Annotated in this window: 406 protein-coding genes, 4 tRNA genes, 3 rRNA genes and 13 pseudogenes (2 of these 426 only partly in view); 177 read left to right on the plus strand and 249 right to left on the minus strand. The window is 70.6% G+C overall.

Features of this window, described 5'->3' with window-relative positions:
• The 5 genes from rsmA to rsmI form a co-directional block, all read right to left on the minus strand.
• Nucleotides 1–260: the beginning of a 16S rRNA (adenine(1518)-N(6)/adenine(1519)-N(6))-dimethyltransferase RsmA gene (gene rsmA / locus OG408_RS16205; RefSeq protein WP_326670489.1), read on the minus strand. It extends 646 nt beyond the left edge of the window; 260 of the gene's 906 nt are visible here — the first part of the coding sequence; its start codon is at nucleotides 258–260; the stop codon falls past the left edge of the window.
• Nucleotides 261–269: 9 nt separating this feature from the next.
• Nucleotides 270–1,445: a ubiquitin-like domain-containing protein gene (locus OG408_RS16210; protein ID WP_285564973.1), complete on the minus strand. Its 1,176-nt coding sequence runs from the start codon at nucleotides 1,443–1,445 to the stop codon at nucleotides 270–272.
• Between the two features lie 137 nt (nucleotides 1,446–1,582).
• Nucleotides 1,583–2,449 (minus strand): TatD family hydrolase, encoded by an 867-nt coding sequence (locus OG408_RS16215; protein WP_266779800.1) that lies wholly within the window; start codon nucleotides 2,447–2,449, stop codon nucleotides 1,583–1,585.
• Nucleotides 2,450–2,489: 40 nt separating this feature from the next.
• Complete coding sequence (locus tag OG408_RS16220) at nucleotides 2,490–2,870, minus strand: hypothetical protein (protein ID WP_266779801.1); 381 nt, start codon at nucleotides 2,868–2,870, stop codon at nucleotides 2,490–2,492.
• A 159-nt stretch (nucleotides 2,871–3,029) separates the two neighbouring features.
• Entirely contained in the window at nucleotides 3,030–3,926 is an 897-nt protein-coding gene (gene rsmI / locus OG408_RS16225; protein ID WP_285564974.1) for a 16S rRNA (cytidine(1402)-2'-O)-methyltransferase, read from the minus strand.
• Between the two features lie 53 nt (nucleotides 3,927–3,979).
• On the opposite strand from rsmI, the gene OG408_RS16230 reads away from it, so the two are divergent.
• The 4 genes from OG408_RS16230 to OG408_RS16245 all read left to right on the plus strand — a co-directional run bounded on the left by OG408_RS16230 (nucleotide 3,980) and on the right by OG408_RS16245 (nucleotide 8,962).
• A complete protein-coding gene (locus tag OG408_RS16230; RefSeq protein ID WP_266779803.1) occupies nucleotides 3,980–5,758 on the plus strand; it encodes a dolichyl-phosphate-mannose--protein mannosyltransferase in 1,779 nt (592 codons plus the stop codon).
• Between the two features lie 133 nt (nucleotides 5,759–5,891).
• Nucleotides 5,892–7,547, plus strand: a complete 1,656-nt coding sequence (locus OG408_RS16235) for a penicillin-binding transpeptidase domain-containing protein (RefSeq protein WP_326670494.1) — start codon at nucleotides 5,892–5,894, stop codon at nucleotides 7,545–7,547.
• 51 nt (nucleotides 7,548–7,598) lie between these two features.
• Nucleotides 7,599–8,114: a YbaK/EbsC family protein gene (locus tag OG408_RS16240; RefSeq protein ID WP_285564977.1), complete on the plus strand. Its 516-nt coding sequence runs from the start codon at nucleotides 7,599–7,601 to the stop codon at nucleotides 8,112–8,114.
• Nucleotides 8,111–8,962: an EamA family transporter gene (locus tag OG408_RS16245; protein WP_266779806.1), complete on the plus strand. Its 852-nt coding sequence runs from the start codon at nucleotides 8,111–8,113 to the stop codon at nucleotides 8,960–8,962. The genes OG408_RS16240 and OG408_RS16245 overlap by 4 nt, the downstream gene beginning before the upstream one ends.
• Nucleotides 8,963–9,017: 55 nt before the next feature.
• On the opposite strand, the gene OG408_RS16250 is transcribed toward OG408_RS16245, so the two are convergent.
• The gene (locus OG408_RS16250; RefSeq protein ID WP_326670496.1) at nucleotides 9,018–9,635 is read right to left on the minus strand and encodes a GNAT family N-acetyltransferase; all 618 of its coding nucleotides are present in this window, start codon (nucleotides 9,633–9,635) and stop codon (nucleotides 9,018–9,020) included.
• 500 nt (nucleotides 9,636–10,135) lie between these two features.
• Here OG408_RS16250 and OG408_RS16255 point away from each other — a divergent pair, with 500 nt between their 5' ends.
• The 3 genes from OG408_RS16255 to OG408_RS16265 all read left to right on the plus strand — a co-directional run bounded on the left by OG408_RS16255 (nucleotide 10,136) and on the right by OG408_RS16265 (nucleotide 13,578).
• Complete coding sequence (locus OG408_RS16255) at nucleotides 10,136–11,245, plus strand: DUF1996 domain-containing protein (protein ID WP_266779809.1); 1,110 nt, start codon at nucleotides 10,136–10,138, stop codon at nucleotides 11,243–11,245.
• Between the two features lie 109 nt (nucleotides 11,246–11,354).
• The gene (locus OG408_RS16260) at nucleotides 11,355–13,112 is read left to right on the plus strand and encodes a discoidin domain-containing protein (RefSeq protein WP_266779810.1); all 1,758 of its coding nucleotides are present in this window, start codon (nucleotides 11,355–11,357) and stop codon (nucleotides 13,110–13,112) included.
• Between the two features lie 19 nt (nucleotides 13,113–13,131).
• On the plus strand, nucleotides 13,132–13,578 hold the full coding sequence (locus OG408_RS16265) for a DoxX family protein (protein ID WP_285565029.1): 447 nt from the start codon (nucleotides 13,132–13,134) through the stop codon (nucleotides 13,576–13,578).
• An 83-nt stretch (nucleotides 13,579–13,661) separates the two neighbouring features.
• Here the strand turns inward: OG408_RS16265 and OG408_RS16270 are convergent, their stop codons facing one another.
• The 5 genes from OG408_RS16270 to OG408_RS16290 form a co-directional block, all read right to left on the minus strand.
• Nucleotides 13,662–14,498 (minus strand): SDR family NAD(P)-dependent oxidoreductase, encoded by an 837-nt coding sequence (locus OG408_RS16270; RefSeq protein WP_326670500.1) that lies wholly within the window; start codon nucleotides 14,496–14,498, stop codon nucleotides 13,662–13,664.
• On the minus strand, nucleotides 14,495–15,655 hold the full coding sequence (locus OG408_RS16275; protein WP_266786221.1) for a serine hydrolase domain-containing protein: 1,161 nt from the start codon (nucleotides 15,653–15,655) through the stop codon (nucleotides 14,495–14,497). The genes OG408_RS16270 and OG408_RS16275 overlap by 4 nt, the downstream gene beginning before the upstream one ends.
• Nucleotides 15,656–15,721: 66 nt before the next feature.
• Nucleotides 15,722–16,498 carry an energy-coupling factor ABC transporter ATP-binding protein gene (locus OG408_RS16280; protein WP_266779812.1) on the minus strand — a complete coding sequence of 259 codons (777 nt, stop codon included), beginning with the start codon at nucleotides 16,496–16,498 and terminating at the stop codon, nucleotides 15,722–15,724.
• Nucleotides 16,495–17,256 (minus strand): cobalt ECF transporter T component CbiQ, encoded by a 762-nt coding sequence (cbiQ, locus tag OG408_RS16285; RefSeq protein WP_285564980.1) that lies wholly within the window; start codon nucleotides 17,254–17,256, stop codon nucleotides 16,495–16,497. The genes OG408_RS16280 and cbiQ overlap by 4 nt, the downstream gene beginning before the upstream one ends.
• Nucleotides 17,256–18,320, minus strand: a complete 1,065-nt coding sequence (locus tag OG408_RS16290) for an energy-coupling factor ABC transporter permease (protein WP_266779814.1) — start codon at nucleotides 18,318–18,320, stop codon at nucleotides 17,256–17,258. Before OG408_RS16290 ends, cbiQ begins: the two co-directional genes overlap by 1 nt.
• A 200-nt stretch (nucleotides 18,321–18,520) precedes the next feature.
• On the opposite strand from OG408_RS16290, the gene OG408_RS16295 reads away from it, so the two are divergent.
• On the plus strand, nucleotides 18,521–18,871 hold the full coding sequence (locus OG408_RS16295) for an SsgA family sporulation/cell division regulator (RefSeq protein ID WP_326670503.1): 351 nt from the start codon (nucleotides 18,521–18,523) through the stop codon (nucleotides 18,869–18,871).
• Nucleotides 18,872–19,013: 142 nt separating this feature from the next.
• Here the strand turns inward: OG408_RS16295 and OG408_RS16300 are convergent, their stop codons facing one another.
• A complete protein-coding gene (locus OG408_RS16300; protein WP_266779816.1) occupies nucleotides 19,014–21,242 on the minus strand; it encodes an MMPL family transporter in 2,229 nt (742 codons plus the stop codon).
• A gap of 129 nt (nucleotides 21,243–21,371) precedes the next feature.
• Nucleotides 21,372–21,944 carry a TetR/AcrR family transcriptional regulator gene (locus OG408_RS16305; RefSeq protein WP_266779817.1) on the minus strand — a complete coding sequence of 191 codons (573 nt, stop codon included), beginning with the start codon at nucleotides 21,942–21,944 and terminating at the stop codon, nucleotides 21,372–21,374.
• A 181-nt stretch (nucleotides 21,945–22,125) separates the two neighbouring features.
• On the opposite strand from OG408_RS16305, the gene OG408_RS16310 reads away from it, so the two are divergent.
• From OG408_RS16310 to asnB, 3 genes are all read left to right on the plus strand, one after another.
• The gene (locus OG408_RS16310; protein WP_326670505.1) at nucleotides 22,126–25,410 is read left to right on the plus strand and encodes a S41 family peptidase; all 3,285 of its coding nucleotides are present in this window, start codon (nucleotides 22,126–22,128) and stop codon (nucleotides 25,408–25,410) included.
• A 365-nt stretch (nucleotides 25,411–25,775) separates the two neighbouring features.
• Entirely contained in the window at nucleotides 25,776–26,786 is a 1,011-nt protein-coding gene (locus tag OG408_RS16315) for a MarR family transcriptional regulator (RefSeq protein ID WP_326670507.1), read from the plus strand.
• Nucleotides 26,787–27,001: 215 nt separating this feature from the next.
• A complete protein-coding gene (gene asnB / locus OG408_RS16320; protein ID WP_266779820.1) occupies nucleotides 27,002–28,831 on the plus strand; it encodes an asparagine synthase (glutamine-hydrolyzing) in 1,830 nt (609 codons plus the stop codon).
• Nucleotides 28,832–28,915: 84 nt separating this feature from the next.
• Here asnB and OG408_RS16325 read toward each other — a convergent pair whose 3' ends face one another.
• Both OG408_RS16325 and OG408_RS16330 read right to left on the minus strand, forming a co-directional pair.
• Complete coding sequence (locus OG408_RS16325) at nucleotides 28,916–29,344, minus strand: nucleoside deaminase (protein WP_266779821.1); 429 nt, start codon at nucleotides 29,342–29,344, stop codon at nucleotides 28,916–28,918.
• Nucleotides 29,341–30,192, minus strand: a complete 852-nt coding sequence (locus tag OG408_RS16330; protein WP_326670510.1) for an LLM class flavin-dependent oxidoreductase — start codon at nucleotides 30,190–30,192, stop codon at nucleotides 29,341–29,343. Before OG408_RS16330 ends, OG408_RS16325 begins: the two co-directional genes overlap by 4 nt.
• Nucleotides 30,193–30,286: 94 nt before the next feature.
• Here OG408_RS16330 and OG408_RS16335 point away from each other — a divergent pair, with 94 nt between their 5' ends.
• Complete coding sequence (locus tag OG408_RS16335) at nucleotides 30,287–30,748, plus strand: Lrp/AsnC family transcriptional regulator (RefSeq protein WP_266779823.1); 462 nt, start codon at nucleotides 30,287–30,289, stop codon at nucleotides 30,746–30,748.
• 143 nt (nucleotides 30,749–30,891) lie between these two features.
• On the opposite strand, the gene OG408_RS16340 is transcribed toward OG408_RS16335, so the two are convergent.
• The 4 genes from OG408_RS16340 to OG408_RS16355 form a co-directional block, all read right to left on the minus strand.
• Complete coding sequence (locus tag OG408_RS16340) at nucleotides 30,892–31,122, minus strand: hypothetical protein (RefSeq protein ID WP_266779824.1); 231 nt, start codon at nucleotides 31,120–31,122, stop codon at nucleotides 30,892–30,894.
• 88 nt (nucleotides 31,123–31,210) lie between these two features.
• Nucleotides 31,211–32,104: an SDR family oxidoreductase gene (locus OG408_RS16345; protein WP_266779825.1), complete on the minus strand. Its 894-nt coding sequence runs from the start codon at nucleotides 32,102–32,104 to the stop codon at nucleotides 31,211–31,213.
• Nucleotides 32,101–33,018: an alpha/beta fold hydrolase gene (locus tag OG408_RS16350; RefSeq protein ID WP_326670513.1), complete on the minus strand. Its 918-nt coding sequence runs from the start codon at nucleotides 33,016–33,018 to the stop codon at nucleotides 32,101–32,103. The genes OG408_RS16345 and OG408_RS16350 overlap by 4 nt, the downstream gene beginning before the upstream one ends.
• A complete protein-coding gene (locus OG408_RS16355; protein WP_266779827.1) occupies nucleotides 33,015–34,541 on the minus strand; it encodes a flavin-containing monooxygenase in 1,527 nt (508 codons plus the stop codon). The genes OG408_RS16350 and OG408_RS16355 overlap by 4 nt, the downstream gene beginning before the upstream one ends.
• Before the next feature lie 195 nt (nucleotides 34,542–34,736).
• On the opposite strand from OG408_RS16355, the gene OG408_RS16360 reads away from it, so the two are divergent.
• On the plus strand, nucleotides 34,737–35,387 hold the full coding sequence (locus OG408_RS16360) for a MerR family transcriptional regulator (RefSeq protein WP_266786223.1): 651 nt from the start codon (nucleotides 34,737–34,739) through the stop codon (nucleotides 35,385–35,387).
• 6 nt (nucleotides 35,388–35,393) lie between these two features.
• On the opposite strand, the gene OG408_RS16365 is transcribed toward OG408_RS16360, so the two are convergent.
• The gene (locus OG408_RS16365; protein WP_285564990.1) at nucleotides 35,394–36,218 is read right to left on the minus strand and encodes an exodeoxyribonuclease III; all 825 of its coding nucleotides are present in this window, start codon (nucleotides 36,216–36,218) and stop codon (nucleotides 35,394–35,396) included.
• Between the two features lie 50 nt (nucleotides 36,219–36,268).
• Here OG408_RS16365 and OG408_RS16370 point away from each other — a divergent pair, with 50 nt between their 5' ends.
• Nucleotides 36,269–36,751, plus strand: a complete 483-nt coding sequence (locus tag OG408_RS16370) for a GNAT family N-acetyltransferase (RefSeq protein ID WP_266779829.1) — start codon at nucleotides 36,269–36,271, stop codon at nucleotides 36,749–36,751.
• Between the two features lie 31 nt (nucleotides 36,752–36,782).
• Here the strand turns inward: OG408_RS16370 and OG408_RS16375 are convergent, their stop codons facing one another.
• From OG408_RS16375 to OG408_RS16385, 3 genes are read right to left on the minus strand one after another with little or no spacing between them, the layout of a single operon-like run.
• Nucleotides 36,783–37,622: an alpha/beta fold hydrolase gene (locus OG408_RS16375; protein ID WP_326670517.1), complete on the minus strand. Its 840-nt coding sequence runs from the start codon at nucleotides 37,620–37,622 to the stop codon at nucleotides 36,783–36,785.
• A complete protein-coding gene (locus OG408_RS16380) occupies nucleotides 37,619–38,410 on the minus strand; it encodes an SAM-dependent methyltransferase (protein WP_266779831.1) in 792 nt (263 codons plus the stop codon). Before OG408_RS16380 ends, OG408_RS16375 begins: the two co-directional genes overlap by 4 nt.
• A 50-nt stretch (nucleotides 38,411–38,460) precedes the next feature.
• A complete protein-coding gene (locus tag OG408_RS16385; protein WP_326670519.1) occupies nucleotides 38,461–39,393 on the minus strand; it encodes an alpha/beta fold hydrolase in 933 nt (310 codons plus the stop codon).
• A 639-nt stretch (nucleotides 39,394–40,032) separates the two neighbouring features.
• Here OG408_RS16385 and OG408_RS16390 point away from each other — a divergent pair.
• Both OG408_RS16390 and OG408_RS16395 read left to right on the plus strand, forming a co-directional pair.
• Nucleotides 40,033–40,575, plus strand: a complete 543-nt coding sequence (locus tag OG408_RS16390; protein ID WP_285564994.1) for an RNA polymerase sigma factor — start codon at nucleotides 40,033–40,035, stop codon at nucleotides 40,573–40,575.
• A complete protein-coding gene (locus OG408_RS16395) occupies nucleotides 40,572–41,060 on the plus strand; it encodes a hypothetical protein (protein ID WP_285564995.1) in 489 nt (162 codons plus the stop codon). The genes OG408_RS16390 and OG408_RS16395 overlap by 4 nt, the downstream gene beginning before the upstream one ends.
• Before the next feature lie 38 nt (nucleotides 41,061–41,098).
• On the opposite strand, the gene OG408_RS16400 is transcribed toward OG408_RS16395, so the two are convergent.
• A complete protein-coding gene (locus tag OG408_RS16400) occupies nucleotides 41,099–41,998 on the minus strand; it encodes an alpha/beta fold hydrolase (protein ID WP_266779832.1) in 900 nt (299 codons plus the stop codon).
• 85 nt (nucleotides 41,999–42,083) lie between these two features.
• Here OG408_RS16400 and OG408_RS16405 point away from each other — a divergent pair, with 85 nt between their 5' ends.
• Nucleotides 42,084–42,560 (plus strand): MarR family winged helix-turn-helix transcriptional regulator, encoded by a 477-nt coding sequence (locus OG408_RS16405; RefSeq protein ID WP_266779833.1) that lies wholly within the window; start codon nucleotides 42,084–42,086, stop codon nucleotides 42,558–42,560.
• Between the two features lie 158 nt (nucleotides 42,561–42,718).
• Here the strand turns inward: OG408_RS16405 and OG408_RS16410 are convergent.
• The 7 genes from OG408_RS16410 to galU form a co-directional block, all read right to left on the minus strand.
• Nucleotides 42,719–42,792, minus strand: a tRNA-Ala gene (locus OG408_RS16410).
• 98 nt (nucleotides 42,793–42,890) lie between these two features.
• Nucleotides 42,891–44,075 carry a divisome protein SepX/GlpR gene (sepX, locus tag OG408_RS16415; protein WP_266779848.1) on the minus strand — a complete coding sequence of 395 codons (1,185 nt, stop codon included), beginning with the start codon at nucleotides 44,073–44,075 and terminating at the stop codon, nucleotides 42,891–42,893.
• 163 nt (nucleotides 44,076–44,238) lie between these two features.
• A complete protein-coding gene (locus tag OG408_RS16420) occupies nucleotides 44,239–44,853 on the minus strand; it encodes a GNAT family N-acetyltransferase (protein WP_266779849.1) in 615 nt (204 codons plus the stop codon).
• Nucleotides 44,854–44,870: 17 nt separating this feature from the next.
• On the minus strand, nucleotides 44,871–45,386 hold the full coding sequence (locus OG408_RS16425; RefSeq protein WP_266779850.1) for a MogA/MoaB family molybdenum cofactor biosynthesis protein: 516 nt from the start codon (nucleotides 45,384–45,386) through the stop codon (nucleotides 44,871–44,873).
• Nucleotides 45,383–45,883, minus strand: a complete 501-nt coding sequence (gene moaC, locus OG408_RS16430) for a cyclic pyranopterin monophosphate synthase MoaC (protein ID WP_266779851.1) — start codon at nucleotides 45,881–45,883, stop codon at nucleotides 45,383–45,385. Before moaC ends, OG408_RS16425 begins: the two co-directional genes overlap by 4 nt.
• Nucleotides 45,884–46,005: 122 nt before the next feature.
• Nucleotides 46,006–47,316 carry a molybdotransferase-like divisome protein Glp gene (gene glp, locus OG408_RS16435; RefSeq protein WP_326670525.1) on the minus strand — a complete coding sequence of 437 codons (1,311 nt, stop codon included), beginning with the start codon at nucleotides 47,314–47,316 and terminating at the stop codon, nucleotides 46,006–46,008.
• A 4-nt stretch (nucleotides 47,317–47,320) separates the two neighbouring features.
• Nucleotides 47,321–48,223, minus strand: coding sequence for a UTP--glucose-1-phosphate uridylyltransferase GalU (gene galU, locus OG408_RS16440; RefSeq protein ID WP_266779853.1), 903 nt, complete (start codon nucleotides 48,221–48,223; stop codon nucleotides 47,321–47,323).
• A 106-nt stretch (nucleotides 48,224–48,329) separates the two neighbouring features.
• Between galU and OG408_RS16445 the strand changes: the two genes are divergently transcribed.
• Nucleotides 48,330–48,914, plus strand: coding sequence for a 5-formyltetrahydrofolate cyclo-ligase (locus OG408_RS16445; protein ID WP_326670527.1), 585 nt, complete (start codon nucleotides 48,330–48,332; stop codon nucleotides 48,912–48,914).
• 52 nt (nucleotides 48,915–48,966) lie between these two features.
• Here the strand turns inward: OG408_RS16445 and OG408_RS16450 are convergent, their stop codons facing one another.
• Nucleotides 48,967–51,717 carry a penicillin acylase family protein gene (locus OG408_RS16450; RefSeq protein WP_285565004.1) on the minus strand — a complete coding sequence of 917 codons (2,751 nt, stop codon included), beginning with the start codon at nucleotides 51,715–51,717 and terminating at the stop codon, nucleotides 48,967–48,969.
• Nucleotides 51,718–51,993: 276 nt separating this feature from the next.
• On the opposite strand from OG408_RS16450, the gene OG408_RS16455 reads away from it, so the two are divergent.
• The 8 genes and pseudogenes from OG408_RS16455 (at nucleotide 51,994) to OG408_RS16490 (ending at nucleotide 59,639) form a co-directional block, all read left to right on the plus strand.
• Nucleotides 51,994–53,646: a potassium/proton antiporter gene (locus OG408_RS16455; RefSeq protein ID WP_326670529.1), complete on the plus strand. Its 1,653-nt coding sequence runs from the start codon at nucleotides 51,994–51,996 to the stop codon at nucleotides 53,644–53,646.
• A 303-nt stretch (nucleotides 53,647–53,949) separates the two neighbouring features.
• Nucleotides 53,950–55,233: an MFS transporter gene (locus OG408_RS16460; protein ID WP_285565005.1), complete on the plus strand. Its 1,284-nt coding sequence runs from the start codon at nucleotides 53,950–53,952 to the stop codon at nucleotides 55,231–55,233.
• A 66-nt stretch (nucleotides 55,234–55,299) separates the two neighbouring features.
• Nucleotides 55,300–55,671 carry an FmdB family zinc ribbon protein gene (locus OG408_RS16465; RefSeq protein WP_285565006.1) on the plus strand — a complete coding sequence of 124 codons (372 nt, stop codon included), beginning with the start codon at nucleotides 55,300–55,302 and terminating at the stop codon, nucleotides 55,669–55,671.
• Nucleotides 55,672–55,800: 129 nt separating this feature from the next.
• Nucleotides 55,801–56,649 carry an S-methyl-5'-thioadenosine phosphorylase gene (locus OG408_RS16470; RefSeq protein WP_266779859.1) on the plus strand — a complete coding sequence of 283 codons (849 nt, stop codon included), beginning with the start codon at nucleotides 55,801–55,803 and terminating at the stop codon, nucleotides 56,647–56,649.
• 362 nt (nucleotides 56,650–57,011) lie between these two features.
• Entirely contained in the window at nucleotides 57,012–57,485 is a 474-nt protein-coding gene (locus OG408_RS16475) for a hypothetical protein (RefSeq protein ID WP_326670533.1), read from the plus strand.
• 123 nt (nucleotides 57,486–57,608) lie between these two features.
• On the plus strand, nucleotides 57,609–58,166 hold the full coding sequence (locus tag OG408_RS16480; protein ID WP_285565008.1) for a large conductance mechanosensitive channel protein MscL: 558 nt from the start codon (nucleotides 57,609–57,611) through the stop codon (nucleotides 58,164–58,166).
• 117 nt (nucleotides 58,167–58,283) lie between these two features.
• Nucleotides 58,284–58,964, plus strand: a pseudogene (locus OG408_RS16485) (IS481 family transposase); the annotation flags it as partial.
• A 222-nt stretch (nucleotides 58,965–59,186) separates the two neighbouring features.
• The gene (locus tag OG408_RS16490; RefSeq protein ID WP_285565009.1) at nucleotides 59,187–59,639 is read left to right on the plus strand and encodes a peptidase M23; all 453 of its coding nucleotides are present in this window, start codon (nucleotides 59,187–59,189) and stop codon (nucleotides 59,637–59,639) included.
• Nucleotides 59,640–61,393: 1,754 nt separating this feature from the next.
• Here OG408_RS16490 and OG408_RS16495 read toward each other — a convergent pair.
• The 7 genes and pseudogenes from OG408_RS16495 to OG408_RS16525 all read right to left on the minus strand — a co-directional run.
• Nucleotides 61,394–61,606 carry a hypothetical protein gene (locus OG408_RS16495; RefSeq protein ID WP_266779862.1) on the minus strand — a complete coding sequence of 71 codons (213 nt, stop codon included), beginning with the start codon at nucleotides 61,604–61,606 and terminating at the stop codon, nucleotides 61,394–61,396.
• Nucleotides 61,607–61,663: 57 nt separating this feature from the next.
• Nucleotides 61,664–62,041 carry a hypothetical protein gene (locus OG408_RS16500; RefSeq protein ID WP_326670536.1) on the minus strand — a complete coding sequence of 126 codons (378 nt, stop codon included), beginning with the start codon at nucleotides 62,039–62,041 and terminating at the stop codon, nucleotides 61,664–61,666.
• Complete coding sequence (locus tag OG408_RS16505) at nucleotides 62,038–62,751, minus strand: Rieske (2Fe-2S) protein (protein WP_266779864.1); 714 nt, start codon at nucleotides 62,749–62,751, stop codon at nucleotides 62,038–62,040. Before OG408_RS16505 ends, OG408_RS16500 begins: the two co-directional genes overlap by 4 nt.
• The gene (locus OG408_RS16510; RefSeq protein ID WP_136327991.1) at nucleotides 62,748–63,350 is read right to left on the minus strand and encodes a 4Fe-4S dicluster domain-containing protein; all 603 of its coding nucleotides are present in this window, start codon (nucleotides 63,348–63,350) and stop codon (nucleotides 62,748–62,750) included. Before OG408_RS16510 ends, OG408_RS16505 begins: the two co-directional genes overlap by 4 nt.
• Before the next feature lie 7 nt (nucleotides 63,351–63,357).
• Nucleotides 63,358–65,682 (minus strand): molybdopterin oxidoreductase family protein, encoded by a 2,325-nt coding sequence (locus tag OG408_RS16515; RefSeq protein WP_326670538.1) that lies wholly within the window; start codon nucleotides 65,680–65,682, stop codon nucleotides 63,358–63,360.
• Complete coding sequence (locus OG408_RS16520; protein ID WP_326670540.1) at nucleotides 65,679–66,830, minus strand: MFS transporter; 1,152 nt, start codon at nucleotides 66,828–66,830, stop codon at nucleotides 65,679–65,681. Before OG408_RS16520 ends, OG408_RS16515 begins: the two co-directional genes overlap by 4 nt.
• A 129-nt stretch (nucleotides 66,831–66,959) precedes the next feature.
• A pseudogene (locus OG408_RS16525) lies at nucleotides 66,960–67,345 on the minus strand (radical SAM protein); the annotation flags it as partial.
• 232 nt (nucleotides 67,346–67,577) lie between these two features.
• On the opposite strand from OG408_RS16525, the gene OG408_RS16530 reads away from it, so the two are divergent.
• Both OG408_RS16530 and OG408_RS16535 read left to right on the plus strand, forming a co-directional pair.
• Nucleotides 67,578–68,714 (plus strand): P1 family peptidase, encoded by a 1,137-nt coding sequence (locus tag OG408_RS16530; RefSeq protein WP_326670541.1) that lies wholly within the window; start codon nucleotides 67,578–67,580, stop codon nucleotides 68,712–68,714.
• A gap of 133 nt (nucleotides 68,715–68,847) precedes the next feature.
• The gene (locus OG408_RS16535) at nucleotides 68,848–69,618 is read left to right on the plus strand and encodes a DUF6227 family protein (protein ID WP_326670543.1); all 771 of its coding nucleotides are present in this window, start codon (nucleotides 68,848–68,850) and stop codon (nucleotides 69,616–69,618) included.
• A 142-nt stretch (nucleotides 69,619–69,760) separates the two neighbouring features.
• On the opposite strand, the gene OG408_RS16540 is transcribed toward OG408_RS16535, so the two are convergent.
• Entirely contained in the window at nucleotides 69,761–71,332 is a 1,572-nt protein-coding gene (locus OG408_RS16540) for an MFS transporter (protein WP_266779869.1), read from the minus strand.
• 62 nt (nucleotides 71,333–71,394) lie between these two features.
• Here OG408_RS16540 and OG408_RS16545 point away from each other — a divergent pair, with 62 nt between their 5' ends.
• Entirely contained in the window at nucleotides 71,395–72,381 is a 987-nt protein-coding gene (locus OG408_RS16545) for a helix-turn-helix transcriptional regulator (RefSeq protein WP_266779870.1), read from the plus strand.
• 152 nt (nucleotides 72,382–72,533) lie between these two features.
• On the opposite strand, the gene OG408_RS16550 is transcribed toward OG408_RS16545, so the two are convergent.
• Nucleotides 72,534–73,532, minus strand: a complete 999-nt coding sequence (locus tag OG408_RS16550) for a sigma-70 family RNA polymerase sigma factor (RefSeq protein ID WP_266779871.1) — start codon at nucleotides 73,530–73,532, stop codon at nucleotides 72,534–72,536.
• A gap of 148 nt (nucleotides 73,533–73,680) precedes the next feature.
• Between OG408_RS16550 and OG408_RS16555 the strand changes: the two genes are divergently transcribed.
• Together OG408_RS16555 and OG408_RS16560 are read left to right on the plus strand one after the other, a co-directional pair.
• Nucleotides 73,681–74,232, plus strand: a complete 552-nt coding sequence (locus tag OG408_RS16555; RefSeq protein ID WP_266779872.1) for a GNAT family N-acetyltransferase — start codon at nucleotides 73,681–73,683, stop codon at nucleotides 74,230–74,232.
• 106 nt (nucleotides 74,233–74,338) lie between these two features.
• A complete protein-coding gene (locus OG408_RS16560; protein WP_326670547.1) occupies nucleotides 74,339–75,379 on the plus strand; it encodes a questin oxidase family protein in 1,041 nt (346 codons plus the stop codon).
• A 21-nt stretch (nucleotides 75,380–75,400) separates the two neighbouring features.
• Here the strand turns inward: OG408_RS16560 and OG408_RS16565 are convergent, their stop codons facing one another.
• Nucleotides 75,401–76,183 (minus strand): dioxygenase family protein, encoded by a 783-nt coding sequence (locus OG408_RS16565; RefSeq protein WP_326670549.1) that lies wholly within the window; start codon nucleotides 76,181–76,183, stop codon nucleotides 75,401–75,403.
• A 135-nt stretch (nucleotides 76,184–76,318) separates the two neighbouring features.
• Between OG408_RS16565 and OG408_RS16570 the strand changes: the two genes are divergently transcribed.
• Nucleotides 76,319–76,834, plus strand: a complete 516-nt coding sequence (locus OG408_RS16570; protein WP_266779875.1) for a MarR family winged helix-turn-helix transcriptional regulator — start codon at nucleotides 76,319–76,321, stop codon at nucleotides 76,832–76,834.
• A 120-nt stretch (nucleotides 76,835–76,954) separates the two neighbouring features.
• Here the strand turns inward: OG408_RS16570 and OG408_RS16575 are convergent, their stop codons facing one another.
• Together OG408_RS16575 and OG408_RS16580 are read right to left on the minus strand one after the other, a co-directional pair.
• Nucleotides 76,955–78,484, minus strand: coding sequence for an MFS transporter (locus OG408_RS16575; RefSeq protein WP_285565016.1), 1,530 nt, complete (start codon nucleotides 78,482–78,484; stop codon nucleotides 76,955–76,957).
• 206 nt (nucleotides 78,485–78,690) lie between these two features.
• Nucleotides 78,691–79,353 (minus strand): TetR/AcrR family transcriptional regulator, encoded by a 663-nt coding sequence (locus OG408_RS16580; RefSeq protein WP_266779877.1) that lies wholly within the window; start codon nucleotides 79,351–79,353, stop codon nucleotides 78,691–78,693.
• A 271-nt stretch (nucleotides 79,354–79,624) separates the two neighbouring features.
• Between OG408_RS16580 and OG408_RS16585 the strand changes: the two genes are divergently transcribed.
• A complete protein-coding gene (locus OG408_RS16585) occupies nucleotides 79,625–80,902 on the plus strand; it encodes a M6 family metalloprotease domain-containing protein (RefSeq protein WP_266779878.1) in 1,278 nt (425 codons plus the stop codon).
• Here the strand turns inward: OG408_RS16585 and OG408_RS16590 are convergent, their stop codons facing one another.
• Entirely contained in the window at nucleotides 80,903–82,708 is a 1,806-nt protein-coding gene (locus OG408_RS16590) for a class I adenylate-forming enzyme family protein (RefSeq protein WP_442806033.1), read from the minus strand. It abuts the gene before it with no gap.
• 238 nt (nucleotides 82,709–82,946) lie between these two features.
• Between OG408_RS16590 and OG408_RS16595 the strand changes: the two genes are divergently transcribed.
• The 3 genes from OG408_RS16595 (at nucleotide 82,947) to OG408_RS16605 (ending at nucleotide 84,729) form a co-directional block, all read left to right on the plus strand.
• Nucleotides 82,947–83,792, plus strand: a complete 846-nt coding sequence (locus OG408_RS16595; protein WP_326670555.1) for an IclR family transcriptional regulator — start codon at nucleotides 82,947–82,949, stop codon at nucleotides 83,790–83,792.
• 128 nt (nucleotides 83,793–83,920) lie between these two features.
• Nucleotides 83,921–84,544: a glyoxalase gene (locus OG408_RS16600; protein WP_266779881.1), complete on the plus strand. Its 624-nt coding sequence runs from the start codon at nucleotides 83,921–83,923 to the stop codon at nucleotides 84,542–84,544.
• 112 nt (nucleotides 84,545–84,656) lie between these two features.
• Nucleotides 84,657–84,729, plus strand: a tRNA-Arg gene (locus tag OG408_RS16605).
• 71 nt (nucleotides 84,730–84,800) lie between these two features.
• Here the strand turns inward: OG408_RS16605 and OG408_RS16610 are convergent.
• Nucleotides 84,801–85,061, minus strand: a pseudogene (locus OG408_RS16610) (tyrosine-type recombinase/integrase); the annotation flags it as partial.
• Between the two features lie 173 nt (nucleotides 85,062–85,234).
• Between OG408_RS16610 and OG408_RS16615 the strand changes: the two are divergent.
• The 8 genes and pseudogenes from OG408_RS16615 to OG408_RS16645 all read left to right on the plus strand — a co-directional run bounded on the left by OG408_RS16615 (nucleotide 85,235) and on the right by OG408_RS16645 (nucleotide 91,233).
• Nucleotides 85,235–85,456: a hypothetical protein gene (locus OG408_RS16615; RefSeq protein ID WP_266779882.1), complete on the plus strand. Its 222-nt coding sequence runs from the start codon at nucleotides 85,235–85,237 to the stop codon at nucleotides 85,454–85,456.
• A gap of 81 nt (nucleotides 85,457–85,537) precedes the next feature.
• Nucleotides 85,538–85,825, plus strand: a pseudogene (locus tag OG408_RS16620) (hypothetical protein); the annotation flags it as partial.
• A gap of 479 nt (nucleotides 85,826–86,304) precedes the next feature.
• On the plus strand, nucleotides 86,305–86,586 hold the full coding sequence (locus tag OG408_RS16625; protein ID WP_266779883.1) for a cupin domain-containing protein: 282 nt from the start codon (nucleotides 86,305–86,307) through the stop codon (nucleotides 86,584–86,586).
• Between the two features lie 214 nt (nucleotides 86,587–86,800).
• Nucleotides 86,801–87,736 carry a GNAT family N-acetyltransferase gene (locus OG408_RS16630; protein WP_326670557.1) on the plus strand — a complete coding sequence of 312 codons (936 nt, stop codon included), beginning with the start codon at nucleotides 86,801–86,803 and terminating at the stop codon, nucleotides 87,734–87,736.
• Nucleotides 87,733–88,173, plus strand: a complete 441-nt coding sequence (locus tag OG408_RS40170) for an aromatic-ring hydroxylase C-terminal domain-containing protein (RefSeq protein ID WP_353051420.1) — start codon at nucleotides 87,733–87,735, stop codon at nucleotides 88,171–88,173. The genes OG408_RS16630 and OG408_RS40170 overlap by 4 nt, the downstream gene beginning before the upstream one ends.
• A gap of 11 nt (nucleotides 88,174–88,184) precedes the next feature.
• Nucleotides 88,185–88,835 (plus strand): CatB-related O-acetyltransferase, encoded by a 651-nt coding sequence (locus tag OG408_RS16635; protein ID WP_266779885.1) that lies wholly within the window; start codon nucleotides 88,185–88,187, stop codon nucleotides 88,833–88,835.
• Between the two features lie 47 nt (nucleotides 88,836–88,882).
• A complete protein-coding gene (locus OG408_RS16640) occupies nucleotides 88,883–90,160 on the plus strand; it encodes an erythromycin esterase family protein (protein ID WP_285565021.1) in 1,278 nt (425 codons plus the stop codon).
• Between the two features lie 491 nt (nucleotides 90,161–90,651).
• A complete protein-coding gene (locus OG408_RS16645; RefSeq protein ID WP_326670558.1) occupies nucleotides 90,652–91,233 on the plus strand; it encodes a hypothetical protein in 582 nt (193 codons plus the stop codon).
• Nucleotides 91,234–91,348: 115 nt separating this feature from the next.
• Here OG408_RS16645 and OG408_RS16650 read toward each other — a convergent pair whose 3' ends face one another.
• Genes OG408_RS16650 through OG408_RS16660 form a run of 3 tightly spaced genes read right to left on the minus strand, consistent with a single transcriptional unit; the run spans nucleotide 91,349 to nucleotide 94,008 of the window.
• Nucleotides 91,349–92,041: a response regulator transcription factor gene (locus OG408_RS16650; RefSeq protein WP_326670560.1), complete on the minus strand. Its 693-nt coding sequence runs from the start codon at nucleotides 92,039–92,041 to the stop codon at nucleotides 91,349–91,351.
• Nucleotides 92,038–93,192: a sensor histidine kinase gene (locus tag OG408_RS16655; RefSeq protein ID WP_326670562.1), complete on the minus strand. Its 1,155-nt coding sequence runs from the start codon at nucleotides 93,190–93,192 to the stop codon at nucleotides 92,038–92,040. The genes OG408_RS16650 and OG408_RS16655 overlap by 4 nt, the downstream gene beginning before the upstream one ends.
• A gap of 27 nt (nucleotides 93,193–93,219) precedes the next feature.
• A complete protein-coding gene (locus OG408_RS16660; protein WP_326670564.1) occupies nucleotides 93,220–94,008 on the minus strand; it encodes a hypothetical protein in 789 nt (262 codons plus the stop codon).
• A 386-nt stretch (nucleotides 94,009–94,394) separates the two neighbouring features.
• Here OG408_RS16660 and OG408_RS16665 point away from each other — a divergent pair, with 386 nt between their 5' ends.
• Nucleotides 94,395–95,069 carry a response regulator gene (locus OG408_RS16665; protein ID WP_285568259.1) on the plus strand — a complete coding sequence of 225 codons (675 nt, stop codon included), beginning with the start codon at nucleotides 94,395–94,397 and terminating at the stop codon, nucleotides 95,067–95,069.
• Between the two features lie 13 nt (nucleotides 95,070–95,082).
• Here OG408_RS16665 and OG408_RS16670 read toward each other — a convergent pair whose 3' ends face one another.
• Nucleotides 95,083–96,324, minus strand: a complete 1,242-nt coding sequence (locus tag OG408_RS16670) for a sensor histidine kinase (RefSeq protein ID WP_266779892.1) — start codon at nucleotides 96,322–96,324, stop codon at nucleotides 95,083–95,085.
• A 460-nt stretch (nucleotides 96,325–96,784) separates the two neighbouring features.
• Between OG408_RS16670 and OG408_RS16675 the strand changes: the two genes are divergently transcribed.
• Nucleotides 96,785–99,010: an MMPL family transporter gene (locus tag OG408_RS16675; protein ID WP_266779893.1), complete on the plus strand. Its 2,226-nt coding sequence runs from the start codon at nucleotides 96,785–96,787 to the stop codon at nucleotides 99,008–99,010.
• Between the two features lie 135 nt (nucleotides 99,011–99,145).
• Here OG408_RS16675 and OG408_RS16680 read toward each other — a convergent pair whose 3' ends face one another.
• The 3 genes from OG408_RS16680 to OG408_RS16690 all read right to left on the minus strand — a co-directional run bounded on the left by OG408_RS16680 (nucleotide 99,146) and on the right by OG408_RS16690 (nucleotide 100,955).
• Nucleotides 99,146–99,610 carry a GNAT family N-acetyltransferase gene (locus tag OG408_RS16680; protein ID WP_326670568.1) on the minus strand — a complete coding sequence of 155 codons (465 nt, stop codon included), beginning with the start codon at nucleotides 99,608–99,610 and terminating at the stop codon, nucleotides 99,146–99,148.
• Between the two features lie 33 nt (nucleotides 99,611–99,643).
• On the minus strand, nucleotides 99,644–100,045 hold the full coding sequence (locus OG408_RS16685; RefSeq protein ID WP_266779895.1) for a hypothetical protein: 402 nt from the start codon (nucleotides 100,043–100,045) through the stop codon (nucleotides 99,644–99,646).
• 97 nt (nucleotides 100,046–100,142) lie between these two features.
• Nucleotides 100,143–100,955 carry a CPBP family intramembrane glutamic endopeptidase gene (locus OG408_RS16690; RefSeq protein WP_326670570.1) on the minus strand — a complete coding sequence of 271 codons (813 nt, stop codon included), beginning with the start codon at nucleotides 100,953–100,955 and terminating at the stop codon, nucleotides 100,143–100,145.
• Between the two features lie 372 nt (nucleotides 100,956–101,327).
• On the opposite strand from OG408_RS16690, the gene OG408_RS16695 reads away from it, so the two are divergent.
• Complete coding sequence (locus OG408_RS16695) at nucleotides 101,328–102,878, plus strand: glycosyltransferase family 39 protein (RefSeq protein WP_326670572.1); 1,551 nt, start codon at nucleotides 101,328–101,330, stop codon at nucleotides 102,876–102,878.
• Here OG408_RS16695 and OG408_RS16700 read toward each other — a convergent pair.
• The 5 genes from OG408_RS16700 to OG408_RS16720 form a co-directional block, all read right to left on the minus strand.
• The gene (locus OG408_RS16700) at nucleotides 102,866–103,090 is read right to left on the minus strand and encodes a hypothetical protein (protein WP_266779898.1); all 225 of its coding nucleotides are present in this window, start codon (nucleotides 103,088–103,090) and stop codon (nucleotides 102,866–102,868) included. The genes OG408_RS16695 and OG408_RS16700 overlap by 13 nt on opposite strands.
• Before the next feature lie 81 nt (nucleotides 103,091–103,171).
• Nucleotides 103,172–103,807 (minus strand): ATP-binding protein, encoded by a 636-nt coding sequence (locus tag OG408_RS16705; RefSeq protein ID WP_326670573.1) that lies wholly within the window; start codon nucleotides 103,805–103,807, stop codon nucleotides 103,172–103,174.
• An 84-nt stretch (nucleotides 103,808–103,891) separates the two neighbouring features.
• On the minus strand, nucleotides 103,892–104,740 hold the full coding sequence (locus OG408_RS16710; RefSeq protein WP_326670574.1) for an adhesin: 849 nt from the start codon (nucleotides 104,738–104,740) through the stop codon (nucleotides 103,892–103,894).
• A gap of 147 nt (nucleotides 104,741–104,887) precedes the next feature.
• Nucleotides 104,888–106,774 carry an MFS transporter gene (locus OG408_RS16715; protein ID WP_326670576.1) on the minus strand — a complete coding sequence of 629 codons (1,887 nt, stop codon included), beginning with the start codon at nucleotides 106,772–106,774 and terminating at the stop codon, nucleotides 104,888–104,890.
• A gap of 259 nt (nucleotides 106,775–107,033) precedes the next feature.
• A complete protein-coding gene (locus OG408_RS16720; RefSeq protein WP_442806034.1) occupies nucleotides 107,034–109,604 on the minus strand; it encodes a D-alanyl-D-alanine carboxypeptidase family protein in 2,571 nt (856 codons plus the stop codon).
• 179 nt (nucleotides 109,605–109,783) lie between these two features.
• On the opposite strand from OG408_RS16720, the gene OG408_RS16725 reads away from it, so the two are divergent.
• From OG408_RS16725 to OG408_RS16735, 3 genes are all read left to right on the plus strand, one after another.
• Nucleotides 109,784–110,506: a GOLPH3/VPS74 family protein gene (locus OG408_RS16725; RefSeq protein ID WP_266779902.1), complete on the plus strand. Its 723-nt coding sequence runs from the start codon at nucleotides 109,784–109,786 to the stop codon at nucleotides 110,504–110,506.
• Between the two features lie 242 nt (nucleotides 110,507–110,748).
• The gene (locus tag OG408_RS16730; RefSeq protein ID WP_266779903.1) at nucleotides 110,749–111,618 is read left to right on the plus strand and encodes a helix-turn-helix domain-containing protein; all 870 of its coding nucleotides are present in this window, start codon (nucleotides 110,749–110,751) and stop codon (nucleotides 111,616–111,618) included.
• Nucleotides 111,619–111,860: 242 nt separating this feature from the next.
• Complete coding sequence (locus OG408_RS16735) at nucleotides 111,861–112,067, plus strand: DUF397 domain-containing protein (RefSeq protein ID WP_266779904.1); 207 nt, start codon at nucleotides 111,861–111,863, stop codon at nucleotides 112,065–112,067.
• Nucleotides 112,068–112,251: 184 nt separating this feature from the next.
• On the opposite strand, the gene OG408_RS16740 is transcribed toward OG408_RS16735, so the two are convergent.
• Nucleotides 112,252–113,154, minus strand: coding sequence for a hypothetical protein (locus OG408_RS16740; protein ID WP_326670580.1), 903 nt, complete (start codon nucleotides 113,152–113,154; stop codon nucleotides 112,252–112,254).
• 79 nt (nucleotides 113,155–113,233) lie between these two features.
• Here OG408_RS16740 and OG408_RS16745 point away from each other — a divergent pair, with 79 nt between their 5' ends.
• Together OG408_RS16745 and OG408_RS16750 are read left to right on the plus strand one after the other, a co-directional pair.
• Complete coding sequence (locus tag OG408_RS16745) at nucleotides 113,234–114,016, plus strand: SDR family oxidoreductase (protein ID WP_326670582.1); 783 nt, start codon at nucleotides 113,234–113,236, stop codon at nucleotides 114,014–114,016.
• Between the two features lie 396 nt (nucleotides 114,017–114,412).
• The gene (locus OG408_RS16750) at nucleotides 114,413–115,984 is read left to right on the plus strand and encodes a sodium:solute symporter family protein (RefSeq protein ID WP_266779908.1); all 1,572 of its coding nucleotides are present in this window, start codon (nucleotides 114,413–114,415) and stop codon (nucleotides 115,982–115,984) included.
• A 102-nt stretch (nucleotides 115,985–116,086) separates the two neighbouring features.
• Here OG408_RS16750 and OG408_RS16755 read toward each other — a convergent pair whose 3' ends face one another.
• On the minus strand, nucleotides 116,087–117,202 hold the full coding sequence (locus OG408_RS16755) for an ADP-ribosylglycohydrolase family protein (RefSeq protein ID WP_266779909.1): 1,116 nt from the start codon (nucleotides 117,200–117,202) through the stop codon (nucleotides 116,087–116,089).
• Between the two features lie 297 nt (nucleotides 117,203–117,499).
• On the opposite strand from OG408_RS16755, the gene OG408_RS16760 reads away from it, so the two are divergent.
• Nucleotides 117,500–118,408: an aminoglycoside phosphotransferase family protein gene (locus tag OG408_RS16760; protein WP_326670584.1), complete on the plus strand. Its 909-nt coding sequence runs from the start codon at nucleotides 117,500–117,502 to the stop codon at nucleotides 118,406–118,408.
• Between the two features lie 27 nt (nucleotides 118,409–118,435).
• Here OG408_RS16760 and OG408_RS16765 read toward each other — a convergent pair whose 3' ends face one another.
• Nucleotides 118,436–118,921, minus strand: a complete 486-nt coding sequence (locus OG408_RS16765) for a GNAT family N-acetyltransferase (RefSeq protein ID WP_326670586.1) — start codon at nucleotides 118,919–118,921, stop codon at nucleotides 118,436–118,438.
• A 140-nt stretch (nucleotides 118,922–119,061) separates the two neighbouring features.
• On the minus strand, nucleotides 119,062–121,644 hold the full coding sequence (locus OG408_RS16770; RefSeq protein ID WP_326670588.1) for a bifunctional FO biosynthesis protein CofGH: 2,583 nt from the start codon (nucleotides 121,642–121,644) through the stop codon (nucleotides 119,062–119,064).
• A 129-nt stretch (nucleotides 121,645–121,773) separates the two neighbouring features.
• Here OG408_RS16770 and OG408_RS16775 point away from each other — a divergent pair, with 129 nt between their 5' ends.
• Nucleotides 121,774–122,451, plus strand: a complete 678-nt coding sequence (locus OG408_RS16775; RefSeq protein WP_326674553.1) for an HAD family hydrolase — start codon at nucleotides 121,774–121,776, stop codon at nucleotides 122,449–122,451.
• Between the two features lie 28 nt (nucleotides 122,452–122,479).
• Here the strand turns inward: OG408_RS16775 and OG408_RS16780 are convergent, their stop codons facing one another.
• The 3 genes from OG408_RS16780 to OG408_RS16790 all read right to left on the minus strand — a co-directional run bounded on the left by OG408_RS16780 (nucleotide 122,480) and on the right by OG408_RS16790 (nucleotide 125,077).
• On the minus strand, nucleotides 122,480–123,136 hold the full coding sequence (locus tag OG408_RS16780) for a maleylpyruvate isomerase N-terminal domain-containing protein (protein WP_285568227.1): 657 nt from the start codon (nucleotides 123,134–123,136) through the stop codon (nucleotides 122,480–122,482).
• A gap of 95 nt (nucleotides 123,137–123,231) precedes the next feature.
• The gene (locus OG408_RS16785) at nucleotides 123,232–124,440 is read right to left on the minus strand and encodes a serine/threonine-protein kinase (RefSeq protein WP_326670591.1); all 1,209 of its coding nucleotides are present in this window, start codon (nucleotides 124,438–124,440) and stop codon (nucleotides 123,232–123,234) included.
• Between the two features lie 61 nt (nucleotides 124,441–124,501).
• Nucleotides 124,502–125,077 carry a DUF4333 domain-containing protein gene (locus OG408_RS16790; RefSeq protein ID WP_326670593.1) on the minus strand — a complete coding sequence of 192 codons (576 nt, stop codon included), beginning with the start codon at nucleotides 125,075–125,077 and terminating at the stop codon, nucleotides 124,502–124,504.
• Between the two features lie 1,091 nt (nucleotides 125,078–126,168).
• Between OG408_RS16790 and OG408_RS16795 the strand changes: the two genes are divergently transcribed.
• The gene (locus OG408_RS16795; RefSeq protein ID WP_326670595.1) at nucleotides 126,169–127,314 is read left to right on the plus strand and encodes an SMI1/KNR4 family protein; all 1,146 of its coding nucleotides are present in this window, start codon (nucleotides 126,169–126,171) and stop codon (nucleotides 127,312–127,314) included.
• Between the two features lie 229 nt (nucleotides 127,315–127,543).
• Nucleotides 127,544–127,921 (plus strand): hypothetical protein, encoded by a 378-nt coding sequence (locus OG408_RS16800; protein ID WP_266779917.1) that lies wholly within the window; start codon nucleotides 127,544–127,546, stop codon nucleotides 127,919–127,921.
• Here the strand turns inward: OG408_RS16800 and OG408_RS16805 are convergent.
• Nucleotides 127,918–128,106 (minus strand): annotated as a pseudogene (locus OG408_RS16805) (transposase); the annotation flags it as partial. The gene OG408_RS16800 and the pseudogene OG408_RS16805 sit on opposite strands and share 4 nt — an antisense overlap.
• A gap of 1,362 nt (nucleotides 128,107–129,468) precedes the next feature.
• A pseudogene (locus OG408_RS16810) lies at nucleotides 129,469–129,615 on the minus strand (SDR family NAD(P)-dependent oxidoreductase); the annotation flags it as partial.
• Here OG408_RS16810 and OG408_RS16815 point away from each other — a divergent pair.
• Nucleotides 129,610–130,017, plus strand: a complete 408-nt coding sequence (locus OG408_RS16815) for a TetR/AcrR family transcriptional regulator (protein ID WP_326670597.1) — start codon at nucleotides 129,610–129,612, stop codon at nucleotides 130,015–130,017. The pseudogene OG408_RS16810 and the gene OG408_RS16815 sit on opposite strands and share 6 nt — an antisense overlap.
• Nucleotides 130,018–130,102: 85 nt before the next feature.
• Here the strand turns inward: OG408_RS16815 and OG408_RS16820 are convergent.
• Nucleotides 130,103–130,278: pseudogene (locus tag OG408_RS16820) on the minus strand (transposase family protein); the annotation flags it as partial.
• Between the two features lie 46 nt (nucleotides 130,279–130,324).
• Here OG408_RS16820 and OG408_RS16825 point away from each other — a divergent pair.
• Nucleotides 130,325–130,891 carry a GNAT family N-acetyltransferase gene (locus OG408_RS16825; RefSeq protein WP_326670599.1) on the plus strand — a complete coding sequence of 189 codons (567 nt, stop codon included), beginning with the start codon at nucleotides 130,325–130,327 and terminating at the stop codon, nucleotides 130,889–130,891.
• 48 nt (nucleotides 130,892–130,939) lie between these two features.
• Here OG408_RS16825 and OG408_RS16830 read toward each other — a convergent pair whose 3' ends face one another.
• Nucleotides 130,940–131,392, minus strand: a complete 453-nt coding sequence (locus tag OG408_RS16830; RefSeq protein ID WP_326670601.1) for an ATP-binding protein — start codon at nucleotides 131,390–131,392, stop codon at nucleotides 130,940–130,942.
• Nucleotides 131,393–131,525: 133 nt separating this feature from the next.
• Here OG408_RS16830 and OG408_RS16835 point away from each other — a divergent pair, with 133 nt between their 5' ends.
• From OG408_RS16835 to OG408_RS16845, 3 genes are all read left to right on the plus strand, one after another.
• Complete coding sequence (locus tag OG408_RS16835) at nucleotides 131,526–132,392, plus strand: helix-turn-helix domain-containing protein (protein ID WP_326670603.1); 867 nt, start codon at nucleotides 131,526–131,528, stop codon at nucleotides 132,390–132,392.
• Nucleotides 132,389–132,634, plus strand: a complete 246-nt coding sequence (locus OG408_RS16840; protein ID WP_285568215.1) for a DUF397 domain-containing protein — start codon at nucleotides 132,389–132,391, stop codon at nucleotides 132,632–132,634. The genes OG408_RS16835 and OG408_RS16840 overlap by 4 nt, the downstream gene beginning before the upstream one ends.
• Nucleotides 132,635–132,935: 301 nt before the next feature.
• Nucleotides 132,936–133,811 (plus strand): helix-turn-helix domain-containing protein, encoded by an 876-nt coding sequence (locus tag OG408_RS16845; RefSeq protein WP_266779923.1) that lies wholly within the window; start codon nucleotides 132,936–132,938, stop codon nucleotides 133,809–133,811.
• A 2-nt stretch (nucleotides 133,812–133,813) separates the two neighbouring features.
• Here the strand turns inward: OG408_RS16845 and OG408_RS16850 are convergent, their stop codons facing one another.
• The gene (locus OG408_RS16850) at nucleotides 133,814–134,434 is read right to left on the minus strand and encodes a TetR/AcrR family transcriptional regulator (protein ID WP_326670605.1); all 621 of its coding nucleotides are present in this window, start codon (nucleotides 134,432–134,434) and stop codon (nucleotides 133,814–133,816) included.
• Nucleotides 134,435–134,558: 124 nt separating this feature from the next.
• Here OG408_RS16850 and OG408_RS16855 point away from each other — a divergent pair, with 124 nt between their 5' ends.
• The 3 genes from OG408_RS16855 to OG408_RS16865 all read left to right on the plus strand — a co-directional run bounded on the left by OG408_RS16855 (nucleotide 134,559) and on the right by OG408_RS16865 (nucleotide 137,086).
• On the plus strand, nucleotides 134,559–135,263 hold the full coding sequence (locus OG408_RS16855) for a DUF998 domain-containing protein (RefSeq protein ID WP_326670607.1): 705 nt from the start codon (nucleotides 134,559–134,561) through the stop codon (nucleotides 135,261–135,263).
• A gap of 55 nt (nucleotides 135,264–135,318) precedes the next feature.
• A complete protein-coding gene (locus tag OG408_RS16860; RefSeq protein ID WP_266779926.1) occupies nucleotides 135,319–135,531 on the plus strand; it encodes a DUF4287 domain-containing protein in 213 nt (70 codons plus the stop codon).
• A 61-nt stretch (nucleotides 135,532–135,592) separates the two neighbouring features.
• Nucleotides 135,593–137,086, plus strand: a complete 1,494-nt coding sequence (locus tag OG408_RS16865) for a hypothetical protein (protein ID WP_326670609.1) — start codon at nucleotides 135,593–135,595, stop codon at nucleotides 137,084–137,086.
• A gap of 16 nt (nucleotides 137,087–137,102) precedes the next feature.
• Here the strand turns inward: OG408_RS16865 and OG408_RS16870 are convergent, their stop codons facing one another.
• Entirely contained in the window at nucleotides 137,103–137,948 is an 846-nt protein-coding gene (locus tag OG408_RS16870; protein WP_326670611.1) for an LLM class F420-dependent oxidoreductase, read from the minus strand.
• A 96-nt stretch (nucleotides 137,949–138,044) separates the two neighbouring features.
• Between OG408_RS16870 and OG408_RS16875 the strand changes: the two genes are divergently transcribed.
• The gene (locus OG408_RS16875; RefSeq protein WP_326670612.1) at nucleotides 138,045–138,389 is read left to right on the plus strand and encodes a hypothetical protein; all 345 of its coding nucleotides are present in this window, start codon (nucleotides 138,045–138,047) and stop codon (nucleotides 138,387–138,389) included.
• Nucleotides 138,390–138,549: 160 nt separating this feature from the next.
• Nucleotides 138,550–140,076: a CehA/McbA family metallohydrolase gene (locus tag OG408_RS16880; RefSeq protein WP_326670614.1), complete on the plus strand. Its 1,527-nt coding sequence runs from the start codon at nucleotides 138,550–138,552 to the stop codon at nucleotides 140,074–140,076.
• Nucleotides 140,077–140,104: 28 nt separating this feature from the next.
• On the opposite strand, the gene OG408_RS16885 is transcribed toward OG408_RS16880, so the two are convergent.
• The 9 genes from OG408_RS16885 to OG408_RS16925 form a co-directional block, all read right to left on the minus strand.
• Nucleotides 140,105–141,568: an aldehyde dehydrogenase family protein gene (locus OG408_RS16885; protein WP_326670616.1), complete on the minus strand. Its 1,464-nt coding sequence runs from the start codon at nucleotides 141,566–141,568 to the stop codon at nucleotides 140,105–140,107.
• Nucleotides 141,565–143,304 carry an N-acyl-D-amino-acid deacylase family protein gene (locus tag OG408_RS16890; protein WP_266779932.1) on the minus strand — a complete coding sequence of 580 codons (1,740 nt, stop codon included), beginning with the start codon at nucleotides 143,302–143,304 and terminating at the stop codon, nucleotides 141,565–141,567. The genes OG408_RS16885 and OG408_RS16890 overlap by 4 nt, the downstream gene beginning before the upstream one ends.
• Nucleotides 143,305–143,505: 201 nt before the next feature.
• The gene (locus OG408_RS16895; protein ID WP_266779933.1) at nucleotides 143,506–144,627 is read right to left on the minus strand and encodes an LLM class flavin-dependent oxidoreductase; all 1,122 of its coding nucleotides are present in this window, start codon (nucleotides 144,625–144,627) and stop codon (nucleotides 143,506–143,508) included.
• A 124-nt stretch (nucleotides 144,628–144,751) separates the two neighbouring features.
• On the minus strand, nucleotides 144,752–145,537 hold the full coding sequence (locus OG408_RS16900; RefSeq protein ID WP_266779934.1) for an SDR family NAD(P)-dependent oxidoreductase: 786 nt from the start codon (nucleotides 145,535–145,537) through the stop codon (nucleotides 144,752–144,754).
• A gap of 10 nt (nucleotides 145,538–145,547) precedes the next feature.
• Nucleotides 145,548–146,501, minus strand: coding sequence for an LLM class F420-dependent oxidoreductase (locus OG408_RS16905; RefSeq protein ID WP_266779935.1), 954 nt, complete (start codon nucleotides 146,499–146,501; stop codon nucleotides 145,548–145,550).
• Between the two features lie 151 nt (nucleotides 146,502–146,652).
• A complete protein-coding gene (locus OG408_RS16910) occupies nucleotides 146,653–146,952 on the minus strand; it encodes a hypothetical protein (RefSeq protein WP_326670620.1) in 300 nt (99 codons plus the stop codon).
• Between the two features lie 133 nt (nucleotides 146,953–147,085).
• Nucleotides 147,086–147,658, minus strand: a complete 573-nt coding sequence (locus OG408_RS16915; RefSeq protein WP_326670622.1) for a hypothetical protein — start codon at nucleotides 147,656–147,658, stop codon at nucleotides 147,086–147,088.
• A gap of 97 nt (nucleotides 147,659–147,755) precedes the next feature.
• Nucleotides 147,756–149,669 carry an AMP-dependent synthetase/ligase gene (locus OG408_RS16920; protein WP_285568196.1) on the minus strand — a complete coding sequence of 638 codons (1,914 nt, stop codon included), beginning with the start codon at nucleotides 149,667–149,669 and terminating at the stop codon, nucleotides 147,756–147,758.
• 96 nt (nucleotides 149,670–149,765) lie between these two features.
• Nucleotides 149,766–151,034: an acetyl-CoA C-acetyltransferase gene (locus OG408_RS16925; protein WP_326670625.1), complete on the minus strand. Its 1,269-nt coding sequence runs from the start codon at nucleotides 151,032–151,034 to the stop codon at nucleotides 149,766–149,768.
• Between the two features lie 85 nt (nucleotides 151,035–151,119).
• Here OG408_RS16925 and OG408_RS16930 point away from each other — a divergent pair, with 85 nt between their 5' ends.
• Both OG408_RS16930 and OG408_RS16935 read left to right on the plus strand, forming a co-directional pair.
• A complete protein-coding gene (locus OG408_RS16930; RefSeq protein WP_266779940.1) occupies nucleotides 151,120–152,439 on the plus strand; it encodes a 3-oxoacyl-ACP reductase in 1,320 nt (439 codons plus the stop codon).
• 4 nt (nucleotides 152,440–152,443) lie between these two features.
• Complete coding sequence (locus OG408_RS16935) at nucleotides 152,444–153,271, plus strand: MaoC/PaaZ C-terminal domain-containing protein (protein WP_326670628.1); 828 nt, start codon at nucleotides 152,444–152,446, stop codon at nucleotides 153,269–153,271.
• Between the two features lie 132 nt (nucleotides 153,272–153,403).
• Here OG408_RS16935 and OG408_RS16940 read toward each other — a convergent pair whose 3' ends face one another.
• The 6 genes from OG408_RS16940 to OG408_RS16965 all read right to left on the minus strand — a co-directional run bounded on the left by OG408_RS16940 (nucleotide 153,404) and on the right by OG408_RS16965 (nucleotide 158,762).
• Nucleotides 153,404–154,018, minus strand: coding sequence for a TetR/AcrR family transcriptional regulator (locus OG408_RS16940; protein ID WP_266786233.1), 615 nt, complete (start codon nucleotides 154,016–154,018; stop codon nucleotides 153,404–153,406).
• Between the two features lie 226 nt (nucleotides 154,019–154,244).
• Entirely contained in the window at nucleotides 154,245–155,591 is a 1,347-nt protein-coding gene (locus OG408_RS16945) for a dicarboxylate/amino acid:cation symporter (RefSeq protein ID WP_266779942.1), read from the minus strand.
• Between the two features lie 420 nt (nucleotides 155,592–156,011).
• Nucleotides 156,012–156,266 (minus strand): DUF4229 domain-containing protein, encoded by a 255-nt coding sequence (locus OG408_RS16950; RefSeq protein WP_266779943.1) that lies wholly within the window; start codon nucleotides 156,264–156,266, stop codon nucleotides 156,012–156,014.
• Nucleotides 156,267–156,422: 156 nt separating this feature from the next.
• Nucleotides 156,423–156,947 carry a GNAT family N-acetyltransferase gene (locus OG408_RS16955; RefSeq protein WP_326670630.1) on the minus strand — a complete coding sequence of 175 codons (525 nt, stop codon included), beginning with the start codon at nucleotides 156,945–156,947 and terminating at the stop codon, nucleotides 156,423–156,425.
• 146 nt (nucleotides 156,948–157,093) lie between these two features.
• Entirely contained in the window at nucleotides 157,094–158,257 is a 1,164-nt protein-coding gene (mqnE, locus tag OG408_RS16960) for an aminofutalosine synthase MqnE (RefSeq protein WP_266786235.1), read from the minus strand.
• Nucleotides 158,258–158,306: 49 nt separating this feature from the next.
• Complete coding sequence (locus tag OG408_RS16965; protein ID WP_136330825.1) at nucleotides 158,307–158,762, minus strand: Lrp/AsnC family transcriptional regulator; 456 nt, start codon at nucleotides 158,760–158,762, stop codon at nucleotides 158,307–158,309.
• A 132-nt stretch (nucleotides 158,763–158,894) separates the two neighbouring features.
• Here OG408_RS16965 and OG408_RS16970 point away from each other — a divergent pair, with 132 nt between their 5' ends.
• Nucleotides 158,895–159,023 (plus strand): hypothetical protein, encoded by a 129-nt coding sequence (locus tag OG408_RS16970; protein ID WP_266779945.1) that lies wholly within the window; start codon nucleotides 158,895–158,897, stop codon nucleotides 159,021–159,023.
• Between the two features lie 17 nt (nucleotides 159,024–159,040).
• Here the strand turns inward: OG408_RS16970 and OG408_RS16975 are convergent, their stop codons facing one another.
• From OG408_RS16975 to OG408_RS16985, 3 genes are all read right to left on the minus strand, one after another.
• Nucleotides 159,041–159,706, minus strand: a complete 666-nt coding sequence (locus OG408_RS16975; protein ID WP_266786237.1) for a UbiX family flavin prenyltransferase — start codon at nucleotides 159,704–159,706, stop codon at nucleotides 159,041–159,043.
• Between the two features lie 82 nt (nucleotides 159,707–159,788).
• Complete coding sequence (mqnP, locus tag OG408_RS16980) at nucleotides 159,789–160,706, minus strand: menaquinone biosynthesis prenyltransferase MqnP (RefSeq protein WP_266779946.1); 918 nt, start codon at nucleotides 160,704–160,706, stop codon at nucleotides 159,789–159,791.
• Nucleotides 160,703–162,160 carry a menaquinone biosynthesis decarboxylase gene (locus OG408_RS16985; protein ID WP_266779947.1) on the minus strand — a complete coding sequence of 486 codons (1,458 nt, stop codon included), beginning with the start codon at nucleotides 162,158–162,160 and terminating at the stop codon, nucleotides 160,703–160,705. The genes mqnP and OG408_RS16985 overlap by 4 nt, the downstream gene beginning before the upstream one ends.
• A gap of 89 nt (nucleotides 162,161–162,249) precedes the next feature.
• Between OG408_RS16985 and OG408_RS16990 the strand changes: the two genes are divergently transcribed.
• Complete coding sequence (locus tag OG408_RS16990) at nucleotides 162,250–162,648, plus strand: PLD nuclease N-terminal domain-containing protein (protein WP_266779948.1); 399 nt, start codon at nucleotides 162,250–162,252, stop codon at nucleotides 162,646–162,648.
• A 43-nt stretch (nucleotides 162,649–162,691) separates the two neighbouring features.
• On the opposite strand, the gene OG408_RS16995 is transcribed toward OG408_RS16990, so the two are convergent.
• Nucleotides 162,692–163,156, minus strand: coding sequence for a MarR family winged helix-turn-helix transcriptional regulator (locus tag OG408_RS16995; RefSeq protein WP_266779949.1), 465 nt, complete (start codon nucleotides 163,154–163,156; stop codon nucleotides 162,692–162,694).
• Between the two features lie 207 nt (nucleotides 163,157–163,363).
• Between OG408_RS16995 and OG408_RS17000 the strand changes: the two are divergent.
• The 5 genes and pseudogenes from OG408_RS17000 to OG408_RS17020 all read left to right on the plus strand — a co-directional run.
• Nucleotides 163,364–164,056: pseudogene (locus tag OG408_RS17000) on the plus strand (type 1 glutamine amidotransferase domain-containing protein); the annotation flags it as partial.
• Nucleotides 164,054–165,370, plus strand: a complete 1,317-nt coding sequence (locus OG408_RS17005) for an aldehyde dehydrogenase family protein (protein ID WP_442806132.1) — start codon at nucleotides 164,054–164,056, stop codon at nucleotides 165,368–165,370. The pseudogene OG408_RS17000 and the gene OG408_RS17005, both read left to right, overlap by 3 nt.
• Nucleotides 165,367–165,834 carry a nucleoside deaminase gene (locus OG408_RS17010; RefSeq protein WP_266779950.1) on the plus strand — a complete coding sequence of 156 codons (468 nt, stop codon included), beginning with the start codon at nucleotides 165,367–165,369 and terminating at the stop codon, nucleotides 165,832–165,834. Before OG408_RS17005 ends, OG408_RS17010 begins: the two co-directional genes overlap by 4 nt.
• Before the next feature lie 136 nt (nucleotides 165,835–165,970).
• Complete coding sequence (locus OG408_RS17015; RefSeq protein ID WP_285568182.1) at nucleotides 165,971–168,088, plus strand: hypothetical protein; 2,118 nt, start codon at nucleotides 165,971–165,973, stop codon at nucleotides 168,086–168,088.
• Entirely contained in the window at nucleotides 168,081–169,646 is a 1,566-nt protein-coding gene (locus OG408_RS17020; protein WP_326670636.1) for an ABC transporter substrate-binding protein, read from the plus strand. The genes OG408_RS17015 and OG408_RS17020 overlap by 8 nt, the downstream gene beginning before the upstream one ends.
• A 73-nt stretch (nucleotides 169,647–169,719) precedes the next feature.
• Here OG408_RS17020 and ccsB read toward each other — a convergent pair whose 3' ends face one another.
• The 7 genes from ccsB to hemL all read right to left on the minus strand — a co-directional run bounded on the left by ccsB (nucleotide 169,720) and on the right by hemL (nucleotide 177,673).
• Nucleotides 169,720–170,796: a c-type cytochrome biogenesis protein CcsB gene (gene ccsB / locus OG408_RS17025; RefSeq protein WP_326670637.1), complete on the minus strand. Its 1,077-nt coding sequence runs from the start codon at nucleotides 170,794–170,796 to the stop codon at nucleotides 169,720–169,722.
• Entirely contained in the window at nucleotides 170,793–172,580 is a 1,788-nt protein-coding gene (gene resB, locus OG408_RS17030) for a cytochrome c biogenesis protein ResB (protein WP_266779954.1), read from the minus strand. The genes ccsB and resB overlap by 4 nt, the downstream gene beginning before the upstream one ends.
• Before the next feature lie 6 nt (nucleotides 172,581–172,586).
• Entirely contained in the window at nucleotides 172,587–173,348 is a 762-nt protein-coding gene (locus tag OG408_RS17035) for a cytochrome c biogenesis CcdA family protein (protein ID WP_266779955.1), read from the minus strand.
• Nucleotides 173,349–173,352: 4 nt separating this feature from the next.
• A complete protein-coding gene (locus OG408_RS17040) occupies nucleotides 173,353–173,961 on the minus strand; it encodes a TlpA family protein disulfide reductase (RefSeq protein ID WP_326670638.1) in 609 nt (202 codons plus the stop codon).
• Between the two features lie 67 nt (nucleotides 173,962–174,028).
• On the minus strand, nucleotides 174,029–175,279 hold the full coding sequence (locus tag OG408_RS17045; protein WP_266779957.1) for a hypothetical protein: 1,251 nt from the start codon (nucleotides 175,277–175,279) through the stop codon (nucleotides 174,029–174,031).
• A gap of 379 nt (nucleotides 175,280–175,658) precedes the next feature.
• Nucleotides 175,659–176,360 (minus strand): histidine phosphatase family protein, encoded by a 702-nt coding sequence (locus tag OG408_RS17050; protein ID WP_326670641.1) that lies wholly within the window; start codon nucleotides 176,358–176,360, stop codon nucleotides 175,659–175,661.
• The gene (gene hemL / locus OG408_RS17055; RefSeq protein WP_405403816.1) at nucleotides 176,357–177,673 is read right to left on the minus strand and encodes a glutamate-1-semialdehyde 2,1-aminomutase; all 1,317 of its coding nucleotides are present in this window, start codon (nucleotides 177,671–177,673) and stop codon (nucleotides 176,357–176,359) included. The genes OG408_RS17050 and hemL overlap by 4 nt, the downstream gene beginning before the upstream one ends.
• A gap of 129 nt (nucleotides 177,674–177,802) precedes the next feature.
• Between hemL and OG408_RS17060 the strand changes: the two genes are divergently transcribed.
• Both OG408_RS17060 and OG408_RS17065 read left to right on the plus strand, forming a co-directional pair.
• A complete protein-coding gene (locus OG408_RS17060; RefSeq protein WP_266779960.1) occupies nucleotides 177,803–178,390 on the plus strand; it encodes a hypothetical protein in 588 nt (195 codons plus the stop codon).
• 677 nt (nucleotides 178,391–179,067) lie between these two features.
• On the plus strand, nucleotides 179,068–179,385 hold the full coding sequence (locus tag OG408_RS17065; protein WP_266779962.1) for a hypothetical protein: 318 nt from the start codon (nucleotides 179,068–179,070) through the stop codon (nucleotides 179,383–179,385).
• On the opposite strand, the gene OG408_RS17070 is transcribed toward OG408_RS17065, so the two are convergent.
• Entirely contained in the window at nucleotides 179,318–179,890 is a 573-nt protein-coding gene (locus tag OG408_RS17070; RefSeq protein WP_326670642.1) for a TIGR03086 family metal-binding protein, read from the minus strand. The two genes, OG408_RS17065 and OG408_RS17070, sit on opposite strands and share 68 nt — an antisense overlap.
• Before the next feature lie 89 nt (nucleotides 179,891–179,979).
• Between OG408_RS17070 and OG408_RS17075 the strand changes: the two genes are divergently transcribed.
• From OG408_RS17075 to OG408_RS17090, 4 genes are all read left to right on the plus strand, one after another.
• Nucleotides 179,980–180,801 carry a helix-turn-helix domain-containing protein gene (locus tag OG408_RS17075; protein WP_326670643.1) on the plus strand — a complete coding sequence of 274 codons (822 nt, stop codon included), beginning with the start codon at nucleotides 179,980–179,982 and terminating at the stop codon, nucleotides 180,799–180,801.
• A gap of 58 nt (nucleotides 180,802–180,859) precedes the next feature.
• Nucleotides 180,860–181,390 carry a GNAT family N-acetyltransferase gene (locus OG408_RS17080; RefSeq protein ID WP_266779965.1) on the plus strand — a complete coding sequence of 177 codons (531 nt, stop codon included), beginning with the start codon at nucleotides 180,860–180,862 and terminating at the stop codon, nucleotides 181,388–181,390.
• A gap of 184 nt (nucleotides 181,391–181,574) precedes the next feature.
• Nucleotides 181,575–182,435 (plus strand): NmrA family NAD(P)-binding protein, encoded by an 861-nt coding sequence (locus OG408_RS17085; RefSeq protein ID WP_326670646.1) that lies wholly within the window; start codon nucleotides 181,575–181,577, stop codon nucleotides 182,433–182,435.
• Between the two features lie 63 nt (nucleotides 182,436–182,498).
• Nucleotides 182,499–183,239 carry a Mut7-C RNAse domain-containing protein gene (locus OG408_RS17090; RefSeq protein WP_326670647.1) on the plus strand — a complete coding sequence of 247 codons (741 nt, stop codon included), beginning with the start codon at nucleotides 182,499–182,501 and terminating at the stop codon, nucleotides 183,237–183,239.
• 18 nt (nucleotides 183,240–183,257) lie between these two features.
• Here the strand turns inward: OG408_RS17090 and OG408_RS17095 are convergent, their stop codons facing one another.
• Together OG408_RS17095 and OG408_RS17100 are read right to left on the minus strand one after the other, a co-directional pair.
• Nucleotides 183,258–183,746, minus strand: coding sequence for a MarR family winged helix-turn-helix transcriptional regulator (locus OG408_RS17095; protein ID WP_326670649.1), 489 nt, complete (start codon nucleotides 183,744–183,746; stop codon nucleotides 183,258–183,260).
• A 74-nt stretch (nucleotides 183,747–183,820) separates the two neighbouring features.
• Complete coding sequence (locus OG408_RS17100) at nucleotides 183,821–184,396, minus strand: TetR/AcrR family transcriptional regulator (RefSeq protein WP_326670651.1); 576 nt, start codon at nucleotides 184,394–184,396, stop codon at nucleotides 183,821–183,823.
• Nucleotides 184,397–184,503: 107 nt separating this feature from the next.
• Here OG408_RS17100 and OG408_RS17105 point away from each other — a divergent pair, with 107 nt between their 5' ends.
• Nucleotides 184,504–185,979, plus strand: a complete 1,476-nt coding sequence (locus OG408_RS17105; protein WP_326670653.1) for an FAD-dependent oxidoreductase — start codon at nucleotides 184,504–184,506, stop codon at nucleotides 185,977–185,979.
• An 8-nt stretch (nucleotides 185,980–185,987) separates the two neighbouring features.
• Here the strand turns inward: OG408_RS17105 and OG408_RS17110 are convergent, their stop codons facing one another.
• Nucleotides 185,988–186,497, minus strand: a complete 510-nt coding sequence (locus tag OG408_RS17110; RefSeq protein ID WP_285568159.1) for a hypothetical protein — start codon at nucleotides 186,495–186,497, stop codon at nucleotides 185,988–185,990.
• 139 nt (nucleotides 186,498–186,636) lie between these two features.
• Here OG408_RS17110 and OG408_RS17115 point away from each other — a divergent pair, with 139 nt between their 5' ends.
• The gene (locus OG408_RS17115; RefSeq protein WP_266779972.1) at nucleotides 186,637–187,395 is read left to right on the plus strand and encodes an SDR family NAD(P)-dependent oxidoreductase; all 759 of its coding nucleotides are present in this window, start codon (nucleotides 186,637–186,639) and stop codon (nucleotides 187,393–187,395) included.
• A 54-nt stretch (nucleotides 187,396–187,449) separates the two neighbouring features.
• Here OG408_RS17115 and OG408_RS17120 read toward each other — a convergent pair whose 3' ends face one another.
• Entirely contained in the window at nucleotides 187,450–188,643 is a 1,194-nt protein-coding gene (locus tag OG408_RS17120) for an RtcB family protein (RefSeq protein WP_266779973.1), read from the minus strand.
• A gap of 170 nt (nucleotides 188,644–188,813) precedes the next feature.
• Between OG408_RS17120 and OG408_RS17125 the strand changes: the two genes are divergently transcribed.
• The 3 genes from OG408_RS17125 to OG408_RS17135 all read left to right on the plus strand — a co-directional run bounded on the left by OG408_RS17125 (nucleotide 188,814) and on the right by OG408_RS17135 (nucleotide 192,359).
• Nucleotides 188,814–189,701: a DUF3558 domain-containing protein gene (locus tag OG408_RS17125; RefSeq protein ID WP_326670656.1), complete on the plus strand. Its 888-nt coding sequence runs from the start codon at nucleotides 188,814–188,816 to the stop codon at nucleotides 189,699–189,701.
• A gap of 179 nt (nucleotides 189,702–189,880) precedes the next feature.
• Nucleotides 189,881–190,744: a DUF3558 family protein gene (locus OG408_RS17130; protein ID WP_326670657.1), complete on the plus strand. Its 864-nt coding sequence runs from the start codon at nucleotides 189,881–189,883 to the stop codon at nucleotides 190,742–190,744.
• A 196-nt stretch (nucleotides 190,745–190,940) separates the two neighbouring features.
• Nucleotides 190,941–192,359, plus strand: coding sequence for a DUF2637 domain-containing protein (locus OG408_RS17135; RefSeq protein ID WP_326670659.1), 1,419 nt, complete (start codon nucleotides 190,941–190,943; stop codon nucleotides 192,357–192,359).
• Nucleotides 192,360–192,449: 90 nt separating this feature from the next.
• Here OG408_RS17135 and lysS read toward each other — a convergent pair whose 3' ends face one another.
• Nucleotides 192,450–194,204: a lysine--tRNA ligase gene (gene lysS / locus OG408_RS17140; RefSeq protein WP_285568267.1), complete on the minus strand. Its 1,755-nt coding sequence runs from the start codon at nucleotides 194,202–194,204 to the stop codon at nucleotides 192,450–192,452.
• A gap of 134 nt (nucleotides 194,205–194,338) precedes the next feature.
• Between lysS and argS the strand changes: the two genes are divergently transcribed.
• The gene (gene argS, locus OG408_RS17145; protein WP_285568152.1) at nucleotides 194,339–196,120 is read left to right on the plus strand and encodes an arginine--tRNA ligase; all 1,782 of its coding nucleotides are present in this window, start codon (nucleotides 194,339–194,341) and stop codon (nucleotides 196,118–196,120) included.
• A gap of 79 nt (nucleotides 196,121–196,199) precedes the next feature.
• On the opposite strand, the gene OG408_RS17150 is transcribed toward argS, so the two are convergent.
• Nucleotides 196,200–196,628 carry a hypothetical protein gene (locus OG408_RS17150; RefSeq protein WP_266779978.1) on the minus strand — a complete coding sequence of 143 codons (429 nt, stop codon included), beginning with the start codon at nucleotides 196,626–196,628 and terminating at the stop codon, nucleotides 196,200–196,202.
• Nucleotides 196,629–196,827: 199 nt separating this feature from the next.
• On the opposite strand from OG408_RS17150, the gene OG408_RS17155 reads away from it, so the two are divergent.
• The 6 genes from OG408_RS17155 to OG408_RS17180 all read left to right on the plus strand — a co-directional run bounded on the left by OG408_RS17155 (nucleotide 196,828) and on the right by OG408_RS17180 (nucleotide 201,255).
• Nucleotides 196,828–197,247 carry an ATP-binding protein gene (locus tag OG408_RS17155; RefSeq protein ID WP_266779979.1) on the plus strand — a complete coding sequence of 140 codons (420 nt, stop codon included), beginning with the start codon at nucleotides 196,828–196,830 and terminating at the stop codon, nucleotides 197,245–197,247.
• Between the two features lie 104 nt (nucleotides 197,248–197,351).
• Entirely contained in the window at nucleotides 197,352–197,639 is a 288-nt protein-coding gene (locus OG408_RS17160) for a DUF4190 domain-containing protein (RefSeq protein ID WP_326670662.1), read from the plus strand.
• A 128-nt stretch (nucleotides 197,640–197,767) separates the two neighbouring features.
• Complete coding sequence (locus OG408_RS17165) at nucleotides 197,768–199,243, plus strand: hypothetical protein (protein ID WP_326670663.1); 1,476 nt, start codon at nucleotides 197,768–197,770, stop codon at nucleotides 199,241–199,243.
• A 135-nt stretch (nucleotides 199,244–199,378) separates the two neighbouring features.
• Entirely contained in the window at nucleotides 199,379–200,164 is a 786-nt protein-coding gene (locus OG408_RS17170; protein WP_266779982.1) for a helix-turn-helix domain-containing protein, read from the plus strand.
• Nucleotides 200,161–200,418, plus strand: coding sequence for a DUF397 domain-containing protein (locus OG408_RS17175; RefSeq protein WP_326670665.1), 258 nt, complete (start codon nucleotides 200,161–200,163; stop codon nucleotides 200,416–200,418). Before OG408_RS17170 ends, OG408_RS17175 begins: the two co-directional genes overlap by 4 nt.
• 39 nt (nucleotides 200,419–200,457) lie before the next feature.
• Nucleotides 200,458–201,255, plus strand: coding sequence for a DUF4253 domain-containing protein (locus OG408_RS17180; RefSeq protein WP_326670667.1), 798 nt, complete (start codon nucleotides 200,458–200,460; stop codon nucleotides 201,253–201,255).
• A 76-nt stretch (nucleotides 201,256–201,331) separates the two neighbouring features.
• On the opposite strand, the gene OG408_RS17185 is transcribed toward OG408_RS17180, so the two are convergent.
• Complete coding sequence (locus OG408_RS17185; RefSeq protein WP_326670669.1) at nucleotides 201,332–202,780, minus strand: helix-turn-helix domain-containing protein; 1,449 nt, start codon at nucleotides 202,778–202,780, stop codon at nucleotides 201,332–201,334.
• 440 nt (nucleotides 202,781–203,220) lie between these two features.
• Here OG408_RS17185 and OG408_RS17190 point away from each other — a divergent pair, with 440 nt between their 5' ends.
• Entirely contained in the window at nucleotides 203,221–203,991 is a 771-nt protein-coding gene (locus OG408_RS17190) for a DUF4232 domain-containing protein (RefSeq protein WP_326670671.1), read from the plus strand.
• 150 nt (nucleotides 203,992–204,141) lie between these two features.
• On the plus strand, nucleotides 204,142–204,486 hold the full coding sequence (locus tag OG408_RS17195; RefSeq protein ID WP_266779987.1) for a hypothetical protein: 345 nt from the start codon (nucleotides 204,142–204,144) through the stop codon (nucleotides 204,484–204,486).
• 43 nt (nucleotides 204,487–204,529) lie between these two features.
• Here the strand turns inward: OG408_RS17195 and hemB are convergent, their stop codons facing one another.
• The 6 genes from hemB to OG408_RS17225 all read right to left on the minus strand — a co-directional run bounded on the left by hemB (nucleotide 204,530) and on the right by OG408_RS17225 (nucleotide 211,135).
• The gene (hemB, locus tag OG408_RS17200) at nucleotides 204,530–205,528 is read right to left on the minus strand and encodes a porphobilinogen synthase (RefSeq protein ID WP_326670673.1); all 999 of its coding nucleotides are present in this window, start codon (nucleotides 205,526–205,528) and stop codon (nucleotides 204,530–204,532) included.
• A gap of 136 nt (nucleotides 205,529–205,664) precedes the next feature.
• Nucleotides 205,665–207,332 (minus strand): bifunctional uroporphyrinogen-III C-methyltransferase/uroporphyrinogen-III synthase, encoded by a 1,668-nt coding sequence (locus OG408_RS17205; protein WP_266779989.1) that lies wholly within the window; start codon nucleotides 207,330–207,332, stop codon nucleotides 205,665–205,667.
• On the minus strand, nucleotides 207,329–208,315 hold the full coding sequence (gene hemC / locus OG408_RS17210; protein ID WP_266779990.1) for a hydroxymethylbilane synthase: 987 nt from the start codon (nucleotides 208,313–208,315) through the stop codon (nucleotides 207,329–207,331). Before hemC ends, OG408_RS17205 begins: the two co-directional genes overlap by 4 nt.
• On the minus strand, nucleotides 208,312–209,823 hold the full coding sequence (locus OG408_RS17215) for a glutamyl-tRNA reductase (protein WP_326670675.1): 1,512 nt from the start codon (nucleotides 209,821–209,823) through the stop codon (nucleotides 208,312–208,314). The genes hemC and OG408_RS17215 overlap by 4 nt, the downstream gene beginning before the upstream one ends.
• Nucleotides 209,820–210,587, minus strand: coding sequence for a redox-sensing transcriptional repressor Rex (locus tag OG408_RS17220; protein ID WP_266779992.1), 768 nt, complete (start codon nucleotides 210,585–210,587; stop codon nucleotides 209,820–209,822). Before OG408_RS17220 ends, OG408_RS17215 begins: the two co-directional genes overlap by 4 nt.
• A gap of 272 nt (nucleotides 210,588–210,859) precedes the next feature.
• Entirely contained in the window at nucleotides 210,860–211,135 is a 276-nt protein-coding gene (locus OG408_RS17225; protein WP_219573192.1) for a glutaredoxin family protein, read from the minus strand.
• Between the two features lie 148 nt (nucleotides 211,136–211,283).
• On the opposite strand from OG408_RS17225, the gene OG408_RS17230 reads away from it, so the two are divergent.
• The 3 genes from OG408_RS17230 (at nucleotide 211,284) to OG408_RS17240 (ending at nucleotide 214,801) form a co-directional block, all read left to right on the plus strand.
• Nucleotides 211,284–212,234 carry an HAD family hydrolase gene (locus OG408_RS17230; protein WP_266779993.1) on the plus strand — a complete coding sequence of 317 codons (951 nt, stop codon included), beginning with the start codon at nucleotides 211,284–211,286 and terminating at the stop codon, nucleotides 212,232–212,234.
• A gap of 365 nt (nucleotides 212,235–212,599) precedes the next feature.
• Nucleotides 212,600–213,376, plus strand: coding sequence for an ECF subfamily RNA polymerase sigma factor, BldN family (locus OG408_RS17235; RefSeq protein ID WP_123460007.1), 777 nt, complete (start codon nucleotides 212,600–212,602; stop codon nucleotides 213,374–213,376).
• A gap of 225 nt (nucleotides 213,377–213,601) precedes the next feature.
• The gene (locus tag OG408_RS17240; RefSeq protein WP_285568130.1) at nucleotides 213,602–214,801 is read left to right on the plus strand and encodes a DUF5667 domain-containing protein; all 1,200 of its coding nucleotides are present in this window, start codon (nucleotides 213,602–213,604) and stop codon (nucleotides 214,799–214,801) included.
• Nucleotides 214,802–214,875: 74 nt separating this feature from the next.
• On the opposite strand, the gene OG408_RS17245 is transcribed toward OG408_RS17240, so the two are convergent.
• From OG408_RS17245 to OG408_RS17300, 12 genes are all read right to left on the minus strand, one after another.
• On the minus strand, nucleotides 214,876–215,904 hold the full coding sequence (locus tag OG408_RS17245) for a lysophospholipid acyltransferase family protein (RefSeq protein ID WP_266779995.1): 1,029 nt from the start codon (nucleotides 215,902–215,904) through the stop codon (nucleotides 214,876–214,878).
• Nucleotides 215,905–215,919: 15 nt separating this feature from the next.
• Nucleotides 215,920–217,017 (minus strand): NAD-dependent epimerase/dehydratase family protein, encoded by a 1,098-nt coding sequence (locus OG408_RS17250; RefSeq protein WP_285568128.1) that lies wholly within the window; start codon nucleotides 217,015–217,017, stop codon nucleotides 215,920–215,922.
• 219 nt (nucleotides 217,018–217,236) lie between these two features.
• On the minus strand, nucleotides 217,237–217,335 hold the full coding sequence (locus tag OG408_RS17255; RefSeq protein WP_003948845.1) for a 30S ribosomal protein bS22: 99 nt from the start codon (nucleotides 217,333–217,335) through the stop codon (nucleotides 217,237–217,239).
• A 110-nt stretch (nucleotides 217,336–217,445) separates the two neighbouring features.
• Nucleotides 217,446–217,658, minus strand: a complete 213-nt coding sequence (locus tag OG408_RS17260) for a helix-turn-helix domain-containing protein (RefSeq protein WP_123460011.1) — start codon at nucleotides 217,656–217,658, stop codon at nucleotides 217,446–217,448.
• A 128-nt stretch (nucleotides 217,659–217,786) separates the two neighbouring features.
• Complete coding sequence (locus OG408_RS17265) at nucleotides 217,787–218,602, minus strand: phosphatase (protein ID WP_266779997.1); 816 nt, start codon at nucleotides 218,600–218,602, stop codon at nucleotides 217,787–217,789.
• Nucleotides 218,603–218,696: 94 nt separating this feature from the next.
• A complete protein-coding gene (locus OG408_RS17270) occupies nucleotides 218,697–219,869 on the minus strand; it encodes an acetoin utilization protein AcuC (RefSeq protein WP_326670681.1) in 1,173 nt (390 codons plus the stop codon).
• Nucleotides 219,838–221,043 carry an MFS transporter gene (locus tag OG408_RS17275; RefSeq protein WP_266779999.1) on the minus strand — a complete coding sequence of 402 codons (1,206 nt, stop codon included), beginning with the start codon at nucleotides 221,041–221,043 and terminating at the stop codon, nucleotides 219,838–219,840. The genes OG408_RS17270 and OG408_RS17275 overlap by 32 nt, the downstream gene beginning before the upstream one ends.
• Before the next feature lie 42 nt (nucleotides 221,044–221,085).
• The gene (locus OG408_RS17280; protein ID WP_285568122.1) at nucleotides 221,086–221,730 is read right to left on the minus strand and encodes an HAD family hydrolase; all 645 of its coding nucleotides are present in this window, start codon (nucleotides 221,728–221,730) and stop codon (nucleotides 221,086–221,088) included.
• A 75-nt stretch (nucleotides 221,731–221,805) separates the two neighbouring features.
• Nucleotides 221,806–221,922, minus strand: a 5S ribosomal RNA gene (gene rrf, locus OG408_RS17285).
• Nucleotides 221,923–222,001: 79 nt separating this feature from the next.
• Nucleotides 222,002–225,126: ribosomal RNA gene (locus OG408_RS17290) — 23S ribosomal RNA — on the minus strand.
• Nucleotides 225,127–225,424: 298 nt separating this feature from the next.
• Nucleotides 225,425–226,950 (minus strand): 16S ribosomal RNA (locus OG408_RS17295).
• Together the 16S, 23S and 5S rRNA genes form the textbook arrangement of a ribosomal RNA operon.
• Before the next feature lie 645 nt (nucleotides 226,951–227,595).
• Nucleotides 227,596–228,630, minus strand: a complete 1,035-nt coding sequence (locus OG408_RS17300; RefSeq protein WP_326670684.1) for a GlxA family transcriptional regulator — start codon at nucleotides 228,628–228,630, stop codon at nucleotides 227,596–227,598.
• 74 nt (nucleotides 228,631–228,704) lie between these two features.
• On the opposite strand from OG408_RS17300, the gene OG408_RS17305 reads away from it, so the two are divergent.
• The gene (locus OG408_RS17305; protein ID WP_326670686.1) at nucleotides 228,705–229,292 is read left to right on the plus strand and encodes a cysteine hydrolase family protein; all 588 of its coding nucleotides are present in this window, start codon (nucleotides 228,705–228,707) and stop codon (nucleotides 229,290–229,292) included.
• Between the two features lies 1 nt (nucleotide 229,293).
• Here the strand turns inward: OG408_RS17305 and proC are convergent, their stop codons facing one another.
• The 8 genes from proC to OG408_RS17345 all read right to left on the minus strand — a co-directional run bounded on the left by proC (nucleotide 229,294) and on the right by OG408_RS17345 (nucleotide 237,523).
• Entirely contained in the window at nucleotides 229,294–230,103 is an 810-nt protein-coding gene (proC, locus tag OG408_RS17310; protein ID WP_266780003.1) for a pyrroline-5-carboxylate reductase, read from the minus strand.
• A gap of 58 nt (nucleotides 230,104–230,161) precedes the next feature.
• Complete coding sequence (locus tag OG408_RS17315; RefSeq protein WP_285574728.1) at nucleotides 230,162–230,938, minus strand: ABC transporter permease; 777 nt, start codon at nucleotides 230,936–230,938, stop codon at nucleotides 230,162–230,164.
• Complete coding sequence (locus tag OG408_RS17320) at nucleotides 230,935–231,702, minus strand: ABC transporter ATP-binding protein (protein WP_326670689.1); 768 nt, start codon at nucleotides 231,700–231,702, stop codon at nucleotides 230,935–230,937. The genes OG408_RS17315 and OG408_RS17320 overlap by 4 nt, the downstream gene beginning before the upstream one ends.
• A 606-nt stretch (nucleotides 231,703–232,308) precedes the next feature.
• A complete protein-coding gene (locus OG408_RS17325) occupies nucleotides 232,309–232,881 on the minus strand; it encodes a hypothetical protein (protein WP_266780006.1) in 573 nt (190 codons plus the stop codon).
• A 95-nt stretch (nucleotides 232,882–232,976) separates the two neighbouring features.
• The gene (gene ilvD / locus OG408_RS17330) at nucleotides 232,977–234,827 is read right to left on the minus strand and encodes a dihydroxy-acid dehydratase (RefSeq protein ID WP_266780007.1); all 1,851 of its coding nucleotides are present in this window, start codon (nucleotides 234,825–234,827) and stop codon (nucleotides 232,977–232,979) included.
• A gap of 173 nt (nucleotides 234,828–235,000) precedes the next feature.
• On the minus strand, nucleotides 235,001–235,669 hold the full coding sequence (locus OG408_RS17335) for a TetR/AcrR family transcriptional regulator (RefSeq protein ID WP_285574129.1): 669 nt from the start codon (nucleotides 235,667–235,669) through the stop codon (nucleotides 235,001–235,003).
• Nucleotides 235,666–236,475: a sugar phosphate isomerase/epimerase family protein gene (locus OG408_RS17340; protein ID WP_266786243.1), complete on the minus strand. Its 810-nt coding sequence runs from the start codon at nucleotides 236,473–236,475 to the stop codon at nucleotides 235,666–235,668. The genes OG408_RS17335 and OG408_RS17340 overlap by 4 nt, the downstream gene beginning before the upstream one ends.
• A gap of 97 nt (nucleotides 236,476–236,572) precedes the next feature.
• Complete coding sequence (locus OG408_RS17345; RefSeq protein ID WP_266780009.1) at nucleotides 236,573–237,523, minus strand: Ppx/GppA phosphatase family protein; 951 nt, start codon at nucleotides 237,521–237,523, stop codon at nucleotides 236,573–236,575.
• A 198-nt stretch (nucleotides 237,524–237,721) separates the two neighbouring features.
• On the opposite strand from OG408_RS17345, the gene OG408_RS17350 reads away from it, so the two are divergent.
• Entirely contained in the window at nucleotides 237,722–238,561 is an 840-nt protein-coding gene (locus OG408_RS17350) for a hypothetical protein (protein WP_266780010.1), read from the plus strand.
• Nucleotides 238,562–238,598: 37 nt separating this feature from the next.
• On the opposite strand, the gene OG408_RS17355 is transcribed toward OG408_RS17350, so the two are convergent.
• Entirely contained in the window at nucleotides 238,599–240,470 is a 1,872-nt protein-coding gene (locus tag OG408_RS17355) for a hypothetical protein (RefSeq protein WP_266780011.1), read from the minus strand.
• A gap of 252 nt (nucleotides 240,471–240,722) precedes the next feature.
• Here OG408_RS17355 and radA point away from each other — a divergent pair, with 252 nt between their 5' ends.
• Together radA and disA are read left to right on the plus strand one after the other, a co-directional pair.
• On the plus strand, nucleotides 240,723–242,135 hold the full coding sequence (gene radA, locus OG408_RS17360) for a DNA repair protein RadA (protein ID WP_326670695.1): 1,413 nt from the start codon (nucleotides 240,723–240,725) through the stop codon (nucleotides 242,133–242,135).
• A gap of 169 nt (nucleotides 242,136–242,304) precedes the next feature.
• The gene (gene disA / locus OG408_RS17365; protein WP_266780013.1) at nucleotides 242,305–243,429 is read left to right on the plus strand and encodes a DNA integrity scanning diadenylate cyclase DisA; all 1,125 of its coding nucleotides are present in this window, start codon (nucleotides 242,305–242,307) and stop codon (nucleotides 243,427–243,429) included.
• Between the two features lie 55 nt (nucleotides 243,430–243,484).
• Here the strand turns inward: disA and OG408_RS17370 are convergent, their stop codons facing one another.
• Complete coding sequence (locus OG408_RS17370; RefSeq protein WP_326674554.1) at nucleotides 243,485–244,282, minus strand: hypothetical protein; 798 nt, start codon at nucleotides 244,280–244,282, stop codon at nucleotides 243,485–243,487.
• 404 nt (nucleotides 244,283–244,686) lie between these two features.
• On the opposite strand from OG408_RS17370, the gene OG408_RS17375 reads away from it, so the two are divergent.
• The 5 genes from OG408_RS17375 (at nucleotide 244,687) to cseC (ending at nucleotide 249,274) form a co-directional block, all read left to right on the plus strand.
• On the plus strand, nucleotides 244,687–245,589 hold the full coding sequence (locus OG408_RS17375) for an A/G-specific adenine glycosylase (protein WP_266780014.1): 903 nt from the start codon (nucleotides 244,687–244,689) through the stop codon (nucleotides 245,587–245,589).
• A 224-nt stretch (nucleotides 245,590–245,813) separates the two neighbouring features.
• Nucleotides 245,814–246,458 carry a SigE family RNA polymerase sigma factor gene (locus OG408_RS17380; protein ID WP_266780015.1) on the plus strand — a complete coding sequence of 215 codons (645 nt, stop codon included), beginning with the start codon at nucleotides 245,814–245,816 and terminating at the stop codon, nucleotides 246,456–246,458.
• Nucleotides 246,446–247,189: a hypothetical protein gene (locus tag OG408_RS17385; protein ID WP_266780016.1), complete on the plus strand. Its 744-nt coding sequence runs from the start codon at nucleotides 246,446–246,448 to the stop codon at nucleotides 247,187–247,189. The genes OG408_RS17380 and OG408_RS17385 overlap by 13 nt, the downstream gene beginning before the upstream one ends.
• Nucleotides 247,190–247,199: 10 nt before the next feature.
• Entirely contained in the window at nucleotides 247,200–247,901 is a 702-nt protein-coding gene (gene cseB, locus OG408_RS17390) for a two-component system response regulator CseB (RefSeq protein ID WP_266780017.1), read from the plus strand.
• Nucleotides 247,898–249,274, plus strand: coding sequence for a two-component system sensor histidine kinase CseC (gene cseC, locus OG408_RS17395; protein ID WP_266780018.1), 1,377 nt, complete (start codon nucleotides 247,898–247,900; stop codon nucleotides 249,272–249,274). The genes cseB and cseC overlap by 4 nt, the downstream gene beginning before the upstream one ends.
• A gap of 65 nt (nucleotides 249,275–249,339) precedes the next feature.
• Here cseC and OG408_RS17400 read toward each other — a convergent pair whose 3' ends face one another.
• Complete coding sequence (locus OG408_RS17400) at nucleotides 249,340–250,920, minus strand: MDR family MFS transporter (RefSeq protein ID WP_326670699.1); 1,581 nt, start codon at nucleotides 250,918–250,920, stop codon at nucleotides 249,340–249,342.
• Between the two features lie 125 nt (nucleotides 250,921–251,045).
• On the opposite strand from OG408_RS17400, the gene OG408_RS17405 reads away from it, so the two are divergent.
• Nucleotides 251,046–251,630, plus strand: a complete 585-nt coding sequence (locus OG408_RS17405) for a TetR/AcrR family transcriptional regulator (protein ID WP_326670701.1) — start codon at nucleotides 251,046–251,048, stop codon at nucleotides 251,628–251,630.
• A gap of 33 nt (nucleotides 251,631–251,663) precedes the next feature.
• Here the strand turns inward: OG408_RS17405 and OG408_RS17410 are convergent, their stop codons facing one another.
• A complete protein-coding gene (locus OG408_RS17410; protein WP_266780021.1) occupies nucleotides 251,664–252,380 on the minus strand; it encodes a M23 family metallopeptidase in 717 nt (238 codons plus the stop codon).
• 823 nt (nucleotides 252,381–253,203) lie between these two features.
• The gene (locus OG408_RS17415) at nucleotides 253,204–255,732 is read right to left on the minus strand and encodes an ATP-dependent Clp protease ATP-binding subunit (RefSeq protein ID WP_266780022.1); all 2,529 of its coding nucleotides are present in this window, start codon (nucleotides 255,730–255,732) and stop codon (nucleotides 253,204–253,206) included.
• Between the two features lie 442 nt (nucleotides 255,733–256,174).
• Between OG408_RS17415 and OG408_RS17420 the strand changes: the two genes are divergently transcribed.
• Nucleotides 256,175–256,795 carry an SCO3374 family protein gene (locus OG408_RS17420; RefSeq protein WP_266780023.1) on the plus strand — a complete coding sequence of 207 codons (621 nt, stop codon included), beginning with the start codon at nucleotides 256,175–256,177 and terminating at the stop codon, nucleotides 256,793–256,795.
• Here the strand turns inward: OG408_RS17420 and OG408_RS17425 are convergent.
• The 10 genes from OG408_RS17425 to OG408_RS17470 all read right to left on the minus strand — a co-directional run bounded on the left by OG408_RS17425 (nucleotide 256,774) and on the right by OG408_RS17470 (nucleotide 264,909).
• Complete coding sequence (locus OG408_RS17425) at nucleotides 256,774–257,109, minus strand: histone-like nucleoid-structuring protein Lsr2 (protein ID WP_266780024.1); 336 nt, start codon at nucleotides 257,107–257,109, stop codon at nucleotides 256,774–256,776. The two genes, OG408_RS17420 and OG408_RS17425, sit on opposite strands and share 22 nt — an antisense overlap.
• A gap of 144 nt (nucleotides 257,110–257,253) precedes the next feature.
• Entirely contained in the window at nucleotides 257,254–257,811 is a 558-nt protein-coding gene (locus tag OG408_RS17430) for an amino-acid N-acetyltransferase (RefSeq protein WP_266780025.1), read from the minus strand.
• Between the two features lie 9 nt (nucleotides 257,812–257,820).
• The gene (locus tag OG408_RS17435; protein ID WP_266780026.1) at nucleotides 257,821–258,273 is read right to left on the minus strand and encodes a BlaI/MecI/CopY family transcriptional regulator; all 453 of its coding nucleotides are present in this window, start codon (nucleotides 258,271–258,273) and stop codon (nucleotides 257,821–257,823) included.
• 123 nt (nucleotides 258,274–258,396) lie between these two features.
• Nucleotides 258,397–258,576, minus strand: a complete 180-nt coding sequence (locus OG408_RS17440) for a hypothetical protein (protein WP_266780027.1) — start codon at nucleotides 258,574–258,576, stop codon at nucleotides 258,397–258,399.
• A gap of 42 nt (nucleotides 258,577–258,618) precedes the next feature.
• Entirely contained in the window at nucleotides 258,619–259,194 is a 576-nt protein-coding gene (locus OG408_RS17445; protein ID WP_326674555.1) for a hypothetical protein, read from the minus strand.
• Between the two features lie 139 nt (nucleotides 259,195–259,333).
• Nucleotides 259,334–260,131, minus strand: coding sequence for a type III pantothenate kinase (locus OG408_RS17450; protein ID WP_266780028.1), 798 nt, complete (start codon nucleotides 260,129–260,131; stop codon nucleotides 259,334–259,336).
• Nucleotides 260,131–261,174 (minus strand): carboxylating nicotinate-nucleotide diphosphorylase, encoded by a 1,044-nt coding sequence (gene nadC / locus OG408_RS17455; protein WP_266780029.1) that lies wholly within the window; start codon nucleotides 261,172–261,174, stop codon nucleotides 260,131–260,133. The genes OG408_RS17450 and nadC overlap by 1 nt, the downstream gene beginning before the upstream one ends.
• A gap of 2 nt (nucleotides 261,175–261,176) precedes the next feature.
• Nucleotides 261,177–262,910 carry an L-aspartate oxidase gene (locus OG408_RS17460; protein ID WP_326670707.1) on the minus strand — a complete coding sequence of 578 codons (1,734 nt, stop codon included), beginning with the start codon at nucleotides 262,908–262,910 and terminating at the stop codon, nucleotides 261,177–261,179.
• A complete protein-coding gene (gene panC, locus OG408_RS17465) occupies nucleotides 262,907–263,947 on the minus strand; it encodes a pantoate--beta-alanine ligase (RefSeq protein ID WP_285567452.1) in 1,041 nt (346 codons plus the stop codon). The genes OG408_RS17460 and panC overlap by 4 nt, the downstream gene beginning before the upstream one ends.
• Complete coding sequence (locus OG408_RS17470) at nucleotides 263,944–264,909, minus strand: Rossmann-like and DUF2520 domain-containing protein (RefSeq protein WP_285567454.1); 966 nt, start codon at nucleotides 264,907–264,909, stop codon at nucleotides 263,944–263,946. The genes panC and OG408_RS17470 overlap by 4 nt, the downstream gene beginning before the upstream one ends.
• Nucleotides 264,910–265,075: 166 nt before the next feature.
• On the opposite strand from OG408_RS17470, the gene OG408_RS17475 reads away from it, so the two are divergent.
• Complete coding sequence (locus OG408_RS17475) at nucleotides 265,076–266,293, plus strand: threonine aldolase family protein (protein WP_326670711.1); 1,218 nt, start codon at nucleotides 265,076–265,078, stop codon at nucleotides 266,291–266,293.
• Between the two features lie 85 nt (nucleotides 266,294–266,378).
• The gene (locus tag OG408_RS17480) at nucleotides 266,379–267,491 is read left to right on the plus strand and encodes a DUF5937 family protein (RefSeq protein WP_266780034.1); all 1,113 of its coding nucleotides are present in this window, start codon (nucleotides 266,379–266,381) and stop codon (nucleotides 267,489–267,491) included.
• Nucleotides 267,492–267,516: 25 nt separating this feature from the next.
• Here OG408_RS17480 and OG408_RS17485 read toward each other — a convergent pair whose 3' ends face one another.
• From OG408_RS17485 to OG408_RS17495, 3 genes are all read right to left on the minus strand, one after another.
• Nucleotides 267,517–268,125 carry an AAA family ATPase gene (locus tag OG408_RS17485; RefSeq protein ID WP_326670713.1) on the minus strand — a complete coding sequence of 203 codons (609 nt, stop codon included), beginning with the start codon at nucleotides 268,123–268,125 and terminating at the stop codon, nucleotides 267,517–267,519.
• 3 nt (nucleotides 268,126–268,128) lie between these two features.
• A complete protein-coding gene (locus OG408_RS17490) occupies nucleotides 268,129–268,803 on the minus strand; it encodes a response regulator (protein WP_266780035.1) in 675 nt (224 codons plus the stop codon).
• 68 nt (nucleotides 268,804–268,871) lie between these two features.
• Entirely contained in the window at nucleotides 268,872–270,080 is a 1,209-nt protein-coding gene (locus tag OG408_RS17495; RefSeq protein ID WP_326670715.1) for a sensor histidine kinase, read from the minus strand.
• A gap of 96 nt (nucleotides 270,081–270,176) precedes the next feature.
• Here OG408_RS17495 and OG408_RS17500 point away from each other — a divergent pair, with 96 nt between their 5' ends.
• Nucleotides 270,177–271,184: an SAM-dependent methyltransferase gene (locus OG408_RS17500; RefSeq protein WP_326670716.1), complete on the plus strand. Its 1,008-nt coding sequence runs from the start codon at nucleotides 270,177–270,179 to the stop codon at nucleotides 271,182–271,184.
• Nucleotides 271,185–271,239: 55 nt separating this feature from the next.
• Nucleotides 271,240–272,382 carry an NADH-quinone oxidoreductase subunit D gene (locus OG408_RS17505; protein WP_266780038.1) on the plus strand — a complete coding sequence of 381 codons (1,143 nt, stop codon included), beginning with the start codon at nucleotides 271,240–271,242 and terminating at the stop codon, nucleotides 272,380–272,382.
• Nucleotides 272,383–272,419: 37 nt separating this feature from the next.
• On the opposite strand, the gene OG408_RS17510 is transcribed toward OG408_RS17505, so the two are convergent.
• The 4 genes from OG408_RS17510 to OG408_RS17525 all read right to left on the minus strand — a co-directional run bounded on the left by OG408_RS17510 (nucleotide 272,420) and on the right by OG408_RS17525 (nucleotide 276,043).
• Complete coding sequence (locus OG408_RS17510) at nucleotides 272,420–273,454, minus strand: hypothetical protein (protein WP_266780039.1); 1,035 nt, start codon at nucleotides 273,452–273,454, stop codon at nucleotides 272,420–272,422.
• Nucleotides 273,455–273,596: 142 nt separating this feature from the next.
• Nucleotides 273,597–274,580, minus strand: a complete 984-nt coding sequence (locus tag OG408_RS17515; RefSeq protein ID WP_266780040.1) for an ABC transporter substrate-binding protein — start codon at nucleotides 274,578–274,580, stop codon at nucleotides 273,597–273,599.
• Between the two features lie 72 nt (nucleotides 274,581–274,652).
• The gene (locus OG408_RS17520; protein ID WP_266780041.1) at nucleotides 274,653–275,327 is read right to left on the minus strand and encodes an ABC transporter permease; all 675 of its coding nucleotides are present in this window, start codon (nucleotides 275,325–275,327) and stop codon (nucleotides 274,653–274,655) included.
• A gap of 2 nt (nucleotides 275,328–275,329) precedes the next feature.
• Nucleotides 275,330–276,043, minus strand: a complete 714-nt coding sequence (locus OG408_RS17525) for an ABC transporter permease (protein WP_285567459.1) — start codon at nucleotides 276,041–276,043, stop codon at nucleotides 275,330–275,332.
• 129 nt (nucleotides 276,044–276,172) lie between these two features.
• Here OG408_RS17525 and OG408_RS17530 point away from each other — a divergent pair, with 129 nt between their 5' ends.
• Nucleotides 276,173–277,363, plus strand: coding sequence for a betaine/proline/choline family ABC transporter ATP-binding protein (locus OG408_RS17530; protein ID WP_266780043.1), 1,191 nt, complete (start codon nucleotides 276,173–276,175; stop codon nucleotides 277,361–277,363).
• Between the two features lie 45 nt (nucleotides 277,364–277,408).
• Here the strand turns inward: OG408_RS17530 and OG408_RS17535 are convergent, their stop codons facing one another.
• The gene (locus OG408_RS17535) at nucleotides 277,409–278,530 is read right to left on the minus strand and encodes an alpha/beta hydrolase (RefSeq protein ID WP_326670722.1); all 1,122 of its coding nucleotides are present in this window, start codon (nucleotides 278,528–278,530) and stop codon (nucleotides 277,409–277,411) included.
• Between the two features lie 140 nt (nucleotides 278,531–278,670).
• Between OG408_RS17535 and OG408_RS17540 the strand changes: the two genes are divergently transcribed.
• The 6 genes from OG408_RS17540 to OG408_RS17565 all read left to right on the plus strand — a co-directional run bounded on the left by OG408_RS17540 (nucleotide 278,671) and on the right by OG408_RS17565 (nucleotide 283,613).
• A complete protein-coding gene (locus tag OG408_RS17540) occupies nucleotides 278,671–280,512 on the plus strand; it encodes a phosphatidylglycerol lysyltransferase domain-containing protein (RefSeq protein WP_266780045.1) in 1,842 nt (613 codons plus the stop codon).
• Between the two features lie 30 nt (nucleotides 280,513–280,542).
• On the plus strand, nucleotides 280,543–281,403 hold the full coding sequence (folP, locus tag OG408_RS17545) for a dihydropteroate synthase (RefSeq protein WP_442806035.1): 861 nt from the start codon (nucleotides 280,543–280,545) through the stop codon (nucleotides 281,401–281,403).
• Nucleotides 281,400–281,882, plus strand: coding sequence for a nuclear transport factor 2 family protein (locus OG408_RS17550; protein WP_266780046.1), 483 nt, complete (start codon nucleotides 281,400–281,402; stop codon nucleotides 281,880–281,882). Before folP ends, OG408_RS17550 begins: the two co-directional genes overlap by 4 nt.
• A gap of 212 nt (nucleotides 281,883–282,094) precedes the next feature.
• Nucleotides 282,095–282,454: a dihydroneopterin aldolase gene (gene folB / locus OG408_RS17555; RefSeq protein ID WP_266780047.1), complete on the plus strand. Its 360-nt coding sequence runs from the start codon at nucleotides 282,095–282,097 to the stop codon at nucleotides 282,452–282,454.
• Complete coding sequence (gene folK, locus OG408_RS17560) at nucleotides 282,451–283,062, plus strand: 2-amino-4-hydroxy-6-hydroxymethyldihydropteridine diphosphokinase (protein ID WP_266780048.1); 612 nt, start codon at nucleotides 282,451–282,453, stop codon at nucleotides 283,060–283,062. Before folB ends, folK begins: the two co-directional genes overlap by 4 nt.
• Nucleotides 283,063–283,130: 68 nt before the next feature.
• Nucleotides 283,131–283,613: a DUF3180 domain-containing protein gene (locus tag OG408_RS17565; protein WP_266780049.1), complete on the plus strand. Its 483-nt coding sequence runs from the start codon at nucleotides 283,131–283,133 to the stop codon at nucleotides 283,611–283,613.
• Nucleotides 283,614–283,655: 42 nt separating this feature from the next.
• Here the strand turns inward: OG408_RS17565 and folE are convergent, their stop codons facing one another.
• The 6 genes from folE to dacB form a co-directional block, all read right to left on the minus strand.
• The gene (gene folE, locus OG408_RS17570) at nucleotides 283,656–284,261 is read right to left on the minus strand and encodes a GTP cyclohydrolase I FolE (RefSeq protein WP_266780050.1); all 606 of its coding nucleotides are present in this window, start codon (nucleotides 284,259–284,261) and stop codon (nucleotides 283,656–283,658) included.
• A gap of 151 nt (nucleotides 284,262–284,412) precedes the next feature.
• Nucleotides 284,413–286,437 (minus strand): ATP-dependent zinc metalloprotease FtsH, encoded by a 2,025-nt coding sequence (ftsH, locus tag OG408_RS17575; RefSeq protein WP_266780051.1) that lies wholly within the window; start codon nucleotides 286,435–286,437, stop codon nucleotides 284,413–284,415.
• A gap of 196 nt (nucleotides 286,438–286,633) precedes the next feature.
• Complete coding sequence (gene hpt / locus OG408_RS17580) at nucleotides 286,634–287,173, minus strand: hypoxanthine phosphoribosyltransferase (protein ID WP_037777945.1); 540 nt, start codon at nucleotides 287,171–287,173, stop codon at nucleotides 286,634–286,636.
• A gap of 99 nt (nucleotides 287,174–287,272) precedes the next feature.
• Nucleotides 287,273–288,364 (minus strand): tRNA lysidine(34) synthetase TilS, encoded by a 1,092-nt coding sequence (tilS, locus tag OG408_RS17585; RefSeq protein WP_266780052.1) that lies wholly within the window; start codon nucleotides 288,362–288,364, stop codon nucleotides 287,273–287,275.
• A gap of 201 nt (nucleotides 288,365–288,565) precedes the next feature.
• Entirely contained in the window at nucleotides 288,566–289,699 is a 1,134-nt protein-coding gene (locus OG408_RS17590; protein ID WP_266780053.1) for a zinc-dependent metalloprotease, read from the minus strand.
• Between the two features lie 48 nt (nucleotides 289,700–289,747).
• The gene (gene dacB / locus OG408_RS17595; RefSeq protein WP_266780054.1) at nucleotides 289,748–291,253 is read right to left on the minus strand and encodes a D-alanyl-D-alanine carboxypeptidase/D-alanyl-D-alanine endopeptidase; all 1,506 of its coding nucleotides are present in this window, start codon (nucleotides 291,251–291,253) and stop codon (nucleotides 289,748–289,750) included.
• Between the two features lie 86 nt (nucleotides 291,254–291,339).
• On the opposite strand from dacB, the gene OG408_RS17600 reads away from it, so the two are divergent.
• On the plus strand, nucleotides 291,340–291,834 hold the full coding sequence (locus tag OG408_RS17600) for an inorganic diphosphatase (RefSeq protein ID WP_123525235.1): 495 nt from the start codon (nucleotides 291,340–291,342) through the stop codon (nucleotides 291,832–291,834).
• Nucleotides 291,835–291,974: 140 nt separating this feature from the next.
• Complete coding sequence (locus tag OG408_RS17605; RefSeq protein WP_326670728.1) at nucleotides 291,975–293,684, plus strand: threonine/serine ThrE exporter family protein; 1,710 nt, start codon at nucleotides 291,975–291,977, stop codon at nucleotides 293,682–293,684.
• A gap of 33 nt (nucleotides 293,685–293,717) precedes the next feature.
• On the opposite strand, the gene OG408_RS17610 is transcribed toward OG408_RS17605, so the two are convergent.
• Nucleotides 293,718–294,434 carry a DedA family protein gene (locus OG408_RS17610; protein WP_266780056.1) on the minus strand — a complete coding sequence of 239 codons (717 nt, stop codon included), beginning with the start codon at nucleotides 294,432–294,434 and terminating at the stop codon, nucleotides 293,718–293,720.
• Between the two features lie 150 nt (nucleotides 294,435–294,584).
• Between OG408_RS17610 and OG408_RS17615 the strand changes: the two genes are divergently transcribed.
• Nucleotides 294,585–294,950, plus strand: a complete 366-nt coding sequence (locus OG408_RS17615; RefSeq protein ID WP_266780057.1) for a YbjQ family protein — start codon at nucleotides 294,585–294,587, stop codon at nucleotides 294,948–294,950.
• A 103-nt stretch (nucleotides 294,951–295,053) separates the two neighbouring features.
• Here the strand turns inward: OG408_RS17615 and OG408_RS17620 are convergent, their stop codons facing one another.
• Entirely contained in the window at nucleotides 295,054–295,821 is a 768-nt protein-coding gene (locus OG408_RS17620; protein WP_326670731.1) for a MerR family transcriptional regulator, read from the minus strand.
• A gap of 135 nt (nucleotides 295,822–295,956) precedes the next feature.
• On the opposite strand from OG408_RS17620, the gene OG408_RS17625 reads away from it, so the two are divergent.
• Nucleotides 295,957–297,231: an ion channel protein gene (locus tag OG408_RS17625; RefSeq protein ID WP_326670733.1), complete on the plus strand. Its 1,275-nt coding sequence runs from the start codon at nucleotides 295,957–295,959 to the stop codon at nucleotides 297,229–297,231.
• Between the two features lie 119 nt (nucleotides 297,232–297,350).
• Entirely contained in the window at nucleotides 297,351–298,775 is a 1,425-nt protein-coding gene (locus tag OG408_RS17630) for a glutamate decarboxylase (RefSeq protein ID WP_326670735.1), read from the plus strand.
• Nucleotides 298,776–298,781: 6 nt separating this feature from the next.
• Here OG408_RS17630 and OG408_RS17635 read toward each other — a convergent pair whose 3' ends face one another.
• The 3 genes from OG408_RS17635 to OG408_RS17645 all read right to left on the minus strand — a co-directional run bounded on the left by OG408_RS17635 (nucleotide 298,782) and on the right by OG408_RS17645 (nucleotide 301,883).
• Nucleotides 298,782–299,417 carry a PadR family transcriptional regulator gene (locus tag OG408_RS17635; RefSeq protein WP_266780061.1) on the minus strand — a complete coding sequence of 212 codons (636 nt, stop codon included), beginning with the start codon at nucleotides 299,415–299,417 and terminating at the stop codon, nucleotides 298,782–298,784.
• A gap of 72 nt (nucleotides 299,418–299,489) precedes the next feature.
• Nucleotides 299,490–300,947 carry an aldehyde dehydrogenase family protein gene (locus tag OG408_RS17640; RefSeq protein WP_326670738.1) on the minus strand — a complete coding sequence of 486 codons (1,458 nt, stop codon included), beginning with the start codon at nucleotides 300,945–300,947 and terminating at the stop codon, nucleotides 299,490–299,492.
• A 54-nt stretch (nucleotides 300,948–301,001) separates the two neighbouring features.
• Nucleotides 301,002–301,883, minus strand: a complete 882-nt coding sequence (locus OG408_RS17645; protein ID WP_266780063.1) for a helix-turn-helix domain-containing protein — start codon at nucleotides 301,881–301,883, stop codon at nucleotides 301,002–301,004.
• A gap of 335 nt (nucleotides 301,884–302,218) precedes the next feature.
• On the opposite strand from OG408_RS17645, the gene OG408_RS17650 reads away from it, so the two are divergent.
• Nucleotides 302,219–302,719 (plus strand): ATP-binding protein, encoded by a 501-nt coding sequence (locus OG408_RS17650; protein WP_266780064.1) that lies wholly within the window; start codon nucleotides 302,219–302,221, stop codon nucleotides 302,717–302,719.
• Between the two features lie 95 nt (nucleotides 302,720–302,814).
• On the opposite strand, the gene OG408_RS17655 is transcribed toward OG408_RS17650, so the two are convergent.
• Nucleotides 302,815–303,057 carry a DUF397 domain-containing protein gene (locus tag OG408_RS17655; protein ID WP_148019981.1) on the minus strand — a complete coding sequence of 81 codons (243 nt, stop codon included), beginning with the start codon at nucleotides 303,055–303,057 and terminating at the stop codon, nucleotides 302,815–302,817.
• A gap of 252 nt (nucleotides 303,058–303,309) precedes the next feature.
• On the opposite strand from OG408_RS17655, the gene OG408_RS17660 reads away from it, so the two are divergent.
• A complete protein-coding gene (locus tag OG408_RS17660; RefSeq protein ID WP_266780065.1) occupies nucleotides 303,310–303,810 on the plus strand; it encodes a hypothetical protein in 501 nt (166 codons plus the stop codon).
• Between the two features lie 33 nt (nucleotides 303,811–303,843).
• Here OG408_RS17660 and OG408_RS17665 read toward each other — a convergent pair whose 3' ends face one another.
• The 3 genes from OG408_RS17665 to OG408_RS17675 all read right to left on the minus strand — a co-directional run bounded on the left by OG408_RS17665 (nucleotide 303,844) and on the right by OG408_RS17675 (nucleotide 308,470).
• Nucleotides 303,844–306,000 carry an FUSC family protein gene (locus OG408_RS17665; RefSeq protein ID WP_285567465.1) on the minus strand — a complete coding sequence of 719 codons (2,157 nt, stop codon included), beginning with the start codon at nucleotides 305,998–306,000 and terminating at the stop codon, nucleotides 303,844–303,846.
• A 216-nt stretch (nucleotides 306,001–306,216) separates the two neighbouring features.
• Nucleotides 306,217–307,410: a DUF2786 domain-containing protein gene (locus OG408_RS17670; protein WP_285567466.1), complete on the minus strand. Its 1,194-nt coding sequence runs from the start codon at nucleotides 307,408–307,410 to the stop codon at nucleotides 306,217–306,219.
• Nucleotides 307,411–307,558: 148 nt separating this feature from the next.
• Nucleotides 307,559–308,470 (minus strand): NADP-dependent oxidoreductase, encoded by a 912-nt coding sequence (locus OG408_RS17675; RefSeq protein WP_266780068.1) that lies wholly within the window; start codon nucleotides 308,468–308,470, stop codon nucleotides 307,559–307,561.
• Nucleotides 308,471–308,576: 106 nt separating this feature from the next.
• Between OG408_RS17675 and OG408_RS17680 the strand changes: the two genes are divergently transcribed.
• A complete protein-coding gene (locus OG408_RS17680; protein WP_326670743.1) occupies nucleotides 308,577–310,292 on the plus strand; it encodes a bifunctional 3'-5' exonuclease/DNA polymerase in 1,716 nt (571 codons plus the stop codon).
• 183 nt (nucleotides 310,293–310,475) lie between these two features.
• Here OG408_RS17680 and OG408_RS17685 read toward each other — a convergent pair whose 3' ends face one another.
• Together OG408_RS17685 and OG408_RS17690 are read right to left on the minus strand one after the other, a co-directional pair.
• Nucleotides 310,476–311,363: a carbohydrate-binding protein gene (locus tag OG408_RS17685; protein ID WP_266780070.1), complete on the minus strand. Its 888-nt coding sequence runs from the start codon at nucleotides 311,361–311,363 to the stop codon at nucleotides 310,476–310,478.
• Nucleotides 311,364–311,486: 123 nt separating this feature from the next.
• Nucleotides 311,487–312,836, minus strand: a complete 1,350-nt coding sequence (locus OG408_RS17690; RefSeq protein WP_326670745.1) for an alpha-lytic protease prodomain-containing protein — start codon at nucleotides 312,834–312,836, stop codon at nucleotides 311,487–311,489.
• 188 nt (nucleotides 312,837–313,024) lie between these two features.
• On the opposite strand from OG408_RS17690, the gene OG408_RS17695 reads away from it, so the two are divergent.
• Entirely contained in the window at nucleotides 313,025–313,705 is a 681-nt protein-coding gene (locus tag OG408_RS17695; protein ID WP_266780072.1) for a phosphotransferase, read from the plus strand.
• Nucleotides 313,706–313,731: 26 nt separating this feature from the next.
• Here the strand turns inward: OG408_RS17695 and OG408_RS17700 are convergent, their stop codons facing one another.
• Together OG408_RS17700 and OG408_RS17705 are read right to left on the minus strand one after the other, a co-directional pair.
• Complete coding sequence (locus tag OG408_RS17700) at nucleotides 313,732–316,233, minus strand: ABC transporter permease (RefSeq protein ID WP_326670748.1); 2,502 nt, start codon at nucleotides 316,231–316,233, stop codon at nucleotides 313,732–313,734.
• Complete coding sequence (locus OG408_RS17705; RefSeq protein WP_266780074.1) at nucleotides 316,227–316,961, minus strand: ABC transporter ATP-binding protein; 735 nt, start codon at nucleotides 316,959–316,961, stop codon at nucleotides 316,227–316,229. The genes OG408_RS17700 and OG408_RS17705 overlap by 7 nt, the downstream gene beginning before the upstream one ends.
• A 134-nt stretch (nucleotides 316,962–317,095) precedes the next feature.
• On the opposite strand from OG408_RS17705, the gene OG408_RS17710 reads away from it, so the two are divergent.
• Entirely contained in the window at nucleotides 317,096–318,406 is a 1,311-nt protein-coding gene (locus OG408_RS17710; RefSeq protein WP_326670750.1) for a sensor histidine kinase, read from the plus strand.
• Nucleotides 318,407–318,408: 2 nt separating this feature from the next.
• Complete coding sequence (locus OG408_RS17715; protein ID WP_285567476.1) at nucleotides 318,409–319,050, plus strand: response regulator transcription factor; 642 nt, start codon at nucleotides 318,409–318,411, stop codon at nucleotides 319,048–319,050.
• A 119-nt stretch (nucleotides 319,051–319,169) separates the two neighbouring features.
• Here OG408_RS17715 and OG408_RS17720 read toward each other — a convergent pair whose 3' ends face one another.
• Entirely contained in the window at nucleotides 319,170–320,120 is a 951-nt protein-coding gene (locus OG408_RS17720) for a helix-turn-helix transcriptional regulator (RefSeq protein ID WP_326670752.1), read from the minus strand.
• Nucleotides 320,121–320,253: 133 nt separating this feature from the next.
• Between OG408_RS17720 and OG408_RS17725 the strand changes: the two genes are divergently transcribed.
• Nucleotides 320,254–321,105: an SDR family oxidoreductase gene (locus OG408_RS17725; RefSeq protein WP_266780078.1), complete on the plus strand. Its 852-nt coding sequence runs from the start codon at nucleotides 320,254–320,256 to the stop codon at nucleotides 321,103–321,105.
• A gap of 618 nt (nucleotides 321,106–321,723) precedes the next feature.
• On the opposite strand, the gene OG408_RS17730 is transcribed toward OG408_RS17725, so the two are convergent.
• Together OG408_RS17730 and OG408_RS17735 are read right to left on the minus strand one after the other, a co-directional pair.
• Nucleotides 321,724–321,987: a hypothetical protein gene (locus tag OG408_RS17730; RefSeq protein WP_326670755.1), complete on the minus strand. Its 264-nt coding sequence runs from the start codon at nucleotides 321,985–321,987 to the stop codon at nucleotides 321,724–321,726.
• A 674-nt stretch (nucleotides 321,988–322,661) separates the two neighbouring features.
• The gene (locus OG408_RS17735; RefSeq protein WP_326670756.1) at nucleotides 322,662–323,234 is read right to left on the minus strand and encodes a class I SAM-dependent methyltransferase; all 573 of its coding nucleotides are present in this window, start codon (nucleotides 323,232–323,234) and stop codon (nucleotides 322,662–322,664) included.
• Between the two features lie 939 nt (nucleotides 323,235–324,173).
• On the opposite strand from OG408_RS17735, the gene OG408_RS17740 reads away from it, so the two are divergent.
• Genes OG408_RS17740 through OG408_RS17750 form a run of 3 tightly spaced genes read left to right on the plus strand, consistent with a single transcriptional unit; the run spans nucleotide 324,174 to nucleotide 327,830 of the window.
• Nucleotides 324,174–325,397, plus strand: a complete 1,224-nt coding sequence (locus OG408_RS17740; protein WP_285567487.1) for a molybdopterin-dependent oxidoreductase — start codon at nucleotides 324,174–324,176, stop codon at nucleotides 325,395–325,397.
• Nucleotides 325,394–325,954, plus strand: a complete 561-nt coding sequence (locus OG408_RS17745) for a hypothetical protein (protein WP_326670757.1) — start codon at nucleotides 325,394–325,396, stop codon at nucleotides 325,952–325,954. Before OG408_RS17740 ends, OG408_RS17745 begins: the two co-directional genes overlap by 4 nt.
• Nucleotides 325,955–326,003: 49 nt before the next feature.
• Nucleotides 326,004–327,830 (plus strand): glycoside hydrolase family 15 protein, encoded by a 1,827-nt coding sequence (locus tag OG408_RS17750; protein ID WP_326670759.1) that lies wholly within the window; start codon nucleotides 326,004–326,006, stop codon nucleotides 327,828–327,830.
• 290 nt (nucleotides 327,831–328,120) lie between these two features.
• Here the strand turns inward: OG408_RS17750 and OG408_RS17755 are convergent, their stop codons facing one another.
• Entirely contained in the window at nucleotides 328,121–328,384 is a 264-nt protein-coding gene (locus tag OG408_RS17755) for a hypothetical protein (protein WP_326670760.1), read from the minus strand.
• Nucleotides 328,385–328,735: 351 nt separating this feature from the next.
• Nucleotides 328,736–329,617 carry a DUF4394 domain-containing protein gene (locus OG408_RS17760; protein WP_326670762.1) on the minus strand — a complete coding sequence of 294 codons (882 nt, stop codon included), beginning with the start codon at nucleotides 329,615–329,617 and terminating at the stop codon, nucleotides 328,736–328,738.
• Nucleotides 329,618–329,955: 338 nt separating this feature from the next.
• On the opposite strand from OG408_RS17760, the gene OG408_RS17765 reads away from it, so the two are divergent.
• Nucleotides 329,956–330,279, plus strand: a complete 324-nt coding sequence (locus OG408_RS17765; RefSeq protein ID WP_326670763.1) for a chaplin — start codon at nucleotides 329,956–329,958, stop codon at nucleotides 330,277–330,279.
• A gap of 380 nt (nucleotides 330,280–330,659) precedes the next feature.
• Here the strand turns inward: OG408_RS17765 and OG408_RS17770 are convergent, their stop codons facing one another.
• Entirely contained in the window at nucleotides 330,660–332,312 is a 1,653-nt protein-coding gene (locus OG408_RS17770; protein ID WP_326670764.1) for a nickel/cobalt transporter, read from the minus strand.
• A gap of 433 nt (nucleotides 332,313–332,745) precedes the next feature.
• Here OG408_RS17770 and OG408_RS17775 point away from each other — a divergent pair, with 433 nt between their 5' ends.
• From OG408_RS17775 to OG408_RS17785, 3 genes are read left to right on the plus strand one after another with little or no spacing between them, the layout of a single operon-like run.
• Entirely contained in the window at nucleotides 332,746–334,416 is a 1,671-nt protein-coding gene (locus tag OG408_RS17775; RefSeq protein ID WP_326670765.1) for a DUF4331 domain-containing protein, read from the plus strand.
• The gene (locus OG408_RS17780) at nucleotides 334,413–335,108 is read left to right on the plus strand and encodes a class F sortase (protein WP_326670766.1); all 696 of its coding nucleotides are present in this window, start codon (nucleotides 334,413–334,415) and stop codon (nucleotides 335,106–335,108) included. The genes OG408_RS17775 and OG408_RS17780 overlap by 4 nt, the downstream gene beginning before the upstream one ends.
• Before the next feature lie 40 nt (nucleotides 335,109–335,148).
• On the plus strand, nucleotides 335,149–336,489 hold the full coding sequence (locus tag OG408_RS17785) for a tetratricopeptide repeat protein (protein ID WP_326670767.1): 1,341 nt from the start codon (nucleotides 335,149–335,151) through the stop codon (nucleotides 336,487–336,489).
• An 86-nt stretch (nucleotides 336,490–336,575) separates the two neighbouring features.
• Here OG408_RS17785 and OG408_RS17790 read toward each other — a convergent pair whose 3' ends face one another.
• Entirely contained in the window at nucleotides 336,576–336,962 is a 387-nt protein-coding gene (locus OG408_RS17790) for a hypothetical protein (RefSeq protein WP_024489980.1), read from the minus strand.
• A 344-nt stretch (nucleotides 336,963–337,306) separates the two neighbouring features.
• On the opposite strand from OG408_RS17790, the gene OG408_RS17795 reads away from it, so the two are divergent.
• Entirely contained in the window at nucleotides 337,307–337,600 is a 294-nt protein-coding gene (locus tag OG408_RS17795; protein WP_326670768.1) for a hypothetical protein, read from the plus strand.
• A 12-nt stretch (nucleotides 337,601–337,612) separates the two neighbouring features.
• Nucleotides 337,613–337,918, plus strand: a pseudogene (locus tag OG408_RS40175) (DUF1214 domain-containing protein); the annotation flags it as partial.
• A gap of 16 nt (nucleotides 337,919–337,934) precedes the next feature.
• On the opposite strand, the gene OG408_RS17800 reads toward OG408_RS40175, so the two are convergent.
• Both OG408_RS17800 and OG408_RS17805 read right to left on the minus strand, forming a co-directional pair.
• Nucleotides 337,935–338,300, minus strand: a complete 366-nt coding sequence (locus OG408_RS17800; protein WP_326670769.1) for a hypothetical protein — start codon at nucleotides 338,298–338,300, stop codon at nucleotides 337,935–337,937.
• A gap of 14 nt (nucleotides 338,301–338,314) precedes the next feature.
• Entirely contained in the window at nucleotides 338,315–339,568 is a 1,254-nt protein-coding gene (locus OG408_RS17805; RefSeq protein WP_326670770.1) for a helix-turn-helix transcriptional regulator, read from the minus strand.
• 768 nt (nucleotides 339,569–340,336) lie between these two features.
• Between OG408_RS17805 and OG408_RS17810 the strand changes: the two genes are divergently transcribed.
• The 3 genes from OG408_RS17810 to OG408_RS17820 are packed head-to-tail and all read left to right on the plus strand — an operon-like array spanning nucleotide 340,337 to nucleotide 343,264.
• Nucleotides 340,337–341,524 carry a cupin domain-containing protein gene (locus OG408_RS17810; protein WP_326670771.1) on the plus strand — a complete coding sequence of 396 codons (1,188 nt, stop codon included), beginning with the start codon at nucleotides 340,337–340,339 and terminating at the stop codon, nucleotides 341,522–341,524.
• 38 nt (nucleotides 341,525–341,562) lie between these two features.
• Nucleotides 341,563–342,429: an aldo/keto reductase gene (locus OG408_RS17815; RefSeq protein WP_326670772.1), complete on the plus strand. Its 867-nt coding sequence runs from the start codon at nucleotides 341,563–341,565 to the stop codon at nucleotides 342,427–342,429.
• Nucleotides 342,410–343,264: a hypothetical protein gene (locus OG408_RS17820; protein ID WP_326670773.1), complete on the plus strand. Its 855-nt coding sequence runs from the start codon at nucleotides 342,410–342,412 to the stop codon at nucleotides 343,262–343,264. Before OG408_RS17815 ends, OG408_RS17820 begins: the two co-directional genes overlap by 20 nt.
• A gap of 70 nt (nucleotides 343,265–343,334) precedes the next feature.
• Here the strand turns inward: OG408_RS17820 and OG408_RS17825 are convergent, their stop codons facing one another.
• From OG408_RS17825 to OG408_RS17845, 5 genes and pseudogenes are all read right to left on the minus strand, one after another.
• A complete protein-coding gene (locus tag OG408_RS17825) occupies nucleotides 343,335–345,068 on the minus strand; it encodes a relaxase/mobilization nuclease domain-containing protein (protein ID WP_326670774.1) in 1,734 nt (577 codons plus the stop codon).
• Between the two features lie 5 nt (nucleotides 345,069–345,073).
• Nucleotides 345,074–345,585 (minus strand): annotated as a pseudogene (mobC, locus tag OG408_RS17830) (plasmid mobilization relaxosome protein MobC).
• 374 nt (nucleotides 345,586–345,959) lie between these two features.
• Nucleotides 345,960–346,814, minus strand: a complete 855-nt coding sequence (locus OG408_RS17835) for a DUF2637 domain-containing protein (protein WP_326670776.1) — start codon at nucleotides 346,812–346,814, stop codon at nucleotides 345,960–345,962.
• Nucleotides 346,815–347,230: 416 nt separating this feature from the next.
• On the minus strand, nucleotides 347,231–348,526 hold the full coding sequence (locus OG408_RS17840; protein ID WP_326670777.1) for a DUF3631 domain-containing protein: 1,296 nt from the start codon (nucleotides 348,524–348,526) through the stop codon (nucleotides 347,231–347,233).
• A 232-nt stretch (nucleotides 348,527–348,758) separates the two neighbouring features.
• Nucleotides 348,759–348,989, minus strand: a complete 231-nt coding sequence (locus OG408_RS17845; protein ID WP_285567537.1) for a hypothetical protein — start codon at nucleotides 348,987–348,989, stop codon at nucleotides 348,759–348,761.
• A 94-nt stretch (nucleotides 348,990–349,083) separates the two neighbouring features.
• Between OG408_RS17845 and OG408_RS17850 the strand changes: the two genes are divergently transcribed.
• Both OG408_RS17850 and OG408_RS17855 read left to right on the plus strand, forming a co-directional pair.
• Entirely contained in the window at nucleotides 349,084–349,785 is a 702-nt protein-coding gene (locus OG408_RS17850) for a helix-turn-helix domain-containing protein (protein ID WP_285567539.1), read from the plus strand.
• Complete coding sequence (locus OG408_RS17855; RefSeq protein WP_326670779.1) at nucleotides 349,782–351,395, plus strand: tyrosine-type recombinase/integrase; 1,614 nt, start codon at nucleotides 349,782–349,784, stop codon at nucleotides 351,393–351,395. The genes OG408_RS17850 and OG408_RS17855 overlap by 4 nt, the downstream gene beginning before the upstream one ends.
• 128 nt (nucleotides 351,396–351,523) lie before the next feature.
• Here OG408_RS17855 and OG408_RS17860 read toward each other — a convergent pair.
• From OG408_RS17860 to OG408_RS17930, 15 genes are all read right to left on the minus strand, one after another.
• Nucleotides 351,524–351,597, minus strand: a tRNA-Thr gene (locus OG408_RS17860).
• A 143-nt stretch (nucleotides 351,598–351,740) separates the two neighbouring features.
• On the minus strand, nucleotides 351,741–353,291 hold the full coding sequence (locus OG408_RS17865) for an alpha/beta hydrolase (RefSeq protein WP_326670781.1): 1,551 nt from the start codon (nucleotides 353,289–353,291) through the stop codon (nucleotides 351,741–351,743).
• 81 nt (nucleotides 353,292–353,372) lie between these two features.
• Entirely contained in the window at nucleotides 353,373–354,578 is a 1,206-nt protein-coding gene (locus OG408_RS17870; protein WP_266780080.1) for a DNA polymerase III subunit delta', read from the minus strand.
• Between the two features lie 276 nt (nucleotides 354,579–354,854).
• On the minus strand, nucleotides 354,855–358,148 hold the full coding sequence (gene tmk, locus OG408_RS17875) for a dTMP kinase (protein ID WP_326670782.1): 3,294 nt from the start codon (nucleotides 358,146–358,148) through the stop codon (nucleotides 354,855–354,857).
• A gap of 384 nt (nucleotides 358,149–358,532) precedes the next feature.
• Entirely contained in the window at nucleotides 358,533–361,412 is a 2,880-nt protein-coding gene (topA, locus tag OG408_RS17880) for a type I DNA topoisomerase (RefSeq protein ID WP_266780082.1), read from the minus strand.
• 325 nt (nucleotides 361,413–361,737) lie between these two features.
• Complete coding sequence (locus OG408_RS17885; RefSeq protein WP_266780083.1) at nucleotides 361,738–361,935, minus strand: hypothetical protein; 198 nt, start codon at nucleotides 361,933–361,935, stop codon at nucleotides 361,738–361,740.
• A 203-nt stretch (nucleotides 361,936–362,138) separates the two neighbouring features.
• Entirely contained in the window at nucleotides 362,139–363,002 is an 864-nt protein-coding gene (locus OG408_RS17890; RefSeq protein WP_326670787.1) for an ABC transporter permease, read from the minus strand.
• A 79-nt stretch (nucleotides 363,003–363,081) separates the two neighbouring features.
• Nucleotides 363,082–363,873 carry an ABC transporter permease gene (locus OG408_RS17895; RefSeq protein ID WP_266780085.1) on the minus strand — a complete coding sequence of 264 codons (792 nt, stop codon included), beginning with the start codon at nucleotides 363,871–363,873 and terminating at the stop codon, nucleotides 363,082–363,084.
• On the minus strand, nucleotides 363,870–365,024 hold the full coding sequence (locus tag OG408_RS17900) for an ABC transporter ATP-binding protein (protein WP_326670789.1): 1,155 nt from the start codon (nucleotides 365,022–365,024) through the stop codon (nucleotides 363,870–363,872). The genes OG408_RS17895 and OG408_RS17900 overlap by 4 nt, the downstream gene beginning before the upstream one ends.
• 105 nt (nucleotides 365,025–365,129) lie before the next feature.
• Nucleotides 365,130–366,137 carry a helix-turn-helix domain-containing protein gene (locus tag OG408_RS17905; RefSeq protein ID WP_285567558.1) on the minus strand — a complete coding sequence of 336 codons (1,008 nt, stop codon included), beginning with the start codon at nucleotides 366,135–366,137 and terminating at the stop codon, nucleotides 365,130–365,132.
• Nucleotides 366,134–367,669 (minus strand): DUF7059 domain-containing protein, encoded by a 1,536-nt coding sequence (locus tag OG408_RS17910; RefSeq protein ID WP_442806036.1) that lies wholly within the window; start codon nucleotides 367,667–367,669, stop codon nucleotides 366,134–366,136. The genes OG408_RS17905 and OG408_RS17910 overlap by 4 nt, the downstream gene beginning before the upstream one ends.
• Nucleotides 367,670–367,802: 133 nt before the next feature.
• On the minus strand, nucleotides 367,803–368,429 hold the full coding sequence (locus OG408_RS17915) for a small secreted protein (RefSeq protein ID WP_326670793.1): 627 nt from the start codon (nucleotides 368,427–368,429) through the stop codon (nucleotides 367,803–367,805).
• A gap of 314 nt (nucleotides 368,430–368,743) precedes the next feature.
• The gene (locus OG408_RS17920; protein WP_326670795.1) at nucleotides 368,744–371,179 is read right to left on the minus strand and encodes a sodium-translocating pyrophosphatase; all 2,436 of its coding nucleotides are present in this window, start codon (nucleotides 371,177–371,179) and stop codon (nucleotides 368,744–368,746) included.
• 460 nt (nucleotides 371,180–371,639) lie between these two features.
• Nucleotides 371,640–372,104 carry an ATP-binding protein gene (locus tag OG408_RS17925; protein WP_266780091.1) on the minus strand — a complete coding sequence of 155 codons (465 nt, stop codon included), beginning with the start codon at nucleotides 372,102–372,104 and terminating at the stop codon, nucleotides 371,640–371,642.
• 412 nt (nucleotides 372,105–372,516) lie between these two features.
• Nucleotides 372,517–372,870 carry an STAS domain-containing protein gene (locus OG408_RS17930; protein ID WP_003967428.1) on the minus strand — a complete coding sequence of 118 codons (354 nt, stop codon included), beginning with the start codon at nucleotides 372,868–372,870 and terminating at the stop codon, nucleotides 372,517–372,519.
• Nucleotides 372,871–372,948: 78 nt separating this feature from the next.
• Here OG408_RS17930 and OG408_RS17935 point away from each other — a divergent pair, with 78 nt between their 5' ends.
• Nucleotides 372,949–375,546 carry a DEAD/DEAH box helicase gene (locus OG408_RS17935; RefSeq protein WP_326670797.1) on the plus strand — a complete coding sequence of 866 codons (2,598 nt, stop codon included), beginning with the start codon at nucleotides 372,949–372,951 and terminating at the stop codon, nucleotides 375,544–375,546.
• A gap of 37 nt (nucleotides 375,547–375,583) precedes the next feature.
• On the opposite strand, the pseudogene OG408_RS17940 reads toward OG408_RS17935, so the two are convergent.
• The 7 genes and pseudogenes from OG408_RS17940 to ssd all read right to left on the minus strand — a co-directional run.
• A pseudogene (locus tag OG408_RS17940) lies at nucleotides 375,584–376,141 on the minus strand (Rv3654c family TadE-like protein); the annotation flags it as partial.
• Entirely contained in the window at nucleotides 376,033–376,344 is a 312-nt protein-coding gene (locus OG408_RS17945) for a TadE family type IV pilus minor pilin (RefSeq protein WP_442806133.1), read from the minus strand. The gene OG408_RS17945 and the pseudogene OG408_RS17940, both read right to left, overlap by 109 nt.
• Nucleotides 376,345–376,552: 208 nt before the next feature.
• On the minus strand, nucleotides 376,553–376,789 hold the full coding sequence (locus tag OG408_RS17950) for a DUF4244 domain-containing protein (RefSeq protein WP_326670800.1): 237 nt from the start codon (nucleotides 376,787–376,789) through the stop codon (nucleotides 376,553–376,555).
• 66 nt (nucleotides 376,790–376,855) lie between these two features.
• The gene (locus tag OG408_RS17955; protein WP_326670802.1) at nucleotides 376,856–377,797 is read right to left on the minus strand and encodes a type II secretion system F family protein; all 942 of its coding nucleotides are present in this window, start codon (nucleotides 377,795–377,797) and stop codon (nucleotides 376,856–376,858) included.
• Complete coding sequence (locus OG408_RS17960; RefSeq protein ID WP_326670804.1) at nucleotides 377,794–378,675, minus strand: type II secretion system F family protein; 882 nt, start codon at nucleotides 378,673–378,675, stop codon at nucleotides 377,794–377,796. Before OG408_RS17960 ends, OG408_RS17955 begins: the two co-directional genes overlap by 4 nt.
• Nucleotides 378,672–379,820, minus strand: coding sequence for a TadA family conjugal transfer-associated ATPase (locus OG408_RS17965; protein ID WP_326670805.1), 1,149 nt, complete (start codon nucleotides 379,818–379,820; stop codon nucleotides 378,672–378,674). The genes OG408_RS17960 and OG408_RS17965 overlap by 4 nt, the downstream gene beginning before the upstream one ends.
• The gene (ssd, locus tag OG408_RS17970) at nucleotides 379,817–380,878 is read right to left on the minus strand and encodes a septum site-determining protein Ssd (RefSeq protein ID WP_285567591.1); all 1,062 of its coding nucleotides are present in this window, start codon (nucleotides 380,876–380,878) and stop codon (nucleotides 379,817–379,819) included. Before ssd ends, OG408_RS17965 begins: the two co-directional genes overlap by 4 nt.
• A 567-nt stretch (nucleotides 380,879–381,445) precedes the next feature.
• Between ssd and OG408_RS17975 the strand changes: the two genes are divergently transcribed.
• Complete coding sequence (locus OG408_RS17975) at nucleotides 381,446–382,285, plus strand: HAD family hydrolase (RefSeq protein ID WP_266780099.1); 840 nt, start codon at nucleotides 381,446–381,448, stop codon at nucleotides 382,283–382,285.
• A gap of 585 nt (nucleotides 382,286–382,870) precedes the next feature.
• On the opposite strand, the gene OG408_RS17980 is transcribed toward OG408_RS17975, so the two are convergent.
• On the minus strand, nucleotides 382,871–383,695 hold the full coding sequence (locus tag OG408_RS17980) for an oxidoreductase (RefSeq protein WP_266780100.1): 825 nt from the start codon (nucleotides 383,693–383,695) through the stop codon (nucleotides 382,871–382,873).
• A gap of 102 nt (nucleotides 383,696–383,797) precedes the next feature.
• Between OG408_RS17980 and OG408_RS17985 the strand changes: the two genes are divergently transcribed.
• On the plus strand, nucleotides 383,798–384,793 hold the full coding sequence (locus OG408_RS17985; protein WP_326670807.1) for an ATP-binding protein: 996 nt from the start codon (nucleotides 383,798–383,800) through the stop codon (nucleotides 384,791–384,793).
• A 162-nt stretch (nucleotides 384,794–384,955) separates the two neighbouring features.
• Here the strand turns inward: OG408_RS17985 and OG408_RS17990 are convergent, their stop codons facing one another.
• Complete coding sequence (locus OG408_RS17990; protein WP_326670808.1) at nucleotides 384,956–386,317, minus strand: hypothetical protein; 1,362 nt, start codon at nucleotides 386,315–386,317, stop codon at nucleotides 384,956–384,958.
• Nucleotides 386,318–386,600: 283 nt separating this feature from the next.
• On the opposite strand from OG408_RS17990, the gene OG408_RS17995 reads away from it, so the two are divergent.
• The 6 genes from OG408_RS17995 (at nucleotide 386,601) to OG408_RS18020 (ending at nucleotide 395,362) form a co-directional block, all read left to right on the plus strand.
• A complete protein-coding gene (locus OG408_RS17995; RefSeq protein ID WP_326670809.1) occupies nucleotides 386,601–389,621 on the plus strand; it encodes a SulP family inorganic anion transporter in 3,021 nt (1,006 codons plus the stop codon).
• 189 nt (nucleotides 389,622–389,810) lie between these two features.
• Nucleotides 389,811–391,808 carry an acetate--CoA ligase gene (acs, locus tag OG408_RS18000; RefSeq protein WP_266780104.1) on the plus strand — a complete coding sequence of 666 codons (1,998 nt, stop codon included), beginning with the start codon at nucleotides 389,811–389,813 and terminating at the stop codon, nucleotides 391,806–391,808.
• A 222-nt stretch (nucleotides 391,809–392,030) separates the two neighbouring features.
• Nucleotides 392,031–393,437 carry a Na+/H+ antiporter NhaA gene (gene nhaA / locus OG408_RS18005; protein ID WP_285567599.1) on the plus strand — a complete coding sequence of 469 codons (1,407 nt, stop codon included), beginning with the start codon at nucleotides 392,031–392,033 and terminating at the stop codon, nucleotides 393,435–393,437.
• Nucleotides 393,438–393,476: 39 nt separating this feature from the next.
• A complete protein-coding gene (locus OG408_RS18010; protein WP_266780106.1) occupies nucleotides 393,477–394,007 on the plus strand; it encodes a phage holin family protein in 531 nt (176 codons plus the stop codon).
• Complete coding sequence (locus OG408_RS18015; RefSeq protein WP_326670810.1) at nucleotides 394,004–395,053, plus strand: alpha/beta fold hydrolase; 1,050 nt, start codon at nucleotides 394,004–394,006, stop codon at nucleotides 395,051–395,053. Before OG408_RS18010 ends, OG408_RS18015 begins: the two co-directional genes overlap by 4 nt.
• A 105-nt stretch (nucleotides 395,054–395,158) precedes the next feature.
• Entirely contained in the window at nucleotides 395,159–395,362 is a 204-nt protein-coding gene (locus OG408_RS18020) for a hypothetical protein (RefSeq protein ID WP_266780108.1), read from the plus strand.
• 60 nt (nucleotides 395,363–395,422) lie between these two features.
• On the opposite strand, the gene OG408_RS18025 is transcribed toward OG408_RS18020, so the two are convergent.
• The 3 genes from OG408_RS18025 to nth form a co-directional block, all read right to left on the minus strand.
• A complete protein-coding gene (locus OG408_RS18025) occupies nucleotides 395,423–396,628 on the minus strand; it encodes a MarP family serine protease (RefSeq protein WP_285567604.1) in 1,206 nt (401 codons plus the stop codon).
• Between the two features lie 89 nt (nucleotides 396,629–396,717).
• Nucleotides 396,718–397,464, minus strand: coding sequence for an NUDIX hydrolase (locus tag OG408_RS18030; RefSeq protein WP_326670812.1), 747 nt, complete (start codon nucleotides 397,462–397,464; stop codon nucleotides 396,718–396,720).
• A gap of 65 nt (nucleotides 397,465–397,529) precedes the next feature.
• Nucleotides 397,530–398,576, minus strand: coding sequence for an endonuclease III (gene nth / locus OG408_RS18035; RefSeq protein ID WP_326674556.1), 1,047 nt, complete (start codon nucleotides 398,574–398,576; stop codon nucleotides 397,530–397,532).
• A 277-nt stretch (nucleotides 398,577–398,853) separates the two neighbouring features.
• Here nth and OG408_RS18040 point away from each other — a divergent pair, with 277 nt between their 5' ends.
• Nucleotides 398,854–399,528 carry a Crp/Fnr family transcriptional regulator gene (locus OG408_RS18040; RefSeq protein ID WP_123460131.1) on the plus strand — a complete coding sequence of 225 codons (675 nt, stop codon included), beginning with the start codon at nucleotides 398,854–398,856 and terminating at the stop codon, nucleotides 399,526–399,528.
• Between the two features lie 81 nt (nucleotides 399,529–399,609).
• Here the strand turns inward: OG408_RS18040 and OG408_RS18045 are convergent, their stop codons facing one another.
• The gene (locus OG408_RS18045) at nucleotides 399,610–400,440 is read right to left on the minus strand and encodes an MBL fold metallo-hydrolase (protein WP_285567612.1); all 831 of its coding nucleotides are present in this window, start codon (nucleotides 400,438–400,440) and stop codon (nucleotides 399,610–399,612) included.
• Nucleotides 400,437–401,330 carry an NUDIX hydrolase gene (locus OG408_RS18050; protein ID WP_285567615.1) on the minus strand — a complete coding sequence of 298 codons (894 nt, stop codon included), beginning with the start codon at nucleotides 401,328–401,330 and terminating at the stop codon, nucleotides 400,437–400,439. The genes OG408_RS18045 and OG408_RS18050 overlap by 4 nt, the downstream gene beginning before the upstream one ends.
• A gap of 54 nt (nucleotides 401,331–401,384) precedes the next feature.
• On the opposite strand from OG408_RS18050, the gene OG408_RS18055 reads away from it, so the two are divergent.
• On the plus strand, nucleotides 401,385–401,507 hold the full coding sequence (locus OG408_RS18055; RefSeq protein ID WP_326670813.1) for a hypothetical protein: 123 nt from the start codon (nucleotides 401,385–401,387) through the stop codon (nucleotides 401,505–401,507).
• A 90-nt stretch (nucleotides 401,508–401,597) separates the two neighbouring features.
• Here OG408_RS18055 and OG408_RS18060 read toward each other — a convergent pair whose 3' ends face one another.
• On the minus strand, nucleotides 401,598–402,068 hold the full coding sequence (locus OG408_RS18060; protein ID WP_219573178.1) for a RidA family protein: 471 nt from the start codon (nucleotides 402,066–402,068) through the stop codon (nucleotides 401,598–401,600).
• A complete protein-coding gene (locus OG408_RS18065) occupies nucleotides 402,068–402,226 on the minus strand; it encodes a DUF4177 domain-containing protein (protein WP_093708112.1) in 159 nt (52 codons plus the stop codon). Before OG408_RS18065 ends, OG408_RS18060 begins: the two co-directional genes overlap by 1 nt.
• A gap of 82 nt (nucleotides 402,227–402,308) precedes the next feature.
• On the opposite strand from OG408_RS18065, the gene OG408_RS18070 reads away from it, so the two are divergent.
• Complete coding sequence (locus OG408_RS18070; RefSeq protein WP_266780115.1) at nucleotides 402,309–403,304, plus strand: ArsA family ATPase; 996 nt, start codon at nucleotides 402,309–402,311, stop codon at nucleotides 403,302–403,304.
• On the plus strand, nucleotides 403,301–404,722 hold the full coding sequence (locus OG408_RS18075; protein WP_266780116.1) for an ArsA family ATPase: 1,422 nt from the start codon (nucleotides 403,301–403,303) through the stop codon (nucleotides 404,720–404,722). Before OG408_RS18070 ends, OG408_RS18075 begins: the two co-directional genes overlap by 4 nt.
• A gap of 27 nt (nucleotides 404,723–404,749) precedes the next feature.
• Here the strand turns inward: OG408_RS18075 and OG408_RS18080 are convergent, their stop codons facing one another.
• Nucleotides 404,750–405,100: a WhiB family transcriptional regulator gene (locus OG408_RS18080; protein ID WP_018551136.1), complete on the minus strand. Its 351-nt coding sequence runs from the start codon at nucleotides 405,098–405,100 to the stop codon at nucleotides 404,750–404,752.
• A gap of 398 nt (nucleotides 405,101–405,498) precedes the next feature.
• Between OG408_RS18080 and OG408_RS18085 the strand changes: the two genes are divergently transcribed.
• Entirely contained in the window at nucleotides 405,499–407,748 is a 2,250-nt protein-coding gene (locus OG408_RS18085; protein WP_326670814.1) for a transglycosylase domain-containing protein, read from the plus strand.
• Between the two features lie 109 nt (nucleotides 407,749–407,857).
• On the opposite strand, the gene OG408_RS18090 is transcribed toward OG408_RS18085, so the two are convergent.
• Nucleotides 407,858–408,322 carry a GatB/YqeY domain-containing protein gene (locus OG408_RS18090; RefSeq protein WP_326670816.1) on the minus strand — a complete coding sequence of 155 codons (465 nt, stop codon included), beginning with the start codon at nucleotides 408,320–408,322 and terminating at the stop codon, nucleotides 407,858–407,860.
• A gap of 79 nt (nucleotides 408,323–408,401) precedes the next feature.
• Here OG408_RS18090 and OG408_RS18095 point away from each other — a divergent pair, with 79 nt between their 5' ends.
• On the plus strand, nucleotides 408,402–409,343 hold the full coding sequence (locus OG408_RS18095) for a metallophosphoesterase (RefSeq protein ID WP_266780119.1): 942 nt from the start codon (nucleotides 408,402–408,404) through the stop codon (nucleotides 409,341–409,343).
• Between the two features lie 94 nt (nucleotides 409,344–409,437).
• Nucleotides 409,438–409,511, plus strand: a tRNA-Pro gene (locus OG408_RS18100).
• 41 nt (nucleotides 409,512–409,552) lie between these two features.
• Here OG408_RS18100 and OG408_RS40180 read toward each other — a convergent pair.
• Together OG408_RS40180 and OG408_RS18105 are read right to left on the minus strand one after the other, a co-directional pair.
• Nucleotides 409,553–410,290, minus strand: coding sequence for a type ISP restriction/modification enzyme (locus tag OG408_RS40180; protein WP_442806134.1), 738 nt, complete (start codon nucleotides 410,288–410,290; stop codon nucleotides 409,553–409,555).
• Nucleotides 410,291–410,566: 276 nt separating this feature from the next.
• Nucleotides 410,567–412,684 carry a UvrD-helicase domain-containing protein gene (locus tag OG408_RS18105; RefSeq protein ID WP_326670818.1) on the minus strand — a complete coding sequence of 706 codons (2,118 nt, stop codon included), beginning with the start codon at nucleotides 412,682–412,684 and terminating at the stop codon, nucleotides 410,567–410,569.
• 394 nt (nucleotides 412,685–413,078) lie between these two features.
• On the opposite strand from OG408_RS18105, the gene OG408_RS18110 reads away from it, so the two are divergent.
• Nucleotides 413,079–414,908 carry a DUF262 domain-containing protein gene (locus OG408_RS18110; protein ID WP_326670819.1) on the plus strand — a complete coding sequence of 610 codons (1,830 nt, stop codon included), beginning with the start codon at nucleotides 413,079–413,081 and terminating at the stop codon, nucleotides 414,906–414,908.
• Between the two features lie 143 nt (nucleotides 414,909–415,051).
• On the opposite strand, the gene OG408_RS18115 is transcribed toward OG408_RS18110, so the two are convergent.
• The 21 genes from OG408_RS18115 to OG408_RS18215 form a co-directional block, all read right to left on the minus strand.
• Entirely contained in the window at nucleotides 415,052–416,041 is a 990-nt protein-coding gene (locus tag OG408_RS18115) for a hypothetical protein (RefSeq protein ID WP_326670820.1), read from the minus strand.
• A gap of 124 nt (nucleotides 416,042–416,165) precedes the next feature.
• Nucleotides 416,166–416,843: a 4'-phosphopantetheinyl transferase family protein gene (locus tag OG408_RS18120; RefSeq protein WP_326670821.1), complete on the minus strand. Its 678-nt coding sequence runs from the start codon at nucleotides 416,841–416,843 to the stop codon at nucleotides 416,166–416,168.
• Between the two features lie 28 nt (nucleotides 416,844–416,871).
• On the minus strand, nucleotides 416,872–417,597 hold the full coding sequence (locus OG408_RS18125; protein ID WP_266780122.1) for an alpha/beta fold hydrolase: 726 nt from the start codon (nucleotides 417,595–417,597) through the stop codon (nucleotides 416,872–416,874).
• The gene (locus tag OG408_RS18130) at nucleotides 417,594–418,850 is read right to left on the minus strand and encodes an aspartate aminotransferase family protein (RefSeq protein WP_285567225.1); all 1,257 of its coding nucleotides are present in this window, start codon (nucleotides 418,848–418,850) and stop codon (nucleotides 417,594–417,596) included. Before OG408_RS18130 ends, OG408_RS18125 begins: the two co-directional genes overlap by 4 nt.
• A complete protein-coding gene (locus tag OG408_RS18135) occupies nucleotides 418,847–420,061 on the minus strand; it encodes an ATP-grasp domain-containing protein (protein ID WP_285567228.1) in 1,215 nt (404 codons plus the stop codon). The genes OG408_RS18130 and OG408_RS18135 overlap by 4 nt, the downstream gene beginning before the upstream one ends.
• A gap of 44 nt (nucleotides 420,062–420,105) precedes the next feature.
• Entirely contained in the window at nucleotides 420,106–421,509 is a 1,404-nt protein-coding gene (locus OG408_RS18140) for an MATE family efflux transporter (RefSeq protein WP_266780125.1), read from the minus strand.
• Between the two features lie 34 nt (nucleotides 421,510–421,543).
• Nucleotides 421,544–421,795 carry a hypothetical protein gene (locus OG408_RS18145; protein ID WP_266780126.1) on the minus strand — a complete coding sequence of 84 codons (252 nt, stop codon included), beginning with the start codon at nucleotides 421,793–421,795 and terminating at the stop codon, nucleotides 421,544–421,546.
• A gap of 5 nt (nucleotides 421,796–421,800) precedes the next feature.
• Entirely contained in the window at nucleotides 421,801–422,943 is a 1,143-nt protein-coding gene (locus OG408_RS18150; RefSeq protein WP_326670824.1) for a hypothetical protein, read from the minus strand.
• Between the two features lie 42 nt (nucleotides 422,944–422,985).
• Nucleotides 422,986–423,756: a 2OG-Fe dioxygenase family protein gene (locus OG408_RS18155; RefSeq protein ID WP_266780128.1), complete on the minus strand. Its 771-nt coding sequence runs from the start codon at nucleotides 423,754–423,756 to the stop codon at nucleotides 422,986–422,988.
• Between the two features lie 67 nt (nucleotides 423,757–423,823).
• The gene (locus OG408_RS18160; RefSeq protein WP_326670826.1) at nucleotides 423,824–424,402 is read right to left on the minus strand and encodes a hypothetical protein; all 579 of its coding nucleotides are present in this window, start codon (nucleotides 424,400–424,402) and stop codon (nucleotides 423,824–423,826) included.
• Nucleotides 424,399–425,367, minus strand: a complete 969-nt coding sequence (locus tag OG408_RS18165; protein ID WP_326670827.1) for a hypothetical protein — start codon at nucleotides 425,365–425,367, stop codon at nucleotides 424,399–424,401. Before OG408_RS18165 ends, OG408_RS18160 begins: the two co-directional genes overlap by 4 nt.
• A 335-nt stretch (nucleotides 425,368–425,702) precedes the next feature.
• Nucleotides 425,703–426,557: an enoyl-CoA hydratase/isomerase family protein gene (locus OG408_RS18170; protein WP_326670829.1), complete on the minus strand. Its 855-nt coding sequence runs from the start codon at nucleotides 426,555–426,557 to the stop codon at nucleotides 425,703–425,705.
• Nucleotides 426,554–427,741: a beta-ketoacyl synthase N-terminal-like domain-containing protein gene (locus OG408_RS18175; protein ID WP_285567242.1), complete on the minus strand. Its 1,188-nt coding sequence runs from the start codon at nucleotides 427,739–427,741 to the stop codon at nucleotides 426,554–426,556. Before OG408_RS18175 ends, OG408_RS18170 begins: the two co-directional genes overlap by 4 nt.
• A complete protein-coding gene (locus OG408_RS18180; protein WP_285567243.1) occupies nucleotides 427,738–428,553 on the minus strand; it encodes a hypothetical protein in 816 nt (271 codons plus the stop codon). Before OG408_RS18180 ends, OG408_RS18175 begins: the two co-directional genes overlap by 4 nt.
• A gap of 39 nt (nucleotides 428,554–428,592) precedes the next feature.
• The gene (locus OG408_RS18185; RefSeq protein WP_266780134.1) at nucleotides 428,593–428,838 is read right to left on the minus strand and encodes an acyl carrier protein; all 246 of its coding nucleotides are present in this window, start codon (nucleotides 428,836–428,838) and stop codon (nucleotides 428,593–428,595) included.
• Between the two features lie 50 nt (nucleotides 428,839–428,888).
• Nucleotides 428,889–429,587 carry a formyltransferase family protein gene (locus tag OG408_RS18190; protein ID WP_266780135.1) on the minus strand — a complete coding sequence of 233 codons (699 nt, stop codon included), beginning with the start codon at nucleotides 429,585–429,587 and terminating at the stop codon, nucleotides 428,889–428,891.
• The gene (locus tag OG408_RS18195) at nucleotides 429,584–430,627 is read right to left on the minus strand and encodes a ketoacyl-ACP synthase III family protein (protein WP_326670830.1); all 1,044 of its coding nucleotides are present in this window, start codon (nucleotides 430,625–430,627) and stop codon (nucleotides 429,584–429,586) included. Before OG408_RS18195 ends, OG408_RS18190 begins: the two co-directional genes overlap by 4 nt.
• Nucleotides 430,617–431,390, minus strand: coding sequence for a 4'-phosphopantetheinyl transferase family protein (locus tag OG408_RS18200; RefSeq protein ID WP_266780137.1), 774 nt, complete (start codon nucleotides 431,388–431,390; stop codon nucleotides 430,617–430,619). The genes OG408_RS18195 and OG408_RS18200 overlap by 11 nt, the downstream gene beginning before the upstream one ends.
• On the minus strand, nucleotides 431,387–432,583 hold the full coding sequence (locus OG408_RS18205) for an acyl-CoA dehydrogenase family protein (protein ID WP_285567250.1): 1,197 nt from the start codon (nucleotides 432,581–432,583) through the stop codon (nucleotides 431,387–431,389). The genes OG408_RS18200 and OG408_RS18205 overlap by 4 nt, the downstream gene beginning before the upstream one ends.
• Entirely contained in the window at nucleotides 432,580–433,293 is a 714-nt protein-coding gene (locus OG408_RS18210) for a hypothetical protein (protein ID WP_326670831.1), read from the minus strand. The genes OG408_RS18205 and OG408_RS18210 overlap by 4 nt, the downstream gene beginning before the upstream one ends.
• Nucleotides 433,290–433,583: a phosphopantetheine-binding protein gene (locus OG408_RS18215; protein ID WP_266780140.1), complete on the minus strand. Its 294-nt coding sequence runs from the start codon at nucleotides 433,581–433,583 to the stop codon at nucleotides 433,290–433,292. Before OG408_RS18215 ends, OG408_RS18210 begins: the two co-directional genes overlap by 4 nt.
• 264 nt (nucleotides 433,584–433,847) lie before the next feature.
• Here OG408_RS18215 and OG408_RS18220 point away from each other — a divergent pair, with 264 nt between their 5' ends.
• Genes OG408_RS18220 through OG408_RS18245 form a run of 6 tightly spaced genes read left to right on the plus strand, consistent with a single transcriptional unit; the run spans nucleotide 433,848 to nucleotide 441,548 of the window.
• Entirely contained in the window at nucleotides 433,848–435,164 is a 1,317-nt protein-coding gene (locus OG408_RS18220) for a lysine N(6)-hydroxylase/L-ornithine N(5)-oxygenase family protein (protein ID WP_326670833.1), read from the plus strand.
• Nucleotides 435,165–435,169: 5 nt separating this feature from the next.
• Nucleotides 435,170–436,255 (plus strand): NAD(P)/FAD-dependent oxidoreductase, encoded by a 1,086-nt coding sequence (locus OG408_RS18225; protein WP_326670834.1) that lies wholly within the window; start codon nucleotides 435,170–435,172, stop codon nucleotides 436,253–436,255.
• On the plus strand, nucleotides 436,252–438,276 hold the full coding sequence (locus tag OG408_RS18230) for a class I tRNA ligase family protein (RefSeq protein ID WP_326670835.1): 2,025 nt from the start codon (nucleotides 436,252–436,254) through the stop codon (nucleotides 438,274–438,276). Before OG408_RS18225 ends, OG408_RS18230 begins: the two co-directional genes overlap by 4 nt.
• Nucleotides 438,273–439,808 (plus strand): AMP-binding protein, encoded by a 1,536-nt coding sequence (locus tag OG408_RS18235; RefSeq protein ID WP_285567258.1) that lies wholly within the window; start codon nucleotides 438,273–438,275, stop codon nucleotides 439,806–439,808. The genes OG408_RS18230 and OG408_RS18235 overlap by 4 nt, the downstream gene beginning before the upstream one ends.
• Complete coding sequence (locus OG408_RS18240; RefSeq protein WP_266780145.1) at nucleotides 439,798–440,430, plus strand: GNAT family N-acetyltransferase; 633 nt, start codon at nucleotides 439,798–439,800, stop codon at nucleotides 440,428–440,430. The genes OG408_RS18235 and OG408_RS18240 overlap by 11 nt, the downstream gene beginning before the upstream one ends.
• Nucleotides 440,427–441,548 (plus strand): C45 family autoproteolytic acyltransferase/hydolase, encoded by a 1,122-nt coding sequence (locus OG408_RS18245; RefSeq protein ID WP_266780146.1) that lies wholly within the window; start codon nucleotides 440,427–440,429, stop codon nucleotides 441,546–441,548. The genes OG408_RS18240 and OG408_RS18245 overlap by 4 nt, the downstream gene beginning before the upstream one ends.
• Here the strand turns inward: OG408_RS18245 and OG408_RS18250 are convergent.
• The gene (locus OG408_RS18250; RefSeq protein ID WP_266780147.1) at nucleotides 441,529–441,996 is read right to left on the minus strand and encodes a response regulator transcription factor; all 468 of its coding nucleotides are present in this window, start codon (nucleotides 441,994–441,996) and stop codon (nucleotides 441,529–441,531) included. The two genes, OG408_RS18245 and OG408_RS18250, sit on opposite strands and share 20 nt — an antisense overlap.
• 1,087 nt (nucleotides 441,997–443,083) lie before the next feature.
• Here OG408_RS18250 and OG408_RS18255 point away from each other — a divergent pair.
• A pseudogene (locus OG408_RS18255) lies at nucleotides 443,084–443,448 on the plus strand (helix-turn-helix domain-containing protein); the annotation flags it as partial.
• 362 nt (nucleotides 443,449–443,810) lie between these two features.
• Nucleotides 443,811–444,033 (plus strand): annotated as a pseudogene (locus OG408_RS18260) (AraC family transcriptional regulator); the annotation flags it as partial.
• A 66-nt stretch (nucleotides 444,034–444,099) separates the two neighbouring features.
• Here the strand turns inward: OG408_RS18260 and OG408_RS18265 are convergent.
• Both OG408_RS18265 and OG408_RS18270 read right to left on the minus strand, forming a co-directional pair.
• Nucleotides 444,100–444,912: a phytanoyl-CoA dioxygenase family protein gene (locus OG408_RS18265; protein ID WP_326670837.1), complete on the minus strand. Its 813-nt coding sequence runs from the start codon at nucleotides 444,910–444,912 to the stop codon at nucleotides 444,100–444,102.
• Nucleotides 444,913–445,018: 106 nt separating this feature from the next.
• Nucleotides 445,019–445,945: a serine protein kinase RIO gene (locus tag OG408_RS18270; protein WP_266780149.1), complete on the minus strand. Its 927-nt coding sequence runs from the start codon at nucleotides 445,943–445,945 to the stop codon at nucleotides 445,019–445,021.
• Between the two features lie 329 nt (nucleotides 445,946–446,274).
• Between OG408_RS18270 and OG408_RS18275 the strand changes: the two genes are divergently transcribed.
• Nucleotides 446,275–447,108 carry a PIG-L family deacetylase gene (locus OG408_RS18275; RefSeq protein WP_266780150.1) on the plus strand — a complete coding sequence of 278 codons (834 nt, stop codon included), beginning with the start codon at nucleotides 446,275–446,277 and terminating at the stop codon, nucleotides 447,106–447,108.
• 72 nt (nucleotides 447,109–447,180) lie between these two features.
• On the opposite strand, the gene OG408_RS18280 is transcribed toward OG408_RS18275, so the two are convergent.
• A complete protein-coding gene (locus OG408_RS18280; RefSeq protein WP_326674557.1) occupies nucleotides 447,181–448,422 on the minus strand; it encodes an MFS transporter in 1,242 nt (413 codons plus the stop codon).
• Between the two features lie 273 nt (nucleotides 448,423–448,695).
• Here OG408_RS18280 and OG408_RS18285 point away from each other — a divergent pair, with 273 nt between their 5' ends.
• The gene (locus OG408_RS18285) at nucleotides 448,696–449,238 is read left to right on the plus strand and encodes a CGNR zinc finger domain-containing protein (protein WP_266780151.1); all 543 of its coding nucleotides are present in this window, start codon (nucleotides 448,696–448,698) and stop codon (nucleotides 449,236–449,238) included.
• A 154-nt stretch (nucleotides 449,239–449,392) separates the two neighbouring features.
• On the plus strand, nucleotides 449,393–450,019 hold the full coding sequence (locus OG408_RS18290) for a precorrin-8X methylmutase (protein WP_266780152.1): 627 nt from the start codon (nucleotides 449,393–449,395) through the stop codon (nucleotides 450,017–450,019).
• A 12-nt stretch (nucleotides 450,020–450,031) separates the two neighbouring features.
• Here OG408_RS18290 and OG408_RS18295 read toward each other — a convergent pair whose 3' ends face one another.
• The gene (locus tag OG408_RS18295; RefSeq protein WP_266780153.1) at nucleotides 450,032–450,787 is read right to left on the minus strand and encodes a cobalt-precorrin-6A reductase; all 756 of its coding nucleotides are present in this window, start codon (nucleotides 450,785–450,787) and stop codon (nucleotides 450,032–450,034) included.
• Between the two features lie 11 nt (nucleotides 450,788–450,798).
• Between OG408_RS18295 and OG408_RS18300 the strand changes: the two genes are divergently transcribed.
• Nucleotides 450,799–451,914 (plus strand): cobalt-precorrin-5B (C(1))-methyltransferase, encoded by a 1,116-nt coding sequence (locus OG408_RS18300; RefSeq protein ID WP_285567274.1) that lies wholly within the window; start codon nucleotides 450,799–450,801, stop codon nucleotides 451,912–451,914.
• A gap of 261 nt (nucleotides 451,915–452,175) precedes the next feature.
• Complete coding sequence (locus tag OG408_RS18305) at nucleotides 452,176–452,982, plus strand: SGNH/GDSL hydrolase family protein (protein ID WP_266780155.1); 807 nt, start codon at nucleotides 452,176–452,178, stop codon at nucleotides 452,980–452,982.
• 72 nt (nucleotides 452,983–453,054) lie between these two features.
• Here OG408_RS18305 and OG408_RS18310 read toward each other — a convergent pair whose 3' ends face one another.
• Complete coding sequence (locus OG408_RS18310) at nucleotides 453,055–454,491, minus strand: MFS transporter (protein ID WP_326670839.1); 1,437 nt, start codon at nucleotides 454,489–454,491, stop codon at nucleotides 453,055–453,057.
• Between the two features lie 46 nt (nucleotides 454,492–454,537).
• Here OG408_RS18310 and OG408_RS18315 point away from each other — a divergent pair, with 46 nt between their 5' ends.
• A protein-coding gene (locus OG408_RS18315) for a winged helix-turn-helix transcriptional regulator (protein WP_326670840.1) crosses the window boundary here: on the plus strand, nucleotides 454,538–455,009 show its 5' portion. The gene runs 158 nt beyond the window's last position; 472 of the gene's 630 nt are visible here — the first part of the coding sequence; it begins with the start codon at nucleotides 454,538–454,540; the stop codon falls past the right edge of the window.

Here is a 455,009-nt window from a genome sequence, read left to right on the forward strand (position 1 = left end):
GCCAGCACGTCGTCGATCTCGACGGCGACGACGCGGTCGGCCGCCTCCAGCAGCGCCAGGGTCAGCGAGCCCAGACCGGGGCCGACCTCGACCACCACGTCATCGGGGCGGACCTCCGCGGTGCGCACGATCCGGCGGACCGTGTTGGCGTCGATGACGAAGTTCTGGCCGCGCTGCTTGGTGGGGCGTACGCCCAGCGTCGCGGCCAGTTCGCGGATGTCTGCGGGGCCCAGGAGGGCGTCGGGCTCTGTGGTGCTCACCCGTCAAGCCTACGGCCGCGCTCCCGGCCGGACGTACAGCTTCCCGGTGGTGCGTGGCCCGGTGCCGGCCTTCACGATCCGGCTGACCGGCTCCCGTACGACCTCGGTGGCCAGCTCCCGGGGTTTCTGCCGGACGCCGTTGACGGTCCGCAGCGCGTACATCACCCGGCGCGAGCCGTCCCGCCCCTCGCGCTCGACCACCTCGGTGCCGGTGGGCAGGCCGTCGTCCCCGGTGCGTTCTACGGCGTACGGCAGCAGTTCCTCGCGCACCACCCGGGCGGTGGTGATCCGCAGCACCGAGACGGTCTGGCCGTCGCGCGGGAAGCTCTCCGGGGCCACCGACGTGGTGTCCTCGCCGTGCAGGGCGACACCGGCCCGGGCGACCGCCTCGCGGACGGTGGCGGCGTTGGTGCGGACGGTGTGCTCGCGGCCGTCGGCCATCACGGTGACGGTGCGCTCGGTGCGTACGTCCAGGGTCAGCCCGGTGCGGCCGATCGGCGCGGCCCGGGAGACGGAGAGGTAGGCGCCGTCGGCCCGCACGCCGAGCCGGCGCAGGGCGGCCCCGACGGTGTGCTCGGAGGTCCAGACCCGGCGCCGCACCCCGTCGAGGGTGAGGGTCACCGGGCGCGGGCCGCCGACGGTGACCACGTCGCCGTCGCCGATCGGGGTGCCGGGGGCCGGGGAGACCTCGGCGGCCGCGGCCGCGTCGACGCCCTGTTCGGCGAGGAGTTCGCCGACGTCGTCCGCGAAGGTGTGCAGGGTGCGGGGCTCCCCGTCGACGTCCAGCGTCACCGCCTTGTCCTCGGCGACGAACGCGGTCGTGCCGCCCGCCAGGAAGGCGACGACGAGGGCCTGCGGGACCAGGCGGCGCAGCTGCTCGGGTCCGACGGAGACCCGTCTGCGCCGTGCGGCCCGCCGGGTCCCGGCCCGCCCGCCGGGCGCCGGTGCCAGGGGTGCGGTGAGCGTGGGGGCCTGCGCGGCGCGGCCGGCGGCGGTGAGGCCGGGTGCCGCCTTCAGGTCGACGACGGTCGCGGAGCGGAGCGGCCACGCGGCGAGCGTCAGTTCCTCGTGCGGGGGTACGGGGGACGGCGCCGGTACCACGACGGTGGCGGGCCCGCGCGTCCCGGCGGCCGCCGTACGCCCCCTGCCGCGTGCTGCACGGTGACTGCCCTGCGAATTGCTCACGACGCTCGCTCCAGAAGATCCGTACCGGCCGGCTCACTCTTGCGCGCCCGGGACGATAGCGGAGGGATGCGTCACTCTCCAAAGTCTTGCGACTACACAGTGTGGCGACATCGGGCCGGCGCTCGTCCGGCAGCCGGTCAGTAGTCGAACGCGCGCGCGGTGTTCTCGGCGATGGCCGCCGCCAGGGTGTCCTCGTCGACTCCCCTGACGGCCGCCATGGCGCGCAGCGTGACCGGAATCAGATACGGCGCGTTAGGCCGTCCGCGGTACGGGGCGGGGGTGAGGAAGGGGGCGTCCGTCTCGACCAGGACCAGTTCGGCGGGGGCGACGGCCAGGGCGTCGCGCAGCGGCTGGGCGTTCTTGAACGTCATGTTGCCGGCGAACGACATGAAGTACCCGGCGTCCGCGCAGATCCGGGCCATGTCGGCGTCGCCGGAGTAGCAGTGGAAGACGGTCCGCTCCGGGGCGCCCGCGTCCGCGAGGATGCGCAGCACATCGGCGTGCGCCTCGCGATCGTGGATGACGAGCGCCTTGCCGTGCCGCTTGGCGATCTCGATGTGGGCCCGGAAGGACTCCTCCTGGGCGGCCATGCCCTCGGGCCCGGTCCGGAAGTAGTCGAGTCCGGTCTCACCGACGGCGCGTACGTGGTCCAGCGCGGCCAGGGCGTCGATCTCGGCGAGGGCGTCCTGGAGTGCGGCCGCCCCGCCCCCCTCGCGCGCGCCCTGCCGCGACCAGCCGTCCGGATCCCCGTGCACGATGCGCGGCGCCTCGTTGGGATGCAGGGCCACCGCCGCGTGCACGCTGGGGTGCGCGGCCGCCGTCTCGGCGGCCCAGCGCGAGCCCTTCACGTCGCAGCCCACCTGGACCACGGTCGTCACGTTCACCGCGGCGGCCCTGGCCAGGCCCTCCTCGACGGTGCCGTCCTGCATGTCCAGGTGGGTGTGCGAATCGGCGACCGGCACCCGTAGGGGCTCGGGCAGCGGCGGGGCTTCGGTACGGCTCATGGCCACGATCGTACGAGGCCCGCGGCCACGGGCCCTTCCGTCACTTGCGGTGGAAGGGATGCAGCAGGTCGGAGAGGTGCCAGTGGTGGTCCCCGGCCGGGGCGGCGGTGGCCGCCACGGGGTCGGCGTTCTCCCCGTCCCGTGCCTCGGCGTCGGCGGGGCGGCGGTTCTGGAGCAGTTGCTGCACCGTCGAGACCCGGCCGGCCCGCATGATCCGTACGACGTGCCCGCCGCAGTTCGTGCAGGTGGGCGTGGACAGCGGGGACGGCACACGCTCGCCGTCCGCCTTGTAGACCACGAATGCGTTGTTGGAGGCGTCGACGTGGTGCTCTATTTCGTAGGCCTGTTCCCAGCCGTGTCCGCACCTCATGCAGGCGAAGGCATACGCCTCGTGCACGGTGGTTGCTGCGATCTCGCTCATGCCTGCTCCTCTTGTCCGCCGGACAAGCACTCCGGAGAATGCGTCCTGGATCCAGTGGACGCCTTTACCGGCGGGAGCGCACCGGGCCCTGTCGAGTGTTGGAGCGGATTTGGCCTTCTCGTGGCAAATGGGGCCGGAACGCGGCTCGCGCTTTGCCTTTCACGATAGTCCTTTGCCGTCCGCTGGGCCGGTCCGAGCCGCATTCTTTGCTGCGACGACCGCGTCGAACACCTCGCGTTTGGGAAGCCCCGCGGCGGCGGCCACGGCGGCGATCGCCTCCTTGCGCCGCTCCCCCGCCTCCTCGCGCACCTGCACCCTGCGCACCAGCTCATCGGCGTCCAGATCCTCGGCCCCGGAGTCGGCCGCGCCCTCGACGACGACGGTGATCTCGCCGCGCACGCCGTCGGCAGCCCAGACCGCCAGTTCGCCCAGCGGGCCGCGCTTCACTTCCTCGTACGTCTTGGTCAGCTCCCGGCACACGGCGGCGCGCCGCTCGGCGCCGAAGACCTCGGCCATCGCGGCGAGGGTGTCGTCGAGCCGGTGCGGGGCCTCGAAGAAGACCATGGTGCGGCGCTCGTCGGCGACCTCGCGGAGCTTGCCGAGCCGCTCACCGGCCTTGCGCGGCAGGAAGCCCTCGAAGCAGAACCGGTCCACCGGCAGCGCGGACAGGGCGAGGGCGGTGAGCACCGCCGAGGGGCCCGGCACCGCGGTGACCTTGATGTCCTTCTCCACGGCCGCGGCGACCAGCCGGTAGCCGGGGTCGGAGACGGACGGCATCCCGGCGTCCGTCACCAGCAGCACGCGGGCGCCGCCGAGCAGCGCCTCGACGAGTTCGGGCGTACGGGCGGACTCGTTGCCCTCGAAGTAGGAGACGACGCGCCCCGAGGTGTGGATGCCCAGCGCCTGGGTCAGCCGGCGCAGCCGGCGGGTGTCCTCGGCGGCGACGACATCGGCCGTCTCCAGTTCGGCGGCGAGGCGTGGCGGGGCGTCCGCCACATCGCCGATGGGGGTCCCTGCGAGTACCAGCGTTCCAGTCGTTCCAGTCACAACGTCCATACTCCCAGCCCGGGCGACGGCGCTCGCACAGATGCGTTCCCTACGATGGCGCGGTGACGAGTACTGCGCCCGAAGCCCGGCAGGGCCAAGACGCCGGGGAAGAGCACGGCCCGGAGCCGACTTCCTGGCAGCAGCGGCTGCGCCGCTTCGGCCATGCCCCGCGCCCCGGAATCGGGCTGCGCGAGCGGCTGGTTCCGCCGTACACCCGCCCGGGGAGCCAGCTGTGGGCGGTGCTCGGGGTGCCCCCGCTGCTCGCGGACCGGCTGCTGCGCTGGTCGGCGTGGGGCGGTCCGCTGCTGGTGGCGGCGGTCGCCGGGGTGCTGCGGTTCTGGAACCTGGGCAGCCCGCACGCGGTGATATTCGACGAGACGTACTACGCGAAGGACTCCTGGGCGCTCATCAACCAGGGGTACGAGGGCTCGTGGCCCAAGGACGTCGACAAGCTGATCCTGAACGATCCGTCGCGGGTGAAGATCCCGGTGGATCCCGGCTATGTGGTGCACCCGCCGGTCGGCAAGTGGATCATCGGGATCGGTGAGCAGATCTTCGGGTTCACACCGTTCGGCTGGCGGTTCATGGTCGCGGTGCTCGGCACGCTGTCGGTACTGATGCTGTGCCGGATCGGCCGCCGGCTGTTCCGCTCGACGTTCCTGGGCTGTCTGGCGGGCGCGCTGCTCGCGGTGGACGGGCTGCACTTCGTGATGAGCCGCACCGCGCTGCTCGACCTGGTGCTGATGTTCTTCGTGCTGGCCTCGTTCGGCTGTCTGCTGATCGACCGGGACTGGGCGAGGCGGCGGCTCGCGGCCGCGCTGCCGGTCGACGAGGACGGCGTGCTGCGGCCGGACGCCGGGGTGGCGGAGGGGCTGCGGCTCGGCTGGCGCCCGTGGCGGATCGCCGCCGGGATCTCACTGGGACTGGCCTTCGCCACCAAGTGGAACGGGCTGTACATCATGGTCGCGTTCGGCCTGATGACGGTGTTCTGGGACGCGGGCGCGCGCCGGACGGCGGGCGCGGTGCAGCCGTACGTGGCGGTGCTGAAGCGGGATCTGGTGCCGGCGTTCGTCTCCACGGTGCCGGTCGCGGTCCTCACCTACCTCGCCTCGTGGACCGGCTGGATCATCCACGACGACCCGGACCGGCACGGCTACTACCGGGACTGGGCGACGACCGACGGCAAGGGCGGCAACTGGACCTGGCTGCCGGACTGGCTGCGCAGCCTGTGGCACTACGAGAACCAGGTCTACGACTTCCATGTGAACCTGACGTCCGGTCACACCTACCAGTCCAATCCATGGAGCTGGATCGTGCTGGGCAGGCCCGTCTCGTACTTCTACGAGGAGCAGAACGGCTGCACCGAGTCCTCGACCGGCAAGTGCGCGCGCGAGGTGCTGGCGATCGGCACCCCGCTGCTGTGGTGGGCCGCGTGCTTCGCGCTGCTCTACGTGCTGTGGCGCTGGATCTTCCGCCGCGACTGGCGGGCGGGCGCGATCGCCTGCGGGGTGGCGGCGGGCTGGGTGCCGTGGTTCCTCTACCAGGAACGCACCATTTTCCTTTTCTACGCGGTCGTGTTCGTCCCCTTCCTGTGTCTCGCGGTCTCGATGATGATCGGCGCGATGCTGGGCCCGGCGGCGGGCACCGGGACGAAACACGAACTGGGTCTGGCGAAGGGTGATCCCTCGGGTGAACGGCGCCGGACTTTGGGGGCTGTCGCGGCCGGCGTACTGGTCCTGTTGATTGTCTGGAATTTCATCTACTTCTGGCCGCTGTATACCGGAACCGCGATTCCCGAGGATTCCTGGCGGGACCGCATGTGGCTGGATACCTGGATTTGACCGGTCTGTTCACGCCATGACGGATCGCATTCCGATAACAACCGGCTCGGCTGTCACGGCAGTCCCGTAAAGTTCCCCGAACAGCCCCCTTGAACATGTTCAAGGGGGCCTCCTGGGGAGGGGGACTGCAGGGATGCGCAGTGGAGTGAAGGTCGCCGTCATCGGCGGGGTGTTCGCCGTCGTGGTCGGCGGGGTGGGCTACGGGGCGTACAACGTCCTGGACGGGCTCGGCGACAGCGGTGTCGGGGGCGGCACGGACACCAAGGCCACCTCGTCCGAGGTGAAGACGGGTCCGGTCACGAAGGACGAGATAGCCGACACGTCGAAGAAGTTCCTCGCGGCGTGGGCGAAGGGCGACTCGCTGGTCGCGTCCGAGCTCACCAACAACAAGGGCGACGCCGAACCCGCGCTGGCCGGCTACAGCGAATCGGCCCACGTCACCAAGGCCGTGATCACTCCCGGCCAGGCGACCGGCTCGAAGGTGCCGTACACGGTCAAGGCGACGGTCTCCTACAAGGGCGCGACGAAGTCCTGGTCGTACGCCTCCGAGCTGACCGTGGTGCGCGGACTGACCACGGGCAAGGCGCTCGTCGACTGGCTGCCCTCCGTCATCCACCCGGACCTCGGCAGGGGCGAGTCGCTGGAGACCGGCGAGTCGAAGACGGCGTCGATCGAGGCGGTCGACCGCAGCGGCAAGGTGCTCACCAAGGAGAAGTACCCCTCGCTCGGCGGCATCCTGGACGAGCTGCGCAAGAAGTACGGCCAGAAGGCCGGGGGCACGATCGGCGTCGAGACCTGGATCAACAGCGCGAACGCCGACGGCGCGGACAAGACGCTGCTGACCCTGGTGAAGGGGAAGCCGGGGCGGGTCCCGACCACGCTGGACGCGAACGTGCAGGCGGCGGCGGAGAGTGCGGTGAAGAAGTACGAGAAGTCGTCCGTGGTGGCGGTGGAACCGTCGAGCGGTGCGATCCGGGCCATCGCCAACAACCGGGCGGACGGCTTCGACGCGGCCCGGCTGGCCAAGGTCGCCCCCGGCTCGACGATGAAGATCGTGACGGCCGCGATGATCATCCAGAACGGTCTGGGCAGCGCGAACTCGCCGGTCGCATGTCCTTCAACCGTGCCCTGGGAGGGCGTGACCTTCCACAACCTGGACGACTTCTCGATGACGGACGGCCCCACCCTGAAGCGGGCCTTCGCCAGGTCCTGCAACACGGCCTTCATCAAGCCGATCCTGCCGCTGGGCGGCGCCAAGCGGGACACGGCGCTCGGCAACGAGGCCTCGCAGTACTTCGGGATAGGCCGCGACTGGCAGACCGGCATCCCGACCTGGGACGGCGAGGTGCCCCCGTCACAAGGCGCGGAGACCGCCGCGTCGTTCATCGGCCAGGGCAAGATCCAGATGAACCCGCTGAACATGGCGTCCATCACCGCCACCGCCGTCAACGGCCGTTTCCTTCAGCCCTACATCGTCCCGCAGAGCCTGGACAACCGGACCTTCGCCAAGGCGAGCCCGCTGCCTGGCGGGGTCTCGGCGCAGCTGAAGGAGATGCTGCACTACACCGCGACCAGCGGCGAGGGCACCGCGACCGCCGCCATGGCGAACGTGGGCGAGAACAAGGGCGGCAAGACCGGCTCCGCCGAGATCGACGGACACGCCACCTCCGACAGCTGGTTCACCGGATTCAGCAACGACCTCGCGGCGGCGGCCCTCGTCCAGTCCGGCGGCCACGGCGGGACCGCCGCGGGCCCGGTCGTCGCGGAGGTCCTGCGCGCGGGACCGTGACCGCCGGAACCCGTTCGCGCGACCCGGATCACGGCCGATAGCGTGCAGGCCATGAGCACTTCCGACACCAGCACTCCGGCGGGTTCCGACTCCGCCGCCGCTCACCCCCGGTTCGCCGAAGCGCTGCGCGAGCTCGGCCTCGACGTCGAGATCCGCCGCTTCCCGGACGCCACCCGCACCGCCGCCGAGGCGGCCGCCGCCCTCGGCTGCGCGCTCAGCGAGATCGTCAAGTCGCTGATCTTCGAGGCCGACGGGGTGCCGGTCCTGGTCCTGATGGACGGCTCCTCACGCGTCGACGTGGAGCGCGTACGGCAGGAACTGGGCGCGGCGAAGGTGCGGCGGCCGGGGGCGGACGTGGTCCGGGAGGCCACCGGTTACGCGATCGGGGGTGTGCCGCCCTTCGGCCACCGCACCAGGACCCGGGTGCTCGCGGACCGCGGGCTGCTCGCCCATGACGTGGTGTGGGCGGCGGCGGGCACCCCGTACACCGTCTTCCCGCTCGATCCGGCGACGCTGATCCGGCACGCCGGCGGCACCGTGGTCGACGTGCGTGAGCAGACCGCGTGACACCGCTCGTCGCCATAGCCGTCCTGACGGCCGCCTTCACGCATGCCGGCTGGAACGCCATCGCCCATGCGATCAAGGACCAGTTGCTCTCCTTCACGCTGATCTCCGGGGGCGGTCTGCTGATCGGTGCGGCGGCCGCGTGCTTCGTGCCGTTCCCGGCGGCGGAGGCCTGGCCGTACCTGTTCGTCTCCGCCGCGCTGCACGTGGCGTACATGCTGCTGCTGATGCGGTCGTTCACGCTGGGCGACTTCGGCCAGATGTATCCGATCGCGCGCGGCACCGCCCCGCTCGTGGTCACCGTCCTCGCCGCGGTCTTCGTCGGCGAGCGCCCGGACGGGTGGGCGACCACGGGCGTCGCGGTCGCATCGGCGGGCCTGGTCGGGCTGGCCCTCTGGGGCATCCGCGGCGCCGGGAAACGCCCGCAGTGGCCCGCGATCCTGGCCGCGCTCGCCACCGGTCTCGCCATCGCCGGGTACACGACGGTGGACGGCGTCGGGGTGCGCGCCTCGGGCAGTTCGCTCGGGTACATCGCATGGCTGATGATCCTGGAGGGCATCGCCATCCCCCTCTACGCCCTGTACCGCCGCCGCTCCGCGCTCCCCGCCCAGCTCCGCCCGTACGCGGTGCGCGGCCTGATCGGCGCCGCCCTGTCGGTGACGGCGTACGGCCTCGTCCTGTGGGCCCAGACCCGGGCGGCGCTCGCCCCGGTCGCGGCGCTGCGCGAGTCCTCGATCATCGTGGGCGCGGCGATCGGGACGGTGTTCTTCAAGGAGCGGTTCGGTGCACCGCGGATCGCGGCGGCGGGGCTGATGGTGGTCGGCATCGGGCTGATGCTGCACACGAGTTGAGCCCCCGGCCGCGGAGGGCGGGTGAGTCCGCTGACGCTGCCGCGCGGGGGTCGGGCTAGCGGGTCAGGTCGCGCACCATCACCGATCCCCATTCCTGCCGGTCGTGCTCCGTGAACCCGACCTTGAGGTAGAAGGCCCGCGCACCCGGGTTGCCGCCGCCGACCCCCAGGTGCACCCCGCGGACCCCGCGCTCGCGCAGCGCCTCCAGCAGGGTCGTCATCAGCCGGCGGCCCAGGCCGGTGCCCTGGCCGCGCGGGAGGATGTCGATGTGGAGATGCGCGGGGTAGCGGTCGAACAGCGCGTCCGGCTCCGGCGGGTCCGGGTGGTGGATGTGTGCCACGCGCCGCCAGTCCTGCGACCCGTCACCCGGGTCGGTGGCCAGCGGGCCGGGGTAGCGGTGCCGCAGCCCCGGCCACCAGTTCTCCTCCAGCCAGGCGTCGAAGGCGGGGGTGTCGGCTGTGGCGACGACATAGCCGAGGAGCCCGTGGGCGTCGTGCGCGACGAAGGTCAGCCCGGGATCGGCCGCCGGGTACGGGCCCGCGTAGACGTGCGGGAGCAGGTCCGGGTCGCGGTAGAGCGCCGTCGCGTCGCGGCCGGAGTCGCCGGTGCGCAGGCACACCCGGTACATGCCGGGCAGGTCGAAGGGGGCGTAGGGCCGGACGTCGATGCTCATCGCGCCGCGGAGCCGGAGGGGCTGAGGCCGGTCACCCGGTGCGGCTGGTCGTCGGCGAGCCGGAGCGGCCGCTCGCGCGGCTCGGGTTCCGGTGCGGGAAGTTCGGCGGTCATCTCGGCAGCGTAGGCGACCGGACAGTTGCCGGCGTTCTCCGGCTGATTCCGCTGACGCCGCCTCACGCCGGAGCCGGTGCCGACGCGCGAGGTGGCGCCGGGCTGCCCGGACACAGGCTCGGCCACCTGCCGAACCGGCCGCCCGGCTCCGCGGAATGCGTGGTCCGTCCCTCCAGAACCATCCGCACTATCCACAACTCGGCGCAGGCCGGACCCCGTTACCGGCGGCAACCCTGCGCGCGCCCACACCTCTGCCCCGTAGGCCCATCGTTCACCAACTATTGACACGCTCTTGTCAGGAGCGGAACACTCCGGAGTTGGGAGAGCGCTCTCCCAAGCAACTCTCCCCACTCCATGCATTCCCCCACGACGCAGCAGGAGGTCTCCATGCCACGGAGGTCGAGAACCCTCACCGGACTGCTCTTGTTCACCTCGCTGACGCTGACCACGGCGGGGATCGCCGGGATCGCGGCGACGGCGAACGCCTCACCCGAAGCGCCGGCCACGGCTGCGGGCACCCACGCCCAGCACGCCGCGTACTCCATGCCGGGCATGCCCGGCATGGCGGCTTCCACCAAGGCGTCGGGCGACGACCCGGACGGCGACGGCTACATCATGGCCGACCCGCCGGTCACCGGGGTCACCCCCTCGACGGAGGTCCCGCCGTCGGCGTACTTCCACGAGTTCCAGGCCAAGTGCGCCCCGACGCACACCGCTCCGGACGACCCGATCGTCTACCCGGGGCAGCCCGGCAAGTCCCACGACCACACGTTCATGGGCAACACCACGACGAACGCGAACACCACCACCGCCTCGCTGGAGACGGGTGACACCACCTGCCTGGCCCCGGGCGACAAGTCCGGCTACTGGATGCCGAGCCTGTACAACGGGGACACGAAGATCCTCCCCGAGGGCGTCCAGACCATCTACTACAAGTCGGGCGTCACCGACTACCGCAGCGTGCGGCCCTTCCCGAGGGGTCTGCGGTACGTGGTCGGCAGCCCGATGCAGACCCAGGACGAGTTCAAGAACCTCAAGGGCACCGTCGAGGGCTGGGAGTGCGGCGAGTCGTTCAAGAACTTCGACTTCCCGGCCAACTGCCCGACCAGCCGGGACACCTACCTCAACCTGCGCCTCCAGGCGCCCAGTTGCTGGGACGGCATCCACCTGGACACGCCCGACCACAAGAGCCACATGGCGTACCCGGTGGCAGGCGGGGCGAACTACAACTCCTGCCCGGCCTCCCACCCCGTCGCGCTGCCGATGATCGAGTTCAAGATGGCCTGGCCGGTCAACGGCGACATGTCGCAGGTGAAACTGGCCAGCGGCAAGGGCTTCTCGTTCCACTACGACTTCATGAACGGGTGGGACGCCGCCACCCTCGACGCGATGGTCACCCACTGCGTCAAGGGCGGACTGCAGTGCGACCCGCACGGCTACGACGAGAACCACCCCGACCAGGGTTCCGTGCTCGACGAGAACTACGAACTGCCGTAGCGCACACCTCCACACCCCCCACGGACGCGGGGCCTTTTTTCGGCCCCTTATGGAGAGCGCTCTCCAAGATCACGTACGTCACTCCCTCCCCACCTGCAAGGAGCATGAGATGCACCATCCCCCCACCCGCAGGGCAAGGCGCCTGGTGGCGCCGCTCGCGGCGGCGGCGCTGCTCGGCGGCGGTCTGCTCGCCGTCCAGGCACCCGCCGCCCAGGCGGCCGGCAGCGTCGTGAAGGTCACCGGTTCCCAGGGGAACTGGGCGCTGAGCGTGGACGGTTCGCCGTATACGGTCAAGGGACTCACCTGGGGACCGTCGGTCGCCGACGCGGAGAAGTACATGCCCGACGTGAAGTCGATGGGCGTCAACACCATCCGCACCTGGGGCACCGACGCGACCAGCAAGCCGCTCTTCGACACGGCGGCGGCCAACGGCATCAAGGTGATCGCCGGATTCTGGCTCCAGCCGGGCGGCGGCCCCGGCGCCGGCGGCTGCGTCAACTACCTGACGGACACCCAGTACAAGAACGACATGCTCGCCGAGTTCCCCAAGTGGGTCGACACCTACAAGGACAACCCCGGCGTGCTGATGTGGAACGTCGGCAACGAGTCGACGCTCGGCCTGCAGAACTGCTACAGCGGTGACGAGCTGGAGGCGCAGCGCAACGCGTACACCACCTTCGTCAACGACGTCGCGAAGAAGATCCACGCGGTGGACCCCAACCACCCGGTCACCTCGACCGACGCCTGGACCGGCGCCTGGCCGTACTACAAGAAGAACGCCCCGGACCTCGACCTGTACGCCGTCAACGCCTACAACGCGGTCTGCAACATCAAGTCCGACTGGGAGCAGGGCGGTTACGACAAGCCCTACATCGTCACCGAGACGGGCCCGGCCGGTGAGTGGGAGGTCGACGACGACGCGAACGGCGTCCCGACCGAGCCCACCGACGTCGCCAAGGGCGAGGGCTACGAGAAGGCGTGGGGCTGCATCACCGGGCACACCGGGGTGGCGCTCGGCGCCACGATGTTCCACTACGGCGTCGAGGACGACTTCGGCGGCGTCTGGTTCAACCTGCTGCCCGGCGGCCAGAAGCGGCTCGCGTACTACGCCGTGAAGAAGGCGTACGGCGCGGACACCTCGGGCGACAACACCCCGCCCGTGATCACGGACATGGCGGTGGAAGGTGCCACCTCCGGCGTCCCCACCGGCAGCGATGTGAAGATCAGCACCCACACCACGGACCCGGACGGTGACGCGATCACCTACCAGGTCCTGTTCAGCAGCAACTACATCGACCAGAACAAGGCCCTGGTCCCCGCCGAGACCAAGGACAACGGCGACGGCACGCTGACCGCGAAGGCGCCGAGCAAGACGGGTGTCTACAAGGCCTATGTGAAGGCCACGGACGGCAAGGGCAACGTGGGCATCGAGACCGTGTCCGTCAAGGTGATCCCGCCGAAGGTGGACGGGACGAACGTGTCCCAGGGCAAGACCGCCACGGCGTCCTCCTTCCAGACCGACCCGACGGGCGGCTGCCCGTGCTCCGCGGCCAACGCGGTGGACGGCAAGTTCGACACCCGCTGGGCCAGTGACTGGAGCGACCCGCAGTGGGTCCAGGTCGACCTCGGTGCCTCGACGAGCTTCAAGCACGTCCAGCTCGCCTGGGACCCGGCGTTCGGCAAGGCGTACGACATCCAGACGTCCGAGGACGGACAGAGCTGGACGACGGTGAAGTCGGTGACGGACGGCAACGGCGACATCGACGACATCGACGTCAACGGCACGGGCCGCTACGTGCGCATCAACGGCACGGCCCGCGGCTCCGGCTACGGCTACTCGCTGTACGAGTTCGGCGTCTACAGCTGACAGGAGGCGGGCTCTCATGATGGTCACGCGCCTCGGACGGGCTCAGCCCTACGCGCTCAGCCTGTTCCGGATCGTCGTCGGACTGCTCTTCACCTGCCACGGCATCGCGTCGCTGTTCGGCGTGCTCGGCAGGCCGATGCTCTCCGCGGGCACCTGGCCGGGGTGGTACGCGGCCGTCATCCAACTGGCCGGCGGCACCCTGGTGCTGCTCGGCCTCGGTACGAGAACGGCCGCACTCGTGGGCTCCGGCTCCATGGCGTTCGCGTACTTCGACGTCCACCAGCGGGTGGGGCTGCTGCCGATGCAGAACGGCGGCGAGGCCGCGGCCTTCTTCTGCTGGACGCTGCTGCTGCTCGTCTTCACCGGTCCGGGCGTGCTGGCCGTGGACCGGCTGCCCGTCTTCCGCGGAGCCACCCGGGAGACCGCGCGGGCGCGGCAGGAGCAGCACCTGGGGGTACCCGCCTGAGGGGACGGGTACGTCCGCGCACCGGCCTCCCGGGACTGCCCCCGGGGGGCCGGTGCGTTGTGCGTCCCTCTGGGCCTCTCGTTCTACGGCTGGGCGAGCGCCTGCCGGAAGCCCGTGTTCACCGCGGTCAGACCGCCGTCCACGCACAGCGTCGTGCCGGTGATCCAGGCCGCGTCGGGCGAGGCGAGGAAGGCGACGGCGGCCGCGATGTCCTCCGGCTCACCGACCCGTCCGAGCGGATAGAGGTCCCTCACCAGGGCCAGTTCGGCATCCCGGCCCGCCCAGGCGTCGGTGCGGACGGTGCCGGGCGTGACCAGGTTGACCCGGACTCCGCGCGGTCCGGCATGGCCGGCGAGGGTACGGGTGAGGCTGCCCAGGCCCGCCTTGGCGGCGCTGTAGGCGTGATTGCCGAAGTCCTGCACGCCGTTGACCGAGCCGATGCTGACGATCGCGCCCCGGCCGGACTCCGCGAGATGCGGCAGCGCGGCCCGCGCGCACCGGTAGGCGCCGCCGAGCGTGATGTCCAGGTCGCGCTGCCAGACCTCGTCGGACTCGTCCTCGAAGAGCGGGGCGTCGGGCGCGCACGCGTAGGCGTTGTTGACCAGGACGTCGAGCGTGCCGAACCGCGCGACAGCATGCTCCACCGCCGCCTCCACCGCCGCCCGGTCGGCCACGTCACAGGCCAGGGCATCGGCCGCGCCGCCGCTCTGCCGGATCTGCGCCGCCACGCGCTCCGCCCGGTCGCCGTCCAGGTCGGTGACCAGGACCCGGGCGCACTCGGCGGCCAGTCGGCGGGCCGTCGCGGCGCCGATGCCCTGGCCCGCCCCGGTGATGAGTACGCCGTATCCGTCGAAGCGCGCGAGCGCGGCGGGAGCAGAGCCAGGAGCAGGGGCGGGAACTGCGGAGGTCTCAGGAGTCATAGTGCCGAACGTAGTGCGCGCACCAGGGCCTGGGCGCGGGGGTCGGCGGTGACTCCCTTCTGCAGACCGTTCGTCACATAGCCGAAGGCGATGCCGGTCTCGGGGTCGGCGAAGCCGAGTGAGCCGCCCCGGCCGGGGTGTCCGAAGGAGCCCGGGGAGAGCAGCGGGGCTGCCGGTCCGTGCAGCATGTAGCCAAGACCGAAGCGGGTGCCGACGACCAGGACCCGGTCCGGGCCCGCCGACTCCTCGGTGCGGGCCAGGGTGAGGGTGGCCGGGGCGAACAGCCGGTGGCCGTCGACCGGGCCGATCATCGCGGCGTAGCAGCGGGCCAGTCCCCGGGCGGTGGCGGTGCCGTTGGACGCGGGGAGTTCGGCGGCCCGGTAGCCGGGGTCGTTCTCGTCGGGGAACGGGTCGATGGCGCCGAAGGCGCGGCGGGTCAGTGAGTCCGGGTCGCGGTAGGCGTCGACGACCGAACGCTTGGGCCGCATCCGCAGCACGCCCGTGCCGTCCCCCGCGGGCGCTTCGACCGGTCCGATGCGGCCGATCCGGTGCGCCTCGTCCGCCGGGATGCCGAACCAGAAGTCCAGGCCGAGCGGGCGGGCGATCTCCTCGGCGACCCAGCGCCCGACGGTCCGGCCGGTGACGCGGCGCACGAGTTCGCCGACGAGCCAGCTGTACGTCTGCGCGTGGTAGCCGTGGTCCGTGCCGGGTTCCCACTGGGGGCGCTGGGCGGCGACCGCCCGCGGCCCGCTCACCCCGTCGGCCGCCTCGGCGGGGGTCAGCGGCCGGTCCAGGGCCGGGACCCCGGCCCGGTGGGCGAGGAGGTGGCGGACGAGGACGCGTTCCTTGCCGTTCGCCTTGAACTCCGGCCAGTACGTGCCGACCGGGGCGTGCAGATCGATCTGGCCGCGCTGGTGCAGCATCAGCGGAACGGCCGCCGCGATGCCCTTGCCCGCCGAGCGGACGATCTGCACGGTGTCGACGGCCCACGGTTCGGCGCCGTCGACATCCCTGGTGCCGGCCCACAGGTCGACGACCTTGTAGCCGTGCCGGTAGACGGTGACCGCTGCCCCGCGGTCACCGCGCTGCTCGAAGTTACGGATGAAAGCATCCCGGACCGGTTCGAATCCGGGCGCCGCCGTGCCCCGTACGTCCACGCCTGTTCCTGCGCTCCCGCTCATCCTCCCATGGTGCATGGCGCCGCAGGTCGGACGAGGGGCGGGTCACCCGATGTTCACCGTCACGGAACGCGGGTCGAATCCGAAGGGGAGCTCCAGCCGGTGGGCGCGCATCAGTTCCTCGTCGCACAGGAGGTCCTGGGTGCGGTCGTCGGCGGCGATGACGCCGTCGCTGAGGATGACCGCGCGGCCGCAGAGCTCCAGCGCGTACGGCAGGTCGTGCGTCACCATCAGCACGGTGACGTCCAAGGACCGCAGGATGTCGGCGAGTTCGCGGCGGGAGGCCGGGTCCAGGTTGGAGGAGGGTTCGTCCAGGACGAGGATCTCCGGCCGCATGGCGAGGACCGTGGCGACGGCGACGCGGCGGCGCTGGCCGAAGGAGAGGTGGTGCGGCGGCCGGGCCGCGAACTCCTCCATGCCGACCTGCTTGAGGGCCTCGGTGACGCGCTCCTCCAGTTCGGCGCCGCGCAGCCCGCCGGAGGCGGGTCCGAAGGCGACGTCCTCGCGGACGGTGGGCATGAAGAGCTGGTCGTCGGGGTCCTGGAAGACGATGCCGACGCGGCGGCGGATCTCGGCGAGGTTGCGCTTCTCGACGGGGAGTCCGGCGACCCGGACGCTGCCGGCGCCCGCGTCGAGGATGCCGTTGAGGTGGAGGACGAGGGTGGTCTTGCCGGCGCCGTTCGGGCCGAGCAGGGCGACGCGCTCGCCGCGCGCGACGGTCAGGTCGACGCCGAAGAGCGCCTGGTGGCCGTCGGGGTAGGCGTAGGCGAGACCGCTGACCTCCAGGGACGGCGGTACGGGAGTGGCGGGGGGCTGGCTCATACGGTCCATCCCAGCAGACACACGACGAGGGCGAGCACGGGGAGTGCCGAGGCGTACGCCCACTGGGTGCGGGAGGCCGTCACCTCGTCGATGACGGGCATGGTGCCGGTGTAGCCGCGGCTGACCATCGCGAGGTGGACGCGTTCGCCGCGTTCGTACGAGCGGATGAAGAGGGCGCCCGCCGACTTGCCGAGGACACCCCACTGCCGTATGCCGCGCGCCTCGAATCCGCGCGAGCGGCGGGCGATGGACATCCGGCGCATCTCGTCGGTGATCACGTCGCCGTACCGGATCATGAAGGAGGCGATCTGGACGAGCAGCGGGGGCAGCTTCAGGCGCTGGAGGCCGAGCAGCAGCGAGCGCAGTTCGGTGGTGGAGGCCAGCAGTACGGATGCGGCGACGCCGAGGGTGCCCTTGGCGAGGACGTTCCAGGCGCCCCAGAGTCCGGGGACGCTGACGGAGAGCCCGAGCACGTGGGTCTGCTCGCCGGGCACGACGAACGGCATGAGCAGGGCGAACGCGACGAACGGCACCTCGATCAGCAGCCGCTTGAGGAGGAAGCCGGCCGGGACGCGGGCCACGGCGGCGGCGCCCGCGATCAGCAGCGCGTACAGCCCGAAGGCCCACACCGCCTCGCGCGGGGTGGTGACGACGACCACGACGAACGCGAAGACCGCGGCGAGTTTGCAGTGCGGCGGCAGGTCGTGGACCGGCGAGTGCCCGTGCCGGTAGAGCTTGTGGGCGTGCCCGGCGCCCATCAGACCTTCTCGTCGGTACGGGAGTCGCTGCCCGCGGGCTCGTCGCTCGTACGGCGACGGCGGCTGACCACGTAGAACGCACCGCTGCCGACGACGAGGGTGGCGCCGACGCCGATGATGCCGGCCAGACCGCCGGAGAGCCGGGCGTCGGAGACGTCCTTGACGCCGTAGTCGGCGAGCGGGGAGTCCTTGGCCGCGTGGTCCTTGGCCTCCTTGTCGATGCCCTGGTCGGTGGCGACCTTCTCCAGGCCGTCCGGGTTGGCGGAGGCGTAGAAGGAGACGAAGCCGGCCAGCACGAGGGCGGTGACCAGGCCGGTCACCCACAGGCCCTTGGTCGGGCGGTGGGCGGCGGCGGGCGCGGCAGCCGGGGCGGGGGCGTCGATGAGTTCGCCGCCGACACGGAGCTTGAGCGGGGCGGTGAGGCCGCGCGCGCCGTGGACGAGGTCGGGGCGGACGGCGATGACGGCGCCGACGGTCAGCGCGGTGATCGCGGCCTCGCCGATGCCGATCAGGACGTGGACCCCGACCATCGCGGTGAAGACCTTGCCGATCGGGATGTCGGTGGTGCCGCCGATCCAGTACATCAGGGTGAACGCGACGGCCGCGGCCGGTACGGAGACCAGCGCGGCGACGAAGGAGGCGGCGGTCGTGGAGCGGCGGGTGCGCGGCAGCACGCCGACCAGGCCGCGGAAGAGCGCGTACGCGACGACGGTGGTCACGACGCCCATGTCGAGGATGTTCACGCCGAGCGCGGTGAGCCCGCCGTCGGCGAAGAGGATGCCCTGCATCAGCAGCACGACCGATATGCACAGGACCCCGGTGTACGGACCGACCAGGATGGCGGCCAGTGCCCCGCCCAGCAGGTGCCCGCTGGTGCCCGCGGCGACGGGGAAGTTCAGCATCTGCACGGCGAAGATGAAGGCGGCGACGAGGCCGGCCAGCGGCGCGGTGCGCTCGTTCAGTTCGCGCCGGGCCCCCTTGAGGCTGACGGCCACGGCACCGGCGGCCACGACACCGGCCACGGCGGAGACGGGTGCATTGATGAATCCGTCGGGTACATGCATGGGGGAGGCTCCGCTTCCTGCGTTCCTGCATTGCTGCGCGGGGTCATGAACCTCTCAATGATAGGGCCTTATTGCGAAGCCTTCGCAAGAGCGCCTCTGTCACAACTGCCCAGGGTTCTCACAGTGCTCTTTACCGAAAATATGGGACATTAGAGGACGAACACCTATAAAAAATGCGTGAACGCAGGAGGAGCCGGCCCATGTCCCCCGTGATCAAAGAACATGCCCGAGCCCGGCTCGTCACCGACGCCCGCGACCTCCCCGTGGTCCCGGTCGAACTCCGCTACGACAGCGCCGACGCCCCCGAGACCATCCGCATCACCTTCCCCGGCGGCGCGGTCTGGGCCGTCGGGCGGGATCTGCTGGAGCGCGGGCTGCGCGCCCCCGTCGAACACGACAGCTTCCGGATCTGGCCGTGCGGCAGGGTCCAGCTGGTCGTGGAACGCCATACGGCGGACGGCGTCGAGGTGGTGCAGTTCGACAGCGCCCCGCTGATCCGTTTCCTGCGGCGGACGCACCGCGGGATCACGGCCGAGACCGCGCGCGCCTGACCCGCCTCATGGCGAGAGCCCCCGTGCACATGTGCACGGGGGCTCTCGTCGCTCCGGCCCCCCGTCCCCACAGGTAACCGGCGCTTCCGGGGCCGCGCTCCGCTCAGACGCGGCCCCGGAGTCCAGCGGCTCGAAGAGCGGCTCAGACGCGGCTCAGCTCACGCTCGCCGCCGGCGTCCGGGCCCGCGTCGTCCGCGGGGGCGTCGGAGAGCTCCTTGCGCAGCCCCTCACCCTCGACATCCACGTTGGGCAGCGCCCGGTCCAGCCAGCGCGGCAGCCACCAGGCACGCTTCCCGAGCAGGGCGAGGACCGCGGGCACGATGGCCATGCGGACGACGAACGCGTCGAAGAAGACGGCGATGGCGAGGGAGAAGCCGATCATCTTGATCATCTGCTCGCTGGAGCCGATGAATCCGGAGAAGACCGCCATCATGATCACGGCCGCGGCCGTGACGACCCTGGCGCCGTGCTTGAAGCCGGTGACGATGGCCTGGCCGGGCTTCTCGCCGTGGACGTACGCCTCGCGCATCCGGGTCACGAGGAAGACCTCGTAGTCCATCGCGAGACCGAAGACGACACCCACCATGAAGATCGGCATCATCGACATGATCGGACCGGTCTGCTCCACCCCGAAGAGCGAGCCGAGCCAGCCCCACTGGAAGACCGCGACGACCGCGCCCAGGGCCGCGACGACCGAGAGCAGGAAGCCGAGCGCCGCCTTCAGCGGCACCAGGATCGACCGGAAGACCACCATCAGCAGCAGGAAGGCGAGGCCGACGACGAGCGCCAGGTACGGCAGCAGCGCGTCGTTCATCTTCTGCGAGAAGTCGATGTTCATCGCGGTGGCACCGGTGACCAGGACCTCGGCGCCGGTGTCGGACTTGATGTCCTTGCCCGCGTCACGGATGGCGTGGACCACGTTCTCCGTGTCGACGGAGCTCGGCCGGTCCTTCGGGACGACGGTGATCATCGCCGCGTCGCCGGCCTTGTTGAAGGTGGCCGGGGTGACGGCGACGACACCCTTCATGCCGGAGATCTCGTCACCGACCTGCTTGGCCGCGGTCTTGCCGTCGGAGCTGTTCGCCGTGTCGACGACGACCAGCAGCGGGCCGTTGAAGCCGGGGCCGAAGCCCTCGGAGAGCAGGTCGTAGGCGCGGCGCTGGGTGGTGCTGGTGGGCTGGGAGCCGTCGTCCGGCAGACCCATCTCCAGCGACGCGGCCGGTACGGCGATCGTGCCGAGGCCGATGACGCCGACGAGCAGCACCCACACCGGCTTGCGCAGCACGAACCGCGCCCAGCGGGTGCCCATGTTCGGCTTGGCGTCGGGCCTGTTCTCGGCCTCCGCGGCCTTGCGCGCCTTGCGCCCCATGACCCGCTTGCCCACGAAGCCCAGCATGGCCGGGACGAGGGTGAGGGCGATGAGGACGGCGATCGCGACCGTGCCGGCCGCCGCGAAGCCCATCTTCGACAGCATCGGGATGTTGACGACCGCGAGGCCGACCAGGGCGATGACGACGGTGAGCCCGGCGAAGACGACCGCGGAACCCGCGGTGCCGACCGCACGGCCCGCCGCCTCCTCGCGTTCCCGGCCCTCGGCCAGTTCGGCGCGGTAGCGGGAGACGATGAAGAGCGCGTAGTCGATGCCGACCGCGAGGCCGATCATCATCGCGAGCGTCGAGGTGGTCGAGCCGAGGTCCAGCACGTTGGCCAGTGCCGTGATCGACGAGACGCCGATGCCGACCCCGATCAGCGCGGTGAGCAGTGGCAGCCCCGCCGCGATGAGCGAACCGAAGGTGATGACGAGCACCACCGCGGCCAGCGCGATACCGATGACCTCGGTGGCCCCGGTCTCCGGCATCACCTGGAGCGCGTCACCGCCGATCTCCACGGTCATCCCGCTCTTCTGCGCCGCCTCGCCCGAGTCCTCCAGGGAGTCCCGGGTGGCGTCGGTCAGCTCCATCGAGTTGACCTTGTACGTCACCGAGATGTACGCGGTCGAGCCGTCCTTGGAGACGGCCTTGCCTGCGTACGGGTCGACGACCGAGGCGATCTGGTCCGAGCCGGACTTCAGCTCGGCGGTGATCTTGTTGACCTCGGCCTTGTTGGCCGGGTCCGACATCTTCTGGCCCTCGGGGGCCTTGAAGACGATGCGCGCGGTCGCGCCGTCGGCGCTGGAGGCGGGGAATCGCTGTTCCAGCAGGTCGAAGGCCTTCTGCGCCTCCGTACCCGGGATCGAGAAGGAGCTGGAGGTGGCGGTGGACGCGGAGGCCGCGCCGAATCCGGCGAGTGCCAGCAGTGCCACCCAGATCAGGGCGACATAGCGGCGGCGCCGGAAGGCGAGCCGTCCGAGCTTGTAAAGGAATGTGGCCACGGAGGCGTACTCCCGGTCAGGTCGTTGAGTGGAAATGGGCGTGAGGAACCAGCCCGACGACGAGAGCGGCGTGTCAGGTGGGGCTTGGGGAGGGGGCCGTACGTGCCGTGGGGACGGCAGGGACGGCTGTCAGACTCCGAGAGCGGGGAGGATCACGGAGTCGAGATAGTCGAAGAGGAACGCCTGGTCCACCGGGCGGTCCTCCACCAGCTGCCGAGCGGCGAACGCGCCGATCAGCATGTGCGGCAGATACTTCAGCGCCGGATTGTCCGGACGCAGCTCTCCCCGGTCCACGGCTCGGCGCAGCAGCAGGTCGAGACCGGTCATCTCCGGTTCGATCAGCAGCTCGCGCAGGGCCTGCAGCAGGTCGGGGTTCTCGTGAACGGCATGGCTCAGACCCCGCATCAGCGCGGAGTCCTTCTCCATCTGGCAGTCGTCGCTCCGGCCCAGGACGGCATGGAAGTCACCGCGCAGCGAGCCGGTGTCGACCTCGCCGAGGGAAACGGGCTTGTTGTGCCGCAGAGCTGTGACGACGAGGGTCGGCTTGCTCCCCCACTGGCGGTAGAGGGTGGCCTTGCTGGAATGGGTACGTGCGGCGACGGCGTCCATCGTGAGGGCGTCGTAGCCGACCTCGCGGAGCAGGTCGAGCACGGCGGCGTACAGCTCGCTCTCACGCTCGGGCGTGAGCCGTGTGCGTGCCATGTGTCGACCTCCTGTCCCCTTGAGCCCGGTCCATCGGTACGTCAGTCCGTACATCTATCCATCGAACGAAACTGTTTCGTACACATCGACGGTACCCCGCCGACCCAGCGAAACGAAATCGTTTCGCTTGTGTTCCGCACCACAAGTTGCCGCGGCCCCCTCACGCGGAAAGCATTGGGGGGTGAGTGACGACGTCTCGTATCTCCGGTTCCCGCACCTCCACGAGGATCTGCTCTGCTTCGCCGCAGAGGACGATCTCTGGGTCGCCCCCCTCGCCCCCGAGGGCGAGGTGCCCGGACGCGCCTGGCGCCTGACCGTCGACCGCACCAGAGTCAGCCATCCGCGCTTCTCCCCCGACGGGACCCGGATCGCCTACACGACCTGGCGCAGCCTCGACCCCGAGATCCATCTGGCACCGGTGGCAGGCGGCCCGGCCCGCCGGCTCACCTACTGGGGCTCGACGGACGCCCGGGTCTGCGGCTGGACCCCCGACCCGGGCGACGCCGCGCAGATCCTCGCCGTGTCCTCGCACAACCAGCCGTTCTCGTACTTCTCCTGGGCCTACAGCGTGCCCACCGACGGCAGCCCCGGCGGGCGGCTGCCGTGGGGCCCGGTCTCCGACATCGCGGTCACCGACGTCGAAGGCGAGCGGCGGACCCTGCTGCTCACCGGCACACCGCCGCACGAACCCGCCGCCTGGAAGCGGTACCGGGGCGGGGCGACGGGCCGGCTGTGGCTGCACGGCGAGCGGCTGCTCCCGGACATCGACGGGCACCTCGCATCCCCGATGTTCGTCGGGGGCCGCATCGCCTTCCTCTCCGACCACGAGGGCGTCGGCAACCTCTACTCCTGCCGGCCCGACGGCACCGATCTGCGCCGCCACACGGACCACGACGCGTTCTACGCCCGGCACGCCTCCAGCGACGGGCGGCGGGTCGTCTACCAGTGCGCGGGCGAGGTGTGGCTGGTCGACGACCTGGAGTCGCCCGACGCCGTGCCCCGGAAGCTGGAGGTCCGCCTCGGCGGCCCGCGCGCGGGACGTCGTACGTACCAGGTACCGGCCGCCAGCAACGTCGACTCGCTCTCGGTCGACGAGACCGGCCGCGCCAGCGCCGTGTCCGTCCGCGGCAGCCTCTACTGGCTCACCCACCGCGACGGCCCCGCCCGCACCATCTCGGACACCCCCGGTGTGCGCGTACGGCTGCCGGAGATGCTCGGCAGCAGTGGCCAGGTCGCGTACGTCACCGACGCGGAGGGCGAGGACGCGATCGAGATCGCCTCCCTGCCGCGGGCCAGCGGCGACCGCGCACCGCGCCGGCTCGCCTCCGGCCTGGTCGGCCGGGTCCAGGAGCTGATCGCCGACCCGGACGGCGAACGCCTGGCGATCGCCTCGCACGACGGCCGGCTGCTCCTGCTGGACACCGACGAGGAGACGTCCACCGGCGAACCCACCGAGCTGATCCGCTCCGTCAACGGTCCGGTCCGCGATCTGGCGTTCTCGCCTGACGGCGCCTGGCTGACCTGGTCGCACCCAGGCATCGGGCGCTCGCTGCGCAAGATCAAGCTCGCCCGCATCCAGGGGACCGGCGCCCCCGTCATCGTCGACGTCACCAACGGCCGCTTCGAGGACGAGAACCCCGTCTTCACGGGCGACGGGCGCTATCTGGCCTTCCTCTCCTGGCGCGGCTTCGACCCGGTCTACGACGTGCACACCGGGGACCTCTCCTTCCCCCTGGGCTGCCGCCCGTACCTGGTCCCGCTCTCCTCCGCGACCCCGTCCCCCTTCGCCCTGTCCCCCGACGGACGGCCGGCCGCGGGCGGCCTCGACCCGGTGGACTCCGACGAGGCGGGCACGGCCGAGGGCTCCACGGTCACCGTCGAGTTCGAGGGCCTGGAGAACCGGGTCACCCCCTTCCCGGTCTCCGCCTCCAAGTACTCGGCGCTGTACCCGGTCAGCGGCGGAGGGCTGGTCTGGCTGCGCTGGCCGATCTCCGGCGCGCTCGGCGAGACGTTCGCCAACCCGGCGGACATGTCGGGCCGCCCGACACTGGAGCACTTCAGTATCGCCAAGGCGAAGAAGACCGAACTCGTCGACCACCTCGACTGGTTCGCCGTCAGCGGCGACGCCTCCCGGCTCGTCGTCATGGACGACGGCGAACTGCGCGCCGTCCCCGCGACCGAGCCCGGCGACAACGACTCCACCGTCTACCTGGACCTGCGCCGCATCCTGCACGAGGCGGACCCGCCGGCGGAGTGGCGGCAGGCGTACGGGGAGGCGGGGCGCCTCATCCGCTCCTACTTCTGGGAGCCGGACATGTGCGGCATCGACTGGCCGGCGATCCTCGACCAGTACCGCCCCCTGGTCGAACGGGTCGCCACACCCGACGAGTTCGCCGACCTCCTCCGCGAGGTCCTGGGCGAGCTGGGCACGTCCCACGCCTACGTCTCCCCCGCCCGCCGCAACGAGGGCCCGCCCCACTACCAGCGCGCGATCGGCCTGCTCGGCGCCAACATCGCCTGCCGGGACGGCGACTGGACCCTGACCCGGATCCTGCCGGGCGACTCATCGGACTCCAAGGCCCGCTCGCCACTGGCCGGTACGGGCATCCGCGAGGGCGCGGTCCTCACCCACGTGGACGGCCGCCCGGTCGACCCGGTCACCGGCCCCTACCCCCTGCTCTCCGCCGCGGGCGGCACCACGGTCGAACTGACCTTCCGCCCGGCCGAGGGCGAGGGCCGCTCCCGCCGCGTGGCGATCGTCCCGCTGGTCGACGAACGCCCGCTGCGCTACCAGGACTGGGTGGCCAAGCGCCGCGAGGTCGTCCGCGAACTGAGCGGCGGCCGCTGCGGCTACCTCCACATCCCCGACATGGGCGGCTCCGGCTGGGCCCAGTTCAACCGCGATCTGCGCCTGGAGGTCTCGCGCCCGGCGCTGATCGTCGACGTGCGCGGCAACGCGGGCGGCCACATCAGCGAGTTGGTCATCGAGAAACTCACCCGCACGATCCTCGGCTGGGACCTCACCCGGGACGCCCAGCCCGTCTCGTACGCCTCCAACGCCCCCCGGGGCCCGGTCGTCGCCCTGGCCGACGAGGCGACATCCTCCGACGGCGACATGATCACCGCCGCGTTCCGCCTGCTGAAGCTGGGCCCGGTGGTGGGCCAGCGCACGTGGGGCGGCGTGGTCGGCATGACGGGCCGCCACCGCCTGGGCGACGGCACGGTGATCACGGTCCCGATGAACGCGGCCTGGTTCGACACGTACGGCTGGTCCGTGGAGAACCACGGCGTGGAACCGGACCTGGAGGCGCTGCGCACCCCCCTGGACTGGGCGGAGGGCAGGCACGCGGTACTGGACGACGCGGTCCGGGTCGCCCTGGACCTGCTGGCAGCGCACCCCCCGGCGACACCGCCGACGTACGACACGGCCCCGAACAGGCGGCGGCCGCCGCTGCCGCCGAGGTAGGGGCGACGGGGCGCTTCGGGGCCCGGGGCCCGGGGCTCGGAACTCGGGCATCGAGCTCCGAGCCCCGGCCCCCGAGCCCCGGAGGCCCTGTTCACTCTTTCGTGGGTACGTGACGGGGGGCTCGCCCCGAGTCTCGAACGTCGGGATTCGAGCGATGCCTGACAACCGGCAGGTAAAGGAAAGGGGTTGGGGAAACCTCCCCCACCTCCCCGACCCGTAACGGCGAGCAAGTGTGACCGTTTGTGACCGACTTGCGGCGCAGAGTCGCGACTGCTTACGGTGCCTCAACGTAACGACCCCGACGCGGTGTTGAAGCACCGGCCGGGGTCTCACCCCAAGATCGAAAACCAAGGAACACCGATCTCGTGGCTATCCAGAACCTTAGCTCCGCCCTGCCGACACCCGCAGTCCCCGCCTCGCACCCGAAGGCCGGCCCCGGCTACGGCAAACGCTCCGTCCCGGACCAGCGCCCGCCCCGGGCCGACGACTTCACGCTCCTCCCGGAGCGGGAGCGGTACATCGCCGGATACGTCGACCAGCTCCCCGAGGGCGCGGCGATGAACATCAAGTCCCTCGCCAAGTGCCAGCCGCTGTACGGACAGATGGCGGTCGGCAGCGCGCTGCGGGCCCTGGGCGTGGCCGGACACCTGCGCCACGCGCGGTGCGCGGTCGGCGAGGGCGACCAGGTCCGCTGGGTCACCCGCACCTTCTGGTCGCGCACGGCCCGGGACAACGAGTGGTGGAACACATACCTCACCGCCGAGGCGGAACACCGCGCGCCACAACCAGTGGCCGCGCCGCCCACGCCCCCTCCCCCGTGGGTCCCGGCCGAACCCGAACCGCCCGTAGCGGCTGCGCCGGAACCGCCCGCCCCGGTCGTACCGAAGCAGCGCACCGCCCCGGCGGACGCGTCACCCGCCTACCTCGCCCTGACCCGCCTGGGCCCCGCCGACAAACGCCTGGGCCTCTCCGAGGACGACTGCCGGGAGCTGGAGGAGCTGGCCGCCGAATGGTTCGCACGCGGCGTGAACACCGACTACCTCGTCCACACCGTCACGGCGGGACTGCCCGAGACGGTCGACTCGCCGCTCGGCTTCGTCCGGAAGCGCCTCGTCACCAAGCTCCCGCCCCGCCTGCCCGCCGCCGCGACAACCGCACCGGCGGGCGGCACTCCAGCACCCCGCCTGATGGCCGAGTGCACCGACTGCGGCGCGCCCGGCAAGGCGGAGGCGTTCCGGGACGGCCTGTGCGGACCCTGCCGCCACCCCGCCCGGAACCCCGACGCCGCCGGCCCGGCTTCCGCCGGGGAGCCCGGCATCGAGCGCGACATCCAGGCCCACGTGAAGCGGCTCCGCGAACAGCTGAGACTGCGCTGAGACGTGCAGGACCTTCCGGGCGCGAACGCCTCGTCGCAGCCCCGTCGCGTGATTGGCTCAAAGTTTTTCGCGCCGTACGAAACCTGCCGTTAACAGGAATTTACCTGTCTGAAATGCCACACAGGCAATCGGCGACTCGACGTGGACTCGTTGCATGTATAGGGCAACAGTCGTCTGGGGCAACCCTCTTCGATCGAGTGAATCGAGGTTCTCGCATGTGCGGAATCACCGGCTGGGTCTCCTACCGCCGCGATCTGACGCAACACCAGGACAGCATCGACGCCATGACGCAGACCATGTCGTGCCGTGGTCCCGACGCCACCGGCGTATGGGTGTCGCCCCACGCCGCCCTCGGGCACCGGCGCCTCGCCGTGATCGATCTGCCGGGCGGCGCGCAGCCGATGACGGTGGCGACCCCCGAAGGCCCGGTCTGCATGGTCTACTCCGGCGAGGCGTACAACTTCACCGAACTGCGCTCGGAACTGCGCCGCGCCGGACAGCGGTTCGACACCGACTCCGACACCGAAGTGGTGCTGCGGGGCTACCTCGTGTGGGGCGAGCAGCTCGTGGACCACCTCAACGGCATGTACGCCTTCGCCATCTGGGACGCGCGGACCGAGCGCCTGGTGATGATCCGCGACCGGATGGGCATCAAGCCGTTCTACTACTACGAGACCGAGGACGGCGTCATCTTCGGCTCGGAGCCCAAGGCGATCCTGGCCAATCCCGCCGTCGCCCCCGTCGTCGGTCTCGACGGCCTGCGGGTGCTCTTCGCCGGGGCCAAGATCCCCGGCGCCGCTGTCTGGGAAGGCATGCACGAGGTGCGGCCCGGCGAGATCATCGTCCTCGACCGCGGCGGAATCCGCCGCCACACGTACTGGCAGCTGCATTCCGAGCCGCACACCGACAGCAAGGACCAGACGGTCGCCCACGTACGCGAGTTGCTCGACGACATCGTTCAGCGCCAGCTCGTCGCCGACGTGCCCCGCTGCACGCTGCTGTCCGGCGGCCTGGACTCCTCCGCGCTCACCGCTCTGTCCCAGATCCATCTCGCACCCCAGGGCGAGACCGTGCGCAGCTTCGCCGTCGACTTCCCGGACCAGGACAAGCACTTCCAGGCCATCGACATCGCGCCCACCCAGGACACCCCCTACGTCCACGCCCTCGCCGAACACGTGGGCTGCGCCCACCAGGACATCGTCCTGGACGGGGCGGCCCTGTCGGCCCCGGAGGTCCGCCGCGCGGCTGTCGGCGCCCGCGACCTGCCGACCGGCATCGGCGACCGCGACAACTCCCTCTACCTGCTCTTCGCCGCGGTCCGCCGCCACTCCACCGTGGCGCTGTCCGGCGAGTCGGCGGACGAGGTGTTCGGCGGCTACCCGTGGTTCCACGACGAGCGGCGGTACGCCGACACCTTCCCCTGGCTGGCGGGCTCGAACTCACTGGTCGATTCGGGCAGCCAGATCAGCGAGGACCTCAGGCCCGCCCTCGGCCTCGCCGACTACGTCGCCGAGAGCTACCGCACAGCCGTCGCGGAGACGCCCCTCCTGGACGGTGAGACCGGCCTCGACCAGCGGATGCGGGTGGTCAGCTACCTCCACCTGACCCGCATGGTGCAGGTCCTCCTGGACCGCAAGGACCGGATGAGCATGGCTGTCGGCCTGGAGGTCCGCGTCCCGTTCTGCGACCACCGTCTCGTGCAGTACGTCTTCAACGCCCCCTGGTCCCTCAAGACCTTCGACGGCCGCGAGAAGAGCCTGCTGCGCGCAGCCACCCGGGACGTCCTGCCCGAGTCGGTCGCCAACCGCAAGAAGAGCGGATACCCCGGCACGTTCGACCCCGCCTATGTCGAGGCCATCCAGTCCCAGGGGGCCGGCCTGCTGCGGTCCGGGCACACGGCGACGGACCTGGTCAACCGTGAGCGCCTCACCGAGGCCACCAGCCTCCCGGCCGCCGACCTGAACCAGCAGCAGCGGATGCTCCTGGAACGGACCCTCGACCTGGGGGCGTGGTTCGACCTTCACCACCCGACGGTCAAGGTCTGACCCCGGCGAGGAGTCCGGTACAGGCAGGGGCCCGCGGCTCGCACCACACCGCCTTGCCGTGCGGCCCCTGCACAGAGCAGCGGGTCAGCCGTAGTACGGCTCCATCACCGCCCGTACCTCCTCCAGCAGCTCCGGTCCCTCCTGCGGCACGGGCGGGCGGCCGTTGCCCGGCCTGATGTCCAGGAGCTGTTCGCCGGACAGGGCGAACACCACGCGGCGCAGCCCCGCCTGCTGGATGGCCGCCTCGCACATCGGGCACGGCTGGCAGCTGGTGTACATCGTGGTGGCCGCCGCCGTGGGCGCGTCCAGTTCTCTCGCCGCCCATCGCGCGAGCTTCAGTTCGGGGTGTGCGGTGATGTCCCGGTCGGTGAGCGTCGTGTTGCGGTCCTCCGCGAGGACCGTCCCGTCCGGTCCCGTCAGCAGCGAGCCGAACGGTGGATTGCCGCTGTCGCGCGCCTCGGCCGCGAGGGCGATGGCGCGCCGGAGGAGGGTGTGGTCGTCGGGCGTGGTCATGACTGCTCCTTCAGCTGGAGGTGCGCGGCCACCGTGGCGAGTGCCTGCTGGGCAGGCTCCGGGTTGCTGGTCTCGCGGGGGTCGCCGTTGTACGGGTCGAGGACGACCGTGTCGGCGCCCAGCAGCCGCAGCTGGTCGAGGTCGTCCATGATCTGGTCGAGCGTTCCCTCGCCGGCGAGGCGTTGCGGGCCGTCGACCGGGGCCCGGGTGGGACGGAGCACGATCCGGGGAGCGAAGGCGGGCACGGGGAGGCCCTGTTCGTACCCGGTCGACCTCAGCCGGTCCGCGGCTTCCCGCAGCCAGGGCATCGTGCAGCGCAGCGGGTGCCAGGCGTCACCGAGCCGCACGGCCCGGCGGATGCCCGCGTCGCTGTTGCCGCCGACCCACAGCGGGATCTTCCCGCTTCCGTACGCGGTCGTGTCGGACCAGGCGGCGCGCATGTCCCGCAGGGCCGTGTCGGTCAGCCGTCCCCGCTGTTCGAAGGGGATGCCGAGGGCGGCGAACTCCTGCCGCGCCCAGCCCACCCCCACGCCGAGAACCAGCCGGCCGCCGCTGAGCGCGTTCAGGTTGGCCGCCATCCGGGCGGTGAGCAGCGGGTGCCGGTAGGGGGCGATGAGGACCGTCGTGCCGAGCCGGATCCTGGTGGTGAGGCCGGCAAGCCAGGACAGGGTGGTGAAGGGCTCGTAGAAGGGGGCCGGATACTGCTCGGCGACGTCGGGCGTGATGGCGATGTGGTCGGAGACCATCAGCAGGTCGAAGCCCAGTCCCTCCACGGTCCGGGCCCAGTCGTGCAGGACTCCGGGGTCGGTGCCGGGTCCGAAGTTGAGGACGTTCACTCCGATCTTCACAGGGGCGAGCCTAGCCAGGCCGTACCGGCGGGCAGAAGGGATTCCTGCCTGTCCGGGCGGAGTTCACCCGGGGATCCCCCGGTAATCTGCGCGAATGGCCGAGAATCTTGATGCGACCGACTGGGCGATACTCGACGAGCTCCAGCGGGACGGCAGGATCGCCTTCACGGAGCTGGCCCGGCGGGTGAACCTGAGCGCGTCGGCGACGACGGAGCGGGTGCGGAGGCTGGAGGCGGCCGGGGTCGTCACGGGGTACCGGGCCGAGGTGGATCTGGAGCGGGCCGGATACGTGGCCCTGGCGGTCGTCCGGCTGAAGTACCCGGGGAGCCGGCACGAGCCGCTGCACCGGATGCTCCGGGAGCGGCCGGAGATCCTGGAGTGTCTGCGTACCACCGGGGACGACTGCTACGTCCTGAAGGTGGCGGCCACCTCGATGGCGCACCTGGAGGAAATCGTCGACGCGCTGGCCGAGTTCGGGAGCACGACCACCAATCTCGTCTTCAGCCGGACGCTGCCGCCGCGCGGCCCGCGGGAGCCACGCGCCCGGACTTCGTAGGGCCAACGTTCTTTTGTGCGAGCACAGTTCGCCGTCCGGCCCGTGCCGCACCGGGCAGCGGCCGGGCACCCGCGCCACGTGGAAGGGCGTACCCGGAACGAACCGGGTACGCCCCTCGACACGCAACGCTCAGCAGCGCGACGTCAACGGTCGAAGCGCTCCCGCACGTCGTCCGCCGCACCCTGGGCGCGGTCGCGACCCTGCTCGGACGCCTGGCGGGCACGGTCGGACACGTCCTGACGACGGTCCTGGCCCTGGCCCTGGTCCTGGCGCTGACCCTGACGCCGGTCTTCGCCCTTGCCGCCCTTCATCTTCTTCTGACCCTGGTCGGCAAGCTCCTGCGCCTTGTCCTTGAACTGGTCGGCGATGCCCATGCTGTTCACTCCTATGTGGGGGTGCGTGGGGATGGCCCCGTGGGGGCCTCGACCAGACTTACACGACCGGACATGCCTCGCATTTCGATCATTCACGCTGCGTGCGCGCCGCACGTTCGTCCTGGTCAGCGGCGCCTCCCGCGCCCACGAGACCGGTGCCGACGCCTTCAAGACGCGACCCGAACCGCTTCATCTCGCGCTGGCCGACCACCCCGATCAGCGACGGCAGGTAGCCGCGTACGGACTGCATGCCGCGCAGCCACCACTGGGCGTAGACGTGCGGCGAGCGGCGCTCGATGCCCGCCACGATGCGGTCGACGGCGGGGCCCAGCGGGTACGTGCGGTTGGACGGCCAGGGCAGCCGCTGGCGCAGCTCCCGCATCACGTCGTCCTCGTCCGCACCGCGCACCATGTCGGTGTCGGTCCAGGAGAGGTAGCCGACGCCGACCTTCACGCCCCGGTAGCCGACCTCGGCGCGCAGGCTGTGCGCGAACGCCTCGACGCCCGACTTGGACGCGCAGTACGCGGTCATCATCGGGGCCGGGGTGATCGCGGCGAGCGAGGCAATCTGGAGGAAGTAGCCCCGGCTCTCCATCAGGACCGGCAGGAACGCCCGGCCGGTCACCGCGCCGCCGATGAGGTTGACCTCGATGACCCGTCGCCAGGCCACCGGGTCGGAGTCGACGAACGGGCCGCCGGAGGCGACGCCCGCGTTGGCGACGACGATGTCGACCTTCCCGAAGCGCTCCTTGACCTCCTGCGCGACCTGCGCCATCGCCTCGTGGTCGGTGACGTCCGCGTGCCAGTGGCCGCTGTCCCCGTGCAGCCGCTCGGAGACCTTCTTCAGTTCGTCCGGCTCCAGGCCGACGAGCGCCAGCGTCGCCCCGCGCGCCGAGAGCTTGCGCGCCAGCAGTTCGCCGACGCCGCGTGCCGCGCCCGTGACGACGACGACCTGTCCTTCGAGACTCCGCCTGCCGCTCATGCGACCTCCTCCTTGCCCTCGGCCTCAGTCGTACCGCGTACCGGGAGGTACGCGGTCACCAGTTCGCGGATCTTCGCCGTGACCGCCTCCGGCGCCTCGACGGGCGTCATGTGGCCCATGCCCGCCAGTTCGGTCAGCCCGAGACAGTCGGGCAGCGCCGCGGCGACGGCCCGGGCGTGGACGGGCGGCGTCAGCCGGTCGTCCGTACCCGCGATCACCGCGGTGGGCACCCGCAGTTCCCGTACGCCCTCGTCGAGGTCGAGGTCCGCGAGGACGTGGCCCCAGGCGACCCGGGCGCGCCTCGGGCAGTCGTGCACGATCCGTGCGCAGGCGTCGACCCGGTCCGGGGCCGAACCCGCCCCCATCGTCCCGTACTTGAGGAGACGGCGGGAGAGCGGAGTGACCGGTCCGAGCGGCGCCCGCGCCCCGAGGATCGCACGCGTCATCCGGGTCCGCACGGCGCCGGGCCGCATCGGCACGACGAGGGATTCGGCGAGCAGTCGCGAGCTGCCGGTGCTGCAGAGCAGGACGGCGGCCGTGTGCTCGCGCAGCCCGGCCCGGCGCGACGCGGACATGATCGTCATGCCGCCCATGGAGTGCCCGGCGAGAACGGCCTTCTCCCCCGGGGCGAGGGTGGCGGCGAGCACCGCTTCGAGGTCGTCGGCCAGCGCCTCGGTGCTGTATCCGTCGCGTCCGGCGACCGGTGAGGTGCCGTGGCCGCGCTGGTCGTAGGCGATGACGCGGTGGTCGACGGCGAGGTCCCTGATCTGCGCGTCCCAGAAGCGGGTGTTGCAGGTCCAGCCGTGGGAGAGGACCACGGCCGGGGCGCCGTCCTGGCCGTGCACCTCGACGTGGATGCGGGAGCCGTCGGCGGAGACGGCCATGAGTTCCCGTGCGGGCAGCGGCCGGCTCATCCCGCCACCTCCTCGGCGACGGCGGCGGAATTCTTCGTGTCCTTCGCCGCCGTGACGCGTACGACCTCGTACTCCGCGAGGTCGACGTTCCGCGTCGCCTTGCGGAACTCGGCGGTGGTGCCGGGCCAGACCGTGGTGTTGCGTCCGCTCGCGTCCAGGTACCAGCTGGTGCAGCCGCCGGTGTTCCAGACGGTGCGCTTCATCCGCTCCTGGACGCGGTGGTTCCAGGCCCCGACGGCCGAGGGGCGTGCGTCGAGTGCGACCCGGCCGCCCAGCACGTCCAGCTGGCGCAGGTAGTCGGCCATGTAGTTCAGCTGGGACTCGATCATCAGGATCATGGACGAGTTCCCGAGGCCGGTGTTGGGGCCGATGATCGTCATCCAGTTGGGGAAGCCGGCCGCGCTCGCACCGCGCAGGGCCTGCATGCCGCCCTTCCAGGACTCGGCGAGCGTGATGCCGTCGGCGCCCACCACCCGTTCGGCGATCGGCATGTCGGTGACGTGGAAGCCGGTGCCGAAGATGATCGCGTCGGCCTCCGTCTCCGTACCGTCGGACGCCACGAGCGTCGAGCCGCGCACCTCGGCGAGCCCGGAGGCGACCACGTCGACGTTGGGCCGGGCGAGCGCCGGGTAGTAGGCGCTGGAGAGCAGGATGCGCTTGCAGCCGATGCGGTACGAGGGGGTCAGCTTGGCCCGCAGTGCCGGGTCCTTGATCGACCGGGCCATGTTGGACTTGGCTATCCGCTCGATCAGGCCCAGCTGGTCCGGGTGCTTGGTGAAGGCGCTGACCTGCAACTCCCGTATGCCCCACAGCAGTCCGCGGCGCGCGGTGCCGGTGACCGGGACCGCGCGGTGCAGCCAGCGCTCGGCGCCGCTGATGGCGCGGTCCATCCGCGGCATGACCCACGGCGGGGTGCGCTGGAAGAGCGTCAGCTTCCCGGCCTTGGGCTGGATCGCGGGCACGATCTGGATCGCGGAGGCCCCGGTGCCGATCATCGCGACGCGCTTGCCGGTCAGGTCGGCGTCGTGGTCCCAGCGGGCGGAGTGGAAGACCTTGCCGGGGAAGTCGGCGAGCCCCGGGATGTCGGGCGTCTTGGGGTCGGAGAGCGGGCCGGTCGCGGAGACGACGACATCGGCGACGACCGTCGTGCCGTTCGCACTCTCGATGACCCAGTTCAGCGCCTCGTTGTCCCAGCGCATCATCGTCACCTCGTGGTTCAGCCTGAGGTGCGGGCGCAGCCCGAAGGTGTCCGCGACGTGCTCCAGGTAGGCGCGGATGTGCTCCTGCCCGGAGAAGGTGCGCGGCCACTCGGGGTTGGGTGCGAACGAGAACGAGTAGAGGTGGGACGGTACGTCGCATGCGCAGCCCGGGTAGCTGTTGTCGCGCCAGGTGCCACCGACCGACGCGGCCCGTTCCAGGATCAGGAAATCGGTGATGCCTTCGCGGCGCAGCCGGACAGCGGCCCCGAGACCCCCGAATCCTGATCCGATCACCGCCACTCGTACGTGCTCGTGCTGGGCCATGCTGCCGCCTCCCGCGGGTACGTCACACGACTCTGCCAGCAATCACTGGCATTGTTGGGAGAGTAGAGCAGCCGCGTACCGATGGGTAGGGGTCCGGCGGGGGAAAGTTACCGGCGGTACAACTTCGGCCTCCCGCACGGCCCGGGCCGATAGGGTGCGGGGGTGGCAGAAGGACGCGAGCACCGCGAATACCGGATGGAGGAGCTGGCGAAGGAGGCCGGCATCCCGGTCCGTACCCTGCGCTTCTACCGGGAGCGCGGCCTGATCTCGCCGCCCCGCCGCGAGGGCCGCATCGCCTGGTACGACGACCACCACCTGGCCCGCCTGCGCACCATCTCCGGTCTGCTGGAGCGCGGCCACACCCTCACCGGCATCGCCGACCTGGCCCGCACCTTCGAGAGCGGCCGCGATGTCGCCGAGGTGCTGGGCCTGGGCGAACCGACCGAGGAGACCCCGGTCCGGCTCACGCCCGAGCAGCTCGCGGACTACTTCGAGGGCGAGTCCACCCCGGAGAACCTGGCGACCGCCATGGAGCTCGGCTACCTCGGCACGGACGGCGACGAGATCGTGCACATCAGCCGCCGCCTGCTGGAGGTGTCGGCCGAACTGGTGCGGGAGGGCGTCCCGCTCGCCGAGGTGCTCGCCTCCGGCCGCCGGGTCCGCGAGCACGCGGACGCCCTGGCCGACCTCTTCGTCGCCACCCTGCGCGCCCACAGCACGGAGGCCGAACCACCCCAACTGCGGCCGCTGGCCCGCGCGGTGGTGGACGCGGAACTCTCCATGGCGCTGGACCGGCGGCTGCGGCGCGACGCGGAGGCGGCGCAGCCGCCGAAGGCCTCGGAGTAGGCCCTCCTACTGCTCGTACACCACCGTCACCGGCGCGTGGTCGCTCCACCGCTCCCCGTGCGTGGCGGCCCGCTCCACCCACGCCTTCACCGCGCGCGCGGCCAGCCCGGGGGTCGCCACCTGGTAGTCGATACGCCAGCCCGTGTCGTTGTCGAAGGCGCGGCCCCGGTAGGACCACCACGAGTACGGCCCCTCCACATCCGGGTGCAGGGCGCGCACGACGTCGACGTACGCGGCCTCACCGAAGACCCGGGTCAGCCACTGCCGCTCCTCGGGGAGGAACCCGGAGTTCTTCTTGTTGCCCTTCCAGTTCTTGAGGTCGGCCTCCTGGTGGGCGATGTTCCAGTCCCCGCACACCACCACCTCGCGGCCCTCGGCGGCGGCCCGCACCTTCAGGCCGGTGAGGTAGGGCAGGAAGGCCGCCATGAAGCGCTCCTTCTCGTCCTGCTTCTCGGTACCGACCTCGCCGGAGGGCAGGTACAGGCTCGCGACGGTGACACCGGGCAGGTCGATCTCGACGTACCGCCCGCTCGCGTCGAACTCCTCGGCACCCCCGCCGCCCTCGCCCCCGAAGGCGCCGAAGCCGATCTGCACGCGCTCGGGTGCCCGGCGGGAGTAGAGCGAGACCCCGGCCCGGCCCTTGGCTGCGGCCGGCGCGTGGACGGTGTGCCAGCCCTCGGGCTCACGCACCCCCTCGGGCAGCTGCTCCGGCTCGGCCCGTACCTCCTGGAGGCAGATCACATCGGCGTCGGTCTGCGCGAGCCATTCGACGAAGCCCTTTTTCGCGGCGGCGCGGAGACCGTTTACATTCACGGAGGTCACAGTGAGCATCCCGGCACGATACCGACACCACCCGCTCGCATACATGTACCATCATTCGCATGATTATCCAGCCGCGTCCTTACGACCACCCCGACGCCGTCAAACTCAATGACCAGGTGCAGCTCGAATACGCCGAGCGGTACGGGGACGAGGGCGACATCACACCGCTGGACGCCACGATGTTCGACCCGCCGCACGGTCTGTACCTGCTCGCGTACGACACGTCGGACCGCCCGGTGGCCACCGGTGGCTGGCGCTCGCAGGAGCGCAACGACGAGGGCTACTCGGACGGTGACGCCGAGCTCAAGCGGATGTTCGTGATACCCGAGGGGCGCGGCCACGGCCTGGCCCGCCGCATCCTGGCCGCCCTGGAGGACGACGCCCGCGCGGCGGGCCGGGTCCGCATGGTGCTGGAGACCGGCGACCGGCAGCCCGAGGCGATCGCGCTGTACCTCTCCAGCGGCTACACGCCCTGCGAGAAGTTCGGCCACTACCGGACGTACGAGAGCAGCCGCTGCTTCGCCAAGCCGCTCCGGGGCTAGGGCGCTACATTCGCGCCAAGCCGCTCCGGGGCTAGGGCGCTACCTTCCGGCCATGCCCTGGTCCGCGCGCCAGGAACCGCACCAGCGCCTCGTCGAACGCTTCGGGCCGCTCCAGGCCGGGCAGGTGCCCGGCCCCCTCGATCACCACCAGTTCCGCCCCCGGGATCAGTTCGTGCAGGCCCCGGGCATCCGCGACCGGCGTGTAGAAGTCGTCCGCGCCGACGACGACGAGGACCGGCACCCGCGCCCCGGCGAGCGAGCCGCGGTAGTCGGGCCGCTCCGCCCGGCCCCGCAGCGCGGCCGCCGCGCCCTCGGGATCGGTCCCGCGCATCATCCCCAGCACCTGCGCGGCGACGTCCGGCAGCGCGGTGACGTTGTACGGGGCGAGCATCTTGCCGATCACCTCGTCCGCGTACCCGTCCATCCCCTCGGCGAGCAGCCGGTCGGCCAGCCGGTTGCGGAACGCCTTGCCGTCCTCGGTCTCGGCGGCCGGAGAGGTGTCGGACAGCACCAGCGCCGCGACCCGCCCCGGGTACGAGCGGTGGAACTCCATCGCGATCTGCCCGCCCATCGACACCCCGCCGACGACGGCCCGTGCGACGCCCAGGTGGTCCAGCAGCGCGGCGATGTCGCAGGCGAAGTCCGCGAGCAGGGTGCGGCCGGGGACGACGCCGCTCTCCCCGTACCCGCGCAGGTCGGGCACGATCACCCGGCGCCCGGCGGCCACCAGCACGGCGGCCTGCCGCTGCCACATGGTGCGGTTGAACGGATGCCCGTGGACGAGGACGACGGGCGGCAGCGGACCGTCGGCCGGCCCCAGGTCGTCATGGGCGAGCACGGTGCCGTCCGCCGCCGTGAACCGGCCGCTCACCGGACCCGCCCGACGCCCACGTAGAACCCGCTGCGCACGACGACGGGCGCGGGCTCCTCGCGGTACCACTCGGTCGCGGGGACGAGCCCCGGCTCGACGAGGTCGAGCCCCGCGAAGAACTGCGCCACCTCGGCGTGGGTACGCATCCGCAGCGCGATGGCACCCTTCCGGTACGCCGCCTCGGTCTCCTTCCGCAGCTCCGGATGCTGGTCTGCGGTGCCGTGCGAGAGGACCAGATAACTGCCCGGAGGCAAGGCGTCGACCAGGGTGCGGGTGATGCCGTACGGGTCCTGGTCGTCCGGCAGGAAGTGCATCAGCGCGATCAGGGACAGGGCGATGGGCCGGTCGAAGTCCAGCAGGTTCCTGGCCCGTTCGAGGATCGCCTCCGGCTGCCGCACATCGGCGTGGAGGTAGTGCGTGGCCCCCTCCGGCGTACTGACGAGGAGCGTCTCCGCGTGCCGCAGGACGATCGGGTCGTTGTCCGCGTAGACGACCCGGGCCGTCGGCGTGACCGCCTGGACGATCTGGTGGAGGTTGGGCTCGGTGGGGATGCCGGTCCCGATGTCGAGGAACTGGTCGACACCGTCCCGCGCCAGCCAGGCGGAGGCCCGGTGCATGAACGCCCGGTTGCGCGCGGCGTTCCCACGCGTCTCCTTCGGCAGCGTCCGCCCGAACTCCTGGTCGGCCGGGTAGTTCTCCTTGCCGCCCAGGAACCAGTCGTAGACGCGGGCGGGGTGGGGCCTGCTGGTGTCGATCGGGGGCTGGGACTCGGGTATTCCTGCCGTCACTGGTCGCTCCTCGATGCGGAGAACTGCACGGGCGGGTACGGGGTTTCAGCCTAGGCGACGCCGCGGCGCGGAGGTTCCCCAGCGGATCGGATCCCGCCGGCGAAGAGCCGGCGAGCCGTCGCGGCGACCAGTTCGGGACGCTCCTCGTGGAGGTAGTGGCCGCAGTCCGGGACGATCTCGATCCGCAGGTCGTCGGCGTACCGGGGCGCCGGCGTGAGCACTCCCGGCGGCAGCATGAAGTCGCGCTCGCCGCCCAGGATGACGGTCGGGGTGATCAGCCTCAGCCGTCCGTAGCGACCCGACACCAGGCGGGCGATGTCCCGCAGCGCGAAGGCGCGGTGCAGCGTCTCACCGGCCCTCGCCCGCTCCGGCTCCTGGCTGGAGCGGACGAACCCGGCCATCACGTCCGGCTCCCAGACCGCCCGGTCCACCACGCCCCTGCGCATCAGGAAGGACGTGAACCCGGGCCGTCGCCGCAGCAACCACCTTCCCAGCAGCGGCTGTTCGAGCAGGGCGGTGTACCAGAACCGCCAGGACTGCGGCATGAGCCGTCGGTGCGACGGCCAGGGGTGGAGCATGTTGAGCGCCAGGTAGTGCCGGATGCGATCCGGCGCCCGCAAGCAGACGTGGAATCCGGTCCACGCCCCCCAGTCGTGGCCGATCAGCCGGACCTGGGCGAGATCCATCGCATCGAGCAGCGCGAGCACATCGGCGACTCTGCTGTCGGTGTCGTAGCCCGTGCGCGGCGCGTCGGACCAGCCGAAGCCACGCTGGTCCACGCAGATGAGGCGGTAGCTGCCCGACAGCAGCGGAATGATCCGCCGCCAGCCGTACCAGTGCTGCGGAAAGCCGTGCAGCAGCACGACCGGTTCACCCTGCCCCGCCTCGGCGATGTGCAGACGCACCCCGCGCACCCGCACATAGCGGTGGGTCACACCTGCCAGTTCGGGCAGCGGGAGTGCGAGGGTTTCGACGGTGTCCATGGGCGCTCCTGGGGTGTCGGGCCGTGCTGTTCAGCCGGTCGGCCGGCCGATGGGGCGGCCGGTCGATCGGTCAGGAGGCAGCGGATGCGTCAAAGGTTCCCCGGTCGCCCTTCGCACACCGAGTCTTCGGGCCCGTCCGGTGGCGCGGGATCAGCCCCAGGCCGATCGTCTGCCGTCTGGCCCTGAGCAGAAGCGACCTGACGGCTCCTATGGGTATGTCTGCAGGGCTAAGACCTTTTGCTCGCCGAGGCCTTCGACATGCCGCCTGCCACGGCGACTGCCCCGGCCCGCCGTCGACAGGCGTACGCGAGCGCCTCGCGTACCGCGACCGCCGCACCCAGCCGCACAGGGCTCCGGGACAATTGAGTCTGGCGAGACGGCGAAGACCACGATCCGGCACCCTGTCCCCCGCGGCGAACCGGCGGGGCCGAGGCACCGGCCGCCGGGCACGGCCCCCTCCGCGCCCTTCCGGCGCTCTCGCGGAGGCCTGCCGCGACCCCGGTGCTCCGTACGTTTTCGGACAGATTCCGATGCGCGGGAGTGTCTGGCCCCGGTCGCGCCTCCTTACCCACGACGCCCCGGAACCGACGCCCTTTCCGGAGCCGCGCAGGCATCGAACACCGGGGAGGAGAAAGGCACATGACCACAGCTGGTACGGATCCTCCACCCGAGACGGAGGACCCATGGGCCGCGGCCGCCGTTCTCGTACGGGCGGCGCAGGCCGGTGACGCACTGGCCATGAGCGATCTGATGGGCCTGCTCACGCCGTACGTCGCCCGGCTGTGCCGGCCGATCGCGCCCGGCCACGGCGACGACGCCACCCAGGAAGCCCTCATCGCGGTCTTCCGGGGCCTGCCCCGCCTCCGGGATCCCAGGACCCTGTACGCGTGGGTGCGCACCATCACGGTCCGCGAGGCGGTGCGGGTGGCGCGCCGGGCGGAGCGCGAGACGCCGGTGTGCGAGTTCGAAGACATCGCCCGGCCCGGCAGCCCCGAACTGTCCGTGGACGTGCGTGACGTCCTGAGCCGGCTGTCCGGCGACCACCGCGCGGCCCTGGTCCTGCGCGAACTCGAAGGACTTGACGAGCGGTCGGCGAGCGAAGTCCTCAACATCTCCCGCGGCACGATGAGGTCCCGTCTCCATCGCGCCCGTCACAGCTTCCGAAAGGCGTGGCCACGATGAGCACCGACTGGCCGACGGCGAACCTCGATCCCGTCCGGCGTCTGCGTGTCATGGCGGAGGGGCTGCACGCCGCGATGTACGCCGAGGCCCACCTCGACCTGCCCCTGGCCGAGATCTGGGCGGTCGCCGGGGACCTGGAGGGGGAACTCCCCCACCTGGTCCCCACGATCCGCGCATTCCGCTGCCGCCCCACGGGCACGGACCGCTTCCACGCTGACGCCGACGGCCCCCTCGGCCACACGGCCCGCTTCGAGGTCCTGCTGGAACCCGGGTGGTGCCTCATGCAGAGCCGGCGGATCGTCGGCGGCATGGCCGCGGTCGAGGAAGGCGACGGCTGCCGCTTCGCGGTGCTCGGCGCGCTCCGCCGCCCCGGATCGGCGTCGCTCCAGAAGGCGCTGCGCCCGCTCGGCCGCTCCAGGGGCCGCCTGATGATCGAGCGCACCGCCCGGCGCGCCCTGATCCACAGGTGGCGCGCCACGCCATGACGGCCGCAGGCAGAAGGCCGGCGCTCCCCCGCCCCCGTTCAGGCCCCCTTCTCGTCGACCTTCCCCGTGAACCGGAGAAGGACGGCCGCGAGCTCCTCGGGCGCCTCCTGTGCGATGAGGTGGCCGACCCGCGCGAGATGCACCGCGGTGACCTCGCCGGCGGACACCTGGCGGAAGGTCGCCTCGGTGATCCCCCGGTGACCGGCGGCCTCGACGGTGAGGACGGGCACGGAGATCGGGTGCGACGCGGCGAGAGCCCTGGTCGCGCCGTCGTCGGAGAAGACGCCGCGGTAGAGCCCCTCCGTGCCGCGCCAGGCGTTCGGGCGCGCATAGGTCCGGACGAACTCGTCGACATCCGCTTCCTCGATGACCCCCTCCGTCCCGCTCATCAACGGGAAGGCCCAGTCGGTCAGGAGCTCGCGCTCATGGCCCGGAAGGAGCATGCCGGGTATCCCCGAGGCGCCGAGGAACCCGACGTGCCAGGAACCGTGGTTGTTCACATCGGCGAGGGCCTCGAAACCGAACCCGGCCAGGGCCGTCTCGACTCCGGTGAAGCTGATGACGTCCTCGGGGTGCGTCGCCGCGAAACGGAATCCCGTGCCGCCGCTGATGTCCTGGCACAGGAGATGAACGGGGCCCTCGCCGATGTGCCCGACGAGATGGTGCAGGTCCTCGGCGGACACGGCCTCGCCGTACTCGGTGTCGGCGTTGCTCGAATCGCCGAACCCGCGGAGGTCGAGGGCGAACACCCGGTGGGTCCGCGCCAGGAGCGGAATCAGCTTCCGGAACGCCCACCACGTCTCCGGCCAGCCGTGCACCAGCAGGATCGGGGAGCCGCCGGTGCCGGCGGAGACGTAGTGCAGTCGCGTGCCGTTGACGTCGGCGAGGTGATGGGTGACGCCGGGCAGGGTCGCACCGGAGGGCGTGGTGATGGTCACGAGCAGCTCCCACATAGGCAACCTGGTTGCTCACCACGATAGGCAACCAGGTTGCCCATGTCAAAGGTGACCGTATGCTGGCCGCATGTCCAGATCAGGCGCCGATCTCGCCCTGCTCCTGCTCGCCGGCTTCCGCACCCTGGCGGACCGAGCCACCACCGAGCTCGCCGAACGCGGGTACGAGGACGTACGGACGGTGCACGATTTCGCCCTCCACTCCATCCTGTCCGGCGCGGACAGCGTCTCCGAGCTCGCCCGCAGGATGTCGGTGACGCGGCAGGCGGCCGCGAAGACGATCGCCGTACTGGAGGAACGCGGCTACGTGGCACGCCGCCCCGACCCGGCCGACCGCCGCCGGACGCACCTCCACGTCACCGAGCACGGCCTCGCCCTGCTCGGCCAGGGCGAGGCCGTCTTCGACGAGCTGCGTGAGCGATGGGAGGAGCAGGTGGGCGCGGAGTCCCTCGCCGTACTGGAGGAGGCGCTCCGGTCCCTGGTCGGCGACCGGGCGATCCGCCTCGACTCCCCGGGCTGGATCGCGCGCGACCCCGACGTGCCGTAGACCCGGCGGTGCTCCGGAACGGCGGCTCTCAAGAACAAGGGTGAGCCATGGGGCGGATGTGACGACCCGTCCGGCCGGATCCGCCCGGTGACGCCCTTCCGCCGGGAGACGCCAAAGAGCCCCTACCGAGTTTCCCCGGCAGGGGCTCTGAGCTGCGGTGGACCTGTGGGGATTTGAACCCCAGACCCCCTCGATGCGAACGAGGTGCGCTACCAGACTGCGCCACAGGCCCTTGCAACGAGTGAAACTTTAGCACCCTCAACGGGGTGGTCGGAAATCCGTTCCGCGCTGGTCAGCCGAGTCGGTGTCGCAGCGTGCGGGGCGGGTGTCTCACTCGTTGGCGGCGCGCGGGCGGTCGCCGTCCTCGTACTGGTCGAAGAGCGGGGTCCGGCCCCGGTCGCGGGAGCGGCGGGACTGGGCCGAGCGCTGGCGTGGCGCCGGGTCCACCGGGGCGGCCGCCGTCTGCGGGGCGGCCGGCTGGGTGGGCTCGGCGGTGCTGGAGCGGGCCGCGCTCCAGGTCTCCGGGTTGCCGACCTCGATGCCGCCCGTGGCGCGCGGGGCGACCGGGGCGGTGACGTACGTCGGCAGCGGGACCGGGACGGGTTCCCAGCTGTCGCCCTGGACCCGGCCTCGCTCGCGCTGCTGGTCGACCCATTCCGCGTGGTCCGTCTGCTCGACCAGGGCGCGGCGGCCGGCCTCCTGCGGGGAGACGGTGGGCGTGGGCTCGGGGACCGGGTGGCGGGCCTCGGGGTCCTCGTCGGACTCGGCGGGGGCAGTCGTGGCGGGCTGGTGGCGGCGCGGGCGGTTCTCGCGGAGCCGCTGCGCCGCGACCTCCGCCCGGCGGCGGTCCATGGTGAAGGCGAACCTGCGCCGCTCCTGGGCGCGCAGATGCACGATGTACGTGCTCAGCAGCACCGCGGGGACCGCGGGTGCCCAGAGGAAGTGGAGGCCGCCGACCGCCGCGACGACCGCGCCGAGCGTGAAGGCGAAGAAGAGGACCACGGTGGTGCGCCGGCGGCGCGCGAGAACCTGGAGGCGCTGCGCACGCCGGGCGCGTTCCGCGTCGATTCCGCCGGGGCGCGGACGCCGGGCGGAAGCGGGGGCGGAGTCGGAAGGGGACGGGTCGGAGGGGGCCGGTACCGACTGCTCACGGGCCGGGCGCTGCTGCGCCGAGCGCTCCGGGGTGGCGCGCTCCGGCGCACGGGCCGGGTCGTGCACCCGGGCCTCGGTGTGCGCCGGGGGCGCGGAAAAGCCCCGGACGTCGACGGAATCCATTCGGTCCGTGACTGCGTCCGGGTCGGCGTCGGGCGCCGCCTCCTCTTCGGTGCGCTCCCGCAGCCCCTTGGCGTACCGGCGCTCCATCGCCGCCCGTCCGGAAAGCAGCCGGATGGCGGTGCTGAAGCGTTCCGTCGGACGGGCTTCGTTGAGCTCGTCCTGCCTGCGGAGCCACATCGGTACCAAGTAGGCGGCCCAGGCCCCGACGATGACTGCGTAGATGAGGCCGCTGCTGCTCACATCTCACACCGTAGAGGGGTTTGCGCGGAGGCATCCGCCAATTGGCGCGGTGTGTCGCACGATCCGGCTGATATCACGGACTTTTTTTGTGATTGTTCGGATCAACACTCGACGTTTGCAGGTTCCTTAGCAGTCACGAGCCGATCAATTTCGAACACACATTTCATTTCGCGCGGTGTTCCGGACGTTCCGGCCGCGTCCGTCGCCACCTCCGGAGCAGCCCGTCGGGCACCTCCTCCGCGGTGAGCGCGTAGATGAGGTGGTCCCGCCAGGCTCCGTCGATGTGCAGATAGCGGGGCCGGATCCCTTCCTCGCGGAATCCGAGTTTCTCGACGACGCGGCGGCTGGGCCCGTTCTCCGGCCGAATGCACACCTCGATACGGTGCAGTCCGACCGTGCGGAAACAATGGTCGACGGCAAGGGCGACCGCGGTCGGCATCACGCCGCGGCCCGCCACCTCCTGATCCACCCAGTAGCCGACATGGCCCGAACACATCGAGCCCCAGGTGATCCCGGCGACGGTCAGCTGACCCACCAGCCGGCCCTCGTACTCGATGGCGAACGGCAGCATCCGGCCCGCACCGGCCTCGGCGCGCAGATGACGGACCATCTGGCGGTAGGTGGGGCGCTGGGCCACCGGACCGCCCGGGGCGGGCGGTGGCACGGTCGCCTCCCAGGGGCGCAGCCAGTCGCGGTTGCGCCGGTTGACCTCGCGCCACATGCGCTGGTCGCGCACTTTTATCGGCCGGAGGGCGACATCGCCTTCCACCAGGATCACCGGCCAGGTCGGGACGTTCAGCTCGGGCTCCCGGGTCGGGGGTGATCGCCGCCGCGGAGCTGGTCGACGGCGTGCACCAGGAGACGGCTCAGGACGGCGAGCCCGTCGCGCACCCCGCCGGTGGAGCCCGGCAGGTTGACGATGAGCGTACGTTCGGCCACACCGGCCACACCGCGCGAGAGCGCGGCCGTGGGGACCTTGTCCCGGCCCTCGGCACGGATCGCCTCGGGGATGCCGGGGATCTCGTAGTCCAGGACGTTGACGGTGGCCTCGGGGGTCTCGTCGGTGGGCGAGATGCCGGTGCCGCCGGTGGTCACGATGACGTCGTACGCGGCGGCCACCCCGTCCCGCAGCGCCCGCTGGACCGGCTCGCCGTCGGGCACGACCCGCGGTCCTTCGACGGTGAAGCCGAGACCGGTCAGCGCCTCGGCGATCAGGGGGCCGCCCTTGTCGGCGTAGACCCCGGCGGCGGCCCGGTTCGAGGCCGTCACCACGAGCGCGCGGTAGCCGGCGGAAGGCTCCGGGGCGCTCACGCGTGCGCTCCGCCGGGCGCGTTGCGCCGGTAGTCGCCGGACTTGCCGCCCGACTTCGCCTCGACCCGGACGTCCGTGATGACCGCGGCCTTGTCGACCGCCTTGATCATGTCGATGACGGTGAGCGCGGCGACCGACACCGCGGTCAGGGCCTCCATCTCCACGCCCGTGCGGTCCGTGGTCTTCACGGTGGCCGTGATCTCCACCGCGTCGTCGGCCACCGCGAGGTCGACGGTGACACCGGAGACGGCGAGGGGGTGGCAGAGCGGGATCAGGTCCGGGGTGCGCTTGGCCCCCATGATCCCGGCGATGCGCGCGGTGGCGAGGGCGTCCCCCTTGGGGACCCCTTCGCCCCGGAGCAGCTCGATGACACGCGGCGAGACGAGGACCCGGCCACTGGCGCGGGCGACGCGCGCGGTGACGTCCTTCGCGGAGACGTCGACCATGCGGGCGGCGCCCGCCTCGTCGATGTGCGTCAGCCTGTTCTGCGTACTCAACTAACTCCGCCTAGCGGTAGGGCGCCGGTTGCCCCTGGGCTGCACCGGGGTGCAGGCCCGGGGTCCGGGGGGTGTCCCCCGGAAGGCACAGCGGCAGACACCGTACCGCCACCGGGCACCGGTCAGCGGAGCAGGATCACCTCGGTGTCCGCGCCGGGCTCCGCCGAAGTGACGTCCTCGGGCAGCACGATCAGCGCGTCCGCCTGGGCCAGAGCGGCGATCAGATGCGATCCCGAGCCTCCGACGGGGGTGACGGTGCCGGCCTCCGCGTCGTACGCCCCGCGCAGGAACTGCCGCCGTCCTTCGGGCGAGGACAGCGTCTTGTCGGTCACCAGAGTGGCCCGGGTGCTCGGGCGGTTCACGTCCGGCAGCCCCATCAGGGTGCGGATCGCGGGCCGTACGAACAGTTCGAAGGAGACGTAGCTGGAGACCGGGTTGCCGGGCAGTGCCAGCAGCGGGGTGTGGTCCGGGCCGATGGAGCCGAAGCCCTGCGGCTTGCCCGGCTGCATGGCGAGTTTGCGGAAGTCGATGCCGCTGCCCGGCTCGTCCTCGTCGCCCACGGAGGACAGCGCCTCCTTGACCACGTCGTACGCGCCCACGCTGACGCCCCCGGTGGTGACGACGATGTCGGCGCGGATCAGCTGGTCCTCGATCGCGGCGCGCAGCGTCTCGGCGTCGTCGGCTACGGCTCCCACCCGGTAGGCGATCGCTCCGGCGTCGCGGGCGGCGGCCGTCAGCGCGAAGCTGTTCGAGTCGTAGATCTGGCCGCCGGTCAGCTCCTCGCCGGGCTGGACCAGTTCGCTGCCGGTGGAGATGACGACGACGCGCGGCCGGGGCCGCACCTGCACCGTGGAACGGCCGATCGCGGCGAGCAGGCCGATCTGCGGCGGTCCGATCACCGAGCCCGCGCGCAGGGCCAGATCGCCGGGCCGGACGTCGCTGCCGCGGTCCCGGACATGAGCCCGGGCCTTTGCCGGGCGGTGGACGCGGACCTCGCCCGCCGCGCCCTCGGGCGCGTCGCTGTGGGCGCGCATCGTGGCGGCCGGGCCCTCGCCCGTACCGCCGTCGGTCCACTCGACGGGGACCACGGCCTCGGCGCCCGCCGGCAGCGGGGCGCCCGTCATGATGCGGGCGGCCTCGCCCGGTCCCACCCGCTGGTCGCCGAGCAGGCCTGCGGCGCCCGCCGCGACGTCCCCGATGACGGTGAGGACCGCGGGGAACTCCTCGGTGGCGCCCTCGACATCGGCGACGCGGACCGCGTAACCGTCCATCGAGCTGTTGTCGAAGGGCGGCAGGGCGATCTCCACCACGACGTCCTCGACCAGGACGCAGCCCTGGGCCTCGGGCAGTTGCAGCTCGATGGGTTCGAGCGGCCTCACCGCGGCGAGGATGTCTTCCAGGTGCTCGTCCACCGACCAGATCGTGCTGCTCAAGGTCTTACATCTCCTCGGTGACATAACTGCGGAGCCAGGTCCGGAACTCCGGGCCCAGATCTTCACGTTCGCACGCGAGTCTGACAATGGCACGGAGGTAATCGCTCCGGTCACCGGTGTCATAGCGGCGGCCCTTGAAGACGACGCCGTGCACCGGGCCGCCGATCTTCTCGTCCGCGGCGAGGAGCTGGAGGGCGTCGGTCAGCTGGATCTCGCCGCCGCGGCCGGGCTCGGTCATGCGCAGTATGCCGAAGACCGCGGGGTCCAGGACGTAGCGGCCGATGATGGCGAGATTGCTGGGCGCCTCGGCCGCTTCGGGCTTCTCGACCAGGCCCGTGATCCGCATCACGTCGCCCTCGGCGGTCGGCTCGACGGCCGCGCAGCCGTACTGGTGGATCAGCGAGGGCGGGACCTCCATGAGCGCGATGACGCTGCCGCCCTCGCGCTCCTGGATCTCCACCATGCGGGCCAGGAGCGGGTCGCGCGGGTCGATCAGGTCGTCCCCGAGGAGGACCGCGAACGGCTGGTCACCGACGTGCGGCGCCGCGCACAGCACCGCGTGGCCGAGCCCCCGCGGGTCGCCCTGGCGGACGTAGTGCATGGTGGCGAGGTCGCTCGACTCCTGCACCCTGCGCAGCCGTTCGGCGTCACCCTTGCGGGTCAGCGCCGACTCCAGCTCGTAATTGCGGTCGAAGTGGTCCTCCAGGGGACGCTTGTTGCGACCGGTGATCATCAGTACGTCGGAGAGCCCTGCGGCGACCGCCTCCTCGACGACGTACTGGATGGCAGGCTTGTCGACGACAGGCAGCATCTCTTTGGGAGTGGCTTTGGTGGCCGGCAGGAAGCGGGTACCGAGCCCCGCCGCCGGGATGACAGCCTTGCTGATCCTGGGGTTCGACTGAGTCATGCGCAGAACCTTAACGGTCGCACATGGGCGGAAGATGAGCCTCCGGTTAACTTTGTACTCAAATATGCCAGTACGAGAGATCCGTGGGTGCCCGTTGAACACCGACATGTCCGCAAAGGCCCTGCTGCGGCGTGAACTGCTCGCCGCACGACGCCTCCTGACCGGCAAGGACGTCGAACGGGCCGCCGCGGTTCTCGCCCGCCGCGCACTCGAACTGCCCGAACTCGCCGGCGCCCGTGCCGTCGCCGCGTACGTGTCCGTGGGGAGCGAACCGGGAACACGCGCCCTGCTGGACGCGCTGCGCGCGCGGGGCGTGCGCGTCCTGCTGCCGGTGCTCCTCGCGGACAACGACCTGGACTGGGCGCCGTACGAGGGCGCGGCGGGCCTGGAGAAGGCCGGCCGTGGGCTGCTGGAGCCCGCCGGTCAGCGGCTCGGCCCCGACGCCGTACTGGAGGCGGACGCGGTGCTGCTGCCGGGCCTCGCGGTGGACGGGCGCGGGATGCGGCTCGGCCGCGGCGGCGGCAGCTACGACCGGGTGCTGGCGCGCCTGGCGGCGGCCGGGGCGCACCCGGCGCTGATCGTCCTGCTGTACGACGACGAGGTGACCGCGCGGGTCCCGGAGGAACCGCACGACCACCCCGTGGACGCCGTGGTGACTCCGGCCGGATCGCGGCGCTTCAGTGACGGCTGAAGGCCCGGCCCCGCGGCGCTTCAGCGACGGCTGAAGGCCCGCGGGGCCGTTCCTACGGCTTCAGCGTCAGCGTGTCCGTCGTCGCCCCGGCGACCGCGTTCGTCCCGAAGGACCAGTCGAGCAGTTCGCCGTTGACCCACTTGTCGGTCTGGTCGGTGTAGTGCGCGCTGAACGCGTGCCCGGAGGCGCCGGTGAGGTTGATCCAGCGGGACTTGTCCCAGTCCCCCACGTTGACGACCATCCGCATCGACGGGACCCAGACGACCTCGTAGCCGCCCGCCGCGTTCCAGCCGGTGGCGTTCACCGCGGCCTCGCCGCCGCCGAGGTTCCAGGGGCCGCGGTTGAGCGCCCGCTGGAGCAGTCCGGGCCCTTCGGTACCGAGGGTCTGGTTCTTCAGGGTCAGCTGGTGCAGCCGGCCCCAGCTCCAGCTGGTGATGTCCTTGCCCAGCTTGGCCGTCAGCTCCCAGCGGGCGTCCTCCATGGCGCGGGCGAAGAGCTCCTCGCGGTTCTCGGTCGCCTTGTCCTTGCGGTTGGCCGGCGCCTTCCACCAGTCGCTGTCCGGCTTGTCCATGAGGTTCGCGACCACCTGGTACCAGCGGTCGCCGCCGTCCGGCTGCGCCGAGTCGGGGTCGCGCTGACCGCATTCGCGTACCAGCTTGTCCTGCTCGTCGACCGGACCCGAGCTCTTGGCCGGGGGCACGTTGAGGCACTCGCCCTTGACGCGCATCTCCTTGGGCAGCTTGTCGCCGAAGGCCAGCTTGAGGATGTTGCGCCAGACCGCGTTGAAGTACGCGGCGGCCGCCGAGTCGGCCTCCTGGGTGTAGTCCCAGCCCTCCAGCAGCTTCTGCGCCTGGCGGACGTCCTTGTCCGAGATGTTGATCTTCATCAGCTCGGGCACCAGCAGCGCGGCGATCTCGCTGGTGTTGTCCATCTGCATCTTCTGCATGTCTTCGGTCGAGATCTTCCCGCCGCCCTTGGTCTTCGACTCGATGAGGTCGTTGATCCGCTGGCTGCGGCTGCCGTAGCCCCAGTCCTTGGTGAGCAGGGGACGGTACGTGTCCTCGTCGATCACGGCCTGGTTGGCGGTGACGATGTAGCCGCGCTTCGGGTCGTACTCGTAGGGCAGCTCGTCGAACGGGATCGGGTCCTTCTTCCAGCCGTACGACGAGGACCAGCCGGGGCTGGGCATCGTGCCGTCACCGGACTTGCGGACCGGGATCTTGCCGGGCGCCTGGTAGCCGATGTGTCCCTGGGTGTCGGCGTAGATGAGGTTCTGCGAGGGAACCTCGAAGTGCTCGGCCGCCGCCCGGAAGGTGGTGAAGTCCTTGGCCCGGTTGAGCTCGAAGACGGCGTCCATGGAGTGACCCGGCTCCAGCGCGGTCCACTTCAGCGCCACCCCGTAGCCGTCCGCCCGGTCGGGGGCGGCATTGGTCACGGGTGCCTTCTGGCCGACCTTCTCCAGCTCGCTGCTGCGGTCGGAGACCAGCGGTCCGTTGTTGGTCTCGCGGACGGTGATGTGCCGGTCCCTGCCGCCCGCGACCTTGATGGTCTCCTCGCGGGTGGTGAAGGGCCTGGTCCTGCCGTCGTACAGGTAGCCGTCGCCCGAGACCTTCTCCAGGAAGAGGTCGGTGACGTCGGCGCCCAGGTTGGTGAAGCCCCAGGCGATGTTCTGGTTGTGGCCGATGATCACGCCCGGCATGCCGGAGAAGGTGTAGCCGGCGGTGTCGTACTTGCAGGTGGCGGAGACGCTGCGGCAGTGCAGCCCCATCTGGTACCAGAGCGAGGGCAGCTGCGGCGCCAGGTGCGGGTCGTTGGCGAGCAGCGGCTTGCCGGTGGTCGTGTACTTCCCGGAGACGACCCAGGAGTTCGACCCGATGCCGGTGCCGTTGGGGCCGAGCAGCGCGGGGATCTCGTCCAGGGTGTCGGAGAGCGCGCCGAGCTGGGAGGTGAGGCCCTCGGTGGCGCCCTGGGCGGTCGACGAGCCGACACTGTCGGACGGCGTCGCCTCGGGGTCGAACTTCCCGGTGGCCGGGGAGATCGCACCCTCGCCGACGATCGGCTTGTGCTTCTCGTACGGGTACGGCGGGTACAGGTCCTGGATCTGCTTGCCGTCGAGCCGGCTGGTCATCAGCGAGCGGTCGATCTCGTCCTGCATGTTGCCGCGCAGGTCCCAGGCCATGGCCTTCAGCCAGGCGACGGAGTCGACCGGGGTCCACTTCGTCGGCTTGTAGTCGTTGGTGAAGCCGAGGGCCGCGTACTCGACGGAGATGTCCTTTCCGTCGCGTCCCTTGAGGTAGGCGTTCACCCCGTCCGCGTAGGACTGCAGGTTCTTCTTGGTCTCGTCCGACAGGACGTTGTCGTACTCCTCCTGCGCGACCTTGCGCCAGCCCAGCGTGCGCAGGAAGGAGTCGGTCTCGACCTGGCCGGAGCCGAACATCTCGGAGAGCCGTCCCGCCGTCATGTGACGGCGGACGTCCATCTCCCAGAAGCGGTCCTGCGCCTGGACGAAGCCCTGGGCACGGAACAGGTCGGCGTCGGTGTCGGCGTAGATCTGCGGAATCCCGTAGCTGTCGCGCTTCACGTCGACATTGCTGTCGAGGCCGGCGAGCTGGGCGGTGCCGCTGGTCTGGGGGTACGAGGCGCGCACAGTGGATACGGACCAGTACGTTCCGTAACCGATACCCGCGACAAGCGCCAGCACCAGGACGATCACGATCAGGCGGGCGCGTCGCCCCTTCTTCTTGCGCGACCCGCCACCGGCGGTACCGGTGGAGCCGGAAGAGGCGGTTGTGTTGGCGGGCATCGCTGTCCTTCGAGGGGCAGGGTGGTCCTGGGAGTGCAGGAGCAACCATAGGCGCAGCGTCCGGGCCGGTCTGACGCGGTATCGGGATGGTTCGAATTGCGTAGCGATCGTACGAATACTCGAACGCATCAAGAAAACGTTAAAGATTAGGTAAGGTAACGAAGTACCGGCCACCGGAAGACGATCCGGCAGGCGTACGCAGGGAAGGACCGGCCACTGACTGTCCACGCGCTCAACGAACTCCTGCTCGTCTGCTCACTCGTCCTGCTCGTCGCGGTGGCGGCGGTGCGCATCTCGTCGCGCAGCGGGCTCCCCAGCCTGCTCCTGTACCTCGGCATCGGGATCGCCATGGGCCAGGACGGGTTCTTCGACGTCAAGTTCGACAATGCGGAACTGACGCAGGTGATCGGCTACGCGGCCCTGGTCGTGATCCTCGCCGAGGGCGGCCTCGGCACGAAGTGGAAAGAGATCAAACCCGCGCTGCCCGCGGCCGTCGTCCTCTCCCTCGTCGGCGTGGGCGTGAGCGTGGGCGTGACCGCGGCCGGAGCGCACTACCTGGTCGGCCTGGAATGGCGGCAGGCCCTGATCATCGGCGCGGTCGTCTCGTCCACGGACGCCGCCGCGGTCTTCTCCGTCCTGCGCAAGGTGCCGCTGCCCGCCCGGATCACCGGCGTCCTGGAGGCCGAGTCCGGCTTCAACGACGCCCCCGTGGTGATCCTCGTGGTGGCCTTCTCGACCGTCGGTCCGGTGGACCACTGGTACGTACTGGTCGGCGAGATAGCCCTGGAACTGGCCATCGGCGCGGCCATCGGCATCGCCGTCGGCTGGCTGGGCTCGTACGGGCTGCGTCATGTGGCGCTGCCCGCATCCGGCCTCTACCCGATCGCCGTGATGGCGATCGCGGTGTCCGCGTACGCGGCGGGCGCGATGCTGCACGGCAGCGGGTTCCTCGCCGTCTACCTGGCCGCGATGATCCTCGGCAACGCCAAGCTGCCGCACTGGCCCGCCACCCGCGGATTCGCCGACGGGCTCGGCTGGCTGGCCCAGATCGGCATGTTCGTCCTGCTCGGACTGCTGGTCACCCCGCACGACCTGATCGACGACTTCTGGCCCGCCATCGTCGTGGGCCTGGTCCTGACCGTGGTGGCCAGACCGCTGGAGGTCTTCATCTCGCTGGCGCCCTTCCGGCTGCCCTGGCAGGAGAAGGCCCTCATGTCCTGGGCCGGTCTGCGCGGCGCGGTGCCCATCATCCTGGCCACCATCCCCATGGTGTCCGGAATCGACGGCTCCACCCGGGTCTTCAACATCGTCTTCGTGCTCGTCGTCGTCTACACCCTCATCCAGGGACCGACGCTGCCCTGGCTCGCGAAGGCCCTCAAGATCGCCGAGGACCCGTCGGAGGCCGCCGACCTGGGCATCGAATCGGCACCGCTGGAACGACTCCGCGGACATCTGCTCTCCGTGGCCATCCCGGCGAAGTCGAAGATGCACGGCGTCGAGGTCGGCGAGCTGCGCCTGCCCGCCGGGGCGGCGGTGACGCTGGTCGTGCGGGACGACAACAGCTTCGTGCCCGCGCCCTCGACCGTGCTGCGCCGCGGCGACGAACTCCTCGTCGTGGCGACCGACCCGGTGCGCGACGCGGCGGAGGCCAGGCTGCGCGCGATCGGCGAGGGCGGCAAGCTGGCCGGCTGGCTCGGCACCAACGGGAGGGCCGCCGAAGCGGAGCCCCTCACCGGCCCCAACGTGACCGGCGCGCTCAAGGCCGTGAAGAACCTCGGCAGGACGGGCGAGGCCAAGAAGCACGGCAGCAGGGCGCGGGAGGCCAGGCACCACGAGGCCGGGCACCGCGAGGCCAAGGATCACGGGTCCAAGGACCAGGGCTCCAAGGACCACGGGACCAAAGACCACGAGGCCAAGGCGCACCACTGAGAACGCGGCGCGTTCACAGGTACCGGGGGTCAGGTCGCACACAATCGCAGGTGCGACCGGCCCCTTGCCTGTAGCATGAAGGAAACCCAGATCGACCTATTTGATCCACCAACTCTGCCTGACGCAGAGCTGGCGCGACCGTATGGCGGTCGTGGCGTCCTCCGCCTCTGCTGCGAGCGCCCGGCATCTACCGCAGTTCCGCGCGAAGAGGACAGCTCTCGGCAGCTCCTGACCGGGCCCGCACCCCTGTGCCGGCCCGCCCTCACGGGAGCACGGCCACCAGGCAGCAGAAAGGCATGGACCGTGGCGTCCACGGTCTCCGACCGCCCCGGATACGGGCAGTTGCTGCGCACCCCGGGTGCGTGGACCTTCCTCCTGCCGGGCTTCGCCGCACGGCAGCCCTTCGCCATGCTGACCATCGGCATCGTCCTGCTGGTTCAGCACACCACCGGCTCCTACGGCAGCGCCGGTGCCGTCGCCGCCGTCACCGGGGTCTCCATGGCCCTGTTCGCCCCGCAGACCGGCAAGCTCGCCGACCGCTTCGGCCAGCGTGCCGTGCTGCTGCCCGGCGTCCTCGTGCACACCGCCTCCGTCTCGGCCCTGGTGGCGCTCGCGCTGGCGGACGCCCCGATGTGGCTGCTGTTCGCCGCGGCCGTGCCGACGGGCGCGTCCGTCCCGCAGATCGGCCCGATGGTGCGCGCCCGCTGGGCGGCCGTGCTCGGGGCGGCGCCCGGCCGTGAGGCCTCGCCGCTGATGTCGACGGCGGCGGCCTTCGAGTCGGTGTCGGACGAGTTCACGTTCGTCATCGGCCCCGTCCTCGCCACCGCGCTGTGCACCGGAGTGCACCCGGCGGCCGGGCTGATCACCGAAGCCGCGCTGACCCTGGCCGGCGGTCTGCTCTTCGCCGCGCAGCGCGCCACCCAGCCGTCGGTGCGCACCCCCTCGGCCACCGGCTCCCCGCGCCACGCCTCCGCGCTGTCCGTTCCCGGCGTACGCGTCCTCGCGGTGGCCTTCGTCGGGATCGGCGCGGTCTTCGGCGGCATGCAGGTCTCCCTGGCCGCCTTCGCCGAGGAGATCGGCAGCCCCGGTGCGAACGGCCTGATGTACGGGATCTTCGCGGCCGGCAACATGCTGGCCGGCATCGCCTGCGGAGCCATCGCCTGGAAGACCGGGCCGCGGCGCCGGCTCATCGCCGGATACACGGCGCTGACGCTGACCGCCTCGGGCCTGTGGGCCGTGCACTCCGTTCCGTTGCTGGCCGGACTCGGACTGCTGGTCGGCCTCTCCATCGCCCCCGCCCTGATCAGCGGCTACACCCTGGTCGAGGCGCTGGTCCCCGACTCCGTGCGGACCGAGGCGTTCACCTGGCTGACGGGCGCGGTCGCGCTCGGCCAGGCGGCCGCCGTCACGGTGGCCGGACAACTCGCGGACGCCCACGGCGCGAGCACCGGATTCCTGGTGCCTCTGGTGGGTACGGTGCTGGCGCTGGTGACCCTGGTGGGCCTGCGTTCCCGGCTGACGCCGAGGGTGCAGGGACGCACCGTGGCACGTGGGATCGGTCACCGCGGACCCGTCACGGTGGACTGATCCAGCGGAATACGTCAGTATGGAGCGTCGTTAGCACTCATTGAGTCAGAGTGCCAGGAGGAACAAGTGCCGACCTATCAGTACCAGTGCACCGAGTGTGGCGAGGGCCTCGAAGCGGTGCAGAAGTTCACCGATGACGCCCTGACGGTGTGCCCGAGCTGCGACGGACGCCTGAAGAAGGTGTTCTCGGCGGTCGGCATTGTCTTCAAGGGATCCGGTTTCTACCGGAACGACAGCCGCGGTTCCTCGTCGAGCAGCACGCCGGCGCCGGCCGCTGCGAAGGCGTCCGGTTCCGGATCGTCGTCCTCGTCCGGGTCGGACGCGAAGTCGTCGGCCTCGTCGTCGACGTCCTCCTCCGGTTCGTCGAGCTCCTCCACGTCGTCGTCCTCGTCGTCGTCCTCTTCCTCTTCGTCGTCGAGCGGTTCGTCGGCGGCCTGAGCCGCACAGCCGTTCTCCGACCGGTGCGTCCGTTCTTCATCCGGCGCGCCCGCAAGGCCTCTTCACCGGGACCCCGCTGATCCACTCGGCGGGGTCCTCGGCGTTTCCCGCCCCCGCTACTGTGATCGCATGGTGAACGCGGAGAGCGGTACGGCAGAGATCGGCGTGATCGGTGGTTCGGGGCTCTACTCCTTCCTGGAGGACGTCACCGAGGTGCGCGTCGAGACCCCTTACGGAGCGCCGAGCGACTCCGTCTTCCTCGGCGAGATCGGCGGCCGCCGGGTCGCCTTCCTCCCCCGCCACGGACGCGGCCACCATGTGCCGCCGCACCGCATCAACTACCGGGCCAACCTCTGGGCGCTGCGCTCGGTCGGCGTACGCCAGGTGCTCGGCCCGTGCGCGGTGGGCGGACTGCGCCCGGAGTACGGGCCGGGGACGCTGCTCGTACCCGACCAGCTGGTCGACCGTACGAAGGCACGCGTCCAGACGTTCTACGACGGGGAGACCCGGGCGGACGGCGTGGTCCCGAACGTGGTGCACCTGGGCTTCGCCGACCCGTACTGCCCCGCGGGGCGCAGGGCCGCCCTCACGGCGGCGCGCGCGAAGGGCTGGGAGGCGGTGGACGGCGGCACGCTGGTGGTCGTCGAGGGCCCCCGCTTCTCCACCCGCGCCGAATCGCGCTGGCACGCGGCGATGGGCTGGTCGGTGGTCGGGATGACGGGACACCCCGAGGCCGTGCTCGCCCGTGAACTGGGGCTCTGCTACACCACGATGACGCTGGTGACGGACCTGGACGCGGGCGCGGAGGCGGGCGAGGGCGTCTCCCACGAAGAGGTGCTCAAGGTGTTCGCGGACAATGTCTCCCGGCTGCGTTCGGTGCTCTTCGAGGCGGTCGCCGAGCTGCCCGCGGAGGCGGACCGCGACTGCGCGTGTGCCCACGCGCTGGACGGGATCGACACGGGGATCGAGCTGCCGTAGGGCGGTCGTGGAGCGGCTCGGGTGGCGGTTGAACCGTCTCCGGGTGACCGTTGCGGTTCCGGACCGCCCCACAGGGTGAGGGAGTTTTCCCCATCGCCCGAGTCGTCCACAGGGCTCAGCGGGAAACGCGCGGGTGGTGGATCGTGAGTGGTGTCCGGCCGGTCCTCTCCGACCGGACACCACACTTCGGTTCCTCCGATTTCCCGGTTCGCTGAACTCCCTGACCGCAGGCGGTGTTTGCCATGTCCTCGTACGGCTCTCCCTCTCCCTCCCGCTCTTCCTCTCCCTCTCCGACGTCCGCGTCTCCACCCCCTCCCGCCCCACCGCCGCCCTGCGGGGTGCCGCTCTTTCCTCCGCTGCGGGTGCGCGGGGGCAGTGGGCACCGGCTGCGGAGGGCGGTGTGGCGGCAGCGGCGGGCGATGGCGGCGGGGCTGGCGCTGACGGCTGCCGCGCTGGCCGCCTCGGGGCTCGGCGGGGGCGGGAGCGGGGGCGACGACGGGGCCGGCGGCGGGCACGGGGGTGCGGAGGCGACCGGTGCGGCGGCGGAGCGGGCCTCGCCGCAGGACCGGCTGGTGTCCGCGCCCGTCCGGATCGCCGACGCGGAGACCGTCCGGCTGCTGCGGCCGGGAGACCGGGTCGATGTGGTCGCTGCTGGCACCGCGGGGGCCGACGGCCGGGTGCTCGCCGAGGGGGCACGGGTGGACCGGGTACCGTCGGCGCCGGCCGGGGCATCCGTGGAGAGCGGGGCGCTGATCGTGCTGTCGGTGCCGCGGTCGACGGCGGCGGCCCTGGCCGGAGCGGGAACATCTGCCGGACTTGCGGTGATCCTGTGTTGATTCGTACTGACGAACCATCACGTCACCTGACATCAGCCATGAATGGGGTGGATCCCCCTTGTGCTGCCGTAAGTTGCGGAACAGTTTGCTCCCCTTACGGCACACACGAAGGACGGCTCCCGCGTGAGCGAGAAGAAAAAGGTCAGTCTGCTGGACGGCTTCAAGGCCTTCCTGATGCGCGGCAACGTGATCGATCTGGCGATCGCCGTCGTCATCGGCGCCGCGTTCACGAACATCGTGAACGCGATCGTGAAGGGCGTCATCAATCCGCTCGTCGGCGCGTTCGGCAGCAAGGACCTGGAGAGCTACAGCTCCTGCCTCAAGGGCCCCTGTGTGACGGACCCCAAGACGGGCGAGGTGACCGAGGGCATCCGGATCCTGTGGGGTTCGGTGCTCAGCGCCACCCTCAGCTTCCTGATCACCGCCGCCGTCGTCTACTTCCTGATGGTGCTCCCGATGGCGAAGTACCTCGCCAGGCGGGCCGCCATGCAGGCGGCGAAGGAGGGCGTGCAGGAGACGATGGAGGTGAGCGAGCTGGAGGTCCTCAAGGAGATCCGCGACGCACTGGTCGCGCAGCGCTCCGGCGGCAGCGGAACGAGCGGAAGCGGCAGCAGCAGCAACGACGGCCCGTTCGGCGGGGGCCTTGGCGAGGACCCGGGGTCGGCCGGCAGGCAGGACTAGCTGTTCTGTCCACGGAGGTTGGTGACAGGTTTCACGGTGGGGTGATCTTGAACGAGTGAGGGCCTTCCGGGTTCGGTGTGGATTGCGACATCTACACGGAACGATCAGAAGGCCCTCATGCCCCACCGTAATGCACCCCTGACCGAGACCGGACGCCTGCGTCTGGCCCGCTGCGTCGTCGAGAACGGCTGGCCCCCGCGGCGGGCCGCCGGCCGCTTCCAGGTCTCACCCACCACGGCTCAACGGTGGGCCCGCCGCTACCGCGAACTGGGCGAGGCGGGCATGGCCGACCGGTCCTCGCGCCCGCACCGCAGTCCACGCCGGACACCGGCCCGCACCGAGCGCCGGATCATCAAGGTCCGTGTACTGCGCCGATGGGGACCGGCCCGCATCGCCTACCTCCTCGGGCTGAATCCCGCCACCGTCCACCGCGTCCTGATCCGTTACCGCCTCGCCCGCCTGGCCCATCTGGACCGTGGCACGGGCCGTGTCATACGCCGCTACGAACGCGAGAAGCCCGGCGAACTGGTGCACGTGGACATCAAGAAGCTCGGCAACATCCCCGACGGCGGCGGCCACAAGACCCTCGGACGCACGGCCGGCAGCAAGACCCGCTCCGGCGTCGGCTACAGCTACATCCACAACGCCATCGACGACCACTCCCGCCTCGCCTACAGCGAGATCCTCACCGATGAGAAGAAGGAAACCGCCGTCGGCTTCTGGCAACGCGCTCACGCCTTCTTCGCCCGGGCCGGGATCAGCGTCGAACGCGTACTGACCGACAACGGCGCCTGCTACGTCCCACCTCTGGCGCAACACCCTTGTCCAGCAGGCGAAACGAGCCAAACCCAACGACGCCGCAGGCTCGCCCCCTGGACTCTTCGGAAACTTCACCACACAACCCGAAATAGCCCGTAAAGAAGCGTCACACTTAACCGCAGAGAACAACGGGATTACTCCACAAAGCTAGTCGCGCTCCTGCTAAGATCACTTACAGGTAATCAACCGGGAGGTCACACTTTGCGCACCGCTCTGAAATTCAAAGCAATCGGGGTAAGTGCTCTGGCTGCTACGGCAGCGATTTCCTTCGCTACACCCTCGTTTGCAGGAACAGGGACGAACTGCAGCGCCACTTACAAGACGGGATGCATCAGCCTCTACTATAACAGCGAGTACGCGAATGGGAAATTCTCCGTTTGGGATCAAAACATTCCCGACCTTGCCGGTTATAAGTTTGGAGGCGGAAGCGCCGGTTCAGGCCAAGCCGTAAAGAATAATGCAGCGTCGGCAAAGTTTTTCGGAACTAAAGACACTACCATCGGCTGGAATTACGTCAAGATACACTTCAACAGTAACTACGGCGGTCCGTGTGACATGATGTATCGGAATCACGGCGCACCCAAGCTAATCGCCACGTACAACGAGAACGCTTCAATCGTTTTTGACTACGAAACTAAGTGCCACCTGTTCTAGTCCGCTGCAGAGGGGATGGGCGCTTCGGTGAAAGGAAGCGCCCATCCCCTCTATAGCTTTATGCAGAGATTTTACCAACACGCTTACCGGGTTTCCCCGTGGGACAATATGTGCTTCGCTCGAGAAATTTGCATGACATGCATGTCATGCAATTCGCCGAGCTCCTTCAAATGATTTTTTATCATTCTTTCCTGGATCTTAACCTCCACTGAAAACCAAGTGGCTAGAACATTACCCTTCTTTTTGCATTCCACATCCGCTACAGCCGTAGCGACCTCTAGCTCGTGAGGCTCGCTCCGCATGAACCTCTTATCCTCCAGCGCCTTCAGTGGAGACGTATACAAATAACCCCGGTTCTTCATGCACGTCGACCACGATTTAAAAGAGCCCAGTACCTCATGCGATTTTTCTGATTCTTGAAAACTAGACACATCGACAGCTCGTGCGATCTCGGCGCCACGACTAGCACTAGACGAAAATGGCAGTTCGCGTTCACTCTCCCCCAGGCATCCACCTTGCGGAATTTTCGCTCCGTTCATTTCCCCAACGGGGGAACTATGGACACCTTTCTGAACTTCCCCTGTGAGTGCCATCCCAATTTCTTGACTATAACTTTCCCTCTGCTTCAACCGTTGCGCTGGTAGGTGGTATCCGTACCGTGCGGCCTCAATGGAACTTGAAAGCCCGTATCGTCGATCGGAAATAGTCGACTCGCTAGTGGATTCTGCAGGAATTTCATAATGCAACCCGAGAGACTTCATGCATTCCTGAGTGATCTTCCCCCTGGCTGCCTCCATCAACCTCACTTCAGCAGAAGAGTAACTGTATCGCGAAATAGGGAGAGTAAACGCATATCCTCCGTCATCAGGTTCCGGCGGAGATGCACTCTCCCTAGCGCCGCGGGCACGCTCTCCAGATGAACAGGCAGAGGACGCCAGCACGACGAACAGAGCCAGGGAAGACCCTGCCCATTTAATTCGCCGCTTAATCGGTGGGAATTTACCTATTTCGGTGTTCACCTGAAATGCGGTCCTATCATGTTACCGGAACGATAAATCTGGTGGCAGTCTACGGATCATTCGACCTCTGCGATTCCTCGTTTCTCAGGAGGGGCCATTTTGCATTGAAGCTCTAACTTGCTCACGTACCTCCCTCATCATAGTGCACCTTCAGCGAAAGAGTGATTTATTACTGAAGTTTCCAAGGTGGATTCGGCGATTGACAGATAGGCTCGTAGCGGTGGGACAGTCGACGATGAGACGGGAACTGAATTGCCTCCTGCGTAGCTTGCCGTCGGAGGCGCGGAAGCTACGTTGGCCATTGCTCTGCTGCGCACCAGTGACCAGACGACTTGAACAGCAATGGCGCGTTGACCGCTTGAGTTCGCCCCTCACCACGCCTGCCAAGACTGTCCACAACGGCTGCCAATCCCAGAACCGCGGGGCGCGCAAACCTCGTTGACGCCACGCGCAATCGCTGAGCAGCCCCCGCCGACCAGCAGCCAGCACTTCGTGAGTGGCACCCTGTGACGAGGATGAACCCGAGGTTCCAGCGGCATGTTAGCGACTACCAGCATGCGCATCGCACCAGCACCCACGGTCCACTCTCGCAACTGAAACTCACGCTCAGCGTAATGGTGTGTCCTACCGACGACGCGCGGATTTTAGCAACAGGTTCAGTGACCATTCGCCCTTGAGTACTATGACCTGTTCGCACCCAATCCAGCGAGTGCTGCCTCGTCGCAGTGCCAGAACTCAGATGTGGTGCGGGGGCTTCTCGTCGAGGAACCGGGCCAGGTCCGCGGCGCTGCCGCCGGACGGGGCCCGCTCTCCCCATCCCCGGTCCGTGTCGTCCGCGGACTGCCGGTCCAGCGGATCGTCGAAGATCAGTGCCGGCTTGGGCTGCTCGGGCCGGTCCGGCGGGTTCGGCTTCGCGTCACGCGGGCCGGAGGCGGGGGCGGTACTCATAGCTCCAGGGTACGGCTGCTCCGGGGAGACCGGGGGCGCCCCGGAGCGCGGCCCCGCTCAGCGGTCCTTCGGGTCGAGCCACCAGAGTCCGAGGACGACGAGGAACGACAGGCAGAGGAAGCCGGCCCCCCACCAGGCGGTGCCGGAGTGGCCCTCCATCCATGCGTCGATGACGACCGTGAGCCCCCAGAGCTGCCCGATCACGACGGTCATGGCCAGGACCAGCCGTGCCGTGAGCTTCGAGGACCGCTCGGGTTCCTGGCCGGTCCCGGCTCCCGGTCCCGGTCCGGTGTGACGGACACGGGGGTCGCCGTAGCCGCTGGTGGACCTGATCTGCGGGTAGCGCTCGTGGACGGGCCGGTTGAGTTCGGGCCGTGCGCTGCCCGGGTGGTACTCCGGGTAGTGCGGGCCGGTGGGCTGCTGGGCGTCGCTCATGTCCGCCTGCCGGAGGTCTCGGGCTCGTTGGCCCGGGTACGGGAGGTGCCGGCGGCCTCGGGGGCCTCGGCTCCGCCGCGGACTCCGGGGCAGCCGATCCTGGCGGCGAGGTCCGGGCGGTCGTCGCCGAGCTGGCGGCACAGCCCGTGTTCGACGCTCTCGCCGGAACGGGTGGTGCCGACCGCCCAGACGCTGCCGTCCGTCTGCTCGGTGAGGACCACCTTCGGCAGGCCGCGGGGCGGCGGTCCGGCGGTGACCTCGCCGGTGCGGGCGTCGAAGACACCCTCGTGGCAGGGGCAGTACAGCTCGCCCTCGGAGCCCCGGTCCTTCCGCCAGAGGACGGCACAGGCCAGGTGGGTGCAGATCGCCGAGTAGCCGACGAGGGTGCCGTCGTCGAGCCGGACGGCGACCGCCTTGTCCTCCTCCTCCGGGTAGCTGAAGGCGATCGACTCGCCGGGCAGGAGCTGGGAGCTGACCCTCTTCGGTGCGGGCGCCTTGTCGTCCTCCGGGTCCCCGTGGCGCGGAAGCATGCCGGCCGCGACGCCGAGTCCGCCGACGGCGAGGCCGCCGGAGACGGTGGCGACGATCCGGAGGTAGTCGCGGCGGGTGGTGAGGGAGTCCGCGGCGATCCGGTCGTGGAGGGCCTCGCGCGGGTCCCCGGAGGGTGGCTGTCCCGGGTCCCCGGGGGACGGCTGTTCGGTGACGGTCATCGGCGGACGTCCTTCCCGTTGATCTCCACGACGGGCAGCCCGCCGGGCACCGGCCACTGGACGCGGTCGGCGGGGACGACCATGGCGACGCCGGTGCGGACCTCGGTTTCGCCGAAGACGAAGGTGTCGGCGACCTGGACTCCGGGGCGCTCCGCCTGGAGCTCCTCGACGGTTCCGTAGAACAGCGCCCCGGTCGGGCAGACGGTGGCGCACATGGGGGCGAGGCCGTAGGCGGTGCGGTCGTAGCAGAGGTTGCACTTCATCTGCAGCTTCGCCTGGAGGTCGATCTTCGGGACGCCGAAGGGGCAGGCGTTGACGCAGTTGGCGCAGCCGATGCAGCGGGTGGTGTCGGCCTGCTGCACCACGCCGTCCGCGGTCACCAGGATCGCGTCGGCGGGACAGACCTCGGCACAGGGGGCGACGGGGTCCTCGCAGTGCATGCAGACCGTGGGAAGGGAGGCGACGGACTGGCCCTCGTCGGTGTAGTCGAGGTGGATCATCGACTTGCCCCGGTGCGAGTCGCATTCGCGGCAGGCGGAGACACAGGCCTGGCAGCCGATGCAGCGCCCCGGGTCGATAAAGATCGTTCTGCCCATCATGCGGGCATCAGCTCCTCTCCGAGGTGCCACGGCCCTGCGGGGACGTGGGGGGCAGCGGGTCGGTGCGGGAGACCTGGGTCTCCGGGTAGGCGACATGGCCGGGCGCGACCGGGGGCGCGGGGACCTCGTCGATCCTCTCGGCGTGCTCGATGCGGCAGGCGCACACCTTGTACTCGGGGATCTTGGAGCGCGGGTCCAGGGCGTCGATGGTCAGCGCGTTGGCCGCGGTGGGGACCGGCCAGTGGTACGGGATGAAGACGGTGTCGGGGCGGATCGCCTCGGTGACCAGGGCGGGGAAGACCTCGCTGCCGCGTCGGGTGACGACGCGGACCGGCTCGCCGTTGCGGAAGCCGTGGGAAGGGTGGATCTCGGCCCAGGGGCGCGGGGTCTGTTCGACGAGGGCGCCCAGACGGCGGGTCTGGTTGCCGGAGAGGAAGTGGGCGACGGTGCGACCGGTGGTGAGGGACATGGGGTGGTCGTCGTCGTACGGGTCCATCGGCAGGTGCCAGTCGACGACCTGCATATGGATCTTGCCGTCGGGGTGGTAGGTCCGGCCGTCCTCGAAGAGGCGGGGGGTGCCGGGGTGGTCGGTGGAGGGGCAGGGCCAGGCGATGCCGCCGGTCTCCTCCAGCCGTTCGTAGGTGATGCCGTAGTAGTCGTTGACGGTGCCGGCGGAGGCGATCCGCAGCTCGTCGAAGACCTCGCGGGAGTCGGCGAAGGCGAATTTGTCGCCCGCGCCGAGCCGCTTGGCGAGTTCGCACATCACCCAGGTGTCGGTCCGGACGCCGGGGGGCGGGTCCTGGGCCTTGTTGTGCTTGACCACCCGGGCCTCGGCGTTGGCCATCACCCCTTCGTCCTCGGCCCAGGTGGTGACGGGGAAGACGACGTGGGCGTTGGCAGCGGTCTCGGAAAGGAAGAAGTCGAATTGCGCGTGGAACTCCGTGGCGTCGTATCCCTCCTTGACCACCTTGTAGTTGGGCAGGGAGACGAAGGGGTTGTTGCAGATGCCGATCAGTCCGCGGATCTCGCGGCGCTGCATCTGCCAGACCATTTCCATCATCGAGGTTCCGGCGGGCGGGAGTTCGGACTCCTCGATGCCCCAGATCTCGCAGATCTGCCGGCGGTGCTCCTCGTTCATGATCGAGCGGCCGCCGGGCAGCAGGTCGGACTTCTGGCCGTGCTCGCGGCCGCCCTGTCCGTTGCCCTGGCCGGTGATGGTGCCGTAGCCGGCACCGGGCTTGCCGATGTGTCCGGTGGCGGTGCAGAGGTTGATCACGGTGAGGCAGTTCTCGACGCCCTGCGAGTGGTGCTCGATGCCGCGGGCGTGCCAGGCCATGGCCTTGGGGGCGCGGGCGAAGGTGCGGGCGACCTCCACGACCTGTTCGGCGGGGATCCCGCAGATCTCGGCGGCCCGGGCCGGCGGGTACTCGGCTGCCTTGGCCTTCACCTCCGCCCAGCCGGTGGTGTGTTCGGCGAGGTAGGCCTCGTCGGTGAGGCCCTCCTCGATGACCACGTGGAGGACGGAGTTGAAGAACGCCGAGTCGGTGCCGGGCTTGAGGGCGACATGGATGTCGGCGGTCCGGGCGATGGCGGTCTCGCGCGGGTCGATGACGATCAGGCTGGCGCCGCGGTCCCGGGCGCCCCACACGTACTGGGTCATCACGGGGAAGCACTCGCCGACGTTGGAGCCGGCGATCAGCAGGCAGTCGGTGAGGAGGATGTCGGAGAAGGGGTTGCCGGCCCGGTCGATGCCGAAGGCGAGTTTGTTGGCGCCCGCCGCGCTGACCATGCAGAGCCGGCCGTTGTAGTCGACGTGCCGGGACTTGAGGGCGACCCGGGCGAATTTGCCGACCAGATAGGTCTTCTCGGAGAACAGGCTCGCCCCGCCGAGGAGCCCGAAGGCGTCGTTCCCGTAGGTCTGCTGGATGCGCTTGACCTCGGCGACGGTGAAGTCGAGCGCCTCGTCCCAGGAGACCTCCCGGAACTCCTCGTCACGGGAGCGGCGCATGAGCGGGGCGGTGAGCCGGTCGGGGTGGTTGACCTGCTGGTAGGCGTTGATGCCCTTGGGGCACAGGCGCATCCGGTTGATGTCGTGGTTGCGGGGTTCGACGCCGAAGACCTTGCCGCCGCGGTCGACGCGCAGATACATCCCGCACTGGACGCCGCAGAAGCAGCAGTGGGTGGGGACGAGCGTCTCGCCGTTCTGGTCGGCGTGCCACTGGTCGGCGGGGATGCCCCCGGCGTCGCGGAAGGCGCGGGTGCCAGGCGGGGCGAGGGAGGGGTCGAGGGGGACGACCGCACGGGTGTCGGCCGCTCGCGGATCCGCGGTCACTTGAAGCCCTTCTTCACCTGGGAGAGATAGGCGCTGCCGCGCAGCACCCGCTTGCAGCGCGGGCAGTACTCGGCCCATTCGTCGAAGCCGAGGCTGAGGTCGCGCATGGTTCCGCGGAGGTTCTCGACGTACGGGGCGGTGTCGATGGGTTCCTCGCAGCGGCGGCAGCTGAAGACCTCCTGGTCCTGCCGCCCGGTGTACTTGAACAGCTGCATGCCGACGGCGGCCGGGCGCTGGACGATGTGGAAGAACTTCCCGAACGGGATGTAGATGAGGGTGAAGACCACCGAGACCATGTGGAGGATCGCCAGGAACTCGTATCCGCCGCCGTGCAGGAAGATCGACGAGAAGGTCAGGAGGAGCCCGGTCACGGAGATGACGATCAGCGCGATCAGCGGCACCAGGTCGTAGCCGAAGCGCTGGCCGGTGATCGCGCCGCGGTCCTTCATCCGGCGCCACAGGAAGTAGGAGGCGCCCGGGATGACGAGGACGGCGGCGATGTCCAGGCCGTGGAACATCAGCCAGCCGAGGATGTCCAGCGAGTCGAAGCCGATGATCTTGAAGCCCCAGATGCGCATCTCGTAGCCGGGACCCGAGCCGCTGCCGGAGGTGAAGGTGAACCAGCCCCAGGTGAGCGGGAAGGTGATCAGGGACGCGAGGATGCAGCCCCAGAAGATCAGCTGGTGGGCGGCCCAGCGGGCGTGGGAGCGGGCGCCGAGGAACTTCTGGAAGCCGAGATAGGTGGCGATCATCTTCGGCAGGGCGGTGGGGGCCTTGCGGAAGTTGGCGGCCGAGAAGAGGCTCCCCCAGCCCTTCCTGAACAACCGGCGGGCGCCCGGTGCGGAGACCCAGACCGTGTAGCGGTACGCGACGCCGAACGCGAGGAAGACCGTGGCCACGGCGTACGGAAGGAGTGCGGAGTCGAAGTTCTCCAGGAATCTGCTGCCCAGCACGATGGCCACGATCAGCAGGAGGGAGACGATCACGCCGGCAGCGGTCGCGCGGGCGGTGACGGACCGGGGGACGGCGGCCCCGGCGCGCGCGGACCCGTCGGCGGGCGGCGGGGCGACGGCCGCGCCGGTGGAGCCGGTGCTGGCACCGGGGTCGGACTGCGCGGCTGAAGCGGAGGCTTCTGGTGGCTCGGTCACCCCGTCACCGTAGGGCCGTATGGGGATATTAGTCCTGTTTTATGGCCCTACGGGGTGAGCGCGTCGCGGCCCGGCGGCATCCGGGCGAACGGCTGGACGCACGGCCGGACGAAGGGCCGGAGGAACGGCTCACACCGCGTGCAGTCCGTGGGCGGTGAAGACCTCCCGGGCGGCGTCGACCTGCCCGTGGGTGGGCGACGGGGTCGTGCAGGGTGAACGGCTTGCCCAGTGCCTGCCACTTCGCCTCGCCCAGCTTGCGGAACGGCAGGACGTCGACGCGCGAGACATTGCCGAGGGAGGCGGCGAAGGCGGCGACCCCGTCGACGTTGGCCGGGTCGTCGGTCAGTCCGGGCACCAGCACGAAGCGGACGTGCACCTCCTTGCCGAGTCCGGGCGAGGCGGTGGGCGAAGTCCAGGGTGGGCTGCAACGGCCGGCCGGTGACCTCGCGGTACGTGGCACGGTCCCAGGACTTGATGTCGAGCAGGACCAGGTCGACGTCGCGCAGCGTCGCGTCGTCAGGACCTTTGGTCCCGCCGGTCCCCGGTGCCGGCCGGGCATACCCCGTCCGAGCTGGCCGTTCCGCCGGAACCTTGGACCATCGTTCGCTTGTGAACGCATGCACAATATTTCGGCCCGCCCGGCTCGCCCGCTGCCCGGCGGGTACGTTCACCGTGCACGGCCCCGCAGCGCCATGCCCCCCGGGCCTGCGGCCCCGCAGTCGGCCCCCGCACCACGAGGAGCACCGGATGACCGGCCAGGACACCACGGCACCCACGCAGCAGGCACCGGGCCGACGGGACGCGCTGACCGATGTCCCCGGCCTGCGCGTCGGGCACGCCCGGGTCGCGGGCGACGGCGCCCTCAGCGGCACCACCGTGGTCCTCGCCCCCGAGGGCGGCGCGGTCGCGGCCGTCGACGTGCGCGGCGGCGGGCCCGGCACCCGGGAGACGGACGCCCTCGATCCGCGCAATCTGGTGGAGCGCATCGACGCCGTGGTCCTCACCGGAGGCAGCGCGTTCGGCCTGGACGCGGCGTCCGGGGTGATGGCCTGGCTGGAGGAGCAGGGACGCGGTGTGCGGGTGGGCGCCGATCCGGCCCAGGTGGTTCCGGTGGTCCCGGCGGCGTGCCTGTTCGACCTGGGGCGGGGCGGCGACTGGCGGGCGCGGCCCGACGCCACGACCGGCCGGGCCGCGGTGGAGGACGCGGCGCGGACGGAGCCGGGTGCGGCGGTCGCCGAAGGGTGCGTCGGCGCGGGCACGGGCGCGGTGGCCGGGCAGCTGAAGGGCGGGGTGGGCACGGCGAGCGTCCTGCTGCCGTCCGGGATCACCGTCGCGGCGCTGGCCGTGGTAAACGCGGCGGGCTCGGTGCTCGATCCGCGCACCGGAGTGCTGTACGGGGAGTACGGCGGCACCGAACCGGCCGTCGCCCCCGCACCGGAGATCCACGAGACGGCGCAACGGCGCCTGGCACAGGCGCGCGACGCCGACACGCGCCCCCCGCTCAACACCACGCTCGCCGTCGTCGCGACGGACGCCGCACTCGGCCGCGCACAGGCGCAGAAGCTCGCGGGGACGGCGCACGACGGACTGGCGCGCGCCATCCGGCCCGTGCACCTGCTCACCGACGGGGACACCGTCTTCGCCCTCTCCACCGGCGGGCGGACCCTGGACCCGGCGAACCCGATCGCGCTCAACGACCTGCTGGCGGCGGGTGCGGAGGCCGTGACCCGTGCCATCGTGAAGGCCGTCCGGGCCGCCACGGGCGTCAACGGCCGCGGGGGCGGCGGCACATATCCCGCGTACGGCGACCTCTACGGCGCACCGCAGCCGCCGGACAGCGCGCCGGACGGCGGCGACCGGGATGCCGACTCGCCGTCCGCGTAAGGAAGTTCGGACAAACGGCGGGAACCTTCTGCGTGCGCCGTACGTTTTTCCCAACCCCGGTCACGATGTCAGACCCAGGGACTACGTTGAGCACGCATCAAGTAACACGCGGCGACGGCCTGGAGACAGCACCTTGAGCGATCCGTACGAGACAACCGAGCAGCACCTCGAGCGACTCCTGCGACGGGCTCTCAACTCGTTCGACCTGCCCGACAGCACGGTCGAGCGGCTCGGCACCGCGCTCGCCCACAGCAGTTCCCTGCACTCCTCGCACCACAGTTCCTCCCTGCACCGCGAGACCTACCGGCACACCTACCTGCTGGCCGACGGCAGCCCGCTCACCCTCTGGGAGCTGGTGCACTGCGGCCCGCGTGACACCGCGCCCCCCGGGCTCGGCGAGCAGCCGGACCACCGGCAGCACGAGTTGTACGACGAAGAGGCCGACGTCCACATCGCCGCGGCCCGGCTGGCCGGCGGCTTCTGCGAGGCCCCGGTCTTCGGGGACGACGGGCCGCAGGCCGACCTGGAGATCCTCACCGCCCTGATGGCGGCGCCCCCGGCCCCGCTGCCCCGGATGTACGCCCCGGACAACTCCGCGGACCACGCCCGCCGGGTGCTGCGCCGCGCGGAGAACCGGGACGTGCCGGGCGAGGAGACGGCGCACCTGCTGCGGGCGGCCTTCGCCCACCACATCACCCAGGTCTTCGGCCGCCAGTGCCAGGTGGACGGACGGGACGCGGGGTTCACGCTGTACGAGCACGCCTTCCTGCTCCTCGACGGCAGCGAGACGAGCCTGTGGGAGGTCGAGCACACGGCGACGCCCGACGGCCGCCACATGTGCGAGGTGTACGGCGACGAGGACGCGGCACGCGGGGCGATGGAGAGCCGCACTCGGATCTGCTGACGGCGCGGGCCCGGCCCCGTACGAGCCACGCGACCGCGCCCGTACGCCCCGCCGCCCGTACGCACGACGACCGTGCCCGCACCCCCGTCGGGGGTGCGGGCACCGTCGGGTCATCCGGCTTCCGCTGCCGTCTGCCGCCGGCTCAGGGCGTCAGCACCGGCTCCGCCGCGGGCGCCTCGAAGCCGTCGGGACCGGCGCTCCCGTCCGCGCTCTCGTCAGCGGCCTCGTCGCCGCCCTCCACGTGCTGCTTCGGCCGGGCCGGCAGCGCGAACATCAGCAGGAAGATCACCGCGAGCACGCCGGCCACCCACCACAGCGACTGCTCGAAGGCGTCGGCGAACGCCGGGCCGATCTGCGGCGGCGTCAGGTGGTCGCCCATCGCGCCGATGAAGATGACCGAGACGAGGGCGAGTCCCAGCGCGTTGCCCATCTGCTGCACGGTGTTGAACAGCCCGGACGCCGATCCGGAGTGCTCCTTGGGCACCTCGGACAGCACCGCGTCGGCCAGCGGGGCCACGATCAGGCCCATGCCGAGGCCCATCACGACCAGCGGCAGCGCCATCTGCCAGGACGAGATGCCCATGCCGTAGCGGTCGGACTCCCAGATGTAGAGCAGCAGACCGGCGATCATGAGGAGCGCCCCCGCCTGGAGCACCTTGCGGCCGAACCGCGGCACCAGCTTCTGCACGGAGATGCCGGCGGCGAAGGAGACGGCGACCGAGAACGGGATGCCCGTCGTACCGGCGCGCAGCGCGCTCCAGCCGAGGCCCTCCTGCATGTACAGCGTCCAGACCAGGAAGAAGATGCCGAGGCCGATGCCGAAGGTCAGCTGCACGGCGATGCCCGCGGCGAAGCTCTTCACCCGGAACAGCGAGAGCTCGACCAGGGGCGAACCGTCGCGGCGCGCCTTGGCCCGCTCGAACAGCACGAGGACGGCGAAGACGACGATGCTGCCGGCCATCGACAGGTAGCCCCAGAGCGGCCAGCCCAGCTCCTCGCCGCGGGTCAGCGGGTAGATGAGCATGAGCATCGCCAGCGTCACCAGCACCACGCCGACCATGTCGAGGCGGAGCGCCTTCGGCGCCTTGGACTCGGAGATGAACTTGCGGCCCAGGATCAGGCCCGCGATGCCGACCGGCAGGTTGATCAGGAAGATCGGACGCCATTCGAGACCGGCGATGTTCCACTCGGTGAGCAGCGCGCCCAGCAGCGGGCCGGACACGGCGCCGAGGCCGACGATCGCGCCGAAGAGGCCGAAGACCTTGCCGCGCTCGTGGGCCGGGAAGGTGGCGTGCACGATCGACAGCACCTGCGGGACCATCAGCGCGGCCGTGCCGCCCTGGAGGATGCGGGAGGCGACCAGCATCTCCGGGTTGGCGGCGAATCCGCAGAGCGCGGAGGCGACGGTGAAGCCGCCGATGCCGATGAGGAAGAGCCGCTTGCGGCCGTAGATGTCACCGAGCCGGCCGCCGGTGATCAGACCGGCGGCGAAGGCCAGGGCGTACCCGGCGGTGATCCACTGGATCGAGCTGAAGGAGGCTCCGGTGTCCTCCTTGATGCTCGGGATGGCGATGTTGACGATCGTGACGTCGACCAGGTCCATGAAGGCGGCGGTCATCACGATGGCCAGGGCGAACCACCGGCGGCGGTCCGACGGGGCCGGTGGCACCGCGGGGGCGGCCGCCGACGACGGCAGGGATGCGGAAGAAGTCATATGAGGAAGTTAAACGCCCATTAGGTCAGGTCATGACCCAATGGGCGGGCATCCTGAGTGACATGACCGACACCCCGGCACGACTGCTGAATCTGCTGTCACTGCTCCAGACACCGCGCGAGTGGCCGGGCAGTGAACTGGCCGACCGGCTCGACGTCAGCCCGCGCACCATCCGCCGCGACATCGACCGCCTCCGTGACCTGGGCTATCCCGTCGAGGCGTCGCGCGGCTCGGTCGGCGGCTACCGGCTCGTGGCCGGTACGGCGATGCCGCCGCTGCTGCTGGACGACGAGGAGGCGGTCGCCATCGCGGTGGGTCTGCGGGCCGGGGCGGGCCATGCCATCGAGGGCGTGGACGAGGCGTCCGTACGGGCGCTGGCCAAGCTGGAGCAGGTGCTGCCCTCGCGGCTGCGCCACCGGGTCTCCACCCTGCAGAACGCCACGATGCCGCTGGCCCGCGGGGACGGTTCGACGATCGATCCGCAGACGCTGACCGTGATGGCGTCGGCGGTCACCGGCCGGGAGCGGCTGCGCTTCGCGTACCGCGCGGGCGACGGTGCCGAGACACGGCGGCAGGTGGAGCCGTACCGCCTGGTGAGCACCGGGTGGCGCTGGTATCTCGTCGCGTACGACCTGGAGCGGGCGGACTGGCGGACCTTCCGGGTCGACCGGGTGAGTGACCCGTTCGCGACGGGCGCCCGTTTCGCGCCCCGGGAGCTGCCGACCGGGGACGCGGCGGAGTTCCTGACCAGTTCCATGGCGCGCCGGCAGCCGGAGCTGGCGGTCGATGTGAGCTTCGCGGCCCCCGCCGAGTTCGTCGCCTCCCGCCTGCCCGCGTCGATCGGCCCGCTGGAGCGGACCGGTGAGGGAAGCTGCCGGCTGCGCGCGGTGCTGACGGACTCGCTGGAGTGGGTGGCGCTGCGGCTGGCCCTGGTGGACTGCGAATTCACCGCGCACCGGCCGGAGCAGCTGGTGACGTATCTCAGCGACCTGGGCGCCCGCCTCAGCCGTGCGGCCGCCCCCTCGCAGGCGCCGGCCACCCACGGCTGAAAGGCCCGGCCCCGTGGAACCGCCCCGTGAAACCGAGGGAGCCCGGCCGGAAAAAGGATGAGCCCCGGCGCCAGGGGGGGGTGGGCGCCGGGACTCAGCTCAGGGGGCCACCGATGTGAAGCGGCCCAATTCGGAGGTTACTGGACGCGGGCTCATGCCGCAGCGTCAAAGCCCGTGTCGTGAGCCATTCGCTTCAGTTCGAGCAGTGCGTGCTTCTCGATCTGGCGGATCCGCTCGCGGGTGAGCCCGTGCTGCTTGCCCACCTCGGTCAGGGTCCGCTCACGGCCATCCTCGATGCCGTACCTCATCCGGATGATCGATGCGGTGCGGTGGTCGAGCTTGCCGATCAGCTCCTCCAGCTCCTCACTGCGCAGCAGCGTCATCACGGACTGCTCGGGCGACACCGCGGAGGTGTCCTCCAGCAGGTCGCCGAACTGCGTGTCGCCGTCGTCGTCGACCGACATGTTGAGACTGACCGGGTCACGGGCCCAGTCCAGGACGTCGCCCACCCGGGAGGTCGTCGAGTCCAGCTCGGCGGCGATCTCCGCGTGCTCCGGGTCGCGCCCGTGCTCACGGTTGAACTCGCGCTGCACCCGGCGGATCCGGCCGAGCTCCTCCACCAGGTGGACGGGGAGCCGGATCGTGCGCGACTGGTCGGCTATGGAACGGGTGATGGCCTGCCGGATCCACCACGTCGCATACGTGGAGAACTTGAAGCCCTTGGCGTAGTCGAACTTCTCGACCGCGCGCACCAGGCCCGCGTTGCCCTCCTGGATCAGGTCGAGCAGGGGCAGCCCCGCACGCGGATAGCGGCGGGCGACGGCGACGACGAGCCTGAGGTTGGAACGGATGAATATGTCCTTGGCGCGCTCGCCCTCGGCGACCAGCGCCTCCAGCTCCTCGCGCGAGGCCCCGCCGGCTTCGCTCTCCGCCGCCCCGTCGAGGATCTGCCGCGCGAAAACGCCCGCTTCGACGATCTGCGACAGCTCGACCTCCTTGGCGGCATCGAGCAGCGGTGTGCGCGCGATCTCGTCCAGGTACATGCCGACCAGGTCGCGATCGGCGATCTCCCCGCCCACGGCGCGAACACTGCTTGCCCGGTTGGTCCCGCCGGTGGCGGACGAACGACGGGCGACGGCACGGGTTGCCATGCGTGCTCCCTTACTCAGTAGGTCGCGACACCCTTTCGGGTGCCCTGCATCCGATGGAAACAACGACTGGAATCCGGACAGAATTCCCACGACCGGCATTCATTTTCGCGATCATGCAGTACCCTGTCGCGCCACCAGGGGAGGTCACATGACAGTGCCGGGCACGGACGTGCAGGTCAGGGCGGGGATCGAGAGCGATCTGGAGGCTCTTACGGACATCTACAACCATTACGTCCGTGAGACCGCCCTCACATTCGACACAGTCCCCTTCACTCCCGCCCAACGCCTCCCGTGGCTGCGTTCCCATCCCGAAGACGGCCCCCACCGGCTCCTGGTTGCTCAGGATGTCCGCAATGCGGGTGAAACGAGCGGGACGGGCCCCCGGTTCCTGGGGTACGCCACCAGTAGTCCTTTCCGCCCCAAGGCGGCGTACTCCACCTCCGTCGAGGTCAGCGTCTACTGCTCCCCCGACGCCACGGGCCGCGGCGTCGGCACGCTCCTGTACACGGCGCTCTTCGAGGCACTCGCCGGCCAGGACGTGCATCGCGCGTACGCGGGCATCGCCCAGCCCAACGCCTCCTCGGTCCGGCTGCACGAGCGCTTCGGCTTCCGGCACATCGGGACGTACGAGGAGGTCGGCCGGAAGTTCGACCGCTACTGGGACGTCTCCTGGTACGAGAAGCGGCTGGGAACGCCCTAGTCCCGCACCCGGCCGCATACGGGACCGCAGACCTAGTCCCGCGACGGCCGCGCACGGGACCGCAGCCCGTTACCGGACGCCGTCGCGGTGCCTAGCGTGGCTCCGTATGGACCTCACAGCAGCCACCGCGCCCGACACCTCAGGAACCCTCGACGAAGCACTGGAACGACTGCACGCCTTCGGCCCCGAGCGGGGCGGCTGGCTGAGCAATCACGCCCCGATGGCCGTGGAGGCGCTGGTGCGCCACGGCCAGGCACCCGGGGTGCACCGCTGGCTCGACCACTACCGGGCGAAGCTGGAGGACATGCCGGACCGGGTCGCCGAGGTGACCCCTTCGAGCTGGCCGGAGGCGCTGGGCGACCCGCGGCGCATGGCCGACTGGACGGCCTACTTCGTGCGCGAGACGGCCGGCCGGCCATGGCGCGAGGTGCTCGCCGAGTGGTGGCCGCGGCTGCTGCCCGGCATCGCGGCGGGCGCCACGCACCCGGTGATCCGTGTCGGCCACAGCGTGCGCACCCTGCTGGACGCCGAGGAGAACGCGCCCCGCGTCACCGAACTGGCCCATGCGCTCGGCTACTGGGCGGCCCGCCATCAGCCGCTGCCGTCGCTGTCCGCACTCGCCCCGGCGGCCGACGCCGCGGCCGCCCTGGACGCCGTGGTGCCCGTGCCCGAGCAGAGCGGCGGCATCCGGGACCGGCTGGGACAGCTGACCGCGTTCCCGGCGTGGCCGGAACAGCCCGTGGCCGGCCCCGAGGCCGCCCGCGCCCGGCTGACGGAGCTGGTTCGGGCCGCCACCCATCGCTACGCGACGTACGGATACGGCGAGCCGATCATGCTGGTGCACGCCGCCACCGCGCCCAACGCCGTGCTGCGCACGCTGCCCGCGCTCCCGCGCGAGCTGTGGGCGCCGAGCCTGGACGCGGCCTGGGCGGCGAGCGCGGCGGTCACCGCCGCCTACTCACCGGCACGGCCCGCCGATCCCGCGCCCGTGCCCGCCGGGCTGTCCCCCGAGGAGGTCTTCGCGCGGGCTGCCGCCCATGGCGACGACCACACCATCAAGTTCACCGACACCGCGCTGGACATCGGCGACGCGACCGCGCTGGCCGCCGCGCTCCGCTCGGTCGAGCTGAACCCGCCGGCTCTCTGACCGCCCCGCCCCTCTCCTGCCTCAGCCGAACTGCACCGAGCGCTTGGCCAGCCCCATCCAGAACCCGTCGATCACGCTGCGCCCCTGCCCCAGCTCCTGCTCCGCGGCGCCGAGCGTGACGAAGAGGGGGGCGAAGTGCTCGGTGCGGGGGTGGGCGAGCCGGCCGGCCGGGGACTTGTGCTCGAAGTCCAGCAGCGCGTCGATGTCCTGCGCCTGGAGTGCGCGGTGCCCCCAGTCGTCGAACTCCGCCGACCAGCCGGGCACGCCGCCGCCCGTATGCCGCAGCGCGGCCAGGTTGTGCGTGAAGAAACCGCTGCCGACGATCAGGACGCCCTCGTCGCGCAGCGGCGCGAGCTTGCGCCCGATGTCCATCAGCTTCTGCGGGTCGAGCGTCGGCATGGAGATCTGCAGCACCGGGATGTCGGCCTCGGGGAACATCTCCACCAGCGGGACGTACGCCCCGTGGTCGAGGCCCCGGTCGGGGATGTCCTGGACCGGCGTACCGGCGCCGCGCAGCAGCTTGCGGACGCTGTCGGCCAGCTGCGGGGCCCCGGGGGCGCCGTACCGCACCTGGTAGTAGTGCTCGGGGAAGCCCCAGAAGTCGTAGACCAGCGGGATCGTCTCGGTGGCGCCGAGCGCGAGCGGCGCCTCCTCCCAGTGGGCGGACACCATGAGGACGGCGGTGGGGCGCGGGAGACCGGCGGACCAGGCCGCGAGCTCACCCGGCCAGACCGGATCGTCGGCCAGCGGCGGTGCGCCGTGGGAGAGATAGAGGGCGGGCATGCGCTCCGCGGTGACTGTCATGACACTCCCCATCCACTGCTGATCGAGGTAAGTCTTCTACCGGGACCTTCAGAAGGAACAGTTCTTTAATCTTCAAGTTCCTACGTTCGGAGACCTTAGCTCTATCTTGTTCAACTTTCAAGAAAAGGTCGTACAGTGGAGTACATGACCACGGCATCCACAAGTGAGCAGACGCGTTGGCTCACCGACGAAGAACAGCGCGTCTGGCGTGCGTACCTCCACGCCACCACGCTCCTGGAGGATCATCTCGACCGCCAGTTGCAACGCGATGCCGGTATGCCGCACATCTACTACGGGCTGCTCGTCCAGCTCTCCCAGGCACCCCGCCGTCAGAAGCGGATGACCGAACTGGCCAAGGACGCCAAGATCACCCGCTCCCGGCTCTCGCACGCCGTCGCCCGGCTGGAGAAGAGCGGCTGGGTGCGGCGCGAGGACTGCCCGTCCGACAAGCGCGGCCAGAACGCTGTCCTCACGGACGAGGGGTACGCGATGCTCCGCCGCTCGGCCCCGGGCCACGTCAGTGCCGTACGCCAGGCGATGTTCGACCGGCTCACCGCCGAGCAGGTGCACTCGCTCGGCGAGATCATGCAGGTCATGGCGGCCGGACTGCAGCCGGAGGGCACGGACGCGGACCTCCCCTGGCTCCGCTGACACCACCGCACCACGGCCTCCGCCCCCTGCCCGAACGCGCCTCTGCCCCGGTTCCGTCGAACGGAACCGGGGCAGAGTTCGCTTCGCACCGCGTCACGGCACGCCGCGCGCGCGAGGGGGTCAGTGCGCGACGACAGGCACCTTGAACTCGTCCTCGACGGCGTCGGCGGAACCGGTGCCCCCGGACGCCGTGGTCGTCGACGACGGACGGCCGGCGTTGATGAAGGTCCCCGCGATCGCGGCGGCCACCACCAGGATGCCGACGGCCCACCAGATGGCGCCGGTGAAGCCGTGCACCATCGACTGGAGCTTCAGCAGCTCCGGGTCGGTGGCACCGAGCGCGGCGTGCGAGGTGGCGTACGCCGTGGCGGCGGAGGCGGCGATGGTGTTGAGCAGCGCCGTGCCGATCGCACCGCCGACCTGCTGCGAGGTGTTGACCATCGCGGAGGCGACACCGGCGTCACGCGGCTCGATGCCGTGCGTGGCCAGCGACATGGCGGGCATGAACGCCGTGCCCATACCCAGACCCAGCAGCAGCTGACCGGGCAGGATGACCGCCGCGTAGGACGAGTCGATCTCCAGCTGCGTGAGCAGCAGCATGCCGACACCCGCGGTCAGGAAGCCGGGCGCCATCAGCATGCGGGCCGGGACCCGCGTCATCAGCCGGGCGCCGATCTGCGTCGAGCCGGTGATCATGCCGACGATCATCGGCATGAAGGCGAAGCCCGTCTTGATCGGCGAGTAGCCCTTGACGACCTGGAGGTAGTACGTGAGGAAGAGGAACAGGCCGAACATCGCGATGATGGCCAGACCCAGGGAGAGGTAGACGCCACCGCGGTTGCGGTCCATCACGACGCGCAGCGGGAGCAGCGGCGACTTGACCTTGGCCTCGACCAGGACGAACGCCAGCAGCAGGACGGCGGAGGCGACGAACGTACCGATGGTCAGCGCGTCCGACCAGCCGCTGGACTCGGCGCGGGTGAATCCGTACACCAGCGAGACCAGACCCAGCGCGGACAGGACGACGCCCGGGATGTCGAGCGACGAACGGTTGCGGCTGCCGGCCGGCTCACGGATGACGAAGTACGCACCGGCGGCGGCGACGATCGCGAACGGGATGTTGACGAAGAACGTCCAGCGCCAGTTCAGCGTCTGGGTGAGCAGACCGCCGAGGATCAGACCGACGGCGCCACCGCCACCGGCGATCGCACCGTAGATGCCGAACGCCTTGGCGCGCTCCTTGGCATCGGTGAACATCACCGCGAGCAGCGACAGGGCCGCCGGGGCGAGCAGCGCGCCGAACACGCCCTGGAGAGCGCGGGAGCCGAACAGCATGCCCTGGTTCTGCGCCGCGCCGCCGAGTGCGGAGGCCAGCGCGAAGCCGATCAGGCCGACGACGAAGGTGCGCTTGCGGCCCCAGAGGTCGGCGATCCGGCCTCCGAAGAGCAGCAGTCCGCCGAAGGCGAGGGCGTAGGCGGTGATGACCCACTGCTTGTTGGCATCGGTGATGCCGAGGTCGGTCTGCGCGTGCGGGAGCGCGATGTTCACGATGGTGGCGTCGAGCACGACCATCAACTGGGCGAGGGCGATGAACGCCAGCGCCTTCCAGCGACTGGGGTCCGGGAGTCGGATATCAGCTGTTTTTGACATGGGAGTAGCCACCTAAGGACGCGCGAGGGCGCGCGGGGTCGTGAACCGTGAATTCGGTGAAGGCCGGACGGAAGCGGGGGGTCGGGCTCCGACGGGAGGTCAGAGGCCGGAGATGAGAGGTCGCAGGGGCATGGAGGAAGAAGGAGGGAGTGGCCGAGGCGTGACGGACACGCGGCCGGGCGCCGTTCGGGAACCCGGCGCGGCGGTCAGCTCCGGCGCCGCAGATCCTCCAAGGTCGCCGCCGTTCCGGGCAGGACGGACCGGGCCGGGGCCTCCAGTCCGTCCAGGAACAGCTGGATGTGGCGATGGGTGAACCGGTCGATGTTCGGGCAGGCGATGCCGGGCAGCGGCCGGGTGAGCTGGGAGAGGACGACCAGTACGTCACCGACGGCGATGTCGGTACGCAGGCGCCCCGCGGACATGGCGCGCCCGACGAGCCCTTCGACGGCCTCTTCGAGGCGCCGGCGCTCGGCGAGCAGTTCGGGATGGTCCTTGTCGAAGCCGCCGGACAGCATGGGGCACAGGGCCCCGATCCGTTCGTCGGCCGCCGCGTGCACGAAGCGGCTGAGCGCGACGAAGGGGTCGGACTCCTCCGTCGCGGCCTCCTCGGCGCGGTCGGTGGTGCGGGAGGTGACCGCGAGGACGACCTCATGGGTCAGGGCGGCCCGGTCCGGGAAGTTCCGGTAGAGGGTGGCGTTGCCGACACCTGCGCGGCGGGCGACCTCGTCGAGCGGCACATCGGGCCCGAACTCGACGAACATCTCGCGCGCGGCCGTCACGATCCGCTCCCGGTTGCGCAGCGCGTCGGCCCTCGGCCGGGGCGTACGCGGCTGCGCGGTGCCGGTTGCGGTACGGGTGACGGTGTCCACGGCGGCGCTCCTTCTTCTCCTGCGTCAGTAAGTGCGGCACCCCTTCGACGTAACCGGGGACCGCTTCCCCGTTTCGCGGGGACACCGGTGCAAACGGGGAAATGATCCCCGCTTATTTCCCGCCTCAATGTGACCTGAGTCACACCCCTGGAAATCCGCCGAAAACCCACCGATCGGCGCACCCAACGCGCGGGTCCGCACCGCCCGGCCGAGGCTGATCGACAGAGCGCAGTCAGGGTCGGCCGACTGCCGCGGACCCGAAGGCGCCTCTATGCAGCAGCCCCGCCACCGGATACGCAAGCACCGTCGTCCGGTAGCCCTCGGCGCGGCAACAGCCCTGGTCATCGCAGCTCTGGCCTCGGCCAGCAGCACCCTCCCCCTGCCGAGCCGGGCCTCCGCAGGACCGATGACCACCGCCCGGTCGGCCGGTCTCGCCCCGTGCCGGATATCGGCGACCATGGGGGTGCAGATGTCGGAGGGCATGCCCACCCAGCCCGGCTACGCCCGTTCCACCGGTCAGGTCCACGCGCTGAACCTGATGATCGACTTCCCGGACGCGCCGGGGAAGGAACCGGCGATGGACCGGCTCGCGGAGTTCTTCCCGCAGACCACGGACTGGTTCCGCACCAGTTCCTACGGCCGGCTCACCTATGTGCCGGAGGCCCCGGTGAAGACGTGGCTGCGGATGCCGTTGCCGTTCTCGGAGTACGGGATCGAGCGCGGATCACCGTACGAACCCGGCTACCGCCACCTCGTCCAGGACATCGTCGCCGCCGCCGACCCGAAGGTGGACTTCAGCGCGTACGACCTGGTGAACATCCTGGTCACCCCGAACGCCGGCCCCTCGGCCCTGGACACCGTGCTGTCCGTGACGTTCTCGGGCAACGACGACGCCCCCTACGCGGACGGGGTGCCGCTCTCCAACACCTCGTTCGTCTACAGCCGCCAGGACGACGGCTCGGGCTCGTACGCCCAGACCGGCTACCGCGTCCTGCCGCACGAGAACGGCCACGTCTTCGGCCTCCCCGACCTCTACACGATGGAGGGCGGCGGCTCCGTCGGGCACTGGGACATCATGTCGGAGGACTGGGGCGCCAACAACGACCTGCTGGGCTGGCACAAGTGGAAGCTCGGCTGGCTCGACAACAGCCAGATCAGCTGCGCCGCGCAGTCCGGCACCAGCGACCACGTACTGGAACCGCTGGCCACCCACGGCGGCACCAAGCTGGCGTTCGTCCCGCTGACGGCGGAGTCCGGCTACGCGGTCGAGGTGCGGACCCAGGCCGGCAACGACCAGGAGGTCTGCCGGCCCGGCGTGCTGATCTACAAGGTGAGCTCGGACGTCGACACCGGCCAGGGCCCCGTGTCGGTCACGGACAGCACCAAGGACAGCAGCGGCTGCACCCGGCTGCCCAACGTGCACGCCGAGCTCTCCGACGCCCCGTTCCAGCCCGGCCAGACCTATGACGACCGGGCCAACGGCATCAGCATCTCGGTGGTCGACAAGGACGCCAAGGGGAACTACCGGGTACGGATCACCCGCCCCTGATCACCCGCCCCCGGCCGCTCCCACCTCGCGCTCCACCGGCCCGCGCAGCTCGCGCTTGAGGATCTTCCCGGTGGCGTTGCGGGGCAGCGGCCGGTCGGACAGCAGCACATGGGCGGGCACCTTGAACGCGGCCAGGCTGCGCCCCACGTGCTGCCGCAGCTCCTCGGCCGTGGCACCGGCGCCGGGGCGGAGCCGGACGACCGCGGCGACCTCCTCGCCGAGCACCGGATGGGCCACCCCCAGCATGGCCGCGTCCTCCACGTCCGGATGGTCGTGCAGCACGGACTCGACCTCGACGCAGTACACGTTCTCGCCGCCGCGGATGACCATGTCCTTGATCCGGTCGACGACACTGACCCGCCCGTCCCGGACCACCGCCAGGTCTCCGGTACGGAACCAGCCGCCGCTGAACGCCTGCGCGGTGGCCTCCTCGTCCCGCCAGTAGCCGCGGACCAGCGCCTGGCCGCGCAGCCACAGCTCCCCGACCTCTCCCTCGGGCAGCGCCTCCCCCGCCGGACCGGAGATCCGCACCTCGGTGCTCGGCGTCGGGCGGCCGACACTGCCCGGATGGGTCCGGTACTCGGCGCCGAAGTTCGCCAGGACGCCGCCACTGGTCTCGGTCAGCCCGTAGCCGTTGCGCGGCTCGATCCGCTCCCCGAACCGGGCGGTCAGCCGGCCGACCAGGACGGCCGGTGCGGCCGCCCCGCCGGTGTTGAGCATCTGGAGGCTCTCCAGCCCGTCCCCCGCGCCGGCGGCCGCGGTGAGCAGCTGGAGCGCGGTCGCCGGCACCCCGGCGTAGTGGGTGACGCGGTGTTCCCGGATCAGCCGCAGCGCCTCGTCCGCGTCCCACTTCCGCATCAGGACCAGGGCGCCGCCCGCGGACATCGCGGCATAGAGGCCGGTGAACGCGGCGACGTGGAAGAACGGAAACGTCAGCAGGGTGACGGGAGCGGGCCCCTGCCCCGGAATGACCCCCCGGGCCAGCGCGGAGGCCGCCGCGTGGAACCGCGGATTGCGCGCGGCGCCCGCCTGGGCGAGCTGCGTGGCGACGGCCCCCTTGGGCCGGCCGGTGGTGCCGGAGGTGTAGATGATCGTCGCGTCGTCCTCGGGCCTGATCTCCACCTCGGGCGGCGCGGCGTACGGATCGGGCTCGGGCAGATCCTCGTACCACTCGACGCCCGCACCGGACTCCCGGCCGTCCGCCTCCGCGCCGGAGGGCTGCCGGAGGTCCCCGCCATGGAAGACGACCACCCGCGCCCCGGCGCTCCAGGCCCAGCCGACGACCCTGGGCAGCCGTTCCCCGTCGACGAGGAGCACCCGCGGCCCGGAGTCGTCGAGCGCGTACGTGAACTCGTCCTCGGTCCACCAGGCGTTGAGCGGGACGGCGACCAGCCCGGCCAGCTGGGCGGCCCAGAACGCGATCTGCCACTCGGGATGGTTGCGCATCGCGATCACGGCCCGGTCGCCCGGGCGGAGCCCGTGCACCTCGCTCAGCCGGCACGCGAGGGCGGAGGCGGCGGCGAAGAACTCCCCGTACGTGTAGCTGCGCTCCTCCGCGATCAGGAACGGCTGGTCCCCGAACGCCCAGGTGGTCTCCACGAACTCCCGGAGGGTCCGGGGCCCGTCCGCGTACACGAGCTGCCCCGCCTCCGGCCCGTCCTCGGCCCGCACGACAGCGAACGGACCGCCGGGCCCGGTCAGCACGGAGGGGACGGGTGCGGGCGGTGCGGACGTGGGTGGAGTGGACGTGGGCGGAGTGGGCGCGGGTGGAGTGGACGTGGACGGGGTCGGATCGGTGTGCGGCACGAGCGACCTCTCTAAGCGCTTGCTCAGGGCTTTCGCGACGCTATGCCCGCACCCGCCCCCCGTCAAGGGATCACCGAGCCGCCCGGCCCGTTTCCACGTACGACGGGATCCGGGAGAAACTGACCACGGGGTGCCGGTGGCCGCGTGACGCGCAACGGAGCGCGTGTCCAGGTGTCAGCAGACGTCCGAGGGGCGTGGAGTCACGTCCCCCGTTGCCGAGCGACACCCTGGAGCACGCATGCCCCAACCCCCCGAGCCCACCTCTCCGCCTCCCCCTTCCTCCTCCCCCGCCCCCACCCTGATCGGCTCCGTACAACGAGCCCTGCGCCTGATGGAAGCGGCGGCGGACCACCCGCAGGGCGCCACGGCGAAACAGTTGGCCCGCCGCGCCGATCTGCCGCTGAGCACGACGTACCACCTGCTGCGCACCCTGGTGCACGAGCACTATCTGCGCCGCGATCAGGGCCTGTACGTGCCGGGGGACGCCGCCTGCACACTCACCCGCACCAGCGCCCGGGCCGCCGCCGACCTCCCGCACTGGCTGACCGAGGTGGCGCGGGACCTGGACGCCGCGGCCTACTACGCGCTCTATCTGGACGGTGAGGTCCGGCTCACGCACGCCGTGGACGGCCCGTCGCACTCGGGCGTCGAGGAGTGGGCCCCCTTCGGCGCGTCCGCCCACGCGCACGCCATCGGCCTGTGCCTGCTGGCACAGCTCGACGACGCCCCCCGCCGGGACCACCTGGACCGCCATCCACCGCTGCCGCTGACCCGGAACACGGTGACGGACCGGGACCTCGTGCTCAGTCGGCTGGCCCGTATCCGGAGGGCGGATCCGGTGCTGGAGACGGAGGAGTACGCCCTGGGTACGGTCTGTGCCGCCGTGCCCATCACGATCGGCGCGGTGCCCTCGGCCATCGCGATCTCGCTCCCACTGAGCGAGGCGCACCGCCTGCACGCCACCGCGCAGCGGCTCAAGGCACGGAGCGAACGGACGCTGACGTCGTTCTCGTTCACGGTGAACGCAGACCCGGCCCCAGCCCCGGCCCCGGCCCCGGCCCCGGCCCCGGACTCACCGGCCTGACCCCCACGCCCCCGCTCACACTCCCCCGCCCTCTCCCTCTCACCCTCCCTCTCCCCCTGACCTGCGGCGACCGAACCGGTCAGGAATCGAGAAGCACTCGCACCCGCCCCGTCATTAGCGTGAAGCGCATGAACTCCATCGAATCCCTCACCCTCGAGGTGGCCGACACGACGGCCGCCAACCGCTTCTACACCGCCTTCGGCCTGAGCACCCAGGTACTCCTGCGCGCCTCGGACGCACCCACCACCGGATTCCGCGGCTTCTCGCTGTCCCTCACGGTGTCCCAGCCGGCCGACGTCCGCGGCTTCGTCGACGCCGCAGTGGCCGCCGGCGCCACAGCGCTGAAGCCCGTCTCGAAGTCCTTCTGGGGCTACGGCGGCGTCGTCCAGGCCCCGGACGGCACGATCTGGAAGATCGCGACGTCGACGAAGAAGGACACCGCCCCGGCCACCGGCCACATCGACCAGCTGGTGCTCCTGCTGGGAGTCTCGAACATGACCGCCACCAAGCGGTTCTACGTCGACCGCGGCTTCACGGTGGCGAAGAGCTTCGGCAGCAAGTACGTCGAGTTCGACACCGGGGACAGCCCCGTCAAGCTGGCCCTCTACGGCCGCCGCGCCCTCGCCAAGGACGTCGGCGTCCCCATCGACGGCACCGGCTCGCACCGCCTCGCGATCACCTGCGCCACCGACGCCTTCACGGACCCGGACGGCTTCGGCTGGGAGGCCGCGTCCCTGGCATCCACCTCCTGACCGGGAACCCGTCTCCGCAGGTCACCCGGCCTGCGGAGCCCGCCGACCCGGCCATGCGCCTTATGGGGGCGCACCCTCGAAGCGCGATCCGCTAGGCTGTCAGCGCCCAGTTGCCTTCGTAGCTCAGGGGATAGAGCACCGCTCTCCTAAAGCGGGTGTCGCAGGTTCGAATCCTGCCGGGGGCACAAGCGAAAAGACCCCGGACCGATCATGGTCCGGGGTCTTTGACATCTACAGCTGACCTCAACGGCGGCGGTCACTCACGACCGGGCCGCCTCTTGAGCAGTCTGTCCATGTGGCTGATTGCCTCGCGCCGGGTGTCCTGGACAACGTGCGTGTACACGTCCATCGTGATGCCGATCTGGCTGTGGCCGAGGATCTCCGTCACGACACGAGGAGCCACCCCGGCCGCAGTCAGGATCGTGGCACAGCCGTGCCGGGCATCGTGCAGGCGGATAACCCGGAGGCCGGCGGATTCGGCAACGCGAGTGAACGAGCGGTAGACGTTCCGCGGCTCCCCCATGGGCTGCCGGACTCGCAGGAAGCTCAATGGGCCATGATCACTCGCCCCACGGAAGATGCCCTCCAATGCCCTGGAGTCGACCTCGTGACCACGAGTATCAGCCTGTTCCAACGGCTCCCGGGCGCCTACCCTCAGAGGGTGATAGCAGGGATTCGAGGGGGAGGTAAGTGACGGGCTTTCTGTTCTGGGTCATAGGTAGCTTCTTCTTCTTGCTGGGGTTGTTCTGCCTCTTCGTCGCCGTCCTGATGTTCTCAAGTTGGCGGCAAGGCATAAAACGTGCGCCAGCCTGGAAGTTCCTGCTGTGGACGTTCGCAGGGATCGGCTCCGAAGGGCTCATGGTGGTCTTCTACACATGCAAGCCGTGCGGTGCTGTCCGCGCCGGGCAGTGACTCAGCCCGCGTGGTCGCCACCGACGTGCCAGAGGGCGTTGTGACGGGAGCCGAGGTGGAGGCGTCTCCACCTCTGGCGGTGAAGCGAGGTCACAGGTTCCGATGTGGCGCGAGGGGCTGGCCGGGACGGCACTGTCGGTGGACTACCAGCGCATCCTGGCCGCGATCGATGATCGGATCCGTCTCGGTCAAGGGCCGCTGACCTGTCAGGAGATGGCCACCGCGTTCGGCCTGGACGTGGTGCCTGCCAGGGTGGAGGGGCTGCGGTCGAAGGCGAAACGCCTGGTCTCGCGGGGCTGGCTGGCCGAGGGTGTCGACCACCAGTTCCGCATCCCGCCCGGCACCGGCAGCGGCCGGACCACAGGGGGCACTCCGCATCCGTCATGTCCGAGGGATACCGCCGAACACGCTCGGGGTGGCCGGCCGCATTCCCGAACCGGTGACCGACACAATCACACGACAGAGCAGCCGAGTTGAACCCCACCGGCGCGAGCACGCACAAATGCGGCACCAGGGTCTCCCGGATCTCGGCCGGCTTCGCAACCCCGAGCTACCAAGAGCCCTGCCTCCACGCCCACAGCCGACCGCGATCACCCGAACGAGACTCCCGTTCGACGCCCACCCCTCACGATCGGAACGACAACAGCTACTTGGCCGCCTGGTCGGTCAGTGGGACGGAGATGCCGTCGCGCCCGGCGGTCCGATCGGCATCGGTCTGTTCATCCTCATCGAAGGTGGCGGTTTCGGGTTCTCGGCGAGTAAGTCCGAGCCCGCGCCTGAGCCGCGATGCGTGTGCATCGCCACGATCGTTCCGTTTACAGAACGTTCTGTTTATGGAACGCTAGTCGGTGCACGCGGTGCTGAGGGACCGTGTGCAGAACGCGGCTGCGGAGTCGGAGGTGTATCGCATCCGCATCCAGAGCGGGGCGGTGCAGTGCTCGGCTCATGTGCCGTGCGCGGAGGAGCACTTGCTGGTCTTCAGCGGCACGGCGCGGGTCGGTCCCGCCTCCGCCCCGTTCGAGGTGAGCCCGGGCAGCCACGCACGGTGGGCGGCGGATGTACCGCATCAGTACGAGGCGGTGGGGAGTGATGTGGAGGGGGTGTTGGTGGTGCGCTACCCGGTGGAATGAGACCCCTACGCCACACCACCCGACGCCGGGCCACGACCACCGGCGATCGGTCGTGGGTTCCACCGCCGCGGCAGGAGATCGACAGTACCCAGTCGGGCAGGCCCCGATCCGGTGGTCGATTCGGCAAGGACAGGAGCAGCCGGGCGTGCCGGTGCCGGGTGGCGATTCCATGCAAAGCCAGCTACGTCATCGAGAGACAGGATGATCCCAGTACATGCATATACGTATAGCGCGCCCAGACGAACTACCTTCCCTCGTCGAGCACTCCGGCCAGCCCGAGCGCAACGCCGGGACGGCCGCCTACCTCACCGACCTCCTGGCCAAGAAGTGCACCCGGCCAGAGTGGTGTCTGGTCGCGGAGGACGAAGCCGGTCGGCTCACCGCGGCCACCGCACTATGGACCCTTCCCGGGAACGACATCCCGATGGCCCTGGTGCTCCTTGAGACACCGTGGGACGAGCCCGGCCTGGCCACCGGCCTGGCACTGCTGGCGGAGGCCGCCGCCTTGGCCGACTCGCTCGGCGCCACGGAGCTGGAGCACGTCACAGACTCGCCGACGCAGCCGCCGCAGTACCAGGCGGAGCCGGAACGGCGCACCGAGCTTCTCCGTCTGGCGGGCTTCGAGCACGCCCGTGACGGTCGCCGCTTCCGCCGTCGCACCGGGGCTGAACTCACCTCGCATGATGACCGATTGACCTGGCATTCGCTGCCCAGTCTGGGCCGTGAGCCGTTCATCGCTCTCCTCGCCGAGGCGATTCCGACCAGTGCCGACGCCCAACTCGCCGCCAGGGTCGCCCGGCATGGCGCCCGGCGTGCCGCGGAGAGCCTCTTCGCGGACATGGAGGAGTTCTCCCACGATCCCTCCTGGTGGGAACTCGGCTACGCTCCGGACGGCACGCCGGCCGCTCTCAGCCTCCCCGCCCGAAACCCCTCGATCGCGGTGATCGGCCTGGTGGCTGTATCTCCCGCCTGCCGCGGCAACGGCTACGCGACGGCGGTGGTGGCCCGCGGCACGCGGCTGTTGGTCGAAGCGGGCGCAGAGGAGATCCGCGGCGACTGCGACGCGGCCAACACGGCGATGATCATGGCTTTCGAACGGGCGGGCTACGAGAACTTCGCCGACCGCCAGGAGTTCACCCGCCGGTTGTGAGCGGGGGCTGCTCCCGCGCCGTAACGCATGCTGAGTGGCACCTCCCCACCCCAGTTGGTAGGGCTAGACGAGGGTGCTCTGGTGCCCGGCCCCGCCGACATGGTCAGGGCGCCAATAGTGTCGCGGAACTCATGCCCCCCGCGCGCCCCGTGTTCCTCGGTCTCGCGGGCCGTCCGGAGCTCCGGGAGATCGCCGGAGGATGGGCGCACCGCGAGGACATCCATACCGCCGGCACGGACAACCGGCCGGCCGACGTCATCCTGATCCGCGCGGATGCCCATATCGCCTGGGCCTGCACCCGTTGGTGCATCCTGCGACACGCTCTTGCCCGAGCTGCCGCAGACCCCGCTCGCCAGGTTCGGGTTCCCTGCGACCGACGAGGAACTGAGGCACCAGAGCCTGCCACCGACCGCGTACCCACAACGCCCACACGATGAGGAAGCCCGCCATGCCCGTACCTGCTGACCCCACCGTCGTGCATCCGATGCCCGGCCAGCCACGGGTCGTCCAGCTCAGACCGCTGGTGAAGTCCCCGCTGATCGAGGTGGGGGAGTACTCCTACTACGACGACCCCGATGACGCGACCGCGTTCGAGACCCGCAACGTGCTGTACCACTACGGTCCGGAGAAGCTGGTCATCGGCAGGTTCTGCGCGCTGGGCACCGGGGTGCGGTTCATCATGAACGGCGCCAACCACCGCATGGACGGCCCCTCCACCTTCCCCTTCCCCACCCTCGGCGGCTCCTGGTCGGACCACTTCGATCTGCTCACCGGACTGCCGAACCGGGGCGACACCGTCGTCGGCCACGACGTCTGGTTCGGGCACGGCGCCACCGTGATGCCCGGGGTACGGATCGGCAACGGCGCGATCATCGGTGCCGGCTCGGTGGTCACCAAGGACGTGCCCGACTACGGGATCGTCGGAGGCAACCCGGCCCGCCTCATCCGCACCCGGTACGACGACCGGGACATCGCCCGGCTGCTCGCCCTGGCCTGGTGGAACTGGCCCCCGGAGCACATCAGCGAGCACATACGGACGCTGATGTCCGGCAGCGTCGACGAGCTGCAGGACGCGGCACCCCGCCTCCCGCACCCGTAGGCCGGCGCCACGCGCTCATCACCTCCTCTCCGAAAAGAGCCGCCACCGTGCCCACCACCACTGATCGGCCGACCTTTGCCGGCTGGCTCAAAGGCCATGCCACCCCACTCATGCACCTCGACCCGACAGCACCCCTGGACGACCTGGAACCGCTGGGCGACCTCCTGGACAGTGCCCGCGTGGTCGGCCTCGGTGAACACTCACACTTCATCGACGAGTTCGCCGTGATGCGCCAACGCCTCCTGCGGTTCCTCGTTGAACGCTGCGGCTTCACCGTCCTGGCCTTCGAGTACGGCTTCTGCGAAGCCCTACCCCTCGATGCCTGGACCCGCGGCTCGGGAACGGACGACGGCCTCTCCGCGCTCCTGGCGAACGCGGTCCCCATCGGGCTCCAGGATCCGCTGCGCTTTCTCCGCCGCCACAACCGCACCGTCGCAGAGCCGGTGCGGTTCGCAGGAATCGATATCCCGGCGGCTGGCGGATCGCTGCTTCCCGCCCTCACACCGGTCACCGACTACCTTCGCCACATCGATCCGGAGACCCTGCCGGCGCTCCAGAGCGTGACCACGATCGCCGCCTCCTTCGCCGGTGACTCCGCGGCAGTGGCCGCACCCGCATGGGCGCGTCTGACCACCAACGAACAGGACACCCTCAGCGCACTTCTTGCGCGACTGCTCATCCGGTTTCGCGCCCTGAAGCCGCTGTATCTCTCCCGCGGAGACCGGCACAGCTACGACACCTCCCTGCGCTGCCTGGAGGCCGCCTGCCACGGCGACTACACCTTCCGTGCGATGGCGGGCCTCTTCGCCGGAGACGGGCTCACCGCCGACACCTCTGCCCGCGACTTGTACATGGCGGAATCACTTTTGTGGCACCTCGACCGGCTCAAGCCCACAGACCGCGTCGTACTGATGGCCCACAACGCCCACCTCCAGAGGACGCCTATCGCTTTCGACGGCCACCTCACGGGACTTCCCATGGGTCAGCACCTGCACCACGCCCTCGGTGACGCGTACTTCGCCCTTGGCCTGACCAGCATCACCGGCCACACCGCCGACATGCGTCGCGACGAGACAGCTCCCTTCGGATTCACCGTCCACGACACCCCGCTGGAGCCACCCGCGCCGGGAAGCGTCGAATCGGCCTTCGCCGAGGCCGGCCTTGGCCACGCCGTCGCCGGTCTTCGTCAGGCCCGGGCTGAGCAGCTCAACGGCCCCGACCGCATTCGGATGCAGAACATCTACCAGCACACCCCGGTCGTCGACGCGTTCGACGGCATCCTCAGCACACCCGCCTCCACTACCACCAACCTGGAGAAGCCATGACCAGCAGGTTCACCGAACTCATCGTCCCTTGACACGACCCGCACCGGCTCGCGGCCTTCTCGTGCCAAGCCCTGGAGTACACCGTGATCACCCTGGTGGGTGGCAGGGTTTCCCGCCGCGGCCACGGCCAGGAACCCGTTCCCCACCGGCGGCGAGGGCCTGCGGTGCCGCTGGAATGTCGTTCGGCTCAACCCCGCAGATCGCCGCCGCCCCGATGACGAGCAGCGCCAGGGCGACGGTGCCGAGGCCCCAGCCGCCCACAAGGGACAAGCTCGCACCCGCGGTCAATAGCTGGGGCATTTCAGCCCCCCATTTGCGATACCTGGGTTTCCGCTTGGACCGTTCCACCACCTCAAGGGACGGAATGCCCTGCTGCACTGCCTGATCCACCACCGCGACACCGCGACAGCGTACTGAGCAAACGTCAGATCCGCGGGTTGGGGTACCGGTTGTCGAACTGAACGCCGGGACGGATTTTCGATCATTGCCGGATGAGCTGTTCAACTGCGGCCGTCGACGTCCCGGAGCCGGCCGGTTACCGTAGCGAATCGCCGATCCGTCGGAAAAGCTGGTTTCCACTGGTGGACGGCACTTCTGAAGGTTCACTGTCGCGCGAGGGGGCACCAATGAGAATCCGCAATTCCATTTCCACAGCGGTCGTCGTGGCGACCGCTACCGTGGGCATGATCGCCGCAACCGGCAGTCCGGCCCAGGCCGACTGGGTACCACCGTTCAGGAAATGCACGTCATTCGATCAGAACGGATTCAAGGGCGACGTCTGCGTCGACCGGATCGGCCTCGGACCACAAGAATTCCTCGGCCTGGGCCACATCCAGGAATTCCCCAGCAACTGCGCCAGATTCCGGGTCGACGTCGTGGACCCCGATGGCACGGCGGTGCGTTCCGTGAACAACATCCCCTGCGCCACCGGCGCGGTTGGCACTGCCCGATATCTCGCCGAGCTGCACGTGAACGGCAGGGCGTATGCCCGCCTGGTCAGCTTCGACAGCGCGGGAAACACACTGCTGTCGGTCAACTCCGAGATCATCGTCTCCCCGTTCGACCACCATTGAGGGGCTGGGTACATCGGCCCACAGGGTTGTTCGCTCCGATTACCAGTCGGAGGCCCTGCCGTCCCAACGGGCGGCAGGGCTTTCGGTCTGATGAGGTCCGCCTGTCCCGTGCGTCTCAGACCCCACGCCGGTGGTCGCCCACCAGCCCGGTCTCGTAGGCGACGATCACGAGCTGGGCGCGGTCACGCGCACGCAGCTTGGCGAGCAGCCGCCCGATGTGGGTCTTGACTGTGGCCGGGCTCAGATGGAGGTGCTCCGCCAACTCTGTGTTGGACAACCCCCGTGCGATCAGACCGAGTACCTCCAACTCCCGGTCGGTGATCCCGTCCAGCGTGCGACTGGGTGGGCGCGCAGGCTCGGGACGGCGGGCGAACTCCGCGATCAGGCGACGGGTCACCGAGGGGGCGAGCAGGGCCTCTCCCGCGGCGACGACTCCGATGGCGGTGAGGACCTCGGTCGGCGGGGTGTCCTTGAGCAGAAAGCCCGCGGCTCCGGCGCGCAGAGCGGCGTAGACGTACTCGTCCAGGTCGAAGGTGGTGAGGATGAGGACGCGGACGCCCGGCAGGGCCGGGTCCGAGCAGATCTTCCGGGTCGCCCCGATGCCATCGAGGTCAGGCATGCGTACGTCCATCAGCACGACGTCCGGCCTTTCACGGCGGGCGAGTTCGACGGCCTCCGCCCCGTTCGCGGCCTCGCCCACGGCCGTCATGCCGGGCGTGTGGTCGACGAGGACCCGGAAGCTGCCGCGCACCATCGCCTGGTCGTCGGCGATCAGTACCCGGACCGGGGGCACGTCGGTCATGGTCATCTGTTCCCTTCGGCCGGCAGGCGGACGGACACCGCGAAGCCGCCTTCCGGCCGGGGCCCCGCCTCGCAGCTGCCGCCGTACATCATCGCCCGCTCCCGCATACCCAAGAGGCCATGCCCGCGCGACGGTTCGCGGGCGGCCTGCCCACGTGCAGACGGTGGCCCCTCGTCCGCGATGTCGATGCGGATCTCTCGCGCACCCGCCTCGACCGTGACCTGGCAGCGGGTCGGGGCGGCGTGCCGGACCGCGTTGGTGAGGGCCTCCTGGACGATCCGGTAGATGGTCAGCCGCGTCCCCTCGGCCAGGCCCTCCGTGGCGTGCACCGTCAGGTCGACGTCCACCCCGGCCCGGTGTGCCTGCGCGGCGAGCGAGCCGAGGCCGTCGAGATCCGGAACGGGTCCCAGAGGCGCGCCCTCGATACGCAGCACGCCGAGCGTGCGCCGCATCTCGGCCAGTGCGGAACGGCTTGTCTCCTCGATGACCTTGAGGGCGGCCCGCGCCTCCCGCGGGTCCGCCTCCGCCACATGCCCGGCGACGCCCGCCTTGACGGCGATCAGGCTCAGGTTGTGCGAGACGATGTCGTGCAGCTCACGGGCGATCCGCAGACGCTCCTCGTCCAGTGCACGCTCCGACCGACGCCGCTGTTCCCGGGCAGCCTCGGCCCGGCGGCCGCGCACGGTGAACCCCGCGCCCCAGGCCCCGCCGATCACCAGGAGCACGAGCCCTGCCACCCCGACGGCACCCCGCCAGTCCTCGGCGGGAGTCACCACCGCCTCGCCGAGGTACACGGCTCCGCACGCCACCGGCAGCGTGACCGCGAGTGCGGGCACGGACCTGCGGGCCGGCTCGGCCAGTCCGACCAGGTAGGCAGCGAGCCCGGCGGCGACGTACGGCTCACGGGGGATGTCGAGGAGCGATGCCGCGGCCAGAGCGGCCAGCACGGCCGCCAGGACCGCAAGCGGCCAACGGCGGCGTACGGCGATCGGCAGGCCGACCGTGGCGGCGATCAGCCAGCCGAGCCAGACCGGTCCCGTGTAGGCGGGTTGCCCGTCATCGGCGGTCAGCCCGGTGAAGCCGACGTACACGGCAGTCAGGGCCAGGGCCGCGCCGAGGTCAAGGGCATAGAGATGGCCCTGCCCCTTGAGCTTCATGACCCGACCGTATCTGTACGCGCCCACTCAACCGGCCTGTCCCAGCAGCATCATCAGCCCGAGCGTCACCAGGGTCAGCGGCACCCAGCGCAGCACCGCCGCCCGACTGGGACGGGGCGCTTCACGCAGCAGCGCCACACCCAGCGGCACCAGTGCTGCGCACAGTCCGGTCAGGGCCACCAGCGACACAGGGGTGGTTCCCTTCAGCACCCCGAGGGGCAGTGCTGAGGTGAGGGCGAGTGCGGCAGCGCGGACCGGGCCGAGCACCCGGGTGCGCCAGGCGCCCAGTGCGAGGACCAGCCACCCGGCGAGGATGGCGAGGTTCAGCGTGGCGAAGACATGAAAGGCGCCGTAGCCGACGGAGACCGATTCGGTGGCGGGCCCGACTCCCTGCGAACGCACGAGCTGAAAGGCCAGATGGTCCACCCCCGCGTGGAAGGCGCGGGCGAACAGCCCGAACACGACCAGCACTCCGCCCCACAGCCCCCATCCGGCACCGCGGGCCCCGATCCGTGCGGCCACCACGGCCACGGCGGGCCAGAGCAGCAGACTGCCCGCGGCAAAGAGGCCGTATGCGGTGGCCATCAGGGTGGGATGCCGCTCGTAAGCCGCGAGTTGATCGGGGTAGAAGAAGGGGAAGCGGGCCCGCAACAACGCGCCGGTCAGCATCAGGAGCGGGCCGAACACCATGGCGGTGCCGCCCACCCAACGCCCGGGAAAGCCGGTCCCCTCGAACCGCTCCACAGGCAGTGCGGCACGCAGTCGGACGCCGATCGTCGAGACCGCGGTGGCCTTGGATGTCGTCGGGTTCGTCATGCTGACGACGATGCCTGCGGCGTCCCCGCGGGGCGTCGGACCAGGAGCTGAACTGCGGGGTCAGACCTGGGTATGACCCGTCGGGCCGCCTGAACAGGCACCGCTTCCAACGTGCTGCACGAGCAGGAGGCGCCCTTCCTGCCTCATCGAGGCACCGCACCCGACGGTTCGGCGCTGCGCGCCGTCCGCGCACCCGGCTCCGGCCGCTCCCGCACCCTGCCTCCGGCCTGCGCGTCGCCGCCACCGCCGCCGACGCGCGCCCGCACCGGACAGGCCCGAGGGCATGAGCCGAGACCGATCCGCGGGCCAAGGACATGCCTCCGAGCGCCAGCACGGACAGGTCGCCGGCAGGGCCCTGGGCTGAGCGCTGTGATACGAACTGGCGCATGCCCGGAATGAGTATTGACGTGGTGGTTGCCGACGATCAGGAGCTGGTGCGTGCCGGTTTCCGCATGATCCTGGATGCACAGCCGGGCATCGAGGTGGTCGGGGAGGCGGCAGACGGCGTGGAGTGCGTGGAGTTGGCGCGCCGGCTGCGCCCGCAGGTGGTGCTCGCCGACATCCGGATGCCTCGGCTGGACGGATTGGAAGTGACCCGGCAGTTGGCCGGTCCGGGGGTCGCTGATCCGTTGAACGTCGTGGTGATCACGACGTTCGACCAGGACGACTACGTGCGTACCGCGCTGCGTAACGGCGCGTGCGGGTTCCTGCTGAAGGACGCGACGCCCGCCCTGCTGGTGGAGGCGGTGCGCGCCGCCGCCCGGGGGGATGCGCTGGTGTCCCCGGCGGTGACGGTGCGGCTGCTGAAGCGGCTGGAGCAGGCCGAGCTGGGTACAGCACCGGCCGGGGTGGAGGCGTTCGGGCTGAGCGTGCGGGAGCTGGACATCGTGCGGCTGATCGCGGTGGGCCGCACCAATCAGGAGATCTGCGACGAGCTGTTCCTGTCGTTGTCGACCGTCAAGACGTATCTGGGCCGGATCCAGGCCAAGGTCGAGGCCCGCAACCGGGTGGAGATCGCTGCGTGGGCGTGGGAGCACGGCGCGGTGCGGCCGGCCGGATGAGCTGCCCGGCCGGTCAGGCCGCGGGCGGAGGGCCGGCGGGTGCGGCCGTGTCCTGGGCCGGGGACGGGGCACGTAGCCGGAAGGTGGCTCTCACTTCCCAACCGCCGTTGGGCAGAGGGCCGGTGTGGAGCGCTCCGTCGAGCGCTTCGACCCGTTCGCGCAGGCCGATGAGGCCGAAGCCGCCCTGGCCGCCGGCCGGCGCAGCGGTGCGTTGGGGTCCTCCGGTGTCCGTGATGCTGAGCTGCAGCCAGGTGCTGTCGGCGTCGAGGCGGACGTCGACCCGGGCGCCGGGGGCGTGCCTGCGCACATTGGTGAGTGCTTCCTGGGCCACGCGGTAGGCGGAGATCTCCACTTCGGGGCTGATGTGGGCGGTACGCGCGGCGGCGGTGGCCTCGAGGCGCGCAGTGGCGGGTGCGGGGCCGGCGGCTGCGGGCGTCGAGTAGCTCGCGGTCAGCTCGGCGAGCTCGCTGAGCAGGTCGCCCGGGCGCACCGCGGTGTGGTTGTCCTCCCTCAGCACGCGGACCAGGCGGCGCATGGATTCCAGCGTCTCGGTGCCGGCCTGCGCGATGTTCCGCAGGATCGGCTCGACCTTGTCGGGTGCGGTGGGGTAGACGGCTGTTGCCGCGTGCGCCTGCACGATGATTCCGGTCATGTGATGGGCGATCAGGTCGTGCAGATCGCGGGCGAGCGCGAGGCGTTCCGCCTGGCGTACGTCGCTGATGGCCCGGCGGCGTCTCGCCTCCATGGCGCGGACGGCGCAGCCGAGTGTGATGACGATGGCGAGGATCACGGTCAGGACGTAGACGCCCGCCACGATGCTCGGCCACGAGCCGGTACGGAAGGGCACGACCAGGACGGTCAGGCTCAGGGCGGCGGCGGATGCGGCGGCCGCCTTCGGGCGCGCGGTGCGTGCGGCGGTGCGGAGAAGCAGACCCAGCAGTCCCGCGATTTCCAGTGCGCCCACGGAGGACCCGGTCTGGGGGACCGCGACGCAGATGCCGCTCAACGTCAGTGACATCGCCACCGCCATCCAGATGCGCGGCAGCAACGGGGGCGAGAAGCGTGTGTCGCCGACGGCGAGGATCAGGAGCGGGCCCGTCACCAGGACGGGCAGCCAGTTCGTCGCGGGGTGCCACGGATCGGGCGCCATGGACAGCAGAGCGACGTCCGCGAACCCCGTCAGGGCGAGCGCGAGCAGCGCGCACACGGTGATGAGGCGTTTGACCGCAGGAGTAAACGGAAGGTCCAGGTCCACGCTGGTCAGCGTAGGTGTACGGATCCCGGTAGCCGTGTCGGCCGAATGACCGACAGGCCCGCGCCGGAACAGTACCTACGGCCGACATCGCGGGGCGCCTTCGCAGGAAACCATGGAAATCACCGGCGGCCGGTCCTTCCCCCGAGGCCGGCCGCCGGTATCAGCGCCGTCAGTGCCGACGGCGTACATGGCCGGCGGCGCTGCGGCCGGTCAGGTCAGGTGGCCGCACCGCGCCGCTGGGGTCCGGGACCGTCTCACGCGGTGATGTGACCGGACGGCGTGCCGCGCCCTGTGGGGACGGCGGCCGGTACGCACCGCAGCGCCCGCGGACCATGCGGGCGCTGCGGCACCCCTCGACCCCGGCCCCAGGAACGGAAGTGCTGAGCGAGGAGCGACGCACCGTTCAAGCCGCGTATGTCCGCCCACCGAGCACCTTCCTTCCCTACGGAGTCACACCCTCATGGCAACTTTCCTGCACAGGATCGGCCGGTTCGCCTTCCGGCGGCGCTGGCTGGTCGTCCTCCTGTGGGCCGTCGTCCTGGGCGCCGTCGGCGCCGGCGCGGCCGGCACCTCGGGCTCGGCCGATTCAAGCTTCACCCTGCCCGGTACGGAGTCCCAGCGCGCCTTCGACCTCCTCGGGGAGAAGTTCCCGGCCGCCAACGCCGAAGGCGCGTCCGCTCGCGTCGTGCTGCGGGCCCCCGACGGCGAGAGGATCGGCAGTGCCGAGAACAAGGCGGCGGCCGAAGCGGCCCTGACGGACCTCAGGAACTCCTCGTCCCGCATCGGCCGGGTCAGTGATCCCTTCGCCACGAAGGCGGTGAGCGCGGACGGCACCACCGCCTACGCCCAGGTCAACTACACCGCTGCCGCGGCGGACCTGACCGACGCCGACCACACCGGCATCGACGACGCACTGGACGCGGGCCGCGACGAAGGGCTGACGGTCGAGGCGTCCGGTGACGCGCTCGCGGCCCCGGAGGGAGGCCACTCCGCGGAGGCCATCGGCTTCGCCCTGGCCGCCGTCATCATGGTCATGACCTTCGGGTCCCTCATCGCCGCCGGTCTCCCGCTGATCACCGCCCTCGTGGGCGTCGGTGTCAGCACCACGGCCATCACGGCGGTGAGCGCGATCTTCGATCTCAACAGCAACACCTCGGCGCTCGCGTCGATGCTCGGTATCGCCGTGGGAATCGACTACGCGCTGTTCATCGTCTCCCGCTACCGCTCGGAACGGGCGGACGGGTACGACGCGAAGGAGGCCGCGGCCCGGGCCAACGGCACCGCCGGTTCAGCCGTCGTCTTCGCCGGCGTGACCGTCGTCATCGCCCTCGCCGGCCTGGCCGTGGTCAACCTGCCCATGCTCACCGCCATGGGCCTGGCCGCCGCCGGAGCTGTCGTCGTCTCCGTGCTCGTGGCCGTCACCCTGGTGCCGGCGCTGCTGGGATTCGCCGGGGAGCGGGTCCTGGGCAAAGCCCGTAAGAAGTCCGCACGCACTCCGGCCCCGGCCGCGGCTCCCCGGGTGACGGCCGGCAACCGCTGGATCGCCTTCGTCCTGCGCAGGCCGGTCAAGGTCCTCGTGTTCGCGGTCGTCGCGCTCGGCGTCGTCGCCCTGCCCGCCACGCAGCTCAAGCTCGGGCTGCCGGACGACGGCTCCAAGCCCGCGTCCTCCACCCAGCGCAAGGCGTACGACATCCTGGCCGACTCCTTCGGCCCCGGCTTCAACGGCCCGCTGACCCTGACCGTCGACGACCGGAGCCCCGGCACCGCCCGCAGCACCGCCGCCGGCATGAGCAAGGCCGTCGCCGGTCTCCCGGACGTGGCGTCCGTGTCCCCCGCCGCCTTCAACGAGGCCGGCGACACCGCGATCATCACGGTGATCCCCAGGAGCGGGCCGAGCAGCGACGCCACCAAGGAGCTCGTCGGCGAGATCCGTTCGCTGGCCGCCGACACCGGGTCGTCCACCGGCGCCCGGTCGATGGTGACCGGTTCCACCGCGCTGAACATCGACGTCTCCGACAAGTTCAGCGCGGCGATCCTTCCCTACCTGGCGCTCGTCGTCGGCCTGGCGGTCCTCGTGCTGATCCTGGTCTTCCGCTCCGTCATGGTCCCCGTGAAGGCGGCGCTCGGCTTCCTCCTGTCGGTCCTGGCCGCGCTCGGCGCGCTCGTCGCCGTCTTCCAGTGGGGCTGGCTCAAGGACCTGGTCGGCCTCGAACAGACCGGCCCGATCATGAGCCTCATGCCGATCCTCATGGTGGGCATCGTGTTCGGCCTCGCGATGGACTACCAGGTGTTCCTGGTGACGCGCATGCGTGAGGCGTACGTCCACGGGGCCGACGCCCGCACCGCGATCGAGACCGGCTTCAAGCACAGCTCGAAGGTCGTCACGGCAGCGGCCCTCATCATGATCTCCGTGTTCGCCGGCTTCGTCGGAGGCGACGACGCCATGATCAAGTCGCTCGGCTTCGGCCTCGCGATCGCCGTGGCCTTCGACGCCTTCGTCGTCCGCATGACGATCGTGCCCGCCGCCCTGGCGCTCCTCGGCCGGCGCGCGTGGTCGCTGCCCGGCTGGATCGACCGCATCCTGCCCAACGTCGACATCGAGGGCGAGAAGCTCGCCCGGCGCGCACCGGACGAAGAACATCAGATCAGGGACACGACGCCGCAGTACACGACCAGCCAGTACTGACCCCCGCCTCGGGTTCGCAGAACCGAGTACGCAGCCGCGTGATCTGACCAGGCAGGTCAGCACCACGCGGCTTCGTGCTCGGGCATCGTGCGGCAAGGATTCGGTCCACTCCGGGCCGTTCGAACTGTGGTGGGCTCAGGCGGGGTTCTCGTCGAGCACCAGCATGATGTGCTCGTTCTCGCCGTACCGGACCGTCTCGGTCCGCCGGAAGCCGAGCTTCTCCAGCAGTCGCACCGAGCCGGTGTTCCCGACGTACGGATCGGCGTGCAGGGGACGGGCCTGCTCCCGCTCCAGGAACAGCGCCAGTGCCTGTGTGCCGATCCCCCGGCCCCAGTACTGTCTGCCGAGCCAGTACCCGATGAAGCGCCGCCCCTCGTCCCACCAGGCCACCGCGTTGCCCGCGAGTTCTCCGTCGACGGTGATGGCCTGCACGAAGTTGGTGGGATCCCCGAGAACCTTCGTCGCCCAGTGGGTCATGAAGGCCTCCCGCTCCCGGGGCGGGAACCTGGACCGCTGCACGGCCTCGGGATCGTGCTCCTGCGCGAAGAACTCCTCCAGATCGTCCGGTTCAACGTCTCTCAGACTCACCTGATCGCTCATGCCGACCGAGTCTGCCACCAGGCACTGACACCGCTATCGAACGGAGCCGGCCCTCGATGTCACGGAGGCGATCACGGCGGAGGCGATGCCGGTCACGACGAGGCTCCCCACCATGACCATCACCACGCCGACCATGAACAGACCGCTGGAGTCGTCCGACCAGTCGTAGTACGCGGCAACGGTCAGGCCGCCCGTGACGCCGAGCACGGCGCCTGCGATGTAGCGCCTGGACGCCGCCCAGTACACCGGCGCCAGCAGCGACAGCACCAGCCCGATCACCTGCCACGCCTCGTACGGGCCGGTCTCCGAACCATCAGGTTGCACGTCACGGTGCTGGTCCCAGCCCAGCCAGGCAGCCCACAGCGCCAGCGTCATGACGGCCAGCACGAGGATCGCCGTCAGCTGGGGAACGAGTTTCAGAGGTCGTTGCGACATGGCTCAATCGTTCCTGCTCACGCCGCAGCCGACCTGAGTCCACGTACTCACCTCCGCTTGAGTAACCCGGGGGCTCCGCCTCGCCCCTGTACCGGGCTCAGCCCGGGAGTTCCGGGGCCACGGTCTTGTTCCTGGCCTCGATCGGAGGGCGCTTGACGACCAGCACGGCGATGAGGACGACCTGGAGCAGGATGATGAGGACCAGTCCCGGGTACGTCTGGGGTTCGTCGCCCACCAGGCTGGAGAGCAGGCTGGTGTCCCAGAGGCCGTGGACGAGCATCGGCAGCAGGATGACGCCGCCGACGCGGAGGCACAGGTAGAAGAAGTAGCCCGAGGTGGAGACGATGACCGCCTGGATGAGGGCTTGTGCTCCCTGGCCGAAGGCGTTGCTGACGTGCACGAGGCCGAAGACGATCGAGGAGTAGAGCGCGACCTTGCCCTCGGTGAATCCGGCACGGCGGAACACGTGGACGCCGATGCCGCGGAACATGAGCTCCTCGCCGACGCCGACGAACAGCCCGAGCAGGATCAGGCAGGCCACGAGGGAGGGGCTCTGATCGGCGAGGTGGCCGTAGTTCAGGGCGATCAGGGCGACCGCGATCATCGAGACCGGCACCCAGCGCACCCACCGCCGCACCGGCGCGCGGTAGCGCAGGACCTCGCCCCACCAGCCGAGCCAGGTCACGACGGCCGCCCCGAACACGATCGACGCCCCGATCGGTATCAGCGCGTTGCGCACCAGGGACTCGGCGGTGGGGAACTCGCTGTCGGAGTAGTCGGTGTCCACGCCGATCAGCTGTCCCAGGCCCTGGATGATGCCCGCGTAGACGATCACCACCACCAGGAACCACGGCCATGCCAGCCTGCGCCCCGGCAGGCCCTGCTGTGTCGAGTCCGCCCTGTCCGGCAACGGGTCCGCCTTTCGTCCATCGGCGAGGGTCCCCGCCTGCCCGGCGCGGCCGCACCTCGCCGCAGCCTCCACAGAAGAATCTCACAGAGAATAGAACAAACGTTACGAACCCCCCGGACCGGCGGAACAAGCGGAGCCGGCGGCGCCATGGGCGTGGAGTGCGCCGGCAGCGAGTCCGGCGGGCGCAGCCGGGAGGACTACATCCCCCGGGCGAAGGACGGTCATTCGTAGTTCCCGCGACGGACCCCCCGGTTCGCCATCGCAGGTGACGACCCCAACAGGCGTGCCGCCTAGCGTGATTCAGGTGATCGGGACCGTCCGGCGACTGCCGGTGTTCCGGTGGTCCCCTTCGCCTCGGCCGGAGAGTTTGTCATGCCCAGAACATCTGAATGGTGCGGACGGACCGGGTTATCCGCCGTCGGTCCGGCGGCCCTCAGCCTCCTGCTCGGCCTGTGGGGCATCACCCGCGACAACAGCATGTGGCGCGACGAAGCGGCCACATGGCAGGCCTCGCACCGGACCGTCCCCGAGATCTGGCACCTGCTGGACCGGATCGACGTCGTCCACGGCCTCTACTACCTGTTCATGCACGAGGTCTTCGCCGTCGCCGGGGACAGCCTCGTCGTCCTGCGGCTGCCGTCCGTCCTGGCCATGGCCGGCGCCGCCGCCCTCATCACCCTGCTCGGTGCCCGGCTGGCGGGGCGGTGCGCGGGGCTGGGCGCCGGGCTCGCGTTCACTCTGATTCCCGCCGTCCAGCAGTACGCGCAGGAGGGTCGGCCCTATGCCCTGGTGACGGCCTGCGCGGCGCTGGCCTGCCTGTTGCTGGTCGCGGGCGTGGAGCGGCCGGGCGCGGGCCGCTGGGCGGCGTACGGCGCGACGGCACTGATCGCCGCCCTGCTCAACTGGTTCTCGCTGCTGATGCTGTGCGCCCACGCGGTCACGATCGTCCTCGCCCGGCCACCCCGCGCGACCGTGCTGCGCTGGGCAGCCGCCGCGGCCTGCGCGGTGGCCGGTGCGCTCCCCCTCGTCGTCGCGAGCAGCGCGCAGTCGCAACAGGTCGCCTGGATCCGCCCCGTCACCGCCGGAACACTGACCGGCCTCCTGCTGACGCTGGCCGCCGGAACCCTCTGCGCATGGGCGGTACGGTCGGCAGCAGCCCGACCCACGGCCCAGGCCCAGCTTCCTCCGCCGCCTCATTCACCGTCCCGCTCCACCCCCTCCCCCGCCCGGCTCACGCTCGCCGCAGTCGGGCTGCCCCTGCTGGCCGTTCCCCCGCTCGTGCTGCTCGCCGCCTCTCTGTTCCGGCCCGTCTACCTCACCCGCTACGTCCTGTTCAGCCACCTCGGGCTCGCCCTGCTCATCGGCGGGGCCTGCCACGCGCTCGCGCTCCGGCTGCGCACTCCGCCCCGTCGCACGGTCGCCGGGGTCATGACGCTCGCCTTCCTCGGGCTGCTTCCCGTCCAGCTGTCGCTGCGCGACGCCACCGGCCGGATCGACGACGTGCTGGCCACGGCCGCGAGCGTCGCCGCCGCCCGGGAGGACGGGGACGGGGTGCTGTACATACCGGCGGCCCGCCGCGACACCGCCCTCGTCTCGCCCGTCGAGTTCACCGGGATCAGAGACCTGGCCCTGGTCCGGGAACCGCCGGGATCCGGCACCATGAACGGCGTCGAGGGCAGCCCGGACCGGATAGCGCACGCCATGCTCGCCGCACGCCGCATCCTGGTCGTCAGTGACGTGGGAGCGCCGCCCGCCACCACGGATCGCGACCGGGCCAAACAGCGCGTCCTGAAAGCCCACTTCGTCCGCTGCTCCGAAACCGTCACCGGAGGCCGCCAGGTCACCGTGTACGAGCGCCGCAGCGGGGAGCCCGCCCCCGGCCGCCACCACGCCGGGGGCCGCCGCTCAGATCAACGCCCCTGATTCCTGGGGTGGTTGCGGGCCATGCGTTCGTTGCCGAACTTGTACGCGCCCGTCCAGCGGGCCATCACCGCCTGGGCGTCCCCGGCCTCCACCTCGGCCACGAACTTCGCCGCCCGGTCACCCCGCAGCGTCGTCGCCTTCCGCTCGCGATGGGTGATGACGACGGTGCCGTCGTTGCGCGACTCGTAACTGAAGCCGGAGGGTGCCGGCATGGTGCGACCTGCCTTGTCTCTCATGCCGGTCCGGGGTACGGACGCAAGCGGTGGTGGGAGGTGGTTCCGGGGCGCCGGGCTTCAGCCCTCGCGCAGGTCGTCGATCCTGACCGTCAGGTGCGGCCAGGCCGCCCCAGCCCGCCGCAGCAGTTCGTCCGGGTCCAGGCCCTGGCCCGCACGCAGGGACTCCCCCGGGCGGAAGCTGACCAGCGTCCCCGTCGTGCCGTCGTCGTCGACCGGGTCCAGGCCGGTCACCGGAACCCCTTGCTCGTAGCGCTGGGTCCAGGAGCCGTTGCGACGGCGGTTGGTGTGGACGAGGTGGTCGCTGAGCGCCGCGACGACGGACATGCCCCGCCGGGGATGGCCGTCCGGAAGCGTCTGCGCGCCGGGGAGGTCGAAGAACCGCAGGTCCTTCGTTGCCATGACGGGCTTCTTCACCGCCCGGCCCTGCTCGTCGCGGCGGGTGTCCGTGCCCCGCCCGTCGTCCGCGACCGATACCGATCCGTCGGGGTGCAGCGTGATGACGGCGTGCCCGCCGTCGGTGCACTCCGCCTCGTCGGCGGCGTACGCGACGACCTCCAGGACCAGGTGCCCGGCGCCCCCGGGGGCGAACGCGGCGGGGTCCCGCCGGATGCCCTCCAGATGACCGGGGTCCACGGCGGCGGCCCAGTCGTGTGTCGTGTTGCGCCAGGCTGCCCGCGAGGTGTCGGTGTCCATCGGGGAAGTATCCACCCCGGCCGGCCCGGCCACCCCACCGGCAGCCGATGGCTTATGGGCGATGGCTGAGGGCCGGTGGCCGGCTCAGCGGCAGGAGACCTTGAGCTGCGCCGCCGCGTGGTGTGCGCCCAGCAGTTCCGTGCTGCCCCAGTCCCGGCCCCGGTCGATCAGCTGCACCGCGAAGGTGTCGCCCTTGACCGGGTAGCTGTTCACATCGACCGCGCTGCCCCGGTGCACGGTCTGGCGTACGGCGAAGCCCGTGTACGCCGAGTCCGCGTCCCCCGGGTCGGAGAGCACCCGGTAGACGGTGGGGTTCCCCGCCACGTCCCGGTCGCGGTCCGAGCGCGGGACGAAGACCGTCAGCGCGCACTCCCGGTACCCCGAACCCAGGTGCCAGGACCAGGTGGCGGTGCTGCCCCGGTCCTCGTCCGGACTGCCCGACATCGGTACGGCACTGAAGCGGCCGTCGCACGAGCCGTCGCGGAAGCCGCCCGAACCGACCGTGTACCAGCCCGCGTCACCGTTCTCGAAGCGCCCGTACTCGCGGTACTCACCCGTCGAGCAGCCGGGGCCCGCCCACGCCGTGTAGCGGTAGGGGGCCGGGGTCGGGGGCGGTGAGGACGCCGGGCCGGTGGAGGCCGGGGCCGCGGCCGAGGGGCTGATCCGGGTGGGAGCGCCGCCCACCCGGTCACCGGCGCCCCCGCCGCCCGTGCCCGCACGCCCGACGGCCCCGGTCCGGGTCTCGCCGCCCGCCGACGCGATGAACGCCACGGCCGTCACCAGGGAACCGGTCAGCACCACGACCCCCGCCGCCAGCCAGGCCTTACGGCTTCCCGGCAGCGTGGAGATCCGGCCCGCGAGCGTCTCCCGGGCGATCCACGCACCGTCGCCGCTGCCCGCTCGCGTCACGGATGCGCAGTCGGGACAGCTCATACCGGGGAGCGCACCGCGTCGTTCGCCGCCGCACTGTTGGCACCTCATGGCAGCACACCATGCCAGTGCCTCGTCCCCGCAGGGAGCGATCGTACGGAATTGGTCCGGCCGCTCCCCGTACCGCAGCACGGGAACCGGCCAGGGGGCTCAGCGCAGTTCGTCCGGGCAGGGTGTGCCGGGCGACAGCTGGTAGGGCGCGCCCAGCCGGTACACGCCGGGGCGCGGGGCGAGCAGTTCCGTCCACTCGTCGCCGTGCTCGTCCTCGTCCAGCTTGATCAGGCAGCCGTTGGTGTTCACGAACGACTTCGGGGAGTCCTTGTCCGCGCGCTGCTTGGACGCCTCGGTCTCCTCGGGCCGGTCCAGGCTCTTGCCGTCCTCGTCGACCACCGCGAGCCAGCGCGAGTACGGGATGCGGATCAGCACCCGGCCCGCCTCCTTCACGTGGATGGTCAGCTCCCCGGCGCCCGCCTCGTCGACCGTCGCCGGCGGATCGGCCATCGGCACCGGGCTGTCGACCGCGAAGAGCCGCCAGTTGCTGTCGGACCAGATCGCCTTGAGGTAGGGCTGCCCCTTGCCGACCAGCTCCGCCTCCTGCACCGCGCCGCTGGAGTCCGGATCGCCCTTCGGCAGCACCACGTAGTGCACCGCCCAGCGGTCGAGCCACTGCCGGTAGTTGACCGGGTTCAGGGTGTCGTCGTAGAAGAGCGGGTTGCGCTCCATGTCGGCCTGCCGGTTCCAGCCGCGGGCCAGGTTGACGTACGGCAGCATCGCCGCGGCCTCCCGGTGGCTGCTCGGCGGAACCACCTCGACCCGGCCCCGGTCGGCCCCCACCTTCTGGAGCTGGTCGACCAGCGGCGCCAGCTCGCGCGCCCACGACGCGGTGGGCGCGGTCCGGACGATGTCGTCGACGCCCTTGAACCCGATCCAGAAGTTCAGCCCGGCGAACGCGACGATCAGCGCGTACCACTTCCGGGAGCGCGGCACCGAGAACGGCAGCGCGGCCAGCAGTGCCACCCCGGCGAACAGCATCGCCATGCGCGAGACGTTCGAGCCGATCTGCGAGTCCACCACATACGTCAGCAGCGTCCCGATGCCGTAGACGGCGGCGGCCGTGCGCACCGTCTTCCAGTCGCCCGGCACCAGGAAGAAGACGAGCGCGGCGAAGACGAACGGCAGCGACAGCGTCGCGATCGACATCGGCTGGGTGCCGGAGAACGGGAACAGCCACGCGGACAGCGCCACCACGGCCACCGGCGCCAGCCCCAGGGCGTACGCGCCGGGCCGCCGCTTGTTCAGGAACAGCGCGGCCGCGACCACCCCGAGGAAGAGCCCCGCCACCGGACTGCCCGCCGTCGCCAGCGCGGCGAGCGGTGCGGCGACCGCCGCCTTCGCCCAGCGCTTGTACCGCCAGCGGTACGGCCAGCAGAACACCGCCGCCACCGCGCCGACCGCGAACATCATGCCGAGCCCGAACGTCACCCGGCCCGACAGCGCGTTGCACAGATACGCGAAGACGCCCGCCATCGAGCAGGCCAGCGGGTTACGGACCGCCTTCACCCGGTACAGGATCAGCGAGGTCAGCCCCGCCGACACCGTCCCGGCGACCATCATCGTCGTACGGACGCCGAGCACGGACATGAGATACGGCGAGACGACGCTGTACGAGACGGGGTGCATGCCCCCGTACCAGGCCAGGTTGTACGCGGTTCCGGGGTGCCGGCCGACGAACTCGGCCCAGGCGTCCTGGGCCGCGATGTCGCCGCCGCTGTTGGCGAAGAAGAAGAACCAGAGGAGGTGGACGGCCGCCGCCACGGCGGTCGTCAGCAGCACCGGGTGCCGCAGGCAGCGCTCCTTGAGGTCGTCGAGACCGCCGGCGAGACGGCCGGCCGGACCACCCGCCGGGCGACGGTCGGAGAGGGGACGCGTGCCGTCCTGTGCACCGGCTGCGCCCGGTCCGCCCGTACCTTCCGGGCTCCCCGTGGCGCCTGTGGTAGCCGTGCTGCGCTTCGCCCGTGTCGGCTCGGCAGTGGTCACTGCGACTCTCCCCGTCCCTCCCCGGACGCGTTGGAACCGCCGGCTTTCCTGCTCGGGTCTCATAGGCGGGAAGACGCGTTCCAGGGTCCACGCGTTGCCCCCGGGACGCTAGCACGCAGACTCTCGCCACCGCCCCGGAAGGGCCCGTGAGGTGGCTCGCACCGCGGTGCGCCGCCGTCCCGTCGTACGACCGCGGTGGCTGGATACCGGCTCCGGTTCCGGCAACGGCTCCGGTTCCGGTATCCAGCCCGCCGTGGTGTCAGCTGATCCGCGTCAGCTTCTGCCCGAAGGCGGGATCCTTCAGATCCTCCTGGAGGGCGACGGGGGCGCTGACCCTGCCGGGCCCCGTCCCCACGGTCACCACACCCACCTTGGTGCCCGCCTTCATGCTGCGCGAGATCTCCGTGCCGTTGTCCTTCACGGACAGCTCCACCTTCAGGCCCTGCCAGCCCTTCGCCTTGAGGTCACCGGTCGCGACGAGCGGCGTCTTGCCGCCGAACCCGTCGTCGACGTAGCCGACGACATCGCCCTTCTTCACGACGGTGGCGGACGTCACGGCCTTCTGCGCGTCCTTGATCAGCGCGAGGCTGTTGTTCAGCGACATCACCAGGCTGTCGTACGGCTGCCCGGTGCCCGCCTGCTGCCCCATGACCGCGCCGTAGATCCAGAGCTTCTTGCCGTCCACGACCGTGTTGGCGGACCAGACGAGGTTGCCGCCGGCCGGGGTGGAGGACCCCGTCTTGATGCCGCTCACACCCGGCTGCAGCAGGATCGTGTTGTTGTTGTAGATCGTCTGGTCGATGCCCTCGATCTTGATCTCCGGGGTGTCGACGATCTCCCGGAGGACCTCGTTCTGCATCACGGCCCTGGCCAGCTTCAGCTGGTCGGTGGCGGTGGAGACCGTCGTCTTCTTCAGACCGCTCGGGTCCGTGTACGTGGTGCCGGTCATGCCGAGGTCCTTGGCCGCCGCGTTCATCTTCGCGACGAACTCGGTCTCGGACGAGTCCCAGCGGGCGAAGAGGCGTGCCGCGTTGTTCCCGGACGGGATCATCAGCAGCTGGAGCAGCTGCTTCTCCGTGAACACCTGCCCCTTGGAGATCGGCGCGGTGGACTCGTCGCCGAGCTTGGACTCGTCCTCCGCCTGCTGGTCGACGGTGATCTTGTCGCCCTGCTCCTTGCCGGTGAGCGGGTGCTCCTTGAGGACCACGTACGCCGTCATGATCTTGGCGACACTGGCGATGGGCGCGGGCTTCTGCGCCCCCGCCGAACCGAGCGAGCCGACACCGTCCACGGTGACCGCCGACTGCCCCTGCGCCGGCCAGGAGAGCTTCAGGTCGCCGCCCTTGAAGGTGTACGACGACTCCGCCGTCATCGTGAGCACCGGGTCCGGCAGCGGGCGCACCATCTGCACGATTGCAAACGCGATCAGCAGGAGCAGGACCAGCGGGGTCCAGATCTTGACCCGGCGCACGGCCGTGCGGACCGGGGTCTCCGGCGGCGGCGGGGTGTTCGTCAGCTCGGCCAGCAGGTCGAGCGGCGGCCTGGGCGGCATCGGCTGCTGCCGGGTCCGCTCGGCACCGCTGAGCGATGCGTCGGGCGGCTGCGGCGACTGCTGCTGCGGCTGCCTGCCGAAGCCGGCGCCGGGTGCGGGTGCGGGTGCCTCCGGCGCGCGGGGTGCGGGGGCCGGACGTACGTCGTCCGCACGCAGCGGTACGAACTTGCTGGTCCGCTCGGCGGGGGACTCCGGCGTCGCGGGGGGCTTCGTGATCTTCAGCGCGGTCGTCGGCTGGTCGACCCGGGGCAGCTTGGGCGCCTTGAAGACGGCCGTTGCCTGATCGATTCCGCGCTTGTCCCCGGCGGGCTCCGCCTCCTCGCGGGACTCCTCGCCGGACTCCTCCCGGACCTCGTCGCCGGACTCCTCGCGGGTCCGGGGTACGCGCGCCTGGGGGGCGTCTTCCGCGGTGGTCCCGCCGGCGTCAGCCTCATCGGCGTCGGCGCCGGAGTCGCTGTCTGCATCGGCTTCGGCTTCGGCTTCGGCTTCGGCACCAGCTGCGCTGTCTTCGTCAGCGTCGCCATCCGCTTCGGTTTCGGCATCGGGAGCAGCTTCGGCATCGGGAGCTTCGCTCTCCGCCGCGAGGGCTTCGCTCTCCGCCCCGGGCGCCGGCTCCTCCGCGTCGCCCTCGGTGCTCTCGTCCCCGCCCTTGGACACCCACGCGGCGACGGCCGCACGCAGCCGCGCATCGCCCTCCTCGGGCTCGGCGGCCTTCTCCGACTCGGCGGCCTCGGCAGCCCCGGCGCCCTCCACGGGCTCCACAGCGCCCTCGGGCTCCTCGATCGCCTCCGGAGCGCCCGAACCGGCCGCAGAGGCGTCCGCAGGGCCCTCAGGGCTCTCCGCGCCCCCTTCGGCGCTCTCGGCCTCGGCTACGGATTCCGCATCGGCCTCATCGGCATCGGCTGCCGCCTCGGGCCCGGCTTCGCCGTCGCCGTCGCCGTCAGCGTCGACATCCGCACCGGCATCCGCATCCGCACCGGACCCGGAATCGACCGCGGCCCCCACCGACGACTCCGAGGGCTCCGAGGGCTCCGAGGACTCCGAGGACTCGGCGGCCTCCGCCGGCTCCACGGTCTCCGCACCCGTCTCCGGATCCGCCTCGACCCGCGGCGTACGGAAAACCGCCGTCGCCGTGTCCGCCGAGCCTCCGGACTCCTCCGGAGAGGCCGGTTCACGGAAGACGGCAAGGCGCGGATCGGCCTCGCTCCGAGTCGTTCCCGACGACTTCTGCTGCTCCGACTTGTCGGGGGACTCGCCCGCCACCGATGCCTCCTCCATGCGGCGCGGGGACATCCCCGCGCTGTCCGAACCGTCTACCAGTGTCCCGTGTGAACCCCTGCCCGAACTGCTAGACGGGAACGACATACCTACTGGTTCCCATACAAAGCACCCAGGCACCCTCGACAGACAGATGTGAGAGGGGTCACCCTGTCATTCATCCACGCGGGGAGGCATGGATGGGCAGGAGCCGCAGAACAATTCCGGAGGAGCTTCTGCTGCTCGCTCTGGACCCGACCACGGGTACCACAGCGCAGCCGCAGTCGCTCGACCTCGGCCTCGCCGGAGCACAGCTAGTAGAGCTGGCTCTGGCAGGACGGATAGCCCCTGATGGGGATCGTATCGCCGTGGTGATGCCACGGCCGACAGGAGATCCGACTCTGGACTCCGCACTGGAACTGCTGCGCAGACGCGGCAGCCCGGTCCGGGCCGTCCACTGGATCGGCGGACCCCGGCTGGGGCTCCGCCAGATTTACCTCGCTCATCTGGAGCGGTGCGGCATGGTGCATGCCGTGGCGGGCCAGATGTGCGGAGTGCTGCCGACGACTCGCTACCAGGCGACGGACACGGCAATCAGCCGGGACATCAGAGCCAGGCTGGACAGTGCGATCCGCACCGGCGTACCGCCGGACCCGCGGACCGCGGCGCTCGCCGCACTGGCCCACGCGGTCGGACTCGGCAAGCACCTGTACCCCGGGAACGAGGGGCGCTCCTCGCGCTCCCGGCTCCGGGACCTGATCAGACACGACCCGATGGGCGGTCTCGTGGCGCACGCCGTCATGGACGTCCAGAACGGGGCGGTCGCACAGCCGCGCCGCAACCAGGCGGCCGGTGTTCCGTTGCAACCGCAAGCGCAGTCGCAGTCACGTCGCGACAGCATGGCGCACACCGCGGTCCACTAGGGCCGCACGGGCGTCGACGCAGCACCCGCACCACCCGCACACCGCACCACCGCAACAACCGAAAACCGCCGCACCGACGTCCCCAAGACCCGGTTCGGGAGCCGCACCAAGCGCGGGGCAGCCGGTATCACCGGCTGCCCCGCGCCGCTGCGTGTGGCCGTTTTCCAGCGCGGCCGGGGGCACGGGTGGCAATCTGCTGAGCAGTAGATACGCACAGCTACATAGCCGGAGGTGCCGTTTCCGTGCCGTCCAACGTCAATCCCACCGTCAGGCGACGCCGGTTGGGTCAGGAATTGCGCCGACTGCGCGAGATCAAGGGCATGACGGCCGAGGAGGTCGCGGAGCGGCTGCTGGTCTCGCAGTCCAAGATCAGCCGCCTGGAGAACGGCCGCCGCTCCATCAGCCAGCGCGACGTGCGCGATCTCTGCGGGGTGTACGAGGTCGACGACGTCCGCATCGTCGACTCGCTCATGCAGATGGCCAAGGACTCCCGCCAGCAGGGCTGGTGGCATGCCTTCGGCGACATCCCGTACAGCGTCTACATCGGTCTGGAGACCGATGCCGAGTCGCTGCGGGTCTACGAACCCCAGGTGGTGCCCGGCCTGTTGCAGACCCGGCAGTACGCCGAGGCGCTGATCAACGGCGCGCTGCCGGAAGCCCCGCAGGCCGACATCGACAAGCGCGTCAGCGTCCGCTCGCGCCGCCAGGACCGGATCACCGCCCCTGAGCACCCGTTGCGGCTGTGGGCGGTCATCGACGAGTCGGCGCTGCGCCGGCTGGTCGGCGGCAAGCAGGTGATGATCGAGCAGCTGGAGCGTCTCGTGGAGCTGTCGCACCTGCCGCACGTGACGGTCCAGGTGCTGCCGTTCGACATGGGTGCGCACCCGGGAATCAACGGGCAGTACGCCATTCTGGAATTCCCGGATGCCGCGGATTCCAGCGTGGTCTATATCGAGGGCGTCACCAGCGACCTCTATCTGGAGAAGGCGAATGACGTGCAGCGGTACAGCGTCATGTACGAGCATCTGCGGGCACAGGCACTGAATGTGGAGCAGACCCGGCATTTCATCGACGGGATCGCGAAGGACTACACCCGCCTGAACGCGGGGTGAACTCCAGCAGGGCGGGCGCGTAAACCAGCCAGCCCCTAAAGTCGCGTTTGCGAGAAATAGAGCGATGTTACGAGTGAGGCGACGGCACGGTACACCGTCGCCACCTCACACCGGAAGACCTGCATGGTACATACCACTCGGTCGAGTGAATGGCCCCTTCACTCAAGGAGCTTGGCGAGTAGCGTCGATCACGCCAACGGAAAGCCGCTGGCGCTCACACAACTCTCTGAACCGGAGTGAACATGGCCATTCGTCAGGGTGCTACGGAAAACTGGACGAAGTCGTCGTATTCCGGGGGCAACGGCGCCTGCGTCGAAGTCAAGTCCCCTCTTGTGCAGGCGATTGCCGTACGTGACTCGAAGGCCCCCGAAGGCCCTTCGCTCACCTTCGTCCCCGGCGCCTGGAACACGTTCGTGCGCGATGTCGCCAAGGGTGCCGTCGACGCCTGACCGATGTTTCCTTCACGCCGTATCGCCGCATCGATTCAGGTGCTGCCGGCAGCCCTCTCGTCCGGTTCGCCGTCCTGGCCGAGGGGGCTCCCCGCGCGACTGCGGGGAGCGGACCCACCGCAGTCGCACCGCCCGGCACCCGAATTCAGTGCGACCGACCGACGCGGCTGATCAGGGCAGCTGATCAACGCAGCTGATCGACATACCGATCCGTGCCCGGCACGGTCGGGACGAACGGCGCCACCAGTTCCACCCGCCCCAGGCCAGATTCCGCAACCGTCGCGTCGAGCCCGGCGAAATGCTCCGCCCAGCACGCCCTCGGGTCCTCCTGGAGGAACCAGAGCAGGGTCAGCCGGGTATCGACGCCCTCGACCTGCTTCACATAGGTCATCCGGTCGCCCGGCAACGGGGTGGGACGGAACACGGTCACCATCGCCGCGGGCGACCCGCTCAGCCGCTTCGGCAGGTGCCGGGAGCGCAGCCACTCCAGCAACTCCGCCCGCTGTTCGGGCCCTTCGGCGTCGATCACCTCCAGCACCAGCCCGTGGTACGGATGATCGAGCGCGTGAAAGTCCCGGGGCCCCGCGGCCCCGTCCCGGTAGACGGTCGCCTCGTGGTCCTGGAACGCCGTGAAGACATGGGTGCGGTCCTGGTAGACCCGGCCGTCCCGGTTGAGCCGCTTGTTGATCCCGACGGTCCACTTCATGTGGTCGTCGTAGCGCCCGTCCGTCACCCAGTACGTGGACAGATAGCACCCGGCGCCGACCGGCTGGGCGATCGCGGACTTGTCCGGGTAGCGCAGCTCCTGGAGCTCCCGGGTGGCCACCCAGCGGCGGCCCGCGAACATCCAGGGCATGGCCATCGCGCCGGCGTAGTAGTGATCATCCTCGTACCATCGGTTGTACGCGAACTCGTGGCCCGGGTGCGGTTCCACCATGGTGATCAGGGCGTGGCCGGGATGCACTCCGTACGGCCCCAGCGCGGCCAGCTCGGCGTACGTGTCGCTCCGCGTCCCGCCGCCCTCCCGCACTCCCCCGCCCGGCGCCTCATCGCCCCGCACTCCCTCGTCCTTCGCTCCCTCGCTCATGCCGTTCCCCTTCCGTACTCCGCCGGAGGGACCTACTCTGACGCCCCGTCAGAAGAACTGCCAGAGCCAGGAGGCGCCGATGTTGCTCACGGGGAAGACCGTCATCGTGTCCGGGGTGGGCGCCGGGCTCGGGCACCAGATCGCGGCCACGGTCGTACGGGACGGGGGCAACGCCGTCCTCGGGGCGCGTACCGCGGCCAATCTCGCGAAGTCGGCCGCCGAGATAGATCCCGAGGGCCGCCGCACCGCGCACCTCGCCACCGACATCACCGACGAGGCGCAGTGCGAGGCGCTCGCGGCGCTGGCCGTCGAGCGGTTCGGGGGGATCGACGCGGTGGTTCATGTCGCCGCCTGGGACAGCTACTTCGGCGGGGTCGAGGATGCCGATCTGGACACCTGGAAGGCGGTCATCGACGTCAATCTGCTCGGCACCCTGCGGATGACGCGTGCCTGCCTGCCCGCACTGAAGGAGCGGGGCGGATCGGTCGTCCTCATCGGTACGCAGTCCGCGGTGGCGGCACCGTCCCAGGTGCGGCAGGCGGCGTACGCGGCCTCCAAGGGTGCGCTGACCTCGGCGATGTACTCCATGGCGTGGGAGTTCGGGGCCCACCGGATCCGGGTGAACACGGTGCTCCCGGGCTGGATGTGGGGGCCGCCGGTGCAGGCCTACGTGCAGTTCACCGCGCACACCGAGAGCGTGCCCGAGGCCGAGGTGCTGGGGAGGCTCTCGGAGCGCATGGCGCTCCCGGAGCTGGCCACGGACGGCGATGTGGCGGAGGCCGCGGTCTTCCTGGCCTCCGACCGGGCGCGGTCGATCACCGGGCAGTCCCTGCTGGTCAACGCCGGCGAGCTGATGCGCTGACGCACTGGCACGCGGGCCGGCTCACGTGCGTGACGCACGTGCCGCAGGGAGTTCGGCAAGGTCGGTTCTCCTCCTTCTCGGCCGCACGGGACCCGCATCCCGTGCGGTCTTTCGGCGTTCCTGGGCGTTCGCTTGATTCTCTGCACAGCCTGACGAAGTGCCCGCTCATCGTGTGGCCGCCGTCACGTTCACTACAACGCCCCCGTGGGTCAAGAACGAGTAAAATCGTTCGGCTTACTGATCCGCGTTCACATCTCTGACCGATGGAGACCTTGACCGGGGTACCGAACAGGCGGTTCAATCCCCGAAGTCCCCGCTCCCGCACGGGGGCCCCGCTGAGCGGCCGTACTGACGAAGTGCGTACCCGTTCACAAGGCGGACCCCAGGAGGGGGCACATGAACAGTCTCGACTGGGTCGTGCTCATCGGCTACTTCGGCGTGATGATCGCGATCGGACTCTGGTCCCACAAGCGTGTCGACAACGTCAGCGACTTCTTCACGGCCGGCGGCAAGATGCCGTGGTGGCTTTCCGGCATCTCGCACCACATGTCCGGCTACAGCGCCGTGATGTTCACCGGCTACGCCGGCATCGCGTACCAGTACGGCGTCACGTCCTTCGTGACGTGGTCGCTCCCGATCGCCATCGGCATCGGGATCGGCGCCAAGCTCTTCGCACCCCGGCTCAACCGGCTGCGCTCGCGCCTGCACGTCGCCTCGCCGCTCGAATACCTGAAGAACCGCTACAACATCCAGACCCAGCAGGCGCTCGCCTGGTCCGGTCTGCTGCTGAAGATCGTGGACGTCGGCGCCAAGTGGGCGGCCATCGCCACCCTGCTGTCCGTCTTCACCGGCATCACCCTGACGCAGGGCATCTTCATCACCGGCATCATCACGGCCATCTACTGCACGGTCGGCGGCCTGTGGGCCGACGCGCTGACCGAACTCGGGCAGTTCGTCATCCAGCTGTTCGCCGGTATCGCGATGCTCGTCACCGCGATGAGCAAGCTCGACGGCTTCAGCACCCTGTGGACGGTCTGGGACAAGCTGCCCGAGGGCCACACGGACCCGACGGCCGGTCCGTACACGGTGACCTTCCTGCTGGCGTACCTGTTCATCAAGACCTTCGAGTACAACGGCGGCATGTGGAACCAGGCCCAGCGCTACATGGCCACGGACTCCGCCGCCTCCGCGACCCGCTCGGCGCGGCTCTCCGCGATCCTGTGGCTGGTCTGGCCGACGGTCCTGTTTTTCCCGATGTGGTGCGCCCCGCTGCTCGTCGACGCGCAGAAGCCGGACGCCTCGGACAGCTACGCGCTGATGACCGAGCAGCTGCTGCCGCACGGTCTGCTGGGCCTGGTCGTCGTCGGGTTCTTCTCGCACACGATGGCGATGTGCTCCTCGGACGCCAACGCCATCGCGGCGGTCTTCACCCGCGACATCGCCCCGGTCTTCTCCAAGGCGGCCCGCAACTGGAACGCCCGGGCCGGTCTGCTGGCCGCGCGGCTCTCCACGCTCGGCTTCCTGGGCCTGTCCATGGCGCTGGCGACCCAGATCAACTCGCCGACGTTCAAGGACATCATCTCGGTGGTCATCAAGTGGGTCGCCGGTCTGATGGGTCCGATCGCGATCCCGTTCATGCTGGGTCTGCTGCGCAGGTTCCGTAAGTCGGGACCGACGGCGGCGCTCACCAGCTGGGCGGCCGGTCTGCTGGCGTTCTACTTCACGAACTACAACTTCGACGGCTCCGTGAAGACGGACGTGGCGCTGCAGTACCAGGTGGCGCTGCCGCTGGCGATCTCGCTCGTGCTCTACATCGTCATCGGCTTCATCAAGCCGGAGGACACCCCGGAGCGCGACGCGATCATCGAGCGGATCAACACGGACGGCGACGGCCCGGCGGCCGCCGCGGCCGTACCGGCCCAGGCCGGTCCGGGGGATGTGACGGTCACGGAGGGCGTGAAGGACTGACGCCTGCGGGTGTACGGGGGTGAGGGGCGGGATTGCGTACGGTGGCGGCGGCCTCCGTGCGTGGACCCGCCCCTCACCTCTGCTCCCGGGGGCCGGCCGCTCTCAGCCCCGCGGGTAGCGGGCCAGCCAGCCGGGAGCGGCGGTGGAGGGGCTGTGCAGGGCGGGCCCCTGTGTCATCTCCATGGCGAAGTCGTCGGCGAGTTCCAGGAGCGTGGCGCGCCCCTCCAGTTCGGCGAGCCAGGCCGGCGGCAGCGCGGTCTCGCCGTGCAGCGCGCCGAGCAGCGCCCCGCACAGGGCTCCGGTGGCCGCGGAGGGCCCGCCGTGGTTCACGGCCAGCCGCAGCCCGTGCCGGATGTCCTCACCGACGAGGGCGCAGTACACGGCGACGGCGAGGACCTCCTCGGCGGAGTCCGTGGCCCCGAGCGACTCGATGAGTGCGGGGCCGGGGATGCCCTGCCGCACGGTGCCGAGGGCCTGTTGGAGTGCCTCGGTGACGGGTTCGTGGCCCTCCCGTTCGGCGAGCAGTCCCAGCGCGTGCTGCACCGAGCCGTCCAGCGTCTCGCCGCGCGCCAGGCCGTGCACCATCACGGCGAGGGCGCCCGCGGAGAGCAGGGCGGTGGGATGGCCGTGGGTCTGGGCGGCGCATTCGACGGCCAGTTGCAGCACGAGCTGGGGCTCCCAGCCGACGAGCAGTCCGAACGGGGCGGAGCGGCTGACCGCCGCCGAGTCGTGCGCGGTGGGGTTCTTGGGCCGGTCGAGGGTCCCCATGACGGTGTCGCCGAAGCCGCCCAGGCACTCCCGGGTGGGGGCGCGGCGGCTGTAGAGCCACTCCTGCCCGGCGAGCCAGCCGTTGTCCTTGCGCCGCTCGTCGGGGCCCCAGTCTCGCTGGGTGGCGGCCCAGCGCAGATGGGCCTGGTGCACGTCGGTGGGCGGGTGCCAGGCGCCGGTGTCGCGGCGGACCTGGGCGCGGATCAGCCCGTCGACGGTGAACAGGGTGAGCTGGGTGACCGCGGTGACGGAGCCGCGCCCGCCGTGGGCGGGGACGAAGTCGGTGACGGCGTCTGCCCCGTGGGCGGCGCGGATCTCCTCCAGCGTGAGGCCGCTGACGCCCGCGCCGAGTGCGTCGCCGATGGCGCCGCCGAGCAGTGCGCCGCGTACCCGGCTGCGGAAGTCCTGCTGTTCGGCACGGCCCCAGACGGCTGTGGTCGCTGAGCTCACCGTGCCCCTTCCAGTCTCCTTCTCGCCCTGTCCAGCGGGCGGCTTCGCAGCACTGTAATCGAACGACCACGGGGCCGAAGGGGCGGAACGGTATGTACGAAGTGGCTCGTTCGGTTCAGTTTTGCGCGGCATTCTCCGGGGATTCCCACCGCGTGCGGCGCCCCTGCCGTGCGCACCGCTGGACCGTGAACCGGCTGCGTCCGTACGGAGCGTCGAGGTGTCGGAGGCCTTCCCCGGGGCGGGTGGCCGGGCCAAATCCCGTTGCTTCGCGCGATCACCCGGCGCGATGATCGCGGGATGGCATCCCCCCACCACGACGGCAGGGCCGGCATCGACGCCGGGCTCGTCCAGCGACTGATCTCCGCCCAGTTCCCGCAGTGGAGCGGCCTGGCGGTGAGACCGGTGGAGGCCGACGGGTGGGACAACCGGACCTACCGTCTCGGCGAGGCGATGACCGTACGTCTCCCGACGGCCGCCGGTTACGTCCCCGCGGTGGAGAAGGAGCACCGGTGGCTGCCGGTCCTGGCTCCGTCCCTGCCGGTCGCCGTGCCTCCGGTCCTCGCCCTGGGCGCGCCGGGCGAAGGCTATCCGCACCCGTGGTCGGTCCGCCGCTGGCTGCCGGGCGAGACGGCTGCCCGGGGCCGTGTCGACGACCTGGCGGGCTTCGCGGTCTCCGTGGCGGAGTTCGTCCGCGCCCTCCAGCGCTGCGATGCGACGGGCGGCCCTCTCGCGGGTGCGCACAGCTTCTACCGGGGCGCCTCGCCCGCCCATTACGACGAGGAGACCCGGCGCTGCCTGGCCGCGCTGGAGGGCCGGGTGGACACGGACCGGGCGCGTGCGGTCTGGGACGCCGCCCTGGCCACCGAGTGGCGCGGGGCGCCCGTCTGGTTCCACGGCGACATCGCCTCCGGCAATCTCCTGGTCGAGGCCGGTGAGCTGTCGGCCGTCATCGACTTCGGCACATCGGGGGTCGGCGATCCGGCCTGCGACCTGGTCATCGCGTGGGGGATGTTCTCCGGCGAGAGCCGGGAGGCGTTCCGGCAGGCGGTCGGCCAGGACGGGGGCACCTGGGCCCGCGCCCGGGGCTGGGCCCTGTGGAAATCGTTGCTGAACCTGACGGGGGACGACGGCACGAATCCGCGGTGGACGGCCGACGAACAGCGCGTGGTCGACGCCGTGCTGGCCGACCACGAACGGTTCGCCTGACCCGGACGCCGGGCCGCGGCACCCCGCTCAGCGCAGGTCGTGCAGATAGATGTGGAACGGGTCGCGCACGAACCCCTCGGCCTCGTACAGCTGTTGCGCGGCGTGGTTGTCGTACGCGGTGTCCAGCTGCACGCCGCTCACCCCCGCCTCACGTGCCCGGCGCAGCACCTCGCGCAGCAGTGTCCGCCCCACTCCGGCGCGGCGGCCGGCGGGGTCCACGTACAGGTCGCTGAGCAGCCATCCGGGTCCCAGGTCCAGCGAGGACAGCACCGGGTACACCTGGGCGAACCCGACCGTTCCCACGTCGGGGACCGAGGCGAGCAGGATCAGCGAGTCGTCCGCCTCGATGCGCTCGGCGAGGAAGGCCCGGGGCCGGCCGGGGTCCTGCGGGGTCACCTCGTAGAAGTCCAGGTAGGCGGCGAACAGCCCCGCGGCCGTGTCGAGGTCCGCTTCGCCCGCGACCCGCACCGTGGCGGGGGCGCTCTGTGATCGCTCCGGCTGCTGACTGCTCACTCGTGTCTCCTCACCCCGGCCGGTCCGGCCGGTCCGGCACCTGTCCGGACGCCGCCGCCCGAGAGGGCCGCCGCACCGTCCGGGACGGAACGGCAGCCTACTCAGACGCCCGGACCTGCGCCTTTCCCCGGCCCCGTCTCTCAGCTCTCCAGCACCGGCAGCAGCTCCGGAAGGTGTCCGTCGGAGGCGGCGGCGGCCGTGACGCGCTCCTGCGGCACCTCTCCGTACAGCGTCGTGCGCGGCTTCGCCGGACGGCCGGCTGCCTCGGCCACGGCGACCAGGTCCTGCACGGACTTGTACGAGCCGTAACTCGACCCGGCCATGCGGGAGATGGTCTCCTCCATCAGCGTGCCGCCCAGGTCGTTCGCGCCCGAGCGCAGCATCTCGGCCGCGCCCTCCGTGCCGAGCTTCACCCAGCTGGTCTGGATGTTGGTGATGTGCGGGTGGAGGAGGAGGCGGGCCATCGCCGTCACTGCCCGGTTGTCGCGGTCGGTCGGGCCGGGGCGGGCGATGCCGGCCAGGTAGACGGGCGCGTTGGTGTGGATGAAGGGCAGGGTCACGAACTCGGTGAGGCCGCCCGTCTCCTGCTGGAGGTCGGCGAGGGTCCTCAGGTGGCCGAGCCAGTGGCGGGGCTGGTCGACATGGCCGTACATCATCGTGGACGAGGAGCGCAGGCCCACCTCGTGGGCGGTCTTGATGACCTCCAGCCAGGTCGCGGTGGGCAGCTTTCCCTTGGTGAGGACCCAGCGGACCTCGTCGTCGAGGATCTCGGCAGCCGTGCCGGGGATCGAGTCGAGACCGGCCTCCTTGGCGGCGGTCAGCCAGTCGCGGATGGACATGCCGGTGCGGGTCGCCCCGTTGACGACCTCCATCGGGGAGAACGCGTGGACGTGCATGCCGGGGACGCGTTCCTTCACCGCCCGGGCGATGTCGAAGTACGCCGTGCCGGGCAGGTCCGGGTGGATGCCGCCCTGCATGCAGACCTCGACCGCGCCGACGTCCCAGGCCTGCGCGGCCCGGTCGGCGACCTGGTCCAGGGAGAGGGTGTACGCGTCGGCGTCGGTGCGCCGCTGGGCGAAGGCGCAGAAGCGGCAGCCGGTGTAGCAGACGTTGGTGAAGTTGATGTTGCGCGTGACGATGTACGTGACGTCGTCGCCGACCACGTCCCGGCGCAGGGTGTCCGCGATCCGGCACAGCTCGTCCAGCGCGGGCCCGTCCGCGTGCAGGAGGGTGAGGGCCTGTGCGTCGGTGAGCTTCGTCGGGTCGGCGGCGGCCTGGCTCAGTGCCCCGCGCACGTCGCCGTCGATACGGGACGGGACCATGCCGGGCGCGGCGGCCTCGCGGAGCGCCTCCCAGTCCCCGTACACCTCGTCGAAGTCGTCGCGGCGGTCGCCGGTGCGGCCCTCGGTGTCGATGGTGCGGTGCAGATCGGTGCGGCCCGAGGCGTTGAATCCCTCGTCGGGTTCCTGCCAGGGCAGTCCGGCGGGGATCGTGCCCTCCTTCGCGAGCCCGGTCTCCGGGTCGGCGAGGGCGCGGACGTGCGGGAGCAGGCGCGGGTCCAGCCAGGGTTCGCCGCGCTGGATGAACTCCGGGTAGATGGTGAGCCGTTCACGCAGCGCGAAGCCGGCCTCGGCGGTCTTCGCGGCCAGCTCGTCGATGTGCGGCCAGGGGCGCTCGGGGTTCACGTGGTCGGGCGTGAGCGGCGAGACGCCGCCCCAGTCGTCGATCCCGGCGCCGATCAGCAGCGCGTACTCGGCGTCGACGAGGTTCGGCGGGGCCTGGATGCGGGCGGACGGGCCGAGGATGTGGCGGGCGACGGCGATGGCGGCGGCCAGCTCCTCCAGCTCCGCGTCCGGCATGCCGCGCATCGCGGTGTCGGGCTTGGCGCGGAAGTTCTGGACGATGACTTCCTGGATGCCGTGGTAGGCGCGGGCGGTCCGGCGCAGCTCGAAGAGGGAGTCGGCTCGCTCCTCGTACGACTCGCCGATGCCGATGAGGATGCCGGTGGTGAAGGGCACGTTGGACCGGCCGGCGTCCTCCAGGACGCGCAGCCGTACGGCCGGTTCCTTGTCCGGGGAGCCGTGGTGCGGGCCGCCGGGCTCGGACCACAGCCGGGTCGCGGTCGTCTCCAGCATCATGCCCATGGAGGGCGCGACGGGCTTGAGCCGCTGGAGATCGGTCCAGGTCATGACGCCCGGGTTGAGGTGGGGCAGCAGCCCGGTCTCCTCCAGGACGCGGATCGCCATGGCGCGTACGTACGCGAGGGTGTCGTCGTACCCCTCGGCCTCCAGCCACTCCCGGGCCTCGGACCAGCGGTCCTCGGGCCGGTCGCCGAGGGTGAACAGCGCTTCCTTGCAGCCCAGCTCCGCACCCTTGCGGGCGATGTCGAGGACCTCGTCCGGGGACAGGAACATGCCGTGGCCCTCGCGGCGCAGTTTGCCGGGGACGGTGACGAAGGTGCAGTAGTGGCACTTGTCGCGGCAGAGCCGGGTCAGCGGGATGAAGACCTTGCGGGAGTACGTGATCACGCCGGGGCGGCCCGCCGCCGCCAGGCCCGCGTCGCGCACCCGGGCGGCCGAGGCGGCGAGATCCGTCAGGTCGTCGCCGCGCGCCTGGAGCAGGACGGCGGCCTCGGCCGCGTCGAGGGCGACACCGTCTCGGGCACGCCTGAGGGCACGTCGCATGGAGTTGGTGGTGGGGCGTCCGCGCTGAGGATCGGTCATGAACCGAGCATACGAGCGAGTAGCCGGCTGGTGACCGGCCGGATCTCCCGCAGGTCACCCGCACCCCTGCGGCCCGGGCCGCGCGGCGGCCCGCTCCCCGCAGGCTCGGCCCGTAGGCTCGGCACGGTGATGGAAACGATCGTCTTCGACATCGGCGAGACACTCATCCGCGACGACCGCTACTGGGCGTCCTGGGCCAACTGGCTCGGCGTCCCGACGCACACGCTGAGTGCGCTGGTCGGGGCCGCGGTCGTCCAGGGGCGGGACAGCGCGGACGCGCTGAGCATGCTGCGCCCCGACATGGACGTCAACGAGGCCTCGCAGGCCAGAGCCGCCGCCGGGCGCGGCGAGCACCTGGACGAGTCGGACCTGTACCCGGACGTCCGCCCGGCACTGGCCGAACTGCGCGCGCTCGGCGTGCGCGTGGTGGTCGCGGGCAACGGGACGGTGCGGGCCGGTGAGCTGCTGCGGGCGCTGGACCTGCCCGCGGACGTGGTCGTCACCTCGGACGAGTGGGGCGTCACCAAGCCGGACCCGGAGTTCTTCACCCGCGTGCTGGAGGCGTCCGGGGCGGCCCCGCACGCCACGCTGTACGTGGGCGACCACCCGGCGGGCGACCTGTTCCCGGCCAAGTCCTCGGGCCTGCTGGCGGCGCACATCCGGCGGGGTGCGTGCGGGTACTGGTGGGCGGACCACCCGGACGTGGTGGACACGGCGGACTTCCGCATCAACGCGCTGACCGACCTGCCGGCTCTGCTGAACAAGGTCCCGGACCCGCCGCGGCCGAGGGCGCTGCGGGCCCTGTAGCCGCACTTCCCGGCCGGCCCGGCCCCCGTCAGCCGAGGATCAGGGGCAGCCGTCCGGCCAGTGGGCCCAGTGCGGCCGTCTCCGCGTCCGTCGGGGCGCGCCGCCCCGTGCCGGTCAGCAGTGCGTCCTTGTCGGAGAACGAAGAGGGGAACGCCGCCCCGGCGATCGCCTCCAGCAGCTCCCGCGACCGGGCCAGCCCCTCGGCCGGCGGGTCCGCCGCGTCCGGGAGAGGGGCGATCAGGTCGAGGTGGTGGAGCGTCCACTCCAGGACGTACGTGGTCAGGTACTCGTCCACGGTGTAGACCTCGTCGCGCGTACTGACCCGGGCCGCCGGATCCGCCAGCCCGGCCGCCCGCCCGGCGGCCGAACCCACGTCGTCCAGGTGGAACTTGAGCAGCCACGGCTCCTCGTACGCCGCCGCCAGCCGCACGGTCAGCGCGTCGAGCGGGTCGTCGCCGGTGGGCGGTGTTCCGGTGACCTCCCAGTACGTGACCGCGTCCCGCGTCGGCTCCGCGTCGGCGGGCGTGGCGAGGGTGATCAGGACGTCCTGGGCATCGATGACGAGGTGGCACACCAGGTCCCGGACGAGCCAGCCGGCACAGCCGGACGGCAACGCGAAGTCCGCGTCGGAGAGTTCGGCGACCGCGGTACGCAGGGCGGCCCATGAGCGCGAGAAGTTTTCCACGGGCGCAAGCTAGCAGCGCGGGGCGCCCGTGTGCATCGCCTGCGGCCCGGCGGGCAGCCGGAGCCGTACCGGTGGGCGGACGCGCTGCCGTACGGCTACCTGTAGCACTCCAGGATCAGTGGCAGGTCCTCGAGCCACTCCTGGAGGCGGGCCCGTTTGCGGGCGGCGAGCAGGCACGGATGGGTGGTGCCGTTGTGGAGGCGGACGACGACCCTGAGGTGTTTGGGGCCGTCGGGCGCGTACTCGACCGCGCTGATCTCGGCCCAGGTGAACTGCAGATCGCCCACCGGCGTGCCGAGCTCGACCCCGACGGCGTCGATCAGGAGAGAGCTGTCCGGAGCGACGGCGATGAAGACGGGATCGGAGCCGGATCCGTCCTGGGAGCTGCCGGGGCCGGCGTGGCCCGCGGGGGTGCTCTGTGTCGCGGCCCGGTGCAGCGGGGCGGCGTCGAAGGGGGCGTAGGAGGGCAGCGGTGGTACGGCCACGGTCGGGGTGTACGCCGGGCCGCCCGGCACGAAGAGGTCCAGCAGGCGCTCCGGGGTGGGCCGCCGGCCGGGTTCCTTCTCCAGGCAGGCCGCCACGACCGGCCGTACGCCCTCCGGCACCGCCGCCAGATCGGGTGCCTCGTGCACCGACCGGTACATCAGGCCCATGGGCGTGCCTGCCCCGAACGCGCTGCCGCCCGCGGCCGCGACCAGCACGGCACCGAGGGCGAACACATCCGCGGCCCCGCTGACTTCCTGCCCCTGTGCCTGCTCGGGCGCCAGGAACCCCGGTGTCCCGAACGCCGTACCGGTGGCCGTCAGACGCGTCGACTCCAGCGCCCGCGCGATCCCGAAGTCCAGGACCCGCGGCCCGTCCGAGGCCATGATGATGTTTCCGGGCTTCAGGTCACGGTGCACCAGGCCGCAGCGGTGGATCGCCGCAAGCGCCTCGGCGAGCGCCGCGCCCAGTTGCCGCAGCCGCGCCTCGCCCATCGGGCCCTCGGCCTCGACCAGCCCGGCGAGCGTGGGCCCGGGGATGTACGCCGTGGCCAGCCAGGGCGCCGCAGCTGCCGGGTCCGCGTCCACCACCGGTGCCGTGTGGAAGCCGCCCACACTCCGCGCGGCCTCGACCTCGGCACGGAACCGCTCCCGGAAGTGCGGGTCGGTCGCGAGCTCCGAGCGCGCCACCTTCACGGCGACCGCGCGCCCCCCGCGTGATCGCGCCAGGTAGACGACGCCCATCCCGCCGGCGCCCAGCTCCCGCTCCACGACGTACCCGCCGATGCGCTCCGGCAGGCCCGAACCGTCCCCGTACCCCATGTGCTGGCCGCCTCCCCCAGTGATCCGGCGGCTCAGTATGGCCCAGCCCTCGCCCCCGGGGTCAGCCGACGGGAGTCTCGTCCACCTTGAAGTCCATGCTGACCTTGCCGTTGACGACCGACTTCGCGGTGACCGTCACGCCGTACTGCTTGCCCTCCGCCGCCAACTGGCAGCGGATCACGGCGTTCACCCGCGCCGGGAGGTCAACGGGGCAGGAGAACGCGTCGGGTGCCTGGCCGACCTGAGCCGTCAGGGCCGCCTTCCCCTGCCGGGCGACCTCCGTCCTGCTCACCGACGGCCCGCCGGCACCCGCGCTCGCAGAGTCGCTGGGCTGCGGATCCGCCGAGTTGCCGGCTGCCGGAGCGTCGTCGACCTTGAAGTCCATGTCGACCTTGTCGCCGTCGACCGACTTCGCGGTGACCGTCATCCCCTGCTTCGTACCGTCCGCGGTCAGCTCGCAGCGCACGGTCGCACCGACCTCCGCCTTGAGATCGTCCTTGCAGGTGACGTCGTCCGGCTGCCGGCCCACCTTCTTGCCCAGGGCGGTCGAGGCCTGCTGTGCGACCTCGTCCTTCTTCACGACCTTCGAGCCCACACTTGCCGAACAGCCCACGGCGAACGCCACTGCGAGCAACACCCCTGCCGCTCGCACGGTGATCCGCTTACCCGTCGGCTGTCGCACTGGGCCCCCAAGTCAAAAGTTGTACATGTCAAGCACCTGGACGCGCAGAATCGCAGTTCCGGTTCCCGGCTCCGGCCCCGGCCTGCGTGATCGCGATACGGGATCCCTCCGCCGGAGGTGCGTCCGCAGGGCGGCCAGGCGCAGAACCCGCGAGCAGGGCGGGGTCGCTGTCCGTGTGAGCCACGGGCCGCGGATGGCGCTTCTGCCTGATGCTGAGCGCGACCCAGGCGACGAGGGACATCCCGGTCACGCCCCAGAGAGCGGGCCACACGTAGGGCCACCACGCGGGCGAGGCACCTCGGTCGCCGTCGTCGACACCGGATTCAACCGTGAGCCCGGGGGCACCCTGAACTCCATGACCCGTGGGAGGGGGAAGAACTTCTGCTACCTGACCGACGCACTCGGCAGCGTGGTCGCCATGACCGACGACACCGACACGGCGGCAGGAGCTTCTAGGGGGATATCTTCTGGAATTGCATCCGAAGCCCGCCTGTTCGCACTGCTCGGTATGGTCACACGAGGGCTGCTGGGGCTAGTCGTGCCGCGGGGTTGGTTCGCGTCTGACCGATAGTGATACCCGCTCGGAAAGTAGGGCGCCGGTACATCCTCCTGCCGCCGCAGGGCATCACCCTGAGATCATCGGAGGGCTTTTTCCATGTCTAAGAGTTTCAACTCATGAGACTTTCGGCCATAACGCCTCCCTCGGCCGCAGGGCTTCCATCCTGGGGTATAGCACTCGTGATTATTGTGTTCGTCCTGGCGGTTGCCTTTGTCCTGACGCGTCGTCGATGAAGTTAGGTCGGTCGGCGAGGTCGGCCAACCACGGGCGAGGGACCGTGCGATGCGTCCAGAACCGCGCCCCGGACGGTGCGCGGCCGCAGGAAAGACACCACGCTGCGCGGATCGTGGCAGTACTGCTACGGCCCTGCCGGTCGTGAGCCGGGACAAGGGTCCACTCGAGCTTGCCGGCCTGCTCGCCAACCTTGCGGCAAGGCCGGTGAGCGACGATCAAGCTGTTGTCAGCCGCTGAATCTAAGGTCGGCCCTATGACATCAGACCTGGTCCCGGACTCATGGAATCGCATAGACGCGTGGCTGCGCGAGCACGCGCCCCGCACTTCTGCCACGCTTCGGCCGCCCGCAGGAGACGGGGAGATCGCAGCAGCGCAACAGGAACTGGGGGTCACCTTTCCTCCGGACCTGGTCGCTTCACTCCTCCGGCACAACGGGGCGCTGGAGGGGCCTGAGGCTTTCCGGTTCAGTACGGGTGACCGGCTGCTCGGCGTGAGCGGAATCCTCGGGGATACCGAGTTCATGCGCGGCATCGACCAAGGCCCCGACGGGGAGGCCGAGGACTACTGGCTCCTCGGCTACGTGAAGTTCGGTTCCTATGACGGGACGTCGGACGGTCTCCTGATGGATTGCCGTACCGAGCGGGACCACTTCGGTGCGATCGGACGGTTCTTCGACGAGACCGGCACCAGGTTTGGGCAGGCCGGCTCGCTGGGTGGGTATCTGGCCGAACTGGCCGACATGCTTGAGCGCGGCCAGGAGGCCGGTGTCGTCACCTTCAACGGCCGACTGTTCTGGGAGGCGCCTCTGCCTGCCAGGCCGCAGCGCGGTGCCGACGAGCCCCTTCCCGAACCGGATGAGCAGCTGCCAGAGCTGGACCTGTCCCACAGTCCCACCGACCTCCTCCACGTGAGCCACCTGGACGGACATGAGGAACTCGGTGCACTGATCGCAGTCCTGCCGTATGAGCAGGTGGTTGAGGCCGCGCGGAAGCAGCTGCGCAGACTGGCGGTCGAAACGGGGCTGAACAACTACCCGGAGATCAAGACAGCCCTGGACGCGTGGGAGCGTGGTGTGGCCGTACCGCGCCCGGACCAAACCAGCCCGCTCGCCTTGCGACTCCGCGCGGTGCTCGCACAGGCCGACACCGGCAGAGACGTCACTCGCAGATGGGCCGCGGAGAAGATAGCCCTCGGGCTCTGGGGATCCCCCTATAGATCGGTGTGCGAGAGCGCGGAGACCCGGAGCCACTTCACTCTCGACTGGCGTGCGGATCTGCATGCGGACTTGGGTAATCCGTCACTGCCTCCGATACCTGACGACCGATTCTGGGGGGCGCTGCGCAACCCCGCCATCGACTCCAGTTGGTACGCGGCTCAGCACACCCGAGATCAGGACTGACCACAGGGGTTTCGTTTCCGCGTGAGCGCTTCATGCGGCGGTCATCGCCAGACGAAGCGCTCAATTGGAGCGGCAACCCCGAGCCTGCCGGAGTTACTTGTTGTAGTTCTTCCCGATGGGCCTGCCGGGGATCGGCTTGCCGATGAGAGCGATTGGGACGAACAAGAAGAATTGGCCGATCGCCGTGGTGAGCGTCCAGATCTCCTCATCGTCGTAGAGGGCCGATGCTTTGGCGAACAGCTCGCAGGCCTGGGACGCCAAGGACATCGGCGCTCTCATCGGCCTCCTCGACCCGGCCGTCACGGCAACCGGCGACGGCGGCGGCCTCGCCACCACCGCGCGCCGCCCGCTCCAGGGCGCCGAGCAGCTCGCGCGCGGCCTCGTCGCTCTCGCCGGCAGGCTGGCCGACCTGACGCTCCTGGAGCGCACCGTCAACGGTCAGCCCGGCCTGGTCGCCAAGCAGGACGGCGTCATCGTGACCGTGTACGCATTCGACATCGCAGACGACCGGATCACTCACATCTGGGCCGTACGCAACCCGGAGAAGCTCCGGCCGTGGACGGTGGGCCACAACACTGGAACCGAACACTCTCGACCGCGCCACTAGGTCGTGTCCGCCAGATCGTGTCCGCAAAGGCTGGGGAGCCGGAGTCGCAGGCAGGCGAGAGTGACCATGGCCTTGAAATGGAGGGTGCGCTTCTCGTAGCGGGTGGCGAGGCCTCTGTTCTGTCTGAGCCGGCCGAAGGAGCGTTCTACGACGTTGCGGCGGCAGCAGTTATTGCGGTCGAGGCGGCCCTGTCCGTCGCAGGCCAGGTGAACTCTCGCAGTCAGTCCGCCCCTGAGGGGCTGGGGCCCAACGGCCTGACCTGTGCTTCAACTGCCGGTGTCCACACGGGATTCAACCGTGGACCCGGGGGCACCCTGAACTCCATGACCCACGGGGGAAGAACTGAAGGAAGTAAAACTCGAGAAAGAGCTGCCCGCGCCGATGACGTGAGGTGAGGGCGTGAACTGAGCAGACCTCTGACGCCCTACCGCCCCTGCCAACCATAAGGAAGTCAGCCCTGAAATGAGATCAGGCTCCAGAATACCGTTCGCCATTTCAGGGGCTATTCTTTCCCTGGTTGTCGGAGCGATTGTGTGGGCTGAAGTGATCGATGCTGATGTAACTACCGCAGTGAGAGCAGTCGGATTCTCTCTCATAGCCGTGGCGGCCCTGATCGGCACCATCAAGTTGATGAGACGGTCGAAACGGCGTCCGGATTAGGGCGCCAGCCGACTCGAATGGGGCGCGAACGTCGTCACCAGCCCCAACTGCACCGCCGTCGTCGCAGGGTGTGCATGTGGGCTTTGAGGGAAGGCGGATGTGGACAGGGGAGGCATGCATGGCGCAACTTCCTGGTCCCTCCACCCCGCCGGGATGGACTGAGCCGGGTAATCGATGGGGACCCTGGCTCTACTGGCCGATGCTGTGCATAGGTGTCGGATTGCTGGTGTGGCGGGTGAGTTCCGGCGCGAGCACCGGACAGATCGCACTGGCTGCCGCGCATGTTCTCTTGTGGATCTGCCTTCTGACGGCTAATCGATCCACTCACCGACGACGATCCACACCATGACCTCCGTCCGGCCCGCGCCAGCGGGAGTCAGAGTTCTGGACTCCGATCCGGTCCTCACTCGGGTAACCCCCCTTCCCCTCCTCTTTGCTGTCGATGCCCGGCCAGGCCGGCACGGCGGCAGCAGGCTCACTCCGTCGCGAAACGAAAGCGAGCGCTCATGAAGGGCCTTACGGTATTGGCTGCCGCTGGACAGGGCGGGCCGGAACTTCCCACCTGGGGGATCGTGATATTCCTGGCGATCGCCGCATTGGCGGGAGTCTTTATCCTGCTGAGGAGATCCAGGGGACGCCGGTAATGCGCAATCCGGCTGCGCCTCCTGCAAGGGGGTGGTGCCGGTGTATATGCGTGAGGCCACCTCGCCGTAGGTGACGTCTCGGATGTGGTGCAGGGCCTCAACTGACCAGTGAATGCGAGCCAGTTCGGCGAGATCGGCGAGTTGTGGCGGGCCAGACCGCTCGGGCGGCAGGCAGCCTTGTGGGTTGATGCGGTGACCAACCGAGAAGGCGGCGGCGCCGCTTGCTGTGGCGTCGAGAGGTCCGGCGCGGAGCAGGTCGGTCGAGACCGTCCAGAGGCGCTTGGCGGTGGCGGGATCGAGCGCCCATTCCTTGACCCCGTGCGGGTGCTGCGCGAGGGCGGCGTCGTTCGGCACGGTGTAGGCCTCTTGTGAATCGTCGAGGTAGTGACCTTCTCCTCGAAGGAGACTCTGTTCCGTGCCGCGGTCACCCAGGCCCTGGAGCGGGACATCACAGCGGTTGAACACGTCCTGGCCGACCCCAGCCGCCCACTTCCAGAGCGCCTCGTCGAAGCGTTCGACCAGTGGGCGGGCCGCTACATCGGCCCGCTGACGCGCGATGTCGCGGTGGTCATCGAGGACAACCCCGACCTCCTCGGAGAGATCGCCGAGAGCACGCCGCGACGCTTCGAGGAACTGATCACAGAAGCGATCGCCGTCGAGTCAGAACAAGACGCGGCCCCTCTTGTCGCACAGACGATGATCAGCGCGTCGATCGGTATCAAGCATCAGGCCGCATCGCGGGAGTTCTACCTCGAACGGCTGTCGGTCGCCATCGATCTCCTGGTGCGCTGAAGGTTCTCGCTGAAGCCGCAGGAGAGAGCCCGGCTGAACAGCCAGGTCCTCCCGCCCGGCCAGAACGGGCGCTGCCCCCGCCACCCACCAGAGTGCCCTCCACGATGAGCACGGTGCCCTTGACGAACCGCTTGCGGGCGGGAGCGCGAGCATCGGCCCGAGGTGGTCGGTGATCCAGTCCGCCGCCGACTTCGACACCCCGAAGAGCGGTGCGAGCTGCCGCATGGTCAGGTTCGTTCGCCAATAGGCCGCGACCAAAATCATCTCCTGTGGCGGGGGAGCTCTGGACCACGTCGTATGGAATCCGATGGTGCTGCACGACGCCGGCGTGAAGAATCGGCGGATGCATGAAGTGAGGCTGTCCGACGGGAGCATCACCCTGTCGCCGCTGCGCCTGGACGACGTGGAGGCGCATCTCACGGGGGAGGACGAGCTGCTCGTTCGCTGGCTCAACGGCGGCCCCGGCACGCGCGAGGGCGTTGAAGGATACTTCCGGCACTGCCGCGAACAGTGGGACACGGCCGGGCCTCTCCGCGCTTTCGGCATCCGGGTGGGCGCCACCGGCGAGGCACTCGCGGGGACGATCGACTTGCGGTTCGCAGGAGAGGGCTTGGCCCCCGGCCAGGTGAACGTCGCCTACGGCCTCTATTCGTCCTGGCGGGGCCGCGGCCTGGCTACCCGCGCGGTCCTCCTGGCGTCCCAGTACGCGGCAAGTGAGGGCGGAGCGGAGGCGGTGATCCAGGTGGACCCAGAGAATCCCGCATCCGCCGCAGTCGCGCGGCGGGCAGGATTCGCCCCCGGCAAGCAGCCGTACAGCAAGGACGGCACACGGTTTGACTGGTACATCCGAGACCTGCGCGTCGCTCCCCAGTGACGCCCAGCAGTTACGGGACAACCCTGAGCCGGTACCGGCGTCGGAATCTCAGTTCCGATTCCCGGTTCCGGATTCGGTTCCGACCTCCGCCCACACCGTCTTCCCGACCACCCGCTCCGTCACGCCCCACTTCGCCGCCAACGCCTCCACCAGGCGGAGCCCGTAGCCGGATTCCGCGACGGTCTCCTGCTCCTCCGACTCCTCTGCGCACAGCTCCGGCCACCGCTCGCCTCGCGCGTCCGACACCTCGATACGGAGCCCGCGCACCCCTGCCGTCAGCCGCAGTTCGAAGTCGCGCCCCGGTACACGCCCATGCGCCACCGCGTTCGTCGCCAACTCCCCCACGATCAACGCCACGTCGTCGGACAGCCCGCTCCCGTACGGCACTCCCCACGCGTCCAGCTCGTGCACCGCGAGCCTGCGTGCGAGCCGCGCCCCTCGACGGGTGGCGCTGAAGCGCTGGACGAACTCGGTGCCCACGGGGGTGATTTCGGCGTTCATGTGACTCAGCGTGGCGGCGTGATCGTACGCTGACCAGGAGTGACACCACGACGCCGTGAAGCTGTACGGGCCCGCCCGCCCGGCTGTACGGGATGTCGGCCGTGACCGGACGGACAGAGGCGGTACGGGGCAGATGGCGAACACGGAGCGAGAAGAGCGACCGGAGCGGCCGGCCGAGTCGGACGGGACCGCCCACCTGTTCAGGGCACTGGGCAGACAGATCAAGGTCCTGCGCGAGCGCGCGGGTCTGAGTCAGAAGGATCTGGCCTCGGCGACCCACTGCGGCGAGGACCTGATCTCGGCGATGGAACGAGGCGTACGGACACCTCAGGCGGAGTTCCTGATCAGGTCCGACACGGTCCTGAACGCGGGTGGCGTGCTGGTTGCGGCCGTGGAGGAGGTACGGGACGCGCTGACACGGTCCCGGACCCGGCACCCGGGTTGGTTCCGGGACTACGCCCGGATGGAGGCGGAGGCAGTTGCCTTGCACGACTACAGCAACCAGGCCGTGCCCGGACTGTTCCAAACCGAGCAATACGCGCGCGCGTTGTTCGCTCAGCGGCGGCCGCTGCTCGACGAGGAAACCATCGAGAAGCGGGTAGCCGACCGTATGGCCCGCCAACAGATCTTCGAGCGATGGCCCCTCCCGACGCTCAGCTGCGTGCTGGAAGAGGTGGTGCTCCAGCGGCCGATCGGTGGGCCCGCTGCCCACATCGACCAGCTCAGGAAGCTCCTGCGAATTGGTCGGATGCGCAACGTCGAGGTTCAGATTCTGCCGACGGCGACCGAGGACCACCCGAACCTGGACGGGCCGTTCATCCTGTTAACGCCGAAAGGCCGCAAAGAGGTGGCGTACACCGAAGTTCAGGGGCACGCACGCCTCATCACAGACCCGGATGAAGTCCGCGTAGTAAGTGAGCGCTATGGGATCATGCGGGCGCAGGCACTCACCCCGAGGGAGTCCCTGACGATGATCGAGAAGATGGTGGGAGACCGATGAACACCGAGCAACTGCACTGGTTCAAGAGCAGCTACAGCGGCGGCGAGGGCGGCGCGTGCATCGAGGTCGCTTACGACTGGCGCAAGTCCAGCTACAGCAGCGGCGAAGGCGGCAACTGCATCGAGGTCGCCGCCTGCCCGACCACCATCCACATCCGCGACTCCAAGGACATCCAGCGCCCCCACTTCGACGTCGCCCCGACCGCCTGGTCCGCCTTCGTCGCGTACGCCCGTCAGGGCTGATCCGGAGCGCACATCACCGGGTCGCGGGAATCCGCGACCCGGTCCGCCGCGTCCCGGTACTCCGCGTCACGGCGGCCCACGACGTAAAGGCTTTTAAAGCACTTGGGAGAGAACTTCTTACCCACCCGACCCACCCGGCGGCCCCGTCACCCGCACGGGTGAGGTTCGCCAACTGGGCTGGATTTGCACCGGGTTGCGTGGCATATGCTCGCCGCACCAAACTTCAGACCTCTGACGGCCCCCGCCGGGACTGCGAATCCCAAAGCGGGGGCCTCACCAACACGGAAGTAGACCCTTCCTGATGGCTACCTCGCAGGCTATCGCGGGCTCCTACGCCCCGCCCTCCGGTATCGAGCATGTCAACATCCGCCACGCCGACCGCTTCACGGTCGTGGGCAATCACCTCAGCCAGCACCGCGAGCTCTCGCTCGCCGCGCGAGGGCTCGCCCTGCACATCCAGTCGCTGCCGCCCGGCGCCAGGATCGGCATCAAGGTCCTGGCCACCCGGCTGCCCGACAGCGAGCACCGAATCGCCGGGGCCCTGCGGGAGTTGGAGCAGCACGGCTATCTGAAGCGCACCCGGGAGCGTTCGCCCGACGGCCGGATCTACACACGGACCGTCTCGTACAACCACCCGGACCCCGCCGCCCGCGACAAGGCGCAGACGGTCGCGCCACGGCCCAAGCCCCGGCCGGCTCCGGCCCCCGCGGCTCCCCCGGACCCCGTACCCGTGCCCACACCCCGCGTCCCCGCACCCACCGCGAAGAAGCCCCCGCGTCCGCCGCTTCCGCAGCCGCTCCATCCCCTGCCGCAGCTCCTCCAGGCCGCCGCGCTCCTGCTCGTCGGGCTCCAGCGCCAGGACGCCGAACTCCGGCTGACGGAGAAGGAGATCGACCTCCTCGCGCCCGGCGTCGCCGCCTGGTTCGAGCGGGACGCCTCGCCCGCCGACGTACGCAAGGCGCTGACCGAGGACCTGCCCCGGCCGGTGCGGTTCCCGGCGCAGTTGCTGAGGCACCGGCTGACCGTCTCCCTGCCGTCCGGGCACTCCCTCCCGGCAGCCTTCCGTCCCGTACCCATGCAGAACTGCGACGACTGCGACCGCGCTTTCAGGGCCGCCGAACCGGGCCGCTGCGATGCGTGTGAGGACGCGCAGGGGTGGGCCTCGCCCCGGCCCTGACGTCAGCGGTAGGCGGCCAGGAAGGCGCGGACTCCCTCGGCGGCGTAGTGGTCCAGCTCGGCCTGCGTGTGGCGGGGGCCGCCGTGGAACATGGCCTTGTTCACCGGGACCCACAGCAGCAGACCCGAGAAGTGGTGGGCGGCCAGGGCCGGTTCCTCGATGCGGAGCAGCCCTTCGTCCGCGAGCCGCTCGAAGGTGGCCGCCAGCGTGGCCAGGACCCGCTCGAAGCCCTGCCCGTACCAGGCCGCGCCGAGTTCGGGGAAGGCGTCGGCGTTGGCGATGACCAGGCGCCTCAGCTGGAGCACCTGGGGCTGTGTGAGCGCGTCGAGGAACCGGCGGGCGAGCCGGGTCAGGTTCTCGTCCAGGGCGTCGGCGTCGGACGGGATGTCCGCCACCAGGTCGACCATGCCGTCGATGCGGTCGCTCGTGGCGAGGATGATCTCGGCGAACAGCTTCTCCTTGTCGGAGAAGTGCTTGTAGACCGTCTGCTTGGACACCGCGGCCAGTCTCGCGATGTCGTCCATGCTCGTGCCGGAGTAACCCTTCTCCATGAAGGCGCTGGTCGCGGCCTCCATGATGGCCTGCCGCTTGCGCGCCGACCGGCCCTGCTCGGCTGCTTCCACGCCGCCTCCTCGCGCTGACAGTACTGGACAGTCCAGTTCTTCCATGGGTACTGTACCGTCCAGTTCCCATCGGTACTACACCGTCTAGTTCCCGTTACGGGTATCGACGGCCCAGGAGGACTGCATGACCGGGACCAAGACCGGGACCAAGACCGGAAGCAAGACCAGCGCCGAGACCAGAACCGACGCCGGGGCCAGGACCGGGACCCTGTTAGCCGGCGGCATCGTCGCGGGCCCGCTGTTCCTCGTGGCGAGCCTCATCCAGGGCCTGACCCGCGAGGGCTTCGACTTCACCCGCAACGCCTTCAGCCAGCTCAGCCTGGGCGGCCTCGGCTGGATACAGGTGATCGTCTTCCTGCTCACCGGACTGCTGGCCATCGCCGGTGCGATCGGGATGCGCCGCGTCCTGCGCGGCGCCCCCGGCGGGGTGTGGGCCCCGCGGCTGGTCGGCGTCTTCGGCGCCTCGTTCGTTCTCGCCGGGGTGTTCACCGCCGATCCCGGCGACGGATTCCCCGCCGGGACGCCGAAGGGGTCCAGCGGCTCGGTCAGCGCGCACGGAGCCGTTCACCTGGGCGGCGCCACCGTGGGTTTCCTCGCCCTGTGCGCCGCGTTCCTCGTCCTGGCCACGTACTTCGCCGACCGGGGACAACGCGGCTGGGCCCTCGCCTCCCGCCTCGTACCGGTGGGCGTCCTGGCCGGCTCCTCGGCCTCCTCCGTCAGCGTCCTGGCCTTCACCGCGGGTGCCGCCCTCGGCCTCCTGTGGCTCAGCGCGGTGACGGTCCGGCTGCGGGCCACGACGCCGCCAACCCAGCACACGCCGCAACGGTGACGGTCACCGACGCAACCACGACGACCGGCACACAGAAGAACGGGAAACTGACGACATGACCGAACCGGTAAAGGGCCCCGCGAGCTACTTCCCCTCGATCGAGAAGAAGTACGGCCGCCCGATCGCGGAGTGGAAGGACCTCGTCCGCTCCTCGCCCCTGACCAAGCACATGGAGCTCGTCTCCTGGCTCAAGACGGAACACGGCATGGGGCACGGACACGCCAACGCGCTCGTAGCCCACACCCTCGCCGAGGACAGCGCCGGGTAACGCCGGACAGTGCCGGGCAGCACCGGGCAGCACCGGGCAGCGCCCATGGGACCATCCGTCGGTGACTCCTGACGAGATATGGGACACGGCCGGTCCTGCGGAGCGTCGTCTGGCCGGTGTCGCGCTCAACCCGGCCGCTCCCGTCGACGTCCTGCTGCGGCTGCTCGCGGGCGGGCCGGCCGCCGTGCGGATGGTGCTGTGCCGGGACCGGGTACTGCCCGCTCCGGTGGTGGATGCGGTGGTGGCCCACCCGGACCGGAACACCCGCAGCTTCTTCGCCCGGAACCCGTACGCGGATCCGGAGCAGCGGGCGCGGCTGGTGGACGACCCGGAGTGGTTCGTCCGGGCGCACCTGGCGCACGAACCACGGGCCGACGACGTGTGTCTGCCCCGCCCGCTGCCCGACCGCACCGTCGTCCGGATGATCAAGACCTACGACGACGAGTCGCTTTCGGCGCTCGGCCGGCAGGTCTCCCCCGGTCTGCGGCGTGCGATGCCCACCCATCCGGAGGCTCGGGTCCGCCTGACGGGAACCAGCTCCTGGGATTCTCTGGCACCCGCGGTGCGGGCCGCTCTGCTGGCCGATCCGGATCCTGCGGTACGGGAGGCGGCCGCCCGCAACAGCCGGTGGCACGAACGGCTTCGCGACCCGGACGCGGTGCGGGAGGAACTCCCCGCGCACCACTGCCACGCACGCACGCACCTTCTGATGTACGGGGCGCTGGCCCCCGATGTCATTGCGGAGGCGCTGTCACAGAACGCGTGGCTGATCGCCGGCAACACCAGCACGCCCGCCGCGACCGTGGGCCTGCTGGCCGGACACCCCGATCCCGAGGTCCGCGCCCGCGTCGCCCAACGGCCCGATCTGGGACCGTCCGAGCGCCGTGCCCTCGCCGTCGATCCGGACCCGGCCGTGCGGCTCGCCCTCTCCGTGCATCCCGCACTGAGCGAGGCGCAACGGGCCGACATCGACTACGAGGTGACGCAGGAGACCCGCTATCCCCACACCCCGCCGTACGACCCGGCCTCGCTGCCCGGCCAGGAGGAGCTTCGCGGGCTCGCAGGGTCGGCGCACCCGCTCCTGAGGCGCAGCGCCGCCGGGGTCCCCACACTCCCCGCCGACCTGGTCGCGCGCCTCGCGGACGACACCGATCTCGGGGTACGGGTCCTGCTCGGCCAGAACCATCCCGACGCCCCGGCCGCACTGCTGCTGCGCTGCTTCCTGGAGTACACCGGCCCCGACCGGTGGCATCTCACCGGCCGGCCCCGCTTCCCCCGCACCGGGCTCGCAGGGTTCGCCGGTGACCAGGATCCCGAAGTCCGGCGTCTGGCACTGCTGGACACCGGACTCGCACCGGACACCGCCGACCGGCTCACCCGCGACCCGGACCGGCGGGTCCGCGCCGACGCCGCCCGCCACCCGCGGCTTCCGAGTGACCGGATCACCGCGCTGCTCGATGACGGCGAACTCGCGTCCCTGGCAGCCGCCAACCCGGCGCTGCCCGTCGCGACGATGCACCGGCTGATCGACGAGGCCGGGCAGCACGGGGCCTGACAACGTCCGGCCCCGGCTACAGGTACTCCGCGTACGCGTCCATCGTCCGCAGGACCTCCGCCTCGCCCGCCGGGGGCAGTTGGAGGACGACCTCCTCGATGCCCAGGTCCTCGTAGTGCGCCAGTTTGCCCGGGGTCGGCTGGACCGCGTACGGGACCACCTGGAGGTCCTTCGGGTCGCGTTCCGCCGATTCCCAGGCCGCGCGCAGCTTCGGGAGGGACTCCGACAGGCCCCGGCCGCCGATCGGCATCCAGCCGTCCGCGTACTCCGCGATGTGCGTGAAGAGCTTCGGGCCCGCCGCGCCGCCGATCAGGGTGCGCGGGCCGACCACCGGGCCGCGCGGCCGCTGGAACGGCTTCGGGTGGACGTGGCTCGCTTGCACCGAGCCGAACTCACCCTCGTACGCCGTGGGTTCATCGGCCCACAGGGCGCGCATCAGCGCCATCCGGTCGCGGCCGAGCTCCCGGCGCGTCGACCATGTCACCCCGTGGTCCGCGGCCTCCTCCACGTTCCAGCCGAAGCCGATGCCGAGGGTGAAGCGGCCGCCGGAGAGGTGGTCGAGCGTGGCGATCTGCTTGGCCAGATCGATCGGGTCGTGCTGGGTCACCAGGGTGATGCCCGTGCCGAGCGCCAGCCGTTCCGTCACCGCGGAGGCCTGGCCCAGGGCGACGAACGGGTCCAGGGTGCGGGCGTACTCGGGCGGCAGGTCGCCGCCCATCGGGTAAAGAGTTTCCCTGCTCACCGGGATGTGCGTGTGCTCCGGAAGATAGAGCCCGGCGAATCCCCGCTGCTCAAGCTGGTGCGCGAGCCGCACCGGTGTGATCGTTTCGTCGGTGAGGAAGATCGTCGTGGCGATCCGCATACAGGACACCTCCGTCGTTGTCTGGTGGCGGCTCAAACGTATGCCGTACGGTGCGCAAAGCCGAGACCTCGGCGACTTCGGGGGAGGTCAGTCATCATGATCCGTACGCGCACACGCACCGCGCTCACCGCACTGCTCCTGACGGGCGTGCTCATAGGCGGCGCACCCGCCGCGGAGGCGGCCGCGGCACCCGCGGTCTCCCGCACCGCGTCCGTGCAGAGCGCCGGGCACACGAGTGCGGGCGCCGCCGTCCACACCGGTGTGCGCGAGGCCGCGCACACGTACAAGAGCAAGAGCAAGAGTAAAAGCAAGAGCAAGAAGCGGCGGAAGCACGGGTCGAGCGGGTTCGGCGGCGGACTGATCCTGGGGATCGTGCTCGCCGTGATCGTCGTCGGCATCATCGCGTTCGTGCTCGTCTCGCGGGCCCGGCGCAACTCCTAGCCGAGCGCGGGGGCGGCCGGGCACTGGTCCGGGGCAACTCTCTTTGCCACAGCCGGATTTGCTCGGCTCGCCCTGCGTTCATGCCGCGTTCACGGGGCACCTTCACCGTGTCGGACACGGAGACCTCGTCTCGGTCCACGACGCCCAGGGGAGCCCTCGCATGCCCGCACCGCATCCCGCGCACCGCCCGATCGCCAGGCGCGGCCTGCTCGTCGGAACGGCCGCCACCGCCCTAACGTTGTCGACCGTGAGCTTCGCCGACGCCGATGCCGAGGACGACCGGGAGGGCGCGACCCGCACCCGTACCGTGCGCGGGGTCCTGCCCACCGGGTCGCCCGACTACGTCTACCTGCCCGTCGACGTGCCGCGCGGCATCGCGGAGATCGCCGTCTCGTACACGTACGAGAAGCCGCCCGTACCCGCCGGCACACAGGGCAACGCCCTCGACATCGGCATCTTCGACGAGCGCGGGACGGAGCTGGGCGGGCCCGGGTTCCGGGGGTGGTCCGGCGGGGCGCGCGGGAGCTTCTTCGTCCGGGCCGACGGGGCGACCCCCGGCTATCTCGCGGGGCCGGTACGGGCCGGGACCTGGCACGTCGTCCTCGGGCCCTACACCGTCGCGCCCGAGGGGCTGGCGTACGAGGTGACCGTCACCCTGCGGCCGGGCCCGGCCGGATCCACGCCGGAGCCCGGGTATCCGCCGGAGCGCGCCAAGGGGCGCGGGCGCGCCTGGTACCGGGGTGACTGTCATCTGCACTCCGTCCACTCGGACGGCAGGCGGACCCCGGCCGAGATCGCCGCCGCCGCCCGCGCGGCCGGGCTCGACTTCATCAACAGCAGCGAGCACAACACCACGTCCGCACACGGTGACTGGGGCGGGCTGTGGGGCGACGACCTGCTCGTCCTCACCGGTGAGGAGATCACCACCCGCAACGGGCACGTGCTCGCGCTGGCCACCGAGCCGGGGACCTGGATCGACTGGCGCTACCGGGCCCGGGACAACCGGTTCGGGCACTACGCCAGGGCCGTGCGCCGGGCCGGCGGTCTCGTCGTGCCCGCCCATCCGCACGCCACCTGCATCGGCTGCCACTGGAAGTTCGGCTTCGGCGAGGCCGACGCGGTGGAGGTGTGGAACGGGGCGTACACCCCGGAGGACGAGATCGCCCTCGCCGAGTGGGACAACTCCCTCGTCGCAGCCACACGTTCGGGCCAGGCGTGGGTTCCGGCCATGGGCAACAGCGATGCGCACCGGGAGCCGGACAAGGTCGGGCTCCCGCAGACCGTCGTGCTCGCCGACGAACTGTCGCGCGAGGCCGTCGTGGACGGCATCCGGGCCGGGCGCTCGTACATCGCCGAGTCCTCGGACGTCACCCTCGCTTTCGGCGTCTCGGGCGGGCGCGGGCAGCATGCCGGGATCGGCGGGCGGCTGCGGGTGACGGGTGACGACACCCCCGTCACCGTACGGCTGGAGGTCACCGGCGCTCCGGGCTGCACGGCCCACTTCGTCACCGACCAGGGCACGCTGTTCACGGCCACGCTCCCCCCGTCAGGGGCGGGGACGGTCCAATGGCGGACCACGCCGGCCTACGCCGCCTACGTCCGGGCCGAGGTCCGGCACCCGGTCACGGTGCCGGGACTGCCCGGAGCCCTCGCCGCGCTCACCAATCCGGTGTTCCTGGAGGGATAGGGCGTAGACCCAGGACCTCTCGTCCGGATCAGCCCGGCCAGACGATCGCCTGGAGTTCGCTGTACGCGTGCAGCGCGTACGAGCCGACATCGCGGCCGACACCGCTCTGCTTGAACCCGCCGAACGGGGCCTCCATGTTCCGGCCGATCGTGTTCACGCCGACCCCGCCCGCGCGCAGCCCGCGCGCGACCCGGAAGGCGCGGGCCACGTCGCCGGACCACACGTAGTCGATCAGGCCGTAGTCGCTGTCGTTGGCCAGCGCGACGCCCTCCTCCTCGTCGTCGAAGGGGACGACCACCACGACCGGTCCGAAGATCTCCTCCCGCACCACGCGCATGTCGTTGGTGCAGTCGGCCAGCAGCGTCGGGGCGACGTAGAAGCCGCGGCCGGTCGGGTCGGGGCGTTCGCCGCCCGTGACGACCCTCGCCCCTTCCTTGCGGGCCAGCTCCACGTACGACTCGACGCGGTCGCGGTGGGCGGCGGAGATGACCGGGCCGACGACCGTGCCCTTCGCCGTCGGATCGCCGACCGGCAGGTATCCGGCGTACGCGGTGAGCTTCTCGACCAGCGCGTCGTGCACGGCCCGTTGGACGAGGACGCGGGTCGGAGCCGTACAGATCTGGCCGCTGTAGAACGAGAACGTCGTCCCGATGCCCGCGACCGCCGAGTCGAGGTCCGCGTCGTCGAGGACGACGGCGGCGCCCTTCCCGCCCAGCTCCATCAGCTGCCGTTTCATGCTCCGGCCGCAGACCTCGGCGATGCGCTGCCCGACGGACGTGGAGCCGGTGAAGCTGACCATGTCGACGTCGGGCGAGTCGACGGCCGCCTCGCCCACTCCGGGGGCCGAACCGCTCACCACGTTGACGACGCCGGCCGGGACGCCCGCCTCCGCGAGGGCCTCGGCCATCCGGTAGACGGAGAGCGGGTCCTGCGGGGCCGGTTTCACCACGACCGTGTTGCCCATGGCGAGTGCGGGGGCGATCTTGCCTGCCGGGTTGGCCCAGGGGTTGTTGTACGAGGTGATGCAGGTGACGACGCCGACCGGCTGGCGGACGGCGAGCGCCCCGAAGATCCCGGCCCTGCCCATCGGCCCGGCCTCGTTGATCTGCGGCGGGATCGCCTCCTCCACCGGTTCCAGCGCTCCCTTCGCGTACCGCCGGAAGCGGGCCGCGCCCACGGCGACCTGCATGCCGCGGGCCGTTCCGGTGGTGGCGCCGCTCTCCGCCTGCGCGAGCGCGGCGTTGGCGGTGAAGTCGCGCTGCATCAGGCCGGCGGCGCGGTCGAGGATCGCGGCGCGCTCCTCGGGGCGGGTGCGGGACCAGGTGGCGAACGCGTCGCGGGCCGCGGCGGCCGCCTCGTACACCTGGGCGCGGCTCGCCTCGGGGGCGAGGCCGACGGTCTCCTCGGTGGCCGGGTTGACCACCTCGTAGTGGCCGTCGGCGGGTTCGGTCCACTCGCCGCCGATGAAGAGGCGTTGGGGTGAAGGGGTCACAGCGTGCTCACCGTCCGGGTGTCGCGGCCGGAGCGGAGCACCGTGCCGGGGACCGCGCCGGTCACCTTGTCGTCGCGCAGGGTCTCCACCCCGTTGACGCGGACCGACACGATGCCGAGCGCCTTGGAGTCCAGCCGGGGGCTGTCGCCCGGCAGGTCGTGGACGAGGGTGGCCGGGCCCGCGTCGATGCGTTCGGGGTCGAAGAGGACGAGGTCGGCGTGGAAGCCCTCCGTGACACGGCCGCGGTCGCGCAGACCGAACAGGCGGGCCGGGTCGTCGGTGAGCATCTTGACGGCCTGCTCCAGCGGGACGAGCTTGCGGCCGCGCAGGCAGTCGCCGATGAAGCGGGTGGTGTACGGGGCTCCGCACATCCGGTCCAGGTGGGCGCCCGCGTCCGAACCGCCGAGCATGACGTCCTCGTGCTCCCAGGTCCGCTGCCGCAGCGCCCACGAGTCGGGGTCGTTGTCGGTGGGCATCGGCCACAGGACCGTCCGCAGTTCGTCGGCGGCGCAGATCTCGACGAGGCAGTGGAAGGCGTCCTGGCCGCGCTCGGCCGCGATGTCCTTGACGACGCGCCCGCTGAGGCCTTCGTTCGCCTCGCTGTAGGTGTCGCCGATGACGTACCGGCCGAAGTTCGCGAGGCGGCGGAAGACGCCGGCCTCCTTGCTGTTGGCGCGGCGGAGCATCTCGGCGCGGGTGTCGGCGTCGCGGAGCCGTTCGATGCGCTCGGGGACGGGCAGGGCGAGGATGTCGCCCCAGCCGGGGATCAGGTTGAGGGCGCAGAACGTGCCGAGCGACATGTTCATCGGGGTGAGGATCGGCATGGTGAGCGCGACGATCCGGCCTCCCGCGCGACGGGCGCGTTCGCTGGGGATCAGCTGGCGCGGTACGCGTTCGGGGACGGCGGCGTCGATGGTCAGGACGTTCCAGTTGAGCGGGCGTCCGGCCGCGGCCGTCATGTCGACGAACAGGTCGATCTCGTCGTCGGAGAACTGGTCCAGGCAGCCGGCGACGATCGCCTCGATCTGCGTGCCCTCGTGTTCGCCGACGGCCCGGGAGAGCGCGAGGAGTTCCTCGGGCAGCGCGTGCCGGGAGGCGACCGGCTGTCCGTCGCCGTCGGCGTGGGTGGAGGACTGGGTGGTGGAGAGCCCCCACGCCCCGGCGTCCATCGCGTCGTGGAAGAGGGCGAGCATGGCGTCGAGTTGGGCGGGGGTCGGCTGTCCGCCGACCGCGTCGGCGCCCATGACGTGCCGGCGCAGGGCGCAGTGCCCGACCATGAACCCGGCGTTGACGGCGATCCGCCCGTCGAGCGCGTCGAGGTACTCGCGGAAGCTGGACCAGCTCCAGTCGACGCCCTCCTCCAGCGCCTTGAGGGCCATGCCCTCGACCCGCGACATCATGCGCCGGGTGTAGTCGGCGTCCTCGGGCCGGTCCGGGTGGAGCGGGGCGAGGGTGAATCCGCAGTTGCCGCCGGCGACGGTGGTGACGCCGTGGTTCATCGACGGGGTGGCGTACGGGTCCCAGAAGAGCTGGGCGTCGTAGTGGGTGTGCGGGTCGACGAAGCCGGGGGCGAGGACGAGGCCGGTGGCGTCCTCGGAGGTCGCGGCCTCCTCGGCGACGGTGCCGGGCTCCGCGACGACGGCGATGCGGCCGTCCCGGATGCCGACGTCCGCGCGGAAGGAGGGCCCGCCGGTGCCGTCCACGACGGTCGCTCCGCGGATGAGGTGGTCGAGCATGACGGGGTCCCTTCCGTGGTGTCCAAACGTGGTGTGCGCCGGGGTGCGCACGGCCGCGGTACGCACCCCGGCTCGCGGAGCGGCGGTCCGGGAAGACGCCGCCCGCAGATTGAGCCCCTCCGGGCCGCATCAGGCCCGGCCGGGCGATATCAGCCCCTCCGGCGATTGAGGAGCAGGGGTGCGGGGGCAGCGCCCCCGCGACTACGCCGCGTCGCGGAACCGCGTCGTCCGGTGCACCGGGTCCGTGTCGATCTTCGGGATCACGTGCTCACCGATCAGCTTGATCGAGTTCAGCGTGTCCTCGGGACTCATCCCGATCGGCAGCCCGAAGCTCAGCTGGTCCGCCCCGGCCTGCTCCCAGCGCCGGCACTGCCCCAGCACCTCGTCCGGGTCCCCGCAGATCATCAGCTCCTCGGCGATCAGCAGCTCGATGATCTCCTCCGAGTACTCCGGCAGCAGCTCCGGCCACTCCGGGATGCCGTCCGGCCGCGGGAACGTGTCGTGGTAGCGGAACAGCAGCGACTGGAGGTAGTTCAGCCCGCCGCCGACCGCGATCTCGACGGCCTTCTTGTGGGTCTCGGCGCAGATCGCCGTGGACGTGACCATGACGTTGTCGTTGACGAAGTCACCGATCGGTTCGGCGTCCTTGACCGCGTTCTTGTAGGACTCGACGACCCACTCCATGTCGGAGACCTTCTGCACGCTGAAGCCCAGCACGCCGAGCCCCTTCTTCCCCGCCATCGCGTACGAGGGCGGCGAGCCGGCCGCGTACCACATCGCCGGGTGCGACTTCCCGTACGGCTTGGGCAGGATCTTGCGCGGCGGCAGCGACCAGTGCTTGCCCTGGAAGCCGACGTACTCGTCCTGGAGCCACATCTTGGGGAACTCGGCGATGGTCTCTTCCCAGAGTTCCTTGGTGTGGTTCATGTCGGTGATGCCCGGCATGAACCCGAGGATCTCGTGGGTCCCCGCCCCGCGCCCGGAGCCGAACTCGAAGCGCCCCTCCGAGAGGTGGTCCATCATGGCGACCTTCTCGGCCACCTTCACCGGGTGGTTGACCGGGGCGAGCGGGTTGAAGATGCCGGATCCGAGGTGGATGCGCTCGGTGGCGTGCGCGAGATAGCCCAGGTACACATCGTTGGCCGAGAGATGCGAGTACTCCTCCAGGAAGTGGTGCTCGGAGGCCCAGGCGTACTTGAAGCCGGACTTGTCCGCCTGGATGACGTACTCGGTCTCCTCGATCAGCGCCTTGTGCTCTGCCCCGGGGTCGACCTTGGCCCGCGCGGCGGGCACATACCCCTGTACAAAGAGCCCGAATTCCAAGGGGGTTCACCGTCCTCAATCGTTTCTGACACACCGTCAGATTCTGATGCGTCCGACTGTTCCACCGACGCCCCGACCCGTCAATACCTGACGCTTCGTCAGACATGCGGGATGGGCGGCAAGGTCAGAACAGACTGACGCCCGCCAGCCAGCCGCCGTCGATGACGAACGGCTGCCCGGTGATGTACGAGGAGTCGTCCGAGGTCAGGAACAGCGCCAGGGCCGCCACCTCCTCGGGCCGGCCGATCCGCCCGAGCGGAACGAGCTTGCTGTAGTACGCGTCGAGCGCCTCCGAGGACTCCGACACGTCCGCGGCCGGGTCCAGCAGCGCCGGATTGCTCATCGCGGTGTCCACGGCCCCGGGGCAGACGGCGTTGACCCGGATCTTCTTGGCCGCCAGCTCGATGGCCGCCACCTTGGTGAGGCCCAGGACGGCATGCTTCGTCGCGGCGTACGCGCCCACGAAGGCCATGCCGGTCAGGCCGGTGAACGAGGAGGTGTTGACGATGGTCCCGCCCCCCGCGGCCTCGATCTCCGGCGCGACGGTCCTGATCCCCAGGAAGGCCCCCACCTGATTGACCTGCACCACCTGCTGGAACTCCTCCAGCGGCGTGGACAGCAGCTCGTTGAAGCGCAGGATGCCCGCGTTGTTGACGAGCCCGTCGATCCCGCCGAAGGCCTCCTTCGCCGCGGCGACGGCGGCCTGCCAGTCCGCCTCCACACTCACGTCCAGGTGCACGAAGAGCGCGTTCTCCTGACCCAGTTCCTTCGCGAGCGCCTCGCCCTGCTCGTCGAGCACATCGGCGATCACCACCCGCGCGCCCTCCGCGACGAAGAGCCGCGCCTCCTGCTCGCCCTGCCCGCGCGCCGCGCCGCTGATCAGCACGGTCCGGCCGTCCAGCTTGCCCATGGCCTGTCTCCTACCTGTCGAGGTGGTCGAGGTGAGGTGCGACTTCGGCGGCGAACGCCGCCATCTGATCAGTGAGTTCGGTCCGGCCGCGGCTGCGGAACCGCACCTGGATCTGGTGCACGCCCATGGCCGCGTACTCCCGCAGCGACTCGGCGATGGCCTCCGGCTTCCCGCTGAGCGTGCGCCGCCCCACGGACCAGCCCGGCTCCCCCACGTACAGCGGCTCGGTGATGGCACCGACGACGATCGGGTCCTCGACCCCCGCCTCCTCGCGCAGGGTGTGCAGCCGGGCGATCTGCGCGGGCAGCTTCTCCCGCGGGTCCCCCTGCGGCAGCCAGCCGTCCCCGCGCACGGCGGCCCGGCGCACCGCGGCGGGCGAGGAGCCGCCCACCCAGACCGGCACCCGTTGCTGGGCGGGCCTCGGCAGCTGCCCCAGCCCGGAGAAGGAGAACCGCTCCCCCGCGAACTCCGGGTACTCCTCGGGCCCGAGCGCGGCCCGCAGAGCGTCGATGGTCTCGTCGAGCACCGGGCCGCGCCCGTCGAAGTCCGCCCCGAGCGCCTCGAACTCCTCGCGCACGTGCCCGGCCCCGACCCCGAGGATCAGCCGGCCGCCGCTGAGGTGGTCGAGGGTGGCGTACTGCTTGGCGGTGGCCAGCGGATGGCGCAGCCCGACGACGGCGACATGGCTCATCAGCAGCACACGCTCGGTGACGCCCGCGAGGAAGCCGAGCGTGGCCACCGGGTCGTACCAGACGGTGCTCATCCCCTCCGCGAGCCGGCGCGGGATGGCGACATGGTCGCAACTGGCCAGATAGGTGAATCCGGCCCGGTCGGCGGTGCGGGCGATCTCCGCGAGGTCCGCGGGGGTGGCCGCGGCCTCCCACGGCTCCGCGTAGATGGCGCTCTGCGACTGGATCGGGAGCTGCATCCCGTACGACAGCGGTCCGGCGGGCAGTATCGGCACCGAACGGCCTCCTTCCCCTGGGTGACCCTGACACGATCTGACGGCTCGTCACATAGCAAGCGGGGTCATCGTCGTGCCTGACGCTTCATCAGGCAAGGGGTCGCAGGGCAGAAGGAGTTCGGGGACCGCAGATCGCGTTGTCGCCGCCGCATCAGAGCGACTGGACGCCCCACGACAGTGCGAGACCGGCCAGCGTGAGAAACAGCAGTGCCTGGGCTGCCATCGTGAGCCACAGCTTGCGGCGCCACGCGATCAGGGCGACCAGTGCCGGAGCGGCCACCGCCACGGCCGCCGCCCCCAGAGCCACCACCCACTCGCCGGAGCTCGTGCGGGGATAGTCCCCTCCGGACATGCTCGCTCCCAACACCCCCAGGGCCGCCAGGAGGCCGAGGAACAGACCCACCAACGCCGTCAGGACCGCCAGCGCCGCGTCCTCCCACATCGATCTCATACCGTGAGCCTGCACTCCCCGACGGGACCGGGCCTGAGTACCCGTACCCAGTTCCCGCCGGACAGGACTGCTCCACGGATCACTTTGTCGCGCCGCGCATCACGGGTTCTGGAGGTCGATCGCGCAGGTGCTCTCAGTCCAAGGCGAACTTCAGCGCGGGAACCGCAGACCCGGAGTCGCTCGCGGGGATCTTCCAACGGAAGGCGGTGCCGTCGCCGTCGACGTAGATGAGCGTGCCGCCCCGCTCGGCCGCGGCGATGTCGAAGACCGCCACGTCCTGGTGGCCCACCTCGGGGGGAAGGGCCGCTCCGCCTTCGCTGAATCCGATGGGAACCACGCCTGTCGCGGCCTTGCTGTTCCTGTCCGTGACCGTGCGCCCGTCCGCGGTCGTCCATCGCAGGCCGCCCTGCCCGGCTGTCGTCGTCACACGCGACGTGGTCCGGTTCCTGGACTGGTAGGTCACGACAGCGAAGAGGCCGTGCTCCGGGGCGCCGAAGCCGGTGCGGTCGGTGTAGACGACCGTGTCCGGGGTGATCCGGGCAGCCCCCCGGCCACCGACACCTGCGGTGTCCGCGCTCTGCCCCAGCCTGAGCGTGGGGCGCGGGCTCGGCTCGGGCGTACTCCGGTCGTCGCTGCCCCCCGTGCAGGCCGTCAGGCTCAGGCAGCAGGCGGCCGCGAGCGTGGAAGCGGTGACGAGGTGGCGCATGATTCCCCCCAGCAGGAACAGGCAAAGGGAGCAGAGTCTGCCACAGCCGGCCGCCCCCTGGGGGAACTCCCGTCCCCACCAGGGGCGTCGACCCGCCCTACTTCCGGTACAGCTCCTCGATCTCCGCCTCGAAGTCCCGCGCGATCGCGTCCCGCTTCAGCTTCAGCGACGGTGTCAGATGGCCGCCCTCCTCGGTGAAGTCCACCGTCAGGACGGTGAACTTACGGATCGACTCGGCCCGCGAGACGAGCCGGTTGGCCTCGTCCACCGCGCGCTGCAGGGAGGTGTGCAGCTCCTCGTCGCGGACGAGTTCGCTCATCGGGACGCCCTGCTTCTTCTTCATCTGCCGCCAGTGGGAGAGCCCGTCCGGCTCCAGGGTGATCAGGGCGGTGATGAACGAGCGGTTGTCGCCGACCACCATGCACTGGCTGACCAGCGGATGGGCGCGCAGCCAGTCCTCCAGCGGGGCCGGGGTGACGTTCTTGCCGCCCGAGGTGATGATGATGTCCTTCTTGCGGCCGGTGATCGTGAGGTAGCCGTCCTCGTCGAGCGCGCCCAGGTCACCGGTGGCGAACCAGCCGCCGTCCAGCACGGGGACGGCCGCGCCCCGCTCGGTGTCCCAGTAGCCCTGGAAGACCTGGCCGCCGCTGAGCAGCACCTCGCCGTCCTCGGCGATGCGCACGGCGGTGCCCGGCATCGGCCAGCCGACCGTGCCCAGGCGCGGTTTGAGCGGCGGGGTGACGGTGGCGGCCGCGGTGGTCTCCGTCAGCCCGTAGCCCTCGAAGATCTCGATGCCGGCGCCCGCGTAGAAGGCGGCGAGCCTGCTGCCCAGCGGGGAGCCGCCGCAGATGGCGTACCGGACGTGACCGCCGAGCGCGGCCCGGATGCGGCGGTAGACCAGCGGGTCGTAGAGCGCGCGGGCCAGCCGGAGCCCGGGGCCCGGCCCGGGGCCGGTGCCGTGCTCGGCGGCCTCGACGGCCTGCCCGTACCGCTGGGCGATCCGGGCGGCCCGGTCGAAGGAGGAGGCGCGGCCCATCTTCTCGGCGGTGGCCCGGCCGGTGTTGTAGACCTTCTCCAGGACGTACGGGATGGCCAGCAGGAACGACGGCTTGAAGCCGGCCAGGTCGGCCAGGAGGTCCTCGGTCCGGATCGAGGGGGCGTGTCCGAGGCGGACCCGGGCGCGCAGACAGCCGATCGCGACCATCCGGCCGAAGACGTGGGACAGCGGCAGGAACAGCAGGGTGGACGCCGGGTACTTGCTGACCGACCGGAACACCGGGTGCAGCAGCTCGATGGCGTTGTCGACCTCGGCGAAGAAGTTGCCGTGCGTCAGGACGCAGCCCTTGGGGCGGCCGGTGGTGCCCGAGGTGTAGATGAGGGTGGCCGGGGTCTCCGGTTCCAGGGTGGCACGTCGGGCGGCGACGGCGTCGTCGGGGACGTCCCTGCCGAGCTTCTTCAGCCGGCCCAGCGCGCCCGTGTCGAACTGCCAGAGGTGGGTGAGGTCGCCGAGCTGTTTGCGTTCCTGGCTGATGATGCGGCCCTGCTCCGCCGTCTCGACGGCGCAGGCGACCGCGCCGGAGTCCTGGAGTATCCAGCGGGCCTGGAAGGCGGACGAGGTCGGGTAGATGGGGACGGTGACCAGACCGGCGGCCCAGGACGCGAAGTCGAGCAGCGTCCACTCGTACGTCGTACGGGCCATGATCGCGATGCGGTCGCCGCCCCGCAGGCCCTCCGCGATCAGGCCCTTGGCGACGGCGAGGACCTCGGCGGCGAACTCCGCGGCCGTCACGTCCTGCCAGCCGCCGTCCGGCTGCTTGCGGCTGAGCACCGCGTCGGCGGGCGCCTCGCGGGCGTTGTCGAACGGGATCTCGGCGAGCGAACCGCGGCGGACGGGCGCCGCGAACGCCGGTACGGAGACCTGCTGGACGGTGCCGTCGGCGGCCCTGACCTTCGTCGGCTCGACCAGGACGGGCGTGGCGGGTGCGGGGGAAGGGGCGGGTGGCGTGGACACGTGCGGCTCCTCGGCGTCGGGGTCGGGCGGTTCACCTGGTCCGTCCGGCGACAGGCCCTGCTGCCGTCGCCGGACCGTGCTCAACTTCTGTGCCGCTCAGGCGCGTTCGAGGATCGCCGTGACGCCCTGGCCGCCCGCCGCGCAGATCGAGATCAGTCCGCGTCCCGGGGCGCCGCGCTCCGCGAGGAGCTCGGCGAGGGTGGCGACGATCCGGGCGCCCGTCGCGGCGAACGGGTGCCCGGTGGCGAGGGACGACCCCGCCACGTTGAGCTTCTCCCGGTCGACGGGTGCGAGCCCCTGCTTCTCCCAGGCCGCCAGGGTGGCGAGCACCTGCGAGGCGAAGGCCTCGTGCACCTCGAAGAGGTCGAAGTCCTCGACGCCGAGACCCGCCCGCTCCAGCAGCCGCGGCACGGCGTAGGCGGGCGCCATCAGCAGCCCGTCCTCACCGCCCACGTAGTCGACCGCGGCCGTCTCGTACAGCGAGAGGTAGGCCAGCGGCTCCAGTCCGTGCCGCTCCGCCCACTCCTCGCTCGCCAGCAGCACCGTCGCGGCGCCGTCCGTGAGCGGCGTGGAGTTCCCCGCGGTCATCGTCGCGTCCGGGTGGTCCGCGCCGAACACCGGCTTCAGCGTGGCGAGTTTCTCCACCGTGGAGCCGGGGCGCAGGTTCTGGTCGCGCTCCAGCCCGAGGTACGGGACGACGAGGTCGTCGAGGAAGCCCCGGTCGTAGGCGGCGGCGAGCCGCTGGTGGCTGGTGGCGGCGAGCAGGTCCTGCTCCGCGCGGCCGATGTCCCACTGCCGGGCGGTGACCGCCGCGTGGTCGCCCATCGAGAGTCCCGTGCGCGGTTCGGCGTTGCGCGGGATGTCCGGGACGAGGTGGCGGGGACGTACCCCGGCGAGAGCCGCCGCCTTACCGCCCGCCGACTTCGCGCGCCGCGCGGCCAGCAGCAGCCGGCGCAGCTCGTCGTTGACGCCGAGCGGCGCGTCGCTGGTGGTGTCCGCACCGCCCGCGACCGCTGAGTCGACCGCCCCGAGCATGATCTTGTTGGCGGCGGCGATCACGGCCTGGAGGCCGGTGCCGCAGGCCTGCTGGATGTCGTACGCGGGAGTGCGCGGGTCGAGTTCCGAGCCGAGGACGGCCTCCCGGGCGAGGTTGAAGTCCCGGCTGTGCTTGAGGACCGCACCCGCCGCGAACTCGCCGACCTGCTGCCCCTGGAGCCCGAAGCGCTCGACCAGACCGTTCAGCGCGGCGGTGAGCATCTGCTGGTTGGAGGCCTGCGCGTACGGGCCGTCGGAGCGCGCGAAGGGTATACGGCTGCCGCCGATGACCGCGACCCGGCGGGGCTGCGGGAGTGCGAGGGGGATCATCGCGACCAACTCATCTCGACCTACTCCTGACTCTTGAGTAACCTTACTCTGGAGTAAATCTACGACCGAGCAGGGAGTCTGGACAATGGCCGACCGCTATCTGCACCTCACCGGCACAGCAACCGGCCGCTTCATGACCCGGAAACTTGGCCTGCCGCAGCCCGCCCGGCTGCGCCGCTGGACACTGGAGACCCCGGCGCTCACCGGCCCCGTCCTCCATCTCACGGCCGGGGACTCCGCCGTCACGGAGGAGCTCGGCGCCGTCCTCGCCGTCTGCGGACCGGAGGTCGTGGCACGCGCCGACCGGCCCGCCGGAATCGTCCTGGACGCGACGGCCGTCGACACCGCCGCCGGACTCGGAGCCGTACACGCCGCACTCCACCCGGTCGTCCGCTCCCTCGCACCGGGCGGCCGCGTCGTCGTCGTCGGAGTGCACCCGTCCCCGGACGACCACCACCAGGCAGCCGCCCAGCAGGCCCTCGAAGGCTTCGTGCGCTCACTCGGCAAGGAGATCGGCAAGGGCGCCACCGTCCAGCTGCTGCGCATCGCACCCGGCGCGGTCGCCGGCGCCGAGTCCACCCTGCGCTTCCTGCTCTCCCCCCGCTCCGCCTACATCAGCGGCCAGGTCATCGAGGTCACCGCGGCCGCCCCCGACCCGGTCGCCGACTGGGCCGCCCCGCTCACCGGACGCACCGCCCTGGTCACCGGCGCCGCCCGCGGCATCGGCGCCTCGGTCGCCTCGGTCCTGGCCCGGGACGGCGCCCACGTCATCTGCCTGGACATCCCGCAGGCCCAGGAGGACCTGGTGCGCACCGCGGACCGGCTCGGCGCCACCGCCCTGCCGCTGGACATCACCGCGGACGACGCCGCCGAACGGATCGCCGCCGCCGCCCCGGACGGCCTCGACATCCTCGTCCACAACGCCGGCATCACCCGCGACCGGCGGCTCGCCAACATGTCCGCCGACCGCTGGGCCTCGGTCATCGACGTCAACCTCGACAGCGTCCTGCGCACCACCGACGCCCTGCTGAAGGCCGGCACGGTCAACCGCGGCGGCCGGATCGTCGCCACCGCGTCCATCGCGGGCATCGCGGGCAACAACGGCCAGACCAACTACGCGGCCAGCAAGGCGGGCATCATCGGCCTGGTCCGCTCGCTCGCCCCGCGCGCCGCCGCCGACCACGGCGTCACGGTCAACGCGGTCGCCCCCGGCTTCATCGAGACGAAGATGACCGCGGCCGTCCCCCTCTTCATCCGGGAGGCCGGCCGCCGGATGAACTCCCTCTCCCAGGGCGGACTCCCGGTCGACGTCGCCGAGACGACCGCCTGGTTCGCCCAGCCCGCGTCCAGCGCCGTCAACGGCCAGATCGTCCGGGTCTGCGGCCAGAGCCTGCTGGGGGCGTGACCGGATGCCGAGCCTGATCCTCTCCCTGGCGCGCGGCGCCCTCACCTCCCCGTTCAAGAAGGCGGGCAGGCCCGGTGCCGCGCTGCCGGCCGACCGGCCGCACCTCCCGGCCGCACCCCTCGCCGCCGGGCCACTGGCCGCGTACAGCAGGATCTGCGGCTTCGCCGAATCGGGCACCCTGCCGGTCACCTACCCGCACGTCCTGGCCTTCCCCCTCGCCATGCGGCTGATGACCCGCCGGAACTTCCCGCTGCCGGTCACCGGACTCGTCCACACCTGGATCGAGATCACCGCACACCGCACCCTGCACCCCACCGACCGGCTCGAACTCACCGTGTACGCAACGGAACTGACCCCGCACCGGCGCGGCACCGAGGTGACGGTGGTCACCGAGGCACGGCTGTCGGACGAGCTGGTGTGGGAGTCGCGCAGCGGCTACCTCTCCCGGCACGCCCCCCGTACGGAACCCGCACCGCCGCCCCCGCCCGCCGCTCCGGAACCGGCTCCCCCCGCCGTCACCGAGTGGCGGCTGCCCGCCGACCTCGGACGGCGCTACGGAGCAGCGTCGGGCGACCGCAACCCGATCCACCTCCACCCGCTGACCGCCCGGCTGTTCGGCTTCCCCCGCGCCATCGCCCACGGCATGTGGACCGTCGCCCGCTGCCTCGCCGAGTCCCCGCAGCCGCACCTGATCCGCTCGGTCCGGGCCGACTTCAAGGCACCCGTCCTGCTGCCCGGCACCGTCACCTACGCGGCGGACGGCACCGCCTTCCAGCTCCGCGGCGACGACGACCGCGTCCACCTGACGGGGACGGCGGGGCTCCGGACCTGACCGCCCGGCGACGTCCCCGGTCCGGCGGGTTCAGCGGACACGGGCCGTCCGGTGGGCCCGGGTGCTGATCCGCACCCGGCCGACGATCCGGCCCGGACCGCGAAAGCTGCGGCTGCGGCTCCGGGCACCGGCCTACGAGGCCCTCCAGGGACGCCCGTTCATCAGGTTCTCCAGGCCCGCCCAGGAGAAGTTCATCAAGGTGGCCGCGGCCTCCTTGGACGAGACGCCCGGAGTCTCGTTGGCCCAGCCGGCGAGCGCCTCCGCGGCGCCCACCAACGCCTGCGCGAGCCCCGCCACATCGCGGTCCGCGAGCGCCGGATCGTCGTGCACCTCGCGCGCCGCGGCCCCGATCAGACCCGTCACGAACGCAACGATCTCCTCGCGCATCACGTTCACCTCGGTGGCGAACGGCTCCCCGTGCGTCCGCGCCTGCCGGTACAACACCGCCCAGCCGTCCGGGTTCTCCGCGGTGTGCGTGAAGAACGCCCGGAGCCCCGACCACAGTTGCCGGTCCGCGGGCAGCCCCGGCTCCGCCGCCACCCGCACCGCGTCGACCAGGGCGTTCGCCTCACGCCTGATGCAGGCGGAGAAGAGTTCGTCCTTGGAGTTCAGATAGAGATAGACCAGCGGCTTGGACACCCCGGCCAGCTCGGCGATCTCGTCCATCGAGGCCGCACGGAATCCGCGCTGCCCGAAGATCTGTACCGCGGCATCCATCATCTGCTGCTCACGCACCGCGCGTGGCATCCGTTTGCTCTTCACAGCACCCACGTCGACTTCCTCCCACCCCCGCTGCGCTACTCCTCGGTAAGACTACGGCGCGGGCCATCGGGCCGTCGTACGGAGCAGTCGCCGCACGCCCGAACGGCCGGAAGTGGCCGACTCCGCGAGGCGGGCCGGGGGTGGCCTCGACGCACAGGAGCGCCCCCGGTCACCGCGGACCGGGGGCGCTCCTGGCGTCGTGCGTGCGGGGTTACGCGGCGACCGCCACGCGCTCCGGCTCGTTCTCGCGCACCTCGACGTCGTCGACCGGGGAGGCCGAGGCCGAGTTGTACGCGTCGTGGTCGAGGATCTTCTCGCGGGCCGAGACGATCACCGGGACGAGCGCCTGACCTGCAACGTTCGTTGCCGTCCGCATCATGTCCAGGATCGGGTCGATGGCCATCAGCAGGCCGACGCCCTCCAGCGGGAGGCCCAGCGTCGACAGCGTCAGGGTCAGCATGACCGTGGCGCCGGTGAGACCGGCGGTGGCCGCCGAGCCGATCACCGAGACGAACGCGATGAGGATGTAGTCACCGACACCCAGCTGCACGTCGAAGATCTGCGCGATGAAGATCGCGGCGAGTGCCGGGTAGATCGCGGCGCAGCCGTCCATCTTGGTCGTCGCGCCGAACGGGACCGCGAAGGAGGCGTACTCCTTCGGGACGCCGAGGCGCTCGGTGACCTTCTGGGTGACCGGCATCGTGCCGACCGAGGAGCGGGAGACGAAGGCCAGCTGGATCGCGGGCCAGGCGCCCTTGAAGAACTGGATCGGGCTGACCTTGGCGACGGTGGCGAGCAGCAGCGGGTAGACGCCGAACATCACCAGGGCGCAGCCGATGTAGACGTCGGCGGTGAAGGTCGCGTACTTGCCGATCAGGTCCCAGCCGTAGTCGGCGATCGCGTAGCCGATGAGGCCGACGGTGCCGAGGGGGGCGAGGCGGATGACCCACCACAGGGCCTTCTGGAGGAGCTCCAGGATGGACTCGCTGAGGGTGAGGATCGGCTGGGCCTTCTCGCCGAGCTTCAGTGCGGCGATGCCGGCGACGGCGGCCATGAAGACGATCTGCAGGACGTTCAGCTCGGTGAACGGCGTGATCACGTTGTCCGGGATGATGCCGGTCAGGAAGTCGAGCCAGGAGCCCGCGTGCTCGGGGGCCTTGCCGTCCTTCGGCGTGAGGCCGGTGCCGGAGCCCGGGTTGGTGATCAGGCCGATCGCGAGGCCGATGGCGACCGCGATCAGTGAGGTGATCATGAACCAGAGCAGCGTGCGGGTGGCCAGCCGGGCGGCGTTGTTGACCTTGCGCAGGTTGGTGATCGACACCAGGATCGCGAAGAAGACGAGGGGCGCGACGGCCAGCTTCAGCAGCTGGACGAAGATGTGGCCGACCTTGTCGAGCGTGGTGTAGAGCCACTCGATGTCGTAGCTGCGGGTGAGCCAGCCGAGCAGGACGCCGAGGACGAGACCGGCGACGATCTGGGCCCAGAACGGGACCTTGGGTATGCGGAAACCGGAGCCGGAGGGCTCGTCGGTGGTGGCGGACGCGGGATTCGCGGACACGGACACACTCCAGATGTGACGCATCGGGACGCACGGGGACGGTGCGGGGGACGGGGGTGCGGCGCCCGCGTCAGGGGCGGCGCCGCTGCATGATGCCGGTATCAGACGTTGCGGCAACAGACCGCGGACATACAGCGGCAGAGATCGACATGCAGGCGCTCCACGAGCGGGATGCTCGCGGCAGGTCGGAGGCGCACAGCTGTCTTCATGTCGAACACGTTAACACTTGAACTTTGAGAACCTCAAAGGTCTTCTTTGGGCTCTCCCGGCCCTCCGATACGGGCCGGGCGGCCCGTGTTCCCGTGCGGGGAACGCGAAAACCCCAGTACAGGAGCCGTCGCTCCGGTGCTGGGGTTTCGAGAAGAAGAGGGGTGAGTGTGAGGAAGCTTACAAATTCCCTACGCGGCCCTCACCGAATCACTACTGGGTGACGCTGTCCTCGCGGGTGCGGTTCGCTTCGAGGCGGGCCTTGGCGCGGTCGACCGAGGACACGATCTGCTCGGACATCTCGTCGCGCTGCTTGCGCAGGAGTACGTAGCTGAGCGGCGCGGAGAGCACCAGCGCGAGCAGGACGACCCAGATGACGTTGGATCCTCCGGCGCCGGAGGGGAGGAGCCCGAAGTTGACGGCGATGGCGGCGACGACGAGGCAGCCGACGAAGATGCTGAGACGCATCGCGGTGTACCGGATCGTTGCGCTCGGCTTGGCAGCGGACACAGCTGGCCTTCTCTCTACGTGCGACAGTCCTGCCCGACCAGTGAAGCATGCCCCGTAATCGATCAGTTCGGAGGGCCGGGATCGGCGCGTGCCGGGCGGTCCCGCGGGGCGGGTTCAGCCGAGCGGGAGCAGCATGATGATGTCGTCGCGGTCGTCGCCTTCGGCCACCCGGATCGCGTCCGGCACCCGGCCGACCTCCTTGTATCCGCAGGCGGCGTAGAAGCGGTCGGCGCCGGTGCCGCCGCGGCAGGTGAGCCGGACGGCCTCGATGCCGTCGATGCCGCGCGCGGCGTCGGCGGCCGCGGCCATCAGGTCCCGGCCGTAGCCGCGGCCCTGGTGGCGGGGGTGGACCATCACGGTGTAGAGCCAGAGCCAGTGCGTCATCAGGCGGTGGGAGTTGAGGGCGAGGAAGGCCGTGGCCGCGACGGCGCCGTCCTCGTTGTAGCCGACGAGCAGCCGGGTCCGGCCCTCGGCGATGGCCACGAGGTGCTTGACCAGCTCGGGCCGGATGTCGTCGGCGGTGACGGGCGGCACGAAGCCCACGGCGCCGCCGGCGTTGGACACGTCCGTCCACAGCGCGACCACGCCGTCCCGGACGGAGCGGTCGAATGCGGGGTCCAGTTCAAATGTAAGCGCCATGGACGCAGATTAACCATTACTCATCGTCGGCTCAACCGGCGTCCGGAACGCGAGAAAGCTCCGGCCGGGGACGGCGGCCGGAGCTTTCGTGGAGCGCTTTTCGTGGAGCTGTACAGCGCTGCGCGCGCCGCGGGGCGCGCGCCGGGTCAGACCCGCATCGGCTGCGGCGACTCGCGCCGCTCCGCGTCCGGGCCCGGGTACTCGCGGATGATCTCGTACCGGGTGTTGCGCTCCACGGGCCGGAAGCCCGCGTCGCGGATCAGGTCCAGCAGATCCTCACGGCCGAGCTTGTTCGGCGTGCCGTAGTTGTCCGCGTCGTGCGTGATCTTGTACTCGACGACCGAGCCGTCCATGTCGTCCGCGCCGTGCTGCAGCGCGAGCTGGGCGGTCTGCACGCCGTGCATCACCCAGAAGACCTTGACGTGCGGGACGTTGTCGAAGAGCAGCCGGGAGACCGCGAAGGTCTTCAGCGCCTCGGCGCCGGTCGCCATCGTCGTGCGCGCCTGGAGCTTGTTGCGGACCTTGCCGTCCTTCATGTCCACGAAGTCGTGCTGGTAGCGCAGCGGGATGAAGACCTGGAAGCCGCCGGTCTCGTCCTGGAGCTCACGCAGCCGCAGCACGTGGTCGACGCGGTGACGGGGCTCCTCGATGTGCCCGTACAGCATCGTCGCCGGGGTCTTGAGACCCTTCTCGTGCGCGAGCCGGTGGATGCGCGACCAGTCCTCCCAGTGGGTGGCGTGGTCGACGATGTGCTGGCGGACCTCCCAGTCGAAGATCTCCGCACCGCCGCCGGTCAGCGACTCCAGACCGGCCTCGATGAGCTCGTCGAGGATCTCGGAGGCGGAGAGCCCGGAGATGGTCTCGAAGTGGTGGATCTCGGTGGCGGTGAACGCCTTGAGGGAGACCTCGGGCAGCGCTTCCTTGAGCGCGCTCAGCGAGCGCGGGTAGTAGCGCCACGGCAGGGTGGGGTGCAGCCCGTTGACGATGTGCAGCTCGGTGAGGCTCTCGCCCTCCATCGCCTTCGCGAGGCGGACGGCCTCCTCGATGCGCATCGTGTACGCGTCCTTCTCCCCCGGCTTGCGCTGGAAGGAGCAGTACGCGCACGAGGCGGTGCACACGTTGGTCATGTTGAGGTGACGGTTGACGTTGAAGTGGACGACGTCGCCGTTCTTGCGCGTACGCACCTCATGGGCCAGTCCGCCCAGCCAGGCCAGGTCGTCGGACTCGTAGAGCGCGATCCCGTCCTCGCGGGACAGCCGCTCGCCGTCCCGGACCTTCTGCTCCAGCTCGCGCTTGAGTCCCGCGTCCACTAGGGCGCCTCCCATTTTCTCTCCGTAACAGACTCAGATCACCGTACGCCTAGCTCTCTTCGGGGAGGTCTCCGACCCGGTTCTCCCACTTGGTGGAGAGCACGATCGTGGTGCGCGTGCGCGAGACGCCCTTGGTGCCGCTGAGCCGGCGGATGGTCTTCTCCAGGCCGTCCACGTCGCCGACCCGGACCTTGAGCATGTACGAGTCGTCGCCCGCGATGAACCAGGCGTCCTCGATCTCGGCGAGGTCCTTCAGCCGGCGGGCCACGTCCTCGTGGTCGGCGGCGTCCGAGAGCGAGATGCCGATGAGGGCCGTGACCCCGAGGCCGAGCGAGGCCGCGTCGACGGTGGCGCGGTAGCCGGTGATGACACCGGCGGTTTCCAGCCGGTTGATGCGGTCGGTGACGCTGGGCCCGGAGAGCCCCACGAGCCGTCCCAGCTCGGCGTACGAGGCCCTGCCGTTCTCCCTGAGGGCCTGGATGAGCTGCCTGTCCACCGCGTCCATGTGACTGAAACCTTCCATTGTTCAGCAGTATCGCGAGTCTACGTGTAGAATCTAAGGCGTGCGGGCTTGAACGCCTGCAAATCTTTCCGAACTTCCAAAAAATGCTTTCGAATCTTCAGGAGTGGATACACCGTGTACACGATCGAGATGGCCTACGCCCGGATGCGCGAGCTGCAGGACCTGGCCAACCGCTCGCGTGCCCACCAGCCGGCCGCGGCCCACCGGGTCGACAAGACCCGTAACCCGCGCACCCCCAAGTAGCACCGGCCCAGGCCGGATCAGCCGCGGGAGCCACCACCGAGCTCCCCCTCCCAGCGGCGGTACAGCCGGTGCGGCACCCCTGCCGCGTCCAGCACCCGCCCCGCGACGAAATCCACCAGATCCTGGATGTGCGTCGCACCCGCGTAGAACGCCGGAGAGGCGGGCAGCACGACCGCGCCCGCCTCGTCCAGGGTCACCAGATGCTTCAGCGTCTGACCGTTCAGCGGCGTCTCGCGCACCGCGACGACCAGCTTCCGCCGTTCCTTGAGCGTCACGCTCGCGGCCCGCTGCAGCAGGTCCTTCGAGAGCCCCAGCGCCACCCCGGCCACGCACGCCGTCGACGCCGGGACGATCAGCATCCCCTTCGCCGGGTACGACCCCGAGGACGGACCCGCGGCCAGATCGCCGGCCGCCCAGTGCCGTACGCCGGACACGTCCACGTCGAAGGTGTGCGGCTTCCCGTCCGCCCCCCGCGCCAGCCAGCCGGCCAGGTCCTCCTGCCAGTGCGCGTCGCGGAACGCGATCCCCGTCTCGTCCAGCAGCGTGAGGCGCGAGGCCCGGCTCACCACCAGATCGACGCTCTCCCCCGCGGCCAGCAGACCGCGCAGGACGGCAGCGGCGAATGGGGTGCCCGAAGCGCCCGAAACCCCGACAATCCAAGGCTGTCGCCGCTGCTGACTCACTGAAGTCCCGGAATCCACACCCCCGAGCCTATCCGGCAGCCCGTACCACCGACGCGTCAGGAGTTCCGGACCGTCGCGGGTGCTACACCGTCAGGCCCCGCACCAGCAGGTCCAGCAGCGCGCACGCGAACAGTGCGATCCCGATGAACCCGTTGACCTGGAAGAACGCCCGGTTGAGCCTTGAGAGGTCGTGCGGCCGCACCACCCGGTGCTCGTACACGAAGGCCACCGCGACGATCACCATGCCGATCCAGTAGAAGAGCCCGGCCTCCGTGGCCAGACCGAACCAGACCAGCAGGCCCGTCGTCACCGCGTGGCAGACCCGCGCCCCCCACAGCGCCGCCGGCACCCCGAAGCGCGCCGGGACGGACAGCACCCCGTGGGCGCGGTCGGCCTGCACGTCCTGGCAGGCGAAGATCAGGTCGAAGCCGCCGATCCAGACGCCGACGGCAAGACCCAGGATCACCGCGTCCCACGACCAGCTGCCGGTCACGGCCAGCCAGGCGCCGATCGGGCCCATGGCCTGGGCGATGCCCAGGATGGCGTGCGGGTAGTTCGTGAACCGCTTGCCGTACGGGTAGACGACCATCGGGATCACGGCGACCGGGGCCAGCGCCAGACAGAGCGGGTTCAGCAGGGCCGCGGCCCCGAGGAACACGACGACGGCGACGAGCGCCCCCGTCCACGCCGACTTCACCGACACCGCACCGGTCACCAGCTCACGGCCCGCGGTGCGCGGATTGCGGGCGTCGATCTCCCGGTCGATGATCCGGTTCGCGGCCATGGCGAACGTCCGCAGCCCGACCATCGCGATCGTGACGAGCAGCAGCGTGCCCCAGTGGATGCTCTCGTCCACCCGGAACATCGCGGTCAGGGCGGCGATGTAGGCGAAGGGCAGCGCGAAGACCGAGTGCTCGATCATCACGAGCCGCAGGAACGCCTTGACCTTGCTGTTCGGTTGCGCGGGCCCGGAGCCCAGGGTCGCTTCGGCGGCGCTCACAGTCCGTATTCCTTCCAGCGGCGGTCGACCTTCGCCGCCGTGTCCGGGTCGGACTCGACCATGTCCGGCCAGCCCCCGTCCCGGGTGTAGCCCTCCTCGGGCCACTTCTTCGTCGCGTCGATGCCCGCCTTGCCGCCCCAGAACTGCTGGTAGGAGGCGTGGTCGAGATGGTCGACGGGTCCTTCGGCGACGGTGAGGTCGCGCGCGTAGTCGGTGTTGCCGAGGGCCCGCCAGGACACCTCGTGCAGATCGTGGACGTCGCAGTCGGAGTCCACGACGACGATCAGCTTGGTCAGCGACATCATGTGCGCGCCCCAGATGGCGCTCATCACCTTCTGGGCGTGCTTCGGGTACTTCTTGTCGATCGAGACGATCGCGCAGTTGTGGAAACCGCCGGACTCGGGCAGGTGGTAGTCCACGATGTCCGGCACGATGATCTTGAGCAGGGGCAGGAAGAACCGCTCGGTGGCCCGACCCAGCGGCCCGTCCTCGGTCGGCGGCCGGCCCACCACGATCGACTGGAGCAGCGGGCGCTTGCGCATGGTCACGCAGTCGATGGTCAGCGCGGGGAACGGTTCCTGCGGGGTGTAGAACCCGGTGTGGTCGCCGAACGGCCCCTCGGGGAGCATCTCCCCCGGCTCCAGCCAGCCCTCGATGACGACCTCGGCGTTGGCCGGGACCTGGAGCGGCACGGTCTTGCAGTCGACCATCTCGATGCGCTTGCCCTGGATGAAGCCGGCGAAGAGGTACTCGTCGATGTCCCCGGGCAGCGGCGCGGTGGAGGCGTACGTGACCGCGGGCGGCGCCCCGAAGGCGATGGCGACCGGCAGCCGCTCGCCGCGCTTGGCGGCGACCTGGTAGTGGTTGCGGCTGTCCTTGTGGATCTGCCAGTGCATCCCGATGGTGCGGCGGTCGTGGCGCTGGAGGCGGTAGAGCCCGAGGTTGCGGACGCCGGTCTCGGGGTGCTTGGTGTGCGTGAGCCCGAGGTTGAAGAACGAGCCGCCGTCCTTGGGCCAGGTGAACAGCGCGGGCAGCCGGTCCAGGTCCACGTCGTCGCCGGTGAGGACGACCTCCTGGACGGGGGCGTTCTCGCTCTTCACCTTCTTCGGCGGTACGTGCACCATCGTGCCGAGCTTGCCGAAGGCCTCCCGGACGCCGACGAAGCCGTGCGGCAACTCCGGCTTGAGCAGTCCGCCGATCTTGTCGCTGATCTCGGCGTAGGACTTCAGCCCGAGCGCCTTGAGGAGCCGCCTGTCGGTCCCGAAGACGTTCATGGCCAGGGGCATCGAGGACCCCTTGACGTTCTCGAAGAGCAGCGCGGGACCGCCGGCCTTGTTGACCCGGTCGACGATCTCACCGACCTCCAGGTAGGGGTCGACCTCGGCCTTGATGCGCTTGAGCTCGCCCTCGCGCTCCAGAGCCCGGAGGAGGGATCGAAGATCGTCGTAAGCCATGCCGTCCAGTATCGGCCACCCGCTACCCTGGGCCCGTCACCGGGGCGGGACATTGCCCCGCCAACTCTCCTCTGGGGGACTTTTCCACCATGCTCCGGGCCCTGATCTATCTCCTGCCTCTGGCGCTGACGATCTTCGCGTTCATCGACTGTCTGAACACCCCGGAGGACGAGGCCAAGCACCTGCCGAAGATCGCCTGGGTCTTCATCATCCTGCTCTTCTGGATCGTCGGCCCGATCGTGTGGCTGGCCGCGGGCAAGGTGCGCGAGGCGCCCGCCGGAGGCCGTACGCCCTCCGAATGGCATCGCGGCCACCGGCAGCAGTGGGTGGCGCCGGACGACAATCCCGACTTCCTCAAGTCGCTGAAGGACGAGAACCAGAAGGACGAGGCCGTCCTCAAGGACTGGGAGGCGGACCTGCGCCGCCGCGAGGACGAGCTGAAGCGGCGCGAGGGCGGGCCGGAGGAGTCGGCTCCGCCGGCTTCCTGACCGGTCGGCCCGTTCCGGGCCGGATCACGCGCGGAGCGCCGCGTCACGCGTAGAGCAGCTGCCCCAGCCGGTTGAGCAGGGGCAGCAGGGCGGTGCGCTCCTCCGGGGTGAGCGCTTCGAGTGCGCCGTGCACGGCGCGCATCTCGGCGCGGAGGGTGTGGGCGAGCTCGGTGCCCTCGGGAGTGCGGCTCGCGACCTTGGAGCGGCGGTCGCCGGGGGCCGGGGTGCGGCGGACCAGGCCGCGGGCCTCCATGCGGCCGACGAGGCCGGTGGCGTTGGAGGCGTCGCAGACCAGGTGGGCGGCGAGCGCGCTCATCGGCATGGGCGCGTTGAGTGCGATGAGCGCGCGGGCCTGCGAGGTCGACAGGCCATGACGGGCGGCGACGGCGGTGAGGTCGTCGTGGTGGCCGCGGACGACGACGGCGAGCGGCTCCAGGAGGTCGTCCGGGGTCGGCACGGGTCGATCGTCCGGAGCAGTGGCGGCGCGGGGCGTCGGTTCGGTGGTCATGGTCGGCCATTCTTCGATCGGCATCCGCCGACATTTATTTGACTTGCTCAACTTCTGGCAGTTACATGAAGTGAGTTGCTTGAGCATATCAAGCTTCGGGCCCGGCGCACATGCCGAGCAGCGCATCACGCGCACCGCATCACGTACACCGCATCACGCGCACCGCATTCCGCGCACCGCGTCCCGCCGTCCGCAGGGAGTACCCCCATGCCCTCCGTCCTGTTCGTTCTCACCGGCGCCGACCACTGGACCCTCGACGACGGCACCGCCCACCCCACCGGCTTCTGGGCCGAGGAGCTGGCGGCGCCGCACCGGGTCTTCACCGAGGCCGGGTACGCCGTCACCCTCGCCACTCCCGGCGGCGTCACCCCCACCGTCGACGCGGGCAGCCTGACCGCCGCCGCCAACGGCGGCCAGGAGCAGGCCGACGCCGTCGCCGCGTACCTCGGCACGATCGGCCCCGAGCTCCGCACCCCGGCCCGGCTGGAGGACATCCGCCCGGACCGCTACGACGCCGTGTTCTACCCGGGCGGCCACGGCCCCATGGAGGACCTGGCCGTCAGCGAGCTCTCCGGGCGGCTGCTGACCACCGCGCTCGACTCCGGTACGCACCTCGGCGTGCTCTGCCACGCACCGGCCGCCCTGCTCGCCGCCCGGCGCGAGGACGGCTCCTGGCCCTTCGCCGGCTACCGCATGACCGGCTTCAGCAACGCCGAGGAGTCCATCGGCGGCCTCGCCGACAAGGCGCCCTGGCTGCTGGAGGACCGGCTGGTCCAGCTGGGCGCCGACTACACGGCCGCCGCCCCCTTCGCCCCGCACACCGTCACCGACCGCACCCTGCACACCGGCCAGAACCCGGCCTCCTCCGAGCAGCTGGCCCGCGAGATCGTCGCCGCGCTGGCCCCCGTCGAGACCCCGGCCGAGACCGTCGACCGGCTGCGCGCCACCTTCCGTACCGGCCGCACCAAGAGCCTGGACTGGCGCACCGGACAGCTCCGGCAGCTGCGCTCGCTGCTCACCGAGCACGGGGACGAGCTCGCCGACGCGCTCCACGCCGACCTCGGCAAGAGCCGCAAGGAGGCGTACCGCACCGAGATCGACTTCACGATCCGCGAGATCGACCACACGCTGGAGCGCCTGGCCGACTGGCTGCGCCCCGAGCCCGCCCCCGTGCCGGCCTCGCTCGGCGGGGCGACGGCGCACACCGTGCAGGACCCGCTCGGCGTCGTCCTGGTCATCGCGCCCTGGAACTACCCGGCGCAGCTGCTGCTCGCCCCGGTCGTCGGCGCGCTGGCCGGGGGCAACGCGGTGGTGGTCAAGCCGAGCGAGATGGCGCCCGCGACCTCAGCCGCCGTCGCCCGGCTGCTGCCGCGCTTCCTGGACACGGACGCGGTCGCCGTCGTGGAGGGGGGCGTCCCCGAGACCACCGCTCTGCTCGCGGAGCACTTCGACCACATCTTCTACACCGGCAACGGCACGGTGGGCCGCATCGTGATGGCCGCCGCGGCGAAGAACCTCACCCCGGTCACGCTCGAACTGGGCGGCAAGTCACCCGTGTTCGTGGACCGGGACACGGACCTCGGGGCGGTCGCGGGCCGGCTGGCGGCCGGCAAGTTCCTGAACGCGGGCCAGACGTGCGTCGCCCCCGACTACGTGCTGACCGACCCGGAGACCGCCCCCGCTCTCGCGGACGCGCTCGCCGCCGCGGTCGAGGGGCTGTACGGGGCGGACGCCTCGGCCCACCCCGAGTACGGCCGGATCGTGAACCGCCGCCACTTCGACCGGCTCACCGGGCTGCTCGGCTCGGGCCGCACGGTGACCGGCGGGACGTACGACCGGGACAGCAAGTACATCGCCCCGACCGTGCTGGCCGACGTGGCTCCGGACGCGCCCGTGATGCGGGAGGAGATCTTCGGCCCGGTGCTCCCGATCGTGACGGTCGGCGGGCTGGACGAGGCGATCGCGTTCATCAACGACCGCGACAAGCCGCTGGCGCTGTACGCGTTCACCGAATCGGACGCGGTACGCGAGCGGCTGATCGCCGAGACCTCGTCGGGCGCGGTCGGCATCGGGCTGCCGCTGGCCCATCTCACCGTCTCCGACCTGCCGTTCGGCGGCGTCGGCGAGAGCGGGATGGGGAACTACCACGGCCGGTACTCGCTGGAGACGTTCAGCCACCGCAAGGCGGTCCTGGACACCCCGATGCCCTCATGAGCGCGGCCGGCCGGGACGCCGCATGGCTGGCCACCGCCCTCGACGAGGCCCGGACCTCGCTCGCCGGGGGCGGCATCCCGATCGGCGCCGCGCTCTACGGTGCGGACGGCGTGCTGCTCGGGCGCGGCCACAACCGCCGGGTGCAGGACGGCGATCCGTCCGTGCACGCGGAGACGGCCGCGTTCCGGGCGGCCGGGCGGCAGCGCTCGTACCGCGGCACGACGATGGTGACGACCCTGTCCCCGTGCTGGTACTGCTCCGGTCTGGTGCGGCAGTTCGGGATCTCGCGGGTGGTGATCGGCGAGGCCGAGACCTTCCACGGCGGGCACGACTGGCTGGCCCGGCACGGCGTGGAGATCGTGCTGCTCGACGACGAGGCCTGTACGGAGCTCATGCGCGGTTTCGTACGGGAGCACCCCGCACTGTGGAACGAGGACATCGGCGAGGACATCGGCGAGGGCTGAGCCGCCCCTTGTCCCGTACCTCCCACGGCCCGCCGGCGTCGATCGTTCGAAAATCTTCACTCGCCTCCAACACCCTGCCGATATCCTGATGTTGACGGTGTGACAGACCGGGGCGGGCGTCGGCGCTGGGGGTGCTGTGGAACGAGAGCTGTACGGGCGCGAGGCGATCTTCGGGGACGACGGACTTGCGGCGCGCCTGACCGGCCTCACTCCGCACGGCTCCCGCCGGATCGTCTGCGAACACGACGACGATCCGCCCGTCGCGGTCCTGACCGGCGGCCGCGGCATGGGCAAGACCGCCGTGCTGAAGCAACTGCGCCATCTGTACCGGGAGATCACCCCGATCGCCCTGGTGGACTGCGAGGCCGTACAGCCGCCCGCGGACCCCGGACCGGGCTGGACGCCGGTGACCGGGGTGCTGCCGGAGCTCGCCACCCAGCTCACGGCCCGGGTGCACGCCGCCCGCCCGGTGCCCTTCCCCCGGCTGAGCCTCGGCCTGGTGGCGGTCGCCTCGGTGTCCTGGCGGCGGGAGGACGAATCGCGGGCCCAGCGCGATCTGCAGTCGCTCGGCCCGGTGCTGGCCACGGTCGACACCCGCGGCGACGCCGCGACGGGCTGGGTCACCAAGGTGCTGACGAAACTGGCGGCGGGGGCCTTCGACTCGGTGGCGCCGATGGCCGGCATGGTCGCGGAGGCGACCGTGGAGACGGTGCTGGAGGAGACGTTCAACCGGTTCCAGCGGCGGGCCGCGGACTGGTACGGGACGTATCCGCACGCCGGCGGCAACGGCCGCATCGGGCTGCGGCAGCTCGCGGTCGACTTCGAGCGGGGCGGTGACCTGCGCCGCCGCGCCGAGGACCATCTGGTGCTGGCCCTGGTCGCCGACCTGGTGCGGGCCTACCGCGGGATGGCCCGCGGCGCCCGGCGCGGCCGCCGCCCGGTGCTGCTCCTCGACAACGCGCACACCCCCCTGGGCCGGCAGCTGGTCGAGCCGCTGCTGCGGCAGCGCGCGGCCGGGGCCCGGGACCAGATCGCGGTCTTCGCGACCTCGCGCATCCATGACCACACCGGCCTGAGCCACGCGGTACGCCGCCGGCTGCCGGAGGTGGCGCACGCCTCGCACTGGGCACGGGGCACCGAGATCACCTCGGGAATCCTCGCCGTCGGCCTCACCCCGCTGGACGCGGGCCATGTCCGGTCGGCGCTCGACCGGCACGACCCGCGCGGCCGCACCCCCGCCGGGCTGGCGCGCGGGGTGCACCGGCTGACGGGCGGCCGCCCGCTCGGGGTGGCGCTGCTGGCGCAGGCGGCGGGCGAGGCGGACGCGCCGGGCACCCTGGTCCCCGGTGCGCTGCTGGACTGCACGGTGGAGGTCCGGGAGGACCGGCCGCCGGTCCGGGTCGCCGGGGAACTGCTGGAGCGGCTGCTGCCCGGGCAGCGCCCGGACGTGCTGAGCGTGCTGGCCGCCGCGCACGGCGAGGAGTCGGCCCGGCTGCTGGCCACGACCCGGCTGCGCGGGGCCTCGCTGGACGGCGATGTGGCGCTGCGGGTGCGTGACGCGCTGCGCTCGGAGGACTGGCCGGTGGGGCCGGACCACTTCGTCGCCGATCCGCTGCTGCGGGCGCTGCTGCTGCACCGGCTGCGGTTCCAGGACGACGATCCGCCGTACTACGCGGTGTGGCGGGCGGTGCACGAGACGCTGCGTTCGGCGTACGCCACCGGGGGCGCCTGCCCGAGCGAGCCGCACCGGCTGCACCAGGAGCTGGTGCTGGGCAGGACGGAGGACTGCGTGACGCATCTGCGGGTGCGGTTCGCCCTCCCCGGCGTACCGGCCTGGCTCGACGCGCTGCGGTTCATCGCCTCGGCTCCCTTCCCCCGCCCGCCCGGCAGCACCGGACCCGATCCGCGGCGGGCCGTCGCGCTGGGCCGGGAGGCGGCGTCGGACGAGGAGCGGGACGCGCTCACCGGGCTGGACGAGCGGGCCGCCGAACTCCATTTGCAGCTGCGGCGGTTGCTCCACGCCGTCTGGCTGCTCTCCGATCCGCTGGCCCTGCCGGACGAAGAGGTGATCGACAAGATGGCGCACGAACTGCGGCAGTTGTCCGGCCGGCACCCGACGGGGCACGCGGTGCTCTGGGACGCGGCGACGCACTGGCCGCGCGATCTGCGGGAATGGCGGGAGCTGTCCATGCCACCGGGAGCCCCGGGCCCGGACGGCTCCGGTGCTCCGGGGGGCGGTGGTCCGGATGCGTAATCCGCTGCGGTACCGCGTGTGGTGGACGACCCGGCAGAAGATCGTCACCTCCGTCGTCGTGGGCGCCCTGCTGGTCACGTCCGTCTGGTACGGCGTGGGCCGGCTCACCGCCCCCGAGGACCGCTCCTGCGCGGCGGGAGTCAGCCGCCCGCAGGACAGCGACGAGTGCATCGGGGTGTCCGGTGACGGCTACGACTTCGAACAGCCGCAGCTGACCTCGGTGGCCGCGGCGATCGGCCGGGAGAACCGCTCGCTCAAGGCGGGCGGGTACGCGACCGTGGCACTGCTGCTCCCGCTGACCTCGACCGACACGTCCATGCGGACGAAGGTCCTGCACGAACTCCAGGGCGCGTTCGCCGCGCAGTACCGGGCCAACCACCACGCCAACGGACAGGTGCCGCAGATCCGGGTGGTGCTCGCCAACACCGGGAGCAACAGCCTGCAGTGGGAACCGGTGGTGGCCCGGCTGCGGACGATGACGGACGCCCCGGACCAACTGCGCGCGGTGTCCGGGGTCGCGATCAGCAGCACGCAGAACAAGGCGGCGGTGAAGAGGCTGACCGACGCCGGGATTCCGGTCGTGGGCACCACGATCACCGCGGACGACATCGCCAACGGCCCGGCCGGCGACCCGTTCCCCGGCCTGGCCCGGGTGTCGCCGACCAACCGGGACGAGGCCCGTGCGCTGGCCTCGTTCGGCGAGGTGAAGGCGGACAGGGCGCTGCTGGTGCAGGACACCCGCAGCGGCGACCACTACACGGACACCCTGAAGTCGGCGTTCAGCACACTGCTGAAGGGGTCGAAGTACGAGCCGCAGCTGTTCACCTCGCGGAAGGACCCGTACGACGAGGGGACGACGGCCAACACCTTCGAGCAGATCACCCATCTGATCTGCGACACGGACGCGGACACGGTGTTCTTCGCCGGCCGGCACGTCCAGCTGCGCCAGTTCGTCAACGCGCTGGGCGCGCGGGGCTGCCAGAGCCGCCGGTTCACGGTGCTCACCGGGGACGAGGGCTCGTATCTGGGCGACGACAAGAAGCTCGACCGGGACGCGCTGCGGCGCGAGGTGACCGTCCGCTACGCCTCCTTGGCGCACCCGGACGCCTGGCCCACCGTGGCGGCGGGGAAGAAGCAGCCGACGGGCGGTTCGGCGGCGGACTACCGGGCGTTCGTGGATCTGCTGGCCGAGGTGGGGAAGAAGCCGGCCGGCCCGGTCGGGCCGACCGCGCACGACGACCTGACCGACGGGCAGGTGATCATCGCCCATGACGCGATGACGCTGGCGGTGGCGGGCATCCGGCGGGCGACCACGGACGGCAAGGAGCTGCCGGGTCTTGAGGACGTGGGCGGCCAGTGGCCCCGGGTGAAGGGGTCGCTGCGGGTGCGGGGGGCCAGCGGCTGGATCTGCCTGGACAACCACGGCAACCCGTACAACAAGGCCGTGCCGGTGGTGGAGCTGGCGCCGGACGCGCCGCACCAGCGGTTCGCGGCGCTGGCCTGGCCGGAGGGGAAGCCGCCGGACGCGCGGTGCCTGCCGCCGTCCGCGGCTCCCTGACCGGGAGGACGACGACGGCTGCCCGCCCCCGCCGGAGCGGGGACGGGCAGCCGTGGTGTGTCCGCGGGAGGTCTCAGACGCCGGCGTAGGAGTGCTTGCCGGTGACGAAGATGTTCACGCCGTAGTAGTTGAAGATCCAGCAGCCGAAGGCGATCAGCGCCAGGTAGGCGGCCTTGCGGCCCTTCCAGCCGGCGGTGGCGCGGGCGTGCAGGTAGCAGGCGTACGCGACCCAGGTGATGAAGGACCAGACCTCCTTGGGGTCCCAGCCCCAGTAGCGGCCCCAGGCGTCGCCCGCCCAGATCGCGCCCGCGATGATCGTGAACGTCCACAGCGGGAAGACCGCGGCGTTGATCCGGTACGAGAACTTGTCGAGGCTCGACGCGGACGGCATCCGGGAGAGCACGGACTGGGCGAAGGCGCCCGGCTCCCGGCCGTTGGCGAGCTTGTTCTCGTAGCTGTCGCGGAACAGGTAGATCAGGGTGCCGATGCCGCCGATGAAGAACACGGCGCCGCAGATGATGGCGGTGGAGACATGGATCCACAGCCAGTACGAGTGCAGCGCGGGCACCAGCTGGTCGCTGGAGGTGTAGAGGACCGTGGTCGCGAGGCCGAGGTCCAGCAGGACGGCGGTGACCAGGATCAGGCCCATCCAGCGGACGTCCTTCTTCAGGGCGAGCAGGATCAGGTACGCCCCGACCGCCACCGTGGAGAAGGTGATGGAGAACTCGTACATGTTGCCCCAGGGGGCGCGCTGCACGGACAGGGCGCGGGCGACGACCCCGCCTGCCTGGACCAGGAAGGCGAGCACGGTCATGGAGACCGCGATCCGCCCGTAGAGGTCGCCCTTGAAGGTGCCGCCCGCGGCACCTGGCCCGTCCGGCACGTCGCGCGAACCGGCCGCGGAGCGGGTGACGATCTTCGGCCGCTCCAGGACGGCGGTGCCGCCCTTCTGGGCGACCTGGACCTTCACCGCGCCGGCGGCGCTCTCGGGCGTCAGCTCGGCGGCGGTGCGGCCGACCTTGCTGCGGGAGCCGAACACCCACTCGGCGATGTGCGCGAAGAAGGCCAGGGTGTAGACGGCCATCGACGAGTAGATCAGCACATTGCTGGTGTGTGCCAGGCTCTCGTTGGTTGCGGCGGCGAGATTCACTTCTCAGCCCCTTCGGAAGGTTCTGCGGAGGACGCGGCGACGACGGGGGTGCCGGAATCCGGATCGGTGTCGGGGTCGGTGTCTGAGCCGGGCGCGGTGGGCGCGACGGCGTTGAGCGTGACCGCGAGATCGGCCAGCTCCTCGGGAAGCTTCGCGGACTCGCTGCGGCCGAGCCCTGCCATTTCGACGACGGTCACACCGTCGCCGCCGCGCACGGCCCGGATCCAGACCCGGCGCCGCTGGATGAAGAGGGAACCGGCGAGTCCGGCGATCGCGCCGATGGCCCCGGTGAGCGCCCAGCCGCTGGCGGGCTGCTCGGAGATCTGGAAGCTGGCCCACTCATGGAGCCCCTCGAAGGTGATCGAGCCGGCGCCGTCGGGCAGCTTCATCGTCTCGCCGACCAGCAGCCGCTGCTTGAGCTGCTTGCCCTTGGAGTCCTTGAACTCCTTCATCTTCGACTTGTCGAGCTGGTAGACGTTCTGCGGCAGTCCGGAGTCGACGCCGAGGGAGCCGTGGTAGCCGTTGAGCGCCAGGACCGGCATGTCGGCGGCCGGGAACTGCGAGAACATCGTGCCCTTGCCGCTGCCGGCGAAGGTCGGCACGAAGAAGGCCTGGAAGCCCAGCTGGTCCTTCTTGCCGCTCTTGTCGCGGTAGCCGTCCATCACCTTGATCGCGCCGGACGAGGTGACGTTGTTGTCGAGGGGCAGCAGCGGCACGGCGGCCTTGTAGACCTCCTTGCCCCTGCCGTCCTTGACGGAGACGACGGGCGCGTAGCCGTGGGCGTTGAGATAGACCTTGGTGCCGTCGACGACGAGGGGCTCGTTGACCTTGATGACGGACTTCTTGTCCTTGCCGTCGACGCCCTCGGAGTACGTGATGTGCGCCTCGTACGTGCGCGGCGTGCCGATCTGCGGGCCGCTGCGCTCGTACGTACCGATGAAGTCGTCGAGGGTGAAGCTGAAGGGGGCCAGCGAGTCGTTGTCGAAGAGCGAGCCGGACTTGAAGTCGTCGTACTGGGTGATCGTGTTGGAGAACCCGTCGCCCTCGACGACGAGCTTGCCGCCCTCGGACTTGAAGAGCTGTCCCCAGGCGAAGGCCACCAGCATCACGATCAGCGCGATGTGGAACATCAGGTTCCCGGCCTCGCGCAGATAGCCCTTCTCGGCGGCGACCGCGTCCCCGTCGACGTGGGCCCGGTAGCGGCGCCTGCGCATCATCTTCAGCGCGGCCTCGTGGACCTCGGCGGGCTCGGCCTCCGTGCGCCAGGTGGTGTACGCGGGCAGCCGGGTCAGGCGCCTGGGTGCGCCCGGCGGGCGGCTGCGCAGCTGGCCGACGAACGTGCCGGTGCGCGGCACGATGCAGCCGATGAGGGAGATGAACAGCAGGATGTAGATCGCGGAGAACCACACCGAGCTGTAGACGTCGAAGAACTGGAGCTTCTCGTAGATCGGCGTGACGGTGGTGTGGAGCCCCTTGAAGGTCTGCACCTTGAGCTCGTCGACGCTGTTCTGCGGGATCAGCGAGCCGGGGATGGCGCCGAGCGACAGCAGGAAGAGCAGGATCAGCGCGACCCGCATGGAGGTGAGCTGGCGCCAGAACCAGCGCGCCCAGCCGATGATCCCCATGGCGGGCAGGCCGGCCAGGGACTCCTCGCGCGGGGCGGTGGAGAGCTGGGAGCCGGCGGCGCCGAGTTCACGGGCGGTCTCCCGGTCCTGCTCCGCGCGCACCTCCCGCTCGTCGGGGCGCTCGCGCTCCTGCGGAGGGTTGGACTTGGTGTTGCTCATCGGAACTCAGATCCCCACCGTGAAGCCGTTGGACCAGCCCTGCAATTCCTGCATCATGCTGCCCCACGCGCCGGTCAGCAGGAGCAGCCCGGTCACGATCATCATGCCGCCGCCGATGCGCATGACCCAGGCGTAGTGGCGCTTGACCCAGCCGAACGCGCCGAGTGCCTTGCGGAAGGCGACGGCAGCGAGGACGAAGGGCAGACCGAGGCCGATGCAGTACGCGACGGTCAGTATCGCCCCGCGTCCGGCGGTGCCCTGGTCCATCGCCAGGATGCTCACCGAGCTCAGCGTCGGCCCGAGGCACGGCGTCCAGCCGATCCCGAAGAGCGCGCCGAGCAGCGGGGCGCCCACCAGGCCGGTCACCGGCTTCTTGTGGATGCGGAACTCGCGCTGGGTCATCCACGGCATCAGGCCCATGAAGAAGACGCCCATGAGGATCATCAGCACGCCGAGGACCTTCGTGAGCGGTCCGCTGTTCTCCTGGAGCGTGTCGCCGAAGTAGCCGAAGAGCGCACCGCCGGAGACGAACACGGCGGTGAAGCCGGCCACGAACAGCGAGGCTCCCGCGACCATGCGGCCCCGCCGGGCGTCGGCCAGGTCGGCGCCGCTGACCCCGGTGACGTAACTGAGGTAGCCGGGGACGAGCGGCAGGACGCAGGGCGAGAAGAAGGAGACGAGCCCGCCGAGCAGGGCGATGGGCAGGGCGACCAGCAGGGCTCCGCTCAGGACCGTCTCGTTCTGCGTGGCGGCGGCGAGGGTGATCACCTGATCACTTCTCCGCGATCAGCGGGTCGATCATCTTGCGCAGCTTGGTGGCGTCGAGCGCGGCCAGGGAGCGGGCGGCGATCTTGCCGTCCCGGTCGATGACGACGGTCGACGGAATGGTCTGCGGGCGGAGCGTGCCCTTGGGGAAGCGGAGCATGAGCTTCCCGGTCGGGTCGTAGAAGCTGGGGTAGGTCACCCCGAAGTCCTGCTCGAAGCTGACCGCCTGGGCCCGCTCCGGGTCCCGGGTGTTGATCCCGAGGAACTGGACGCCCTGGCCCTCGGTGTCCGCGGCGACCTCGGCGAAGTGCTTCGCCTCCGCGCGGCAGGGGCCGCACCACGAGCCCCAGGCGTTCAGGACGACGACCTTGCCCTTGTAGTCGGAGAGGTTCAGCGCCTTGCCCTCCAGGGACTTGCCGTCGAGCTTCGGAGCGGCGGCGCGCTCGCCCCTGGCCACGGTGGAGATTCCGCCACTGCCCGTGACGAAGTGCGTGTCGCCGCCACCACCGGTCTTGTTGTCCGAGCTGCACGCGGTCAGCGTGAGTGCGAGCGCGGCAGCCGCCGCGGGGGCGGCGAGCAGGGTGAAGCGGCGTCGGGATGCGCGGCCATAGCTCATGTGAAAAGTTTCGCATGGCGGTTTCGGGGATCTTGGGCACCCCCCTCGGTGCCCGTAAAGCCCGTTGTCAGGCCTGTTTAAAGAAGGTGTTCCAGCCACCGTCGGGTGCCTGACCGACCTCCAGCGTACGGAGCTTGGCAAGGACCGCCGGGTCCTGGACGTCGAGCCAGTCGACGAACTGCCGGAAGGAGACGAGGCGCACATCGGGCTTCCCCGCGATGTGCTTGAGCACGTCCTCGACGGCATCCATATAGATGCCGCCGTTCCACTCCTCGAAGTGGTTTCCGATGTAGAACGGCGCACGGTTCGTCTCGTACGCGCGCTGGAAACCGTTGATGTACGACTGGGTCGCCTGATCGCGCCAGCCCGGATACCGGGAGGGCATTCCCTTGGTCGAATTCTGCGACTGGTTGGCCAGGATGTTGTAGTCCATCGAGAGCACCTCGAAGGTGTGCCCGGGGAACGGGATGCCCTGGAGGGGCAGGTCCCAGACGTCCATCCGCTTGGTCGGCCACACCTGGGTGCCGCCGGGCGAACTGGCGTCGTAGCGCCAGCCGAGCTTCTTCGCGGTCGGCAGCAGATTGTCCTGTCCGAGCAGACAGGGGGTGCGGCCGCCGATGAGTTCCTTGCGGTAATCGAAAGGCAGCGGGTCGAGGTCGGTCCAGCCGGTGTTGGTGCGCCATTCGGTGACGAAGGAGACCGACTGATCGATTTCGCTCTGCCACTGGGAGGCAGACCAGTTGCCCACCGATCCGGAGCCGCCGCAGAAATGCCCGTTGAAGTGCGTGCCGATCTCATGGCCGTCGAGCCAGGCCTGGCGCACGTTCTTGAGCGTCTCCTTGATGTGACCGTCGGTGAGATAACCGATGTCGGAGGCGCCGATGGGGTTGTTGGGCGGGCGGTAGAGGGTTTTCTTCGATTCGGGCAGCAGATAGAGCCCGGAGAGGAAGAAGGTCATCGCCGCGTCGTGTTCCTTGGCGAGTTCCAGAAAGCGCGGGAAGAGTCCGTTGCCGACCTCGCCGGCACCGTCCCAGGAAAAGATCACGAACTGCGGCGGCTTCTGGCCGGGTTCGAGCGGCACGGGCGCGGACGGCTGGTGCGGCTGCTTCCCGGTGTCGGCGGTGGAACCGTCCCCGATGGAGCGGACGTCCTTCTTCGCGGGTTTGCCCTTGACCGCGCCGTCGGCACCCTTCTCCCCCTTGGCGGGCCCGGACCGGCCCGTATCGGACGAGCCGGACGTACTGCAGCCCGCCACCCCGATGGCGGCCGCGGCCCCAAGTCCGGCTCCGATCAAACCCCTTCGGCTGATGTCGCGCATGCCGTTCCCATCTGCGGTCGTTTTGCCTCAAGTCCATACAAACTGCCAAAGGCTTAGATGGGTGAAGCAACACGAGGGTTCCCCGAATTAGCACACAATTCTTTACGGAACCAGACCCTGGCCATGACCGAACACAAGACCGACCACAAAACCCCCGCAAAAACGGCACGCCGAAACCCCGAACGACATAAGTCCGCCCGGTTGGGTCACAAACGATCAGGAACGGTCCAGGAACACCCAGATCAAGCCCGTCGAGGGATCCCCGCCCTGGAGGCCATGGGGGAGATTGAGGACAAAACGCCCACCGGGTCGCACCCGGGCCCACCACCGGCCACCCCGGGGCGGACCCGAATCCGAAGACCCCCGGCCCAGGGGCCGGCTACGCGCCGAACCCCTTGGACGCCCCCTTCACCGGCTTCGCCCCCGCCAGCAAATGCGCCGGCACCAGATCCCGCGCCGGCTCCGAGTACCCGACGGACACGATCTTGTCGCCCTGGTACGTGAAGCTGGTCAGCGAGGCCAGCGTGCACTGCCGCTTGCGCGGGTCGTGCCACAGCCGCCGCCGCTCCACGAAGCTCCGCACGATCCAGATCGGCAGCTGGTGGCTGACGCACACCGCCTCGTGACCGCGGGCCGCCTCCCGCGCCGCGTCCAGGGCGCCCATCATGCGGACGACCTGCTCGATGTACGGCTCACCCCACGACGGCCGGAACGGATTGGTGAGGTGCTTCCAGTTGTCCGGCTTGCGCAGCGCCCCGTCACCGACACCGAAGGTCTTGCCCTCGAAGACGTTGGCGGCCTCGATCAGCCGCGCGTCGGTCGCGAGGTCCAGCCCGTGCGCCTTGGCGACCGGCGTGGCCGTCTCCTGGGCCCGCTCCAGCGGGGAGGCGACGACATGCGTGATGTCGCGCTTCTCCAGGTGCTCGGCCACCCGGTCGGCCATCTGCCGGCCGAGCTCGGAGAGGTGGTAGCCGGGGCGGCGCCCGTACAGCACGCCCTCCGGGTTGTGCACCTCTCCGTGGCGCATCAGGTGGACGACGGTGATGTCCTTGCGTCCGGTGTCGCTGCTGGTCTCGCTCATGCGGTGGCCTCCGATGCGGCGCGGGCTGCGGCGGGCAGCGCGGCGGCGATCCGCTCGACGGCCCGGGTGTCGTGGGCCGTGGAGACGAACCACGACTCGAAAGCGGACGGCGGGAGGTAGACGCCCTGCGCCAGCAGCGAGTGGAAGAACGGGGTGAAGCGGAAGGACTCCTGCTGCTTGGCGTCGTCGTAGTTGCGGACGGGCCGGTCCGTGAAGAACACGGAGAACATGTTGCTCGCCGCCTGCACGGTGTGGGCGACGCCCTCCTTGTCCAGGGCCTGGCTCACCAGCCCGCGGATCTCCGCGGAGACCGCGTCGACCTTCGCGTACGCGGCGTCGTCGAGCAGGCGCAGCTGGGCGAGTCCGGCGGCGGTGGCGACCGGGTTACCGGACAGCGTGCCCGCCTGGTAGACCGGGCCGGCCGGGGCCAGGTACGCCATCACGTCGGCGCGCCCGCCGAACGCCGCGGCCGGGAAGCCGCCGCCCATGACCTTGCCGAACGTCATCAGGTCGGGCACCACCCCGTCGACGCCGAACCAGCCGGCCTTCGACGTACGGAACCCGGTCATCACCTCGTCGGAGATGTACAGCGCGCCGTTGGCGGCGCAGAGCGCCTTGAGCCCCGCGTTGAAACCGTCCAGCGGCGGCACGACGCCCATGTTGCCCGGCGACGCCTCGGTGATCACACAGGCGATCTCGCCGGGCTGCGCGGCGAAGGCGGCCCGTACGGCCTCCAGGTCGTTGTAGGGCAGCACGATCGTGTCGCCGGCCTGGGCGCCGGTGACCCCCGGCGTGTCCGGCAGACCGAAGGTCGCCACCCCGGACCCGGCGGCGGCGAGCAGCGCGTCGACGTGACCGTGGTAGCAGCCGGCGAACTTCACGATCTTCGCGCGGCCGGTGAAACCGCGGGCGAGGCGGATCGCGGACATGGTCGCCTCGGTGCCGGACGACACCAGCCGTACCTGCTCCACGGGTCCGACCCGGGCCACGATCTCCTCGGCGAGCGCGACCTCGCCCTCACCGGGCGTACCGAACGAGGTGCCGCGGGCGACGGCCTCCTGGACGGCGGCGATCACTTCGGGGTGGGAATGGCCGAGAATCATCGGCCCCCACGAGCACACGAGGTCGACATACTCACGACCGTCGGCATCAGTGAGGTACGGACCGGTGCCGGACACCATGAAGCGGGGCGTACCGCCCACGGCCCGGAAGGCACGTACCGGAGAGTTCACGCCACCGGGCGTCACGAGGGACGCGCGGTCGAAAAGCGTCTGCGAAACTGGGGCGTCATAGGGAAAGCTCACACATGCCATGGTGTCAGAGCCGCGGACGGACTTGCGGACAGGTGTTTCACCGCACGTTCGCGGGGGAGGTCACTGACACGATGATCGGGTTGCGCGGCGGGGGCTGTGTCTCCTAGTTAGTAGTCGGGTGGATGAGATATGCATCGCGGTGGCGGAGTGGGCGAAGGGACCGACGACCTGGGGCCCGAGCCTGCCCGGCGAGGTCGGCACCGGCGCGAGGCTGAGCGCAAGCAGGGCATACAGGCCGGCGGTGCGCAGGTCGGAGCCGGAAGCAGGAGTGGTGGCCGGGTGGGGGTGACCTACAAGTATTTCGGGGCACCCGACGGCGCCACTGCCGCACGCGTGCCCATTTCCATGCGCCCGGAGGAGCTCGGCGGCGACGAGCTCGGCATGGGCGGCATGTTCACCAAGATCAAGCCGGAGACGGTGGCCGCGATGGTCCTCACCGGCATACAGGGCATACCCCTGCACAAGGTCCCGCCGCTGGAGCTGGTCGTCCTGCACCCCGACTACGCGGTGGTCAAGCTCCCCATGACGGTCGTGGACCCGCTGCGCGGCGTGGGCGAGGAGTCCGTGGGCGCGGCCGCCTTCATCTGGTCGACGGTCCCGGACCGCGGCGGCCCGCGTGACGCGTTCAACGTCTACCAACTGCTGCACGAGTGGCAGGACTTCAGCCACCGCCTGCACGACGCGGGGCACCAGGCGTACTGCCTGGTCTGGCCCTGACCCCGCCCCTGGTTCTTCCCGCTCCGGTACGGGCCGGGCCCGTACCGCACCGGGCCGGCCGGGCGCGCCCACGGGGGGGGCACCGGTTCCACGCGAGGCCCGCACGAGGCCCGTGCGGCTCCGCCGACCAATCCGGCAGGGCGTTCGCACCGAACCACTCATGTAAGCCGACGCACTCCCGCGGCGGCACAACCGCCACGACGGTCACTCCCCGCCCACCAGGTGAGAACCATGGCACCAACCCGGCAGCTGCTCAGCCGAGACCTTCCCCCGCTCTTCGAGACGCCCGACCTCCCGGGCGCACAGATCCCGGTCCCACAGGGACACTGGTGCCTGGAGAGCGACGCCGACATCTCCGCGGCAAGCCCGGAGACGCAGTCGCCCCCGCCCCCGTCGTCACCCGCGTCACTGCTGCCGTCGCCGTCGCTGCCGCCGTCCCCGTCGCGGTATCCGCACCCGTGCCCGTCGCCGTGGGAACAGGCTCCCGCCGAACGCACACGCCGCTGATCGGCCCTCCGCCGAACACACGGCCCAGAACACGTCACCCAGGGCGCCCACCTGCACGAAGGGCGCCCTTCGGCCATTCATATCCGGCCATTCATTGGCCGAAGAATGATCTTCAGCTGACCTGCCGATCCTGCCGATGCAGGAGGCATCGACACTGAAGGAGGCCTGCCATGGGCGACACTCTGCTGGCTCTGTCCATTCCTGTGCTGGTCTTCGCCAGCGGCATCTACGCGGCATGCGAGAGCTGGTGGCGGCGACGGCACCCCGCGCCGCCGTCCCCGTACACCCATCAGGCGGCCCGGCTGGCCGAGCGCGCGATGCTGGTGGACGCCGAGAGGATCGTGGACGGCGCCTACGAAACCCTCGGCACGCTCTACGACGGCCCGACGGCGACGGACACACACATTCCGGCCACCGGCGTCACACCCGGGGCGGCTGCCAGTCAGGGTCCCGACCGGTCAGCGCCAGCACCCGCGCGAAGGGGCTAGCCCCGTCCCGTACGGGGAAGGGCTCGCCGAACACCTTCGCCTCCCGCGCCTTCGGAGCCATCCCCTCCAGGGCGGGACCGAGCTCGTCCACCACCGCGGCGTCCGGCTCGAAGTCCTGGCCGGTGGCCCGGGCCAGGTCCCACGCGTGCACGGTCAGGTCGCCGAGCACCATGTGCCCGACCGTCCGGGCCGGGAACCCCCTGGCGCCCGCGGTCCCCTCCTCCGCGCCCGGCGCGGCCCACGCCGCGACCAGCGCGTCCGTCTTCTCGCCGAAGCGCTCCCGCCAGTCGCCGGTGACCGCGTCCGCGGCCGCACCGGACTCCGTGTCGTGCCGGGCCCCGAGCGCGGTGAAGTTGACGACCACCTGGACGAGGTGACCGGCCAGGGCACGGACGTCGTACTCCGCACACGGAGTGGGGTCGTCCAGCCGGCTGTCGTCGATGCCGCGGATCACGGGCAGCGCACTGCCCGCCGCCGCATCCAGGAGTTCACTGATCTTCTTCATGACCCGACCATGCATCGGACGGGCCTCCGGGTCTTGAAGAAACGCGACAACCGGGACATGGCCGCGGACGCGATCTAGGATCGGCAGTCATGTCCGGCCCCCGAAGTCCCCGTCGCGACACCCGCGGCATCGTCGACGCCACCGAGCTGTTCACGCACGTGCGCTTCCGGCGCCGCGAGCCGGCCCCCGAGCTGCGCCCGTACCTGGAGCACTACTGGCTGATCGACTGGGACCTGCCCGAGCCGTACGCCTCCCATCTGGTCCCGCACCCCAGCGTCAACCTGGTCTTCGAGCGGTACGCCGGCTGCGGCGACGAGGAGAGCGGGTTCGCGGAGGTCTCGGGCATCGGCCTGGAGCTCTTCACGCAGAAGCTGGAGGGGCGGGGGCGCGTCTGCGGTGTGCAGTTCAGGCCCGGTGGCTTCCGGCCCTTCGCGCCGGACCGGCCGGTGTCGGAGTGGACCGGCCGCCGGGTCCCCGCGCCCGAGGTGTTCGAGCCGCCCGCCCCGCCGTCGGCCGTACTGGATCCGGAGCAGGAGGACGCCCGGGTCGCGGCGCTCGACGCCTACCTGCTGGCGCTCGGCCCCGAGCCTGATCCGCAGGCCGACCGGGCGATGGCCCTCGTCGACCTGGTGCGCACCGACCGCACCGTCCGCCGCGTCGACGACCTGGCGCACGCCGAAGGCCTGTCGACGCGGTCGCTGCAACGGCTCTTCGCCACGTACGTGGGCGTCGGCCCCAAGTGGGTCATCCTCCGCTACCGCATCCACGAGGCCCTGGAACGCGCCGAATCGGACCCGGAGGTGGACTGGGCGGGTCTCGCCGCGGACCTCGGCTACAGCGACCAGGCCCACCTGGTCAGGGACTTCACGGCGACGGTGGGCGTACCTCCGACGCTGCTCAGCGCCCGCTGACCCGGCCGGGCGGACGAACGGCCCGCCGGGTGTCGGCGGCGCGTCCTACAGTTCTGGAATGGAGCGCACCACAGCATCATCCGTACGGATCGAGCCCTGGTCGGAGGGCGACCTGGAGCTCCTCCGCCGGGCCAACGCACCGGAGCTGATGGACCACCTCGGCGGCCCCGAGTCCGAGGAGCAGCTCATAGGGCGCCACGGCCGCTATGTGGCGCTGAGCGCGGACCGGACGGGCCGGGGCAGGATGTTCCGCATCGCCCTGCCCGGCGAGGCCGAGGCCGTGGGCACCATCGGCTTCTGGGAGCGCACCTGGCAGGGCCAGGAGGTGTACGAGACGGGGTGGGCGGTCCTCGCGGAGTTCCAGGGCCGCGGCATCGCGTCGGCGGCGACGGCGGCCGTGGTGGAGCAGGCCCGCGCCGAGCACCGGCACCGCTACCTGCACGCCTACCCGTCCGTGGCGAACGCCCCGTCGAACGGGGTGTGCCGCAGGGCGGGCTTCACCCTGATCGGTGAGTGCGAGATCGAGTACCCGCCGGGACATCCCCTGCTGACCAACGACTGGCGCCTGGACCTGCACCCGGACCGCTGACGGGGCCCGGGAGGACGGGGCCCGGGAGGGAGCCATCCAAAGCGTTTGACGGGCGGGGGCACCTCCTGGATATTTATCTGCGTCACGCAGCTTATGCACCACGAAGGCGATCGGTGCGATGCCCTCGGCACCCCGAGACCATCACCGCACCTCACCCCTTCGCCCCGACAGAGGAGATCCACCCATGCCCATCGCACCCACCACACCCACCACGCTCGTCACCGGCTCCCGCGGCCGCGTCGGCTCCGCGCTCGTCCGGCTCCTGCACCGAGGAGGCCACTCCGTGCGGGCCGCCTCCCGCCATCACAACGACCTCGTCCTGCCGGCCGGTGTCCCGTCCGTGGCCTGCGATCTCGGCGACCCCGCCACGTTCGCGGCCGCCCTCGACGGCGTCGGCTCCGTCTTCCTCTACGCCGAGCCGTCCCGCATCACCGACTTCCTCGCCGCCGCACGGACCGCCGGCGTCGGGCACATCGTCCTGCTCTCCTCCAGCGCGGTCCTCGCCCCCGACGCCGCGACCAACCCGATCGCGGCCTCCCACCACGCGGTGGAACAGGCCCTGGCCGGCTCGCCCGTCACCGCGACACTGCTGCGCCCCGGCGCCTTCGCGGGCAACGCCCACCAGTGGGCGGAGTCCTTCCGGTCCGGCCGCACCGTCGAACTGCCCTACCCGCGCAGCCGGACCAGCCCCATCGACGAGGCCGACATCGCCGAGGCGGCGCTCGCCGTCCTCACCGACCCCCGCCTGCAGGGCGCGGCGTACCACCTGACCGGCCCCGCGTCCCTCACCGCCGCCGAGCAGGTCGCGCTCCTGGCCGAGGCGGCGGGCAGGCCCGTCACCGTCGAAACCGTCAGCAGGGACGCCTGGAAGAAGGCCGTGTCGCCCTTCATGCCGGAGGTGATCGCCGAGGGGCTGCTCGACTACTGGGCCGCCACCGAGAAGTCACCCGCCGATGTCACCGGCGACCTGCGGAAACTGACCGGCCGTCCGGCCCGTACGTTCGCCGACTGGGCCACCGGGAACGCCGCCGCCTTCCGCCCCTGACCCGGCGGGCCCGCCCGGTCAATCCCGTGGCCCGCTCCCCCGCCCCGATGGCATCCTGACCGGGTGAACGGACCCGAGATCCACTTCGAAGTCGCCCCCGGACTACGGCTCTTCGTCGCACACAACCGCCGGCAGGGCCGGACCGCCGTGACCACCGACGGATCGTCCACCCTGGGCCACGTCGTGGAATCGCTCGGAATCCCCCTCACCGAGGCCGGACAACTCCTCGTCGACGGACACCCCGTGCCCGTGTCCCATGTCCCCGCGGCCGGCGAACTGGTCGAGGTGCGGGCCGTACGACGTCCGCAGCAGGTGCCGGGCGCGCCCCTGCGATTCCTGCTCGACGTCCACCTCGGCACGCTCGCGCGGCGGCTGCGGCTGCTCGGGGTCGACGCGGCGTACGAGAGCGAGGACATCGGCGACCCCGCACTGGCCACCCGCTCCGCGAAGGAACGGCGGGTCCTGCTCTCCCGGGACCGGGGGCTGCTGCACCGACGGGAGATCTGGGCGAAGGCGTACGTCTACAGCGATCAACCGGAGGCACAGCTGCGGGACGTACTGGAACGGTTCGCTCCGGCGCTCGCCCCCTGGACGCGGTGCACGGCATGCAACGGACCGCTGACGGCGGCGGACAAGGACTCGGTCGGCGCACGGCTGGAACACGGCACGCAGCGCTCGTACGACGTCTTCGCCCGGTGCACGGAGTGCGACCGGGTCTACTGGCGCGGCGCCCACCACGCCCGCCTGGAGGCGATCGTCACCGAAGCGGTCCGCGACTTCGGCGGCACCGCCGACGCCGGTTAGCAACGCCGACCACCACCTCTAACCTGCGTCGCCGTCGCGCAGGGTCTCGATCTGGACCGCGCTCAGCTCCACCGTCCGGCGCATATGGGCGATGAGCAGCGCGACCTCCTCGTCGTCGTACGCGTCGAACATGGCGGCCCAGCCGCCGTTCAGCCGCTCCCAGACGGCCCCGAACTCCGCCATCCGCCCGGGCACGGTCTCCACGAGCACCCGCCGCCGGTCCGCCGTGTCCCGGGCGCGGGTCACATAGCCGGCCCGCTCAAGCCGGTCGACGAGCCGGGTCGCCGAGCCCGTGGTGAGCCCGGTCAGCTCGGCGATCCGGCCCGTGGTGACGGGCGCGGCCTCCAGGCCGAGCAGGTTGAGGCACTGCAGATCGGTGGGGTGGAGCCGCAGGTGGTCGGCGACGGCCTGGTTGAACAGCGCGTAGGCGGCCATGTAGCGGCGCGAGGTGACGGACAGCTCGGCGAGCAGGGCGCTGCGGCGGGGGTCGGGGGACTTCTGCGGCATGCGGAGAGTGTACGAAGCAGACACCGCCCCGCCTCCGCCTCCACCCCTGGCCGGCTCGCCTCCCCCGGCCGGTTCTACGGCTGCCCGGCGGTCAGATAGCGCTGGATGACGGGTGCGAGCCAGGCGATCAGCTCGTCGCGGTCCATCGACACCGCGGGCTCGATGCGCAGGACGTAGCGCGCGAGCGCCATGCCCAGGAGCTGCGAGGTCACGAGCGCGGCACGGCGTGGCGCCTCGGCGGGGTCGGGGCAGACCGCCGCGGCGACCGGGCCGAGCTGCTCGGCGAAGACGGCGCGCATCCGGCCGGCGCCGGTCTCGTTGGTGGCGCCGACCCGGAGCAGGGCGGTGAGCACGTCGTCCCGCTCCCAGCGGTCCAGGAAATGGCCGACGAGAACGGCGCCGATATGCCGGCCGGACACCGCCCCGAGCTCGGGCATCCGCAGGTCGATCACCGAAGCGGCGGCGAACAGCCCCTCCTTGTTCCCGTAGTAGCGCATCACCATCGACGGGTCGATGTTCGCGTCACGGGCGATGGAGCGGATGGTGGCGCGCTCGTACCCGTCGGCCGCGAAACGCTCGCGGGCCGCTTCGAGGATCGCGGCCTTCGTGGCATCGGAGCGGCGATGCGTACTGGGAGCTCTTGTCGCCATGCCAACGAATGTAGGCCAACAACCGTTGACACGCCAGCCGTACGGACCTACATTCACCAACAAGCGTTGGCCAACAAGCGTTGACACTCGACCCAGGGGAGACAGCCATGACCAGCAACTCCGAATCCACCACCGGCATCAGCACCACCCCCGACACCGTCGACGTGCTCGTCGTGGGTGCGGGCCCCACCGGACTCCTGCTCGCCGGCGACCTCGCCGCCCAGGGCCTGTCGGTCACCGTCGTCGAGCGCCGGCGCCACGAGGCGGCAAACGTCACCCGGGCCTTCGCTGTCCACGCCCGCACGCTCGAACTGCTCGACACCCGCGGCCTCGCCGACGAGCTGGTCAAGACCGGCACCACACTGACCGGGCTCCGCCTCTTCGGCCGGCTCGGCCTCGACCTGTCGCGGCTGCACACCCGGTTCCCGTTCCTGCTGATCACTCCGCAGTACGAGGTGGAGCACCTGCTGGAGCGCCGCGCCCGCACCACCGGTGTCGACTTCCGGTACGGGGCGGAGCTGACGGACCTGGACCGGACGTCCGGCGCGGACACGGTCACCACCACGATCCGCGCCGCCGACGGCACCCGGACCCCGCTCACCGCCCGCTACGTCGTGGGCACCGACGGGGTGCGCAGCTCGGTACGCCAGGCCCTCGGACTCCCCTTCCCCGGCGAGTCGGTGATCCGGTCCATCGTCCTGGCCGACGTCAGGCTCACCGAGGAGCCGGCCTCCCTCCTGACGGTCAACGGAGTGGGGGACGCCTTCGCCTTCATCGCACCCTTCGGCGACGGCTGGTACCGCGTGATGGGCTGGGACCGCACCCACCAGGCGGCCGACAGCGACCCGGTCGAGCTGGACGGGCTCCGCGGGATCGCCCGGCGCGCGTTCGGCACCGACTTCGGGATGCACGACGCCCGCTGGATCTCCCGCTTCCACAGCGACGAGCGCCAGGTCCCGGCGTACCGGGTGGGACGCGTCTTCCTCGCCGGCGACGCCGCACACGTCCACTCGCCCGCGGGCGGCCAGGGCATGAACACCGGCCTCCAGGACGCCGCCAACCTCTCCTGGAAGCTGGCCGCCGCGCTGCGGGGGCACACGGCCGGCACCGAGGCGCTCCTGGACAGCTATCACGCCGAGCGCCACCCGGTCGGCACGAAGGTGCTCCGCGCCAGCGGCGCGATCGTCCGCCTCGCGATGGCCCGGAGCCCGCTCCAGCGCACCGTCAGGACGCTGGTCACCCGGGCACTGTCCGTCGTCCGCCCGGCCTCCGACCGCGCCATCGGCATGATCTCCGGCATCGGGATCGCCTACCCGGCGCCGCGCGGCGCCCACCGGCTGACCGGGAAGCGCGCACCCGACCTCGACCTGACGGAGGGGCGCCTGCACCAGCTGCTGGCCGAGGGGAAGTTCGTGCTCGTCACCCCGGCCGGGGTACCCACGCCCACGTCACCGGCCCCGCTCCTGCACACCCACTGGACGGGTGACCGGACGACCGTCCTGCTGGTCCGCCCCGACGGCTACATCGCCTGGGCGGGCGAGCGGACCGACCCGGCGGCCCTGACGGCCGCGCTGACCCGATGACCCCCGGCTCAGAAGACGTACTCGTCGCCGGTCGCGGGCGCCAGCACCTCGTGCTCACTGTTCTGCGAGTTCCGGTCCGTCGCCCCGCCGTTCCACACCGTGTCGACCCGGACGACCACCTCCGTCGGCCGGCCCGCGAGCTGCAGTTCGAGGGCGAGCTGCCGCTGCTCGGAGCCGTCCGCGTGCAACTCACCCGTCCGGCACAGCACGGTCGACCGGTCGGCCTGCAGACACTCCTGCGGCAGCTCCTGCCGGCCCGCGAGCGGCACGGAGACCCGCAGCCGCACCGTCACTCCGGCCAGGTCGGAAGGCCCGCGGTTCTCGCTGCGCAGCCAGATCCCGAGCCCGCTGCCCCACAACGAGACATGCCCGTGGTGCGACACATCCGCCTCCGGCGCGATGCTCCGCACCACCGGTGCACCGACGGCCGCCGCCGTCCCGCCCACACCCGGCGCCATCGTCGACGCCATTGCCGCCGCAGCGGCCACCCCCAGCACAGCCTTACGCGTCACTAGCATGCCCTGAAGATACAGATCATCACGAAACATCCATATTTACCCACCGGTTCGGCGCGTCCCGGATCCCGCCCGCCGCAGCCGCCGACCGCCCCGCTGCCTATCCTGGCCCGGTACCGATCAGCTGTCCGAGGAGCACGCCATGGCCGCATCCCCCATCGCCGTCATCACCGGAGCGAGCAGCGGCATCGGTGCCGCGACCGCCCGGCAGCTGGCGGCCGCCGGCTTCCGCGTCGTGCTGACCGCCCGCCGCAAGGACCGCATCGAGGCGCTGGCCGCCGAGATCACCGCCGCGGGCCACGAGGCCACGGCCTACGCCCTGGACGTCACCGACCGTGCCGCGGTCGACGAGTTCGCCACCGCGTTCCGCGGCCTGGCCGTCCTCGTCAACAACGCGGGCGGCGCACTCGGCGCCGACCCCGTCGCCACCGGCGACCCCGCCGACTGGCGCCAGATGTACGAGACCAACGTCATCGGCACGCTCAACGTCACCCAGGCCCTGCTCCCCGCCCTCACCGCGAGCGGCGACGGCACCGTGGTCATCCTCTCCTCGACCGCGGGCTTCTCCGCCTACGAGGGCGGCGGGGGCTACGTGGCCGCCAAGCACGGCGAACACGTCCTGGCCGAGACCCTCCGCCTGGAGATCGTGGGCACCCCGGTCCGCGTCATCGAGGTCGCCCCCGGCATGGTCAAGACGGAGGAGTTCGCCACCACCCGCTTCCGCGGCGACGAGGAGAAGGCCGCCAAGGTCTACGCGGGCGTCGACGCCCCCCTCACCGCCGACGACGTGGCCGACACGATCACCTGGGCCATCACCCGCCCCAGCCACGTGAACATCGACCTCCTGGTGGTCCGCCCCCGCGCCCAGGCCTCCAACTCGAAGGTGCACCGCACGGTCTGACCGGCGCGCAGCCGGGGCGAGAGGACCCCCGTCCCCCTCGCCCCGCCGCCCGCCTCAGCCCTTCACGCAGATGACCTGCTTGAGCTTCGCGACGACCTCGACCAGGTCGCGCTGCTGGTCGATGACCTTCTCGATCGGCTTGTACGCACCCGGGATCTCGTCCACGACGCCGGAGTCCTTGCGGCACTCCACACCCCGCGTCTGCTCCTCCAGGTCCTTCGTCGAGAAGCGGCGCCTGGCGGCGTTCCTGCTCATCTTCCGGCCCGCGCCGTGCGAGGCCGAGTTGAAGGACTTCTCGTTGCCGAGGCCCTTCACGATGTACGAGCCGGTGCCCATGGAGCCCGGGATGATCCCGAAGTCACCGGAGCCGGCCCGGATGGCCCCCTTTCGGGTGACCAGCAGGTCCATGCCGTCGTACCGCTCCTCCGACACGTAGTTGTGGTGACAGGAGATGACTGGTTCGAAGGCCACCTTGGCCTTCTTGAACTCCTTGCGGACCACGTCCTGGAAGAGCGCCATCATCACCGCGCGGTTGTGCTTCGCGTACTCCTGCGCCCAGAAGAGGTCGTTGCGGTAGGCCGCCATCTGCGGGGTGTCCGCGATGAAGACGGCCAGGTCACGGTCGATCAGGTCCTGGTTGTGCGGGAGCTTCTGCGCCTGGCCGATGTGGAAGTCGGCCAGTTCGTTGCCGATGTTCCGGGACCCGGAGTGCAGCATCAGCCAGACCGAGCCAGCCTCGTCGAGACAGAATTCGACGAAGTGGTTCCCCGCTCCGAGCGTTCCCATCTGCTTTGTGGCACGTTCCTGACGGAATTTGACCGCATCGGCGATGCCGTCGAACCGCTCCCAGAAGCCGTCCCAGTCGGTCGCCGCGAGGCCGTGCAGCCGGCCCGGGTCCACCGGGTCCTGGTGCATCCCGCGGCCCACCGGAATGGCCTGCTCGATCCTCGACCGGAGCCGCGACAGGTCCCCGGGCAGGTCGTTGGCGGTCAGTGAGGTCTTCACCGCGGACATTCCGCAGCCGATGTCCACGCCCACCGCCGCCGGGCAGACCGCACCGTGCATCGCGATCACCGAGCCCACCGTGGCGCCCTTGCCGAAGTGGACGTCGGGCATCACGGCCAGGCCCTTGATCCAGGGCAGGGTGGCGACGTTGCGCAACTGCTGCATCGCGACATCCTCGACCGAAGCCGGGTCGGTCCACATCCGGATGGGAACCTTCGCACCCGGTACCTCTACATACGACATAATTCCTCGATTCCCCCGAAAAGTCTGAAAGCGCAAAACCGGTGCCAAGATCGGCAAATGAGGCGGCCGACCGGCCATCACGGCAGCGCGTGCGATACACATTGTGTCCATCGGCCGCCATCGAGCGGCAACCGTTTTTCGCGCGAAGGGAGCCCAGGACCGTGCGACGAATGGCGTACGTACCCGGCGCCGTGCTGATCGCGGCACTCGTGGCCGGCTGCAGTGCCGGCGACGAAGGCGACGCATCCGCCACCGACAGCAAGCCCGGCACCCTGACCGCCTCCGCCGCACCCCCGGGCAAATACCGCACCCTCCCCGAGGCCTGCCGCTCCATCCCCCTCGCCACCCTGAAGGACCTGCTGCCCGGCGCCGCGCAACTGGCCGAGGCCCAGCAGGAGAAGGTGTTCGAGGGCACGCCCACCGAGACCTTCGACACCGACCGCCGGGTCGGCTGCGGCTGGAAGTCCGACGGCGCCGACGCCTCCCGCAGCATCGTCGTGGACTTCGAGCGCGTCGTCTCGTACGACCCGTCCGTGAGCGACGACGACCGGGCCCGCGAGGTGTACGCGAAGAAGGAGGCCGCGGCGCACCTCCCCTCGGCCTCCGTCGCACCCGGCGACACGGAGAAGGGGGACGCCGCCGGCTCCTCGGAGTCTCCGGCGGACTCCTCCTCGAAGAGCACGGCGGACGCGAGCGCGGACCCGAAGGACGGCACGGACCCGGCCCCGGACCCGCAGGGCAGTACGGACGGCGCGGACACCGGCGGTACGGCCGACGGCGGCACCGACGACGGCGCGGACGGCGGGCCCGCCGAGAACCTCCAGCCCCGTGTCCTGGACACGCTCGGGGACAGCGCGTTTCTGGACGATCTGCTCACCACGGCAGGTTCCACCGCACAGCACCGCACGGTGAGCGTGGTATTCCGCACATCGAACGTCATCGTCACCATCGAGTACACCGCGCAGCCGGCCCTCGCCACCGAGGTCCCCGACAGCAAGGAACTGCAGGAGAAGGCCCAGGCACTGGGCGAGAACCTGGTCGACAGGTTCAGCGAGTAACCCCGCTCCCGGCGGCCCCCGACGGGTCGCCGGACGCCCCGCGGGGCTCCCGGCCGAGGCGGCATCCGGTGGCCGTCCGTCGTACCGTGGCCCTCCGGAACCACCCGCACGTCCACCGACCCGTCCGCCCACCGACCGTCCGGCAGCCCGACCGCCACGGCCACCCGAGTGAAGGAACCATGCACCGATCAGCTCCGCGACTCACCCGCATACTCGCCTGCGCCGCCGTCCCGGTGATGCTCGTCGTCGCCGGCTGCTCGTCGGACTCCGACGGCAAGAAGGACGACGCCTCGTCCTCGTCCGCCGCACCGGACGCGACGAAGACGGAGGCGGCGGTCGCGCCGGCGAAGTTCGCCGAGCTGCCCGACCCGTGCAAGGCGATCACCGCGAAGACGGTCAAGTCCCTGGTCCCCTCGGCCAAGACCAAGAGCGGCACCCGGGGCAAGACCAGTGACGCCTCCGCCCGCGGCGGCTGCTCCTGGAACGGCCTCGACGACAACGGCGTCAAGGGCTCCCAGTACCGCTGGCTCGACGTCTCCTTCACCCGCTTCGGCTCGGACCAGGCCCTGGGCAGCGGCGCCGACCGCGCCGGGAAGGACTTCACGAAGCAGGTCGCCAAGGCCCAGGCCGCCGAGGGCGCGAAGAAGCTCGTGACCGCACCCGTCAGCGCCATCGGCGACCAGGCGACCAAGATCACGTACGACCTCACCAAGACGGGTGAGGACTTCAAGTACGCGACGGTCGTCGCCCGTACGGGCAACGTCGTCGTCACCCTCAACTACAACGGTGCGGGCTACGCGGGCGCCAAGACCCCCTCGGGCTCCGACGTCCTGGAGGGCGCCGAGAAGGCCGCCAAGGAGGCCGTCGCCGCGGTCGCCGCCGCCAACGGGGGCGGAACGGCGAGCGGATCGCCGAAGCCGTCCCAGTCCGCCGGTTCCGCGGACGACGACTCGGACGAGGACGCGGGCAAGACACCCGCCAAGGCCTCCTCGAAGGCCACCGCCAAGACCACCCGCAAGGCGACCGCCAAGACCTCCGGCTGACGGCGGCGAAGCCCCAACACCCCAGCACACAAGCGGTCTTGCGAAGCCCGGTTCTCACCCGAGAACCGGGCTTCGCCCCTCCCCGCGCAACACACCGCGCCGGCATGTGCCAGGCTGTGCCCGCCAGAACTCGAAGGCGTCCCGCTGGACCGGACGTCGGAGACGAAGAATTGGGGAGGGGTCGCGGGTGGCCGCGATGCAGCTGACACGCACGCACCGGATACTCATCGGGCTCGTGGTCGCCGGTGCGGTGCTCATCGCAGCGATCGGTTTCGCGGGCTCGTACGCCGCCGTGCGCGAGCTCGCCCAGCAGAAGGGCTTCGGCAACTTCTCGCTCGTCTTCCCGATCGGCATCGACGCCGGCATCTGCGTCCTGCTCGCGCTGGACCTGCTGCTGACGTGGCTGCGCATCCCGTTCCCGCTGCTGCGCCAGACGGCCTGGCTGCTGACCGCGGCGACGATCGCGTTCAACGGCGCGGCGGCCTGGCCCGACCCGCTCGGGGTCGGCATGCACGCCGTGATCCCGGTGCTGTTCGTCGTCTCCGTCGAGGCCGCCCGCCACGCGGTGGGCCGGATCGCCGACATCACGGCCGACAAGCACATGGAAGGGGTCCGCCTCACCCGCTGGCTCCTGTCCCCCGTGCCGACGTTCCGGCTGTGGCGCCGGATGAAGCTGTGGGAGCTGCGCTCCTACGAGCAGGTCATCAAGCTCGAACAGGACCGGCTGATCTACCAGGCCCGCCTCCAGGCCCGCTTCGGCCGCAACTGGCGCCGCAAGGCCCCCGTCGAGTCCCTGATGCCGCTCCGCCTCGCCAAGTACGGCGTCCCGCTCGCCGACACCGGCCCCGCCGGACTCGCCGCCGCGGGCATCGAACCCGCTCTGCTGCCCCCGGCCCCCGCGCAGGCCGCCGTCGCGCAGACCGGCGTCGTGGAACCGGCCGCCCCGCAGCCCGAGCTCGTGGGCGCGCACCGGCAGGAGCAGTACGCCGAGCCGATTCCCGGGGAGTGGGCCGAGGAGCAGCAGGCCCCGCAGTCCGCCGAGGGCCCCGGTTCGCACGAGAGCCCGTGGTTCGCGGCGCAGGTCCCGGACGGGGCGTACGAGGGTTCGTACAACCCGACGTACGTCGAGGGTCTCGAACCCACCCCGGTCATGATCCCGTCGGGTCCGGGCGGCCGGACCAGGCCGCTGGGCAACGTCGGCACGATCGGCGCCGTCCCCGGCCCCCGCAACGGGCAGGAACAGCCGACCGCGGAGGCGGCCGAGGCCGTCGCGGCACAGGCGCAGGCACAGGCGGAGGCACAGGCGCAGGCGCAGATTCCGGTCCAGGAGCAGTTCCCGGTCCAGGAGCCGCAGCCGAAGCCCGTCGTCGAGGCCGCCGACGAGTGGGCCGAGGAGTGGGCGCAGGAGGACGCGGAGTTCAGCGAGATCGCGTACGAGGTCTTCGCCGCGTTCGTGACGCAGCACAGCACGTACCCCAGCATCGAGGTCCTCGACATACACCTGTCGGACGGCCACAACGTGCGGCACCCGCGCAGCGCCGCCCTGCTCCGCCAGTTGATCCAGGGCTTCAAGAACCGCTACCACGCGGAGCTGGAGGCCGACCACATCGCGTGAGCCGGCGAGGCCGCGCCGGCGGCACCCGGCGCGTACGGCGAAGGGCCGCTCCCCACCGTGGGGAGCGGCCCTTCCCGTTCACTCACACACTCATGCGCCGAGCAGCCTGCGCACCCGGTCGGCCCCGACCGCGAGCAGCAGCGTGGGCAGTCGCGGGCCGGTGTCACGGCTGACCAGCAGCCGGTACAGCAGTGCGAAGAACGACCGCTGGGCCGTCTTCAGCTCGGGCGTCGGCTTGGCGTCGGCCTCCAGACCGGCCAGCACCTTCGGCACGCCGTAGACGAGCGTGGTCAGCCCGTCGAGCGACCAGTGCGTGTCCAGGCCCTCCAGGAGCAGCCGCAGCGACTCGCGTCCCTGCTCGTCCAGCGAGCCGAGGAGTTCCTTGTCCGGCTCGTCGCGGACGATGGTGCGGGCCTCGGCCGGGACCTGGGTGGTGATCCAGTTCTCGGCCCGGTCGAGCCGCGGCCTGACCTCGTCCAGCGAGGTCAGCGGGCTCGACGGGTCGAGCTCGCTGAGGATGCGCAGCGTCTGGTCCTCGGCTCCGGCGGTGATGTCGGCGACCGAGGCGAGGGTGCGGTACGGCAGCGGGCGCGGGGTGCGCGGCAGCTCACCGGCGGCCGTCCCGGTCGCCCGGGAGTGCGCGGCGGCGTCGGCCGGCAGCACGGAGCCGTCGGCGACCTTGCGCTCCAGCGAGTCCCACTCGTCGTAGAGCCGCTGGATCTCCTGGTCGAAGGCGATCTTGAAGGACTGGTTGGGCCTGCGGCGCGCGTACAGCCAGCGCAGCAGCGGCGCCTCCATGATCTTGAGCGCGTCGGCCGGGGTCGGCACGCCGCCCTTGGAGGAGGACATCTTCGCCATGCCGGAGATGCCGACGAAGGCGTACATCGGGCCGATCGGCTGCACTCCGTCGAAGATCTCGCGGACGATCTGACCGCCGACGACGAACGACGACCCGGGCGAGGAGTGGTCCACCCCGCTCGGTTCGAAGATCACGCCCTCGTAGGCCCAGCGCATCGGCCAGTCGACCTTCCAGACCAGCTTGCCGCGGTTGAACTCCTTGAGCCGGACCGTCTCGGCGAAGCCGCAGTCCGAGCAGGTGTAGTTCAGCTCGGTGCTCTCGTCGTCGTACGACGTGACCGTCGTCAGGTCCTTCTCGCAGTTGCCGCAGTAGGGCTTGTACGGGAAGTAGCCGGCCGAGCCGCCGCTGCCGTCGTCCTCGTTCGCCGCGCCGGAGCCCGCCTCGGCCTCGAGCTCCGCCTCGTCGACCTTCTTCTGCTGCGGCTTCTTGCCGCCGCCGGCCGCCGGGTCCTTCTTGGTCCGGTAGCGGTCCAGGACGGCGTCGATGTCGGCGCGGTGGCGCATCGCGTGCAGGATCTGCTCGCGGTACGTGCCCGCCAGGTACTGCTCCGTCTGGCTGATTCCGTCGTACTCGACGCCGAGCTCGTCCAGGGACGCCGTCATGGCGGCCTTGAAGTGCTCGGCCCAGTTCGGGTACGCGGATCCGGCCGGGGCGGGCACCGAGGTCAGCGGCTTGCCGATGTGCTCGGCCCAGGACGCGTCCACGCCCTCGACCCCGTTCGGCACCTTGCGGAAGCGGTCGTAGTCGTCCCACGAGATCAGGTGCCGGACGGTGTGCCCGCGCCGGCGCACCTCGTCGGCGACCAGGTGCGGGGTCATGACCTCGCGGAGGTTGCCCAGGTGGATCGGTCCCGACGGGGAGAGGCCGGACGCGACGACGACCGGTTTGCCAGGCGCACGACGCTCCGATTCGGCGATGACCTCGTCCGCGAAGCGGGAGACCCAGTCGGTCTCGGTAGTGCTCTGACTCTGAGCCACGGTCGGCACGTCCTTCTCTCTTGTAGGACTCATTGGGGCAGAGGCCATTCTCCCAGGTACCACCCACAGCGCGAAAACGGCTTTACGCCCCGTGGGATACTTGGCGTCATCCCCTGTACTCCTACGGAAACGGCAGCCAGCTGATGGCCTCGGTCAATTCCCTCGCTTCCACGCTCCAGCAGCAGCTGGCGGACGCCCTGACGGCAGCCCTGCCGGATGCCGGTACCGCGGACCCGCTGCTGCGCCGAAGCGACCGGGCCGACTTCCAGGCCAACGGCATCCTGGCGCTCGCGAAGAAGCTCAAGGGCAACCCGCGCGAGCTGGCCGCCCAGGTGACCGGCGCCCTCCCGGCGACGGACCTGATCAAGGACATCGAGGTCTCCGGGCCCGGCTTCCTGAACATCACGCTCTCGGACAGGTCGATCGTCGAGACGCTCGCCGCCCGTGCGGCGGACGCGAGCGGCCGGCTCGGCGTGCCGCACGACAGCGCCGCCGGCACCACCGTCATCGACTACGCCCAGCCGAACGTGGCCAAGGAGATGCACGTCGGTCACCTGCGGTCCGCCGTGATCGGTGACGCGATGGTGCGGATCCTGGAGTTCACCGGTGAGTCCGTCGTCCGGCGGCACCACATCGGCGACTGGGGCACCCAGTTCGGCATGCTCATCCAGTACCTGATCGAGCACCCGGACGAGCTGGACCACCAGGGCGGCGAGGGCGACCAGGCCGACGGCGAGGCCGCCATGTCGTCGCTGAACCGGCTCTACAAGGCCTCGCGGGTGCTGTTCGACTCCGACGAGGAGTTCAAGGCCCGCTCGCGGGACCGGGTGGTCGCGCTCCAGGCCGGTGAGCCGGAGACGCTCGCCATGTGGCAGCGGTTCGTCGACGAGTCGAAGATCTACTTCTACTCGGTCTTCGACAAGCTCGACATGGAGATCAGCGACCCCGACATCGTCGGCGAGTCCGGCTACAACGACATGCTGGAGGAGACCTGCCGGATCCTGGAGGAGACGGGCGTCGCGGTCCGCTCCGAGGGTGCGCTGTGCGTCTTCTTCGACGACGTGAAGGGCCCGGACGGCAACCCGACCCCGCTGATCGTCAAGAAGACGAACGGCGGTTACGGCTACGCGGCGACCGACCTCTCCGCGATCCGCGACCGGGTGCAGAACCTCAAGGCGGACACCCTGCTGTACGTGGTGGACGCGCGGCAGTCCCTGCACTTCAGGATGGTCTTCGAGACGGCCCGCCGGGCCGGCTGGCTGAACGAGGACGTCAAGGCGCACCAGCTCGCCTTCGGCACGGTGCTCGGCAAGGACGGCAAGCCGTTCAAGACCCGTGAGGGTGTCACCATCCGGCTTGAGGACCTGCTGGACGAGGCGGTCGAGCGGGCGACGGCCGTGGTCCGGGAGAAGGCCGGGAAGATCGGCCTGTCCGAGGACGAGATCGTCGAGAACGGCCGGTACGTCGGCATCGGCGCCGTGAAGTACGCGGACCTGTCGACCTCCGCCGTGCGCGACTACAAGTTCGACCTGGACCAGATGGTGTCGCTGCACGGCGACACGTCGGTGTACCTGCAGTACGCGTACGCGCGGATCCGGTCGATCCTGCGCAAGGCGGGCGACGCGAAGCCGGCCGCGCACCCGGAGCTGGAGCTGGCCCCGGCCGAGCGGGCGCTCGGTCTGCACCTGGACCAGTTCGGCGAGGTGCTGTCCGAGGTGGCGGCGGGCTACGAGCCGCACAAGCTGGCCGCGTACCTCTACCAGCTCGCCTCGCACCTCACCACGTTCTACGACCAGTGCCAGGTCCTGAGCGACGAGAACCCGGCCGAGGTCGTCGAGAACCGGCTCTTCCTCGTCGAGCTCACCGCCCGCACCCTGCACCAGGGGATGGCACTGCTCGGCATCAGGACCCCCGAGCGCCTCTGATCACCTCGCGCACCGGCAGACAGAGGGCGGGGCCCGGCACACGGAAGTGTGCCGGGCCCCGCCCTCTTCGCGCCGGCGGCTACTCGGGCCGGCCCAGAGCCCACCCGGAGACGTCCGCCAGCCGGCCGCGCCACAGGGGCAGCCGGAGCGGGGCCGTACCTCCGAAGACGAGCGTGGCGTCCCGCAGATGGATCCAGCGCGGCAGCTGCCGCACGTCCTCCTCGGCCCGCAGCTCGTTGATCCCCTGGTCCACCGTCTCGGGAAACTCCGCGATGAGGTTGGCGCCCTCCCCCTCGACCTGGCGCAGGCTCCTGGCCCAGTCGGCCTTCCACGCCTCGTGGCCGATCACGTCACCGTGCAGCACTCCGGCCGGCACGGTGAGGGTGAGCGGGAGCCCGGAGCGCATCTCCCTGTCGAGGAGCTGGATCAGCAGCTGGAGCTGGAGATCGGGCACGGGCTCGATCACGACCGCGGTCGAGTCCGGCGCGAGTTCGACGGACTCGTTCATGGTGACTTCCCTTCGCAGCGGATCACGTGTGTCAGGCACACCTGCCCGGAAACCGGCGGCGCACGCATTCCTCACCCCCCGTGTTACTCCCCCTGTTCCTCTCCCGTCCCATCCGCGCAGAGAATTCCGGATACACCGCAATGCCCCGGGTACACGGAGGTGGTACCAGCCTCCACTCACGACACACGGGGTGAGAAAAATGACCGACCAATGCGCCGCCGCTCCCCATTCCGTCGCCGGAAGGGAAATCGCGCAGTACTCGGCCCCACCCCGCCGGGCGGCAGAAGCACGCGCGGCCGCCACCGCCTTCGTCGCGCAGCTCAACCCCGCGCCGTCGGCCCGCGCGATCCAGAATCTGCTGCTTCTCTCGTCGGAGCTGGTCACGAACGCGATCCAGCACGCCGGTTCCGTCACCGCCCTCTCCTTCAAGGCGGACAACGGCGCACTGCACGTCCGGGTCGCCGACCCGAGCCCCGCACATCCGCAGTCCCGCGTCCCGGACATGACCGGCCGGACGGGCGGCTTCGGCTGGCCGATGATCCTGCGGCTGGCCCACCGGGTCACCGTCCGTCCGCTCGGCAACGAAGGAAAGATCATTCTTGCCGTGCTGGCTCGCTGACCGCATCGGAATTGCGTCGCGGATTCCACTCGACCGCATGTCTCAACTCATGACGGGCACAAGAGAATTCCAGCACCGAACCGACAATTCAACGGGAGAGTGCAATGACGCATGACAACAGTTCGTACTCCGCCCCCGCCGCCCGGTCCGGCACCAATGGCTTCGCGGTGGCCAGCCTGATCTGCGGCATCATCGGTCTGCTCTTCTTCGGCATCATCCTCGGCCCGGTGGCCATCGTGCTCGGCGTCGTGGCCCTGCGCCAGCAGGCCGCGAGGGGCGGCACCGGCATGGCCAAGGCCGGCCTGGTGCTCGGTGTCATCGACCTGCTGATCGTCGTCGTGCTCATCATCGCGGCCAGCAACGGCGGGTTCAGCTGGTACGTCGGCGGCTGACGCCACCGGCCCCGCACCCCGCCCGACCTGCGAACCTTCCCCCAACAGCCATTGACCGGCCATCGGCCGGCAGGCGATAGTGACGCGGCCGATCTCTCGTCGGCCGCGTCACCAGGGGTGGGGATCTCATGCAGGACACCGAGGAAGACACGTCGCCCGCAGCGGCGACGGCGGCGGCTCAGGCCGCCCTCAACGGCGGAAGACCCGCCGACGCCCGGGCGCACGCGGCCGCCGCGCTGGAGCGGTACGGCCCCGATCCGGCGCTCTGCCTGCTGCTGGGCCGCGCCCATGTCGTCGAGGACGAGGACGACCACGACGACGAGGCCGAACGCGTCTACCGCCAGGGCCTGGAGGCCTTCCCCGACGACCTGGGCCTGCTCTCCGCGTACGCCGAGCTCTGCCTCGCATCCGACCCGCTCGACCACCCCGGCCGCCACGCCCGGGGCCCCGTGCTGGCGAACCGGATCATCGAACTGGCCCCCGACTCACCCCAGGCGCTGCACGTGGGCCGGCACGCCCGCGGCGAGATCCTGGTCCTCCCGGACGCCGGCAACCCGGCGCCCGCGGTCATCGCCCACATCCAGCGCCATGACGTCCGCGCCGCCCTGGCCGCCGCGCCCGACCTCGCCGACGCCGCCTGGCTGGCCGGCGAGCAGGCCGTCCGGCGCCCCTACGACCGGCGCCTGGCGATCCTCGCCGAGACCCTCGCGGCGCTCGAACGCCCCGGCCGCCGACTGCTCCTGGCCCACGTACGCGCCCCGCTCCCCACCCTGCTCACCGTGGCGGTGCTCGCCGGGGCGCTCATGGTCGGCCGGGCCGCGTACCAGCTGCCGGCCTGGGTGGCACTGATCGCCGTCCTGCTCTTCGTGCCGGGCGCGATGCTCCGGCGGCTGGAACGCCACGCCCGCGCCCGCGGCCTGGCCCGCCTGTTCACACCCCCGGACGGGGCGGAACTGCCGGACAGCCCGCTGCCACCGCCGCCCGCCTTCAGCTCCCGCGAACTCGTCGTGAACCTGGCGGTCCTGGTCATCGTGGTCTGCTCGGCCTCGTCGCCCCTGCTGTGGACACCCCCGGAGAACACCGACTACCCGCACTACACGGCCACGGCACCGGACACCCTCCTCGGCGCTCCGCTGCTTTCCGCGCAGCCGGGCGTGGACGGTGTCGGCTCGGACACGGTCTCGATCGTCCCGGACGGCTTCGGACCCGGCTCGTTCATCTACCTCTACGGAACTCCTCAGCAGATGGCGGAGAACAGTGCCGAGCCCCTCGTCCTCGTCATCGGACTGACCGCGGACCACCGCAACGTACCGGCTGACACGGTCCGTATGTACGAACAGGACCTCGCCGAGTCCGAATCGACGATCAACGACGTCTGGGACGCTCCCCCGGGCGCACACGGCGGCCGGCTGCGCTGCGCCGCGTACGCCACCGACGCCGAGGACAAGGGCGCGCACACCGCCTGCACCTGGCTCGACCGGGGCAGCTCCGGCACCATCGTCCTGAACAAGGCCGGACTGGACCGCGACACCGCCGCCGGGATCGCGCGCACGACCCGGGACGCGATCCTCCAGGAGGACACGTCCGGGACTACGGAGGCCTGAGCCCCGACTCCGGTGACGCGGTAGGCGCACTCGTACAGATTTCTTGTACGGGTCGCCCAGGCGTGAGGTACGGGTGCGGGTGGGGAGTGGGACCGTATGCACCCCAGGAATCGGCAGCGCAGGAACGCGTCGGCCATGAAGCTCGTGGGCAAACTGGTCGGCCGCTTCCGCGTCGCCTCAGGTCTGACCCAGGCCCAACTGGCCGACCGCGTCAAGGTTCAGGTGGAGACGGTCGCCTCCATCGAACAGGGCCGCCGGGCGCTCCTCCCGGACCTGGCCCTCCAGTTGGACCGGCTCCTGGACACGAAGGGGGCGCTGGAGACGGCGGTGGAGAACATGCCGGAGGTGGACCTGATCCCGGCGTGGGTCGAGCAGTACCTCGACCTGGAACGGGAGGCGCTCGCCCTGTCCTGGTACGACAACCAGGTCATGCCGGGGCTGCTCCAGACCGAGGCCTACGCCCGCGCGGTCTTCCGGAACCGGGTCCCCGTCTTCAGCGAGGAGAAGATCGCGGACCAGACGGCGGCCCGCCTGGAGCGCCAGGAGATTCTGCGGCGCAGCACGCCACCGACGATCAGCTTCGTCATCTGGGAGCCGGTCGTGATGCTTCAACTCGTCGACGACGAGGCGCACTACGAGCAGCTGCACCATCTGCGGCAGTGCGCCGCGCTGCCGGGGATCTGTCTCCAGGTGCTACCTCTGAGCCGCCGGACTCATGCAGGGCTCAACGGCCCCTTCATCCTGCTGGAAACACCGGACTACCAACGCGTCGCGTACTCCGAAACGCAGCGCGGCAGCCTGCTCGTCGCCGACCCCGACGAGGTCAGCATCCTGTCGCAGAAATATGCGATGCTGCGAACTCAGGCCCTCAGCCCCGAAGACTCCGTGGGCCTGCTGGACAGTCTGCTGGGAGAGCAATGAGCACTGCACGCGCGTGGTTCAAGTCCAGCTACAGCGGCGACGAAGGCGGCGCCTGCCTCGAAGTCGCGTACGACTGGCAGAAGTCCAGCCACAGCGGCGACGAAGGCGGCCAGTGCGTCGAGGTCGCCGCCCACCCCGCCGCCGTCCACGTCCGTGACTCCAAGAACCCCGAGGGCCCCGCGCTCAGCCTCGCGCCCGCCGCCTGGGCCGCGTTCACCGGGCACGTCGGGGACCTCGGGCACGTCGGGGTCTGAGCGTGCCGATTGTCAGTGGCGGGCTCTAGGGTTTCCGGTATGGCGACGCTTCCGAATCCGCTCCGTTCCCCGGCCGACGCAGGGCTTCAACTGCCGCCCGGCACCTTCGTGGACGCCACGATCGACGAGGTGTGGCACGAGCCCCTGCTCTGGTACGCGGACGCGCCCGCGGCCCTCGGGACCTGGGCGGCGCTGCGCGCGTCCGGGCGGCCCGTCGGGCTGCTGCCCGTGCTGATCGACGGCGGGATGCGCGACCAGTGGCCCGAGGCCTGGGATCTCGGCCCGGCCAGGACCTCGTATCCCGGCGACCACGACGCGGAAGGGGTCCTGAGCGAGATCTGGGAGGCGTACGCCCCCGAGGAGCTCGGTCTCGACGACTCGGCGGCCGAGTGGCCGGGCCTGGCGCCCGTCCCGGCCGAGGAGGCGACCGAGGACCCCGACGCTTCGTCGGCGGGCCTCGCGGACTTCCTGGCGGACCCGGGCGGCCCGATGACCGGCCTGCGGGCGGCGCTCGTGCCGGCGCGCCGCAGCGCCGACATACCGGCGGCGATCGGCTGGTCGGGACCGCTCAACCATGAGAACGACGTGGCGCGGCTCTGCGCGGTGCTGCGTTCGTGGGAGGACCGGTTCGGGGCGCGGGTCGTGGTGCTCGGGTTCGACACGATGGTCGTCTCGGTGAGCCGCCCCCCGACCACCATCGCCGAATCCGAGGCGCTGGCCGCCGAGCATTTCGCGTTCTGCCCGGACAACATCCAGCAGTCCACGCTGAACAGCCTGGACGCGTACGCGGAGAAGGCCCTGCTCAACCAGCAGACCTGGTCCTTCTGGTGGGACTGAGCGGCTGACGGGCTGGGACGCACGGCCGGTCCGGTGCCGCCGGTACACACGTACAGCGGCACCGCAGCGGCCGCTGTCAGTTGCCCTGCCCCTCCAGCGACTCCGAGATGTCCTCCCACTCGGCCTTGTCCGGCCGGTATTCGTACACGGGCCGGTCCCGCATGCTCGCCGTGCGGAACGGCTTGCCGCCGTCGTCGATGCGCACCGTCCCGCTCCGGCCCCCGCTGGACCACTCCAGCTCCAGGTACCAGGTCACATCGTGGGCCTCCGTGTGCGCGTTGAGGTGGAACACCTCCACGTCGGTGGAGCTCACCCGGTACGGGAAGTTCTTCGCCGGAACGACCCGGCCGGCGTCCTCACCGGCGACCGGCATGGAGACGGGCTGCCGGTCGTCCAGGTCGATGTTGAACGTCTGCGGCACGATGCCGCCGCCGCAGCCCTCCCCCATCGAGAAGGCGGGCCAGTCGTTCGCGGGGGCCTGTGTCACCACGCGGACATGGAGGGCGTTCAGCACGACCGCCTCCTGCGAGGCGCCCTGCAGGGTGAGTTCGAGGAGCATGTCGCCCCCGTCCACCCCGCCCAGCTGCGCGGACCAGCTGCGCCGGTCCTGGATCGCGGGCACCGGCGGCATGGAGCGGGGGTCGCGGTCGAGCAGGTAGTACTGCCCGCAGGGCGAGTCCCAGTTGTACGAGCTGATGGTGGCGGTCACCGGCACCCCTTGGGGCGCGGCCGGTTTCCCGCCCTTGCTGTCTGCGCCCTTGGGGGCGGTGGACCTCGTGGCCGTGGCGGACGGGGTCGCGGAGCCGCTGGTCGCGGACGCGGAGGGCTTGGAAGGACTCGGGGACGGAGATCCGCTGCCGCTCCGGCTCGGGGTGGCCGGTGAGTTGGTGCCGGTCCTGTCCATGCCCTCGTCGTGTGTGCGGTCGCCCGTGTAGTTGCTGATCGCCAGTGCGGCGGGAACGGTGAGTGCGACGACCGCGACGGCCGCGAGCAGCACGCGCAGCCGTTTGCCGGACAGCCGGCCGCCCGGGGGCCGCGCGGCAGCCGCCCACCGGGCATCCGGTGTCACGTCCTCGCCCAAGGATTCCGGCTCGGCCGCCGCAACCGGTGCCTCCCCCTGCGCCGGCGCAGCTTCCGGCTCCGGTTCCGGTTCAACTTCCGCTTGTGGCTCCGTCACCGGGACGGGCTTCGTCTCCGGCTCCGGCTCCGGCTCCGGCCGATCCACCACCGCCACCGGCTCGACCGTCCCCGCGGGCTCGTCCCTGCGCGCCGCCCCCCGCCGCTTCGCCTCGTCGGCGAGGATCCACTGCCGGTGCAGCGCCACCAGTTCGTCGGACGACGCACGGCACACCCGCGCGAAGCGTTCGACGGGCGCGTAGTCGTGCGGGACCGCGTCTCCGTTGCAGTACCGGTGGATCGTCGAGGTGCTCATGTGCAGCTTCTGGGCCAGCGCTCCGTAGCTCAGCCCCGAGCGCTGCTTCAGCCCCCTGAGCAATGCGGCGAAGTCCTGGATCTCCGTGCCCACTCTGACCGTTCCCCTCTCCTACCCTCCCGGAACGACGTTCCAGGCAGGTGATGTCCTCGCAGGTCAGAGGCCGTTTTTTCGTTCCGGCGTCCCGTACCGGCCGGCATCCGTTGCCACCGGATTCGCGGGCCGGACACGATGTGGGAACACACCGCAGCGGCACCCCGGAAAGGGCGAGCAGCGCGACTCGTACATCCATCACCTGCCCGTCCCCGGGAGCCGCCGTGCGCACTCGTCCCCGACTCAGCCTGACCGATGCAGTGGCCGCGGGAGTCCTGATCGCCTCTGTCGCGACCGTCATCGCACTCCTGCTGCACCTCTGACCACACGTCATTGTCCAGTACACCGGTCAGCACCCGGCGCACCAAAGCGGCGCCCCACATTCCACAGCACGTTCCGAAACAGCTTCCGCACCACCTTCCGCACAGAAGAGGCCTCTCATGCGTACTGCTCGCTTCCGCCGCGCCGCCCGTACCTCCGCCCTCGGCGCCGTCGCCCTGATCGCCTCGCTGTCGCTGACGGCCTGCCAGGGCGACGACGAGGCGGCCTCCGTCAGCCCCTCCGCGACGGCCGGCTCGTCCTCCCAGTCCCCGGCGGAGAACTCCGGCGTCTCCGGCGACAAGGGCACGGCGGCCCCGGACACCGATCAGGGCAAGGACTCCGCCGGTTCGGGCTCCGGTTCGGGCAAGGGCTCCGGCTCGGGCTCGGGTTCCGGTTCGAGCTCCGGTTCGGGCTCCGGTGACAAGGCGTCCAAGCCCGAGCCGGCGGGCGACGGACAGGCGGCCACGGCGACCTGCACCGGCAAGAACACCAAGCTGTCGATCACCGCGGTGGAGCGGCCGGTCAACCACCTGCTGCTCACGATGACCAACACCGGCTCGAAGGCCTGCAACGCCTACTACTACCCGTACCTGAAGTTCGGCGCGGCCCAGGCGGTCCCGCAGACCTTCGAGGACAGCAAGCCGCAGGCCGTCGCGACGATCAACCCGGGTGAGTCCGTCTACACCGGCGTCATGACCTCGGCGGCCGACGGCAGCGGCTCGGGCGGCTACTCCACCAAGGACCTGAGCGTCAGCTTCCAGAACCGCGACGGCAACTCCGACGGCACCGGCCCCGCGGTCTCCGTGCCGCTGGGCAAGAGCGTGTTCGTGGACAGCAGCCTGAGCGTCACGTACTGGCAGATGAGCATGAACGACGCGCTCACCTACTGAGCCCACCGGACCACTGACGACGGCACGCCTCGATGGGCCCCCTGCCATCGAGGCCATGGCCATGCCCGGGGCGAGGCCGTGGCCGTGACGCAAGGACACTGAGTACGACAACTCATGTGGCGGCCGCGCAGACCGAGTTGACTCGTACACATGCCCGACGACATTCTGACTGCCCCGCAGCCGCGCACCTGGATCGCCGCACTGGTCTCGACGCTGGTGACCCTGCCGCTCGCGGGCCTCGCCCGGTTCTTCGGCGCGCTCTCGCCGATGGCCTGCGACTCCTGCTCGGACGCCCAGTCCGACCGCTTCGACGCCAGTTTCGACCTCGCCTGGCCCCTGCTCTCCGGCGGCCTCGTGCTGTCCCTGCTCCTGCTGTTCACGAGCTGGGTGCTCAGCAGCAGCCGGCCGCCCGCCGCCGTCCCGGTCGCCGTGCTCGCACCCGTCACGGTCGTCGTCACCTACGTGGCGTTCGCCGCGATGATCGACTGGCCCTGAGCAACAACAGCCCGGCCGGGACAGGCCGGGCCGGGCCGGGCCTCTAGCGGCGGCCCAGCTTCTGCGCGACCTCCGTCGCCCAGTACGTCAGGATCATCTGCGCGCCCGCCCGCCGGATCCCGGTCAGGCTCTCCAGGATCGCCGCGTCACGGTCGATCCAGCCCTTCTCGGCGGCGGCCTCGATCATCGCGTACTCGCCACTGATCTGGTACGCGGCGACCGGCACGTCCACCGAGTCGGCGACCTTCGCCAGGACGTCGAGGTACGGACCGGCCGGCTTGACCATGACCATGTCCGCGCCCTCCTCCAGGTCGAGCGCCAGCTCGCGCATCGACTCACGGAGGTTGGCCGGGTCCTGCTGGTACGTCTTGCGGTCGCCCTTGAGCGAGGAGCCGACCGCCTCGCGGAACGGGCCGTAGAACGCGGAGGAGTACTTCGCCGTGTACGCGAGGATCGCCACGTCCTCGTACCCGGTCTGGTCCAGCGCGTCGCGGATCACGCCGACCTGGCCGTCCATCATGCCGCTGGGGCCGACCACATGGGCGCCCGCGTCGGCCTGGACCTGGGCCATCTCCGCGTACCGCTCCAGCGTCGCGTCGTTGTCGACCCGGCCGTCGGCGGTCAGCACACCGCAGTGGCCGTGGTCCGTGGTCTCGTCGAGACAGAGGTCGGACATGACGACGAGGTCGTCACCGACCTCCTCGCGCACCGCCCGCAGACCGAGCTGGAGGATGCCCTCCGGGTCGGTGCCCGCCGTGCCGCGGGCGTCCTTCTTCTCGTCCAGCGGCACACCGAACAGCATGATCCCTGAGACGCCCGCCGAGACCGCGTCGACCGCGGCCTTCCGCAGGGTGTCCAGAGTGTGCTGCTGCACGCCGGGCATGGCCGAGATGGCGACCGGCGCGTCGATGCCCTCACGCACGAACGCGGGCAGGATCAGATTCGCCGGGTCGAGCCGTGTCTCGGCGACCATCCGCCGCATCACAGGAGTCGTCCGCAGCCGCCGGGGGCGGGAGCCGGGGAAGTTTCCGTACACAGTCATCCTTCGAGACTAGACCCGTACGCAGCACGCTCTTACCGACACCTCCGCCGGGAAAAGGCGGCGGAAAACGGGGCGGGGCCCGGCCGCTTCACGAGGAAGCGGCCGGGCCCCGCACAGGTCACCCGCAAACGCCGGATCAGGTCGTCGTACGACGCCGCCGCGCGCCCGGACGGCGCTCGCTCGGCCGCGTCACCGGGTCACCGGCCTCCTTCGCCGCGTCCCGGCGCTGCGCACCGAACTCGGCGAGGGCCTCGGCCAGCTTGTGCACCGAGGGCTCCGGGGACAGCACGTCGACGCGCAGGCCGTGCTCCTCGGCGGTCTTCGCCGTGGCCGGGCCGATACACGCGATGACCGTCACGTTGTGCGGCTTGCCGGCGATGCCCACCAGGTTGCGCACGGTCGAGGACGAGGTGAAGAGCACCGCGTCGAAACCGCCGCCCTTGATGGCCTCACGCGTGTCGGCGGGCGGCGGCGAGGCGCGGACCGTGCGGTACGCGGTGACGTCGTCGACCTCCCAGCCGAGCTCGATGAGACCGGCCACCAGCGTCTCGGTGGCGATGTCGGCACGCGGCAGGAAGACCCGGTCGATCGGGTCGAAGACCGGGTCGTACGGCGGCCAGTCCTCCAGCAGACCCGCGGCGGACTGCTCACCCGAGGGCACCAGATCCGGCTTCACACCGAAGTCGACGAGCGCGGCGGCGGTCTGCTCGCCGACGGCCGCGACCTTGATCCCGGCGAAGGCACGGGCGTCCAGCCCGTACTCCTCGAACTTCTCCCGGACCGCCTTCACCGCGTTGACCGAGGTGAACGCGATCCACTCGTAGCGGCCCGTGACCAGGCCCTTGACCGCGCGCTCCATCTGCTGGGGCGTACGCGGCGGCTCGACGGCGATCGTCGGGACCTCGTGCGGCACGGCGCCGTACGAACGCAGCTGGTCGGAGAGCGACGCCGCCTGCTCCTTCGTCCGCGGCACGAGCACCTTCCAGCCGAACATCGGCTTGGACTCGAACCACGCGAGCTGGTCGCGCTGGGCGGCGGAGCTGCGCTCGCCGACCACGGCTATGACGGGCTGGTGCCCGTCCGGGGACGGCAGGATCTTGCCCTGCTTGAAGACCTGGGCGATCGTGCCGAGCGTCGCCGTCCAGGTGCGCTGACGCGTCGTCGTGCCGGCGACGGTCACCGTCAGCGGGGTGTCGGGCTTGCGGCCCGCCGAGACCAGCTCACCGGCGGCCGCGGCCACCGCGTCGAGCCGAGTCGAGATCACGCACGTGGAATCGCTCGCACCGACCTCGCTCCAGCAGCGGTCCGAGGCGGTACGGGCGTCGACGAACCGGACGTCCGCGCCCTGCGCGTCACGCAGCGGCACCCCGGCGTACGCGGGCACGCCCACGACGTTGGCGACACCCGGCACGACCTCGAAGGGAATGCCCGCGGCGGCGCAGGCCAGCATCTCGCCGCCCGCGTTCCCGTCCAGGCCGGGGTCACCGGAGACGGCACGGACGACCCGCCTGCCGCCCTTCGCGGCCTCCATGACAAGATTGACCGCATCCCTGAGAACGGGAACACCGGCGGCTGTTGACTGCACGTCAACAACCGTCAGCTCAGGCGTGCTTACGCCTGCCCGCGCATGGCAGCGAACGACGCCGAGAACGTCCGGCTCGGCGACAAGAACGTCCGCGCTCGCAAGCGCCTCGACGGCGCGCAGAGTCAGCAGTCCCGGGTCGCCGGGACCGGCGCCGAGGAAGGTGACGTGCCCTGCGGACAGGACAGGAAAATCGGATGCGGCGGGGCCGGTGGGGCTCAAAGTGCTCGCTCCCCCATAAGACCGGCCGCACCCTTGGCAAGCATGTCGGCCGCGAGTTCGCGACCGAGCGCCGCCGCGTCGTCGTGCGACGTGGGAACGGGACCGGTGGTGGACAGCTGCACGAGCGAGGAACCGTCGGTGGAACCGACGACACCGCGCAGGCGCAGTTCGTTGACAGCCTGACCGTCGGCCAGGAGGTCGGCCAGCGCACCCACGGGTGCGGAGCAGCCGGCCTCCAGGGCGGCGAGCAGGGCACGCTCGGCGGTCACGGCGGCCCGGGTGTACGGGTCGTCGAGCTCGGCGAGCGCGGCGGCGAGGTCCGCGCTGGTTGCAGCGCATTCGATCGCCAGTGCTCCCTGGCCGGGAGCGGGCAGAACGGTGTCGACCGACAGGAAGTCGGTCACCTCACCGCTCCGTCCGAGGCGGCTGAGTCCGGCCGCGGCGAGTACCACCGCGTCCAGTTCACCGCTTCGTACGAATCCGATACGCGTATCGACGTTGCCGCGGATCGGCACGGTCTCTATGTCGAGGCCGTGGCTCCGGGCGTACGCGTTGAGCTGCGCCATGCGGCGCGGCGATCCGGTGCCGATGCGGGCGCCGGGCGGCAGCTGCTCGAAGGTCAGTCCGTCGCGCGCCACCAGCGCGTCGCGCGGGTCCTCGCGCACCGGCACCGCGGCCAGCACCAGGCCCTCGGGCTGGGCGGTCGGCAGGTCCTTCAGCGAGTGGACGGCGAAGTCCACCTCGCCGCGCAGCAGCGCCTCGCGCAGCGCGGCGACGAACACGCCGGTCCCGCCGATCTGCGTGAGGTGCTCCTTGGAGGTGTCCCCGTACGTGGTGATCTCGACGAGCTCGACGGCCCGCCCGGTCACCTCGCTGACCGCGTCGGCCACCAGGCCGGACTGCGCCATCGCCAGCTTGCTGCGCCGGGTCCCCAGCCTCAGCGGCTGGCTGGCCCCCGCGCCCGGGGGTGAGTTGTCGGTCATGACCGCCCTCGATTCGGGTCGTTCAGGTCTGCCCGGGAGACGGCGGCGACCGTCTGCGGGTCGAGGTCGAAGAGTTCCCGCAGTGCGTCTGCGTACCCGGCGCCGCCGGGCTCGCTGGCGAGCTGCTTGACCCGCACGGTGGGCGCGTGCAGGAGCTTGTCGACGACGCGGCGCACGGTCTGCGAGATCTCGGCGCGCTGCTTCTCGTCCAGGTCGGGGAGGCGTCCGTCCAGCCGTGCGATCTCGCCCGCGACCACTCCGGCGGCCATCGTGCGCAGGGCGACGACGGTGGGAGTGATGTGGGCGGCGCGCTGGGCGGCACCGAAGGCGGCGACCTCGTCGGCGACGATGGTGCGCACCTGGTCCACATCGGCGGCCATCGGGGCGTCCGCGGACGCCTCGGCGAGCGACTCGATGTCGACGAGGCGCACACCGTCGAGGCGGGCGGCGCCGCCGTCGATGTCGCGCGGCATGGCGAGGTCCAGCAGGGCGAGGCGGACGGGGCCGGTGGACTGGGCGGGCACGGTGACCCGGCGCACCGCCCTGGCCTGCGCGATCGCGGTGGCGGAACCGTTCTCCACCCAGGCGGCGTGCTGCTGGTCCGGCTCGGCGGACGGCGCCGGCACGGGCGCGACGGGCGACTCGGCCGCGGCGTCCGTGGCGTCGAAGTCCAGCCCGAGCGCCCCGGCGACGGCCTCGGCGCTCAGCACGATGCCGGTCGCGCCGGTGCAGGAGACCACGACATCGGCACGTGTCAGTTCGTCGGAGACCGCGGCCATCTCCACGGCGTGGGCGGCCACCCCCGTACCGCCGGCCTGGCCCAGGATCTCGACCAGGCGGTCGGCGCGGGCGCGGGTGCGGTTGGCGACGACGATCTCGGAGACGCCGGTTCGGGCCAGGGTCGCGGCGGCCAGCGAGGACATCGAGCCGGCGCCGATCACCAGGGCGCGCTTGCCCTTCGCCCAGGCTCCGGTGTCGCCGCCGTCCGCGAGCTGCTCCAGGCCGAAGGTGACGAGCGACTGCCCGGCCCGGTCGATCCCGGTCTCGCTGTGGGCGCGCTTGCCGACCCGCAGGGCCTGCTGGAACAGGTCGTTCAGCAGCCGGCCGGCGGTGTGGAGCTCCTGCCCCAGCGCCAGCGCGTCCTTGATCTGGCCGAGGATCTGGCCCTCGCCCACGACCATCGAGTCCAGCCCGCAGGCCACCGAGAAGAGGTGGTGGACGGCCCGGTCCTCGTAGTGCACATAGAGATACGGAGTCAGCTCGTCCAGCCCGACGCCGCTGTGCTGGGCGAGCAGGGTGGACAGCTCGGCGACGCCCGCGTGGAACTTGTCCACGTCGGCGTACAGCTCGATGCGGTTGCAGGTGGCGAGGACGGCCGCCTCGACGGCGGGCTCCGCGGCGAGGGTGTCCTGGAGCAGCTTGGCCTGGCTGTCGGCGGCCAGCGCGGCCCGCTCCAGCACGGAGACGGGGGCGCTGCGGTGGCTCAGCCCTACGACGAGAAGACTCATGCCGGCATCACGGCGGGCATGTCCCCGTCGGGTCCCTTCCGGCTGCTGGTCGTGGCGCGCACGGGCGGCGCGGCCGGGTCGGGACCGCCGTCGGCGGCCTCCTCGCCGGCCTTGCGCTGCTCGTGGAAGGCGAGGATCTGCAGCTCGATGGAGAGGTCGACCTTGCGCACGTCGACGCCGTCGGGCACCGAGAGCACGGTCGGGGCGAAGTTCAGGATGGAGGTGACCCCGGCGGCCACGAGCCGGTCGCAGACCTGCTGGGCGGCACCGGGCGGCGTGGTGATCACACCGATCGAGACGCCGTTCTCGCTGATGATGCGGTCCAGGTCGTCGGCGTGCTGGACGGGGATCCCGGCGACGGGCGTGCCGGCCATCGCGGGGTCGGCGTCGATCAGCGCGGCGACCCGGAAACCACGGGAGGCGAAACCGCCGTAGTTGGCGAGCGCGGCGCCGAGGTTACCGATGCCGACGATGGCGACCGGCCAGTCCTGGGTCAGGCCGAGTTCGCGCGAGATCTGGTAGACGAGATACTCGACGTCGTAGCCGACGCCGCGCGTCCCGTACGAACCGAGATAGCTGAAGTCCTTGCGCAGCTTCGCGGAGTTGACCCCCGCCGCCGCGGCGAGCTCCTCGGAGGAGACCGTGGGGACCGAACGCTCGGAGAGCGCGGTCAGCGCGCGGAGATACAGCGGAAGTCGGGCGACGGTGGCCTCGGGAATTCCTCGGCTACGGGTCGCCGGTCGGTGATTTCGGCCAGTTGCCACGGTGCTCCTGCGGGATGAGCGGGGCTGCAGGCGGCCGTATGTCCCAAGACCGCCCCGTCGAATGCAGGCTATGTCTTTGTGAACGCGTGCACAAAGATAGTGTCCGTTTTGTCCGGTCAAAGTGACCGGGGTCACGCGCATCCGTCGCGCGATCCAGGAACCATGGATCGCATCAGCCCGTTGCAGGCCCGAAGGGGGCAAAGCGGTACACACTCCTCACAGCCACGCCCCCGAGACCACTCAAAACGCCCACGATGGTAACCGGGTTTCACTCAGGAAAGCAGCGCGCTGCGCAGTCTTACCGGGTCCACGCGCCAGAACGTGTGCTGTTCGTTATCTACGAGCACCACGGGGATCTGCTCCCAGTACTCCTTGTACAACTCCTCGTCCCGGGTGATGTCCTTCTCCTCCCAGGACGCCCCGGTCTCCTCGCAGACCGCCCGCACCACCGCCCTGGCGTCGTCGCAGAGGTGACACCCCGGCTTCCCGACCAGGGTCACCACGCGGTCGGCGGGCTTCTTCTTCGTACGACGCAGCAGGGCACTCATGCCTCTTATTCTGCGCCGCCCGCGGACCTCATCCGGCCTTGATCCGATACGCCCGCATTCGCCCGTTTAACACGTCGGCCTCCGAGAGTTCACGCCGCCGCATCCCCGCAGGTCCGGAAGGAGCGGACCGACTGGTTATGCTCACCGCATGGCCGCTCTTGGATGGCTCACACCCCGTAGGCGCTCCGCGACAGCACGGAGCGTGCTGGCAGGCGAAGCGGCGGCGGAGGCAGCACGCAAGTCCTCGCTCGACGCCGAGCAGTCCGCCGGCACCGAGGACGCCGCCGCCTCCGGCGCACCGGAGGAACCCGAGTTCCCCGTCGTCGGCGACGACCGGGCCGCCGCCTTCTTCGACCTCGACAACACCGTCATGCAGGGCGCGGCGATCTTCCACTTCGGCCGCGGGCTGTACAAACGGAAGTTCTTCGAGCGCCGCGAACTCACCCGGTTCGCCTGGCAGCAGGCCTGGTTCAGGCTGGCCGGCGTCGAGGACCCCGAACACATGCAGGACGCCCGCGACAGCGCCCTGTCCATCGTCAAGGGCCACCGCGTCTCCGAACTGATGTCGATCGGCGAGGAGATCTACGACGAGTACATGGCCGACCGCATCTGGCCGGGCACCCGCGCGCTCGCCCAGGCCCACCTCGACGCCGGCCAGAAGGTCTGGCTGGTCACCGCCGCCCCGGTGGAGACCGCCACGATCATCGCCCGCCGGCTCGGCCTGACCGGCGCGCTGGGCACCGTCGCCGAATCGGTCGACGGCGTCTACACCGGACGCCTGGTCGGCGAACCGCTGCACGGCCCCGCGAAGGCCGAGGCGGTACGCGCCCTGGCCGCGGCCGAGGGCCTGGACCTGTCACGCTGCGCGGCGTACAGCGACTCGCACAACGACATCCCGATGCTGTCCCTGGTCGGACACCCGTACGCGATCAACCCGGACACCAAGCTCCGCAAGCACGCCCGCGCCCGGGACTGGCGGCTGCGCGACTACCGGACCGGCCGTAAGGCGGCCAAGGTCGGCATCCCGGCCGCCGCCGGCGTGGGCGCCCTGGCCGGCGGCACCGCCGCGGCCGTCGCCCTGCACCGCCGCCGCCGCTGACACACCGCCGGACGGCCCGCCCCGCGGGCGGTCCGCCGGGGCCGGGCCACGCCCGGCCCCCTGCCGCCAAACGGGACCCCGGACCGGTGACCGCTCCGGCCAGTCGGATTACCCCCACCCGACCACAACCTGTCGCCCCCGCAGGCAGATCCCGAAGTAATTCGATCAATAACCGGTCACGATGTGCTACTTGATGCGTCGCGTAGTCGCTACAGAAGCGACGTAATCGATGATTTGAGCAACTGGGTGTAGCACTGCCTGTACGAAGCGTTATTCTCCTCAGACGCATTCCGGAACCCGCTGCTCACTACGACGAGTGACGGTTTCGCACTGCACGTGATGGAAGCTCTGCCTCTGGGAGTCCCGTGTACCCACACGTCGGGGTTGACGCCTCGGGCCTGGCTACGCTGCGCGCAACGGTCGCCGACCGCTTGCGCGGCTTCGTCCCCACCGCGTACGCCGTACCCGCCTTTGCCACCCCTGCACCTGCCGGCCCCTGCTACGCCCTGGCCGAACGCGGTGCGGCGGTCGGAAGACGCAGCAACCGCGGCGCAACGACCACGTCCACCGTTCGTCGGCCGACCGCCGACAGCGACAGCGCGCGCATGATGGATCTCGTCGAGCGCGCACAGGCCGGTGAGGCTGACGCCTTCGGCCGCCTATACGACCAGTACAGCGACACCGTGTACCGCTACATCTACTACCGGGTGGGCGGCAAGGCGACAGCGGAGGACCTCACGAGTGAGACCTTCCTGCGCGCCCTGCGGCGCATCTCCACCTTCACCTGGCAGGGCCGCGACTTCGGCGCCTGGCTGGTCACCATCGCTCGCAACCTGGTCGCCGACCACTTCAAGTCCAGTCGTTTCCGACTGGAAGTGACCACCGGCGAAATGCTCGACGCCAACGAGGTCGAGCGCAGCCCCGAGGACTCCGTCCTGGAGTCCCTCTCCAATGCCGCACTGCTGCAAGCCGTGCGCCGACTCAACCCCCAGCAGCAGGAGTGCGTGACCCTGCGCTTCCTGCAGGGCCTCTCGGTCGCCGAGACCGCCCGGGTGATGGGCAAGAACGAGGGCGCGATCAAGACCCTGCAGTACCGCGCCGTCCGCACCCTCGCCCGGCTCCTTCCGGACGATGCCCGCTGACCGCACCCCGGGCCGAATCACTCTCGGCGATATGTTCATCACGCACTGGTCCGATCATCTTTCGTGCGTAACCCAAGTGCCGCGCTGCTCGTTGTGCCGGTTGCAGGCCCCCTGTCGTCACGCCATGTCCGCAGACACTCACTCATATGTGTGGAAGCGCTCAAGGCGTGCAACCTTCCGGACCCTCAGGGGAGTCGACCGTCATGACGAGAGGAGGTGCCGCCAGTGATCGCAAACGTTTCGGCACACCGGCGGGCGAACGCCTTCGCCCAGGCCCTGGAGGAGCAGTCGCTCCGCGGTGCGGCGGCCGTACAGCCCGAGGACCCGGCCGACCAGGCCGCCCCCGGACCGCTGTTGGCCCTGGCGAACGGCCTCGGTGAACTACCGAAGCCGGAGTTGGATCCCGAGGTCAAAGTGGTGCAGCGAGCCCAGCTCGTCGCCGCCATGGAGGCCATGTTCGCCGCGGGGGGCGCGTCCGCGGACCCCACGGTTCCCGAACAACGGGGCAAGGGGGCCCACCGGGCCTCCCCACTCCGCAGACTGCGCCCCAGATCGCGCTGGACGAAGGGCCTCGCAGCCGGCGGGCTCACCGTCGGTGTGGCCGCGGGAGCCTTCGGCGGCGTGGCCGCCGCCAGCTCCGACGCCCTCCCCGGTGACTCGCTCTACGGGCTGAAGCGCGGCATGGAGGACATCCACCGGGGCCTCGCCGGCAGCGACACGGACCGCGGCGAGGTCTATCTGGACCAGGCATCGACCCGGCTCAGCGAGGCCCGCAGGCTGATGGAGCGCGCCCGCTCCGGCGACCTGGACCACGAGCAGCTCGGCGAGATCAGACGCACGCTCAACGGCATGACCCACGACGCCACCGAGGGCCACCGCCTCCTCCACGCCGCCTACGAACGGGACGGCACGATCGGCCCGATCCAGACCCTGGACTCCTTCTCCCGCTCCCACCGCGACAGCTGGAGCAGCCTCCGCGACCGCCTCCCCGTACAGCTGACCGACGTCGGCAACCAGGTGAGCTCGGTCTTCGCGGCCATAGACGAAGAGGTCGCGCCGCTGCAGTCCCTGCTGCCGCGCGCCCCGGAGACGAGCGGCGCGGCCCAGGATTCCGGCGCCCCCGGCACCGGCACGGACCCCTCGGCCCGTACCGACACCCCCTCGTCGCCCTCGTCCCCCGGCCGGACGCACGAGAGCAGCAAGGGCAAGGACACCTCCCCGACACCGTCGGACTCCGGCAGCACCCCGGCGGACGGCCTGATCGCGGGCGGCACGGACGGTCTCCTCGACCCTCCCTCGCCGAGCGCCACCAGCCCGTCGAAGGAGACACCGAGCACCACCCCGTCGCCGGACGTCACCCTGCCGCCGCTGATCCCCGGCCTGATCGGCGGACTCGGCATCGACGCCCAGGACGACCGGAACTGACCCACGTCGCCGGACGGGCCGATCGAGCCCGTCCGGCGAACGAGGTCACCCCCGCGCCCGAATCCGGGCGTACCTCAGAAGAACACCGACCTCCGCTGCACCAGCAGCTTGTACAGCGTGTGCTGGATCTGCTCCCGCACCTGATCCGTCAGGTTGAACATCAGCATCGGATCCTCCGCCGCCTCCAGCGGATACCCGTCCGTCTGAATCGGCTCACCGAACTGGATCGTCCACTTCGTCGGCAACGGCACCGCCCCCAGCGGCCCCAGCCACGGGAACGTCGGCGTGATCGGGAAGTACGGCGTGCCCAACAGCCGCGCGAGCGTCCTGGAGTTGCCGATCATCGGGTAGATCTCCTCCGCCCCCACGATCGAGCACGGCACGATCGGCACCCCGGCCCGCAGCGCCGTCGACACGAAACCGCCCCGTCCGAAGCGCTGCAGCTTGTACCGCTCGCCGAACGGCTTCCCGATGCCCTTGAAGCCCTCCGGCATCACCCCGACGACCTCGCCCTGCCGCAGCAGCCGCTCCGCGTCCTCCGCGCACGCCAGCGTGTGCCCCGCCTTGCGGGCCAGCTCGTTGACGACCGGCAGCATGAAGACCAGGTCGGCGGCGAGCAGCCGCAGATGCCGGTCGGCCGGATGGTTGTCGTGCACGGCGACCTGGAGCATCAGCCCGTCCAGCGGCAGCGTCCCCGAGTGGTTGGACACGATGAGCGCCCCGCCGTCCGACGGAATGTTCTCGATGCCCTTCACCTCGACCCGGAAGTACTTCTCGTACACCGGCCGCAGCACCGACATCAGGACCTGGTCGGTGAGTTCCTTGTCGTAGCCGAACTCGTCGACGTCGTAGTCGCCCGTGACCCGCCGGCGCAGGAACGCCAGCCCGCCCGCGATCCGCCGGTCCCAGCCGCCGCCTGCCGCGTCCTCAGGGGCCACCACGGCCTCCTCCGGCTCCTCGGGCGACAGAGCGGCCTCCAGCTGCCCCGGAAGGGCGCTGACGGACCCTGTGCCGCGTCCCGAGGGCCGCCGGCGCGCAGCGCGCGGCAGACCCCCCGACCGCGAACGGTCGTCGTCGAACGGAATGACCTTGGCATCCGCCATCGTCGGTGCGCTCCTCTACCTGGCGCTCGGGGTCGGGTGGGTGTCGCCGTCGGACCCGGTGATCTGCGGGGCCCCGCCGGTCCCGCCGGCGAACGGCATCGCGGCCAGCCGGTCGACGGCCCGGCCCACCGCCTCGGGCGGCAGCAGCCCCGGTCCCCGGCTGCGCGCGAACTCGGCGAACGTCTCCGCCGTGGAGAACCGCGGCCGGAAGCCGAGCGTCTCGCGCATCTGGACCGTGGAGACCACCCTGCCGTGGGTGAGCAGCCGGATCTGTTCCGGCGAGAAGTCCGTCATGCCGACGGTACGCAGCGCCTGGCCGACCCAGGTGACCGCGGGCAGCAGCAGCGGCATCGTCGGCCGCCCCAGCCGCCGCGAGCACTGCGACAGCAGCAGCACCCCGTCCCCCGCGATGTTGAACGTCCCGCTGTTCAGCGTCCCGCGCCGCGGTTCACCCGCGGCGATGCCGAGGACGTCGACGACGTCGTCCTCGTGGACGAACTGGAGCCTCGGGTCGTACCCGAACACCGTCGGCAGGACCGGCAGCGACAGATAGTCGGCGAGCGGCGAGTCCGGGTCCGGACCCAGGATGTTCGCGAACCTCAGCACGCACACGGCCACGTCGGGCCGCCGGCGCGCGAAGCCCCGTACGTACCCCTCGACCTCCACCGCGTCCTTCGCGAAACCCCCGCCGGGCAGGGCCCTGGGCGCGGTGGTCTCGTGGAAGACCGCCGGGTCGCGCGGCGCGGAGCCGTACACACCCGTGCTGGACTTCACGACCATCCGCCGCACGGACGGCGCCTTCTGGCAGGCACCGAGCAGCTGCATGGTGCCGATGACGTTGGTCTCCTTGACAGCGGTACGCCCCTGCGGCCCGAGCGCCTTGGCGCTGACGTCCAGGTGGACGACCGTGTCGACGGAGTGCTCGGCAAGGACCCGGGCGATGGCGGGCTGGCGGATGTCCGCGCGGACGAAGACGGCGTCGCCCAGCTGATGCCCGGGCGCGACCGCGTCGACCGCGATCACCCGGTCCACGTCCGGATCACGCTGGATGCGCCGCACGAAGCGGCCGCCCAGCTGCCGGGCCGCTCCCGTGACGAGCACGACCTTCCCCAAGATCAGCGCCTTCCGTCGGTCTCCCGTGAAGTGAGTGGGGGGACTCCTGCGCGGAGCCGTTTCCCCCGGTCGTCACCGTAGCGGTTCGATGTTGCCCTGTGATGACTGCGCGGCGCTCTTCTCCCGCGTCGTGGCCCGAATGTCCGCAGGGTCCGGACAGCACCGCAGCCCTCCCGCCGTGTCGGCGAAAGGGCTGCGGATTTCACGAACTGCGTTCGCTTACTTCTTGTTGCGACGCTGAACGCGCGTGCGCTTGAGCAGCTTGCGGTGCTTCTTCTTGGCCATCCGCTTACGCCGCTTCTTGATAACAGAGCCCACGACTACCCTCGCTCACTTCTTCTTCACTGGTGCGGGGCGTCTGGGCCCACACGACCTACGTCGGCCTAGCCTACCCGCCACCGGGTGAGGGGCGTAATCCGAGGGGAACGTCAGGCCGTCCCCACCCCCACGAACGACTCGCGGAGATACTCGTGAACCGCTTGCTCCGGCACCCGGAAGGACCTGCCCACCCGGATCGCCGGCAGATGACCACTGTGCACCAAGCGGTACACGGTCATCTTCGACACTCGCATGACCGAGGCGACTTCCGCCACGGTCAGAAACTTGACCTCGTTGAGAGGCCTCTCGCTGTCAGCAGCCATGACCCACCTGTACCTTCCGCACCGGACGCGCACCGGCTTCCCCTCCGGTGACTCTTCGTCGTTGTGCGCTCACTCCCCAGATTAGGGGCGGGTGATGCGAGTGGGGAAGAGGAGAGACGATCGGCCGCCTACTGTGACAGACACGCCCGATTGAGTACATAGCGCGTGAGCGGCAGGTAGTACGCGGACCGCACGGCATCGTCGAGCGGAACGGCGACGGCCACCCGGCCCTCCGCCTCACCGACGAACAGCGCAGGATCGTCCGTATCGGCCAGGCCGATCGCCTCGATACCCAGCTGACCTGCCCCGCAGACCCAGCCATGGTCTCCCACGACCAGTTCCGGCAGCGGCCCCCGGGAGTCCGCCGCGGCCTCCAGAGCCACCCTGACCGGCAGGGGTGAGTGGGAGTGTGCGCCGGTACCACCACCGGGCACCCGCACGCCGGGTTCGCGCACCAGCGCGACTCCCCGTACGTAGTCGAGGTTGTACGTGCGTACGCCGAACCGGGTCGTTATGTCGATACATCGCCCCTGCGCCGGGGTGAGTACGGTGCACCCCGCCGCCGACAAGGCGTCTGCCAGCGCTGCGTAGAAACCGAGCAACCGGTGCGGATGTCCCGTCCCGAACAGCACCGGCGCCCGCCGGGCCGCCGCGTCCGACAACCGCCCGGCGAAGGCGTCAAGCCCCGCCAGCGTCCGCTCCGGATCGATCACGTCGGGACCCGAGACATGCGCGGGATCGTCCGAGACCCCGCACCTGTCGGCCATCAGCCGCAGCAGCTCCCGTTCCCCCCAGCCCCGTTCGGGGTCGAGGCCCAGCGTCACCCGCGGATCCCTGGCCGCGAAGAGCCGATAGCTCCGCAGACTCGTCTCCCGCGGGGTGGCGACGGACCCGGCAAGCCGGGCCGCCAGCAGATGCGCACGCAGCGCTCCGGTGCTCAACACCCTGCCGATGCTGCCCCACCGACGCCGCCCCTGGGCCAAAACCCGCGTTACGCCCCACAGTTGGCGTAACCCGTGCGTCCCGGCGGCCCGGCCCTCAGGTCAGCAGCCCCCGCAGCGGGAACGCCGCCCGCCGGGTCGCCAGCACCGCCTGGTCCAGCCGGTCCGCCGGGTCGTAACCGTCCTCCCACGCCTTCCACGACGGGGTGCGCCCGTCCGTCATCCGGGCCGGCCCCAGCTGCCGGGTCCGGGCGTAGACCTCGTCCCGCCACGACGACGGGATCACCGACTCCGGGTCCACGGGCGCGTGCGCGGCGATCCCCACCAGATGCGTCCAGGACCGCGGCACCACATCCACCACGGCATAACCGCCCCCGCCGAGCGCCACCCACCGCCCGTCGTCCGCGTACTCATGAGCCAGGTCGTGGCAGGCCGCCATCACGGCCCGCTGCGCGTCCAGCGACACCGCGAGATGGGCCAGCGGGTCCTCGAAGTGCGTATCGGCCCCGTGCTGCGTCACCAGCACCTGCGGCCGGAAGTCCGCCAGCAGCTCCGGCACCACGGCGTGGAACGCCCGCAGCCACCCGGCGTCCCCCGTCCCGGCCGGCAGCGCCACGTTCACCGCACCGCCCTCCCCCGCCCCGGCGCCGGTCTCCTCCGGCCACCCGGTCTGCGGGAACAACGTCCGCGGATGCTCGTGCATCGAGATCGTCAGGACCCGCGGGTCCTCCCAGAACGCCGTCTGCACCCCGTCCCCGTGGTGCACGTCCACATCGACGTACGCGACCCGCTCCGCACCGAGCTCCAGCAGCCGCGCGATGGCGAGCGCCGGGTCGTTGTAGATGCAGAAGCCGGCCGCGGCGCCGGGCATCGCGTGATGGAGCCCGCCGGTGAAGTTCACGGCGTGCCCGGTCTCGCCCCGCCACACCGCCTCGGCCGCCGCCACCGACTGCCCGGCGATCAGCGCCGACACCTCGTGCATCCCGGCGAACGCCGGATCGTCCGTCGTCCCGATCCCGTAGCCCTGGTCCGCGGACCGCGGATCGGCGGACGCGGCCCGCACCGCCGCCACGTAGTCCGAGCGGTGCACGAGCCGCAGCGTCGAGTCCCCGGCCGCCTTGGCCGCGACCACGTCCACCGCCCGGTCGAGCCCGAACGCCCGCACCAGCCCCATCGTCAGGGCAAGCCTGACCGGGTCCATCGGATGACTGTCCCCGAAGTCGTAACCCGTTACTGCGTCATCCCACATCAACTGTGCGCGGCCGCTCATGCCCGCCACCGTATCGGGCGGGCTCCGCGCCGAACGACTTGGCGTACACCAGCGTCGCGAGCACCAGCACCATGGGCACGAGCATCGCGCCCCGGTAGCTCCACGCGTCGCCGAGCGCCCCCACCAGGGGCGAGCCGACCAGGAAACCCACGTAGTTGAAGATGTTCAGCCGGGCGATCGCGGTGTCGCTCGCCCCGGGGAACATCCGCCCGGCGGCCGCGAAGGTCTGCGGCACGATCACACAGAGCCCGAGCCCCAGCATGGTGAACCCGAGCATCCCCACCCAGGCACCACCGGCCACGGCCACCACACCGAACCCGGCGGCGGCCAGCACGCTCCCGCCCCGCACCACGGCCACGGCCCCGAACCGCCGCACCCCGAGGTCCCCGACGGCCCGCCCCAGCAGCGTCGTCACCATGTAGACGTTGTACGGGACGGTAGAGAGCTGCTCCGAGCTCCCCAGCACGTCCTGCAGGTACTTCGCGCTCCAGTTGGAGACCGTCGAGTCCCCGATGTACGCGAAGCACATCACCAGACAGAGCGGCATCAGCAGCCGGAAGGACACCGCCCCGGCCTTCCCCCGCTCCTCCCCGCTCCCCAGCTCCTCGTCCTGCTTCCCCTCGACGTACCACCGGCTCCCGATGAACGCGACGGGCAGCAGCACCACGACCGCCGGAAGGTACGAGACCAGCAGCGACAGATCCCAGTGCGCCCCGGCCCACGCCATGGACGCCCCGGCGATCCCGCCCAGGCTGTAAGCGGCGTGGAAGCCCAGCATGATGGAACGCCCGTACGCCCGCTGGAGGCTGACCCCCATCATGTTCATGGAGGCGTCCAGCGCACCGACGGACAGCCCGAACACACCGAGCGCCAGGGCCGCCTCCCACACCTCGCTCCCGGCACCGACACCGAGCAGCGCCAGCAGCACGAGCGGCTGCGCCCACCGCAGGACCACCCTGGGCCGCACCCTCGCGACCACCTTCTCGGTGACCACGCTGCCCACACCGGCCAGGATCGGCACCGCGGCGAGGAACACGGGCAGCAGGCCGTCGGATATCCCGTACCGGTCCTGGATGGCGGGGATCCGCGTCACGAGGAGAGCGAACGTGACGCCTTGCACGAAGAAGCTCAACGCAAGGGAGGCTCTGCCGTGCCGCAAACGTGCATCTGTCATGGGCGCGAGCGTAGGGCCAGTTTCTACCCATGGGTAGATGAGTCAGGCAAGCAATTCCGGCAGCTGTCCCATGTCGGAGAAATGCCCGGTCACCCCGGCCAGCCGGTCCGCCGGCATCATCGACGTGAAGCCGTACACGTCCATGCCCGCGGCCCTCGCCGCCTCCACGCCGAGCGGGCTGTCCTCGATGACGACGCACCGCTCGGGCGCGACCCCCATCCGCTCCGCGGCGTACAGGAACAGGTCGGGCGCCGGCTTCCCGCGGCCCACGTCCTCCGCACTGAAGATCCACTCCTCCTCGAACCACTGGTCGAGGCCGGTCTTGTGGTGCCCGACGCGGATCCGCTCGTGGCTCCCCGAGGAGGCGACGCAGTACGGGACGCCTTCGGCGACGAGCCTCCCGAGGACGTCCTCGGCGCCCGGGACGGGTTCCAGCTCCCGCTGGAACGCGGCGAAGATCCGTGAGTGGAGCGTGTCGTCGAAGTCCGCGGGCAGCTTCTCGCCGCCCCTTTCCTCGACGAGGTCGTGTACCCGGTGCACGGCGGCCCCCATGTAGTCCCGGAGGGACTCCTCGTACGAGGTGGAGTGCCCGAGCTCCGTGAGGTAGCCGGCGAGGATGGTGTTGGAGATCGGCTCGCTGTCCACGAGCACACCGTCGTTGTCGAAGATGACCAGTTCGTAGCGCATGCCACGACCTTAAACGGTCAGAACGCAGAAAAGCCCCGTGCCACAAGGGCACGGGGCTCAACCATTTTAAAAGGAGTTCGGCGGCGTCCTACTCTCCCACAGGGTCCCCCCTGCAGTACCATCGGCGCTGAAAGGCTTAGCTTCCGGGTTCGGAATGTAACCGGGCGTTTCCCTAACGCAATGACCACCGAAACACTATGAAATTAACCAACACCGGAACAAAACACGGCCGTTCGTTATTTCAGAACTAACACAGTGGACGCGAGCAACTGAGGACAAGCCCTCGGCCTATTAGTACCAGTCAGCTCCACCCGTTACCGGGCTTCCACATCTGGCCTATCAACCCAGTCGTCTACTGGGAGCCTTAACCAATCAAGTTGGTGGGAATACTCATCTCGAAGCAGGCTTCCCGCTTAGATGCTTTCAGCGGTTATCCTTTCCGAACGTAGCCAACCAGCCATGCCCTTGGCAGGACAACTGGCACACCAGAGGTTCGTCCGTCCCGGTCCTCTCGTACTAGGGACAGCCCTTCTCAATATTCCTACGCGCACAGCGGATAGGGACCGAACTGTCTCACGACGTTCTAAACCCAGCTCGCGTACCGCTTTAATGGGCGAACAGCCCAACCCTTGGGACCGACTCCAGCCCCAGGATGCGACGAGCCGACATCGAGGTGCCAAACCATCCCGTCGATATGGACTCTTGGGGAAGATCAGCCTGTTATCCCCGGGGTACCTTTTATCCGTTGAGCGACAGCGCTTCCACAAGCCACTGCCGGATCACTAGTCCCGACTTTCGTCCCTGCTCGACCCGTCGGTCTCACAGTCAAGCTCCCTTGTGCACTTACACTCAACACCTGATTGCCAACCAGGCTGAGGGAACCTTTGGGCGCCTCCGTTACTCTTTAGGAGGCAACCGCCCCAGTTAAACTACCCATCAGACACTGTCCCTGATCCGGATCACGGACCCAGGTTAGACATCCAGCACGACCAGAGTGGTATTTCAACGACGACTCCACAACCACTGGCGTGGCCGCTTCAAAGTCTCCCACCTATCCTACACAAGCCGAACCGAACACCAATATCAAACTATAGTAAAGGTCCCGGGGTCTTTCCGTCCTGCTGCGCGAAACGAGCATCTTTACTCGTAGTGCAATTTCACCGGGCCTATGGTTGAGACAGTCGAGAAGTCGTTACGCCATTCGTGCAGGTCGGAACTTACCCGACAAGGAATTTCGCTACCTTAGGATGGTTATAGTTACCACCGCCGTTTACTGGCGCTTAAGTTCTCAGCTTCGCCGACCCGAAAGTCAGCTAACCGGTCCCCTTAACGTTCCAGCACCGGGCAGGCGTCAGTCCGTATACATCGCCTTACGGCTTCGCACGGACCTGTGTTTTTAGTAAACAGTCGCTTCTCGCTGGTCTCTGCGGCCACCCCCAGCTCAGGAAGCAAGTTCCCTCACCAGTGATGGCCCCCCTTCTCCCGAAGTTACGGGGGCATTTTGCCGAGTTCCTTAACCATAGTTCACCCGAACGCCTCGGTATTCTCTACCTGACTACCTGAGTCGGTTTAGGGTACGGGCCGCCATGAAACTCGCTAGAGGCTTTTCTCGACAGCATAGGATCATCCACTTCACCACAATCGGCTCGGCATCAGGTCTCAGCCTTAATGTGTGACGGATTTACCTACCACACGGCCTACACCCTTACCCCGGGACTACCACCGCCCGGGCTGGACTACCTTCCTGCGTCACCCCATCGCTTACCTAGTACAAGTCTGGTTCGTCGGCTCCACCACTACCCTCAACTCCGAAGAGATCGGGCCGGCTTCACGGACTTAGCATCGCCTGATTCAGTATTGGGCGTTTCAAAGCGGGTACCGGAATATCAACCGGTTGTCCATCGACTACGCCTGTCGGCCTCGCCTTAGGTCCCGACTTACCCTGGGCAGATCAGCTTGACCCAGGAACCCTTAGTCAATCGGCGCACACGTTTCTCACGTGTGTATCGCTACTCATGCCTGCATTCTCACTCGTGAACCGTCCACAACTCGCTTCCGCGGCTGCTTCACCCGGCACACGACGCTCCCCTACCCATCCCAGCAGGCGTTGGCCCTTAATGCTGGAATGACACGACTTCGGCGGTACGCTTGAGCCCCGCTACATTGTCGGCGCGGAATCACTTGACCAGTGAGCTATTACGCACTCTTTCAAGGGTGGCTGCTTCTAAGCCAACCTCCTGGTTGTCTCTGCGACTCCACATCCTTTCCCACTTAGCGTACGCTTAGGGGCCTTAGTCGATGCTCTGGGCTGTTTCCCTCTCGACCATGGAGCTTATCCCCCACAGTCTCACTGCCGTGCTCTCACTTACCGGCATTCGGAGTTTGGCTAAGGTCAGTAACCCGGTAGGGCCCATCGCCTATCCAGTGCTCTACCTCCGGCAAGAAACACACGACGCTGCACCTAAATGCATTTCGGGGAGAACCAGCTATCACGGAGTTTGATTGGCCTTTCACCCCTAACCACAGGTCATCCCCCAGGTTTTCAACCCTGGTGGGTTCGGTCCTCCACGAAGTCTTACCTCCGCTTCAACCTGCCCATGGCTAGATCACTCCGCTTCGGGTCTTGAGCGCGCTACTAAATCGCCCTATTCGGACTCGCTTTCGCTACGGCTTCCCCACACGGGTTAACCTCGCAACACACCGCAAACTCGCAGGCTCATTCTTCAAAAGGCACGCAGTCACGACGCACCGAGTAAACTCGATGCGCGACGCTCCCACGGCTTGTAGGCACACGGTTTCAGGTACTATTTCACTCCGCTCCCGCGGTACTTTTCACCATTCCCTCACGGTACTATCCGCTATCGGTCACCAGGGAATATTTAGGCTTAACGGGTGGTCCCGCCAGATTCACACGGGATTTCTCGGGCCCCGTGCTACTTGGGTGTCTCTTAAACGAGCCGTTAATGTTTCAGCTACGGGGGTCTTACCCTCTACGCCGGACCTTTCGCATGTCCTTCGCCTACATCAACGGTTTCTGACTCGTCTCACAGCCGGCAGACTATGAAAAAGAGATCCCACAACCCCGCATGCGCAACCCCTGCCGGGTATCACACGCATACGGTTTGGCCTGATCCAGTTTCGCTCGCCACTACTCCCGGAATCACGGTTGTTTTCTCTTCCTGAGGGTACTGAGATGTTTCACTTCCCCTCGTTCCCTCCACACTGCCTATGTGTTCAGCAGCGGGTGACAGCCCATGACGACTGCCGGGTTTCCCCATTCGGACACCCCCGGATCAAAGCTTGGTTGACAGCTCCCCGGGGCCTATCGTGGCCTCCCACGTCCTTCATCGGTTCCTGGTGCCAAGGCATCCACCGTGCGCCCTTAAAAACTTGGCCACAGATGCTCGCGTCCACTGTGCAGTTCTCAAACAACGACCAGCCACCCATCACCCCACCCTTACAGGCGAGTTCACTGGGGCCGGCAACCGAAGGACGACCTTTACGGCCGTACCTTCAGATACCCAACAGCGTGCCCGACACAGTCAACCCGTCTTCATGTTCCACGCCGAAGCAGTACTTACGAAAACCAGCCAACCGTGCCGAATAGTCAACGTTCCACCCATGAGCTGACCACCGTCGAACATTTGTCGACGTAGTGGCTCTGGATTCCTTGCGGAATCTAGATGCTCCTTAGAAAGGAGGTGATCCAGCCGCACCTTCCGGTACGGCTACCTTGTTACGACTTCGTCCCAATCGCCAGTCCCACCTTCGACAGCTCCCTCCCACAAGGGGTTGGGCCACCGGCTTCGGGTGTTACCGACTTTCGTGACGTGACGGGCGGTGTGTACAAGGCCCGGGAACGTATTCACCGCAGCAATGCTGATCTGCGATTACTAGCAACTCCGACTTCATGGGGTCGAGTTGCAGACCCCAATCCGAACTGAGACCGGCTTTTTGAGATTCGCTCCGCCTCGCGGCATCGCAGCTCATTGTACCGGCCATTGTAGCACGTGTGCAGCCCAAGACATAAGGGGCATGATGACTTGACGTCGTCCCCACCTTCCTCCGAGTTGACCCCGGCAGTCTCCTGTGAGTCCCCATCACCCCGAAGGGCATGCTGGCAACACAGAACAAGGGTTGCGCTCGTTGCGGGACTTAACCCAACATCTCACGACACGAGCTGACGACAGCCATGCACCACCTGTCACCCGACCACAAGGGGGGCCGTATCTCTACGGCTTTCCGGGCGATGTCAAGCCTTGGTAAGGTTCTTCGCGTTGCGTCGAATTAAGCCACATGCTCCGCTGCTTGTGCGGGCCCCCGTCAATTCCTTTGAGTTTTAGCCTTGCGGCCGTACTCCCCAGGCGGGGAACTTAATGCGTTAGCTGCGGCACCGACGACGTGGAATGTCGCCAACACCTAGTTCCCAACGTTTACGGCGTGGACTACCAGGGTATCTAATCCTGTTCGCTCCCCACGCTTTCGCTCCTCAGCGTCAGTAATGGCCCAGAGATCCGCCTTCGCCACCGGTGTTCCTCCTGATATCTGCGCATTTCACCGCTACACCAGGAATTCCGATCTCCCCTACCACACTCTAGCCTGCCCGTATCGACTGCAGACCCGGGGTTAAGCCCCGGGCTTTCACAACCGACGCAACAAGCCGCCTACGAGCTCTTTACGCCCAATAATTCCGGACAACGCTTGCGCCCTACGTATTACCGCGGCTGCTGGCACGTAGTTAGCCGGCGCTTCTTCTGCAGGTACCGTCACTTTCGCTTCTTCCCTGCTGAAAGAGGTTTACAACCCGAAGGCCGTCATCCCTCACGCGGCGTCGCTGCATCAGGCTTTCGCCCATTGTGCAATATTCCCCACTGCTGCCTCCCGTAGGAGTCTGGGCCGTGTCTCAGTCCCAGTGTGGCCGGTCGCCCTCTCAGGCCGGCTACCCGTCGTCGCCTTGGTAGGCCATTACCCCACCAACTAGCTGATAGGCCGCGGGCTCATCCTTCACCGCCGGAGCTTTTAACCTTCCCCCATGAGAGAGAAAGTATTATCCGGTATTAGACCCCGTTTCCAGGGCTTGTCCCAGAGTGAAGGGCAGATTGCCCACGTGTTACTCACCCGTTCGCCACTAATCCACCCCGAAAGGCTTCATCGTTCGACTTGCATGTGTTAAGCACGCCGCCAGCGTTCGTCCTGAGCCAGGATCAAACTCTCCGTGAATGTTTTCCCGTAATCGGGTAGACACACACGAGAGCGGAACGGTCAGGTCGGAATAAGACCGACCGTTCACTGTGTCCTCGCTGTGTTCATTGCCTACCAGGCCGGTAAAGACCTGTTAGGACTTTCAAAGGAACCTCGAACCTGCCGAAGCAGGTCGGGGTATCAACATATCTGGCGTTGACTTTTGGCACGCTGTTGAGTTCTCAAGGAACGGACGCTTCCTTTGTACTCACCCTCTCGGGCTTTCCTCCGGGCGCTTCCCTTCGGTCTTGCGTTTCCGACTCTATCAGACTCTTTCGTGCCCGATTCCCGGTCGAAGCGGGCCTCGCATTTTCCGCTTTCCAGTTCTTCGCTTTCGCGTTTCCCTTTCCGGCGAGTCCGACTCTATCAGATCCTTTCGGGCCTGATTCCCAGTCAGTGGGGCTTGTCTTCCCGGCTGTTGGGCCGTTCCGACGAGTGAGACATTAGCGGATTCCAGGGCCCCGACGCTAATCGGGGCCACGTTCCTTCGAACGCGGATTCCTCATTTCGCATAAGCGCACGCAGAGGCAGGCGACAGCTGTCGCTCGCTCGTTGTGGTTACTGCGGAATGGCTGTCCGGGGACCGACCGGGGTCGGCGCTCACGTCGGACAACTCGGAGCACATTACGGATGCCGAGGGGGTGTGTCAACCCCGGTCGCCGCCGGGGTGCGGTGGAAGGCCAGGCGGTAGTCCCGGGGGCTGGTGCCCAGGTGGGTGGCGAAGTGCTGGCGCATGGTGATCTCGCTGCCGAACCCCGTGCGGCGGGCCACCTCGGGCAGGGGCAGGTCGGTGCGCTCCAGCAGCTTCTGAGCTGCGGCGATGCGCTGGGTGATGAGCCAGCGCAGTGGAGTGGTGCCGGTCGTCGCCTGGAAGTGGCGGGCGAAGGACCGGGAGGACATGCCGGCCCGTGCGGCCAGCTCCGCCACGGTGTGCGGTTCCGCCAGACGGGTCAGGGCGAAGGCCCGTACGGCGGCGAGCGTGTCGGCGTCGCGGTCGGTCTGCGGTGTGGGCTGCTCGATGAACTGGGCCTGCGTGCCGGTACGGAACGGTGCCGTGACCATCGAACGGGCGATCGTCGCCGCGGTCTCGGCGCCATGGGTGTTCCGTACGAGATGGAGGCAGAGGTCGATGCCCGCTGCCGTGCCGGCGGACGTCCAGAGGTTGTCGTCGTGGACGAACAGGGCGTCCGGGACGACGGTCACCTCGGGATGGCGGGTGCGCAGGAGGTCCGTGAGGTTCCAGTGGGTGACGGCACGGCGGCCGTCGAGGAGGCCCGCCTGGGCCAGGGTGAACGCACCTCCGCAGAGCGCGGCGATCGGTGTGGCGCGGGCGTGGGCGCGGCGCAGGGCTTCGAGGACCGGTTCCGGGGCCGGCGTCACATGGTCGTCGAGGCCGGGGACGACGATCAGGTCGGCTCGGGCCAGCCAGTTGAGCGTGCGGTCGGGGGTGAGGGTGAGTCCGCCGCGCAGGGGGATGGGGGCGGTGGTGGCCGCCGTGCGGTGCAAGGCGAAGGGCGGGACTCCGCGGTCCGTGCGGTCCACGCCCCAGACCTCCGTGATCACCGAGACGTCGAACGCGCGGACGCCCGGGAAGGAGACCAGGGCGATCCGGGAGGGGGCTGCGGGGGTTGCGTCGGGCGTCCCGGTGGTGGTGGCCATGGTGGCAGTAAAGCATCGGTCGATGGCTTTCCGACCTCTGGGCGCACGGGTCCGGGCGCGGCAGCATCGTTGTCATGGAGATCGCGGAGAACGCAGCGCTGGTTGTGGTGGACGTACAGCAGGGGTTCGAGGAGGAGGCGTACTGGGGGCCGCGGAACAATCCCTCGGCCGACGAGAACATCGCCGGGCTGATCGACGCCTGGCAGTCGGGTGGGCGGCCGGTCGTGTTCGTACGGCATGACTCGCCGAAGCCGGATTCGCCTTTGCGGGTCGGATATCCGGGAAACGGCTTCAAGGCCTATGTGGAGGAGCGGCGGGGGAAGGGCGGCGGGCCCGAGCTGTTCGTGACGAAGAACGTGAACTCGGCGTTCTACGGATCGCCGGATCTGGGAGCGTGGCTCGGCGAGGCCGGGGTGCGGCAGATCGTGGTGGCCGGGATCCAGACCAACATGTGCGCGGAGACGACTGCGCGGATGGCGGGGAACCTGGGGTACGAGGTGTTCTTCGCGCTCGACGCGACGTACACCTTCGACGGGGTGGGCCCGTGGGGGTGGACGCTCGGGGCGGAGGAGCTGGCGCGGGCCACCGCCGTGTCGTTGCACGGCGGTGGGTTCGCGGAGGTGGTGCGCAGTGCGGAGCTGATCGCTGCCGCCGCCGGGTAGGTCAGCCGTTGCCGGAGGCGAGTTCGCGGCTGCGGTCGCGGGCGGCTTCGAGGGCCGCGATGAGTGCGGCGCGCACGCCGTGGTTCTCCAGCTCACGGATGGCGCTGATGGTGGTGCCGGCCGGGCTGGTGACGGCCTCGCGGAGCTTGACCGGGTGTTCGCCGCTGTCGCGGAGCATCACGGCGGCTCCGATGGCGGCCTGCACGATGAGGTCGTGGGCCTGGGCGCGGGGCAGGCCGAGCAGGATGCCGGCGTCCGTCATCGCCTCGACGAGGAAGTAGAAGTAGGCGGGGCCCGAGCCGGAGAGTGCGGTGGCCGCGTCCTGCTGGGACTCGGGGACGCGCAGGGTCTTGCCCACCCCGCCGAAGATCGCCTCCGTGGTGGCGAGGTGATCGGTGATGGCGTGGCTGCCCGCGGAGATGACGGACATGCCCTCGTCGACCAGGACGGGGGTGTTCGGCATGACCCGCACCACCGGGGTGCCCGGGGTGAGGCGCTCCTCGATGAAGGCGGTCGTGATGCCGGCCGCGGCGCTGATGACCAGGCGGTCGGCGGTGAGGTGGGGCGACAGTTCGTCCAGCAGGCGGCCCATGTCCTGGGGCTTGACCGCCAGGATCAGGATGTCGGCGCGCTTGGCGGCCTCCGCGTTGGTGACCGCGTCGACGCCGTAGCGGTCGTGGAGTTCGGTGGCTCGCTCGGAGCGGCGGGTGGTGACCAGCAGGTTCGCCGGGCGCCAGCCGGCCCGGATCATTCCGCTGAGCAGGGCCTCGCCGATCTTGCCGGTGCCGAGGACTGCAACTGTCTGGGTCATGCGGTTCCCTCCGGGCGGTGCTCACGGTTGCTCGTGCCGCCATCCTCGCACCGGCCCGTCAGGTGGTGCGGCGGCGGAGGGTGGCTGCGCCGAGGGCGAGGACGAGGAGGGCGCAGCCGGCCACGACCACGATGTCGCGGACGAAGTTCCCGGTGATCTCGGTGTGGTGGAGGACCTCGTTCATGCCGTCGACGGCGTACGACATGGGCAGCACGTTCGAGATCGCTTCGAGGACGGGTGCCATCTGGTCGCGGGCGATGAAGAGTCCGCAGAGCAGGAGCTGCGGGAAGATCACGGCCGGCATGAACTGGACGGCCTGGAACTCGGAGGCCGCGAAGGCCGAGACGAACAGGCCGAGGGCCGTGCCGAGCAGCGCGTCGAGCAGGGCGACCAGGAGCAGCAGCCAGGGCGATCCGGTGACGTCGAGGCCGAGGGCCCAGACCGAGATGCCGGTCGCCAGGAGCGACTGGACGATGGCGACGGCTCCGAAGGCGAGGGCGTATCCGGCGATCAGGTCGCCCTTGCCGAGCGGCATGGCGAGGAGCCGTTCCAGGGTGCCCGAGGTGCGTTCGCGCAGGGTGGCGATCGAGGTCACCAGGAACATCGTGATCAGCGGGAAGATGCCGAGGAGCGAGGCGCCGATGGAGTCGAAGGTCCGGGGGCTGCCGTCGAAGACGTAGCGCAGCAGCGTGATCATCACGACCGGGATCAGCAGGAGCAGCGCGATGGTGCGCGGGTCATGGGTCAGCTGGCGCAGGACGCGGGCCGCGGTGGCGAGGGTGCGGGCGGCGCTGAGTGGCGCGGTGCCGGTGGCCGGGGTGGTCGTGGTGCTCATCGGGCGTTCTCCTGAGGGGTGGCGGCCGCGTCGACCAGGTGGAGGAAGGCTTCTTCGACGGTGTCGGTACGGGAGTCCGTGCGCAGGGCCTCGGGGGTGTCGTCGGCGAGGATCTCGCCCTCCCGCATGAGGAGCAGCCGGTGGCAGCGCTCGGCCTCGTCCATCACGTGGGAGGAGACGAGGAGGGTGGTGCCGCGGTCGGCGGCGAGGCTGTGGAAGAGGTTCCAGAGGTCGCGTCGGAGCACCGGGTCGAGGCCGACGGTCGGTTCGTCGAGGACGAGGAGTTCGGGGGTGCCGAGGAGGGCGACGGCGAGGGAGACGCGGGTGTGCTGGCCACCGGAGAGGGTGCCGGCGAGGGCGTCGGCGTGGCTGGTCAGGTCGACCTCGGCGATGGCGCGGGTGACGGCCGCGCGGCGGTCGTCACGGCGCCGGCGGCCCGGCCGGAGGATCGCGGCGAAGTAGTCGAGGTTCTGCCGGACGGTGAGGTCGGTGTAGACGGACGGTGCCTGGGTGACGTAGCCGATCCGGGGGCGGAGGGTGGGGTGGCCCGCGGGGCTGCCCAGCACGTCGAGGGTGCCGGTGACCTTGGCCTGGGTGCCGACGACGGCTCGCATCAGGGTGGATTTGCCGCAGCCGGAGGGGCCGAGGAGGCCCGTGATCCTGCCGGGTTCGACGGTGAAGTCGAGGTCCTTGAGGACGGTGCGGCTGCCTCGTACGACGGTGAGGCCGCGGGCCTCGATGGCGGCACCCGAAGAATTCATCATGTGATGAATTTTGGTCCCGGCGAGGCGCCGCCGTCAAGGGGGCTCGTTGGGGACCGGGTCCTTGTTGTGGGGTGCCGCCGGTCCGGGTGCGGGTCTTTGTCCTCAAGCGCCGGACGGGCCGGCTTTGTGCGGGTGCCCCGCGGGGCGGCGCCGTTGCCCGGCGGGTGGGGGTGGGGCCCCTCCGGGGCGTCTCCTCAGAAACTGGCGTGGCAACGCACTCCGTTGCCGGGGCCGGGTAGTACGCCATTTTCCTGCGGGGACGCCCTTGCACGGCCCCACCCGACGCCGTCGTGCGCCCGCACCCCCGGTGGCACCACCGGTGGAAGAACCGGGATGCGGGCGCACGACGGCCGGGGCCGGGGGCCTGCAGGGGAGTCCCCGCAGGACGACGAACACATACCGGGGTTTCGCTGCGTGGGGCTCTGGAAACGTTCGTCGTTCGAGGAGACGCCCCGGAGGGACCCCGGACCCCCACCCACCAGCGCGGGCGCACCCCGCGGGGCTCGGCACCCCCACCAAGCCCGTCCGGCGCTTGAGGACAAAGACCCCAGCCCCGGACCGGGGCGAACGACACGGGCGCGCGGTCCACCTTCGCCGGGGGCCGGCCTACTTGCGGCGGGGCTTCTTCGCCTTCGCGGTCTTGCGGGCCGCCGGGTTCCCCGTCCGGGACGAGCGGCGCTTCGCGAACCGGGCCTGGGCCGCCTCGTACTCCGCACGCCGCAGCTTCTCGCCCGGCGCCTCGGAGAACGTACGGAAGAAGTACGCGAGCAGCGAGCCGACGAAGCCGATCGTCTTGAGACCGCGCAGCGCGTCCTCGCGGCCCGGGTCGGCCGGGCGGCGGCTGAAGCCCTCCCACGTCCTGCGGAAGGCGATGGCGCTGCAGATCGCGAACATCAGGACGACCAGCAGGCCGACGAAGCCGCCGATGTCGGCGATCTCCAGGCCCTGGAAGGCGAACCGCAGCACGAAGCAGGAGGCGACCGCGGCGGCGAGCGAGCCGATGGCGGCTCCGACGCGGCGGAGCCCGTAGTTGCCGTCGTGCGCGACCCAGGTCGTGCCGAAGAAGCGCAGGGGCTCGGGCTGCGGGCCGGGGGTGGTCGCGGGGGCTCCGGCGGACGCCGTGCCGGAGTCGGTGGCGCCGGGGGCCGTGCCGTCGGGGATGTCGCTGTTCTCGCTCACGAGGTCGATTATCCCAGGGAAGCGCCCCATGTCCGGATCCCTCCCGGGAGGGATGTCCGGCCCCTCCTGGGAGGGACCGGACGGACGAGGGTGGCTCAGCCCAGCTTGGAGACGTCGCGGACGGCGCCGCGGTCCGCGCTCGTCGCCATGGCCGCGTAGGCGCGCAGCGCCGCCGAGACCTTGCGCTCGCGGTTCTTCGGCGCGTACACGCCGTTCAGCGCCTCGCGGCGGGTGGCGAGCTCGGCGTCGGGGACGAGGAGCTCGATCGAGCGGTTCGGGATGTCGATCCGGATCCGGTCGCCGTCCTCGACCAGCGCGATCGTGCCGCCGGACGCCGCCTCGGGCGAGGCGTGCCCGATCGACAGGCCCGACGTGCCGCCGGAGAAGCGGCCGTCGGTCACGAGTGCGCAGGTCTTGCCGAGGCCCCGGCCCTTGAGGAAGGACGTGGGGTAGAGCATCTCCTGCATGCCGGGGCCGCCGCGCGGACCCTCGTAGCGGATGACGACGACGTCGCCGTGCTCGATCTCCTTGCGGAGGATCTTGTCGACGGCCTCCTCCTGCGACTCGCAGACGACCGCCGGGCCCTCGAAGGTCCAGATCGACTCGTCCACGCCGGCCGTCTTCACGACGCAGCCGTCGACGGCGAGGTTCCCCTTGAGGACCGCGAGGCCGCCGTCCTTGGAGTAGGCGTGCGCCACGTCGCGGATGCAGCCGCCCGCCGCGTCCAGGTCGAGGGTGTCCCAGCGCTCGGACTGCGAGAAGGCGGTCGCGGAACGGACACAGCCCGGGGCCGCGTGCCACAGCTCGACGGCCTCGGGGGACGGCGAGCCGCCGCGGATGTCCCAGTTCTTCAGCCACTCGGCGAGCGTGTCGGAGTGCACCGAGTGCACGTCCTCGTTGAGCAGACCGCCGCGGTGCAGCTCACCGAGGAGGGCGGGGATGCCGCCGGCCCGGTGGACGTCCTCCATGTAGTACGTACCGCCGGGGGCCACGTTGGGCGCGACCTTGGACAGGCACGGGACGCGGCGCGAGACCTCGTTGATGTCGTCCAGCCCGTACGGCAGCTGCGCCTCCTCGGCGGCGGCCAGCAGGTGCAGGATCGTGTTGGTCGAGCCGCCCATGGCGATGTCCAGCGCCATCGCGTTGTCGAACGCGGCGCGGGTGCCGATGGCGCGCGGCAGGACCGTCTCGTCGTCCTGCTCGTAGTAGCGCTTGGTGATCTCGACGACCGTGCGGCCGGCCTCCTCGTACAGCGCCTTGCGGGCGGTGTGCGTGGCGAGGACGGAGCCGTTGCCGGGGAGGGAGAGGCCGAGGACCTCGGTCAGGCAGTTCATCGAGTTGGCGGTGAACATGCCGGAACAGCTGCCGCAGGTGGGGCAGGCGTTCTCCTCGATACGGAGGATGTCCTCGTCCGAGATGCTCTCGTCGACCGCGTCACTGATGGCGTTGACCAGGTCGAGCTTGCGGACCGTGCCGTCCACGAGGGTGGCCTTGCCGGCCTCCATCGGACCGCCGGAGACGAAGACCGTGGGGATGTTGAGGCGCATCGCGGCCATCAGCATGCCCGGGGTGATCTTGTCGCAGTTCGAGATGCAGATCAGCGCGTCCGCGCAGTGCGCCTCGGCCATGTACTCGACGGAGTCGGCGATCAGGTCACGGGACGGGAGGCTGTACAGCATCCCGGCGTGACCCATCGCGATGCCGTCGTCGACCGCGATGGTGTTGAACTCGCGGGGCACCGCGCCCGCGGCCTTGATCGCCTCGGAGACGATCCGGCCGACGGGGGCGAGGTGGGTGTGGCCCGGGACGAACTCCGTGAAGGAGTTGGCGACCGCGATGATCGGCTTGCCGATGTCCTCGCTCGCTACGCCCGAGGCGCGCATAAGGGCGCGCGCGCCCGCCATGTTGCGGCCGTGGGTGACAGTGCGGGACCTCAGCTGGGGCATCGTCTCTCGCTCCTTCGACAGAAAAGACTGCTTCTGAGCGTACGCCTCCGGTGCCAAGATCTGGACACGGTGTCCGGAATGCGGGATGCGGTGCTCAGGGGGTGGGCGTTTTCGGGGCTCTGCCCCGGACCCCGCTCCTCAATCGCCGGAGGGGCTTTTTCTGCCCCGCGGGCTCACTTGTCGGAGGGGCTCGATGTGCCGGGCCCGTCCGGACCCGTCGAGGGGTCCGTCAGGTAGCGCTGCAGGGTCGGGGCCACCATCGCGATGATCTTCTCCGGGTCCGCCGATGCCAGGGGCTCCGCCCTCAGCACGTACCGCAGCACCGCGATACCCACCATGTGCGAGGCCGCCAGTTCGGCGCGGAAGGTGGCGTCGGGGACGTCCAGCTGTTCCGCGATCCGGCCCAGCAGGCGCCGCAGCACGAAGCCGCGCAGCACCTTCGCCGCCGCCTCGTGGGTCAGGGCCGAGCGCATCACCGCCAGCAGCGGGGCCCGGGACGCCGGGTTCTCCCAGACCGCGATGAAGTAGCGGGCCAGCCGCTCCCCCACGTCCTGCGTGCCCCCGGCCAGGATCGCCGGGATCTCCAGGGCCGGCTCGAAGGAGACCTCGATCGCGGCCGCGAAGACCTCGTCCTTCGTGCCGAAGTAGTGGTGGACCAGAGCCGCGTCCACCTCCGCCGCCTTCGCGATGCCGCGGATCGACGTCTTGTCGTAGCCGCGCTCGGCGAACTCGGTGCGGGCGGCCGCCAGGATGCGGGTGCGCGCGTCCGGGCCCGTCGTCGCCGCGGTGCGGGAGGGGCGGCCCCGGCGCCTGGGGCCCGGGGCTTCGGCGCCCGGGGTCATGAGCGCGGCACCTGCGCCGAGGAGGCGAGGTGCAGACGGGTGAAGGCGAGCGCCTCGGCCAGGTCGGCCTCGCGTTCGGCGGTGGACATCGCCCGGCGGGTGTTGACCTCGATGACGACATGGCCGTCGAAGCCGGTACGGGCCAGCCGCTCCAGCAGCTCGGCGCACGGCTGGTCGCCCCGGCCGGGCACCAGGTGCTCGTCCTTCCCGGAGCCCTTGCCGTCGGCCAGGTGGACGTGGGCCAGCCGGTCGCCCATCCGGTCGACCATCGCCATGCCGTCCGTGCGCGCGGTCGAGGTGTGCGACAGGTCGACGGTGAAGTGGCGGTAGTCGTCGTTGGTGACGTCCCAGTCGGGGGCGTACGCGAGCATCTCGCGGTCCCGGTAGCGCCACGGGTACATGTTCTCGACGGCGAACCGGACGTCCGTCTCTTCGGCCATCCGCCAGATCCCGGTGACGAAGTCACGGGCGTAGTTGCGCTGCCACCGGAACGGCGGGTGGACCACGACGGTCGACGCGCCGAGCTTCTCCGCCGCGGCGCGGGCCCGCTGGAGCTTGACCCAGGGATCGGTGGACCAGACCCGCTGCGTGATCAGCAGACAGGGGGCGTGAACGGCGAGTATCGGCACCTGGTGGTAGTCCGAGAGCCGGCGCAGGGCCTCGACGTCCTGGCTGACGGGATCCGTCCAGACCATGACCTCGACGCCGTCGTACCCCAGGCGCGCGGCGATCTCGAAGGCCGTCGCCGTCGACTCCGGATAGACCGAGGCCGTCGACAGGGCGACCTTCGCATCCGGGATGCGCACCACTGGTTCTGCCACGCAGACAGCGTACGGGCAGCGGTGCGCCGCGCCGAGGGAGCCCGGCGGAAAGTGAGAAGGGCCATGGCGGCTGGAGGCCTTCTCAGTTCAGGGCCTCGTCCTCCGTGGACGTCAGATGGTCCAGGCGGCGCAGGATGACTCCCTCGCGCAGCGCCCAGGGGCAGATCTCCAGCTCCTCGACGCCCAGGAGGTCCATCGCGCCCTCCGCGACCAGCGCGCCGGCCAGCAGCTGGGCGGACCGGCCCTCGGAGACGCCCGGCAGGTTCCCGCGCTCCTCGACCGTCATCGCGGCCAGCTTCGGCACCCACTCCTCCAGGGCCTTGCGGCTGAGGGTGCGCTGTACGTGGAGCCCCTCGGTGGACCGTGCCGCGCCCGCGATCCTGGCGAGCTGCTTGAAGGTCTTGGAGGTCGCCACCACGTGGTCGGGGCGGCCGAAGCGGGTGAACTCGCCGACACTGCGGGCGATCCGCGCCCGTACGTGCCGGCGCAGCGCCTTCACCTCGGCCGGGTCCGGCGGATCGCCCGGCAGCCAGCCGGCCGTGAGGCGGCCGGCGCCGAGCGGCAGGGACACGGCGGCGTCCGGCTCCTCGTCGATGCCGTACGCGATCTCCAGCGAACCGCCGCCGATGTCCAGGACCAGCAGCTTGCCCGCGGACCAGCCGAACCAGCGGCGGGCGGCGAGGAAGGTGAGGCGGGCCTCCTCCGCGCCGCTGAGGACGGCGAGGTCGACGCCCGTCTCGTCCTTCACCCGGGCCAGCACCGTGTCGGCGTTGCTCGCCTCCCGTACCGCGGAGGTGGCGAACGCGAGCACGTCCTCGCAGCCCTTGTCCTCCGCGGCCTGGAGGGCGCCGGCGATCGTCGCCACCAGCCGGTCCACGCCGAGCGGGCCGATCGCCCCGTCCGCTTCGAGGAGTTCGGCCAGGCGCAGCTCCGCCTTGTGCGAGTGCGCGGGCAGCGGGCGGGCGCCGGGGTGCGCGTCGACCACCAGCAGATGAACCGTGTTCGACCCCACGTCGAGGACTCCGAGTCTCATGCGCAGAACGCTACTGCGGCCGCGGAGCAGACTGCCCGGCGCATGGGGGTGGGTGAAGGAGCGGGGCCGGGTGCGTGCAGCTGCGGGACGGAGGATCGAGGCCCGGCGGAGCCCTGGTGATGGACGACAACGCGGCAGATGCGCGTGCCCAGCCCCGCGACGCCGCGCCCATGCGCCGGTCGGTCTTACTCTTGGCCCGTGCCAAAGACGAAAAAGGCGAAGCCGGGCAAAGTCACGAAGAAGCAGAGAACGAAGCAGGAGATGCAGCAGCCGGAGACAGCGGGACCGGACAGGTCCGACGAGACGGGGATCGACTTCGCACGGGCCTGGGTGGAGTTCCCCGACCCGGCCGACGACGAACAGGTCTTCCGGTGTGATCTGACCTGGCTGACCTCCCGCTGGACCTGCATCTTCGGCAGCGGCTGCCAGGGCATCCAGGCCGGTCGCGCGGACGACGGGTGCTGCACCCTGGGCGCCCACTTCTCGGACGAGGACGACGAGAAGCGGGTGGCCAGGAACGTGGCCCGGCTCACCCCCGACCTGTGGCAGTTCCACGACGTGGGTACGGAGTCGGGCTGGGTCCAGACCGATGACGACGGGGAGCGCCAGACGCGGCGCTGGGAGGGTTCGTGCATCTTCCAGAACCGGCCCGGCTTCGCCGCCGGTGCCGGCTGCTCGCTGCACATCCTGGCGCTGCGGGAGGGCAAGGAGCCCCTGGAGACCAAGCCGGACGTGTGCTGGCAGCTGCCGGTCCGGCGTACGTACGACTGGATCGACCGGCCCGACGACACCCGGGTGCTCCAGGTGACGATCGGTGAGTACGACCGCCGGGGCTGGGGCCCGGGCGGTCACGACCTGCACTGGTGGTGCACGTCGGCGACGTCGGCGCACGGTGCCGGGGAGCCGGTGTACGTGTCCTACCGGCCCGAGCTCACCGAGCTGATGGGCAAGGAGGCGTACGACCGGCTGGTCGAGCTGTGCGAGGAGCGGCTCTCGTCGCTGCTGCCGATGGCGCCGCACCCGGCGGACCCCGCGTAACGCCTGCGGGCCCGCCGCCCCGGGGGTGGCGGGTCCGTCAGTCGGCGGCCGGCGGGGTGCTCGGGCCCTTGCCCGGGTCGGACGGGGACGGGGAGTCGGTCGGGTCCGGGGACGGGCTCGGCTCGCCCGGGTCCGTCGGCGGCCGGGTGCTGCCCGTGGGATCGGGTGTGGGGGTCGGTGTGGGATCCGGGTCCGACGGGGTCGGGTCGGAGGGGACCGGCGGGTGCGGATGCGCCGGAGTGCCCGGCAGCGGGGGCCGCGACGGGACTCCGGGGGGCGTCGTCCGTCCCCCGTACCCCCGCATCGCCACGACCGACCCCGACGGGGCGACGACGATCCGTGCCGTCCAGCGTCCGGCCGGCTCGCGGGCGTGGTCCACGAGGACGCGGATCGTGATGCTGCCGCCGGGGGCGAGCTTCCCCGACGTGCTGCTCAGCCGCAGCCAGGTCTGGCCCGTACCGGCCGACCAGGTGACCGGGCCCGCCTTGGACGCGGTGAGGGTGATCGTCGTCGTGCCGCCGGACGAGCGGGCCTCGACGGTGAGGCGGCCGGCCGCGGTGCCGTCCCGGCCCGGGGCCGCGTCCACGCTGATGACCTCGGCCGAGACGTCCGGGAGCCCGCTGCCGTCCGTGAAGACGGGGCCCGGCTCGGGGCGGGCGTTGCCCGCGTTCTCGTAGTGGCCGTAGGGGTCGTCCCCCCGCCCGTCGTCCGCCTCGGTCGCGGTGACCGCCGAGCCGTCGTGGCCCTCGCCGGTGAGCGGCGCGCCCCGGTAGGCGGACCACAGGGCGATCACCGGAGCGGCGACGACCGTGGCGACGACCGTCGTCGTCATGACCCTCGACCGCAGCCGGTCCCGGCGCGCGGCATGGTCCTTCGGGTCCATCGGGAAGCCCGTGCGGTCGAACCGGGGGGTGGCGGACCGATTCTTCTGATGTTTCTGCGCGTGCATCATCGCCACATAGGCGGAGGGGCGCGGCGCCTCGACGACGGCCAGCGCGGCCGCGGGGGTGACGGCGGCCCCCGGCCAGGGCCCCTGGGCGTCGGCGCGCTCGGCCGCGCGGCGGCAGCGCGGGCAGTCGTCCACATGCCGTACGAGCTCGCGGCGCAGCGTGGCGGAGAGCAGCACGCGGTGGTCGCCGGTGAGCCGGCCGACCGTGGGGCAGTTGCCCGTCTCCACTACGGCGAGGGCGGCCCTGGTCCGTTCCACTTCGCAGGCGGCCGCGGCCAGGAGCTCCCGGGCGGTGGCGAGCTCCAGCCCGAGGACGGCGGCGACGGCGCGCGGGGTGAGCCGGTGGCGCACGGCGAGCTCCAGGGCCTCGCGCTGTTCGGGGGTGGTGCCCGCCGCTTCGGGCCAGGCCAGCTGGGCCAGCTCGCGGCGGTGCGCCTCGACGGCCGCGGGGCTGCCCGCGGGGCCGGGGGGCGGGGAGCCGGCCGGCCGGGGCGCGGACGGGGTGAGGGGTGGTGCGGCCGGGGTTTTCGGGGCGTGTGCGGCGGGGGGCGTGCGCCGGACCGCGCGGGCCGGCGGTGCGACCGGGCCGCGGTGCTCGTCAGTGGGCTGCTTCCTGCGCGCCTGCGGCCCGTCGGACCTGCGGTGCGCCTGGCGGCCCTGCTTCTGCTCGGTGAGCTTGCGCAGGCACATCCACCTGGCCAGCGCGTACAGCCAGGTTTTACGTTCCTCCTCGCCGGTGGGACAGCGCCCGCCCTGCCGCTCCGCCAGCGCGAGCACACTGCCCAGGGCCTCGGTGGCGGCGTCGTGATCGCAGAGCACCGAGAGGCAGTACGTGAACAGGCCGTCGAGATGCGGCTCGTAACGGGCGGGCGGCTGCTTCGGCGACGGATGGGGCGCGCGGCGCTGCCCCCGGTGTGCGCCGGGGGTGTTCGTGGGGGTCTCCAGCCTGCTGCTCGTCACCTTGCGACCGTAGGCAGCGCGGGGCATACGTCTCGCACCCCTTGAACACTTTTAACCCTTACGGGTGAACGTATCGCTCAATAAGGGACAGGAATCCGCGATTCCGCCCCCGGATCCGCTGTCCGGATTCCGCCCGTGACGCCCTCGGTACCCCTGTCCGGATTCCGTCCGCGGCGCCCCGGAGCCGCTGCCCGCTCCCCGCCGCGGCCCGCGCCGGGCTCCGCTGTCCGACCTCACCTATACGGTGGCGCCATGGCCACCCGTACGAAATCCGCGAAGGACCGGCCGTCCTACCGCTGCACCGAATGCGGCTGGACGACCGCCAAGTGGCTCGGCCGCTGCCCCGAATGCCAGGCGTGGGGGACGGTCGAGGAGTTCGGCGGCGCCCCCGCCGTCCGCACCACCGCGGCCGGCCGCGTCTCCACCGCCGCGCTCCCCATCGGCCAGGTCGACAGTCGGCAGGCCACCGCCCGCTCGACCGGTGTCGGCGAGCTGGACCGGGTGCTGGGGGGCGGTCTCGTGCCCGGTGCCGTGGTGCTGCTCGCGGGCGAGCCGGGCGTCGGGAAGTCGACGCTGCTGCTGGACGTCGCGGCCAAGGCGGCGAGCGAGGAGCACCGCACGCTCTACGTCACCGCCGAGGAGTCCGCCAGTCAGGTCCGGATGCGCGCCGACCGGATCCGGGCGATCAACGACCATCTCTATCTGGCGGCGGAGACCGATCTGTCCGCGGTTCTCGGCCATCTGGACGCGGTCAAGCCGTCGCTGCTGGTCCTGGACTCCGTACAGACGGTCGCCTCCCCCGAGATCGACGGCGCGCCCGGCGGCATGGCCCAGGTCCGCGAGGTCGCGGGGGCGCTGATCCGCGCGTCCAAGGAGCGGGGCATGTCGACCCTGCTGGTCGGCCATGTCACCAAGGACGGCGCGATCGCCGGGCCGCGGCTGCTGGAGCACCTGGTCGACGTGGTGCTGTCCTTCGAGGGTGACCGCCATGCCCGGCTGCGGCTCGTGCGCGGCGTGAAGAACCGCTACGGGGCGACCGACGAGGTCGGCTGCTTCGAGCTCCACGACGAGGGCATCACCGGCCTCGCCGACCCCTCCGGCCTCTTCCTCACCCGGCGTGACGAGCCAGTGCCCGGCACCTGCCTGACCGTGACCCTGGAGGGCAAGCGGCCCCTGGTCGCCGAGGTCCAGGCGCTCACCGTCGACTCCCAGATCCCCTCGCCCCGGCGCACCACCTCGGGTCTGGAGACGTCCCGCGTCTCGATGATGCTGGCCGTCCTGGAGCAGCGCGGCCGGATCAGCTCGCTGGGCAAGCGGGACATCTACAGCGCGACGGTCGGCGGGGTGAAGCTCTCGGAGCCCGCCGCGGACCTCGCGATCGCCCTCGCGCTGGCCAGTGCGGCGAGCGACACACCGCTGCCCAAGAACCTGGTCGCGATCGGCGAGGTGGGTCTCGCGGGCGAGGTCAGACGGGTCACGGGGGTCCAGCGCAGACTGGCCGAGGCACACCGTCTGGGCTTCACCCACGCGCTCGTTCCGACCGATCCGGGGAAGGTCCCGGCCGGTATGAAGGTCACGGAAGTCGCCAACATGGGCGACGCGCTCAGGGTGCTCCCGCGCCGCTCTCGTGCACAGGCCCCACAGGAGGACGGCGCACGCCGGTAGACTTTGCCCTGGTCTCGCCCGTCCGTACGAACGGTATGAGGGACACAGGGTCTTTCGTCCGGATCAGGCCGGGCCGGGGACGGGGTCCGGTACACACCGGAAACCGCGAGCCCGGCATGATCCACAAAGAGGCCCAAGGGCACCGCAAACCTGTGACCGGAGGAGTGCAGTGGCAGCCAGCGACCGGGCAGCATCGCCCGGAAAGTCCGGCCAAGGCACCGGTAACGAGGCGCTGATGCGCGCCTCGTTGACCGCCGTCGCGCCCGGAATGGCCCTGCGGGACGGCCTGGAGCGCATCCTCCGTGGCAACACCGGAGGCCTGATCGTGCTCGGCATGGACAAGACCGTCGAGTCGATGTGCACGGGCGGCTTCGTGCTGGACGTGGAATTCACCGCGACCCGGCTGCGTGAGCTCGCCAAGCTCGACGGGGCTCTGATCCTCGACAAGGACATGACCAAGATCCTGCGGGCCGGCGTCCAGCTGGTCCCGGACGCCTCGATCTCCACCGAGGAGACGGGCACCCGCCACCGCACGGCGGACCGAGTCTCCAAGCAGTGCAACTTCCCCGTGGTCTCCGTCTCGCAGTCGATGCACCTCATCGCGCTGTACGTGGACGGGGAGCGCCGGGTCCTGGAGGAGTCCGCCGCGATCCTCTCCCGGGCCAACCAGGCTCTCGCCACGCTGGAGCGGTACAAGCTCCGGCTCGACGAGGTCGCGGGCACGCTCTCCGCGCTGGAGATCGAGGACCTGGTGACGGTCCGGGACGTGACGGCGGTCGCCCAGCGGCTGGAGATGGTCCGGCTGATCGCGACCGAGATCGCCGAGTACGTGGTGGAGCTCGGGACCGACGGCCGCCTTCTCTCGCTCCAGCTTGACGAGTTGATCGCCGGGGTCGAGCCGGAGCGCGAGCTGGTGGTGCGCGACTACGTGCCGGAGCCGACGGCGAAGCGCTCGCGCACGGTGGCGGAGGCGCTCACCGAGCTGGACGCGCTGTCCCACACCGAGCTGCTCGAACTCCCGGTGGTGGCAAGGGCGCTGGGGTACAGCGGCTCCCCGGAGACCCTCGACTCGGCGGTGTCGCCGCGCGGTTTCCGGCTGCTGGCGAAGGTGCCGCGGCTGCCCGGGGCGATCATCGACCGGCTGGTGGAGCACTTCGGCGGTCTGCAGAAGCTGCTCGCGGCCAGCGTGGACGATCTCCAGACGGTGGACGGCGTCGGCGAGGCCCGGGCGCGCAGTGTGCGCGAGGGGCTGTCGCGACTGGCCGAGTCGTCGATCCTCGAACGGTACGTGTAGGGCGGTACGCACGAGCGGGGCGCTCGCGAGCGCCCCGCCGGCCCTTCCGGGCCCGTCAGTCCTTCGCGAGGACGAACGAGGCGCGCTGCACGGGCTCTCCCGGCGCCTTCGCCTCGACCAGGTACGTACCCGGTCCGGCCTTCCCCGCGGGCGGCGTCGCGCACTTCGGGGCGCTCTTCGCGCGGTCCCACTCGACGGCGTGCTCGACGGTCGCGCCCGCCGGAACCTTCAGGAACACGGCCGCCGCCTTGCGCGGGCAGTCCTTCGAGGACCACACCTCTTCGTCGTCACCGCCGGCCTCCGTGATGGTGAGCACCGCGGCCTTCGGGCCGAAGTCGGCCTTGCACGCGGTCGACGAGGTGTTCTCGGCGATCAGCCGGAACCTCGGCTTCTCGTCGGGTCCGTAGCGCAGTTCGGTCTTGAGGGTCAGCCGCAGCGTGGCGGGCACGCAGTCGGGGAGCGAGGAGCCTGCCGGGACCTGCTGTCCGGCGCTGCCGCCGGCCGTACCGCCCGCTCCGCCGCCGGAGCCGGAACCGCCGTCCGTGCCCGCGCCGTTGCCGTCGCTGCCCGTTCCGCTTGAGCCGCCGGAGCCGCCCGCACCGCCGTCCGAACTTCCGCCGCCTCCGCCGTCGTCGCCGCCGGAGCCGCCCGACTCGCCGCCTCCGCCCGGCTGTTCACTGATCGCCGGTCCGGAACCGGAGGGACCGGGAGTGATCGAATCGGTCGGACCCGAGCCGGGTGGCCGCGAGTCGTCGTGATTCCCCTTGTCGCCACCGGACGTGACGGCCCATACGATCAGCAACGCGAGCAGCGCAATCAGCGTCGCCGCTACCGCCCTCCGTCGCCAGTAGATGGTGGAGGGAAGCGGACCGATCGGATTACGCAGAGATCCCACGGCGCAAACTGTACGAGAGAACAGCGCCAACTCCCGCCCCACCCGCCGCCATGGGCCGCCGAATTTGCGGATCATCATCCCGGGACGGCCTGTTCCCGCTCCGGACTCCCCCGCGGACACCCTCGGCGTTCGCACGACAGCGGTACGTGACAGCGGTGCGCGACCGGCCGGCCCGGACCGTTCGCCCGTCATGGGGCCAGTTGCCGCAACGGCTCGCGGGGCGTGCCGCCACTTGCCGGAGCGCAGGTCCGGTGGGGCGCGGGACAGAGGGGTGGCCCTATCACTCCAAGGGCTCTTCTGCGGGGCGACACCCCCGTACCCGTGACGTCCGTCTGCCCTTCCGTGCCAGGATCGTCGGTGCGATGACTGCCACGACTGCGACACAGACGCCCCCCGCCTCCCTCCACACCCCTGTGATCGGGTGGTTCGACCAGCACGCCCGCGATCTGCCCTGGCGCCGCCCCGAAGCGGGCGCCTGGGGTGTGATGGTGAGCGAGTTCATGCTGCAGCAGACCCCCGTCAACCGGGTCCTCCCGGTGTACGAGCAGTGGCTGGCCCGCTGGCCGCGCCCCGCCGACCTCGCGGCGGAGCCGCCCGGCGAGGCCGTCCGCGCCTGGGGCCGGCTCGGCTACCCCCGGCGAGCGCTGCGCCTCCACGGGGCCGCCCAGGCAATAGCGGAACGCCATGGCGGAGACGTACCGAGCGAGCACGCCCAGCTGCTCGCCCTGCCCGGCATCGGCGAGTACACGGCGGCGGCCGTGGCCTCGTTCGCCTACCGGCAGCGGCACGCCGTCCTCGACACGAACGTCCGCCGGGTGTTCGCCCGGGCCGCGAGCGGCATCCAGTACCCGCCGAACGCGACCACCGCGGCCGAGCGCAAACTCGCCAGGGCGCTGCTGCCGGAGGAGGACGAGCAGGCGGCACAGTGGGCCGCCGCGACGATGGAGCTCGGGGCCCTCGTCTGCACCGCGAAGAACGAGGACTGCACGCGCTGCCCGATCTCCGGGCAGTGCGCCTGGCGGCTGGCCGGGAAGCCCGCGCACCAGGGGCCCCCGCGCCGCGGCCAGACCTACGCCGGTACGGACCGGCAGGTGCGCGGCAGGCTCCTCGCGGTGTTGCGCGAGTCGGTGACGCCGGTACCGCAGTCGGCACTCGACGCGGTCTGGGAGGAGCCGGTGCAGCGGGCCCGCGCGCTCGACGGCCTGGTCGCCGACGGTCTGGTCGAACCGCTGGCCGGCGGCCAGTACCGGCTGCCGCTGACCTGACCCGACCGGCCCGGCGGGCCTCCCGCCCGCCGGGTGACGGTCCCCGCGGGGCCTTTGTCCCGCTCCTCCCTGCGCTGTTACACAACCGATGGACAGCCGTGCGTCCGCGTACGGCTGCTCCGCACAGCCTCGTGACAACAGCTCCGTAGCGTCACCGACGTCAGCCCGATGACCAGCGGCTGACGGTGGTTCTACGGGGTTTCACGGGGACGGAGGCGGTTGTAATGGCGCAGGGCGAGGTGCTCGGCTTCGAGGAGTACGTACGTACCCGGCAGGACGCACTGCTGCGCAGTGCGCGCCGGCTGGTCCCCGATCCCGTGGACGCGCAGGACCTGCTGCAGACCGCACTGGCCCGCACCTACGGCCGCTGGGACGGCATCGCCGACAAGTCCCTCGCCGACGCCTATCTGCGCCGCGTCATGATCAACACCCGCACCGAGTGGTGGCGGGCGCGCAAGCTGGACGAGGTCCCCACCGAGCAGCTCCCCGACGCCAGCGTCGAGGACGGCACCGAGCAGCGCGCCGACCGCGCCCTGCTGATGGACGTACTCGGCGTCCTGGCTCCCAAGCAGCGCAGCGTGGTCGTGCTGCGACACTGGGAGCAGATGAGCACGGAGGAGACGGCCGCGGCGCTCGGCATGTCGGCCGGTACGGTGAAGAGCACGCTGCACCGCGCGCTGGCGCGACTGCGCCAGGAGCTGGAGAGCAGGGAAGCGGCGGGCCGCGAGGACCGGATCCGGGAGGACCGGGACCGCGCTGCGGCCGGCCGCATCGTGGCGGCCCGTCGGCCGGCACGGTCGCGGACACAGGCAGGGGCGCCCCGGGAGGGGCGTCACGACGAGCGGGGGCGGGAGCGGTGCGCGGCCTGACAGGCAGCGGTGACGACGGCGGCACAGGAGCCGGCGGCGTCACCGGAGGCCCCACGGGGGGCGGGGCCGGCGGCGGGCGGGGACGCCGGCCGGCGGGCTGGGCGGCGAGCAGTACGGCTCTGGCCGGGCTCGCCGTCTTCGGGCTGTTCGCCGTCAGCTGCTCCACCGGCGGCACGGGCACGCGTGACGAGGGGCCTGCGGGCAGCCAGCCGGTCGCCCAGGTCACTCCCAGTTCCACCACACCCTCCACGGCGAAGCCGACGCCCCGGGTCGACGCCGTGAGCCTGCTCAAGGCGGACACCAAGGTCAGCGAGCGGGTCCGGACGGACCTGAGGCCGTGCACCGGTGACGAGTACCCGGTGGACACCTCGTACGGCAGCCTGACCGGCGGCCCCTCCGCCGACGTCGTGGTGAACGTGATGACCTGCGGCGACTCGGTGGGCGTGGGCACGTACGTGTACCGGCCCCGGCCCGACGGCAGGTACGAGAACGTGTTCGCCATCGAGCAGCCCGCGGTCTACGGGACCATCGACCGCGGTGATCTGGTGGTGACGACCCAGGTGTACGGGAAGAAGGACGCGGTCGCCTACCCCTCGGGCGAGGAAGTGGTCACGTACCACTGGGCGAGCAGCCGGTTCAGTGAGCAGGACCGGGTGCACAACGACTTCAACAGAGCCGTCGGAGCCGGAGAAGGGGACTTCCCGGAGCCCGCGGCACCGACGAAGAACTGAGAGCAGTCCGATGGCCGAGACCCATGTCCTGTTCGTCGAGGACGACGACGTCATCCGCGAGGCCACCCAGCTGGCGCTGGAGCGGGACGGCTTCGTGGTCACCGCGATGCCCGACGGCCTGAGCGGCCTGGAGGCGTTCCGGGCCGACCGGCCCGACATCGCGCTGCTCGACGTGATGGTGCCGGGCCTGGACGGGGTCAGCCTCTGCCGGCGCATCCGGGACGAGTCGACCGTTCCCGTGATCATGCTGTCGGCGCGGGCCGACTCGATCGATGTGGTGCTCGGCCTGGAGGCCGGTGCCGACGACTACGTCACCAAGCCGTTCGACGGTGCGGTCCTGGTCGCCAGGATCCGGGCCGTGCTCCGCCGCTTCGGCCATGCGTCGGGCAGCGGTGCGGGCGGCGAGGCCCCGGCGCAGTCCGAGGGCGGTGTGCTGGTCTTCGGTGACCTGGAGATCGACACCGAGGGCATGGAGGTCCGCAGGGGCGGCGAGCAGGTGGCGCTGACCCCGACCGAGATGCGGCTGCTGCTGGAGTTCTCGTCCGCGCCCGGCACGGTGCTCTCCCGGGACAAGCTGCTGGAGCGGGTCTGGGACTACGGCTGGGGCGGTGACACCCGGGTCGTGGACGTCCATGTGCAGCGGCTGCGCACGAAGGTCGGCCAGGACCGCATCGAGACGGTCCGCGGCTTCGGCTACAAGCTCAGGGCATGAGGCGCCTGGCCCTGCGGACGGGCGTCCGCTGGAAGATCAGCATCGCGATCGCGTCGGTCGGCGCCCTGATCGCGGTCGCGCTGAGCCTGGTCGTGCACAACGCCGCCAGGGTCTCGATGCTGGAGAACGCGCGCGAGGTCCAGCTGGAGCGGCTGACCTACGCCCAGCTGCTGTACGAGGCGACGAAGACGAAGAAGGCCGATCCGCGGTTCGGCGCGAAGCTCAACGATCCGACGATGCCGAAGAGCCTGCGCCAGGAGACCCGGCGCAACCGGCGCGCGACGCACGTCGAGGACGGCGGCGGGGTGCCCGACGTGTGGGCGGCCGTACCGCTGGCCAACGGTGACGTGCTCTCGCTGCACACCCGGTTCGCCGACCGGTCCACCACGATCATGGGCGATCTGGACCGGGCCCTGATCATCGGCTCGGTCTCGGTGGTCCTCGGCGGCTCCGCGCTGGGGGTGCTGATCGGCGGCCAGCTCTCGCGCCGGCTGCGCAAGGCGGCGGCCGCGGCGGGGAAGGTCGCGCAGGGCCACACGGACGTACGCGTCAGGGACGCCGTCGGCGGGGTCGTCCGGGACGAGACCGATGAGCTGGCCGGCGCGGTGGACGCCCTGACGGACGCGCTGAACGAGCGGATCGAGGCCGAGCGCCGGGTCACCGCGGACATCGCGCACGAGCTGCGCACCCCCGTGACGGGGCTGCTGACGGCTGCCGAGCTGCTGCCGCCCGGGCGGCCGACCGAGCTCGTACGGGACCGGGCGCAGGCGATGCGCACGCTGGTCGAGGACGTACTGGAAGTGGCCCGGCTGGACAGCGCGTCCGAGCGGGCCGAGCTGCAGGAGATCGCGCTGGGCGAGTTCGTCGGCCGCCGGGTGGCGCTGCTGGACCCGCAGGTGCGGGTGCAGGTGGTCCACGAGTCGTGGGTCAGCACCGATCCGCGCCGGCTGGAGCGCATCCTGGGCAATCTGCTGGGCAACGCAGCCAAGCACGGCTCCACGCCGGTGGAGGTCACGGTCGAGGGCCGGGTGGTGCGCATCCGCGATCACGGTGCGGGGTTCCCGGCGGCGCTGCTGCGGGAGGGGCCGAGCCGCTTCCGTACCGGATCCACCGACCGGGCCGGGCACGGGCACGGGCTGGGGCTGACGATCGCGGCCGGTCAGGCCCGGGTGCTCGGTGCCCGGCTGACCTTCCGCAACGCGGCGCCCGAGGGCGCAGCGGAGGGCGCGGGCGGCGCGATCGCCGTCCTGTGGCTGCCCGAGCACGCACCGACCGACACGGGCAGCTACCCGATGCTGCAGCTGGCCGAGCAGCGCCGCCCGGCCGCGGGCGATGACGCGCATCTGCGTGGCGGGGAGCGGCCGGGCCGCTGAGCTTCCGTACAGCAGGAAGGGGCCCCGGGACGCATGCGTCCCGGGGCCCCTTCACAGGCCGGAGGCTAGACGGCGGCGTCGGTCACCGGGGCGGACTCCGGGCCGGCTCCCCGCAGCGGCACCTCCTTGACGAACACCGCCGCCACCAGGGCGATGAGTCCGACCGAGGCCCCGACCAGGAAGGCGATGTGCGTACCGGACGCCACCGCGTACTCGTACGCCTCGCGCACCGGCACCGGCAGTTTCGCCAGGCTCGCCGCGTCCAGCTGCGCGCCGTGCATGGTGGCGCCCGCGCCACCGCGGGCGGCCATCTCGTCGCTCACCCGTCCGGTGAACAGCGCGCCCATGATGGCGACACCGAAGGAGCTGCCGAGCGTACGGAACAGGGTGGTGGAGGACGAGGCGACGCCCATGTCCTTCAGCTCGACGCTGTTCTGCGCGACGAGCATCGTGATCTGCATCAGGAAGCCCATGCCCGCGCCGAGCACCGCCATGTAGACGCCGGAGGTGAACCGGCTGGTGCCCGTGTCCATGGTGGAGAGCAGGAAGAGTCCGGTGACCATCAGGATCGATCCCACGATCGGGAAGATCTTGTAGCGGCCGCTGCTGGTGGTGATCCGGCCGGCGACCAGCGAGACGATCATCATCGCCAGCAGCATCGGCAGGAGCAGCAGTCCGGAGTTGGTCGCGGACGCGCCCTGGACGGACTGCTGGAACAGCGGCAGGTAGAGCACCGCGCCGAACATCACGAAGCCCGCCATGAAGCCGACCACGGACATCAGGGTGAAGTTGGCGTTGCGGAAGATGTGGAGCGGGATGATCGGCTCGGCGGCCTTGGTCTCCACGAAGACGAAGCCGGCCAGCGAGGCGACGCCGATGGCGATGAGCTCCATGATGACGGCGGAGTTCCAGTCGTACTCCGAGCCGCCCCAGGTGGTCACCAGCACGATCGCGGTGATGCCGACCGTCAGCAGTCCGGCGCCGAGGTAGTCGACCTTCGCCTTGGTGCGATCCCGCTTGGGCAGGTGCAGCACGATGGTGATCATGGCCAGGGCGACGGCGCCCAGCGGCAGGTTGATGTAGAAGCTCCAGCGCCAGCCGAGGTGGTCGGTGATGGTGCCGCCGACCAGCGGTCCGCCGATCATCGCGATCGCCATCACGCCGGCCATCATGCCCTGGTACTTGCCGCGCTCACGGGGCGGCACGAGATCGCCGATGATCGCCATGACACCGACCATCAGACCGCCGGCACCCAGGCCCTGCACGGCCCGGAAGCCGATCAGCTGGCCCATGTCCTGGGACATGCCGCTGAGGACCGAGCCGATCAGGAAGATCACGATGGACGTGAGGAAGATGCCCTTGCGCCCGTACATGTCGCCGAGCTTGCCCCAGATGGGGGTGGAGGCCGCGGTGGCCAGGGTGTAGGCGGTGACGACCCAGGAGAGGTGTTCGAGACCGCCGAGGTCACCGACGATGGTCGGCATCGCGGTGCCGACGATCAGGTTGTCGAGCATGGCCAGCAGCATGGCGATCATCAGGGCGAGCACCACCACCCGGACGCTGCGCTGCTGCGGCCCCGGTTTTCCCGCCGGTCCGGACGAGGCGTCGTCCGCCTTCCTGTCCGCCGCCTTCATCAGGTCCGCCATGTTCCCCAACTCCCCAGATCCCCGATACCGGACCACTTACTTGCCGCCCGGCTAGTTGACTACACTAGGGGAAAGTAACCCCGTAACTAGCCGGGCGTCAAGTACGTTTTATTGGGAGAGCAGCCATGGGCAGCACGCCACAGCCGCGCCGGGGCAACACCCGTCAGCGCATCCAGGACGTCGCTCTGGAGCTCTTCGCCGAGCAGGGTTACGAGAAGACCTCGCTGCGCGAGATCGCGGAGCACCTCGACGTCACCAAGGCAGCGCTCTACTACCACTTCAAGACCAAGGAAGACATCCTCGTCAGCATCTTCGAGGACCTCAACCGTCCCATCGAGGAGCTGATCGCCTGGGGCGCGACACAGCTGCGCACCCTGGAGACGAAGAAGGAGATCCTCAGCCGCTACAGCGACGCGCTGGCCGGCGCCGCCCCGCTCTTCCGCTTCATGCAGGAGAACCAGGCGACCGTGCGCGACCTGAGTATCGGCGACACGATCAAGGGCCGGATCCTGGGACTCGTCGACCTGATCAAGGATCCCGACGCCCCGCTCACCGATCAGGTGCGCTGCTTCAGCGCACTCTTCACGATGCACGCCGGGATCTTCGCGCTGAGAGACGTCGAAGGCGACCCCGAGGACAAGCGCAAGGCCGTCCTCGAAGTCGCCGTCGAACTGGTCACCCGGGCCCATGACCCGGGTTCCGCCCAGTAGCGTCCCCCGACAGGGGGTGGTGTCGCGGTCGGATCAGACCGAGACGCCCTCCTTGTGCAGGTAGTTGACCGGGTTGACCGCCGAACCGTAGTTCGGGGTGGTGCGGATCTCGAAGTGCAGGTGCGGGCCGCTGGAGTTGCCGGTGTTGCCGGACAGGGCGATCTTCTGGCCCTTCTTCACGTGCTGGCCGATGTGCACCTTGATCTTCGAGAGGTGCGCGTACTGGGAGTACGTGCCGTTGCTGTGCTTGATCACGATGGCGTTGCCGTACGCGGGACCGTCGCCGCCGCCGTTCGGGCCGGCCTTCACGATGGTGCCCTTGTGCGCGGCCTCGACCTTGGTGCCGATCGGCACGGCGAAGTCCTGGCCGGAGTGCTTGTGCGACCAGCGGCTGCCGTCGTTGCCGAAGCTGGCGCTCAGCTCGTAGTGGTGGACCGGGGTCTCCCAGCCGAGCTTCGCGGCCCTCTTGGCGGCCGCCTTCTTCTTGGCCGCGGCCTTCTTCTTGGCCGCTTCGGCCTTCTTCGCCGCGGCGTGCTTGGCCGCCTTGCCCTGCGCGACCGCCTGCTGGGCGACCGAGTCGGCGGTGGTGGTGCTCGCCAGGCTCGCGGCGCCGGTGGTACCCGTCGTGCCGGCCGCGAACGCAGCGCCCGCACCGAGAACCATCGACGTCCCCAGGCCGGCTGCCACCACGGCGCCACGGACACGGGAAGCGGACGGGCGGCGGGACTGGAACGTAACGCGCTTCGACATAAGCGGAAGACCTCCGGAGATGACTGGACCCGGCGTTCGTGCCGGGCTGGCCATTCCTTGGTAACCCGGACCCCCGCCGGTGCTCAAACCCCCTATCTACGAAGAAAAGCCGTAGCCGGAGCCCGGGGAATTCGCCGCCGACGGTCCCGGACGGCGGCCTCCGCGCACAGCCGGAAGTCTTCGGCCGGACAGGTTTAACCCCAGTTCGAACCCGCCCTAAACGGACACAGCCCCGCCATCCGGGCAGTTCACCCCAAACCCCTGAAGGTCCCGCCGGGCGCAGGGCCGAAGGTCCCGCCCGCGATCATGCCCGTTGCTCCTAAGGCACCTAGTAGGCCTCAAATGGGCTGTGCGCCTTGTCACCGGCGGTGGGACCAAGGGCTGTCCGTTTCGGGACCTTCGGCCTGCAACCGATCGCCGCCCCGCGGCCTCCCCCTGCATGACGGGCAGGCCGGATACCTGCTTCGCGTGCAGGGCCACGAGCCGCTTGGCGCCCCCGTCGTCGCCAGGTTCCACCGCCGCAGTCGCCGCTGCCGTCGTTGCAGGCCCGGCACAGCTTCCCGCTGCCGGTGTGGTGTGCGGTCCGCGGCAACGGGCCGGGAGCGGGCGTGGGTCCGGCCGGAGCCGACGCGAGCGGGAGCGGGCAGGGGCTAGCCGGAGCCGACGCGACCGGGACATCTCCGTGACGCGTGCCGTCACGCTGCACTCCGCAGCAAAGGGCCACGACAGGGGCACAGCAAAGGGCCACAGCAAAAGGGCGGCCCCGGACCGGTGTGAACCGGTCCGGGGCCGCCCCTTCGGACGCTCGGGCGCTAGGCGCCTGTCACGCTTCCTTCGTCATGTTCGGGCCGGCGCCGCCTGCCGCCTGCTCGATCGGAGGGACGTCGGGCAGAGCCGACTTCTCCTCGCCACGGAAGGTGAACTTCTTCTCCTCACCCTCGCCCTCGGTGCCGACGACCACGATGTGACCGGGGCGCAGCTCACCGAAGAGGATCTTCTCGGAGAGGATGTCCTCGATCTCGCGCTGGATCGTCCGGCGCAGCGGCCGGGCGCCCATCACGGGGTCGTAGCCCTTCTTCGCCAGGAGCGACTTCGCTTCCGCGCTGAGCTCGATGCCCATGTCGCGGTCCTTCAGCCGCTCGTCCACCTTGGCGAGCATGAGGTCGACGATCTGGATGATGTCTTCCTCGGTGAGCTGGTGGAAGACGACCGTGTCGTCGACACGGTTGAGGAACTCGGGCCGGAAGTGCTGCTTGAGCTCTTCGTTGACCTTCGTCTTCATCCGCTCGTAGTTCGTCTTCACGTCGCCCTGGGCCGCGAAGCCCAGGTTGAAGCCCTTGGAGATGTCCCGGGTCCCGAGGTTGGTCGTCATGATGATGACCGTGTTCTTGAAGTCCACGACCCGGCCCTGGGAGTCGGTCAGGCGACCGTCCTCCAGGATCTGGAGCAGGGAATTGAAGATATCGGGGTGGGCCTTCTCGACCTCGTCGAAGAGGACGACGGAGAACGGCTTGCGGCGCACCTTCTCGGTGAGCTGGCCGCCCTCCTCGTAACCCACGTAACCGGGGGGAGAGCCGAAGAGACGCGAGACCGTGTGCTTCTCGCTGAACTCCGACATGTCGAGGGCGATCAGCGCGTCCTCGTCACCGAAGAGGAATTCGGCGAGCGTCTTGGAGAGCTCGGTCTTACCGACACCGGACGGACCGGCGAAGATGAACGAGCCACCGGGGCGCTTCGGGTCCTTCAGACCGGCTCGCGTACGGCGGATCGCCTGCGAGAGGGCCTTGATGGCGTCCTTCTGGCCGATGACGCGCTTGTGCAGCTCGTCCTCCATGCGCAGCAGACGGGAGGACTCCTCCTCCGTCAGCTTGAAGACCGGGATGCCGGTCGCGGTGGCGAGGACCTCGGCGATGAGCTCGCCGTCGACCTCGGCCACGACGTCCATGTCGCCGGCCTTCCACTCCTTCTCACGCTTGGCCTTCGCCGCCAGCAGCTGCTTCTCCTTGTCGCGGAGAGACGCCGCCTTCTCGAAGTCCTGGGAGTCGATGGCCGACTCCTTGTCGCGGCGCACGCCCGCGATCTTCTCGTCGAACTCGCGGAGGTCCGGCGGCGCGGTCATCCGGCGGATGCGCATCCGGGAACCGGCCTCGTCGATCAGGTCGATCGCCTTGTCCGGCAGGAAGCGGTCCGAGATGTACCGGTCGGCCAGCGTCGCGGCCTGGACCAGCGCCTCGTCCGTGATGGACACGCGGTGGTGGGCCTCGTAGCGGTCGCGCAGACCCTTGAGGATCTCGATGGTGTGCTGCAGCGACGGCTCCGCGACCTGGATGGGCTGGAAGCGGCGCTCGAGAGCGGCGTCCTTCTCCAGGTGCTTGCGGTACTCGTCGAGCGTGGTGGCACCGATGGTCTGGAGCTCGCCTCGCGCCAGCATGGGCTTGAGGATGCTCGCCGCGTCGATCGCGCCCTCGGCGGCGCCCGCACCCACCAGGGTGTGGAGCTCGTCGATGAACAGGATGATGTCGCCGCGGGTGCGGATCTCCTTGAGGACCTTCTTCAGGCGCTCCTCGAAGTCACCGCGGTAGCGGGAGCCCGCGACCAGCGCACCGAGGTCGAGGGTGTAGAGGTGCTTGTCCTTGAGGGTCTCGGGCACCTCGCCCTTGACGATGGCCTGCGCCAGGCCCTCGACGACCGCCGTCTTGCCGACGCCGGGCTCGCCGATGAGGACCGGGTTGTTCTTCGTACGGCGGGACAGCACCTGCATGACCCGCTCGATCTCCTTCTCGCGCCCGATGACCGGGTCGAGCTTGGATTCACGAGCGGCCTGGGTGAGGTTCCGGCCGAACTGGTCGAGCACCAGGGACGTGGAGGGCGTGCCCTCCGCGGGGCCGCCGGCTGTGGCGGCCTCCTTGCCTCCCGAGTACCCGGAGAGCAGCTGGATGACCTGCTGGCGGACCCGGTTCAGGTCGGCGCCCAGCTTCACGAGGACCTGGGCTGCGACGCCCTCGCCCTCGCGGATCAGGCCGAGCAGGATGTGCTCGGTGCCGATGTAGTTGTGGCCGAGCTGAAGGGCCTCGCGGAGCGACAGCTCCAGGACCTTCTTGGCTCGGGGAGTGAAGGGGATGTGGCCGGACGGGGCCTGCTGGCCCTGACCGATGATCTCCTCCACCTGCTGGCGGACCGCCTCGAGCGAAATCCCGAGGCTCTCCAGGGCCTTAGCGGCGACACCCTCACCCTCGTGGATCAGGCCCAGGAGGATGTGCTCGGTGCCGATGTAGTTGTGGTTGAGCATCCGGGCTTCTTCCTGAGCCAGGACGACAACCCGCCGCGCGCGGTCGGTGAACCTCTCGAACATCGTTAATCGCTCCTCAGAGCGGTCAGGCAGTAAGGGGTCGGTCCCCTCCCTGTCCTTCCGCAGCTTAGTCCCGCAAGCGGGGACCGCTCATTTCAACTGCCGACACCCGGCCCTGCTTCCCGGGGGATCTGCTGCCCCGAACGCCGACAACTGCTCCAACCCGATGGTGCGAGACGATGTTCCCGCAGGCCAGGCAGATACCCCTATCGCCAGTACGCCGATGGCGAACGTGAGACGTCCGGTGGCTTGCGTGTCGCCCCTCCCCACTAGGGATGTCTTACCCGCAATTACAGACAGTCCATGCGGCGTACGCGGGTTCCCTCCGCTACGGGCGAACATCTTCGTACTCCCGAATGCGCCCGTACGCCCCCAACCCGGACACAGTATGCGTTCGATCAAGAACTCTGCGTAACTCCTGGGGTGGATCGGGAGTTCTTCCCACATGGCCCTCACCGTCCCGCCGCCCCGAACCGCGTCCCCCGCAGAGCGGGGTGGCCGCGCCGATGGCCCGTCACGCGACGCGTGGGCCCGGTGGTACGAGGAGGAGCTCGGCTGGGCGACGGCGGGCAGCGCCCCGGTGCGCCTGCTGACCGGGCTGCGGTTCGACGCGCTCGTCGTCCCCGCGGCCGCGGGTCACGCGGCGCTGCGGCGGGTGGGCCGGACCGGTCCTGTGACGTTGACGGGCCGGCGGATGACCCTGCTGGTGGCGCCGGGGAGCGCCGACGAACTGCCCGGGCTGCTCGACTGGCTGGAGTGGGGCGGGGTCGCCCTCGCGATCGGCGCCCTCGGCGCGGGTGGCCGGATCACCGCTCCGCCCCCGCCGGGCCGACCGGGTCCGCCGGGGGCCGCCGTATGGCTGCGACCCCCCTGTCCACCGCACGAGCAGGGGGAGGAGCCGGTCCTCCCGGCCCTCTCCGGCTTCGGGAGCAGGGGTGGGGATACTCCCGATCTCATCCGGCTCGTGGACGCCGTGGCGACGGAATGCCATCGGGCCCGGTTGATGCGTGCCCGTACGGGACCGCGCACCGGTGGAACGACTGCTCAGCCGTTGGCCTTCTCGTAAGCCTCACGGATGTCCGCGGGAACACGGCCGCGGTCATTCACGCTGTGGCCGTTCTCGCGCGCCCACTTACGGATCTCGGCGGTGTCCTTGTTGCCACCGGGAACGGCGCGGCCCTTGCCACGTCCGGACGCGGCACGGCCACCGGTACGCCGGCCGCTCTTCGCGTAGGGCTCGAGAAGCGTCCGGAGCTTGTCCGCGTTGGTCGTGGTGAGGTCGATCTCGTACGTCTTGCCATCCAGCGCGAACGTGACGGTCTCGTCCGCCTCGCCGCCGTCGAGGTCGTCAACAAGAAGGACCTGAACCTTCTGTGCCACCGGATTTCCTTTCATCGAAAATGGAGTACGCGGAAAGGAAACCGCTTTTCCCCGGAAAACACAAACCCCCGGGAGAGGTTCAGGAGCGCAAGAAGACGGGAAACGTGCGCGATTCGGACATAGGGATCGGGCTTCTTCCGGCGGTCACAGGTGCAGAAGCATCCGGCTGTTGCCCAAGGTGTTCGGCTTCACTCGTTCGAGACCGAGGAACTCCGCGACTCCCTCGTCATAGGAACGCAGCAGCTCGCTGTAGACATCTCCGTCGACCGGAGTCTCTCCGATCTCCACGAAGCCGTGCTTCGCGAAGAAGTCGACTTCGAAGGTGAGACAGAAAACCCGTCGCACACCGAGCCAGCGGGCGGTCTGCAACAACTTGTCCAGGACTTGATGCCCGACTCCGGCACCCTTGATGCTGTGATCGACCGCGAGAGTACGGACTTCGGCCAGGTCTTCCCACATCACATGGAGTGCGCCGCAGCCGATGACCCTGGCGTCCTCGTCGCGTTCGGCGATCCAGAACTCCTGGATGTCCTCGTAAAGCGTCACCGTCGCTTTGTCGAGCAGGATGCCTTCTCGTACGTAGCCGTCGAGGAGACGGCGGACCGAGGCCACATCGCTCGTCCTGGCACGTCGGACGGTGATGGCGACGTTTATAACCGACTCTTCGGTATGGAAATCGGTTCGCGGATGCTCTGAGGACATACCCCGACGCTATCGTCCGGCCTCCGGCCGCGCGTCATCGGCCGCTTCGGCGGTCTCTTCACCCGTCTCTTCGCCGGCCGACGGCACGGCATCCTCGGGAAGAGTGGGCAGAACGATCCGCATGGCGTCCCGGAGGGCCTCACGCTGCTCGGCCGACATCATGCCGAAGAACGCGACCAGTGCGGCGGCGGGGTTGTCACTGCGTGACCAGGCTTCGTTCATCAGCGCGGCCGAGTACGCGGCACGGGTGGAGACCGCCGTATATCGATAAGCGCGGCCGTCCACTTCCCGGCGCACCCAGCCCTTCTGATGGAGATTGTCCATTACCGTCATGACGGTGGTGTAGGCGATGGACCGCTCCTGCTGAAGGTCCTCAAGGACTTCCCGCACGGTGACCGGGCGGTTCCATTGCCAGACCCGCGTCATCACGGCGTCTTCCAGCTCTCCCAATTGACGGGGCACAGCGTCACCTTAGTGTCAGATGTCTGGAATGGCCGGTTATTTACACAACGAAAGGGCGCACGGCTCTCTCGGGAGCCGTACGCCCTTCGTACGTGCGGTGTGCGGAAATGCGGGACGGGGAGGTCAGACCCCGTCGGCGCGCGGCGCCTGGTGCGCCGCTTCCGCCCGGGTGATCGCGGCGTCCACGGCCGCGTCCTCCTTGGCCTTGTTCGGCCCGCCCTGGCTCTTGACGATCGTCACGACCAGGCCGATGAAGAAGGCGGCCATCACCACGGGCGGCACAAGCGCGGATACGTAGTCCATGGCGTCCAGAGTAGCGAGCCCTGCCGGGCCCGGTGAAAGGCCCTACCCCGCGGCGCGCTGCTGCGGTGGGGGAACCGGGCGGCGGCGGGGCGGGAAGACCTCCGAGGGCTTCGGCGCCGGGCGCTCGGAGGGCGCCGCCGGACGGGCCGGGGCCGCCGGCGTCCTCGGCTTCTCGGGCTCCGCGACCCGGCCGCCGGGCAGCGCGAGCAGCCGGCTGCGGGGTGCGGGGGCCGTCGCGGGCACCGCCCGTCCGGCGAGGCGGGCCCGCACCGAACGCTCCGCGAGCACCTGGCAGCGCTCCAGGAGCGCCGCGGCGACCGGACCGCCGCGCAGGGCGCGCAGCGCGGCCAGATCCTCGGGGCGGGGGTCGTAACCGGCGGCCAGGGCGTCCTGGAGAAGCTCCAGGTAGCCGCTGAGGGAGCCGGGGAGGGCGTTGCGGTAGCGGACGAGGTCGGCGAGGAGGAAGGCGCGCAGCCGTCCGGCCTCGCCCGCCGCCTCGTCGACGGAGCCCGCCAGCCGGAGGCAGTCCTGGACGTCCTCGTCGGGCAGGGGCGCGGGGTGGAGGGCGATGGCGAGGGCGCGTCGGAGCACTCGCAGCTCGTCCGCGCTGAACGCCATACCGCCGCGTGATCCGTAGGGCGTGGGCATAGCGCGACAATACGTGCTAAATGGACAAAATCCGTTTAACTGGCCGTCGGCGGCGCGGCGGCTCCGGTGAGCCACCGCGCCGGGAACCTCCCGGTTCGGGGCCGCGCGGCTACAGGCGCGACACGTTCCGCTCGTACACCAGGCGCAGCCCGATGAGCGTCAGCCAGGGCTCGTGCTCGTCGATGACCGAGGACTCGTTCAGCACCATCGGAGCAAGGCCGCCGGTCGCGATGACGGTGACGTCGTCGGGGTCGGCCGCCAGTTCCTTCTTCATGCGTCCGACGACACCGTCGACCTGGCCGGCGAAGCCGTAGATGATGCCCGCCTGCATGGCCTCGACGGTGTTCTTCCCGATCACGCTGCGCGGCCGGGCCAGTTCGATCTTGCGCAGCTGGGCGCCCTTGACGCCGAGCGCCTCGACCGAGATCTCGATACCGGGCGCGATGACACCGCCGGTGTACTCCCCCCGGGCGGACACCGCGTCGAAGGTGGTGGCCGTGCCGAAGTCGACGACGATCGCCGGACCGCCGTACAGGTCGACGGCGGCGACCGCGTTGATGATGCGGTCCGCGCCGACCTCCTTCGGGTTGTCCATGAGGATCGGCACCCCGGTCTTGATGCCCGGCTCGACGAGGACGGCGGGGACGTCGCCGTAGTAGCGGCGGGTCACCTCGCGCAGCTCGTGCAGGACGGCCGGGACGGTGGAGCAGATGGCGATGCCCTCGATGCCGTCGCCCAGCTCCATGCCCAGCAGCGGGTGCATGCCCATCAGGCCCTGGAGGAGGACCGCGAGCTCGTCCGCGGTGCGCCGTGCGTCGGTGGAGATCCGCCAGTGCTCGACGATCTCCTCACCGTCGAACAGGCCGAGGACCGTGTGGGTGTTGCCGACGTCGATGGTGAGCAGCATCAGGCGCCGGCCCCGTCGGAGTCGCGGAAGTCCAGGCCGATGTCGAGGATCGGCGAGGAGTGGGTCAGCGCGCCGACCGCCAGGTAGTCCACGCCCGCGTCCGCGTACGCGCGGGCGGAGTCCAGGGACAGCCGGCCCGAGGACTCCAGGACCGCGCGGCCGCCGACGAGCGCGACGGCCTCGGCGGTCTGCGACGGGGTGAAGTTGTCCAGCAGGATCAGGTCGGCTCCCGCGTCCAGGACCTCGGTGACCTGCTGCATCGTGTCGACCTCGACCTCGATCGCGAGGTCCGGGAACTCGTCCCTGACCCGCTTGAAGGCCTCGGCGACGCCGCCCGCCGCGATCACGTGGTTGTCCTTGACCAGCGCGGCGTCGGACAGCGACATCCGGTGGTTGACGCCGCCGCCGCAGCGCACCGCGTACTTCTCCAGGGCGCGCAGGCCGGGCGTCGTCTTGCGGGTGTCACGGACCTTGGCCCTGGTGCCCTCCAGCACATCGGCCCAGGCACGGGTGGCGGTCGCGATGCCGGAGAGCCGGCACAGCAGGTTGAGCGCGCTGCGCTCGCCGGTCAGCAGGTCGCGGGTGCGGGTGGTGACCGTCAGCAGCTTCTGCCCGGGGGCGACACGGTCGCCGTCCTCGACGTGCCGCTCGACCTCGAACTCGTCCGTGCAGACGATGGACAGCACGGCCTCGGCGACGCGCAGACCGGCCACGACGCCCGCCTCACGGGCGGTGAAGTCGCCGGTGGCCACCGCGTCCTCGGGGACGGTGGCGACGGTCGTGACGTCCACCCCGCCGTCGAGGTCCTCCTCGATGGCGACGTGCGCGACGTCCTCGACGGTGACCGGGTCCAGGCCCGCCGCGGCCAGGAGCTGGGCGAGCGCGGGGTCCAGTCCGCACTCCAGCGCGTCCAGGTCGTAGCCGTCCTCCCCGCCGCAGCCGCAGCCGTCACCGCAGCCGCCCGCGGCAGGTGCGGGCGCGCCGATCTGGATCAGCGGTACGTCCACGGGTGTGGGGCGCGGATTCTCTTCGGGCGTGCTCACGGTTACGGCTCCTCGGGAGTGGGGTGGGTGGTGCCTGTTGCTGCGCAGTCTGCTGCCCCGGACGGCTGTACGGGCCCGAACGCCTCGGTATCCGTCCGACGGAGGACCAGCTGCCGGTCCGGGGTGAGCCGCACGACGAGATGGCGGCGCCAGTTCTCGTCGTCGCGCTCGGGCCGGTCCTTGCGCCAGTGGCAGCCGCGGGTCTCCTCGCGCTGCCGGGCGGCGGCGACCAGGACCCGGGAGACCAGGAGCAGGTTGGTGACCTCCCAGGCGTCGACGCCGGGCACCGCGGCCTTCGGGTCGGCCGCCCCGGCCCGCAGGGCCGCGCTGCGGTGCAGGTCCTCCAGCTCGTCCGCCGCGGTGACGAGGCTGTCCGCCGAGCGCAGGACACCGGCGCCGCGGGTCATGATGCGCTGGATCGTGGTCCGCGCCTCGGGGGCCATGAGCGGGGAGGGCGCGGGGTCCGTGCTGACGGCCTCGCCCGCGCGGGGCCGCTCCTCGACGATGTCCGCCGCGATGCGCTCGGCGAAGACGAGCCCTTCCAGGAGCGAGTTGGACGCCAGCCGGTTCGCGCCGTGCACCCCGGTGCACGCGACCTCGCCGCAGGCGTACAGGCCGGGCACGGTGGTGCGGCCCCGCAGGTCGGTACGGACGCCACCGGATGCGTGGTGCGCGGCCGGGGCGATCGGTATCGCCTCGGTGACCGGGTCGATGCCGTGGGCCCGGCAGGCGGCCAGGATCGTGGGGAAGCGCTGCTCCCACATCTCGGCGCCGAAGTGGCGGGCGTCGAGGTACATGTGCTCGGTGCCGTGCAGCTGCATCTGGCGGGTGATGGCCTTGGCGACGATGTCGCGCGGGGCCAGCTCCGCCAGTTCGTGCTGCCCGACCATGAACCGCGTCCCGTGCGCGTCGACGAGGTGGGCGCCCTCGCCCCGTACCGCTTCCGAGACGAGCGGCTGCTGGCCCTCGGCGCCGCTGCCGAGGAAGAGGACCGTGGGGTGGAACTGGACGAATTCGAGGTCCGAGACCTCCGCGCCGGCCCGCAGCGCGAGCGCCACCCCGTCGCCGGTGGAGACCGGCGGGTTGGTGGTGGCGGAGAAGACCTGGCCCATGCCACCGGTGGCGAGGACCACCGCGGGGGCGTTGACCGCGCCGACGCCGTCGTGCTGGCCCTCGCCCATGACGTGCAGGGTGACGCCCGCGGTACGGCCCTCGGCGTCGGTGAGGAGGTCGAGCACGAGGGCGTTCTCGACGGTGTGCAGGGCGGCCTCGCGGACCGCTTCGACCAGGGCGCGGGAGATCTCCGCACCGGTCGCGTCGCCGCCCGCGTGGGCGATGCGGCGGCGGTGGTGGCCGCCCTCGCGGGTCAGCGCGATGTCGCCGTCGTCCGTGGTGTCGAAGTGGGCACCGGTGCCGATGAGCCGGCGCACCGCGTCGGGTCCCTCGGTGACCAGGGTGCGCACCGCCGCCTCGTCGCAGAGGCCCGCACCGGCGACCAGGGTGTCGTCCAGGTGCTGCTCGGGGGTGTCGCCCTCGCCGAGCGCGGCAGCGACGCCGCCCTGGGCCCAGCGGGTGGAGCCGTCGTCGAGGCGGGCCTTGGTGACGACGACGGTGGCGAGGCCGGCGGCGGCGCAGCGCAGCGCGGTGGTGAGTCCGGCGACGCCGGAACCGACGACCACGACATCGGCGTCGATGGACCAGCCGGGGGCGGGGGCGGTCAGCCGTATTCCGGTCACGGGGTGGCTCCGAAGGTCAGCGGGATGTTGTCGATGAGGCGGGTGGCGCCCACCCGTGCGGCGACGGCGAGGATCGCGTCGCCCGCGGTGCGGTCGTCGGGGATCTCGGTGAAGTCCGCCGGGTCCACGAGCGCCAGGTAGTCGAGGTCGAGCGGGGGCTGTGCGGACGCCGCGTCGTCCAGGATCGAGCGGGCGGCGGCGCGCACCGCGGCGGGGCCGCCGTCCGGCCGGGCGCGGGCGACGGCCTGGGCGTCGGCGGCCAGTCTGGCCTCGCCGAGCCGGGTGAGCCCGGCGGCCCGGTCCTCCGTGGCCCCGGTGGTCTGCGCGCGGGCGTGCAGCGCCTGCTGGGCGGCGAGCCGGTCCCGGGCCGCGAACAGGGCGCCGGACAGGGCGAGCGCGGTGTGGCGCTCGTGCGGGTCGAGGAAACGGTTGCGGCTGGAGAGCGCGAGCCCGTCCGGCTCCCGGGCCGTCTCCACGCCCACGATCTCCACCGGGAAGTTCAGATCGCGCACCATGCGACGGATCAGCGCCAGCTGCTGGGCGTCCTTCTGCCCGAAGAAGGCGACGTCGGGACGGGTGAGGTGGAGCATCTTGGCGACGACGGTGAGCATCCCGTCGAAGTGCCCGGGGCGCGAGGCGCCTTCGAGGCGCTCGCCCATCGGGCCCGCCGAGATCCGCACCTGCGGCTCGCCGCCGGGGTAGACCTCGTCGACGGACGGCGCGAACACCGCGTCGGCGCCGGCCGCGCCGGCCACCGAGAGGTCCGCGTCCAGGGTGCGCGGGTAGCGGTCGAGGTCGGCCGCCTCCCCGAACTGGAGCGGGTTGACGAAGACCGTGACGACGACCTGGCCGGCCGGGCCGGCCATCGCGCGTGCGGTGTGGATCAGCGAGGCGTGGCCCTCGTGCAGGGCGCCCATCGTCATGACGACGGCCCGCTCGCCCCGGGACGCGGCAGCCGAGCCGTCCGGCTCCGTGCCGGGGGCGTACGTCGCCAGCTCGGCCGCGGTGCGGAGCAGGGTGGCGGCGGATTCGGTCATCGGGACTCCTCCGGTCCGGTGCCGGTGCTTCCGGCGGTGCCCGGGTCCGCGGAGCCGTCGGCCAGGACGCCGAGCAGGTCCTCTGCGAACTCCGGCTTGAGCATGCCGTGAGCGAGGGCGCGGTCGGCGGTGGCGCGGGCCATCGCGACGTAACCGGCCACCGTCTGCGGGGCGTGCGCGCGCAGCTCCCCGATGTGCGCGGCGACCGTGCCGGCGTCGCCGCGGGCGACCGGGCCGGTCAGCGCGGCGTCACCGGAGCGCAGGGCGTTGTCGAGCGCGGCGCCGAGCAGCGGGCCGAGCATCCGGTCGGGGGCGGCGACCCCCGCCGTGCGCAGCAGCTCCATGGACTGGGCGACCAGGGTGACCAGGTGGTTCGCGCCGAGGGCGAGGGCGGCGTGGTAGAGCGGGCGGGACTCCTCGGCGATCCACTCGGGCTCGCCGCCCATCTCGATGACCAGGGCCTCCGCGGCGAGCCTCAGCGGCTCGGGGGCGGTGACCCCGAAGGAGCAGCCGGCCAGCCGCTGGATGTCCACGGAGGTGCCGGTGAAGGTCATCGCGGGGTGCAGGGCGAGCGGGAGGGCGCCGGCCCGCAGCGCGGGGTCGAGCACCTTCGTCCCGTACCGCCCCGAGGTATGGACGATCAGCTGGCCGGGGCGGACCGCACCGGTCTCGGCGAGGCCCTCGACGAGCCCCGGCAGGGCGTCGTCGGGCACCGTCAGCAGCACCAGTTCGGCGCGCGCCAGGACCTCGGCGGGCGTTACGAGGGGGACGTCGGGAAGCAGGGCCGCGGCGCGGCGCACCGAGGCGTCGGAGACGCCCGACACGGCGACCGGGCGGTGCCCGGCGAGGGCGAGCGAGGCGGCGAGGGCGGGGCCGACACGGCCCGCTCCCACGACGCCGACGGTGAGCCGGGCGGGTCGGTCCCTCGCGTCGAGGGGCTCCTTGGGGGCTGTTGCATTCACGCGGCAGTGGCCTTCCGTTCCAGTCCGCGGGGGGTACCGGACGACTTCTCTGCATGCTACGCCAGCGTTTCGCCCGGGCTTCCGGCTGTCCACAGGCTGTGGGAAACCCCCCGGGGGCGCCCGTAACCCGATGGGCAGGCACTGCGTTCTGCGTGATGATCGTCCCATGGCAGACGAATACGAGCAGGTGCGCGACGAGGCGGCGGACGGGGCCCGGCTCCCGGGCGGGCACCGGGACGAGGACGAGGACCGGCAGCGGCTGCGCCGCATCACCGCGTGGCGCCAGGCCGAGCGGATCCTGTCCCGGCCGCCGGTGGACCGGTCGCTCGGCGAGCAGCTGGCGTCCCTGACCGCGGGCGCGGCCACGGTCACCGATCTCGACCGGCCCGCCGACATCTACGGCGACGGCGTCGTCGCCGAGCTGGAGGAGCGGATCGCCGCGCTGCTGGGCACCGAGGCCGCCGTGTTCTTCCCCACCGGGACGATGGCGCAGCAGGTCGCGCTGCGCTGCTGGGCCGGACGCACCGGCAACCCGACGGTGGCCCTGCACCCCCTCGCCCACCCCGAGGTGCACGAGCGCGGTGCCCTGTCGGCCGTCAGCGGGCTGCGCACGGTCCACCCGACGTCCGAGCGGCGGCTGCCCACGGCGGACGAGATCCGCGACTTCGCCGAGCCGTTCGGCACCCTGATGCTGGAGCTGCCGCTGCGCGACGCGGGCTTCGTCCTGCCCACGTGGGAGGAGCTGGAGGCGGTGGTGGCGGCCGCCCGGGAGCGCGACGCGGTGGTGCACTTCGACGGGGCGCGGCTGTGGGAGTGCGTGCCCCGGTTCGGGCGCGGACTGCCGGAGATCGCCGGGCTCGCGGACAGTGTGTACGTGTCGTTCTACAAGACCCTCGGCGGGATCTCCGGGGCGGCGCTCGCCGGTTCCGCCTCGCTGGCCGACGAGGCCCGAACCTGGCGGCACCGGTACGGCGGCCAGCTGTTCCAGCAGTTCCCGGCGGCGCTCGCCGCGCTGATCGGCCTGGACCGGGAGCTGCCGAAGCTGCCGTCGTACGTGGCGCAGGCGAAGGTGGTCGCCGCGGCGCTGGCCGAGGAGTTCGAGCGGTCCGGCGCCCCGTGGTCCCGGGTGCATCCGGAGCCGCCGCACACCCATCAGTTCCAGGTCTGGCTGCCGTACCCGGCGCAGGTGCTGGACGAGGCGTCCGTGCGGCAGGCGGAGGAGACGGGCGTGGCGCTGTTCCGCAAGTGGTACCCGGCCCCCGCGGGACCGCCCGAGCTGTCGTTCACGGAGGTCACGGTGTCGGAGGCGGCGCTGGAGTGGACGGCGGCGGACGTCCGTACCGCGGCGGCGGACTTCGTGAAGCGGGTGACCGCACAGGGCTGAGCCCCCGCGCCCGGCCCCCGATTGACGGCTGCCGTCAATCGGGGGCCGGGCCGTCGCGCCGACCCCTCACCATGGAGGGGTGAGCGTGACCATCGACATCGCGGGCCTCGGCCCCGGGAGCATCGTCTTCGAGACCTCCCCCCTCGCCGAGCTGGGACTGGCCCTGCACGCGCTCTCCGAGCCCGGGCACCATCCGGGTCTGCACGGCTGGGCGACGGCCACCACCACGGCGCTGGAGCCCGATCTGGCCGACCGGCTGCACGAGGCCGACTTCCTGTGGCGGAACACGTTCTCGGACGTCTTCATGCCGTTCGCGGGGGTCCGTGGCGGCAACGGCAGGACGGGCGCCGACCTGGCCGAGGACCTGGACATCCTGGACCGGCTGGACGACGAGCGGTTCGTCTCCGCCGCCCTGGAGTTCACCTGCGCCAGTCTCTACGGGGCCGGGGCACCCTCGCCCCTCGTCGATCCCGGCATGCGCGCCCGGGCCCTGGACATGGCGGCGGCGCGCGGCCCGCAGCAGACGGAGTTCACCCAGCAGCTGCTGGCCGACCCCGCCTCCGTGCGCCGCTGGATCCGCCGCCTGTTCGAGGACTGCGACCAGGCGTTCTTCGCGGACACCTGGCGGCGGATCCGCGTCCAGCTGGTGGCCGACGCCCGGCACAAGACGGATCTGCTGCGCCACAAGGGGATCGGTGAGGCGATGGGCGCGGTCTCCACCGCGCTCGCCGTCGACGACGACGGGAAGCGGGTCAGCGTCGACAAGCTGACCGAGGGCTCGACCGACGCGACCGACCCGGCCGTCGGCCCCGGACTCACCCTCATCCCGACCAGCTTCGGCTGGCCGCATCTGATGGTGCTGCACGCCCCCGGCTGGCGCCCGGTGATCCACTACCCGGTGCACCGCCCCGAGCTCCCCTCCCCCGCCTCCGTCGAGCTGCTCCAGCTGAGGATGGAGGCGCTGGCCCACCCGATGCGGATGCGGCTGTGCCGCAACATCGCGCGCTCGCCGTACACGACGGGGGAACTCGCCGACTCCAACGGGATCACGTCCCCCGAGGTCTCCCGCCATCTGTCGGTGCTCAAGAAGGCCGGCCTGGTCACGACCCGGCGCCGCGGCCGGTACGTACTGCACCAGCTGGACCTGACCGTGGTGGCGCGGCTCGGCAGCGACTTCCTGGAGGGAATCCTGCGCTGAGGCGGGGTGGTGCAGGGCGCCCGTCTCAGTCGAACCGGATGTGCCGGATGCCCGTCCAGGCCCGCCGCACCCGGTGCCGCAGCGCGCTGTCCGTGTCCGGCAGCAGGGTGAGCCCCGCCGATCCGGCGATCCGGTCGGCGACCCGCGGGACCGTCACCCGGTCGGTACGGATGTGCTCGGCGAACTCCGGGGCCGCGAGCCGCTCCAGGCAGTGGTCCAGCTTCGCCACGGCGAAGCTCTCGCGCTTCAGCCCGCGCCCCAGTCCGCGTTCGCGCAGCCGCCGCAGCACCGTCTCGCGCTCGGCGAGGAGGGCGAAGTGGTGCACGGTGTGCCCGTCCTCGCGCAGCCGTCCGATGATCTCCGCGAAGTAGCCGGGGTCGACCAGGGTCATCGGGGCGATCACCGTGCCGGGATGCCCGTCGAGAGCGAGAGCGAGCATGTCGTGCACGCCTTGCCGCCAGGCCGGCAGATCCTGGAAGTCACCGCGCAGCCCGGGCGGCAGCATCCGGTGCAGACCGAAGCCGACGCGCTCCGGATCGCAGACCAAGCTGCCCGGCAGCCGGCGTTGCAGCTCGTACGCCGTCTGGGTCTTCCCACCGCCGAACGGCCCGTTGATCCACACCAGCCCGGCCACCGCTCAGCCCGTCCCGCCGCCGGCGCGCACCAGCCCGGTCTCGTACGCGAGGACGACGACCTGCACGCGGTCGCGCAGGCCCAGCTTGGTCAGGATGCGGCCGACATGTGTCTTCACGGTCGCCTCGGAGAGCACCAGGCGCCCCGCGATCTCCCCGTTCGACAGGCCCTGGGCGACCAGTAGCATCACCTCGCGTTCGCGTTCGGTGAGCTTGGCGACGTCCTTGTGCTGGGGTTCGGCCGTACCGCTGGGCAGCAGCGGCGAGAAGCGGTCGAGCAGCCGGCGGGTGGTGGACGGGGCGACGACCGCGTCACCGCTGTGCACGGAACGGATCGCGGCGAGCAGTTCGCCCGGCGGCACGTCCTTGAGCATGAAGCCGCTGGCCCCGGCCTTCAGCCCGGAGAAGGCGTACTCGTCGAGGTCGAACGTCGTCAGGATGAGCACCTTGGGCGGATCGGGCTGCGCGCAGATGCGGCGGGTGGCCTCGACGCCGTCCAGCCTCGGCATGCGCACATCCATCAGCACCACGTCGACGGCGGTGGAACGGAGGTTCTCGATCGCCTCCGCGCCGTCGCCCGCCTCGGCGACGACCTCCATGTCCGGCTGCGCGGCGAGCACCATCCGGAAGCCGGTGCGCAGCAGCACCTGGTCGTCGACGAGCATCACGCGGATCGCCATGGGGTCCCTGTCTCCTGTTCGTTCTGCGGTCGGGTCGGTCGATGGGGCGGCCGGCCGGCGTGCGCGGCCTAGCCGGCGGCCTTGAGCGGCAGCAGCGCGCTGATCCGGAATCCGCCGCCGGGCCGCGGTCCGGCGTCCAGCGTGCCGCCGACCATGCCGACCCGTTCGCGCATTCCGATCATGCCGTGGCCCGCGCCGTCGGCGCCGCCGTCCTCGTACAGTTCGTGCGCCGCGCCGCGGCCGTCGTCCTCCACCAGCAGGCCGAGCCCGTCGTCGAAGTAGACCAGCCGCACGCTGGCCCCCGCGTTCGGACCGCCGTGCTTGCGGGTGTTGGTCAGGGCCTCCTGCACGATGCGGTACGCCGTCAGCTCGACGCCGCTGGGCAGCGGGCGCGGGGTGCCCTCGATCTTGAAGTCGACGGCCAGACCGGCCGTCCGGACCTGGTCGATCAGGTCCTCGATCTGGTCGACGTCGGGCTGCGGGACGTACTCCCCGCTCTCCCGGGTGTCCCCCGTGCGCAGCACACCGAGCAGCCGCCGCATCTCCGCGAGCGCCTGCCTGCCGGTGCTGGAGATGGTCTCCAGCGCCTGCCGGGCCTGGTCGGGGGCCGCGTCCAGCACATAGGCGGCGCCGTCGGCCTGCACCACCATCACGGAGACGTTGTGCGCGACGACATCGTGGAGTTCCCGGGCGATACGGGCCCGCTCGGCGGCCACCGCGACCTTCGACTGGGCCTCGCGCTCCCGCTCCAGCCGGGCCGCGCGCTCCTCCAGCTGGTCGAAGTAGGCCCGCCGGGTCCGCATCGAGTCACCGAGCACCCAGGCCAGCACGAACGGCACCGTCATCACGACGACGACGAACACCGACTCCACCCAGCCGCGCGGCGACTCGTCCGGCCAGCGCAGCTGGGAGAGACCCGCCGCAACCAGACTGCAGGCCAGGGCGAGCCGGGACGCCCAGCGCTCCCCGACGGTGGCCACGGTGAAGGTGATCACCAGCATGGCGAAGTTGGCGACGGTCGGGCGGACCCCGAACGCCAGCTGGACGACGCCCATCCCGATGGCGAGCAGCAGCATCTTCTCGGGTGCCCGGCGGCGCAGCGCCACGACGGCGCAGAGGCCAAGGACGACCGGCACGACCGCGATGCGCTCGGCGCCGCCGCCGCGGCCGGCATCGCCCACGACGATGGTCATGCCGGAGAGCCCGAGGAGGAAGACCGCCCAGAAGCAGTCGACGCCCGTCGGGTGTCTGCGGATGAAATCGTAGAGGCGCTGCACGTAACCCAGCGTAGGGAAAGGCAAGGGGTGCGTGGGTCAGCCGAAGGGCCGATCCAGGTCCGGAGACCGTACTCCCCAAGGTGGAGACTTGGGAACGTGACGGATGACTGGCGTGGGTGGCAGGAGGCGGCAGAGACCGCTTTGTACGGGGACGAGGGGTTCTACCGGAGCCAGGAAGGGCCCGCGGGACACTTCCGCACCTCCGTGCACGCCTCCCCCCTGTTCGCCGCGGCCGTCGCCCGGCTGCTGGTGCGGACGGCCGCCGGACTCGGGACCGCCGATGTGGACCTGGTGGACGTCGGGGCGGGGCGCGGAGAGCTGTTGGCCGGGGTGCTCGCGGCACTGCCTGCCGAGGGCGGCGAGCACCTCACGGTACGGGCGTACGGCGTGGAGATCGCGGCCCGCCCGCCCGGCCTGGACCCACGGGTGGAGTGGTGCGCGCGGCCGCCGCGGGGCGTGCGCGGGCTGCTGTTCGCCAACGAGTGGCTGGACAACGTGCCGCTGCCGGTCGCCGAGACGGATCAGGACGGCGTCGAGCGGTACGTCCAGGTGCGGACGGCGGACGGGGCGGAGCGGCTGGGCGAGCCGGTGAGCGGGGCCGACCTGCGGTGGCTGCGCCGCTGGTGGCCGTCGGCGGGGCCGGGCTGCCGGGCGGAGATCGGCCGCCCGCGCGACGAGGCGTGGGCGGCCGCGGTGTCCACGCTGGCCGGCGGGCTCGCGGTGGCGGTGGACTACTGCCACGTACGGGAGGAGCGGCCGCCGTTCGGCACGCTGACCGGTTTCCGGGCCGGGCGCGAGGTGCCGCCGGTGCCGGACGGCACCTGCGACCTCACCGCGCACGTGGCGCTGGACGCGTGCGCGGCGGCGGGCGGACCGGACGCGGAGATCCGCACCCAGCGCGAGGCGCTGCGGGAGCTGGGCGTGGCCGGTGAACGCCCGCCGCTGTCCCTGGCGTCGACGGACCCGGCCCGCTACGTGCGCGCGCTGGCATCGGCGGGCGAGGCGGCTGAACTCACGGCCCGGGGCGGCCTGGGCGACTTCGGCTGGCTGACGCATCGGGTGCCGCTCCCGCCCGGGGTCGTATCCGGCCCCGCCGGCGTTTGAGGCCGGGGTCCGGGGCGGAGCCCCGGGAAGCCGGGCCGCAGGCAATACTGTCGGCATGACGGAGACCACGGTCGGCATCGGCGGCGCAGCGGAAAGCACCGACATGGTGCTCAACATCGGCCCCCAGCACCCCTCCACGCACGGCGTGCTCCGTCTGCGCATCGTCCTGGACGGCGAACGCATCCAGCACGCCGAACCGGTCATCGGCTACATGCACCGCGGCGCGGAGAAGCTCTTCGAGGCCCGCGACTACCGGCAGATCGTTATGCTCGCCAACCGCCACGACTGGCTGTCGGCGTTCTCCAACGAACTGGGCGTCGTGATGGCCGTCGAGCGCATGCTCGCCATGGAGGTCCCGGAGCGCGCGGTCTGGACCCGCACCCTGCTCGCCGAGCTGAACCGGGTCCTCAACCACCTGATGTTCCTCGGCTCGTACCCGCTGGAACTCGGCGGGATCACCCCGGTGTTCTACGCGTTCCGGGAGCGCGAGGAGCTCCAGGCCGTGATGGAGGAGGTCTCCGGCGGCCGGATGCACTACATGTTCAACCGGGTCGGCGGGCTCAAGGAGGACCTCCCGGCGGGCTGGCTCGGCCGTGCCCGGGACGCCGTCGCCTCCGTACGGTCCCGGATGGACGTCTACGACAAGCTGGTGCTCGGCAACGAGATCTTCCGCGGCCGGACCCGCGGGGTGGGCGTCCTGTCGGCCGAGGCGGTGCACGCGTACGGGGTGTCCGGGCCGATCGCCCGCGCCTCGGGCGTCGACTTCGACCTGCGGCGCGACGAGCCGTATCTCGCGTACGGGGAGCTGCGGGACACCCTGAAGGTCGTCACCCGGACCGAGGGCGACTGCCTGGCCCGGTTCGAATGCCTGCTGGACCAGACGCACAACGCCCTGGACCTGGCGGACGCCTGCCTGGACCGGATGGCCGACCTGGCGCCCGGTCCGATCAACCAGCGGCTGCCCAAGGTCCTGAAGGCCCCCGAGGGCCACACCTACGCCTGGACGGAGAACCCGCTCGGGGTCAACGGCTACTACCTGGTGTCCAAGGGCGAGAAGACCCCGTACCGGCTGAAGCTGCGCTCCGCCTCGTTCAACAACATCCAGGCGCTCACCGAACTGCTGCCGGGCACGCTCGTCGCCGACATGGTGGCGATTCTCGGTTCGCTGTTCTTCGTCGTCGGCGACATCGACAAGTAGGGCGGCCTCGGCGCGCGGCCGGCCCGCCGAGGCTCCGCTAGGAGATCGCGCTGCGCAGCTCCGCCACGTCCAGCTGCTCGGTCTCGTCGTGCGCGGTCAGGTCGATGACCTTGCCGACGGCCCGGTTCTCGGCCGTGCCCGTGCGGTGCGCGGCCAGCGCCTCCTCGCCCACCACGTCGGCGAGGTCCTCGTTCTGTACGGACTCGATCGCGGCGTGCGCCTTCTGCGTACCGAAGAAGTCGAAGCTGCCCTGCGGCACCAGATGACGGCGGGACGCCGCGTACGGCACGACCGCGCTGGCGGCCTGCACCGGGCGCGGGGCGGGCAGCGCCCGGTCCGGCCGGGCCGCGGGCAGGGCGGACTGCGGGCGGCGGTGCTGCTCGGCACCCGGCCGGCCGGTGGATCCGTGCGGGTCCGCGGCCGCCGCGTGCTTCCCCTGCGGCTCCTCCGCCTCCTTGGCGCGCTCGGCGAGATCGCGCTTCCTGGCCTGCTCTGCGGTGCGCCGCGCCTCCTGGAGCGCCCCGTTGCGCGAGAGGTCCTCCAGCGCCTGGGCGGCCCGCAGATAGGCGGAAGGGGTGGGGGTGCTGCGGGCGGCGGGCAGTTCGCGGGGCGGCGCGGCCGCCTCCAGTGCGAGCTGCCGGCGGCTCTCCAGCACGCTGGCGCGCTGGGTCTCGGCGGTGGCGTACCGCCGCAGCAGCGCGGCGTGCTCGCCCCGCAGCCCGGCGAGCTCCACACGCTTGCGGCGCAGCTTCGTCTCCAGGCGGGCACGCAGCTCGCGCGACTCCTCCAGATCCGCTTCCAGTTCCGCCACGCGCTCCTCGGCGCGCCATTCGTCACTGGCGCGGGCGCGCGTCAGTTCCGCGACGCGACGGCCCGCCTCCCGGTCCCAGCTGCGCATCAGATACGCGCCGGTGACGGCGGCGGCCGCCGCGGCGGCGGCCAGTCCGCGCAGGACCAGCGGCTCGGCGAGCAGCCAGGCTCCCGCGGCACAGAGGACCGAGGCCCCGGCGACGGCCGAAGGCGGAAGGATTCTGTGCAGAGGTGGCGAATGGCGATGGCGTCCACGTGGCATGGCCTGAAATTTACCGTGCGTACGGGCCGCTTGGGGGGCCGCCCGGCAATCTGTTCCCCGGCAGTTACCTGACGGCCCCTGAATCACTCATTCCGGCCTTGCGTTCCCGGTCCTGCGTTCCGGTCCGCGTTCCGGTCGCGGGCTACTTCTTGATCAGGCCCTTCGACTGAAGGTATTCCTTCGCCACATCGGCGGGCTTGGCGCGCTCGGCGTCGACCTTGCGGTTCAGCTCCGCCAGATCCTGCGTGGTGAGTGCGGAGGTGAGCTTGCCGAGAGCGTCGGCGATCTCCTGGGCGCCGGCGTCCTTGGCATTCAGGACGGGCAGCACGTTGTCCGCGTTCTGGAGCTTCTTGTCGTCCTCCAGGAAGACCAGGCCGAAGGTGTCCAGGACCGCGTCCGTGGTGGTGGTGAGAACCAGCTGGTCCTTCCCGTCCTTGACGGCCTGCTTGGACTGCGGGGTGCCGACTCCCTTGGGGTCGATGCCCGTGACGTCGATGCCGTACGTCTTCTTCAGTCCGGGTGCGCAGAACGGCCGCACCTCGCACTCGTCGCCCGCCGCGATCTTCACCTTGATCTTGGCGGCGCCGAGATCCGAAAGGGTCTTGAGCTTGTTCTTGTCGGCGAATTCCTTGGTGACCGCGAAGGCGTTCTGGTCGACGGCCTGGCCGGCCGGCAGCACCTTCAGCCCGCGCGGAGTGGCGAGCTTCTCCAGGGCGGCGACCGTGGCCGCGGTGTCACCCGATGCGACCGGCTTCGACTCGGCGGCCTTCGCCCCGTTCACCTTGGCGTTGAGGAATTCCGCGATCGTCGCCGCGTATTCGGGGACGACGTCGATCTCGCCCTTCTCCAGCGACGGTTCGTAGAGTTCGCGGTTCTTCACCGTGGTGACCGACGTGCTGTATCCGGCGTCGGAGAGCACTCCGGCGTACAGCTCCGCGAGCACCTTGGACTCGGTGAAGGCCGCGGCGCCGACGACGAGCGAGCCCTTCTTCCCGGACCCCTTGTCCGTGTCGGACGCGGATCCGCCCTTGTCCTTCTCCAGGCTGTCGCCACCGCAGGCGGCGAGCGAGCCCGCGAGCGCGACGATGCCGATGACCGCGCCGGCTATGCGCGAGGTCCTGCTCATGTTGTTCTCCGTCCACGGCAACGAGGCCATATGCGATAAGCGTTGTGGGTTGTCGGGTGGGTGGCCGGGCGCTCAGGCCGTCCGGCGGCGGCGCAGCGGTGACAGCAGCCGGTCGACGGCGACCAGCGCCGCCTCCACCAGCAGGGCGAGCACGGCGACCAGGAGGGCGCCCGCGACCACCTGCGGGGTGTTGTACGTGTTGAAGCCGGCGGTGATGATCCGGCCGAGGCCGCCCTGTCCGACCATCGCGGCGATCGTCGCGGTGGCCACGACCTGAACCGCGGCCGAACGCAGCCCGGTCATGATCATCGGGTAGGCCAGCGGGAGTTCGACGCGGACGAAGAGCTGCCCGCCCGACATGCCCATCCCCCGCGCGGCCTCCGCCACCGAACGGTCCACCTCCGTCATCCCGACGTAGGCGTTGGTCAGCAGCGGCGGCACGGCGAACAGCACCAGGGCGATGATCGTCGGTATGTACCCCGCGTTGCGCAGGGGCGACACCATGAAGAGGGCCAGCACCGCGAAGACGGGGATCGCCCGGCCCACGTTGGAGATGTTGACGGCCAGCGCGCCCCCCTTCCCGATGTGTCCCAGGTACAGGGCGATGGGCAGCGCGATGGCGCAGGACAGGGCGAGCGCGACCCCGCTGACGTACAGATGCTCGCCGAGCCGGTGGGCCACCCCGCTCTCCCCCGACCAGTTGGCGCCGGTGGTGAGCCAGGTCCAGGCCTCGCCGAGAACTCCCATGGTCAGACCGCCTTCGCCGTGCCGGCCGTGCTCACGGCGTCGTGGGTGGTCCGGATGCGGGTCCAGGGGGTCAGCAGCCGCTGCACGCCGAGCAGCAGCAGGTCCGCGACCACCGCGAGCAGCACACAGAGCACGGAGGCGGCCAGCACCTGGGCCTTGAAGAAGCTCGGCAGGGCGTCGTCGATGAGATTGCCCAGACCGCCCCGGCCGACGATCGACCCGACCGTCGTCAGCGCGATCGTGGACACCGTGGCGATCCGGACGCCCGCCATCAACGCGGGCATCGCGAGCGGCAGTTCGACCTCCCACAGCAGCCGGGCCGGCCCGTACCCCATGCCCCGGGCGGCCTCCTTGGCCTCCTGCGGGACCGATTCCAGGCCCGCCAGGATGTTCCGCACGAGGATGGTCAGCGAATACAGCACGAGTCCGGTGACGACGAGCGCCGCGGAGAGCCCGAACAGGGGCAGCAGCAGCGAGAACATCGCGAGCGAGGGCACGGTGTAGAGCACCGTGGTCAGCCCGAGGACCGGTCCCGCGAAGCGCCTGCTCCGGCGGGCGAGCAGCGCCAGCGGAAAGGCCACGACGACGCCGATCACCACCGAGACCACGGTGATCCAGATGTGCTGGACCGTCGCGTCGGTCAACTCCTGGCTCCGGGAGCGCAGATACTCCCCGCAGATCCAGTCGTTCGTCACCAGGCAGTTCTGTGCGGCCATCCGTCCCCTCCTCCCCGTCGCCCTCTCGTACTGATGTCCGGCGAGCCTATCCTCGACCACTGACAATCGCCGAGGCCGTTGTATTCCAGCAACATGTCCTTCACAGAACACCCTCCACAATGGGGAACCATGATCCGTTTCGAGCACGTCACCAAGCGGTATGCGGACGGCACCACCGCCGTCGACGACCTTTCCTTCGAGGTCGCCGAGGGCGAACTGGTCACGCTCGTCGGACCGTCGGGCTGCGGCAAGACGACCACCATGAAGATGGTGAACCGGCTGATCGAACCGACCGAGGGACGGATATTCCTCGACGGGGACGACATATCCGCCATCGACCCCGTCCAGCTGCGGCGCCGTATCGGCTATGTGATCCAGCAGGTCGGCCTGTTCCCGCACCGCACGGTTCTCGAGAACACCGCGACCGTCCCGCATCTCCTCGGCTGGAAACGCGGAAAGGGGCGCGCACGCGCCGCGGAACTCCTCGATCTGGTCGGACTCGATCCTTCCGTTTATGGCGACCGATATCCGGAACAGCTGTCCGGAGGCCAGCGCCAACGCGTGGGCGTGGCACGGGCATTGGCCGCGGACCCGCCGGTGCTGCTGATGGACGAGCCTTTCGGCGCGGTCGACCCGGTGGTCCGGGAACGCCTCCAGAACGAATTCCTGAGGCTTCAGGCCCAGGTCCGCAAGACCGTGCTGTTCGTCACGCACGACATCGAGGAGGCCGTCCGGCTCGGCGACCGTATCGCCGTCTACGGACAGGGCTCCATCGAGCAGTTCGACTCCCCCGCCACCGTGCTCGGCGCACCCGCCACCGGATACGTCGCGGACTTCGTGGGCGCGGACCGGGGGCTCAAACGCCTCTCGGTCACCCCGATCGAGGAGAGCGACCTCGACCGGCCGCCGGTCGTCCACCTCGACGACCCGCTGGCCAGGGCCACCGAGCGGCTGCGCGCCGACGGGGCGCGGTGGGCCGTGGTGCTGGACGGCGACGGCCATCTGCACGGCTGGATCCCGGCCGGTGACGCGCTCGCCGCCACCCAGGGCACGGTCCGCGAACACGCCCGCCGGATGGAGGCCTGGCTGCCCGTCGGCGCCCCGCTCAAGCAGGCGTTCGCCACCATGCTCCAGCACGACGCCGGCTGGATCGCGGTCATCGACGAGGAGGGCGAGGGCCGGTTCCTGGGCGTGCTCACCCCGGCCCGGCTCCATGAGGCGCTGCGCCGCTCCGTCAGCGCGGACGACCGGTCCGTGCCGCGCGCCGAGGTGGCCGTGGAGAGCGTGGCGGGCGTGGCGGCGGAGACCGCGGGGCCCTGAGGCGCGCGGCAGGACGAGCGGCGCGCACCGGCCCCTCCGCCCCGGTCAGTTCTCGCTGAGCCGGCTGCTCATCCAGTCCAGGGCCGCGGGGATCTCCCGGCGCCAGGTGTTGAAGTTGTGCCCGCCGCTGGCGAGCACGATCGACGAGACCTGCGCGGGCCGCTTCACCCTGGCCACGAACTCCTGGGTTTCGGCGTAGTTGGACTCGCCGTGGCGGGACGTCGTCACCAGGAAGGACGAGTCGGGCTGCGGCCGGTTCTCCAGCGTCCACAGCAGGTCGGCGCGCTCGCGGGCCCGCCGGTCGCCGTGGAAGAGGTCCCCGGTCGTCGGGTCCTCGGCCGCCTCGTAGTACGCGGAAAGACCCGCGCTCGCCGTAAAGCGGGCCGGATGGTGCAGGCCGATCTTCAGGGCGCAGTAGCCGCCGGTCGAGTTGCCGATGATGCCCCAGTTACGGGCGTGCCGGCCCACGCGGTAGCCGGCCGAGACCGCCGGCGGCAGGTCGTCGGCGAAGAACGTCTCCGTCCGCGGACCGCCCTTTATGTCCACGCACTCGGTGTCCCTCGGCGGCGCCAGCGTCGGCCGCAGCATCACCAGGATCATCGGCTGCGCCCGCCCCGCCCGCACCCGCTCCAGGGCCGTCCGGGGGTATCCGAGCCCCTTGATGAGGTTCTCCGACGTGCCCGGGTAACCGGTCAGCACCACGACCGCGGGGAACTTCCGCCGGGCGTACGCCGGCTGGAAGTACTCCGGCGGCAGGTAGACGTACGCCGAGGACTCGATCCCCGAGCGCCGCCCCGCGATCACGACCTTGTCGATCCGGCCGACCGCGGAGGGCCCCGAGCCTCCCGGCACGTCCGGCCGCTGCGTCCCCACCCGGACGATGTTCTTCGCCGCCAGCGTCCCCGCCGCGTGGTCGGTGACCACGCCCAGTTCCTGCTTCTGGCCGAACAGATCCGCCCAGGAGCCGTAGAACAGGAACGAGTTGTTGGCCATCAGGCCGACCGAGACGAAGACCGCCACCTGCGTCCCCAGCAGCAGCCCCACCCGGCCGAACACGGCGGGGACACTGCGCCGGGCAAGCCTGGGCCAGAGCCAGATCGTGACGGCGAACAGCGCGACGGCCAGCACGATCGCCAGGATCAGCACTGCGTTACCGGTAAGGCCCATGGCGGTTGAACTTTCTTGTCAGGAAATTTCCGGGTGCCGGGTGAACCCGTGGCCCGGAAGCCTCGTCCTAGAGGTCGCACATCGTCCGCAGGGCTCCGGCCGACGGACTCCAAGAATCTCTCGCGGAACCACGGGAAGCGATGTCTGTCACGCTAGATGGGGATAAATCGGGATCGGTTCCGAATGGTGTACGCAAGTTCGTACACGGACCGCGGCCCGAGACCGTACCGGTGCTCGTCGGCACCGCCTGCACCGCCGTCGGCCTGATCGACGTCGCCGCGGGCGTCTTCCCGCGCTTCCGGCACAGCCGGATGCACACCTTCGCCGAAGTCCTCCCCGGGGCCCTCGGCCCCTTCGCCGCCGCCCTCTCACTGAGCGCCGGCGTCCTGCTGCTCCTCCTGGCCCACGGACTGAAGCGGCACAAGCGCCGGGCCTGGCGGGCCGCGGTCGTCCTGCTCCCGGCGGGCGCGGCGGCCCAGTTCGTCTACCGGCACTCGGTCCTGGGCACACTCGTCTCGCTGACGCTCTGCTACCTGCTCGTACGCCACCGGAGTGAATTCGCCGCGCTCCCCGACCCGCGCAGCCGTTGGAGGGCCCTGGCCAACTTCGTGCTGCTCGGCGCGGGTTCGCTCGGGCTCGGTCTGGTCATCGTCAGCGTCCACCCGGGCCGCCTGGTCGGTAACCCCAGCATCGCCGACCGGCTCCAGCACGTGCTGTACGGGCTGTTCGGCTTCGAGGGCCCGGTCGAGTACGCCGGTGTCACCTCCTGGACCGTGGCCTACTCCCTCGGCGCGCTCGGCCTGCTGACCGCCGTCACCACCATCTACTTCGCCTTCCGCCCCGAACACCCGGCCGCCCGGCTCACCGAGGACGACGAGGCACGGCTGCGCGCCCTGCTGGAGCGGCACGGCGGCCGCGACTCGCTCGGCCACTTCGCGCTCCGCCGCGACAAGGCCGTGGTCTTCTCGCCCAGCGGCAAGGCCGCCGTCTGCTACCGGGTGGTGTCCGGCGTGATGCTCGCCAGCGGCGACCCGATCGGCGACGTGGAGGCGTGGCCCGGTGCCATCGAACGCTTCATGGACGAGGCCAGGGCCCACTCCTGGACACCGGCCGTGATGGGCTGCAGCGAGACCGGCGGCGAGGTCTGGACCCGGGAGACCGGCCTCGACGCCCTGGAACTCGGCGACGAGGCGGTGGTCGATGTCGCGGATTTCTCCCTCGCCGGACGCGCCATGCGCAATGTGCGCCAGATGGTGAAGCGCATTGAGCGGGGCGGGTACGAGACCCGGGTCCGGCGGGTGGCCGACATCGGCGAGGCCGAACTGGTCCGCATCCGGCGGGCCGCCGCCGACTGGCGCGGCACCGACAACGAGCGCGGCTTCTCCATGGCGCTCGGCCGGATCGGCGACGGCGCCGACAGGGACTGCTTCGTCGCCACCGCCCACAAGGCCGACGAGCAGGCCGCGGACTCCCCGTACGGCGACCTGAAGGCCGTGCTCCACTTCGTCCCGTGGGGCACCGACGGGATGTCCCTGGACCTCATGCGCCGCGACCGGGCCGCCGACCCCGGCATGAACGAGCTGCTGATCGCCGCTTCCCTCCAGGCCGCGCCCCGGCTCGGCATCACCCGGGTGTCGCTGAACTTCGCGATGTTCCGCTCCGCCCTGGCCCGCGGCGAGAAACTGGGGGCGGGACCGGTGCTGCGGATCTGGCGCGGGCTGCTGGTCTTCCTGTCCCGCTGGTTCCAGATCGAGTCGCTGTACAAGTTCAACGCCAAGTTCCGGCCCCGCTGGGAGCCCCGGTTCGTGGTCTACCGCACCGCCCGCGACCTGCCCCGGATCTCGCTGGCCGCCATGCAGGCGGAGGGCTTCGTGAGCTTCGCCCTCCCCCGCCCGCTGGCCCGCCGGCTCCCGGCAGGCGGCCGGCGCCCCTGCGGGCACGTACGCGCCTCCGGCACCGAGCAGGGCATCCGCCCGGCGTGACCTCCCTCCATACGGGCCTAGGCTGGTCGTATGAGTACGTTGCATGGACGAGGCACGGTCCAGGGCCTGCCGGAGTGGGACCGCTGCGCGGTCATGGGTGTCGTCAACGTGACGCCCGACTCCTTCTCCGACGGGGGCCGCTGGTTCGACACCACGGCGGCCGTCAAGCACGGCCTCGACCTGGTCGGTGAGGGCGCCGACCTGGTCGACGTCGGCGGTGAGTCGACCCGCCCCGGCGCCAGCCGGGTGGACGAGTCCGAGGAGCTGCGGCGCGTGGTCCCCGTGGTCCGCGGCCTCGCCTCCGAAGGGGTCACGGTCTCCGTCGACACCATGCGGGCCCGGGTCGCCGAGCAGGCCGTCGCCGCGGGAGCGGTCCTGGTCAACGACGTGAGCGGCGGACTGGCCGACCCGGACATGGTCCCGGTCGTCGCCGCCGCCGCGGTGCCGTTCGTCGTCATGCACTGGCGCGGCTTCAGCGAGTCCATGAACAGCCGGGCGGTCTACGGGGACGTCGTCGCCGAGGTCGTCGAGGAGCTGCGGACCCGGATGGACGCCGTGGTCGCCGGGGGTGTCGCCCCCGAACGCATCGTGATCGACCCCGGCCTCGGCTTCGCCAAGGACGCCGCGCACGACCTGTCGCTCATCGCCCGCCTGGACGCGCTGCACGGCCTCGGCCGCCCGCTGCTCGTCGCCGCCTCCCGCAAGCGGTTCCTGGGCCATGTACTGGCCGGTGCGGGCGCCGCCCCGCCACCCGCCCGCGAGCGCGACGCGGCCACCGCCGCGGTCTCCGCGCTCTCCGCCCGGGCCGGTGCCTGGGCCGTCCGGGTCCACGAGGTACGGGCCACCGCCGACGCCGTGCGGGTCGCCCGCGCGGTCGAGGGAGCCGCGTGAACGAGCCGCAGGACGAGCAGGCCTCCGCCGCCGAGGACATCGAGGCGGTCGAGCGGGCCAACACCGCGTTCTACGAGGCCATGGAGCGCGGGGACCTGGACGAGCTGACCGGGCTCTGGCTGCCCGGCGAGGACCTCACGGTCTCCTGCGTCCACCCCGGCTGGCCGGTGCTCTCCGGCCGCGGCGAGGTGCTGCGCAGTTACGCCCTGATCATGGCGAACACCGAGTACATCCAGTTCTTCCTGACCGACGTCGGGGTCTCCATGACGGGCGACACCGCCCTGGTGACCTGCACCGAGAACATCCTCAGCGGCGGTCCCGCGGAGGAGGGCAGCTCCCTGGGCCCGCTGGTCGGTCAACTGGTCGTCGCGACCAATGTGTTCCGCCGCACTCCGGACGGCTGGAAGCTGTGGTCCCACCACGGCTCGCCCGTACTGGCCGAAACCGGTGAGGAAGAGGACGAAGACTCCTCCTCCTGAGTGGGTACAAGGCCGTTGGAGGCCCAAAAGGCAGCTCGGCGGGGTTGGGACCGGGCACATCCGGGTATCAGCGGCTACCAGTCCCGTGCCGTCGTGTCCATAGCCCCCGCGGGGGAGGACTGTCGGTGCGCGCGGGTAGATTCGGAAACGGGTACCCGGCCGCCCGCACGCGGCCATGTGCCCCTACGACAACAACAGCAGGAGTGATTCGCGTGGATCGTGTCGCGCTGCGCGGCCTCAAGGCCCGTGGGCACCATGGCGTCTTTCCCCGGGAACGGGAAGAGGGACAGACGTTCATCGTGGACCTGGTGCTCGGCCTCGACACCCGCCCCGCGGCAGCCGCCGACGACCTCACGAAGACCGTGCACTACGGCGTGGTCGCCGAGGAGGTCGTCGGTGTGGTCCAGGGCGAACCCGTCGATCTGATCGAGACGCTCGCGGAGCGCATCGCCCAGCAGTGCCTCAAGCACGAAGGCGTCGAGGAGGTGGAGGTCGTGGTCCACAAGCCGGATGCGCCCATCACCGTCCCCTTCGACGACGTCACCGTCACCATCACCCGGAGCCGAGCATGACTGCATTTTCTACCGAGGGGCAGAGCGACCCGACCGTACAGCCGGTTCCCGCCTCCGTGGTCGAGCAGGTGGACGCCGCCGACATCACCCTCTCCAACCCCAAACGGGCCGTGATCTCCCTCGGCTCCAACCTGGGCAACCGGCTGGAGACCCTCCAGGGCGCCATCGACGCCCTGGAGGACACCCCGGGCCTCCGGGTCAAGGCGGTCTCCCCGGTGTACGAGACGGAGCCGTGGGGCGTCGACCCGGGCTCCCAGCCCTCGTACTTCAACGCGGTGATCGTCGTGAAGACGACGCTGCCCCCGTCCTCCCTCCTGGAGCGCGGCCAGGCCATCGAGGAGGCCTTCGACCGGGTCCGTGAGGAGCGCTGGGGGCCGCGCACCATCGACGTCGACATCGTCGCGTACGCCGACGTGGTCTCCGACGACCCGGTGCTCACGCTCCCCCACCCCCGGGCCCGTGAGCGCGCCTTCGTCCTCGCCCCGTGGCACGACGTGGACCCCGAGGCCCAGCTGCCGGGCATCGGCGCGGTATCCGAGCTGCTGGCCGGTGTCGGCCGCGACGGCGTACTGCCCCGGTCCGACCTGGAACTCCGGCTGCCCGAGTAGTCGTTAGGCTCACAGGGACAAGCAGGACCGGCAGGACGGTCCACAGGCGGCGAAGGGCGGCTCACGCGGTGAAGCAACTACGGCTCGGGGTACTGGCCGGCCTCTTCGCCGCCGCCGGGGTGCTGTCCTGGGGCGGCGCCCGCCTCTGGGACTCCCTCGGCACCCTGCCGAGCGTGCCGCTGGCCGCGCCCGTCGTGATCGCCGTGATCGCCGTGGTCCTGCTGGCCACGGCACTGTCCATCCGCGCCCGGCTGCGCGCCCAGCGGGAGCGGCGGCCGGGCGCGAAGGGCGTCGAACCCCTGATGGCGGCCCGTGCCGTGGTCTTCGGCCAGGCCAGTGCCCTCGTCGTCGCCCTGGTCTCCGGGGTGTACGGCGGCACGGGCGTCTTCCTGCTCGGCTCCCTCGACATCCCGCCCCGCCGTGACCAGGCCATCTACGCGGGCTTCGCGGTCCTGGCCGGCATCGCGGTGATCGCGGCGGCGCTGTTCCTGGAGCACGTCTGCAAGCTCCCGGACGACGAGGACGACAACAAGAACGCGGCGGCCGCGTAGACCGCCGCCCGTCCCGCCACCGCCCCGGCCCGGCCGGGGTTCTCAGCGCGCCATGATGAGGCTCATGGCCTCGGCGCGCGTCGCGGGGTCGCGGAGCTGTCCGCGGACCGCCGAGGTCAGGGTCTTCGCCCCGGGCTTGCGGATCCCGCGCATCGACATGCACATGTGCTCGCACTCCACGACGACGATCACGCCGCGCGGCTCCAGGATCTCCATCAGGGACTCGGCGATCTGCGTGGTGAGCCGCTCCTGCACCTGCGGCCGGCGGGCGAAGACGTCCACCAGCCGGGCCAGCTTCGACAGCCCGGTGATCTTGCCGGAGGTCGCCGGGATGTACCCGACGTGCGCCACTCCGCGGAACGGCACCAGATGGTGCTCACAGGTGCTGAAGACCTCGATGTCCTTGACCAGCACCATCTCGTCGTGGCCGAGGTCGAACGTGGTCGTCAGGACGTCCTCGGGCTCCTGGTACAGGCCCGCGAATATCTCCTTGTACGCCCGCGCCACCCGCCCCGGCGTCTCCCGCAGCCCCTCCCGGTCCGGGTCCTCCCCGACGGCGATCAGGAGCTCGCGTACGGCCGCCTCGGCCCGCTTCTCGTCGAACTCGCCGATCGAACCCTGGCCGTCCAGCGTCACCGGGTCGGTCATCTGTGCCTCGTTCCTCTGAGCTGTCACTGCGTGGACATCCGCGCAGGTGATACGGAAAAGCCGCGCCCCCACAGGCTAAAACCTGGGGGGCGCGGCATCCATTCCGGGCCCGGTGGAGCCTCCGTGACGGGGGCCACACCGGGGTCGGTGTCTAGCTCTCGGGGCGCTCCTCGGGGATCGCCTCGGCCGCCGGAACCGTGTCCGTGACCGAGCCGTTCGCCGTGGCGGCGCCGTTGGTGAGGGCGAGCTCCTTCGGGGAGAGCACCGGCGGCCGGGTGGACGGCGTGCGCCGGGCGGAGCCCGTCCACGCCGGACGGGCCGGACGCTTGACGATCGGAGCGAAGATCTCGGCGATCTCCGCCTTGCCGAGGGTCTCCTTCTCAAGGAGCTGGAGAACCAGGGCGTCCAGAACGTCGCGGTTCTCGACGAGGATCTCCCACGCGTCGTTGTGCGCGGTCTCGATGAGCTTCTTGACCTCTTCGTCGACCAGCGCGGCGACCTCTTCCGAGTAGTCGCGCTGGTGGCCCATCTCGCGGCCCACGAAGGGTTCGGTGTTGTCGCCACCGAACTTGATGGCGCCGAGCCGCTCCGTCATGCCGTACTGCGTGACCATCGCGCGGGCCGTTGCGGTGGCCTTCTCGATGTCGTTCGCAGCGCCGGTCGTCGGGTCGTGGAAGACCAGCTCCTCGGCCGCGCGCCCGCCCAGCATGTAAGCCAGCTGGTCGAGCATCTCGTTGCGCGTCGTGGAGTACTTGTCCTCCTCCGGGAGCACCATCGTGTAACCGAGGGCGCGGCCGCGGGAGAGGATCGTGATCTTGTGGACCGGGTCCGACTGAGGTGAGGCCGCCGCGACCAGGGCGTGTCCGCCCTCGTGGTACGCGGTGATCTTCTTCTCCTTCTCGGACATGATCCGGGTCCGCTTCTGCGGACCCGCCACGACGCGGTCGATGGCCTCGTCGAGCATGTTGTTGTCGATCAGCTTCAGATTGCCGCGCGCCGTGAGGAGCGCCGCTTCGTTCAGCACGTTCGACAGGTCGGCACCGGTGAATCCGGGCGTGCGACGGGCGACGGCGCCGAGATCGACGTCCGGCGCGACCGGCTTGCCCTTCTGGTGGACCTTGAGGATCTCCAGACGGCCCTGCATGTCCGGCCGGTCGACCGCGATCTGCCGGTCGAAACGGCCCGGGCGCAGCAGCGCCGGGTCGAGGATGTCCGGCCGGTTCGTGGCGGCGATCAGGATGACGCCGCCCTTCACGTCGAAGCCGTCCATCTCCACGAGCAGCTGGTTCAGCGTCTGCTCGCGCTCGTCGTGTCCGCCGCCCATACCGGCACCGCGGTGCCGGCCGACTGCGTCGATCTCGTCGACGAAGACGATCGCCGGGGCGTTCGCCTTGGCCTGCTCGAAGAGGTCACGGACACGGGAGGCACCGACACCGACGAACATCTCGACGAAGTCGGAACCGGAGATCGAGTAGAACGGGACGCCCGCTTCACCGGCGACGGCGCGTGCGAGCAGCGTCTTGCCCGTACCGGGAGGCCCGTACAGCAGGACACCCTTGGGGATCTTGGCGCCGACGGCCTGGAACTTCGCCGGCTCCTGGAGGAACTCCTTGATCTCGTGGAGTTCCTCGACCGCCTCGTCCGACCCCGCCACATCGGCGAACGTCGTCTTGGGGGTGTCCTTGGTGATCAGCTTGGCCTTGGACTTGCCGAACTGCATGACCTTGGAGCCGCCACCCTGCATCTGGTTCATCAGAAACAGGAAGACGACCACGATGAGGACGAACGGCAGCAGCGAGAAGAGGATCGAGACGAACGGGGACTGCTTCGACGGCGAGACGGTGTAACCCTTGTCGATGTCACCGCTCTCGAACTTCTTCTGCAGCGTGTCGGCGAGCTGGACACCCTGGTTGCCGATGTAGCTCGCCTGGAACTTGCTGCCGGACTCGCCGGAGAGTTTCTGGCCGTCCTTCAGCTCGATCTTGATGATCTGATCGTCACCGGTGGTCAGCTTGGCCTGCTCCACCTGGTTCTTACTGATCGCCTGGATCACCTTGCCGGTGTCCACCGTCTTGTAGCCGCCACCCGAGCCGACGACCTGCATCAACACGACCACGGCGAGGACGGCCAGCACGATCCACATGACCGGCCCACGGAAGTATCGCTTCACGTCCATCCATACGGAGCGAAGTCGCCCCGTCCCTCCTGCCCGTAGGTAAATGCTGCTGTGAGTAAAGACTGTTCTTCGGACGGTACACCGGCATTGTCACCGACGACCGCAGAGGAAGTCTGTCAAACCCGCCTTCGAAGGCTCAACGGCGGGAAATCGGTGAGGGTTCCCCGCAGCCGGGGCGGGTTCGCCGGCGTCGTGCTCAGCCGCCGTAGACGTGCGGGGCGAGGGTGCCGACGAAGGGCAGGTTGCGGTACTTCTCCGCGTAGTCCAGCCCGTAGCCGACGACGAACTCGTTGGGGATGTCGAAGCCGACCCACTTGCAGTCGAGCGCGACCTTCGCCGCGTCCGGCTTGCGCAGCAGGGTGCAGATCTCCAGCGATGCGGGCTCGCGCGAGCCGAGGTTCGACATCAGCCAGGACAGCGTCAGGCCCGAGTCGATGATGTCCTCGACGATCAGGACGTGCTTGCCCTTGATGTCGGTGTCCAGGTCCTTGAGGATCCGGACGACACCGGAGGACTGGGTGCCCGCGCCGTACGACGAGACGGCCATCCAGTCCATGGTGACGGGGGTGGACAGCGCGCGCGCCAGGTCCGCCATGACCATCACCGCGCCCTTGAGGACTCCGACGAGGAGCAGGTCCTTGCCCGCGTACTCCGCGTCGATCTTCGCGGCCAGTTCGACGAGCTTCGCGTCGATCTCTTCCTTGGTGAGGAGCACCGACTGAAGGTCGGTACCCATGTCCTTCTCGTTCACCCGCGTCTCTTTCTTTGCCTGCCGGGTCCGGGGTGGAGTCCCGGGCCTGCGCGGCCGCTCGCCTGCATGTCAGCCGCTTGTGCGTCAGCTCTGCCGAATGACCAGTCTGCCACCCTGCCGCCGGGCTTCGACGCGGCCGGGGAGGTTGATGGCCTGCTGGCCGCGCCAGCCGGTGATGAGGCGGTCGACTTCCTCGATGTGCCGGGCGAAGAGCGAACCGGCCGGGGAGCCCGCCTCTATGGCGGCCCGGCGCAGGACGCGGCGGCGGACGGCGGGCGGCAGCGCGTTGAGCTTGGCGCACTCCAGCCGGCCCGCGTCGTCGCGTACGTCACGTCCGGCCTCGGCGGCCCAGGTGTCGAGGGCGTCGGCGTCGTCGCGGGAGAGCTGGGCCGTACGGGCCAGGGCCTCGACGACTCCTTTGCCCAGCGCCTTCTCCAGGGCGGGCAGGCCCTCGTGGCGCAGCCGGGAGCGGGTGTAGGCGGGGTCGATGTTGTGCGGGTCGTCCCAGACGGGCAGGGACTGGGCCAGACAGGCCGTGCGGGCGGTCTGCCGGTCGAGCTGGAGGAAGGGGCGGCGGTAGCGGCCGGCCGGTCCGGAGGCGGCGGCCATGCCGGACAGGGAGCGGATGCCGGAGCCGCGGGCGAGGCCCAGCAGGACCGTCTCCGCCTGGTCGTCGCGGGTGTGGCCGAGCAGGACGGCGGCGGCGCCGTGGCGCTCGGCCGCGGCGTCCAGGGCCGCGTAGCGGGCGTCGCGGGCGGCGGCCTCGGGTCCGCCGCCGTGGCCGACGTGCACCGCGACCGCCTCGACGGGGTCGAGGTTCATGGCGGCGAGGCGGTCGGCGACCTCGGCGGCGCGGGCGTCGGAGCCGTCCTGGAGGCCGTGGTCGACGGTGATGCCGCCGGCCCGGACGGCGAGTTTGCGGGCCTCGAAGGCGAGGGCGGAGGCGAGCGCCATCGAGTCGGCGCCGCCGGAGCATGCCACCAGTACCAGCGGGGTACCGGGGCGTTCGGGAAGTGCGGCGCGCCGCCTGCCCGCTCCGGCCTCGGCGAGCTCGGGGTGCGGGGCGCGTCCGGTGTGCCCGGTGCGTTCGGTCTGTTCGGAGAATTCGGTGAGTACGTCGTGGAGTACGCGGCGGACCGCCAGGCGTATCGCCGCGACCGCAGGATGGGGACCCATGTCCGGTGCCCTTCGTGAAGTTCTGGAGAGGTGCCTCCGAGTGCCGGGACGGAAAAGAGTGCCGTCACTCAGAGTGCGTCGATGGTGACAGAGCAAAGCCGTTCATCGAGCATTGCACGCCTTCCCATGCCCCTACGGTCCCTCGGATGGGTGATTACCGGCGCGTTGCCCTCGGGTCCCGGGCCCGCGCACGGGCCGTGATCATGACTCTGCCTTACGGTGCACCCTCGCGATCCAGTCCTCCGGCTTGGCGATCTCGGCCTTGGTCGGAAGCGTGTTGGGCGAGGTCCAGACCCGGTTGAAGCCGTCCATCCCGACCTCGTCGACGACGGCGCGCACAAACCTTTCGCCGTCGCGGTACTGGCGCAGCTTGGCGTCGAGCCCGAGGAGCTTGCGCAGCGCCTGGTCGAGGCGGCTCGCGCCGCGCGCCCTGCGCTGCTGGAACTTCTCCCGGATCTCGCCGACGGAGGACACCACCTCGGGGCCGACGCCGTCCATCACGTAGTCGGCGTGCCCCTCCAGCAGGGACATGACCGCGGTGAGGCGGCCGAGGATCTCGCGCTGGGCGGGGGTCTGGACGATCTCGACGAGGCTGCGCCCGCCGTCCTCGCCCTCCTCGCCCTCGGGCCGGCCGCCGGCCAGCGACTGGGCGGCCTCGCGGAGCCGTTCCAGCACCGTCATCGGGTCGACGTCGGTCTCGTCGAGGAATGACTGGATCTCGCCCTGCAGATGGTCGCGGAGCCAGGGCACCGCGGTGAACTGGGTGCGGTGCGTCTCCTCGTGGAGGGCGACCCAGAGGCGGAAGTCGTGCGGGTCGACCTCCAGCTCCCGCTCGACGTGGACGATGTTCGGCGCGACCAGCAGCAGCCGGCCGCCGCCGTCGGCCGACGCGGGGAGCTCACGGGTGGCGGGGGCGAACGTCTCGTACTGGCCGAGGACCCGGGAGGCCAGGAACGACAGCAGCATCCCCACCTCGACACCGGTCACCTTGGAGCCGACCGCGCCGAGCACGGCGCCGCCCGCGCCGCCGCCGCGCCGCTCCTCCATCTTCTCCAGGAGGGGGCGGAGCAGTTCCCGGAAGCCCGCGACGTTCGCCTTGATCCAGCCCGCCCGGTCGACGACCAGGACCGGGGTGTCCTCCGGTTCGGTCCCCTCCGGGATCATCCGGGTGAAGGCGCGGACGTGTTCCTCCGCCGCCTTGGCATGCCTGCGCAGCTCCGCGACGACCTCGCGGGCCTCCTCGCGGCTGATCTCGGGACCCGGCCGTACTAGCCGGGTCGCGGTCGCGACCGCGAGATTCCAGTCGACCATCCCGGCACCACCGATGCTCGTCATGCGTCAACCGTACGTGCTCGGCCCGGAGCGCGGTGAGGTGTTGGGACCTCATTGTCTCCCGGCGGCCAGGGCGGTGGCGAGCGCGTCGAGGGCCGACTGGGCCTCGGCCGGGGCGGTGGTGCCCGAGGCGAGGAAGGCGAACGCGAGCAGCCGGCCGTGCGGGTCGACGACCGTGCCGGAGAGCGTGTTGACGCCGGTGAGGGTGCCGGTCTTGGCGCGGATCAGGCCGGTGCCGCCGGCCTTCGTCGTGTAGCGGCCGCTGAGCGTGCCGCTGAAGCCGGCCACCGGAAGGCCGGTGAGGACGGGGCGCAGTTCGGTGTGGTCCCGGTCGGCGGCGCGGGCCAGGAGACCGGCGAGCAGGGCGGCGGTGACCTTGTCCCGGCGGTCGAGCCCGCTGCCGTCGGCGATGTTCACGCCCTTCAGGGGCAGTCCGAGCTTCTTCAGCTGTGCGGTGACGGCCCGTCGGCCGCCCTTGAAGTCGGCCGCCTCGCCCGTGGCCAGCGCGGTCTGGCGGGCCAGCGCCTCGGCGATGTCGTTGTCGCTGTTGGTCAGCGCCCGCTCGACCAGGGCGGACAGCGGGGCGGAGAGGTGCTTGGCGACCGGCCTGGACTTGGCCGCCGCCCGGCCCGCCTCCGGGCCGTCGGTGGTGGTGATCCCGGCCTCGTCCAGCAGTTCGCCGAAGGCGTCGGCGGCGTCGCGGGCCGGGTCGCCGCTGCGTGGCGCGGGCCCGCTGGAGGTGTCGTCGAGCCGTCCCTCGTCGATCATCAGGGCGCTCACGGGAGCGATGTTCTCGTTGGGGCCGATCGGGTGGAGCGCGGGCCCGGAGTAGCCGGAGGTGTCGTACCGCAGCCGCACCGAACGGACCCCGCCGTCCTTCAGGGCGCGGGCGGTGTCGGCGGCCAGGGTGCGCAGGGCGGCCCGGTCGAGGGTGGGGTCGCCGCCGCCGACCAGGGTCACGGTGCGCAGGTCCGCGGAGGCCCGGACTGCCGTGGGGATGCGGTGGGCGGGGCCGAGCGCGGTGAGGGCGGCGACCGTGGTGGCGATCTTGACCGTGGAGGCGGGGGTCATCGGGGTGTCGGCTCCCACCCCGTACAGCCGCCGGCCGGTCGCGGTGTCGATGACGACGGCGCTGCGCCGGGTGCCGAGCGCGGGATCCTTCAGCAGCGGCGCCAGCACGGAGCGGAGCGCGGCCGCTGCTCCGTCCGGGGCGTCCACGGCGTCCGCCGCCGGCTTGCCGGGTGCGGCGCCGAGGGCGGCGAGCACCGCCGGGGCGCTCGGTGCGGGGGCCGGACCCGCGGGCGCGTCCGGGTCGTGATGTGTGCCACCTGTGGGGGTCCGGGCGGCCGCCCAGTCCTGCTCGGCCTTACGCTGACCCGAGTCCCAGGGACCGGCGGCGAGGACGGCGCCGGCTGCGAGCGCCAGGCCCAGGACGGCGGAAACGGCCGTGAACTGCCAGTTGCTCAGCCCGTTCCGCAGGTCGAGATGGTCCGCCAGGGCTGCCTTGCTCAGCTTGGCGAACGGGTTGATCGACGGTCTTTTCACCGGCTCGGCCACCGTTGACCAGCCCCTTTCGCGAGCACGCATCTCCGTGGGGGACACTTAACCATCAGTCGTATGTGTTGATCATGGAGGAGCCACCCGTGGAGTTCGACGTCGTTATCGAGATCCCGAAGGGTTCGCGGAACAAGTACGAGGTGGATCACGAGACCGGCCGGATCCGCCTGGACCGTCGACTCTTCACCTCGACCAGCTACCCGGCGGACTACGGCTTCGTCGAGAACACCCTCGGCGAGGACGGCGACCCGCTGGACGCGCTGGTCATCCTGGAGGAGCCGACGTTCCCCGGCTGCCTCATCAAGTGCCGCGCGATCGGCATGTTCCGGATGACCGACGAGGCCGGCGGCGACGACAAGCTGCTGTGCGTGCCGGCCTCCGACCCCCGGGTGGAGCACCTGCGCGACATCCACCACGTGTCGGAGTTCGACCGCCTGGAGATCCAGCACTTCTTCGAGGTCTACAAGGACCTGGAGCCCGGCAAGTCCGTCGAGGGCGCCGACTGGGTCGGCCGCGTCGAGGCCGAGGCCGAGATCGAGAACTCGTACAAGCGCCTGGAGGCGCAGGGCGGCGCTCACTGAGGTTCCGCTTACGGTTCTGAGCACGCTGCGGGCGGCACACCTTCACGGGTGTGCCGCCCGTTCGCATGCGCGCCCATGCACGTGGCCATACTGGGCAGGAGCGCATCCGAGGACGCGCAGCCGACGAGGAACGAGGTCGAGTGGTGGCGGAACCGGGCGGTCCCGATGACCAGAAGCCCCAGTCCGACGAGGCGCGCAGCGCCTTCTCCCAGCCCGCGGGGGTGGGCAGGCCGGCACCGGCGTCCGAAGACGACCACCCGACGTCGGAGTTCGCCCTTCCGTCGGGTCTGAGCCCCGAGCCGCAGAGTCCGGGCACGGGTTCGGGCTCGGGCACAGGTTCCGCTTCCGCGGCCGGAGCCGACTCTGGCGGCTCCGCCTTCGCCCTGCCGAGCACCTACGACGCCCGGAACTCGCCGCCCGCCTTCACCCCGGCGCACGGCATTCCGATGATCCGGCTGACCAAGGAAGCCCCCTGGCAGGACCGGATGCGCACGATGCTGCGGATGCCGGTCGCCGACCGCCCGGCGCCGGAGCCGGTGCAGAAGCACGACGACGCGGGCCCGGCGGTGCCGCGCGTGCTCGACCTGACGCTGCGTATCGGGGAGCTGCTGCTCGCCGGCGGCGAGGGCGCCGAGGACGTCGAGGCGGCGATGTTCGCCGTGACCCGCAGCTACGGGCTCGACCGCTGCGAGCCGACCGTCACCTTCACGCTGCTGTCCATCTCGCACCAGCCGTCGCTGGTGGAGGACCCGGTGACGGCGAGCCGTACGGTACGCCGCCGGGGCACCGACTACACCCGGCTGGCGGCCGTCTTCCGGCTCATCGACGACATCACCACCGTGGAGGGCGAGGTCTCCCTGGAGGAGGCCTACCGGCGTCTCGCGGAGATCCGCAGGAACCGTCACCCGTACCCGGGCTGGGTGCTCACACTGGCCGCGGGCGGGCTGGCGGGCGCCGCGTCGGTGCTGGTCGGCGGTGGTCCGCTGGTGTTCCTGATCGCGGCGCTCGGCGCGATGCTCGGCGACCGGCTGGCCTGGCTGTGTGCCGGGCGCGGGCTGCCGGAGTTCTACCAGTTCGTGGTGGCGGCGATGCCGCCCGCCGCGATGGGTGTGGCGCTGACCCTCACCCACTGGTCGGACGTACGGCCGTCGGCGGTGATCACCGGTGGGCTGTTCGCGCTGCTGCCGGGGCGGGCCCTGGTCGCGGGTGTGCAGGACGGCCTGACCGGCTACTACATCACCGCCTCCGCCCGGCTGCTGGAGGTCATGTACTTCTTCATCGCGATCGTCGCCGGGGTGCTGCTGGCCCTCTACGGGGGGCTACAGCTGGGTGCCGAGCTGGACCCGGAGGCGCGGCTCATCTCCCACGACCGGCCGGTGGTGCAGATCCTGGCGTCGATGGTGCTGACCCTGGCCTTCGCGATCCTGCTCCAGCAGGAGCGGTCCACGGTGCTGGCGGTGACCCTCAACGGCGGCGTGGCCTGGGTCATCTACGGGGCGATGGCCCGGACGGGCAACCTCTCCGCGGTCGCGGCCACCGCCGCGGCGGCCGGGCTCGTCGGGCTGTTCGGGCAGTTGTTCTCGCGCTACCGCTACACCTCGTCGCTGCCGTTCATCACGGCCGCGATCGGTCCGCTGCTGCCCGGCTCGGCCACGTACTTCGGTCTGCTGGGTGTCGCGCAGAACGAGCTGGACCGGGGGCTCGCCTCGCTGTCGACCGCGGTGGCGACGGCGCTGGCCATCGCGATCGGGGTGAACCTGGGAAGCGAGATCTCCCGGCTGTTCATGCGGGTGCCGGGCGCGGTCGGCGGCGCGAACCGCCGCGCGGCCAAGCGGACGCGCGGCTTCTGACGCGGGGCCCCGCGCCCCCTGCGGGCGCCGGGGTCAGCGCTTGGCGTGGCGGCCGCCGCGGCGGCCCGCCGCCGAGCCGCCACCGGCGGGCGGGTCCTGGTCCTCGCGCTCGCCCGCCGCCGCTTCCTTCTTCGCCTTGCCGCGGGCGCGCAGGAACTCGATGCCGATCGGCACGACCGAGATCAGCACGATCAGGACCAGCATCGCCTCGATGTTCTTGTGCACGAACTCGATCTGGCCGAGGCCCGCGCCCAGCAGCGTCACTCCGACGCCCCAGAGGACCCCGCCGATGATGTTGAACGTGATGAACGAGCGGTAGTTCATCCGGCTGACACCGGCGATGATCGGCGTGAACGTCCGCACGATGGGCACGAAGCGGGCCAGGATCAGCGACTTCGGCCCGTACTTCTCGAAGAACTCGTGGGCCTTCTCGACGTTCTCCTGCTTGAAGAGGCGGGAGTCCGGCCGGTTGAAGAGCGAGGGGCCGACCTTGCGGCCGAAGAGGTAGCCCACCTGGTCGCCGATGATCGCCGCCAGGGCGACCAGGACGCAGACCAGCCACAGCGGGGTGTCCAGCTTGCCCGTCGTCACCAGCAGACCCGTGGTGAACAGGAGCGAGTCGCCGGGCAGGAAGAACCCGATCAGCAGCCCGGACTCGGCGAAGACGATGACCAGCACGCCGATCAGCCCGAACTGCCCGATCAGATGGTCCGGGTCCAGCCAGCTGGGTCCGAGCGCAAGCGTATTCAAGGGTCCGGGCTCCAGGATGTGGTCGATGGCGCGGCTGCGTGGCCGCCCAAAGCTATCAACGCCGCGGACCCCCTCCCGGTTCCAGCGGCCCCTGTGGAGATGCACACCGGGTGAACCGGGACAAAAATCGTGCCCAGGAGGTGCCATCCCATGGGCATTGATGATTACGGCGGCGGCCAGGCGGCACAGTCGGATGTGCTGGTCGTCACCACCAATGACGTACCCGGCTATCAGGTGACCCAGGTCATCGGTGAGGTGTTCGGCCTGACCGTGCGCTCCCGCCACCTCGGCAGCCAGATCGGCGCCGGGCTGAAGTCCATGATCGGCGGCGAGCTGAAGGGACTGACCAAGACGCTCGTCGAGACCCGCAACCAGGCCATGGAACGGCTGGTCGAGCAGGCGAAGGCGCGCGGCGCCAACGCGGTCCTGATGATGCGGTTCGACGTGACCGAGGCGGCCGACGTGGGCACGGAGGTCTGTGCGTACGGAACCGCGGCGGTGATCAGCCGGAGCTGAGCGCGCCGTCGTGGGGGCGGAACGGCCCGCCCCCACGACCGCCGTGGCAGCTGGGGCGTGTTCTGAAAGTCCCGCCTGCCCGGCGCCACGCCCGCCGTGGCACCTAGAGCCTCTCACCCCGCCGCTCCGCGTTCGCGTCGATCGCGTCGCGCAGGTGCTCGGCCAGGCCCGGCCGCATCGACTCGTAGAACGCCTTGAACTGCGGATCGGCGACGTACATCTCGCCGAGCCCCCGGTGGATCTCGGTCGTGCACTCGTAGAACCAGGTCGTGATGTGGAGCCGGTGCTCCTCGGCGAGGTCCATCGCCCGTACGCCGCCGGCCGGCTCGCCGTCCGCCATGAGGGCGTCGTAGCGCTCGCCCCAGGAGGCGGCCTCGGCGTGCATCCGCTGCCAGTCCTCCTTGGTGTAGCGGGCGGTCCTGCGCTGCGACTCGGCGTAGGTGCCGGTGCCGCCCCAGCGGCGCTCCGCCTCGTCCGCGTAGCGCTCCGGGTCCTTGTCCCCGAAGACCTCGAACTTCTCCTCGGGCGTGAGGTTGATGCCCATCTTCCGTGCCTCCATGGCTGTCTCGACGGCGGTGGCCATGCGCTGCAGTTCGGCGATCCGGTGCGACAGCAGCTCGTGCCGGCGGCGCAGGTGCTCCTGCGGGTCCGCGTCCGGGTCGTCGAGCAGCGCCGCGATCTCGTCGAGCGGGAAGCCGAGCTCCCGGTAGAACAGGATCTGCTGCAGCCGGTCGAGGTCGGCGTCGCTGTAACGCCGGTGGCCCGCGTGGCTGCGCCCGCCGGGCGAGAGCAGCCCGATGCCGTCGTAGTGGTGCAGGGTGCGCACCGTGACTCCGGCGTATCCGGCGACCTGTCCCACGGAGTGCTCCATGGCGCCCCGCTCCTTCCCTGTGTGGGTACGTGTCCGAGCCTCGGCCCTGACGTGACGTGAGGTGCAAGTCCGAAATGCCGCGAGCACTGCACCATTTGACCGGTTATAGGTCTTTTGCATGGCTATGGTGAGCCGATGGCCACCGATTCGACCGTCTCCGCCGGACCGGCCCCCGCGCGCCGGCTCCTGCTGCTCCTGCTGCCCTCCCTGGCCGTCGGCGTGGTCGCGGCGCTCGTCCTGCTCGGCATCAGTCTGCTCGCCGAGCAGTTGCAGGACGTGCTCTGGGGGACGCTGCCCGACGCCCTGTCGATCGGCCGGTACTCCTCGCTGTGGATGATCGTGATGCTCACCGCGATCGGCCTGGTGACCGGACTGACCGTCCGGGCGGTGCCCGGCCGGGCCGGTCCCGACCCGGCGACCACCGGGCTCGTCGATCCGCCACTGCCGCCGGGGGTGGTTCCGGGGCTGCTCCTGGTGACGGTCCTGGCGCTGGCGGGCGGGGTCAGCCTGGGGCCGGAGAATCCGATCACCGCGGCCAACATCGCGCTGGCCTACTGGGCGGGCCGCCGGTTCGCACCGGACGCCCCGGCCGAGCTGTGGATCTCGCTCGCCGCCGCGGGCACCATCGGCGCGCTGTTCGGCACCCCGGTCGCCGCCGCCCTGATCCTCTCCGAGACGCTCGCCTCGCGCCCCGGACCCGGCGCGCTCTGGGACCGGCTCTTCGGGCCGCTCGCGGCCGGGGCCGCGGGGGCGCTCACCATGACCCTGGCCGCCCACCCCAGCTTCGACCTCTCGCTGCCCGAGTACCCCGGGGCCCAGTGGGGCGACCTGCTCTCGGCCACCGTGATCGCCTCCGCGGGAGCGGTGCTGGGACTGGCGGCGGTCTACGCCTTCCCGCACGTGCACCGCGTCTTCCGCACCCTGGGGCACCCGGTCCTGGCCATGACCGCGGGCGGACTGCTGCTGGGCCTGCTCGGGGCGCTCGGTGGGCATCTCACCCTGTTCAAGGGCCTGGACGAGGTGAAGGTGCTCGCCGGCGACCCGGACGGCTGGTCGGCCGCCGGTTTCGGCGGCATGGCGGTGGTGAAGACCGCAGCCCTGCTCATCGCGGCGGCTTGCGGCTTCCGGGGCGGCCGGATCTTCCCCGCGGTGTTCGCCGGCGTCGCGCTCGGCCTGTGCGCCCACGCCCTGGTCGACGCCGTCCCGGTATCACTCGCGGTGACCTGCGGGGTGCTCGGCGTCCTGCTCGCCATCACCCGGCAGGGCTGGCTGAGCCTGTTCACGGCCGCGGTACTGGCCTCCGACATGGCGCTGCTCCCCCTGCTGTGCGTCGCCACCCTGCCGGCCTGGCTGCTGGTCACCGGACGGCCGCTGATGCAGCTGCGCGAGGACGGTACGCCGCTGCGCTGAGCCGCCCGGCGGGCCCGCCCGGCGCGCCGGACCCACCCACTGTCCGTATCGTCGGAATTCGTCCGCATCGTCGGATTCATCCGGCCTCGCCGATGAGAGCAGAGAAGGGCAGGTCTGCGATGCCGCTCCACAAGGGCTCCGCGCACTCCACCGAACCGTCCGACGAACGGCGCAGGCTCGCGCTCAACCCGTTCTTCGGGGAGGCCGACCCGACCGCCGGGATGGAGTCCGCACCGCCCCGGCACAAGCTGCCGGACGGACCGCTGCCGCCCGCCACCGCCTACGGCCTCGTCCATGACGAGCTGATGCTCGACGGCAACTCCCGGCTGAACCTCGCCACCTTCGTCACCACCTGGATGGAGCCCCAGGCCGGTGTGCTGATGGGCGAGTGCCGCGACAAGAACATGATCGACAAGGACGAGTACCCGCGCACCGCCGAACTGGAACGGCGCTGTGTGGCGATGCTCGCCGACCTGTGGAACGCGCCCGACCCCGCCACGGCCGTCGGCTGTTCGACGACCGGGTCCAGCGAGGCCTGCATGCTGGCCGCACTGGCGCTCAAGCGCCGCTGGGCGGCCAGGAACGCCGACCGCTATCCGGCGACCGCCCGGCCCAATCTGGTCATGGGCATCAACGTGCAGGTCTGCTGGGACAAGTTCTGCACCTTCTGGGAGGTCGAGCCGCGTCTCGTCCCGATGGACGGCGACCGCTTCCACCTCGACCCGCAGGCCGCCGCCGACCTCTGCGACGAGAACACCATCGGCGTCGTCGGCATCCTCGGCTCCACCTTCGACGGCAGCTACGAGCCCATCGCCGAGCTCTGCGCGGCCCTCGACGCGCTCCAGGAGCGCACCGGCCTCGACATCCCCGTCCACGTCGACGGGGCGTCGGGCGCGATGGTGGCACCCTTCCTGGACGAGGACCTGGTGTGGGACTTCCGGCTCCCCCGGGTCGCCTCGATCAACACCTCCGGGCACAAGTACGGCCTGGTCTACCCGGGTGTCGGCTGGGCGCTGTGGCGCTCGCCCGCCGAACTGCCCGAGGAGCTCGTCTTCCGGGTCAACTACCTGGGCGGCGACATGCCGACCTTCGCGCTCAACTTCTCCCGGCCGGGCGCCCAGGTCGTCGCGCAGTACTACACCTTCCTGCGGCTGGGCCGGGAGGGATACCGGGCCGTGCAGCAGGCGTCCCGGGACGTGGCCATGGGGCTGGCGAGGAAGATCGAGGAGCTGGGCGACTTCCGTCTGCTCACCCGGGGCGACCAGCTGCCGGTCTTCGCGCTGACCACGAGGCCGGAGGTGACCGCGTACGACGTCTTCGACGTGTCGCGCCGGCTGCGCGAGCGCGGCTGGCTGGTGCCCGCGTACACCTTCCCGGCCGACCGGGAGGACCTCTCCGTCCTCCGGATCGTGTGCCGCAACGGCTTCTCCTCCGACCTGGCGGAACTGCTGCTGGAGGACCTGCGGCTGCTCCTGCCCGAACTGCGCGCCCAGTCACACCCGTTGAGCGCCGAGCACGCACCGGCGACCTCGTTCCACCACTGAGGGCGGTCAGCGTCCGTCGTCGGCGGAGCCGGTCGCGTACGGGTTCTCCTCGCCCTCGGCCAGCACGCCGACGAACGGATCGCCCTCACCGGCGAAGGTGTAGGCCCCGCCCTCGATGCGGTCGATCAGCCCCCGGGTCCACTGCGCACCGGAGTCCGCCGAGTGCACCCACATGTTCATGATCTCGCCGATGTGCCCGATGGACCCGGGTCCCGCCTCGGGTGTGTAGTACTCGGTGACCGAGCGCCGCCACCGGGCGAGGCCGGCCACCCGCTCCTTGAGGAGGGCCACCGCCTCGGCCCGCTCCAGGTCGACGATCCCGCCGAGCCCCGCGGACAGCATGTCGAGCCTCTGGTCGTACGAGGTCAGCGCCGCGCGCAGCAGCGTGAAGTACTCCTCGTCGCCCTGTTCGGTGATCTCGTACTCGGTGCGCGGCGGGCCGCCCACCGTGCTCGGGGCGACCTCGTGGGCGAGCAGGACGCCCTGCTTCGCCATCTGCTTCAGTGCGTGGTAGATCGAGCCCGGCTTGGCGTTGGACCACTCGTGCGCGCCCCAGTACTCCAGGTCGTTGCGGATCTGATAGCCGTGCGCCCGGCCGTGCTGACGCACCGCGCAGAGGACCAGCAACCGGATCGCCGACATACCGCCCACCTCTCTACTCAACTTTGACGAGAGTAGCGGTGCCGTGATCGGGAGCGGGGCAGGGATCCGGGGTCAGAGCGGGAAGTGGCTCCGGCCGCGCTGGATCGAGATCCACTTCTGGGTGGTGAAGGCCTCGACGGTCGCCTCGCCGTTCAGCCGGCCGGTGCCGGAGGCCTTCTCGCCGCCGAACGCGACCAGCGGATCGTCCTGGACGGTGGCGTCGTTGACGTGGAACATCCCGCTGTCGATCCGCTGCGCGAAGCGCACCCCGCGCTCGGCGTCGGCGGTGTGCACCGCGCCGCTGAGCCCGTAGGGGCTGTCGTCGGCGATCCGTACGGCCTCCTCCTCGCCGTCGAACGGGATCAGCAGCGCCACCGGGCCGAAGATCTCCTGGGAGAGCAGCGGGGAGCCGTCCGGCAGGCCGGTGAGGACGGTGGGTTCGACGAGGTTGCCCCGGGTGCGGCCGCGGACCAGCGCGGTGGCGCCCTCGGCGAGCGCCTGGTCGACGAGGGCGGTCAGCGCGTCGGCCTGGAAGGTGTTGATGACCGGGCCGATCTGGGTCTCCGGATCGCGCGGGTCGCCGGTCTTGAGCGCGGCCACCCGGGCGGTGAACTTCTCGGTGAACGCGCCGGCCACGGCACGGTCCACCAGGATCCGGTTGGCGGCCATGCAGACCTGGCCCTGATAGACGAAGCGGCTGAAGACGGCGGAGTCGACGGCGTAGTCGATGTCCGCGTCGTCGAGCACCACCAGGGCGCTGTTGCCGCTGAGTTCGAGAATGGTGCGCTTGAAGAGCGCGCCCGCCGTGGCGGCGACATGGCGGCCCACCCGGTCCGATCCGGCGAACGAGATCACCTTGGGCACGGGGTGCTCGATGAACGCGTCGCCTATCTCCGCGATGTCGGTGACGACGACGTTGAGCAGTCCGGCCGGCAGCCCGGCCGCCTCGAAGATCCGGGCGATCAGCCCGCCGCCGGTCACCGGGGCGTTCTGGTTGGGCTTGACGACGACCGCGTTGCCGAGCGCCAGGGCCGGCGCGACGGACTTCATCGTCACCAGGAAGGGAAAGTTGAAGGGGCTGATGACCCCGATGACCCCGACCGGCAGCCGGTAGAGGCGGTTCTCCTTGCCGTCCACCGGGGAGGGCAGGATGCGGCCCTCGGGGTGCAGTGCCTGGTGCGCGGCCTCGCGCAGGAAGGCCTGGGCCGCGGCCAGTTCGTACCGCGCCTTGGCGCGCGTACCGCCCAGTTCGTCGATGACCGCCTCGACGATGTCCTCGGCGAGCTCCTCGGTGATCCGCACCGCCCGCTCCAGCACCGCGCGGCGCTCGTACGGAGTCGCGGCGGCCCAGTCCCGCTGTGCGCGCTCGGCGGCGCGGTAGGCGCGGTCCACTTCGCAGGCCGTGGCGACGGTGATGGCGGCGAGCTTTTCGCCGTTGTAGGGATTGAAATCGATGATGTCCCACGAGCCCGTGCCGGTGCACCATTCACCGTCGATGTACTGGGCGGCCAGCTCGTGGAAGAAGGACATGCGATCCCTTAACTCAGGTGCAGACTCCTGGCGGAACGTCATCGTACTGAAATATCAGGAGAGTTGGAGAAGGCCGCGGAGGAGATCCCGGCTCTCCTCGGGGCCCGGGCTCTCCGCGTGGAGCCGCACCATCGCCTTTTCGTACTGGGCGACTTCCTCGGCCTTGTCCAGATAGAGCGCACTTGTCAGCTGCTCCAAATAGACAATGTCCGACAGATCGGATTCCGGGAATCGCAGCATCGTAAAGGCGCCGCTCTCGCCCGCGTGCCCGCCGAAACTGAAGGGCATCACCTGGAGCGTGATGTTCGGCTGTTCCGACATTTCGATCAGATGCCGCAATTGGGTGCGCATCACTTCGCGCCCGCCGTACGGGCGGCGCAGCGCCGCCTCGTCGAGCACGGCGTGGAAGCGGGGGGCCCGCTCCGAGACGAGGGCCTTCTGCCGCTCCAGCCGCAGGGCGACCCGGCGGTCGATCTCGGCGGCGGGGGCGCCGCGCATGCCCCGGGAGACGACCGCGTGCGCATAGTCCTCGGTCTGCAACAGACCGTGCACGAACTGGACTTCGTAGATCCGGATGAGCGAGGCCGCACCCTCCAGGCCGATGTACGTCTGGAACCAGCCGGGCAGTACGTCCCCGAAACTGTGCCACCAGCCCGCCACGTTGGCCTCACGGGCCAGGCCGAGCAGGGAGTCGCGCTCCGCCTCGTCCGTGACTCCGTAGAGCGTGAGCAGGTCCTCGACATCCCTGGCCTTGAAGCTCACCCGTCCCAACTCCATGCGGCTGATCTTCGATTCGGAAGCCCGGATGGAGTAGCCGGCCGCCTCACGGGTGATACCTCGTGAGTCCCGCAGCCGCCTGAGCTGTGAGCCCAGAAGGATGCGCCGCACCACGGATCCGCTCGACTCGCCTGCCGCCACCGGTCCAACCCTCCCCATCGCTTCCTGCGGGCATCGGGGTCCCCCCGGAACCCCAAGTGCCGGATTCTGCCATCAAAACGCTTCAGCCCGTACTCATTCGATTACGGAAATGAGAAGACTTCCCGGCGACCCGAAAACTCCGCACGGGAAGAAATGAGCAAGAACCGGCACGGGATCGGACAGGTCAGGCGCGTGCACGTGCATCTGCCCTTGCATCTGCTCTGCGCATTCGGAACCATGGAGCTCGCGCACCTGCGTGCTCGTTCGTGTTGTGCCGCTGTACGCGTGTACCCGCAGTACCGATACAGCCGCGAATCCCGGGAGTGCTTCGCATGGGGACGAATGGATCGACGATGCTCGAGCCGTTACGGCAGGGGCTTCCCCCCATCGATCCCTCCGACGTCTCCGGATCGGCCACCTGCTCCCTGCCGCCCCGCTACGAGGCCGTGGGCGGGGCCAGGCAGTTCACCCGGGCGACCCTGAGCGGCTGGGGTCTCAGCGAGCGCTTCGACGACGTCGCACTCGTCGTCTCCGAACTCGTCACCAACGCCCTGCGGCACGCGCTGCCCGCCGACACCCCGCGCGAACCCCAGGACCCGCCCGTACGGCTGCACTTGATGCGCTGGACCTCGCGGCTGGTGTGCGCGGTGCGCGATCCCAGCCAGGAGAGCCCGGTCGCGTCGGAGGCCCCGGACTCGGCCGAGTCGGGCCGCGGTCTGTTCCTGGTGGAGTCCTTCAGCGACTGCTGGGGCTGGCACCCTTCACCCGTACTGAGTACGGAGAGTGCCGCCGGCGGACCGGCGCCGCGCGGAAAGGTCGTCTGGGCGCTCTTCCGGCTGTCCGACCCGGTGTGACACACGAGTTGACGCGACGGCTGACGCGGACCGGCGCACGGACCGGATCACGCGCGGACGCACGGGTGGAGAAGTGACGCACCGGCAGGAGGCGCTCAGGCCTCGGCTATGAGGTGGTCGAACTCCCCGTCCTTCACACCCAGCAGCAGGGCCTCTATCTCCGCGGGCGTATAGACGAGCGCCGGCCCGTCGGGGTGACGCGAATTGCGCATCGCCACATCTCCTCCGGGCAGCTTCGCGAACTCCACGCAGGATCCCTGTGAGTTGCTGTGTCTGCTCTTCTGCCAGACGACTCCGCGAAGCTCTGTGGCCGCCATGCCGTTGTACACGTGGTGCACAGGACGCTCCCCGAGTTGCAAGGTGCAAGTGTCAACTGTCTCGGATCATAGCTGTGTTCAATTTCCCGTGCATGAGCGGATGCACCGGCAGATGCACGTGCACGCGGGGTGTTCCCTCGGTTACTCATTCCCCCGGAGGAGAAGACGGGCGAAGGCGCTGTTCGGCTCCCGATTCCGGGAGTTGACCGTTCCTCACCGGATGCGACTCACTGGTAGCTTGAACGGTCATTCGTCATCCAGGGGGAATTCGGCATGTACAAACTCGCACGTACCGGTGCACTCGTCGCCACCGGCCTGCTGACCGCTCTCGCCCTCACCGGGTGCGGCAGCGACGGCGACAAGGACGGCGCGGACAAGAGCTCCGGCCCCACCGCGACCCCGGCGCCCGGCGGCAGCGCCGACTCCGGCTCCGGATCGGGCGGCGGCGACAGCGGCTCCACCGGTGATCTCAAGGCGCTGGAGGGCGCCTGGGCCGGGCAGACCGGCGGCAAGGCCGTGGTGCTGTCCGTCGCATCCGGGAAGGCCGTCGTCGTCGCCGAGTCCCATGTCTGCTCGGGCACCGCCAAGGACATGGGAGGCAAGCCGATGCTGGCACTCACCTGTGCCGACGGCGACAAGGACCGGACCATGGGAGCCATCGAGTCCAACGACGGCAAGACCGTCGTCGTCTCGTGGGACGGCGGCACCAAGGACACGCTCGCCAAGACGGACGCCGACTCGCTGGAGGGGCTGCCCGACCTGCCGACCCCGTAAGGCGGGCCCGCTGTTCCGTCCGTCCGACGGGCCCTAAGGGCTGTCGGACGGACGGGGCTGCGAGGACCGTGGACCGCTGTCCAGGCCGTCGGAGAACTCCTCCAGGGCCTGGAGCAGCAGATCGGCCCCGTTCCGCACGACGGGGTCCGTCCCCCCGCCGGGCTCCCGGTCCGCCTCGTCCCACCGCTCCAGCGCCTCCCGGACCGCCTCCCAGTCCGGCACCCGCCGCTCCCGCACCGCCTTCGCGCCCTGTTCGGTGGCCCGGCGCAGCGCCTCGGCCAGCGGGGCGGCCGCCGGTACGGGCGTGGCGCCGGTCTCCGGGAGGTGCGCCTCCATCAGCATCGCCACCCGGCCGAGCTGGGCGAGCGCGTGCTGGGTGGCGTCGGCGGTCGCGTGCGACAGGCCGCGGTGGCGGACCGGTTCGAGCTGGGCGGTGGCGACCGCCTCCTGCCAGGCGACGCGGGCGTTGCGGGTGGCGAGCAGGGCCTGGCGGACGTCGTCGTGGCCGCGGTCGGCAGGGTCGGCGTACTGGTCGACGACCGAGGCCGCGTACCGCCCGTCCTCCTTCAGCCAGTCGCCGAGCCTGCCGCGCAGCCGCGGGGTCTCCCACGCCGGGTAGACGGCGTACGAGATCATCGCGAGGAGCCCGCCGACGAGGGTGAGGAGCACCCGTTCGAACACGGTCTGCGAGAGGTCGTCGCCTGCCATCCCGAGCAGGAAGACCACGTACCCGGCGACGCAGGCCTGGCCGACGGCGTAACCGGTGCGCATCAGCAGGTACATCAGCAGCGCGCAGCCCACGGCGAGCACCGCGGACGGGCCGGTGCCCGGCTGGGCCGTCTGGACGATCGCGCTGGCCACGAAGACCCCGACGACGGTGCCGCCGAAGCGCGCCACGGAGCGTGAGTAGGTCTGGGAGAACTCCGGCCGCATCACCATGACGGCCGCCATCGGTACCCAGTAGCCGTGGCCGTACGGCAGGGCCAGGCCCAGCAGATAGCCGACGGCGGCGACGACGGAGACCCGGATCGCGTGCCGCAGGATCGGGGAGCCGTGGTGCAGTTCGCGGCGCATCGAGCCGGCCACGACCGGGACCAGCCGCATCAGGGTGGGCCGCCGGTGGTGCTCGGCGGCGACCCGGCCGGTGCGGCCGGCCTCGATGGCGTCGGCGGCCTCCTCGGCCCCGGCCCGCTCCTCCTTCGTGCCGTCGCCCTCGGCCGCCTCGATGACGTCGGAGAGCAGGGCGGCCAGCCGGTCGGCGGCGCGGAGCGGAGGGCCGGTGAGCAGTGCGCCGGTGTCGGGGGTCTTCAGCGCGGCGACGGCGGGCGCGGGGAGCCGTACCGGGTCGCCGTGGCGGATGGCCCGCGCGGCCGCGTCGAGCAGGGAGGCGGCGGCGGCCAGGAGCTCACGGACCCGGTCGCGCTCCGGCCCCTCGGCCGGCACGCCCATCGCGGGGTCGGCGAGCGAGGCGAGCACCGGCCGGATCCGCTCGGCGACCCCGCGCGATCCGTGCAGTTCGGCCGGGCGGCGGCGGGCCTGGCGCGCGGTGACGGCGGCGGCCCTGCGGGCCTCCATCAGGGGGACCGGGTCGAACTGGGCGACCGGGTCGTGGCGCAGCCTGCGGGCGTAGTCGGCCTCGGCGGCGAGCGCGTCGGCCAGGGCGTCGCGCTGGGCACCCCATCTGCGGACGGGGAACAGCACGATCAGCGCGGCCTGGACCACCCCGCCGAACATGATCATCACGCCGTGCAGGGCCGCCGCCGCGACGGAGGTGGGCAGCGTGACCGTCACCAGCATGATCGCGACGTTGGACGCGGCGATGATGCCGCCCGTGGGACCCGCCGCCCAGGCCAGCCCGGCGAGGAAGGTCCAGAGCACCAGCAGGGCCATGAAGAGCGGGAGGTGGGAGCCGGTGACATAGCCGAGGAACGTGGACATGCCGAGGCTGAAGCCGGAGACCAGGGCGAGTACGGGCCGGGGGCGCCAGCTGCGCTGGAAGGTGGCGATCGCCGCCTGGTACGCGCCGAACGCGGAGCTGGCCGCGACCACCGGCCCGAAGAGGGCGAGGCTCACCCCGATCACCAGGGCGAGACCGGCCGCGCCGCGGACGGCGATCAGCGGTTCGAGACGCGTCCTCTCGATCGTCAGCCCCGAGCGGGCGGTCTCCCTCAGCGCCCGGAGCCAGCTCATGCCCAGAGCCTAACCGGATTTACCGATATGCCCGAGTTGTCGGGTGCGCTCGGGCGGTACGGGACGGGGCGGCGGGCGGATCTCGTCCGGCTCCGGGCGGTACCGAGCAGGACCGCAACCGGATCTGTCCGACACCGGGCGGAACCGAGCACGACCACAACCGGACCTCTCCGGCACCGGGCGGTACGGACAGGCTCCCCCAGCCGGCCGCACGCCTCAGCCGGGGATCTCCGGCGTGTTCCCCGGTCCCCTCCCGCCCATCCGCGCCCGGTCGGCCGCCGCCGTCCCATGGGTCCAGCCGTCCAGGTCGGTGGCGCCGCGGACCCGGGTGCTCGTGGTCTCGGGGAACATCTTCTCGGCGGTGTCCGTGACCGCCACGTCCCGGGCGGCCAGCACCGGCAGCAGTCCCGCGCCGGTCCCGGCGCACGGCGTGCCGGCGGTGGCCCCCTCGGCGTCGGCCTCGGCGGTGGCACGGGCGGTGCCGTCGGCCAGCCTGCGGCCGAGCCGCTGCGCGTAGGCCATCAGGAACGACTGCCGGAAGGTCTTGGTCCGTTTGCGGCCGCCCGCCCGCTGGCCCGCTTCGGCCCGGGTCATCGCGGCCGTGCCCTGCACCAGCAAGGAGGTGTGGAGCAGTTCCACCGCCTCCAGGTCCGCCTCGAAGCCGACGACCGTGGAGAAGCCGAGGTCGCTGTTCCACACGGCCCGGCAGCGGTTCGCGGAGGCGACGGCGTCGAGCAGGATCGCCTTGGCCGTCTCGTACGGGGCGTCCACGCCGATCCGGCAGGCGCCCGGCACGCTGCCGCTGTGCGTACGGGCGGCGAGCAGCGCCTCGTCGATGCTGTGCCGGGCCATCAGCTCCTGCGCCTTGGTGGTGAGCGCCTCCGCCTCCTCGGGAAATCCGGTCGCCTCGGCCTTGGCCAGCAGGGCACGGATCCGGGTGAGCATGCGCGGTTCGTCGGGCGCGGGCGGCAGGTGCAGGGTGTCGCGCATCGCGCCGGGCGGCGGCCCGACCGGTTCGACGGCGGGCAGCCGGAGCAGCAGCCGGTAGAGCCCCAGCAGCCCGGAGGCGTACGAGAAGCGGTCGGGCCGGCCGGCCGGCGGCGGGGCGGGCAGCTCGTCCAGCTGGGCCTGCCAGCGGGGCGGCAGCACCTCGTAGCGGCGGACCTCCGCACGGATCAGCCCGGCGGCCAGGCCGGCCGCGTGCTCGTCGCGTTCGCGGCGGACGATGCGCAGGAGGTCGGCCGGCAGCCAGCCCCGGTCCCAGGCGCGCCGGACGAACTCCTCGCCGCGGCGCGCCAGCTCCGCGTCGGAGTCGGGGTCGGCGGCGAGGAGGGACGCGCCGGTGTCGAGACCGGCGTCGCCGTCCGAGTACAGGGCCGCCGCGAATGCCTGGTCGATCACCGGTTCCATGGGGTCAGGGTAGGCAGGGCCAGCTCACCGGAATTCATCCACACCCTGTGGACAACTTTCACCGAACAGTCGGGCCCTGCACAGATCCGCCCCGGAACCGGCTCCCGCCCGCCGTCGACGCCCCCGGCCACCGACCGTCAGCCCCGTGTCACGGCAGCAGGACGATCTTGCCGCGTACGTGCCCCGCCTCGCTCAGTTCCTGGGCCCGGGCCGCGTCGTTGAGCGGGAGGGCTTCGGCGACGGGCACTCTCAGCGCGCCCTCGGCCGCGAGCCGGGCGTGCTCGGCCAGCCGCTCCCGGGACCGGGAGCCGCCGCCGGAGAAGGCCACCCCGTGCTTGGCCGCGTCCGGGTCGGCGATGGTGACGATCCGGTCCGTGGTGCCGCCACGCAGTTCGATGGAGTCCGGCAGGGCGCCGCGCCCCGCCGCGTCGAAGACCGCGTCCACACCCTGGGGAGCGATCTCGCGCACCCGGCCGACGAGCCCGTCGCCGTACTCCACCGGGGTGGCGCCGATCACCCGCAGGTAGTCGTGGTTGCCCGCGGACGCGGTACCGATCACGGTGGCGCCGCGGGCCGCCGCCAGCTGGACCGCGGCCGATCCGACGGCTCCGGCCGCCCCGTGCAGCAGCAGCGTGTCGCCCTCGGCCACGGCGAGCTCGTCGAGGACGCGCTGGGCGGTGTTGGTCGCGATGGTCAGGGCGGCCGCGTCCGGCCAGCTCAGATCCGCGGGCTTGGGGGCCACGAGCGACGCGTCGGCCAGGGCGTACTCGGCGTACGACCCGGTGGCGCTCCAGCCCAGCACCTCGTCACCCACCGCCACATCGGTGACCCCTGCGCCGGTCACGTCGACCACCCCGGCGAACTCGACGCCCGGAACCGCCGGGAGCGACGTCGGGAACACGTCCTCCATCCAGCCGCGCCGGATCTTGTAGTCCATCGGGTTGACCGCGGCGGCCCGGACCTTCACCCGCACCTGCCCGGGACCGGGGTGCGGGTCCTCGACGCGGGCCGGATGCAGCACCTCGGGCCCGCCGAACTCCTCGAAAACGATCGCTTCCATCGTGTCGTCTGCCTCCTCGGTGGGATGAGCCGAACCTGATCCTTTCAGCCGACGCCCCCACGCGCCCGGCGCTGCGCTGTCAGTGCCGGGTGCCAGACTCGGCCATATGACCGAACGCTGGGCGGTGGCCGTCACGGAGAGCGGTGGCGCGCGCCTCGCCCCGCTGGACCCCACCGGCCTGCCCACGGCCCCGGCCGTGACCGAGCCGGACCTGGTCGAAGCCGTCCGCTCAAGGCCCGGAGTCACCCGCTGGGTGTGGCGTTCGACCGCCGAGATCTACCCCCGGCTGCTGGCCGCCGGAGTGCCCGTCGCGCGCTGTTACGACGTCGAGGTCGCCGAGTCCCTCCTGCTGGGACACGCGGGCCGGCTCGGCGAGCCCCGCTCCGCCGCGGCCGCGCACGCCCGGCTGCGCCACGCCCCGGTGCCGGCCGACCCGCCGCCGCGCTCCGCCGTCCCGGGCTCCCAGTCCTCCCTGTTCGAGCCGACGTCCGGGACGGAGCTGCCCTTCGATGCCCTGCTCCAGGTGTACGCGGACCAGCTCGCCCGGCACGACACCACGGAACGCCCCGGCCGGATGAGGCTGCTGACGGCCGCCGAGTCCGCCGGCATGCTGGTCGCCACGGAGATGAACCGCTCGGGTCTGCCCTGGCGGGCCGACGTCCACCGGGAGCTGCTGCACGACCTCCTGGGCGAGAGGTACGCGGGCGGCGGCGAGCCGCGGAGGCTGGCCGAGCTGGCGGACGAGGTGTCGGCCGCGTTCGGCCGCAGGGTGCGCCCGGACCTCCCCGCCGATGTGGTGAAGGCCTTCGCGCAGGCGGGCATCAAGGTGCGGTCGACCCGCCGCTGGGAGCTGGAGGAGCTGGACCATCCGGCGGTGGAGCCGCTCATCCGGTACAAGAAGCTGTACCGGATCTGGACGGCGCACGGCTGGAGCTGGCTCCAGGACTGGGTCCGCGACGGCCGCTTCCGCCCCGAGTACCAGCCGGGCGGCACGGTCAGCGGCCGCTGGACGACCAACGGCGGCGGGGCACTGCAGATCCCCAAGGTGATCCGGCAGGCGGTGGTCGCCGACGAGGGCTGGCGCCTCGTCGTCGCGGACGCCGACCAGATGGAGCCGCGGGTGCTGGCCGCGATCTCCCGCGACCGGGGCCTGATGGAGGTGGCCGGACACGACGGCGACCTCTACACCGCGCTGTCCGACCGCGCGTTCCACGGCGACCGCGACCACGCCAAGATCGCGCTGCTCGGTGCCGTCTACGGCCAGACCTCGGGGGACGGCCTGAAGAACCTCGCCGCCCTGCGCCGGAGGTTCCCGCACGCGGTGGCCTATGTCGACGACGCCGCGAAGGCGGGCGAGGAGGGCCGTCTCGTACGGACCTGGCTGGGCCGCACCAGCCCGCCCGCGGCCGGCAGCGGGGACGACGGAGAGGCGGGCATCCCGCAGGAGAGCGACGTGCCGCCGGCCGACGGCTCCGCACCGGCGGACGGCCGGTTCAACCCGGGCTACGGCTACGCCTCGTCCGACGCCCGTGCGCGCGGCCGCTTCACCCGCAACTTCGTGGTGCAGGGCAGCGCCGCCGACTGGGCACTGCTGCTGCTGGCCGCGCTGCGCCAGTCGATCGCGGCGGCCGGGCTCCAGGCCGAGCTGGTCTTCTTCCAGCACGACGAGGTGATCGTGCACTGCCCCCGGGAGGAGGCCGGAACCGTCGTGGAGGCGATCCGGGCGGCCGGTGAACTGGCCGGGCGGACCGCCTTCGGCGATACACCGGTGCGCTTCCCGTTCACCACGGCGGTGGTGGAGCGGTACGCGGACGCGAAGTGACCCGGCGCCCATGCCGCCGGACGGCTGAACGGCCTTGCGGTTGAACGGCCTCGCGGCGGCACGGCGGAGGACGGGAAGGGCCCGGGCCAGAAGACCTCCGGGCCCGGGCCGGCGCGACGCGTGCCCCGGGAAGAGAGCCCGGGGCACGCGGGCGCGGCGGTGGTGCCCCGCCGGTCTGCCCGTCTACCCGCGCTCCCACAGCGCGGGGACGTTCGGCGGCTCCCAGCCGGTCAGGGCGGTGTGAGCCTGCAGACAGCGGTAGCCGACCCCGCCGTACGTGACGCGGTCGCCCGCGTTGTAGGACGCCCCGGGTGCCCAGCCGCCGCCCGGACCGGGCGGGTCCGTCGGGCCGGTGGGCGGATCGGTCGGGTCCGTCGGGTCCTGGGCGACGTCGAGGACGAAGTCGAACGTCCCCTCCTTCCCGGAGCCCACGGACCGGACGTTCATCAGGAGCGCCGGGTCGTAGAGAGTGTCGGTGTTGTTGCGCGGTTCGCCGGGGAAGTACAGCTGCGTGGTGAGGATGCCCGAGCCGGGCGCCTGGGCCTTCACATGGATGTGCCGGGTGCGCCCGGGGTACAGCCCCGCCACGACGGTGGTGAGGCTGAAGGCCCCGGACGCGTCGGTGAACTGGTGGCCGCGGAAGGCGTATCCGCTCATGTCGTACGCACCGTTGGTGTCGGCCTGCCAGAAGTCCAGGAGCACGCCCGGGACGGGCCGGCACTCCCGGCCGAAGACATAGCCGCTGACCGTGAGCGGGACCCCGGGGGTTCCGGCGGTCACCAGGCTGCTGCGCAGCGGGGAGTTGGGCTTGAAGTACGGCCCCTCCATCTGGTCGTGCGTGGGGCCGTCGCCGTCGTCGCAGTCCGGCGTCGGGGCGAGCGGCGCCCCGGTGGAACCGGCATCGCGGGCCAGCGCGACCCCGCCCCCGGCGAGCAGCGGGGCGGCGGAGGCGACGAGGGCGGCCTTGAGGAGGGTCTTGCGGCTGATCCGCCGGCCTGCGGCGGACGGGCCGGCGGCGGAACGGTCGCCGTCGGCGCCGTCGGCCGGGCCGGGGTTCGGGACGGGAGTCATGGCTGATTCCTCTGGGTGGTGGGGGAAGGCACGTGCGGGTACGAGGGGCCGGGTGCCGAGGTCGGGGCTCGGCCCCCGGACCCGTTCCGCTGTCTCCGGAGGGGTTCGGCCGGGCTGCCCGTGTTACACGGACTGCCAGAGCGCCGGGACGTTCGGCGGCGTCCAGCCGGGCTGCGCCTGGTGCCCCTGGAGGCAGCGGTAACGGCCGGAGCCGTACGTCACGACGTCACCGGCCGTGTACGTCGTCCCGGCGGCCCAGCTGCCGCCCGGCTCGGTCGGCGGGTCCGTCGGCGGATCGGTCGGGGTGCCGCTGGTGACCAGGGTGAGTCCGTACGCCTGGAGCGCGGGGTTCACCGGCTGGAAGTACGTCGTGCCCCCCTGGGAGCAGTTGCCGGAGCCGCCGGAGGTGACGCCCTGGGCCTGGCTGCCGGAGACGAACGAGCCGCCGGAGTCGCCCGGTTCGGCGCACACGTTGGTGCGGGTCACCCCGGAGACGGTGCCCTCCTGGTAGGTGACGCTGCTGTTGCGCTGCTGGACCGTGCCGCAGTGCCAGCCGGTCGTCGAGCCGGAGCGGCAGACCGACGAACCCTCCAGCGCCTCGGTGGAACCGGTGACCGTCACATCGCCGTTGCCGTACCCGTTCACCAGCGGGCGCGGGGTCCAGCCGGTGTTCGTGGCGACCCAGGAGTAGTCGCGGCCGGGGAAGGTGGAGCCCTGGAAGGAGCCCTGGGCCTGCTGGTTGTAGCCGCTGGTGCTGACACCGGGGGTGCCGCAGTGCCCGGCGCTGACGAAGCCGCTCTGGGTGCCGCGCCTGACGGGGAAGCCGATGGAGCAGCGCCCGGAGCCGTTCATGTAGTACGCGTCCCCGCCGCGCAGATCCGCGAACGTGCGCGGTTGCCCGGCGGACTGAGTGACCGTCACCAGATCGCGTGCGACACCGGCGGCGGCGAGGAAGGTGTCGGCGGCGGAGCTCCGGCCGGCCTGGACGACGACCCGGTTGGTGCGGACGTCGACGTACCAGGCGGGCACGTCCTCCGGCGCCTTGCGCAGCGCCACCCGGTCGAGGGCGGCCTTGGCGGAGGTCAGTTCGGCCAGGCTGTGGCCGACGACGACGGCCCGGGCGCCCGCCTCGGTGATCCGGCCGGTGTCAGCGACGTCGGTCGTGGCGACGGTCAGCTCCGCCGTCCCGGCGCCCACCGTGGCGCCGGCGAATCCGGTGCCGAGCGAGTCGCGCAGCCCGGCGGCCACGGCGGCCGCGCGGGACTCGTTGCCGATCCGTTTCCGCGCCTGGGCCTCCGTGAGGCCGAGATCGCGCTGCATGGCCTTCAGCAGGCCGGGCGAGAGGTGGTCCGCCCCGGCGGCGGGGACGCGGGGGGAGGGGTCGGCGGATGCGGTGCCGGTCAGCCCGGCGAGCGCGAGCACGCCGACGGCCACGGTGGCGGTACACGCGGCCAGTACACGTCTGCGGAGCATGGATCTCTCCACGGAACTCTCCTTGACTTCGGGGGAATTGCCGCCAACGTAGCCGCGTACACGTCAGCTCCAGGAGATCCCGTCCGCCCCATCGCATCACGTTATGGGGCAGTCCTGACCGGCCGCGATGCGGCGAAACACGCGCGTACGACCTCCCCGCGCACAGCCCGCCCGAGTAGGTTCCTCTCATGCGAATAGGCCAGATGCTGGGCAGCGGGCGCGACGCCGACGTATACGAACTGGACGAGCAGTGGGTCCTGCGGCGCTACCGCGACGGCTTGGACGCCTCCCGCGAACTGCCCGTCATGTCGTATCTGTCGGCATCCGGCTATCCGGTCCCCCGGCTCGGCCCGCAGCCCGCGTCGGCCGGCCCCGGCGATCTGGTCCTGCAGCGGCTGACCGGTCCGACGATGCTGGAGTCCCTGCTCTCCGGCGACACCGACGGCGACGAGGGCTCCGCCCTGCTGGCCCGGCTGCTCGCCGAGCTGCACACCGTCCCGGCCCGGGTCTCGCCGGATCCCGAGGACCGGATCCTCCACCTCGACCTGCATCCGGACAACGTGATGCTGACCGCCGACGGCCCGGTGGTGATCGACTGGAGCAACAGCGAGGAGGGGCCGCCGGCCCTGGACCGTGCCATGTCGGCGCTGATCCTGGCGCAGGTGGCGGTCGACCGGGACGGCCCGGGGGCGGACGGCGCCCGCGAACTGCTGACCGCGCTGATGCCGCGCCTCGCGGAGGACGGCGGCGTCCCGGCCGCGCACCTCGCCGACGCCGCGGCCCGCCGGGCCGTCAATCCGACGATGAGTCCGGCCGAACGGGACCTCATCGGCGAGGCGGTGGCCCTGGTCACCGCACTCTCCGGCTGAGATCCCCGTACCGCCGGACCCCCGGACTACTCCCGCGTGCCCGCCAGTTCGACCGGCCGGGTGCGCAGGGCTAGCGCTGCGGGCAGCACCGCGAAGACCACGGCCAGCAGCGCGCTCACCGCGAGGACGAGGCCCAGCGTCTCCCACGGGACCACGACGGCCGAGTGGACGCCGAGCCGCCCGAGGGCGGTCCGTACGGCGGCCAGGTCCAGCGCGGCCACCGCCCCGCCGAGCACGGCGCCCACCCCCACCACGACCAGCGCCTCCGCCCCGACCAGCCGCAGCACCTGCGCCTTCGTCGCCCCGGCGAGCCGCAGCACCGCCAGGTCGCGCACCCGGTCGGCGGTGGCCATCACCTGGGTGTTGGCGAGCGCGATGGCCGTGTAGACGAGCGCGATGAGCAGAATCATCAGCAGGCCGGTACGGGTGTTCTCCCCGGTCCGCCGGACGCTCTCCGCCGCCCGGCCGGCCCCGGTCCGCACCTCGGCGCCCGTGTCCCGGCCTGCCGCGTACAACTCCTTCGCGACGGCCGAACGGTCCGCCCAGCCCCGCACCCTGACGTCGATCCGGTCGACGGCGGCGCCGCCCGCGTTGCGCGGGGTCACGTACACCCCGTTGTTCCCGGTGCCGGTGCTCAGCACGGCCGCCACCCGAAGGGTGACCTTGCGGCCGTCGGCCAGCCAGACGCCGACGCGCTCGCCGACCGTCGTGGTCAGCCACTCCTCGTTGACGACGACGGAGCCGTCGTCGAGTCCGGACAGGCTCCCCGCCACCACCGGCAGCGCGGACACCGCCGCCGCGTCGGCCGGGTCCACCGCCCTGGCCTCGGAGCGGACCAGCGCCGTGCCCTCCTCCAGCACGGTCACGGACGTGGACCGCGAGACGCTGACCACGACGCCCGGGATCCGCCGGACCCGCTCGACGAACCGCGGGGAGAGCGCGCCACCGTCACGGCCCGCCGTGGCCACGAAGTCCGCGGTGACCTGGGTGCGTGCCTCGGTGGCCCTGGCCTCACCGAGCGTCGCCGTCGTGCCCATGAGCGAGGCGGCCAGCGCCACCGTGACGATCACGGGGGCGGCCACGGCGGCGGTCCTGCGCAGTCCGGCGGAGGCGTTCTCCCTCGCCAGTACGCCAGTGGCGCCCGGCAGTTGCGCCGGAAGCCAGGTGAGGAGGCGGGTGACGGGCCGCACGAGAACAGGTGCGAAGAGAGCGAACCCGACGATCAGCAGCATCGGCTGGGTGAGGTAGGTCTTGCGCTTGAGGAGGCTGCCGGGATCGTGGACGAGCGCGACGGCCGCCAGCACCACCCCGGTCAGCAGGACGGCGGCGCCCAGCACCACCCGGCTCAGCGGCATCGCCCCGCTGTCGACGGCGGATTCGCGCAGCGCCTCGGCCGGCCCCACCTTCCCGGCCCGGCGCGAGGCGGCGACCGCACCGGCCAGCGCCACGGCCAGTCCGGTCCAGAAGGCGGTGTGCAGCGGCCAGTTCTGGTCACCGACGGCGAACCAGCGGGGCGCGATCCCCTCCCCCACCATCCAGGAGGCGAGCCGCGGCGCGCCGAGGGCACCCAGCCGGCAGCCCGCGGCCGACGCGAACACGCCGATGACGGCCGCTTCGGCGTACACCGTGCGCCGCACCTGACCGGGGGTCGCGCCCGCCGTGCGCAACAGACCGAACTCGCGGCGGCGCTGGGCGACAGCGAAGGAGAAGGTCGAGGCGACGACGAACACGGAGACGAAGGCGGTGATGCCGGCGGCCGTGCCCAGCAGCGCGTTGACGGAGACCAGCGCCTCGGCGTCGCGGTCCGGGTCGGGATCGGCCCGGCGCCGGTCGTCGCCGGTGAGGACCACCATCCGGTCCTCCTTGTCCACGACCGCGCGCACCGCGGCCGGGTCGGCGTGCACCACCAGGGCGTCGACGGCCGGGGAGATCCGGGCGGCCTCGGCCGCGGTGAAGAACACGGCGGTCTCGAACCCCGCGGACCGGACCGTGCCGACGACGGTCCCGGTGGCGGTGGACCGCGGGGTCGTGACCGTGATCCGGTCCCCCGTACGCACCTGTGACCGTGGCCCCGCGGTGACGACCACCTCGCCGGGGGCGGCCGGGGCCCGCCCGGCCGCCAGCCGGTAGGGGGCGGCCGCCGCGACCGGCCACGGATGCCCGACCACCTCACCGGCACCGCTGCCGCCGTCGAGGTCCGCGCCGCCGACCGAGACGGGGAACGTACGGTCCTCGACGGTGCGGCCGAGCTCCGCCAGCGAGTTGGCGAGCGCCGCCGGGACGGGCCGGGGCGAGGTCAGCTCCTGAGTCCGGACACCGATCGGTGTCGGCACCCGCAGCAGGTCCGCGCCCCGGACCACGACCGGGGCCGCGGCGAACCGCTCCGGCCCGTGGTGCGGTGCGCCGAACGTGGCGGCGAGCGCGAGACCGGTCATGGCGACGATCCCGACACCGAGGGCCAGCGCGAGGAAGGAGCCGACGAACGTGACCCAGCGGGTCCGGATGCCGCGCAGCACGAGGCTCAGCACGGGACCGCCGCCATCCGCGTCATACGCGCCGCGACCTGCTCGGCGGACGGGGAGGCCAGCTCGTCCCGCACCCGGCCGTCGGCCAGGAACAGCACCCGGTCCGCACAGGAGGCGGCGACCGGGTCGTGCGTCACCATGATCACGGTCTGCCCGCCGTCCACCATGGTCCGCAGCAGGCTCAGCACCTGCTGCCCGGTCGTCGAGTCCAGGGCGCCGGTGGGCTCGTCGCCGAACAGCACATCGGGCCGGGTGACCAGGGCACGGGCCAGGGCCACGCGCTGCTGCTGGCCGCCGGACAGCTCGCTGGGCCGGTGCCCGGCCCGGTCGCGCAGCCCCACCCGCTCCAGTACGCCGAGGACCTCGGCCCGCTTCGGCCGGCGGCCGGCCAGCCGCAGCGGCAGGGCGACGTTCTGCTCGGCACTGAGCGAGGGGAGCAGGTTGAACGCCTGGAAGACGAAGCCGATCCGGGTGCGGCGCAGCAGCGTCAGCTTCCGCTCGCTGAGCCCGGTCAGTTCGGTGTCGCCGAGGAACACCTGGCCGCCCGTGGGCCGGTCGAGGCCGGCGGTGCACTGGAGCAACGTCGACTTGCCGGAGCCGGACGGCCCCATGACGGCGGTGAACGTGCCCCGGGGAACGTCGAGGCTGACCCCGTCCAGCGCGGTCACCGCGCCGGTGTTCCTGCCGTAGGACCTGGTGACCGAACGGAGCCGGACAGCTGCTTGATTCATGGCCACCACTCAACCGGCGCCGCTCCCGCGCCACATCGCAGCGAGCGGGAGTCCCCGGGGTGGAGCCAGCTCCACCCCACGGCTCCACTCCGCCGGGTGGTCCGCCTCCCCGCGCCCGGCCTACCGTTCCCCCCATGCCCTCCTCCGCCGCTGACCCCCTGCCCTCCCCGGGCCTGTGGCAGGCCCTGCGACAGCGCCGCTACCTGCGTAGCGCCTGGCCGTGGCGCGCCACGCTCTACCTGCTGACGAGCGTGCCCCTGGGCCTCGCGACTCTCACCGCGCTCCTCCTCCTGGCCGTCGCCGGCAGCGCACTGAGCGTGCTCCTGATCGGCATCCCGCTGCTCCTCACGCTCGTGCTCGCGGGCATACCGGTCGCCGCAGTGGAGCGGCGCAGACTGCGCCTGCTCGACCCCCGCCCCCTCGCCCCGGCACACCGCGACCCGGACGGCACCGGCCTCTCGTCCTGGCTCCGCACCCGCCTCCGGGAACGCGCCACCTGGCGGGAGCTGGGCTACGCGCTGCTGTTCGCCCTGGTGCTGTGGCCCCTGGAGGCCCTGGCCGTGGGGACCGCCCTCGTCATCTGCGGCGGCCTGATCGCCGCTCCGGTGATGCTGGCGGCGAACGGCGGCGAGGAGGCCCGCGTACTGAAGATCTGGCTGATCCACTCCCCTCCGCCCGCCGTCGCGGCCCTGCTCGCCGGACTCGTGCTGCTGCCCCTGTTCGCGTATCCGCTGGGGGCGCTGGCGGCCGGCCGGGCCGAGCTGACCCGGCAGCTGCTCCGCGCACCGGAGGCCGGACTGGACTCGCGGATCAGGGAGTTGGGACGCTCCCGGATGCGTCTGGTGGACGCCTTCGAGGCGGAACGCCGCCGGATCGAGCGCGATCTGCACGACGGCGCGCAGCAGCGGCTCGTCGCCCTGTCCATGACGCTCGGACTTGCCCGGCTGGAGAGCCCGGCCGAACCGCTGGCCGGGCTGCTGGCCAAGGCGCACAAGGAGGCCGGGGTCGCGCTGGCGGAGATCAGGGAACTCATCCGGGGCATCCACCCCCAGGTCCTCACCGACCGCGGACTCGCGGCGGCGGTGGAGGACATCGCGGACCGCTCGGTGATCCCGGTGGACGTGGAGTTCGCCCTGCCGGACCGGCTGCCCCAGGCGGTCGAGACGGCCGTGTACTTCGCGGTCTGCGAGGCACTGGCCAATGTGGCCAAGCACAGCGGGGCGGAGCGGGCCCGGGTGAGCGGCCGGACGGAGAAGGGCCGACTGGTGGTGGAGGTGTACGACGACGGGGCGGGCGGCGCCGACACCGGCGGCGGTACGGGACTTCAGGGCGTGGCCGACCGCGTCTCGGTGCTCGACGGCCGCCTGCTACTGTCCAGTCCGCCCGGCGGGCCCACGGTGTTCCGACTGCAGGTCCCCATGTCACCTGCGGAAACAAGGACGTGAGCGTGCGCATCGTACTGGCCGAGGACAGTGTGCTCCTGCGGGAGGGACTGATCGGCCTGCTGGAACGGTTCGGCCATCAGGTGGTGGCGGGCGCCGGCACGGCCGACGAGCTGATCGCGGCGGTGGCCGAGCACGGCCCGGACATCGTGGTGACCGATGTCCGCATGCCGCCGGGCTTCTCCGACGAGGGGCTGCGGGCCGCGATCGAACTGCGCACCCGGCAGCCCGGGCTGCCCATCCTCGTACTCAGTCAGTACGTCCAGCGCACGTACGCCGAGGACCTGCTCGACTCCTCGGACGGTACGGGCGTCGGCTACCTGCTCAAGGAACGCATCGGCGACGTCGAGGAGTTCATCGACGCCCTGCACCGGGTCGCGGCCGGGAACACGGTCGTGGACCCCGAGGTGGTCCGCCAGCTCATCCGCCGCCGCCGGGACCCCCTCTCCCGGCTGACCGCGCGCGAGCAGGAGGTGCTGGCCCTGATGGCGGAGGGCAGGTCCAACGCGTCGGTCGCCGCGGCGTTGACGGTCAGCGAGGGCACGGTCAGCAAGCACTTCGGCAGCATCCTCGGCAAGCTCGACCTGTCGCTGGACGACACCACGAACCGCCGGGTGCTGGCGGTACTGGCGTATCTGCGGGGGTGACCAGGCCCCGACCGGACCGCGAGGCGGTACGGAGACGGGCGACGGATACGGGTGACAGCTGACGGCTCTGACGGCTGACGGCTGACGGAGACCGTCTCTCTTTCTCTCTCCGCACGCGGTCACGGCGGCCCGTAGACGGCGGCCAGTTCGGACGCGAGTTCCGCGAGCCGTGCGCGGGCGGCCGCCGGTTCGAGGATCTCGACCCGCGACCCCAGACCGGCCAGCTGCGCGGCCAGCACCTCTGCCGACGGCCCGTCCACCTCGATCCCGAGCCACCCGTCGGCGACCGCCGGACCGATGATGCGCAGCCGGGCGCCGAACAGCCGTTGCAGGACGCCTTCGGCACCGGCCTCGGCCCGCCCGCGCACCGTCACCGCGTACATCCGGTCCTCCATCACCGCGGCGAGGGAGCGCCAGGCCGTGGCGAGGTCGAAGCCGTCCGGCCGCACGACCGGTTCCCCCGTCGCCGCCACGGAGGTGACCCGGCTGAGCCGGAAAGCCCGCAGCCCGCTCTCCGTGCCGGCGACGAGATACGAGACGCCGGCCTTCGAGGCGATCCCGAGCGGATGCACGGTCCGCTCACCGGCGGGCCTGCCGGGTTTCGCGTAGCCCATCCTGACCTGCACCCCGTCGACCACGGCGCGCTGGAGCGCCCCGAGTTGGGGCTCATCCGCCGTCACGGCGGTGCGCGACCAGTCGGTGGCGTCGGCGACCCCCGCGCGCACCGCCGCCTCGGCGCCCGGGCGCAACGGCGTGGGCAGGGCCCGCACCAGCTTCCGCAGGGCGGTGCGGAGTTCGGGCGACGCGGAGGACGGACCGGCGAGCAGGAAGAGCGCCCGGCTCTCGTCGGCGGTCAGTCCGGTGAGGTCGGTACGGGCTCCGCCCACGAGGGACCAGCCCCCGCCGCGCCCCCGCTGCGAGTAGACGGGGATCCCGGCGGCCGCGAGCGCCTCCAGGTCGCGGCGGGCCGTGCGTTCGGCCACGTCGAGTTCGGCCGCGACCTGGGCGACGGTGACCCGGCCACGTACCTGGAGGAACAGCAGCAGCGCCACCAGACGATCAGCTCTCATGCCGGAGATTCTCCTGGGAAAACTGGCCAGAAGGTGGCCAGTTCAGCTTTCAGGATGAGGTCATGACCGAAGCGGCGGCAGCTCGCGGCGCACAGGTCTCCCATCGGCCCATTCAACGAAGGAACGTGAACTCATGATCGTGGTGACCGGAGCCACCGGAAACGTCGGACGCCCGCTCGTCGAGGCACTCGCGGCAGCCGGCCGGCAGGTGACGGCCGTGTCGCGGAATGCCGCCGCGGGTCCCGGCGCCGCACCGGCGCAGGTGCGGCATCACCGCGCGGACCTCGCGTCCCCCGAAAGCCTGCGCCCCGCACTCGACGGCGCCGAGGCGCTGTTCCTGCACGACACCGGCGCGGGCGCGCACCTGCTGAACGTGCCGGCCATCCTGGACGCGGCGAAAGCGGGCGGCGTGGCCCGTATCGTCCTGCTGTCCTCCCAGGGAGTCGCCACCCGGCCGCAGTCCGCCTCGCACGGCGCCGCGGGCCGGGCCATGGAGGAGGCGGTACGGCAGTCGGGCGCGGACTGGACGATCCTGCGCCCCGGAGGCTTCGCCTCCAACGCCTACGCCTGGGCCGAACCGGTCCGCACGCACCGGACGGTTGCCGCACCCTTCGGCGATGTGGGCCTGCCGGTCGTCGACCCGGCCGACATCGCCGACGTGGCGGCCATCGCGCTGTACGAGGACGGCCACGCCGGAGCGACGTACGAACTGACCGGCCCCGCGCTCACCACGCCCAGGCAACGGGCCCGCACCCTGGCCGACCTGCTCGGCGAACGGGTCGACTTCGTCGAGCAGACGGCCGACGAAGCACGGGCGCAGATGCGGCGGTTCATGCCCGACCCGGTGATCGACACCACCCTCGCGATCCTCGGCGAACCCACCCCCGCCGAACAGCGGATCAGCCCGGTGACGGAACAGCTCCTCGCCCGCCCGGCCCGCACGTTCGCCGACTGGGCCGGACGCAACATCGCGGCCTTCAGGTAACCGCAAGGGCCGCAGAAGAGAGGAGAAGCCGGTGCACCGGAGGGGTACACCGGCCGGGCGCGGGCGGCGGGACATGAAAAAGCCCCAGGTCACGGCGAGTGAGTCCTGGGGCTGATCCGAGCCGCCTTCGGGATTCGAACCCGAGACCTACGCATTACGAGGGCCTGCAAGATCATCCCGGGTGGTGCTGGGCAGTGTCTGTGAATCCCGTTTCCGCAGGTAGGAGACCTGAACCGCTCGCCATGCTTACCACCCGATCCATCCGGTGCCGCCCCGTCCGCTCACGCAACGCTCACGCACTCCGGGCACGTCACAGCCAACACGCTTTCCAAATGTTCGCCCGGTATTCGGCGATGTGCGGGGGCGTTCCGACCTGCGGCGTAGTCCCCCGGGACGAGCTCCCTGAACGGTGTCGTACGCCATTGAATGCAACCAGAGACGCACCATAGACCCGGTGGTTCTGCCTGGTCAGCGACCAGCGCTTTGTGGGTGTTGTTGCGGCGAGTGGCGCCGCCGCAACAACACCAGGCGTCCGCAGGGAAGTAGCCGACGGTGCACGTGTGGACGCGAGCAGGGCCCGCCACCGTGGCGAGCCCTGCCTGTGCGTGCGGTCGCGAATCAGCGGCCCTGGAGGTACTCGGCGTAGTAGTAGCCGGCCTCGCCCTCGAAGTGTGCCTTCTTCGCCTTGGCGTAGGTGATTCCGTACGGGCCGCCCAGGTTCAGGTACTCCGCGCTGGCGCGGTCCCCTTCGACCTTGGAGTAGCCGGCGCCGACCTTGCCGGCCTCATAGCCGTCGTCGGAGTTGTGCGCGGCGGCGGGTCCGGCGGCCAGGAATCCGGCTGCGGCAACGGTGGCAACGGTGATCGCGATACTACGAAGCATGGGGGTTCCCTCTCGACAATGCGTAGCGGGCAGTGTGCAGATCAAACCCTTACCGCCGCCGGTCGTTCAGGGGCGCAACCGCGCTGCGGTGCTCCCGGACCGCACCTGATCAGCCGAAGCAGCGTCACCGGTCGCCCAGGCCGAGGGAGCTGTAGCCGTGTGAGAGTTTCGTCAGTTGTGCGTGTCGCAGAGCCCTTTGGTTCAGGCGCGCGAGACGGTGTTATCGGCTGCGCCTGGGCCCGACCCCCGTGGCGTGAGCCCATCGGCGCTCCCGGGCCTGAGCCGTCACGCCGCCCGCCCGGGAGCGTCGGCATTCGTCGCCTGATCGAGGATCCGGTTCAAGGCGGTGTGGCCGCCTTCACAAGCGGTCTCCTTCACACGCAGCGCCACCCCGCAAGAGCCATGCACCCATCCTTTGCATCTCGGTGCGTTCGTGCTCTCGCTGGTGATCACGCATGCGGCAGGCGGCGCCCTCCAGTACGTGCCTGACCGTCTGGGCTCTGTAAGCACCCCGGTTGGCCCTTGGTGGAGATCGGCTCCGAGACCACAATCCCCCTGGACGTGCTCCGAGCCATCCGCGCCTTCGTGACCCAGCGTCGGACATGTGGGACGGGCGGCCAGGGGCAAGGGCTGCTCGCAGAGCGGCGCCTCGACTGCCTCCGCGGGTTCTGCACTCAATCGCAACTGGGCCTTTGCGCGGACCGTAGTCGGCGGTAATGGCTTGTCCGTAGTGCCCAGGTGCCTGGAGCCGCGGTCCGTAGGGCCACGAAGGTGCGTTGGTGTGCTGCCCATTGCTCGACGTATGTCCAGCCGTTGCCACGTGCTTCGCGAAGGAGAGCGGTGATTCCGGTCCGCGCCCAGGGGAATGTTGTGCCGGCTGGGCCGTCTCCGCCCTCGATCCGGGCGTTGAAACGTTCGTCGACGTCGGGCTGCGACACCTCTGCGAGGAGCAGCCCGCCGGGCTGGACGATCTCCGCCACTCGTTTGAGTAGTCTGCCTGGGTTTCCGCCGATGCCGATGTTGCCGTCGATGAGCAGGGCGGTGCCCCACTGCCCCTCGGTGGGGAGCGGATCGAAGACTGATCGGTGCAGTGCCGACCCGCCGCCGCCCTGGGCCCGCGTGATGGCTGCTGGACTGATGTCGATACCCAGTGCCGTGCGCCCGGTCTTGGAGAGGGCTGCGACCAAACGGCCGGGGCCGCAGCCGATGTCGAGCACGCTCTTCTCGCAACGCTGGAGGACGGTCATGTCTGCGGCGTCCGCGGTGCTGGACCACCGCTCAACGTCCAAAGGGACCCGTGCCCCGTCCGCGCACTGCAGGAAGAGAGGGCCAAGGCCCGAGGTGACGGCGACCGTGTAGGTCTCCTCATGCCAAGGGCCAGGGCTGGTCTCAGGTGACTCCGCTGTACTCACGACAGTCTGGAATTCCGGAGCTGCAGTCCGGGCGTCCGGCTGTACCGATCCAGGAATGACAGCGGACTCCCCGGCGCGGCCGACTGATCGGCCGGCCATTGAGATTGCGTCACTGCCCGGGGAACGACCAGGACGATTCTTTGCTCCCGTCACGTCGCCCACGGTCGCACAACGGGGCCCGGGCTTTGCATGCACACACGGGCTCGTCACCCATTCATACGGGGAAGTTCGGGTTTTCGGATCTCTCGTTGATAAGTAGAACCGACTGGTGCGAGCTGGTTGGGGAACAAATTATTACGGCCGCCCTCAGGAACACGGCGGATGCAAATTCCAGGGTTACTGTGCGATGCCATTCGGTGATCTTCCGTCTGATGAAGCACAAGGAATCCCATGGGTGACTCACAAGACCAGGGCCCGAGGCCCCAGGACGCCGGGCATGGAAGCGCGGACGGTCCCGATACGTCCGGCATCCACGAGCCGCCGCCTCGGGCCGGAGCCGCACCGGCCGGTGGCCCCGGTCAGGCTCGGAACCCGGCCCCGCCCCCTGATGGAAGCGAAGAGGGCCCGCGCAGCGGTAGCGGCCGCCTCTCCTCACCCGGCCCGCCGAACGGGGATGGAGATGCCGGCGCTGGCTATGCGTCCTCCGCGCCGAGGACTGGCTCGTCTGCGCGGCCGGTGGCCGTGGCGACGAGTTCGCCGCGGGTCCGTCTGGAGGGCCTGTTGCGGGAGGGGCCGCCGCTCGGTCCGACCCGGCCGGGGTTCTGGCGTAGCCCCTTGCGTGGGCCTTGGCTGACGTCGGTGCTCGGTGCGGTGCTGCTGGTGGGCATCACCCTGATGTTCGTCACGGGGCTGCTCTCGTACGCGGCGTACAACCCTGACCTCGGTGCCAACGACAAGACTCCGGACCGGGGCTGGCTGGGTTTCTATCTGTTCTCCTGGCCCACCCATCCGTACTGGCTCTACCGGCTCACTCAAGGCGTTCACATCACGCTCGGCATCGTGCTGATTCCCGTGCTGCTCGCGAAGCTGTGGTCGGTAGTCCCCAAGCTGTTCTCCTGGCCTCCGGTGAAGTCCGTCAGTCACGCGCTGGAGCGGATTTCGGTGCTCCTGCTCGTGGGAGGGGTGCTGTTCGAATTCGCCACCGGGGTACTCAACATCCAGCTGGACTACATTTTCCCCGGCTCCTTCTACCCGCTGCACTTCTACGGGGCCTGGGTCTTTATCGGCGCGTTCGTCGTCCACATCGCCTTCCGGATCCCGCTCATGGTCCGGATGCTGCGCAGCGGAGGTCTTCGCGAGGAACTGCGCAGCCGGCCCAAGACCGGCGAGAGCTCCCGTCCGGATTCCACGGGGCTGGTGACTCCTCGCCCGGCCGCGCCGACCATGTCCCGCCGGGGTGCGCTGGGGATGGTGGGGACCGGCTCCCTGGTGCTGCTCGCCGTGACGGCCGGGCAGAGCATCGGAGGCTGGCTCCGGCCCACCGCCTTGCTCGCGCCGCGCAGCCAGGACCCGGGCCCCGGTCCCAACGGCTTCCAGATCAACAAGACCGCGGCCAGCGTGGGCATCCGCGCCGTCGACACCGGTGCGGCCTGGCGTCTTGTCGTTCGGGGCGGGGGCCGCGAACGGGTCCTCACCCGTGAAGAGGTCCTGGCGCTCCCACAACACAGCGCGGCCTTGCCGATCGCCTGCGTGGAGGGCTGGTCCACCGAGGACCAGGAGTGGAGCGGAGTCCGGCTGGCCGATCTGGCCGCGCTCGTCGGGTTCACCGACAGCCCGCCCGGCGTCTTCGTCCAGTCCGCCCAGCTCAGCGGTTCCTTCCGCTCGACCACACTGCGCGACAACCAGGTCCGCGACCCCCGCTCCCTGCTGGCTCTGCGAGTCAACGGAGCAGATCTGTCGCCGGACCACGGCTACCCGGCGCGCATCATCGTCCCGGCCAATCCGGGTGTCCACAACACCAAATGGGTCACCCGGCTGACCTTCGGGGAGAACGTATGAACCGCTTCCGCAGTCTCTACGGAGCCTCGCCGCTGCACCTGCTCTTGGTTCTCTGCTCTTTCGCGCTGACCGGCTACGCGGGGATCCGGCTGCTGTCCGGTTCCGAGCCGTGGAAGGTGGTCCTCTGGTTCGTCGGAGCGGCCCTGCTGCACGACCTGGTGCTGCTGCCCCTCTACACCGTGACCGACCGCGCCGCCCAGACCCTGCTGGGTGAGCGCCGGGAACCAGTCGCACCGAGTGAAACCGCCCGCCCGGCAATGCGCTGGATCAACTACGTCCGGGTCCCGGTCTTCCTCTCCGGAGTCCTGTTCCTGACCTACTTTCCCCTGATCCTGCAGCGGGTCAGCCACCGCTTCACCCTGTACACGACGCTCTCCACCGACGTGTACCTCGGCCGCTGGCTACTCATCACCGCCGCACTGTTCGCGATCTCCGCGCTCACCCTGCTGATCCGTATGGGGCGCTCCCGCCCCACACCGGAGTCGGGTGTGAAACGGCCCGGCGCGGCACGGACGGGACCTGCCAACGGCACTCCTGGCCACGAGTCCGCCCCGTGACCCGGCGATCAGGACCGGGCCCCATCCGCGCTCGGCAGGCAGGACTGACGTGAGCACGCGTCCGATCGGTGACTACGCGCTGCTGTCGGACTGCCGTTCGGCCGCGCTGGTGTCCACGGCAGGGTCGGTGGACTGGCTGTGCTTGCCGCGCTTCGACAGCCCGGCGGTCTTCGCCCGTCTGCTCGACGAGGAGGCCGGGCACTGGACGATCCGGCCCAGCGGACCGAGTGAGGTCACCCGCCGCTACGTACCCGAGACCCTGGCGCTGGAGACCACCTTCCATACCTCCTCGGGCACGGTGGTTCTCCTCGACGCACTCGCGATGGGACACCGCGAGCGCGGGCACGCGCTGGGGGCGTCCTCCCCCGGCGTGCTGCTGCGCCAGATCACCTGTACCAGTGGATCGGTGACGGTGGAGACCAGCTTCGCGCCCCGTCCGGAGTTCGGCCTCGTTCACCCGGTGATGTCCCTCGTACGTGGCGGACTCAGCGCGTACGGAGGCGCACAGCGTCTCGTGTTGTCCGCACCGCTCCCGCTGCGGATCGAAGGCGCGACCGCGCACGGGGAGACGGTACTGAGGGCGGGCCGGCGGATCGGGTTCGCGCTGTCGTCCCTGCCTGCCTGGGGCGAGGCGCAACCGGAATCCTGGCGAGGTGGGCGCATCCACCGTCGCCTGAACGACACGATCAAGGGGTGGAGGTCTTGGACGGGGATCCATCAGGGCTATCAAGGCCGGTGGAGGGACGAGGTTGCCCACAGCGGGCGCGTGCTGCAGGCACTGACCTTCACACCCACGGGCGCCATCGTCGCGGCCGCCACCACCTCCCTCCCGGAAAGCATCGGAGCCGACCGTAACTGGGACTACCGCTACACCTGGGTCCGCGACGCCAGCTTCACCCTCCAGGCCCTGTCCACCTCCGCCTGCGACCGGGAGAAGGCCGCCTACTTCGGATTCCTCGCCCAGGCCGCAGCCACCCAGCTGGAACGAGGCGTAGACCTGCAGGTCATGTACGGCATCGGCGGCGAAAGAGACCTCAGCGAACTCACCCTGCCCCACCTCTCGGGATGGCGGGGCAGCACACCGGTGCGCACCGGCAACGACGCCTGGCGCCAGCACCAGCTCGATGTCTACGGCGAACTGCTCGACGCCGCACACCAGACGCACCCCCGCACCGAGTGGTTCGACCAGCCCACCCGTAACTTCCTTCTCCAGGCCGCCGAGACCGCTGCTCGACGCTGGAAGGAGCCCGACCAGGGCATCTGGGAAGTGCGGGGTCCCAGCCGCCACTTCCTCTACTCGAAACTGATGTGCTGGGTCGCCCTGGACCGGGCCATTGATCTCGCGCCCGCGCTCGGCGCGACGACCGAACGCGTCACTGCCTGGCGGCGAACACGCGAGACCATTCGCACAGCCATTGAAACCGAGGGGTGGAACCCCCGCCTCGGCGCTTTCACCCAAGCGTTCGGATCCAGCGAGCTCGACGCCTCAGCCCTCATGCTTCCCCTCGTCGGATTCCTTCCCGGCGACGACCCCCGCATCCGCGCCACGGTGTCCGCGGTCGCGGACCAGCTGTCGGACACACGCGGACAGGTACGCCGCTACCTCCAGGACGACTTCGCGTCCGACGAGGGGGCATTCCTTCTCTGCACCTTCTGGCTCGCCCACGCCCTGGCTCTGATCGGCGAGGTGCAGCGCGCCCGCGCAGTCTTCGAAACCGCTCTCGCCTGCGCCAACGACGTCGGCCTCCTCGCTGAAGAGATCTCTCCCACCTCCGGAGAGGCCCTTGGAAACTATCCGCAGGCATTCAGCCACATCGGCCTCATCAACGCGGCACGGGCCATCCACCACGCCGAACAGGCAGGACAAAGCCGTTGATGTCGTGTCACTCAGGTTCGGGAAGGGCGAGCCCTTTAGGTAGCGAGCAGTCCCATCTCAAGGTTGGCGGCCGACCGCCCTATGCAGGCGGAAATGCGCGACTGCCCTCCAGGTGAGCACCCGATCAGTCGAAGATCACGTTGGCTGCGCAGGCCAGCTGAAGACGCGTCGGTGGGGAATCCGGTCAGTTGCTCGTGTCGGAATCCGCCTCGATCCAGGTGTGCGAGACGGTGTCGTCTGCTACGTCCGGGCCCTACCCCTGTTGGCGTGTGGCCCCCGGGTCCAAGCCGTCACGTCGCTCGCCCGGGAGCGTCGGCATTGGTCGCCTGATCGAGGACCCATTCCAGACCGCCATGGCCCGGTTCGTAGGAGGGAGCTCTGCGCCAGATCCGGGCGAAGGCGTCGACCAGATCGCCGCGGGCGCGTTCCATGGACCCTTCACGGGAGCGGAGCAGCGCGAGGAGGAGCGGCGCGAGCAGGTCGTACAACTCAGCGAGCGCATTTCTGCTGCCGTGCGCGATCTGCACCAGCAGGTCATCGACGTGTGCAGTCACCCTGCCAGGGACCACACAGCCTGCGTCGGCGGAACTCCTTGGTGGGTTCGGAGCTCTGTCCCGTGCCTTGTCTGCCGCCGCTTTCACACCTCAGAGGCTATCGCCCGGCGCACCATCGCGAGCGCGCTCCTTCTGCCCGGTTCCGCGTTTCTGTCGGCGCGCACCAGGGCCCCTCAGACCTCGTGAGCGCACCATGTGCTTCACCGCGTTTGCTGTGCTTGGCCCAGCGGCTAGCGATCGGTCGTGATCCCGGCCAGGAGGCGTCCTGGTTCCTCGGCGCCCCTTCTGCGCGAGGCCGGGCGTTTCTCTCGACCCGGCCTCGCATGCGTGCGTGTGTTCTGGCGGTCCCGGTCAGTGCTGTGCGAGGGGGAGGGCGATGTCGAAGACCTGCCTGTTTGTGGGGAAGGTGCCGCGCAGGCTTGCCTTGCCGTTGAGGACGTTCACGCTGTAGAAGCGGAACTTTCCGCCGGTGCTGAGGGCGGCGTAGCCGTCGTTGTCACCTGTCGCGGCGCGGTAGTAGATGTCGAATCCCGCGGAGGGGCCGGCGTTGACGCCGAGGTTGCCGGTGGGTGCGAGGGTGCCGGCGTTGGCCGGGGACTGGAGCGAGACGCGGTCGTTGACCGTGTCGATGTCGAACAGTGAGGTCGCTGTGGCGGCGTTCAGGTCGTTGTTCGTGTACGCGGCGCCCGTGACGCCGAGGGCGGTCGAGGGCGGTGTCGTCGGGTTGGTCAGTGTGCCGTCGACCGTGGTGGTGCGCGGGGCCGACGCGTCGTCGATGTTGTGGCGCAGGTTCTGCCCGGTGTTACTGATCACCCTGAGCCGGTTGGCGGCGGGGTTGAAGTCGACCCCGAAGGCGTTGCCCGCCAGGGCGACGGTCAGCTGTGAGACCTTCCTGGCCTGCGCCTTGCTGGTGATGGTGTAGACGCCGCCCCTGTTGCCGACGCCGTACAGCTTGCCGTTCTGGACGCGGAAGTCGATCCCGACGAGCTTGGAGTCGCCCTCCAGACCGGTGATCCTGCCGAACGACCAGATGTCATCAGGGGTGCGCACGTAGAAGCTGACCAGGCGCTGCTCGCCCGTCAGACCCACCGCGACCAGTTCGCCGCCCGCGCGGCTCACGCCGGGCCGGCCCCACCCGTCGCTGCCGGCTGTTCCCACTGCTGAGGCGGCGGGGGCGGCTGCCACGGCCGAGGCAGTCAGCGCGAGGGCGACAACCGCTGCACGTGTACGCATGTGTCTCTCCGGAACTCTTCGGGAGATGCCACCGACAGCCGACGGCACCGAGGCACAGAAGACAACCAGATGATTAGTAAAAAACTGCGCAAAAATGGTCCTTTGTGTAGCGTGGCGCAGAGGAATCGGCGCAATGGCAGCTCACCTTCCGTTGTTTGGTTAGCAGGGGGTGGTCCGGTTGCCGGGCGCTATTGATCAACTCTCGCCGGAAGAGCGACCATTCGTGGGATCACGGCCGGCGTGTGGGCGCGCCTGGGACCTGTACGGGGAGGGGCGCGCATGGTGGGACGGAGTCGGTCGTCTTGATTACGGCGGCATTCGTTCCTCGTGGAGGTTTCATGTTCAGGCTTGGAAGTGCGGTCGCCCTGACCGTGGCTGCCGGTGCGCTGGCATTTGCCGGTGCCGGTGTGGCCAGTGCTGACTCGGGTGCGCAGGGCGTGGCCTACGGCTCACCGGGTGTCCTGTCCGGCAACGTGGTGCAGATTCCCATCAGCGTCCCGGTCAACGCGTGCGGCAACTCCGTCAACGTGCTCGGACTGCTCAACCCGAGCTTCGGCAACACCTGCGTCAACAGCGGCTACGGCCGTCAGCAGCACCATGATGGTGGCAAGCAGCACGACGACAAGAAGCACTGGAAGCACGGCAAGTACAACCATCGCTGAAACGCCGCTGGTCGTTCGGCTACGGTCGGTCCGCAGTCGCGGTGGCAAGCCCCCCAGACAAGCCTTGGGGCACTTGCCGCGCATGTCTCGCGCTCTCCGCAGGGCTCTGCAGCCGGTCGGGTGAGCGAGTGATACCTGCCCGTGTCTCCAGGCCGGCCCGTTCGGTTGAGATCACATGCGTGCATGATTCAGCCCTCGGCATGCGCGCTGCGCATGTCCGGGCACCAGTCCGCCAAGACGCGCGCCCTGACCGCCCCCGCCCAAGCCAGGACGGGGGCGGTCATCGTGCTTCGTGACTGCCCAGCCGGGTGACGGTGCACGTCGATGCCCTCTGGGAGTCTGCCGGGTCGGGTTGCTGCCGGCAGGCGTATAGCCGCTGGTTACAAGGCTAGCGGCAGGCTGCGCGCGATCAGGCTGAGTCCGACGACGAGGACGAGTGCCGCGGTCAGGAGAGCGGTGTAGGGCGCGATCCTACGAATGAGCGCGAATGCGGGTCGGGAGGTGAGGGATTCGGCTCGGTTGCCGAGCTTGACGAGGAGGATTCCGACGGCTGTGAGGGTGGCCGCCATGCCGATGCCATAGGCGAGGACGAGTGCCGCGCCGAAGCCGGTACGGCCCAAGGCGATGGCACCGAGAAGCACGACGAGCGCGGAAGGACTGGGTACCAGTCCGCCGGCGACCCCCAGACCGATGAGTCCGCGCGTGGTGAAGGGCTGTGCGCCGCCTTCGGCGGGTGCGTGGGGGTGCGCGTGGTGGTGGGCGTGTCCGAACAGGCCGTGGCGGTGGGGCTTTTCGTGGTCGTGTTGGTGGCTGTGGGGATGCGCGTGTGGTTCGTGTGTGTGGACCGGGTGGTCGTGCGTGTGGGGCATCTCGGTGGTCGCGGAGACGTGGCCATGTGCACCGGCGCCGGCCATTGCGAGGGGTGGCTTTTCAGCCGGGCTTGCAGCAGCGGCAGCTGTGTTGTGGCGGGAGCGGCGGGTGGCGTCGGTGAGGAGTGTGGCGCCGACGAGGGTGACGAGTGCGCCGCTGATGACGCCGAGCCAGTTCAGCACCGTGTCGCCGGCGAGGGAGGAGAAGGTGGTGAGGCAGAGGCCGATGATGATGACGCCGGCGGTGTGGGTGACTGTCACGGTTGCTCCGACGGTGACCGCGTCGCGCACGTTGCCGCGGCGCCCTGCGAGATAGGCCGCCATCACGGTTTTTCCGTGCCCGGGCAGCAGCGCGTGACCTGCGCCGAGCACGAGCGAGAGCAGTACTGCCAGCAGGCCGATCGGCAGGGTGAGGTCGCGTGCTCCGGTCATCGAGGTGAGGCGCTGCGACAGCGCTTCGACGCGTCCGGTGAGGCCGCCTCCTTCTCCCGCCTCTGCGGTGTTGCTGAGGGGGTTACCGGCGGTCTGGCCACCCGGGCCGGCTGTCACCTGTGCCGTGGTGTCGCCGCGCGGCGTGGAGAGAAGGTCGCGCGGGTAGCTGCGGAGCTCATGGGTGGGGGAGGTCTGGGGAACGGTGGAGTGCTGGAGGCGGGTTCCGATGCCCGTTGCGGTGATCTCGTGCCAGCCGACCCGCTTCCTGTCCGCGCCGGTGTCGACGCGCAAGGTCACCGCCCCGGCTGTCAGGTCCAGCGGTGCGCGCATCCGGCACTCCAGTCGCCCGGTGCGCAGACCGCCTTGGCCCGGTTGGAAGCGGAAGGTTGCCGACCGTGTCGTCCAGACCAGGCGCTGCGGGGTAGTGACGGTGAGTTTTGCCGAGGTGGCGGCGCACTGGGTAGTGGCCCAGGTGGTGCGTTCGCTGCTGCTCGTCTGACGGTCGCCGTCGGTGTCGATGGCCGGGGTGGCCTGGAGTGTGGGGATCTCGGCGGTGTCGGTGACCGTCAGCACATCGACGTGGTCGGGGTGGAGGGTGAATCCGGCGTACTCGTTGATCGAGAAATTACCGAGGGGATGTGCCTCGGCTGTGGGTACGGCCACGGCGAACAGCGAGACCACGGCGGTGGCCAGCAGGGCCACACGCTGCGCGAGGACACGGTGAGCGGTCACCACAGGACGGCTTCCGAACAGGGAATTCATCCGTTTCGCCTCCGGCGAGGGGGCGCAGGGGAACGCCTGGATGGCTGGCGCGGCCTGCAGTTTGATGGCTTGGTCCGCCCGAGGGGGCGGACCACAGTGGTACCCGTTCGTTCTCTGTGAGTGCCGGTCCTGGTCGCCTCGTCACCCGCGCGGCTCACAGCGCCCCTCCGCCCGGGGCAGAGGACGTTCCTGCCAAGTCCCCGTTCGGCCCTTCCGCCGCGCGCAGGTTTCCCACGCGTGGTGCTCTTTACGTAGCTCTTAGTCACATTGTGTGGCGTGTGCCGCGTGGTTTTCACCTCCGGGTTGGGCCCGGCTTGCTCCCAGGTGGCTCTTCGAGCGCAGACCCCAGCCGCCTACCTTCAGCTTCCGGAGGGCCGCGGCTCTCACCGGAAACGGATGGCCCATGCAGTCCTGCCGCCCCCGATCGAAACGCCCGGCTCGCAGCCTCGAACGAGCGCTCGCAGCCTCTGGAACCCTCGCCCTGGTCAGCGCCATGGCGCTCACCGGCCTGACGCCCGGCACCAGCTCCGCCTCCAGCCACCGCGAGGCGCCCCTGACCTCGGGCGACCCGAAGGCCGACAACACCGACGTCTACGCCTTCACCAGCCCCGACAAGCCGGACACCGTCACGCTGGTGGCCAACTGGATTCCCTTCGAGGAGCCCAACGGCGGCCCGAACTTCTACCCGTTCGCCAACGACGCCCGCTACAACATCAAGATCGACGCGAACGGCGACGGCAAGCCCGACACCACCTACACCTGGGCGTTCACCGACCACATCCGGGACGCCGCCGACCAGTTCCTCTACAACACCGGTGTCGTGAAGAAGCTGGACGACCCGACCCTCAACTTCCGTCAGACGTACACCCTGACGGCGACCGACGCGCACGGCAGCACCAAGACGCTCCTCAAGGACGCGCCGGCGGCTCCGTCGAACGTGGGTATCGCGTCGATGCCCGACTACGCCTCACTGCGCAAGCAGGCCATGCTGGACCTGCCGAACGGCGGTCAGACATTCGCCGGGCAGGCGTCCGACCCGTTCTTCCTGGATCTGCGGATCTTCGACCTCCTGTACGGAGGCAACCTGAAGGAGACCGGGCACAACACGCTCGCCGGTTACAACGTCAACACCATCGCCCTCCAGGTGCCGAAGAAGGATCTGGCACTCAAGGGCGACGCCACCCGCAACCCCGTGATCGGCGTCTGGTCCACCACTGACCGCAAGGGCGCGGCCGTCGTCGGTGCCGGTGACAAGGGCGGGGAGTCGTCCTCGGCCGGGGACGCCAAGGGACCGGACAAGGACACCGCACCCGACCAGGGCAGCGAGTCGGAGTGGCGCCAGGTCTCACGACTCGGGAACCCGCTGGTCAACGAGGTGGTTGTCCCGCTGAAGTACAAGGACGCGTTCAACGCGCTGAGCCCTGACAAGGATGCCTCGGTCACCCCGGTGGTGGACAAGGTCAAGGACCCGATCGTGCCGAAGCTGATCCAGAGCATCTACGGGATCCCGGCGCCGGCGACGCCGCGCAACGACCTGGTCGAGATCTTCCTCACCGGTATCTGCAAGGCATGCGGCCCCATCAAGGCGGACCTGAACTCCCAGCTGCTGAACGCCGACGTCGACAAGTCCGCGTTCGTACCGGCAGAGGAACTGCGGCTGAACATGTCCGTGCCCGTCACGGCCAAGCCCAACCGCCTCGGCGTTCTCGCCAACGACTTGGGCGGCTTCCCCAACGGCCGCCGGCTCAACGACGACGTCGTCGACATCGAGCTCCAGGCCCTCGAAGGCGCCGCCCAGACCGGAAAGATCGTCAAGGGCCTGGCAGCGGGCGACGCGGTCGACACCCCCTACCGTCAGCCCGGGAACTCGTTCCCCTACGTCGCGCTGCCGAACACCGCAGCCGTCAACCAGGCCGACTCCCTGCACCCCGACGGCGGCGTCGGAGCGGGCTTCGGCGGCACCGCCTTCGGCGACGGATTCCCCGTCGCGGCCGTCACCGCAGTCGGCGGCGGCGCACTCCTGGCCTGCGCGGGAGCGCTGGCCCTGCGCCGGCGGCGCGCGAACCAGGCATGACCAGCCCCGCCGCCACAGGTCGCCCGCCCTCGAACTTTGAGGGCGGGCGACCGCGGCGCAACCAGGGACACCACCCGAAGCGCCGCCGCCGCATCATCGCAGCGGTCGCCGTCGCCACGGGGATCGGGCTCGGCGGCGCCGGTACCTGGGTCCTGCTCGATCCGACAACCCACGCTGTCAGGGACATCGACATAGGAGAGGTCCCTGTCCAGCCGGGGTCGGACAACACCATCACTGAAACCGCACCCGCGGCGCCGCCCCAGCGGATACGCATAGCCTCGATCGGCCTCGACAAGCCACTCACCGGCCTCCGCGTCCAGCAGGACGGCACGCTCGCCGCACCGGGGGATCCCGCGGATGTCGGATGGTGGAGCGACGGCCCGCGTCCCGGCGACCCGGGCGCGGCGGTCTTCGTCGGGCACGTCGACTCCGCCACCGGACCAGCAGCCTTCTACGGACTGTCCTCCCTGCGTCCGGGCGACCGGATAACCATCCGAAGCGACAACGGCAGGGAACTTGCATTCACTGTCCGTGCGCTGCGGAGTTACGAGAAGGACGCCTTCCCCGACAGTCAGGTCTACGCCACCACCGGTCCACCGGCACTGAGGCTGATCACCTGCGGCGGCACCTACGACCGGACGCAGGGCGAGTACCGCGACAACCTCGTCGTCTACGCCACCCTTGCCCGCTGACCACCGGGCCCGGCCACACCCCTAAGAGCGGGAAGAGACCATGCAACTGCGCCAACTGCCCACGCGTCGAGGCTTCCTGCTGGCCGCCACGGTGGTCATCGTTCTCGCCGCGGCTCTGTTCCTCGCCGGCGGACTGGGGCTTTCCCCGTGGTCCGTATCGCAGAGCGCCCCGAGCACCCCTGAAGCCAGCGCTGGACGAGGCTCCGCCACCGGTGCCGACCCGCTGGCTGCCGACATCAGCACGCTCCAGGACCGCGCACGGCGCAATCCTCGCGATCCCGTCGCGCTCGGGACGCTCGGCCTGAACTACGTCCAGCAGGCGAAGATCACTGCCGACCCGACGTACTACCCCAAGGCCGAAGAAGTCCTCAGGCGTTCACTCACGCTGGACAGCACGGACAACTTCGCCGCGATGGGCGGCATGGCCGCACTCGAGGCAGCCCGGCACAACTTCTCCCAGGGACTGTCCTGGGCCAAGCGGGCTGTCGCCATCAACCCGTACAACGCCACGCTCTACGGGACGCTGGCCGACGCCTACACACAGCTGGGCCGCTACTCCGAAGCTGCCGACGCCGTGCAGAAGATGGTCGACCTCAAACCAGGCACCCCGTCCCTCGCCCGCGCCTCCTACGCCGCGGAACTGCGGGGAGACACCACCACCGCCCGCACCGACATGCAACGAGCCCTGCAGAGCGCTGGCAGTCCGGCGGACCGGGCATTCGCCCGCTACTACCTCAGCGAGATGGCCTTCAACAACGGCGACGCAGACCAGGCACTCACCGACGCCGAACAGGGCCTGCGCGCCGTCCCCAACGACGCCCCACTGCTTCAGATCAAAGCCAGGGCCGAGGCCGCCCTCGGAAAGAACACCGAAGCCCTCACCGATCTCGCCCGGGCCGGACAGCGCCTGCCTCTACCCGAATACGTGCTCCAACTCGGCGAGCTCTACCAGTCACTCGGCCGCACGAAGCAAGCAGACCAGCAGTACGACATCTTCCGCGCCGAACAGAAACTCTTCGCGGCCAACGGCGTCACACTCGACTCCGACGCCGCCCTCTTCGAAGCCGACCACGGAGACCACAAACAAGCGCTCGCCCTCGCCCGAAAAAGCCTGAAGAGCCGGCCCTTCCTCGACTCCCAGGACGCCCTCGCCTGGGCCCTCCACACCAACGGCCAGGACGAAGAAGCCCTCACCGTCTCGGACAAGGCACTCGCACTGGGCACCCGCAACGCACTCTTTCACTACCACCGCGGCATGATCCAGCAATCCCTAGGCAACACCGACGCCGCCCGCGACGACCTCACCAAGGCTCTTGCGATCAACCCGCACTTCAACCCACTGCACGCGCCCAAGGCGCGAGCCGCTCTGACCGCCAGGTGAACCGCCGCACCGCACCGGGCCGGAGAGATCCCGGAACACGCCGGTCGACCGCAGCCGGCACGGCAGGCAAGCGACGGGCTCGGTGCTCAGCGCGCTAAGAGGTCCTGGTGAGCGGCCCATTCACGCCTGAGATAGCGAAGGTCACCGTAGATGACCGACCAGTCGTCCTCGGCCGACAGATCTGTGATCTCGTGATCAGCCCACGACGGGGCCGAAGGCCCGTGGAAGGCGAGCGCGGTGCCATGCAGCGCATCGTACGAGCGGACGAGCGAGGCCGCGAACTGTGCATCGGCGACCAGATCCGGGCGGACGAATCCATCTGTACAGGCGAGCTGGGCCACGTCGAGTAACGCAGCAGCAGTGAGTATCGCCGTCCGGCGCTCGATCGACGCCCCTGTCAACGACCGGGCGCTTGCCTTCCCTGCCAGCGTGAGCGCCGCCCCGAACACCAGAGACCACGCCGGCCCCGTCATTTCGGGCCTTCCTCCGGGATAGGCGATGCGTCTCCCACATCCCCCGGGCCCCACGTCTTCCCCGCGTGACAGCACTGGCCTATCGAACCAGGCAGTGACGCAATTTGACCAGACCGGACTAATGACCGAATTTCCCGTCCAACCTGGGACCCACTTCTGGTTGCCCTCGCTGCGGCACCGGCACCTTCTCGGCCCTCGAATCGACACCGGCCGACACGTACCGGTGCTGGGGGCCGTCCGTTGCTCTCAGCTGCTCACCCGTTCGGCCGCATGCGATAGCGGCCGGCAGCTGCCGCCCGGGTGATAGGGGACATGCGGGCTGTTGTCCCCAGGCCGACGAGCGGATGACCGGACTCCTCACCGAGGCCGCCAGCCTGGGCCGGGACGAGATGCTCGCCTCCGACCGACCCGACCGGATGGTCTGGCCCGATCGCACCTGGGAGTGGGCGAGCCTGCGGCCCGAGAACGGCACCTTCGAATGCGAGGGCTCACTCGACGTCGAGACCAAGGACCGCTGGTTCGTCCAGGCCATCGTCGCCTCGCCCGCATTGTTCCGCCTTGCCGTCGGCCAGGGCTCGTTGTACTGGCTCGGCCTCAACGACGCCGCAGACGCCAACCTCGACGGAGGCTGGACGTAAAAACTCACCGTCCCGCTGCCCGCCCCGGTCGGCCTCCTCTGGTCCGTAACAGCCTGCGACGCACAGACCCGCTCCGAAGTCGCCGCCGAGGAGGCGCAAGCTGCGCTTCGCTCGCTCTTCGACAAGCTCGACCCAGAAGGCTGCGGCGACCACGTCGACCTCTACTTCGGCCCCACTGAACCCACCGGCACCGAAGGCCGCTGGATCCAGACCGTCCGGGTACGCAGCTGGTTCAGCTACCTCCGGATCTACGGCCCCGAGGAGGCCGCCTTCGACGGCTCATGGAGGCCCGGCGACTTCGAGCGAATCGAGAACTGACCACCGACTGGTGTGGTCAGTTGAGCGCCTTCTCGATCGCCTCGAAGATGTCGGCGTCCGTCTCCTGCTGCCAGGACGGCAGCTCGGACCAGTCCGCCACGTACCCGGGTTTCGGGTCCTCGAAGTGCTTGAACATCTGGGCCGTCCAGCACGTCGCGACGAACCGGCTCCTCTGCTCGCGGGACAGTCTCGACGTGTGGCCGTTGCTGACCTCGATGAATTGCCGTACCTGGTCGTAGACCGATCCGGCGGCTTCACGCTCCCACTGCGGGGTGTCGTCCCACGGGGTGATGTAGCCGGCCTTCGGCTCTCCGGGGAAGTGCTGGTGCACTCCGGCGATCCAGGTTTCCCGGAACAGTCGTGCACCTTCGGTCTGCGACATGCCTACCCCTCTCGTCACGGCGTGCTCAGCGTGGCGATCTCGGCCCCCAGCTCCGCCACGCGGTGGTCGCGGCTCAGTGGACCGAACTCGTCGCACAGGTCTCGGAGTCTACGGGCGACGTACCCGGATGCTGAGGCTCGGGCGAGGCTGATGGCTTCCCTTCCGTAGGCCACCACCTGTTCGGGGTCTCGCCGCTTAGCGCCGATGGCGGCCAGATCGGTAAGCACTGCTCCGCGCCGCCGGTACGACTGTCCTGACGCCAAGGCCGTCTGCTCCAGGGCATCCTTCAAGGCGTCCTCTGCCAGGTCGAGTCGGCCCAGCTGCACGTAGCGGGAGCCTCGTTCCTCGGCGAGGCGTGCACCGTCGAAACGGAGCCATCCGCCGTTGACGCTCTCCGCAGTGAGTTCGCGGACGGTCTCCGCTTGGTCCATCGCCCGCTCGCACGCGGCCAGATCACCGAGGCCCGCATACGCCTCGGCTTGGACAGAAGCGACCCAATGCCGGGTCGAGAGGTTGCTGTCACCCCGGCTGGCCAGCCTTTCAGCTGCACCCAGCATCTGAGCGGCCTGGCGATAGTGCTGCTCAGACATGTCTACGTAGGCGTGGCGAACGAGTGCGCACGCCCACAGGTCATACGCCTTGGCATCCTTGCTGACGGCAGCCGCTAGCGAATACGAAGCAGCGGCGTCGGAGTAACGGCTTCCGTCGAAGGCCACCTCGCCGGCCAATTGAAAGAGGTCGGCAGCCGCGTTCAGAAGTGGGCGTGTGCCCCCTCGGTTGCCTGCCAGAGCCTCGTTCAATGTGGCCAGTTGGTCGCGGACAACGGGGTAGACGGAGCCCTTTGAGCGCGCCAGTTGGTAGACCTGCCAAAGGTGACTGTTCATTCGTGTGAAGTCGGCTGGCATCCCCCTGCGGACGCCCTCCGTGAGCGCCTCTGCCTCGTCGGTCGGCAGAACGGTCAGCGCACCGCTGACAGTGAGTATGCGGAGGAATTCGCGGCGGATCATTTCGTCAGAGTCTCCCGCGTTCGGGGGGTCGCTGGAATGGTGCCCGGCAAGCTCCTGGCCAGCGGCTTGTGGCGGTGTCAGAAGGGCTTCCAGCTCTTGAAGGCTGACTTCCAGGGCGATGGCCAAGCCTCGCCGCTGAGGCGGCTGCGGGTCGATCCTGCCGCTTTCCCAGCGCCCGACCGTTGTGCGGTCCACGCCGAGTAACTGGGCCAGTGTTTCTTGACTGTAGCCCAGGGTCTTGCGTCGTTTTGCCAGTCCCATGGCGCCCCCTTCCCGCGGCTTCGGCCCCTTCGGAGCCTGTGCACGGATCTGCGTCAAGAGTGCCGCATCGATGCCGTGGAGACCTCCGACTATGCGCGGTTTCCTGGGTGTTGTCGCAAACGAGGTGGGCCAGGAACTGCGGAAGGGTGCGGACATGGCAAATCGCAGTGATGCTGAGGGGCGCGGATACGAAGGAGCCTCGCGGGCGGCGGACCCGGCGGGCGAGAGCCGCGTTCTGATGACGCTTCGCGTGTCCCGCGACTCCGGACGTTCATGGTCACAGACGACCGCTATGCGGGAGGGCGACCCCTTCGTCATCCTCTCGAACCCGGGCTGCTTCCCTCCGTGCGAGTGTGCGCGTTGCGTGGGCCCGTCCGTGTCGGCTCGCGGGCTTCGCCGGGTGGCGGAGCCGGGGTCGGCTTAGTGGATGCCCTGTCGCGGTGGGTCCAGCGCCGGATCGGCCGGTTTGCAGGGCCGTTGTACGTCGCTTTGATCGTCGGCTCGCTGGGCCTGTTCGCCGCCGGTATCTACAGCACGTCGTAGCGGCTCTCGGCCTACCCGACTCCAGTCGTCCTGCCGGGCCTCCGGTGGGAGTTCCCCAAGTAGAGAGGGAAGTTCGATGATGGTAGAGAACACTGCTTCAGTGGCCGCTGAGGGGGGCTTGCTCGTGGCGAAGCGGAAGATCGTGGCCGCTCGCACCCGAACCGAGCAGGAGTCCGACGTCAGTGGCGGCCGTTCCGACGGCAACGACTGATCGGGCCGCCCACGATGCTTGATGCTGCCTCGTGGGCGGGGCGTCTGGGCGGGGACACGTTCCTCGCCCAGACGTACAACCGCTCCTACGCTCTCTTCCCCGGTGCCGCCGACGCGGCGGGCCTCTTCTCCTGGGACGACCTGAACCTGATCATCGCCACTCAGCGCCTGGAACCGCCCCGGCTAAGGCTCTCGGTGGACGGCGAGATGGTCCCTGTACACAAATACGCGGCCCCGACGACGACCCGCCGCGCGGTGACCTGGTCCCGCATCCTGCCGGCCGAACTGCACGCCCAGCTCAGGGACGGCGCCTCACTCGTCCTGGACTCGGTAGAGAAAATCCACCCGCCCGTCGGGATGGCTGCCGAGGGCCTGGAACGCTTCCTCGGCACCCCCGTGCAGGTCAACGCCTACGCTTCCTGGACGGAGCGCCAGGGCTTCGGGCTCCACTGGGACGACCACGATGTCGTCGTGGTTCAGCTGCATGGCTCCAAGCGATGGCAACTGTACGGATCCACTCGCGAGGCTCCGACGTTCCGCGATGTCGAGTCGCCGGAGAAGCCCGAGGGCGAGCCGGTTGCAGACCTCGTCCTGGCGCCCGGTGACGTGCTCTACCTGCCACGCGGCTGGTGGCACGCGGTCACCGCCGACCAAGGCACGGAGTCGCTGCACCTGACGTTCGGCCTCGTCTCCCATACAGGCGCGGACATGCTCCACTGGGTCGTGGACCAGCTTCGATCCGTCCTCGCTTTACGCAAGGACATCCCGCGATTCGCCTCGCTGCCTGATCAGACGGACTTTCTCGCCGCACTACGCCAGGAACTTCTGAATGAGCTGGCCAACCCCCGGCTCGTCGAACGGTGGGCGGAGTCGATCGATACCACGCACCACGGGCACGCGATCCCCTCCCTGCCCTACGTGGACGGGCTTCCCGCACGGCCGGAGATCTCCGTACGTCTGACTGCTCCGCGGAGCCGTGTGGCTGAGAACGACGGGCACAACACCGTCACGTTCTCGGCGGCCGGCACAGCTTGGGACTTCGCCGAGTCGGCCGCGCCGATCCTGCGCCGATTGCTTCTCGGCCGGTCGGCCACGTTGGGCGATCTCGCTGAATGTGCCGGGCTGGAAGTGAAAAACGTGGCCGCGCTCATTTCGGTCCTCGTCGAGGGACAGGCAGTCGCTGTTGTCCGGACTGCCCTGTGACGGCGGCCCTGTCCCTGGGGACCTATCGGGTCCGGGACGTGAGCGAGGCGGCCCGTATCGCTCTGCGGGCCGGTGCTCCGTGGATCGACACCGCACCGAACTACGCGGACGGAATGGCGCAACAGTGCCTCGGACCAGTCCTGCGGGAGCACCCTGGTGCCACGCAGACGGCCACCAAGACTGGCTTCTTCACAAGGAGTCAGGCTCAGACGGCCATGGCGCTCGGCGTCCTCACTGACGAGGATGCCGCCGTCGGGCACAGCCTCGATCCCCGGTTCGTCTGCCAACAGGTGGAGGAGGCCAGGGAACAGCTCGGCCGCGTGGACCTGGTATTCGTCCATAATCCCGAGCGAGCCGCTCGCTACGGACACCGCGCCGCGTTGCACGGGCGCCTGAGAGAAGCGTTTGCAGTCCTCGAAGGGCTCGTGCAACTCCGCCGGATCGGCGGCTACGGGGTGGCCACCTGGTCAGGTCTCCGGGAAGGCGCCTTCAGCGTCGCCGAGCTGGTCACCCTTGCCCGGGAGGCATCGGGATCGGAAGGCCACCATCTGATCGGGATCCAGATGCCCGTAAGCCTGATCATGGACGCTCCGATCACCCAAGCACTCAATGGAGGCGGGCCATTGGTCCAGGCACAGGATGCCGGCATGCTCACCTTCGCCTCGGCACCCCTGCACGGCGGCGAACTCCTCGACGCCATGACACCCGAACTGATCGACCTGATACGCCCCGGCCTCTCGCCTGGTGCCGCCGGCCTCCTGGCTGCCGCTTCCTGCCCGGCATTGGACGTCGTGTTGACCTCGGCCAGCAGCCTTGGTCACTGGGACGATGCCGCAAAGGCCCTGGCCGCTCCCCTCACCCGCGAACAGCTCAGGAGAGTGACCGATGAACTTGCCACCGGATGAGGCCACGCGAGCGCTGATGGAAGCCGCTCACCAAAGGGCTGCAGAAGCGGTCGGCCTGACCTGCACGGGGCCGATGGCGTGGGGCTTCGGGGGCTTCACTCTGGGCCGTCAGTCGGGCGCCTACTGGCTGCGTGTCAGCCGGAGTCTGGTGAAGAACGTCGGGCGCAAGAACGGGGAAGGGATCGTCGGAGCGGACCTCTTGGTACCGCGTGACGTGCCGCGTCCAGCCCTCCATGGAACGTATGACTGGGCTGAAGGGGACTACTCCTTCGAGGCTGAGGTACTCGACCTTGTAGAGGATCCAGTCATCTCACCTCGAAGGCCGGACCTCACCAGTAATCCGGCCTTGCCGGAGCAGTGGTGGGGCCTGCTGAGACAGGCGCTTGACCGCCTGGCGGAAGTGGACGGGAGGAAGGAGACCGTGAGGCAACAGTGGATCGAGCGGGCTTTCCCCCAGTTCCTGGGCATCCCCGCCCCGTCGAAGATTGAGCGTGTCACTGGTCATGGTGACCTTCACTGGGGCAACCTCACCGGAATGCCGCTGACCCTGCTGGACTGGGAGCGCTGGGGCCGTGTGCCGGTCGGGTACGACCCGGGCCTTCTCCACGCGTACAGCCTTCGCGTGCCACTCGTGGCCACTCGAATCCGCAGTCAGTTCGCCCACGTCCTCGACTCCCCCGCCGGCCGCATCGGTGAGCTCGCCGCACTCGCAGAAATGCTCCAGGCTGTGGCTCGGGGGTTCTATCCAGAGCTCGCGCCTCTCCTGCTGAGCCGTGCTGAAGAGCTGACTGGGGTTCGTCCACCGGTCTCGGCCCCGGCTGAGGTGACAGCCTGACCGGAAGTCTCCGCGGTTGGGTTTGGTAGAGCCAGGTGGAGCTCTGGGGATCGGGCACTCCTCTTCGAGATCAGCCAAGGGGACGCCCCGGCCGGCGGGCGGGAGCGGCTGTCGCCTTGAGCGGCCAGGTGTCGGGGGGCGGAGCGCTGACGCCCGTTGCCCTGGTGCTTCGCAGGCGGGCTGCTTCGGCACGGCGGTTGGGTGCGGGGTTGCGGCTGGTGTGCTGGATGCGGGTGATCAGGACCCGGGCGGGGCTGTGGGCGGTGCCGAGTTCTCGTCGCGCGGCGGCTTCCTTGAGGAGCTGGTGGGGCTGGTGGCCTCCGGCTTCTGCGTCGGCAAGGACTGTGGCGAGGGCTGGCCAGCCGGGATCGGCGAGGATCCGCTCGGCGTGCTCGGGCACGGCCGCGCGTACATCGCTGGCGAGGGTGCGACGAGCCTCCTCCATGGGGCGGCGGCCTTTGAGTTCTGTGAGCGTCGGAGCGAGTGCATCGTCGGCGGCTGCCTGGAGGTGCTGCACGGCTTGGCGGGCGGCATCGGCCTGGTGGGCGTGCCCCTTGGCCTCGTGCCAGCGTCCGGCGAGTATGGCAGCCCAGACGAGTGCGGCGGTCAGGGCTGCGAGGGCGCTGCCGTCGGGGCCGGTAGCCGTGTTGACGATGTCCCGGGCCGCGGTCCGCAGAGCGCGGGCCGTGCGGTCTTCGGCCCGGATTTGAGAGCGTTCAGCGCGGCGGAAGGCCCGGCTGGCCGAGCGCAGTTGGGCACGGAGGTCGGCGGGGGCTTTCTGTGCGGTGGCTTCGATGAGTTCGCCCAGGGCTGTGATGTGCGCCTGGGCACGCGCGTCCCCGCTGCCCCCGGCGCTCGTGTCGGTGAGCTCTGTGTGGAGCGTGTCGCGGGCGTCGGTGGCCTGATGCCAGGCAGTGGTGTGTCGGTTGCGACGGGCGGTGGGGTGTTCCTCAGGAGTGCTGGTCTCCAGGCGGGCTTCCAGCTTGGGCAGAGAAAGGTCGGGGGCGATCTTACCGCCGGGGTGGTAGATCTGCTGGCCGTCCTTATTCAGGTCGCCGGGTCGGCCGACGGCGTAGCCAAGGAGATCTCCAGAGGGGCCGCGGCGCGGTTTGACCAGAATGTCGTCGGCTTCCAGGTAGGCGAGGAGCTGTTCGGCGCTGGTGGTGTGTGGGATGGCTGCGCGGATGCGGTCCTGGAGCCACTCACGGCTGGTCTGCTCCCAGCCGAGGCGCTCGGCTTTGTGCATCTCTGCCTGGGTGGGGCGCCGGGTGGCGGTGCGGTCGCCCTTCGTCAGGCGGCGCAGCCCGTAGTCCTTCTCGATCTCCCGGCACGCATCGCCGACCCGGATACCGCTGTCGTGCAGCTTGGGGCGTCGGCCGTCTTCGCGGACGGTGGTCGCGAGGATGTGGATGTGGTCGTCGGCGTGGCGTACGGCGATCCATCGGCAGGCGAGGTCGTCGCCGTCGGGGGCGATGCCGGCTGCCTGGACAATGCGCTGGGCGATCTCGACCCATTCGGTGTCGGAGAGGGTGCGGTCTTCGGGTGCGGCGCGGACGGGGCAGTGCCAGACGTGGTCGGTGACGGGCTTGCCGAACTCGCTGTTGCGCAGGCGTACTGGCTCGTCTAGGTGGCGGGAGAGTTCGGTCAGGGTGGCGTGCTCGTCGCGGCCGGGGTCGGGCATGCCGAGCATGGCGAATCCGGTCACGAGGTGGGGGTCGAGGTGTTCATCGTGCCGGCCGGGGCCGTAGAGGTAGGCAAGCAGACCGCGGGTGTTTGAGCCGGCGGGCTTGATGGCGGCGATCACGCGGATCAGACCTCCGTCGCGTCGGTGAGCTCGCGCAGAGCCCCGGCGATCAAGGTGAGCAGGCGGTGGAGTTCGTCAAGGCACTGACGGATGTCGGGCGGGGTGTAGTCGCTGTTGAGGGCGCGGGCGATCTGGTTGACGTTGACGCCGGTGCGGTTCAGGGCGCGCAGGACCTGGGCTCGGAAGATGTGGGTGCGGCGTCGGTCCTCGGACAGGGGGAGGTTCGCGGTGAAGCGGCCGTCGAGGAAGGCGAGGACGACGTCGGCGGCGAACCCGGATTCGCCCTTGTAGCCGTGCTCGGCTGCGGCCTCGCGCAGGCTGGTGTGCTCGTCGTCGGTGAAGCGCATGGGGCCGACGCGCTTGGTGCGTTTGTCGCCGGTGAACCGGCGGATTGTTGGCTGGACGCTCTGCACAGCGGGCTCGCTGACGGCGAGGGCTGCGGCGCGTGTTGGGCGGAGGATCGCTTGCTGGGTGGCGTGAAGGTGTCCGGGGCGGGGCCGCCCTCGGTCACGGCCACCTGGTCCGGCGCCCCCTGGCGCTGGGCCCTCTCCGCCGCCCCTGGGGCGGAGACCCCCGAAGTCCGGCCATGAGTCGGACTCGGGGTACTACTGGCTCCGCCAGGAGCAGCCCGTCCGAACGCCCGACGCAAACGCTCCGTCAGCGTAGGGGACTGCGGAAACGCAGACGGCTCGACGTGGGTGTCGTCGGGCAGGTGCTGGTTGTGCGTCAAAGCAGGTGCTCCAAGTACGGCTGGGCGAACGGGGCGAGAGGTCTGCTCTGCGCGGCCATCAAGGTGTCCACAGGCGGTGTCCACAGGTGTGGAAATCTGCGGGCCGGTTGGCCGATGCTCGGGTGACCGGAAGGGTTCCGGTCACCCGAGCAGGCCCGGCGTCAGCGCCTGGAGACTTCGATACCGACGGCTTCGAGTTCCGGCCGAAGCCGCTCCATCACCTCGGTCTGCCGCTCACTGCCGATCGTCAGGTCTCGGTCCTTCACAGCCGCTCGGAGCAGGCCGCGCGTGAGTTTGCCGTGCTGATGACCGGTGGCCCGGCCGATATCCGTTAGCTCCGCGATGGTCGCCTTCGGCGGTCGGCCACCGCTCGGTTTGCTATCCGATGTCTGGGACGCAGGTTCCGTCCGCTCGTTACTCGGAGCTTGCGCACCATCGGGAGGGGAATCCGTTCGGTGGCTGTGGCTGATGTCCCCGACCGACCGGTCTTGTGCCTGTACGAAACCGGTGTCCGAGCCGTCGTCGGACGGTGCGACGAGCTGGTGGATCTGTCGCATCAGGACGCCGAAGGCGACCATCGCGGCGGCCGGAGGAACGGCTGCGACCACGTAGTCGAGGAACGGGGCGCTGCGCGCGTTGTCCGTGCCGCTGACCCCGGCGACGTTCAGCGCGATGGAGCCGACTGATCCGGCGGCGGTCACGGCGATCGCCCAGGGGTCGGTGTCTCGGCGCAGCGCTGCGCGCAGCATGAGCAGTTCGCCCGCGACGATGAACGCGTCCAGGGTGGCGGGCCAGGCCCAGCGGCGGATGCGGGATGCGCCGAGCCCGTGCTGGCCGGCGACGTCGGCAAGGTGGGCGTAGGAGAGCCAGAACGCTCCGGCTGTCAGCGCGACGATGACGAGGCCGGCCGCGCCGAGGACGAGTTGCTCGGCGTCAGCCCGCTTCTTCGGCTTCTCGTCGCTGCGGGCGTCGTCTCGTGGTCGTGTTGGTTGCGTGGTGAGGTGCGGGGCGGTCAAGCGGGAAGCTCCTGGGGGTAGTGGCGTGGGGCGTCTTTGCCGTCTTGGCCGTTGCACCTGCAGGTCAGCGCGGGACGGCAGCTCTCCGGACATGCCGTTTCGGTAGGCAGCGCCACCGTCTTGTCCTGACTCGCGACAAGGAGGTGGCAGCTTCCTGCCAGGGCGCAGCCTGCCGCTGCCGGGACGGCTGCTTCGCGGCATCCGTCCCGGCGAGCAGGGCGGCGACCGGCGGCGATACGGCAAGGACGCCTGGGACGGGGCAAGACGGATCCGGACGGTGTCTCCTGACTGGCGCGCTACCTGCGCGGAGACGCCTGCGTTGCCGTCTTGCCCTCGGCTGCCGTCTTGCCGGTATGCGCCCTGACCTGCGAGATCACGGCAGGGACGGCAAGTACGGCAACCAGTGAGGGTGGGGTTCAGCCCTCGCCGCGAGGGGCGACGACCGGGTGGACGGTGGGGCAGTACCGCCGCCACGCGTCGAGGAACTTGTTGCGCGTATAGCCCTTGCGCTGCGACCGGTCCGCCATACGCACGTTGCCGGGACGGATGTCGTAGTCGCGCAGCATCGCTCCGAGTTCCCGGGAGGTCAGGCCGTAGCGCCCCCGCTCTCCCCACGGGGCTTCGTCGTCCGCGTTCAGGTGGTAGAGGAGATCCGCGGTGGAGAGGCTGTCCGCCTCACGCTGGGCGAAGAAGACCCGGCGGATGTCGGCGAGGATGCGTGCCCCGCTGGGATGGTCCTCCTCGGCCGCCACTTCGGCGGCGACCATCCGCGCGCAGGCAATCCGCGCGAGCCGGGGCCAGCTAGCGCCTGCCAGGTCGGCAACGATCACCAGGGGCTCCCATGTGTCGGCAGCACGGTCCTCAACCGGCATGTCCGGTTCCAGGTCTGCGGCGTCCTCCAACAGTGGGCGGGCCCAGGTGTGGATGCGGTCGCGCAGCTCGTGCAGGGCCGGGATGTCGCGCCGTGAGCGGAAGGGTTTGACCTTCTCGCCATCGGCCCGGCGCCGCATGCGGATGACCACCGACCGGTCCATCACCGTGTCCGGCAGGTCCCCGATACCCGCGATGGCCGCCATCGCGAACGTGGCGAACTTGTGCGGGGTGTGGTCGTTGCCGACGACCCGCGTGACATACCGGCCGCGCTGATGACCGGCGTTGAGCAGGCCACGCGTCTCCTCGTTCTTCTCCGCGACCTTGGGGCCGAAGATGGTGTCGGCCTCGTCCACCAGCAGCGTCGGTGGCTCATCCTCGTTGATCGAGCGGAAGATGGCCGCTGGTGTGGTGTTGATGGTGAGCATCGGCTCGTGAACCGTCTCAGTCAGCACGTCCAGGAGCCGCGACTTGCCGCAGCGCTTCGCCGGCCCCACCACCGCCAGACGTGGGGCGTGCTGCCACGCGGGCTGGAGATGCGTTGCCGCCACCCACAGGGTGATCGCGTCCAACGCCTCCGATGAGGGAGGGATCACGAACTGGGCTATCTGGGAACGCAGTTCGTCAAGCAGCTCCGAGCCCGGTGTCGGCTCCGCGTCGGGGATGGCCGCCAGCCTGCCCGCCGGATCCGCTTCGCTGGCGCTGGCGTCGGCCGTACCGTCGCTCGGGTCCGCCACGGCACTGTCAACTTGCGAGTGGGTGCTCGGCCGGCCGGGGATGGCTGTGGCGGGCCAGGTCGCTCGGGCGGGGGCGGAATAGGACTCGGGGTCCTCGGGTTGCACTGGGCGACTCCTCGTCTGGCGGCCTTGGGCTTGCACGCCCCTGCCGCCGGGTCGGTTCTCACGGGATTGCTGGGGAGTCTCGGGGCCTCCGGCGTTGCACCGCCGGAGGCTCCCCCCTTCTCGCGGGCCTTTCGGCACCGCGAGCGACCACGGACAGTACGTCCACGCCGCACCACAGTCCAGCGTTTCTGTGTCAGCTCAGCGCAGAAGCCCCCGATATCCATCTGACGCCTCACGCTGCCAGCCCCAGCAGGGCCAGCAGGTCTGCGGTCACCACCCGGTAGGCGTTCCCGAGCCTGAGCACCTTGCACGGGTACTGGCCACGCTTGGCCAGCTCGTACCCCTTGCTCCGCCCAAGCCCCAGAGCCCGGTTGCCCGTCTCCAGGTCAACGGACACAGGAAGCTCCAGAAGCTCCTCGCGGCTCATCCCCTTCGCCCGGTCGGCCTCTTCGTTCTCACGCATGCGCGCTCCATCCATGACTGAGCCCACGGCGAACGCGACTGCCGCGCTCGTCTCCAGGTCTTGGAATCAACGCTAAGCAAGTTAATGTGTCTACATGACACAACGCCGCAGCCATCATGGATCTAAGAAGGCCGACGACGAGGACGACGTCCTGGAGTGGGTGGATCAGGTCATGGCCACCGTGGCCATCGAGGTCCGCAGACGACGGAAGGAACTGGGTTGGAGCGCGCAGGATTTGGCCGACAAGTGCGCGGAGATCGGCCATCCGATCCCCCGCAACGTGATCGCCAACATGGAGTCCGGGCGCCGCTCCAACCTGCCCCTGGTCGACGTCATGGTCCTGGCCCACGCGCTGAACACCCCGCCCATCTGCCTCATCTATCCCGTCGGCTACATCGACGATGTACAGCAGCTCCCGCTCCAGGACTCCACCTCCGCACTGGACGCGCTGCGCTGGTTCACCGGGGAGGAGACCGAACTCGGCGCGGACGACGACGTGCTCCGCTACTTCCGGGCTCATCACGCCGCCCAGGAGCGACTGCGAAGCGCGCGACGAGACGAGGAGTACGCCCGCTACCACGCCCAGACCGCACCAAATGCCGACCGTAAGGCCGAGGCCCTCCGCTCCCAGGCCCGTGCCGCCGAGGCGGCCGACGACGCCGAAAACCGCCTGCGCAGAGTTCGCGCCTTCATCGAGGAAGAGGGCGTCACGCCCCCGTTCCTGTGGCCGGACCTGGCCGACGTAATCGACTCCCCCGGGAGCGATCCCGACACCACCGAGGAGAATGATCTTTGAAGGGCTCCACCTACCGCCGCTGCTCCTGCCGCGACCCCAAGTCCGGCAAGGAACTCGGCACCTCCTGCCCCAAGCGCAACAGCAGGAACCACTGCACCTACTCCGTACGGCAAGAGCTCTCCCCCCGCGAGGACGGCAGCCGACGCTCCTTCGCCCGGGGCGGGTACGGCAGCCTCAAGGCGGCCCAGGCCGATCTCGACCACGTACGGGCCCTCCTCGGACTCGCCGAGTCGGACGACCCCGAGGGCACCGAACTCATCGCCGAGATGCTGGCCGAGGTCAGCCACGAACGGTCACCCCTGCCGGAGGTCGAGGAGACGAGGCGGCGGCTCAACGCCGGCCAGGACCTCATCGGCAGCCTCACCGTCGCCGAATGGCTCGACCGCTGGCTGGCCGGCAAGCGCATACGCAAGTCCGGCCTCAACCGCTACGAGACCGACATCCGCATCCACCTGAAGCCGCACATCGGCGGCCGGCGCCTCGACCGGCTGCGCGTCAGCCACCTCAGCGAGATGTTCACCGACATCCGCGACGCCAACGCCCAGATCCTGGAGGACAACACCCAGCGCCGAGCCGCGATCGACGAACTGGCGAACGTGCCGTGGAAGGGCGCGGAGAACCGAGCCCGCCGCAAGGCGATGAAGGCCGCCATCGACGAGATGCCGCCCTACCGTCGCATCACCGGACCCGCCACGCGCCAGCACGTCAAAGCCACCCTCCGAGCCGCCCTGAACGACGCGATCGGGCAGCAGATCATCACCTTCAACCCCGCCGCCCACGTCGAGATCGACCCCGTACGCAAGCCGAAGGCGCTCGTATGGACCGACGAGCGGGTCGCCAAGTGGGAGCAGACGGGCGAGAAGCCGTCTCCGGTCATGGTCTGGACACCCCAGCAGACCGGCGCCTTCCTCGACTTCGTCGCCAAAGACCGGCTGTACGCCATGTGGCACCTCATCGCCTTCCGTGGCCTGCGCCGGGGCGAAGCGTGTGGGCAGCCCTGGTCGGAGACCAACCTCGCCACCCACTCCCTCACCGTCTCCGCCCAGCTCGTCCAGGACGGATGGGACGTCGAGACCTCCGAACCCAAGACCGACAGCGGCTTCCGCGTCGTCGCGCTCGACAACGACACCGTCGAGGTCCTGGAACACCACCGCGCACAGCAGAACGCGGACCGAGCAGAGTGGGCCGCAGCCTGGGTCGACACCGGCCTCGTCTTCACCCAGGCCGACGGCTCCTGGCTCCACCCCGGCAAAGTCACCGACCTCTTCGAGAGGCTCGTCGCCGCATCCGGCCTCCCACCCATCCGCCTCCACGACCTCCGGCACGGCGCGGCCACGCTCATGCTCGCCGCCGGCATCGACGTCAAGATCGTCTCCGACACCCTCGGACACAGCGACACCCGGATCACGCGGGACATCTACCAGAGCGTCCTGCCTCACGTCGGAAAGAGCGCGGCCGAGGCCACGGCCAAGCTGGTCCCCCTCCAGCGGCGGACCGAGGCCGAGCAGGCTGCCCGCAAAGCCGCGAAGGCCGCCAAGAAGGCGAAGACCAAGGAGAAAGCCCAGGCCATGAGCAAGAGGAAGGGCAAGGCCAAGCGGCCCAAGAAGTAGATCGCTGAGCCGCTCCGCTCACGCATCGCTCACGCAAGCACTTCCACGGCATCCTCGTCGTGCGGCTCGGCATTCCCCGGGCATGAAAAAACCCCAGGTCACGGCGAGTGAGTCCTGAGGTTTCTCCGAGCCGCCTTCGGGATTCGAACCCGAGACCTACGCATTACGAGTGCGTTGCTCTGGCCAACTGAGCTAAGGCGGCACGCGCTGTCACACCATGGTGCGGTCAGCAGCGTCGCCAAGTCTACACAGTTTCGGAGGGTGCTCCGTACCGGCCCGTCGTGCGGCTGTATGCCCAGGTCAGTGGGGTGCCCCGGCGGCGGGCCGGGGGCCGGGCGGGCGGGGTCAGGAGCACTTCTTGCCGTCGGCCGGCGGGGTGCCCTCCAGGAGGTAGGTGTTGATCGCCGTGTCGATGCAGTCGCTGCCGCGGCCGTACGCCGTGTGCCCGTCGCCCTCGTAGGTGAGGAGGGTGCCGGACGAGAGCTGGCCGGCGAGGGACTGGGCCCACTTGTACGGGGTCGCCGGGTCGCGGGTGGTGCCGACGACCACGATCGGGGCGGCGCCCTCGGCCTTGATCCGGTGCGGGGTGCCGGTGGCGGGGACCGGCCAGTAGGCGCAGTTCAGGGAGGCCCAGGCGAAGCCCTTGCCGAAGACCGGGGAGGCCTTCTCGAAGGTGGGGAGGGCCTGGGTGACCGCCTCGGAGGTGGCGAAGGCGGGCGGGAGGTCGAGGCAGTTCACGGCAGCGTTGGCGTACATGAGGTTCGCGTACGTACCGTTCGGCTCGCGCTCGTAGTAGCTGTCGGCCAGGGCGAGCAGGCCCGATCCGTCGCCCGCCCGGGCAGCGGTGAGCGCCTCGCGGAGCTGGGGCCAGGCCGTCTCGTCGTACATCGCGGCGATGACGCCGGTGGTGGCGAGGGACTCGCCGAGCTTCCGGGACTCGCCCGTGGGGATCGGCTTCGCGTCGAGGTCACTGAACAGCTTCTTCAGGTTGGTCGCCGCGTCGGCGGCGGATGTCGTCCCGAGCGGGCAGTCCGCCTTCTTCACGCAGTCCTGGGCGAAGGACTGGAAGGCGGTCTCGAAGCCCGCCGTCTGGTCGCGGTTCATGTCGACCGATGCCAGCGAGGGGTCCATCGCGCCGTCGAGGACGAGCCGGCCCACCCGCCCGGGGAAGAGCTCGGCGTACGTCGCGCCCAGGAAGGTGCCGTACGAGGCGCCGACGTAGTGCAGCTGCTCGTCACCGAGCAGGGCGCGCAGCATGTCCATGTCGCGGGCCGTGTCCACGGTCGAGACGTGCGGCAGGATCTCGCCCGAGCGCTGCTCGCAGCCCGTGGCGAACTTCTTGAACGCACCGCTCAGCTTCGTGACCTCGACCGCGTCGTCCGGCGTCTGGTCGACCTGGGTGTAGGCGTCCATCTGTGAACCGGTGAGACATTCGACGGGTTCGCTGCGCGCCACCCCGCGCGGATCGATGGCGACCATGTCGTAGCGGGCGCGCACCTGCGCCGGGTAGCCGATCGCGGCATAGCCCTGGAGATAGCCGATGGCGGATCCGCCGGGACCTCCCGGGTTCACCAGGAGGGAGCCGATCCGCTTGCCCGGTCCGGTGGCCTTCTTCCGGGACACCGCCAGCTTGATCTCGTCGCCGTCCGGCTTGGCGTAGTCGAGCGGCGCCTTCATCGTGGTGCACTGGAATCCGCTGACACCGCAGTCCCGCCAGCTCAGGTGCTGGCCGTAGAACGACTTCAGCGCCGCCGGCACGGCGGACGGAGAGGCCGAGGCCGCCTGCGCCGGGGACGAGGCGCCCGAAGTCGAACTTCCGCTGCTGCAGCCGGAGATGAGGAGGCCGGCTGTGCCGAGCGCGAGGGCGAGGGTGCGGAACGGGCGCCTGGTGTCCATGTCCGGAGCGTAGCCGCCGGGCGACGACTCATCCGATTCCCTGCTCTTTCGGGTGATTCGGTGAGCGGCCTGCCGGGAGCGTCAGCCCGCCCGCAGCGCCATCGTCATCGCCTCCACCGCGAGCAGCGGGGCCACATTCCGGTCCAGCGCCCGGCGGCAGGCGCCCACCGCCTCGATCCGGCGCAGGGTGCGCTCGGGCGTGGACGAGCGCACGATCCGGTCGAGGGAATCCTGCGCGTCGGCGTTGGCGATGGCGATGCGCGAGCCCAGCTGCAGGGCGAGCACATCGCGGTAGAACCCGGTCAGTTCGGTGAGGGCCAGATCGAGGCTGTCGCGCTGCGTACGCGTCTTGCGGCGCTTCTGCCGGTCCTCCAGCTCCTTCATCACCCCTGCGGTGCCACGCGGCATCCGGCCCCCGGCGGAGGCGCCGAGCGCGGCCTTCATGTCCTCCGTCTCCTTGACGTCGACATCCTCCGAGGCCTGCTTCGCGTCGTCTGTGGCGGTGTCGATCAGCTCCTGCGCGGCCTTCAGACAGCCCCCGATGTCCTCGACGCGCAGCGGCAGCTTCAGGACGGCCGCCCGGCGGGCGCGGGCCCGCTCGTCGGTGGCGAGGCGACGAGCCCTGCCGATGTGTCCCTGGGTGGCCCGGGCTGCGGCGGCGGCCCGCTCCGGCTCGATGCCGTCCCGCCGGATCAGCACATCAGCTACGGCGTCGACCGACGGAGTGCGCAGGGTGAGATGACGGCAGCGGGAACGGATCGTGGGCAGCACGTCCTCCAGCGAGGGAGCGCAGAGCAGCCACACCGTGCGCGGCGCGGGCTCCTCGACCGCCTTCAGCAGCACATTGCCCGCGCCCTCGGTGAGGCGGTCGGCGTCCTCCATGACGATGACCTGCCACCGTCCGACGGCCGGCGAGAGCTGGGCGCGGCGGACTAGCTCGCGGGTCTCCTTCACACCGATGGACAGCAGATCGGTGCGGATCACGTCGACGTCGGCGTGTGTCCCGATGAGGCTCGTGTGACAGCCGTCGCAGAAACCGCAGCCCGGTGCCCCGCCCAGGGCACGGTCCGGGCTGGTGCACTGCAGCGACGCGGCGAAGGCCCGGGCGGCGGTGGACCGCCCGGAGCCCGGCGGGCCGGTGAACAGCCAGGCATGGGTCATCTTCGAGCCGGGCGGCACCGGCTCCCCCGTGGCCTGGGCGGTGACCAGCGCGTCGGCATCCCTGGCGGCGGCAGCGAGCTGCTCCTGCACGCGGTCCTGGCCGACCAGGTCGTCCCATACGGACATCGGTCACCGCCCTTCCGTGGTGTACGGCTCTCGTCACGGCTGTCGCCGTGGCGTTCGTCGATCCGGCTTTCCCCTGGCCCCCCATTGTGAGGGACGCGTCTGACAATCCCGGCGGACGGACTGCCGGGACCTCACCGATGCGCCGATACGGCGATACGGCGGAGGCCGGACTCCGGAACGCCGATGGCCCCGCGCCTGTTCGCGCGGGACCATCGGCGTACTCGGTACTCGGTACTCGGTACTCGGTATTCGGCATTCGCTCGGTACTCGATACCGTCAGCGGCGCGGGCGGCGCCCCCGGCCGGTGGACCCGGGGTCCTCGTCGTCGTGGTCACCGAGCAGTTCGTCGGCCAGCGTGGGCAGATCGTCCAGCGGGGTCTCCTCCGCCCAGTCGGGACGCGGCCGCCGCGACCGGCCCGAATGCTGCTCCTGCTCCCGCTGCTCCCGGTCCGCGTGCGGATCGGTGATCTGCGGCAGCTCCCGGGTGCGTTCGTTCTCGCCCTCAGGTGCGGAGCCCGCTGAGCGCTCGTCCCGGAAGATGCCGCGCGGCACCCGGTCGGCGGGGTCGGCGTCCCGTACCGGTGGCAGCACCGCCGTCTCGTCCGCGGCACCGGACGGCCCGGACGGATCGGAGACCTTCGGGATCATCGCCGTCTCGGCCTCGTCGGACGGCCAGGGCGCGGACGGGGCCGCGTTCCGAGTCCGTCCCCGGCCGGAGGACGGATCCACCGGAGAGGGCACCGGCTGAGTGATCTCGTTCGGGTTCACGATCGGGGTCGGCACCGTCAGCTCGTTGTCCGGAACGGAAGACGAGGACGAGGACGAGGACGACGACGTGGACGAGGACGTGGAAGACGCAGACGGCTCGGAATGCGGCGCGGACCGCGAGGTCCGGGCACGCGAAGCCTCCGCCGCAGCAGCGGCCTCGGCCGCCTCTTCCTCGGCTTCCGCCTGGGCCGCGGCCGCCTGGGCCCGCGCACTCTCCGCCGCGGCGGCGGCATCGGCCTCCGCCTGCCTGCGGGCGGCCTCGGCCCTCAGCAGGGCCTCCTCCGCCTTGCGCTGCTTCTCCAGTCGCTTGGCCTCGGCCTCCTGACGGAGCCGGGCCTCCTCCTCGGCCTGGCGGCGCAGCCGCGCCTGCTCCGCCTCGCGGGCGGCCTCCTCCGCTTCGAGCCTGACCCGCTCCTCCTCGGCGCGCTGCCGCGCCTCCTCCGCACGCTGCCGGGCCTCTTCCGCCTGGCGTTCGGCCTCGCGGCGGCGCGCTTCCTCCTCCTCGCGGCGCTTGCGCTCCGCCTCCTCGGCGCGGAGCTTGGCGAGCTGCTCCTGCCGTTCGCGCTCCAGGCGCTCTTCCTCCGCCTTGCGCGCGGCCTCCTCCTCGGCGAGGCGACGGGCCTCCTCCTCGGCGGCCTTGCGCGCCTCCTCCCGGGCCCTGATCTCGGCCTCGGAGAGCGGAAGGAGCTGGTCGAGCCGGTGACGTACGACCGTGGTGATCGACTCCGGTTCCTGGCCGGCGTCCACCACCAGGTAGCGCGTCGGGTCGGCGGCGGCCAGCGTCAGGAAGCCGGAACGCACCCGGTTGTGGAATTCAAGCGGCTCGGACTCCAGCCGGTCGGGCGCCTCGGTGAACCGTTCCCGCGCGGTCTCCGGGGAGACGTCCAGAAGCACCGTCAGATGCGGTACGAGGCCGCTCGTCGCCCAACGCGAGATCCGGGCGATCTCGGTCGGCGCGAGATCACGGCCCGCGCCCTGGTAGGCGACGGACGAGTCGATGTAGCGGTCGGAGATGACGATCGCGCCGCGCTCCAGCGCCGGACGCACGACCGAGTCGACGTGCTCGGCGCGGTCGGCGGCGTACAGCAGTGCCTCGGCCCGGTTGGAGAGCCCGGCCGACGAAACGTCGAGCAGGATCGAGCGCAGCCGCTTCCCGACGGGGGTCGCGCCCGGTTCACGGGTGACGACGACCTCGTGGCCCTTGGCGCGGATCCAGTCCGCGAGCGCTTCGACCTGGGTGGACTTGCCCGCTCCGTCGCCGCCCTCCAGGGCGAGGAAGAAGCCGGTCGCGGCGGGGGCGACCGCCGGGTCGCCGCCACGCAGCGCCTCCCGCAGATCACGGCGCAGCGGCACTCCGGAACGGTCGTCCGTCTTCGCGAGGACGATCGCGGCGACCGGCAGCAGCAGGGCGCCGATCAGCATCAGGGTGAAGGCCGCGCCACCGTGCGCGAAGACGAAGTCCCCCGCGGTCAGCCGGTGGGTTCCTATGGCGGCGGCCACCAGGGGGCCGCCGACCGCGCCGAGCGCGATCAGGACCCGGACGACGGCCTGGAGGTGTTCGGCGGTGCGGGTCCGGCGGGATTCCTCGGTCTCCTGGTCGACGAGGACATGGCCGGTGTTGGCGGCGACACCCGCCGCGTATCCGGCGAGCACGGCGATCAGGACGACGGTCGCCGTGTCCGGCACCAGGCCCATCGCAAGGAGCGCGACCCCGGTGACGGCGGTGGCCAGGGAGAGCAGCCGGCGGCGCGACAGGGCCGGCAGCACCTTCTGCGCGGTACGGATGCCGACGCCCGTGCCGCCGGTCAGGGCGAGGATCAGCAGGGCGAAGGTGGCGGGGCCACCACCCAGGTCGGTGGCGTGCAGGACGGCGACGGCGGCAGCGGCCGCGATCGCTCCGGCGACGGCGGCACAGGTCGCGACGATCAGCGGTACGGCGCCGGTGCGGCCCTTGTCCGGTCCGCTGCCGGCGGACGGCCGGCGCAGCCCCTCCAGGGGCGAGCGCGGCCGGGGCGTCGGCGAACCGGGCAGTTCCAGGAAGTACAGGGTGGAGATGGAGGCGGAGAACAGCCCGGCCGCGACGTACGAGCCGAGGGCCGCCTGGTGGAAGGAGAACCACTCCAGGCCCGAGCCCAGCAGATTGCCGATCAGTGTGGCGACCAGCAACACGGCGGCGGCGACGGGAACGGCGGCGAAGTCGGTCCGCAGGGAGAGCCTGCGCAGCGCGTCCAGGTGATCCGGCAGCGGGCGCACCGCGGCGCCCTCGATCGGCGGCGCGGGCAGCAGCGCGGGCGCCGCCCCGTCCTTCGCGATCGTCCACAGCCGCTCACCGGCGCCGGTGACGAAGACGGTGATGAGGATCATCAGGAGCGCCCTGTCGGGCATCCAGTCGATCCACAGCGGCGCGACGACCAGCAGCGCGAGCCGCAGCCCGTCGGCGCCGATCATCAGCCACCGCCGGTCGAGCGGCCCTCCCGGCGCCGCCAGGGCCGTCAACGGCCCCAGGAGTACGGCTCCGAAGAGCAGGGTGGAAATAATCCGGGCCCCGAACACGGCGGCGACGGCGAAGGCCGCCCCGCGGTATCCGGATCCGAATGAGCCCTCAAGGACCGCCGCTTGCAGCGACAGCAACACCAGCACGAGAAGGGCGAGTGCATCGCCGGTACTGCCGACGAGCTGGGCGCTCCACAACCGCTTCAGCGGGGGAACACGCAACAGGGCTCGTACGGCGCGCTCGCGTGAGTCTGCGGCAAGTGTGTCGGAGGTGGGGCTCACGACCGTTGGCTGCTCGGCTCGCGTCATCCGCCCAGCCTATCGGGAGCAAGCCGGTGCCCGCGGTCCGCGTCCGAACATACGACCGCAGCGGCCTCTGCGAGGGTTCTCACCTCGCCCCTCCGGGGTCCTTTCCCAGCCCCCTCCGGGGTCCCTTCCCCCAGCCCTTCGGGAGCGAGACCCTCCAGCCTTTCCGGAGCGCCTCCCAGCCCCTCCGGCGTTTGAGGAGCGGGGGCCCGGGGGCAGAGCCCCCGGTTTCGGGAAGGGGCGGGGAGGGGACAAGGCCCGCCGCAGGCGCCCCACCCGCCCCCGTCCACACCCCACCCACCCACTCACCCACCCGCCCCGGAACACGGCAACGCCGGGCGGCCCGGACACTCGTCCAGCCCACCCGGCGTTCAGGAACCCGGAAGGTCAGTCCTCCGAAGACACCGAGGAAGACGCGGAAGTCGCCGTCTTCTTGGCCGCGGACTTCTTCACCGCGGTCGTCGTCTTCTTCGCGGCAGTGGTCTTCTTCGCCGCGGTCTTCTTCGTGGCCGTAGCCGTCTTCTTCGCCGCCGTCGCCTTCTTGGCAGGCGCCTTCTTCGCCGGAGCCTTCTTCGCCGTCTTCTTCTTGGCCGGCCCCTTGGCCCGCTTCTCGGCGAGCAGCTCGTAGCCGCGCTCCGGAGTGATGTCCTCGACGCTGTCGTCGGTCCGCAGCGTCGCGTTCGTCTCGCCGTCGGTGACGTACGCGCCGAAGCGCCCGTCCTTGACGACGACCGGAGCCCCGCTCACCGGGTCCGTGCCCAGCTCCTTCAGCGGCGGCTTCGCCGCGGCCCGCCCGCGCTGCTTCGGCTGGGCGTAGATGGCGAGGGCCTCTTCGAGGGTGATGTCGAAGAGCTGGTCCTCGGAGGTCAGCGACCGCGAGTCCGTGCCCTTCTTCAGGTACGGGCCGTAGCGGCCGTTCTGCGCGGTGATCTCGACACCCTCGGCGTCCTCACCGACCACACGCGGCAGCGACATCAGCTTCAGCGCGTCGGCCAGCGTCACCGTGTCCAGCGACATCGACTTGAACAGCGAGGCCGTCCGCGGCTTCACCGCGTTCTTGCCGGTCTTCGGCGTGCCCTCGGGCAGCACCTCGGTGACGTACGGACCGTAGCGCCCGTCCTTGGCGATGATCTGGTTCCCGCTCACCGGGTCCGCACCGAGCTCGAAGTCGCCGCTCGGCTTGGCCAGCAGCTCCTCCGCGTACTCGACGGACAGCTCGTCGGGTGCCAGGTCCTCGGGGACGTCCGCGCGCTGGTGCCCCTCGGAGTCCTTCTCGCCGCGCTCGATGTACGGGCCGTAGCGGCCGACGCGGAGCTTGATGTCGTTGCCGACGGGGAACGAGGAGATCTCCCGGGCGTCGATCGCACCGAGGTCGGTGACGAGCTCCTTGAGACCGCCGAGGTGGTCGCCGTCGCCGTTGCCCGCGTCGGAGGCCTTTCCGGCACCGGCCGCGTCGTCACCGGCCTGCGCACCGAAGTAGAACCGCTTCAGCCACGGCACGGACTGGGCCTCGCCCCGCGCGATGCGGTCGAGGTCGTCCTCCATGCGGGCCGTGAAGTCGTAGTCGACGAGCCGGCCGAAGTGCTTCTCCAGCAGGTTGACCACGGCGAACGACAGGAAGGACGGGACGAGCGCCGTGCCCTTCTTGAACACGTACCCGCGGTCGAGGATCGTCCCGATGATCGAGGCGTACGTCGACGGGCGGCCGATCTCGCGCTCTTCCAGCTCCTTGACCAGCGAGGCCTCGGTGTAGCGGGCCGGCGGCTTGGTGGCGTGGCCGTCGACGGTGACCTCGTCGGCGGTCAGCGCGTCGCCCTCGGCGACCTGCGGCAGCCGGCGCTCACGGTCGTCGAGCTCGGCGTTCGGGTCGTCGGCGCCTTCGACGTACGCCTTCATGAAGCCGTGGAAGGTGATCGTCTTGCCGGACGCGGAGAACTCGGCGTCCCGGCCGTCGCTCGCCCGGCCGCCGATCTTGACGGTGACGGAGTTACCGACCGCGTCCTTCATCTGGGAGGCGACGGTCCGCTTCCAGATCAGCTCGTAGAGCCGGAACTGGTCACCGGTGAGACCGGTCTCGGCAGGGGTGCGGAAGCGGTCGCCGGAGGGGCGGATCGCCTCGTGCGCCTCCTGCGCGTTCTTGACCTTGCCGGCGTACGTGCGCGGCTTGTCCGGCAGGTAATTGGCGCCGTACAGCTGCGTGACCTGGGCCCGGGCCGCGGAGATCGCGGTGTCCGAGAGGGTCGTGGAGTCGGTACGCATATAGGTGATGAAGCCGTTCTCGTACAGCTTCTGCGCGACCTGCATGGTGGCCTTGGCCCCGAAGCCCAGCTTCCGGCTCGCCTCCTGCTGGAGGGTCGTCGTACGGAACGGGGCGTACGGGGAGCGGCGGTACGGCTTCGACTCGACGGACCGCACGGCGAACGTGGACTCGGCGAGCGCGGCGGCCAGCGCCCGGGCGTTCGTCTCGTCCAGGTGCAGGGTCTGCGCGGACCCGGCCTTGAGCTGCCCGTCGGGACCGAAGTCACGGCCCTGGGCGATGCGGCGCCCGTCGACCGCGCTGAGGCGGGCGGTGAGCGTCGAGGGGTCGGAGGCGTCACCGGAGCGGCCGGTGGCGAAGGTGCCGGTCAGGTCCCAGTACTCGGCGGAGCGGAAGGCGATGCGCTCGCGCTCCCGCTCGACGACGAGGCGGGTGGCGACGGACTGGACACGGCCCGCCGACAGCCGGGGCATGACCTTCTTCCACAGGACCGGCGAGACCTCGTAGCCGTAGAGGCGGTCGAGGATGCGTCGGGTCTCCTGGGCGTCGACCATGCGCTGGTTGAGCTCGCGCGGGTTGGCGACGGCGGCCCGGATCGCGTCCTTGGTGATCTCGTGGAAGACCATCCGGTGGACCGGGACCTTGGGCTTGAGGACTTCCTGCAGGTGCCACGCGATGGCTTCGCCCTCGCGGTCCTCATCGGTGGCGAGGAAGAGTTCGTCGGACTCGGCCAGCAGCTGCTTGAGCTTCCTGACCTGGGCCTTCTTGTCGGCGTTGACGACGTAGATGGGCTGGAAGTCGTTCTCCACGTCGACGCCGAGGCGGCGCACCTCGCCGGTGTACTCGTCCGGCACCTCGGCGGCGCCGTTCGGGAGGTCGCGGATGTGCCCGACGCTCGCCTCGACGACGTATCCGGGGCCGAGATAGCCCTTGATCGTCTTCGCCTTGGCAGGCGACTCGACGATGACGAGTCGGCGGCCGCCCTGTGCGGTCTCGCTGGTCGGGGACAACTTCGCTCTTCTCTCCGGTCGACGCTCGGTGGGCATCAGGGCAGCGCGATGGCGCTGCCGACAGTGCTGTCGCTGCGGAGTGTGACGGTACAACCCGCCCCCGTGTCAAACGGCAAAAGCCCGCAACGGCCACTCGAACGGTAACCCGACTTCCGCCATTCCTGCCGCCCGGCCCGCTCGGTCCGCCGCGCGCACGGCCGCTGCCTGCGGGTTTCGGCGGCGCTGTGGCTGCCCTGCGGGGGCCGGGGGCGAGAGGGGGGCGGTCCGGGCGTGTTCCGGGCGGCGCGGGCGATCGGGGCCGGGGCGGGCCCGGGTGAGGTGGGGTTCAGATGCGGGTGACGCACCACACCCCGAGGACGAGGAAAAGTACGCCGAACAGAGTGGCGAGTGCGGTGGAGACGACGGGGCTCACCCCGTGCGCCACCGGCGCACGGTGCAGCACGCGCGCCCCTGTCCACAGCAGCAACGCGGCACCGAACAGCGCGAACGCCGCTCCGGCGAGGACTGCAGGTCCGCTCTCCATACCCGTACGCCTCCCTGTCCCCGGCCCGGCGCGCGGTCCGGGCCTCCTGGCCCGGCGCGGGACGGCGCGGCCCGGCGCGGCTTTCGGGGGGAGGCTCCCACCACGGAACGTCGCGGACGCGAACTCCGGGTGAACAGCCCGAGCCGAGCCCGGCTGAGCCGAGCCGAGACGGCCGGGCCATGGCCGAATTCACATCACGTCGCTCACATCACGTCGAGGGTCGCGCGCCGCCGGCTGCCCCGTTCGAACACCGCGAGCAGCACCAGGGCGAGCAGCACGTATCCCGCCCCTGTCGCGAGTTCGGCGGCGATGCCCCGGCCGTCGAGGCCGCCACCGGCGGACAACTCACGGGCGGCATCGGCCGCGTGGGTCATCGGCAGGACGTCGCCGACGCTCCGCATCCAGTCCGGGAGGTTCTCCCGGGGCACGTTCGCGCCGGTCAGGAGCAGGAGTGCGGAACTGGCCACGTTCGAGATGAGGAAGACATCGCGGAACCGCAGCCCCAGCGCACCCAGCGCGAGCCCGAAAGCGGAGCATCCGGCCGCAGCCGCGAGCAGGACCGCTGCCAGTCCGGGCAGGGACCCAACCGGAATCCGGAGGCCCAGCAGAAGGCAGGCCGCGGTGAGCGTGAAGACGCTGATGACAAGGCCGTTCAGTACATACGGCAGGGCGCGTCCGAACCAGAGCGGAGCACGATTCCGGGGGCTCAGCAGTACGGCGCCGAGCGTCCCGTACCGGCGCTCGTTGGCGACAGCCATCGTGCCGCCGTACACACAGGCGGTCGACGCGGAGACGACCGCGTTGCCGAGCAGATAGAACTGGTCGTCGGCGACCTGAAGCTGCCGCCCCAGGAAGACGAAGAAGAGCAACTGCAGCAGAGGCCCGACCAGCAGGGTGCCGATGAACATGGGCGGTGTCGTCCAGTTGAACAACGCCCGGTAGGACAGGGCACCTCCGATGACGACGAGCCGCAGTGCAGAAACGATCCTCCGCCGAAGGCCAGGGCTGGGGGCGAGGTCGAGGCCGGGGTCGCGGGTGGCGGTGAGGGCAGGGGCTGGGGCGGGCATGCGGGACAACTCCTGGTGTGGGCGGGCGGGGGCGTCAGGGTTGAGCGTCGAGGTACGCGTCCGAGACGTCGCGGGAGGCTCAGGCGAGGGAGAGAGTGGCGGCGGCCCGCGCACGTTGTTCGACGCGCCCCAAGACCATGACCGCGACCAGCGCGTACAGCGTGCCGAGGGCGAGGGCCACGGCCATCGGGACCAGCACACCGGCGGTTCCCGCCCCGCCGGACGTCGCCGCGTGCACCGCGCGCGAGCCCCAGGTGGTGGGCAGCGCCCAGGAGACCGGACGCGTCCAGTCCGGCAGCACGGTGACGGGCACGAGCATCCCGGACAGCAGCCACACGGGGGCGTCCAGCGGGTTGGCGAGCGCGTTGGCGTTGCGCAGCAGCACGAAGGTGGCGGCAAGCAACAGCCCCATCATCCCGAGCGACAGGACGCACACGGGGACGGCGACCAGGAAGAGCAGCGGGTGCGCGAAGTCGAGCGGCACATCGAACAGGACGGCCCCCCAGATCACCGTCGCCCCCATCGCGTAGGTGCCGATGACGGCGGTGGCCAGGGTGATCGGCAGCAGGACCAGCCAGAGCGGCGTGGGCGAGGCGACCAGCGTCTCCAGCGTGCCGAGCCAGCGCTGGTTCTGCACGGCACCGCCGGATCCGAAGAGCACCGATGACCAGATGCCCATCAGCCCCGCACCGACGGCCGCCGTGAGCAGCCGGTCGGGGTCGTCGGAGGCGCGGAAGAGATAGACGGCGAGGGTCGCGTACACCAGGGGGACGAGCACGGCGAAGGTGATTTCGAGCGGTGAACGGCTCATGTACGTGACGTGCGTACGCACACCGACGACGGTCAGGCGCAGCGCCCGGGCGCCGGTCATGCCGCAGCCTCGATCCCGTCAGCACGCCCGGCACCCGCGTCCGCACCCGCGTCCGCACCCGCGTCCGCATCCGCATCCGCACCGGGATCCGCACCTGGACCCGGATCCTCGGCCGTTCGCGCTCCCGAATCCCCTCCCGCGTCCGCGTCCTCCTCCGCGTCCGCCTCCGCATCCGCTTCCGCATCCGCTTCCTCGACGATCGCGATGTAGGCGTCCTCCAGCGTGGGTTCACGCGTGTCGACCCGTCCGACCCTGACCCCGTCGAGCGCCGCCAGGACCTGGGTGTGCAGCTCCGCGCCCCGTTCGGTCTGCACGATGACGGCCTGTCGGCTCCCCCGGTCCTCGGCCGCCACTCCGTGCACGCCCGCCAGGGCCCGGATGCGGTCGAGGTGTTCCTCGCCCGCGCCGTACGCCTCGATCTCCAGGATGCCCCGCTCCTGGACCCTGGACTTGAGCCGGTCCGGGGTGCCCAGTGCGCGGATCGTGCCGCCGGCGATGACCGCGATCCGGTCGCACAGCTCATCCGCCTCGGCCATGTAATGGGTGGTCAGCAGCACGGTGGTGCCCCCGGCTCGCAGATCGGCGACCGTGCGCCGCAGATCCCGCGCCGCCACCGGGTCGACCCCGATGGACGGTTCGTCGAGGAACAGCACATCGGGCCGGTGCAGCAGTCCGCGCGCGATGTGCAGCCGCTGCCGCATCCCGCGCGAATACCCCTCGACGCGCTCCTTCTCCCGGCCGGCGAGGCCCACCAGGTCGAGCAGTTCGGCGATCCGCCGTTTCTGGTCGCGCGGCTCGACGGCGTACAGCTCGGCGAAGTAGCGCAGGTTGTCGAGGGCGGAGAGCCGGTCGTACAGCCCCCGGTCGCCGCCGAAGACGTAACCGATCCTGCGGCGCACGGCGACGGGGTCGGTCGCCACGTCGTGGCCCAGCACCCGTGCGGTGCCGGAGGTGGGCAGCAGCAGGGTGTTGAGCATCTTGATGGTGGTGGTCTTCCCCGCGCCGTTGGGCCCGAGGAGTCCGAAGAGCTCGCCGCGTGCCACCTCGAAGGTGACTCCGCGCACGGCCTCGGTCTCGGTACGGCGCGGCCGCAGGAAGCCGGTCCGGCTGATGTAGGTGCGGCGCAGGTTCTTCGCCTCGATCGCAAGCATGCCGGGGACGCTAGGCCCCGCCACGAACCGCCCGCCATCAATTCGGGGGCCACCGAATCGTCCCGCGCCCGCCCCGCCGGGTACCGGCTCCCGGTTCCCGGTTCCTCAGGACACCGCGCGCAGCACGTCCTCCCCGGAGAGCAGCGCGAGCAGGGCCCGGCCGGTGTCCGTGAGCTGGTAGTACACGCTGCGGCCGATCCGGTGCCTGGTGACCACATCCGCCTCGGAGAGGACCGACAGGTGCTCGGAGACCGTGCTCGGCGCGAGCCCCAGCCGGTCGGCTATCCCGGCCGTGGTCAGCGGCCCGCCCAGCTGCCGCAGGACCGAGGCGCGGCCGCGGCCCAGCAGCAGACCGAGCCGGTCGCCGCTCTCGGCGCGCTCCGCCGGCCGCTCGCGCAGCGCGCCCGCGCCACGGGCCTGGAAGGAGACCGTCAGGACCTCGGGGTCGTCGGTGGAGTAGAGCCGGCAGCCCTCGGCGAAGACCAGCGGGACGAGGAGCAGCCTCCGCTCGCCCGCCCGGTACTCCGCATCGATGTGCTTCGTCAGCTCAAGGACGGGCGGCGTCCACTTGGCGCGGCTCTCCAGGCCGGTGAAGAGCGCGTCGATGCCCTCGGTGGCGAAGGTCCGGGCGCGGATGAGGACCTCGTCCTCGACGAGCCGGCGCATGGTGGGCCAGTGCGCGGCCATCGCGCCTTCCCAGTACGCGGTGTACGCATCGGCGAGGTCCGCGCAGGCCGCTTCGGGATCCACCACGTAGGGACGGATACGGGGGTGGTCCTCAAGGCCCGCATAGTGCTCGGCGATCCCCGCCCGTACGACATCGGCCGGCGTCGTACGGACCGTCTCCAGCTCCGCCTCGACCGACGTGGCCCCCACCGGGCGCGGCAGCAGGAAGTCCGGGAAGGTGTTCGGCCCGTCGATCAGCAGCCGCAGCGCATGCGTACGGTCGTCCTCCCGCAGCACCTCGCGGGCGCGCACCACCCACTCCTCGTAGGGCCGCGAGGGGGTGCGGTGCGGCATGGTCAGATGCAGGCTGCAGAACGCGTCCCACAGCGGGCTGATGGCGATCCGCGTCGCCCCGAGCGACGCCTCGTCCAGCTCGATCCGGATCATCCGGCCGCCCGCCCGGCCGGGGGCAAGGGCTCCAGGAAGCCCTCCTCGACCAGCAGCCGGATCGCCTGCGGGGTGCGGTCGCGCAGCAGCACCGGGTCCTCGTTCATCAGCTGGGCGATCGCGTCCAGGATCCGGCCGGCGGGCAGCGATCCGTCGCACACGCCCGCGAAGCCCGCTCCGACGGCGTCGACCTTCGTCGCACGCCGCATGCCGCGGTTCTGACGCAGCACCACGTGCTCGGGGTCCTCCGCTCCCGGCAGCCCCACCTGTTCCTGCACGACCTCGGCGGCGAGGGTGAAGTGCGCGGCCAGCAGCGCCGCGTCGTCCTGCTCCCGCAGATAGTCCTGCCGGGCGAAGTGCGCCTCGACGGCCGGTCCGAGCGGCTGCTCCACCGCGTGCGGCCACTCCTCGATCACGATCGAGGGCTCCCCGGCGGCGGCCGCGGCGGACTTCCGCAGCGTGATCCAGCCGAAGCCGACGCCCTTCGTCCCCCGGGCCTCGAACTCGTCCAGCCAGGCGTCGTACCGCGCGGCGTACTCCGCGGGGTCCGTGCGGTGGTCGCCGCTGTCGCGCAGCCACAGCTCCGCGTACTGGGTGATGTCCTGCACCTCGCGCTGCACGATCCAGGCGTCGCAGCCGCGCGGCACCCAGGACCGCAGCCGGTCCTGCCACTCCTCGTCCTCGGTGTGCTGCCAGTTGGCCAGGAAGTGGGCGTACCCACCGTCGTTGAGCCGGTCTCCGGTCTGCTGCACCAGGGTCCGGCACAGGTCGTCGCCCGCCATGCCGCCGTCGCGGTAGGTGAGGCGGGCGCCGGGCGAGATGACGAAGGGCGGATTGGAGACGATCAGGTCGTACGTCTCGGTGGCGACCGGCTCGTACAGGGAGCCCTCACGCAGGTCGGCCGGGGCGGCGCCGGACAGGGCGAGGGTGAGCCGGGTGAATTCGAGGGCACGCGGGTTGAGGTCGGTGGCGGTGACCCGGGTGGCGTGCTGCGAGGCGTGGAGCGCCTGGATGCCGGAGCCCGTACCGACGTCCAGGGCGGAGGCGACGGGCCTGCGGACGGTGATCCCGGCGAGGGTGGTGGAGGCCCCGCCGATCCCGAGGACGACGCCCTCCTCGTGCGAGCCGATCCCGCCGGCACCGCCGACGGCGCAGCCCAGGTCGGAGACGATGAACCAGTCCTGGTCCTCCGGCCCGCTGTACGGACGTACGTCGACGGTCGCCCGTACCTCGCCGTCCGCCTCGGCCAGCCAGCCGTCCGCGACACATTCCTCGAGCGGCAGCACGGCGGCGGCCCGCCCGGCCGGGACGGGCCGCTGGAGCAGGAAGAGGCGCACGAGCGTGTCGAGTGGCGCCTCGCCCCGGGTCGCGCGCAGGGCCGGGACCGTCTCGCTGCGGGCGAGCGCGGCGTAGGCAGGGGCACCGAGCAGGTCGAGGAGCCCGTCGGCGGTGAAGGCGGCGGCGAGCAGGGCTTCGCGGAGCCGGGTCGCGTGGTCTGCTGCGGGAAGGCTGGTCTTACTCACATGACCCATTGTGAGGGCTCCCACTGACAACGGCAGCGGCCCGGCAGCCCCTCAGGGGCGCCGGGCCGGTCGTACGTCCGCCGGTCGCGGTCGTACAGCTGCTCGTCAGGGGTCCGCGGCGACGGCCGGCGGCCTGCCGGGGTTACGACTTCTTGCTGGGCGAGGCGGACGGCTCCTTGGAGGGCGTCGCCTCCTTCGAAGCGCCGTCCGAGGGCGCCGCCGAGGCGGTCGGCTTCTGGCAGCCCTTCTGCTTGGCCATCGCGGTGCCGACCTCGCCGGACTGGAGCTTCTTCAGCGCCTGGTCACCGTTGGTGCTGATCTTGTTCAGTTCGTCCGCGATGCCCTTGAGGCCGTCGGCGAACTCCGCCTGGTCCTTCGTGTCGAGGTCGTCGACCTTCTTCTGCAGATTCGCATAGGCCACCGAGGAGGCGTTGAGCTCCTTCACGGCCTCCTTCTGCGTGGTCTCACCGTCGTCCACCGGCGGCGGACCCGCCGAGTCGACTGCCGAGCCCAGCGCCTTGTACGCCTGCGAGATCTGCTGGAAGGCGGCCGAGTCGGTCTTCTGGACGTCGGCGGGCTTGCTGTTGTCGGCGGTCTGCTGCTGAATGGAGGCGTTGGCGTTCGCGATCTTCTGCAGCTGGGGCTGGACCTGGTCACAGACCTTCTTGGCCCAGTCGTTCACCTTGTTGTCGCTGTCGTCGCTGCAGCCCGACAGCGTAAGTACCAGTACCGCACCGCCGGACAGCGCGGCCGCAAGCTTCTTGTTCACCGGATTGGTCCCTTCCAAGGCTCTCGGCCCCGGAACTTACACGCCGAGCGCCCTCCGTCCGGGTGCCGGGCGTCCGGTGGATGCCCTTTTGCAGCCATTTGCACCAAGCGAAATGAGGGAGATACAACTCACCCGCACGGCCCCCGAGCGCGGGAACGCCTGCACGAATCATCACCCGGCGGAGGTAACGCCGGACGGACGCGGCATCAGATGACCGCGCCCGTCCGCCTTCTGACCGAGGGTCTCTCAGGACGCTCTCCGCGAGCAGCGCCGCCGAGGTCCGGTCCGGCCCTGACCGACGAGGACCGGCCAGGTCACCCCACGGCCGCGGGGTCGGCCGGGCGGGCCGGACCGCTTCCGTCCGCGCCACCGGAATCGTCCTCGTCCCCCACGGCGATCCCGCGCCGCTTGGAGACGTAGACCGCACCGACGATGACCACGACGGCCACCGTCGCCACCACCGCACGCACCCCCGCGCTCGCGTCCTCGCCGTAGCTGAACTGCACCACCGCGGGGGCGATGAGCAGCGCCACCAGGTTCATCACCTTGAGCAAGGGGTTGATCGCCGGCCCGGCCGTGTCCTTGAACGGATCGCCGACCGTGTCCCCGATGACCGTCGCGGCATGGGCATCGCTCCCCTTGCCGCCGTAATGACCGTCCTCGACGAGCTTCTTGGCGTTGTCCCAGGCACCACCGGAGTTGGCGAGGAAGACGGCCATCAGCGTCCCGGTGCCGATCGCACCCGCCAGATACGAGCCGAGCGCCCCGACCCCGAAGGTGAATCCGACCGCGATCGGCGCCAGTACCGCCAGCAGTCCGGGGGTGGCCAGCTCGCGCAGCGCGTCCTTGGTGCAGATGTCGACCACGCGCCCGTACTCCGGCTTCTCCGTGTAGTCCATGATCCCGGGGTGCTCGCGGAACTGCCGCCGCACCTCGTAGACAACCGCGCCCGCGGAGCGGGACACCGCGTTGATGGCCAGACCGGAGAAGAGGAAGACCACCGCGGCGCCGAGGATCAGACCCACCAGGTTGTTGGGCTGCGAGATGTCCAGGCTCAGCCCCATCTCACCCGCCGAGGCGCCGACGTCGTCGACCGCGGTGGCGATCGCGTCACGGTACGAGCCGAAGAGCGCCGCCGCCGCCAGGACGGCGGTGGCGATGGCGATGCCCTTGGTGATGGCCTTGGTGGTGTTGCCCACGGCGTCCAGGTCGGTGAGGACCTGAGCGCCGGCGCCGGTGACATCGCCGGACATCTCGGCGATGCCCTGCGCGTTGTCGGAGACCGGACCGAAGGTGTCCATCGCGACGATGACCCCCACGGTCGTGAGCAGTCCCGTCCCGGCCAGCGCCACCGCGAAGAGCGCCAGCATGATCGACGTACCGCCGAGCAGGAACGCCCCGTAGACGCCGAGCCCGATCAGCAGCGCGGTGTAGACGGCGGATTCCAGGCCGATGGAGATGCCGGCGAGCACGACGGTGGCCGGCCCGGTCAGCGAGGACTTGCCGATGTCCCTGACGGGCCGCCGGGTGGTCTCGGTGAAGTAGCCGGTCAGCTGCTGGATCAGGGCGGCGAGCACGATGCCGATCGCCACCGCGACCAGCGCGAAGACCCGCGGATCGCCTCCGTGCGAGGTGATGGACGCGTCGGTGACTCCGTCAAGCCCGGCGTACGAGGACGGCAGGTAGACGAAGACGGCGACGGCCACCAGGACGAGCGAGATGACCGCGGAGATGAAGAATCCACGGTTGATGGCGGTCATGCCGCTGCGGTCGGTGCGCCGAGGGGCGACCGCGAAGATGCCGATCATCGCGGTGAGCACACCGATCGCCGGAACGATCAGGGGGAAGGCCAGTCCCGCGTCGCCGAAGGCGGCCTTGCCGAGGATCAGCGCCGCGACCAGCGTGACCGCGTACGACTCGAAGAGATCGGCCGCCATGCCCGCGCAGTCCCCGACGTTGTCGCCCACGTTGTCGGCGATCGTCGCGGCGTTGCGGGGGTCGTCCTCGGGGATGCCCTGTTCCACCTTGCCGACCAGGTCGGCACCGACGTCGGCGGCCTTGGTGAAGATGCCCCCACCGACCCTCATGAACATCGCGATCAGTGCCGCGCCGAGCCCGAACCCCTCCAGCACCTTGGGCGCGTCGGCGGCATAGACGAGCACCACACAGGAGGCGCCCAGGAGTCCCAGGCCCACCGTGATCATGCCGACCACGCCACCCGTGCGAAATGCGATCTTCATCGCTTTGTGCGAAACGGTGGTGAGATCCTTTTCCGGTTCACCTTCCGCCGGGGTCGCCTCACGCGCGGCGGCGGCCACCCGGACATTGCTCCTTACGGCCAACCGCATACCGATGTATCCGGTGGCTGCCGAGAAAAGCGCACCCACCAGGAAGAACACCGAACGGCCCGCACGCTGCGACCAGTTGTCGGCCGGAAGCAGCAGTAGCAGGAAGAAGACGACGACGGCGAAGACACCGACCGTGCGCAACTGCCGGGCCAGATAGGCATTCGCGCCTTCCTGGACGGCCGCCGCGATCTCCTTCATGCGCTCGGTGCCCTCGCCCGCCGCCAGCACCTGGCGTACCAGCAGCTGGGCGACGATCAGTGCAGCGACGGCGACGACCGCGACGACGATCACGATGACGCGGTTGTCATCCGTGAGTACCGCGGCCGCGAGAGTGGTGGGTGGGTCGGAAAGTGCGGAAAACTGCGTCAGTTCTGCCAGTGGTGTGGTGCCGAACCCCGCCATACGTCCTCCTTGACGCTCAGCGCTCAAGACGTGGACGGATTGTAGGGAGCGGAACACGATCAAAACAGTGCGCGGTAAATGTAATTGACCTTCATCCACCGAACGGCAATTGATCGCGTTCGCTGCCTGGACCGAATGCAGTAATGGGGCAGAGGCATTGTCCGGAGATCACTGATCAAGCAGAAACGAAAAAAGGCCCTGCTCAGCAGGGCCCAGTGGGATCTCGGAATAGTGGATCACAGCGACCGGCCGGGGTCGCCGGGACGTCCCGGCCGCCCCGGGAGACCCGCCCCGCCTCAGCGAAGAACGGTCCCGTCGAAGAGACGCTTCGAGGGAGCGCGGGCTCAGGGAAGCGCCGCGCGGGCTCGGGGAAGCGAAGTCCGGGTTCGGGGAAGCGTGGGCCCAGGGAAGCGCCGCGCGGGCTCGGGGAAGCGAAGCCCGGGCTCGGGGGAGCGCCGCTTCAGGGAAGAACGATGGCCGGTGTCTTCGGCCAGCTCATACGGATCACTCCGCCGTCCGCACCGGACCGGACCTCCACGTCGTCGACGAGACCGCTGATGACCGCGAGGCCCATCTCGTCCTCACCGTCGCCGTCCGGCTCGTCCGCTGCCGCTCCGGGCGTGGCGTCATGGCGTCCGGAGGCACCGCCGGGCACGGAGCCGTCGGCTCCCGGGCCGGGCACCTCGTCGCCGACCTCGATGGAGAAGGACTTCTCCTCCTCGATCAGGATGACCGTCACCGGCGCGGTGATGCCGTGGCTGCGGTGCAGTCCGACGGCACGGCTGCAGGCCTCGCCCACGGCGAGCCTGACCTCGTCGAGCACGGCCTCGTCGACCCCTGCCCGGCGCGCCACGGCAGCCGCCACGAGGCGGGCCGTTCTGACGTGTTCGGGCTGGGCGCTGAAGCGGAGTTCAACGGTGGCCATGCAATCCCCCTCGAACGTACGTGTGTGCATCGGCAGAAGCCGGGCGGGCGGCCCGGTACCCCTGACCCCGTGTGCGAAAGCCGCCGACTCGGCCGGCCGGCCACTCGGACCGACTCGACCACTCGGCCGACACCGCCAGCCCATCCGGCCGACGGACGAAGCCCGGCCACCCTCCGACAGCCACCGAACGGCTGACGGCTGACGGCTGACGGCTGGACCCGATCATCGCGTGTGCGACCGGTTGCCGGATGAAATCAGCCGGTGAACCGCCGAACGGGTGACAGCAGGCCACCGGGGTGACCTGCCACCGAAGAACGGCTGCCGTCGCCCCGGAAGTCAGATCGGTCCGGACCGTCATCGCCCCGACCGCCGCCGGACCGGCTGCAGAGCCGGTCCGACCGCGGGCGGTACGTCAGTCGGTTGCCGCCACGGCCTCATCGACCGTGGTGTGAATCGGGAACACCTTGGTCAGACCGGTGATCCGGAAAATCTTGAGAATGCGCTCCTGGTTGCACACCAGGCGCAGCGAGCCCTCATGGGCTCGAACGCGCTTCAAGCCGCCCACGAGCACGCCGAGGCCGGTGGAGTCGAGGAAGTCGACACCTTCCATGTCGACAACCAAGTGGTAGCTGCCGTCATTCACCAACTCGACCAACTGCTCGCGCAGCTTGGGCGCGGTATACACATCAATCTCGCCACCGACCTCGACGACCGTACGGTCGCCACCAGGGCCGGACACATTGCGAGTCGACAAGGACAGGTCCACGGATCCTCCAGCACCTTGCTATCGAGCGGTCGCCCCTCGGTCTCCCCGACGGAGCCAGGGGACGGATCGCCAGCCGCGATGGCATTCAATCACTTACGAGCAGCCATGCACGACGCCTTGGGACCATTGTCCGTCTCGCCAGTGACACACTCGGTGCCGATGGCCAAGAATCACCGCCCCAGTCGACCGCCCGAGAACGGGGGCTCCCGCCCCTCTCCCGACGTGGTCCTCGACCGGCTCGCCGCAGGGGCGAGCCGGTCCGCGCGCATCACTCATACGGAGCACTTGCCCCCGCGTACGGGAACCCATGCCATCTGGCCCGATCGCATCCGTCCGGAAGTGATCGCCGCCATCCAGAAGGCCGGCATCGACCATCCCTGGGCCCACCAGGCCGCCGCGGCTGAGCACGCGCTGGACGGCGAATCGGTCGTGATCGCCACGGGGACGGCGTCGGGCAAGTCGCTGGCTTACCTCGCGCCGGTCCTCAGCGCCCTCCTGGACGGCTCCGAGGCCCCCAACGGCCGTGGAGCGACCGCGCTCTATCTCGCGCCCACCAAGGCCCTGGCCGCCGACCAGCGGCGCTCGGTGAAAGAACTCTCGGCTCCGTTGGGCAACGGGATCCGGCCCGCGGTCTACGACGGCGACACTCCCGTCGAGGAACGCGAATGGGTGCGCCAGTACGCCAACTACGTCCTCACCAATCCCGACATGCTGCACCGCGGGATACTCCCGTCCCACCCCCGCTGGTCCTCCTTCCTGCGCGCCCTGCGCTATGTCGTCATCGACGAGTGCCACACCTACCGGGGCGTCTTCGGGTCCCATGTCTCCCAGGTCGTCCGCCGGCTCCGCCGCCTGTGCGCCCGCTACGGCGCGGATCCGGTCTTCCTCCTCGCGTCCGCCACCTCCGCGGAGCCCTCCGTCGCGGCCGGCCGTCTCACCGGCCTCCCGGTCACGGAGGTCGCCGACGACGCCTCCCCGCGCGGCGAACTGGTCTTCGCCCTGTGGGAGCCGCCCCTGACCGACCTGCACGGCGAGAAGGGCGCCCCCGTACGCCGTACCGCCACGGCCGAGACCGCCGACCTGCTCACCGACCTGACCGTGCAGGGCGTGCGCTCGGTCGCGTTCGTACGCTCTCGGCGCGGCGCCGAGCTCATCTCCGTCATCGCCAAGGAACGCCTCGCCGAGATCGACCGCTCCCTGCCCGCTCGTGTCGCCGCCTACCGCGGGGGCTACCTCCCCGAGGAACGCCGCGCCCTGGAGCGCGCGCTGCACTCCGGCAGCCTGCTCGGCCTGGCCGCGACGACCGCCCTCGAGCTCGGCATCGACGTCTCCGGCCTGGATGCCGTCGTCATCGCTGGATATCCCGGCACCAGAGCCTCGCTGTGGCAGCAGGCCGGCCGCGCCGGACGGGCTGGACAGGGCGCCCTCGCCATCCTGGTGGCCCGTGACGACCCGCTGGACACCTTCCTCGTCCACCACCCCGAAGCGCTGTTCCAGCAGCCCGTGGAGTCGACCGTCCTCGACCCGGACAACCCGTACGTCCTGGCGCCCCATCTGTGCGCCGCCGCGGCGGAGCTGCCGCTCACCGACTCCGACCTGGCTCTCTTCGGCCCCACCGTGGCCGAACTGCTGCCGCAGCTGGAAGCCGCGAAACTGCTCCGCAAACGCGCATCGGGCTGGCACTGGACCCGCCGCGAACGGGCCGCCGATCTCACCGACATCCGGGGCGAGGGCGGCCGGCCCGTCCAGATCGTCGAGGAGGGCACCGGCAGGCTGCTGGGCACCGTCGACGAGTCCGCCGCGCACGCCGCCGTCCACGAGGGCGCCGTCCACCTCCACCAGGGCCGCACCTATCTGGTCCGGAAACTGGACCTGGAGGACTCCGTGGCACTGGTCGAGGAGGCCGTCCCGCCGTACTCGACGACCGCACGCGACACCACCGCCATCGCCGTCCTGGAGACCGACACCGAGATCCCGTGGGGCGACGGACGGCTCTGTTACGGCTCCGTCGAGGTGACCAATCAGGTCGTCTCCTTCCTCCGTCGCAGACTGATCACCGGCGAGGTCCTCGGCGAGACCAAACTGGACCTGCCGCCCCGCACCCTGCGCACCCGTGCCGTGTGGTGGACGGTCACCCAGGACCAGCTCGACACGGCGCGGATCAACCCGGAGATCCTCGGCGGCGCGCTGCACGCCGCCGAGCACGCGTCGATCGGGATGCTGCCGCTCTTCGCCACCTGCGACCGCTGGGACATCGGCGGCGTATCCGTACCGCTGCATCCGGACACCCTGCTGCCGACCGTCTTCGTGTACGACGGCCACCCGGGCGGTGCCGGCTTCGCGGAACGCGCCTTCCACACCGCGCGCGGCTGGCTGACCGCCACCCGCCAGGCGATCGCGTCGTGCGAGTGCGAAGCCGGCTGCCCGTCGTGCATCCAGTCCCCCAAGTGCGGCAACGGCAACGAGCCCCTGCACAAACGAGGCGCCATCCGCCTGCTCACGGAACTCCTCCGATCGGCCCCGCCCGACCCGGGTGAGGCTGTTGGAGTGAGTGGGCCTGGCGGAGCGACTGGGCCGGGTGAACTGGGTGGGTCAGGTGAGCCGGGTGAGTCGGGTGAGTCGGGTGAGTCGGCGGAACCGGACTCTCCTGGAGCCCCCACGTCTCCGCGGGCCTAACCGGCCCGGCGGGCGCCGCTGATGGCGGACCTGCCCGGGATCTGACCTCCGGCGTGTACGGCCCATCACGCACCCTGGCCGTGACGTCGGCGATCTCCCCCTGAACGCTGCACCGCACGATCAAGGCCCCCTGCGCCCCGGCCACCTCCCGGGCCGACCGGCAGGCGGCAGCCGCTCCCTCCAGCGCCCGATCCGCTGCCGCAAGGGCGGCCAGGTCGGCGGCGCCCCCGGCCCGGTGCCGGGCCACCACCGCCTGTCCGAGTGCCAGGACCACCGCGAACACCACGCAAAGCGTCGCCGTGGTCACCGCGGCGAACACCGTCGCCAGCCCCTCGTCGCGGCGCAGACGGCCTGTACGCAGCCCCGGCGGCCCCAGCAGCCCCGCGAACGGCCTCGGGAACTCCCGCCTCAGGAACAGCTCCCGCAGCGGCCCCAGGACCGGCCTCGCCTTTTGCCTCAGTACGGGCCTCCGAGGCCGGGAGCGCGTCACGGCACCGCCCCCACCGTGTCCTCGGCCGCCGCCGCAGCTTCGGCGCTCAACGTCACGGCCAGCGGCCCAGGGCCGGGCGTCGGCGCCGTCACGCTGACTCTCCACAGGTCCCCGGCCCGCTCCACCTGAACCCGTGCCCGGCCGGGCGCCGCCGAGAGGGCGGTCTCCCTCACCTGTGCCTCCGGCTCGGAGCGAGCTGCCGCCCGTGCACCTGCCCGCGCCGCGTCCACACACCGAATCTGGGCCGACGCCGCCATCAGCGCCCACAGCAGAACGAGGGCGAAGATCACCAGCACCGGGATCGTCATGGCCGCCTCGGCCGTCACAGCCCCCTGATCCCCGCACCTCCGCTTCTTGCAGCGCCGCTCTCTGCACGTGCGCTCCCCGCGCCGCCGCCCTCCGCACTGCCTCGCAGGCACTGCCGCCTTCCGCGCCGGTCTCTGCCTCACGGCCCCGGGCCCCGAGTACGCCAGCACCCCAGTCGCATCCGTCACATCCGCCGCATCCATCGCCCCCTCAGAATTTCGCATCGAGTGCGTCCTTCAGAAGCGACTGCAGCTGCGCCATGACCGGCGCGCTGGTCACCACCTTGTAGAGCACCGCGGCAAACGCACAGGCCGCAATCGTCCCGACCGCGTACTCGGACGTCGTCATTCCGCGGTCTGCCCGACCCACCCGATCCGTCCACGCCCTGCATGCCGTGCTTCGTACCCGGACCACGGCGTTTCGCACCCACTGCACGCCTTTTCGCATCACTTCGAACCCCCGTGAATAATATTTTCCCTGGATAAACTGGTCTTATCTAGCGTTTCTGGGCTGTCAAGACTGCAGCAGTCCCCCTGCCAGTCCGATCACCACCGGCGCTACCCCCACGCTCAGAAAGGCAGGGAGGAAGCAGAGCCCGACCGGTGCGGTGATCAACACAGCGGCCCGTTGGGCTCGCGCCACCGCAGCGCTCACCCGCTCGGCCCGCATCGCCTCGGCCAGCCGCGCGACGGGCTCCGCTGCGGGAGCACCGGTCGCCCCGGCTCGGTCCAGGCAGCGCGCCAGCGCAGCTGCACCCGGTATCTCGCCGAACCTCCCCCAGGCGAGGGCGGGATCGCCACCGAGCCGGATCTCCGCCGCCGTGCGTGCCAGTTGCTCGCCGACCGGCCCGCCCAGCGACTGCCCCACCGCCTCGGCCGCCTCCCTCGGACCGGCTCCGGCGGACAGGCAGGCCGCCAGCAGATCGGCCGCCAGCGGAAGCTGACGCAGGGACTCCGCAGTTCTCGCCGCCTCCTCGGCAGCGGCTCGTGCTGCCAGCCCGAGCCGAGCACGCTGCCACCGCCAGAGCCCGTAGCCCGCCGCCAGACCCACGGCCCATCCCGCGGGACCCCCCAGCAGAATCCAGCCCGTCGGCACCGCACCCAGCACCGCCGACCACTGCCCGACTCCGAAAGCGCCACCCGGCAATCGCATCCGACCCGTTGGCCGCGTCTGACCCAGCTGGCTCGTCTGGCCAATCAAGGTCATCTGGCCCATCAGGCTCGTCTGGCTAACCCGGTCCACACCGGACGCCCGGGCCCACCGGCCCCGCCGAGCCGCAGCCCTCGCCCCGGCCCCCGGGGTTCCAGGAGCCTCGGCAAAAAGCACCAGGCCGCGCCGCCGCACCCGCCGCTCGGTCCGGCGTCGCGCCAGGGCGAGTGCCGGCTGGACGCACGCACCCAGCAGCAACCCCACCGTCCCCACCCTGTGGACGACTTCACCGACCAGGGCGCTCATGCCGCTTCCGCCTTACGGACGATCCGAGCCGCCCAGACGATGCCGGCCGCTTCCAGCAATCCACCCATCACGAGACAGACCAGCCCGGCCGTGCTGTGCAGCAGAACCCTCAACGGATCAGCCCCGAGCGCGGATCCGAGTCCGATGCCCAGCACCGGCAGCAGGGCCAGCACCACCACCGTCGACCACGCCCCGGCCAACTGGGCCCGCAGCTCTTCCCGCCGACACCGCTCGGCCCGTAACGCACCCTCCAGGCGGTCCAGTCCGGCCGCGAGTCCGGCCCCGCCGTCCGCCGCTACCCGCCAGCAGGCGGCGACCCCCGCGAGCCCTTCCAGCCCCGGCTCGCACGCCGCCTGGCCCAGAGCGGTCGGGACATCGCCCCCGAACCGTGCCGCCGCCGACACCCCCGCTCCGGCCGCACCCATCGCCCCCGTGCTCTGGACCGCGACCAGCAACGCCCGCCCCGGCTCCTGGCCTGCCCTCAGTTCACCCACCACCGCGCCGCACAGGTCCACCACCCCATCGGCCCGGCGCTCCAGGTCCTTACGCAGCTCCCTCCCCCGCAGCCACCGCCGCACCAACGGCACCGCGACCAGGCCCGCGATCACCGGCAGCACGGACTCACCGAGCGCAGCCAGCACCAGCGCCACCGGCAGGCACAACCACTCCCGCCGCCCCCTCAGCCACACACGACACCGGCTCACGCCGTGCTCCCAGCCCTTTCGAAGAGCCGCATCCGTCAGCCCTGAGACGAACAACACCCGTGCTCTGCGGAGTCGTTGACTCCGTGCGACCACCACGAGCCAGGCCGCAGCGCCCGCACACAACGCGGCCGCGTGCACCACTTCCGGCACTCCCACCGGCGTGCCCCCGCTCATCGTTCGCCCCCGATCAGAGAGCGCAGCCGCTCCCAGCCCCGCTCCCGCTCGAATCCGGATGCACCCCAGCGCAGTGCCGGGACGGTGACCACCAGGCCGGCCGCATCCCGTTCCAGCACCTGGATCTCGGAGATCCTTCGCCGGCCGGACCGGTCCCGTACGAGATGGACCACCACCGACAGCGCCGCCGCCAACTGGCTGTGCAGGGCGGTCCGGTCCAGGCCGGCGGAGGTCCCCAGGGCCTCCAGCCGGGCCGGGACATGCTCGGCCGCATTCGCGTGAACCGTTCCGCAGCCGCCCTCGTGGCCTGTGTTCAGAGCTGCCAGCAGCTCGGTGACCTCGGCCCCTCGCACCTCTCCGACCACCAGCCTGTCGGGGCGCATGCGCAGCGCCTGTCGCACCAGGTCCCGGAGGGTCACCCGGCCGGCGCCTTCTTGGTTCGCCGGGCGCGATTCGAGGCGCACCACGTGCGGATGGTCGGGACGAAGTTCTGCCGAGTCCTCGGCGAGCACGATCCGCTCCCGCTCCCCCACGGCACCCAGCAGACTGGAGAGGAGCGTTGTCTTGCCCGCGCCCGTCCCCCCGCTGATGAGGTAGGACACCCGGGCCTCGACCAGGGCCCGCAGCACCCGGTCGCCGCCCGGCGGTACCGTGCCCGCCGCGACCAGTTCCCTCAGCGAGAAGGCCTTCGGCCGGACCACCCGGAGCGACAGGCACGTCGACCCGACCGACACCGGCGGCAGCACGGCATGCATCCGGGTCCCGTCCGGAAGCCGTGCGTCCACCCAGGGCCTGGCGTCGTCCAGGCGCCGCCCCGCAACGGCCGCGAGCCGCTGCGCGAGCCTGCGGACCGCGGCCGCGTCGGCGAAGGTCACCGAGGTGATTTCGAGCCCGCCGCCCCGGTCCACCCACACCCGGTCGGGTGCGGACACCAGGACATCCGTGACCGCGGGGTCGGCGAGGAGCGGTTCCAGCACTCCGGTCCCCACCAGCTCGCCTCGCAACTCGTCCGCGGTCCCCAGCACTTCGGCGTCCCCGAGCAGCCTCCCCTGGGCCCGTAACGCGGCCGCCACCCCCGCAGGGGTCGGCGCGGCCCCACTCTGCGCCAGCCGCCGCCGCACCGCGTCCAGCAGCGCCTCCGTCATGACGCCCCGCCCGCGGTCTGGCCCCCGGCCCCCTCGCCGGCGAGCGCGCGGTCCCAGAAGGCCGAACAGAACCTGGCGAGCGGCCCCCGGGGACTTCCGCCGGGCGGCTCGCCCATGTCCTGCTCGGCCAGCAGACCCGGCTCCAGCGGGAGTTCACCGGCCAGCGGAAGCCCTATGGCACTGGCCACCCACTGTTCGTCGAGGCCGGATGCGTACGGCCCGCGCGCCACGACGCGGAGATCTCCCAGCACCATCCCGGCCATCGACGCCACCCGTTTCGCCGCCGCGACCGCACGCAACTCACCCGGCACCACCAAGAGTCCGAGGTCCAGTTGCGCCAGGGCTTCGGCCACCGCCTCATCGATCCGGCGCGGCAGATCGACCACCACCACCCCGCCGAGCCTGCGCGCGGCCCCGAGGACCGCCTGCATGGCCTGCGGCGGAATGACCACCCAGTCGTCACGCCCCCAGCTGAGCACGCGCAGCCCGTGCAGAGCCGGCAGCGACTCCTCCAGGGCGCCGCCCCCGACCCGCCCCTTCGAATGGGCGAAATCAGGCCACCTCATCCCCTCGGCCCGCTCGCCGCCGAGCAGCACGTCGATGCCGCCGCCCAGCGGGTCGCCGTCGATCAGCATGGTCCGCCTTCCGGCCCTGGCCGCGGTCACGGCGAGCGCGCAGGCCAGCGTGGACGCGCCGGCGCCACCCCGGCCACCGATCACCCCCACGGTCAGGGCGGGACGGCCGACCCCCTCGGCCGCATTGGCGATCTGATCGACCAGCCAGTTCTCCGAATCGGGCAGCCGCAGCACATACTCGGCCCCGATCTCCACGGCCCTGCGCCACACATCGGGCGCATCCTGATCCCGTCCGACGAGCATCACGCCCCGCCTGCGGGCCGCTCCACGGCACCGCGCCGCCGCATCGTCCCCCACGAGAACCATGGGAGCCTGCTCCCATCCGCCTCGGCGCTCGGGCAGGGTGTGATGGACCTCGGGCTCCGCCCCTGCCGCCGCGCACAGCCTCAGCAGATCGTCGAGCAGGTCCACATCCTCGGTCACGATCAAGGGTCCGCCCCGTCGCGCCTCGGCCGCCGGCAGACGATCCCGTGCACTGGATTCAGCCACGATCTCCGCCCCCTTCTTCACTCACCTTCACCGCGGTCCGCGGTGTTCTCGCAACGTTCCGAGAACGGTGATTCCGGAACCCGTGGACTTCACGGGTGGAATCACGGTGCAGCGCTTCGGGAAATCGTGTGGATCTTGGTCCAGAACTGTGGACATCTCCACCGTTGTGAATAACTCGGTAGCTCATACCGGGGACTTCCGGAGAGCACCCCTTCCGTTACGCACCGTGACGACGCATGCTGGTGCGAGTCGAACACGGATGTGGGCCATCGCGGCCGAGGAGGAGGAGAGATGCTTGATTCCGAACAGCAGAACCGCGTCCGGACATGCGACGACCCCCGCCGGGGGGGAGAGCGGGGGTCGTCCCCACGGCCGACTCGGGGGGGGGAGGAGTCGGACCGGGTTAGCACGGTCGCGAACGATCCGTGACTTCCATGGTGTACCCGAGCGCCTTCTCAGGCAAACCCACGCGCCGGGGTTTACGCCGAATGGTGGGCCCCTATGCTCTGCCTTGTGGAAAACCGCTTCTTGCCGCGCACGGCCGCCTTCTTTGACCTGGACAAGACGGTCATTGCGAAGTCTTCGACGCTGACCTTCAGCAAGTCCTTCTACCAAGGCGGGCTGATCAACCGCCGCGCCGTACTGCGCACTGCGTACGCGCAGTTCGTCTTCCTCGCCGGGGGCGCAGATCACGACCAGATGGAGCGGATGCGTGAATACCTCTCATCGCTCTGCAAGGGCTGGAACGTGCAGCAGGTGAAGGAAATTGTCGCCGAGACCCTGCACGACCTGATCGACCCGATCATCTACGACGAGGCTGCGACGCTCATTGAGGAGCATCACACCGCCGGACGCGATGTGGTCATCGTCTCCACATCGGGCGCCGAGGTCGTGGAACCCATCGGCGAGCTACTGGGCGCCGACCGCGTCGTCGCCACACGCATGGTCGTCGGCGACGACGGATGCTTCACCGGCGAGGTGGAGTACTACGCGTACGGCCCGACGAAGGCCGAGGCCATCAGGGCACTCGCCGTATCGGAAGGCTATGACCTCGCCCGCTGCTACGCGTACAGCGATTCGGCGACCGATGTGCCGATGCTGGAGTCCGTCGGCCATCCGCACGCGGTCAATCCGGACCGTGCGTTGCGCCGCGAGGCCACTCTCCGGGAATGGCCGATTCTCGTCTTCGACCGCCCGGTCCGGCTCAAGCAACGCCTGCCCTCACTCTCCATGCCGCCACGACCTGCGCTCATGGCCGCGGCAGCGGTGGGTGCGGCCGCCATCACAGCGGGCCTCGTCTGGTACACCGCCCGGCGTCGCGCGGCCACAGCCTCTGCATGACGTCGGCATGACATTGACCTGAGTCGACCAGCCGACCCTGCGCAGCGGGCCCTACCTCGCCACCCCGCGCAGGGCCGGCGTCGTGAGTGCCACGCAGCGCCGAGCGCGCCACACCACCTCTAGCCGGGTGGTCCACCTCGGGACAGTCCCGCCCCTGGCCCGTCCCACGGCGACCCGAAATCACGGCTTTCACATTGGACCGACTCGTCCGTAATTGAACCTAAAAGTAAAGAAGTGTGGCCAGCACTACCGCTCTACCGGCCCCTGGAGTACAAAGGACTCAACGGCCCGCGAGACCAAGGACATCCGTGAGGATGACCTGTTTACGCAGACAAGGCCCCACGGACCGCGCATGAAAACCGGGCACCCACGCGACGTCGACCCGTCGATTACGGGCCAGCCGCACCAGGGACGGGCAAAGTACCCGACCTGATGGGCATATATCGAGGACGCTTGGTAACTGGGTGGACATGCCAGCGGCGGTACCGAGGACGGTACCGCCGCAACCCTTTTCACCGGGCATGAAGCCGCCCCGCCGGCAGGGACGAAGCCGCCCCCGCCACCGAGGGGCCCCGTCGCCTCCCGCTACGCGGCTCCGCGCTGAAGCGCCTCGCACACCGCCGTCGACTCCCTGACGCCCAGTTCCGCCGCGCGTCCGCAGTGTGCGATCCAGGCGGCCATGCCCTCCGGCGCTCCTGACAGGTATCCCTCGAATGCCGCGACGTAAGCCGCCCGCCCCTGCTCGGCGTGGCCGACCTCGGCCGGGCAGATCGCCTTGGGATCCAGGCCGCTCCCGATCAGCACGATCCGTTCCGCGGTCCGCGCCACAAGACCGTTGTACGAACCGAAGGGGCGCAGGGCCAGCAGTTCACCGTGCACGACGGCGGCCGTCACCAGAGCGGGTGCCTCACTCCCCGAAAGAATGAGTCCGCTGAGGCCTTCGAGCCGCCCCGCGACCTCGTCGGCGCCCGGCAAAGGCGCCTCGATCAGCGGCTCGTCCACCGGCTCGCCCGCAAGCCGGGGCCGGCCGACCGCGTCGTCGGGCGCAGCCCCCCCGGCCGCGACCAGATGCAGCCTCGCGAGGACGCGCAGGGGCGACTGCCGCCAGATGGAGAGCAGTTGCCCCGCTTCGGCCGTCAACCGCAGGGCCGCCCCGATCACGTGAGCCTCACCCTCACCGCTGAAGTCGGTGCGGCGGCGTACCTCTTCGAGGTTCCAGTCCGCGCCGGAGAGCGCAGCCGACCCCCGGGCGCCCCGCAGGGCCGCCTCAGCGGTCACCTCGTTGCTGCGCCGCCGCATGACGCGGTGGCCGTATACCCGGTCGACAGCCTTGCGTACGGAGTCCACCGCATCGGTCACACCTGGCAGGGTGCCCAGAGTGGCGAGCGGGTCCGATGAAGTCGTACTCATAAGTAGCGAGGCTACGCGCCACTTGCACACCCACCGGCCCGGAGTGGCCTTCTTCACGAACTTCGACAGCGGAACGCATTCATACCGCTACCCTAGGTGAACATGAAGATCGCTTTCGTAGGGAAGGGCGGCAGCGGCAAGACCACGCTGTCCTCGCTCTTCATCCGCCACCTTGCCGCCAATGAAGCTCACGTCGTCGCGGTGGACGCCGACATCAACCAACACCTCGGGGCCGCGCTCGGCCTCGACGAGGAGGAGGCTGCCGCACTGCCCGCCATGGGAGCGCAGCTGCCCCTGATCAAGGAGTACCTGCGCGGCAGCAATCCCCGCATCGCATCGGCCGAGACGATGATCAAGACGACGCCGCCGGGTGAGGGTTCCCGGCTGCTGCGGGTGTGCGAGGACAACCCGGTCTACGACGCCTGCGCCCGCACGGTCGGGCTCGACGACGGGGACATCCGGCTGATGGCCACGGGACCGTTCACCGAGTCCGATCTGGGTGTGGCCTGCTACCACTCCAAGGTCGGCGCGGTCGAGCTGTGCCTCAACCATCTCGTCGACGGTCCCGAGGAGTACGTCGTGGTCGACATGACCGCGGGTTCGGACTCATTCGCCTCCGGGATGTTCACCCGGTTCGACATGACGTTCCTGGTCGCCGAGCCGACCCGTAAGGGCGTCTCGGTCTACCGCCAGTACAAGGAGTACGCACGGGACTTCGGCGTCGCGCTGAAGGTCGTCGGCAACAAGGTGCAGGGCGAGGACGACCTGGAGTTCCTCCGCTCCGAGGTCGGCGAGGACCTGCTGGTCACCATCGGCCACTCCGACTGGGTGCGGGCCATGGAGAAGGGGCGCCCCGCCCGCTTCGAACTGCTGGAGGCCGACAACCGAATGGCGCTGCAGGCACTGCAGGACGCCGCGGAGGACTCGTACGGCCGACGGGACTGGGACCGGTACACGCGACAGATGGTGCACTTCCATTTGAAGAACGCCGAGAGCTGGGGCAATGCCAAGACCGGGACCGACCTGGCCGCCCAGGTCGACCCCTCTTTCGTGCTCGACGAGCGGTACACCCGCGTAGGGGCCGGTCAGCCAGCCTGAGCGACCGGAGCCGGCCGACTCCCTGAGCGCGGCCGGCCCCGATGCCTGTCCGGCCACAACCGGCCGGGCAGGCACCGACGCGGCCGGACAGAGCAACGGCGCGGCCGGGCAGGCAACGGCCAACCTGACAGGTCCTGATGGCCGGCCTCCATCGGGCAGGCCCTAGTGGTCGGCGGCCTTCCCCGCCGACCCGGCCTCCGCCTTCGTCTTCGCCTCTGCACTGTCCTGACCCTCGCCCCGGCCCTTGCCGACGCTCCCGGCGCCGCCGAGGAACGACGCCCAGCTGGTCCCCGGCGCCTTCCCGACCTTCAGCGTGCCGAGCTTCGCGAGCGTCGCGGGGTCCTGCGCGTCCAGCCAGTCCGCCAGCTGCTTGAAGGACACGCAGCGCACGCCCTCCTTGGTACACACCGTCTCGATCGTCTCCTCGATGGCGCGCATGTACGTGCCGCCGTTCCAGGATTCGAAGTGGTTGCCGATGATCAGGGGAGCCCGGTTCCCGTCGTACGCGCGGTCGAAGGCCTGGAGGAGACCGTCCCGCATCTGGTCGCCCCAGTACTCGTGCTGGTCCGGGTCGCCCTGCGTCGTACCGGACTGGTTGAACATGAAGTTGTAGTCCATCGACAGGGTCTCGAACTCCCGCCCCGGCACCGGGACGAGCTGCATCGAGAGGTCCCAGACGCCGTCCTTCTTCTTCGGCCAGACCTGGTCGTTGACCCCGCTGGAGTCGTAGCGGAAGCCCATCGAGCGTGCCGCCGCGACCATGTTCTTCTGCCCCTCCAGGCAGGGGGTCCGGCCGCCGATCAGCTCCTTGTCGTAGTCGAAGGGCAGCGACTTCTCGTCCTTGAGATCCGGGTCGTTCGTCTTCCAGCCCTTCACGAAGGACTTGGCCTGGCTGATCTCGCTCTTCCACTCATCGACGGACCAGGTGCCGACGCCACCGTCCTTGCCGCAGAAGTGGCCGTTGAAGTGGGTGCCGATCTCGTTGCCTTCCTCCCAGGCGCCACGGACCTGGGTGAGGGTGTCGCGGATGCCCTCGGTGTCGTTGAAGCCGATGTCCGAGCTGCCCGCGTTGTGCTTGGGCGGGTCGTAGAGCGCGCGCTTCGCCTCCGGCAGCAGGTACACGCCGCTGAGGAAGTACGTCATGCTCGCGTCGTACTTCTTGCCCACCTCACGGAAGTGCGAGAAGAGCCGCTGGCTGTCCTCACCCGCGCCGTCCCACGAGAAAACCACGAACTGCGGGGGCTTCTGACCGGGCGCCAGGCGTTGAGCGGTCGGCTGTTTCGGCTGGGCCCCCGTGAAGGAGGTGGAACCGTCGCCGATGAGCCGGAACACACTCTTGGGGGCCGACTCGGCAGCCTTCTTCTTGCCCCCTGCCGCACCGTTAGCAGCGCCGTTCGCGGAGCCGTTCGCAGCACCCGGACCGGATCCGCTCGAAACGGAGCCCGCACCGGAGCAGCCGGCCACTGCCGCCACCAGCGCAACGGCCATGACACCCAAGGCGGTCCTCTTCGTGGCGGCCATCATCCGCCCACCCTCTTCCTTGCAGGTAACTTGCGCTGACGTGCCGAACGGCGCGGTCAAAGTCGCACGCACTGCACACAAATTCGGGCGACAGGCCGCATGAAAAGCTGCCTATTCACTGGAACGGGTGCTTGAATGGCCCATTTGCCCTTAATCCTGGACACAGATCTTTACTCTCCATTACGATCTGTTTACTGAGAGTTGAGATATCCCGCCGCTGCACGCCGTGACCCACGGCCGCGTCCCCACGTTCCGCGACCGCGCTGCCCCGGAGGAGACGGGAAACATGTCTGCCTGCGTCCCCACTCGTCATGACCATTCGCCCCGCAGTTCGCGCCCTCCCCGTTCCTCGGGAGTGAAGCGACCTCACAGCCCGCCACCGCCGCACCGCGGTGGACGATTCCGCATCTCGGGCGCCGACCTGTCCGCGTCGATCACTGTCTTCCTTCTCGCCGTCCCCATGTCGCTCGGCCTGGCCGTCGCCATGGACGCCCCGCTGGAGGCCGGCCTCATCTCCGCCGCGGTCGGCGGCATCGTCGCCGGACTGCTCGGCGGCACACCCCTCCAGGTCTCCGGCCCGTCCGCCGGACTGACCGTGGTGACAGCCGAGTTGATCCAGATCTACGGCTGGCGCACCACCTGCGCGATCACCATCGGCGCCGGTCTGCTGCAGATCGTGCTGGGCTCGCTGCGGACCGCGCGCAGCGCCCTCGCCGTCAGCCCCGCCATCGTGCACGGCACCCTTGCCGGCATCGGTGTGGCGATCGCACTCGCGCAGTTGCACATCGTGCTCGGCGGTTCCCCGGAGAGCTCGGCCGTCTCCAACGCCCTGCATCTGCCCGCCCAATTGGAGCGGGTGGGGCCGGCCGCACCACTGATCGGCGGACTCACCGTCGCGGTTCTGGTGCTGTGGCCGCGCCTTCCCGGACGGGCCGGGCGGATCATGCGCCGGGTCCCGGCCGCCCTGGCCTCCGTGGTCATGGCAACCGCGGTGGCCGCGGTCGCGGCACCCTCGATCGCCCGGGTCGATCTGCCGTCCTGGCGCTCGCACGCCCTGCCCGAAATGCCTCAGGGGCCCGTGCTCGGCCTGGCCACAGCGGTGTTCACGATGATGCTGGTGGCCAGCCTGGAATCCATGCTCGCCGCCGTCGCCGTGGACAAGCTGGCTGCCGACCGGACGCGCGAGCAGTCGACCAGACTCGCCGCAAGGTCAGCCTCGCCTGCCGCATCTCTCACGTCCGCTGACAGCGAGTCCCCCGAGAGCGCCGCCGACGGCCCCGGCGCCGCCTCCCCCCAGACCGCACTCCCGGTCAAGCGCTCCGACCTCGACCGGGAACTACGCGCACAAGGCATCGCCAACACCGTCTCCGGCCTTCTCGGCGGACTGGCGGTCTCGGGCGGCGCGGTGCGCAGCTCGGCGAACGTACGGGCCGGAGCGACCGGACGCGCCTCCACGGTGCTGCACGGCGTCTGGGTCCTGGTCGCCACCGGTCTGCTGGTCACCGCCCTGGAGTGGATCCCGCTGGCCGCCCTGGGCGCGCTCGTGATGGTGGTCGGCATCCAGATGGTGAACTTCGCTCACATCCGGAACGTCCACAGACACCGGGAGTTCCTGGTGTACGGCGCGACGATCACGGGCGTGCTGCTCTTCGGCGTGCTCAAGGGCGTGGCGATCGGGATCGCCGTGGCGGTGGCCGTCGCCCTGCACCGGCTGGCCCGGACCCGGATCACCGTGTCCGAGCAGAACGGCCGGCATCTGGTGGCCGTACGGGGCCAGTTGACCTTCCTGGCTGTCCCCCGTCTCAGCAGAGCGCTGGGTCAGTTGCCTCACGATGCCGACGTGATCGTCGAGTTGGACGGCTTCTTCATGGATCACGCGGCGTACGAGATGATCCAGGACTGGAGCAACGCCCATGCCGCCCACGGCGGCCGGGTCGACTTCACCGGCCGGTTCGGAGGCCGCATCGCCGAGCCCGCATCCGCGGCACACTCCTGCTGCCGGCCCTGGACTCCCTGGCGCAACCACCACTGCCACGACCAGGCCCCCGACATCGGCACCAACACCGGCACAACGGAACAGCCGGCACCAACACCGGCACCGGATCAGGACGGCGGCACGCCCCGGGCCGCCCACACCTCCGGCACGCCCGCCTCCGAAGCCTCCGACCATGCAGGCCAGCCCGAGCCCGAGTCCCATCCGGGGCAAGGGCCAGAAACCGACCCGGCTCGCGCATCGGACCACGGACCGAACCACGGGCCGAACCACGGGCCGTCCCGCGAACCGGACCAAGAATCCGGCCAAGGACGGGACCGCGGACCGTCCCACGGACAGGACGCCCCACCAGCACCCAATGCCGAGCACGAGCCCGGTGAGCACGAGCCCGGGAAGCACGAGCCCAGGAAGCAACACCAGCCCGTGAAGGCAGACGCCTTCACGCCCGATCACGCGGCGGCCCGGCCACGCACGGCCGGCGATCACCGTCTGGTCAGTGGCCTCAGCTCGTTCCAGCGCAACACGGCACCGCTGGTCCGTGAGGAGCTGGCGAGACTCGCCCGGGAGGGGCAGAGCCCCTCGCAGCTGTTCATCACCTGCGCGGACTCACGCCTTGTGACGAGCATGATCACGGCAAGTGGCCCGGGCGATCTGTTCACCGTGCGCAACATCGGCAACCTGGTGCCGCCGCCCTCGTCCGAGGCCGGTGACCACTCAGTCGGTGCGGCCATCGAGTACGCGGTGGACGTGCTGGGAGTCGAGTCCATCACCGTCTGCGGACACTCCGGCTGCGGCGCGATGAACGCGCTGCTGGGCGCCAGGCCGGACAGCACGGAAAGCTCGCTCTGGCGCTGGCTCCGGCACGGGTTCCCCAGCCTGGAGAGGATGGCCTCGCGGGACCGTGCATGGGCCCGGATCTCCGGTCGGCTGCCCACCGATGCGCTGGAGCAGCTGTGCCTCACCAACGTGGTCCAGCAACTCGACCATCTGCGGGCCCATCCATCCGTGGCACGCCGCCTCGCGGAAGGAACCCTCCAGCTCCACGGGATGTACTTCCATGTGGCCGAGGCGCAGTCGTATCTGCTGACCGACGGGGCGGGTACGGGCAATGAGCCCGACGCGGTGTTCGACCCGATCAGCGCGTCCGCATCTGCCTCCCCGGGCGATCCGGCCAATCCGTCTGACCCATCTGATCCAGCTGCCCCATCCGATCCGGCCCATCCATCCGGTCCGGCCCATCCGACCGATCCAGCCGATTCGCCCGATCCGACCGCGTTGGCCGGGGTCGCCGAGCTGGCACGTACAGGTTCCTGAACCACATCACCCTTGGGTCCGTGAGACCTTGTGGTCCCGCTTCCGCGTCACCGCACAGCCACGACGTGCACCATCCGCACCATCGCATCACCCCGCCGCGGAAGCGGGATCGTGCCCCCATACACGAAAGCACAGGTCTAAACCAATTCCCGGCAGACACTTGTCACCCGGCCTTTGGCCTGATGAGCTATGCCCCGGGACACAACGGACACCCTGGGAATGGGAGATGTCGTGAGCAACGAAAGCTTGGCCAATCTGCTTCGTGAGGAGCGGCGGTTCGCACCGCCTGCCGATCTGGCCGCGAACGCCAATGTCACTGCGGAGGCGTACGAGCAGGCCGAGGCGGACCGGCTGGGCTTCTGGGCCGAGCAGGCCCGCCGCCTGACCTGGGCCACCGAGCCGACCGAGACGCTCGACTGGAGCAACCCGCCCTTCGCGAAGTGGTTCGCGGACGGCAAACTCAACGTCGCGTACAACTGCGTGGACCGCCACGTCGAGGCGGGCAACGGCGACCGGGTCGCCATCCACTTCGAGGGCGAGCCCGGCGACAGCCGTGCCATCACCTACGCCGAGCTGAAGGACGAGGTCTCCCGCGCAGCGAACGCGCTGACCGAGCTCGGTGTCGGCAAGGGCGACCGGGTCGCCGTCTACCTGCCGATGATCCCCGAGGCCGCCGTCGCGATGCTGGCCTGCGCCCGCATCGGTGCCGCGCACTCGGTGGTCTTCGGCGGCTTCTCCGCCGACGCCATCGCCGCCCGCATCCAGGACGCGGACGCGAAGGTCGTCATCACCTCCGACGGCGGCTACCGCCGCGGCAAGCCCTCCGCGCTCAAGCCGGCCGTCGACGACGCCGTCTCGCGTATCGAGAGCGTCGAGCACGTCCTGGTCGTGCGCCGCACCGGTCAGGACACCGCGTGGACCGAGGGACGCGACGTCTGGTGGCACGAGATCACCGCACGCCAGTCGACCGAGCACACCCCCGAAGCCTTCGAGGCCGAGCAGCCGCTGTTCATCCTCTACACCTCGGGCACCACCGGGAAGCCCAAGGGCATCCTGCACACCTCCGGCGGCTACCTCACCCAGGCGGCCTACACCCACCACGCGGTCTTCGACCTCAAGCCGGAAACCGACGTCTACTGGTGCACCGCCGACATCGGCTGGGTCACCGGTCACTCCTACATCGTCTACGGACCGCTGGCCAACGGCGCGACGCAGGTCATGTACGAGGGCACCCCCGACACCCCGCACCAGGGGCGTTTCTGGGAGATCGTCCAGAAGTACGGCGTGAGCATTCTCTACACCGCGCCGACCGCGATCCGCACGTTCATGAAGTGGGGTGACGACATCCCCGCCAAGTTCGACCTGAGCAGCCTGAGGGTCCTGGGCTCGGTCGGTGAGCCGATCAACCCCGAGGCGTGGATGTGGTACCGCAAGCACATCGGTGCCGACAAGTGCCCCATCGTCGACACCTGGTGGCAGACCGAGACCGGCGCGATGATGATCTCGCCGCTCCCCGGCGTCACCGAGACCAAGCCCGGCAGCGCCCAGCGCGCCCTGCCCGGCATCAGTGCCACCGTCGTCGACGACGAAGCCCGTGAGGTCCCCGACGGCGGAGGCGGCTACCTCGTCCTCACCGAGCCGTGGCCCTCCATGCTCCGCACCATCTGGGGCGACGACCAGCGCTTCCTCGACACCTACTGGTCGCGCTTCGAGGGCAAGTACTTCGCGGGCGACGGCGCCAAGAAGGACGAGGACGGCGACATCTGGCTCCTGGGCCGCGTCGACGACGTCATGCTCGTGTCCGGGCACAACATCTCGACCACCGAGGTCGAGTCCGCCCTCGTGTCGCACCCGGCCGTCGCCGAAGCCGCCGTGGTCGGCGCCGCCGACGAGACGACCGGCCAGGCCATCGTCGCCTTCGTCATCCTGCGCGGCACCGCCACCGCATCCGACGACCTCGTCGCCGAACTCCGCAACCACGTCGGCACCACCCTCGGCCCCATCGCCAAGCCCAAGCGGATCATGCCGGTCGCGGAACTCCCCAAGACCCGCTCCGGCAAGATCATGCGACGCCTCCTGCGCGACGTCGCCGAGAACCGGGCCCTGGGAGACGTCACCACACTGACCGACTCCTCGGTCATGGACCTCATCCAGACCCAGCTGCCGTCGGCCTCCTCCGAGGACTGAGAACCGGCAAGCGGCACACACCCCGAAGGGCATCCGGCGACGCGCCGGATGCCCTTCGGGCATTTAGGGTGAAGATCACCGGTCACAGCCCCGCACACCCCGGGTACAGTGGCAGCTGATCAATAAAACGATAAGAAATCTCCACAGGGTGTGCCGGGAAGTCTGGTCGGCAAGTGCATCAGCCATGCCATCGCTGCCGTACCGACCCGGAGGTCTCACCCCGTGGCCACGCCCACCCCCGCACCCCCCTCCCCCCGTCGCACCTTCCTGGGCCGGCTGTCGCTCCCCGAGCGGAACTACCTCGCAGAAGCCCTGCGTACGGAGACCGTCGGCGGAGTCATCCTGCTGGCCGCCGCCGTCGCCGCGCTGGTCTGGGCGAACACCTTCGCGTCGAGCTACTCGACGGTCAGCCACTTCCACTTCGGACCGGAGGCACTCGGCCTCCATCTCTCCGTGGCGCACTGGGCGGCCGACGGACTACTCGCGGTCTTCTTCTTCGTGGCGGGCGTCGAGCTCAAGCGGGAACTCGTCGCGGGCGAACTGCGCGACCCCAAGGCGGCCGCCCTGCCGGTCGTCGCAGCGCTGTGCGGCATGGCCGTGCCGGCCGTCGTCTACACCCTGGGGAACGTGATCGGCGGCGGTTCCATGGACGGCTGGGCCGTCCCCACGGCCACCGACATCGCCTTCGCGCTCGCCGTCCTCGCCGTCCTCGGCACCTCGCTGCCGTCCGCGCTCCGCGCCTTCCTGCTGACCCTCGCCGTCGTCGACGACCTCTTCGCGATCCTGATCATCGCGGTGTTCTTCACCGAGAACATCGACTTCGTCGCACTCATCGGCGCCTTCGTCGGCCTGGGCGTCTTCTATCTGCTACTGCGCCTCAACGTGCGCGGCTGGTACGTCTACGTACCGCTCGCCCTGGTCATCTGGGGGCTGATGTACAACAGCGGCATCCACGCCACCATCGCCGGTGTCGCCATGGGCCTGATGCTGCGCTGCACCCGACGCACCGGCGAGGACCACTCCCCCGGCGAACGCATCGAGCATCTGGTCCGCCCGCTCTCGGCCGGCTTCGCGGTGCCCGTGTTCGCGCTGTTCTCCGCCGGGGTCTCCCTCTCCGGCGGCGCGCTGGCCGGCGTCTTCAACCGGCCCGAAACGCTCGGCGTCGTTCTGGGACTTGTCGTCGGCAAGACGCTGGGCATCTTCGGCGGTACGTGGCTGGCCACCCGGTTCACCAAGGCGGAGCTGAACAAGGAACTGGCCTGGGCCGATGTCCTCGCCGTCGCCGCCCTGGCCGGCATCGGCTTCACCGTCTCGCTGCTGATCGGGGAGCTCGCCTTCGCCGGAGACGACGACATGATCAACGAGGTCAAGGCGTCGGTTCTCATCGGCTCGCTCATTGCGGCCGTAGTCTCCGGTGTACTGCTCAAACTGCGGGTACGCAGATACCGGGCGCTGTTCGACGCCGAGGAGCTCGACGAGGACGCGTCCGGGGTACCGGACATCTACGAACAGGACGATCCGGAGTACCACCTGCGGATGGCCGCGCTGTACGAGAGGAAGGCGGCCGAGCACCGCCGCCTTGCCCAACTGGCGGGGGCAGCGAGCAGCAAGCCGGACAGTCCGGCATGATCTGACATCGGATGTGTTGAACAGGAGAGGGAGTCAGGGATGAGCGACCCCGGCAATTACGCGGGCAGCGCCGACCGCAGTCTCGGCCAGCTGGTCGCCTCGGCGACGGCCGAAATGTCGGCGCTGGTGCACGACGAGATTGCCCTGGCCAAGGCCGAGGTGCGACAGGACGTCAAGCGCGGCGTCATCGGCAGCGCGGCGTTCCTCGTCACGGGCGTGCTGATTCTGTTCGCCATCCCGGTGCTGAGCTTCGCGGCCGCCTACGGAATCCACAACCTGGGACTCGGCCTCGCCTGGTCGTTCCTGATCGTGGGCGGTGCGTTCATCCTTCTGGGGATCCTGCTCGCGCTGTTCGGCTACGCCAAGTTCAAGAAGGTCAAGCCGCCGGAGAAGTCCATCGCCTCGGCCAAGCAGACCGCCGCCGTTCTGCAGGGGGTCAAGCCCCACCCGCGGGCGAGTGTCGGCGCCGACGCGATCCTGCCGGCGGGCGGCAGCACACTTGCGGACAAGGCCATCGAGAACCGTCCGGTCCAGGACAAGGCGTCGGTTGTGGCACGCTCATCCACATGACGGTCCCCGATTCCAGCGCATTCGGCCCGGTGGGCCCGGACGACCGGGCGGGTCACGAGAAACCGGCCGGCCCCGCCGAGCCCGCCCCCGCACCGGTCCCCGGCGGTCCGGCAGGCCCCGCGGCCGCGTCCGGCGGGCCTGTCCGCCTCGACGGCCCCTGGACCCACCGGGACGTCGCGGCCAACGGCGCCCGCTTCCACATCGCCGAGATGGGTGAAGGGCCACTGGTCCTCCTCCTGCACGGCTTCCCGCAGTTCTGGTGGACCTGGCGCCACCAGCTCCCCGCGCTCGCCGAGGCGGGCTTCCGGGCCGTGGCGATGGACCTGCGCGGCGTGGGCGGCAGCGACCGCACCCCGCGCGGTTACGACCCCGCCAACCTGGCGCTGGACATCACCGGCGTGATCCGCTCGCTCGGCGAACCGGACGCCGCCCTGGTCGGCCACGACATGGGCGGCTATCTGGCCTGGACCGCGGCGGTGATGCGCCCGAAGCTGGTGCGCCGGCTGGTGGTCTCCTCGATGCCGCATCCGCGGCGGTGGCGCTCGTCCATGCTCTCCGACTTCGCCCAGTCCCGCGCGGGCTCGTACATCTGGGGCTTCCAGAGGCCCTGGGTGCCGGAGCGTCAGCTCGTGGCGGACGACGCCGCGTTGGTCGGCCGGCTGATCCGCGACTGGGCGGGGCCGGGCACGGCGGACTTCCCCGACGACGCGGCGCTGGACGTCTACCGACGCGCCATGTCCATCCCGTCGACGGCGCACTGCTCGGTCGAGCCGTATCGCTGGATGGTGCGCTCGCTGGCCCGCCCGGACGGCATCCAGTTCAACCGGCGCATGAAGCGGCCGGTGCGGGTGCCGACGCTGCATCTGCACGGTTCACTCGATCCGGCCGTCCGTACCCGGAGCTCGGCGGGGTCCGGCGAGTACGTCGAGGCACCGTACCGCTGGCGACTTTTCGACGGTCTGGGGCACTTCCCCCACGAGGAGGATCCGGCCGGGTTCTCGGCCGAACTCATCAGCTGGCTCAAGGATTCCGAGCCCGACCGTTAGCCGATAGGCACACACGTCCTACGAACAGCCACTTGCCTGGCGCATAGGCCAATTGGCTGGCGGATGGGCGATTACCGACCATGAGGCACGGGCAGACGTCCGGGTATGGGCTGGACGCACGACTTCGGTGACGCAGCACGCAATCGTCGCTCGACCGCCACGGCGGTTCCGGGCACTCATGAGGGGGGCGGCCTCCAGGGCCGGGTGCACGCTATGCATGTTCTGCATGATCCCCGGCTCGGCATTCCGCGCATCCTCCGCCGCAGGGCCCGCTGGGTCTCGGCGCGGCTGCGTCATCCGCGCGGATGACGCAGGGGTTCCCCGGACGTCCGCGCAGGCTGCCGAGGGCTCCCCGGGCCCGCCCGGCCCCTAGAGCGCGCACCCCTGGCTGTCGACCTGCTGGTTGGCCGTACGGCCCTGCGTGATGTCCTGCCGGATCTCGTCGGCGGTGAGCGCGTAGCCGGTGTCGGGGTCGTCGAGCGACTTGGCGAAGACGACTCCGTACACCTTGCCCTCGGGGGTCAGCAGCGGTCCGCCGGAGTTCCCCTGACGGACCGTCGTGTAGAGGGAGTACACATCGCGGCGGACGGTGCCCCGGTGGTAGATGTCGGGGCCGTTCGCGTCGATCCGGGCGCGGACCCGCGCGGAGCGCACGTCGTACGAGCCGTTCTCCGGGAAGCCCGCGACGATCGCGCTGTTCCCGGTGGCGGCGTCGTGGTCGGTGTCGGTGAACTGCAGCGGCTTCGCGTCGAGGTCCGGTACGTCGAGTACGGCGATGTCGCGCTGCCAGTCGTAGAGGACGACCTTCGCGTCGTACAGCCGTCCCTGGCCGCCGATCTGCACGGTCGGCTCGTCGACCCCGCCGACGACGTGGGCGTTGGTCATCACCCGGCGGTCGGAGAAGACGAAGCCGGTGCCTTCGAGGACCTTGCCGCAGCTCGGGGCCGTACCGACGACCTTGACGATGGACTCCTTGGCCCGGGCCGCGACGGGGCTGCCCGCGAGGGCCGGGTCGGGGGCCCTGACCTCGGTGATCGGCTCGTTGGCGAACGGGCTGAAGACCTGCGGGAAGCCGTTCTGCGCCAGGACCGAGGAGAAGTCCGTGAACCAGGTGGAGGCCTGGGGCGGCATAACTCGGGAGATGCCGAGCAGGACCGAGGAGTTCCGGACCTCCTTGCCCAGCGTCGGCAGCGACGTACCCGCAAGGGCGGAGCCGATGAGCCAGGCCACCAGCAGCATCGCGACGACGTTCACCAGGGCACCGCCGGTCGCGTCGAGGGCGCGCGCGGGCGACCACGTGATGTACCGGCGGAGCTTGTTGCCCAGGTGGGTGGTGAAGGCCTGGCCCACCGAGGCGCACACGATCACGATGACGACCGCGACGATGGCGGCGGTCGAGGAGACCTCCGAGCCGTCCGTCAGCTGGTCCCACAGAACCGGCAGCAGATAGACGGCGACGAGTCCGCCGCCCAGGAACCCGATCACCGACAGAATGCCGACGACGAACCCCTGGCGGTACCCGATGACCGCGAACCACACGGCGCCGGCCAGCAGCAGGATGTCCAGCACGTTCACCGTCAATAGCCTCGCAGATTCGTCACCGGGCCCGTACGTCTCCCCGTGGCCGGGAGGGCCCGGAGCAGCGGAGCACGGGAGTCAGCCTGTCATGAGCGCCAGTCGAGCGGCACCTGCTTGGCCCTGTCCCAGGGGCGCTCCCAGCCCGCGAAGTGCAGAATCCGGTCGATCACCCCGGCCGTGAACCCCCATACGAGTGCGGATTCGACCAGAAATGCCGGGCCCCGGTGGCCGCTGGGATGGACGGTCGTCACCCGGTTGGCCGGATCCGTGAGATCCGCCACGGGGACCGTGAAGACCCGGGCGGTCTCGCCGGGATCCACGACGCCGACCGGGCTGGGCGAGCGCCACCAGCCGAGGACGGGCGTCACCACGAAGCTGCTCACCGGGATGTAGAGGCGGGGCAGCACACCGAAGAGCTGCACTCCGTGCGGATCGAGGCCGGTCTCCTCCTCGGCCTCGCGCAGCGCGGCCCGGAGCGGTCCCGTCGTCGCCTGGTCGCCGTCCTCGGGATCCAGGGAGCCGCCGGGGAACGAGGGCTGCCCCGGGTGGGAACGCAGGCTTCCGGCGCGCTCCATCAGGAGCAGCTCGGGCCCGCGCGCGCCCTCGCCGAACAGGATGAGCACGGCGGACTGCCGGCCGGCACCGCTCTCGGGCGGCAGGAATCTGCTGAGCTGCTGCGGCTCGATGGTCCGCGCCGCCCGGGCGACGGGGTCCAGCCAGCCGGGCAGGCCCTCGGTCGTGACGGCGATCGCGGCCTCGCGTCCGGCCGCCGCACCGGCCTGGGCCGATGCGGCGGTGATGGCCGCTTCCGTGCTGTGTTCATGCGTCTTCATAGGCACCCCTCGTCTCTCAACGCCTGTCCCCGCGGTTTTCGTTCCGGAGCGCCTCGCCTGATCGGTCAGCCGGCGCCCAGGGCGGGGGCGGGTATGCCCGGGTAGTCCGGCGGCGGGCTCAGCCGCTGGCCCGGCTGGCCGCCCATCTCGTACTTCAGGAGCTTCCGGGCCTTCTCGGGATCGGTCTCGCCCTCGCCGTACGAAGGACAGAGCGGGGCGATCGGGCAGGCGCCGCAGGCGGGCTTGCGGGCGTGGCAGATGCGGCGGCCGTGGAAGACGACCCGGTGCGAGAGCATCGTCCACTCGCTCTTGGGGAAGATCTCCGCGATCTCCGCCTCGACCTTCTCCGGGTCCTCCTGCTCGGTCCACTTCCAGCGGCGGACGAGCCGGCCGAAGTGGGTGTCGACCGTGATGCCGGGAACGCCGAAGGCGTTGCCGAGGACGACGTTGGCGGTCTTGCGGCCGACCCCCGGCAGCGTCACGAGATCCGCGAGGCGCCCGGGCACCTCGCCGCCGAAATTGTCCCGGAGGGCCGTGGAGAGGCCCATCAGCGACTTCGTCTTGGCCCGGAAGAAGCCGGTCGGCCGAATGATCTCTTCCATTTCCTCCGGCACGGCGGCGGCCATGTCCTCGGGGGTGGGGTAGGCGGCGAAGAGCGCGGGGGTGGTCTGGTTGACCCTCAGGTCGGTGGTCTGGGCGGAGAGGACCGTGGCGACGAGGAGCTCGAAGGGGTTCCTGAAGTCCAGCTCGGGATGGGCGTACGGATAGACCTCGGCGAGTTCGCGGTTGATCCGGCGGGCCCTGCGGACCATGGCCAGGTGCGATTCCGGCTTGGCCTTCCCGGCCGCTTTCGGCGCCGGGGCCGCCTTCGACCGCCCGCCTCCGGACTTGGCGGACGTGGACGGCTTGGCGGACGCGGACGACTTGGCGGGCTTGGCCTTCCCCGTCGCCTCGGTCTTCGCTGCCGCCTTGGCCTTCCCTGACGCCGTGGACGTCTTTGCCGCCTCGGCCTTCCCTGACGCCGTCGACGCCTCCGCCGCCTTGGACTTCGCCCGCGTGGCCGAGTCCGTGCCGCCCGCTCGCCCCGCCGGGCGTTTTGTCGTCTTTTTCAGACCCTCTGCACCCTGTTCGCCCACAGCGGAATTACGGCCTTCCGACACCCCATCAGCCCCTTTGGCCTGCACTCTCACCGGCGATCTGGACACCCGGCCAGCCTAGAGCCCAGCACTGACATCCGCCCCGGTCACCGGTGATCCGCCCCCAATCGGCCCCCTGCCGTACGCTCCGGCACGCGCGTGCGTCAAACTGGTTTGTGATTGATCGCACTGTTTTACCGTCCGGCATGATGGGGACCACGGTTCCCTGAACAGGCCGACAAGGAGAGAACTCGTGGACGACGTTCTGCGGCGCGCCCCGCTTTTCGCGGCGCTCGATGACGAGCAGGCCGCGGAGCTCCGCGCCTCGATGAGTGAGGTGACCCTCGCGCGCGGAGACGCGCTGTTCCACGAGGGTGACCCGGGCGACCGCCTCTATGTGGTCACCGAGGGCAAGGTGAAGCTCCACCGCACCTCCCCCGACGGGCGCGAGAACATGCTGGCGGTCCTCGGCCCCGGCGAACTGATCGGTGAGCTGTCGCTCTTCGACCCGGGCCCGCGCACCGCCACCGCCACCGCGCTGACCGAGGTCAAGCTCCTCGGCCTCGGCCACGGCGACCTTCAGCCCTGGCTGAACGTCCGCCCCGAGGTGGCCACGGCCCTGCTGCGCGCCGTCGCCCGGCGCCTGCGCAAGACCAACGACCAGATGTCCGACCTGGTCTTCTCCGACGTGCCGGGCCGCGTCGCCCGCGCCCTCCTCGACCTGTCGCGCCGCTTCGGCGTCCAGTCGGAGGAAGGTATCCACGTCGTGCACGACCTGACGCAGGAGGAGCTCGCCCAGCTGGTCGGCGCCTCCCGCGAGACGGTCAACAAGGCCCTCGCCGACTTCGCCGGCCGCGGCTGGCTGCGGCTGGAGGCCCGCGCGGTGATCCTGCTGGACGTGGAGCGGCTGGCCAAGAGGTCCCGCTGACCGTCGCCGTACGCAACGTCCGAGGGGCCCCGCCGACACCGGCGGGGCCCCTCGCGCATACCGTCCCGGCAGGGCCGTCCGTCAGATCAGCCCGTGCTCCCGCAGATAGTCCAGCTGCGCCCGCACCGACAGCTCGGCCGCCGGCCACAGGGACCGGTCCACGTCCGCGTACACATGCGCCACCACCTGCGACGACGTCAGGTAGCCGGACTCCACGGCCGTCTCCACCTGCGCCAGCCGGTTCGCCCGGTGCGCCAGGTAGAACTCGACCGCGCCCTGCGCGTCGTCCAGCACCGGGCCGTGTCCCGGCAGCACCGTCTGCACCCCGTCGTCGACCGTCATCGAGCGCAGCCGCCGCAGCGAGTCGAGGTAGTCCCCCAGCCGCCCGTCGGGGTGGGCCACCAGCGTCGTACCGCGCCCGAGGATCGTGTCCCCCGTCAGCACCGCGCGGTCGGCGGGCAGATGGAAGGAGAGCGAGTCCGCGGTGTGGCCAGGGGTCGGCACCACGTACATCTCCAGGCCGCCGGTCGTGATCACATCACCCGTGCCCAGGCCCTCGTCGCCGAGGCGCAGCTCCGGGTCCAGGGCCCGCACCTTCGTCCGGGTCAGCTCGGCGAACCGGCCCGCGCCCTCCGCGTGGTCGGGATGCCCGTGGGTGAGGAGCGTGAGCGCGATCCGGCGCCCCGCCCGCTCGGCGGTGTCGATGACGGCCCGCAGATGGGTCTCGTCGAGCGGCCCCGGGTCGATGACCACCGCGAGGTCCGAGTCCGGTTCGGCGACGATCCAGGTGTTGGTGCCGTCCAGGGTCATCGCCGACGCGTTGGGTGCGAGGACGTTGACCGTACGGGCCGTGGCCGCCCCGGAGATCACGCCGCCGCGCGGCTGGCCCGGCAGCAGTGCCGCGTCGCTCATGCCGCACCGCCCCCGGCGCCGCCCGCGGGGATGTGTTTGGTGAACTCCTCGTGCCCCGGCCAGCTCAGCACCAGCTCGTCGCCCTCCAGACGGGCCTGTGCGAGCACGGGGGTGAGGTCCTGGCCCGACGCCGCCTCCAGCGCCTGCGCGGCGGAGGCGTACGGCCTGAGCGTGCGCAGCGTGGAGACAGTCGGCGGCATCATCAGCAGCTCACCGCGGTCGTAACCGTCGGCCGCCTCGCCCGGAGCGATCCACACCGTGCGGTCGGCCTCCGTCGAGGCGTTGCGGGTGCGCTGGCCGGCCGGGAGCGCGGCGACGAAGAACCAGGTGTCGTAGCGGCGCGGTTCGAACTCCGGAGTGATCCAGCGCGCCCACGCGCCGAGCAGGTCGGAGCGCAGCACCAGCCCGCGGCGGTCGAGGAAATCGGCGAACGACAGCTCCCGCGCGACCAGTGCCTCCCGCTCGGCCTCCCAGTCCGCGCCGGTGGTATCCGTGACGACCGTGCCGGCGGTCGGGCCCGCGAGCAGGACGCCCGCCTCCTCGTACGTCTCGCGGACCGCCGCGCAGACGATCGCCTGCGCCTCGGCCGGCGTACCGACCCCGAGCCGCCGCGCCCAGACCTCCAGCGCGGGTCCGGCCCAGCGGACGAGCCGGTCGTCGTCCCGCGGGTCGACCCCGCCACCCGGATAGGCGTACGCACCTCCGGCAAAGGCCATCGAGGTGCGCCGGCGCAGCATGTGGACCGTGGGCCCGCCCCCGGTACCCGCGGCGGCGTCCCGGAGCAGCATCACGGTGGCGGCCCGCCGGGGGGCCGCGGCCGTCAGTTCGCCGGTGGCGAGGGCCCGGATCCGGTCGGGCCATTCCGGTGGGTACCACTGACCATTGGACATGGCCGGAGGCTATCCGGAACAGCGAGGATGTTCGAGGGGGACGGGGATCCGTACATGCCCCGTACACAGAGCCTGCCGTGCGCGGGAGTCCTCTGCGACGCGAGCGCCGTGCACCGCTCCGTCGGCACGGAGCCGGCCCTGCGCGGGAGTCCCGCACCCAGTCCCGTACGCAGCTGATCCCGCCCGGTCGTCACGACCGGGCGGGATCAGAACGGCGCGGCCGGTGTCGGACACCGGCTGCGGTACGGCTTCGGTACGGGGTTCGGCTCAGGCTCCGGTCAGCTCGACCTGGACCTCGACCTCGACGGGCGCGTCCAGCGGCAGCACGGCGACACCGACGGCGCTGCGGGCGTGGACGCCCTTGTCGCCGAGGACCGCGCCGAGCAGCTCACTCGCCCCGTTGATCACGGCGGGCTGACCGGTGAAGTCGGTGGCCGAGGCGACGAAGCCGACGACCTTCACGACGCGCGCGATCCGGTCCAGGTCGCCCGCGACCGACTTCACGGCGGCCAGCGCGTTGAGCGCGCAGGTCTTCGCCAGCTCCTTGGCCTCGTCGGGCGTGACCTCCGCGCCGACCTTGCCGGTGACGGCGAGCTTGCCGTCCACCATCGGCAGCTGGCCCGAGGTGTACACGTACACCCCGGACTGCACGGCCGGCTGGTACGAGGCCAGCGGCGGCACGACGTCGGGCAGGGCCAGTCCGAGCTCGGCGAGCTTCGCCTCGACGGCGCCCGCCACTACTGCTTCGCCCGCTTCAGGTAGGCCACGAGCTGCTCGGGGTTGTTCGGGCCGGGAACGACCTGGACCAGCTCCCAGCCGTCCTCGCCCCAGGTGTCCAGAATCTGCTTGGTCGCGTGCACGAGAAGGGGCACGGTCGCGTATTCCCACTTGGTCATGGCCCGACTGTAATGCCTGCGCAATCCCTTGCACGCGCAGCCTCGTGCGTAGCCTGCGGTGCGACTGGTTAGGCTCGAATACGTGAGCAGGTTCCAGGTCGTCAGCGGCAAGGGCGGTACCGGTAAGACCACGGTCGCCGCCGCCCTCGCGCTCGCCCTCGCGACCGAGGGCAGGCGCACCCTCCTCGTCGAGGTCGAGGGCAGACAGGGCATCGCCCAGCTCTTCGAGGCGGAGTCCCTCCCCTACGAGGAGCGCAAGATCGCCGTAGCGCCGGGCGGCGGCGAGGTGTACGCACTGGCGATCGACGCCGAGCGCGCCCTCCTCGACTACCTCCAGATGTTCTACAAACTCGGCAGCGCGGGCCGGGCGCTCAAGAAACTCGGCGCGATCGACTTCGCCACCACCATCGCGCCCGGCGTCCGGGACGTCCTGCTCACGGGCAAGGCGTGCGAGGCGGTGCGCCGCAAGGACAAGCGGAACCGGTTCGTCTATGACTACGTGATCATGGACGCCCCGCCGACCGGCCGCATCACCCGCTTCCTCAACGTGAACGACGAGGTGGCGGGCCTGGCCCGGATCGGCCCGATACACAATCAGGCGCAGGCCGTGATGCGGGTGCTGAAGTCCCCCGAGACCGCGGTGCACCTGGTGACCCTGCTGGAGGAGATGCCGGTCCAGGAGACCGCCGACGGCATCGCGGAGCTGCGGGCCGCCGAGCTGCCGGTGGGCCGGGTGATCGTGAACATGGTGCGCCCGCACCTGCTGGACGAGGACGCGTTGCGCACCGCCGCGGGCGGCCGGCGCAAGGAGATCGCCAAGACCCTCACCCGGGCCGGTGTGACCGGCTCCGCCGGGCTCGTACGCCCCCTGGTCGAGCAGGCGGCCGAGCACGCCCAGCGGGTGGAGCTGGAGCGTGAGCAGCGCGCCGTGCTGGCGGGTCTGGGACTCGCGGGGTACGAACTCCCGTTGATCGGTGAGGGCGTGGATCCGGCCGGGCTGTACGAGCTGGCGGTCGAGCTCCGCAAGCAGGGTGTGGGCGAAGGGGCGGCGGAAGCGGAACAAGGGGTGGGTTCATGACAGCGGACGCGGACACCGGCACGGAAACGGATACGGGCGCGGACACCGAGGATGCGGCCGCGGGCACGGCCGCCTCTCCCGCCCTGGACACCGACGCCCTCCTCGACGACCCGGACATCCGGATCGTCGTGTGCTGCGGCTCGGGCGGCGTGGGCAAGACGACGACCGCGGCGGCCCTCGGCGTACGCGCGGCGGAACGCGGCCGCAAGGTCGTCGTCCTCACCATCGACCCGGCCCGCAGGCTCGCCCAGTCCATGGGCATCGACTCCCTGGACAACATCCCGCGCCGGGTGGAGGGCGTCGGGACGCCGGGCTCCGGCGAGCTGCACGCCATGATGCTCGACATGAAGCGGACCTTCGACGAGATCGTCGAGGCGCACGCGGACGGCGAGCGGGCCCGCGCGATCCTGGAGAACCCCTTCTACCAGTCCCTGTCGGCCGGTTTCGCGGGCACGCAGGAGTACATGGCGATGGAGAAGCTCGGCCAGCTGCGGGCGCGCGACACCTGGGACCTGATCGTCGTCGACACCCCGCCGTCGCGGTCCGCGCTGGACTTCCTGGACGCGCCGAAGCGGCTGGGCTCGTTCCTGGACGGGAAGTTCATCAAGCTGCTGATGGCTCCGGCGAAGATGGGCGGCCGGGCCGGAATGAAGTTCCTCAACGTGGGCATGTCGATGATGACCGGGACGCTGGGCAAGCTGCTCGGCGGCCAGTTCCTGCGTGATGTGCAGACCTTCGTCGCCGCGATGGACACCATGTTCGGCGGGTTCCGCACCCGCGCCGACGCCACGTACAAGCTCCTCCAGGCACCCGGCACGGCGTTCCTCGTCGTCGCGACGCCCGAGCGGGACGCGCTCCGCGAGGCGGCGTACTTCGTGGAGCGGCTGGCCGCGGAGGACATGCCGCTGGCGGGTCTGGTCCTCAACCGGGTGCACGGCAGTGACGCCGCCCGGCTCTCCGCGGAGCGCGCGCTGGCCGCCGCGGAAAATCTTGAGGCCGACGGCATTGTGGATCAGGGGGCCGGGAAGGCTGGACTTCGTGAGCCCGCCGACTCCCCCGCGGCCGGTTCCGCACCGACCACGGACACCCCTGGAGCCGCCACCCCCGAACAGCCCGAGCACGCCTCGGAGCACGAGCCCGCCGGCGCCCGCGCCGGAGAGGCCCCCGCAGTCGAGGGCGACACGCCTGCGGACGCCGTGACCGTCGAACAGCTGACGGCAGGTCTGTTGCGTCTGCATGCCGAACGGATGCAGGTGGTCGCGCGCGAACAGCGCACACGCGACCGCTTCACCGCGCTGCATCCCGAGGTGGCCGTGACCGCGGTGGCCGCGCTCCCCGGAGATGTCCATGACCTCGCAGGGCTGCGGGCCATCGGGGACCGGCTCGCGACCGGTTCCGCCTCGGCCGGAGCTGCGTAGTCCCCTCGTCCGTCCTGCCGCCCGGGGCTACCCCACGGCGGCGAACGTCTCGTGCAGTTCGTCGTCCTCCAGCCCGATCGCCACGGGCAGGATGCCCGTGGACCGCTCGTACTCGCTGCGTGCGGTCTCCAGCAGCCGGCGCCAGGACGTGACGGTCGGGCGCCTGCGCAGCAGTGCGCGGCGCTCCCGCTCGGTCATTCCGCCCCACACGCCGAATTCGACGCGATTGTCCAGCGCATCGGCCAGGCACTCGGTCCGCACCGGACATCCGGTGCACACCGCCTTGGCCCTGTTCTGCGCTGCCCCTTGTACGAACAGTTCATCCGGATCGGTAGTGCGGCAGGCTGCCTGCGCACTCCAGTCGGTTACCCAGCCCATCCCGGCGCCGTCCTCTCCCGAATCGAGGCTCCCCCACGGCGGAAGCGGCATATTCACCGCTGCCAGTTGAGGACGTTACGGAAGGTGGCGACAGCACAACACCCCCTTCGGGCCCAATCTTGAATGGCCCGAACGGACTATGCGTATGCGGCAGATCACCCAGGGGAGTGAGGTGAGGACATGCGCGACTATCCCGGAAGAATCGGGACAGTTCACCTGAGTCACAACGGACTTTCGATGACACAAGAGGCGAATTCGGGAGCGCCTGAACTCGTGGCCGGGTCGTGCACAGGGTCATGCAGGGGGGTTGATACGAAACCGGACTGCTGTGACAGTTGAGAGCAGCTTAGGCCAAGGCATATACGTGTGTCCGGCGAATGAGAACGTAGGCTGCCCCCATGCCAAAGAAGCGCTCGGGCGGGGGTCTCACGACGACCCAGCAGGCCGCCAAGTTCCTCGGTGTCGCCGCACTCTCCGGAGTGGTCCTGGCGGGCATCGCGCTGCCGGCCGCCGGAGCACTGGGTCTCGCCGCCAAGGGAACGGTCGACGGATTCGACGAGATCCCGGCCAATCTGAAGACTCCGCCGCTCAGCCAGCGCACCACGATCCTGGACAACCAGGGCGGCCAGATCGCCACGGTCTACTCACGGGACCGCACCGTGGTGCCGCTGACGAAGATCTCCCCGTACATGCAGAAGGCGATCATCGCCATCGAGGACGCCCGCTTCTACGAGCACGGCGCGGTCGACCTCAAGGGCATCCTGCGCGCGATGAACCGCAACGTACAAGCGGGCGGGACCGCGCAGGGCGCGTCGACCCTCACCCAGCAGTACGTGAAGAACGTCTTCGTCGAGGAGGCCGGCGACGACCCGGCCAAGGTCGCCGAGGCCACCCAGCAGACGCTGGGCCGCAAGGTCCAGGAGCTGAAGTACGCGATCCAGGTCGAGGAAGAACTCGGCAAGAAGAAGATCCTGGAGAACTACCTCAACATCACCTTCTTCGGGCAGCAGGCGTACGGGGTCGAGGCGGCCTCCCAGCGCTACTTCTCCAAGTCGGCGAAGGACCTGAAGCTGGAGGAGGCGGCGCTGCTGGCCGGCATCGTGCAGTCGCCCAGCCGCTACGACCCCGTCAACGACACGGAGGAGGCGACCAAGCGTCGCAACACCGTGATCCAGCGGATGGCCGATGTCGGGGACATCTCGCAGGAGGAGGCCACCAAGGCCCAGGAGACCCCGATCAAGCTGAAGGTGAAGCGGCCGAAGAACGGCTGCATCACCGCGGTGAGCGGGTCCGGCTTCTTCTGCGACTACGTACGCCAGATCGTCACGAGCGACCCGGCCTTCGGCAAGACCGCGAAGGACCGCGCCAAGCTCTGGGCGACCGGCGGCCTGACCATCAAGACGACCCTGGACCCGCGGTCCCAGGCCGCCTCCAACGAGGCCGCGACCTCCCGGGTCAACGAGACCGACAAGGTCGCCGCGTCGGTCGTCCAGGTACAGCCCGGCACCGGCCAGATCCTGGCGATGGCCCAGTCCCGCCCGTACGGACTGGACCAGTCCAAGCACCAGACCGTGCTGAACCTCTCCGTCGACAACAAGATGGGCGGCAGCTACGCCGGCTTCCAGGTCGGGTCGACCTTCAAGCCGATCACCGCCGCCGCCGCGCTGGAGAAGGGCATCAGCCCGGCGCAGAGCTTCACCACGCCTTCCTCGATCACCCTCCCCGCCGACGCCTTCCACACCTGCGACGGCCAGGCCGCGGACACCATCCCGTGGGACGTGGAGAACGAGACGGAGTCGGAGAAGGGCACCTTCGACATGACCAGCGCGCTGGGCAAGTCGATCAACACCTACTTCGCCAAGCTGGAGGAGAAGGCCGGCCTCTGCGAGACGCTCACCATGGCGAAGAAGGTCGGCTACGACCGCGGCGACAACAAGCCGCTGCTGCAGAACCCCGCCACCACCCTCGGCGGCCAGGAGTCGACACCGCTGGCCATGGCCTCGGTGTACGCCACCTTCGCCAACCGCGGGAAGTACTGCTCCCCGGTCGCGATCCTGTCGGTGACCAAGCCGGACGGCGGCAAGATCGGCGTACCGAAGTCGACGTGCCGGGACGCCATGAGCGAGCACACGGCCGACACCATCAACCAGATGCTCAAGGGCGTCGTCGAGGACGGCACCGGTACGGCGGCCGGCCTCAGCGACCGTGACAACGCGGGCAAGACCGGTACGACCGACGAGCGCAAGAACGCCTGGTTCGTCGGCTACACCCCGAACCTGTCCACGGCGGTGTGGGTCGGCAGCGACGGCTCCCACCAGGTCCCGATGAGCAACATCACCATCGGCGGCCAGTACTACGAGGACGTCTGCGGTGGCTGTCTGCCGGGCCCGATCTGGCGGACGGCGATGACGGGCTCCCTGAACGCCTCGGAGACTCCGGCCTTCACCCCGGTCGACGTACCGCGGGCGAAGCCCAAGGAGGACAAGGACAAGGACAAGAAGGGCCGCGACAAGAACAAGCCGGGCGAGGGCGACGACAAGCCCGGCGACGACAGCCCCTTCCCCGGTATCAGCATTCCGCCGAACCTGATCGGCGGAAACGACGGCGACGGCCGCGGTCAGCAGGACGGCGGGACGAACGGCCCCTGAGCCGCTTCCTCCGCACGGCACGCATGAAGGTGGGGCGCCCCTCGTACGAGGTGCGCCCCACCTTCATGTCCGCCTGCTGTACGCCTGTCCGCCCGCTGTACGCGCGGCCTCAGCCGGCGAGGAGCTTCTTCACCGCGGCGGCCACCCGGCCGCCCTCGGCGCGCCCCGCGACCTTCGGGTTCACGATCTTCATGACGGCGCCCATCGCCCGCGGCCCCTCGGCCCCGGCGGCCTTCGCCTCGTCGACGGCGGACGCCACGACCGCGGTCAGCTCGTCGTCACTCAGCTGCTGCGGGAGGTAGGCGTCGAGCAGCTCGCCCTCCCGCTTCTCCCGCTCGGCCTGCTCGGTCCGGCCGCCCTTGGCGAAGGCCTCCGCCGCCTCGCGGCGCTTCTTGGCCTCCTTGGCGATCACCTTCTGCACCTCGTCGTCGGAGAGTTCGCGGGCCGTCTTGCCGCCGACCTCCTCCTTGGTGATCGCGGTGAGGGTCAGCCGGAGCGTGGACGAGGTCAGCTCGTCGCGCGCCTTCATGGCCGTGGTGAGGTCTTCCTTGAGCTTGGACTTGAGCGTGGTCATGGGGTGATTGTGGCAGGTGCGGGGTGCCCGCCGCCCGCCGGTTTTCCTGCGGGCACGCCCTGTCTGCGACGATGGGCGCATGCGCGCACGCTACGGAGTACCCCTGAAAATCACGGCGGTCACCGCCGCGGCCGGCGCCGCCGGTCTCGCCTACGCGGCCGGATTCGAGGCCCGCTCGTTCCGCCTGCGACGGATCACCGTCCCGGTACTCCCGCACGGAGCCCGCCCGTTGCGCGTTCTGCAGGTTTCCGACGTGCACATGGTCTGCGGCCAGCGCAAGAAGCGCGCCTGGCTGCAGTCCCTGGCCGGACTGCGCCCGGACTTCGTCGTGAACACCGGCGACAACCTCTCGGACCCGGAGGCCGTACCGGAGCTGCTCGACGCGCTCGGCCCGCTGATGGAGTTCCCGGGCGTCTACGTCTTCGGCTCCAACGACTACTACGGCCCCAAGCTCCGCAACCCCGTCCGCTACCTCTTCGAGAAGGCCGCGGGCAAGCACGGGCTCAACGGGAACGCCCCGGCGGTCGGCGTCATCCACAACCCGTGGCAGCCGATGCGGGACGCCTTCGACGACGCGGGCTGGCTGAACCTGTCCAACATGCGCGGCCGCCTCAAGATCGACGGCCTGGAGCTGGCCTTCACCGGCCTCGACGACCCGCACATCAAGCGCGACCGCTACGCCGAGGTCGCGGGCGGCCCCGAGACGGGCGCCGACCTCTCCATCGGCGTGGTCCACGCCCCCTACCTGCGCTCCCTCGACGCCTTCACCGCGGACGGCTACCCCCTGATCCTGGCCGGCCACACCCACGGCGGCCAGGTCTGCATCCCCTTCTACGGCGCCCTTGTCACCAACTGCGACCTGGACACGGACCGGGTCAAGGGCCTCTCCTCCCACACGGCCGACGGCCACCGCGCGTACCTCCACGTCTCGGCCGGCTGCGGCGCGAACCGCTACACCCCGGTCCGCTTCGCCTGCCCCCCGGAAGCGACCCTGCTGACGCTGACGGCACGGGACGCGTGACCGGGGCACCCGCCCGATCGGCACAAAAAGCGGATTTCGTCTCCGGGCGCCGGTGGGCTAAAGTAATCGATGTCGCCGGGAGACCGGCGGCGATCGGGGTGTAGCGCAGCTTGGCAGCGCGCTTCGTTCGGGACGAAGAGGTCGTGGGTTCAAATCCCGCCACCCCGACAGCCGTAAGACCAGGTCAGGGGCCTGATCCACTTAGTGGATCAGGCCCCTGAGTGGTTTCCGGAGATCGTTTGGGAGAGAACCGGGAGAAGATCTTGCTCCCGGTGCCCCAAGGGTTCCTCCTCGCTAGGACTGCCCGCCAGTGCGCAGTCGACCACCCTCCGGGCTGCACATCCACGTACCTTCGGTTCATCCCCCTTGGCCGCCATCGCCCAGGGCGGCGCAACGACAGCACTCGTCCACTCGTCCGACAGCTGCACGGCAGCCCCTGGGCAGGCCCAGGCCCAGGGTCCGCCCCGGGCCGTCATAGCCCTGGCTTCGTCTCTCATCCAGAGGCGGCTGCGACGGGCTTGAGTGCGTGTCCTGGCACCGGGATAACGCCGCCCTCCGCCAGGTCCCGTACGGAGTGCAGAGAGCCGGCACAGACAGCTTCCAGCACGTCTCGTTGAGCCGGTTCCTCCTGGACCAACAAGCCAAGGATGTTGAACACTCAGCAACTCGCTTGTCCAGTCAGGAGGCCAACGCCGGGCCACCACATGGTCGAGCTCCAGACGTCGCTTACCCGCAGGCTCCTTCCGGCGATAGTTGAACCACTTGTCCGGTACGTTCATCCGGGAGACCTGATATTCCCTGGTGGACAGTCGCACGGGCGCGATGCATCCCGAACCGATCCACAGGCGCTGCTCGTCCGGCTCGTACCGAAGCGTCTGCGGCATGCCCTCCTCAGTGTCCGGCATCTCCACGGCGCAGCGAGGACGGTCAGAGGGAAGCCGAGGCATCTCCCGCTTGCGTCCTTTTGCGTGATCCGCGAAGCGGTCACCGTACGGTTGCAGCCGTAGGCACGCGACGGTCGATGCGAACCGCACGACCCCACAGAAGAACACGCGTGCCCATCCATATGCACCCGCGCCACAACCACCACAAGCCACCGCACGATCACCGGCAGGAGCCGTGGCCTCCAGCCGCAAACGAGGGCCGAGTGATCAGCCGGGGCCTGTCACATCAAACCGAACGTACGTTCTTGGTATGTGAAATGGGTCTGGTTGTCTTGTCGGTCATCGCCCCTCGCCGTGCCGTTTCACGCTTCCCAGCCACAGCAGGTCACGCGCTCGGGTCATGGCCACGAATAGTTGGCTGCGGACCAGCTCGTTGCGCTCGCGTTCGGTTCCCGAGGCTTCCGTGCCGTGTGGTGTACGGGCGCCGCTCGCCAAGGTGGCGTCATGCTCAGGGAGATAGACGCACTTGAACTCCAGGCCCTTGGCTCGGCGATAGCTGCCGAGTTTGACGGCGTCGACGGGGCGGCCGTCGTAGTGCTCAAGCAGGCATACGGAGATGCCCGCCCGCTCGAGGAGCCGCTGGTAGTGACTGATGGCACGCATGGACGGGCAGAGCACTGCGGTGTCCGGGCGGGCTCCTGGCGGCAAGCCCCGCAACGCTTCCAAGAGGGCCTGGTCGTGCTCGTCCGACGTCGGCTTCGATACCCGGATCACCTGGCCGTCGTGATACGTGAGATCGACGTCTCTGCGGCCCGGCGTTGGGAGCCCGTCGATGTCCTCGAAGGAGTCCTCGGCGACGACTGCCAGTGCCGTATCAAGGATCTTCTTGCCGTTGCGGTAGTTGGTGCGCAGCACTTGACCACGGTCACCGCGGATGTCGATACCGGCGTCGGACAGGCGGAAACCGCCCGGGTAGACCGCCTGTTGGCCGTCGCCAACCAGCAACAGTCCGTTGGGTGCATCGCCGACGAGAACGTGTAGGAGCCTCACTCCTACCAGGGTCAGGTCTTGGACCTCATCGACGATCACTGCTGAATAGCGGTGCTGTGCTGTACTGCGCCGCGCTTGCGCCAGGGCGAGGGAGAGGACGTCATTGAAGTCGTGTACGCCGCGCTCGGTACGGAGTGCTTCGTAGGCCTCGTACAAAGTCCAAACGGCCTGCCGATGCGGACGCCGCAGACTCGCACGACGCCGTCGGCGGGGCACTGTGGCGTACTCCTCGAAGGACATGACGCCGCGTCCCTTGATGACGTGGTCGATCTCCTCCTTCCAGTAGCCCGGGCCCGGGTCGATCTCGGCCAGACAACTGTCACGGCCGACGTGCTTCCAAGCGAGGCTGAAGGCGGTCTGGGCCTTGTCTCCGTGTAACCGGACAGGGACACCGCTGTCGTGCAGGAACTCCTGGGCCCAGGAGTGCAGACTTCGGAAGTCGACCCTGTCGGCTACAGCAGGAGACATCGTCTTGAGGAACGTCGCCTGCACGCGTGGGAGATTGTTGGCGAAGGTGACATACAGGAGCCGACCGGTGGTGCGTTGGGCGAGGTGGGCCGCACGGTGCAGGCCAACAACGGTCTTGCCCGTTCCTGCAGGGCCACTGATCCGTGCCGGACCGGCCCAGTTGCGGCGCACCAGAGCTACCTGATCCGGGTGGAGAAAGGTCATCCACTGCTCGATCGGGGCCCGCAGCGCTTCCTCCAGCGCCGCTTCGCGCAGCCCGGCAAGGTCAAACAGGCCGTCGGACAGTTCTCCTTGCTGCTGCACGTGAGGCGATGACGGTGCTGTCTGCGTTACGGACGATCCCTCATAATCGGGGAGGACCCGCTCCAGGTGGTCGGCGACGGCGCGTACGGATTCGGCGCGCAGTCGACCGCGCTCCTTCAGCAGGGCCGGCCCGACCTCATGCTCTCCCAGGAGACGGATCCTGCCCAGACCAGCATCTATGCGATGCCCTGCAAAGACCATGAGGGGTTGGACAGCGACCGGAGACATTCCCAAGGACGCCACTGCCGACTCGGTGGCCTTCGTCACGGCCAGGAGCCTGGTTGCGTGCTCATCGCGGAGCTCTCCGCCGGCACGAAGCGTCCCCTCCGATGTCTCCGGTGCGGAGCGCCAGTTCTTGATGTCGACAACGAAGACACCGCCCGGACCGACCAGCAGCATGTCCACGTTGGCCCCCCGCGTGCTTGGCCACCTGCGGTCAACCAGTAATCGCCATCCCCGCGCTGTCAAGACCAACAGTTGGGCGGCTAACCTGCGTTCGCCCTCGCTGGCGGTTTCCCACCGCCGAGCCTGCCGACGGGCCGCCTGCCACTGCTCCCTGAGCGTCCGCTCCTGCCGCCGCGCCTCCTGCGCCCGCCGCGACGCCGATCCACCAGCCGCCATGCCACGCTCCCTCATACGCAGAGTAGTGATCTTATGGCGATCGGCGACGGCAGGGCAGGGCGCACAACAGGCCAAGTTCATCCCCACCGACCAAGTTCAGCCATGCCTGCAGTCATCGAGCACATGTCGTTGAAGCCGGCTCAGCATCGATGGACCGCCTGCCACCGAGAGGCCCGTCCCGGCGTGAATGATGGGGAAGTCTTCGGCGAATGAAAGGTCTGATGGCTAGCTGCCCAGCCACATGCCGACTGATCGAGTACGGCGACCGGGCACCGCCAGGGACATAACAGCGTCCCATCGCCCACGAGTGACCCCCCACTGTTTTCTTGCAACTTCAGGGATCAGACCGATCAGCTATAGCGAAGATCGCTACGGTAAACGTCTGAACGCGAGGGAGGGGACCCAAGCAATGAGAGCGGACACAGTCGACCTGCGGCGGATCTTCGGCAGGGACGTGCGATACACGGTGCCGCTGTTCCAGAGGCCGTACGTGTGGAACCAGGACGACAACTGGTCGGCGCTGTGGGAGGACATCCGCCGCACTGTCCAGCGGGCTGAACAGGCGGCGTTGACTGGGGCGTCGGTGGCGCCACACTTTCTCGGCGCAGTTGTCTTTGATGAGACCCCGTACCTTTCGTCAAGCCTGGAGACGCGGCAGGTCATCGATGGCCAACAGCGTCTGACAACGCTGCAGCTGTTCGTGTTCGCGGCCCGCCTGTCGGCGACGGCTCTCAACCACGAGCGCTCCGTGCGGCTGCTCAGTAAGTTCCTGGAGAACGACGAGGACCTGTTCGACCGTGTCCAACATCCCGACCACCTCTACAAGGTCTGGCCGACCAATGCCGACCGTGACGAGTTCCGCACGGTCATGCTCGGCCAGGGAGGGACTGGACGACTCGCCGAGGCTGTCATCTACTTTCGACAGGAGATCGACACATGGCTGGCCGAAGCTACTGAGCCTCACGAGCGGCTGGGGATGCTGGTACAGGCCCTGAGGGAACAGCTGCGCTTGGTCATCATCGACTTGGAAGAGCACGACGACGCACAGGTCGTTTTCGAAACGCTGAACAGTCGCGGTACACCGCTGGAGCACGCAGACCTGATCAAGAACTTGCTGTTCCGCAACGCCGAACGGTCCGGCGCGGACGTCGACCGGCTCTACAAGACGTACTGGGCCCCCTTCGACCAGGACGAATGGCGCATGGAGCAGACGACCGGCCGCATTACGCGAAGCCGCCTCGACGTGTTCCTCACATACTGGCTCACTATGCGCACGCAGCTTGAGTTCACCGCCTCATCCCTGTTCAAGGAGTTCGAGCGCTGGTTGCTCTCGTCCGCCGTTCCCACGGAAGACGTCTTTGCCGAGCTGGCGCGATATGCCGAGATCTATGACCTCATCGATGACCATCCAGTACACGGCGCCGAGGGCCGGTTCCTGTATCGGATGAAGGTCCTTCAGACCTCCACCCCGATGCCCCTGCTCCTCTTCCTCTACGGCCTGGACAAGTCTGTGCTGACGCCGGAGCGTCGACGGCGGGCGATCCGCGCCATCGACAGCTACCTCGTTCGCCGGGCGGTGCTCAATCTCAGCACCCGCGACTACAACAACGTCTTCCGTGACCTGGTCGCAGCCGTGGCCCGGCAACCGGATCGCGCGGACGAAACCGTCATCAAGGCCCTCTCGGCAATGCACGGCCACCACCGCCATTGGCCAAACGACTACGAGTTCCGTGCCTCGCTGGAACAGGACCCCATCTACTCCCGTCTGGTCCGCCGCAGCGTACGCATTCTCCTGGAAGCACTGGAGGACGAGCTGCGCACCGACCACACCGAACAGCTCACTGTCCCCGTCGGCGAACAGGCCGGTGCAAAGCTGACCATCGAACACGTCATGCCGCAGAGCTGGCGTGACAACTGGCCGCCCCTTGAGAACGATCTGTCTGAAGGAGCCGACCGCGACGAGCTAGTCCATACACTCGGCAACCTGACGCTGGTCACCGCCCGCCTGAACCCCACGCTGGGCAACATGGCCTGGGAGGACAAGCGGCAGTGGCTTGGCCAGCACAGTCTGCTGCGCCTTACCCACGGGACTCTGCTCAGTGCTCCACCGAGCACTGGCGTCAGCAACTGGGCGGCCGCCTGGGACGAGCATCGGATCCGTGCGCGGGGTTCATACCTCGCCTCGCTGGCCCTGGACATCTGGCCGCATTCAGATGATCTACGCCCAGACAACGAATGACACTCGCGATCGGCATTCATACGCATTCACGGCCGCAGCCCAGACTCGTGGGTGCAGCGGCCGCGCTGCCAGTCAACTGCCCAGTACCAAGCCCGGGAGAAGATCTTGCTCTGCCTCCCGGGCTGTCCCCGCGGATCCTGAGCTCAGGCTGCGATCGACTCCCACAAGGCGGCCGTGGTCTCGTCCAGTGAGGCGAAGCGGTCGTTGATGCGCTTAAGTACGGACGGCGCGGCAGTCGCCTCGAAGCGGAGGGCGAGGACGCCCATGGCCTGCCAGTCGCGGAGGGCCTTCTCGTGCAGGCGGAGCGTGTGGTCCGAGGCGCCCGCTGCTCGCAGGGAGCCTTCCATCAGGGTCAGCGCGGGTACCGCGTAGAGCACCGTGCTGTGGTGGAAGAGCCGCCGGGCGGCGTGCGTCGCGCGGTCCGGGGTGTCGGTGAAGCACTCCTCGCACAGTTGCCGGTAGCGCCGGATGGCGGAGTGGAACCGCTCCTCCTCGGCGAAGCGCCTGGCCTGGCTCACGAGCGCGTTGCTCAGGTCCGGCTCCGCGCCGTCGGTCGATGCGGTGAGCGTCCGTTCGTCGGTGACGGCGTAGAAGTAGCCCATGCCGTCGTGGGCCTCGCTCCTGATGTGGTCGCCGGCGGCCCGTTCCAGGTCGGTGATCGCGAGCCGGGCCCGGCAGGCGAACGGCTTAAGGTCGACCACCAGGCAGTCCAGTACGTCCACCGACAGCCGGTCGTCGGCGAGGGAGTCGAGGACGACGGCGTGCAGATAGGGGGCGTTGTCACGGTAGACGTCGGCGTAGGCCAGGTGGGCCGTGTTGACCCAGACCACGACACCCTCGTACTCCTCGATCAGGGACGCCAGTTGACCGGCGACGTCACGGACGTCGATGGGCTTCTTGTGCACGGCGAAGCCGCAGTTCCGCATCCCGAGGGCGCCCGTCTCCTCGACCGGGAAGATGTACTCCGGATAGCCCGCCTCGTCGAGGCCGGCCTGGAACAGATAGCCGCTCCCGCGTTCGAACACGGTCTTTTCCTCGACCGGGCGGCCCCGCATCACGCTCAGCCGCGCGTAGCTGCCGGTGAGGCAGTTGACGGCCGTCTCGTCGTAACGCTCCAGGACATGGCTCTTCACCGGTGCTCCCGCCCTGCTCGTCGGCCCCGCGCTTCCGGCGTGCGCCACGCCGCGCCGACGCGTGTCGCCCGTCCCGGGAAGGCGCATGGCCGAGGCGGTCTCGGGTTGATCGACAGAGGCAGGCTCAGGCATGCGTTCTCGTCCGTTCGGGATTCGGCTGTGTGTCCACGGGGCGCCGGGGCACCTCGATGAGGGTCGGTCGCCGTTCGGTGACGACGGCGGCGAGCAGACGGCCGTCGGCGCTCGCCCAGTCCAGGACGTGCCGGTCCGCGTCGGCGTCCGCGAGCGCCGACACGTCGGTGTGCCGGAGCGTCCCGATCGCGGCCTCGCCCACTTTGATCAGTGCCTCCTTGCGCACCCAGAACCGCAGAAAGGCGCGGCCGGGGTCGTCCGAGGCGTCCACCGTCCGCAGTTCGGCCGCGCTCAGCACGCGGCGGGCGACCCGTTCGTCGACGGGCGTGACATCGGCGGTGCTCTCGATGTCGACGCCGGTCCTGCCCCGGCCCGCTGCGGCGGCGACGGCACCCCGCGTGTGGGAGAGGCTCACGCCCAGCTCCGGCCACTCCGGCAGGAAGGGTCTGCCGTGGTCCGGTGCCAGGCACTCGTCGCACGTCTGCCGGAGCTCCAGGCGGTGCGCCGGCTCGCCGGTCAGCCGCGCCGCGCACACCCGTACGAGGATGTGGGCGGCGAGGTAGTCCGCCCTCGCCCCGTCGGTGGGCAGCCGAGCGGCGCGGCGGCGCTCCCACGGGCCGAGGGGCACGTCGGACCACAGCCGCAGGACGTCCTGGCTGCGGCCGGTCATGACCACCGGCCGCGCCGTCGGGACGCGCCTAGACACGATCGCGAACCGCCGTGGCCAGCAGGCCCGCGATGGCTCGCGCGGGCCGTGCGGACATCATGGTGAGGTGGCTGCAGTCGATACGGTGCTCGACGACGCTGCCGGTGACGTACGGCCCCCAGGCCTCGGCCACCGGAACGTCACGGGCCGGTTCCTGGTCGGCGGTGAACATCACCAGGTCCCCGGTGAAGCGGTCCGGATCGAAGACGCCGCGCAGCCGGTTGAGGTTGATGACGATGCGCAGCAGCCGGTCGGAATCCGGCACGATGTCGCGTACGGAAGCGAACTCCTTCTCCAGCTGCCGGGCGTGCGCGGGCGTGGAGAGTATGGCCGGGTCCGCGACCAGGGTCGTGTCCATCATCGCCAGCAGCTCGACCTCCTCCCCGGCCTGTTGCAGTCTGGTGGCCATGGCGTGTGCCGCGAGGCCGCCGAAGGACCAGCCGAGCAGCCGGTACGGTCCGTGCGGACGGATGGAGCGGACCAGGCCGAGGTAGTCGTCCACCAGCTCGTCGAAGGTCTCCGGCAGCGGCTCGTCACCGATGATGCCGCGCGCCTGTATCCCGTAGAGGGGCTGGTCCCGACCGAGGCCGCGCATCAGGGGGCCGTAGGCCCAGCACAGCGCGAACCCCGGATGGATGCAGAACAGCGGGGGCTCGGTCCCGCCGGTCCGCAGGGGCAGCAGGGCGGCGAAGTCCGCGTCGTTGCCCTGCCCGGTCACGATGTTCCGGCAAGGACGGCGCAGACCCGTTCGGCGAAGTCCTTGATCGTCTCGTCCGTCGTCGCGGCCGACAGGTACATCGGTTCCTCGACATCCGGTGCCAGGTGGTAGCCGGCCTCGCGCATCCCCGCGTAGAGGCGGGTGTAGGCCTGGCGGTCCTGTTTGGCCACATCCTCCTTGCCCACGACGGCGGTTGTCTGCGGTACGAAGATGAAGGCGAAGATGCTCCCCGTCCTCGTGAAGACGAAGTCCAGCCCGGTGGCCGCTCGGTGCCGCTCGATCTCGGCCTCCAGCAGAGCGCCCTTGCGTTCGAGCTCCTCGTAGAAGCCGGGCTGCGCCAGCACGTCCAGCGTGGCCAGACCTGCCGCCATCGTCAGCGGGTTGCCCGCGAGTGTGCCGCCCTGAAGAACCCGTTCCTCGTCGAGCAGCGCCATGACGTCCTGCCGCCCGCCGAAGGCGCCGACGGGGGTGCCGCCACCGATGATCTTGCCGAAGGCGGTGAGGTCCGGCTCCACGCCGAGCGCGACACCGGCCGGTCCGAAGCCGAGCCGGAAGCCGGTGATGACCTCGTCGAAGACGAGCAGGGCGCCCTCACGGCTGCAGACGCGGCGCAGGTCCGCCAGGAAGCCGGGCTGCGGCAGCACCAGGGACATGTTGCAGGCGACGGGCTCGATGCACACCGCGGCGATCTCGCCGGGGTGGCGGGCGAACAGCCGCTCGACGCTCTCGATGTCGTTGTAGTCCGCCACGAGGTTGGAGCGCATGGCGTCCGGGTCGAGGCCCGCGGCGCGCATCCGCGTCTCGTCCTTGTTCTGGACCAGGTCGAAGTGCCCGTGGTAGCCACCGGTGAAGCGCATGATCCGGGTGCGCCCCGTGTAGGCGCGGGACAGCCGGACCACCGACATCATGGCCTCGGTGCCCGAGCAGACGAAGCGCAGCTGCTCCAGGTGTGCGGCGGTGGCAGTGATGCGCTCGGCCAGCTCGGCCTCCTGCGGACAGAAGGTGCCGAACAGGGTTCCCTTCGCCGCCTGCCGCGCGATCGCCCGGCTGACGGTCTCCGGCGCGTGGCCGAGGATCAGCGGGCCGAAGCCGTACATGAAGTCGACGTACCGCGTGCCGTCGACGTCGTGCAGGTACTGGCCGTGGGACTCGGCCACGACCAGCGGATCGGCCTCGACGTTGCGGCAGGCCCGCAGGGGCGAACTCGCTCCGATGGGAATGACCTTGCGGGCCCGCTCGATCTCCGGCCTCATGACTGCTTCTCCACTTCGGTCTCGATGACGCAATCGGTGAGCAGAATGTCCAGCAGCGCCTCGGCGTCCTCCCGGGTCTCCCGCGAGAAGTAGGCGGTCAGGACGGTTTCGAAGTTCAGCGGCGGGGCGAGGACGAACTGGCCGTCCTGCCGGTGCAGCAGGACCGTGGTGACGTCGTTCTTCCGGCACACTTCCACCGCACGCCCGGTGTTGCGCAGAAAGCCGCTCCGCTCGATCGGCGCATCGAATTCCAGAGCCACCCGATGGTGCGTGGCGCGGGGTTCGAGGGGCTCCCGGCCGAGCCGGTGGAGCAAGTCGTAGGCGTCCATGCCGGTGCAGATGCTCAGCTGCTGGTACGTCGTCGTGCCGCCGCCGCACAGGCGGGGAGCGATCTCGAGGATGTACAGCCGGCCCTCGCCGTCGAACCTGAACTCGGCGTGGAAGGGCGACTCGTCCAGGCCGAGGGCGGGCACCACCGTGTCGAGCAGGGCCTTGAACCTCGCGCCCTTCTCCTCGTCGAACGGCTCGGTGAGGTAGGCGATCTCGTGGAACAGCGGTCCGACGAGATCGGGCAGCTTGCGGTGCAGTTGCAGGGGCAGCACCCGGCCACCGCTGATCATGCCGTCGACCGCGTACTCCTTGCCGTCGAGGTACTCCTCGGCGAGCAGCACGCTCTTGCCCGTGCTCTCCTTCAGGACCGTGCAGACGCGCTTGGTCTGGATGAGCGCCTTGGCGAATCCCGCGGGGTCGTCCACCTTGACGACACCCGCGCTGTAGAAGCCGTTGGACGGCTTGAGCACCAGCGGGAAGCGCAGGCCGGCTTCGGTCACCAGGGCCAGTGCCTCGGGTGCCCGCAGCGAGGGCGAGAGCTCGATGTGCCGGGTGATGTGGTCGCGGATCGCGGGGTGTGCCTTGAACAGGGTCTTGTCCGTCAGGCTCAGCAGGGTGTCGATGTCGCGTGCGGGCAGGCCGAGTTCCGTACGCAGGAGCTCCAGCTGGATCTGGTATCCGTCGTGGAAGGAGACGACATCGTCGACATCGGACAGGTCCAGGGTGTCCCGGGCACTGTCGGCGACGGTGCGCTGCCAGTCGGCCCGGTCGATTCCGGCCAGTCGTGGCGGAGCGAGGAACCGCACATCGAAGCCACGCTCGGCCGCGTAGTCGATGTAGTCGCGGCAGTCTTCCTCGTGCCCGAGGATCAGCACATTCACAGGCGTCTCAACTCTCCTCAGCAACAGGGGTCGGCGGTGCGGTGTCAGACGGCTTCCGGAACCGCCGCCACTTTCACGAGTGCGTTCTCCCGGCCCGCGACGGCCCGGCGGATACGCCAGAAGCACACGGCGGCGATCACGGCCTCGAAGGCCGAGTAGACCGCCCAGACGAGCGGGAGCAGTCCCGTCTCGCCGCGATGGGTCAGAGTGATCAGACAGATGGTGGGGACACTGAGTCCCCACATCACCACCACGCGGGCCAGGAACCCGAACCTGGCGAGCCCGAAGCAGTCCAGGACCGCGGTGGCGACGATGGAGAACATGAACGCGATCGCGTAGGTCCACAGCATGCGGGACGTGTCGACGGCGCTGCCGACGGCCGCCGCTTCCACCTGGTCGAGGCCGAAGGGGTACAGGAGCAGCTTCGGCGTGACGATCTGGAGGAACACGATCAGCCCGACATACACGCCGGCGACGCCCAGGGTGACCCGCACGATGTGCGGCACGCGGTCATGGCGCCCCGCGCCGAGCGCGTTGCCGCAGAGCACGTTGCAGCCCAGGGCCAGGCCGATGGGCGGGATGACGGCCACGTAGTTCAGCGAGACGGCGACGTTGTTGGCGGCCAGCGCCACCGGGCCGAGGACACCGGCCAGCCAGACGAAGGACGTGTTGCCGAGCTCGTCGAGTCCGGCCCCGCCACCCGACGGGGCACCCCTGCGCAGCCGCAGCCACAGCTTCTCGGTGATCGCGCGCACCCCCTGCCCGAGCAGGCGGAGGAAGCTCACGAAGAAGCCCTTGGGCAGGCAGATCGCGTATCCGGCGAACATGACGCCGACCGCGACGAGCGTGCCGATGGCCGAACCGCGCATCCCCATCTCCGGCAGCCCGAAGCGTCCGAACACGAGGCCGGGGATCACGACGATGCCGACGGCTTGACCGATGAGGCCCACGGTCATGGGGACCCTGGTGCGGGCCGTGCCGTTGAAGTACGAGGACATGGCCATGTTCAGGGCCATCACGGCGCCGTAGCTGGTGGACAGCGTCAGGAACTGCGACTCCAGGGCCCTGATGTGGGCCGGCTGTCCGCTCAGGTCGGGCACCCGGGCCACCAGCGGGGTGGTGGCGAGGAGCACGATGGCGAGGATCAGCGCCAGCAGAAGCCCGTTGGCACCCTCCTCCATGGTGGCGTCCCGGTCCTTGCGGCCGTGCGCCTGGGCCACGTACGACCGGGTGATGCCCACCGTCCCGGTGATCACCATGATCAGGGTGCCCGCCGTGAAGACCGCCGGCCCCGAGGCCTTCAGGGTGTCCTCCGAGTACCGGGCCAGGCAGATCCGGTCGACGAGCATCATGATCAGGTTGCCGGCCATGCCCAGCATCAGCGGCAGGGAGACCCGGACGACCTCCCGGGTCGTCTCCAGGTCCAGGCGAACCCGCGGTCCGGCCATCAACTCTCCTCGGGCAATGGGCGACTGGGACCACTCACTCTGCCAGTCCGGATTCCTGCAGAAGGGTCAGCACGCTCTTCACCAGCGCCTCTCGTCCGGTCAGGTCGAACGGCAGGGTGTCGCCGACATCCAGCATCGTGTCGAGCCGCTCCTCCAGGCCGACCAGGAAGCGCATCTGGTCGAGTGAGCTGACGACGATCCGGTCGGGTTCCGAGTCGGCCGGGACGTCGCGGGCCGCCGCGAGCTGTCCGAGAAGGTCGTTCACGACCACGGTGATGTCTTCCATGGCACTCACATCTCAGTCGGGGTGTCGGCGGTGATCAGGTCCGGGTCCGCGGGAGCCGCCTCTGTCGGCAGCAGACCGTGCGCGAGCAGGGCGTAGGCCAGCCGGTCGAGACCGATGCCGGCACAGCAGGTGGCCTCGATCCCCGCCGCCTCGCGCAGCCCGAAGGCGTCCGCGAAGACTTCGCCGTGGGCGTTGACGCTGGCCACCGACAGCTCGCCCTCGGCCAGGGGCACCCGTACCTCGAACTTGCTGCCGTTGAGCAGCTGCGCGTCCCTGGACAACGAGGGGTCGTCACCGAAGAAGGCGTCGGAAGCGCTGACCACCCGGTGCGGCAGACCGAGAGACACGAAGAAGCGGCAGAAGGAGTCGAGCAGCCGGTCGAACTCCGCCCGCACCTCCTCGCTCCGCCCGAGGCGCACGAGTTCGAACATCCGGAACTCCGCGAGCCGCGTCGCGTTGTGGTTGTGCGCCTCGTGCCGGAAGACGGGGCCCTCGATGGCGAAGAGGTCCGTGCCGTGGCGCCGGCGCAGTTCCAGCGCGTTGGAGTAGACGTGGTAGCAGGTCACCGGGTTGAGGACGAGGTCCGACGGTTCGTAGAACGAGGCGAGGGCCTCGCTCTGTCCGGGCCGCAGCCGGGAGACGGTGACCCCGTCCCAGTAGTCCGGTCTGATCCGGGACACCGCGTTCACCAGGTTGGGGAACTTCCGGTAGTAGCCCGCGCGGAGCAGGACCTCGCGCGGGATCTGCGCCGAGCCGGTGAGCCGTGGCGCGTCGAAGTCGGCGGCGACCCGTTCGTACACGAGCTGCCGGGTCCGTTCCAGGGCGTCGCCCCACTCCGGTCCCTGGAGGTAGGTGCCCCCGCTGATCGCGATCCGGTCGTCGGCCGGTGGCAGACTCACCGGCCGCGCGGCCCCGGCGGCGGGTCCGTGCTCCGCGATCACACGGACGGGTACGTCCCGGTGCCCGCGCAGGAAGTGCCGGACGATGTCGCTCAGTTCGAGCTCGGTGAGACTGCTGCCGACCTCGACCAGGACGCCCTCGTCCTCTTGGCGCACCAGGACGGCGTCGGAGCCGTAGTAGAAGGCGAGCGCCTTCCGCAGTTCATCGGCGGACGCTGCCGTGACAGCACGTTTGTGGTGATAGCGCACCAACACTGTGCACCTCTCTGGATGCGAGTCTGTCTCGGACGGTCAGATGCGGTGGCGCATGGGGACCCAGTCGGTGAGCACGATGGCGCGCTCACCGGGCCCGGCGTCGGGCCCCTTGCGGATGGGGCCCACGTAGTGGCTGACGAGATGGTCGGTCACGGCGTAGGTCTCCAGTGGCCGGTTCATCTGGAACTCCGCGAGCCGGTCCGCCGGGGGAACGTCCTCCGGCTGCTTGCCCCGGTAGGCGGGCGTGGCGATGACGTTGTTCCCGCCCTCGGCGTTGTGCTTGTAGATCAGATGGGCGAAGACATAGGGCTCGCCGTCCTGATGGAGCTCGTTGGGCGAGGAGACGGCCTCCCTGCCGTCGTCCTCGATGTGCAGCTTGATCAGGTGCACGCCGACGAACAGCGGCCAGACCCGGTCGTCCTCGCTCCAGCGAGTCTGCTCGAAGTCGAACTGGACCATGTCGAGCAGCAGCTGGTTGGCGCACGACTCGTCGGAGATGGCGGCCAGGTCGCGTACGACTCCCGGGTACTCGGGGTTGTGGTCGCCCTGGTAGTAACCGTGCATCCCGTTGCTGCGCTGGGACTCGGTGGCCGGCATCCAGCTGAACTCCCTGGACCAGGGCAGGAACAGCCCGCGCGCGTAGCGGCGGTAGCGTCCGGAGCCCGGCGCGTAGGGGTCGGCGGGCAGTTCGTCGTACGCCGCGCGCAGGGTCCGGTAGTTGTCGTCGTTCTCGGTGATGCCGAAGTGCTCTGCCAGGTCGTACCTTGCGTGTCCGTTGATGGACAGCTCTGTACCTGCTGTGGGCATGACGAAGTCCCCCTGTGTGGAAAGGCCCCTTTGACGAGGTTGCGGACGGTGCGGTGGTGGGCGGACTTCAACTGCCGTCGGGAGTCAGCCAGATGCCGAAGAGGTGGAGATCGGGGTTGACCGGGAGCTCCAGCCGGGTACAGGGCGCCGGTTCGGAAAGTCGTACGGTGGCCAGCCAGATCCGGGGCTGTGCCTTGCGCTGGGTCCGGCCGCCGATGTCGTAGAGGAAGTCGGCCTCGGCGAACAGGGTGCTGTCCTCGGCCGGCTGCCGGGACAGGAAGTCGGCCAGCCTTAACCGGACCGGAGTGACGGTCCCGTCGTCGCCGTGCAGCCGGAAGACCCCGGCGGTGGTTCCGCCGGACGCCACGCCCGCGACCCGCACCGCGGTCACCCGCTCCGGGGCGCCGACGTCCACGGTCTGGCCTTCGCACGCCACGTTGTCCGGTTCACCCTCGCCCCACTGGGCGGGGAGCCCGAGGGCGGTGGCAGCGGCATCGAGTCCGCTTGTGGAGAAGGCGCGGCCGAAGCCGTCGAGCCCCTCGGCCACGATCAGCGAACGGGCGAGGCACCCGGCGTTGTTGCGGTGCGGTGCGAGATCGAGGGCGACGCCGTCCACGAGGGGCGGAAGGGGGAGCGGTGTGTTCATGGGGTGGCTCCCGACCTGCCGGCCCGCGCACCGGCCGCCTCCAGATTCGCCGTGGCATCAGCCAGCCGCGATTCCAGCTGCTTGCGGAAGGTTCCGGCGCGCGGATTGGCGGCGCCCATCGCGCCCAGCCTCATGATCAGGTTCCGGATCGCCAGCACGTCGTCCGCGGCAAGCTCCACGTGCTCGTACGGGACCGGTGAGTCCGTTTCCGCCCGGAGGTGACGGGCGAACCAGCGCAGCGTGTGGTGGTACCACCACAGTCCGAGCGGCAGCCGCTGTCCCAGGCCCCACCCGGACTGGCCGGCGGTGCTCGCGCGCCCACGGGAGGCGACCCGTTCCAGATAGTCGTCGAGCCCGTCCCGCAGGGCGCCGACCAGCTCGGTGCCGCTGAGCCACTCGCTCCCCGGGCCGGTCAACTGCCAAGCCAGCTGAGATGGTTCGTAGGTGAACGGGCCCGCCGCATGCACCTCGTACCACGCCTGGCCCAGGTCACTGCCGTGCATCGCCGCACGGAGGTCGGTGGCCGGGATCTCGCCGTCGAAGTGGATGACGTCTCCGAGGTCCCTGATCCCCACCGTGCCCTCGTCGCGGTCCGGGCTGTGCAGCGCGACCACGTGCAGTGCATGGATGCGGCCCTGTCCGGGCCAGTAGTGGGGAAGGTGGAAGTAGTCGGCGGCCACCGCGATCGTGCGGCCCTCGTCCAGGGCGTGCTCGGCCTCCCGCCAGTCCTCCGCCGCGCCGACGGGGTGACGCACCAGCGAGTAGCCGCTTCTGCGGAGGGACTCCCCGAGCGGCTCGACCGGGTCTGCGAACTTCAGCAGTCCCTCGTCGTCGAGGCGCGCGGAGGTGGCGGCATTCCTGCCGAGCGCGGCAACCGGGTCCGCCGTGGGGTCCACGGACCTCAGCACGGCCGCGAACGACGAGTGGTAGCAGCTGGGATCGGTGAGCTGTGGACTTTCGGACACTCTTCTCCCACCTCGGTCATGCGGATGAAGGGCAGGCGGAACCGTCGCACGGAGGATTGGGGGGTGTGCGTCGCTGATCTGTGATCGCGTTACCGCTGTCACAAGACACTACGGGCCGGGCATGGGGCCGACAACCAGCCGATTCGGGTATGGCTACCTGAGCGTTAACCCTGCCGCTCCACCAGGCCGCCCCTCCGTCTCCCCCGTGCGCGGGGGCGGTGTCCGGGTACGCCGACGAGCCCCCGGCCAGTCGTGGCCGCGGGCTGTGAGTCCGGTGAATCGGGGGGCGGTGCGTCGGAGGTCGGTGCTTCGGTGCTTCGGTGCTTCGGGAGGTGTCAGCGTCCGCGGTAGGGGGTCTCGTGCTGGGGGCCGTCCGTGAGGAACGCGGTGACGGCACGGCGGTGGTCCTCGGTTCGGGTGACCTCCGCCGCCAGCGCGGGCAGCATCCTGTCCGCCGCCGGCACCCCGCCGTCCAGGAAGGAGCGCACCACCGCCTTGGTCGCCGCGTGCGCCCGCGTGGGGCCCTCGGCCAGACGCAGCGCGTACGCATGGGCGTCGGCGTGGAAGGTCGACTGCCCGAACAGGGCGTTCACCACGCCCCACTGGGCCAGCGTCGACCCGCGGTACAGCTCACCCGTCATGACGAGTTCGCGGGCCCTGGAGGGTCCGGCACGCTGCGCCAGGCGCTGGGTGCCGCCCATCGCCGGGGTGAAACCCACCCGCTGCTCGACGAGTCCGAACCGGGCCCCTTCGGTGGCGACCACGAGGTCGCAGGCCAGGGCCAGTTCGAAGGCCGCGGTGAGCGTCAGCGAGTGTGCGGCGAACACCGTGGGGCAGGGCAGCCGCTCGAGCTCCTGGGTGATACCCATCCGTTGGCGCCAGAACTCCTCGGCCTCGGCCGGATCCAGTCGGGCGAAGACGTCCACATCGACGCCGGCACTGACGACGCGCCCCTCCGCCCGGACGAGCAGGGCTCGCGGCGGATCGGCTGCGAGCCGCCGCACGGCGTCGTCCCAGGCACTCCACATGGCCGCGTCGAACAGATTCAGCGGCGGGCTGTCCATCGTCAGCACGGCCAGCGGACCGTCCCGGGTCAGCCGCAGCGGCCCGGCCGTGTCAGCGGACCCGGCCGCCGCCCCGGGTGCGGCTGCCACGACGGGTGCGGCCGCCTCTCCCGGCCCGGCTGTCACGACGGGCTCCGGAAGACGGCGATGGCGTTGTTGCCGCCGAACCCGAAGGCGTTGCTCTGCACGTACCGCATCCCCGGCATGGCCAACGGCGCACCGGTGACCAGGTTCATGCCGGGCTCCACATCCGCCGGATCGACGGCTGTGGGCGGGACCAGCCGGTGCCTCAGGCTGAGGCAGGCGGCGACCGCGCCCGCGGCTCCGGCGGCCCCCATGAGGTGGCCGATGGTGCCCTTGACCGCGGTGACGGCCGCCCGCGGGTACTGCTCGGCGAACAGCTCCCCCTCGATGGCGTCGTTGGCCCGGCTGCCCGTGCCGTGGGCGAAGATCACGTCGATGTCGTCCGCCTCGAGCCCTGCCTCCGACAGCGCGAGGCGGTGGCAGGCGGCGACACCCGCGCGGTCGGGTGCGGTCGGGTGGCTGGCGTCGTTCCCTACGGACGAGGCGAGCAGCTCGGCGTACGGTTCCTGCCCGTCCCGCAGGGCGCGCTCGGTCTGCAGGACCAGGATGCCGGCCCCCTCCGACGGTGTGACGTAGCGCCTGCTCCTCGTGAACGGGCGGCACGGTGTCGGGCCGATCGCCTGGAGGCTGCTGAAGCCGATGATGTTCTTCACCGAGTACGGATCGCAGCCGCCCACCACGGCGACGTCCGTGACACCGGCCCGGAGCATCTCGATGGCACAGGAAAGCGCCACGTTGGCCGAGGCGCAGGTGTTCTGCACGACGAACGCCGGGCCTGCGGCGCCGACGGAGCGGGCCACCCCGTCGGAGATCGAGCAACTGCGGAAGCTGTCCGCCCCGGCCCCGCGGCCGGCCACGGCGTCCTCCAGGGCATCCGCCTGACCGTCGCTGGTCCCGACGCACACCAGGGCATTGCGCAGGGTCTCGTCACCGGGGCGCAGACCCGCGTCGGCGACGGCCTCCAGAGCGGCGTACTCCGCGAACAGCGACGCCGTGCGCGCCGGGGCGCCCGCGGGCAGGCCCAGACGGCGCAGAGCGGTCTCGCGGGCGTCCTGCGGCACGCGCCCGCCGAGCACGCCCGGTTTCATCCCGGCGTACTCCGGCGCCAGCTCGACGAAACGGGACGTGCCGGTGCTCAGGTCCTTCCAGAGGGCGTCCGCGCCTGCGCCGGCGGGTGAGATGGCCCCCAGGCCGGTGACGTACAGCCGGACCGGTGTGCTGCTCACCGAGACCTCCCCGGATTGTGACCCGGATCGGTGTCCGGTCCTGTGGTGTCGGCGTGGGTCACGGTCACGGCGGCCCGCCGGTCGCCGTCCCGGCACTCCAGTCGGGTGCTCGCGCCGGGCGCCAGCTCCCGCAGTGCCGTGAGGAATCCGGCGAAGGCGAACGCGCCGTTACGGTCCCGCCCGCCCGGCGGGTCCGCGTCCGTCGCGTCGCGGTGGGACGGGCCGGCGAAGTCGAACCGGGCCGTGTAGGTGTCGCCGCGCTCGAACCGGGCGTGCACGACGCCGGGCCGGCAGGAACTCTCGGTGCCGTGTGCGCGGACGTCCTCCAGCGCCTGTGCGGAGTAGGTGTCCCCCACCAGCACGTGGCTGGTGGCTGAGCGGCCGGTCGCCAGGGCCGAGAGCGTCTCCCACAACGCCATCACCGGCGTCAGCCGGCCGGCGTTGAGCGTCATGTTCCGGCCCTTGGCACCGATCTTGATGTTGGTGAACGCGGAGGCCGAACCGGACGTGGCGTTGGGGAAGACCTGGGCCGACAGCATCCGGCCGCGCTCCATCCCTTCCTGCTGCAGCCGTGCCAGTGCGGCGGAGTTGCCGTACTCGGTACCGATGACGACGGTGTCGTCACCCGGGCCGGCGGGCGCGTCGCTCTTGAGCACGAGATAGAGGCACAGCCGGGTGAACCAGTCCCTGAACTGGTCGCCGCCGGTTCCGATCACGTCGTGCAGATCGGACGGCAGCCCGGTGAGGTCGCCGGTGTGGTCCTTGTGCTCCGGGGAGCACAGGGTGACCTCTCTCAGAGTGAATGTGAACATTGCCCTCTCCGAAGGTGGTGCGGGCCGGTGCGTGGCGGCTCAGCCGGCGGCCAGCCGTTCGGCGTGGTGCTGCAGGTCCGTGACGGTGAGCAGTTCACGGGAGAAGTCGTCACCCATCTCGATGCCGAGTTCCCCCTCCACCTGGATGATCACGTCGATCATCTTCAGTGAGTCGATCGCGAGGTCGGCCTTCAGCTCCTGGGAGCCCTTGATCTCGAACGAGTCGGGCAGCTCGGCGACCCGCCGCAGTACTTCGGCGATGCGGTCGTCCACGATTTCCGGCATGGTGTCCCCTCCGGGGCGAGTCGGCGTTGGAACGGGCCGTCGGACGGCCCTCAGAGTTCGGCGTGCAGGGCCCATTTGTCGCCCTGCACGGAGACCGCCCCTGGCAGGGCGGTCAGTTCGGGTTTGAAGAGCGGGGCCGCGTCCATGGCGGGCTCCCAGGTGGCCAGCCGCTCGTCCTGGGGCACCTCGACCCGACGGCCCTTGGCGAGGTCGTTCACCACCTTCAGCAGCAGCCGCACGCCGAGCGGCGCCAGGTGCTCGCGCCACAGGCTCTGCGCCGTCGAGCCCGGCGGCACCAGGACGTGCTCCTGGGCCGCGATGGGTCCGCCGTCGGTGCGTTCGGTGAGGTGGTAGACGGTGCCGCCGGTCGCCTTGTCGCCGTCGCGGATGGTCCAGCGGATCGCGTCGCGCCCGCGGTGCAGGGGCAGCAGGCTGGGGTGGTATCCGATCGTGGCGACCGCCGCCCGGGCCCTGGTGTGCCGGCCGATGAAGGCGTGGGAGTGGGCGGCGACGATGATGTCGACGTCCTTCGGCACGTGCATGGACCGCAGTGCGTCGGCGTCGGTCCAGGGAATGTTCCTGGGCAGCGCCCAGGAACGCAGCCTGTCCCAGGACAGCGGGTTGCTCTCGGTGCTGTGCCCCTTGCGCATCCGGGGCGCCGCCACTCCGGAGAGGGAGTGGCCGCCCTCCTGAAGGGCTTCGGCGACCTGGACGGCGAAGGCGCCGCGTCCGGAGACGAAGATGTTCACGCGGGCTCCTCCGCAACCGCCGCCATCGGGCGTTCCACCACCGCACAGGACCAGGTGAACCCCGATCCCGTGCCGAGGACCAGCGCCCGCTCCCCGGGCTCCAGCAGGTCTCGGTCCATCAACTCCGCAATGCCGGCGGGCAGATCACCCGCGCCGAGGTGCCCGGTGGTGCGTCCCACGTCCAGCATCTTGGCGGTGGTCACCTCGCCCAGCAGGGGCAGGTACGAGGACTCCAGCGCATCGGTGCGCAGCCTGGGCAGCACGCACCAGCGCAGGGCCGGATCGTCGCCCGGCACCCCGGCCTCGGTGAGCGCCGCCGTCACCACCGAGCGCAGACTGTCCTGCTCGATCTCGCGGAACCCGGCGACGCCGTGCTCGCGCAGGTACGCCTTCTTGGTCCGGCGCACATCGACCTGTTCGCCGTTCGAGCGGGCCGCGGGCGAGAAGTCGTCCTGGCCCCGGTTCATCTTCTCCAGCTGCGACGCCGCACGCGAGGCGATGGCCAGCAGGCTGAGTCCTCGTGGCGTCTCGGCCGTGCCGGTGCGGCACAGCAGCAGGGCGCTGGCGCCGTCGCCGTAGGAGACTCCCAGGTCGCCGCGCCAGCGGTCGAAGCCGGGCGCGCAGAACCGGTCCGCGGTGGTCACCAGGGCGTGGCTCGTGCCGGCGTCCGCGAGCAGGTGGGCGGCCGCGGTCTGGAGCGCCGCACCGCCGCCGTTGCAGATCTGCTGGATGCCGATCGGCAGGGCACGGGCGGCTCCGAGGCGGTCCGCCACGTAGTGGGGTGCCGACCAGTAGTCGTGCCCCTGGTGGTAGGCCCAGGCGTGCAGCAACAGGTCCAGTCGCCCGCCGTCCCACCCCGCGCTTTCGAGGGCGGTGGTCGCGGCGTGCACGGCCATGTCGGGTGGGGCGGTGTCGTCCGAGACGGCGACCGAGTCGTACCCGGCCTTCTGCGGGGTGCTTCCCACGTCGGCCGCCGATTCACGCCGGGGCGGCAGCCAGAGTCCGGCCGCCGCAATCGTGATCCGGGCGTCAGTCTTCATGTGCGTGCCTCCAGACACAGAATGTTTGAGCGCCGGCCGGGAGTTCCGCACCGCCGTCGTGCTCGGCGGGGGCGAAGCGGTGCTCGATGACGCGGTACGGGGCGGCCCCGGCCAGGGCCACGGCGGCGCCGCATCCCGCCGGTGCCGTCAGGTCGCGCACGCGCCAGGGGCCGGGCAGCCGTCCGGCCGGATCGCTGACGAGCAGGCCGGGTCCGGTGCCCGCGGTGGGCAGGGCGAGCCCCTCGGCCAGCCGGGCTCCCACCGCCTTCACGCATGCCTCCTTGCGGGTCCACAGCCGTACGAAGAGAGGTCCGCCGTGCGGTCCGCGGCGGCGGACGGCCGCTCCTTCCGCCGCGGGGAAGTGACGTGCGGCAAGCGCCGTTGTGGACCGCCCCTCGTGGTACTCCAGGTCGATGCCCACGGCGCGCCGTCCGGTGAGTGCGAACAGCGCGTGCCCTCGGGAGTGCGTGAGGCTGAAGCGCGGCGCCGGTCTGCCGCGCGGCGCCAGGGCCTCGGGCTTTCCCCAGGTCCCGCTGCGCAGCCGGACGGCACGGGGCGGAACGCCGAGCCGGTGGCCAAGGAGCAGCCGGACCGCCCCGTGGGAGACGGTGAACCGGCTGCGGGCCAGGTCCCCGGCAAAGGATCGGCGGCGCTCGGTCTCCTCGGGCGACAGCAGCTGCTCCAGTCGGTGCACGGTGGCGGCGGACGGCTCGTCGAGGTCGATGTGCCACACCTGCACCACGTCGGGGTTCTCCACGTTCATGAGCGGACGCCCTCCGCCGTGGCGGGCGGGCAACCGGCCGGGTCGAGTGATCCACGCAGGAGGGCTCCCGCGACGTTGAGCCGCTGGATGTTGCCGGTGCCCTCCATGAACTCCATCCCCAGGGCGTCCCTGGCCCACTTGTCGAGCAGTGGATGGTCCAGCCGGGCCCCCGGGCCGAAGAACGTCAGGGACTCCTGGGTGACGTCCTCCGCCAGCCGGGCCGCGGCGGCCTTGGCCGCGGAGGCGAGCGCACCGTCCGCAGGGTTGTGGTCGACGGCCGCGGCGGCCCGGTGCGTCAGCCGTCGCACCGACTCGATGCGTGCACCGATCGCGTCCAGCCGGTGCCGTGCCGTGCCGTGGAGCGCCGGCCGCTCGTCCCGTACGTACTCGTACGCGGCGCGCGCGAGTCCGACGCCCATCGCGGCGACGACGGTGCGCAGACCGTTGAAGGCGGTCATCCAGCCCCACATGCCGCGCCGGGTGGCGGGCAGGTGCGAGCCGAGCAGGCGGCTGCGCGGGATCTCCACGTCGTCGAAGGTCATGGTGCCCAGAAGGCCTCCGAGTCCGACCGTGGCCAGGTGCGCGGCGGTGAATCCAGGGGTCCCGGTGTCCACCAGCACCGACCGGATTCCGAGCGGACCGGGACCTGTGCGCGCCACGACGACGCCGGTGTCGGCCCGTGCGGCGTTCCCGATGAAGGTCTTCGTGCCGTTCAACCGGCAGGGCTCCGAGTCGTCGGGGGAGACGGTCAGCTCCGCCTGCACGCCGGCCCCGTCCGAACCATGGGCCGGCTCGGTCATCGCGAGGAAGGTCCAGGAGGGCCGTCGCTCGACGAGCCGTCCGTAGAACCACTCCTGCTGCGTCCGGTCGCCGAGGCGGGCCACCATCGCGCCCGACAGCAGACAGCCGGGGGCGGCCAGGACGAGGCCCATGTCGCCCCAGGCGGCCTCCTCGAAGAACACCGCCTGGTCCATGATCCGGGTCAGGTCGTAGCGGCGGCCGTCGGCGGTCGGCGGGAAGGGGTTGAACTCCCTCGGGACGCACAGCGTCGCCAGCCGCAGCGGCAGCTCGAGTCCGGCGAGCCGGACCACCGTGTCGGGGTCCCGCTCGGCCGACAGCGCGTGGGAACGCAGCTCGGCGGCCGCTCGCCGGGTCTGCTCCCGCAGGGGGCGCCACGGGTCCAGGTCGGTCACCGGCCGGTCTCCGTCGCCGTGCGCAACGCGTAGACGTCGCCGAGCAGTTCGCTGAGGCAGGCGTACGCCCCCGGTCCCGTGGCGAGGAACCCGGCGGCGCCGAACGACCTCAGCAGGATCCGGTCCGCCCGGCCGAGCTTGCGGTGCAGCTCGGCGACAGCGGCGGGGCCGAGCCGTGCCTCGTCCAGCATGCCGTGCACTTCCAGGTGCTCGATGGTGACGTCGGCGAGCGCGCCTCTCAGCAACTGGTGCTGGAGCAGCGGGGTGTCGCCGAAGGACCGCTCGCGCAGGTGCGTGAGAACGGCGTCGCGGAGCCGTTCGGACAGTCCCAGCCGCAGCCGGAGCAGTCCGAGCTGCCAGCCGTCTCCGGGGCCGGGGTCCGCGGGCGGGCCGGCATCGGCGGGGCGCGGGGGCGCGCAGCGCAGTGCCACGATGCCCAGCTCGGCCAGGACCGGCGCGCCGAGGGGGTACGGCCCGGCCCCCGATCCGGCGGTGAACTCCGCGAACTCCCCGTTCTGCCAGGTCCGTCGGGCCGATGCCACGCGTTCGGCCGAGGCCACGGCGTGGCCGGAGGGGCCGCACACGAGCGCATCGTCGGCGACCGCCGCGTGCAGTCCGTCCAGCGCCGCGCGCGGCTCGTGGTCACGGGCGGCGCGGTACGGCCCGGGCGGGCGGGTTGTGGTGCTGTACGCGGCTTCGGCCCGCGTCATCGTTGTCCGCTCTGTTCGCCGACGTAACCGATCAGGCTGGCGACGGTCTCGAAGCCGCCGGCGCCGAACGTGTCGGGGTCGAACTCCGTGTCGAGGTCGTCCTCCAGGCGCAGGAGGAGCTCCAGGAAACTCGTCGAATCGAAGTCCAGGTCCTGGACGAGACGCGCGTCCGGGGAGAGGGTCTCCGCCGGCCGCTTGAGCATGTCCGCCAGTGCCGTGATCACCACGTCGGCGACGCCGTGCGTGCCCTGTGAACCGTTGGCGACAGTGTGCGAGGCCGTTTCGTCCATGACGGTGCCCCCCTTTCCTCGACCGGACCCAGCGGTGTGACAGGACAACGCTCGCCCGGGACACCGCAGACCGACAAGGCTCGTAAGGACGCACCACAGACCTGACGGGATAGGCATACCCCAAGGAGGGCTGCCAATCCTGGCGGGAGTGCTGAACGCTGGGGTGGTCACTGTCAGACCGCACTGAGAGGGACCTCGTGTGCAGAGGCCGTTGGCGTCTGCGCTGTCCGCCATGACGGCACCCGACATCTGATGGTTGGTGAGATGAATTCTCGGCGGGCCGTTCCGCATTTCCGTTGTGTCGGCGTAGGTGCCGGTCCGGCGAACCTGAGCCTGGCTTCATTGCTGCACGGGCGACCGGACGTTCCGAACCTCTTCGTCGACAAGAAGGAACACTTCAGTTGGCACGACGGCCAGCAGCTGCACGGCGCCTTGCTTCAGGTCTCCCTGTTCAAGGACCTTGTGACCCTGGCCGATCCGACGAACCCGTTCTCCTTCCTGTCCTATCTGCACGCGAGCGGCAGGATCTACCACTTCCTCAACGCCAGTTTCGATGCCGTACCCCGCCAGGAGTTCCGCAACTACCTGGAGTGGGCGAGCCGCCGCAACGAGAACGTCACCTTCGGCGAGAAGGTGCTGTCCGTGGAGTTCGACGAGCACTTCGTCGTGCACACCGACCGACGTGTGGTGCGGGCGGACAACATCGCGATCGGCGTCGGCAGCCGTGCCTGGGTGCCGCCGGCGGCCCGCGACGCCCTCGGCCGGACCCAGTTCCACGTCGCCGACTTCGCCCCACGGGCGGCGGAGCTCGCGGGCAGACGCGTCTGCGTGGTCGGCGGGGGGCAGTCCGGTGCCGAGGCGTTCCTCGACCTGATCTCCCGGCCGGATTCCGAGCGTCCCGCTCAGGTGACGTGGGTGTCCCGGCGGGCCAACTTCCTGCCCATCGACGACTCGCCGTTCACCAACGAGTACTACGTGCCGGCCCACTCGGACTACTTCGCCTCGCTCGACGGTGACGCGCGTGGCGCGTTCACGGAACGGCAGGTGCTGACCAGCGACGGGATCTCCGAGTCGACTCTGCGGGAGATCTACCAGCGCCTCTACTTCCTCCGGTTCGTCCTGGCCGGCCGGCCGCGAGGCGGATTCGGCCTGTTGCCGAACCGGCACGTGCGCGAGGTCAAGGGCAGCGACACCAGTGGCTGGGAGCTGACGCTGGACCACCACGAGCAGCCCTTCGCCGCCGAGACGCTGGCCTGCGACACCGTCGTCTGGGCCACCGGCTTCCGGCCGGTCGGCACCGACTTCCTCGCCCCCCTCGCGGAGCGCCTGGAGCGGGCGGGCACGGAGTACCGGATCGACCGTGACTTCGCCGTGCAGTGGGACGGCCCTGCCGACCGCAACATCTTCCTGCAGAACGCGGCACGGCAGCAGCGCGGCCTCGCCGACCCCAATCTGAGCCTCAACGCCTGGCGCAGCCGGCGGATCGCCGACCGGATACTCGGCACCCGCACCTCCGATCCGTACCCGTCCTTCGTTCAGTGGGCGGCCGACCAGCCCGGCGTCGAAGACCAGGAGGCCTGAACACCTTGGAGACAGCGGACATCGCGATCGTGGGTGCCGGCATCGCCGGAGTCATGATCGCCCGGGAGGTGGTCCGGCGCGATCCGGGCCTCTCCGTCCTCGTCGTGGAGCGCGACGCCGTGGCCTCCGGTGCGAGCCGCCGCTCGGCCGGGCTGCACTTCCCCCGAGGGGCGACCGAGCGGGTACGGCGCATGACGGCCTACAGCCAGGACTTCTACCGGACCCTGCGGGAACAGCGGTCCGACGTGCCCATCCACGACCGCGACATGTACGTGGTGGCGGCGCTGGAGTCCGAACCCGGGCTGCGCGAAGTGCATCTTCCCGACGCCGCTCCGGCGGCCGCGGACCCGAAGGAGCTGGTCGTGGCCGACAGCCCGGTGCTGCCGCCGGCGGGCTGCGGGGTGTGGTCGGTGGCGGGCTGCCAGTACGCGGACGTGCCGGGCCTCACGCGGCTGCTGGCCCGGGAGCTGCGCCCCGGTGTCCGCTTCCTCGAAGGGGTGCGGGTGACGGCCGTGGAGCCCGGGACGTCGTCCGTGGCCCTCCGGCTGGGCTCCGGTGACACCGTGACCGCGGGACGGGTCGTCCTGGCTCCCGGGCCGTGGCTGGCCGATCCCGCGTGGGGCGGCCTGGTCGAGCCGCTCGGCGCCCGGGTGAAGAAGGTCGTCGCCCTGCACGTCGAGCGGCAGCCGGAGCCGGACGCCCCGGTGGTCTCCTTCCACGACGAGGACGCCTTCCTGCTGCCGTTGGGGTACGCCGGCCACTGGCTGTTCAGCTACACATGCCGGGAGTGGGACGTCGACCCGGACGAGCTGCGGGCCGGACTGCTCCCCCGGGACCTGGCCGAGGCCCGTGAGGTCCTCGGCCGCTACGCGCCGGACCTGGCGGGGAGCTGTGTCTCGGGCCGCGTCTTCTGCGATGCGTACAGCACCACGGCCGAACCCCTGATCCGCTCGCTCGACCCGTACGACCGCGTCGTGTTCGCGGGCGCCGCCAATGGATCCGGCTACCGGCTCGCCCCGGCGACAGCCGCGGAGACGGCCGATCTGCTCGGCCTGCCGAGTGGTCCCGCGTACCGAAGGAGCACCCTGTGAAGATCAGTGCCTACGACCCCGCGGCCCTTCGGGCGGCGCTGGGCATCGACATGAGCGACCTGGACCTCGGCAGCCCCGGGCCCGGCGGCTCCGGTGACGTCGGCGTCCACACCGGCTGGGGCCGGGTCGTGCCGGGAGCGTCGTCCATGGCCCACCAGCACGACGAGAACGAGGTCTTCGTGATCGTCTCCGGACGCGGCGAGATCGTCGTGAACGGACAGGTGCGGCACCCGGCCGCGCCGGGCGTCGTGGCGCTCTTCGAACCCTTCGACACCCATGTGCTCGAGAACCACGGCAGCGACGACCTGGTGTTCGCCACCTTCTACTGGCGCGACGCCCGGCGGGCCTCCACCGCGGCCGCGGACGGCGGCGGGGGACGGCTCGGCCACCGTCCGCGGTTCGTCTTCTCGACCCCTCCGACACCCAACGGCGATCTGCACCTGGGGCATCTGTCGGGCCCCTACCTGGGGGCCGACGCCTATGTGCGCTTCCAGCGGATGAACGGCGCGGACGCCTGGCACATCACCGGCAGCGACGACCACCAGAGCTATGTGACCGAGGCGGCGCGGCGCGAGGGACGCACCTCGGCCGAGACCGCGGCCCATTACGGCGCGGAGATCGCGGCGACGCTGGCGCTGATGGACATCCACCCCGACCAGTACACGACGACGGCGGGGAACGCCGAGTACGCGGAGGGACTGCGGGCGTTCTTCGACCGCGTGGTGGCCTCCGGCAGAGTGGAGCCACGGCCGGGCCCGGCGTTGTTCGACGCCGGGTCGGGCGAGTACCTGTACGAGGTCGACGTGCACGGCTCCTGCCCGTCGTGCGCGGCACCGGCGGGCGGCAACATCTGCGAGGAGTGCGGTGAGCCCAACAACTGCGCCGAGCTGGGCGGCGCACGCTCGGGGCGCTCGGACCTGGTTCCGGAACAGGGCTCGGTCACCCGCTACTCCCTGCCGCTGCACGAGTTCGGCACCGACCTGGCCGACCATCACCGCCTGGGGCGCGTGCCCGCCCGGCTGCGGGAGCTGACCGACCGGCTCCTGGGCCGCGACCGCCTCGACATCGCCCTCACCCACCCCTCGTCCTGGGGCGTTGCCCCGGCCTCGTCGGATGCCGAGGGGGAACAGGTCATCTGGGTCTGGCCGGAGATGTCGTACGGCTTCCTGTACGGGATCGAGGCGATCGGGCGTGCCAACGGTCGCGACTGGCGGGCCGGCGCCCCCGGAGCGGACTGGAAGATCGTCCACTTCTTCGGGTACGACAACAGCTTCTACCACTCGATGCTGTATCCGGTCCTGTACAAGCTGGCCCATCCCGGGTGGATGCCCGACGTGGACTATCACGTCAACGAGTTCTACCTCCTGGAGGGCGAGAAGTTCTCCACCAGCCGTCGCCATGCGGTGTGGGGGAAGGAGATCCTCGGTCCGGACAGCGTGGACGCCGTCCGCTTCTTCCTGTCCCGCACCCGCCCGGAGGGGCGGCGCACGGACTTCCGGCACGCTGCCTACGGGGCCGTCCTGGACGAGGAGTTGATCGGCGGCTGGCAGGCGTGGCTGCAGGACCTGGGCGGCCGGATCGAGAAGGACTACGCCGGGCGGGCCCCGGACGCCGGGATCTGGACGCGGGAGCAGACCGCCTTCCTCGCCCGGCTCAACGGCCGGCTCGCCGCGCTCACCGCGGCGCTCGGGCCCGACGCCTTCTCGCTCAACCAGGCCGCCGACGAGCTGAGCGGAATCGTCGCGGACGCCATCCGGTTCTCCCGGGTGGAGGCGAGGACCGCACAGAGCGAGAAGTGGTCCGACGAGAACCGCACCACGATCGCCCTGGAGCTATGCGCGGCACGGCTTCTCGCGATGTGCGCGACGCCGGTCATGCCGCGTTTCGCGGAGAGGCTGGCCACCGCCCTGGGCATGCCGCCGGCCAGTGAGTGGCCCGCGACCTCGACCCTGCTGCCCGCGGGCAGCGTCGTCGACCTGAGCGGCCAGGTCTTCTTCACCGCGGACCGGGGCGAACGATGAGCGACTCCGTACTCGCCCATGTCCTCGGGCATCCGCCGGCACCGGGCCATCGCCTCCGTTTCATCGGCCCCGGCGACTCCCGCTCCCTCGGCCTGACGGAGCTGTACGAGCAGTCCGGCCGGCTCGCGGTGGCCCTGGCGCGGCTCGGTGTGCGCGCCGGCGACCGGATCGGCATCCTGTCGGCCAACTGCCCTGAGTGGGTGCTGCTCGACCTCGCGGCGCTGCGGCTGAAGGCGGTGACCGCCGGACTGGAGCCGGGGAAGTTCGACCCCGGACCTGCCCTCCTCGCGCGCTACGGGCTGAAGCTGCTCTTCACCGACCGGGACGGGCACGGCGACGGTGTTCTGCCGATCGACGAGGTGTCCAAGCTCGTGGCGTCGACGGAGCCGGACGCGGCACCCGATCCCGTGGAGTACGCCTCCGACGAGCCGACCACCATCAAGTTCACGTCGGGCAGCACCGGTGAACCCAAGGGTCTGGCCGCCACCGCCGGGAGCATCGACAGCTCCCTGCGCGCGGCGCACAGCATGTTCGCGCACGGCCCCGGCGACGACGTGTTCGTGTTCCTGCCGCTGTCACTGCTCCAGCAGCGGTACTGGATCTACTCCGCGCTGCGTCATGGTCACGACGTCACACTCAGCGCCTATGAGACGGCGTTCTCGGCGCTGCGCCAAGCCCGCCCCACCGTGGTCATGGGCGTGCCGGCCTTCTACAAGATCGCCCAGCAGCGTATCGAGTCGCGGGCCCGCAGGGCCGCCGACGGCCCGCCGACGACGGCCGGTCTGCGCGCTGCCGCCGACCGGCTGCTGGGTGACCGCATCCGCTACCTGTGGACCGGCTCCGCTCCCGCGGCCGAGACGGTGCTGCGCTTCTTCACCGACATCGGTGTGCCGATATTCGAGGGTTACGGCCTCAACGAGACCTGCATCGTCAGCAAGAACCATCCGGGTGCGCACCGGCTGGGCAGCGTCGGTCAGGTGGTGCCGGGCAAGGAAGTGCTGTTCGACGAGAACGGCGTGATCAGCGTGCGCAGTGTCCACCCGGTGGCCGACCGCTATCTGTACGCCCCCGAAGGGACGTCCGAGCGGGTGTTCAGCGAACCGGGCATCGTGCGCACCGGTGACATCGGTCATCTCGACGAGGACGGCTTCCTGTACATCCAGGGCCGGGCGGACGACGTCATCGTGCTGGAGGACGCGCGGAAGATCATGGTCCGTCCCCTGGAGGACTACATGAAGCAGAGCCCCGCGATCGAGGAGTGCGTGGTCCTGTGCCCGAGCCGTACGCAGCTGATCGCGGTGGTCTCCCCCGCCGGTGACCCCGCCGACGAGGCGGCCATCGCCGACCAGCTCGCGCGGTCCAACGCCGCCTTCGGCAAGGATGAGAAGATCCGCCGGGTCGTGGTGGCCAAGGAGCGCTTCAGTATCGAGAACGGCCTGCTGACCTCACAGTTCAAACCTCAACGCAAGAAGATCCAAGAGGCCGTGCGGGCCCAGATCGACGACAGCCAGGGAGGCATCCATGCCCGGTGACACACACGTACGGCGCTGGTGGGACACCGCGACGACGACGCTGGAGAACGAGGACGTACGGCTGCGGCCGATCGAGGCCGGCGACCGCGACGGGCTGCACGCGATCGCGATGGATCCCCACATCTGGCGCTACTTCGTCAGCCGCGTCGACGATGACGAGGACTTCCACGCCTTCTTCGACGCCACGCTGGAAGACCACCGGGCCGGACGACGCGCCGTCTTCGTGATCACGGACAAGCGGAGCGGGCGGATCGCGGGGAGCATGAGCTACGGCAACCTGGCCCAGCAGGACGGCCGGCTGGAGATCGGCTGGTCCTGGCTCGGCAGCGACTTCCGCGGGCAGGGCATCAACCGCTGGGCCAAGTACCTGCTGTTGCAGCACGCGTTCGAACAACTGAAAGCCGAACGGGTCGAGTTCAAGACGGATGCGCTCAACGTCCAGGCACGCAGCGGACTGCGCAACATCGGCGCCGTCGAGGAGGGCATCCTGCGCAGCTTCAACCCGATGCCCGGCAACCGCCGCCGTGACGCGGTGTTCTTCAGCGTGCTGGGCACCGAGTGGCCCTGGGTGAAGGAACAGCTGGCCAAGAGTCCCAAGGTCTCGGCGGACGCCAGGCGATGAGCCCGGAGCCCGGACCGCGGTCGGCACCGGTGATCCCCTTCGTGCGCGCCTCGGGCACCGCGTACGAGGCGGGGCTGTGCCACGGCCGGGCGCTGTCGGGCGCGCTGCGCTCGTTCCTCGACGACCGGCTGGCCCGCCTCGGGCACCTGCTGCCCCGCCCGGTCACGCTGGAGGCACTGCGCCCGGTGATCGCCGCTCACGACGCGGTGATCACGGCAGCGCTGCCGGAGCTGGCCGAAGAGATCACGGGCCTCGCCGAGGGCGCGGGGATCACCCGCGAGGAGGCGGTGCTGCTGCAGATCCGGCGCGAACTGCTCGGCTACCGCACGGTGCGGACCTCGGGCGACTGCACCACGTACGCCCGTACGGGAACGGGGGCCGCGGCGGCTCCCGTCCTCGCCCAGACCGTGGATCTCAACGGCAACCTGGACGACCGGCTCGCCGTGCTGGACATCACCCGTGCCGGGGGCCGGCAGTCGCTGCTGCTGAGCTTCGGGGGCCTGCTCGGCTATCTCGGCATCAACAACCGGGGGCTGGCCGTGGGCCTGAACCTGGTGCTCGGCGGGGAGTGGCGGCCGGGAGTCCCGCCCTATCTGGCGATACGCCACCTGCTGGACACCGCCGACTCCGTCGCGGACGCCGTCGCGATCATTCGGGAACTTCCGCTGGCGAGCTCACGCTCGTTCATGCTGTGCGACAGGCGGACGACCGCCTGGGTGGAGGTCCTGGGCGACGAGATACGCACCATGACGGGCGACCGGCTGGAGCACACGAACCACTTCCTGCATCCCGACCTGGCGCCGGGGGACCGGATCAACCCGTTCGCCCGTAGGTCGTCGGTGCGCAGGCTGGAGGCGTGCCGACGGGGGCAGGCGGACCTGCCCCCGTCGGCGAGCGCCGAGGATCACTTCTCGCTGCTCTCCACCCCACCGCTCCACGTCCCGGGAAACGGCGACATCCGCAAGGAGCGCACGGTGGCCGCGGTGGTGATGCTGCCGGCCCAGGGCGAACTGCATGTCCGCCCGGCCGATGTGCCGTCCTCGGAGACGCAGAGCTTCAGGGCGACCCCTGATGCCCGGACGGCCCCGGAGGCCGGCGTCAGACGAGCCCGGCCTTGAGAGCCGTGATGACAGCGGCGGTTCGGTTGTTGACCCCCAGTTTCAGGAGCAGTGAACCGACCAGCCGCTTGGCCCCATGGCTGGAAATGCTCATGGCGCGGGCGATCTGCTTGTTGCTCAGCCCGTTCGCCAGCAGCGACAGGGTCTCGGTCTCCCGCGGGGTGAGGGAGACCGTCCGGACGTCGCCGCCGGTGATGCGTGTCGGGTTGGCGGCGAGCAGCCGGCGCGCCAGTGAGGCCGGCATGGGCATCTCGCCGGCCATCGCCCGGGTGATCACATCCTCCAGGGACTGCTGGGACAGATCGGCCAGTGAGATGAAGCCGTCGGCCGGCAGCGAGGCGTACAGATCGCCGTGTTGGTCGGGTACCTCGTCGCCCAGCACCAGGACGACGGGCAGGGGCCCGGAGTCCGCGTGCGCGCCCAGCATTCTCCATTGCTCGAAGGCCACGATCAGTACATCCCACGAGCCGGTGGCCAACTCCGAACAAAGGGTGTCCTGTCCACACGCACGGACCTCGCCGATCCGAGGCAGTCGCAGCAACAGGGCCTCAAGCCCGGTGCGTACGACTTCACCCCCTACGAGTATCAGTACGTTGCGACTCTTCATATCTTTTTCAGCCATTATTCCCCCGTCTGCGCCCGTTCTTGGACCGATTGGTGAAGTGGATTCATTGGGTTGCCGATCGGGCAACTCGCCAACGAATGGAGGCATACCCAAAGGAGCGGCAGCCTCGTCTCGCGGATTCAAGCTCGCGATCCTCCCTCAGCTCGAGATGTAACCTCGCCGCCCGTACGCCCTACCGAAATGTGAAGCTTCCGGGACAGCGAGCAGCCACCCCTCACGCCTTGGAACGCCGAGTAACAGAGCGCGAGGGAACGGCCGCTGCGATGAGCCCTCCGCCTGAAGTCCCTGTCGTCGAACCACTACCCGTCCCGATTTCGGTCGAACCGCCACAGGCTGAATCTCAAGAGGGCGGTTATTGCTGGCTACACCAACTCATCCTCGTCTTTCGCTCCGGCCCCGCAAGACTGATTCAAGCCATCTGGCTTGCTCTGGTCCGAACGATTTCGCCCCACAAGGTCACGTAGTGCGGCAAGGAGGTTCAAGCATCAACGATCCGACAGACTTCCCCATTTCGCATGAGTCTCAATATCCCCGCGAGTCCCGGATTCTTTACTGAGAATTGATTGCGAATTACGGAACGATCCTCTTTGCTTATCCGTCTAAGAACTCGGACTCCCGCGCCTCCTTCGGTCCGGCGTTCCCGAATCGACCGCCGGGCCCCGGGGACAGGGGGCATCCCAGGGGCTTTCCGGGCCATTCCTGTCAGGCCCTGCGGGGCCAGGGCCGCCGGGGATGTCCGCCCGGGCCACAACACGACTGAGGCGCCTGTCGTCTTCGACAGGCGCCTCACCCACTGAGCTGTTTCGGAGTCGCCACTGATCGGGTGATGCCGGCGGTGTGCGCAACGCACGAGGCTCCCGTGCCGTTGGGGAGGTGTTCGAGGTCTCAACCCACAAGCACAGACGCCGCGTTGGGTCCGTATTCAGCCGCACTCGACCTGCCTCATGCCCTGGTCGAGTGGGTCACCATGCTCATCGTCACCCGCGAGGGTGACCGCCGCTCCCGCCGCACCAGCGTGCCCTGGCCGGCCTGGTGTGCCTGCGGCGGCACGACACTCTCGCCGAGCTCGCTGCCGGGTTCGGCATCTCCGTCGGCACCGCGCACGCCTACGTGGCAGCCGTCGACGACATGCCGGTCGACCACGCGCCCGGCCTGCTGCGCACTCTGCGCGAGGCCGACCCTGATCACGTTCTGCTCGATGGCTCTCTGCCGGAGTGCGACCGGGTCGGCGACAGCCGGGCCGACTACTCACACCGATCTATCGCGAGGGGAGTCCGACGAGATCCAGGCCGTTGTTCGATGCTCTGCTGCAGCGCGGTCCTGATCGGCGACAGGTTCGGGCTGAGGCGGTTCGGCCCAACCGTGGGCGTCAGCCGCCTCCGCCTCCGCCGCTGGTGTGGTCCGGACCCAGGTCATGCTCCCGGCTCTGGTTCGCGCCGGATCCCCCATGCTCGTAGCAGATGAGCCCCGCCCCGATGAGCAGGACGATCCCCGTAGCTATCAGCGATATCCATGCGCCGGCGTCCATACTTGCGGATGTACCCACCGCTGTCAGTGCGAAGCCTCACCCGGGCCTCCATCGATCCGCAGCGGTTCAGTGGGCGTTGTACAACTTGGCTGACATGCCGGGTGCCTGAGACGACTCTCTCCACATCGTGCGGACGGACCGCGGCAACGAGGCGGCAGGGGCCCTGGCCCGCCGACTGGTGGTCCCGCCGCGCCGCTCGGGCGGTCAGGAGGGCGCTACCTCGACAGGCCTTACCGGAGGAGATCGGCGCCGACCCGCGCACCGAGGTCGTCGCCCGGGCGCTGGAGCACCTCCACGAGCAGTTCGACGTGGAGAGGCCGGCGGCGCGGGCGTAGATGAGCCGTCGTGACCCCGGCGTCACTCGATCGTGGCCACGTTGAAAAGGCCCACTGTTTCGGCTATCCGTCACCGCGGTCGGTGCCACCCCCTCCCGGACCGGGGACGTCCCGTCCCAGGCCCCGGCGGATCGCCGTCTCCACCGGTGAGTACGCTCCGTCGGCCCGCTCCAGTTCGTACGGGGCGGCCGGCATCAGTGGCGGCTGGGCCATGAAGCGCGGCCGCCGTCCGTGGTGGGGCTGTGCCGCGTGGACCAGGAAGGGGTGGCACAGGAACACGTCGCCCGGGGACCCGGTGGCGAGGGCCAACGGGCGGTGGGCGGAGGCCGCCACCAGGTCGGGGGCGAGCGTCGGTCCGCCGGCCCCCTCCTCCGCGTACTTCTCCAGCACCTTCGGTACGTCGAGGTGCGAGCCGACCCGGATACGCGTCGGGGCGTCCTCCTCACCCACCTCGCTGAACAGGAACAGCATCAGCAGGGCCCGGCCCCGGGAGCGCAGATTGGTGAAGTACCAGGTCTCACCCTCCGGCAGATAGCTCCCTTCGATGTGCCAGCCCGCGTCGTCCGGCTCGTCCTCGTGCGGGAAGCGCAGCGGGAACGTGCCCAGCGAGTACCGCGGCTCCCACCGCCCCGCGCCGACGAGCAGGTCGTACGCGTGGTGCAGGGCAGGCGAGTTGGGCGCCGCGGCGAACGGGCCCTGCGCCATGCCGGCCACCCGGTGCACGGGCTGTGTCCAGGTCGCCGGATCGTCAGGGTCGCAGCCGGTCTCCCGCCACAGCAGCCGCGCGCAGTGCTCGGCCACGCGCGGCGCCACGGCGCCCTCCAGTTTCACGAAGCCGTCGCGGAGGAAGCGGGCCACCAGGGTCTTGTCATCCATGCCGCCATGGTGCGGTGGCAGCGGACCCGGGCGCCCCACACTTCCCGCACCGTGATTGTCGGGTGCTCACCGGGGCCTCCGCCGCCTCGGCCTCCGCCCCTGTTCCTCAGAAGACCATGGCCAGAAGGTCGGCGAACAGCTCCTGCTCGTCGGTCTCCAGGCCGCGGTTCGTGAACCACGTGCACATGTTGTGGCAGTCCCGCATCAGGAAGTCCATGCCCTTCGGGTTGCCGACGATGTCGACCACCTGGGGCAGGTCGATCATCACGATGCGGTCGCCCTGCGCCAGCACGTTGTACGGCGACAGGTCGCCGTGGGCCAGTCCCGCCCGGGCCAGTTCGCGCATCCCGTCCCGAAGCTGTTCGAAGTACGACGCGAGCAGCTCCCCCTTGGGCCGGACCTGCGCAAGGCGTGGAGCCGCACCGCCGTCGCCGTCGTCGATGAACTCCATGAGCAGCTCGGTGCCGTCCACCTGTACGGGGTAGGGCACGGGGACACCGGCTTTCCAGAGGCGGCAGAGCGCCTCCCACTCCGCGTACGCCCATTGCCCGGCCGCCACGCTCTTGCCGTGCGCGGACTTCTTCGCCATCGCCCGGCTGTCGCGGCTGTTGCGCACGCGGCGGCCCTCGACGTACGAGGCGCTGCGGTGGAAGGAGCGGTGTTCGTCGGTGCGGTACCGCTTGGCGGCCAGCAGGGACCGTCGTGCCGGGCTGTCACCGATCTGCTCCACTGCTCGTTCGAGCAGGAAGACGTCGGCCTCCTTGCCGGTCTTGAGGATGCCGAGTTCGGTGTCGATCGCGGCCTGTTCCGTCACCACCCAGTCGGGGCGTGGTTCCGGGCCGCGGCAGCCGCGCTCGACGTCCAGCCAGCTGGACCAGCGCTGGTCGGGGCCGAGCTGTTCCTGGACCGTGTCGAAACGGAAGACGAAGGCGTCGGCGATGTCCGGTGCGGACCCGTCGCCGGCCGGCGCGGCCGGGCGCTCGTCGGTGAAGTCAGAGGATGTGTGGTGGGTACGGAAGACGTCGGAAGACATCTGATGAGCTCCTGGGGAAAGAAGTGAGGCTGACGCGGGCATGCCGCAGCACAGTGACGGACATCTCTTCAGCCTCCTCGGGCCCAGGCAGCACTCGTAGCCGCACAACTCGGTCCAGGATGCAGGCCGCCTCGTCGCCGCACAACCGAATTAACGGCGCCGGGAACAGCCGGTCCGGTCGGCGCGGTTGCACGACCGGGGGCCGGTGCCGCACGGCCGGGAACGCGGGGCCGTAAGGCCGGCCGCTCCGCCGGGACCGATCCGGGCCCCGGGGCCGCGGTACCGCCGCGCCCGCCCGGACCACGCCGTACTCACGCAGGAGGATCTTCATGACTGACCGGCCCTTGACGCTCATGGCTGTGCACGCCCACCCCGACGACGAGGCCACCGGTACCGGCGGGGTCCTCGCGCAGTACGCGGCGGAAGGCATCCGTACGGTCCTCGTGACCTGTACCGACGGCGGTTGCGGGGACGGGGCGGGGGGTGTCAAGCCGGGTGAGCCCGGGCATGATCCGGCGGCCGTCGCGCAGATGCGCCGCAAGGAACTCGAAGCGAGCTGCGAGGTCCTGAGGATCAGCGATCTGGAGACGCTGGACTACGCCGACTCCGGGATGATCGGCTGGCCGAGCAACGACGCCCCCGGGTCCTTCTGGCAGACCCCCGTGGAGGAGGGCGCCGCCCGTCTCGCGGAGCTCATGCGGCACTACCGGCCCGATGTGGTCGTCACCTACGACGAGAACGGCTTCTACGGCCACCCCGACCACATCCAGGCCCACCGGATCACCATGGCCGCGCTGGAGATGGTCTCGCTGACGCCGAAGGTGTACTGGACGACGATGCCGCGCTCGATGATGCAGCGGTTCGGGGAGACCATGCGCGAGTTCCACGAGGACATGCCGGAGCCGGATCCCGCCGAGGTCGCCGCGATGGCCAAGATCGGCCTTCCCGACGACGAGGTCACCACCTGGGTGGACACCACCGCGTTCAGCGGCCAGAAGTTCGACGCGCTGGCCGCGCACGCCAGTCAGGGCGAGAACATCTTCTTCCTCAAGATGGGCAAGGAGAGGTTCGGCGAGTTCATGGGCCTGGAGACCTTCGTCCGGGTCAAGGACTCCACCGGAGCGGCCGTCCCCGAGACCGATCTCTTCGCCGGACTGCGCTGATCCGGTCCGCCGGGGGCTGCCGCCGCGGAGGCCGGTGTGTGCCGGGGCCGCCGCGGCGGCCGTCGGTCACCGTCAGCGGGTTTCCAGGGCGGACCGGCCGACGCTCCGGACGAACAGCACCGGCGTCGCCGCCGTGACCAGTGCGAACATCCCGAATGCCGCCCGGATGCCGCCCAGTTCGGCGAGCAGGCCGACCAGGGCCGCGCCCAGCGGCATGGCGCCGAAGTTGAAGAGACGGGCCGCCGCGCCGTAACGGCCGAGCATCTCGTCCGGGACCCTGCGCTGGGTCAGGGTGCGGGCGTTGACCGACCAGAGCGTGCCGCCCATGCCGCCGAGGAAGGCCCCGGCCGCCACCGCCCATATGCTGGTGGTCAGGGCGGGCAGCGCCACCATCGCGGTGGTGCCGATCAGGTCGGCGAGCATCGCCCGCCGGGCACCGAGCAACCGGTTGACCCAGGTCACGGTGACCGCGCCGGTCAGTCCGCCGATGCCGAGGGCGCTGAGCAGAATGCCGTACTGCTGCGGGCCGAGGTCCATGGCCTGCCTGGCGTAGAGCGGCATGACCGCCAGCCAGGCACCCCAGACGGCGGACAGGACGGCGACGATCAGCGACAGTGTGCGCAGCAGCGGGTCGCGCCAGAGGAAGCGCAGGCCCTCGGCGATCCGGCTGTTCACCGGGACGGGAGCCGTACCGGCGGCCGGCCCCGTGGGCCGGAAGCGGCCCACCAGCAGCAGGAGGGCGAGGGCGGCGACCGCGTAGGAGGCGCTGATCAGGCCCAGGGCCAGGCCGGTTCCGGCCGCCAGCAGCAGTCCGCCGACGAACGGGCCCGCGAACTCCTGGCCCACCGTCTCGGCCCCCACCATCCAGGCGTTGGCCCGCTCCCGCCCCGCCGGCGGCACCGCGGCCGGGACCAGCGCGGATGCCGAGGTCGAGGCCACCACGTCGGCGACGCCGAGGACCACCCCGGCGGCGAGGAGCCGGCCGAGCGTGATGCCGTCGGTCAGGACGGAGAAGGTGAGCCAGCCCATGGCGGCCAGCCGCATCCCGTTCGCGATCCAGAGCAGTCCTCGCCGGTCGAAGCGGTCGACGAGCACACCGATGTGCAGCGCGACGAGCAGCCAGGGCAGCGTGAGGGTCAGCGAGACGGCCGTGACCTGAGCGGGCGAGCCGGTGAGCCGGGCGGCGAGCAGCGGGAGGGCCATCTTCATCACGCCGTCGGCGAGGTTGGTCGCGGCGGTGAAGCCGACCAGGACGGCGGTGTTGCGAAGGCCGGAATCCGCGACGGGACCGTCCTTCGACGCCCCGCCGGTCATCGTGCCGGTTGTCCTGGCGCTTCCGGTTCGCTCGGGCACCGCTGTGGCCATGACCATCCCCTCACTGGATCACGATTCACTGGTTCACGATCTCACCGCCTAACGGCTTAGACGGTGAGAGCACTGTGCCGTACGCCTCCATCGCCGCGCAACCGGTAAAGCGTTTAGCCGGTAGAATGTCTGGAGATTCGAGAGCGGCCGTACGAGATCGGGATACGCGGGATCGGGATGTACGGGGTCGGGATGCGCGAGAGCGGGAGAAGGTGACGCGCGATGCTGGAACCACCGGCCTCGGCCGTCCTGGTGGAGGCCTTCGCCAACACGGTCGACGTGGAGGAGGCGAGCGACGAGATCGCCACTGCGGCCGGGCTGTCCGCCTGGCTCAGGGACCGGGGTCTGTCCGACGCCCCCGGTGAGATGCCCGCCGACGTCCACGCGAGCTATCTGGCCCTGCGCGCGGGCATCCGCGAGGAGTTGGGCGCGCACGTCGGCGACACCCCCGACCCGGGCCTGCTCGAAGCGGCCGACCGGGTGCTGGCCGCGCACCCCGTGCTCGTCACGGCACGCGGCCCGCTGACCGCCGCGGCCGGGCTGCCTCCGGAGCGCGCGCCGCTGGCCGCACTGGCGATCGCCTGGAACGAGCTCAACACGACCGGGGACGCCGCCCGGCTCAAGCGCTGCGCGGAGCACACCTGCGCCTGGGCGTTCTGGGACGTGTCCAAGAACCGCAGCCGCCGGTGGTGCTCGATGAGGGTGTGCGGGAACCGCAACAAGTCCCGTTCCTACGCCTCCCGGAAGCGGCAGGAGGCCGACTAACCGGTCGGCCGCCGGAAGCCGGTGCCCGGGCCGATAACCTCGGTCCGGCCCGTAAGGTCCCCCACTACGGCCCTCCCCCACGGCCCCACCGCGGCCTTCCCTGGGCCCGCGCGCGGCGGAGCGGGCGAGACGACGAGACGAGAGCGGCAGCACTGTGCACCAGTACGAGAAGGACGGACCGGCCATCTATCGCCAGTCCTTCGCCACCATCCGGGCCGAGGCGGATCTGGCGGGCCTGCCGGCCGATGTGAGCCAGGTCGCGGTCCGCATGATCCACGCCTGCGGCATGGTCGACCTCGTGCGCGATCTCGCCTTCACCCCGGACGTGGTGAGCAGCGCCCGTGCGGCGCTGCGGGGCGGTGCGCCGATCCTGTGCGACGTGGCGATGGTGGCGAGCGGCATCACGCGGCGGCGGCTGCCCGCGGACAACGAGGTGGTGTGCACCCTGTCCGATCCCGCGGTGCCCGGTCTCGCGGCGGAGCTCGGTACGACCCGCAGCGCCGCCGCCCTGGAACTGTGGCGCGACCGGCTGGACGGGGCGGTGGTCGCCGTCGGGAACGCACCCACCGCGCTGTTCCGGCTGCTCGAACTGATCGAGGAGGGGGCGCCGCGCCCGGCCGCCGTCATCGGTGTGCCGGTCGGCTTCGTCGGTGCGGCCGAGTCCAAGGACGCCCTGGCCGCGCACCCGTCCGGGCTGGCGCATCTGATCGTGCGCGGCCGGCGGGGCGGCAGTGCGATGGCGGCCTCGGCCGTCAACGCGCTGGCCAGCGAGGAGGAGTGAGCCGCCGGCCGGTCAGCGCGGGTGGCCGAGGCGGGCGCGCAGCCGGCTGACGGCCTCCTCCGGGGTGCCCGCCACCGTCACCCCCGCCGGGACCGGCGGCCGGCGGACCACGACCACGGGGATCCGCGCCTCGCGGGCCGCGGCGAGTTTGGGCGCGGTCGCGTCGCCGCCGCTGTCCTTCGTGACGAGGACGTCGATGCGGTGGCGGCGGATCAGCTCGCGCTCCCCTTCGAGGGTGAAGGGTCCCCGGTCCAGCAGGGTCTCCAGGTGCGCGGGGTACGGCGGTCCGGGTGCCTCCACCGACCGCGCCAGGAACCACAGCCCGTCCAGCCCGGCGAAGGCGGCGAGCCCTGTGCGCCCGGTCGTGAGGAACACCCGTCGCCCGAGCGACGGAAGGACCGCCGCGGCCTCCTCCAGTGAAGCGGCCGGGTGCCAGTCGTCCGCCGCACCGGGCACCCAGCCGGGGCGGCGGAGCGCGAGGAGAGGAACATGGGCGGCAGCGGCACCGGCGGCCGCGTGGAAACTGATCGTCTGGGCGAAAGGATGGGTGGCGTCGATGAGCGCATCCACCCGGTGCGTACGCAGCCATGCGGCCAGGCCGTCGGCTCCGCCGAAACCGCCGATGCGCACCTCGCCCGGCGGCAGCCTCGGCCCGGCCACCCGCCCGGCCAGCGAGCTGGTCACCCGGGACCCCGCCGGCAGCTCCGCCACCAGCAGCCCGGCCAGCCGGCGGGCTTCCGTCGTCCCGCCGAGTACGAGCACGTGCATCGGGTCCCTCCATGGGTGAGTCGACGGGCGGCCGCGGCGCCCAACTCAAGCACACCGGTCTGCGGCCCGGCTGGACCACCGGCGCCTGTGCGACGGCCGCCACCACGGCCGCGTACACGGCCCTGCTGACCGGCGGCTTCCCCGACCCGGTGACGATCACCCTGCCCGGCGGGCAGACCCCCGCCTTCGCGCTCGCGGTGGAGGAGCTGCGCGAGGGGCGGGCCACGGCGGGGATCGTCAAGGACGCGGGCGACGACCCCGACGTCACGCACGGCGCTCTCGTACGGTCCACCGTGCGGCTGCTGCCGGCCGGCTCGGGGGTGGTGTTCCGGGCCGGTCCGGGCGTGGGCACGGTCACGCTGCCCGGCCTGCCGCTCGATGTCGGCGAGCCCGCCGTCAACCCGGTGCCCCGCCGGATGATGCGGGAGCACATCGGCAGGGTCGCGGCGGCGCACGGGGGCGCGGGGGACGTCGAGGTCACGCTCTCCGTGGACCACGGTGAGGAGATCGCGCGCTCCACCTGGAATCCGCGCCTGGGCATCCTGGGCGGTCTCTCCATCCTCGGCACGACCGGTGTCGTGGTGCCCTACTCCTGCTCGGCGTGGATCGACTCGATCCGCCGGGGTGTGGACGTGGCGCGGGCCGACGGACAGACCCATGTGGCCGGGTGCACAGGCTCCACCTCGGAGAAGACCGTGGTGGCCGAGTACGGGCTGCCGGAGATCGCCCTGCTGGACATGGGCGACTTCGCGGGCGCCGTCCTCAAGTACGTACGCCGTCATCCGGTGGAGCGGCTCACCGTCTGCGGCGGGTTCGCCAAGCTGTCGAAGCTCGCCGCCGGCCATCTCGACCTGCACTCCGGCCGTTCCCAGGTCGACACGTCCTTCCTGGCCGGGCTGGCCCGGCGGGGCGGCGCGGACGAGGAGCTGGCCGCCGGGGTTGCGGCCGCCAACACGGGCCTGGCTGCACTTCAGTTGTGCCGGGCGCGCGGTGTTCCGCTGGGTGACCTGGTGGCCGTCGCGGCGCGGGACGAGGCGCTGTCGGTGCTGCGGGGCGCGCCGGTCGCCGTCGACGTCATCTGCATCGACCGGGCGGGCGCGGTGGTCGGGCGCAGCAGCGTGCGCTGAAGGCGCCTCCTCCCCCTCTCCGGAGCCCGCGAACCCCGGATCCGGGAACCTGTGAAGTGATGAGCGGGTAGTCGTAAAAACCTTTGTTTCAGGGGGAGTTCAAGGTTTATCTACGCGCGGAGCTACGAGTACCGAACGATCATTCGGGCAAATCCGACGGGTTCCCGCATGGCTATTACCGACTGGTACCGGAAGCTGCTAGAACGGGTGACGCTCCATCAACCCCCCACCCACCCCCCACACTTCGGAGGGCTGACAGCCATGTCAGTACGGAGATTCTGGGCGTCCGCATCCACTCTGATCCTCGCCGCCGTCGCTGCTCTGGGCGTGGCCCAGCCGGCCTCGGCCACCTCCTCGGCCGCCGCCGGCGGGTACGTCGCCCTGGGCGACTCGTACTCGTCCGGCGTCGGCGCCGGGGACTATCTGTCCGACAGCGGTGACTGCCGCCGCAGCACCAACGCCTACCCCTCCCTCTGGGCGGCGGCGAACTCCCCTTCGTCGTTCGCCTTCGTCGCCTGTTCGGGCGCCACCTCGGGGTCCGTGGCGAGCAGCCAGCTCGGCTCGCTGAGCTCTTCCACCTCGCTGGTCAGCGTCACCGCGGGCGGCAATGACGTCGGATTCGCCGATGTCATGCAGGACTGCGTGCTGTCCGGCGAGGCCACCTGCCTCGCCGCCGTGAACGGGGCTGTCGGGAAGATGAACAGCACGCTTCCGTCCGGTCTGAGCTCGCTCTACTCGTCCATCCACGCGAAGGCGCCCGCGGCGCATGTCGTGGTGCTGGGCTACCCCCGGTTCTACAAGATCGGCGGCAATTGCATCGCCGGTCTCTCGGAGGCGGAGCGCACCGCCATCAACGACGCGTCCGACGTGCTGAACGGCGTCATCGCCAAGCAGGCGGCGAATGCCGGGTTCACCTTCTCCAGCGTGGTCGACGAGTTCACCGGGCACGAGCTGTGCTCCGGTGACGCATGGATCCACAGCGTCTCGATCCCGGTCTACAACTCGTACCACCCCAAGGCCGTGGGACAGTCGGGCGGCTATCTGCCCGCCTTCAGTTCGGTCGCGTAGCTGTACGGAAGCGGAGGCGTGGCACCACTCCGGAGTTCCCGGCTCCGGAGTGGTGCCGCGCCTCCGTCGTGTTCAGGTACGGGCGGCGGCCGCGCGCCGGTGCAGTGCCGAGGCGGTCGCCGCGGCCAGCACGGACGCGGCGGCCGCCGCCCACCAGCCCTGGCGGAACGCGTCCACGGCGAGCGCCGGGGTACGCGGGGCGCCCAGCAGGGTGACCATCAGGGCGACGCCGAGGACGGAGCCGGTCTGACGGGCCATCGTGGTCACCGCCGAGCCGGTGGCGAACCGGGTCGGCGGCAGCGCCGCCGCGGCCGCGCCGACCAGGGTGGGGAGCGCGAGTCCCACCCCGACACCGGTGATCATCATGCCGGGCAGGAAGCCGGACGCGTAGTGCGGAGCCACGCCGAGCGCCACGGCCCACCAGGCCAGCCCCGTCCCGAACAGCAGACAGCCCAGGGCGGCGGTGCCGCCGGCACCGAGCCGGCGGACGACCGGCCCCGACGCCACCGCCAGCAGCGGGACGACCAACGGCCCCGGGGCGATGGCCAGTCCGGTCCGGATCGCCGAGTACCCCCACACCTGCTGGCACCAGAGCACCGAGGTGAGCAGCATCGCCGCGAAGGCTGCCGTGAAGAGCAGCGCGGCGAGCGTCGCGGCGGCGAAGGAGGGCGTACGCAGCAGCGGCAGCTCGACGACGGGGGCGGGGTGCCGGGCCGAGCGGAGCCAGAAGGCCGCGGTGAGCAGTACGGCGGCCGCCAGCGAGCCCAGCACGCGCGCCGAACCCCAGCCCCAGACATCGGCCTTGACCAGGCCCAGCGCCAGGGCGCCGATGGCGAGGGTGAGCAGAACGGCTCCGGCCAGGTCGGGGAAGGGCCCTTCGCGGTGCGGGCGGGCGTCCGGCAGCAGCCGCGCTCCGGCGACCAGCCCGGCCACGCCGACCGGCACGTTGACGAGGAACACCCAGCGCCAGTCCGCCGCCACCAGCAGCCCGCCGATGACGGGCCCGAGCCCGGCGGCTATCCCGCCGATCGCGGCCCAGCCGCGGATGGCCCGGGGGCGCCGCTCGGGCGGGGTGGTGACGAGCAGCAGCGCCAGCGAGGTCGGCATGAGCGCGGCGGCCCCGACGGCCTGGAGCGCGCGGGCGGCGACCAGCCATCCGACGCCGGGGGCGAGCGCGCAGAGCGCGGAGGCGACGGTGAAGACGCCGAGCCCGAGCAGGAACCCCCGGCGGTGCCCGAAGCGGTCGGCCAGCCGGCCGGCGACGACCAGCAGGGCGGCGAAGACGATCGCGTACGCGTTGAGGACCCAGGACAGCGAGGCCAGGGAGCTGCCGTCGAACGCGGCACCCAGGGCGGGGACCGCGACATTGACGATGAACAGGTCGAGATTCACGACGAAGACACCGGCCGAGACGATCCACACGGTGGCGCGCGGGGCGGCGGGGACGGGGGTCTCCACAGGGGGCGCGGCGGCTCCGGGCAGGTGTGAGTTTGATTCTCCAACTGTCATGACGGCAAGGTAGCGCCAGTGAGTTTGAGATGGCAACCTTGTAGGGATGAGTGCCGCACGCGATTCCGAAGCCCCCGCCGGCTCACCAGCCGGCACCCCCGCAGACTCCCCCGCCGCGGTGGCGGCGGGGCTGCCCGGTCGGCCCTGCTCCGCCGCGGCCGCACTGCATGTGGTGGGTGAGAAGTGGGCGCTGCTCGCGGTGCGGGAGATCTTCTTCGGCAACCACCGGTTCGAGGCGATCGCGCGCAACACGGGCGCGCCGCGCGACCGGCTGGCGGCCCGGCTGCGCTCACTGGAACAGGCGGACGTGGTCGAGCGCCGCCCGTACAACGAGCGGCCGCCGCGCCACGAGTACCACCTCACCGAGTCGGGGCGCGCGCTCGCTCCGGTGATCCGGGCGCTGCTGGACTGGGGCGACCGGTGGGTGCGGGAGGACCGGCCGGTGGTGATGGTCCACGAACCGGACGCCCCTGAACGGCACGCTCACGAGCCGGACATTCACGAACCGGACGCTGTTG

Source organism: Streptomyces sp. NBC_01257, assembly GCF_035917255.1.
Taxonomy (GTDB): domain Bacteria; phylum Actinomycetota; class Actinomycetes; order Streptomycetales; family Streptomycetaceae; genus Streptomyces.

Bases quoted from the DNA above. Each gene is read 5' to 3' on its own strand.
- OG408_RS16215 (WP_266779800.1), bottom strand. From the start codon at position 2,449: ATGAGCCGTACCGAAGCCCCGCCGCTGCCCGAGCCCCTACGGGTGCCG.
- OG408_RS16220 (WP_266779801.1), bottom strand. From the start codon at position 2,870: ATGAGCGAGATCGCAGCAACCACCGTGCACGAGGCGTATGCCTTCGCC.
- rsmI (WP_285564974.1), bottom strand. From the start codon at position 3,926: ATGGACGTTGTGACTGGAACGACTGGAACGCTGGTACTCGCAGGGACC.
- OG408_RS16235 (WP_326670494.1), top strand. From the start codon at position 5,892: ATGCGCAGTGGAGTGAAGGTCGCCGTCATCGGCGGGGTGTTCGCCGTC.
- OG408_RS16240 (WP_285564977.1), top strand. From the start codon at position 7,599: ATGAGCACTTCCGACACCAGCACTCCGGCGGGTTCCGACTCCGCCGCC.
- OG408_RS16250 (WP_326670496.1), bottom strand. From the start codon at position 9,635: ATGAGCATCGACGTCCGGCCCTACGCCCCCTTCGACCTGCCCGGCATG.
- OG408_RS16255 (WP_266779809.1), top strand. From the start codon at position 10,136: ATGCCACGGAGGTCGAGAACCCTCACCGGACTGCTCTTGTTCACCTCG.
- OG408_RS16260 (WP_266779810.1), top strand. From the start codon at position 11,355: ATGCACCATCCCCCCACCCGCAGGGCAAGGCGCCTGGTGGCGCCGCTC.
- OG408_RS16265 (WP_285565029.1), top strand. From the start codon at position 13,132: ATGGTCACGCGCCTCGGACGGGCTCAGCCCTACGCGCTCAGCCTGTTC.
- OG408_RS16270 (WP_326670500.1), bottom strand. From the start codon at position 14,498: ATGACTCCTGAGACCTCCGCAGTTCCCGCCCCTGCTCCTGGCTCTGCT.
- OG408_RS16280 (WP_266779812.1), bottom strand. From the start codon at position 16,498: ATGAGCCAGCCCCCCGCCACTCCCGTACCGCCGTCCCTGGAGGTCAGC.
- cbiQ (WP_285564980.1), bottom strand. From the start codon at position 17,256: ATGGGCGCCGGGCACGCCCACAAGCTCTACCGGCACGGGCACTCGCCG.
- OG408_RS16290 (WP_266779814.1), bottom strand. From the start codon at position 18,320: ATGCATGTACCCGACGGATTCATCAATGCACCCGTCTCCGCCGTGGCC.
- OG408_RS16295 (WP_326670503.1), top strand. From the start codon at position 18,521: ATGTCCCCCGTGATCAAAGAACATGCCCGAGCCCGGCTCGTCACCGAC.
- OG408_RS16305 (WP_266779817.1), bottom strand. From the start codon at position 21,944: ATGGCACGCACACGGCTCACGCCCGAGCGTGAGAGCGAGCTGTACGCC.
- asnB (WP_266779820.1), top strand. From the start codon at position 27,002: ATGTGCGGAATCACCGGCTGGGTCTCCTACCGCCGCGATCTGACGCAA.
- OG408_RS16325 (WP_266779821.1), bottom strand. From the start codon at position 29,344: ATGACCACGCCCGACGACCACACCCTCCTCCGGCGCGCCATCGCCCTC.
- OG408_RS16335 (WP_266779823.1), top strand. From the start codon at position 30,287: ATGGCCGAGAATCTTGATGCGACCGACTGGGCGATACTCGACGAGCTC.
- OG408_RS16340 (WP_266779824.1), bottom strand. From the start codon at position 31,122: ATGGGCATCGCCGACCAGTTCAAGGACAAGGCGCAGGAGCTTGCCGAC.
- OG408_RS16345 (WP_266779825.1), bottom strand. From the start codon at position 32,104: ATGAGCGGCAGGCGGAGTCTCGAAGGACAGGTCGTCGTCGTCACGGGC.
- OG408_RS16350 (WP_326670513.1), bottom strand. From the start codon at position 33,018: ATGAGCCGGCCGCTGCCCGCACGGGAACTCATGGCCGTCTCCGCCGAC.
- OG408_RS16355 (WP_266779827.1), bottom strand. From the start codon at position 34,541: ATGGCCCAGCACGAGCACGTACGAGTGGCGGTGATCGGATCAGGATTC.
- OG408_RS16360 (WP_266786223.1), top strand. From the start codon at position 34,737: ATGGAGGAGCTGGCGAAGGAGGCCGGCATCCCGGTCCGTACCCTGCGC.
- OG408_RS16365 (WP_285564990.1), bottom strand. From the start codon at position 36,218: ATGCTCACTGTGACCTCCGTGAATGTAAACGGTCTCCGCGCCGCCGCG.
- OG408_RS16370 (WP_266779829.1), top strand. From the start codon at position 36,269: ATGATTATCCAGCCGCGTCCTTACGACCACCCCGACGCCGTCAAACTC.
- OG408_RS16385 (WP_326670519.1), bottom strand. From the start codon at position 39,393: ATGGACACCGTCGAAACCCTCGCACTCCCGCTGCCCGAACTGGCAGGT.
- OG408_RS16390 (WP_285564994.1), top strand. From the start codon at position 40,033: ATGACCACAGCTGGTACGGATCCTCCACCCGAGACGGAGGACCCATGG.
- OG408_RS16395 (WP_285564995.1), top strand. From the start codon at position 40,572: ATGAGCACCGACTGGCCGACGGCGAACCTCGATCCCGTCCGGCGTCTG.
- OG408_RS16405 (WP_266779833.1), top strand. From the start codon at position 42,084: ATGTCCAGATCAGGCGCCGATCTCGCCCTGCTCCTGCTCGCCGGCTTC.
- galU (WP_266779853.1), bottom strand. From the start codon at position 48,223: ATGACTCAGTCGAACCCCAGGATCAGCAAGGCTGTCATCCCGGCGGCG.
- OG408_RS16445 (WP_326670527.1), top strand. From the start codon at position 48,330: ATGTCCGCAAAGGCCCTGCTGCGGCGTGAACTGCTCGCCGCACGACGC.
- OG408_RS16450 (WP_285565004.1), bottom strand. From the start codon at position 51,717: ATGCCCGCCAACACAACCGCCTCTTCCGGCTCCACCGGTACCGCCGGT.
- OG408_RS16470 (WP_266779859.1), top strand. From the start codon at position 55,801: ATGGTGAACGCGGAGAGCGGTACGGCAGAGATCGGCGTGATCGGTGGT.
- OG408_RS16495 (WP_266779862.1), bottom strand. From the start codon at position 61,606: ATGAGTACCGCCCCCGCCTCCGGCCCGCGTGACGCGAAGCCGAACCCG.
- OG408_RS16500 (WP_326670536.1), bottom strand. From the start codon at position 62,041: ATGAGCGACGCCCAGCAGCCCACCGGCCCGCACTACCCGGAGTACCAC.
- OG408_RS16505 (WP_266779864.1), bottom strand. From the start codon at position 62,751: ATGACCGTCACCGAACAGCCGTCCCCCGGGGACCCGGGACAGCCACCC.
- OG408_RS16510 (WP_136327991.1), bottom strand. From the start codon at position 63,350: ATGATGGGCAGAACGATCTTTATCGACCCGGGGCGCTGCATCGGCTGC.
- OG408_RS16530 (WP_326670541.1), top strand. From the start codon at position 67,578: ATGACCGGCCAGGACACCACGGCACCCACGCAGCAGGCACCGGGCCGA.
- OG408_RS16540 (WP_266779869.1), bottom strand. From the start codon at position 71,332: ATGACTTCTTCCGCATCCCTGCCGTCGTCGGCGGCCGCCCCCGCGGTG.
- OG408_RS16545 (WP_266779870.1), top strand. From the start codon at position 71,395: ATGACCGACACCCCGGCACGACTGCTGAATCTGCTGTCACTGCTCCAG.
- OG408_RS16550 (WP_266779871.1), bottom strand. From the start codon at position 73,532: ATGGCAACCCGTGCCGTCGCCCGTCGTTCGTCCGCCACCGGCGGGACC.
- OG408_RS16555 (WP_266779872.1), top strand. From the start codon at position 73,681: ATGACAGTGCCGGGCACGGACGTGCAGGTCAGGGCGGGGATCGAGAGC.
- OG408_RS16560 (WP_326670547.1), top strand. From the start codon at position 74,339: ATGGACCTCACAGCAGCCACCGCGCCCGACACCTCAGGAACCCTCGAC.
- OG408_RS16565 (WP_326670549.1), bottom strand. From the start codon at position 76,183: ATGACAGTCACCGCGGAGCGCATGCCCGCCCTCTATCTCTCCCACGGC.
- OG408_RS16575 (WP_285565016.1), bottom strand. From the start codon at position 78,484: ATGTCAAAAACAGCTGATATCCGACTCCCGGACCCCAGTCGCTGGAAG.
- OG408_RS16585 (WP_266779878.1), top strand. From the start codon at position 79,625: ATGCAGCAGCCCCGCCACCGGATACGCAAGCACCGTCGTCCGGTAGCC.
- OG408_RS16595 (WP_326670555.1), top strand. From the start codon at position 82,947: ATGCCCCAACCCCCCGAGCCCACCTCTCCGCCTCCCCCTTCCTCCTCC.
- OG408_RS16600 (WP_266779881.1), top strand. From the start codon at position 83,921: ATGAACTCCATCGAATCCCTCACCCTCGAGGTGGCCGACACGACGGCC.
- OG408_RS16630 (WP_326670557.1), top strand. From the start codon at position 86,801: ATGCATATACGTATAGCGCGCCCAGACGAACTACCTTCCCTCGTCGAG.
- OG408_RS16635 (WP_266779885.1), top strand. From the start codon at position 88,185: ATGCCCGTACCTGCTGACCCCACCGTCGTGCATCCGATGCCCGGCCAG.
- OG408_RS16645 (WP_326670558.1), top strand. From the start codon at position 90,652: ATGAGCTGTTCAACTGCGGCCGTCGACGTCCCGGAGCCGGCCGGTTAC.
- OG408_RS16650 (WP_326670560.1), bottom strand. From the start codon at position 92,041: ATGACCATGACCGACGTGCCCCCGGTCCGGGTACTGATCGCCGACGAC.
- OG408_RS16655 (WP_326670562.1), bottom strand. From the start codon at position 93,192: ATGAAGCTCAAGGGGCAGGGCCATCTCTATGCCCTTGACCTCGGCGCG.
- OG408_RS16660 (WP_326670564.1), bottom strand. From the start codon at position 94,008: ATGACGAACCCGACGACATCCAAGGCCACCGCGGTCTCGACGATCGGC.
- OG408_RS16665 (WP_285568259.1), top strand. From the start codon at position 94,395: ATGCCCGGAATGAGTATTGACGTGGTGGTTGCCGACGATCAGGAGCTG.
- OG408_RS16675 (WP_266779893.1), top strand. From the start codon at position 96,785: ATGGCAACTTTCCTGCACAGGATCGGCCGGTTCGCCTTCCGGCGGCGC.
- OG408_RS16680 (WP_326670568.1), bottom strand. From the start codon at position 99,610: ATGAGCGATCAGGTGAGTCTGAGAGACGTTGAACCGGACGATCTGGAG.
- OG408_RS16685 (WP_266779895.1), bottom strand. From the start codon at position 100,045: ATGTCGCAACGACCTCTGAAACTCGTTCCCCAGCTGACGGCGATCCTC.
- OG408_RS16695 (WP_326670572.1), top strand. From the start codon at position 101,328: ATGCCCAGAACATCTGAATGGTGCGGACGGACCGGGTTATCCGCCGTC.
- OG408_RS16700 (WP_266779898.1), bottom strand. From the start codon at position 103,090: ATGCCGGCACCCTCCGGCTTCAGTTACGAGTCGCGCAACGACGGCACC.
- OG408_RS16705 (WP_326670573.1), bottom strand. From the start codon at position 103,807: ATGGACACCGACACCTCGCGGGCAGCCTGGCGCAACACGACACACGAC.
- OG408_RS16710 (WP_326670574.1), bottom strand. From the start codon at position 104,740: ATGAGCTGTCCCGACTGCGCATCCGTGACGCGAGCGGGCAGCGGCGAC.
- OG408_RS16720 (WP_442806034.1), bottom strand. From the start codon at position 109,604: ATGGAGGAGGCATCGGTGGCGGGCGAGTCCCCCGACAAGTCGGAGCAG.
- OG408_RS16725 (WP_266779902.1), top strand. From the start codon at position 109,784: ATGGGCAGGAGCCGCAGAACAATTCCGGAGGAGCTTCTGCTGCTCGCT.
- OG408_RS16735 (WP_266779904.1), top strand. From the start codon at position 111,861: ATGGCCATTCGTCAGGGTGCTACGGAAAACTGGACGAAGTCGTCGTAT.
- OG408_RS16740 (WP_326670580.1), bottom strand. From the start codon at position 113,154: ATGAGCGAGGGAGCGAAGGACGAGGGAGTGCGGGGCGATGAGGCGCCG.
- OG408_RS16745 (WP_326670582.1), top strand. From the start codon at position 113,234: ATGTTGCTCACGGGGAAGACCGTCATCGTGTCCGGGGTGGGCGCCGGG.
- OG408_RS16750 (WP_266779908.1), top strand. From the start codon at position 114,413: ATGAACAGTCTCGACTGGGTCGTGCTCATCGGCTACTTCGGCGTGATG.
- OG408_RS16760 (WP_326670584.1), top strand. From the start codon at position 117,500: ATGGCATCCCCCCACCACGACGGCAGGGCCGGCATCGACGCCGGGCTC.
- OG408_RS16770 (WP_326670588.1), bottom strand. From the start codon at position 121,644: ATGACCGATCCTCAGCGCGGACGCCCCACCACCAACTCCATGCGACGT.
- OG408_RS16775 (WP_326674553.1), top strand. From the start codon at position 121,774: ATGGAAACGATCGTCTTCGACATCGGCGAGACACTCATCCGCGACGAC.
- OG408_RS16785 (WP_326670591.1), bottom strand. From the start codon at position 124,440: ATGGGGTACGGGGACGGTTCGGGCCTGCCGGAGCGCATCGGCGGGTAC.
- OG408_RS16795 (WP_326670595.1), top strand. From the start codon at position 126,169: ATGACATCAGACCTGGTCCCGGACTCATGGAATCGCATAGACGCGTGG.
- OG408_RS16825 (WP_326670599.1), top strand. From the start codon at position 130,325: ATGGTGCTGCACGACGCCGGCGTGAAGAATCGGCGGATGCATGAAGTG.
- OG408_RS16830 (WP_326670601.1), bottom strand. From the start codon at position 131,392: ATGAACGCCGAAATCACCCCCGTGGGCACCGAGTTCGTCCAGCGCTTC.
- OG408_RS16835 (WP_326670603.1), top strand. From the start codon at position 131,526: ATGGCGAACACGGAGCGAGAAGAGCGACCGGAGCGGCCGGCCGAGTCG.
- OG408_RS16840 (WP_285568215.1), top strand. From the start codon at position 132,389: ATGAACACCGAGCAACTGCACTGGTTCAAGAGCAGCTACAGCGGCGGC.
- OG408_RS16845 (WP_266779923.1), top strand. From the start codon at position 132,936: ATGGCTACCTCGCAGGCTATCGCGGGCTCCTACGCCCCGCCCTCCGGT.
- OG408_RS16855 (WP_326670607.1), top strand. From the start codon at position 134,559: ATGACCGGGACCAAGACCGGGACCAAGACCGGAAGCAAGACCAGCGCC.
- OG408_RS16860 (WP_266779926.1), top strand. From the start codon at position 135,319: ATGACCGAACCGGTAAAGGGCCCCGCGAGCTACTTCCCCTCGATCGAG.
- OG408_RS16870 (WP_326670611.1), bottom strand. From the start codon at position 137,948: ATGCGGATCGCCACGACGATCTTCCTCACCGACGAAACGATCACACCG.
- OG408_RS16875 (WP_326670612.1), top strand. From the start codon at position 138,045: ATGATCCGTACGCGCACACGCACCGCGCTCACCGCACTGCTCCTGACG.
- OG408_RS16880 (WP_326670614.1), top strand. From the start codon at position 138,550: ATGCCCGCACCGCATCCCGCGCACCGCCCGATCGCCAGGCGCGGCCTG.
- OG408_RS16890 (WP_266779932.1), bottom strand. From the start codon at position 143,304: ATGCTCGACCACCTCATCCGCGGAGCGACCGTCGTGGACGGCACCGGC.
- OG408_RS16900 (WP_266779934.1), bottom strand. From the start codon at position 145,537: ATGGGCAAGCTGGACGGCCGGACCGTGCTGATCAGCGGCGCGGCGCGC.
- OG408_RS16910 (WP_326670620.1), bottom strand. From the start codon at position 146,952: ATGAGATCGATGTGGGAGGACGCGGCGCTGGCGGTCCTGACGGCGTTG.
- OG408_RS16915 (WP_326670622.1), bottom strand. From the start codon at position 147,658: ATGCGCCACCTCGTCACCGCTTCCACGCTCGCGGCCGCCTGCTGCCTG.
- OG408_RS16925 (WP_326670625.1), bottom strand. From the start codon at position 151,034: ATGATCCCCCTCGCACTCCCGCAGCCCCGCCGGGTCGCGGTCATCGGC.
- OG408_RS16930 (WP_266779940.1), top strand. From the start codon at position 151,120: ATGGCCGACCGCTATCTGCACCTCACCGGCACAGCAACCGGCCGCTTC.
- OG408_RS16935 (WP_326670628.1), top strand. From the start codon at position 152,444: ATGCCGAGCCTGATCCTCTCCCTGGCGCGCGGCGCCCTCACCTCCCCG.
- OG408_RS16940 (WP_266786233.1), bottom strand. From the start codon at position 154,018: ATGCCACGCGCGGTGCGTGAGCAGCAGATGATGGATGCCGCGGTACAG.
- OG408_RS16950 (WP_266779943.1), bottom strand. From the start codon at position 156,266: ATGCGTCTCAGCATCTTCGTCGGCTGCCTCGTCGTCGCCGCCATCGCC.
- OG408_RS16955 (WP_326670630.1), bottom strand. From the start codon at position 156,947: ATGGCGCTTACATTTGAACTGGACCCCGCATTCGACCGCTCCGTCCGG.
- OG408_RS16965 (WP_136330825.1), bottom strand. From the start codon at position 158,762: ATGGACGCGGTGGACAGGCAGCTCATCCAGGCCCTCAGGGAGAACGGC.
- OG408_RS16985 (WP_266779947.1), bottom strand. From the start codon at position 162,160: ATGGCTTACGACGATCTTCGATCCCTCCTCCGGGCTCTGGAGCGCGAG.
- OG408_RS16990 (WP_266779948.1), top strand. From the start codon at position 162,250: ATGCTCCGGGCCCTGATCTATCTCCTGCCTCTGGCGCTGACGATCTTC.
- OG408_RS16995 (WP_266779949.1), bottom strand. From the start codon at position 163,156: ATGACCACCGAACCGACGCCCCGCGCCGCCACTGCTCCGGACGATCGA.
- OG408_RS17010 (WP_266779950.1), top strand. From the start codon at position 165,367: ATGAGCGCGGCCGGCCGGGACGCCGCATGGCTGGCCACCGCCCTCGAC.
- OG408_RS17020 (WP_326670636.1), top strand. From the start codon at position 168,081: ATGCGTAATCCGCTGCGGTACCGCGTGTGGTGGACGACCCGGCAGAAG.
- resB (WP_266779954.1), bottom strand. From the start codon at position 172,580: ATGAGCAACACCAAGTCCAACCCTCCGCAGGAGCGCGAGCGCCCCGAC.
- OG408_RS17040 (WP_326670638.1), bottom strand. From the start codon at position 173,961: ATGAGCTATGGCCGCGCATCCCGACGCCGCTTCACCCTGCTCGCCGCC.
- OG408_RS17045 (WP_266779957.1), bottom strand. From the start codon at position 175,279: ATGCGCGACATCAGCCGAAGGGGTTTGATCGGAGCCGGACTTGGGGCC.
- OG408_RS17050 (WP_326670641.1), bottom strand. From the start codon at position 176,360: ATGAGCGAGACCAGCAGCGACACCGGACGCAAGGACATCACCGTCGTC.
- hemL (WP_405403816.1), bottom strand. From the start codon at position 177,673: ATGGCATGTGTGAGCTTTCCCTATGACGCCCCAGTTTCGCAGACGCTT.
- OG408_RS17060 (WP_266779960.1), top strand. From the start codon at position 177,803: ATGCATCGCGGTGGCGGAGTGGGCGAAGGGACCGACGACCTGGGGCCC.
- OG408_RS17065 (WP_266779962.1), top strand. From the start codon at position 179,068: ATGGGCGACACTCTGCTGGCTCTGTCCATTCCTGTGCTGGTCTTCGCC.
- OG408_RS17070 (WP_326670642.1), bottom strand. From the start codon at position 179,890: ATGAAGAAGATCAGTGAACTCCTGGATGCGGCGGCGGGCAGTGCGCTG.
- OG408_RS17075 (WP_326670643.1), top strand. From the start codon at position 179,980: ATGTCCGGCCCCCGAAGTCCCCGTCGCGACACCCGCGGCATCGTCGAC.
- OG408_RS17080 (WP_266779965.1), top strand. From the start codon at position 180,860: ATGGAGCGCACCACAGCATCATCCGTACGGATCGAGCCCTGGTCGGAG.
- OG408_RS17085 (WP_326670646.1), top strand. From the start codon at position 181,575: ATGCCCATCGCACCCACCACACCCACCACGCTCGTCACCGGCTCCCGC.
- OG408_RS17095 (WP_326670649.1), bottom strand. From the start codon at position 183,746: ATGCCGCAGAAGTCCCCCGACCCCCGCCGCAGCGCCCTGCTCGCCGAG.
- OG408_RS17100 (WP_326670651.1), bottom strand. From the start codon at position 184,396: ATGGCGACAAGAGCTCCCAGTACGCATCGCCGCTCCGATGCCACGAAG.
- OG408_RS17105 (WP_326670653.1), top strand. From the start codon at position 184,504: ATGACCAGCAACTCCGAATCCACCACCGGCATCAGCACCACCCCCGAC.
- OG408_RS17110 (WP_285568159.1), bottom strand. From the start codon at position 186,497: ATGCTAGTGACGCGTAAGGCTGTGCTGGGGGTGGCCGCTGCGGCGGCA.
- OG408_RS17115 (WP_266779972.1), top strand. From the start codon at position 186,637: ATGGCCGCATCCCCCATCGCCGTCATCACCGGAGCGAGCAGCGGCATC.
- OG408_RS17120 (WP_266779973.1), bottom strand. From the start codon at position 188,643: ATGTCGTATGTAGAGGTACCGGGTGCGAAGGTTCCCATCCGGATGTGG.
- OG408_RS17125 (WP_326670656.1), top strand. From the start codon at position 188,814: ATGGCGTACGTACCCGGCGCCGTGCTGATCGCGGCACTCGTGGCCGGC.
- OG408_RS17130 (WP_326670657.1), top strand. From the start codon at position 189,881: ATGCACCGATCAGCTCCGCGACTCACCCGCATACTCGCCTGCGCCGCC.
- OG408_RS17135 (WP_326670659.1), top strand. From the start codon at position 190,941: ATGCAGCTGACACGCACGCACCGGATACTCATCGGGCTCGTGGTCGCC.
- argS (WP_285568152.1), top strand. From the start codon at position 194,339: ATGGCCTCGGTCAATTCCCTCGCTTCCACGCTCCAGCAGCAGCTGGCG.
- OG408_RS17150 (WP_266779978.1), bottom strand. From the start codon at position 196,628: ATGAACGAGTCCGTCGAACTCGCGCCGGACTCGACCGCGGTCGTGATC.
- OG408_RS17155 (WP_266779979.1), top strand. From the start codon at position 196,828: ATGACCGACCAATGCGCCGCCGCTCCCCATTCCGTCGCCGGAAGGGAA.
- OG408_RS17160 (WP_326670662.1), top strand. From the start codon at position 197,352: ATGACGCATGACAACAGTTCGTACTCCGCCCCCGCCGCCCGGTCCGGC.
- OG408_RS17165 (WP_326670663.1), top strand. From the start codon at position 197,768: ATGCAGGACACCGAGGAAGACACGTCGCCCGCAGCGGCGACGGCGGCG.
- OG408_RS17170 (WP_266779982.1), top strand. From the start codon at position 199,379: ATGAAGCTCGTGGGCAAACTGGTCGGCCGCTTCCGCGTCGCCTCAGGT.
- OG408_RS17175 (WP_326670665.1), top strand. From the start codon at position 200,161: ATGAGCACTGCACGCGCGTGGTTCAAGTCCAGCTACAGCGGCGACGAA.
- OG408_RS17180 (WP_326670667.1), top strand. From the start codon at position 200,458: ATGGCGACGCTTCCGAATCCGCTCCGTTCCCCGGCCGACGCAGGGCTT.
- OG408_RS17190 (WP_326670671.1), top strand. From the start codon at position 203,221: ATGCGTACTGCTCGCTTCCGCCGCGCCGCCCGTACCTCCGCCCTCGGC.
- OG408_RS17195 (WP_266779987.1), top strand. From the start codon at position 204,142: ATGCCCGACGACATTCTGACTGCCCCGCAGCCGCGCACCTGGATCGCC.
- hemB (WP_326670673.1), bottom strand. From the start codon at position 205,528: ATGACTGTGTACGGAAACTTCCCCGGCTCCCGCCCCCGGCGGCTGCGG.
- hemC (WP_266779990.1), bottom strand. From the start codon at position 208,315: ATGACCGACAACTCACCCCCGGGCGCGGGGGCCAGCCAGCCGCTGAGG.
- OG408_RS17215 (WP_326670675.1), bottom strand. From the start codon at position 209,823: ATGAGTCTTCTCGTCGTAGGGCTGAGCCACCGCAGCGCCCCCGTCTCC.
- OG408_RS17225 (WP_219573192.1), bottom strand. From the start codon at position 211,135: ATGAGTGCCCTGCTGCGTCGTACGAAGAAGAAGCCCGCCGACCGCGTG.
- OG408_RS17230 (WP_266779993.1), top strand. From the start codon at position 211,284: ATGGCCGCTCTTGGATGGCTCACACCCCGTAGGCGCTCCGCGACAGCA.
- OG408_RS17245 (WP_266779995.1), bottom strand. From the start codon at position 215,904: ATGGCGGATGCCAAGGTCATTCCGTTCGACGACGACCGTTCGCGGTCG.
- OG408_RS17260 (WP_123460011.1), bottom strand. From the start codon at position 217,658: ATGGCTGCTGACAGCGAGAGGCCTCTCAACGAGGTCAAGTTTCTGACC.
- OG408_RS17270 (WP_326670681.1), bottom strand. From the start codon at position 219,869: ATGAGCGGCCGCGCACAGTTGATGTGGGATGACGCAGTAACGGGTTAC.
- OG408_RS17275 (WP_266779999.1), bottom strand. From the start codon at position 221,043: ATGACAGATGCACGTTTGCGGCACGGCAGAGCCTCCCTTGCGTTGAGC.
- OG408_RS17280 (WP_285568122.1), bottom strand. From the start codon at position 221,730: ATGCGCTACGAACTGGTCATCTTCGACAACGACGGTGTGCTCGTGGAC.
- OG408_RS17300 (WP_326670684.1), bottom strand. From the start codon at position 228,630: ATGGCCACCACCACCGGGACGCCCGACGCAACCCCCGCAGCCCCCTCC.
- OG408_RS17305 (WP_326670686.1), top strand. From the start codon at position 228,705: ATGGAGATCGCGGAGAACGCAGCGCTGGTTGTGGTGGACGTACAGCAG.
- proC (WP_266780003.1), bottom strand. From the start codon at position 230,103: ATGACCCAGACAGTTGCAGTCCTCGGCACCGGCAAGATCGGCGAGGCC.
- OG408_RS17315 (WP_285574728.1), bottom strand. From the start codon at position 230,938: ATGAGCACCACGACCACCCCGGCCACCGGCACCGCGCCACTCAGCGCC.
- OG408_RS17320 (WP_326670689.1), bottom strand. From the start codon at position 231,702: ATGATGAATTCTTCGGGTGCCGCCATCGAGGCCCGCGGCCTCACCGTC.
- ilvD (WP_266780007.1), bottom strand. From the start codon at position 234,827: ATGCCCCAGCTGAGGTCCCGCACTGTCACCCACGGCCGCAACATGGCG.
- OG408_RS17335 (WP_285574129.1), bottom strand. From the start codon at position 235,669: ATGACCCCGGGCGCCGAAGCCCCGGGCCCCAGGCGCCGGGGCCGCCCC.
- OG408_RS17345 (WP_266780009.1), bottom strand. From the start codon at position 237,523: ATGAGACTCGGAGTCCTCGACGTGGGGTCGAACACGGTTCATCTGCTG.
- radA (WP_326670695.1), top strand. From the start codon at position 240,723: ATGGCCACCCGTACGAAATCCGCGAAGGACCGGCCGTCCTACCGCTGC.
- OG408_RS17375 (WP_266780014.1), top strand. From the start codon at position 244,687: ATGACTGCCACGACTGCGACACAGACGCCCCCCGCCTCCCTCCACACC.
- OG408_RS17380 (WP_266780015.1), top strand. From the start codon at position 245,814: ATGGCGCAGGGCGAGGTGCTCGGCTTCGAGGAGTACGTACGTACCCGG.
- cseB (WP_266780017.1), top strand. From the start codon at position 247,200: ATGGCCGAGACCCATGTCCTGTTCGTCGAGGACGACGACGTCATCCGC.
- cseC (WP_266780018.1), top strand. From the start codon at position 247,898: ATGAGGCGCCTGGCCCTGCGGACGGGCGTCCGCTGGAAGATCAGCATC.
- OG408_RS17400 (WP_326670699.1), bottom strand. From the start codon at position 250,920: ATGGCGGACCTGATGAAGGCGGCGGACAGGAAGGCGGACGACGCCTCG.
- OG408_RS17405 (WP_326670701.1), top strand. From the start codon at position 251,046: ATGGGCAGCACGCCACAGCCGCGCCGGGGCAACACCCGTCAGCGCATC.
- OG408_RS17410 (WP_266780021.1), bottom strand. From the start codon at position 252,380: ATGTCGAAGCGCGTTACGTTCCAGTCCCGCCGCCCGTCCGCTTCCCGT.
- OG408_RS17415 (WP_266780022.1), bottom strand. From the start codon at position 255,732: ATGTTCGAGAGGTTCACCGACCGCGCGCGGCGGGTTGTCGTCCTGGCT.
- OG408_RS17420 (WP_266780023.1), top strand. From the start codon at position 256,175: ATGGCCCTCACCGTCCCGCCGCCCCGAACCGCGTCCCCCGCAGAGCGG.
- OG408_RS17430 (WP_266780025.1), bottom strand. From the start codon at position 257,811: ATGTCCTCAGAGCATCCGCGAACCGATTTCCATACCGAAGAGTCGGTT.
- OG408_RS17440 (WP_266780027.1), bottom strand. From the start codon at position 258,576: ATGGACTACGTATCCGCGCTTGTGCCGCCCGTGGTGATGGCCGCCTTC.
- OG408_RS17445 (WP_326674555.1), bottom strand. From the start codon at position 259,194: ATGGCGTTCAGCGCGGACGAGCTGCGAGTGCTCCGACGCGCCCTCGCC.
- OG408_RS17450 (WP_266780028.1), bottom strand. From the start codon at position 260,131: ATGCTGCTCACCATCGACGTCGGCAACACCCACACGGTCCTCGGCCTG.
- panC (WP_285567452.1), bottom strand. From the start codon at position 263,947: ATGACCGAATCCGCCGCCACCCTGCTCCGCACCGCGGCCGAGCTGGCG.
- OG408_RS17475 (WP_326670711.1), top strand. From the start codon at position 265,076: ATGGCAGACGAATACGAGCAGGTGCGCGACGAGGCGGCGGACGGGGCC.
- OG408_RS17490 (WP_266780035.1), bottom strand. From the start codon at position 268,803: ATGGCGATCCGCGTGATGCTCGTCGACGACCAGGTGCTGCTGCGCACC.
- OG408_RS17505 (WP_266780038.1), top strand. From the start codon at position 271,240: ATGACGGAGACCACGGTCGGCATCGGCGGCGCAGCGGAAAGCACCGAC.
- OG408_RS17510 (WP_266780039.1), bottom strand. From the start codon at position 273,454: ATGCCACGTGGACGCCATCGCCATTCGCCACCTCTGCACAGAATCCTT.
- OG408_RS17515 (WP_266780040.1), bottom strand. From the start codon at position 274,580: ATGAGCAGGACCTCGCGCATAGCCGGCGCGGTCATCGGCATCGTCGCG.
- OG408_RS17520 (WP_266780041.1), bottom strand. From the start codon at position 275,327: ATGGGAGTTCTCGGCGAGGCCTGGACCTGGCTCACCACCGGCGCCAAC.
- OG408_RS17525 (WP_285567459.1), bottom strand. From the start codon at position 276,043: ATGGCCGCACAGAACTGCCTGGTGACGAACGACTGGATCTGCGGGGAG.
- OG408_RS17530 (WP_266780043.1), top strand. From the start codon at position 276,173: ATGATCCGTTTCGAGCACGTCACCAAGCGGTATGCGGACGGCACCACC.
- OG408_RS17535 (WP_326670722.1), bottom strand. From the start codon at position 278,530: ATGGGCCTTACCGGTAACGCAGTGCTGATCCTGGCGATCGTGCTGGCC.
- OG408_RS17540 (WP_266780045.1), top strand. From the start codon at position 278,671: ATGTCTGTCACGCTAGATGGGGATAAATCGGGATCGGTTCCGAATGGT.
- folP (WP_442806035.1), top strand. From the start codon at position 280,543: ATGAGTACGTTGCATGGACGAGGCACGGTCCAGGGCCTGCCGGAGTGG.
- folK (WP_266780048.1), top strand. From the start codon at position 282,451: ATGACTGCATTTTCTACCGAGGGGCAGAGCGACCCGACCGTACAGCCG.
- folE (WP_266780050.1), bottom strand. From the start codon at position 284,261: ATGACCGACCCGGTGACGCTGGACGGCCAGGGTTCGATCGGCGAGTTC.
- ftsH (WP_266780051.1), bottom strand. From the start codon at position 286,437: ATGGACGTGAAGCGATACTTCCGTGGGCCGGTCATGTGGATCGTGCTG.
- hpt (WP_037777945.1), bottom strand. From the start codon at position 287,173: ATGGGTACCGACCTTCAGTCGGTGCTCCTCACCAAGGAAGAGATCGAC.
- tilS (WP_266780052.1), bottom strand. From the start codon at position 288,364: ATGGGTCCCCATCCTGCGGTCGCGGCGATACGCCTGGCGGTCCGCCGC.
- OG408_RS17590 (WP_266780053.1), bottom strand. From the start codon at position 289,699: ATGACGAGCATCGGTGGTGCCGGGATGGTCGACTGGAATCTCGCGGTC.
- OG408_RS17615 (WP_266780057.1), top strand. From the start codon at position 294,585: ATGGGCATTGATGATTACGGCGGCGGCCAGGCGGCACAGTCGGATGTG.
- OG408_RS17620 (WP_326670731.1), bottom strand. From the start codon at position 295,821: ATGGAGCACTCCGTGGGACAGGTCGCCGGATACGCCGGAGTCACGGTG.
- OG408_RS17625 (WP_326670733.1), top strand. From the start codon at position 295,957: ATGGCCACCGATTCGACCGTCTCCGCCGGACCGGCCCCCGCGCGCCGG.
- OG408_RS17630 (WP_326670735.1), top strand. From the start codon at position 297,351: ATGCCGCTCCACAAGGGCTCCGCGCACTCCACCGAACCGTCCGACGAA.
- OG408_RS17635 (WP_266780061.1), bottom strand. From the start codon at position 299,417: ATGTCGGCGATCCGGTTGCTGGTCCTCTGCGCGGTGCGTCAGCACGGC.
- OG408_RS17640 (WP_326670738.1), bottom strand. From the start codon at position 300,947: ATGTCCTTCTTCCACGAGCTGGCCGCCCAGTACATCGACGGTGAATGG.
- OG408_RS17645 (WP_266780063.1), bottom strand. From the start codon at position 301,883: ATGGGGAGGGTTGGACCGGTGGCGGCAGGCGAGTCGAGCGGATCCGTG.
- OG408_RS17650 (WP_266780064.1), top strand. From the start codon at position 302,219: ATGCTCGAGCCGTTACGGCAGGGGCTTCCCCCCATCGATCCCTCCGAC.
- OG408_RS17660 (WP_266780065.1), top strand. From the start codon at position 303,310: ATGTACAAACTCGCACGTACCGGTGCACTCGTCGCCACCGGCCTGCTG.
- OG408_RS17665 (WP_285567465.1), bottom strand. From the start codon at position 306,000: ATGAGCTGGCTCCGGGCGCTGAGGGAGACCGCCCGCTCGGGGCTGACG.
- OG408_RS17670 (WP_285567466.1), bottom strand. From the start codon at position 307,410: ATGGAACCGGTGATCGACCAGGCATTCGCGGCGGCCCTGTACTCGGAC.
- OG408_RS17675 (WP_266780068.1), bottom strand. From the start codon at position 308,470: ATGGAAGCGATCGTTTTCGAGGAGTTCGGCGGGCCCGAGGTGCTGCAT.
- OG408_RS17680 (WP_326670743.1), top strand. From the start codon at position 308,577: ATGACCGAACGCTGGGCGGTGGCCGTCACGGAGAGCGGTGGCGCGCGC.
- OG408_RS17685 (WP_266780070.1), bottom strand. From the start codon at position 311,363: ATGACTCCCGTCCCGAACCCCGGCCCGGCCGACGGCGCCGACGGCGAC.
- OG408_RS17690 (WP_326670745.1), bottom strand. From the start codon at position 312,836: ATGCTCCGCAGACGTGTACTGGCCGCGTGTACCGCCACCGTGGCCGTC.
- OG408_RS17695 (WP_266780072.1), top strand. From the start codon at position 313,025: ATGCGAATAGGCCAGATGCTGGGCAGCGGGCGCGACGCCGACGTATAC.
- OG408_RS17705 (WP_266780074.1), bottom strand. From the start codon at position 316,961: ATGAATCAAGCAGCTGTCCGGCTCCGTTCGGTCACCAGGTCCTACGGC.
- OG408_RS17710 (WP_326670750.1), top strand. From the start codon at position 317,096: ATGCCCTCCTCCGCCGCTGACCCCCTGCCCTCCCCGGGCCTGTGGCAG.
- OG408_RS17720 (WP_326670752.1), bottom strand. From the start codon at position 320,120: ATGAGAGCTGATCGTCTGGTGGCGCTGCTGCTGTTCCTCCAGGTACGT.
- OG408_RS17725 (WP_266780078.1), top strand. From the start codon at position 320,254: ATGATCGTGGTGACCGGAGCCACCGGAAACGTCGGACGCCCGCTCGTC.
- OG408_RS17730 (WP_326670755.1), bottom strand. From the start codon at position 321,987: ATGCTTCGTAGTATCGCGATCACCGTTGCCACCGTTGCCGCAGCCGGA.
- OG408_RS17735 (WP_326670756.1), bottom strand. From the start codon at position 323,234: ATGACCGTCCTCCAGCGTTGCGAGAAGAGCGTGCTCGACATCGGCTGC.
- OG408_RS17745 (WP_326670757.1), top strand. From the start codon at position 325,394: ATGAACCGCTTCCGCAGTCTCTACGGAGCCTCGCCGCTGCACCTGCTC.
- OG408_RS17760 (WP_326670762.1), bottom strand. From the start codon at position 329,617: ATGCGTACACGTGCAGCGGTTGTCGCCCTCGCGCTGACTGCCTCGGCC.
- OG408_RS17765 (WP_326670763.1), top strand. From the start codon at position 329,956: ATGTTCAGGCTTGGAAGTGCGGTCGCCCTGACCGTGGCTGCCGGTGCG.
- OG408_RS17775 (WP_326670765.1), top strand. From the start codon at position 332,746: ATGCAGTCCTGCCGCCCCCGATCGAAACGCCCGGCTCGCAGCCTCGAA.
- OG408_RS17780 (WP_326670766.1), top strand. From the start codon at position 334,413: ATGACCAGCCCCGCCGCCACAGGTCGCCCGCCCTCGAACTTTGAGGGC.
- OG408_RS17785 (WP_326670767.1), top strand. From the start codon at position 335,149: ATGCAACTGCGCCAACTGCCCACGCGTCGAGGCTTCCTGCTGGCCGCC.
- OG408_RS17790 (WP_024489980.1), bottom strand. From the start codon at position 336,962: ATGACGGGGCCGGCGTGGTCTCTGGTGTTCGGGGCGGCGCTCACGCTG.
- OG408_RS17795 (WP_326670768.1), top strand. From the start codon at position 337,307: ATGACCGGACTCCTCACCGAGGCCGCCAGCCTGGGCCGGGACGAGATG.
- OG408_RS17800 (WP_326670769.1), bottom strand. From the start codon at position 338,300: ATGTCGCAGACCGAAGGTGCACGACTGTTCCGGGAAACCTGGATCGCC.
- OG408_RS17805 (WP_326670770.1), bottom strand. From the start codon at position 339,568: ATGGGACTGGCAAAACGACGCAAGACCCTGGGCTACAGTCAAGAAACA.
- OG408_RS17810 (WP_326670771.1), top strand. From the start codon at position 340,337: ATGCTTGATGCTGCCTCGTGGGCGGGGCGTCTGGGCGGGGACACGTTC.
- OG408_RS17820 (WP_326670773.1), top strand. From the start codon at position 342,410: ATGAACTTGCCACCGGATGAGGCCACGCGAGCGCTGATGGAAGCCGCT.
- OG408_RS17845 (WP_285567537.1), bottom strand. From the start codon at position 348,989: ATGCGTGAGAACGAAGAGGCCGACCGGGCGAAGGGGATGAGCCGCGAG.
- OG408_RS17850 (WP_285567539.1), top strand. From the start codon at position 349,084: ATGACACAACGCCGCAGCCATCATGGATCTAAGAAGGCCGACGACGAG.
- OG408_RS17865 (WP_326670781.1), bottom strand. From the start codon at position 353,291: ATGGACACCAGGCGCCCGTTCCGCACCCTCGCCCTCGCGCTCGGCACA.
- OG408_RS17870 (WP_266780080.1), bottom strand. From the start codon at position 354,578: ATGTCCGTATGGGACGACCTGGTCGGCCAGGACCGCGTGCAGGAGCAG.
- tmk (WP_326670782.1), bottom strand. From the start codon at position 358,148: ATGACGCGAGCCGAGCAGCCAACGGTCGTGAGCCCCACCTCCGACACA.
- OG408_RS17885 (WP_266780083.1), bottom strand. From the start codon at position 361,935: ATGGAGAGCGGACCTGCAGTCCTCGCCGGAGCGGCGTTCGCGCTGTTC.
- OG408_RS17890 (WP_326670787.1), bottom strand. From the start codon at position 363,002: ATGCCCGCCCCAGCCCCTGCCCTCACCGCCACCCGCGACCCCGGCCTC.
- OG408_RS17895 (WP_266780085.1), bottom strand. From the start codon at position 363,873: ATGACCGGCGCCCGGGCGCTGCGCCTGACCGTCGTCGGTGTGCGTACG.
- OG408_RS17900 (WP_326670789.1), bottom strand. From the start codon at position 365,024: ATGCTTGCGATCGAGGCGAAGAACCTGCGCCGCACCTACATCAGCCGG.
- OG408_RS17905 (WP_285567558.1), bottom strand. From the start codon at position 366,137: ATGATCCGGATCGAGCTGGACGAGGCGTCGCTCGGGGCGACGCGGATC.
- OG408_RS17910 (WP_442806036.1), bottom strand. From the start codon at position 367,669: ATGGGTCATGTGAGTAAGACCAGCCTTCCCGCAGCAGACCACGCGACC.
- OG408_RS17920 (WP_326670795.1), bottom strand. From the start codon at position 371,179: ATGGCGGGGTTCGGCACCACACCACTGGCAGAACTGACGCAGTTTTCC.
- OG408_RS17925 (WP_266780091.1), bottom strand. From the start codon at position 372,104: ATGGCCACCGTTGAACTCCGCTTCAGCGCCCAGCCCGAACACGTCAGA.
- OG408_RS17935 (WP_326670797.1), top strand. From the start codon at position 372,949: ATGGCATTCAATCACTTACGAGCAGCCATGCACGACGCCTTGGGACCA.
- OG408_RS17945 (WP_442806133.1), bottom strand. From the start codon at position 376,344: ATGACGATCCCGGTGCTGGTGATCTTCGCCCTCGTTCTGCTGTGGGCG.
- OG408_RS17950 (WP_326670800.1), bottom strand. From the start codon at position 376,789: ATGCGAAAAGGCGTGCAGTGGGTGCGAAACGCCGTGGTCCGGGTACGA.
- OG408_RS17955 (WP_326670802.1), bottom strand. From the start codon at position 377,797: ATGAGCGCCCTGGTCGGTGAAGTCGTCCACAGGGTGGGGACGGTGGGG.
- OG408_RS17960 (WP_326670804.1), bottom strand. From the start codon at position 378,675: ATGAGCGGGGGCACGCCGGTGGGAGTGCCGGAAGTGGTGCACGCGGCC.
- OG408_RS17965 (WP_326670805.1), bottom strand. From the start codon at position 379,820: ATGACGGAGGCGCTGCTGGACGCGGTGCGGCGGCGGCTGGCGCAGAGT.
- OG408_RS17975 (WP_266780099.1), top strand. From the start codon at position 381,446: ATGCTCTGCCTTGTGGAAAACCGCTTCTTGCCGCGCACGGCCGCCTTC.
- OG408_RS17980 (WP_266780100.1), bottom strand. From the start codon at position 383,695: ATGAGTACGACTTCATCGGACCCGCTCGCCACTCTGGGCACCCTGCCA.
- OG408_RS17985 (WP_326670807.1), top strand. From the start codon at position 383,798: ATGAAGATCGCTTTCGTAGGGAAGGGCGGCAGCGGCAAGACCACGCTG.
- OG408_RS17990 (WP_326670808.1), bottom strand. From the start codon at position 386,317: ATGATGGCCGCCACGAAGAGGACCGCCTTGGGTGTCATGGCCGTTGCG.
- OG408_RS17995 (WP_326670809.1), top strand. From the start codon at position 386,601: ATGTCTGCCTGCGTCCCCACTCGTCATGACCATTCGCCCCGCAGTTCG.
- acs (WP_266780104.1), top strand. From the start codon at position 389,811: ATGCCCCGGGACACAACGGACACCCTGGGAATGGGAGATGTCGTGAGC.
- OG408_RS18010 (WP_266780106.1), top strand. From the start codon at position 393,477: ATGAGCGACCCCGGCAATTACGCGGGCAGCGCCGACCGCAGTCTCGGC.
- OG408_RS18015 (WP_326670810.1), top strand. From the start codon at position 394,004: ATGACGGTCCCCGATTCCAGCGCATTCGGCCCGGTGGGCCCGGACGAC.
- OG408_RS18020 (WP_266780108.1), top strand. From the start codon at position 395,159: ATGGGCTGGACGCACGACTTCGGTGACGCAGCACGCAATCGTCGCTCG.
- OG408_RS18030 (WP_326670812.1), bottom strand. From the start codon at position 397,464: ATGAAGACGCATGAACACAGCACGGAAGCGGCCATCACCGCCGCATCG.
- OG408_RS18045 (WP_285567612.1), bottom strand. From the start codon at position 400,440: ATGAGCGACGCGGCACTGCTGCCGGGCCAGCCGCGCGGCGGCGTGATC.
- OG408_RS18050 (WP_285567615.1), bottom strand. From the start codon at position 401,330: ATGTCCAATGGTCAGTGGTACCCACCGGAATGGCCCGACCGGATCCGG.
- OG408_RS18055 (WP_326670813.1), top strand. From the start codon at position 401,385: ATGCCCCGTACACAGAGCCTGCCGTGCGCGGGAGTCCTCTGCGACGCG.
- OG408_RS18065 (WP_093708112.1), bottom strand. From the start codon at position 402,226: ATGACCAAGTGGGAATACGCGACCGTGCCCCTTCTCGTGCACGCGACC.
- OG408_RS18075 (WP_266780116.1), top strand. From the start codon at position 403,301: ATGACAGCGGACGCGGACACCGGCACGGAAACGGATACGGGCGCGGAC.
- OG408_RS18080 (WP_018551136.1), bottom strand. From the start codon at position 405,100: ATGGGCTGGGTAACCGACTGGAGTGCGCAGGCAGCCTGCCGCACTACC.
- OG408_RS18085 (WP_326670814.1), top strand. From the start codon at position 405,499: ATGCCAAAGAAGCGCTCGGGCGGGGGTCTCACGACGACCCAGCAGGCC.
- OG408_RS18090 (WP_326670816.1), bottom strand. From the start codon at position 408,322: ATGACCACGCTCAAGTCCAAGCTCAAGGAAGACCTCACCACGGCCATG.
- OG408_RS18095 (WP_266780119.1), top strand. From the start codon at position 408,402: ATGCGCGCACGCTACGGAGTACCCCTGAAAATCACGGCGGTCACCGCC.
- OG408_RS40180 (WP_442806134.1), bottom strand. From the start codon at position 410,290: ATGCCTCGGCTTCCCTCTGACCGTCCTCGCTGCGCCGTGGAGATGCCG.
- OG408_RS18105 (WP_326670818.1), bottom strand. From the start codon at position 412,684: ATGAGGGAGCGTGGCATGGCGGCTGGTGGATCGGCGTCGCGGCGGGCG.
- OG408_RS18110 (WP_326670819.1), top strand. From the start codon at position 413,079: ATGAGAGCGGACACAGTCGACCTGCGGCGGATCTTCGGCAGGGACGTG.
- OG408_RS18120 (WP_326670821.1), bottom strand. From the start codon at position 416,843: ATGACCGGCCGCAGCCAGGACGTCCTGCGGCTGTGGTCCGACGTGCCC.
- OG408_RS18130 (WP_285567225.1), bottom strand. From the start codon at position 418,850: ATGAGGCCGGAGATCGAGCGGGCCCGCAAGGTCATTCCCATCGGAGCG.
- OG408_RS18140 (WP_266780125.1), bottom strand. From the start codon at position 421,509: ATGGCCGGACCGCGGGTTCGCCTGGACCTGGAGACGACCCGGGAGGTC.
- OG408_RS18145 (WP_266780126.1), bottom strand. From the start codon at position 421,795: ATGGAAGACATCACCGTGGTCGTGAACGACCTTCTCGGACAGCTCGCG.
- OG408_RS18155 (WP_266780128.1), bottom strand. From the start codon at position 423,756: ATGCCCACAGCAGGTACAGAGCTGTCCATCAACGGACACGCAAGGTAC.
- OG408_RS18160 (WP_326670826.1), bottom strand. From the start codon at position 424,402: ATGAACACACCGCTCCCCCTTCCGCCCCTCGTGGACGGCGTCGCCCTC.
- OG408_RS18180 (WP_285567243.1), bottom strand. From the start codon at position 428,553: ATGTTCACATTCACTCTGAGAGAGGTCACCCTGTGCTCCCCGGAGCAC.
- OG408_RS18185 (WP_266780134.1), bottom strand. From the start codon at position 428,838: ATGCCGGAAATCGTGGACGACCGCATCGCCGAAGTACTGCGGCGGGTC.
- OG408_RS18195 (WP_326670830.1), bottom strand. From the start codon at position 430,627: ATGAAGACTGACGCCCGGATCACGATTGCGGCGGCCGGACTCTGGCTG.
- OG408_RS18200 (WP_266780137.1), bottom strand. From the start codon at position 431,390: ATGAACGTGGAGAACCCCGACGTGGTGCAGGTGTGGCACATCGACCTC.
- OG408_RS18210 (WP_326670831.1), bottom strand. From the start codon at position 433,293: ATGACGCGGGCCGAAGCCGCGTACAGCACCACAACCCGCCCGCCCGGG.
- OG408_RS18215 (WP_266780140.1), bottom strand. From the start codon at position 433,583: ATGGACGAAACGGCCTCGCACACTGTCGCCAACGGTTCACAGGGCACG.
- OG408_RS18220 (WP_326670833.1), top strand. From the start codon at position 433,848: ATGAATTCTCGGCGGGCCGTTCCGCATTTCCGTTGTGTCGGCGTAGGT.
- OG408_RS18235 (WP_285567258.1), top strand. From the start codon at position 438,273: ATGAGCGACTCCGTACTCGCCCATGTCCTCGGGCATCCGCCGGCACCG.
- OG408_RS18240 (WP_266780145.1), top strand. From the start codon at position 439,798: ATGCCCGGTGACACACACGTACGGCGCTGGTGGGACACCGCGACGACG.
- OG408_RS18245 (WP_266780146.1), top strand. From the start codon at position 440,427: ATGAGCCCGGAGCCCGGACCGCGGTCGGCACCGGTGATCCCCTTCGTG.
- OG408_RS18265 (WP_326670837.1), bottom strand. From the start codon at position 444,912: ATGGATGACAAGACCCTGGTGGCCCGCTTCCTCCGCGACGGCTTCGTG.
- OG408_RS18270 (WP_266780149.1), bottom strand. From the start codon at position 445,945: ATGTCTTCCGACGTCTTCCGTACCCACCACACATCCTCTGACTTCACC.
- OG408_RS18275 (WP_266780150.1), top strand. From the start codon at position 446,275: ATGACTGACCGGCCCTTGACGCTCATGGCTGTGCACGCCCACCCCGAC.
- OG408_RS18280 (WP_326674557.1), bottom strand. From the start codon at position 448,422: ATGACCGGCGGGGCGTCGAAGGACGGTCCCGTCGCGGATTCCGGCCTT.
- OG408_RS18285 (WP_266780151.1), top strand. From the start codon at position 448,696: ATGCTGGAACCACCGGCCTCGGCCGTCCTGGTGGAGGCCTTCGCCAAC.
- OG408_RS18295 (WP_266780153.1), bottom strand. From the start codon at position 450,787: ATGCACGTGCTCGTACTCGGCGGGACGACGGAAGCCCGCCGGCTGGCC.
- OG408_RS18300 (WP_285567274.1), top strand. From the start codon at position 450,799: ATGGGTGAGTCGACGGGCGGCCGCGGCGCCCAACTCAAGCACACCGGT.
- OG408_RS18305 (WP_266780155.1), top strand. From the start codon at position 452,176: ATGTCAGTACGGAGATTCTGGGCGTCCGCATCCACTCTGATCCTCGCC.
- OG408_RS18310 (WP_326670839.1), bottom strand. From the start codon at position 454,491: ATGACAGTTGGAGAATCAAACTCACACCTGCCCGGAGCCGCCGCGCCC.